Origin of the sequence: Acetobacter aceti NBRC 14818 (genome assembly GCF_000193495.2) — a bacterium.
Classification (GTDB): Bacteria; Pseudomonadota; Alphaproteobacteria; order Acetobacterales; family Acetobacteraceae; genus Acetobacter; species Acetobacter aceti.
On the sequence record NZ_AP023410.1, the window covers coordinates 1,034,392 to 1,495,764 of the forward strand.

Below are 461,373 nucleotides of genomic sequence, written 5' to 3' on the forward strand. Positions count from 1 at the left end.
CACCGTCAGATTATAGGATCTGTCCTGTCCCGGCTGCGGACCGGAGGGACGACGGTTGAAACCGCCACCACCACCGCGACCACCACCAAACATGCCGCCGAACAGATCACTCAGATCCTCGGTCGAGAAACCACCGGCTCCCCCGCCCTGACGGAAGCCGCCCATGCCTTCCCCGAAGTCACGGTAGCCGCCATGCGCCCCGTAACCCGGAGGCGCACGTTCCTGTCCGGTCGCATCGATCTCACCGCGGTCATAGCGCGCCCGCTGGGCTTCATCTGACAACAGGTCATTCGCCTGACTGGCAGCCTTGAATTTCTCCTCGGCTTCCTTGTCGCCCGGATTGAAGTCCGGGTGATATTTCTTGGCCAGCTTGCGATAGGCCTTGCGAATCTCGTCCTGACTCGCGGTTCGCGCGACACCCAGTACCTGATATGGATCGCCTGCGCTCACTCATCTTCTCCTTCAGGCGTGGTCACACCAAAACTCTCCGTATCCAGCAGATCAAGCAGAACGGCGATCGTTACATCCGTCGAAAAGCCATTCTTCGCGGCTTCAGCTACCAGCGCGTTAAGACGCGGCTTGAGAAACTGTGCCTCGGGGCCTTCAGTCGCCATTATCCTGCTCCACCAGATCCGGAACGGTCGTAACCCCGCACCATAATATCGCAGACCCGGTTCCGGACCGCCTTGTGACGCACCCGCACGGATCTCTGTTATGGCGCAGTCCCGTCGCGTCTCCCCATGGACAACGCGCCGACAGACTGCACCCTCTCTTTATAAAATAATGGGAACGCAAACCGGCCGGGTCAATGGGAAGCGACACAAGTCTTTCACATCGCTCACCTCTCACCTGTTTTTTTCATTTGCCGCCCCCTCCCCCGTCAGCAATACCTCTCCCCGAAAGAGGCGGCTTCCCCCTCTAAACGAGAGTTCTGATGGACGTCGCCCTTACCGTTCTGGCCCTGCTTGTCATGACTGCCCTGTCAGGGCTGCTGGGCCGACTGCTCCCCGTCCGTATTCCCCTGCCGCTTTTGCAGATTGCAGCGGGAAGCGCCGTCAGTTTCCTCGGGTTCTCCGTGCCGCTCTCCTCGGAGCTGTTTCTGCTTCTGCTGATGCCGCCGCTGCTGTTCATCGACGCCTATCGCATCCCCATGCGGGAATTCGGCGAGTTACGAACCATCATCTTCTCGCTCGCTGTCGGACTGGTGATTTTCAGCACCGTTGCAGGTGGATACGCCGTTCACTGGATCATGCCCGCGATCCTGCCTGCCGCCGGTATGGCGCTGGCGGCGGCGCTCTCACCAACGGACGCCGTGTCCGTCAACAGCTTCCTCGCCACGGCGAAGGCCCCGGCGCGTCTGACGCAGGTTCTCAACGGCGAGGCCCTGCTGAACGACGCTTCCGGCCTTGTCTGCTTCAAGTTCGCGGTCGCCGCCGCCACGACCGGCCTGTTCTCCCTGAAGGCGGCCTCCAGCAACTTTGTCTATGTCTCGTTTGGCGGCGTACTGATCGGCGCGGGGCTGGGCTGGCTGTTCGCCCGGATTGAACTGATGGCGCTCAGACGCGGTTACGACGATTCATCGAACCACATCCTGATCTCGCTGCTTATCCCCTACATCATCTATCTGATTGCCGACTCTGTTGAGTGTTCTGGTATCCTCGCTTCCGTCGCAGCGGGTATCTCCATCCGTCTGACCGGCGTGATGTCGGAAACGCAGATTGAAACGCGACTGCGGGCGGCGACCCTGTGGGATCAGCTCTGTTCGACCCTGAACGGGCTGGTGTTCATTATGCTTGGACAGCAGCTTCCCGGACAGGTCGAGCAGGCTGCGCATATCGTGCGCTCCGCCGGACTGACGCCGTGGATGCTGCCTCTGGCCATTGTCGGCATCCAGTGCGCCATGAGTCTGCTGCGCGCGATCTGGATGGTCGCAAACGGGCTTGTCTTTTATGGCGTCGGGAAATTGATCCACCGTCCGCAGGCCCTGCCGTCTTGGCGCAACGTGCTGGTCATGACGCTGGCGGGCGCACGCGGGGCCGTGACACTGGCCGCCATTATTTCCCTGCCGTCGGAAAGCGATATGCCGGAGCGGACCGTGATGGTCGTGCTGGCGACCGGCGTCATCATCACATCGCTACTGCTGACCACGTTCGGCCTGCCCCGCGCCCTGAAACTGCTGCCGCGTAACGATGGCGAAACCCCGGCGCAGCGCGAGCTTCTGGAAACCCGCATCACTCTGATCCGCTCCAGCATCGCCGAGCTTCAGGCGGAACAGGCTCGCCTGCCGCCGGACGCCAACCGCACCAACGACACAGTCAGCCTGCTGATGACCGAGTTCAACGAACGCCTGCGCCGTCTGGACCCGACACTCGATGATGGGGAAGGCAAACGCAGCGGCAGTGTGCAGAGAAAGCGCGACGAACTGATGCTGCGGCTACGCATCGTGCGCCTGCAACGGCGCGTGCTGCATTCCCTGCTGACGGACCGCAATATCAACGACCTGACAGAACGTGCGATCGGGCGTCAACTGGATGTGCGGGAGCAGGAGTTTCTGATGGAATTGAACGACCTGCCGCAGTTGCCAGAGCCGCCACCTGCTGAGACTTTGGTTACGGCGGTGCCGGTGGAGAAAAATGGAGGGGGAATAACCAGTCTCACCTCTACAAAAAACGATGCGGAAAGGTGAGAATACGGGAGAAAACCGAAGTCATTACAGGCATAAAAACCACGAGACACAGTTTTCTTTTACCATACCAATAATGACCTGCCTTCTTGCAGCCGCGACCACCTTCACTCCAAGATTTGAGGTGATTTCCAAGCTTTTTTCCTTTAGCTCAATGTTTCAAAATGCCGAAGAATCCAGGAAATTTCATATACCAGTCCGAGACTGACGAAAGCCATGTGAAAGCGGCGGTTGGTGGAAGCAATGGCTATGCCACAAAGGACAATATAGACCGGCACCCGAAACCAGTATTCAGCCGAAAACATAGCATAGTGAGCCGCCCCCTTGAGGAGCGTATCGATCAGATCGAATATGACACTCAGAGCGAAAAACGAAAAAAACCATTTTCGTCTTGAAATAAAGAAATCCTCATATCCCGTGTAATCACTAATGGAATCAGGGAACAGGAATGCACTCAGAAAAAACAGGATAATCGCGTAAATAATTAGAAACAGATAAATCTCGAATGTCCAGGAGTGCAGTGTGACCAGCCAGAACTCCCACCACCAGAAATGCATGAGCATGAGCAGCAGGGTCAGCACCCAGCCGATATGAACCGGGTAGATCCGCGTCTGTCCGGGATGCTGAATGATGCGCACCAGACCATTGAGCAGACGGGTCATGCTCAGACCCACGACCATCCCCATGATGATGCGAACATGCTGAAAAATTTCTGGAGACGGCAAAGGAGCATTGGTCAATAATGCAGTCCTTCTGAACAGGCATTGACGTCACCACGAACACGCATCTGGGCAAGCAATGCTACGGCAATCCTAGCCTGACTGTCGATTATAAACAGACCATATTTTGCAGATACGCCTGCACAACTCCCCGATGACGTAAATCGGTTTATCAGGCTGCTTGCTTCTTCTATCTGACTGAAAAACCAATCATCATGACCATGGGCGAAGATGTAATCGAATGGCCTACCAGCCCCGACTGCCGCGTTCCGATTACATTAATTCAAAAAGAAAAGCCGGGAACAAACATGCTGCTCCCGGCTCCCAAACTCTCACCCCTCTACAAAAACACTCCCGCGCTTCATTCCGTCTCCGCCGCATCCTTCTTCACGACAGGCTTCGGCTTGGGCAGGTTCAGCGCGATGGACAGTTCCTTCAGACGCGCAGGCTCGACGGTGGACGGTGCGCCCATCATCAGATCCTCGCCCTGCTGGTTCAGCGGGAACAGGATGACCTCGCGGATGTTCGGCTCGTCGGCCAGCAGCATGACCATGCGGTCCACGCCAGGAGCAGCGCCACCATGCGGCGGTGCGCCGAAGCGGAAGGCGTTCAGCATGCCGCCGAACTGCTCCTCGACCACGCTTTCCGGATAACCCGCGATCTCGAAGGCGCGGATCATCAGGTCTGGCAGGTGGTTACGGATCGCGCCGGAGGTCAGCTCAATGCCATTGCAGACGATGTCATACTGATAGGCTTTGACGTCGAGCGGGTCCTGCGTGTTGAGCGCCTCAAGGCCACCCTGCGGCATGGAGAACGGGTTGTGGGAGAAGTCGATCTGCCCCGTTTCCTCGTTCTTCTCATACATCGGGAAATCGACGATCCAGCAGAAGCGGAACTCGCCTTCCTCGATCAGCTCCAGCTCGGTCGCAATCTTGGTGCGGACCAGACCGGAGAACTTCGCCACCTCGTCGCCCTTGCCAGCGGCAAAGAACACGGCGTCACCGGCTTTCAGGCCGAGCTTGTCCTGAATGGCCTTCACGCGGTCGGCTTCAAGGTTCTTGGCGATCGGTCCCTTGCCGCCTTCCTCGTCGAACTGGATGTAGCCGAGGCCACCAGCACCGTTCTCACGCGCCCATGCGTTGAGCTTGTCGAAGAAGCCGCGCGGCTTCGGACCAGCGCCCGGAGCCGGAATGGCGCGGATTTCGCCACCACCCGCCGCAATCTTGGCGAACAGACCGAAGGATGAGCCAGCGAACAGCTCGGTGACGTTGGCGATCTTCAGCGGGTTACGCAGATCCGGCTTGTCGGAACCGTAAACAGCCATCGCCTCGGCATACGGGATGCGCGGGAACGGTGCGGGCGTCACAGCGCGGCCATTGCCGAACTCGCGGAACACGCCTTCCATGACCGGCTCAAGTGTTGCGAACACTTCTTCCTGCGTTGCGAAGGCCATCTCGAAATCGAGCTGATAGAACTCGCCGGGGCTACGGTCAGCACGGGCGGCTTCGTCACGGAAGCAGGGTGCGATCTGGAAATAGCGGTCGAAACCCGCGACCATAGCGAGCTGCTTGAACTGCTGCGGAGCCTGCGGGAGCGCGTAGAACTTGCCCGGATGCAGACGGGACGGCACGAGGAAGTCGCGTGCGCCTTCCGGGGAGGAGGCCGTCAGGATCGGCGTCTGGAACTCGGTAAAGCCCTGCTCGACCATACGGCGACGCAGGCTGGCGATCACCTGCGAGCGCAGCAGGATGTTGCGGTGAATCTTCTCGCGGCGCAGATCGAGATAGCGGTATTTCAGGCGCAGCTCTTCGCCATAATGCTCGTTGCCGGCGACCTGGAACGGCAGGACGGCGGCGGCCGACTGCACAGTGAATTCTTTTGCACGCAGTTCGATATCGCCGGTTGGCAGGTTCGGGTTGCGCGTGGTTTCCTCACGCAGCACGACCTCACCCGTCACGGTGATGACGCTCTCGACGCGGGTTTCCTCAGCCACCGGCATGACCGGAGATTCGGCGGGAATGACAATCTGCGTCAGACCGTCCTGATCGCGCAGATCGATGAACAGCAGGCCGCCGTGATCTCGCTTGCTGTGGACCCAGCCGGACAGGCGCACGGTTTTTCCGGCGTCTTCGGCGCGGAGGGCGGCGCAGCTATGGGTGCGATACGGATGCATGTGGTCAATTCCTGCCCGGCTGGAACGCGGCGCGGACAGCGGGGAGCCGTCCGGCCACAATGTGAAAATTCAGGGGCGGAGGAAGCCGGTCACAGGCGCTCATGTCAAGTCCGGAGAGGTTTCACAGGCGTGAACAGCGCTGTATTTCTCTCCTACGCCGGAAACCCTGCCGCGTTCCTGTATCGGTAGTCGAAGACACGAACAGCGGATACAAGTGCGTGAATTCCGTCTTCACTGATCAGGCTGGCCGCATGTCCGACACCCTCTCCGCCCCGATGACCGGCGTGGAAACCGTTCTTTCCGCTCTTCGCGAAACCATGGGGAGCCAGATCAGCACCGTGGCTTCCGTGCGCGAGGAACACAGCCACGGCGAGGCGCTGGATGCGTCCTGTCTGCCCGCCGCTGTAGTGTTTGTGGAAAGCACGGACGATGTCTCCCGCGTGCTGTCCCTGTGCCACGAACACCGCGTGCCGGTTGTAGCATTCGGTGCGGGAACGTCGATTGAAGGCCATGTCACGCCGCCCGCAGAAGGCGTCAGCCTCGATCTCTCCCGCATGACGAAGATCGTGCAGTTCAATCCGGAAGATCTCGACTGCCGTGTGCAAGCCGGTCTGACGCGGCAGGAACTCAACGCCCACATCCGCGATTCCGGTTTATTTTTTCCGGTCGATCCGGGCGGTGAAGCCACGCTTGGCGGCATGTGCGCCACCCGCGCCTCCGGCACGGCGGCGGTGAAATACGGCACGATGAAGGAAAACGTGCTCGGCATGACCGTGGTGCTCGCCACTGGCGAGGTGATCCGCACAGGTGGCCGCGTCCGCAAATCTTCGACGGGTTATGATCTGACCTCGCTGTTTATTGGCTCAGAAGGCACGCTCGGCATCATCACCGAGATCCAGTTGCGTCTCTACGGACTGCCGGAAAGCATCGCTGCCGCGATCTGCCAGTTCAACACGGTGGACGAGGCGATCAACACCGCCGTCGAGATGATCCAGTACGGCCTCCCCGTCGCCCGCGTGGAGTTTCTGGATGAAGTACAGATGGCGGCCAGCATCGCCTTCTCTCACCTTGATGAACTGAAACCTCTGCCGACGTTGTTATTCGAGTTCTCCGGCGGCCCCGCGTCCGTACGTGAGCAGGTGGAAGCCACGGAGAGCATCGCCCGCGACAATGGCGGTCTCGGCTTTGCCTGGGCTGACACACCCGAGGAACGCACCCGTCTGTGGAAGGCCCGTCACGACGCCTTCTGGGCGGCGCGCGCCATCGACCACTCGGCGCTTGTCATCTCGACCGACTGCATCGTGCCGATCTCCTGCCTTGGCGAACTGATCGACGGCGCACGCGAGGACATCGCTGCTTCCGGCCTGCGCGCCGCCATGCTGGGGCATGTGGGTGACGGCAATTTCCACACCCTGATTCTCACCGAGAATTCTCCAAAGGGACGCGCACGACTGCTTGAACTGGACCGCAACATTGTCGGCCGTGCGCTGGCGCTGGGCGGTTCATGCAGCGGCGAGCATGGCGTCGGGATTGGCAAGCTGGAATTTCTTGAGGCGGAACATGGCGCGGGAGCACTCAGCGTGATGCGCGCCCTGAAGCAGACGATGGACCCGCGCGGCATTCTCAATCCCGGCAAACTTCTTCCGCCGGGGGAAGCCTATAAAGGATGACAGCTTCAGCCGTTCTGGAGGACGTCTTCCGCTGGCGGCGGGATGTCCGGCATTTTCGTCCTGAGCCAGTCGCCGATGCTACACTCGATGAACTGCTACAAGTCGCGAGCATGGCGCCATCGGTTGGTCTCAGCGAGCCGTGGCGCTTCATGCGGGTGGACAGTCCTGCGCGCCGCGCAGCGGTTCGGGGTCTCTTTGCCCGCAGCCAAGCCGAAGCCCTAGCAGAACGTGAGGGCGAGGACGCCGCCGCTTATGCCCGTCTGAAACTAGCCGGGCTGGACGACGCGCCCCATCATATTGCGGTGTTTTCGGTGGAAGATCCGGAACAGGGGCGCGGCCTCGGTCGCCGCACCATGCCGGAGACAACGGTATGGTCCACGGTCATGGCGATCCACACCTTTTGGTTGGCCGCCGCCGCCCGGGGAATTGGGGTGGGCTGGGTTTCCATTCTTGAACCTGACGCTGTGCGACAGGCGCTGGAAAGTCCGGCATCGTGGCGCTTTATCGCTTATCTGTGCGTCGGATACCCGCGTGAACGTCACGACACACCGGAACTGGAGCGGCTCGGTTGGGAGCGGCGCCAGTCCTTTTGTCGGGAGTGGATCAGGCGTTAGCCCCGTCCGTCTGACGACGCTTTTTAAACTTGTCACCGAACCGGTTCACGATTTCCCTGAACATCTCAGGCCGGAACACCGCCAGCAGCGCCGGGTAGACGATACAGGTCACTATGCCGATGATCATGCATTCCACGAAATCGTTGCCGTGGAAGAGACTAGTCTGCGCAAGAGCTATGCCGGCTCCGATGGCGATGCAGGAAAAAATCATGGGCATGAAATAGAATTCGGCCACGGTCAGAGCCGACACACCTGATCCAATCAAAATCAGATAGGAAGTGATGGGCGGCCACAGGAAATAATAGGCCGCCACAGCAAGAGCGACGCCCATGACGCCTCCCCAATATCCCCCAAGACCAACCATGATGTAAAACAGGGGAAACGCAATAAGCCGATACTGACAGGACCGTGCAAACTCCCGCCTTGCGCTCTGGAGAGCACCCGTAATCCAGCTTATCGCGTCAAATGGCAGACCAATGCTCAGGATGATGACATAGGGTACCGCAGGCATCCAGCGATCGCCAAACAGCAGATGCAACCCCGGTTTTGCCAGCCCCGCCTGCAAAAAGCAGAACGGCATGACAAGATAGCCCAGAAGACGGCATGCACGGAGGACGGCGTCAGTCTGGCGGGCTGGCTCATTCCGGAACTGCACAAGAGCCGGGAACACGACGTTACTGACATTACCAGCCAACATGCGGACAGGCTGGGCGGCAAACCGAAAAGCAAAGAAGTAATAACCGACCATCGCCTTCGATGCGATGAGTCCAAGGACAATGTAGTCACCCTGATTGATGAATTCTATACAGGTCCGATTCAACAGAATGAGCGTGCTGTTACCCACCAGATAACGGGCCTGTATGGCCTTGTATCGCCCTTTTATCGAAGGTGCGGCCCGCTTCCAGAGCCAGGCTGTCCGCACTAGGGCAACGATGGGATAAGGGATGGCAAAGGCGTATGCCCCCGTTCCCAGCGCGGCAAGAATAATGGTCAGAACCTGTAGTGCCACAATCTCGAATGTGTTGCAGGCGGCCAGAAATCGGAAATCCATTTCTGCCCGGACCTTTACGGCCGACACCGTGCTTAGTGCACGAAGAGGCGTAGCAACAGCAATCGCCATGATGAGGCCGACAAGAGCTGGGGAATGGTACCAGTGTGCGGCGAATGGCGCTGCAATGAACATACCCAGCATGCCGGCCACACTAACGCCTGCTGACATCCAGAACGCCAAGGGTTCCCACAACGTCATGGTTTTCTGACGCTGAAGCAGAACCTCGTCGATCCCGAAGCTGATAAGGGAATTGGCAATGGCAGTAACTGTCAGCGCAAGACCGATTGTACCGAAATCTTCCGGTAGAAGTAATCGCGCCAGGAAAAGCTGCGAGATAAATCCAATGCCCCGGGCGGCCAGACTCTGAACTGCAAGCCACAGAAAACCGCTGGTCGCAGCTTTCCCTACTCCGGATGAACCGGCTGTTTTTGTGGTCATAGCGGCAAAGAACTGTTCATGTGACCCAATTCAGCTTCCGACACACTTATTGCCCACACCGGGAATATCGTGCTTCAGATCATGCTCTAATGCTTCTCTTTATATACGCCTTTTAAAACTACATGAGACCTGCCGTCCAATGCGGATTCTACCTCACCGACGCAGCAACAATTTAAAACAGCCGTCCTATTTTTGATGCAACGTGTCTTCAGCTCACCGATCCATCTTAAGCGCAGCAAGGAACGCGCTCTGCGGAATTTCGACTTTGCCGAACTGACGCATCCGCTTCTTGCCCTCTTTCTGCTTCTCCAGCAGCTTGCGCTTACGCGAGATGTCACCACCGTAACACTTCGCTGTCACGTCCTTGGACAGGGCTCCGATGGTCTCACGGGCAATCACGCGTGCACCGATAGCCGCCTGAATGGCGATCTTGAAGAGCTGGCGAGGGATAAGATCTTTCAGACGGGCGCAGATGGCACGACCACGACTCTCGGCCGCAGACCGATGTGCGATGAAGGATAGCGCATCCACCGGTTCCTGATTGACGAGGATAGAGATCCGCACAAGATCACTCTCTTCGTAACCATCCATCTGATAGTCGAAGCTGGCGTAACCACGCGTCAGAGACTTGAGACGGTCGTAGAAATCGAACACCACTTCGTTAAGCGGCAAACGATAAACCGCCATCGCACGATTGCCGACATAGGTCAGATCAATCTGCACGCCACGCCGCTCGGTGCAGAGCGTCAGCACGGCGCCAAGATACTCATCTGGCACCATGATCGTGGCCTTGATCCAAGGCTCCTCGATGGTCTCGATCTGCATGGGATCCGGCATGTCGGCCGGATTATGCAGATCCTCCTTCGTGCCGTCGTTCATATTCAGATGATAGACAACGGACGGTGCTGTCGCGATCAGATCGAGATCGAATTCGCGGGACAGGCGCTCCTGAATGATCTCCAGATGCAGCAGACCGAGGAAGCCACACCGGAATCCGAAGCCAAGAGCGGCGGACGTCTCGGCTTCATAATGGAACGAGGCATCATTCAGACGCAGCTTGCCGAGACTGTCGCGCAGCTTGTCGAAATCATCCGCATTGACCGGGAACAGACCACACCAAACCACCGGAATGGAAGGCTTGAAGCCCGAAAGCGGCTCGGCAGCTGGACGGCGGTCATCGGTGATGGTGTCACCCACGTTACAGTCGGCGACGGTCTTGATGGCGGCGTTGATGTAGCCCATCTCACCCGGTCCGAGATCGTCCACCGGCACCATGCGCGGCGCGAACACACCGACCTGATCCACCAGATGGGTCGCGCCCGTGGACATCATGCGAATGCGTGCGCCCTTCTTCAGGCGACCTTCCTTGATGCGGACAAGGATAATGACACCGAGATAGGCGTCGTACCAGCTATCCACCAGCATGGCCTTGAGCGGCAGTTCGGCATCACCTGTCGGCGGAGGCAGTCGGGTGACCACAGCTTCCAGCACGCCTTCGATGTTTATGCCGGTCTTGGCCGAAATCTCCACGGCGTCCTCGGCGTCAATGCCGATGACTTCCTCGATCTGCGCTTTCACACGCTCCGGCTCGGCGGCAGGCAGGTCGATCTTGTTAAGGACAGGCACGATTTCGTGATTGGCGTCGATGGCCTGATAAACGTTGGCCAGCGTCTGCGCTTCCACACCCTGCGAGGCATCCACAACCAGCAGCGAGCCTTCACACGCGGCGAGCGAGCGGCTGACTTCGTAAGCGAAGTCGACGTGGCCCGGCGTGTCCATCAGGTTCAGGATGTATGTCTTGCCGTCCTTGGCCGGATAGGTCAGGCGCACGGTCTGCGCCTTGATAGTGATACCGCGCTCGCGCTCCAGCTCCATATTGTCGAGCACCTGATTCGTCATCTCGCGGGCGGTCAGCGCGCCGCAAGCCTGAATCATCCGGTCGGCAAGAGTAGATTTGCCGTGGTCGATATGGGCGATGATCGAGAAGTTACGGATCAGGGAGAGAGGCGTATCGGTCATGCCCGCTCCATAGGGGATAAAGCGGCAAAAGTCAGCACGCGAAAGCGTGGGAAATGCACATGCAGCAAAGAATCAAACGGCCTCGCCACCCGCACGCACCCGCGCTACAATTCCGGACATGGTAGATCAGGCTCCCTTCCCCCATCCGCACGCTCGACTGCGGCCCCTTTCCGCTCAGGTTTCGCTTTCGGCGAACACCACATCATCCAGGCCGAGCACAGATATGTCCCCGCCTCGCTGGGACCTGTCCGACCTGTATACGAGTCCCGACTCGCCTGCGGTAAAGGCCGATCTGGATCGTGCGGCTGCCGAGGCCAAGGCGTTTGCGGGGCAGTATAAAGGCACCATCGCCTCTCTCTCCGGCGCGGATCTGGCGAAGGCGATCGAGACCTGCCAGACGATCAACGAAATCCTCGGCAAGGTCGGCTCCTTCGCGTCCCTGTCCTTCTCCGCCGATATGACTGATCCCGAAACGGGCAAATTCAGTCAGGCCGTGCGTGAGTGTATCTCCGACATTTCGGCGGACCTGCTGTTCTTCACTCTGGAACTGAACACCATTGAAGAGGATGTGCTGGAAGCAAAACTGTCTTCCTCCTCCACGCTGGCGCACTGGCGGCCATTCTTGCGTGACCACCGGATGTTCCGTCCGCATCAGTTACCGGACGACATAGAGCAGGTGCTGCTGGAAAAATCCGTAACTGGCGCATCCGCCTGGTGCCGTCTTTTCGACGAGCAGATCACGGCCCTCCGTGTGTCACTGGACGGACGGGAAATGCCGCTTGGCGAAGCCCTGAACCAGATGTCGGATCAGGATCGCAGCCGACGCGAAGCCGCTGGCAAGGCCGTCGGCAAGGCGCTGGAAGGCGATATCAGACTGTTTTCTCTGGTGACCAACACGCTCGCCAAGGACAAGGCCATTTCCGACAAGATGCGACGTTACCCACGTCCCGAGTCCTATCGCAATGTCTCCAACATGGTGGAAGACGAGGTCGTGGATGCTCTTGTTTCCGCTGTGACGAACGACTTCCCTCGCCTGTCGCATCGTTATTACGGACTGAAAGCAAAATGGCTCGGTCTGGACAAGCTGGAACACTGGGACCGCAACGCACCACTGCCGGGAATGCGTGAGAAGGATATTCCGTGGACGGACGCCAAGGCGATCGTGCAGCAGGCTTATGAAAAATTTGATCCGGCGCTGGGTGAAATTGTCAGCGAGTTTTTCGACAAGCCCTGGATCGATGCCGCACCCGTTCCGGGAAAGTCACCGGGCGCTTTCGCCCATCCGGTCGTGCCTTCGGTCCATCCCTATGTTCTGATGAACTATCGCGGGCGCACACGGGACGTCATGACACTGGCGCATGAACTCGGACATGGCGTGCATCAGAAACTTGCCGCGAAGCAGGGCTATTTTCTCTCATCGACACCCCTGACGTTGGCGGAAACGGCGAGTGTGTTCGGCGAGATGCTGACTTTCCAGTATCTGCTCGATGCGGAAAAAGACCCTGTTCAGAAAAGACTTCTCCTCGCCGCCAAGGTTGAGGACATGCTGAACACCGTTGTCCGCCAGATCGCATTCTATCAGTTTGAAAGCCGCGTGCATCACGCCCGCCGTGAAGGCGAACTGCTTCCTGAGCAGATTGGGGCTATCTGGCGCGACGTTCAGACCGAAAGCCTCGGTCCGGCCTTCAACTTCACACCTGAGTATGACACCTACTGGGCTTACGTTCCCCACTTCGTGCATACGCCATTCTATGTCTATGCCTATGCTTTTGGAGACTGCCTAGTGAATGCGCTGTATGGCGTCTATCAGCAGGGTAAGCCGGGTTTCCGGGAGAAATATCGTGCAATGCTGGAGGCTGGTGGTACCAAACGCCACAGCGAGCTTCTGGCGCCTTTCGGCCTTGATGCTAGTGATCCCGCCTTCTGGCGCAAGGGGCTGGATGTGATTTCGGGCTTTATTGATCAGTTGAAGGAAGCCTGAGCCATGGCGGAAAAAGATCTCGATACGACAGGCCTGTTCGGAGAATTTCGCCGGATGGTCCGCACGACCGGCACAGTCGGCGGCATCGCCGCCCGCATGGCGGGACACCGGCTTGGTTTCAAGGGTGATGGCGCAGCCCACGCAGAAGATCTGAAAGCCATTCTCGGCGGGCTCAAGGGGCCGCTGATGAAGGCGGCACAGCTTCTCGCCACCATCCCCGGCGCGCTGCCTGACGAATATGCGACGGAGCTGGCCCAGCTTCAGTCCAATGCGCCGCCTATGGGCTGGAGCTTTGTGCGTCGACGCATGGCGGCCGAGCTTGGCCCTGACTGGCAAAAGAACTTTCGCGAGTTCGGTCGGGAAGCAGCAGCGGCTGCCAGCCTCGGACAGGTCCACAAGGCGGTTCTGCAGAATGGCGAAGTTGTCGCCTGCAAGCTGCAATATCCGGACATGACGACCACAGTCGAGGCTGATCTTAAGCAGTTTCGGATGGCCATGGGTGTTTACCACAAGCTGGACAACGCCATTCGTCAGGACGACGTGATTGAAGAGCTGACAGACCGTCTGAGAGAAGAGCTTGATTACAAACGTGAAGCCGCGAACCTTCGGCTTTACGATATCATGCTGAAGAACTCGGCTGCCGTTACCATTCCAAAAACCGTAGATGCACTTTGCACCCGTCGCCTTCTGACCATGGAATGGGTCAATGGTCAGGGACTCCAGAAGGTTCTTGACACCAACCCGACGCAGGAGGAGCGCAACACCATGGCGCGTGCGCTTTTCGAAGCGTGGTACGTGCCGCTTTATCGCTACGGCATCATTCACGGCGACCCGCATATGGGCAATTTCACGGTTCGTGAGGATTTCGGTTTCAATCTTCTTGATTTCGGCACGATCCGGGTTTTCCGTCCTCGTTTCATCCGTGGCATTATCGAACTTTGTGAAGCCCTGCGCACGAAAGATGAAGATCGTGCAGCCCATGCTTACGAGATGTGGGGCTTCACCGGCCTGTCACGTGAAACGATGACCGTCCTCAATGAGTGGGCCAGTTTCCTCTATGAGCCGCTGATGGAAGATCGCGAACGCACCATCAATGAAAATGCCGAAACGATCTTTGGACGCGACATCGCCGGACGTGTTCATACCGGCCTGCAAAAAACAGGTGGCGTCAAACCTCCGCGTGAATTTGTTCTTGTCGATCGTTCAGCCATTGGCCTCGGTTCCGTCTTCATGCGGATTGGAGCAAAACTGAATTGGCACAGAATGTTCCAGGATCTTATTGCTGATTTTGATGAGGACGCTCTGGCTGCCCGTCAGGCTGAAGTCCTCAAGGCTGCCGGACTGTCAGAGTTCATCAATAAATAATCAGATTTATTTCCGAAAACTGATATTCGGGATGACAGGAGACACGTATCTCCCTATTCCCGAATAAACTCCTTCCTAGACATCAATTTTCCTGAATACCTCGGTCACTCATCCCCTAACTTCGTTTCGATATCAAAACATTTAATGCAATTATAGAAAATAAAATCGACTATTTTTACATAATATTATTTAATAAAAACAAAGTATTTATAAAACAAAAAATGATTAATACTAAGATTAACCGGAAAACCGGGATAGTTTATTTGAGGATTACGCCATGTACGCCTTACTGTTTGCAGAACCCGTTCTTGATCGTGATGTTGTCCGTGTCGGCACCAGAGAAGGCATCTTTTCATCTCCGCTGATCCGCGCCTGTGCGCAGGGTGATCGCGCCTCCATCCGCGCTCTATTGATCGGGTTCTGGCCCTTCGTGCAGGCCTTTGAACGCGCCATCGACCAGCGCGTCGGACATCTTCCCCTGCGTCCGCTTGTGGAACGTTTTGGTCAGTCACGCGTAAAGACATTTTTCTCGGAAGCGCGTGAGGCTGTTAGAGAGATGAAGGAAGAGGAAGGTTCGCACGCACTGCTTTGGGTCGCGGGCGCAAAAGAACTGGGGATCGATCTGAATGCAGATCAATATCCGCAGCTCTCGTCGGTTGAAAATCTCATTCAGGCTTCCACCAGTGACGATCCTGTCGAGTTTTTTTCCTGGCTGGCCGGGGTTGAATATCTTGCTGAAGAACTTTCAGCCTACCTCTGTCACGCACCAGCATTCATCAGCACGTTCCCGTCCGGTCGCTGGATCTGGGGCGAAGCTCACAATGCTCATGACCATCATGGTCCGTCACATCTTGAAATAGATGAAGATCTTGCCCGGGCCTATCACCCCTCAAACGATTCGAAAATTGTGGGGGCGACCATGGGAGCCAATATCCGTCGCTGCATCCATCTTTTTGACAAGGCAGCAGACCAGATTCAGGAAACCCTTGTCCAACCGGAAAAAGTTTCCTAAAAACAGAGGAGTCTTTGAATAAAGATTTGTCTTTATTCTAATACGATTTTGTCGTTTTTTCAAGAGAAAATGCCTCTATTTCTTTACTTGTCAGGGAAAAGAGGCATTTTCAGAACACGAGGAAGGTAACCGAGGTATGAAAAATCGACAAAACGAGATTTATATCTAAAAAATATGACAGTCTCGGTATTTTTTGCAAGTTTCTGGAAGAAACTCAAAAATATTCCTTTCCTGTTGAAAGGACCGGTCATACCTCCACGTCTACAGGGGATTGTCAGAACACAGCAACGCAGGACGTTGCTGCGTCTGCTTCCTTTTCATCTGACAGCCAATATCATCAGCGCACCACTGACTTTGTCTTTCATTGAAACGCGTCATCCCGTTTACGGGGTTATTCTTCTCATCATCATTGAAATTCTGGTTTTAAGTTACACCTTTTTCATATGGTTCTTTCAGAACACGGCTCTTTCCAAAAAAAACTTTACGATCTTCACCACGCTTCTTGGACTGTGCTGGGCCAGCCTCCCTGTCATCGTGTTCCCTAACGGGTCCGATCAGGAGCAGACGCTGATCGCAGGTGACATCGTCGCCCTGATTGCAACATCCCTGTCCATATCGCCGTTTTTCTGCGGAACTGTTGCTCTCGCCACCACCATGATTGTTGGTTGCATCGTTGCCCTGTTCTGGGCCTGGCTCCTGCAACCAGATACACTGTATGTGGTGCTCATGATGCTCCTCGGCATTTATGCAGCTTTTATTCTTGGACTGGGGCGGGCCGTTTCCACTCTTCTTCAGCGCTATATCATCACCAGTCTGGAACTTGAGGAACAGACTGAAATCGTCCGACTAATGCTGCGTCGTTCAGATCAGAGCGTCGGCGAATGGGTATGGGAAACTGACGTCAGTGGGCGTCTGACCTGCAACATCCCGGCACTTGAGGCCATTTTTCAAAATACCGGCAATCTGTCGGGAAAACAGTTTCTGACAACACTCGAAGAGTATGTGGCGGCACAGGCCCAGTGGCATCATCTAGCAGAATGCATACAGTCACGTCTGTTTTTCCGCGATCTGATTGTCTCACTCAGAAGCACGCACTCGATCCGCGTTTTCTCCCTCACCGGACATCCTCTTTTCAACAATGATGAATTCACGGGATATCGCGGCATCGGGGCCGATATCACCAAGGATTATGCACTGGATCAGCAGGCTTCGTTCAGAGCGGCCCATGATAGTCTGACCGGATTGCCAAACCGGTATTCATACGAAGATTTTTTCAGAGGTGCTCTTGTCCGCCTCTCCCGTGAACACGCGCCTTTTGCGCTTCTGGCGCTGGATCTCGACAAGTTCAAACCCATCAATGACACGCTGGGACACGCTGTTGGTGATCTTGCATTGATCGAGATTTCAAAACGCCTGCAGGCCTGCGTGAAAAACAGTGATATGCTGTTTCGTATTGGAGGCGATGAAATGATGCTCATTCATCATCACGCTACCCTCGACTCAGCCACAGATCTTGCTACGCAGCTCATAAACGAAGTCGCCAGACCGCTGTTCATCGCGGAAACCGTCATTCACTGTTCCATCAGCAGCGGCATCGCCCTTGCGCCTGTTGCGGGTTCCAATGAAAGCTCCCTGCAGGAGGCGGCAGATCTCGCTCTGTATGAGGCAAAACGACAAGGCGGCAACACCTATCGCGTGTTCGTACCCTCCTACAGAGCTGTTGCAGATTCCCGCAGAGATCTGATCCGTGATCTGCGGGAAGCCATCCGGACACACAGCATCACGCTTCATTATCAACCCATCATCAATGCGCAGACGCGTCATCTCGCGGGCTTTGAGGCCCTTGCCCGCTGGACCCATCCCATTCTCGGCCCCATTCCCCCGGACCGCTTCATCCGTCTCGCAGAAGAGGCCGGCCTGATGCATGATCTGGGAGTTTCGCTTCTTGCTGAAGCCTGCCTTACAGCGCTTTCCTGGCCGAATGATCTGTGGATATCGGTCAATATTTCCGTCGAGCAGCTCTATCATCGTAATTTCATTCAGGAAATCAAACGGATCCTGAAGGAAACTTCCTATCCACCCAAGCGTCTCCAGCTTGAAGTCATCGAAACCATTTTCATGGAGTCTGATGCCGCGACTTATGGAGTGCTGCAGGAACTGAATATCCTCGGCATCCGGATTGTTCTTGACGATTTTGGAAAAGGCTATTCTTCCCTTGGATATCTGAGGTTTTTTCCGTTCTCCAAAATCAAGCTCGATGCAAGCTTTGTGCGGGATATGCTGTCGGACTCCCGCAGCGCCGCCATTGTCAGCGCCGTGATTGCGCTGGCAGGCGATCTCGGGGTGGCCGTCACAGCGGAAGGCGTCGAAACAGAAGAATATTTCTACAGACTGAGCAGCAAAGGCTGCACGGAAGTACAGGGCTATCTCTTCGGCTACGCCATGCCGAAGGAGCGGGTTTCATCCTTCATCGAAGAAAACTGTCGCAAGGTTCCCTTCTTCATTCAAAGCACGCAGCCATCGTGACGCGCTTCTCACTGGACGGACGCAGCCCGTTTCTGCTCCACTCCTCAGCGACCATCGGACTCATCATCTGATATCCAATATTTTCTGACAGCCTGTGGAGTTATTCCAATGAATATAGATTCCGGACTGAACTTTTCCGTTCTTTTAGGAAGTCTGCGCAAATCATCGCTCAATGCAGCGGTTGCTCGTGCACTGCCTGATCTGGCGCCTCCAGGCATAACGATCACGCCTCTCGGATCGATCGGTGAGTTTCCCCATTACAATACCGACGTGCAGGATGAAGGCTTTCCAGCTCCCGTCCTGGCGATGGCTCGGCAGATTGCTGCTTCTGACGGTGTCATCATCGTGACGCCGGAATATAACTATTCCATGCCCGGCGTTCTGAAGAATGCGATCGACTGGCTTTCCCGCGTATCGCCGCAGCCATTCGTCGGCAAACCGGTTGCAATCGAGACAGCCTCACCGGGTCTTATTGGTGGTGCCCGCGCCCAGTATCATCTCCGTCAGTCGCTGGTCTTTCTGGACGCGTTTGTGCTCAACAAGCCGGAAGCGATGATTGGTCAGGCCACGCAGAAAATAGATCCTGAGAGTCTGCAACTGACCGATGTCGGAACACGGGAATTTCTGACCCGTCAGATCAGCGCTCTGGCAGCCCTTGCCAAAAGAGTGCGTGAATAGTCCATAGCGCTGGAAACAGCTCTGCAACGCCTGTCAAAATAAAAAGGGAGAAACCACCTTGCGGCGGTCTCTCCCCACATAAGACGATCTGAAGATTACCGGCGCTTGCGCGAAGAATCACGTGCGGGATCACCGCCGGAGCGGCGCGGCTTCGGTGAGCGCGAGCCCGGAGCCCGTCCACGTGGTGAAGGTGCTTCATTGCCTGAAGGCGCCTTGGCGGGCTCGATCCTGATTTCATCCGCATCGGCAGCGGAAGCGCATTCGGCAAACCGCTGCGCTTTTTCCGGCGAAATTTCTACAAGCGTATAAGTCGGTGCGATACGGATCGAACCGATATCCTTTTTGGTCACGCCTCCGAGGCGACAGATGACCGGCACCAGCCACTTGGGGTCAGCCTTATCAGCACGGCCAACGGAAAGCTTGAACCAGCTTCCGCCTTCCATCTGCTTCCGTTCACGTGGCTCGCGAGGTTCACGCTGCTCACGCCCACCCTCTCGTGGCGCACGCGCTGGCGCGCTGGAGGGCGTGATCGGCCGCACTTTGACAGGCTGGGGCAAACCCTTGTTCCACAGGAACACGAGTGCCGCTGCCAGTTGCTCTGGCGTCCGCTCAGCGATCAGACGTTCAACAAGCGGCTTTACGTTTTCCGGCGTTTCACGCGTCAGAGCCTCACTGGTGATCAGGCGCTCCGTGTCTGCTTCGCGGATCTGATCCAGCGTTGGCGCCGTATTCCACGTCACATCGACTCCGGCAGCCTGAAGCAGGCGATCAGCCTGACGCTTCTTCGACGGGATGGTCACCAGAACGCAGATGCCCTTGCGGCCAGCACGGCCAGTACGGCCTGAACGATGTAGCAGCGTGGCAGGGCTACCCGGCAGGCTGGCGTGAATCACCAGTCCGAGGGACGGTACGTCAATGCCGCGTGCCGCCACGTCGGTAGCCACGCAGACGCGGGCCTGACCGTTGCGCAGGCTTTCAATCGCACGGCTACGCTCATTCTGACCCAGTTCACCGGAAATCGCGACGGAAGAGAAGCCGTGCTGCAGAAGAGCGGCGTGCAACTGACGCACGCCTTCACGCGTGTGGCAGAACACCATCGAACAGGGGCTTTCGATCAGCCGCAGCGTGTTGATAATGGCGCCGATCGTGTCGTTCTGATCGGCAAGAATGGCGCGATATTCGATATCGGTATGCGGCTCATTGTCGCCGATCGTGTCAATGCGCAGCGCGTCATGCTGATAACGCTTGGCGAGACGGGCGATTTCGCGAGCGATCGTTGCCGAGAACAGAAAGCTGCGACGATCCTGCGGAGTGGCGTCGAGCAGAGTTTCCAGTTCTTCGCGGAAACCGAGATCCAGCATCTCGTCGGCTTCGTCGAGAACGGCGACCTTGAGGCCCGAAAGATTCAGGTTTTTCCGTGAAAGATGATCGCACAGACGACCCGGCGTGCCGACCACAATGTGGCAGCCCATCGACAGCGCACGCGCTTCCTTGCGCGGCTCCATGCCACCGACACAGGAGACGATGCGCGCGCCTGTGTCAGCGTAAAGCCATTCCAGTTCGCTCTTCACCTGCAGGGCGAGCTCACGGGTCGGTGCGATCACCAGCGCCAGCGGTGTCGAGGCATGTGCAGCCTTGCCCTGCTCATCGAGCAGTTCGTTGGCCATTGCGAGACCAAAGGCGACTGTCTTGCCGGACCCTGTACGCGCCGAGACGAGAAGATCCCGTCCCTTTGCCTTTTCATCCAGCACTGCCTCCTGAACGGGCGTTGGCTCCTGATAGCCGCGTTGGGCGAGAGCGTGCGCAAGCGTGGGGACTGTGTCCGGAAAAGGCATGGTTTAGATTGGTCCTGGAACGGGAGACTGGAAGCCGGACATAAAGAGAAATCTCGGGAAAAGCCAGCGTCAGCTCATAAAAAACAACGGGCGCCCGGAGAGGAGCGCCCGCATGTCCTGTATGCAGCCATATTTACTGAAATGGCAAATATCGAAAATCGAAGAAGAGCTGACTTTCGGAAGTATGCGGTTTTCCACCCACCCCCTGATAGGCCTGCACACGGGAATAGGCCAGCTGGGTTCCAAATTCGACAGTCCCGTACCGTCCCTTGAAAAAACGCCACCACGCGCCAATCGTGCCTTCCATGACGCTATGGATATTAGCCGTGCAGGGCATTGAGGACATTTCGATATTACAGCCCGCATTCATCGCATTCGGGTTGCCGTAACCATAGGCCGAACCATTCAGGGTGGAATAGTTACGTCCGGCCCACTGGGTTCCGAAATAGCCATAGACATCGAATCTCGCGCTGGGATGAGCGATGATGCCTGCCGTTCCCTGTGCCGAGAACAGTGGCTGCGGCTTGCCCTGGGCATTGATGGTCGCATCTGGCAGAAGAACCGAGCCATATCGACCAATGCCATACCCCGCCAGACCGGCGATCCGCACTTCCACCTTGTGCGGGATGACGGGAAGGATCATGGAACCGCCGCCGCCGCCGGTTGGCGCCGTGTAGTTGTGTCCACCACCGACCCATGACACGCGGTCATGCGCGAAATGGGCAATGCCTTCGATTTCGTAATGGCCCCAGTGCGGATCGTAGGCGATCTTGGCGATCACATCCGGCGCGATCTCGTTCGAGAACGGTCCATTATTGGTCAGCCCTGTGCCATCCTTGTTGATGGTCGCCACCTTGCCGCCCGGCAGAAGAACCCTTTCATCCCCATCTGTGGTGTAGCCGGTCGTATCATACAGGGTCTGGGGATTCTCGATGGACAGACCAAGCCAGAGCTTGTGCTTGAAGAAATCCTGCGTGATGCGGACCTGCCACTGGCGCGCCCACGTCTGACCCGCGATCATCGCGGCGTCGATCGTCTCCGGCAGACTTTCCTGACGCGGGACGATGCCGATACGGCCCGGCGTCAGCATGCTCCATGCCTGACCGGCCAGAAAATGGAAGTTTTCCTTGCTGTTATCGTAAACAAGGTAGGCCTGCCGAAGACGCGGGGAGTAACTGTTACTCTCATAGGCGTTGGTCGTGTCAGCACCCGCGCCAAAATCGGTTTCAAAGAAGCCGGAAATGGTCTCGTACTGGTCGATATTGCCTCTGAGCATGAGAGAGAGGCGGCTGTATCGCGCAGAACCTTCAAAACTGTTTGTGTGATAGTTCGGGCTGTTCTTAAACGGAAGTCCGGACCAGAAGGTGAAGGTGCCCGACGACATCTGGCGGTTTTGCAGCACAGTTGCGGCATCAACAAATCCGCCGAGCGCGATCGTCACCGGTCCTACGTGAAAAACCCCGTGATCGCCCACGGCACCGGCTGCCTGCGCGCCCACACTTTCACGCGCATGCGGCCCCACACCGTTTTCCGCGGTGTGGGCGATCATGTCTTCCGAGCGATGGGCGGTCACTGTCTTGACCGTCGGAACATCCTCAGTCACGAAAGTCGGGCGTACCTCTGGTTCGTGCTTACGCGATGTCACCCGCACCGGTTCCTCGATCTCCGTTTCAGGAACGGGGCCAGTCTCATTGTTGGTTATCATGATTTTCTGACGCGTGGCCTTGCTCAGACCGGCGTGACTGGTCGTTTTGCCGACTGCCGCCTTTCTTGCGACAAGCTGTTTCTGCAATCCCATAAGCGCTTTGGTCAGTTGCGCCTGCTGCTGCTGGATTCGTGCAATCTGCTGCTCCATCAGTTCCAGGGATTCGCTCTGTTCATCAGCGTAAGCTGCGAGAGGGAAAAAGGCTGCCCCGGCACAAAGCAGAAAAGCCAGAGAAGAGCTGGTCCGGCGGAAAAACGTCGGGCATTGGGGCATGGAGGAGGAGCGTCCGTTGTCTTGAAGAAGTTTTACGTCAAAGTATTTCTTATTCAGGACATTTAATAATAAACCAGCATTAAATTGTCATTCAAAAAAATTTTAAGAAGCCTGCCAAAAGCTTCGCCAATCGTAATTTTTCCCGGAAAATCGTGCATTCAAGGGATTTTTGGCCTAAATGTCACATATGAAGACATTTTTTCACAAGATGCATGGATTGGGGAATGACTTCGTCATCATCGACGAAAGATCAGGCTCTTTTGACTTGACACCCACGCGCATCGCCAGTCTGGCCGGTCGCAGGCGTGGAATCGGCTGCGACCAGTTCGTCACTCTCTCAGCGTCCTCAGATGATAAAGCGGCTGTTTTTGTGCGCTTTTTCAATCCTGACGGCAGCGAGGCGGGAGCCTGCGGCAATGCGTCCCGCTGCGTCGCCAGCCTGCTCGGACAGGAACGCGACACTGACAGCCTGACCTTCGAGACCCGCAACGGGCTCCTGAAAGCAGAAGTGCTTTCCCGCGACGCGCTGGGAGGCGCTGTCGTGACAGTCGATATGGGGTGCCCCCAGACTGACTGGCAGGCGGTGCCGCTGGCCAAACCAGCCGACACACTCCGCCTTCCTCTTGCGGGCGAGCCTGCGGCCCTTTCCATGGGCAATCCGCACGCGACCTTCTTTGTAGAGGATCTGTCGGAAGCGGAGCGCGGCCCGACACTGGAAGTCGATCCGATTTTCCCCGATCGCGCCAATATCGGCTTTGCCCGCATCGACGCGCCAGACCGGATGCGACTGCGTGTCTGGGAACGCGGCGCGGGCTTCACCTTGGCCTGCGGCTCCGGCGCCTGCGCGGCCGTCGTGAACGCCGCCCGGCGTGGTCTGGGAGAACGCCGGATGACAGTAGAGGTTGACGGCGGGGAGATGGTTATCGCATGGGATGCCAACGATCATGTGCTGATGACCGGTCCCGCCCAGCTTGCCTTTGAAGGGACCGTCGATCTCGAGGCCTATCCAAAATGACTGACACCCCTCCGGACATGCCGGCGGACGAGACGCCCAACGCAACACAGGGCGTGGATATCCTGACTTTCGGCTGCCGCCTTAACACCTATGAGAGTGAGGTCATGCGCGGCCACGCGGCTGCGCTGGAGGATGTCATCATCGTCAACACCTGCGCCGTGACCAACGAGGCCGAGCGGCAGGCGCGGCAGGCCATCCGCCGCGCACATCGCGAGCGTCCGGATGCCCGCATCGTCGTGACCGGCTGCGCCGCGCAGATCAATCCGGACCGCTGGGCCTCCATTCCCGGCGTGACCCGCGTGCTGGGCAACGAGGATAAGCTGAAAGCGGAAAGCTGGAGCCTCCCTGCCCTCGGGTCCGGCAATGCCGTGTCCGACATTATGGCCGCCAAGGAGACTGCCGCGCATCTGGTGACGGAATTCGCCGGACGTACCCGCGCTTTCGTGCAGGTTCAGCAAGGCTGCAACCATCGCTGCACATTCTGCATCATCCCCTACGGGCGCGGACCTTCCCGCTCCGTGCCGGTCGGCGTGGTGGTGGAACAGGTGCGGGCGCTCGTGGCGTCCGGCTACCGTGAGGTCGTGCTGACCGGCGTGGACATCACCTCATGGGGTGACGATCTGCCCGGAACACCGCAACTTGGTCAGTTGTGCCGACGTCTGCTCGCGCTGGTGCCTGAACTGGAACGGCTCCGGCTGTCCTCCGTCGATCCGGTGGAGATCGACGAGGATATCTGGCGTCTGCTGGAAAACGAACCACGCTTCATGCCTTACCTGCATCTGTCCCTGCAGGCCGGGTCGGACATGATCCTCAAGCGGATGAAGCGGCGTCATCTGGTCGCAGATGCAGCGTCTGTTATTGAACGGGCACGGTCGATCCGGCCCAAGATCGGCATTGGCGCGGACCTGATCGCCGGGTTCCCGACCGAAGACGAAGTGCTGTTCGAGGAGACACTCTCTTTCCTTGAGCAGGCCGCCCTTCCCTATCTGCACGTCTTCCCCTACAGCGCCCGTCCCGGCACTCCTGCCGCAAAGATGCCCGCCGTGCCGGTCGTCGAGCGCAAGGCCCGCGCTGCCCGGGTTCGCGCTGTCGGTGAGCAGTCGGCGCAGAGCTATTTCAGGAGCCTTTTGGGTCGTGAACTACGCGTCCTGATGGAAACCCCTGAAAGCGGTCACAGCGAGGAATTCGCCCCGGTCCGGCTGGCGCAGGGTCAGTCCGAGATGGGGCGCATTGAAGTTCTGCGTCCCGTAGCGGTTGACGAAAAAGGGCTTGTGGCGGAGATCGTATAGTCATGGCACTCGGATTTTTCTCCCGTCTCAAGCAGGGGCTGTCGCGCTCCACCCAGAAACTCAGCAGCGTCTTCACCAAGCGCAAGCTCGACGAAGCGGCACTGGAAGATCTGGAAGATCATCTGATCGCGGCGGATCTCGGTCCGGAAGTTGCGGAACGGGTCATCGAATCCTTCCGCAGCACCCGTTTCGGGGCGGAAGTGACAGATGATGAAATCCGGCAGACCCTCGCGGATGAAATCGCCCGCGTCCTGACGCCAGTCGCGATCCCTTTCGAGCCAGACCCGAAGCTCAAGCCGCATGTCGTGCTGATGGTCGGTGTCAATGGCACCGGCAAAACCACCACCATCGGCAAGATGGGCCGCTATTTCAGCGAGCAGGGCAAGAAAGTCATCATGGTGGCGGGCGATACCTTCCGTGCCGCCGCTGTTGAGCAGCTTCAGGTCTGGGGTGAGCGGACGGGTGTGCCGGTCATTGCAGGCAAGCCTGAGGCCGATGCTGCGGGACTTGCTTTCGAGGCTCTCAAGCGCGGCAAGGAAGAAGGCGCGGACCTGCTTCTGATCGACACGGCCGGACGCCTGCACAACAAGGGCGCTCTGATGGAGGAGCTGGCCAAGATCATCCGTGTAATGAAGAAGTTTGATGAGACAGCACCCCACTCCGTCATTCTGGTGCTGGATGCGACGACCGGGCAGAACGCGATTGAACAGGTGCGCGTTTTCCGTGAGCTGGTGAATGTCACAGGTCTGATCGTGACCAAACTGGATGGCTCGGCCCGTGGCGGCATCGTGGTGGCACTGGCGGACCAGTTCAAGCTGCCGATCCATGCCGTTGGCGTTGGAGAGAAGGCTGAGGATTTACGTCCTTTCTCGGCGCAGGAATTCGCTCGTGGTCTGGTTGGCAAAACAGACATTTCGACGACAACTGCTGAAGAGACAGCCGAACAACCCAAGCCTGAATAACGCAGAATTAACGAGCGCATCTATTCTTGCGAGTGAATGACTGAATACAGAAATCCATCACGCCTTTACCAATTTCTGCTGTAAAATAAGAGACGTGATGAGTCCCAGCCCTTAAAGTCAGCGGAAAAAAAGCCCCTCTCCACACCACTAAAGCGAGGGGAATTATATATCAGAAGCGCAGCCGGAATGGCCGCGCATGTTTTCCGATATCGCACGATATTTTCAAAAGGTCTTTTCGTATCTACAGATGATACAAAAAGGCGCTTTGTGTTTTTTTGTTTCACATTCAAATGAATTTACCCTTATGATCGTGTCATACTGAAATGCGCCATCGGCGGAGAGTTGCGTTTTCTCCGCAACACAGGAAGAGAAATGCCAATATCAAAATGGAAACCAGCCCTTATCCCTGCATTGGCTCTTCTGACGACAGGCAGCTCCATTTCGGGCCACGCCGCGATTCCGTTATTTACCAAAAGTACTGAAGCAACCGGTTTCGAGGAATGGTGGCGGGGCATTACGCTGGCCGGCCGTATCGATGGCGGCATATCTGCCAATCCGGCCCGCCCCGATAACGGTATCAATTTCGGCAACTTTATTGGCGACCATGCCAATCAGGCGCAGCTCAATCAGTTTGCCCTGACGCTGGCACATGACATCGATACAACGACTGATGGCTACAGCTTCGGTTTTACCCTTGAAGCGTCCTATGGTTCGGACTCACGGTATTACCATCTCCTCGGCATTTCCGACCGGGCTTTCAATTCGCGCTATCAGATCATTCCTTCCCATGCGCAGGTGGACGCTCATCTCCCGTGGTTCACCAAGCTGGGCGTCGATATGCACGCCGGCATCCTTCAAGCCCCCATGGGGCTGGAAGCGTTCGATCCGAACGCACGGCCATTTTATACATTTAGCTATACGGGCCAATATTCTGTGCCCTTCCAGCATGTCGGGATGATGGCCACCATTCACGTCACGCCCATGATTGACGTGCTCACAGGCATAGATACCGGTAACCAGACGACATTCGGACGGAGCGACAACAACAGCGCGCCTGCCGGATACGCAGGCATCACGTTGAATAATCTTGCACATGGCAAACTGACCATAACGGAATTAAGCCGTTTTGGCTCTGAGGACTCTCGTATCGCCTTTCATCATGGCGCCAATGAGGATCTACGCTTCTGGAATGACCTTACGGCCATTTATAAAATTACTCCCACCGTTACTTTGACCGGTGAATTCAATTACATGCATGATGATGGACTGAGAGCCGATACAGAAAGTTTTGTTTCTTATCTCAGCTGGAATTTCATGAAAAATCTGACCTTCAATTATCGAGGCGAGATTTACCGTGACAACACGGGCCTGATGGTCGCCAATTTTTTAACCAATGAAGGTTACATGAACGCCATTGCGGGTCGTTCAGCACCGACAGAGAGCGCTCCACCCACCACTTATGGCGCCATGACACTGGGCGTGACCTACAGGACCTCTCTGAGCAAAGACTATGGTTATTTCGCAATCCGCCCGGAAGTCCGCTTTGATCGCTCGCTGAATGGGACGACACCGTTCAATGATAACCGTAACAGTGGCATGTTCACGTTCGGTGGCGACGCCATGATAGGTTTCTGAACAGTCAGCAGAAGGGCTTTCAGATACCCTTCTGCACTATCATTTTCAAAAATTGCTTATCAGATATAGTCTGCCAGCGTCATACCCTTGAGATCAGAGATCAGGGTGTAGGATGCAAGAAGCTGGTCCTGAACATTTCCCGTCTGCACAGAAACCGCTGCAATATCAACATCCTTGATATCCGAAAGCTGAGACGTCAGCATAGTGCTCATTGTTGACAGGTTTGTAGACTGCGCTGTCAACGAGTTTTGCGTAAGAGCAAGAGAACTCACCTGATTACTCAGCTCTGTTCCCACCGTACTGGTTGATGCTTTCAACTGATCCACAAGATCGGAGAAATTACTGCTGGACGTATCAGCATTTCCAAGAGAAGCGACAATCATCAGGTTACGCATCAGATCCCGAATGGGAGATCCAGTCGTAGTTGTTTGAGAACTCGTCGGCGTCGTACCTTCTGTAGCAACCATGCCCACATTGACAACAGCCCCTTGTCCGACAACTGCTTTTGTCTCAAGCCCTTCTGCCGAACTGGGATCCGTGGACAGAGCAGATGAGAAGACAGAAAGACCAACTGTTGTATTATCCGTAGTAGTATACGTTCCACCACTTGCGGCGTATGAAGTCGCTGTCTGAAAAACTGAAGACGCGCCCAGCGTATCAAGCTGACTGACGGCATCGGACGTAACTGTCGCAAGAGTACTGGTAGCTAGATTACTGGCATCTGGAACCGGAGCGTTATTGACATCAGTGCCAGCAAATACATATCCGTTGCTGCCTTTCGTATTCAGATAATCTCCCAGTTCAGACAGAGCTGTTTTTGCACTTTCGACAACAGTCGCCAAGGTTTCCTGTCCATACGTCCCATTCAGGGAAAGCAGATCGGTTTGTAGTGTCGTATTGAGTGATGAAATTTGCGTCAGGGCACTCTGCGTCACACTTAAATTCGTCTGCGCGCCAGAAACGGAAGTTTGCCAAGTGGAAATTGCGGTAATCTGCGGCTGCAAACTCAACGCCTGTCCACGCTGATCTCCCAGACCAGCATATGTATCTGACGTCACGCCAGTTGTCGCCTGCGCAACAAGGGCTGTCTGCTTGTCAGTCAGAGTGCTAACCGCCTGCTGCAACACATAAGCCGTGCCACTTGCGCCATAAAGACCAACAGATGTACTCATGATTCTTACACCGCATCCAGAAGCGCCGTGAACATATCCTTCACAGCCGTGACGATTTTTGCATTCGCTGTATAGGCATTTTGCAATGCAATGATATTGGACATCTCGTTATCCACATTGACCCCCGAAACATTCGAGACTTTGGTGGTCAAGGAAGATTGAACGGACGTAGCTGTCGTGAGACTTGCTGAGACCGTCGATGCCACCTGCGCCTGGGCGGAGGTCAGAGAGGTCGCAAGATTGGCAAGTGTCTGGCTCCCGCTATAGCCGGTGGAAATATTCCCATCCACACCAAGCCCCGAACCTGGAGCCGCAGGAGAGTCTGATCCAAGTGTAGTCTGCAACAGGGCCAGAGCAGTATCTGTCGATCCATCCTCAGATAATGAAGATGGGTCAGCAGCAATCGCCGCGCCTACCTGAATGGTGCTGGAAAACCCTACGATACCATCAGGAGGAACGGCTGTTGTGCTTGATCCCGGCACATCACCGGAAGCGTCAGTGAACAGCTTAACCCCTTGATCGTTAAAGCGCGTCGCAAGAGTGGAGGAAAAGGAATCCAGCTGGGCCTGCATCTTCGGGTAAACATTGTCACGCAGATCAATGTTCGCGCCAAGCTCGCCACCCGTCAGATGAGATGTAAGATCAGTTGTACTGCCGACCAGCGTGATGGCCGGGATATAGCTGCTGGTATCCGAAGCCGTAATGGAAGAGGTCGCAGTGATGGTTACATCGTCTGTCGTCAATGGCCAGGTCGAGCTGGGTTCCAGCGTGGATGTTCCCGTACTATTGGAATCAGTCGTGGGATAAGTGGAAAGAATGCTGTTATTGCTATCTTTCGGGTAGGTCGGCAGCTGTGTTCCATCAGCAGTCTTGACCAGCATGTCCCCTTTGGATGTCTCGGTATATGTAACCGACATATAGGATGAGAGATCAGACATGGCAGCGGCACGCTGGTTTTCCAGATCTGCCGTGCTCATCCCCTGCACTTTAAGTGACATGATCTGCTTTGACAGAACACCAATCGTCGTCAGATCCGTATTCACCGATGAAATTTCAGCGGTAATTGAATCCTGTGCCGCCTGACGCTGCGCCTGATAGGTTGACGACAAAGTATTGATGGACGAAGCCAGTGTCTGCGCATTGCTGATGACGGTACTTCTCGCCGTTGCATCGGAAGGCGTTGAAACAAGGGCCGTTATGGCATTTGAAAGATTGCCGACTTCGTCAGAGAGAGTCGCGCTTGATCCTGAATCTGAACTGGTCGATCCCTGAAGCGCCGTAATGGCGGAGAGAGAATTATTCTGCACCGTCAGCGCAGCAACTTCGGCATTCTGCGTGTACAGACTACCCTGCAGTGCGTTGTTTACGTTGCGCGTTGTCAGGCCAATCGTGACGCCGGAGCCCGTGCCCGTCGTATCGGCAGAGTTGAGGTTTGCAACCTCTTCCACATAGCCAGTAGTGCTGGCATTGGAGACATTCTGTGACAGCACACCGAGAGCGTACTGATTGCCTTCCAGCCCGCTGGTGGCGATGGACAGGGCATTGTTCAGATCCATGACCTTGAACTCCGACAAAACCTCGCCAACCAATAAAAATGGAGCAAGGCGCACCACGTCCAAGTTTTTTGGCAACGCAGCGCTTTGTTGAACCGGGCGGGACTACCGATCTTTTGCTCAGATTACCCCACTCAGATGAAAAACAGGTTAATGAGCCGTTAGCGGATCATCGCAATCGTCGCCTGCAGCAAGGTGTCAGCCGTCGTGACGATCTTTGTGTTGGCTGTGTAGGCTTCCTGAGTGACGATCAGGCTGGACAGATCGGACGTCAGGTCCGTGGTGGAGGATTCTGTGGAGGATGTTTTCAGAACTCCGGTACCGTTTGAGCCCACAGTCCCGATTGTTGCGGAACCAGAAGCTGAAGTTGCCTGATAGGCCTGCCCATCAACAGCCATAAGCCCGTCCGGATTCACGAATGAAGCAAGAGCGACTTTACCAACAAGCTGAGTGTCACCGTTACTGAAGGTCGCCATGATCGAACCGTCAGTTTCCATGGAGATACCCTGGTAAGTACCTGTCGTCACACTATCACTGGTCAGATCAGATTGTGCGTTAGTATCCGTGGTTCCAGCATTACTACCAATCGTACCCAGATTGAGGCTTATGGTCTGATCTGTAGGAGTAGCCTTCGTGGTCAGATTTTCAGTATAAGTCAGAGGAATTGAAAGAGTTGCTGTTGACCCGGTGTAACCCGTGCCGACAACGTTACCAGTTGCATCTTTTACACTCTCAAGATTACCGGAAGAATCAAAAGAAACTGTATACGTCAATGGTGTTGTCGAGCTGGTGTTTCCTGAACTATCTTCCCCCATTACCGACATCGTGGTGTCCGTTGAACTAGCATTCGCTATCGTGACCTGATAAGTCGCGGTACCGCTTGCATCAGTCGTTGGCGTTCCCCACGTAACACTCAAATCATGGGACTGTCCGGTGGAATCATAAATTGTCGTGGAATCCGGGGTTGAAGTGCTTATCCCTCCCGTTCTCGTCAGAGTAGTTGTCTCCGTAGGACGAAAGGCCACATCGGAAACCTGTATCTGAGACAGTGTAGAGCTAAGCTGGCCTGTTGTGGGATCAGCCATATAACCATTCAGATAGTAACCTGATGTATTGACCAGATAGCCATTTTTATCCTGATAGAAATCACCATTTCGTGTAAAATACTGTTGGTTGCTGAATGATTCCTGACCGGCCGTTGCCTGCCCATTAGGCTGCGAGACATCGAAAAAGCCATTACCGGAAATCGCAACAGCAAGCGTGTTCGTGCTGGCTGCAATCGTACCTTGCTGCTGGGTCTGTGAAGTTGTGTAAGCTGATACACCGTCAGAAACAGCCTGCCCCTGCGCATAAGAAGCAAGATTATTGGAAACCGTGTCCTGAAAACTGGTTTCCGACGCCTTGTATCCGACAGTCTGGGAGTTGGCGATATTATTACTGAGATTTGTAAAAGCTGTTGACTGAGCATTGATACCTGCAACAGCCGTTGTAAGGGAATTGAAAATCGACATGGATCACTCCTAAAGGGCGGCCCCGGCAGCGCGGCGCCGACGACCTCAACACCCCTTATCCATGCAGAAAGCGTGCCAACCTTCACCCAATCACGATTTTTTATCGAAGTTAATAAACACTCCCGGAAACCTGCGGGAATCTTGCATGATATTTACTTTTCTTTTTTTCGTTTATTGGCTGCTGAAAAAGACACATTACGGCAAACCGGCACATTTTGCCGACCAAGGCATTTTTGTTCCTGTATGAGGCAGATATTTCGCTGCCAATTTATTGCCGCATCCATCTCACTACAAATCCTTTTCATTTCATCCAACCATATGAATTTTATAAAAACACAATAAATTCAATAAATTATAGAAAAATCATAGCAAAAAATCGATGCCAAACACCCATAAAAAGATTGATCAGTCGAAGTTGGCCCGAAAGTTGCATCTATTCTCATTGCATAATTCGACTGGGATTAAGTCATGGCAAGTCTGGTGACATCGTTGCTTACAGAAACCGCCCCCAAAATGACCAAGACAACCAAGGTCACATCCGGAAAGTCCGTGTCTTCTGCTGCGACATCCCAACGCCCCCTGTCTTCTGCCCAATCATCGACAGGCGATCAGGCTGAAACCGGAACGCAGTCCACATTCGGCGATCATATGGCGCGCCAGACCGCCAGTCTGCCGCACAATTCCCAATCCCGGAACAGGCCGGCAAATTCTGCCCAGTTACAGACATCAAGCGCCTCCTCCCAATCGCTGGAACAGAATGAAGACGCGCAGGTATCGTCTGACAACACAACATCAGCCGATAATACGTCCCTGTCACTTTCCGCCATCAACATGGCACAGGAAGACGCCGCAGAAAAAGCGAAAGCCCTGACAGCGGATGCAACTGCCACCATCGCAGCTAGCCAGTCTTCATTGTCTTCCGCTACAGAAAACAGTTCTTCAGCTTCCACTGTCAGCAGCGCTGTGACTGACGGTAGCCATAAACCAACTGACAGTCGATCAACCAAAAATCAGCACCCGGAAAAGCTGACCAGCTCTGAAAATACGACAAATGACAGCAGCAGCCAGACGCTACCGCCCTCAGATACAACGCTGGAACTGGCAGCCCTGAGCGTTTACCAGCCGTCATTCTCTCCCTCAGAAACACCTGCCACACTCTCCGGCAATGAAGATCAGACAACTCTTTCTCCATTGTCTGCGCAGGAAATCGCTGTTCCTTCATCATTTGCTTCCAGTTCCGTGTCAGAAAACACTTCGATGACGGCAAAGGCTGTCCGTAATATACTTTCAGGCACCGATGCCTCTCTCTCCGGAGAGGCATCGTCAAGTAACGCGAAAGCAGAAGCGCCTGGTCAGCCCAACTCCGTGGTTGACTCAAAAAATTCCGACACGGCCAGTTATCTTCGTAATGTTTCTGTAAGCGATGTTCTCGCTCAGACAGTACAGAATGAAATGACGGGCAACCAGACGGCGAGCAGCAAGAGCACAGACACACAACCAGCGAGGCCAACAAACAGCGCTACCACTGACACTCAAACGAGGGACTACAAAACAGTCCTGACAATGCCTGCTGATATAAAAGTCAGTTCAATTTCCGACACCAGCGGCGCCTCATTCTTTCATGATGACGTCCGCCCTACGAGCGTAACCAGTTTCAGCCAGATCCAGTCGTTGCAGGATATTGCCACCACATCGGTCAATACTGAAACAAACAGACAATCTCTTTCAAACAACACACAGTCACTTCCACAAACCAAGACTGAAGCAACACCTGCCCCTGTTGCCGATCCTGCTCAGAATGTTCCGGTTCAGCCGACGGTCGTGTCCACAAATACATTGACCAGTCAACCGGAGACGGCCTCCGCTATCCAGAACAGCAAAACCGCCAGCACTGATGCTGGGCAGTCAACAGATACATCCGCACAAGTGCAGATGGCCTGGAATCCTGCTCCTGTCACCTCGACGCCCTCCGCAGGGAAAGTCACTGCAAGCAGGACATCCCCGCTGGACGATCGCACATCAGGACGCACAGACATTTCCAACGCTGCGCAGGCACAGACCGCGCCAGTCGAACCGCAGACAGATGACGTAGCGTCTTCCACCACTTCAGAGAAAACGTCTGCAGATCAGCAAGGCAACAAAGACGATAACAGAAACTCTGATCAGCACACGTCATCTGATCGGTCTCTGACCGCAAACATGACACTGCCACAGACCTATAACGAGGCCGCACCCTTTTCTGAACAGCTGGTCGCCAGCACAGCGAGTGACGCCTCTTCTCCTGCCTCCACCACTACACAGGCATCAGCAACGACCTCGTCTTCCTCCATCGACACAGCTGCCGCATCCGACGCCAGTTCAACAGCCCTTAATCTGACAGTTGCTCTGCAAAATGATGATCAGACACCGCTCCATGTCACCATTGACAAGTCCGACAAGTCTGACGGACTGAATATTCACATTGGCGCAGACGGTCTCACGACCCTGAACGAGCTGCAGAACCATAAACACGAACTGGTTCATGCTCTGGAAAATGCGGGCATCTCAACTGCTGGATCACAGATTTCATTCGGTCTTGCCGATAACAATGCCGATTCATCCTTCTCGCAAAACCATCAGTCTCAGCAATCACCACAGGATAACAGCACGAACACGACTGCTGGATCTTCAGATTTTGCAAACGCTTTTGGCGGTACACTCTCTGGAAACAGTAACGGAGACGGCTCCAGAAACAGCTGGAGTGCGGCCGCCACACCCATGACCTCAACCACGGCTTCAGACGCCGATGACACCAGCGATCAGACTTACGCCCTGACTGCCCTGCGGACAGGCTCAGTCAACATCACAGCCTGAAAGAACCGGATATGACAACGACAGTAGCAACTTCATCCTCTTCAACTTCGCTTCTTTCATCTGCGGTCAATGCGTCCCAGTCTGCAGCCTCCGTCAATGCCGCCGCCAACACCGCAGCCTCCTCCACAACGGCGACCGATACCAGCACAAGCGCTCTCTCCTCGCTCACCAGCAACTTCAACACGTTCCTCACCCTGCTCACCACACAGCTCAAGAATCAGGATCCGAGCAGCCCGATGAGCAGCGATACGTTCACCTCCGAACTCGCCCAGTTCGCAAGCGTGGAACAGCAGGTTGATACCAACACCAACCTGAAAACACTGATTTCCCTAACGCAGGATGGTCAGCAGTCGACCGATATGTCACTGGTCGGCAAAACCGCGGTCGCGACCACAAGCGAACTGCCGCTGCAAAACGGCAGCAGCAGCGTTTCCTTTAACGCGACGACCGAAGAACCGATTGCGATTGCCGTCACCGACAGCAACGGCAATGTCGTCAAGACAGCTGAGCTTACCTCCACTGTCGGCACCAACACATGGACATGGAACGGCACCAGCGATAGCGGAGCCCAGCTCAGCGACGGTTCCTACAACATCGCCGTGCAGACGGCGGACACGTCAGGCAATACCTCCGACGTTCCATTTACCGTCACAGGCACTGTTACAGGCGTCACCCGCAATGGCAGCTCGATCTACGTCAATATGGGGGACAGCACGATCGACATGTCGGACGTCAACTCGTTCTCCGACACGTCGAGTCCCAGCACGACTTCGACGTCGTCTACATCGTCAGACTCTTCCTCTACCTCAAGCTGATGATGGAGCGAAGCAGGGTCTTTTCCACAGATCAGACCCTGCCTGTTTCAGGCATAAGTTGCATACGGGATTGTGGAAACCGGCTCTTTTCAGAGAGCCGGTTTTTCAGAAGCCCTTTCAGACGTGAGCCTCTCCTGAAACGCATCTGCGCTCTATAATCTGTCCCGCAAGCAGACTTCTGAAACAGCTTGGCAGAACATACAGACTACTTACTCGTCCTCTCCAAGCACCTCACGGGCGCGCCGGACAATCGTTTCATACTCTTCATCAGACAGCTCTCCCCGATGATAAAACTCGCTGGCACGGGCAAGCGCATCTCTGGCATGACTTTTGTCGGGAATGGGATAGCGCCTTCCCGGCAAGGCAAAGGCACTGTCAGGAAGCGCATCGCGCTCGGCTTGTGTCAGACGTGACATGGCGATCCTCCAGAAAAAACGCTCGTCTGAAATCATTCCACCAACGATCCCGGACTTGAGCGAAAGCTGCACCTCAGACCTTAAACAGGCAAGTCATGTGCCGCTTTGATATGACCCCTGTTTCTGTCGCAACAATTGCATGTCAGCTTTTCAGGAGGATCCATCTTTCGCACACAGATCTCCCTCATCCATTTCATCAAGATCCGCCATGGCAGCTTCCGCGCTCTGCGTCGGCACATCACTGGCCCGGACATCCATTCTCTGCATCGGTGCCGTAACAACGCCGGGAGCCGACAATCCGTGCACGACGCGGAAAGCGACAATGATCGCCAACCCGCCGAAAAGCACGCTGCCCGCAGCCTGACCAATCTGCACACCCAGCGCTCCAAATCCGGCTCCATACGCCACAAAGGGGATCGTTCCCAATGTTGCGCGCCCCCAGTTAAACAGGGTCGAATAAAGCGGGTGGCCAAGATTGTTGAACACCGTATTGGCGACAAAAAGCATACCGACAAACAGATAGCCCAACACCGTCCACGAACAGAACAGATGGATCAGCGCGGCACCATCTCCCTGAAGATGAAAGCCCTCCGTCAGCAGATTCTGCGAGAGCGCCAGCACGCCCCAGGTGCAGGCGACGCATCCCACCACAATCTTGAGAGAAGCGACCAGCACCTCCCGCACACGGTCCAGCTTGCCCGCTCCAAGGTTCTGCGAAATGATCGGTCCAACCGCGCCCGTCAGAGCGAAAACCATGGCGAACGCCACGACGACAATCCTCTCGACTGCTGTCTGACCACTGACCGCCTCAAGACCGAACTGCGCCATCCGCTCAGTGACGTAGGCTCCCCCCACCGGGGTCGCCAGATTTGTCAGAATGGCCGGAATGGCAATCCCCGCGACACGACGGCTATCGCCCCATATAGCAACGGGTTTAGGCCATTCGAGCATTCCGTGCAGACTTGCGCCCCGCCATCCGAGAACGAGAACCGCCCCACGCGCAAGGATCGTGCTGATGGCGGCTCCCACAAGCCCTTCCCTGAATCCGAGAATCAGGATCGGGTCCAGAATGGCAGTGAGGATTGCCCCAGCAAGGGTGACATTCATGGAGCGTTTTGCATCTCCGACTGCCCGCATCAGTGCCGAGGCGGACATGCCGAGCGAAATCAGTGGCAGAAAGGGAGACGTCAGATAGATGTAGAGAGCCGCCTGGTCGAGCGCCTCACCAGATGCGCCCAGCAGCGAGAGGATGGGACGCGCCAGAAGAGCCGTCACGATCCCCACCATCGCCGTAAGCACGAGATTGGTCAGCATGAATGAGGAAGCGATCCGTCGTGCCCGATAGAAGCTGCCGCCGCCGATCTCCCGGCCCACGCAGGCGCCAAGTCCAATAGTCAGACCGATGGACACCGCGATCTGGATACCGCCCACGGCGCCGGCAAAGCCGATTGCAGCCGTCAGGGCCGGCACACCGAGATGAGCGATATAGATCATGTTCAGCATATCGACGGCGAACACAGCCATCAGCCCGATAGCGCCGGTTCCCGCCATAACGAGAACGTGCCGCATAATGCTGCCGACCACGAAACACGCCTTTTGTCTCGGCACTGGTCTTCCGTTCATTCAGATCCTGCGGGTCGGACTTTATAATACTGCGCCCGCTCTCGCCGCAGTATGGCATGACCGGACTGCAACGCGAATGCCGAACGTCTATCACAAAAACATTTATATTCCGTGGCGGACTGTCACGGAGAAACCGGGAGGACAACTCCGGCAGAAAGGATGCTACCCTTCCGGAAGAGCCACTCCCCGCTCACGCGACCAGTTCCGCCAGAGCAGATGCAGCGTCGCCATCGCCGCCGGGCCGAGAAACAGACCGAGCAGGCCCCATGTCTCGGCACCACCGACAATCCCCAGCAGCACCCACAGGAACGGCAGCTGCGTACTGCCGCCAATGAGGCCCGGACGGACAAAATGATCCGCCGTGAAAATCACTACCGCGCCAATGGCGAAGACCGCCACAGCCGACATCGTGCCGCCATCGACCAGCAGGAGGGTCGCGGCCAGTCCGACCGGGATCATGGCGCAGAAGGGGATCATTGCTGCAATGGCCGTCGCTCCACCAAGCAGAACCGGATGAGGAACCCCTGTCAGAAAATAGATCACGCCCATGATGATCCCCTCGCCCACGCCAACGAGAACCAGTCCTGCGACGGTGCCATGAATGGACGCAATGATCTGGTGTCCGATCAGCTCACCCCGTCGGCCGAAAGCCCGACGGGAAGCTACCGTGCACTCGCGCATGATTGTGTCCCCGTCCTTGTAGAGAAAGAACAGGGTCAGGATGGAGAAGAAGAACAGCGTGCCGCGATGAACGACCTGCGACCCGACGGTCTTTGTCATGGCCAGACCGCGCGCGTCGAAGGAACTGAAGAACTCCGCCGCCGCACTCGGGTCGGACAGATGGCTGTTCCACCATTTGACGACGGCGTTGGCGCCGAAAGGCAGCCTGCTCACCCAGACAGGAACCGGCACCCCGGCATTACGGGCATGCTTCATCAGCCCGAGTACATTCTGTGCTTCGTTGGCGGCCTCAAGCCCGACAAACAACATGGGAATCAGAAAAAGGAGCGCCATACCCGCTGTGCAGAGTGCCGGCAGAAGGGCTCCCTGCGCCAGACGAGGCCAACGGGCCTGGATCTTGCGATAGAGCGGCCAGGTCGCCACAGCAAAGACCACGCCCCAGGCCAGCGCGCTCAGAAAGCCATGAATTGTGTAGGTTGTGATCGCGACAATGGCGAGAGCCAGAATTTCCCGCGCCTTCCATTGGGCGCGCCGGGCTGCCTGCCGCTGCTCAAGGGTGATATCTTCGACCGGACAGGGCGGGAGGTGAACATGGTCGTCATCATGCGGCGGCAGACCGGATTGTGACATTCAGCTATCTTCCCTCAAGCATTGCTCCCCGGACAGGCCTTGGCGAAATCTGTGGACCAGATAAACGGCATGCCACGCGAGGCTGCTCCTGTCACGCTTCCGGCTGTCGGCTGCGTGCTTCCGCCCAGATGGCGAACGCATGAATCAGCGCCGCTTCATCAAGCGCCTTGAAGCGTCCTGACGCGCCGCCATGACCGGCTTCCATGTTGATCCGCAGCAGAAGCGGATTGTCCGACACAGAATACTCACGCAGTTTCGCGATCCATTTGGCAGGCTCCCAGTAGGTCACCCGCGGGTCGGTCAGGCCGCCGATCGCGAACACTGCCGGATAGGGCTTTGCAGCGATCTGGTCATAGGGTGAATAACCGGCAATCCGGTCATAGGCCTTTTCATTGACCAGCGGATTGCCCCATTCCGGCCACTCAGGCGGCGTCAGAGGCAGACTGTCGTCCGACATGGTGTTCAGCACATCCACGAACGGCACGACGGCCACCACACCTGCGAACAGTTCCGGGCGCATGTTGGTGATCGCCCCCATGAGCATGCCGCCTGCCGATCGGCCATCCGCAACAATCCGTCCGGCATCCGTCCAGCCCTGTTCGATCAGATGATCAGCACAGGCGATGAAGTCCGTGAAGGTGTTCGTCTTGTGCTCCCCTCGCCCGCCAAGGAACCAGTTCCAGCCCTTTTCCGAACCGCCCCGGATATGCGCGATGGCATAGACCCAGCCGCGATCGACCAGGCTCAGGTTGCGGGTCGAAAAGGTTGGATCGATGGAGATTCCATAGGAACCATACCCGTAAAGCAGCATCGGCGCGGGCTGACCTTCCGGTGTATCCCGGTGCCAGAGCAGCGTAATGGGGACGAGTTCGCCGTCCGGCGCCTTGGCCATCAGCCGCTTCGTCCGATAATTCTCCGGGTCATGTCCTGACGGCACGTCCTGCATCTTCAGCAGATGCCGCGTGCGATCCTGCATGTCGTAGGAGAACCACTGCCGCGGCGTGGTTGGCGACTGGTAGGAATAGCGGAGTTCCGTCGTCTCGAACTCGTAGGATCCGTCGAGCGAAAGCGTGTAAGCGTCTTCGTCTGTCGCAATCTGGTGCCGCACGCCAGCCTTGTCTTCAATGGCGATGATGATGTTTGCATTCACCCGCTCGGTCCACACTAGATGGTCGGCAAAACAGATTGCCCCCGTGATGTAGTGCCCAGCGCGATGCGGCACATGCTCACACCACGCAGAGCGGTCACCCACAGCTTCATCGGCGACCGTCATCAGCTTGAAATCTGTGGCCCCATCAGCATTTGTGCGGATAACGAACCTGTCTCCACCATGAGACAGCTCATACATCAGCCCCTTTTCACGCGGGGCGACGCACACGGGAGCAGCTTCAGGAGCAGCGCCGGGGATGATCCAGTTTTCGGACGTATCGTGATCGTTGGAGCTGATGACAATCCATTTGCCGGAACGCGCTGCGCTCACTCCAACAAAAAAGCCTGAGTCCGGCTCATCATACACCAGCACATCATCGCTTGCGGTCAGGGCACGGCGATAAATCTTCACGGGACGACCGTTATCGTCCCGGCAGGTCCAGAAGATGTACTTTGAATCCGGAGAAAAGGTGAACTCGCCTGAACAGTTCTCAATCTCGACAGGCAGTATCTCGCCCGTGGTCAGGTCACGCACGCGGATGGTGTAAATTTCGGAACCCTGCGTGTCTTCCGCCCATGCAAACAGGCGATGGTCGGGACTGTGAGTCGCGCCCCGCGCTGCGTAATAGGGCTGTCCCTTCGCTCGCACGTCCGCGTCGAGCAGCACTTCTTCCGTTTCTGGATGCCCTTCCGCATGACGCACGTAACGGGGATACTGCGATCCCGACTCATAGCGGACGCCATAGCGCCATGTGCCGTGCGGGAGTGGTGGAAAAGTGTCGTCTTCCTTCAAACGTCCCTTCATCTCCGCGACGATTTCGCTCTGCAACGCCTTCGTCGGGGCCAGCACGGCATCAGAGTAAGCGTTTTCCTTGCGCAGATGATCGGCAATGTCCGATCGCAGCAGGGCCGGATCACGCAGAACTTCCTGCCAGTTATCGTCCTTCATCCACGCATAGTCATCCACACGGGTACGTCCGAGCTGCTCGATGCGGCAGGGCTTCTTGTGGGCAACGGGCGGTGCGGGGATTTGCGACATATAAATGGCCTTCCAGTGACGACTAGAAGGCCATTCTTACACAGGATGGCTCAACGAACACCCTGTCGGGTGAAAGGGTTCAGCCATGCAATCGTTGAAAAGCTGTAAAAAACGCCCAATCAGGTGTCTTTCAGAGCCTTTTCTTCCTCTTCACGCGTTCCGAACGGCACTTCCTGCCTGTCGTCCTGCTCGTCCATGCTGCCTCCGAGATTACCCAGATTTTCCTGAATCTTGGCGTCTTCAATCGGCTCGCCATTCGGGGCCAGCGGCACAGCAGACTCGACCGGGATTTCCCCGGCGTCAGGATTGATCTCCATCCCGATCAGATCTGTTGCGGCTTCCATATAGCCTTCCGGACCACAGGTCGGCTTGCCGTCGGCAATCCACATTTCCTTGGCTTTGGCCTTGATCTTGGCGTCGCGCTGCGGCGAGTCTTCCAGTGGGTTTTCCATATCATGCACTCCTCAAATGACCGTCACTGTGCGGAGACGAACTCCGCTTGCCCATCAGAACGACCTGAGCGGGAGGCAGTTTCGGTCCTGCCTGTCATGTTAGGCCAGCCATCACCGGAACACACCCCCTTCAGAAAGCACCTCAGGGAGCCGGATTGTTATGGATCTGATGAATGGCGTTGATCCGGCTTTCCAGCTCCGGCGTGATCTCAACATCCACTGATCCGAGAATGGTCTGCAACTGGGCGATACTGGTCGCCCCGATGATGTTGGAGGTGACAAAGGACCTTGACGTCACGAACGCGACTGCCAGCTGCACCGGATCGATTCCAAACTCTCTTGCCAAAGCGATATAGGCCCGGATGGCGTCATCCACGCCCGGCTTTTCATAGCGCTGACCCCGGTTGAACAGGGTGGTGCGTGCGCCAGCAGGCCGCGCGCCGTCCAGATATTTTCCTGTCAGATAGCCCTGTGCCAGAGGTGAATAGGCCAGCAGCCCGACCTGCTCACGCAGCGCGAACTCCGCCAGACCCAATTCGAATGTCCGGTTGATCAGATTGTAGGCGTTCTGGATCGACACGACCCGTGGCGCGCCCTGACGGGACGCTTCCAGACACTTGGCGACACCCCAGGGTGTTTCATTGGACAGACCGACATGCCGGATCTTCCCTTCCGTCACGAGATCGCCCAGCACACCAAGCGTTTCCTCAAGAGCCACTTCATCATCGACAGGCGGTTTTTCAAATGTCGTGCCACCTGCGCCAAACAGATTGACCCGACGGTCCGGCCAGTGAAGCTGGTAGAGATCGACATAATCCGTGCCGAGCCGCTTGAGCGATCCTTCCAGCGCATACCGGATCTGGCGTGGTGTCAGACGGGTTTCTTCGCCACCCGGGCGGAACCATTCCATCGGGCTACGACCGACAACCTTGGTCGCAAGGATGATCTGATCACGACGTCCGCTCTTCGCCAGCCAGCTGCCGACGATCCGTTCCGTGGCGCCAAACGTCTCGGCTCTGGGCGGAATGGAATAGAGTTCGGCCGTATCGATGAAGTTGATGCCATTTTCGATCGCAAGATCGAGTTGGGCATGGCCTTCCACTTCCGTGTTCTGCTGACCGAACGTCATCGTACCAAGACAGATTTCACTGACGAGGATGCCGGTGCGCCCGAGTTCACGTTGTTTCATACTGTCTGTCTCCTGTCCGGATGAGTCTCGAGCTGGAGATAAGCAGCCCTTTACGGATTATCGCAAGGGAGACGAATGATTTTCGCCCTCAAATTATTGGATGACGTTAATTGAAAGGATTTCAACTGATGATACAGGAATCAGAAGGCACAGCATTTATTTGAATGCGATATTAAAACCACATTTCCGAACTCTGCGTTGCAGGTTCAGTCAGTTTTCCTGTTCCTGAAAAAATCATCGCCAGCGAGGCCGAGCCTTATTTCGCATTATTATGGATACGACTTCCTCTTTTACAAGAACCAGCTTTTGGAACCAACTTACTCCACCGGCCCCAGATGATGCGTGCCACGTCGTGCAGCCAGACGGGTCTGCTGCTCGCGATCCGCATAACGGCGGCGCTGCGCTTCAGTCCGTTCATCATGGCAGGCAGGGCAGCTTACTCCCTCCTCATAGAGTGGTGACGCCTTGTCCTCATCACTGACCGGACGACGGCAGGCGTGGCAGACGGAGTATTTTCCCTGCTCAAGGCCGTGTTTCACCGTCACGCGCTGGTCAAAAACGAAGCACTCCCCTTCCCAGAGACTCTTATCTTCCGGGATGGTTTCAAGATATTTCAGAATGCCGCCCTTGAGATGGAAAACATCTTCCACACCCTCCGCCTTGGCAAAAGCCGTAGACTTCTCGCAGCGGATACCGCCGGTGCAGAACATGGCCACCTTCGGCTTGCGTCCCTGCGCCGCAAGTTCGTCGCGTTTTGCACGGAACCAGTCCGGAAACTCACGGAATGTCGCAATCTGCGGGTCTATCGCGCCATGGAATGTTCCAACCGCCACCTCATAATCATTGCGGGTATCAATGAGGATCGTATCCGGGTCTGAAATAAGGTCGTTCCACTCAGCCGGATCGACATAGGTCCCAACAATGGCGCGAGGATCGACACCCGGCACGCCCATGGTGACGATTTCTTTCTTGACGCGCACTTTCATCCGCAGAAACGGCAGTTCCGCAGCGCGGGATTCCTTGATTTCCAAGTCGGCGCAACCCGGTAAGGCGCGAATATGCTCCAGCACCTTGTCCATGGCCTCGTCACTACCGGCGATCGTACCATTGATGCCTTCATGGGCGAGAAGCAGGATGCCCTTTATGCCCAGAGAACAGCACAGTTTCGCCAGAGAGCCGCGGATGGCCTCACAATCCTCGAACGGCGTGAAACGATAAAGCGCGACAACCCGGACAGGCAGAGTGGAGTCAGACAGATTATGATCAGACATGAGCATTCATCGCTTCCGCATAAGCCTTCAGCACGTCAGAGGCCGGGCCATCCATTTTCACACGCCCGCCTTCAAGCCAGATAATCCGCGAGCACCATTCTTCAAGCACAGGAAGGGAATGGGAGGTGATGACCAGAATCTCCGCTCCGTCCACGACATTGGCAAGACGGGCGCGCGCCTTGTCCTGAAAGCGGGCGTCGCCTGCCATGAACCATTCATCCATCAGCAGGATCTGCGGCGCAATCGCCGTCGCCAGTCCAAAGCCGAGACGGATAGCCATGCCCGATGAATAGAGTCTCAGTGGCAGATCCATGAATTCGCCAAGTTCGGCGAACGCTTCCACATCCTGTTCAAGCTGTTTGAGTTGCGCGGATCGGAGCGCCTTGTGCTGTGCGAGCAGATAGATGTTCTCACGCCCTGTCAGTGCCGGATTCATGCCGGAATTGGTGTCGATCAGCGTCTCGACCGAACCGCGCACTGTCACCATGCCGGGCTGTGCGAGATAGATCCCACCCAACACCCGTAGGAGCGTGGACTTCCCTGCCCCGTTATGACCGACCAGACCGACACGCTCTCCGCTACGGATCGTCAGCGACAGATCGCTGATGGCCCGCACTTCAAGCACGCCGGGCGCATTATCGCTCATGCGGACTTCGCCACCCGTGCGGGAGCCCCGGCTTAACTGAAGGGGACGTTTGACCTTGCCGAACAGACTTTTCTTGAGTGAACGCGCTCCGCCGTGAAAGATCGGGAAATCGAGAGTCAGGTGGTCCAGCCGGATGAACGCCTTCGGCTGTCCCGGTTTCCTGTCGGTCATGGCTGGAGCGGGGGCAAGGCCTGTCACGTCGTCAGATCCAGAAGGCGAGTTGCGCCCGTGAGCGCGAAAACACGAAAAGACTACTGAGCCAGAGCAGAACGCTCAACCCGATTGCGACACTCCATACAGAGATGGAGGGCATCTCTCCCGTCAGAGGTTGCCTGACAATTTCAAGCAACGGATAGAACGGGTTGAAAATCAGCCACCATCCTTTTGCACCAAGCTGTTTGGCGCTCCAGATGATCGGCGTCACATAGAACGCGACCTGCACGATACTGGCGACAATGGGCGGAATATCCCGGTAACGGGCGGCGACCGAACCGAGCAGCAGGCAAAAGGCAAAAGCGTTCAGCGCCCAGATGAGCAGTCCCGGCACCGCAAACAGGGCGACCGGTCCGGGCAACAGCCCAAAGATCAGATAAACCCCTATCGGCACGACAATGTTGTAGCCAAACATCAAGCCATTGCGGACCAGAACGCGTAGGGCCTGAAGTGAGAACGGCAGACGCGTCGCCCGGATCGAACTCGCCGCATTGATAAAGCAGGAACAGGCGTCCTGCGTCACCCCTGCAATCCCGATCTGCCAGAGGATCATGGAGATCGCGAGATAGGGCAGATAATCCTTCAGGACGATATGGAAGAGATTACTGTAAATCCCTCCCATCGAGCCGATCATCACCGCCGTGCCGAGTGTGAGCCAGAGCGGCCCCACCCGGGAGCCTCGGAACTGAAGTTTGATATCCAGCCAGCCGAGGGACACGGCCAGACGCCACAGGCGCAGGCCCTCTCCGATATCCGCAAGAGCCAGCCTCAGACGGGAGTGGCTGACGGCCGGATCATCATCGGGACCACCCTGCTCCCAGTCATCGACATGCCTGTCGGCAGCCGCCTCACCTACCGACAAGGACGCATGCTCCATACTCTCCTGCGTGGAGGAGATGGGGAAATCCCCGATGATCGGTGTCGCAGCAGAAAGCTGGCCAGTCGAGGCAGTCATGGTCCGACCGCGTAGCCCATCCGCCCCGTCGGCGGCAACTCCCGTGAGCCATCCGGCACCCGGAAGCAGGCTGCTCTCCGCCATTAATCGAACCTGTGAAAACGCGACTCCGTCTATGCCACGATAACGTCATAATTCAGAGCCAAAGGGGAGGTTCTCAGGATCAGGCTCGTATGCAAGGCGGATAAATCGCGTGCATCCTGCCGCATTGAGGGTTATTCCTGCGCTTTGAAACACAGGGTGGAAAGGGGAGATACGCTTTGCGGACCGGGAACGAGAGACCGATGCACCATGCGCCCGGGTTTCCCCCGCGTCACGCCAGAACATCTGCTCCCATGCACAGCACAAAGCGCAAGGTTCCCCACATAGTCCGCCAGCTTCAGGCTCCTGCCGTTCTCGGTCTGCTTGCCCTCCTGTCAGCATGCGCCGGTCAGGGACCGGAGTCTGACATGCAGATTCCCATCGCGCAGGAAGAAGCGCGCTACCGGGCCCATGCGAAATCCTATTACGCTCCTCCCGGCTCAAGCGATGATCCGTGGGGCCCCTACATCACGGAAGCCTCCCAGCGCTTCGACATCCCGGAAATCTGGATTCGCAGCGTCATCCAGCGCGAATCCGGCGGCCGACTGTTCCATAATGGCGAGCTGGTTACATCCGCTCCCGGCGCAATGGGCCTGATGCAGCTGATGCCGCCGACCTACGACGCCATGCGCAGCCAGTACAATCTCGGCGACGATCCGTATGATCCTCATGACAACGTGCTCGCGGGCACGGCCTATATCCGCCAGATGTATGACATCTATGGATCGCCGGGCTTTCTGGCCGCCTATAACGCAGGCCCCGGTCGTCTTGAGGACTTCATTTCCCGTAATCGCACCCTGCCGCGCGAGACCCGTAACTATGTCGCCGCCATCGGGCACGAGATCGCCGGGATTTATCCCAACAGCCGCTCGCAGGCTGATCTTCTCGTCGCCAGCCATACAACCGGTCAGAGCGCGGAATATGCCGCAGCAGCCCTGCCGACAGGAACAGCCGCGAGCATTCGTAATGCGTGGGCGCAGCGTACAGGCGGCAACGCGCGACCTGTAGAAGTTGCAGAAGCGCCAACGTCCTCCGCAGAGGACACGACGCCTGTCGTTTCGGCTCCGAGCTACACCAGCCAGATGGCCCCGGTTTCAAGCAATACCGAGTCTCCACAGGCTGTCAGCTCGGTCTGGGCGGCACGCATGAAAGCCAGCGGTGCAAGTGCAGAGCCTGCGGAACAACCGCAGGCGTCAGTTGAGCCGGTATCTGCTCAACCCGTCGTCATCAATGATAACGCCATGCCTGCGGCACGCCCTGCCCGCACCGCCAACAGGTTCGCCCTGATCTCGTCAGCCTCCGCCGCGTCCGCCCCGCTGTCTTCCCGCATGACGACCAGCAATCGTGTTTCAACGACAGCAGAAAGTGCAAGCGTGGCCAGTTCTTCCCGGGCATGGGCCATTCAGGTAGGTGCGTTCAGCACACCCTCCCTCGCCCAGACTGCTGCCAGCCGCGCCCGCTCCAAGGCAAGCAATGACCTGTCTTCGGCCAGAACCCAGATCGCCAGTGTCCGTCTGGCCAAGGGTCAGATCTATCGCGCACGCCTGACCGGCCTTTCCCGCTCGGAAGCAACAGCCGCCTGTCATCGCCTCGATGTCGGCTCCTCCAACTGTGTGGTTGTCTCGCCTGAAGGCATCTGACCAGACTTCGCTATCAGCTCTATTCACCGGCAAGGAACGATCATCATGGCCAAACGCAAGCTCTTCGGCCTGATCCTGACGGCTGGTCTGATGCTCTCGCTACAGGCAAACGCCGCTCTGCCGCCGGGTGACAAGGCTCCCGCTTTCACGCTTCCGGCAAGTCTGGCTGGACATGAATTCAGTTTTTCTCTGGCGAAGGCCCTGAAGAAAGGCCCTGTCGTCCTGTATTTCTATCCTGCCGCCTTCACCCCCGGCTGCACGATAGAAGCGCATGATTTTGCCGAGGCGATGGACCAGTTTCAGGCCCTGAACGCAACCGTCATCGGCATCTCGATGGATCAGCTCGATACGCTGAAAAAATTCTCGGTCAGCGAATGCCGCAATCGGTTCGCTGTCGCCGCCGACGAGAGTGGTTCCGTATCCGCGCTGTATGACGCCAGACAGTCCCATGACACGCATGCAGCACGTGTATCCTACGTCATCGCGCCCGACGGAAAGATTCTTCTGAGCTATGAAAATCGCTCGCCTGACGAGCATGTCTCCCGGACTCTTGCGGCTCTCCAGAAATGGAAAGCAGACTCATCCCGGCACTGAAGTCCTTCAGGAAACAATAATCAGCCTGTTTCCCACTGCACCTTTCTGAGAAACCACTGCAACTCCAGAACGCTGGTCAGGCGTGAGCCTTCCGACGTGTCGATCAGCCCCCCTGTACGGCTGCGGGGTTCGATCAACCCCCATTTCACCAGATCACCACGGATCTTGACGTCGTCATACTCGTAACCTTCCCGCACGATTTCCTTCAATCGTTCGACAATGGTGGCCAGAAGAGTGAGATCAGCCGAGTGTCGCGCCAGCATGCTGCGCCTCACCTCGGCCACAGCCTGCATGGCCACACGCGGCACCTCTCCTTCCTGCACGAGAGGCGTGATTGTATAGCCAAGATTGAGATAACGCTCGGGGTAATCCGTCGTGAGCCACTTCTCACGCCCTGCCGCTTCGACAAGCCACGCTTCCACCTTCGCCTCGATCTGCGGCAGGGCGAAATTTCCGCTCAGAATTTCCTCAGGTGTCGGTGAGTCTTTTCGCCCGGCAGACATCGCCTCCCCGGAGGAGTGCTGTTCTGCCCGATCTTCAGGCACATCCTTATTCAACAGGATCTTGCTCCTCCGTGGGCACCTCAGGGGCAGTGCAATACCCAAGTTATCATTGGCCAGACAGACACTCTGCCACAACAGCAGAACATGCTATTTTCCACGAAACCCCGACCGGGAAAACAGCGTTGCCGCATTTTTCAGACGATTGTTAACGTCTCAATACATAGTCCATTTCCATCACCGACCATAGGGTCAGCCCACGTCACCCGCCCGAAATCAACTGACAGGGTGAAAGAAACCAGATGACAACCGACTGGGCGTTTATGCCCTGTAACCTCTGTACTTTCCCATTCTGGCAAAAAACAGACAGATCATTCGCCAGACGGGTCAATCCACTACAGCACAAGCCGTGGCAGAATCGCTTCCAGTCGCACGCGGCCAGATGGCGTCGCCACCAGGCCGCCTCCCGTAAGCTGTCGCAGATACCCTTCCTCCAGACACAGTTGCAGCACGTTGTCATCAAGAGCATCGGCGAAGACGCAGCCTGTGCGCGCTTCAAAAGCGGCGCTGGAGACACCCTCCGCCAGCCGTAGTCCCATGAGCAGCATCTCCCGGGAGCGATCCAGCCTGTCCAGAGGATCAGCGCTGGTCTCACCGGAGCCGGTCTGCTCGACCTTTTCAGCCCATATCTCCGGCGCGCGATGACGGCGCGTTGCCAGCAATTGTCCGTCGAGTGTCAAACGCCCGTGCGCCCCGGCTCCGATGCCGAGGTAATCCCCGTAGCGCCAGTAGGCCAGATTATGGCGACTCTCCGCGCCCGGCACGGCGTAATTGGAAACTTCGTAAGCCGACAGGCCATGTCCGGCCGCCACCTCTGTCGTGTCGTCATAAAGCGCCGCCGCCAGATCCTCATCAGGCAGGACAAGCTTGCCCTGACGGAACAGCCCTTCAAACTTTGTGCCGTCCTCGATGGTCAGTTGATACAGCGAGACATGATCCGCGACGAGATCAAGCGCCTGAGCCAGTTCAGCACGCCAGTCTTCCCGCGACTGCCCCGGACGAGCGTAGATAAGGTCAAACGTGACCCGAGGGAAAATCGTTCGCGCCATTTCCAGCGCCCGCACCGCCTGCCCTGCGGAATGCTCGCGACCGAGCATCTTCAGCGCATCATCACGCAGGGACTGCACGCCCAGCGAGACCCGGTTCACACCCGCGTCACGGAAGCCCTGCAAGCGGGCCGCTTCCACACTCGTTGGATTGGCTTCCAGCGTGATCTCGATATTCGGATCCGCATCGAATAGCGCCCGGGCATCCTCGATCAGCGCCGCCACACCTTCCGGTGGCATCAGGGAAGGCGTTCCACCCCCGAAGAAAATTGACGTCAGGGACCGACGATCCAGACGAGCCGCTTCATGCGCCAGCTCCTTTCGCAGGGCCGCGATAAAACGGTCGGACGGGATACGCTCGCGCACATGGCTGTTGAAGTCACAGTACGGGCATTTCGCCAGACAGAACGGCCAGTGGATATAAAGCGCAAGAGGCCCGCCATCTGCTGACGAGCCTCCTTGCATGAGAGAAGATGAGGTTATCACAAAGCCTCAGATAGCGACTTTCACGCCTAGTTCCACCACACGATCCATCGGAATCCTGAAGAATTCGGTCGCCGGTGTAGCGTTTCGCGCCATGAACATGAACACCGCCATCCGCCAGCGCGCCATTTTCGGCACAGAAGAGCGGGCGATCAGCTCACGCGAGATAAAGTAGGAAGCGAGAGACGGATCGAAATCGATGCCGTTGGCCTTAAGTTCTTCCAGCGCACGCGGGATATTCGGCGTTTCCATGAAACCATAGCGCAGGATCACCCGGTAAATGTCGTGCGCCAATTCCTCGACCATCACACGGTGACCGCGATCGGCTTCCGGCTGATCAAGGTTCTGGATGGTCACGAACAGCACATGATCGTGCAGAACCTTGTTGTGCTTGAGGTTATGCAGCAGGCACGGCGGCACGAAATCAGGCGTAGCTGTCAGAAACACGGCCATACCCGGCACACGTATCGTGCGGGACTGCGGGAGACGGGCGATAAACGAACCCATCGGCAGACTGTCCTGTCCCTGCCGCGCAATGATGAGGCTCCGGCCGCGTTTCCACGTCGTCATCATCAGGGTGAGGACGCAACCCAGCATCAGCGGCACCCAGCCGCCGTCCGGAATTTTCAGCGCATTGGCCGAAAAGAACGTCATATCAATGAGCAGGAAGGGAATGAACGTGCAATAGACCGCCTGCGCCGACCAGTGGAAATGCTTGCGGAACACGATGAAGCACAGAACCGTCGTGCAGATGAATGTCCCAGTAACCGCGATGCCGTAGGCAGCAGCCAGCGCATCCGAGCTGCGGAACGCCACCACCAGCAGGATCGCCCCCACCATCAGGAAGCGGTTGAAGTCAGGAAGATAGATCTGTCCTTCTTCCTCGGCATTCGTATGCACGATGCGCATACGCGGCAGATAGCCAAGCTGAATAAGCTGTCGGCACACCTGGAAACCACCAGAAATCCCGGCCTGACTGGCGATGACCGTGGCAAAGGTGGAGAGGATCACCAGCGGCACCTGCATGGAATGCGGGGCCAGCATGAAGAACGGGTTCGCCAGCGCGCTGGGGTTCGCCATCACCAGCGCTCCCTGCCCGAAGTAGTTCAGCACCAGCATCGGCAGGACAAAGAACAGCCACGCATAACGGATCGGCTGCCGACCGAAATGACCCATATCGGCATACAGCGCCTCGGCGCCCGTCACGCAGAGCACAACGGAGCCGAGCGCCATGAAGGACAGGGTGCCGTGATGGATGATGAACTGAAGGGCATAGAGCGGCGAGATGGCGAACAGCACGCCCGGATGATGCAGGATCTCAAAAAGCCCCATCATGCCGAGAGACCCGAACCACAGCAGCATGACGGGACCGAAGATCGCTCCCACCTTGCCTGTGCCAATCCACTGGACACTGAACAGGCCGATGATCACCGCAATGGCCATCGGGATGATAAATTCCTGCGCCGCAGGAAAGCTCACCTCCACACCTTCAATCGCGGAAAGGACTGAAATGGCAGGTGTGATGATGCCATCGCCAAAAAACAGGCAGGCTCCGACAATGCCGATCAGGCCGAGGATCATCCGCATGCGGCCATCAGCCGTGACACGCTGGGCGAGAGAGGTCAGCGCAAGAATACCGCCTTCCCCATTATGATCGGCCCGCATCACGAGGAGAACGTAGTTGACGGTCACGACGATGATGAGTGTCCAGAAGATCAGGCTTTCAATGCCCAGAACCTCTGTGTTCTGCACTGGATGATGGCCGGACACGACTTCAATGGTGGAGCGCAGTGCGTAGAGCGGGCTGGTGCCGATATCGCCATACACAACGCCAAGCACACCGAGGAGTGCTGCGAAACCAACGGGCGGAGCCTCATGCTGAGGCTGATCCGCACCGAATTCCGTCACTTTCGGGTCCTGATGGGCCGCAGCCCCCGCGCCTTTGTCCGCAGCAGCAGGCGGTGCGCCGTTGCTGCCAGCCGATGTCTCGTGTCCGGTCATTCTTCGCGTTGCACTCCCTTACGCGGGCCTTACGCGGACTTTCACACTGAGAAATCCGCGTCCTCGGAAAAATCGTTGCCGGAGACTTACCAGCTCAGGTCAGTCTCCGGCAAGCCCTGTGGGTCTTGCGCCAAAGATGGCTGTCCCAACACGCACCAGCGTCGCGCCCTCGGCAATCGCTCGGGGATAGTCCGCCGACATGCCCATCGAACGCACAGGCAGACCATGCTGATCGGCCAGCGACCGCAGAAAACGAAAATGTGGAACAGGGTCCTCACCCGCTGGCGGAATACACATCAGTCCGCGCAGTTTTTCGCCGAAACGCTTACGGCTCTGGCGGATAAATTCGTCGGCGTTTTCACGGGGAACACCGAATTTCTGCGGTTCATCTCCCGTGTTCACCTCGACCAGCAGGTCCGGCAGGCAACCTTCCTGATCCGCCGCCTTCGCCAGCGCGTCTGAAAGAGAGGGACGGTCCAGACTTTCGATCACATCGGCAATCCGCACGGCTTCCCGCGCCTTGTTGGTCTGAAGACCACCGATGAGATGCAGCCGAAGATCAGGATACTGCGCACGCAGGGCGGGAAATTTCTCTGCGGCTTCCTGTACCCGGTTTTCTCCGAACACTCTCTGTCCAGCATGCAGGGCAGCTTCCACCGCAGCAGCAGGATGAAACTTGGATACAGCGACCAGCGTGACTGCATCGGATGGCCGTCCGGCTATTTCCACAGCCTCTGCAATCTGCCCACGGACCTCATCCAGGGCCTTGCCGATATCCGAAGCAGCCATATCCATGGGAGATCCGTCAGAATGTGGAAGCATCATGCCCTGCACCTTGCGCTTTTGTCATGCGCGGTCAAGAGCCGCCCTGTTATGACCGCGTGATCGCATGTGTTCGCGTCAGTAGGCCGCCCTTCTTTCCCGCATTACCACTCGTTTGGGAACATTCAGTCATAAAGCAGTAACACGCACGGGAGATATCGCACCCTAACTCTTCTGATCGAACATCGTTATTTCAAATGAGGCGCATTTCTCATGCAAGGTTCCAATCAGGAAAAACGGGTGATTGTGGTCCTCGGCGCGCGAAGCGGCACTTCAGCTCTCAGCGGCACCCTGTCATTTCTTGGAGCCGGTCTGCCTCAAAACCTGATGCAGGCGAACTGGGCCAACCCGAAAGGATATTTCGAACCGCAGGACATAGCAGAACTGCATGACGAAATTCTCGCCTCCACGGGAAGCTCATGGTCCGACTGGCGTGAATTTCCCCGCGACTGGTTCCATTCCGAAGCCGCAGCCCATTACGCGACAAGACTGACTGAGATGTTCCTCAATGATTACCGGAGCGCCTCAGGACTCTGTATTCTGAAAGAACCCCGGATCTGTCGCCTTCTTCCCCTCTGGGCAGACGTCTTTCAGGCGGCGGGCGTCGTGCCGCTGTTCTGCTTCATCGACCGGGCGCCGCGTGAGGTTGCCGCCTCGCTGGCGGCACGGGATGGCTCCTCCATGGAGCAGGGACTTCTCTATTACATCCGCAATCATATCGAATCAGAACGGGATACACGCAGCGCCCGACGGGCTTTCGTTCAGTACGACGCCCTGCTGCATGACTGGCGAAGCATTGTCGACGGACTCAACCGGGCGCTCGGCATATCCTTTCCGCTCGACGGCGCTGAAGCGGCGGAAGTGGATCAGTTTCTCGAACGAAATCTCAGGAATCAGAATGTCGGCCAGACGGAGCCTGCTGACTGGATCGAGGCTCTGGCCAACTCAATCCACAAAGCCTTTTCAATGCTGACGAACGATCCTTATGACCCGGTAGGGCTTGCCATCATGGATCATGCGCGGGTCGTCTTCGATATGCGCAGTTCCGAAATCAGCACCACCCAGAGCGCAAACACCTGAACAGAATGTGGCCGGCACTCCTCAGTCCAGACGCCGCTTTTCCCCCATTCCGAAGGCGAGATAATGGTAAAAGGCTTTCATGCCCGAGGCAGCGACGTCGGGGTAAAGCTCAAGATATCTCTCTGCCTTGAATGTCTTGGTCTGGGTAATCCTGCCGTCTTCCACTTTCACCAGTTCGACAAGATCTGTGGGGGAGGCTGGCACCGCCGGTTGCACCGTTCCAAAAAACTCTGAACACACTCCGATGGCCCGAAAATGGTTCAATACACCGGGGAAGCGCAGATAGACCCCGTTGGCAGAGTGCGCGAGATAGTCCTGCTCCGTCATGAAAAAATATTCGATCAGATGCATACCCGCGCCCGAAAAGTTTTTCAGCGCTTCCAGGTCCGTCACATCCACCCGGTCACGGAGCTTGCGAGAGGCGTGCTCCACCAATATGGGAAATGGCTTGTGATGCATGTGCAGATAGGCCAGCCGGGTTTCGACAAAGCCTTCCTCCACCCGCGACGTAATCGCATGATAGCCGAGATCCACTTCCCCAACGGTTCCACTTGCGACGAACCTCTTGGGAAAATCCATCGGCATGAAACAGCCGGGCACTCCAGGAACATTGCCCGGGTTGAAGCGGATCTGCATTGCCCGTTTTTCACCGACCAACGCATCCAGATACGCGTGAACCGCTTCTCTGGAACAGGAGAAACCGTCTTCCGTGTAAACCGAGAGAAACTCGTCGCAATCAACCGGAATCGCAAAATCATATTCTTCCGTTGCGTCCCAGAACTGGGTGATACGTCGGGCATATTCGCCCTTAGCTTCAAAATCCTTCGCCTTGCCCAGCCCCCGGAAAACCCGGACACCCGCCTTCTCATAGGTGTCGAGCGTGGCAAGCACTGAGGGTTCGACAGAACCATTATCCAGAACAACAAGATTTTCGAAGCCAAACAGGTATCCGTAGTGCCTGAACCACGCATCCAGCAGCAGGGTTTCATCCCGCTGCATCATCACACATTTCACACGCGCCATTCGCGCAGCACCCCGTCCGGCTTTGACTCTGCCAGCACCCTACAGTCGAGGGGGTTAAAACTCTACATCCTCCCTGAACAGGCAGTTTTGGCGGAGCGTTCACTCTATGGTAAACGCCGCATCGACCTTACACAAAAGCCGCCTCCCCGCGGCCTGAGCCCGGCATCCGGCCGGGCGACCCGGAGCATCACATGAACCTCGACCGGACTACGGACCTCGCAGCGAACGCCCCCGTCAACAGAGACGAGACGACGCACGCGACCCATCATCCGGATGACAGGCTGGTGCTGGCGCTCCCCAAGGGCCGTATTCTGAAAAGCGCCGGACCTCTTCTGAAGAAGGCAGGCATTATTCCGTCTTCCGACTGCCTTGATGAAAGCAGCCGTCGCCTCCGCTTCTCCACCAACAATCCGAACCTCGACGTCGTGCGGGTGCGCTCCTTCGATGTAGCGACCTTTGTGGCGCAGGGCGGCGCCCATCTCGGTATCTGCGGAGCCGATGTCATCATGGAGTTCGATTACCCCGAGCTCTACGCACCGCTGGATCTTGGTATCGGCGGCTGCCGCGTCTCCGTGGCGCAACCCGTTTCCGATTCCCTCGAAGAAGATGAAACGCGCCTGTCGGAAATTCGCGTCGCCACCAAATATCCCTCCATTACCCGCCGCCATTTCGCCGCTCGCGGCATAAACGCCGATATCGTGCATCTGCATGGCGCGATGGAACTGGCCCCAATGCTTGGCCTATCCCGCGTGATCGTCGATCTGGTCGATACGGGCTCCACCCTGCGCGCCAACGGCCTGCGTGAAGTGGAAACCATCGCCCACATCACGAGCCGTCTGGTCGTCAATCGCACGGTCATGAAGACGCGCCCACAGGAAATCGCAAGTCTGATCGCCAGTTTCCGCGATGCCCTGACGACACCCTGATCACTCGATACATTTTATCCGGCCCGATTTCACCGGGCAGAAAGACAGAGAGCATCATGAAACGTCTTGATACAGGCTCCGCCGAGTTTGAAGCCGGTTTTGTCGCGCTGCTGGCCGACCGTGAGACGGAAAGTGGCCGTGTCGACAAACCTGTCGCCGCCATTCTTGAAGACGTCCGCACCCGTGGCGACGCCGCCGTCTGCGAACTGACATCAAAATTCGACAGACTTCCCCTGACACCGGACCGCCTCCGCATCTCGGCGGAAGAAATCGACGCTGAAACGGCGAAAGTGCCGCAGGACCAGATTGACGCACTGAACGTGGCCGCGTCCCGTATCGAAGCCTTTCACCGCGCCCAGTTACCGAAGGACATGGAATTCACGGACGCTGATGGCGTGACTCTCGGCCAGCGCTGGAACGCACTCGACGCTGTGGGGCTCTATGTTCCCGGCGGCAAGGCGGCCTATCCCTCCTCCGTGCTGATGAACGCCATTCCGGCCCATGTGGCTGGCGTGGAACGTCTGGCGATGTGCGTGCCGACGCCGGATGGCGTGCTGAACCCGCTGGTTCTGGCAGCCGCAAAGCGTTCCGGCGTAACCGAGATTTACCGTATAGGCGGTGCGCAGGCTGTTGGCGCGATGGCATACGGCACGGAGACAATCCGTCCCGTGGACCGCATTGTCGGCCCCGGCAATGCCTATGTTGCGGAAGCCAAGCGGCAGGTTTTCGGACGTGTCGGTATCGACAGCATCGCTGGCCCCTCCGAGGTCGTCGTGGTGGCGGACAATCAGAACAACCCACGCCTCGTCGCGCTGGACCTGATGGCGCAGGCAGAACATGACGAACTGGCGCAGTCGATTCTTATCACGAATGACACCGCTTTTGGTGAGGCGGTCGCCGCCGCCGTCGAAACCGAACTGAAAACGCTCACCCGTTCCGCCATCGCTTCCGCGAGTTGGCGCGATTTTGGTGCGATCATCACTGTCGCAAACTGGGATGAGGCCGCGAAACTGGTGGATCGGATTGCGCCCGAGCATCTTGAACTGATGCTGGATGATCCCAAATCAGTGTTCGCAAAGGTGCGGCATGCCGGTGCAGCGTTCCTCGGACGCTTCTGTCCTGAAGCGGTCGGCGATTATGTCGGTGGCCCAAACCACGTCCTGCCGACCTCACGCACGGCGCGGTTCGCGTCCGGTCTGTCAGTCTACGATTTCCTCAAGCGTACGACCTATATCGCCGCAGACAGGGAAGCGCTGGAAAAGATCGGACCCGCAGGCGTAACCCTTGCCAATGCGGAAGGTCTCGAAGCCCACGCGCTGAGTATTTCGGCGCGTCTCGGCAATTCGTGACTCGGCAAAAATCAGCCAGAACTTGACCCGAAGGCGCAGGCGCGGTCATAAGACCGCCCTTGACCAGCTATTTCAAGCAACCGGGTTCACTACAGGGAAGCCGACAACCATATGAAGAGTGGAAATAACGATGTCTAAAGAGGACATGATCGAGTTCAGTGGAACCGTAACGGAGCTGCTGCCTAACGCCATGTTCCGCGTCAAGCTCGACAACGAGCACATGATTCTGGCCCACACGAGCGGAAAGATGCGCAAGAACCGCATCCGCGTGCTGGCTGGTGACCGTGTGAGCGTAGAGATGACGCCGTATGACCTGTCCAAGGGTCGCATCACATTCCGCTTCAAGTAAGACCGGGTGCCGGGATTGTCTGATAACCCGGCAGGCGGACCGGGTGACGCCGCGCAAGAGCGGCCCCACCTGATCCTTGCCTCGGCCTCTCCACGCCGTCTGACTCTTCTCGAGCAGATTGGCCTGAAGCCGGATCGCATCGATGTTCCCGATATTGATGAAACGCCCCGAAAAGATGAATTGCCGCGCCTCTATGCCCAACGGCTGGCGCAGGAAAAGGCAGCAATTGTCGCCGCCCGCACGGCTGACCCGGCGTTGATTCTGGCCGCCGATACGGTCGTAACGCTGGGTCGTCGTATTCTTCCGAAAGCTGAAGACCGCAAGACAGCCGAATCCTGCCTGCGCCTTCTCTCCGGGCGTCGTCACATCGTTCTGACAGCCGTCGCCATCCTGCCCAGTGCTGCATGGACAGACGGACGCGCCGGTCTGCGTGTGGTGGAAACGGGCGTCGTATTTTCCCGCCTGACCGAAGCGCAGATTCAGGGACTGCTTGATGGCGGCGACTGGGAAGGCAAGGCCGGAGGCTATGCGCTTCAGGGACAGGCAGCCTCCTGTATCCGCTTTGTCTCCGGAAGCCCGTCCGCCGTCATCGGCCTGCCGCTTTTTGAAACAGCCCAGCTTCTCCGTGGGCAGAAAGGCCAGTGGTTGCCGTGAAAGGCACGCTACGCCTCGCCTGCTCGCCGGGTGAGGCCCGGATCGCTGTTTTCGAGAACGGCACCCTTCAGGATTTCGGGATCTGGACACCGGGTTATTCAGATCATCTTGGTTCTATCTTCCTTGGGCGCGTCACAGCTCTTGCGCCCGCGCTCGGAGGGGCCTTCGTTCATATCGGCCTCGGCGAAGCCGGCTTCATGCCGGTGCGGGACAACGATCCCGCCTTGCACGAGGGTGATGCCGTCCCTGTGCAACTCATCCGCTGCGGTATGGGCGGCAAAGGTCCACGCCTGAAACGGGTGGAGCTGCCTTCTCCTGCTACAGAGATCGGCTTGATACAGCAGGGCCCTTCACCGCTGGAAGATATGGCGCAGCAATGGACTGGCGATATTCTGGTCGATCATCCGACTTTTGCCGCCCGTGTGCCCCCGCTTCTCCGGGACCGGGTCAAACTTGTGCAGCAGGCATGGACCGATGATATCCACGATGCCGTTAACGACCTGCTGGCATCGGACATTGCGCTGCCGGGTGGAATGCGAGCCAGCATTACGCCTACTCCCGCGCTTGTCGCCATCGACATGGACACGGCTGCCGCCTCCGGAATGGCAGGACTGAAACAGACAACCCAGTTTGCCCTGAACCGGGACGCCTTCCCGGCGCTGGTGCGACAGATCTGTCTTCGCAATCTTTCCGGCGCAATTCTGATCGACCCCGCCGGTCTTTCGACCCGCAAGAGGCAGGCGCTTCGTGTCTCCATTGAAGAGGCTCTGAAAGCTGACCCTCTGAAAGCCCGCTGTCTTGGCATTACAGCACTGGGTCTGGTGGAAATCGTGCGAAGCAGAATCCGCCCTCCCCTGCATGAGCAGATGTCCAGCCCTCATGGCCGCGCCATGACCGCGCTGCGGGATGTCGTGGCATCCTGTGCCGATCAGCCTTCCTCGCGTCCGATTCTGGAGGCTGGAGCAGGGCTTGCAGAGGCTCTGAGCAGCGACACTCTGGCTGTCGAAGACGTTGCCGCATGGTGTGGCTATCCTTTGACCCTTCGCAGCACTCCGAATCTTCCCTCTCTTTCATGGAGTATTGTCCGTGGCTGAGTCCCGCCCCTGCCCGATCTGCAAGAAACCTTCGACGCCGGAGTTTCGTCCATTCTGTTCCCGTCGCTGCGCTGACATTGATCTCGGCCGGTGGTTTTCCGAGGATTATCGCGTTCCGGCAGAACCCGTTTCCGAGGATGGAAAAATTTCTGACACAGAAGACGACCTCCCGGCTTGATCTTCATGGCAAGGCGGGTTAAATGCTCCCCCACACCAGCCGGTCAAACCGCTGGCCAGGTGCCCAAGTAGCTCAGTTGGTAGAGCATGCGACTGAAAATCGCAGTGTCACTGGTTCGATCCCGGTCTTGGGCACCATTTTTATCCTACATCGATAGTATTGCAGCAACGAAACAGAAGTCATTCTGACGTGTTCGGATTTTTCCCGCGTTGAACCCTGTTTTATGCTGCTCCTCACGCACGTAGCAATGCAGTGGAGCGACATTTCCGCCCTTAACGTAAATGGACCATATCCCCGCGCAAGCGGGGAACACGCGCTCGTCACTGATCCTGACGGGAAATATCCCGGTTCATCCCCGCGTAGGCGGGGAACACTGGCGCACCATCCGGATTTTTTATCGCTTCGACGGTTCATCCCCGCGTAGGCGGGGAACACTCGCTGAAACTGACAAAAGACGGTCGTGCCTCCGGTTCATCCCCGCGTAGGCGGGGAACACACCACGTCCATTGGCCGGGATTCAGTCGTGACCGGTTCATCCCCGCGTAGGCGGGGAACACTGTAACGGGTGAAGGTGTGTCCATCAATACCGCGGTTCATCCCCGCCTACGCGGGGAACACTAACGGCAGGCGGCCAGCCCATCCCGGCTGACCGGTTCATCCCCGCCTACGCGGGGAACACGTCTTGAAAATCATCCGGGGCCATCTGACTACGGGTTCATCCCCGCCTACGCGGGGAACACTCTTCGTGGAAACCACTGATTTAAAACAACTTTTTTGATGTCAAAGATCCTACCGATTTAAAACAGCGTTTCAGACCGGTTTTTCAGAGACAATTTATACGGATTCAGGACTGCACAAAGCAATCATCATCTGGTGAATTTCATCCTCCATCAGAAGACCAGGCACTCCCCCGCCCTACCTACAGTCATCTCAGCGACAGCACGGCTTCCGGGTGACAACGCCGGAACTTTCATATGAAATCGGCAGGACGTTGGATGTAGCCGAAAACCGTTTTCAGAATTTCGCTGACATCACAATCAGTTCTGCATCTCAGGGAGCGGGTCCAATCCTGTTTTACTGTTGTCCTGCGGTCTTCTGGCCGTCAGCCGGCGCCAGCAAAGTGCCAAAATCCCGCTTTCCACCGACCTTGCCCAGCAGCCCGACGCTGTGAATCACCATGTCATGGCTTAACGCCTTGCACATGTCATAGATGGTCAGAGCAGCGACCGTAGCGCCTGTCAGCGCCTCCATTTCCACACCTGTCTGACCGACGCAGGCGACACGGCAGTCAATGACGGCGTCCTGACCCTCGATCGTAATCTCAAGCTTGCAACCGCTGATGGACAGAGGGTGACACATCGGAATCAGCGATGAGGTCGTCTTGACGCCCATGATTCCGGCGATCTGCGCAACCGTCAGAACCGCTCCTTTTTTCGTCATGAAACCGGATTCACGCAAGGTAGCAATCACACTTTCCGGAAACCGCAGACGCGCCTGGGCGTGGGCCTCTCTTTTGGTGACCGCCTTGTCGCTGACTTCCACCATACGGGGCTGCTCGCCGGTTTCATCAACGTGAGAGAGGAGCGGTGAGGTCTCGGTCATGAGGATTCCAGATCCCTGAAAGGCTGATACCTGTTAAGGCAGATTGTCTGCACTGTGCTGATGAAAATCAGCGTGGCTTATCTCTCCTTTAGGCATTCCGGAGAAGTGTGGCCAGCAGGCAGCGACAATACGGCTTCCGTTCCATAAAGAGAGGGCCGACTTCCGAATCCGATATATGTCTTTTCCGTAACAACATGCTAGTCTTGAGGTAATGTTCAACCCTATGCAGGCCTGAACGAGCATTCTGGATTTCCGTCATGAAAACACCCGAAAATACGGGCGACCATTCTGCGAATACGCCACCAGCAACCGGCCTCGCAGGCTGGATCGATCAGCGTCTTCCAGTCATATCCGCGTTTCGCGCCGAATATGTCGATTTCCGCCTCCCTCGCAACCTGAACTGGCTTTGGAACTTCGGAGCCATTCTGACGGTCGTGCTGGTGCTGATGCTGGCGACCGGCATCTTCCTCGCCATGAACTACACGGCGACAGATGCGGGCGCTTTCCTTTCGGTCGAGGCGATCGACCGGCAACTGGCAGGTGGCTGGCTCCTGCGGGCCATGCATATGACAGGCGCAAACCTGTTTCTGGCGGCGCTCTACATCCACCTTTTCCGTGGCCTGTATTACGGTTCCTACAAGGCTCCCCGTGAAATCCTCTGGCTGACCGGCCTCATCCTGCTGGTCATGGTCATGGCGACCGCCTTTGCGGGCTACATGCTGCCGTGGGGCCAGATGTCCTACTGGGGGGCGGATGTCATCACCAAGGCCGTCGGTGCGGTCCCTGTGATCGGTGGCACGCTTGAACACATCATGACCGATAGCGACCATCTGGGCGACGTGTTCCTGCATCGCTTTTTTGTGCTGCACTTCCTGATGGCGTTTCTCGTCGTGGCCGTTGTCGGGCTGCATGTGACAGCCGTGCATATCAGCGGCTCCAACAACCCGCTGGGCATTGAACCGAAGACAAAGAAAGACACGCTGACCTTTCATCCTTACTACACCACCAAGGATCTGGTCGGCTTGATCATCTTCGCCCTGATCTTTACGGCCCTGATGTTCTTCTGGCCCAATCTTCTGGCTGAGCCGGCGAACTATGCGCCCGCCGACCCGATGCACACGCCCGCTGACATTGAGCCGGAATGGTATTTCCTGCCGTTCTACGGACTTCTTCAGTCGGTGCCGTCCAAGTTCGGCGGTCTTCTCGCCGCTGCCGGTTCGATTGCCGTGCTGTTTTTCCTGCCCTGGCTGGATCGCTCCCCCATCCGTTCGGCGCGATTCCGTCCGCTCTGCCGTGTGGGGCTGCTTGGCCTTGTCGTGGCGTTCGTGCTGCTGGCCGTCGCGGGCAAGCATCATGCGGAAGGCGTGTGGATGATCGTCGCCCGTCTGGCCGGTCTCTACTACTTCGGCTACTTCCTCGTGCTGCTGCCACTGGCCGCCCGCATGGAAAAGACGCGCCCCCTGCCCTCATCCATTGCCGCCGCAGAGGGAGACGCATGATGAAAAACGCACGTTTCCTCGCGCTCGCTGCTGCCGCTTTTCTTTCGGCTCCCCTGACCACACTAGCGGCTGTTCCAGAACCACTGGTTCCACCGCACCAGAAATGGGATTTCGACGGTCCGTTCGGGCAGTTTGACCAGAAAGCTCTGCAACGCGGTTTCATGGTCTATGACCGGATCTGCTCCACATGCCACGGTATGAAGGCGCTGACCTACAATGACCTCAGCGGCATCGGGATGAGCGAGCAGGCCATTCTTGATCTGGCACATTCCAAGATGATTGCCGGACCACCCGATGTGTCCGGTCAGCCGACGTCCCGCCCCGGTCGTCCTGACGATCATTTCCGCTCACCGTTCCCAAGTGACGAGGCCGCGGCGGCGATGATGGGTGGCGTCGCGCCGCCGGATCAGTCCCGTCTGGCCGTCATTCAGCCGCACGGTGCGGACTGGCTTTACGCCTTTCTGACCGGCTACAAGATGCCACCGCCAGCGGATGCGCCTGTCGTGCCGGGCAAGTTCTATAATGACTGGGTGGATGGGCATCTGATCGGCATGCCACCCCCGCTGATGAACGGCATGATTCAGTATCCGGACGGCACGCCCGCGACGGTCGAGCAGCAGGCGCGCGACGTGACCAGCTTTCTGGTCTGGGCCGCCGACCCGCATCGCAACGCCCGTCATCGGACGGGACTCTGGGTGGTGCTTTATCTTATCGGGCTTCTTGTTCTGGCGATCGCATGGAAGAAGAAGACATGGAAACGCGTGAAGTCGCAGTAAACGGGACGTGCAATCAATGACCGATCATTCTGATACCACGGAAAGCACGGAACCCGGTCGCCGGGACTTCCTCGGCATGGTGACGACAGCTGGTGTGGCGGCTGGGGCCTGCGCCTGCGCTGTTCCCTTCGTGCAGAGCCTTGCGCCTCAGGACAGCGCCTCCGCGCATCTGCCAGTGGACGTGGACATTTCCAAACTCGCGCCCGGTCAGCAGATGACCGCCGTGTGGCAAGGCAAGCCGGTGTTCATCCTGCGCCGCACACCGGAAGACCTGAAGCAGCTTCAGGACGCCGCTCTGGTGGCCGATCTTCGAGACCCGGACTCCTCCGTGCTCCAGCAGCCATCCTACGCCAAGAACTGGCACCGCTCGCTTGTGCCGGAATATGGGGTGTATGTCGGTGTCTGCACGCATCTGGGTTGCGTGCCGGTTTACGAAGCCATCACCGGAGGTGATAACAAGGGGCGCTATAACTGCCCGTGTCATGGCTCGAAATTCGATCTGGCCGGGCGTGTGCGTAAAGGGGTTCCGGCTCCTTACAATCTGCCGGTTCCGCCGCATGTGCTGGTCAGTCCAACCCAGCTTCGGTTGGGGGAAAGCCCCAAAGGCGAGAGTTTCGATTTTTCGAGTATTGTGCAGATTTGATGGAAAGCCCCGTTAATAGCGGGGCTTTTTTAAAGTGAAGTAATCATACCGTCTATAAATATGGCTGTTATCGCCCTCATCAAAGACACCCAGCAGATCAAAACTGCTTCCTAAACCAAGTCACTCGCTGATTTAATGGGGCCTCGACCCAACTGACTTCATTTTTAAATATAAATTCTGATGGAAGAGGAAATATCCATCAGAAAATACCGCGGCTCTGTTCAACTTCTATTTCAGCACCTTGGCACCAAGTCGTAATCATCCAGTGCGCTTGAAAAAGATGATCCAGATCAATTTCAATATCCTCGAATGGCTGACCATTTCTCTTATTTGGATAGCGGAAGCGATCTGCGAAAGGATCGAAAGATTGCACCTCGGCTATCATAATCTGCACGCATCGAGTGAGATCGTTATCGTCGCAGTATCCAAGGATCGCACGTTCCCGGAGCAATTGGATAAACAGTTTGTTCAGGTCGTGGCCGAACCCACCTTTTACGTCGCCGACCGTATATGCAATGGCTGATTTGATATGGAGCTCTACACTTTGCCGCCAGAGCATCAGAAGTGGCCTATCGAGAACACTCCTTGACCTGTCGAGTTGAGCACGATCCCACATTTCCTCAAATCCGCGCTCAAAGCTGTAGGCGAGAAACTCCCAAGAACCTGTCATCGAATTGCCGGAGTTCGGTCTGAGGAATGACCGAAGTTCTGGCTGCAAGTCCATACACTGCTCGGCTAATGAATCACGGCGTTCAAATGACACTGCCTTCATACCCTATAAAATTCTCAGTCGACTACATGTCTGGCGTGATTTATATGCGCGGGTAAGTAAAAGAATAGAGCGCTCTATTACCAGAACACATCAAGCCTTATGACAGAAACCATATCAACAACATTACCTCTTCCTTCCCTGCCGAATCATCAACCCCAAAATCATCAGAAACGCCAGAAACATAAAGCTGCTGCTGACACTGAGGCTAGCGCTGATCGCCCCCTTGTAAGCTTCCGTCACTTCCGTATGGACTTCCGGCGAAACAGTCTTGATCGCAGCCATTCCTTTTTCCAGAAAAGCTGCGATATCGATTTTTTCTGGCAGATTACTCAGGTTTTTCTGCAAGGTCAGCGCCATGACGCCGCCGGAAAGCGCCACGCCGAGTGAACCACCAAGCGAACGGATGAATGACATCATGGCCGTCGCAATGCCGAGCCTGTTACCGGGCACGGAGTTCTGGATGAGGACCGTTGCATTCGGCATGCCTATACCCATGCCGATCCCCAAAGCGCCCAGACTCAGCAGAAAGAACAGGGCCGGAGCCCCATGATGCGCACAGAATGCGATCAGGCTGAGCCCGGTGAATTCAATTCCCACCCCAATGACCAGCAACAGTTCATACCGCTGGGTCTTTGACGAAACATACCCTCCCAGAACCGAGCTGATCATCATCGTGCCGACCTGTGGCAACATCATCAGGCCGGAGACTTCAGGCGTCTCGCCAAGAACGAGCTGATAATACAGAGGCAGGAAAATCATTGATCCCATCATGGCGAATGACATGATGCCGGTCGCCGCGACGCACACGGAGAAATCCAGAATCCGCAGCAGATCAAGACTGACCAGAGGCTCAGGCGCTCGTCTTTCCTGTCGAATGAACATCACCAGAAAGAGGAAGCTGACAGCAAAAAGCAGACCCGCCAGAGGCGAGGTCCATGAGAGCGTTGTGCCGATGGAATTGAACAGCAGCAGAAAGCCTGCCGTGGCGACGCTCAGCAGAGCGGCCCCAAGATAATCAATCTGCGGCTTTCTCCCGGCGCGTCCTGCAGGAAGCCCCAGCATGATCAGAGCGAATGCGAGCAGACCGACAGGCAGATTGACGAGAAACACCCAGCGCCAGGAAAAGGAACTTGTCAGCACACCGCCCAGAAATGGCCCAGTGACACTGCTGACAGCAAAGGCACCGGTGAACAGACCCTGATAGCGTCCCCGCTGCTGTGGAGGCACGATATCGCCGATGACCGTTTGCGACAGTGTCATCAGTCCGCCAGCGCCAATGCCCTGAAGCCCTCGGAAAAACACCAGTTGCCACATGCTCTGCGCTACACCGCACAGGAGCGAGGCAAACAGGAAAGCGCCGATGCTGAAGGCGAGCAACGGTCTGCGCCCGAACATGTCCGACAGCTTGCCATACATGGGCGTGGCGATGGTGGAGGTCAGCATGAACGCCGTGACGATCCACGAGATATGCGCCAGCCCGCCCAGATCGCTCACGATGGTAGGGAGCGCTGTCGAGACGATGCTCTGATCAAGCGCCGCCATGATCATGGTGAGGATAAGACCGGTAAAGACAAAGACCCGGGTCACAGGTTGGCTGGATGTTGTGGTCTGTGTGTCGGAAGTGGGCTGCACGAAAATTTCCCAGACAGTCGAAATTCGGGCGGCAGCCTTACACATAATCCCTTGTGAGAACAGGATAAGGGAAAATTGAACGGGGCGTATTCCGGATGTGGATCTGACGAAGTCTATATCCTGTTGAAAACAGTTATCGATAATAAAAACCCAATCTATATTTCAATATATACAGACATAAACAAATAATTTTCCAATAATGAAGCCAGAACGTTTTTCAGGTGTTATGGTCGTTTAGAGCAGCCACAACACTCAAGAGGACTCACATGCAGACAGTGCGCGTGAACGGACAGACACATTCGGTCGATGTCGATCCTGACACGCCTTTGCTTTGGGTCTTGCGCGATGTGCTGGGGCTGAACGGCACAAAATTCGGGTGCGGCATCGCCCAGTGCGGTGTCTGCACTGTCCATCTCGACGGCCATCCTGTTCGCGCCTGCAATCTGCCTGTCGGCATGATCGGGGAGCGCTCTGTCACCACTATTGAAGGCGTCGACAACGCCGACCCCATCGTGCATGCCGTCAAGAAAGCCTGGACCGATCTGGATGTTGTGCAGTGCGGTTACTGTCAGCCGGGACAGGTGATGGCGGCGATCGGGCTGCTGAAAACCGTTCCGAACCCGACGGATGAGCAGATCGACAGCGCTATGTCCGGCAATATGTGTCGCTGCGGCACCTATATGCGCATCCGCAAGGCCATCCATCTGGCGGCGGGAGAAACGGCATGACCCGGATGCCTCTCACCACCCGTCGCGCCGCGCTTTTCGGTGGCGGTGGACTGCTTCTGGCGACACTTTGGCCCTCGGCTTCACCGCGCGCGTCCACGGGCATGCTGGTTGAAAACGCCACGGCTCCCTTTGCACCCAATGCCTATATCCGCATTACACCCGACAACAGCATCACCCTGATCCTGCCCAATATCGAAATGGGGCAAGGTATCTATACGTCATCCGTCATGCTGATCGCCGAGGAACTCGGCGTCGATCTGGCACAGATCGAGATTGAGGCCGCCCCTCCCGGCAGCGCCGAGATCACTGGCGGCTCCACCTCCATCATGACCGAGTGGAAGCCCCTGCGTGAAGCCGGAGCGGCCGCAAGAACGGTGCTTGTTCAGGCCGCTGCCAGCCGATGGAATGTCCCCCCCACAAGCTGCACCGCCGCGTCAGGTGTTGTCACGCACACGCCGTCCGGTCGGACCTTCAAGTTTGGCGAACTGGCCACGGAGGCCGCCAAACTTCCTCTCCCCAAGGAACCGACACTCAAGGCAGCGTCCGATTACAGCCTGATCGGCAAATCACAGCATCGTGTCGATAGCGCCATCAAGGTGAACGGCACTGCGGTTTTCGGCATCGACATCAATGTTCCGGGCCAGAAAATCGGAACGGTAGCGGCCAGTCCGGTCATCGGTGGCACAGTCCGCAGTCTGGATCGTGACGCCGCCATGGCCGTCCGGGGCGTTGTAGCTGTTCTGATCAACGAACCGCGTGATGCTGTCTGTGTTGTGGCCGAGCATTACTGGGCGGCGCACAAGGGGCTACAGGCTCTTCGGCCCGTGTGGAGCGAGAACGACAATGCTCATGTCAACACAAAGACAATTTACGATCAGTTGCATGACGGTCTGAAAGGACCAGCGATCATTCCCAGCCCCAAAGGGGATGCGGACGCCGTCATTGCGAAATCCCATTCCACTTACAGTGCTGTTTACCAGCAGCCCATGCTGGCCCATGCGACGATGGAGCCCATCAATTGCACGGCTCATGTCCGTCCGGACGGCTGTGATGTCTGGGTTGGGACGCAGGTTGCTGACCGTGCGCAGGAAACAGCCGCAGACGTCACTGGCCTTCCCAAGGAAAAGATCGCGGTTCACAGCCAGTATATCGGCGGTGGGTTTGGTCGTCGGCTGGAACATGAATACATCACTCAGTGTGTGCAGTTTGCGAAACAGACGAGTTATCCACTGAAAATTGTCTGGAGCCGTGAGGAAGACATTACACGCGACCGCTATCGCCCCGCCTATGTCGATGAAGTGACAGCGGGCCTTGATGAAAAAGGCCATATCACGGCCATGAAACATCGCATTGTCGGTCCTGCTGTCGTCGCCCGCTGGGATCCACCGGAGCTGACAAAAGACGGCTATGACGAGGATCTTTCCGTCGCCACACTGATTACGCCCTACACTTACGATGCTTACAGGCTTGAATTCGCAAGACGCGAAGCACCGGGTGTCATCACCGCATGGTGGCGTGGCGTTGGCGGCACGCGAGGTCTATTTGTCGTGGAAAACTTCATTGACGAGCTTGCCGTCAAAGCTGGTGCTGATCCGGTTGCCTACCGCAGGGAGCTTGCGAAAGACAATGCTCGTGCCGTTGCTGTTCTGGACAGGGTGGCCAAGGACTCAGGCTGGAGCGACCCTGTGTCGAAAGGACGGGCACGAGGTGTCGCACTTCAATTCGCCTTCGGCTCCTACATGGCCACCGTTGCGGAAATCGAGATGCCGACACCAGAGACCGTCATCATCCATCGCGTGACAGCAGCGGTGGATTGCGGACAGGTCGTCAATCCGGATCAGGTGATTTCCCAGATTGAAGGCGGTTTGATCTTTGGTTTCAGCGCGGCGCTCTATAACGAGATCACTCTGGAAAACGGTCGTGTGCAGGAAAACAATTTCAATACATGGCGTGTGATGCGCATGAACGAAGCCCCACGACGCATTGATGTTCACCTGATCGCCAGCACAGAAGATCCGGGCGGCATTGGAGAAGTCGGAACGGCAGCGGCTGCTCCGGCGCTGGCCAACGCTATGGCCTCGGCACAGGGACATCGTTATCGGACACTCCCTCTGCTTTCCAGCCGGAATCAGGAAAAGGAAGCAGCACGATGAACCGCCGCATTGTCTCTCGCTCCTGTTTTACACTTGCCCTGCTTGCCGGAACCAGTCTCTTCTCGACCTCTCGTGCCGCCACGGCTTCCTCACTTGAACGGGGCGAATATCTCGCCCGCGCCGCAGACTGCGAGGCCTGCCATACCGCACCGGGTGGCGCGCCTTTCGCGGGAGGACGCGCCTTCAATGTGCCGGGCATTGGGGTCATCTACTCCCCGAACATCACGCCTGATCCGGTTCATGGAATTGGCCGATGGACGGACGATGAATTCGTAAAATCTGTGCGAGAGGGTGTCTCTCCCGGCTGGAAGCATCTCTATCCGGCCATGCCTTACCCCGCCTACTCCCGCATGAGCGTGGACGAGATGAAGGATCTTCGGGCGTGGCTCGAAACAGTTCCGGCGTCTGCCAACACAGCACCAGCCAATCAGGTAAAATTCCCGTTTTCCATCCGGACTCTGATGGTTGGCTGGAACCTGCTCAATGGTCCGGCCTCGTCCTATCCTGACGACCCGCAGAAGTCGCCTGAATGGAACCGGGGACGGTATCTGGTCGAGGGGCCCGGACATTGTGCTGACTGTCATTCGCCGCGCACAATAACTTTCGGCCTGTCAAAAGATAAGGCTTTTGCAGGGAATGTCGTCAACGGTCAGCGTGCCTACAATATCACCTCTGACAAAGGCAGCGGTCTGGGCGCATGGACGGATCAGGCGCTGACTGACTATCTGGCGACTGGCCATGCTGATGGCCACGGAACGGCATCGGGTGATATGGCGGAAGTCGTCAGCTATAGCCTGCGTCATCTGAAACCCGATGATATTCACGCCATGATTGTCTATCTGCGTGATGTAAAACCCCAGTCATCCAATGATGGTGCGGCACCAGCACGCCAGCCTCCTTCCGGTGATACCACCCTGCCCCAGCAGGCAAACGGAGCGAGACTGTTCGCATCGGCCTGTAGCGGCTGTCATCTGCCTGACGGTAGCGGTCGCCAGTCCGCTTTCGCCAGCATTGCCGGGGCTCGTAGCCTGAGCGCGGACAATGGCCGTAACCTGCTCCACGTCATCATGAATGGCTCGACCCTGATGACGGACAAGGGAAACCAGCCCATGCCCGCCTTCTCAGGAGGAAATTACAGCCAGAAAGACCTGAATGACATTGCCGCTTTTGTGATGACGCACTTTACAGAGGGCAAACCTTCGGAACACGCCTTCAGCGAATTTGCGAAGAAGCCAGACTAAGATCCCCTGCTCTCTGGAACTTCCTTTTTCAGAGAGCAGATTTCTGTTTCTGACAAGAATAGTTGGGGGGAAAATACCTGTCAGGCCGCCTGAATTTTCTGGCGCTTACGGTGCGTGATGTAATCCTGCACCGTTGTGAAACCGCTTTCCCAGGCGTTCAGCAGACTTTCCAGATGCTCCCGACTGTTCACCAGACCACGGGACAGTATGACGCCTTCTGAAGAAAGCAGGAACGCAGCGGGAAGTTTATCGACCTCCAGCACACGTCCAATGATGGGATCATTGATAAAGCAATCCGCCTTTATCCCTGACTGCTGAACAAAACGCTGCTGAACCTCCGGCACATCATCTCCTGCAAAGACCAGATCGACTTGTTCTTTCCGGCAGAAGTCCTGTGCAATCGGAATGATCTTGCGCGACACAGGACATGTTGCAGAGACAAACAGCAGAAGAGTCGTACCACCTTTGCTAACTGGACTGAAAGCCGCTCCGTTCAGCAAACGGAATGGTCCCGATGGGCAGTTGTCTCCCGGCTGAGGGCCTTTTGATCCTGTCAGCGCTCCTGCCGGTGCGACTTCCTTAAAAAGCTGCCTGACCTGATGCGTCAATCGCCAGGTCACAAAAAGCGTCGCCAGCACCACCACCGTCAGCAGCACATTGACACAGATCAGTGCTGTCATCGTCCCGCCTCCAGCCTGCAGACTTCAGAATGCCCAGATTGCGTCACAGCTGAACCAGAACATGTTGTTGGTGCCGTTGTTCGCATAGTTGATGGTTGGATCATCCGTGGGCGACACGCGATTGAAAGGCCTTGTTCCATTCAACGACTTGTCCAGACGCAGTTCCGGACGAATGGTCAGGCTGCCTTTTGGCAGATGCAGGAACTGCGGACGATAGGCTACACCCACGGTCAGTGCGCCATAGGTAGTCCCGGCAGCATAATCGTACGGATAGGCCCGACCACGCAACTCGTTGATGTAGGACATCGTCGAAGTGTTGTTGCCGATGACACCACCATTATTGTCACGGAAAATTTCTCCCCGGGCATTGAATGTCAGCCAGGGATAGAAGTCATGGGCGAAATAGGCTGTGACGCCGTAAACATCGTCCTGCAGGTAATCGTCATGAAAATATGTGCCATTGAGAGTAAATGTCGTCTTATCATTGATTTTATAGGATGCGATGATATCGCCGATATATTCCATCTCATGATTGGCGTCGCGACCAATGGCGTACACGCTCTGCTGTGGTCCGACATAGGCAAGAGCCGAAATATCCAGTTTTCCATCGAGAAGGCCGTTTGACTGGAAACCGAAATATCCTTTTGGACGACTGTTGTTTTTCGCACCACCGAATGACGTCGAGTTACCGGCGTTCACGCCGAGTATCCAGTCGAAGTGATCCGCCAGATGGACTGTGGCCGTCACACCCACCACCTCAAACGGCACGATGAAGTCAGACGAGTAGTTGTAGCTGTAGAATGGACGTTCCAGAGCATCCGTCCCTTCCACACCCTGCATGCCGTACATCTGCCCGATCTGAAGATCGACGCCATCCTTTGTGAACCAGGGAAGATGCGCATCGATATGCGCCTGTGTAGGTGCAAACTGGTACATACCGGTGATGGCACCATCAGCCATGCCAATGGTCGGATTGAAACGGGCGTCCGAGCCGTACAGGACTTCAAATGTGAAGCCGAGCCCGTATCCGGCGCCGATTTCGGAAACCGGATGAGACAGCGTGCCAGTAATCTGGTTCAGCGTCGCGGTATTGGCGCGATCGACATAGGACTGCGCCCAGTTACGCCCTGTATGGGTCCAGGGGTTGCCGTTCACACCGGCTTCAACAACAATGTGACCTTCGAGATCATCAAACCAGCTATGGCTTCCGGGCGGTTGAAGATTCACGTCCACCTTGGCAGCATCAGCTTTCTCGGCTTCCGTCTCCTCACCGACCAGAGGACGTCCCGACTCTTCCGGTGTCAGTCGCTCCTGAGCAAAAGCAGGCAGCGAAACAAGCTGGAGTGCAAAATACGCACCAATGGAGAGACGGGGACGAAAAGCCATGTGCGGAACACTCCTTATCTGACATCATACTGGCTGGTCAGCGACGTCCCGGTATCCAGAAGATTACAGAGATGAGCGACCGTTTTATTTTTACAGTTTCTTTGCAGTCTTCTGGGCACAGGCTGCCAGAGAACGTTCAAGGGTCTGCCCCCGCTGCGCCATGAAATCCGGAACCGATAAAGGCTCTCCCCGCCATTGATGAATCTCGGCTGCCGTATAGGGTCGGAATCCTTTCGGCAGACTGGTTCCCGCCAGACGGAACATGACAAAATTCATGACATCCGCGAGGGTTTGATCGTCCCGAATGAGCGACATCGACACACCGGGCACACGGATCAGATAGGCGCGCCCTTCGTCCGTGCAGGCAAACCCACCGACAGCGTTGCGCAGAGTGGGAACAAAGCTGTTTCCCGACACGCCCTCAATACCGTGACACCCGCCGCAATGAGACAGATAGGTCACGCTGGTGTGGTCAAGCACAGTCGCGTGCTCCACGGAATCCTTCGCATGGGAAACACCGGACAGGAAGAACCCACTTCCTGCGATCAGCATCAGAACCGGAACGACCCGCAGCATGAGAGCCGCTCCGAAAACTGAACGCCGCAATCCCGCTTTCTCAGGGGACAGGATGCGCAGCATTCAACTTGTTTCGCTCTTCAAGAACAGCCGCAGGCGTCAGGGAAGACGCACGTTCCTTCTTCACCTCATCAGCAGAGAAAGTCGGTGCAGGCTTTACGTCGCTGAGAGACGCAACATAGGTCAGAATGGCCGCAATATTCTCGTCACTCTGCGCACCAAAGGACGGCATGTAGCCCATGTAAGGGTTACCCCCAGCCTTGATCATGCCGGACAAACCGTTGAGCAGAACGTGCGTGACATACGCCTTGCCTTCCGGTGTGGAAGCAATCGTGCCGATACGGTCCTTGAGCGGGGGAAACTGTCCGACAACACCTGCGGCGCTGGCCTGATGGCACAGGCTGCAATTCGCTGTGTAAAGCTGCTGTCCGTCTGCTGCGGCATGCGCGTTGCCGGAGATGGCCGTGCCGCCGACAAGAAGGGCCGCGGCACTCAGGGAAAGGAGAATTTTCTTCATTATCACTACAATCTGCTTCTGGAGTCTTACGATGCCCTGCCGACCACGGCTGCGGTCGAGCAATTGTACATCTCCGATGTTCCCGTTCCGAAACACCATATGATGTCGTTGTTGGCCATCGGGCGATAGGACGGCTGATCACCATCCGTATTGAGGCAGGTCACCTCGTTACAGGAGTCCTGACCACAGCAGTCACGATAGGCAATCATGTAGGAATTGCCATCCTGCGGATTATAGCAGCTTCCGATCCATGAAGTGGGTGACGGCGCGGTTCCCGGCGGACATGTATGGGTGCCGCCACCGCAGGAGGTGCAGAGATTGCCGTCGATGGCGCAGTAACGCCAGTAATCGCAGGCCAGATCATCCTTGGCCTGTGCTTTCGCAGCAAACGGTGACTGCGCCTTGGGCTTTGCAGTCGCCGCGTCAGCGCGGCTGACCGGCAGCAGCATGAATGCCGGAGCCGCCGCAACAGCGCCACCGACCTTTGTCAGCACATCGCGGCGCGAGGTACGCCCGGCGATCCGCCGAAGAACGCTTTCTGTCAGACGATCCAGCATTGAACCCTGTTTCTTTTCAGACGGCAGCATGAGAAATCACTCCTGTCTCCACCCGCTCGACTTTCGGAGCCACCGGAACAGTGTCCAGCAAATCCTCGATCTGACGGCGTGTATTCACAATATCCTTGACCCGGATGACGCCGCGCTCATCAAGCAGCACCAAAGCAGGCAGACGGTTGATTTGCAGGACCAGCCCAAGCTCCACTCCCGTCAGAAGCGGAACACCCTGCATCTCAGGGCGGCTGGCCACCATATCCTGAAGTTCGGGAACAGGACCGTCCCCGACAAACAAAAACTCGAACCCTCTGGAAGCGGCCACCTCACGCGCAACGGGAATCACGCGTTTGCAGACCGGGCATTCAGGTGCCACGAACAGGAGCATCTGGTAATGTCCCGGTTGCAGGGCGTCACCGATCATAACCGGCTTGTCTTCCAGCGTGTGCAGAACCAGTCTCGGAACAGTCTGCCCGACATCCAGTCCCGGCCGCGCTTCCTGATCGCCAATCGGCGCGGTGCGTTCGTGAAGAACACCGATCTGGCGTGCGAGCGCGAGCAGCGTCACAGCAAGGACCAGCACCAGAACCGTCAGAAAGCCCTGCCAGATGAGAAGAGCGACCATCATGCCCGCTCTCCTCCTGTCGCATCACTGAGCGACACATCCGGCAGAACACGCAGCGCCTGCCAGAGCACCCACAGAGCCACGCCACAAGCGACGCCTTCAAGCTGGACACTGACAGAAGGCGCCACTCCAGCCATCACAGGCAGCAGTGCGGGCAACGCACAAACCAGCGTCCGCAACACCAGTGACCTGGAAAGCGTCTCGCCTTTCTGTCCCGGCGTGCAACCACAGGACAGATCGGTACGTCCCCGCATGACGTTGACACCCATCGCTACAGCGAAGAGCACCAGAAGCCCAGCGGCAACAACACCCCCGACGGCCTGCCTGACACCGGACAGCAACATCAGACCAGCAAGCACCTCTGCCGCACCCAGCCCCCACGCAGCAGCCTCAAGAGACCATGCGGGAAGGAGCCGGTAGGACGACAGCGTTCCAAGAAAGAGGTCATGTTCCCGTAGCTTGGACACTCCAGCGACAAGAAACATGATCCCCACCCCTCCGGCACAGAGGGCAGAAAGTCCACCCATCATGAGAGAGGCGGCATTCATCCTTCACCGGGTGCAACCGTGAAGATCAACGAACCGCCAAGGGCTTTCATCTTGTGCACCTGCTTGCCGGTTTTCGCATCGAGGATATAAAAATCGCCCGTGTCTTCGTCCGTTGTGAACATCAGCGGATGATCATCCTGAGTCACGCCAACCATCGGGCTCGGCGTGGGCAGGGACATGCGGCGAACACGCTTGTGCGTTTCGGTGTCGTAGACCCAGACTTCCGAGCCGGCTTCCTTGTGGCTCCAGAACGGTCCCTTGTGCATCAGCACATACAGTTCGTGACTGCTTTTGTGCAGGGCGGACATCTGCCAGCCACCCGGACGCCATGTCACCTCGAAAGGCTTGGACGAGTCCGGCGCCGCCTTCATGCCAGCCCCTTCCTGCAGGGACCATGGCTTGCTCACAACAGCATCCGCTCCGAGCTTCGTTTCATAAACCTTGCCGGTATAGCTGATGAACCAGGCCATACCGTCCTTGGTCACGGACGGGCTCTGCTCAAAGATACCGTCGTGGTCAGGCTCAAAGAAAGCTGCGCTATGCGTCATGGACGGCTTGCCGTCAGCGCCGATGCTGACATTGGCCAGCGTGCCATCAGCACAGAGCGAGGAAAAACCGCTATTGCCCCAAGGGTAAACCAACGCACAACCCGGCACATCGACCGTCTGCGTGACCTTATGGGACGCAGTATCCACCACTTCGACCGCACTACCGGGGCTCATCTGGTAAACATAGACATGAGACCCGTCCGCACTGATCGCGAGGTTGTTGCGCTTGGGCGTGACCAGCGCACGGGACGGAAGCTTTTCGTCAGCAACGATCTTCAGCGTGCTGCTTTCATATTCAGCCAGCAGATCATTACGCTCACCGCGATTGCCGCGTTCCCATGTTGTTTCACCAACAAAGAAATGGCTTGCGTCAGGCGACAGAACGACATTGGGGTTATAGGCAGCCTGCACCATTCCCAGCAGACGCCCCTTGTCGGCGTCCACCACATAGGCGCGGCCATCCTTGCCATGCTGATACACCGCATCCACGACCAGAATCGTATGAGGCGACCATGGGGCCAGCGTTGCAATATCGCTTTGTTCCGTCTGGGGAATGGGTTCGTCTGCCCGCGCCGAGGCTGTTGCTGCAAGAAGAGCGACCCCGCCCAGTAAAGAACGGAGAAAAGCAGCGCGACTGCTCTTCGTATTACGCGAATGCGGGAACGTCATGAGACTCATTTCTATCGGTTTCGCAATGATTCAGATATGACGCGACTGTCGCATTTCTGCAAGACGAATCAGCATTACCCCTATTTATTTTCTCCAAAGATACAGAAACCCCACAGATATAGGTTAATCTGTACCTGTTACATCGAAATATCCGATAACAGTGTGGAGCTGATCACTTCCCGAAGAAAAATGTCCCATTCCCACTGGATATAATGAATACCTTGGGAACAGCCGGACCTGTATCATTTTTAAACCAGAATATTTCCTTTCAGAATCAATTATCCGGCAGACTGACCTCTCCGTTTACTGTCATTGCAGTCAGATCAGGCATCCCTGATGGAGATTTTGCAAACCCGCCAGCCGGGCGCATAATCCTCTGGCTGTAAGAAGCATATCCCGTGCGGCCTGACGCCGCCTCGGTCTGCTTTAGCCACGTTTCTGTATGGCTCGAGAGCGTCTGCTCGGGCCTGACGGGAATCATGTGTGTTCACACCGTGCCTATCGCCCTGATTGCGGTATCCAACGGGACAAGAGGAGTTGTCATGACCGTCGGTCGTTTTCCGCTGACACGCCTGCGCCGCAACAGGCAGGACCGTTTCACCCGCAGACTGGTTGCCGAGAGCAGTCTTTCCATTGATGACCTGATCTGGCCGATCTTCGTGATGGAAGGCAGCAACTCCGTTACGGATGTTGCGTCGATGCCCGGTGTGCAGCGCGTCACTCTCGACAGATTAGCGGCGCATGTTGAAACAGCGGCCAAGCTGGACATTCCCGCACTGGCCCTGTTCCCCATCACCCCGTCCGAGGTACGTGACGAAGCCGGAACCGAAGCACTCAACCCCGACAATCTGATGTGTCGGGCTGCCCGTCTGCTGAAAAAAGAATTTCCGGACATGGGACTGATCGGCGATGTCGCTCTCGATCCCTATACCAATCATGGCCATGACGGGATCATTCAGGACGGATATGTCGTCAACGATAAATCCGTTGATATCCTGAAAGTTCAGGCGACCAATCAGGCAGCCGCCGGCATCGACATCATCGCTCCCTCCGACATGATGGACGGTCGCATCGAAGCCATTCGTCGTGATCTGGACGAGAATGGCCTGATCAACACCCGCATCATGTCCTACGCCGCCAAATATGCCAGCGCGTTTTACGGTCCGTTCCGTGACGCTCTCGGCTCTGGTGGTCTTCTGAAGGGTGACAAAAAAACCTATCAGATGGATCCGGCCAATTCGGACGAGGCTCTACGCGAAGTCGAGACGGATCTTCTCGAAGGCGCGGACATGGTCATGGTCAAGCCGGGCATGCCCTACCTCGACATTATCCGACGTGTGCGGGACAGCTTCTCCGTGCCGACCTTCGCCTATCAGGTCTCGGGCGAGTACGCGATGCTGATGGCGGCCATCCAGAATGGCTGGCTGGACCATGAGCGGGCTGTCATGGAGAGCCTGCTGGCCTTCAAGCGGGCCGGTGCGAACGGCATCCTGACCTATTTCGCCATTGAGGCCGCCCAGCGCATCAAGGCGCAGTAAAAGAAATCAAGGACCAGAACACTGTATCGACAGCGGAAATTCCGTCTGTCGATACTGCCATTTACAGTGACGAAATCGCAACACTTCAAAACATTACACACCCCCCAAATCTGGAATGCAAATTAAATCAGTGACTTAAAAACAAACATCTTATGTGACGCTTTTAATCACAATGTAACTACGCTGATACATGTGGCATGCGGTTCACCAACGTTCCAACGCTGGTGAAAGCCCTGAGCCTGATGATCCGCAAGACTACCTTTCTGACCTGCCTGACAGCCGCAACGCTTACTTTTTCGATGATCGGCGCAGCCTGCGCTGCTCCTCCGGCCGTTGTCGCCGTCAATCGGGAGATCGGTCTGTCTGTGACGGGTAATTTTCAGGATGTGACCAATAAATATGGGCAGCAGTCTACCTATAATGATTCCTATGGGGGTTATGGCAGCCGAAACGACACGGGGCGGGATCACGCCACCGGCTGGACACCCGGTTTCCGGGCCGATGCCCAGTACATGTTTGATACCAGTATCCTGAAGCACCTTTACGCTGCCGCAAGCTTTACGTTGGACGACGGCACGATCGAGGCCAGCGGCAAATATGGCTCCAGAACTTCAGGTTCAGATTATGCCCCGCGTCACCGGTCAGGCCGCTACAATTTCGGAGCGAACCGCTCCAACATCAATGTGACGGGGGAAATCGGTAAAGGCTTTCTGCTTCTGAACGACCAGTTGCTCATCACCCCGACCATACAGGGCGGTTATCGTGCGGGTGCAGAAGACTCATTTACGGCTTACGGCAAGGGTTATGTAGGCATGGCTCTGCACATTGATTATGCCATCACCTCACGACTTGTCATCCGGGGCCGCGCTGGCTGGGCGCAATATCTGGAAGTGCATGATTACTATCACAATCAAAACTTCAAACAGGGCTCACGGTCTGAATGGAGCGGTGATATTGCTCTTGATTATCGCATGACCGACCGTCTCCATCTGACTGGCGGCGTGCGTTATACATACCTGAACTACGGTCGTACCAGACTCAATTACGACTACAACATCTACTCATTTCATAATTCCGTGTCTAACAATGACCTGTCCTGGCGAAATGGCGTTCAACTCCGCCTTGGCGTGGCGTATCAACTCTGAGAAAAGAATGAGGACATACCCGGTCTTCAATTGACGGAGGACGTGGCAGTTCGCCATTATCTGTGACCTGCCCGGCCGGACCGGTCTGGAGCAGGACACACAGCAATGCGGGAGGCAGAAGACTGATGACTTTTTCGTCTCGGCACCCGCAGTTTTTCTATACGACCGCCCCCCAGCCCTGCCCCTATCTGCCGGATCGGATGGAGCGGAAGGTCGTCACCGATCTTTCCGGCCCCAATGCGGAAACGCTACATGATCGGCTGTCACGCGCTGGCTTCCGTCGCAGTCACGCCATTGCCTACGCACCCGTCTGCAACGGCTGCAACGCCTGTGTCCCGATCCGTATTCCCGTTCAGCGATTTACTCCCGGCCGCACGCAGAAACGCGTCTTCAAAGCCAATTCCGATCTGCAAGGCTTTCAGGTTCCCGCAAAGGCAACTGCCGAGCAATTTGTGCTGTTTCGCCAGTATCAGCTTGCCCGACATGCAACCGGCGACATGGCCAGCATGAATTTCGCCGATTATCGCTCCATGATTGAGGATACCCCCATCGACACGTTCATGGTGGAGTTCCGCTCGCCGGAAAATCACCTTATGGCGGTCAGTCTGGTGGATGCACTGAGCGACGGACTATCCGCGGTCTACAGTTTTTACGATACAACCGATAGCGCGCGGTCTCTCGGCAGTTTTGCGGTTCTCTGGCTGATTGAGCACGCCAGACGGCGACGCCTGCCCTATGTCTATCTCGGCTACTGGATCGCCCAGAGCCGCAAAATGGCCTACAAGACCAACTTCCGCCCCGCCGAGATTTTATCCCGCGGCAGCTGGCGCGACCTCGGCGAGCAGGACCTCGCCTGAAATCCACCAAGGTCGGGAGCATGAAGCCAACCTCGCCGTTACATGAATAACACCTCATGTAAGACCTCTTTTCGGCAGGAAACCGGGGTTGCGGCAAACGGCAGAGGCCCCCTCCCGTGACAGGGACTGCAACTCTCTCTAATCTTTCGCTTAAATTCAGTATGCGACCCGTCGCAGCATCGGAGATCAGGTTTTATGCGCATACTTCTCGTTGAGGATGATCCGACAGTCCGTGGTTTCGTCGCCAAGGGCCTGACCGAGACAGGCCACCTCGTCGAGCAGGCCGACAATGGCAAGGACGGCCTGTTCCTTGCCGTCAGTGAAAAGTTTGACGTGATCATCCTTGATCGCATGTTACCCGGCGGCATCGACGGTCTCCGCATCCTTGAGACGCTGCGCTCGCAGGCCAACGCGACTCCGGTGCTGATTCTTTCCGCTCTGGCTGACGTGGACGACCGCGTTGCCGGCCTCAAAGCCGGGGGTGATGATTATCTGACCAAGCCATTCGCCTTCTCGGAGCTTCTGGCCCGTGTCGAAGCCCTTGGACGACGGGGCCGCAATGAGTCAGCCCCTCAGACCAAGCTGGAAATCAGTGGCCTTGAAATGGATCTTCTGTCCCGAACCGTGAAACGCGAAGGGCAGAAAATTGATCTCCAGCCACGAGAATTCCGCCTGCTTGAGTTTCTGATGCGCCACGCCGGACAGGTTGTCACGCGCACGATGCTTCTTGAGGGCGTGTGGGATTATCACTTCGACCCGCAGACGAACGTGATTGATGTCCATGTGTCCCGTCTGCGTCAGAAAGTGGATAAACCGTTTGAACAACCGCTGATCCACACTGTCCGGAACGCGGGCTACATGCTCCGGGCTGACTGACCTTTTCAGTAACCCGGTGAAAGGTTGCAGCTTTTCCCTCTTCCTTTCATCGGTTTTCGCCAGTCGGGATACTGATCGTGCGTGATGGCCTCTTTCCATTTTCCTGCCAATTCATGGTGGCTGACTTATGATATCCGGCCCCAGTGAATCTGATGAGCAGGACCTTTCCGCACCCCGCCGTGGATTTCGACTCCCTCGTCTCTCGCTCAAGGCGCTGCGTTACCATATCGGTGGCCTGAGATCGGCCGGTGTCCGCTTTGCTCTCGGCTATGCTGTCCTGTTCTGGGTTTCTGCCGGGCTGTTTCTCTCGGTTATCTGGTGGGGAACCGCGAGCCTCCTGCAGCGACAGGTGGAAGCGTCCGTCGCAGCCGATGCGCGCGCCCTTTCCGAACGGTGGTCGGATGGCGGTCTCTCGGCGCTGGCGCTCACTATTGAAGATCGACTGGAAGACAATGTCGATGATGACGCCCTGTATCTGCTGGTGGACCCGCAGGGCGAGCGTATAGCGGGCAATCTTCCCGCATGGCCGGAAGCCGTGGCCATGAGCAACGTCTGGTATCAGCTCACCATCAAACGGGCCGGTGTCCGGGGCGTTGCCGAAGTCCAGTCTTTTGATCTTCCCAAGCACTATCGGCTTCTTGTCGGAAGAGATGTTCGCGGAAGGTCGACGCTGCGTCACCTGCTCACCGACACCCTGTTCTGGGCATGGGGCGTCATTACCATCCTGACATTCATCGGCGCCTTTTTCGTCCGAAGCATGTTCAGGCGCATGATTTCCTCGATTGCGCGTACGACCTCCGCCATTGCCCACGGCGATATGGACCGTCGGATCCCTCTTTCCGGGCGTGGTGATGAAATTGATGAAGTTGCTGAAGCCATCAATGAGATGCTTGATCGCATCAAACGCCTGATGGACGGTGTGAAGCAGGTTTCGAATGCGATCGCCCATGATTTGCGCACGCCCATCACACGTGCACGTGCGCAGCTCGAATATGCCGCCCTGCACGCCAAGGATGAACACGCTTTACGTGCCGCCATTGAAGAAGGCGTCAGCGACCTCGACAATATTACAGCCGTGTTCGAAGCCCTTCTGAGAATTGCACAGATCGAAGCGGGCTCAAGACGGTCGGCTTTTGCAACTTTCGATCTCATGCCTGTGCTCAGTGATATTGTGGAGCTTTACGAACCGCTGGCCGATGATCAGGGCAGTAGAATCGTTCTGCGTGCGCCGGAACATCTTCAGTTCTACGGCGATCGCTCGATGATTCAGCAGGCGGTTTCAAACCTTATTGATAACGCCATCAAGTTTTCGCCAGATGATGGCACCATAACCGTTGCTGTCGCTACCGGCTTCAACCCCGCCCCCGCCGATCGGGCGGGCGGACGGATCGTCACAATCGACGTCAGCGATCAGGGACAGGGCATGACGGACGCAGACATGGAGAGGGCGTCCGAGCGCTTCTTCCGTGCTGACGCCGCCCGAAATACACCGGGTTCCGGCCTTGGTCTTTCACTTGTACAGGCTATCGTCCAGCTTCACGGCGGTGTGTTGCAATTTTATTCCCGCAGTCCCGGTCTTTGCGTGAGAATGTATCTGCCGCTTCCTGAGGATGATGGCAAAAAGCAGGATACAGATATGACGGAGGATTCACGGACTTACCATCCGCAAGACAGACCCGATCTGTTAATGTCTCAATCATGATACGGATCATACTTTTAATTGCGGCGCCGATTCTGCTGATCGGCCTATGTGGAGCAGCCGCGGCGCAGACCGGAGAATCATCCGTTCATACGCTCTTTCCTGACAAGCCCCTGACCGAGAGAGATCTCTCTCGGGGTACGAATGTCGCCTCCATCGTTCAGACAGCAGAACGGGGTGACACCTCACCTACTGAAGTGGGGATGGAAGTCACATCCGACAGTCGGGATTACTGCTCCCGACTGATGCGCACGATTGACACATACAACGCACAGTCCCATTCCGAAACTGATGTCACAGCGCTCAGAAAAGAAGGCCAGCGCCTGTGTAGTCAGGGCTATGTCAGATTGGGCGTCACCCGGCTGAGGGAAGCTCTCGCCATTCTCAAAGGCAGGAATATTCGCCAATGATCCCTTCAAAATCGCTGTATCTTGTAACCTGCGGGATAGCCCTGATGGGCAGTGTATCGGTCGGGGCAACTTATGCTGCCGAGCCGGCAACACCTGACAACACGACCCGCCTGAATGTAACGGGTTCCGGGTCCGTCGATGCCGCTCCCGATCTGGTGACAGCAACCCTGCTTGTACAGAATGAAGCGACAAAGGCTGTGGACGCGCAGGCCCGCACCAACGATGCTGCGCATAATGCGGTGACAAAAGCTGAAAAAATCTCAGGGTTTACGGTTCTCACCGATTCCTATGACGTGTCGGAAAATCGCAAGGACAACAAACCTTCAAGCTGGACCGCCCGACAGACCATCCAGATCAAAGCCAAGGATGCCTCTGCCCTCTTGGATCTGGTCGGCAAGCTTCAGGCCAGCGGATTACTGCTCGAAGGCGTGTCATGGTCCCTTTCCCCGGAACATCAGAAAGACCTGTATCGGCAGGCAGAGAAAAAGGCAGTCGATGATCTGCGCAGCCGTTCCAATGAGATTGCTGGCGATCTTGGTTTGAGAGTGGCGTCAATCTCTTCCATTTCAGTCGGTGAACCGCTGACAGCCCGTCCGGTCGCCTTTATGGCGCGCGCTGCGATGGCTGCTCCCACCATGCGTTCGGAAGACCAGACGGTGAGCGCCACCATTCGGGCGACAGTTATATTGAAACCTCAATAAACACAGAGGGTTTATTTTCCTCCACAGTTAAGGCCTTTCTCGCAAGCATCCAGAGCCGTCTTTCGTGATTTCATGCAATCTCCAAACCATCCAATCGTTCAGTTGGTCGGATCCGTGATGGAGCGTTACAGTTCACTGTTCAGCTAGGTAAATTCAAGCTCTGGAATGTTGGCGGTGTGGCCATACTGTTCTCCTCCAGCCCAGAAATGACGGTGTCGCGCGTTGCCGAAGCATCGATAACGCTGTCAGCCTCTCCGCGCGCGACCGACGCCCTTTTCCCCAGCCCAAGAAGAGCCATCTCAGTACCGGCTATGGCTCGAAGCTGCTCCGGACGATATCCTGCTTTGGTAAATGCCCAGACTACCAGCCAAAACGATTTAAAGACTGTTCTCCTTGGGTGTTGCATACGTGGCGCAATCCGCAAAAGCGCGATTGCATTGCGAATACGCGTTTCAAAATCCCCCACCCGCCGACCGTTGGTCAACCAGCCTCCGTAGACATGCTTGAACCTCGAATAGTTGTCGAAGCAACTCGTCAGAAGGCGTACTTCCTGACGCGGATCGATTCCGTCCTTGGTGAAACTCACATAGATGGGACCGCTGTAAAGCGGGCGGACATGAACCATAGGTACTTCATCGACGATTGCCGCACGGAAGGCCGGATCCTCCATGAGCATTGTCCAGATGAGATCAGTTCCCCATCCCGTGAAATGCCGCTCGAACATCGGTAGGAGCGTGCGCAGATACGAAGACTTGATGCAGCAGGACATTGATTCGAGAAAATTACTGTATCGCAACCGAAAGCCGGGTACGCGCAAGACAATCTCGTGGGAGACGTAGCTATCATGTGTCATGGCCGGCTGCGCCATGGTGAGATCGTGTTCCACCGCAATATCAAATAGTCTGCTTATATCAGCGGACTTCATCCGCAAGTCATCATCCGGAAGCATGATATAGTCATAACGATCAAGCAGTTCAGGATTTGCTTTAAAATGACGGGCTATACTGTCCCATTTCGTTCCATAGTCAAAGACGGTAGGCAGATCGCCATCGAAAGAAAGCGAATGGTCTTTTGCATAGACATTCAGCTGAAGATCCCAGTTGCGTGGCGTTGTGTCATCCGCAATCCATTCACGATGCAATGAATCCTCTCCGACACGCGCGAGAACCAGAAAACGTCTTTTTCCAGACTGAAACCCTTCTTCGTTTTTCATCAGAAACTCCAGGCATCAGGAACAGAAGACATTCCGAGGCTTCATCTCCTGAAACTAACCTATATTTAAACCGATATGGCTTACGAGAAATTATAGCAGAAACAGGAAGTATTCAGGTTATTCACATCACCGTGTTCCCGTCAGATTCCTCACAGAGCATGAGACGCCTTTGCAGGAAATACATTAGAAAATTGGAGGCTGCCCCTGCTGCAAAAACGGCCATGATGCGTCTTTAATTGATAAATCAATGACTTCTAGAGGCCATGAGATCCCAAGCAGTGGATCGTTGTAGCACAACCCTCCTTCCGCGCTGGGCGTATAAGCTGCGCTCACAGGATAAAAAACCTCTGTATTATCAGTAAGTGTTTGAAATCCGTGAGCGAATCCGGGTGGAACGTACAGCATATGATGATTTTCTGCACTCAGGACAAAAGACTCGTGTTTCAGATAGGTCACGGAATCTCCACGAAGATCCACGATTACGTCGGCAACCCTGCCTCTGGTGCATCGTATGAGCTTGGCCTCGGCGTGAACGCCACGTTGAAAATGAAGTCCCCGAACCGTCCCTTTATTCCGTGAAAATGACATATTATGTTGTACAAAATCGGAAATCAGACCATGTTGCGTGAATTCCTCCCGGCACATCATCCGGGAGAAAAAGCCACGATTATCCTCTATCAGTTGTGGCTCGATAATCATGGCATCCTTCAGTGTGGTTTCATGAAAGATCACAGGCACCCTCCATGATCATCTCGCGTGGTGCAAACTCCCTCTCCTGCTCGGTATAAAGACAATCGATGGTTCTTCCTTCCGGCAGATCAATATCTGCAAAGGTCAAAGGGCGATCACGAGGAACGTGTCTACGAACCGTAGAACCTATGGCAAGACCGAGAGGAATAAGATTTTCCGCTCTTATGGTTTCGATATTTTCAATCATTCCATAGGCTTCGAAACCACCGAGTTCGGCGATTGTCTCACCCGGGACCAGGTCTTTCTTGGCCAGAGCGATAACGCCGACAACAGGGCCAGCTTGCGGCGCAAGCGTCGCGTCGCCGAACAGAACGGCGCGCGCCACAGACCCAGGAACTTCAAAATGACACAGATGAAACGGGGTGTAGAAGCAATAATAGGGCCCCGGTCCCATCTTGTAATAATTCAGAAAATGACGCTGCTTTACGTCATCCATCGTCCCAAGCACAAAAACACCCGGCCCTGGTCGTGCCCCGATCACATAATCGACCACTCCAGGTCCCCCCGCCGCAAGATGTGCGTCCAGAAGTGGAGAAAAAGCTTTCGCAACATCTTCAAGCGGCACCAATGGCGTATCAGGATTGCCGCCAGAGAAATCGGGACCAAGCATGCCGCGCTGGGCTACTTTCATACCTGTGCCATTGGCAATCACTGTCTGCTCAAAGGAGATCTTGGTTCCATCAGCAAAAGATGCCGCCATGGCAGGCTGCAGACCCCATTTTTCCGCAAAGGATATCTGCGTGTCCGGCGTGCGATAAGGATCGTAGAGTCCCTTGATGCTGCCGCACAAAACCGGACGCACGCCGATCCCCTTCATGAAGCGAACCAGATTCATCATGACGCCCGGCTGATCACCATCGCCCGCGGTATAGACGACGTTGGCGAGGTCAGCTTTCTTTTTCAGAATAGGGCCAACCGTTCCATCAAGCTCCGCGTTTACCTGAATCAGATGTTTGCCACCTTCGATCGCTGCCAGCGCTGCTCTGGCAGCGTATTCCATGGAACCAGTCGCCTCGATGATCGCATCGATTCCACTGGCCTGAGCCAGAAGCACCGGATCGCTGGTCACTACCCGCTGCCCAGACGCAAGGGCACGTTCAAGCGACTGAGCGTCCGGACACCACACTGGCTCAAGTCCCAACTCTTCAAACAGGGCTTCACCATGGGCGCGTGTACGGTTGCAAACAGCCACTACGCGCATCCCGGGTGTGGCTGTTTCAATGGTGCGCGCGATGGCCTTCGCCTGCGTCCCTGCACCAATCAGGGCTACTGTCACTGGCCGCCCTTCGGCTTCGCGACGCTTTAATGCCGTATCGACAATAATCATGTTCCGGCTCCAGATTTATTACTATGAAGTTCTAGGACAGAGTGGTTTTCGTCGGGACATTCTCAGTCGGACCAGACTTTCCACGGGGCAGCCCCCGTTGCCCATGTGGCCTCCAGAACCTGCTTGTCACGCAGGGTGTCCATATTTTGCCAGTACCGATCATGCACAAAGCTCGACAGCTTCCCTCGCTCGATCAGCCTGCTCATCGGTTCTGCTTCCCATGTCGTCAGATCGTCATCGATTAGGTCGAGAACCTGCGGTTCGCATACGAAGAAACCGCCATTGATCAATCCACCATCACCGGCGCGCTTCTCACCGAAGCCGCTTACCGACATCGCATTATCAGTAAGCTCCAGCGCGCCAAAGCGACCGGGCTGCACTACGGCTGTCAGTGTACACCAAGCGGCACGCGACCGATGAAATGCCAAAAGATCAGCAATATTCACGTCACTTACACCATCACCGTAAGTGAGACAGAACGTACTGTCCTCAAGATAACGACGTGCACGGAGAATGCGTCCACCTGTCAGGGATTCCAGTCCTGTATCCAGTATTGTGACGCGCCAGTTGTCGGTCTGGGCTTCCAGCCAGCGCACATCCCCCGTGCCGAGGTCTATGGTGAAATCGCTGCGCGAAGAGCGATAGCGCATGAAATAATCACGTATGAAATCTATGCGATAACCACCAAGAATGACAAAATCAGAGAACCCATAATGGGAATATATCTTCATGATATGCCAGAGTATTGGTCGTCCGCCGATTTCAGCCATAGGCTTGGGGCGGATCATTGTCTCTTCACTGAGCCTTGTACCGAAACCACCAGCAAGAATTGCGACCTTCATCTATTTTTTTCCTTTTGCCGCAAAACATTTTTAAAGCGATTACCTTGAAGACAGAGCTGTTTTCAGCTGGTGACTATCAAGGATGGGGATATTCAAATTCAGTAATTACATTGGGATTGCTCCTCGCATCGCCAGACAAGAGAACGATTGAGTCGTCCGGCAGCCATATGGCTCTCCAGAACTTTCAGTCGTATCAGGCTTGAATCGCGAAATTCCTTGTCCTCAAAGCCCATTCCGACCAGACCGGATTTAAGATGAGAAATCGAATCCTCAAGAGTCATCTTGGGCTGGTGATTGGGCGCCAGTGACTTGTACAAACCGAAATCGACCTGATACGATCGGCTATCAACTGCTGAATTTTTGTTTATATTTAGCGCGGTGCCCGGCAAGGCCTGGGCGACAGCCTCAGCAATCTGACGGACCTGATAATTCCGCTCATCGCTGCCTACGTTTACGACCAGATAACGTCCGCCATTATCTGGCGAACGACTCACCGCCCAGTCCACCGCCCGGGCCATATCAAGTGTGTCAATCAGCGGTCTCCAGGGCGTTCCGTCCGAAAGAATGCTTATTTTTCCAGTAACCATCGCAGAAGCGACAAAATCGTTCAGCACAAGATCCAGTCGAAGGCGATCCGACATACCGCAGGCTGTGGCGAAACGCAGACAAGTGACTGTCATGGCGCTATCAATCTGCTCCAGTGCTTTTTCCGCACCGATCTTGGATTTTGCGTAAGTAGTAACCGGGTTGAGCGGATCCCTCTCCCTGCGGGGACCACCCTCGGCAACTCCATAAATACTGCAACTGGATGCAAAGACGAAGTGTTTTACACCGGCCGCAGATGCAGCCCGCGCCAAGGCTACCGTTGCATTTTGATTGATGTCGAGCGTGACATCCTGAAACCTGTCCCCCATGGGATCGTTCGAAATTGCGGCAAGCTGAACGACAGCATCGTAACCTGCAAGAAATCCATCTGAAAAATCCCTGACATCTCCAAAAAACTGGGTATCAAGGGCTCTCTCGGGCAGACGCGCAACTCCTGTGAGGCAATGAGCAAAGTAAGCATTGTCAAAACCATGTAATACATTCTGTGGCCATGTCCGCCTTAACTGCGCCGAGACGGCAGGCCCCACGTAACCCATATTTCCGACGATCAGAACTCGCATGTTCGCCTTCTCTCACTTGTATCAAAAGAGCCGAATTTCAATCAGTTACGTCAGCAACCCTGTGGCTTTGTAGCGACATTATTGACCTCTCAAAAAATATACTTGCGGTGACATGTGACAATTTACAAAAAAGATTTCTACAAACATGGCTTTCTGAAATAAATACCTATATTTTCTCTACACACTGAAGGTAAATATAAATACTCACTTAAAAATAAAAGTAATAAAACAGAGTAGACTTCATTTGTTTTAGAGCCCTTTTGGAAATTCACGGATGAGCGTTTCGGCGTAGCATGAGGCTTCCCATGGCGATGTGGATCATGGCCTCTGCGACGTCGATCCGCTGTTCGTAGTCCTTCACAAGGCGACGCCAGCGGATCATCCAACCGAAGGTCCGTTCCACAACCCACCGACGCGGCAGGATTTCAAACCCTTTTGCTGTCTCTGACCGCCGGATGATCTCGACTGTGAAGTCGAGAAAAGTGGCCTTATCCATCAACTGGAGGCGGTCATAGGCTCCATCGGCGAACAGGTGCTTCACCCAAGGCCAGCGTTTACGAATGGCATCAAGGATCATCTGTCCTCCTGCACTGTCCGAAATATCGGCTGTTGTCAGCTGGACCAGGAGAAGGCGGCCATCCGTATCAACTGCGATGTGACGTTTCCGACCGACGATCTTCTTGCCTGCGTCATAACCACGTGTCTTTGCGTGGGGTGCCTTGATACTCTGGCTATCAATGACACCACCCGATGGACTGGTTTCGCGTCCTGCCGCTTCACGATCAAGCATCAGACAGACATCATGAATGGTCTGGAACAGGAAACGGCGCATCAGCCTGCGGAACCACCAGTAAACCGTTTGCCATGGGCCAAAATGAACCGGAAGCATCTCCCAACCGCAGCCTGAGCGCACGAGATAGCGCAGAGCATTGATGATCTCACGGAAATCGGTTGTCCGTTTCCGACCACGCCGGTTCGCAGGGGGCATCAGAGGCGCTATGCGCTCCCATTCCTCATCTGTCAGATCAGACGGATAGCGTTTCGTCTTGCGTGTAATTTCGGCCATGCGGCCTCGTTGTGCTGGCGTCCACATCCTGCCTTTGAATCACGCTCAAAACCTCTTGAAAACCTATCATAGCGAATTTCCAAAAGGGCTCTTAGAGATCAATCCAAACCATAATTCATCTGGAACAGAAAAATTAAACCTAAACACAACTATTTTAGGAATATACAAAAAACTTACAAACTATCTAATATCATCAGAAACTGACATCAATTTCCGTCGTATTATTTTCGTTTATTCCTTATCTTAGAAACTGATCCGGACCTTCTTCGCTTTCACATGTTTTTATTTATTTTTAAGAATAACCGGATATGCAGCTACGTTACACATAAAATAGAAAGCATGTCATCAAAAATGTAGCGAACAACACTATAGAATGACATCGCGCCGCATACTGCGACGCCTTATAACTTATTAATTTTATTGAATAAAAAAAATTAAATTAATTGATTTTAATAAATAATAAACCAGCATCTTTACAGAATTTACCATATATTTAGTACGGATTCTTGTGATCACACTCTCTATTTCGTGATCGCTCAATCGCCTCATCGACATTTCCTTTTTACTATAATCACGCAAATGTAGGGCGTGACGTCTGAATGGGACGTTGGTGTAGTGTGGGTTGATTATTCTTCTTTCTTTGAAAGAAAGGCGATCATGGTGATGGCCGTGCATGACGCGATCTGTCATGTGTTTGCCTTTATTTGATCTCGTCTTTTTTGTAATAACACTTCGGATGAAGACAATAATGATCGCTCGTATAGTGGGAATAGGAACATGCTTGCAGGCAAGAGCAATGCAAGCCTTGCCGCATATCCTATGACTGCGGTTCCTATGAGTATCGGATTGGGATCGTAGATTTAGGAGGGATCGACATTCAGGATTCCCAAATGGGGTGAAGGCTGATTCATAGGCATCCGTGTTGAGGCGCGGAGCGAATGATGGGGATCAAACGGTATGAGTTGAGCGAGACGCAGTGGTCGCGGATTGCCTCGCTGGTTCCGGGCAAGGCGTCTGATCCCGGCCGAACGAGTGGGGATAACCGTTTGTTCGTAAACGGATGCTTGTGGGTGCTGCGCTCTGGCGCCCATTGGTGCGATCTGCCGGAACGCTATGGCAAGTGGAAGACGGTGCATCGGCGTTTCAGCCGCTGGTGCCATGCCGGCGTGTGGGAGCGGGTATTCGAGGCGCTGACGGCAGACCGCGATAACACGTATCTGATGATCGACAGCACCATCGTTCGCGCCCACCAGCAGGCCGCGACCGGAAAAGGGGGGCCAAGGATCAGGCGCTGGGGCGTTCCCGAGGTGGACTGACGACCAAGATCCACATGCTCGCCGACACGTTCGGCCGGCCTTTGCGTTTCCGTATCACGCCTGGGCAGGCCAGCGACATCGCTTCCGCGTCCGATCTGCTCGAAGGTCGGCGAGGTGGAGCGGTTCTTGCCGACAAAGCGTATGACGGCAACGACTTACGCAAACGGATCGCAGACATGAACGCCGAGGCGGTGATCCCATCCAAGCGCAATCGCAAGGTCACCATCTCGCACGACGCAGGCATCTACAAGCATCGCAACCAGATCGAACGCTGCTTTGGACGCCTTAAGCATTTCCGTCGCTTCGCTACCCGCTACGACCGACGCACCATCCACTTCACAGGCTTCGTCCATCTCGCCGCTGCCATGATATGGCTACGCTGAATGTCGATCCCGCCTAGCTGTCGGCGTTTTAAGGATTGTGCATGTCGTCATGCGACGTTCCGGTGCGTATAGCATTGTGCGGGTCCTGCGCTGTGGGCGCACTGACCTCTAAGGGCTGGCATGGATTACGTAAAAAGCTTTTTACTCACGGATTGTTTTAACATTAATCTTTGGATTTCCGACGACTTCTGCCATCTTGTTCTTCAGGTGGATGAGCAATCACGGCGGCAGGATTCTGCACTTGCAAGACTGGTGACCGAGACAGGAATTTCCGAATCGACATTAAGAAAACAGTGAAGGAAGGGATGACATGACGACAGACATCGCTATCGTTCGACTGTATATTGTCAGTAAATACATATCCTTTGCTGATACTGGCATTCCCGTCGATCGCGCCAGTTTCCACGAGACTGAAAGGCATGTGAGAAGCGATTTCTCTGCTGCGCGTGTCGCAACATGACATCGTTCGGTCTGTCGGAGGCGAGCAAGACCAGACCATGCCGCCATCAGTATCAGATCTTCGTCGTCGGAAGGAATGAGTCAAAAGTAATCCTGATAGCCCACGGCAGTTGGGTTATACGGTTTGTAAGCCCATGATAGCTGCAGATATTTCGTTAGCGAGCGAAAAAGATAGAAGCTATCCAATGCTTCAATTGCTGCGCATGCTCGTCGCACTCAGTATTTTTACCGGTCACTGGGGGGAAGCCTATGTGGGGCGGTTGTGGCCTCAGGGGCAGATCGCCATCGACATTTTTTTCATGATCGAAGGTTTCCTCGCAATGGGCTTTCTATCACAGCCCACTGTTATCAGTATGAACAGGTGGCAGATTATCCGCAGCCGCCTCGTTCATATCTATCCGGTTTACGCCATCGCACTCGTAGTCAGCTTCTGTTCCTTCGCTCCGCAGGCACTCGCCAATGCGGGGGGATGGACGATCACAAACTGGGTCGGCGCTTTCATTTCCGGTCTTGTCCTGATGCCTTTCTTCTCCACTCTCGTTTATGGCTCGGTCTTCCCGCTCAATCCACCCAGCTGGGCTATCGTGCTGGAGTTGTTCGGTTTTGCCCTTCTGGTCTGTCTACGTGTTCATGATGCTCCCAGACGGTTGTTTGTTCTATGGATTGGCGCGGCTTTCATCTACTTCACCCTGAGCATGATGTGGCGCGATCTCAATGCTGGCTGGGCATCAGTGCATTACTGGGGTGGATGGCCTCGTATGATTCTGAGCTTCGCCGGGGGCGCATGGTTGCGCCATCTGCATGCGGAGTATGGGGCGCGCACCCCGAAAATCCACCCAGTCACCGTTCTCGCACTATTCGTTGGCATGCACCTGCCGAAAATTCACCTCATCGGCGCGCCATTACTGGGCATCGGCGTACCTCTGTTAGTGTGGTTAGGTGCATCATGCCCATGCCCCGCCTGGCTCGAAACCGTCGCAGCCTTTGCCAAAAGGAACACGCTCTCGATCTATTTGCTTGGCTATCCCATCATGATGATCTGGCGATACGCCAATACCATCTTCATGGTGCCTCTTTCTTTCGCCGGAAGTCTCGCAGGATTGGCTCTGGTTCTTGGCAGTTTGCTGGTTGCAGGTATGATTCTGACTTACATAACGGAAAACATGACATTAGAGCGCGAAGTTTGATGAAGCTCGCACTCTTGCTTGATCTGTGATTGTGACCCTGTAGCATTCCGTAAAGACAAAACTATTCTCCCAAATATCACCAATGATCAGATCAAGACGGCGAATAAGACTTGCACCGAAGTGAATGAAAAACCTTGGAATCAGACTTACAAGAATGTGGGCATCCAGTGGAAATCGGTAAACACTGGCACGACCATGAATGATTCGGGCCTTCTTCCCTATGAAGCGTGGAAGCAAAACACCCTGAACCCTACGTAGGTCCCTAACGGCACCATCTGGTACGATCACTGGGAAGAACAACGACATTGCTACCAGTGACAAGACCCACGATCTCAACGTCAGTAGTTATCGTGCCAACCCTAATGCCGGCGCGGCGCGCGTGGAAGCCAGCGTGGACAAAATAATGGGATATAAAACAGATCGGTCAAAAATAGAAAAAGAGCCGGTAGTCTCATTCGAAGCAATAGCTATAAACAATATACTCTTGATCTTGCCGTGCCGCATCTCATCGATCCAGATATAATGGAAGCACAGACAAGGTAGCATCATGAAAAAGTTCAAAAAGATTATCAAGCGTCGTCATCCATTCGGTACAAAATATAAATCCTGTCAGATCAACCGCACTGATCGTTGGATTTCCGTTGTGTCAAATGTGATTTTTGGTGGATTGCACTTTTCTCCGACCGGTTTCGCGGTCCATTCGTCGCGTGATGTCACGCCCGAATGGATCGGCGCGGCTGTCCGGCAGGCCCTTGATACAAGCGAATATCTGACGCCAATGGAGGACATCGAACGAGAACCTCTCATCCTCATGAAAGCCAGCTCGAACGAGCGGCGCCTCGCCTTCTGGGAAGATCTCGCCAGCGCCTATGGCTACAAAAACAGGGAAGCGACCTGGAACAAATATGATTCCCTGTTTGTTCGCTGGTTCTACGAAGTAGAACCGGACATCGAAATCGTTTCCACCAAAAGCTCCAGAACAGGAGCCCATTCGGCCTGGCCCAGAAATATGAACGAAGGCAGAGTGTTTCATGTGCCTTTCGCCGCGTCCGATGCTGAAATCGGCGACATGGTACTCAGGACGTTCTCACGCTGTGAAGGTCCCGGCAAATCAACAGAGCCGCTGTTTCCGTAAAAACGATCTGAAAAAGTTGCCAAAAAAAACTTTCAGAAGCTTATACTTCTGAAAGTTCCTCTTTGAATAACAGGATTTCAGGGAGAAACATTGGCCCCCAAAACCTTTAGAAACTGGGACAGCCACGCCGGATGTGCTGGCCACGCCGGGGCCGTCACCAGCTCTCCGTCCGTAATGGCTTCCGTTACCGGAATATCGACATACGTCCCACCAGCCATCTCAACTTCCGGACGGCAGGCTGGATAAGCCGAGACCTTACGCCCCTTCACAATACCAGCCGCTGTCAGAATCTGGATACCATGACAGATGCAGGCGATTGGGCGATCTGAAAACTCTTTGACGATATCAAGGACTCTCTGATCGAGACGCAGATATTCCGGCATCCGTCCGCCCGGCACGACCAGTCCGACATAATCATCGAGAACAACCTTGTCGAAGTCCGCTGTCAGGGCGAAGTGATGACCGGGTTTCTCGCTATAGGTCTGGGCGCCTTCAAAATCATGAATGGCCGTAATGACCTTGTCGCCTTTCTTCTTGTCCGGAGACACGACGTCAACGGTGTAACCCACCATGGTCAGCGCCTGATACGGAACCATGATTTCGTAATCCTCGACGTAATCACCAGCAAGCATCAGAATCTTGATATCGTCGGCCATGTCGTCGTCTCCTTTATCGTTCCTGCAGACGGGGCATAAGCTCCACAAAATTGCAGGGCATGTGGCGGCTGTCGAGTTGGAACACCAGAATGTCGTCCCAGCCGTCTTTCACTGCACCGCTCGAACCGGGAAGCGCAAACAGGTAAGTACCGCGCGCCACGCCCGCCAAAGCACGTGACTGGATCGTGGATGTGCCGATCTTCTGATAGGACAGCATCCGGAACAGTTCGCCAAAACCTTCGATACGTTTTTCTATCACACGTTCGAACGCTTCGGGCGTGACATCGCGACCGGTGACACCAGTGCCACCGCTTGTAATCACGACGTCAATCTGGGAATCGGCGATCCATTCTTCCAGACGCGCGACAATCCTGTCAGCGTCATCGGGTTCGATCGAACGGGCCGCCAGCACATGCCCGGCGGCCTGAAGGCGATCGACAAGGATCTGGCCGGACTTGTCCGTTTCCAGAGTGCGTGTATCGGACACCGTCATCACGGCGATCCGGACAGGCAGAAAGGGTTTTGTTGTATCAATGCGCGTCATGCGCACAGCATATCTTGAGAGAACGGCAGGGCGTCAACAACTGCCCTGCCATACCGTATCAGATATAATGTTCCGCCAGCGGTGCGAAGCCGTTGAAACGGGTCGCGCAGTAGGTGGAAACGTAGGCGCCCGTTCCAAGAAGCTCGACACGATCACCGGATTCGAGAGCGAGCGGCAGTTCGTAATGCGTCTTCTCGTACATGATATCCGCGCCATCACAGGTCGGACCGGCGAGCGCCACCGCGCCTGTCTGCCCACCATCACGCGGCGTACGAATCGCGTAACGGATCGCCTCGCCTTCCGTTTCGGCCAGACCACCAAAGCGGCCGATATCGAGATAGACCCAACGCGGACCGCCTTCGCGTCCACGCTGGCTGACCAGCACGACTTCAGCGGAAACCACGCCAGCAGCGCCAACGATAAAGCGACCCGGCTCGATCAGCATTTCCGGCAGGGCATTGCCGAAGTGCTTTTTCATCGCCGTCGAGATCGCCTCACCGAAATCGTCAATGTGCGGCACGTCCTCACGGTAACGGATGGGGAATCCGCCGCCGAGATTGACCATGCGCAGATCGAGACCGGCTTCAGACAGATCGGACACCAGAGCGGCGACACGGCTGATCGCCATTTCGTAGCTACCGGTTTCAACCTGTTGGCTTCCCACATGGAAGGACAGACCATACGGATCGAGACCAAGATCGCGGGCCTTGAGCATCAGTTCGCGGGCGCTTTCGACCGTCGTGCCGAACTTGCGGGACAGCGGCCATTCGGCTCCGTAATTGTCCACCAGAAGACGGCAATAAACCTTCGAGCCTGGCGCATGCTGGGCGAGCTTGTTCAGCTCTTCCTCGCAGTCAAAGACAAAGAGACGGACACCGGCGGCATAAGCGGCCTTGATCGCGCCGACTTTCTTCACGGTGTTGCCGAAAGAGATGTCATCAGCGTCTGCGCCTGCATTCAGGCACATTTCGATCTCTTCCCACGAAGCCGCATCGAAGCTGGAACCAAGGGAGACCAGTCGGGTCAGGATCGCCTCGGCCGGATTGGCTTTCACGGCATAATAGATGCGGGCAAGAGGAAGTGCGACCTGAAGGGCACGATAACGGTTTTCGACCTCATCGACATCGACGACGAGGCACGGGGTTGCGGGTTTTTCTTCCGCAAGAAACTGAGAGATTTTGGGTGTCATCGCACCTATCCCTTGCTGGCCTGCCAGATAAGGAGCCGTGGCAGGCTGTGTTGCGAAACGGTCTAACGGACCAGCGACCAAGACTGAATCCCGAAGGATCCCAGTTGCCAGAACGCTTGACGTCGTTGCGTAACCTCAGTGGGCCAGTGGCACGTGCGTTGCTGCGTGAGGGGGCATATGGGGCGTTTCATGCCCGAATGCAACAGATTTTTTTATTACACCGAAAAAACTGGAAAACCCCTTCTCTCTTCCTTTAAGACATTCAATAACTGTCTTTCATGAAACAGAAACTTTCGCAGTAGAATCTTCGGATTCTGGTGGGCTGTCTGTCCACCCAACTCTACTCCGAGCGCCTCCTCAACTCAGGGCGCGCCCTGCACTCCCGGCAATCGCTGCAGGCTTCACCGAATATAGTTTGAGGTTGACGACATCTGATGAGTTCTTCCCTGTCCAATGTTCCCCTTGAACCCAAGCTTGAAACAGGAATGCCTGCGGGCGATTCTGGGGCGACCGAACAGAAAGACAAACCTCGCCGCCACCTGTCCTCCCCTTTCGCACTGACCCGAGCTGACTGGAAAGCCGTCTGCAAATCGACGGTGACGTCCATCATTGCCGGACCGACCACGCTGATTGCCGCAGGCTGCGCATTTTATGCCACGCTGGCGCTCTTTCCTGCCATCAGCACCCTGATCTCCATTTACGGCCTCGCTTTTGACGTACAGAGCGTCGCCACGCAGCTGAACTCCATAAGGCAACTGCTTCCACCAGCCGCTTTCACAATCATTGAAAACAGGGTCAACGAACTCGTTTCGGTGCCTCACAGCTCCCTGACCATGAATCTGGCCATCTCGACATCCATCGCGCTCTGGTCAGCATCAGCCGGCATCAAATCCATTCTTTCAGCCCTGAACATTGCCTATGGCACCACTGAAACACGCAGTTTCATCGCGTTTCAGGCGCTGGCCCTCGCCCTGACACTGTCCGCGATTCTGGAAATCTGCCTTGGGGTAGCGATCATGGTCGCGGTTCCCATCCTGTTTCAGCTCCTGCCGGTTATCCTGCAGATTGATCCGCCGCCCGGTTCCATCGAACTGGGCGTCCGGCTGGCGGGTCTCAGCATCATGTCCGTGCTGATCATTCTCGCCTACATGCTGCTTTACCGCGTGGGTCCGAGCGGCCATCACGCCAAATGGCGGTGGGTCATTCCAGGCGCTGTTGCAGCGACCTTCATCTGGATTCTGGCCGCCTCCGGCTTTTCCTATTACGTCGCCAACATCGCGAGCTATGGCTCGACCTACGGACCCCTCGGTGCCGTCATCGCTATCATGATGTGGTTTTTTGTCAGTGCATGGGTCGTTCTGCTGGGTGCCGAATTCAACGCTGAGCTGGAAGCGCGGGCGCAGTCGACCACACGGGAAATCCTGAGAGTCTGAAGTGGAATACCGGCCAGCAAATTTCACAAAGGGACACAGCCCCTTTGATCCCGCCTTACTTAAAATGAATGGATACAAGAGAGCTGTGGCCTCTCCCGACATGGAGAAAACCGGCGGCTCTCCTGTCTGCAAAGTATAATTACAGCAAAAAAGGCCTGACACGCATTGGGCGTATCAGACCTTTTTACTGAAGAATCACTGTTCCTGACGGGTGTGGCCTCAGCATAACATCAAAAGATTACTCGGGTGCCTGAGCAACCTCGAGAGCTTCTTCTTCCGTCAGCGGGCTGACCGCCACATGCGCAACACCCTTGCGCAACATCCCCAGTTGCGCCGCCGCTGCATGTGACAGATCAATCACACGCCCACCTTTATAAGGGCCGCGATCATTGACGGTCACGACGATCTGTCGACCGGTTTCCTCGGACCGCACAAGAAGCTTGCTGCCAAGCGGTGCGGAAGGATGGGCAGCCGTCATCTGGGAAGGATCAAACCGCTCGCCAGTCGCGGTGCCACGATGCGCAAAACGACCGCCATACCAGCTCGCCATTCCATGCTGGATGTGATGAGCCAGCGACGTTGCTCCAGCGGCCTGTTTCGCAAGGGCTTCCTTTACCGATGCAGCCCAGCTTGTGTGAACGGGAGGTGTCGAAAAACCGGAATCATGCGCCTGCGTGGCTGCCTTGGCCTCGGCGACACCGACTGTCCATGACAGGGCCAGCATTGCGAAAAGCCCGGAACCGTTTTTTCCACGCGAAAACAGCACGCATTCACCAGATTTCTGTTGAGACTTTAGTCAGTAAAGCCGATTTTTCCGAGAAATTCAACCCTGACAGACAGTCAGTGCGGTGAGCCGTTAATTGCAACAATCACAAGCTGATCTGAAAGGCTCCTTCAAAAAATTTTACTTCTGTAAAAGCAGCTTAAATCACACAAGTTACTACAGTAATTTTCAAGACAAACTCTCAATCGCTGAATTTACACCAATATTCCGCCATTTCTTTTCCACAAAGAGATTACATTACGAAACATATCATGCAAAAAATGATGAACCGACTCTTGGAGTTAAGGAATGGGCGTGCTAACGGCGCGCAGTTATGGAACGCCCCCTCATCGCCGTCCTCAACGGTCCCAACCTGAATATGCTCGGCCTCCGCCAACCGGAAGTCTACGGCAGAACGACACTCGATGATGTCGAGCAGCTTTGCGCGCAGAACGCTGAAAAGCTGGATGTCGGCATTGATTTCCGGCAGACCAATGGGGAGGGAGAGCTGATTTCCTGGGTTCAGGAATGTCGGGGACGGGCACAGGGCATCATCATCAACCCGGCAGGCTACACACACACTTCCATCGCCCTGCTCGATGCGCTGCTGGCTGTCGATCTGCCTGTGATCGAGGTCCATATTTCCAATATCCATCGCCGTGAGCCATTCAGACATCATTCTTATGTCTCGCGCGCTGCGGTGGGCGTCATCTGTGGTCTGGGTGTGCAGGGCTACGCGCTTGCACTTCAGGCAATGACCGACATACTTTTGAACGAGGAAACGCAATGAGCCGACTGCTCGTAGACGCAGATGCCATACGGGCACTGGCCGATATCCTGACGGACACCGGGCTGACCGAGATTGAAGTCGCCGAAAAGGACAGCCGTATCCGCGTTGTTCGTGCTGCCTCCACGGTCGCCGCAGCCCCGGTGCAGGTGACCGCCCCAGTGGTCCCGACGCCTGCTGCGGCATCCCCGGCCGCCGCCGCACCTGCCGATCTGTCCAAGCATCCGGGCGCCGTCAACAGCCCGATGGTCGGCGTGGCCTATCTCAGCCCTGACCCGTCTTCTCCGCCCTTCATCACGGAAGGGCAGACTGTAACAGCCGGCCAGACGCTGATGCTGATCGAAGCGATGAAGACCTTCAACCAGATCAAGGCCCCGAAAGCCGGCACGGTAAAACAGATTCTCGTGGCATCCAACGATCCTGTTGAGTTCGGCCAGCCACTTGTCATTATTGAATAATGTTTTCCAAAATCCTCATCGCCAATCGCGGCGAAATCGCATTGCGCGTCCTGCGGGCCTGTCGCGAGATGGGCATCCGCTCGGTCGCGGTCCACTCAACCGCCGATGCGGACGCCATGCATGTCCGTCTCGCTGACGAGGCTGTCTGCATCGGACCGCCTTCGGCTCGCGACTCTTATCTGAATGTGGCGGCGATCCTCTCCGCAGCGACGATCACGGGCGCAGAAGCCATCCATCCCGGCTACGGCTTCCTGTCCGAAAACGCTGACTTCGCCGAGACCGTCGAAGCGCATGGCCTCGCCTTCATTGGCCCGACCGCGGAACATATCCGCACCATGGGCGACAAGATCAGCGCCAAGACCACGATGGAAGCCCTCGGCGTTCCTCTGGTTCCGGGTTCGGACGGCGAACTCCTCAGCATTGAGGAAGCCTACGAAGTTGCTGACCGCGTTGGCTACCCGGTCCTGATCAAGGCTGCCGCCGGTGGCGGTGGTCGTGGCATGAAGGTCGCCCAGACACGCGAAGAACTGCCCGAAGCCTGGAGCGTCGCCCGCACCGAGTCCCTCGCAGCCTTCGGTAATGACGCGGTCTATCTCGAGAAATATCTCGACAAGCCGCGCCACATCGAATTGCAGATTATGGGCGATACGCACGGCAACGTCGTGCATTTTGGTGAGCGTGACTGTTCGCTCCAGCGTCGTCACCAGAAGCTGCTGGAAGAGGCAGGCTCCCCTGCCCTCACAGCGGAAGAACGTGACGCCATTGGCGCGACGGCGACGGCGGCACTTTCCAAGATGGGCTACCGCAACGCGGGCACACTGGAATTCCTGTATCAGGATGGTCAGTTCTGCTTCATCGAGATGAACACCCGCCTTCAGGTCGAGCATCCGGTGACGGAGATGGTCTGTGATGTGGACCTTGTCCGTGAGCAGATCCGCATCGCGGCTGGCGAACCGCTTGGCTACAGCCAGAAGGACATTACCTTCTCCGGTCATGCTATCGAGTGCCGCATCAATGCGGAAGACCCAGACACGTTCATCCCAAGCCCCGGCACAATTACGGTCTATCACCCGCCGGGTGGACTCGGCGTGCGTATCGATAGCGCCGTCTATGCCGGTTACCGCGTGCCGCCTTACTATGACAGCATGATCGCCAAGCTGATCGTCCATGCTCCGACACGTGCCGCTGCCATCGCACGCATGAGTCGGGCGCTGGATGAGCTGGTGGTCGAGGGCGTGAGCACAGTCGTTCCTCTGCACCGCCGTATCCTTGCAGATCCGGAGTTTCAGAAGGGCGACTATACGATCCACTGGCTGGAAAACTTCACCGCCCGCGGAAAATAACAAGGCGGAGGCGCAGCGGGTCGAAACACGCTGCGCCTTTGTTCTGAATAGCAGAATCTGGAAAATCCAGCCGCTTTTCCGTCCGGGTCACTCCCGGACTTTTTCTCGTTGCGGTTGCCACATCGCAACCACTTCACTAAGCACGCCGCCAACGACGCCTGACCGACGTTTTGCCAGACCGTCGTTTTGATGGACTCCTTCGCGAAAGACTCGACTTCGATGAGCCAGACCAGCCTGTTGCCTGTAAAGCGCGCCCTTCTCTCCGTCTCCGACAAGACCGGATTGATCGAACTGGGTCGCGCCCTCGTTGCTCAGGGAGCAGAAATCCTGTCCACCGGCGGTTCCGCAAAAGCCCTGCGTGACGCTGGCCTGCCCGTCGTCGAAGTCTCCGACCATACCGGTTTTCCCGAAATCCTGGATGGCCGCGTCAAGACACTGGTTCCGCAGATTCACGGCGGCATCCTCGGCCGTCGCGATCTGCCCGCGCATGTCGCACAGATGGAAGAACACAAGATCGCACCGATCGATCTGGTCGCCGTCAATCTTTATCCGTTTGAGGCAACCGTCGCGTCCGGCGCTTCTGCTGACGACTGCATCGAGAACATCGACATTGGCGGTCCTGCGCTGATCCGTGCTGCGGCCAAGAACCACGGCCACGTCGCGGTGCTGACCAGCCCGGACCAGTATGGCGCCATCATTGAAGCGCTTCAGGCTGGCGGCACAACGCTGGAAGCCCGCCGTGCACTGGCTGGCGCAGCTTATGCCCGCACCTCAGCCTACGATGCCGCCATCGCTGGATGGTTCGCCAAGGAGCGCCACGACACGTTCCCGGAACGCTTCACCCTGTCGGGCATGCGTCGGGAAGTCCTGCGTTATGGCGAAAACCCACACCAGCAGGCCGCTTTCTATACTGACGGCAGCAAGCGTCCCGGTGTGGCGACAGCGCGTCAGGTGCAAGGCAAGTCCCTGTCCTACAACAACCTCAACGACACGGACGCTGCCTTCGAAGCCGTCGCCGAATTCAAGGATCCGGCCGTCGTTATCGTCAAGCACGCCAACCCCTGTGGCGTGGCGACTGCCGCCAACCTCAGCGCGGCGTGGGACAGCGCCCTGCGTTGCGATCCGGTGTCGGCCTTTGGCGGTATCGTGGCTCTGAACGGCACGCTGGACGAAGAGACGGCAAAGAAGATCTCTGCGATCTTCACGGAAGTCATTGTCGCTCCCGATGCAACCGAAGCGGCGCAGGCCGTCCTCGCCAGCAAGAAAAACCTCCGTCTGCTGCTGACCGGCGCTCTGCCCAACCCGACCGAAGGCGGCGTGATCGTCCGTTCCGTCGCGGGTGGTTTCCTCGCCCAGACGCGCGACAATGGTCGGATCGAGAAAAGCGCGCTGAAAGTCGTGACGAAGCGTGCACCGACCGCCGAGGAAATGCGCGATCTCATCTTCGCCTTCCGCGTCGCCAAGCACGTCAAGTCGAACGCCATTGTTTACGCCAAAGACGGCGCGACTGTTGGCGTGGGTGCAGGCCAGATGAGCCGTGTGGATTCCGCGCGTATCGCCGTCAGCAAAAGTCTTGAAGCGGCGAAAGCTCTCGGCCAGTCCGAGCCGCTGACCCGTGGCAGTGTGGCGGCCTCAGACGCCTTCTTCCCGTTCGCCGATGGTCTGGAGACCATTGTGGCTGCCGGTGCTACCGCCGTGATCCAGCCGGGTGGCTCCATCCGTGATGACGAAGTCATTGCAGCCGCTGACAAAGCCGGAATTGCCATGGTGCTGACCGGTATGCGTCATTTCAGGCACTGATCCGCATACGAAAAGGCTTGTCCGGATACGTCACTCGTGGCGATATCCGGACTGCTTTATTTTTCGCGCTTTTCCGGCCTGTTCGCTCTCTGCCAGCAAACGGCCAGTGAACGATTGGACCAGTCATGCGCCACCTGTTACGCCTTGCAGTCATTGCCGCCGGTTCCGCCGCGGCGCTTAGTGCTTCTCCCGTTCTGGCGGCCTCATCATCAGCCGAAAGCGGCCCCGCCTCGGTCTACGATCTGTCCGTGCTCCCTTCGTTCAGCGGGACTGTGACACAGTATATCCCTTCAGCGGGAGGTGGCGTGACCGGTCTGCTTCTCTCCGATGGTATGCAGGTTCTCGTTTCACAGGATCTGTCGTGGGATATCCCCAAGATCGTCAAGCCGGGCGAAAAGATCACCGGCACCGGCCTGAAGGGGAAAGTTCTTCCCATTATTCAGGCCTTTTCTCTCTCTGGGCCACGTGGCAGCCGTTCCGAGGATGTTGGCATTGCCATGCCGCAGCACTCTCCTGAAATGGTCGCCGGACCTGACATTGTAGTGCATGGCGAGATCACTCACCCACTCTACAACATTCAGGGCGTACTGATTGGTGCCATTCTGAAGGATCATACGGTGATCCGTATCCCAACCCGCGATGCAGCAAAGATCGCAGCATGGCTGAAGCCTGGAGCCATGCTCTATGCAGCGGGACCGGGCGCTACGGGTGTTTATGGAACGGCCATCAACGCGCATCAGATCGGACCGGATGCCCAGCAGCTACTTTCCGTAACGGCGGATGATCTGCCGCCTCCGGGCCCGCCGCCCGGTTCAGCAGGCTATGATGTGATCAAGTCGGCGGAGACGCACTGACGCGCTCGAAAGCTGTTGGCGTCTCTCCCTCGGCGATTGGGAAGTGCGTTTTGTCAGGAAAGACACTTATAACGGCTTGTAGCCTTCCCTGACTACAGGCCGTTATACTGATCGATGCAGATCGTCTATCAACCTTACGAAACTGGACCACGGACAATCGTGCGGAACAGAGTCTCCGCTTCTGCGTGCAAACCTGCGGCTGGCGGGACAGAGGCCTGCTCCCTGGCCCACTCAAATTCCGTTTCAATCAGGGTGTCGAGAACCAGTACAGACGGTCCCAACGCGTTCTCGCCCAGCTTCATCTTCAGAGCGAGCAGACGGCCGATCTCCGTCTTTTCTTGAGCATTTAAGCCAACCCCTGCGCAGAGCTCCTGAAAATTCATTGGCGGGACAACTCCCGGCTTCATTCGTATCCAGCGGATGGCCATCGCAGGCCGCAGGGCATAGAACAGTCTTTTGTAATGGGTAACGCCTGTCTTTGCGCAGGCCATTTCCGCAAGATGCTTCTGCTGGCTTCCCAGACGCAGATAATGGTGCAGATAGGCTGTTGAATCACCAGTCTTACGTCCCAACGCCACCAGTTGATCAGCCGCATCACTCCACCGGTAATGGACAGGACTGGAAAGCCATTCGACAAGAACCGGATTGGGCTTGAGAAGCAGATTCAGCGCCTTACGGATATCCCAGCCATTGATATCCCAGAACTCGGTCACGGGTTGCTCTATAACATCCCGTCCGGGTGTAAGGGAGAGATACCAGTCTTCCTCATGCACATAGACGAACCGCACGTCATAATCGCTGTCGGCAGACGGAAAGCCCCATGCCCGGCTGCCACTCTCGACAGCAAAGAGAATACGAACGGCATGTTCCCGTTCGATATCGAACAGCTTCTGGTCGATTTCTTTACGGATGGCAGGATTGATGAGAGGAAGACGGTCAAGCGACATGGACGCATTTCTATAAAAGACAAGGCGAAGTTTAAGATTCCCTGTCTATCTTATTTTAACCTGTAATTCTCAACAGCAACTTACCGAGCGCAAGACGATAATGCAGCTCAACGAATGAAGCTGAAAGCAATAAGGAAGTTTTTGGTGAAGCTTTTTCCAAAAAGCTTCATGGAACGCCGTTTTCCTGAAACTACTTCCGAACAAACGTCCAGTACATCGGCTGACGTCCGGCTTTGATAGCCTTTGCCTCATAACGCGTCGGAGGCCAGCCTTCCGGACGCTCAAGCGCAGGAGGAGCCGTCTCGAAGAAATCCTGATTGTCCATGACCTCTTCGACCCATGCCTGATAGGTCGGATCATCACTTGCTACACGCCAGATTGCACCGGGCTTCAGCGCACGAGCCACAAACGGCAGATTGCCGGGGTGGACAAAGCGACGTTTGGCATGGCGCTTTTTCGGCCATGGGTCCGGGAACATCAGAAACATCCGGTCCAGCGACGCTTCCGGCAGATTCTGGAGCAGCAGACGCGCATCATCGTCCCACAGACGCAGAAGCGGCGGCACAGGTGAGGTTGCTTCCTCACGTGATGGGAACAACGGCGCGAGAAGCGAGCAGAGCCCGTTCTCAAACACTTCCGAGGCAATGTAGCCAACGGAAGGATGCATCTCGATCTGGGAGAGAACATGCTCTCCACCACCAAAACCGACTTCCAGCCAGACCTGCTCAGGCTGGGTATCGAACGCCGCTTTCGGATCGGAGGCTTTGTCTTCCGGAAACCTTATCCGGGGCAGCGCCTCATCAATCAGGCGCTGCTGGCGGTCGCGCAGCGGATGACCCCGCTGGCGACCGTAAAGACGCTGAGCCGGTGGCTTCAGAGTGGAAGCGGTCTTCTCCTCACTCTCATGCGGAGTAACCGCGCCACTCTTTTCACCCACCACACTCATCGTCCTGCTTTCAGCGGTTGAAAGCGTTACGCAGCGCGTCGACGAGATCCGTGCGCTCCCACGGGAACGTGTCACGGGCTTCGTCAGGCGTACGACCGAAGTGACCGTAAGCGGACGTCTCGGTGTAGATCGGACGGTTCAGACGCAGGTGCTGACGGATGCCGCGCGGGGAAAGGTTCATGACCTCGCGCAGAACCTTCACCAGCTTGGCCTCGTCGATGTCCTTGCCTGTGCCGTCGAAGTCGACATAGACGGAAAGCGGATGCGACACGCCGATGGCGTAGGACAACTGAAGCGTGCAACGGTCAGCAAGACCAGCAGCGACAACGTTCTTCGCCAGATAGCGGGCGGCGTAGGCTGCGGAGCGGTCAACCTTTGTCGGATCCTTGCCGGAGAACGCGCCACCGCCGTGAGGAGCCGCACCGCCGTATGTGTCGACGATGATCTTGCGGCCTGTCAGACCGGCGTCGCCGTCCGGACCACCGATCACGAAGATGCCGGTCGGGTTGACGTAGAATTCCTTGTCGGCAGGCATCCAGCCTTCCGGCAGCACGTCCTTGACGATGTTGTGCAGCTCATTGCGGATGACGTTCTGGTCCACGCCTTCGTCATGCTGCGTCGAGATCACGACAGATGTCGCTTCGACCGGCTTGCCGTTGAGGTAGCGCAGGGTCACCTGGCTCTTGGCGTCCGGCTGCAAGCCCTTCGCACGCGGATCACCAGCGCGACGCAGGTCACGCATCGTCTTGAGGATCTTGTGGGAGTAGTACAGCGGCGCCGGCATGAGCGTCTCGGTCTCGTTGGTCGCGAAGCCGAACATGATGCCCTGATCGCCAGCACCCTCGTCCTTCTCGCCTGCGCTATCGACGCCAACAGCGATGTCAGCGGACTGCGCGTGCAGGTAGTTGCTGATTTCAGCATTCTTCCAGGAGAAGCCTGCCTGATCGTAACCGATGTCACGGATCGCTTCACGGGCGGCTTCGATCAGACCTTCCGATGTGATGGAAGACGGACCGCGGACTTCACCGGCAAGAATGACGCGGTTGGTTGTCACCAGCGTCTCACAGGCAACACGTGCTTCCGGGTCTGCCGTCAGATAAGCATCCAGAACCGTATCGCTGATCCGGTCCGCCACTTTGTCGGGATGGCCTTCGGACACCGATTCCGAGGTAAACAGGAAGTCGCCTTGCTTGAGCATGATTGTGCCAACTGCCTCGCTATTAGTGAGAATTCGCGATCTCGCGAAGATCTCGGTATGAGAGTTCTGTCGTTTGGCGGATGACGGCGGCGGGGTCAAGCTGCAAGGCTTTCCCGGTTGCGCTGCAAGAAATCCGTTCTGACAACCTCAGGAGAGGCCGAGAACGTCTTCCATATTGTAAAGTCCCGCTATTTTGCCGCTGACCCACTCGGCGGCCTGCACTGCGCCATCTGCAAAAACCCGTCGGTCAAAGGCACGATGACCAAGGGTGATCTGTTCGGTGGCGGATGTGAACAGAAGCTCGTGCTCTCCCACGATCTGTCCTCCGCGCAATGCAGCAAATCCGATTTCACCCGTCTTGCGTGCGCCACAGTGTCCTTCCCGCGCCGGCGCACGCACGTCGGAAAGCTTCACGCCACGCCCCTGCGCCACAGCTTCACCAATGGCCAGCGCTGTCCCGGATGGCGCGTCCACCTTCTGCCGATGATGCATCTCGACAATTTCCGCATCAAAACGCTCAGCCGACAGAGCCATGCCCATTTCACGCGCCAGCCGGAGCACCAGCGTGACGCCAGCAGAGAAATTCGCAGCCTGCACAACGCCGATTGTCTGCGCGGCCTCATCCACTGCGCGCTGATCCTTCTCCGACAGTCCGGTCGTGCCAAGCACCCAGGGCACACCAGCATCCTTCAGAGCCGCAGCATGATCAATCACGGACGACACATGCGTGAAATCGATGACAACATCAGAGATGTCCGCAAGCTGACGCATATCCGCACAGAGCGTGATCGAACCGTCCCGGGTCAGTTCAGCCATGCTGAACGATGTGGCACCCGGATCACGGCATGTGCCGCCGGCAACGACACAACCTGCGTCGAGCGCGCTTTTCACCAGCCCCTGCCCCATCCGTCCTGAAAGTCCTGCAATTCCGACGCGCAAGGGAGAGGAAGTCATCACCACACCATACTTCTAAGTTATTGCCTGTCGTGACACGCCAGCATTATCTGCAAGGTCACGGCCAGCTGTTTCCGGTGTTTTTCCTACGCCGTTTGCCCCCCTAACTCAACAATCCCGCCTTTGACTGCCAGCAGGGCTAGAGATAGGGCGAAAACAGCCGCATCGCCGCATCCCGCAGTTTGACCGGGAGAATGCGCTCATCAAGATCATGGTGTGTCAGCCGTCCACGCCGGTGACTGCATATGAAATCGTCGATCTTCTCCGCAAAACCGGCCTGATAGCTCTCCACATTGATCTCGAAATTGAGCCGCAGGCTTCTGGTATCGAAATTGGAGCTTCCGACAAAAGCCCATTCCCGATCGACCACCATCAGTTTGGCGTGGTTGAAAGGCGGTCCGCTGAGCCAGACACGACATCCGGCGTCCAGCATCGGATGGATATCGGCCCGGCACGCCCAGTCCATGATGCGATGATTACTCTGCCGGGGAACGATAATCTCGACCTGCACCCCTCGCAACGCGGCCAGAGCCAGTTCGGACTGGAGGCGCGTGCCGGGAAGAAAATAGGGGGTCATCAGCCTCACACTGTGACGCGCCAGAGTAATAGCCTGCAAAGCCGTATACTCGATCTTTTCAAGATCCGTGTCCGGTCCGGCCGTCACTACCCGCAGCAGTTCGGTCCCCTCTTCCGTGAGCGGCGGGAACCATGTCCTTCCAGCCAGCTCCTCGCCACAGGTAAACGACCAGTCCCAGGCAAAAGCCTCGGCCAGTTGTCTGACCACCGGCCCTCGTACACGGAAATGCATGTCACCGACACGTTTTGCGATGTCGGTCGCACCACAATTCTCATCACCGATATTCAGGCCACCGAGAAAGCCTGTTGCCCCGTCAGTCACCAGAATTTTGCGATGATTACGAAGGTTGATGAACGGCATGCGCCACGGGAGAACGGAATGGAGAAACCGCTCGCAGGGCACGCCTGCCTCCTGCAACGCCTTTGCCGCAGGACATAAGAAATATCCCGCGCCGATACCGTCGAGCAGGACGCGCACTGCCACACCGCGTCGATGAGCCTCAATCAGGGCTGATACAAATATTTTTCCGATCCGGTCGTACCTGAAAATATAGGACGACAGCATGATGCTGGACTCAGCCTGACGAATCGCCTCCAGCATGACCGGGTAGGCATTGTCGCCATCGATCAGGATATCAAGCTGATTGCCCCCGAGCAACGGACGACCGGTGATCCGTCCAACCATCCGTGAGAGCAGTCGGAATGATCCTGTGTCTCCCCTGCTCCACCTGACTACCGGATCGGCCCCGCTTTCCTGTGGATTGCGGGCCTGCACAAGTTTACGCGCCAGACGGTGAACACGGTTGATGCCGAAAAAGAGATAAAGACAAACCCCGAAAAACGGCACAACCAGCACCGTTCCAATCCATCCGATCGCCGCAGACGTATCCCGTTTTGTCAGGAGAATATGCCCGGCGGCTATCATGGCCACCGCACAGTGACTGATCAGCAGGCCATCCAGCGTGAGGGTTGTAGCGTTTGGCAGAATTCTCTCTTCCTTTCACCTCTGTTTAAGGAAATTCTTACCTTACCGGGAGACAACCGGGAGAATGCAAACGCACCAACATTCCCTCATATCCCGGCAGCCGGAACGTGGCCGCACTGCCTGGCGGAATGGCGTGCAGGCTGAAACCATCGCCGAGCAGGCGCTTCTCTCGCATGGATGGCAGATTCTCCTGCGCCGCGCCCGTACACCGGCTGGTGAAATCGATCTCGTCGCACTCAAAAACGGACAACTGAGCTTTATCGAAGTCAAGAAGCGGACAACATATGCCCGCGCGGCAGAAGCAATCAGTGAACGGCAACGCCACCGGATCATGAAGGCAGCCGAATGTCTTCTCGCCACCCATCCTGAATGGATTTATGACACGGTCGTATTCGATGTCATTCTTGTAGATGAAACTGGTGTTCCCAGAAGAATCCGGAATGCTTTCTGGCAAAGCTGACGTATCAGAAAGACAAGGGCACCCGGGAAAGAAACTGAGGGACTAACCCTGATAAACAAAAAGCCATCCGACACTGTCAGATGGCTTTCCACTTCATAGCACTGAGAAAACGTCAGGTACGATTGCGCACATGGGCAGAATGAGACGCTTTCTTCGCGACATGGAATGACACCAGGTGAATCATGGGATGAGTGGACTGCGCACGGGAGGCCAGAACAGTGCGCCCCCGCGAAGCAGCGGCAACTGAATGACGTGCCACAGCATGATGCACGACCGGATGATAAACAGGCACAGCCGTCAAGGACTCGAGGGTCAGCTTGCTGGCTTCATAATCGGAAATGACGCGCTCGGCGTGAGCCGATTTGACGTGAGTGACAGCAACAACCGCAGAAACACCTGCCGTGATAATCGTCAGCTTCCGCAGTATCGTCCTGATCATTTTCATCCCCGGATTTCGTTTCTCCACACGAGTATACGTCATTGCGTGACGCTCACAACCCGCTGATTGTGCCTAAAGGGAGTAAATTACTATTTCATTTCTATCGTTCGTCAGATGGGGGAACGATATATACTGGCCTGAAAGAACAAATCAAAAACAGAAACCTGCAATATCGTGGCAAACCGATATTGCAGGCGGGAAACCTTACGCAGCAGCAGAGGCGATTCCCTTTTCCTTAAGCAGTGTCTGCAGCTCGCCGGACTGGGCCATTTCCATCACGATATCGCAGCCGCCGACGAACTCGCCCTTGACGTAAAGCTGCGGAATGGTGGGCCAGTCAGAGAAGATCTTGATGCCTTCGCGCATTTCAGGATCAGCCAGAACGTTCTCGGCCTTGAAAGGCACGCCGAGGTGGTTCAGCACCTGAACGACACGGGCGGAGAACCCGCACTGCGGGAAATCCGGTGTGCCCTTCATGAACAGCATGACGGGGTTTTCTTCAACAAGCGCCTGAATGCGCTGACCAACAGGTGTGGACATCTCTGCTTACTCCAGTTTCCGGGCAGACCCGCATCAACTGAGGAGTCTGCCCGGTTTTATTCAGAAAATCGGGGACATCAGGGGGCTGACGTCTTGAGCGCAAGCGCGTGCAACGTTCCGCCCATGTGCCCTTCGAGCGCATTATAGACCAGCTTGTGCTGTTTCACCCGCGGCAATCCACGAAAGGCTTCACTGACGACAGTGCAGGCGTAATGATCGCCGTCGCCCGCCAGATCGTCGATGCTCACTTTTGCGTCAGGAAACGCCTTGAGGATGTAGGCCTCGATATCTGCCGCACTCATGGCCATGACCATTCTCCTTTGATAACCGATGAATCCGGTCCGAAACGTCGCTCAGCGATCCATCAGGGCGGGGAAGAACGCAGCATGGGCCACATTCATACGCGCCGCAGACACTCGCGCCCCACTTGGAAGAACCAGACAGTCACCACCGATGGCTGCTGCCACCCGCGCGGGAACACCTGCTTTCTCCGCCGCAGCGAGGAACGCCTTGCCGTCACCTTCGACCGCAACCAGATAGCGCCCCTGATCCTCACCGAACCAGAACGCTTCCGGACGCATGCCCGACTGCGGCGGCTCAAGCGTGCAGCCATTGCCGGTCGCCATGACCATCTCGGCGGCTGCGATCAGAATGCCACCGTCAGAGACGTCATGGCAGGCTTTCACCGCACCGGACGTGATCTGTTCACGCACGAAGTCGCCATTGCGACGTTCTGCGGCCAGATCCACATCCGGCGCATCACCCGTTTCGCGTCCAAGGATTTCCCGCAGCCAGAGCGACTGGCCGAGGTGGCCTTTCGTCTCGCCCACGAGGATCAGCGTGCCGTTCTCAGGCATACCGAGCCCGACATTCTTCGTGACATCATCCAGCACACCCAGACCACCGAGAGCCGGGGTCGGCAGGATGGCTGAGGTCGTGCCATCCGGATTGCGGGTCTCGTTATAAAGCGAGACGTTGCCGCTCACGATCGGGAAGTCGAGCGCACGGCAGGCTTCGCCGATGCCTTCGATGGCACCGACGAACTGCGCCATGATCTCGGGCTTCTCGGGATTACCGAAGTTCAGGTTGTCCGTCACGGCGAGTGGACGGGCGCCTGTCGCCGTGATGTTGCGCCATGCCTCGGCAACCGCCTGCGCCCCACCCTTCTTCGGGTTGGCGCGGCAATAGCGCGGTGTGCAATCCGTGGTCAGCGCCAGACCAATGGATGTGTCCTCGACCTTGACGATGGCCGCATCCGCGCCACCCGGACGACGCACGGTCTGTCCACCGACTGTGCTGTCATACTGGTTCCAGATCCATGCGCGCGAGGCGATATCCGGACAGCCGACCAGACGGATAAGCGTCTGCTCCAGACCGAGCGGATCATGGATGTCACCAACAGGCTCCGGCGCGGGCAGAGGTACGGTCGGACGATCGTAGATCGGAGCCTGCTCCGCCAGCGGGTCCAGCGGAATATCGGCTTCGACCTGCCCCTTGTGGCGCACGACGATGTTGCCGGTGTCGGTCAGATGACCGATGACCGCGAAATCCAGTTCCCACTTCTCGAAGATCGCACGCGCGACCTCGGTGCGTTCCGGCTTGATGACGATGAGCATGCGCTCCTGACTCTCGGAGAGCATCATCTCATAAGCCGTCATGTTCGGCTCACGCTGCGGAACAGCATCAAGATCAAGGTCGATGCCGACACCGCCCTTGCCCGCCATTTCGACGGACGAGGAGGTCAGACCGGCAGCGCCCATATCCTGAATGGCGACAATCGCATCGGTCGCCATCAGCTCAAGGCACGCCTCGATCAGCAGCTTCTCGACGAACGGATCGCCGACCTGCACGGTTGGGCGCTTGGCCAGCGCGTTCTCGTCGAACTCGGCGGAAGACATGGTTGCGCCATGGATACCGTCGCGGCCCGTCTTGGAGCCGACATACACAACCGGATTACCGATACCCGCAGCAGCCGACAGAAAGATCTTGTCCTGACGGGCAACGCCGACCGTCATGGCGTTGACCAGCGGATTGCCGTCATAGGCCGGGTGGAAGTTTACTTCCCCGCCGACCGTCGGCACGCCGACGCAGTTGCCGTAACCGCCGATGCCACGCACCACACCATCCACGATCTGACGTGTGCGGGGTGTTTCCGGCGAACCGAAGCGCAGGGCGTTCAGGTTGGCGACAGGACGCGCACCCATGGTGAACACGTCACGCAGGATGCCGCCGACGCCCGTCGCTGCGCCCTGATAGGGCTCGATGAAGGACGGATGGTTGTGGCTCTCCATCTTGAAGATGGCGGCCAGTCCCTGCCCGATATCGACCACACCGGCGTTCTCGCCCGGACCGTGGATGACCCACGGCGCCGTGGTCGGCAGGGTGCGCAGCCACTTGCGGGATGACTTGTAGGAACAGTGCTCGGACCACATGACCGAAAACACGCCCAGCTCCGTCAGGCTCGGCGTGCGACCCATGATGGCGAGGACGCGATCATATTCCTCGGCGGAGAGGCCGAATTCGCGGGCCAGATCGGCGTTGACCGCTTTCTGCTTGCTGCTCATCGGACCAGAGCCTCCACCAGACTTTCGAACAGGGGCTTGCCGTCTTCACCGCCCATCAGCGGATCAACGAGGTCTTCCGGATGCGGCATCATGCCGCAGATGCGGGAGTTGGCGCTCAGGATACCGGCGATAGCGTCGAGGCTGCCATTCGGATTGCTGTCGCGGTCAGCCGCGTCAACCTTGCCGTTCGGCGCAGAGTAGCGAAACGCCACGCGGTTCTCGCCATGAAGCGTCTTCAGCGTCTCGGCGTCCGCGACATAGTTACCGTCACCGTGGGCGAGCGGCGTACGGAACACATCGCCCTTCTTCCAGCGGCGCGTGAACGGTGTCTCGGCGTTCTCGACACGAAGATGGCAGTCCTGCGACAGAAAGCGCAGACCAGCATTCCGCAGCAGCGCACCCGGCAGCAGGCCGGTTTCCGTCAGGATCTGGAAGCCGTTACAAACGCCGAGGATGTGGCCACCCTTTTCGGCGAATGCGCGGATTTCCCGCATGATCGGGGAGTGCGCAGCCATTGCGCCACAGCGAAGGTAATCGCCATAGCTGAAGCCGCCGGGCAGCACGACGAGATCAAGCTCGGGAAGCTCGGTGTCCCTGTGCCAGAGGATTTTCGGAGCGTGACCGGTAACCGCCTTCAGGGCGATCGCCATGTCGCGCTCCCGGTTGGTCCCCGGAAAAACGACGATACCGGCTTTCATTTCTTCTGTTCCGCGGGCTTGGAGGAAGCAGCACAGGGGTAGGAATCATGCAGGGCCATGAACACGCCCTCACCCACCGGTTTCTGCAGCACGTCCTTGTGCGCCTTCAGCCAGGTGATGACATTGTTGCGCATGGCCGCGCTTGTTTCCGTGGCGGGAATGCAGAAACCGGCAGGGGCGTTCGGATCGCCTTCATTGCGATCATTGATCTTTGACAGCGTTCCGGCGTCGGCCAGTCCGGAAATATAGGCGTCACATACGGACGCGCCGGCAGGACGAGTGCAGATACGGTCGAAATTACCAGCCGTCATCGGCGAGACGCGCTGCGCCATGGCTGCATCGGCAACAAACAGGCCGGACGCAAGGAGAAGAGCGGTCGAGAAAACGGAAAAACGGCTCATTTCACCACCTCCACAGCAAAGTCTTCGATCACTTCATTGGCGAGAAGCTGCTTCGCCATCTCTGTGGCGCGCGCCTCAACCTTTGCTGCGTCCGAGCCTTCAACATCTAGCTCGATCACCTTGCCGACCCGGACTTCTTTCACTTCCGGAAATTCCAGCACATGAAGGGCGTGGCCAATGGCCTTCCCCTGCGGGTCAAGCACACCCTCTTTCAGAGAAACAGTCACGCGAACCTTCATACCGCCCTCCGGCCTTCTGGCCTTAACTCTTTCAAACACACCCTTAACGGCGTGCTTACTGCATTGTTTCAGAACCTTTGAGATCGCCGTTTCCGGCCTCGGGCAGAATGCCGAGACGACGGGCGACCTCCTGATAAGCTTCCTCGACCTGACCCATATCCCGACGGAAACGGTCCTTGTCGAGCTTCTCGTTTGTCTTGGCGTCCCACAGGCGGCAGTTATCCGGAGAAATCTCATCCGCAAGGATGATGCGCATCTCCTCGCCTTCCCAGAGACGACCGAACTCCAGCTTGAAATCGACCAGCGAAATCCCGACGCCGGCGAACAGGCCCATCAGGAAATCATTCACACGTAGCGACATGGCGACCATGTCATCCAGATCGTGCGGACCGGCCCAGCCAAACGCCGTGATGTGCTCTTCAGCCACCATTGGGTCACCCAGAGCATCGTTCTTGTAATAATACTCGACGATCGAACGCGGCAGACGGGTGCCTTCCGGAATCCCCAGACGCTTGGCGATGCTGCCGGCTGCGATATTCCGGATCACGATCTCCAGTGGAATGATTTCCACCTCACGGATCAACTGCTCCCGCATGTTGATGCGACGGATGAAGTGCGTCGGGATGCCAATTTCCTGCAACCGCAGCATGATGTACTCGCTGATGCGGTTGTTCAGGACACCCTTGCCGGTGATGATGCCATGTTTCGCGCCATTCCCTGCCGTGGCGTCGTCCTTGAAATACTGCACGAGGGTTCCGGGTTCCGGCCCTTCAAACAGGATCTTGGCTTTACCTTCATACAGCTGGCGGCGGCGGGCCATGGTCGTTCTTGCTCACTCTCGGCTTGCGGGAAGACTGAAACAGACCCACCCGCAGTTTTCCGGCCCAACACAGGCCTCCTGCGGCTGCCTCTTAGCAGCCTTCGAAGCGAGATGATACTGCCGGGTTGGAGAAACGCACCCGGACGCTGCCGCACGGAAAGAACTCTCGGGAATTAAACATGCACATTAGATGCATATTATTTTAGCCGAAAAAATGGTGAAAAACGCGCAAAACAGGCTCAAAAAGTCGAAAAACCCGTTCGATCGTCCAAAGTGATGGACCGTATGACCTTACACGGCACGCCCGCCGCGATGACGTTGGGAGGAATATCCTTCGTCACAACACTTCCTGAACCGACAATACTGTTATCGCCGATCGTAACGCCCGGATTGATATGAACCCCGGCACCGATCCAGACGCGATTTCCAATCACCACAGGTCTGGCGTAACAGGCCCCAGCGGCGCGTTCATCAGGATCAATGGCATGATTGGCCGTGTAAATGCCCACCCGAGGGCCAAACAGCACACTGTCGCCAATGGATACTGTCGCCGCATCAAGAATGATGCAGTCAAAGTTGGCGTAGAATTTTTCACCGACGGAAATGTTGAAGCCAAACTCGCACCGGAAGCGCGGTTCGAAATGGGCTCCGCTGCCCACATGATGCAGGAGAGTTCGCAGGAGTTGCTCACGCTCTGCCTGCGGACGGCCGAAACTGTCGTTGTAACGGTCAGAAAGATGGACGGCCCGCGCCCGGGCATCAACCAGTTCAGGCGTCAGATCATTGTAACAGGAACCTGTCAGCATGTGCCGACGCTGTGCGATCAGATCCATCTGCAACCGCCCATATATTATATAAAGACTGAACCGCCTTTCCGGAAAGCAAAACCGCTTCCTCAGAAAAGGCGGTTTCAGGATAAATCAGGCCTGCGGACCAGCCTCGCCGAAGATCAGCTTGTAGCGATCATCAACAGCTTTCAGGTGAGAGCGGCTATCCATGGCGGCATCCAGCACCTCAGGTGCGATCCGACCGGCGATTTCTGGATCAGCGTCCAGATTTTCACGGAAGGTCTTGAAGCCCGGCTTGCCGAGTTTGGTCCATGTCTCCATCGCGCAACGCTGCACGATGCGATAGGCGTCCTCACGCAGCACGCCCGCACGGGCCAGAGCCAGCAGCACCTCGCCGGAATGCACGACACCACCAAGGCTTTCGATGTTGGCGGCCATCTGGTCCGGATAGACCAGCAGCTTGTCCATCATGCCCGCGAGACGAGCCAATGCGAAGTCGAGACCAATGGTCGCATCCGGGCAAATGTTACGCTCAACTGAAGAGTGACTGATATCGCGCTCATGCCACAGCGCCACGTTTTCCAGAGCCGGAATGACAGCGGCACGCACCAGACGGGCCAGACCTGTCAGGTTCTCGGACAGAACCGGATTCCGCTTGTGCGGCATCGCGGACGAACCCTTCTGGCCCTTGTGGAAGAACTCTTCCGCCTCGCGCACTTCCGAACGCTGGAGATGACGCACTTCCGTCGCCAGACGCTCGATACCGCTGGCAATGACGGCCAGCGCACAGAAATAGGCGGCGTGACGGTCGCGCGGAATGACCTGCGTGGAGACCGGCTCCGGCTTCAGGCCCAGCTTGTCGGCGACATAGGCTTCCACACGCGGGTCGAGATGCGCAAAGGTGCCGACGGCACCCGAAATGGCGCAGGTGGCGATCTCGGCGCGAGCCGTTTCCAGACGTTTCTTGTTACGGTCAAACTCGGCGTAATGACCAGCCATCTTCAGACCGAACGACGTCGGCTCGGCGTGGATGCCATGGCTGCGACCAATGGTCAGCGTGTATTTGTGTTCGAAAGCCTGCTTCTTCAGCGCAGCCAAAACCGTATCGAGGTCGGCCAGCAGAAGGTCCGTCGCCTGCGTAAGCTGGACCGAGAGGCAGGTATCAAGCACGTCGGACGATGTCATGCCAAGATGCACGAAGCGGCTGTCGGGGCCGATCTTTTCCGCTAGCCACGTCAGGAAGGCGATCACATCGTGACGGGTCTCGGCCTCAATCGCGTCGATGCGGTCGAGATCGGTCTGCGAGAACGCGGCCATCGCGGCGTCGCCCTTCTCGCGGATGGTGCGGGCGGATTCCTTGGGGATCTCGCCCAGTTCGGCCATCGCCTCACACGCCAGAGCCTCGATTTCGAACCAGATCCGATAACGATTTTCGGGGGCCCAGATAGCCAGCATTGCGGGTCGTGTGTAGCGAGGCACCATGGGCGCGTTTCCTCTTTCTGCTCAAAATCAGGCTGCTACGAGCCTCATCACCACGACCATTAGGGAGCATCAGGACGTCATGGAGCGCTCGCGCGCCCTGACAGAACAAGCATTCCCCTTATGGTCTTTCGAGCCTCCTAGAACATTTCGGCGGGCGACGGAATGGCCTGAGCCATTCTATCCGGGTTTTCTGCCGTTCTGAGGCGCTCCATCGAGCAGAATTCTGTAAAAACCGTCCTCAACTTCGCTTTCCCTACCCTAAAGCCATTCGCATCTACGCGTCTCCCTCTGACCCATTTTCTACAGGTCGAAACGCGCGCTCAGCGTCACAGTACGAGGTGCGCCGGGAAACAGATTTCGGCTCCCCCTGCTCAGCCAGTACCGGACATTGCCGACATTCTCGACCGCCGCCCGAAACACCATCGGATGTCCCCCGACATTCACGGCGTACGATGCGCCAACATTTCCCACGATATAGGATGGAAGGCGGATTGTGTTGGCGGCATCAAGCCAGTTCCGTGAGACAAAATTGAAACCGGCGTTTACACTGAGTCCCTTGACCGGGCGTATCCGGTAATCGGCATTGAAAGCAGCCTGAAACGGCGCCACCGCTTCCAGTTTATGGCCTGCATAGCCGACAGCGGCTTTCACATAGCGGGCGTCCAGATAGGCAAGACTGCCATTGACGTTCAGATCCCGCGTCAGAAGCCATGAGGCCGATGCCTCCACACCCTGATAACGGGACTTGCCGTCCTGAACGTAATAATTCTGGGCATTTGTATAGGCGGCCCCTGTATCCATACGGAAGACAGCCAGTGTGCCACTGAAGGTTTTGCGCTGTACCTTGATGCCGGCTTCGTACTGATCGCTTCGGATCGGGCCGAACACCTGCATGTAGTTCACATTGCTCGAACCCGCCTGCCCTCCAGCCTGCATGGCCTGCACCCAGCTGAAATAGGCATTGATTTCCGGGGTGATTTTATAACTCAGCGAGACGATAGGCGTGACGGGATTATTACGATGGGCTGCTGTCCTGCTACCCGTTTTCGAATAATCGTTTTCCATATAATCCGTGTAACGGGCTCCCGCCATCAGGGACCATTTTCCATAGCTGAATGTATCACTCCAGAATGGGGCGACCTGCTGGTAATCAATGTAGCGATACATGCGAGGATTAAAATTCGTCGCATTCGAGATGATCGGCCTCCCATCATGAATGTTACCGTATTCAAGAGGACCAAGAGCGCCTGAATTGGCGTCTGCATCGAACATCTGCCGCAGCCAGGTGATGCCCACGATTACATCCTGACGGACCGGGCCAGTCGTGAAATGTCCCTGCGTGATGGCATCTACCTGATGATAAGTCAGAACACGTTTCTGCTCGAATGCCTGATTATAATAATCTCCATCCGGACTGGTGAAGGTGATCTGGTTGGATGGAAACTGTTCGTTGAGGTGGGTGTAGCCATATGTCAGTGCGGCAGACCAGTTTTTTGCAAACTCCCAGTCGAATCCGGTGCTGAACCGCTTCATATCGTTTGTCTTCCAGGAATTTTTCGCGCCGAAGACAGAGCGTCCGCTGATCGTCTCAATAGCACCCACACCATTTGCAGATGCGATCGTGTTGACCATGCCTTTCTGGAGAGTGTTCAGATAAAAACTGTTGAAATGCCAATGCAATTTATCAGTAATACGGATGTCAGTAGTAAAAGAGGTCGAAAGATTTCTCACAAAGCTGGCGTTATACTGGTTCCCGACCTCGCTAGCGAAAGAAAGACGTGTCTGGACACGATGCGCGGAATCAAGCGAGCCGCCGACATCCAGCATCTGCCGGAACACCGCGTCTGAACGGTAACCCGCCTCCAGTGTGACTTTCCTATTTTCAACCGGCGCTTTCAGCCGGTAATCCAGAACGCCGCCCGGCGACCCAAAACCATACATGAAAGCGGATGCTCCCTTGAAAACCTGAATGGTATCAAAATTGGCAACGGGCAGATCAATATACCAGTAAGGGATCGCCATCCCGTCTATTTTATAACCGTTGGTCCAGTCCAGATTGAGCCCACGCACGCGGACGCTCGAGCCTGACGCCGTGGACGTTCCGTTGGAATTGGCCTGAACGCCGGGTTCATACCGCATGACATCGTTAATGTCGGACGCCTGCATCGCTTCAATCTTGGCCGCTGAAACAGAACTAACCGAAAAAGGCGTGTCAAATTCGGATTTGTTTCCAAGCGCACCCAGCGGTACATGCCGGGCAAGCCGAGGAGCATTACGGACTGTCCGCACCGTAATAACTTCTGATCCGCCCGTAACATGTTTTGGAGCTACCGCGTGCTTTTCAACAGCTTTTGGTGCTGCCGTCGCCTGCGGGTTGCGCACACGCACGGCATGGTCACTTGAGGCATACGGTGTCGCGGCATGGGCTGTAGAAATGCCGGAGAGTGAGGCGATCAGAAAGGAACGCAACCCGATGTGGGCCATAAAAATTATCCCCGAAAAACAATGATGGCAGCATGTGTTGTTTAATTTTCATGATGTTATCTGCCACATCGTTCTTCACGTTCGACAAGCGCCTTGACCCGGGGAATAAGCTCACTGCCATAAGTCAGGGCGTCTGAAAGCGGATCAAAACCACGGATCAGAAAAGTCTCGATCCCGATCCTGTAATAACGGAGCAGGCTCTCCGCGACCTGATCCGCCGTCCCGACCAGCGATGTGGAATTCCATCGCCCGCCCGTCGCCTGAGCAACGCCCGTCCATAGCCGCTCATCATGGCGGTTGCTTCTGGCCGCAATTTTCTGAAGACGTTTTGATCCTTCATTGGTCGGCAGGTTTTCCACTGTTGGCCTCTGACCTGCACGATCAAGACCGATGCCTGTCGGCCCCTTCTCTTCTTCCTGCCGTTTTTCAAGAAGCGCCTGAATGGCGGCAGCACGCTCCCATGCCAGCTCTTCGGTTTTCTCTATGATCGGACGAAAAGAAACGGAAAATCTTATCTTTCTTCCATTCTGGGCCGCGGCATCCTTTACCCGCCCGACCAGTTCACCCGCTTCCTTGAGCGGCTCACCCCACAAGGCATAGCCATCAGCATACTTGCCAGTAACAGCAATAGCTTCTTCAGAGGCTCCACCAAAATAAATCGGGATACCGGCAGCGCTGACGGGCCGCACATCCGAATGAGCGCCTCTGACCTGATAATAATCTCCACCATGATCGAAAGGCGCGTTTTCCTGCCATTCCTGACGAACGATCTGGATATATTCAGCCGCGCGACTGTAGCGTTCCGCTTTCGTCAGATGATCGCCATCCGCCTGCAACTCCCTGTCATTGCCGCCCGTAATGACGTGCATGGCGACACGGCCACCTGTCAGTTGATCCAGTGTTGCAAACTGACGGGCGGCAAGAGTCGGTGCAGCAAAACCTGGACGATGGGCAATCAGCAATCCCAGACGTGTTGTTGCAGACGCCGCATGTTGCGCAACCACGAGACTGTCGGGTGAACTGGAGTGAAACGCGATCAGGGCACGGTCGAAACCACCCCGTTCCTGAAGAAGCGCACTACTGGCAATATATTCGGGGTCTACAACAGGTCCATTTGGACCAACGACCTCCGTCTGCTCCTGAGCGCTGACATAACCGATAAATTCGACTGACATTATCCGATGATCCTGAGAGAGGCATGTCTCCCGAGAATGAATTGGATCATGAGTAAAATCACATCAAAAATACTCACATACACTATAATGGATTTTTATATACAATACATATATAAATACTAAAAATATAAAATCGACAATATAAAAACTATACCTATTAAGTTAAAATATTTACAGTAAAAATTAAACAAAACCAAAATCACTTCTGGTAACTTTTTTGTTTCCATCAGTTCATTTCGGGATAGCAGTTACGCTTTCCGGCATCTATCCCCACACTCGCCGTGGCGCTACAGATTTCAGAAATGGAAAACAAGGGGTATCAATGAGCGCTACATGGGGCGATTTTCAGGCTGTGATACAGCTTTCAGCTGGTCTCAATGTCGCCATTCTCAGTTTTGTGGATATCAGCCTTCCCGCCATCAAGGAGCGGCGGCGCGTTTTCGCCAAGGCGCGTCAGGAACTGGATATCCACCGCAAGAATCCTCACAAACGGACTGCGGAAGAGAAATCCAGCCATGCCGATGCCGTGGGCGACGTTGACCGTATGCTGTTCGACCTGTGGCGGGAAACATCCGCCTTCGAAGCCATTGAAGATTCCCTGATGAAATCGACCGGAGTTTTCGGAATCTTTGGAGCGATTCTCGGGCTCGGGCTGCTCTGGTATTCAGCCGTGCATTATGACGCTGAAATGTCTCTCACTGGAGAAATCCTGACTACTTTCTCATTTCTTTCACTCGCGGGCGCGTTTCTGATCAATTTCTTTACCGCCTCAAAAGCATCTACTTATGCCAAGCGGTGCAACGAATTACGGGATCACATGCGTGTTCATCTCTGAGTAGTAGCGGCAACCTCAGCAGCTTCCTTCTTATTGAAGGTCACAAAACCGCAGCCGGTTTCAGGTCAGGTCAGCGGTTATTTCCGCGCTCTGAACACAGCGCGCAGCGCCCGTCCACTCTGATGCAGAACCCATCGCGCCTTTCTCATCATGGGGTAAAACTGAAGAAACCCATGCAGTGTGCCGCGAACGCAGGTGTAGCTGACCACGTTTCCTGCCTCCGCGAGACGCCGGCCATAAAGCGCTCCTTCATCCCTGAGCGGATCGCACTCTGCTGTCATGATCCATGCGGAAGGAAGCCCGGACAGGTCTTTCTGTAATGCTGGCGCGAAGTCAGGGTTGAGCAGATCTTCATCCGAAGAAGCATACTGACTCCCATACCATTCCATCATCGCTTTCGTAAGAAAATATCCGTGAGCAAATTTCTCCCGGGATGGCGTTTCCTCTCGTCCAAGCGTGGCCGGATAATAGAGTACCTGCATGACGGGAGCCGGAGGTGACGGGTTTGCGCCACTCCGATGAGCCTCTCTTACTTTCTGGCACAGAACGGCCGCCAATGTTCCGCCCGCACTATCGCCCGCGACAGCAACAGCGCCGCCCCACCTCCAGGCTTCCGACGCCAGCCAGTTGAAAGCCGCCCACACATCCTCGACCGCTGCCGGAAATTTATGCTCAGGCGCCAGACTGTAATCAAACGACAGAACAGCAGCACCGGACGCACGCGCCAGACGACAGCATATCCCGTGATGGGAATTGAGGCCGCAATGCACAAAGCCTCCGCCATGAAGGAACAGCACGACACCCCTCACCTTTCCATAAGGAATATACAGGCGTGCTGGCCTGAGTTCCGCAGCGCCCGGCACACGCAGATCAATGACCCGCTTCAGAGGAAGCGCGGAAAGGCGCATGGGAAAAGACGGACGATTTGTCAGACGCCTTATATAAGCAAGCGATGCGGCGGATACTGTGTGCGGAATGACCGGGGCCGCCTGCGGAGCTTTGAGGGTCTGCCGGTGTTTGCGGCGTCTCTGGCTGGCGGCATGAAGCCCTCGCAGCAGGAGACGGGAGGTCAGATCCGGTTTGTCTCTGGTGAAAGAGCCAGAGAATTTTCTGGCAGACAGACGTTCCGTGAGCATTTCAATCTTCAGCATGACCCAGACAGGCTGTGGCGTACGTCAGAATATGTCCAGCCGTATCTTGACGGAACAGTTCTGCACGCGCAGGGTCCGCGCCTGCCAGACGGTCGGGCGATCGCTGTTGCCTATATCAGGTGATGGAGGAAAGTCCGGGCTCCACGGGAGAACGGTGCCGGCTAACGGCCGGCGAGGGTGACCTCAGGGAAAGTGCCACAGAAAACAGACCGCCTTCCGGGCCTGTTCGCAGGCTGGAGGTAAGGGTGAAACGGTGCGGTAAGAGCGCACCGCGCTTCCGGTAACGGCGGCGGCAGGGCAAACCCCATCGGGAGCAAGACCGAATAGGGACGGTAGGCAGCCTGACTGCCAAAGGTTCTCCCGCCTTCCGTCCGGGTTGGTCGCGTGAGGCGTGTTGCAAGACACGTCCCAGAGGAATGATCGTCACGGTCTCTTCGGAGAACGGACAGAACCCGGCTTACAGACCGTCTGGCACCTCTGATTTCCTGAAATCCGCAAAAGAAACGAATCGTGTTTTCTGGATGAAACAGGCAGCAGCCGATTCTTCCCGGCGCTCCGATTTTTAATATAGCGATAAGAAATGCGCAAAAGAACATAACGAGAACAATCGTTTTTGTTAACGGATACCTGCTTTCTGGAAACCTTTTAGGAACGAAGTACGACAGACTTGTCTTTTTTCGCGGTTTTCTGCCAATTTTTATTACAGATTCATTTGACGTCCCATAAAATCCCATGATATCCCAGAATCAACCAAACGGCCCCAACAACCTCGGACCGCACCCCTGCGCATGAAGGATTTCCAACCCGGTGAGCGTGTTTCTCGGCACACACCAGAATCGAATCGACGCCAAGGGGCGTGTTTCGATTCCAGCCGGGTTCCGCACGGTACTGCGCAACCAGACGGTGGAAGGTGAGGCTCTGATGGTTTTGCGCCCTTCCCACACACAGCCCTGCATCGAGGCATGGCCATCTGCCGCTTTTGCTTCTCTGGCGCAACCGCTGGACAGGCTCGACATGTTCTCGGATGAACATGACGACCTTGCCGCCGCACTGTACGCCGATGCCTATCCAATGGACTCCGACCGTGAAGGGCGGATCATCATTCCCGATTTCCTGAGAGAGCATGCCGGTCTTTCCGACAGCGTGGCTTTCATGGGACTTGGCCGGATCTTCCAGATCTGGGAACCGAAGGCCGCCGAGCAGCGTCGGGCCGAAGCGCGGCTCCGTTCCCGCCGCGTAACATTGCCGGGTAACCGCACCGGTGAGTCGGGAGGAGCGGCATGAACGCGATGAATTCTCCTGTTGTGCCCCATCCGGACTACGATCCCGGTCATGTTCCAGTGATGCGGAGTGAGGTGCTTGCGTGCCTCGCCCCCAAAGATGGCGAAGTGTATGTGGACGGCACCTTTGGTGGTGGCGGTTACACAAATGCCGTGCTGGCAGCAGCGAACTGCTACATCTGGGGCATCGATCGTGACCCGGACGCTATTGCGCGAGGCGAGGCTCTTGCCCGTGTGTGGGGTGAAGGTCCGGACGGCACGCCGCGCCTGCGGATGCTGCACGGCGGTTTCGGCACGATGCAGGAGATGCTGCACACCGCCGGAACAGATCATGTCGATGGCGTCATGCTCGACCTTGGCGTGTCTTCCTTTCAGATTGACGAGGCGGAGCGCGGCTTCTCCTTCCGCCACGATGGCCCGCTCGACATGCGGATGGGAAAAGCCGGTCGTTCCGCAGCGGATATCGTCAATACGGCCTCCGAAGCCGAGCTGGCTGACATCTTCCATTATTATGGTGAGGAGCGGCACGCACGCCGTGTAGCGCGCACTGTCGTGGAAGCTCGCAAGGACACGGAACTGAAGACCACCCTTCAGTTGGCTGAAGTCATCCGCTCCGTCGTGCCGTCTGACAAGTCGGGCATCGACGCCGCGACCCGAAGCTTTCAGGGGCTGCGGATTGCCGTAAATGACGAACTGGGTGAAATCGAGCGCGGCCTGGAACAGGCGCTCGCTCTTCTTTCACCGGGCGGACGTCTGGTCGTTGTGTCTTTCCATTCCCTGGAAGACCGCATTGTAAAACGCGTGATGGCGGCAGCGGCGGGTCAGGAACCCGGCCTGTCCCGTTACGATCCGCGCTCCATGAGTCGCGGGAAGAAAGCAGCGTCGTTCAGCCTCCTGTTCCGCAAGGCGATGAAGCCTTCGGACGAGGAATGTCGACGCAACCCACGGGCCCGGAGTTCCAAGCTCCGTGCCCTGAGTCGGCTCGGATTGTCAGATGACTGTTTGGGTTCACAGACCGTGCATGCGGAACCACAGGCGAATGTCGGCGCCGGTTCCGTAAAATCTTCCGACAAAGGAACAGTCTGATGTTCAGGCCCTTCACTTTCTTCTGTGCGTTACTGGCCGGTTCGTCGGGAATGTACCTCTACACGAAGAAACATCAGACAACCGTTCTGGATCAGCAGATTTCAAAGATAGTCGGTGACACCCAGCATATCCGTCAGCAGACAGCCGTGCTGCAGACGCAGTGGGCGCTGCTCAACCAGCCTGACCGCCTGAACCACCTTGCCGCCCGCTTTGACTCCAGCCTCAAGCCGATGGAGCCGAAGCAGTTTGTCCGCATGACGGATCTGAAACAGCACCTGCCGCCTGCCGTGAGCGTTCATGATGCTGTCGTCGCCCGTGCCGACACGCCTGTTGCGCCGACCGCTGCTGCCGAGGTCCACACACCTGCGCCTGTCGTCATGGCATCCAGCACTGCACCGGAACATGAACGTGTTCAGGATATTGCTGTAAAGCCAGCCGCTTCCGGTGTTGCTGAAGCACCCGCCAGAAAAGCGCCGGTTGTTCTGGCAAAGGCTGAAACACCAGCTTTTCCGGCACACATGCGTGAGTCGCATGTGACGGAAACCCATATGGCAAGTGAATCGCACAGGCTGACAAGCGAAAGCCCGAAACCGCAGATGCTGGCCCTGTCGGACGCCACACCGGCTGTCACGCATAAAAGCCATCATACGGCCACGACGCCGGCATCGACCGATGCACTGGCTCTGGCCTTGGGCGAAAAACCTGAAGCGGCGACCGTTCATCACAGCGCCCACACTGTCGTGGCAGACAACAGCGTGACGCACCATGTCGCCACGCATGAGACAACAGACCTGAGTGAAGTCGTTCACACCACACATCACACAGTGACCCATGTGGCGAGCAGTGATACAGCGCGTCACACGACATCACTTTCACCGGTCACTGTTGCGGCATGGCGTCCGGCAGCGGCTCCGCGCTATGTGGAAGCCCGCGCAACCTATAGCGGCTCCCTACTTGGGCACTCGGCCATCGGAGGTGGACTGCCGCCTCCAATGCCAGTTTCAAACTAAGGCCACAGTTTTCGGTTTCCATAGTGTCGTGCCGGTCTGACCGGCACGGACTCTTTTTCAGACCTTCATTCCGGCACACGTGTTTCCAGATGTTTCCGGGCCCTCGAGGATACGCCGCCCCTCATGCCTCGCCAGTCGTCGCCACCTGAGTCTCCCTCATCCGATCACGAGCATCCTCCACAGGATGTCCGGATCACGAGCGCAGATCTGCGTGAACGGGCCCAGCTGGAGCGGATGCATGTGCGACTGCTCGGAGTCGCCGCCGGGTTCTGTCTGCTGTTTGGAACGGTGGCGCTGAAAGCCACGTTCGCCACCATCATCTCACCCATGGCGCCGGAAGCACGGCAGTTGCGTCCGCAGGTGCCGGACATTCCGAAGGTCGATCCGAAAAGCACGCTGACCAGCACGCTGACCATGCCGCAGGTCAGGCGCGCCATGATTGTGGACCGCAACAATCAGGTGCTGGCCGTCTCGCTGCCAGTTGCACAGCTTTACGCCAACCCGCGGGAACTGATTGATCCGCAGGATGTCGCGAAGAAGCTGAAGTCCGTTCTGCCGCAACTGAATGAAGAGGAGACGGTCAAACGTCTCTCGATGGCGAAACAGTTCGTCTATCTGGCGCGCAACATCACGCTCCAGCAGGAACTGGCGATCAACAATTTCGGTATTCCGGGCATTTACTTCGAGGCCGGTGAGCGTCGCCATTATCCGCAGGGACAGGTTGCCGCCCAGATCCTCGGCAGCGTGGATATTGACGATCATGGCATCGCCGGTGTGGAGCGTTACTTCGACAAACGCCTGATCAGTGACAAGAATCCGCTGAAACTGTCACTCGACGTGCGTGTGCAGGGCGTGGCGCGTGAAGAACTCGCGGCCGCCATGCAGACGTTCGAGGCGATCGGGGCCTGCGCCATCGTGATGGACGTCAACAGCGGCGAAATCATCGCCATGGTCAGTCTGCCGGATTATGACGCGAATGATTTCGCCCATGCGCCCGGTGACGCCCGCTTTAACCGCGCCGTGACGGGCATGTATGAGCCCGGCTCCACCTTCAAGCTCCAGACCGCCGCCATGGCGCTCCAGCTTGGTGTCGCACAGATCTGGGACCGCTTCTCGTCCATTCCCATCCATATCGGCAGGTTCACCATCGCCGACATGAAGACGGACCATTTCGCCCCCTGGCTGTCGCTGCCGGAAGTGATGGCGTTCTCGTCCAACCCTGCCGCCGCCCATATCGCACTGGATGTTGGCGCCCAGAGGCAGCAGGACTGGCTCAGGGGCATGGGGTTCTTCGCACCGGTTCCGGTCGAACTGCCGGAAGCGGGACACCCGATCATCCCGGCGCACCGGAACTGGGGCATTTCTACTGTCATGACGGTCGGCTTCGGTCATGGTGTGGCTGAACCACCGCTCGCCATCGTGCGCGGCACGGCTGCAACGGTAAATGGCGGCATTCTGGTCAAGCCGACCCTGCTTGCGCGTGATGAGGATACCAACTCCCGGAATACGCCGGAAATGGCGTCTGGACCGTCCATTTCGGGTGGACCGGAAACCGGAGACGCGATCCCTGACGCAACAACCAGCGTGGAAGGAGGCGACGCAGCCGATGCGCCCGTTACACCTCAGGGTCAGCGCGTCTTTTCACCCGAAATCTCCGAGACACTTCGCAAGATCCTGCGTCTGGACGTCAAGCTTGGCACCGGCAAAACCGCAGAAGTTCCGGGATATTTCGTCGGCGGAAAAACCGGCACCGCCGAGAAGATCGGTCCACATGGCGGCTATCTCAAGCATGTGAACATTGCTGCTTTCACCAGCATCTTTCCGATGAATGCACCACATTACGCCGTCTATGTCATGCTGGACAGCCCGAAAGGAACGACAGCGACGCACGGCTGGACCACAGCCGCGTGGAACGCCGCCCCGACTGTCGCCCGGATCATCTCCCGCATTGGACCGATGTTGCAGGTATTCCCCGACACGGCTCACGCCCAGCAGATTGACGCAGAACTCTCCATTCCGATGCGTCCCTCTCCGCCAAGAGGCGTAAGACCCCTCGGTCCCGGCAATGATCCGGGCGACCCACGTCACGCTGCCGAGGAGAAGCGGGTCGAGGAAGAGGAGAAAAAGAAGTCATTGAAAGCCGGCGACGCGAACGCCATGAAGCACGCTGCAAACAGACAGAACAGTTCCCAACAGGAAGGCGGACAGGGCTAGATCATGAAACTTTCCTCTCTCCTTTCCCAGTCCGGCCTGACGTCAGCTTCTCTGGCGACAGATGACCCGGAGATTACGTCAGTCACGGCTGACAGCCGACAGGTTCAGCCCGGTTCCCTGTTCGTGACGCTTCCGGGAACTCAGGAAGACGGCAGCATCTATATCCCCGATGCGCTGGCTGCCGGTGCCGCTGCTATTCTCGTGCCAGATGGAGAACAGGCCATAGAAGGCCAGGTCCCGACCGCCTTCACAAAGACGCCGCGACGCTCGCTTGCCCTTCTGGCCGCAACCCTTGCCGGTCCGCAGCCTGAGCATATCGTCGCTGTCACGGGCACGAATGGGAAAACCAGCACCGTCGATTTTCTGCGTCAGATCTGGCAGGGCATGGGCCGCACGTCTGCGAGTTTTGGCACGCTGGGACTGATTTCTCCGGTCGAACTGCCGTTCCGCATCCCTTCCCTCACCACGCCGGACCCGGTGACACTGGCGAAAGCGCTGGCTGCTCTGCGTGAACGTGGCGTCACGGATGTGGCGATGGAGGCTTCCTCTCACGGTCTGGACCAGCGCCGTCTGGATGGCGTGAAGATTTCCGCCGCCGGCTTTACCAATCTGACCCGCGATCACCTTGATTATCACGGCTCGCTGGAAGCCTATCGCACGGCCAAGCTGCGTCTATTCGACACACTCCTTCCCGGTGGCGGCCTTGCAGCGGCCAATGCCGATATGGATGAGGACACACTCGACGCCCTGCGCGATATCCAGCGCCGCCGGGATCTCGACCTGCGGCTGGTCGGGCGCAAGGGCACCACGATCCGTCTTGTTGCACACAAGGCTCTGCCGAACGGGCATCAGCTTCTGCGGCTTGAAATCGACAGGAAGGAAATGGATGTGACCCTGCCTTTGCCGGGTCGTTTTCAGGTGGATAACGCCCTGCTCGCCGTGGCTCTGGCAGGACCAGACACGACCGACATGGAAGAGGCTTTGACCCTGCTACCGACGCTGCGTGGCGTGCGCGGACGCATGGAACAGGCCGTCATGCTGCCCAACGGCGCTTCCGTGTATGTCGATTACGCCCACACCCCGGATGCGCTGGCGCGTGCGCTCGACAGCCTGCGCCCGCATGTCAAAGGGCGTCTGCTGATCCTGTTCGGGGCAGGAGGTGATCGTGACAAGGGCAAGAGACCGCTGATGGCGCAGGAAGCCACGCAGCGGGCTGACGTGGTGTTCGTCACAGACGACAATCCTCGCAGTGAAGATGCAGCCGACATCCGACGCGATATTCTGGCTGGTGCCCCCAAGGAGGTCATCGAATTCCCCGATCGCAGAAAAGCCATTGGTGAAGCGCTGCATCAGCTTCAGCCGGGTGATGTGCTGCTGGTCGCGGGCAAGGGACATGAGCAGGGCCAGATCATCGGCGACGTCGTGCAGCCTTTTGACGATGTGAGTGTGGTGAAAGATCTGGCGGCGGCACTGTGAGCATTCTCTGGACAGGCGAAGAACTGGCCGCCGCGACACAAGGACGCTTTGGCTCCGGAAAGGGTCATGCGATCACGGTCTCCGGCGTGTCGATCGACACGCGTACCCTTGAAACAGGCGATCTGTTTATTGCCCTGCTGGGCGAGAACTCGGACGGTCATGCCCATGTCGCCATGGCGCTGGACAAGGGTGCTGCGACGGTGCTGGTGCATCGCACGGACGAACTGGAAGGTGTTGATCCCACGGATCCGCGCCTGCTGATTGTCGGCGATACGATGGTCGGATTGTGGGATCTGGCGCGGGCGGCGCGGGCCCGCTTCACAGGCGATGTCGTCGCCGTGACAGGCAGCGTCGGCAAGACCACGACCAAGGAAATGCTGCGGGTGGCGCTTGGCGCACTTGGCAAGACGCACGCCTCAGCCGCTTCCTACAATAATCACTGGGGCGTGCCCCTGACGCTGGCGCGACTGCCGCGTGACGCCGTGTTCTGTGTCAGTGAAATCGGCATGAATCATCCCGGCGAAATCGCCCCACTGGCTGAACTGGTGCGGCCCGATGTCGCCGTCATTTCCACGATCGGCTCGGCGCATCTTGGGCATATGGGCAGTCTGGACGCCATTGCGCAGGAAAAGGCCTCCATCATCGCAGCTCTCCCACGCGGCGGCATCGCCATCGTGCCGGATGATGCGGAAGGTCAGGCGATCTTTACTGATGTAGCGCAGGCTTCCGGCGTCACGCTCTGGCGGTCCGGCTTTGACGAGACCAGTGAAGCACGTATCACCGATCTTGAACTCTCTGGCGAAGGCAGCCGGTTTGTCGTGCATGTGGCGGGAACGGCCGTTCCGGTCGAAATTCATGCGCCCGGCGAGCATCTCGCCCGCAACGCTTTGTCCACTCTGGCGGTCGTCGCAGCCCTGCATGGCAGCGACTCTGAAGTCAGTCGGGCAGCGGAGGCTCTCACCAGCTTCACACCCGGCACGGGACGTGGTGCGGCGTCCCCCATTCTCGACGGCGAGGCTCTCCTGCTGGATGAGAGCTACAACGCCTCCGTCCTGTCGATCAAAGCCGCCCTTGGTGTGCTCGCACTTCTGCCAGCAAAACGCCGCATTGCCGTGTTGGGAGACATCCGCGAACTGGGTGACTTCGCTCGCGAGGAACATCTCTCCCTTGAGCCTGCGGTCAGTGCCGCGGCCGATCTTGTATTCTGTTGTGGACCGCACATGAAAGACCTGTTTGACGCCCTGCCCTCTTCCCGTCGGGGAAGCTGGGAGGAAACCTCTACGGCGCTTGCGCCGCGTGTGCGGGCCGTCCTGCAACCCGGTGACGCCGTGCTGGTCAAGGGCAGCTTCGGCAGCCGGATGAAGGTTGTGGTGGATGCGCTGAAAGCGGAGAGCGTCTGATGCTGTATCTGCTGGTCGCCCATCATGCGCATGGTCACACGACGTTCCTCAATCTGTTCCGCTACCTCACCTTTCGCGCGGGCGGAGCCTGTCTGACCGCGCTGGCGATTGCCCTGCTGCTCGGCAATCCGGTGATCCGTGAGCTCAAGCGCATCCAGCGTGAGGGCCAGCCCATCCGCGCGCTCGGTCCTGAGCGTCACATTCTGGAGAAGGCCGGGACGCCGACCATGGGCGGTATCCTGATCCTGATTGCGCTGTTTGTGTCCACGCTCCTGTGGGCTGACCTACAGAACGGGTTCGTCTGGGCCGTGCTGTTCGTTACGGCGGCGTTCGGCGCTGTCGGTTTTGCGGACGACTATCTCAAGCTTTCCCGACGCAATACGGATGGTGTGTCCAAGAAGGCCCGTCTGACCTGCGAATTCGCCACCTCCCTGATCGCTGGCTGGTGGATGCAGCAGATGATGCCTCCTGAACTGGCCAACCACCTCGCCTTTCCATTCGTGAAGGATTTCCTTCTACCGCTCGGCATCGCTTTCCCGATCTTTGCGATGGTGACGATCGCTGGTTTCGGTAACGCCGTGAACTTCACGGATGGACTGGACGGGCTGGCGACAGTACCTGTGGTGATCGCAGCACTGGTGTTCGCACTGATCGCCTATCTGGTCGGCAACCATGTTTTCGCCGACTATCTTCAGCTTCACGCGGTTCCGGGCACGGGTGAACTTGCCATCTTCTGCGCGGCGCTGGTCGGTGCGGGGCTGGGCTTTCTCTGGTTCAACGCGCCCCCTGCCTCCGTGTTCATGGGTGATACGGGTTCGCTGTCCCTCGGCGGGGCGCTCGGTGCCGTGGCGGTCGCCACCAAGCATGAACTGGTGCTGTGCATTGTCGGCGGTCTGTTTGTAATCGAGACACTTTCCGTGGTGATTCAGGTCTTCTGGTACAAGCGCACCAAACGCCGCGTGTTTCTTATGGCCCCTCTGCACCATCACTTTGAAAAGAAGGGCTGGCAGGAACCGAAGATTGTCGTCCGGTTCTGGATCGTCTCCGTCGTGCTGGGGCTGTTTGGCCTCGCCACGCTGAAGCTGCGCTGAGGAGACCCTGCCTTGCCCGCTAAAACTTCATTTCCCGCTGATCTGTTCGCTGGCCACCGTTTTGCGGTGCTCGGGTTGGGCCGCAATGGCACACCGGCCGCCAAGGCGCTGGCAAGCATGGGAGCAGCCGTACAGGCATGGGATGATGGCGAGGCCGGGCGAAAAGTTCTTGAGGGCTGGAAGTCTTCATCTGGCAAGCTGACCGTCGCCCCATTTGAGAATCTGGACGGATTTGATGCGCTGGTCATGTCACCGGGCATCCCGCATATCCTGCCGAGCGTGCATCCGGTCGCGGCCATGGCGAAAGCCGCAGGTGTGCCGATCCTCTCCGATGCCGACCTGCTGTTTCAGGCGGTTCGCAAAAGCGGGTCCAAGGCACGTTTTGCAGGCATCACCGGCACCAACGGCAAGTCCACCACCACGGCACTGCTGGCTCATCTGCTGCGTCATGCCGGCCTGCCGGTTGCTGAGGGTGGCAATCTTGGCCCCGCCTCGCTCTCCCTGCCGCTGCTGCCGGACAATGGCGTGTATGTGCTGGAAATGTCGTCCTACATGCTGGAGCGGTTGGCGACGCTGCATTTCGACACGGCCTGCCTGCTGAACCTGACACCGGATCATCTCGACCGGCATGGCGACATGGCAGGCTATGCCGCCGCCAAGGCCCATATCTTCGACCGGATGACCGGCTCCGATCTGGCCGTTATCGGCAATGGTGACGCATGGTGCCGGGATATCGCCGCCAGCGTGAAAGCGCGGGATATTCCCGTTGAGACCATTTCGGGACAGGATGACGAGACGGCTGATTTTCACCTGCATGAAGGCGCTGTCGTCAGTCATGGCATGGTCATCGCCCGGCCCGGCAAGACATTGCCCGGCACACACAACGCCGAAAACGCCTGCGCGGCGCTCGCCATGGCGCTACGTCTCGGTGTCGCTTCCAGCAGTCTGGCCAGCGGGATTGGAGATTTCGCCGGACTGGCGCATCGTCAGAAGCATGTCGCGGACATCAACGGCGTAGCCTATGTCGATGACAGCAAGGCGACCAATGCCGACGCCGCATCCCGTGCGCTTGGCTGCTACAGCAGGATCGTCTGGATCGCGGGCGGTGTGGCCAAGGCAGGTGGTATTGCCGACCTCGTTCCGTATTTCTCACGGATCACCAAAACCTTCCTGATCGGCAAGGATGCGCCGATACTGGCGGAAACGCTGGCCGCGCATAAGGTGCCTTACGAGATTGTGGGCGATCTGGAACATGCCATTCCCACCGCCCGTCAGGCCGCCGAAACGGAAGATGCCGAGGTCGTACTGCTCTCCCCTGCCTGCGCCAGTTTTGACCAGTTCCCGGGCTTCGAGGCACGCGGCCTCCGCTTTGCCGAACTGGTGCACGCGCTGAAGGATCACGCCTGATGGCCCGGTTTTCCCGCATCGACAACTCGGTGCTCGGGCGCTGGTGGCGCAGCGTCGATCATGTGACGCTGGCCTGCGTGGGGATCCTGATCGGCTTCGGCTATATCCTGATGCTCGCCGCCAGTCCTGCGGTTGCTGTGCGTATCGGCGCATCGCGCAACATGTTCATCTTCAAGCAGGTCTTCTTCCTCACGCTTGCCGGATGCGTGACCATCGCGGTGTCGATGCTCTCCCGCAAAGGCGTGATCAGGCTTGGCTTTATCGGCGGCGCGATCGCCATCGCCGCCACGGCGATGACGCTGGTGCATGGCATCGAGATCAAGGGCGCGCGTCGTTGGATCGCGCTGCCGATGATGTCCGTGCAGCCGTCAGAATTTCTAAAGCCGTGCTTCGCCGTGATGACGGCGTGGCTTCTCGCCAAACGGCATGAAGTCCGACGTTTTCCGGGCATGTTGCTGGCTCTCGCCTGTTACGCGGTCATCCTGATCCTGCTGAAATCCCAGCCGGATATCGGGATGCTCACCGTTGTCTCGGCCGTCTTTCTGGCCCAGCTTTTTGTGGACGGGCTGAACCTGATTCTGGTCGCGGGCGGTGTTGGCATCATGATCGCGGCCGGTATCGCGGCCTTTTTTCTGTTCCCGCACGTGCATTCCCGTGTGGAACGCTTCCTGCATCCGGATGTGGGTGACCATTACCAGATCGACACTGCCCTGCGCGCTTTCGGCAATGGCGGCCTGCTCGGACGCGGACCGGGTGAAGGTCGCGTGAAGGATCTGCTGCCTGACGCCCACGCCGACTTCGTGTTCGCCGTGGCGGGCGAGGAATACGGTCTGCTGATCTGCCTGTTCATCATCGCGGTGTTCGCGACCATCGTCATCCGTGCGCTTCTGAGGCTGCTGCGGGACGACGATCCGTTTCTCATCATGGCGACGGCGGGTCTTGTCACCGGCTTCGGGCTACAGGCCTTCGTCAACATGGCTTCCACCCTGCATCTCATCCCGACCAAGGGCATGACGCTGCCGTTCATTTCCTATGGCGGCTCTTCCGCGCTCTCGATCTCGCTGGCCATCGGCATGGTGCTCGCGCTGACGCGGCAGCGTGTGGGGCAAAGCAGGCTCAGCCGCTCACTGACGGAAACCACCCGGGGCACATGGAAAACAGCGACATGAACACGCAGGCGAACCTCTCCCCGACCGGGCCCATCGTCATCGCAGCAGGCGGCTCCGGCGGTCACTTTTTCCCCGCCGAGGCGCTTGCCGATGTGCTGGTCGGGCGCGGCTACCGTGTCGCCCTGATGACGGATGCGCGTGCGGGCAAACGCACTTCCGGCGTTTTCGCCACGGCGGATCAGTTCATCCTGCCGGGCGCAGGCGTCGCAGGACGCGGACCAGTCCGCGCGCTCAAGGGTGGCCTCGCCCTTCTGCGTGGCGCGAACGAAGCCCGCAGCATCATGGCGAAACTGCGCCCGGCTGCCGTGGTCGGATTTGGCGGTTATCCATCCGTTCCCCCCTTGCTCGGTGCGCGTCTACTGCCCGGTTCATCGCGTCCGAAGATCATCCTGCATGAAGGCAACGCCGTTCTGGGCAAGGCCAACGCCTTCCTTGCCCGGTTCGCGGACGGGATCGGCACGTCTTTCAATGAAGTCAAAGGGCTGCCTTCCGGTGCCCATGTCGCGCTGACCGGCATGCCCGTGCGTCCCGCCATCGCCGCACTTGCAGGCGAAGGCTACACACCGCCCGGCGATCTCATCCATCTGCTGATCTGGGGTGGCTCGCTGGGGGCGCGGATCTTTTCCGACATCGTCCCCGGCGCTCTGGCGGCCCTGCCGCTCGCCATTCGTGAGCGCCTGCAGATCACGCAGCAGGTGCGTGCCGAGGATCTCGAACGGGTTCGGACAGCCTATGAATCCTATGGCATCGCGGCCACCTTGGCACCTTTCTTCCCAAATGTGGCCGAACTCATGCAGCAGGCTCATCTGGTGATCGGTCGCGCAGGCGGTTCATCGGTGGCTGAATTGGAAGTAGCCGGTCGTCCCTCCATTCTCGTGCCGCTGCCGGTCGCCGCGAGTGACGAACAGACCGCCAATGCTCAGGCCCTTGAAGGCGTTGGCGCAGCCTGGCTCTTCCGGCAGCCAACCTTCACCGTGGACGCCCTGACGCCTCTGCTGACCATGATGCTGACCGACACGGGCATTCTCACCGCCGCTGCTTCCGCCGCCGCAAAGCTGGGCCGTTCGGATGCGGCGGAACGTCTGGCCGATCTGGTCGAGACGACCTTGCATCACGGGTCCGGTGGACGCTATTCCTCGCCAATTCCCCCTTCCCCTGCGTCTTCCCATTCCTCTTCGGGACACGCTGCCACGACTGTGGAGTCCAAGCCATGAGAGCCCTGCCGCTGACAATCGGTACCATTCATTTCGTCGGTATCGGCGGCATCGGCATGTCGGGCATCGCCGAAGTGCTCCATATGCTGGGCTACAAGGTGCAGGGCTCGGACATGAGCGACGGCGCGAACGTCCAGCGTCTTCGGGCTCTGGGCATTTCCGTCACAATCGGGCACGATGCAGCCAATCTTGGACAGGCACAGGTTGTGGTGATTTCCACTGCCGTCAAGCGCGACAATCCGGAAGTGGTCGCCGCCCGTTCGCGCCTGATCCCGGTTGTGCGTCGTGCGGAAATGCTCGCCGAACTGATGCGTCTGCGCTGGTCCGTCGCCGTCGGCGGCACACACGGCAAGACGACCACAACCAGCCTGATCGCCGCTGTTCTGGAAGCGTCCAAGCTCGACCCGACCGTCATCAACGGTGGCATCATCGAGGCCTATGGCACCAACACGCGCATGGGCAAAGGCGAGTGGATGGTGGTGGAAGCCGACGAAAGCGATGGCTCCTTTCTGCGTCTGCCTTCCGTGATCTCCGTCGTCACCAACATGGACCCGGAGCATCTCGATCACTGGGGTACGGCGGAAGCAATGGAAGCGGGCTATGATCAGTTCGTCTCCAACGTGCCTTTCTATGGATTTGCCGTTCTCTGCATCGATCATCCGGCAGTACAGCAGATGATCCCGCGTCTTTCGGATCACCGGGTCGTCACCTACGGCTTCTCGCCGCAGGCCGATGTGCGGGCCGAGAAAGTCATCACCGACAAGCTCGGCGCGACCTTTGAAGTGCAGATCACCGATCGCACCCGTCGCCGCACCCGCAAGGCCGGTCCGTTCCGTCTGCCGATGCTCGGCAACCACAACGTGCAGAATGCTCTCGCCGCCATCGCCGTCGCCACCGAGATGGACATCGACGACGCCACCATCCGTTCGGGTCTGGCGTCCTTCCGTGGTGTGAAGCGTCGCTTCACCCGTTGTGGCGAGGCGAACGGCATCACCGTGATCGACGATTATGGTCATCACCCGGTCGAGATCGCCGCCGTGCTGAAGGCCGCCCGTCAGGCTGGAGCACGTCAGGTCATCGCCGTGATGCAGCCGCACCGCTATTCCCGCATGCAGATGCTGTTCAACGATTTCTGCACCTGCATGAACGACGCTGACACGGTCATTGTGTCCGATGTTTATGCTGCCGGTGAAGATCCCATCGAAGGTTTCAACCGTGACAGGCTGGTCGAAGGTCTGCGTGAGCGTGGTCATCGCTCGGTTGTGCCGCTGACCGACCCGGCGCATCTGGCGGAGATGATCAACGCCATGGCCAAGCCGGGCGATTATGTCGTCTGCCTCGGCGCAGGCACCATCACCAACTGGGCTCATGCGCTACCGGGCGAACTTCTGGCGCTTCAGGCGAAGCAGAAAGGCGCGGCATGACCAACGCCCCCGCCTCTTCGCACCTGACGGCTGGCGACGTTATCGCCGCTTCGCTTGGCGATGTGCGGGGACGTGTGTCCGTCAATCAGCCTCTGGGCGCACGCAGCTGGTTCCGCGTCGGTGGCCCGGCTGAATGTCTGTTCCAGCCCGCTGACACGGATGACCTTGTCACAGCCATGCAGCGTCTTTCGCCGGAAATCCCGGTGACGACGCTTGGAGCCTGCTCGAATGTCATCATTCGTGATGGCGGCATTCCCGGTCTGGTGATTCGTCTGGGCGGTGCTTTTGCCGGCATCGAGGTTGACGGAAACGGTCTGATTGTAGGTGGCGCAGCGCTTGATGCGACGGTGGCCGAGACGTCGGCCAGCAAAGGTCTTGGCGGGCTTGAATTTCTCGCGGGAATCCCCGGTTCCATCGGAGGCGCCGTTCGCATGAATGCCGGGGCCTACGGGTCCGATATGGCGGCGGTTCTGGACTGGGCCGAGATTGTTTCCCGCGACGGTACGCTACTGCATCTTGAAGCCTCCGCACTGCGGTTCGGCTATCGCCGCTCCGCCCTACCGGACGGTGCTGTGGTGGTGCGGACGCGTCTGCGTGGCGAACCGGCGGAACAGAGCATTGTCTCTGGCCGTATCGCGGAAATCCGTGCCGCGCGTGAAGGTTCGCAACCTGTGCGGGCGCGGACCGGCGGTTCAACGTTCCGTAATCCCTCGCCTGATATCAGCGACAAGAAGGCGTGGCAGCTTGTCGACAGGGCGGGCTGCCGTGGTCTGACCATTGGTGGGGCGCAGATCAGCGAGAAGCACTGCAACTTCATGCTCAATACCGGCGATGCGACAGCGGCGGATCTGGAAGCGCTGGGCGAAGAAGTCCGCAAGCGCGTGCTGGAGAAATCAGGCGTCAATCTTCAGTGGGAAATCAAGCGCATCGGGCTGAAAGCCTCTGAAACAAAGGGAGACGCGGCATGAGCGCGCCACAGCAGAACAAGGGACGGATTACAGTTCTGATGGGGGGTGCCTCGGCAGAACGCGAGGTCAGTCTGTCCTCCGGCAAAGGCGTGGTCGCGGCTATGAAGGAAGCTGGTTACGATGCACAGGGGCTGGATGTTACCCGTGATCTGGCGGCGGTTGTCGCCGGTCTTGCCGAACAGAAGCCTGTTGCCGTTTTCAACGCGCTGCATGGTCGTTTTGGCGAGGATGGGGCCATTCAGGGCGTGCTGGAATGGCTCGGTCTGCCTTACACGCATTCCGGCCTCCGGGCGTCGGCCAACGCCATGGACAAGGAAGCGTCCCGACAGATTTTCATGACGGCAGGACTTCCCGTTGCCGAAGGGCGCGTCGTCTTGATCAGCGAACTGGCGGAGCAGGATCCACTGCCCCTGCCCTACGTGGTGAAGCCGCTTGATGAAGGCTCGTCTGTCGGCGTTTCCATCGTGCGCAACACCAACCAGCGTGCGCAGGTTGTCGAAGAATGGCGTTACGGCCCCGTAGCGCTGGTGGAGCAGTATATTCCCGGTCGCGAAATCACGGTCGGCGTCCTTGATGATGGACCGGACGGTCCTCGTGCCCTTACCGTCACGGACATCACACCCAACGCTGGGTCCGGGCATGACTTCTATGATTACGCCGCGAAGTATGGTGCGGGCGGCAGTCGTCACACGCTGCCTGCCGAGATTCATCCGGACGATTTCGCCCGCGCCTGCGAACTGGCGGTCGCAGCGCACAAGGCTCTCGGCTGCTCCGGAGCCTCCCGTTCGGACTTCCGCTATGACGACACCAAAGGTGACGGACACGGACAGATCGTGCTGCTGGAAGTCAATACGCAGCCGGGCATGACGCCAACATCGCTTCTGCCGGAACAGGCGGCCTATTGCGGCATTTCCTATTCCGAACTCTGCGACCTACTGGTGCAGGACGCCCTCCGTCGGGCGGACGCCGCACGCCGATGAAGCGACCATCTTCGCCTTCTCCGGAACGCCGCGAAGCAGGAAGCGGTGATCATTTCCGCCACACAAACAAGGCGGATCGACCGTCGGCGGTCGCCCTGTTTCTCCGTCGTCACAAGGGGAAGCTGAAGTTTCTGGCCACCACAGGCGTGCTGGGTGTGGGAGCGTGGGTGTTTCTGTCCATGCACGGAACACAGGGACTTGTTGCTCCGCTCAAGGCGAAGATCGAGGCGGAAATTCCTCTCAAGGTGACGGAAATCCGGGTCGAGGGAACGAATCTCACCAGTCAGAACGCCATCCATGAAGCGCTCGGCGTGTCGGTCGGTGACCCGATGCTCGGCTTTGACGTCAAGGCGGCCCGTGAGCGCCTGAACGATCTTCCCTTTGTCGAGAACGCTACGGTGGGACGGCGCTTTTCCGGACTGATCGTAGTGCATCTCACAGAACGGCCTCCTTTCGCCATCTGGCAGCACAAGGGTCAGTTCGTGCCTATCGACCGGGACGGCAATCCGGTTCCGGACAAGGGCATGACCAGCAGGGACGCTCAGGCATTCATGCAGCTTCCCCTTGTAGTCGGAGAAGGGGCTGATCATGCAGCGGCGGAACTTCTGGATGCTCTGGCTAAAACCCCGGATGTGAAAGCCCACATGACAGCCGCTACACTGATCAACATGCGGCGCTGGACACTGACCCTGAAGGACGGGGCTTCGGTTTACCTGCCGGAAGCGGCGGAACCCCAGGCGCTGACCCGACTGGAAGAACTTCAGAAACGCTTCGATCTGCTTGATCGCCCGCTAGAGATCATCGACCTGCGCCTGCCAGACCGCCTGACCATCCGGGAACGTCCGGCTCCTGCCCCGGTTACCGGCGATGCCGCTGCTCCGGAAGATCAGGATCACACAGCGAAACCGACCGGACAGTCACAGGCTCCCGCAGCAGGCGATGAGATACCGCTCTCGAAGACGGCACCTGCGAAAAAGCCGAAACGCACGGACGAGGGTGACAGACGCCCCTCATCTCTCCACGATGACACCGAACATGCCCACAACAGCGGGGGAGCTCTTCCAGCATGAACGATCTGATCGTTTCCGGACAGTCTTCCAGAGCGCTGAGCCTCAGCAAGACAGCGCGCGCCCGTAGTGGACAGGATCATTCTGACTCGCAGGACTCTGCCGGCAGCCTGCTCAATCTCGCCGAGGGCAAGCCGGAACAGCGGGCATGGCGCAGCGGCCTGGTGGGCGTTCTGGATATTGGCTCGACCAAGATTACCTGCCTGATCGGCAAGGGCGAACCCAACGGCAAATTGCGAGTTCTGGGGCATGGCTGGCTGCGCTCCAATGGCGTCAAAAACGGCGCCATTGTCGATCTGAAAGCCGCCGAAGCCATCATCCGGCACGTGGTCGGCAACGCCGAGCGTGAGGCCGAGCGTTCACTGGACAAGGTTGTGGTCAACCTGTCCTGCGGTCATCCGGAAAGCCTCCTGTTCAATGTTCACTGGCCGATCGGCGGGCGTGAAATCACGGATGGCGATATCCGCCGGATCGTGACGGAAGGCCGGATGAAGGCGCAGTCGGAAGGTCGTGCCGTTATCCACACCCTGCCGCTGGATTTTGCGGTCGATGAAACGGACGGTGTGACCGATCCACGCGGACATCTGTGCGAACAGCTTCGCGCCCGCCTGCATGTAATCGACGCCTCCTCCACAGCGCTTCGGACGCTGGATGCTCTTCTGGGACGGGCGGAACTGAAGCTCGACGCTCTGGTGTCCGCCCCTCTGGCTGCTGGTCTGGCAGTCACCAACGCAGATCAGCGCATGGTGGGCACCACTGTGATCGAGATGGGCGGCGGCACAACGTCTCTTGCCGTTTTTGCGGAAGGCCAGCTTCTGCACACCGCCCAGATCGGAATCGGCGGGGAGCATGTCACCCGGGATATCGCCCGTGGTCTCGGAACATCCACGGATAACGCCGAGCGTCTCAAGACGATGCACGGCCACGCCGATCTTTCAGCCGACAATGACGGCGTCACCATCCGTATCGAGCGACAGGGCACGGACATGCCGATGTTCGAGGCCATTCCCCGTGCGATGCTGGGCGACATCATCCGCCCCAGAATCGAGGAAACCTTCGAGCTGGTGCGGGATCGTCTCGATAGTGCCGGACTGGGACATCTTGCGGACGGACGTGTCATCCTCACCGGCGGCGGCTCGCTGCTGGACGGTGTCGGATCTGTCGCAGCCCGGATTCTGAACCGTCATGTCCGGCTCGGTCGTCCACATAATGTCATCGGTCTGCCGGATGCCTGCACCACAGCAAGCTTCTCCACCACCGTGGGTCTGCTGACCTGGGCGGCCTCGGCGGAGCGTCCATTTGGCGATATCGAGTTCAGTGAAGAACGTCCGACAGGTTTTTTGAACCGTCTGGTCTCTTTCATCCGGGATCGCGTCTGACATGCTGTTATCGATATGTTTATAGTGTTGGATAAATTTCAATTCACCCATCGAGTCGCGCGATGTAGTATGGCGGCTCACCAGCGCCGGTCCCGTCCAAGGAAGTGTAAATGACTCTGAACCTCACCGTTCCCCCGCAGCACCATGCAGATTTCTCACCGAAGATCACGGTCATCGGTGTGGGGGGTGGTGGTACGAACGCTGTGGACAACATGATTCTCGCCGATCTGAAGGGCGTGGAATTCGTGGTGGCCAATACGGATGCCCAGCAGCTCTCCAGCAGCCGTGCAGATCGCCGCATCCAGCTTGGTCCGCATCTGACTCAGGGACTGGGCGCGGGCGCAAAACCGGAAATTGGACGGGCAGCGGCGGAAGAAGCGGCGGACGAGCTTTCCCGTCATCTTGAAGGCTCGCACATGGTCTTCGTGACGGCGGGCATGGGCGGCGGTACAGGCACGGGTGCGGCACCGATCGTGGCGCGGATGGCGCGTGAGCGTGGCATTCTGACCGTCGGCGTGGTGACAAAGCCGTTCAGTTTCGAAGGGCCGCGCCGTGCGAAGGCTGCGGAAGAGGGCATCGCCGAGCTTCAGCAGTATGTCGACACGCTGATCGTCATTCCCAACCAGAATCTTTTCCGCATGGCGAATGAACGCACCACCTACAAGGATGCGTTCAAGATGGCCGACAACGTCCTTTATATGGGCGTGCGTGGCGTGACCGATCTGATGGTGGCTCCGGGTCTCGTGAACCTCGATTTTGCCGATATCCGCACTGTCATGGCGGAAATGGGCAAGGCGATGATGGGCACTGGCGAGGCAGAGGGTGAAGACCGCGCCCGTCTCGCCGCCGAAGCCGCGATTTCGAACCCGCTGCTCGAAGACACTTCCATGGCAGGCGCACGCGGACTGCTGATCAACATCACAGGTGGTGATGATCTGACGCTGTTCGAGGTCGATCAGGCCGCCAACCGTATCCGCGAGGAAGTGGCCGAAGACGCCAACATCATCTTCGGTTCCGCGATTGATCCCGATCTGGATGGCAAGATCCGTGTTTCCGTCGTGGCCACAGGCATCGACATGCCTTCCTCCAAGGCGCAGCAGGAGGCCGAGGAACAGGCTGCCGCCCAGCAACAGGAAGAACAGGCAGCCGCTGCCCAGAATGCCCCGCAGACAGGAGGTCAGCCGCCTATGTTCGGTGGTGGCATGCAGACAGTCCGCAACGCACCACCTGCCGGTCATCCGAATGGAGTCGCCGCCGGACAGCCGCAGCGTCAGACGCCAAACTTCAATCAGCAGCCCGCGCCGAAACAGTCAGCGCCGTCCAACGCAACGCCGCGTGCTGCTTCGCCACGGGATGGACTGTTCACCAGCAACACACGCTCACCGGCCCCGGCTCCCCGCACCCCTGAGCCAGCTCCGGCGCGCAGCAGCCTGTTCGGTCTCATGACCGGCGTACTGCGTCGCCCTGCCGCCGAACCCCGTGAGACACGGCAGGAGCCCGCGCCACAGGTTACGCCAGCCCAGCGCAACGAACAGCAGGAAGGTCCGACCGTTCGCCCCACACAGAGCGATGATGGCCTGGATATTCCGGCATTCATGCGCAGGCCTTCCTGACAGGCTCGCATTAAACTCTGACATTTCAGAAAATCGGGGCTTCACGGCCCCTTTTTTTTACTGAAAAAATCTCTTTATTTGTTTCCGAAACGATCCGTCGGTCCTTGGTGAAGATCTTTTCCCTTCCGGTAATACGACGCAATAAACATTGACTGGAACCATTATGTCTCCCGCGTATTGTAAGCTTCAAAATACAGGCTCCAAGAGCCCCAGTCAGACCGAGAGATATGTCAATGGAAAGCTTCAGTCCCGATCCCGTCGCGCTGCTCGAGAGGGATGATGAGGTCTTTTCATCCGCCATACCCACTTTCAGTATCTATTCAAAACTATCAAAAGCGGTCGTAGCAGTGCGCCAGAATACCCTTCGTTCTCCCATAAAATGTGTGGGCACCGGCCTGCACACAGGGCGCAAAATCACTCTATGGATGGAGCCGGCGCCTGCTGATACGGGCATTGTCTTCCAACGGACGGATATTCCCGGCGCAGCCTCCATTCCCGCACTTTATGATCATGTCATTGATACAAGACTGAGCACGGTCATCGGGAATCTGTCCGACAGGCGAAACCGTGTGGCCACCATTGAGCATCTGATGTCGGCCCTCTCGGGCAACGGCATCCATAATGCCCGCATCTTTCTGGATGGTCCGGAAGTGCCGGTTCTGGACGGTTCTTCCGCCGACTTCCTCTTCCTTATTGATTGCGCCGGACGGACGCAGCTTGAGGCGCCACGCCGTGAAATCGAGATTCTGAAGACCATCCGGGTGGAAGAAGGGGACGCTTTCACCGAACTGCGCCCCTCAACGGCGACAGAGATGCCGCTGTCGATGACAATCGACTTTCCGGCCTCCGCGATCGGTCGACAGACGCTGGATCTGGCTTTCACGGAAGCATCGTTCCGCTCGGAGCTTGCGTTCTCCCGCACCTTTACCAATCATCGTGAAATCGCGGCTCTTCAGGCTGCAGGTCTTGCGCTTGGCGGATCACTGGATAATGCGGTCGTCGTCGATGAGGACAAGATTCTGAACCCGACCGGTCTGCGGGCAAAGGACGAGTTTGTCCGCCACAAGATGCTGGACGCCGTGGGGGATCTTTTCCTTGCCGGCGCGCACATTCGCGGCAGCTTCACCGGCTACAAATCCGGCCACCATCTCAACAATCAGCTGCTGCGTGCGCTTTTTGCCGACAGGACCGCATGGCGCGAGGTCAAAGGCACAGGCAAACCGGCTCCAGCATCGCTTCAGGCGGCCTGACAGTCCGTCCGTTCGTACTGATGGACAACCGTACAAACAATGTAGCACACAGAACGGACTGAACACCTTTCCGTTGCTGTATTCCGTGCTATAACCGGCCAGTCATTATATACGCAGACAGTGAGTTGATACGTGCCGCAGCCAACCTCGCGCATCCCCCCCAGAGTGACGTCGCGTCTGGCTTCGGCAGCTGCCTGTGGAACACTTCTGTTTCTGACTGGCTGCTCGATGTTCAAGACATCCCCGGCCGAGAAGCCCGCCCCTACAGTCTCCTCGGCGGATGAGCTTTATAACAACGGCATCGACGCCCTGCGCACCCAGCGTTATCTGTCCGCGACAAAACAGTTCGAAACGCTCCAGCAGAACTATCCCTATTCCGGCTACACCGCCAATTCGCAGCTGATGGCGGGCTATGCCTATTATCTCCAGAACAAATACCCGGAAGCCGCGCAGCAGCTCGACCGCTTTATCGAACTGCACCCGACCAGCTCCGATGCTGCCTATGCCTTCTATCTTCTGGCTCTCTGCTATTATGAGCAGATCGGCGATGTTGCGCGTGATCAGCAGATGACGGCGGAAGCCATGTCGCGCCTGCAGGACGTCATCGCCCGCTTCCCCCAGACAAAATATGCGCGTGACGCCCAGCTGAAGATCGACCTCTGCCGCGACCATCTCGCAGGCAAGGAAATGCTTGTCGGTCGTTATTATCAGGAACAGCGCGCCTATCAGGCCGCACTCGGTCGTTACCAGCGCGTCGTGCAGGACTTCCAGACCACCAACCATGTGCCGGAAGCTCTCCAACGCCTTGTCGAAGTCTATCTCAACCTTGGTCTGACTGATGAAGCGCGCCGGACTGGCGGCGTTCTGGCCTACAACTATCCTGACAGCAAATGGTATCGGTACGCCTACAGCGACCTGAAAAACTTCCGCCTTCTCTCGAGCAAGACCCCGGCTCCGGGGAAACTGATCTCGGCACCGGCGATGCCGACGCAGAGTCCCGCCCAGTCCGCAAGTCATGGCGAGGGACGCGCCGACGCGCCGCCTTCCCTGTCGAAGGCTCCCGTTGCTCCCGTATCGGCGAGCCAGCTCAATGACGGCGGCAACGGATCGGAGCTGACAAGCAATCTTGCCCGCACAGGTGTTCCCGCTTCCGAAAGAGGAGCACGCGGCTCAGCCCGCTGAGTCCGCATGAGGATCACTGAGGTGAACAGTGTCTGTCATTGAAATGCAGGCCTTCACCGACTGGCAGGCAGGCGTACATTCACGTATTTCCTCCTTCAGGCCCCGCTACATCGCCAGCTTCCATGCGGAGACAGGTCGGAGCGGACTTTCGTAATGCTGAACTTTCTTTCCATACGCGACGTCGTTCTTATCGAAGCGCTGGATCTGTCTTTCCATCCCGGCCTTACAGCGCTCACAGGTGAAACCGGCGCGGGAAAATCCATTCTGCTCGACAGTCTGGGACTGGCGTTAGGAGAACGCGCCAATGCACGTCTGATCCGGGCGGGAGCCAGCGAAGCGCGTGTCACCGCCAGCTTCGAGGTGCCCGCCGATCATCCCGTACGTAACATTCTCTCGGAACAGGGCGTTCCCGCCGAGAGCGATGAATCCCTGATTCTGCGCCGTATCCTGAGTGCCGACGGACGATCCCGAGCATGGGTCAATGATCAGCCCATCGGCATCGGTCTGCTGCGCCGCGTGGCCGGAATGCTGGTGGAAATTCAGGGGCAGCACGAACAGATGGGGCTTGCTGACCCCACAACGCACCGCGATCTGCTCGATGCATTTGGCGTTCCTGCCGCCACACGGCGCAAGGTTGCCGCCTGCCATAGAACCTGGCGTGAGGCACGAGAAACTCTGGAAGCAGCACAAAGGGAAATCGAGACCGCCGCACGGGAAGAAGAGTGGCTGCGGCACACGATTGATGAACTGTCCTCCCTCGCCCCTCAGCCTGATGAGGAAAACGAACTCGCCGCCCAGCGTCAGGCGCTCCAGCGTAATGAACGGCGCAGCGAGGCCGTCGCGGCGGCTCTTGCGGAACTGACGCCTCGGGACAGGCGCAACTCCGGACCAGCCGCCGCTCTCCGTGCCGCCAGTCGCGCCCTGCACAGACTCCTGCCCGCCCCGGGACGGGAAACCGATGAACCGGATGCGGAATTCGAGCAGCAGCAGGCCGGTGCGCAGGAAGCCCTCAAGGCGCTCGATGCCGCCGAAGTGGCGCTCTCCGAAGCGGAAAGCATGCTGACCCGATTGGCCGCCGATCAGGACGCCGATCCCCGCCTGCTGGAGCAGGTCGAGGAGCGTCTGTTTGCGTTGCGTGCGGCGGCCCGCAAGTTTGAAACATCGGTTTCCGATCTGCCGGACCTGCTCAAGCGGTTGACGGAACGACTCAACGCCCTTGAGACAGGCACCGCCCGCCTTGTCGAACTGGAAGCCGCGACAGCAGCAGCGAAGACCGCCTTTATTGCCGCTGCCGAAGATCTGTCCGCCCAGCGCGTCAAGGCTGCCCGGAAGATCGAGGCCGCCGTCATGGCGGAACTCAAGCCCTTGAAGCTGGAGCGCGCCCGTTTTGTGGTAGAACTCACGCCCCTCGCCGAAGAACAGTGGGGCGCTCATGGATTGGAACAGGCGACTTTCCTGCTCGCCGCCAATCCCGGCCAGCCGCCCGGCCCACTGGGCAAGGTCGCATCCGGCGGTGAGCTGTCGCGTCTGATGCTGGCCATCCGTCTGGTGCTGGCGGGCCGGTCAGCCATCGGCACGCTGGTGTTTGACGAAATCGACTCGGGCGTGGGCGGCGCGACGGCGGCGGCCATTGGCGAGCGGCTGCACCGGTTGGCACGAGACATGCAGATCCTGACCGTCACCCACTCACCGCAGGTTGCGGCGGCGGCCGATCATCACTTACGGATCGGCAAGCTGGTACGGAACGGACAGACCCAGACCAGCGCTGCTCCTCTTCCTGACGTGGAAAGACGTGAGGAAATCGCCCGGATGCTGGCGGGTGACGTAATAACCGATGCCGCGCGCGCCGCCGCGGAAAGCCTTCTGGAGAAGCGGTGATGGACACGGCGCATATTCCCGTCGATCAGCTTGATGCTGCGCAGGCCGAACAGGAACTGGCACGTCTGGCAGCTTTGATCGCCCGTCTGAACGAGGCCTATCACGCCAAGGACGCGCCGGAAGTCTCGGACGCGGAATTCGATGCCTTGCGCCGTCGCAACGAAGAAATCGAACTTCGCTTCCCGGCCCTGATGCGCATGGACAGCCCCCGCTTTCAGGTGGGGGCGGCTCCGAGTAGCGCTTTCAAGAAACACCGGCATCTCGCGCCGATGCTGTCACTGGACAACGTGTTCGACCGCGCCGACTTCGAGGACTTCGTAAAACGCGTCGTCCGGTTTCTGGGTCTTGATGAGGCGCAGGCCGCCGCCCTCGCCTTTGTCGGCGAACCCAAAATCGACGGTGTCTCCATCAGCCTGACTTATGAAAACGGGCGGTTTGCACGCGGCACCACACGCGGCGACGGCACGGAAGGCGAAGACGTCACCGCCAATCTGAAGACACTGAAAAGCATCCCTCTCCGTTTGAGGGGTGAAGCGCCGGATCTGATCGAAATCCGTGGCGAAGTTTTTCTGGGGAAGAAAGAATTTCTCGCCATCAATGCCGCGCAGGAAGCTGCGGGAGACAAGCTGTTCGCCAACCCGCGCAATGCCGCAGCGGGTTCCCTGCGCCAGCTTGATCCCAAGGTGACGGCCCGTCGTCCGCTTTCCCTGTTTGCCTACGCCATGGGGTTTTCGTCCCGACCGGTCGCTGCAACCCATTCCGCCTATCTTGACCAGCTTCGCGCATGGGGTTTCACGGTCAATCCGCTTTCCACAAAGCTGGCAGGCATCGCGGAAGCTGAGCCGTTTTTCGACAGGATCGCGCTGGAACGGGCCGAGTTGCCCTATGATATCGACGGCGTGGTCTACAAGATCGACGATCTGGCGCTTCAGGAACGTCTCGGTTTCGCAGGCCGCGCGCCGCGCTGGGCGACGGCGTGGAAGTTTCCGGCCGAACAAGCCGTGACCCGGCTTCTGGCCATTGAGGTGCAGGTTGGCCGCACCGGCGCTCTGACGCCGGTGGCGCATCTCGAACCCGTCAATGTCGGCGGAGTGATCGTCTCACGCGCCACATTGCACAATCAGGATGAGATCGAGCGCAAGGATGTCCGCGTCGGCGATCTGGTACAGATTCAGCGTGCCGGGGATGTCATTCCCCAGATCGTCGCGGTCGTCGCCGAGAAAAACCATGAACGACACGCTCCATTCGTCATGCCGGATCACTGCCCGGCCTGCGGTGCGAGCGTGGAGCGGATTCCGGGCGAAGCGGTCATCCGCTGCACCGGCGGCCTGACCTGTCCCGCGCAGGTCGTCGAGCGCCTGATCCACTTCGTGTCGCGTATGGCTTTTGACATTGATGGTCTGGGCGAAAAAAGCATCACCGAGTTCCATGACATCGGCATGGTGAAAGCGCCGGGCGACATTTTCCGCCTTGAGACGCGCGAAGACGAGATAGCCAAACGGGAAGGCTGGGGCGCGACCTCGGCAAGGAAGCTGTGTCAGGCTATCGAGACTCGGCGGACTATCTCCCTGCCCCGTTTCATCTATGCGCTGGGCATCCGGCGCGTGGGCGAAAACAACGCCAAACTTCTGGCCCGTCATTACGGATCGTTCACGCATCTGCGCGAACGGATGCAGGCGGCGCAGATCATCGGCTCGGAGGAACGTCAGGAACTGGGCGAGATCACCGGGATCGGCACGGCCATTGCTGACGAGATCGTCAGTTTCTTTGCGGAACCTCACAACCAGACGACGCTGGACGATCTTCTGACCTACGTGACCGCGGAGGATGAGATCGTTGAGGCTGGCGGCGTTCTGTCCGGAAAAGTCATTGTTTTCACAGGTTCTCTTGTGACCATGACACGCCCGGAGGCCAAGGCGACGGCAGAACGTCTGGGGGCAAAAGTGACAGACAGCGTCTCAAAAAAGACGGATCTTGTCGTGCTTGGTGCGGAAGCCGGCTCAAAAGCCCGCAAAGCGCAGGAACTTGGTATTGATACAGTCGATGAAACGGGGTGGCGACAACTGGCCGGTCTGCCGGAGGTTTAAAAATCACTGCCTTATTTCTGTAACAGACTCTGTTCGCCGGCAATATTCGTTGCAAAGCGAATTGCCGAAACCGCTACAAGCTGGCATGATGCGGACGCCCGGGAACGGAGCACTTAATAATAACTATAAATTCCCCGCGGACTGTATTCAGGCCTGATTTTCCCGGGAAGGAACAGATGGCCGGAATCACCGCGCTCGGAGAGCGTTGGTCATGACGAAATGGGTTTACAGCTTCGGTGGCGGCCTGAACGAAGGCAGCGCCGGAATGCGCAATCTGCTTGGTGGCAAAGGCGCCAACCTGGCGGAGATGGCTTCCATCGGACTGCCAGTGCCTCCCGGTTTTACCATCACGACCGAAGTATGCTCGGCATACTACGATAACGGCAATGCCTACCCGGCTGACCTTGCAGAGCAGGTCGCGGCGGCCCTTCATCGCGTTGAGAAATCGGTTGGTCTGGTCTTTGGCGACGCCACTGCACCGCTGCTGGTTTCGGTCCGCTCGGGCGCCCGCGTCTCCATGCCAGGCATGATGGATACCGTTCTCAATCTCGGTCTGAATGACGAGACGGTTGAAGGTCTGGCGGCTTCCTCCAAGGACGAGCGGTTCGCCTGGGACAGCTATCGCCGCTTCATCCAGATGTATGGTTCCGTCGTGATGGGCGTGCCGCATCACCGTTTCGAGGATCTGCTGGAGCAGGCCAAGCACGGTCTGGGCGTTACAGACGACACGGCCATCAAGGCTTCCGACTGGCGCGAGATCGTCAAGGACTACAAGGATATCGTTCAGAAAGAGACCGGCAAGCCGTTCCCGAACGATCCGCAGGAGCAGCTCTGGGGCGCCATCAGCGCCGTGTTCGGCTCCTGGATGAACCCGCGCGCCCACACCTACCGCAAGCTGCATGACATTCCCGCAAGCTGGGGCACCGCCGTCAACGTGCAGGCGATGGTCTTCGGCAACATGGGCGATGACTGTGCGACCGGCGTGTGCTTCACCCGTGATCCGTCTACCGGCGAAAACATCTTCTACGGCGAGTATCTGGTCAACGCGCAGGGCGAAGATGTCGTGGCGGGTATCCGCACGCCGCAGCCCATGTCCGCCGCCCGTGCGGCTGCCGATCAGTCTCCGATGGAGAAGGTCCTGCCGGAAGCCTACAAGGAACTCATGCGTGTGCGTGACATCCTTGAAAAGCACTATCGCGACATGCAGGACATCGAGTTCACGGTGCAGAGCAACGTGCTCTACATGCTCCAGACCCGGTCCGGTAAGCGTACAGCAGCCGCTGCTCTCAAGATCGCCATCGACATGGCGCAGGAAGGCCTGATCACGCAGGAAGAAGCCATCCAGCGCGTCCCACCCGGCTCGCTCGACCAGCTTCTGCACCCGACGCTCGACCCGAAAGCCGAGAAGAACCTGTTCTCCCGTGGCCTCCCGGCCTCTCCGGGTGCCGCTGCCGGTGCAATCGTCTTTACGGCTGAAGAAGTCGAAGACCGCGCCGCCAAGGGTGAAGATGTCATTCTGGTCCGTATCGAAACCTCACCGGAAGACGTGCATGGCATGCACGCAGCCCGTGGCGTTCTGACGACCCGTGGTGGCATGACGTCTCACGCCGCCGTCGTGGCGCGTGGTATGGGTCGTGTCTGCGTAGCTGGCGCCGGCGGTATCACCGTCGACTACAAGGCGCAGACCATGACGGTCGGCAATGTCACGCTGAAAGGTGGCGACTGGATCACCCTCGATGGTGGCACGGGCGCTGTCTATGTCGGCAAGGTTGCGACCATTCCCCCGACTCTCTCGGGTGACTTCAGCACACTGATGGGCTGGGCGGATGAAGTCCGTCGCCTGCGCGTTCGTGCAAACGCCGAGACACCGGAAGATGCCGAGACAGCCCGTCGCTTCGGTGCCGAAGGCATCGGTCTGAGCCGCACGGAGCACATGTTCTTCGGTCCGGACCGTATCGGTTTTGTCCGTCAGATGATCATGTCCGACGATCCGGCGACACGCAAAAAGGCGATTGACGCGCTGCTGCCGTTCCAGCGTGACGATTTCTCACAGATCTTCCGCATCATGAGCGGCCTGCCTGTGACAATCCGTCTGCTCGATCCGCCGCTGCATGAGTTCCTCCCTCACGGCGAGACGGAACTTGAGGAAGTGGCCACTGCCCTCGGTCAGTCCGTGGAGTCCCTGCGCGCCCGTCGCTCGGCTCTCTCGGAAGCCAACCCGATGCTCGGTCACCGTGGCTGTCGTCTCGGCATCACCTACCCCGAGATCTATGCGATGCAGGTTCGCGCCATCATCGAGGCCGCTATCGCCGTCTCGAAAGAGACCGGACAGGCCATCGTTCCTGAAATCATGATCCCGCTTGTGGGCATGAAGACGGAACTCGAGGTGACCCGCAAGGCAGCGGAAGCTGAAGTCGCTGCAGTCTTCAAGGAACAGGGCACGACGCTTGATTACCTCATCGGCACCATGATCGAACTGCCGCGCGCAGCGATCACGGCAGGCCAGATTGCGGACGTGGCGGACTTCTTCTCATTCGGCACCAACGATCTGACCCAGACCACACTCGGTCTGTCTCGTGATGATGCCGGTTCGTTCCTGCCCTACTACGTCGATCACGGCCTTCTGCCGAAAGACCCGTTCGTCTCGATCGACCGTGAAGGCGTAGGGGCTCTGGTGCGTATGGGTGCGGAAAATGGTCGCAAGACCAAGTCCAACCTGAAGCTTGGCGTCTGCGGCGAACATGGCGGCGATCCGGACTCCATCGCGTTCTTCGAGAGCGTTGGGCTGGATTACGTTTCCTGTTCTCCGTTCCGCGTGCCGGTGGCCCGTCTTGCCGCAGCTCAGGCTGCCTTGGCGGCTAAAAAGGCAAAAGCCTCATCCTGACTATGAATGGCTTGACCTGAAATCAGTATCGACGGGGCGCTCTGAGCAGGAGGGCCCCGTTTTCGGTATGTGGTAAGAACTGGTCTGGCTGCTTTCCCGAATGAAAACAGAAGTCCAATCCCGAAAACACAGGTTCTCACCATGACCAAACGCAGCATCTGCCTTCATCTGGTTTCCGGCGGCACCGGCCAGACCCTCGACTCGCAGGCCAAGGCGTGTGCGCCGCATTTTCCAGATGTGGAGTTTCATATCCGCCACTGGAATCTGGTCCGTAGCCGGCCGCAACTACGACGGGTTATCGCTGGCATCGCCAGTGAACCCGGTCCCGTTCTCTCTTCCCTGATCGACGCCGGATTGCAGAATGAACTGGTGGAGGGCTGCAAGCGGACAGGGGTCCAGTTGCTGGATGTCATGAAAAATACGCTGACCTTTCTGGAAGGCACGACGGGAACACAGGCTGTCGATGGCGGTCCCGGTGGTCAGTACATCATGGATGAGAACTATTTCCGCCGCATCGACGCCATGCATTATGTGATCGAGCATGACGACGGTCAGCAGACCCGTGAACTCAGGGATGCCGACGTGGTGCTGGTGGGCGTGTCCCGCGCCTCCAAGACACCGACCTGCTTTTACCTCGCCAACAAGGGCATCAAGGCGGCAAACGTGCCTTTGGTGCCTGATACCCCACTCCCTCCGGAGCTTTTTGAACTGAAAAAGCCTGTCATCGGTCTGACCATTGCGCCGGAAGCCCTGCTCGAGATCCGTCGGACAAGACTGAACAGCATGGTGCCCACCAAACAGCATGCTGGCGGCACATCACTGACCCGCACGAGCTATATCGACCCTGATGAAGTCCGGGAAGAACTGATGTGGGCAAAGCGTCTCTGCACCCGCCACGGCTGGCCGATCATCGACATTACAAGACGATCGATTGAAGAAACCAGCGCTGCTGTTCTGGATATTCTGGAGCACCCCAACCCGCTTTCCGCGCCGGGCTAAACGGAAAGAAACTTCCTTCTGGAAAAGCCGCCTTTTTAAAAAAGGCAGCTCTGTCACTTATCCCTAATTCATAAGGATGATTTCAGAAGACCTTTTGGGAATTACTCTTCCTCTTCCGACTCATAACGACGAGGATCAAGCAGACGCCAGTCGCGTTCTTCTTCTGTCGCCGGACGGTCGATGAAATCGTTCAGTTCACCTGAAGACACCCAAGGATTTTCGGTTCCCAGCACTTCCGCGTTTTCACCAAACGAAAACCACGCTTCAAGCGTGTCACGCGCAGAAGCGCCCGGCACACGACAGATTTCTATACTGTCGCGAACATAGGCCCGCGCGAACGCGTTTGCATGCTCGGCATCAAGAAAACCCTTGATGTCTTCGATGATATTATCCTCAGCGCCTCCGGAAAGGTCGAGCAGACGCACAACCGGCCCCGTCTCCTGAGCCGATACCGTTGCGTCTTCACCATTTTCTTCGGCTTCAGTCATGAACGAAACAACTCCTGTGATTCACAATAAACTCATAAGGTAACGGCAATTTTCGGAAACAGGCGATCAGCCCGGATGCAGACGCTTACGCTGTCTTTCTTCCGCTCGACGGAATGACGGTAGAAGAAACTCCCGCCCCGTCTTCACGCTTTCCACTCCGTCATACGTCACGATATCCGCTGTGGCGTAAGTCTCATTCCACAGCTTAGGGATAAAGGACCCAGTCCCGACGATATCGATCGGCGCACTGGCGTCAGCCATACTGGCGCATTTCGTCACCCCGAAACCGGACGACACGACAATCTTCACTTTCTCGAAGCCAGCTTCGTCCAGCACTTCACGCATCCGCCAGATAGCCGCCGCCGAAACGCCTGTCCCGATCAGATTGCGTAATTCCCCTTCCGAACGATAACGACGGATCGCGTCCGGAACATAGCGATCCAGAACAGCATAGGACTCCTGAGGATCGAGTCCTTCCAGAAAGCGTCCGCCATGCGTATCGAGACGCAGGCCCACCCGCCCCGCTTCCGCCAGTTCCTTGAAATGGCGACAGACAGCGAGACCGTCCGTAATCTCGCGCCCATAGTAATCAACCAGCACGGTCAGGTCGGTGTCAGGATAGACCTCGTGGAACATCTCAGCGGCCCGGAGCGTGGAACCGGCATACCCAATCAGGGCATGCGGCATCGTGCCGAACCCGTGCGTCTGTCCAAAAAACGCGGCAGTCGCATCGGTCGCACCGCCAATGAAACCGACAGCACCTTCTTTCTGGGCAGCACGGCTGCCGACAGATGCGCCATAGCTCATCAGTTCCTGCATCTCGTAACCCGCGCAATGGCGGGCTTCCATGGCGAGAAACTGCGCCTTGGGCAGAGACAGCGCCATCTGATAGGCACGATGCGCCGCAACGCAGCACGCGCCCAGCTTCTGGAGCACCAGGGTCTCAAGATCCGTAAGATGGGAAAAGAAGCCCGTGATATAGAGCAGTGGCTCGCCTGCCCCGACCCACTCACCTTCCGTGAAAACCGGCTCGACCAGAATCTCGATACCGCGCTCACGTGCAATATTCTTCAGCCAGTCTTCAACCATCGCGGTGGCGGACAGAACCGGCCGGCGGATAAACACGGCATAGGTCACCACGCAATCACCAAACCGGGAGACGATTTCTTTGGTGCGGTTGAAATAACTGTCAGTGCGAGCCTTGATCGTCGCGTCATCAAGCGCTGTTACGCAGAACGAGGAGCTTACCCCGGAAGACACCTCGGAACGAGGTTCTTTCGGAGGTACGGAAGACGATTTCAAGACCACGAGCTGCCCTTTCCTAAGCATCAGGACCAGATGCACTGTATTATTCTGGACATAGACCTTCCCCGACCACAAGGTCACGGGTCGCAGGAAAGCTCAGAAAGTGACAGGGCGCAGCTTACGACGGGAGAATATTCTCCCGTCATAAACGCTGGTTTGTTCCGGTTAAGCGCCCTTTCGCAGGGTGCGGGCGCGTGAATTCAACTCCTCGGCAATCAGGAACGCCAGTTCGAGAGACTGCTCCGCGTTGAGACGCGGATCGCAGAATGTCTCGTAACGAGCGCCCAGATCGTTCTCCGTGAGCTGATGCGCGCCACCGACGCACTCGGTCACATCCTGACCGGTCATTTCCATATGCACGCCACCCGGCACCACGCCCGCAGCGGTCAGGATGTCGAAGAAGCCCTGCACTTCCGTGAGAATGGCTTCGAACGAGCGTGTCTTGACCTTGCTGGCCGTGGAAATGGTGTTGCCGTGCATCGGATCGGACATCCATGTCACGGTGCGGCCAAGCCCTTTGACCGCCTGCACCAGACCCGGCAGGTGATCCTGAATCTTGGTCGCGCCCATGCGGGAGATCAGGGTAATACGCCCGGCCTCGTCAGCAGGATTGAGTATCTCAAGCAGCTGCTCCAGCGCATCAATCTGCGTTGTCGGGCCGACCTTGATGCCGATCGGGTTACGCACACCGCGTAGGAACTCGACATGCGCGCCTTCCGGTTGACGGGTGCGATCACCGATCCACAGGAAGTGTGCCGAGCAGTCATACCACTCGCCGGACGTGGAATCGACACGGGTAAAGGCCTGCTCATACTGAAGCAGCAGCGCTTCATGCGAGGTGTAGAACTCAGTCTCGTCGATCTGCGGTGCCGTGGTGGAGTTGATGCCGCACGCAGCCATGAATTCCAGCGTCTCGTCGATGCGTTCCGCCAGAGCGCGATAACGCTCGGCCAGCGGAGACCGCTCGACGAAGCCGAGATTCCAGCGGTTGACCCGGTGCAGGTTGGCGTAACCACCACGCGAGAACGCACGCAGCAGGTTCAGGACACTGGCTGACTGGAAGTAGGCCGTCTCCATCCGCTTCGGGTCAGGAATACGATCTTCCGACGTGAAAGCCGGGCCGTTGATGATGTCGCCGCGATAGGATGGCAGCGACACATCGCCGACAGTTTCCGTGTCAGACGAGCGCGGCTTGGCATACTGCCCTGCCATGCGACCGATCTTCACCACCGGCACCTTTGCGCCGAAGGTCAGCACAACCGCCATCTGTAGCAGCACGCGGAACGTGTCACGGATGAAGTCCGCCGAGAACTCGGAGAAACTTTCCGCGCAGTTGCCACCCTGCAGCACGAAGGCGCGACCAGCTGCTGCGTCGGCAAGATGGCCACGCAGACGGCGCGCCTCTCCTGCGAAAACGAGCGGCGGATAGCTCTTCAACCGTCCTTCAACCGCCTTGAGCGTGGCTTCGTCCGGATAGGTCGGCACCTGCTTGATGGGAAACGACCGCCAGCTTTCCGGCGACCAGTTGGCAGCCGTCGTCGGACCGGCTGTCAGGGACGATGCGGAAGGGCTGAGCGTGACACTCATGGTCGGTTCCTGTCGATAAGCGCCGGGCTTTCAGAGACCGGCTGTTTCAGAGAAGCTGATGTTGAAGGGATGCCCACGCAAGACGCGGGTGGAACTTTATGCCGGAGATTGGCGCTGAGTGCAAAAAGCATCTCTGACAAGAGGCAATAAAGCCCAGTTCGGGCCAGTGTTTCTCGACGGATTTTTACGGAAAAAATTCCGGTTCGAGGCCATTTTCTGACCAGTCAACGTGTCAGACCCACCAACAGTTCACAAGCCGTTGTGGTGTGACACGACCTCTTTCGACAACCCTTAAACAAGCCTGTGCACGCACAGAGGTAGCGAAACGAGCGACGGCAGGCAGTAGTCGCATAAAACGCGGATCACGGTAACCAGCCCCAGCAAACCTAAAGTTTGCTCTTTATTTTTTCTTGCAATGATGAATTTCAGAATGAACGGACGCTTTAAAAAGTCATTTTTATATCAATGCATTATTTTGGGGCGGCCTCCTACTGCTCATCAGTCATGCATCCCTGAACTATAAATCCATTATTTCAGGGATGCATACCGGACCCGTTCCCGTTTTCCAGCGAGTAGCGGAAAAGATCACGCCAGTTCCCTGAGTGCTTCAAAACGTCGGGGATATCTGCTCTTCATATGGCTTGCGAGAGCATAGCCACTGATAAAGGTGACGATTACCAGAAAGCCGATCGCCCAGGCGGCGATGGCAGCGTTATCGCCGCCGATGAGAGCCGGAAGGTTGGCAATTGCGATCCATAGACACGCCAGCAGTCCCACAAGCCCTCCGATGGGTGCAATCAGCGTATGCCAGACAGTGCCAAGACCTTTGTTGCGAACGTTAAAGAACACAAGAACCGATATGCAGGTCAAGGAGAGGATCGCCATATAACCCAGCGTTCCGGCTGTTGCGCCCCATGCATAGATCTGGGTGACGGGATCAAGGCCGATCGCCAAAAGAATGAGCAGTCCTACGAACGAGGTGCAGGTCTGAACGAAGGAGGAAACGTGTGGCGATGAGTAATCCGCATGCACACTGGACATTCCGGCGGGCAGCACACCATAGCGGGACATGATGTACTGATACCGTACCACGACATTATGCAGGGCAAGGATGCAGGCAAAAAGGCTTGTTATCAGAAGGACATTCACAATGTCCTCGCTCACCTGTCCCATATAGGAGTGGATAAGAAGCAGGTACATATCGCCCGTATGTTCGTTAGCCATAGGAACGACGGAATTCAGACCAACCCCGGCAACTTCACACCACATCGAGATGACATAAAAAATGCCCACACCGAAGACCGCCGTGTAGGTTGCGCGTGGAATGGTCACGTCCGGTGTGCGGGCTTCTTCCCGAAAGATTACGGTCGATTCAAAACCGATGAAGCAGTAGATGGCAAACATGATGCCCAGACCGGGTGAACCGGAAAGTGCGGCATGAATCGTGAAAGGTTCCGTCGACAAAGACGAGACACCTTTTGTCGCCACGATGACGAGATCAGCTAGCAGCACGACGCCGACTTCCAGCACAAGCGCGATCCCGAGAAAGCGTGAGCTCATCTCGATATGTCGATATCCGAGAAGGCCCACGACCATTACTACGACGATGGAGAGTATCCACCACGGAATGAAAACGCCGAGCGCATTATGCAGCAGTTCGCTTAATGTATAACCGATATAGGCTTCCAGAGCGATGACGATGAAACTGTAGGATGCAGCCGCCATCGTGGCGGAAGCAAGACCGACCTGACGTCCCAACCCTTTCTGGATGTAGGCGTAAAAAGCTCCTGCGTTTGTCACATAACGCGACATGAAGATGAAGCCGGCAGTGAACAGATACATGATGAATGTGGCGATCGCGGCATCAAGAGGCGCCGCGATGCCGTTACCCATCGCAATGATCAACGGACTGTTCGCCGCCATGACAGTCAGGGGAGCAGCCGCAGCCACCACCATCATGACAATGGACATGACGCCGAGATTGCCCTGCAAATTGGTGGAAGCGCTGGTAACAGGAGGAGATGTTGCAGCATTTTTCATCACGATCATCCTTTGAACAGACAGTGAAGTGACGCACTGCGTTTTGATATCGAAACAATAAAGATCAGCGGAACAGTTTTGAGAAATACGATCAGGCCTCTTCGGCGGCCTGCATCAGGCAGGGTAGAAATGTCCCATCGAGATACCGCCTTGTCATATCGAGCGAATCTTCAAGAAAGCCTGGCTCCAGTGCACGCGCTTCAGCTGAGTGCTGATGGGTGGTGAACCATCCGACCATCAGAAGACGACGGAGCATCAGCAGGGCGGGAATAATCTGGATGTCAGCCTCGGACAGAGGACGTATCTGGGTATATCCGCGCAACCAGGACGTGGTGATGGCGTCGATATCCTTGCTGCACTCCATGAACGTACAGGCGCAGGCAAATTCGTACATGTGCCAGCCAAAGCCACAATCATCGAAATCAATGATGCTGGTCTGATCCCCACAATGAAGGATATTGGTCAGCCTCATGTCGCCATGCAGCAGCCCCCAACGGTTGTCCGGACTGCCGTAACGCTCCAGTTCAGCGCGCACCCTGCGATCGGCCGCATCAAGCAACTGCGTCTGCTCAGCCGTCATGTTGCGGGTATGCCGCCAGCAGCCCCACATGGCATTTTCGCCGACAGCCACTTCAACATCCCACACAGGACGTTTCAGGTTTTTGAGTGCGGCATGCCTACTGGTATAATTGTGTAACTGCGCGGAGATACGACCCAGTTCATAAAACTTGTCGGGCAGACCGTCTTCCGACGGCATCCCACCGGGCTGATAGGCGAACAGCACGGCATGTTGCTGCTGCTCCCCCTCACCCGCATGAGCCAGCATGGCCCCATTCTGCGTTGGAATGATCGCTGGCGTATTCAGAATGTTATCAGCCCGAAGATGCTCGATGAAGGTGATTTCCGACAGGATTTCATCCACACTGCGATAATGAGGTCGATGCAGCCTCAGGATAAAAACCTCACCCGTTGGCGTATCGACCCTGTAAACAGCGTTTTCAGAAAAGCTAAGCAGGGACCAGTTTGATTCCGGATCAATACCATAGAGGGGCAGGAAAGGAGCGACATTGTCCTGCCAGTTCCATGAAGTCTGTTCCCAGGCGCGTGCAGTCATGACGCATTCTCCCATCAGAAAGGTGAACTGGCGGAAATGGCGTCTTCCAGCCTTTGCAGGATGTCATCCACCTGCCCGGACTGAAGCAGCAGACCCGGCTTGAACTGGAGCACACGTGGATCGAGTGTGGAGAAGATGGCCCACACGCCGCGCTTGTACAGCTCCCGCATGACAGGCTTCGCCCCTTCCACCGTGGCGAATTCCAGACCGATGATCAGACCCTCCTGTCGGATACCCACGAACCAGTCGGCATGACGACTTCGGATACCCGCCAAGCCTGCTGCAAACTGCGCAATGATCGCCTGCACATTGGCGACGGTTTCAGGACTTGTCGTCAGATCGAGAACGGCATTTGCCACGTAACACCCGACTTCCGATCCGGAGAAGGTGGACATGTGGGCAAAACCGTCCTGCTCCAGCCAGCCGCTGGCCTGCTTTGTCAGCAGCAGCGCACCGAAGGGGTAGATGCCGCCGCCCAGTCCCTTAGAGGTGACTAGAATGTCGGGACGCACATCCTGACGGGAAACGGCCCATAGAGCGCCGGAACGCATCAGTCCGGTTTGCACTTCATCGGCGATGTAAAGCGTGCCGGTCTCGTCGCACATACGGCGGATCTCGGCGAGATAACCGGGAGCCGGAAGAGGAAAACCGTAGGTCGCCGGGATGGTTTCCATAATGACGGCCGCTGCGGGTTCCGCTTTCAGCGCGGCCTGCATGGCGTCAAGATCGTTGAACGGCACCTGCACGAACTCTTCCGGGCGATCCGCAAGGAAAAGCTGGCTGAACCGTTCGTCGCCTGTCGCGACGGCGAGGCCGGTGTGTCCGTGATAGGCCTTGCGGATGGAGATGATGCGACGACGCTTTGTGGCGTAACGGGCGCTCTTGATGGCCAGATCAATGGCCTCGCTGCCGCTGGTGGCATAGGCGACCCGCTCGAACGGCTCTCCGGAAAGCTTGAGCAGCTTCATCGCCAGCGCCGTCCGGGATGGAGACGGAAAATGATGATTGCCGATATCGAAATACTGCAAGGCATCGGTCAGCGCCGCAATGAGATCGGGATTGCGGTGACCGAGATTATAGGTGCCGCCGTTGAGATGCACGTCGATCAGTTCGTGCCCGTCCACGTCGGTCAGCACATAGCCTTCGCGCTTCCCGATCACGAGCGGCACATCCACACTCTGCCAGAACCGGGTCTTGTCGGGATTCCAGAATTCTTCCGACGCGGCGAGAATATCCGCCTTGCTCTCAAAACCGGCCAGATACGGATTGGCCATGACGTCTCTCCCACACTCTCACACATGGCCATCCGCGTGGTGGCCTCATGGAAACAGCGTAGGCATGCAAGGGAGAACGGATAATGACAGACGGGCACAATCTCATGACATCCGACAACGAATGCGTTGCGAAAAAGAAATGAATTGACAGGAGGGCCGCCGCTCTTTCACCCTGTCTTTTCTTGCGCGATCCGGTGGTCGGACGGAGAAGTCCGACCTGCCATCATGGGAGATAGTGGCGGAATGACACGTCTGCCAACTCAGGGACGTTCCGGTTCACCGGCCTCATCCACGACGGTTCTGGCCTCCGTCGTTTATGGGCTGGATGCCTTCATTGCGCGTCTCGGGGCGCAGCCCGTGGATGTGTTTAGCCGATGCGGCCTTGAAGGGCGGCTCAGCAGCACCCCTTCCGAGACGGTTTCTCTGGACGCCTACTGTCGCACGCTGGATTACGCAGCAAGCAAAACGGCAACGGCAAATTTTGGTTTATGGTTCGGCCATCAGTTTGCACCGCGCCGTCTGGGCATGCTGGGCTACGCTGCCCTCTCCTCCTCCATTCTGGGCGATGCACTCGACAATCTGGCGACGTTCTTTCCGATCCATCAGGACAACAGCATCGTCACTCATTCCAGACAGGGTGAGACTGCCCGTCTGGATTATGATGTTGGCGACCCGCTCCTTCACGACCATCGTCAGGATGCCGAGCTGACTCTCGCCGTATTGTGCAACATCATCAGGGATGCCTGCGGCCAGAACTGGACACCTGTAGCCGTGCATTTTCGCAACAAGGCGCCGTCCTGCACAAATGAGCATGAAAAGGTGTTTGGCTGTAAGGTTCTTTTCGGACAGCAGACAAACTCCATCCTGTTTCCATCAGCCAGCCTCGCCACACCGATGCCAGCCGCAGACGGGCTCCTGTTCAGCGCAATCAAGGATGGACTGCTCCAGATACAGGCGCACAAACAGTCACTTGAACAGGATTTTCTGTTGCAGGTCCGCAGCGTTATCCTTGATCTTCTGCCGCACGGTCATCCGTCCATCACACAGGTCGCCGAGCGACTTGGCTGCCCCTATTGGACCCTTCAGCGTCGTCTGGCCGCGAGTGGCTTCACCCACCGGCTTCTGGTGGAAGACGTGCGCCGTCAGCATGCGCTGAAATATCTGCGGAATGGCGAACATTCCGTGTCACAAACAGCGTTTCTTCTGGGCTACAGCGAGGGCAGCGCCTTCACGCGGGCTTTTACCCGCTGGCATGGATGCTCCCCGCGGAGCTGGCAGGGCACGACCGGCCGCTGAACGGTCCTTTTTGGGCGACCGAGCATGATGGAAAATATCTCTTTACACACAGGGACTATTTTTCAAGCACTATGACAGATGCCTACGGGCCCTGAGATGCGTTCCTGCTCATGCGACCATTCCGTTCACCACAGACAGTCGCTCGACTCAAAAAATCAAAAACGCCCCGTTCCTATAAAAAACCTACCGCTCCCCATCGATATAACGAGCCCGAACATGCCGCAGATAATCTTCGGCTCCCAACGGCTTTCCTGTCGCTGCGCTGATAATGTCCTGCGTCGAAGCGCTGCTGCCCCGTTCATGCACCGCAGTCCGAAGCCAGCCCAGAAGATTGCTGAATTCTCCACGCTGGATTTCATTCCCGATATCCGGTAGCGCTGTCTTCGCGGAGGCAAACAATTGCGCCGCCGTCAGTGCTCCCAGCGCGTAACAGGGGAAATAGCCCCACAACCCCAGCGGCCAGTGAATATCCTGCAAACATCCGCGCCGATCGTCAGGAACATCCAGCCCCAGCATATCCTTGATACGGGCATTGAACGCTTCGGGGAGATCTTTTAGCGCCAACCGTCCTTCGATCATGGCGACCTCAAGCTCGTAACGGACGATGATGTGCGCCGGATAGGTGACTTCGTCCGCATCCACCCGGATAAAGCCGGGACTGACCCGTGTCATACGACGATAAAGGTCATCCGGTTTCCATGATCCACGCCCACCAAATGCAGAAGCCATGATCGGCGCTGCAAATGTCGCAAAGGCGCGGGATCGGGTAACCTGCATTTCCATCAGCAGCGACTGGCTTTCATGCAAGGTCATTCCCCGCGCCCGTCCGACCGGCTGCCCCTGCCATTCCGCAGGCAATCCCTGTTCATAAAGCGCATGACCGGTTTCATGAATCACACCGAGAAACGCTGGAAGAAAATCATCGGTCTCATAACGCGTGGTGATACGCACATCATCCGTCGCTCCACCACAGAAGGGATGGGCGCTCACATCCAGACGCCCGCGCGTCATATCGAAACCAACCTGTCGCATCATGGACACGCCAAGTTTTTCCTGATCCGCAATCGGAAAAGGTGCTGATCCCACCGGAGGAATGCCTCCTACGGATGCCTGCTGTTCAAGTACTTCCTGCAACAATGGCGGAAGAGCGCGGGCTAGGGTCTCAAAGATCGGCGTGATGGCTTGCTGCGTCATACCCGGATCGAAACCATCCAGCAGCGCGTCGTATGGTGAAACAGACAGAGCCTCGCCGATCGCTGTTGCGCTTTCGCGTGTCAGATCGAGCACAGTCTGCAAATAGGGCAGCAGACTTTTGAAATCGTTGTCGGCACGGGCCTTGCGCCAGACCATTTCCGCTTCCGATCCAGCTTTTGAAAGCGCTTCGACCAGATCACCCGGCACGGCCACCGCGCGGGCATGAATTCGTTTCATCTCGTTGAGGTTGGCCTGTTTCCAGAAATCACCGTCCGCACTGGCCATACCAAGCCAGTCCGTCACTTCAGGCGCAGTCAGCATTTCATGCTGCAAGCCACCGAGAGTCGCCATAACCGTCGCACGACGGCCAGCAGCCCCTTCCGGCATTATCGTATCGCGATCCCATGACAGAAGACCTCCCGCATCTTCCAGAGCGGAAAGACGTCCGAAAAGGCGATGCAGATGGTCGTACGCGTTCATGGAAAACTCCGTTGAATCATTACCACAAGACTATCACGAACTCTGCGCTCTGTGACCGCGAGGAACGCAAGCGATTTTCAGCCCTGAGAAAAAACCCACTATGAGATCAAAAACTTCTTCTTTATTAACGCCCGATTAACGAACGGTTACAGCTTACCCTTCCCTGTTTTCATTACGTGGAACGTCCTAACGCACGATGCGGATAACGAACATTACAGAGAGGTTTACCTTCCTGAAGACATGGAGCCGGAACTGCCCCGCCGGCTGGAGCCTGCTGATCGCCATTGTTGCAAGCCTGTGTTCAGGCCTCGGTTCGGGATACATGTTTTTCAGACTGGATCACGCCCATGCCACACAGGCACTGGCTTACAAGGATGCCCAGATCGCCATCCTGACAGCCCAGAAACAGGCTGTGGAAGCGCGAGCGAAAGCAGACCAGATCAAGGCGAATGCAGTGTGGCGAGACATTTCTGATGAGGCGCGTGTCTGCCTGCAGAGTGATTTTGTGAACCTCAGAAACGACTTTGAGATCATCACGCTCGCGGGCGATGCGGAAGCGACTTTCATGGCCGACCTGACACAGGGCGTCCTGGAAGGGATCGACCGGAAGGTCCAGCGCTCACAGATATTTTCCGCCCGAGGGATCGGAGAATATTACGTCTACAACAAGAACTCCCGGATTGCTTCCAGCATCGCCGCGACACTGAGTCGCTGCGGCTTCCCTGCCCGCACCATGTCAGCACCGATTACGGCGGCAGGCATCGCCGGACCTCTTCCGACCGGCTTTGACACATCCAGTGCGGTTCAGCTTTTCATCAACACACACAAAAAGCCGCACTTCAGCTACGACTGAAGCAGACGACCATGTTCAGTCGATACGGATCAGGAGCGCCGTGTGACCTGACGGAATGTCATGTTGAGACGGCACTCGCCCGTCAGAGGATGCGAGGATACTGCCAGGGGAGCGACGCCGTGGAACATCATCCGTGATGGACCGCCCCACACCACGACATCGCCATGTGACAACCGAAACCGGCGCACGGGAGCGGCCCGATCAAGACCGCCCCACAGAAATGTCGCCGCCACTCCAAGAGAGACAGAGACAATCGGTATCTCGGCGTCTTCCTCATCCTTGTCCTGATGCAGGGACAGACGCGTTCCGGGACGATACAGATTGAGCAGACCGGCTTGTAGTGGAGGATGCGGAAATCCCGCGGCTTCCGTCGCCTCTTCCACCAGTGACCGGAACACATCAGGCATGACAGGCCATGGCTGACCATTTTCCGGCTGGACAGGCGTGTAGCGATAACCAGATCGATCCGAGACCCAGCCATAATCGCCAAAGGAAGCCATCGCGACGGACATGCGGTGACCACCGGGCGTGACAAGATGTCTGAACGGGGCCTGCCGGACGATATGACGAGCCGCCTCCAGCAGAGCGGGCGCCCGGGAAAGCGCCATGCCGGGGAAAATAAAGGCGCCCGTATCCAGCTGGATACGCTCCTGCGCACCACTGCCTCGCCCGGTCTCGGTTACGTTGAGAAAGTCGAAAAGATCCCCGGTCACTGGCCTTTCTCCTGTCTCATTATCCGCTCCCCCGCTGATAGCACGTCTGCCCGTGATCTATTGCGGTTGTAAGATGGTGGAGGGTAATTGTAGACTGATAGAAATGACCCTGATGATGAGCTGCCCGGTCGCGCGCCCGCAACCCAGCCCTGAGAGATCTGTATCTATGCGTGTTCTTACCAGACTCACCGGCTTTTTCCCAACGGCAGGCCTTCTTCTGCTGCTGACGGCCACCAGCGTGTCCCTGTCCGGACAGGCGATGGCGCAGCAGAGCGACGCCTTGTCCGGTGCCGAAATGATGTCCGGTGACCCGACACGGGAAGACTCCGGTGCAGGCGTACCGACAGGTCGTCATGAAAATCTGCACGTCAAAGGACGCAGGAAGCTGCCGCCCGGATATCAGGATGCGCCTTCAATGGATATACTGCATGGTCCTGATCCCGAGCACGCCCAGCATGTGACACGCGATGCGGTCACAGGGGCCGACCTGTCGAGATTCGGTTCCGCCTATCAGGATTCGGGTCCGACCGGCTCGGGCAGCCTCGGCGATTCCACGGGTAACGGCTGGGTCGCGCCCCGCTGACGGACTATGTCCAAAACAGTTCTGTTCCTCTGAAGACAAGATGACGGACGGATCAAACCGGTCGCCCGGCTGCGTCATATGCAGGTGACACAGCCTCCGCATCCGCTTTCTCAAACTGCTTTTTTCGAAAAAATATAACCGCCATTGCAAGCAAATGCCTGATGGCGACGTTATGCCGTATCTCAGATCATGATAATGATGACCGCAGCTTCAGGTGACCCAGACGCTCATGGCTTCCGAACAGACCCTCGACGACCAACAGCAAGCGCCCCCACCGGACGAAACGCCGCTCGACAGTATTGCCCGCATCCTGCGTCTTACCCTGACCATTGCCGCAGTCATGCTGTCGATCTGGCTGATCGGCGACGTGATCATGGTGGTCTTTGCATCCACCTTGTTTGCCGTGATCCTGCACGGGCTCGCCCGTATGCTGAAACGCTGGACAAAACTGCCTTATGGCGCGGCGCTCGCTATCGTCTGCGTGCTGATGGTCACGCTGACCGTCGGGATCGGCTGGTCAAGCGGCTCGGACATTGTCGCGCAGGCCGCCAAACTGCGCGACGCCCTGACCACACAGGTCTACGCCCTTCGTGACCGGCTTGCGGCATGGCCACAGGGACAGGTCCTGCTGGACTATCTTCCGGCGTCTCTGGGTGGACACGGCGGCGGCGGCGGTACCTCCGGCAGCGGTGGTCTGATGTCGCTGGGCTCGCGGATTGCAGGCTCCATGACCGGATTTCTCGGTTCCGCGTTCGGCGTAATGGGCACGCTCGCCGTCGTGGTTATCGCCGGACTGTATTTCGCGGCGTCTCCCGCTCTCTATGCCAACGGCATCCTCCGACTTGTACCGCGCCACTGGCGTGCACGGGGACAGGAAGTCATGCTTGTCGCGGCAGACACGCTGTGGGCATGGGTTGCGGGACAGGCGCTGGATATGGCCGTCGTCGGCATCCTGTCCGGCATGGGACTGTGGATCATTGGCGTGCCTCTGGCCGTCAGTCTCGGCTTTCTGGCCGCGCTCTGCAATTTCATTCCCTATATCGGTGCGATTCTCGGCGCTGTCCCCGCCCTGCTGCTGGCGCTGTCTCTTGGCCTGCGCGAGACTGCCATGGTGGCCGCGCTCTACGCGGTCATCCAGTTTTTTGAAGGGAACGTGATGGCTCCGCTGATTCAGCGCCGGGCGGTACAGATGCCACCCGGTCTGACAGTGCTGTCCCAGACATTCTTCGGCGGCATTTTCGGCGCACCGGGACTGATCCTCGCCTCCCCGCTAACCGCCATGCTGCTGGCAGTCGGTGACAAACTCGCACCACCGCTCGAAGATGATGAACGTGTCTGAACGTCCTCCTTTATCCCGCCTTGCCGGACTGCTCTGCCTGACAAGTCTCGTCGCCGTCACCGGATGCGCCCGGTACGAACAGACCAAACGCCAGTTCTGTACGCAGGAAAAGCCAGACACCACTCTGCTGCGTCAGCCGACGCTGGCTGACTTCATCCAGAGTTGTGGTCTCCAGTATTATCCCGACGCGACGGGTCAGATAACGCTGCATTACAACCCGCCGCGTCACGACGACACGCTGCCGGTTTCCGCCCCGAAAGCCTTTGCCGTCAGTGATGCCGGTGGCTCGCGGGGACGGCTTTGGTATCTCTGTATGCCTGTTCCCTATCTGGCGTCTCCGGGCAGCCGGGTGGAAAGCACTCTGGCCGTCTGTCGTTATGCCGGATCGGGCGAGGATCGCATGTCGCTGACCTATGATCCGACGGATGCCGCTACATACAGTCCGCGAAACTGGTGAAAGCAGTCCGTTTCGACGCACGGGGATATTCCCCCAACAGTCAGGGCTGGAAAAACGCAATCAGCCTCGCTAAACCGGCGCTATGAACGACGTCGATTTCTCCCTCGCCGGGGCCACTGCTGCGCCCACACAGATTCTGATCGCCCCTCAGGCCGTACTGCGCCAGAAGGCCCGGATCGTGCGTCCCGAGGATATGGATACGCTGAAAGCGACGCTGCCGGGCATGTTTTCAGCCATGTATGCCGCGCCCGGCATCGGTCTGGCAGCCCCTCAGGTGGGCATCAGCCAGCGTTATGTGATTGTCGACCTTGGCGATGCTGAAGACCGCCAGCCGATCGTTCTCATCAATCCCGAAATCCTCACAGAAAGCGAAGTCATGACGCCGCGTGAGGAAGGATGCCTTTCGCTGCCCAACCAGTATGCGGAAGTGGTCCGTCCGGAAGCGGTCCGGGTGCGCTGGACGAACGTGGAAGGCGAACGCTGCGAGCGCGAGGTGGACGGACTGCTGGCGACCTGCATCCAGCACGAGATCGACCATCTCGACGGCGTTTTATTCGTGGATCATCTCTCCACGCTGCGTCGCAACATGATCATGCGACGTCTGGCGAAAGAGCAGAAACTCAAGCACTGAGACTGCACCGGCGAAGTTTTCACATTGCCGGGCGGGCCTGCTCCTGTTCCGGCCTGACTTGCGGAGAACAGACCGATGCGTCTGGCCTTTATGGGCACGCCCGATTTCGCCGTTCCGGCGCTCTATGCTCTCCGCGATGCCGGGCATGAGATTGCGGCCGTCTATACCCAGCCACCAAGGCCGGCCGGACGTGGCAAGGCATTGCGTCTCTCCCCTGTGCATCATGCAGCGGAGACGCTCGGCATTCTCGTGCGCTGCCCGGAAAAGTTGCGGAACAATCAGGAAGAACTGGACTGGTTCGCCGCGCAGAAATTCGATGTCGCCATTGTCGCGGCCTATGGCCTGATCCTGCCGAAAGCGATGCTCGACGCCCCCGAACGGGGCTGCCTGAACATCCACGCCAGTCTGCTCCCCCGCTGGCGGGGCGCGTCTCCCATCCAGAGCGCCATTCTGGCCGGTGACACGGAAAGCGGCGTGACGATCATGCAGATGGATGTCGGTCTGGATACCGGCGACATGCTGTCCTCAGTGGGTGTGCCCATCACAGCAGTGACGACGGCAACCAGCCTGCATGACGAACTGGCAGCGCTGGGCGCGAAGATGGTGGTGGATGTGTTGCGTGAGTGTCCGCAGGCAATCCCACAGCCTGAAGAGGGCGTGACCTACGCCGCTCGTCTGACGAAGGAGGATGGGCGCATCGACTGGACGCAGCCTGCGGAGACCATCGACCGACAGGTCCGCGCCCTGACACCTTGGCCAGGCGCTTTCACCACGCTGGATGACGTGACTCTGAAAATCGGCGCAGTTGAGATCGAGGCAAAACGCTCAAGCACGCCGGGCACGGTTCTGGATGACCGCCTGACTGTGGCGTGCGGCGAGGACACAGCCCTCCGCATCTGCCGGATTCAGCGCCCCGGACGCGGCATGATGGACGCAGAGGCGTTTCTGCGTGGACAGCCCATGACGGTCGGCACGCGCCTCGGGTCATGACTGACGACTCCACGCCGGCGTTTTTCAGCCAGAGCCATGCGCCCGAAGACCGGCAGCGCTGGGCCGTCAAAATAGAGTATGACGGCACCGGTCTGGTCGGCTGGCAGCGGCAGAAAACCGGCCTGTCCGTGCAGCAACTATTGGAAGAAGCGGCCTCACGCATGGCTGGGGGACGGACCGTTCCCAGCATCACTGCCGGTCGCACTGATGCGCGCGTCCATGCCACCGGGCAGGTCGCGCATCTTGATTTCCCCATCTCTCTACCGCTGAACCCTCGCGCAGTGCGGGACGGTCTTTCCTACCATCTCAAACCACATCCCGTGGTAGTCCTGCAGGCAGCTTCCGTCGATCCGACATGGAGCGCCCGCTTTTCAGCAACCCGTCGTCGCTATCGCTACAGGCTTCTGAATCGCCCATCCCGCCCCGGCATCGAAGCCGGTAGAGTGTGGCATGTGCGCCATCCGCTCGATGTCCCGGCCATGCACGCCGCTGCGCAGAGTCTGCTGGGAACGCACGATTTCTCGACATTCAGGGCGGTCGCCTGTCAGGCGAGGAGCCCCGTCCGCACACTCGATCGACTGGATGTCACCCGTGGTGGCGAGATGATCCTGTTCGATGTCGAAGCCCGTTCCTTCCTGCATCATCAGGTGAGGAATCTGGTCGGTACGCTGCAACTCGTCGGTTGTGGCCGCTGGGATGCTGAAAGACTACGCACGGCTCTGGAGGCGCGTGACCGCTGCGCTGGTGGCCCAACAGCCCCTTCCGAAGGCCTGTATCTGGTGGGCGTGGATTACGATCCTGATCCGTTTGGATGATATTGAGAGTCTCTGAATCAGGTCTACCTATGGTAAAATGTCACAGTTTGCTCTCTTCTATCCATTCATGAGGCATTGTGGGAATAGATGAGACCATATTGCAACCATATCCACTTTCCATTTTATTTAAAGAGCCTTTCAAAATCGTGGATTGGCACTTTGAACCGACAAGTGTGCAAGTGACGCGCGTGAAAGCTCGATTGGGCTCAGGTCCATTCTTTAAGATGGAAGATAAAGCTTGCTGCGATATAGATTGCGGCCATGAAAGTGTGAGCACATCGGTCGTATCTGATGACGACGCGCCGCCAGTCTTTCAGCTTTGCAACCATGTTTTCGATGAGATGGCGCTTTTTATACAGATGGCAGTCGTAAGGTGGCCCTGATTTCCGGTTCTTCTTCGGAGAAAAACAGGCAATAATATTCCGTTCTGCGGGAGACAGCCCGATTTTATTGCTGTCGTATCCCCGGTCCCCGATGACTTCTTCTGTCCCATCGGGAAGATCGCTCAGAAGAATGTCTGCCCCTTTGAAGTCACTCAACTGGCCCGCTGTCAGATGCAGCCGAACCGGTCGTCCCTGACCATCACACATGGCATGGAGTCTTAAGTTCAGTCCGTCCTTTGTCTGTCCGATATGGCGAGGAAAAGCCCGTTGCGAATTACATACACGATCCCGCTCAAGGATATGTCGATCGTCCATACATGGCCCCCCATGCGCCAGCGGGAAAACGACCTGATCCTCTCAATCTGGCGTTCAGACAGCCAAGACACATCACCCACAGCTTCACCTCCATTATGAAGACTGTGAATCACAACAGAATGATCAACTTAATGAATTAATAGGCCTTGAGTCCAAGTTTGGATCAGTCACTCCACTCCTTTCTACCGAAAAGAACGAATCTACTTGCCAATTCTTCCATCATATTGAAAGACACTTCAAGAAAATTATACCGAAGCCAATTTTGCTTCCCTTGCTTTTTCTATCTGAATACCGAGAGATCTGCCAATCTTTTGCGATGGAGTTTCGATATATTTGTTAAATATAACAGCAACAAAAATAGCCACAAAAAACGAAACAAAAACACTGGAGGGATACGAAAGAAAATTATCAAGCAACCTTATACACACAGCGTATACTATAACATGAGTAAGATATAAACTATAAGATATTTTTCCCAACCAAACCGCAAACCTACTATCAAGTAATTTAGTTACAACCCGAAAATCAAAACAAATACATACAAGAGCAAATGAAGAAATAGAACTCACAAATAGAAGCATAAAATTCCTTGCACTATAATTTGCTCCAGCCGTTTCCGGATAAACACACATACCAAAAAGAGAAAAAATTAAAATTAAATATTTATATTTTTTACCAATATTATTCATATTTGATTTTATTTTTTCATAATTCAATGACATTATCGCACCAAAAGAAAACATGTATGTATACGATAAGCTTGATATTATTGAGGACAATATATGAATACCAAAAACATGCCTATTTATAAAAATCATCGAAAAACTCAATATCACAAAAGTAAATACAGATAAATATCCAAACCTAAAAATTAAATAAAAAATAAATGGAAATATAAATGACTGCCGCATCTCAACTATAAGACTCCACATTGGATTATCCAATGTAGTCATAGATCCATCCATAATTAAATGATGGAATAATGTTTTAATGGTAGAAGGATCATTCCATGTATAATCATTAAACCAATAAGATGCACTTGGAACCTCTCCCCCAAGAAGCAGATAAAAACAAAAAGACACTATTATAGCTACAGAAAATGGGAACCATATTCTAAATATTCTTTTTATTATATACGAAAAATAATCAAAATTATCATTTTTAACAAAAGAAATACCAAGCACAAAACCACTCATTACAAAAAACAAAACAACCATCGATGGACCGGAAGTAAGCAACCTCAATGGTGTGAGATAAGTCCAGAACATAAAACTACCCACAGGGTACGAAAATAATGTCTTATAATCCTCTAAGGTACCCGGAAAACATAATAGAGTATGATGGAATACAACAATAAGCGCGGCTATTCCTCTCAATCCATCCAATGATTTAACGTGCATAACATCCCCATTTCCAGCCTGAAAGTGAGTTATATGACTCACAAAAAGACGTAACATAATTGGAAAATAGACTTTTATTCAAAGAATAATCATCAAAACCATTTTCCTGCATATCCAAGCACTTCTACACAGCCTGTATTCTTCAGTTTTTTCGTCTCCGACAGCCTGATATTACATAATTTTTACGTAAGAGAAAGAGGATGCCAACATTAGTTGAAGATCAGAAATCACCGTAAAATACAAATGTAGGGTAGTCTTCACTCCTGCAAAACGACTGCCTGTGTTCACCATCAGCCTCAGCAATCTTTTTTTCTCTCATCGTGAACCCGCATCTCCCTCTTGCGTCCCGCCGCCGGTTCAGTCAAACCAAGCCTTTACTTCAACTTGCGCTGGTCACGGGATTATCGGGACTGGCCAATCTTGCGCTGTCAACGGCAAGGGCCTGAAGACCTCACATGATCTCCCTTTTCATCGGCCGACTTATCGTCCTGTGCGCCAAGCGCGCTTCTCTCGTCGTCGCATTTTTCATGCTGCTGGCCGCGACGTCCGTCTGGGTGAGCTACAATCACCTTGGCGTGACCACCGACACGGACAAGATGCTGTCCGACAAGCTGGCCTGGAAAAAACGCTCTGACATGATGGGAAAGCTGTTCCCTCAGAAGGACAATCTTCTGGTTGCGGTCATCGAGGCCGATCTGCCTGAAGAAGGACGCGCCACGGCGCGCGCTCTGGCCGACAGACTGTCCGGAGATCACGATCACTTCAATTATATCCGCCTGCCGGATGACAACGCCTACCTCAACCGCAACGGGCTGATGTTTCTCGACCAGAAGGCTCTCTCCAAGGTTCTGGACGACACCGTTGCAGCCCAGCCTTTCCTTGGCGCTCTGGCAGCCGACCCGTCGGCGCGCGGTCTGTTTGACTCGCTCGGGCTGATCGCAGAAGGCGTCAAACGCGGTCAGGCCAATATGGCTGGCTTTCAGGCTCCCCTGAACGGCTTCGCCAACAGTCTCGAAGCGGCGGCGAACGGGCATCCTGAATTCCTGTCATGGCAGCAGCTTCTGGCCGGAAACCTGACAGATCTGGCAGGCCGCTACCAGTTCGTGATGACCCAACCAAAGCTGGATTACGGTTCATTCCAGCCGGGCGGCGCAGCGTCCGACGCCATTCGCGCCGCAGCGAAAGGTCTTGAATTCGTAAAAACAGGTCATGCCCATGTTTATCTGACAGGCGATGTGCAGATCAGTGACGAGGAATTCGCCACCGTTGCCGATGGCATGGTCGCGGGCCTGCTGGGTTCACTGGCGCTCGTCATCCTGTGGCTGACACTGGCCGTGCATACATGGCGCGTCATTGTGCCAATCGTGATCACCCTGATCACCGGCCTTCTATTGACGACTGGGTTCGCGGCTGTGGCTGTCGGCACACTGAACCTGATCTCCGTGGCGTTCGCCATTCTGTTTGTCGGTATCGCCGTGGATTTCGCGATCCAGTTCTCGGTGCGTCTGCGTGGTCAGCAGCCGACGCAATCCGGCGAAGCGGGACTGGAAGAAGCGCTGTTCAAGACCGGTGAAGAAACCGGTCACCAGATTCTGGTGGCAGCTCTGGCGACAGCCGCCGGCTTCCTAGCCTTCACCCCCACAGCGTTTCTGGGCGTGGCGGAACTAGGCCTGATCGCCGGTATTGGCATGCTGGTGGCGTTTGTCTGCACCATCCTGCTGCTGCCCGCCCTGTTGCGGCTTTTCCGTCCATCGGTTGATCATGCACGGACAGGTTATCTGTTCATGAAGCCTGTGGATCGGACGATCCGCCACTGGCGCAAGCCGCTGCTCGCTGTCTTCGCTGTTGTCGCCGTTGCGGGCATTGTCCTGATCCCCGGCCTGAAATTCGACGGTGATCCGCTGCACACCAAGGATCCCAAGTCCGAAGGTATGCGGACCCTGCATCTGCTGATGAGCAATCCGGTCTCGTCGCCCTACAGCGCCGAATATCTTGCGCCCAATCTTGATGCCGCCAAAGCCATGTCGGACAAGGCCGGAAAGCTGCCCGGCGTGCATGACGCCATGTGGCTCGGCTCCTATGTTCCGGAAGATCAGGAGGCTAAGCTGGCGTTGATTGAGGATGCCGCACAGATCCTGATTCCCGGCCTGACCGTGCAGAACCCGCAGGCAGCCCCTGACGCCGCCGCCGTCAAGGCGTCCGCAGCGTCCGCAGCCGCTGCGCTCTCGGGCATTCTGAAGGACCTCGCTCCCACCGACCCGCTGCGTCGCATTCAGGCCGCACTGGCCAAACTCGCAACGGCGCCTGACGCACTGGCCATGCAGACCAACGACGCGCTGGTTCGTTTTCTGCCGATGCAGCTGGACTCGCTGAGAGATGTGCTGTCCGCGCAACCGGTGACCCTCAAGGATGTGCCGGACGTCATCAAACGGGATTATCTGCTTCCGGATGGGCGGGCTCTGGTGGAGATTCATCCCAGCGGCCTGATGTCGAAGCCCGGTGCTCTCCATACCTTCGTCAAGACAGTCCGCCCGCTTTCGCCTGACATGGCCGGATCTGCCGTGGATATTGTCGAAAGTGCAAAGACCATTGTCGGGGCATTCAAGACGGCGGCGATTTCCGCGATCATCATGATCGCGATCATCCTGCTGTTCGCGCTGCGCAAGGTTCTGGATATGGGGCTTGTTCTGGCTCCCCTGCTGCTCTCGGCCCTGATGACCGTCATTCTGATCCGAGTGGTCCCGGAGACCCTGAACTTCGCCAACATCATCGCGCTTCCACTACTGCTGGGCGTGGGCGTGTCGTTCAACATCTACTTCGTGATGAACTGGCGAGCGGGTGTGCAGTATCCCCTCGCTTCGCCAACCGCACGCGCCGTGCTGTTCTCGGCCCTGACGACCGGCACAGCCTTCGGCTCACTAGCGCTTTCGCATCATCCCGGCACCGCCAGCATGGGACGTCTGCTGCTGCTCTCTCTGGGCTGCACCCTTCTGGCGACGCTGGTGTTCATTCCGGCCCTGCTGCCGAAGCGGTCAATCGATCAGGAATAGAAAGAGTTTTTCGCTAAGAATTGGAAAAGGCGAGGACTTCGGTCTTCGCCTTTTTTATTGTGCTGACAATTGGGTAAAAACGGAGAAGACATGTTTGCTGTTCTTGGGGCATCCGGCCATGTTGGAAAGGCTGTAACGGAGCATCTTCTGCAACAGGGCCTTCCCGTAACAGTTGTCATCCATAACCCGCAGAAAGCCGCGGACTGGACAAGGCGAGGCGCTTCTGTTGCTGTGCTTGATATCCACGACACTGAAGCTCTGGCACAGGCACTCAAAAGCGTAGAACGTGCTTTCCTGCTTAATCCACCAGCCAGCCCCTCCCTGAACACGGACCAGGAAGAGCGAAAGACCGTGAGATCAATCCTGCAGGCTGTCAGCAAGACGGATCTTAAAAAGATTGTCGTTCAGTCCACATACGGCGCTCAGGAAGGCGCTCATTGTGGAGATCTGGGTGTTTTGTATGAGTTTGAACGTGGCGCACAGCAATCCTCCATCCCACTGTGCATCGTGCGGGCTGCTTATTATATGAGCAACTGGCTCCCTTCTCTGGCTTTGGCGAAACAGGAGGGATGTTTCCCCAGCCTGTTGCCCTCAGGCCTCAAGGTCCCAATGGTCGCTCCACAGGATGTGGGAAAACTGGCTGCACAATTATTATCTGATCCAGTCAGTGAAACCGGAATCCATAATATTGAAGGACCAGAATATTATTCGGCCCTTGATGTAGCAAGAAGCTTTTCAAAGCATCTATCAGGCGACTTTGCCGTCGATGCCGTTCCACCATCAGACTGGCATGACTACTACAGGACACACGGTTTTTCTGAGGAAGCCACCCATTCGTATGCCAATATGACCGGAATTTTTGTTGAGCAGCGTTATGAAATGCCCGAGAACGTCGTTAAAGGTGAAACAACGCTTTCGGCTTATTTTGACAAAGAAATTTAACTCTTTACGTCTGATATAATTGTTTATGCGCTCACCCCCTATGCTGTTGATCGAAAGAACAGGATACTACTCATCCAATGGGACAAGTGCCTTACGATCCCTTCATATTTATGTGTTATTTCCAATAACTGAATATTCATCAATTCAAAGGCAATTTTTGAGTGTGACAAGATCTATTGCCCTGCCCAGCTTCGGGCTGTCTGTTCTTTCCGGTCTTTGCCTCTGTTCCCAAATGACATTGGCACAATCCGTCAATCTGGAGGCGCTTCATCTTTCCTATGACGGATATTGTGAGACGGTTTCGCAGGCTTTAAAGAACTATGAGCCAAGCACACCCGATGCCGCAGAAGCCAACAAACGCTGGTGGAACGGAGCCATGGCAGGCGGAGGCATACCGCCTTACAATATCCAATATGACCACTACCGTATCATTGATGAGTTTTTTGACGCTTGTCGTTCCAATCCACACACTCAGATCAAACCCATCATGAGGAATATTGGTCTTCAGCATAGATGGATTCTGAATTAGGACGCCACAGACAGGATATTTCGAGCGTCAAGTGTCATGAGGGTCAACGCTATGAAATCCGTATGTTTCATAGCGGGTTTTCATAACTCCATTTTCGACATCAACAACCATGAAGCCTTCCGGCGTTCCATAGCGTGTTCCATGCCACCAGTTGCCGCTCACAGCACCGCCGGTGATATAGGGAACACCATGCCATTCGATCCGCTCAAGGATATGAGTATGTCCCTGTAGAACGCCGATAATATTATATCGATCGAATAACGGCAGCACGTCATAGGCATTTCTCACGCTCATGACATGATGTTTCGGCAGAACAGCCTGTGGCGCGGCATACTCGGCGGCGGCAGTCACCAGCGGGATATGCGTGACGACAATGATTGGCATTCCAACAGGTTGCGCCGCGAGATCCCGTGCCAGCCAGCCAATCTGGGCGTCATCGATCCTGCCTTCATAACCACGATCTTCCGTGATCCCGATTGAGTCCAGCACAACAATATGGACGCCCTTGTGATCAAACGAATAATAAAGCTGCCCGAAATTATCCTCGAAAAACTTCTTTCCATATAAAGGATCAGTCGGTTCCACACCGCTTTTCGTATAAACACCGAAACAGTCATGATTCCCGATCGTATGATGAACAGACAGAGAAAGGTCCTGCGCCGTCCTTTTGTAAAGATCGATCAGCATTGAGGCTCGTCCGGCATTCACGCCCAGCGCGTCAAACACATGGTCTCCACCCTGAATGGCAAAATCTGCTCGGATGGAACGGGCTTTTGCAAAAGCCTGATGACAGCCACCAACCGCGTTCAGCTCCGGCTGAAGATGTGTGTCTGTGATGAACAGAAAGGAGAACGGCTTGTGAGGCCGCAGAGGGGGGCGGACGGGAAGAGCCGCCTCTGCACCAATCGTCCTGATCAGACCCGCACCACCCGCGAGCGACAGAAAAGTTCTTCTGTTGAGATGAAACATTCGGGCCGTCCTCTTCCTGTCCACGCACGGCAAGACTGAAAAACCAGTCTGATCAGAATCCTGCCTCCATTCAAGCATGTCACAAATGCTTCATCTCTCGCACTGACAGCCGGAAAAGCCCTATCGCCCGCTCGGCACGAGACCGTTTGATGGGGAAGTTTCTGAATGGGTTCTGTTACGCGGCGACATTCGCTATCTGAAACAATCAAACAGGAACGGAATGACAGAATGAACAAGGCTCTGATCGCCCTTGCCCTCGGAGCGTTCGCTATCGGCGTGACGGAATTCACCCCCATGGGTCTGCTTCCTGTTCTGGCGCATGGCGTCCACAGCAGCGTGCCGCAGGCGGGTGGACTGATCAGCGCCTATGCCTTCGGCGTTATGGCAGGCGCTCCGGTCATTACCCTCTTCCTCGCTCGGTATCCGCGCAAATATGCGTTGATCGGGCTGATGATCCTCTACACCGTGGGCAATCTGACAGCTGCTGCCAGCCAGACTTACATGGAACTGCTTCTGGCCCGTGTTTTCACCAGCTTTTCGCACGGCGCGTTTTTCGGACTGGGGGCTGTCGAAGCGGCGAGCCTTGTTGATCGTTCCAAACGGGCCAGCGCCGTCGCCAGCATGTTCATGGGTCTGACGATTGCGAATATCCTCGGCGTGCCCGCCGCCACATGGATGGGCGACACGCTGGGCTGGCGTCAGGCGTTCATGGCGATCTCGCTACTTGGTCTGGTCGCGGCAACCGCGCTGTCCCTGTTCCTGCCGCTTGCCGAAGCAGGCCCCCGTCCGAATGCAGCCGCTGAACTGAAGGTGATGGTCCGACCCAACGTGCTGATGGCGCTGGGGCTTACGGTTATCGCCGCCGGTGCGATGTTCGAACTCTACACCTATATCGTTCCAATGCTGGAAACCGTCACCCACGCCGGTCCCACACTGGTGACCACTGCGCTGATGCTGATCGGCGTCGGATTCAGCGTTGGGAATATCGTGGGCGGAAAGGCCGCCGATATCTCACTGACAAAAACGCTGCTCATCTTCTTCCCGATCCTCGGCCTGATCATGCTCGTCTTCCCCATCGCAGCACAAACGCCCGCTGGTGCTCTGATCGGCGTCTTCGTGTGGGGTATCGCCTGCTTCTCGCTCACCCCTGCCCTTCAGATGCGCACGATGCAGGCCGCGCACGAAGCGCCGGGACTGGCGTCTTCCATGAATATCGGCGCTTTCAATCTTGGCAACGCGCTTGGAGCGGCTCTGGGCGGCAGTGTTCTGTCGCTGGGACTGGGGTATTTCATGGTGTCGGCGCTTGGCCTGGGTCTGGCCGCGATTGGTGTTGTTATGGTGCTGTTGTCCAGTCGGGGAAGGCTGTCGCCGGAGGCTGTGTGAAGCTTCCGCAGCAGCCTTAGCCATAAAGAATCTGCAAGTGTCTCCCGTTCATACAGAGGGAGGAGCCAGTTATCTGGAACGTAGAAGCGGCAATTTTGGCGGATCAGCGTTGCATTGGGCCATTGTGTTCTGGTTGCCCCGCAAATACTTCAACATATATTGTCTCAATCGACGGATTGTCGTGGTGTTGTCTTTCTCTTTTCTGACCCGAACACAGCCTTTGTTGTCTCTTCCTGCTTTCAAACAGGCCAACAAACACATAGCGATTATTTTAATGCATGGCGTCTCTTGTCACCATCGCTCGACAACTTATGCTTGTGTCCCATTGTCATGTGAAACCCCTCCCAGAGGAGCATCGGTCCATTGGCCACGCCTCAAGCCGTCGATACCAAACTGACTCAGGCCGCAATTTTTATGGTCGCCACCCTCAACGATGGCGTCTCCGCATCAGCTGCCATCCAGATACGTGACCTGCTCGGTGATCTTTCCTCTCTGGTGCGTGGCGTAGGATTTCGCATCCCTGATGGACGTCTGAGCTGTATCACCGGAATCGGCTCCAACGCTTGGGACTTTCTGTTTGGCGCTCCACGTCCGAAGAATCTGCATCCGTTTCAGGAGATCCATGGAGTGCACGTCGCTCCCTCGACACCCGGCGATTTCCTTTTCCATATTCGCGCAACCCGCATGGATCTCTGCTTCGAACTGGCCAGCGTGATTGTCTCGCGTCTGGAAGGCGTGGCGACGATTACCGATGAGGTGCATGGGTTCAAGTATTTCGACGAGCGTGATCTGCTCGGTTTTGTCGATGGCACGGAAAATCCCTCCGGTCAGGCGGCACTCGACGCAACGCTCATCGGTGATGAAGATCCTGCCTTTGCTGGCGGCAGCTATGTCATTGTTCAGAAATATCTGCATGACATGAAAAAATGGAACGCAATGCCGACCGAGACGCAGGAAGACGTCATTGGCCGCAAGAAGTTGTCCGATATTGAACTCGCCGACAGCGCCAAGAAAAGCTACGCCCACAATGTGCTGACGAACATTGAAGAAAACGGGCAGCAGCTTCAGATTCTTCGTGACAACATGCCATTCGGCAAACCCGGTCAGGGCGAGTTCGGCACCTACTTCATCGGCTATTCCCGCTCTCCGGCACGAACGGAGCAGATGTTGCAGAACATGTTCGTGGGAAAGCCGCCCGGCAACTACGACCGGCTTCTCGATGTCAGCACAGCTGTCACCGGAACGCTGTTCTTCATCCCGACATCCGATTTTCTGGATGGCGCTCCTGACCTTGCGCCGCCCGACAGCGCACCCGCAACACCAGAGAAGCAGCCAGACCAGACCGACACCTCCCTGAGCATCGGCTCATTGAAAGAGGACCATTGATATGAACAATCTTCATCGCCATCTCGCTCCCATTTCCGGTGCTGCCTGGAAGGAAATTGAAGAGGAAGCCTCGCGCACCCTTCGACGCCACCTTGCGGGACGGCGCGTAGTCGATACGTCCGAGCCGCATGGTGAGGCGTTCGCCGGTGTCGGGACAGGTCGCTTCAGCACGATCGAAACACCGGATGCGGGTATTCGCGCCGTGAAGCGCGAAGTGCTGCCTCTCGTGGAACTGCGGGTTCCCTTCACCCTGTCGCGCGAAGAGATCGACGCCGTGGACCGTGGTTCGCTGGATTCAGACTGGCAGCCGGTAAAGGACGCCGCGAAGAGAATCGCCTACGCGGAAGATCGCGCCATCTTCGACGGTTATACGGCAGCGGGCATCGAAGGTATCCGCAAAGGCACTTCCAACGCCCATCTGAAGCTGCCTTCTTCCGCCAAGGACTATTCTTACGTCATTACCGAAGCGCTCGATGCCCTGCGTCTTGCAGGCGTAAACGGCCCCTATTCGATCGTTCTGGGTGCGCAGGCATGGCTAGCCGTGAACGGCGGCGATGATGAGGGCTATCCGGTCCGCAAGCACATCGAAAGCCTGATCGACGGAAAGCTCATCTGGGCTCCGGCCATCGAGGGCGCGTTTGTTGTCTCCATGCGTGGCGGTGATCTGGCACTGGATATCGGTCAGGATTTCTCGATCGGCTATCTGAGCCACACGGCGGAGACGGTCGAGCTCTATCTGCAGGAAAGCTTCGTTTTCCGTGTTCTGACCAGCGAAGCGACGGTCGCCATTGATGCGGCATCACAGCCGGTCGCTTGAACGTCGAAACCATTGGTCAGCCATGCCTTTTAATGTTTTGCAATGATCCGGAAATGATGTGAAACCTTCTGGAGCAAGTCATGCAGTTCTGCATGATCTCAGAAAAGGACACATCATGGCACACGACCGCGTACCCCACGCTTCCAGTTCGCTTCACGATCTGGCTCGCAAAGCGACACACTCCCCGAAGCTTCTGACGAAAGAAGAAGTTATTCTTCTTGCCGAGCATGTGCTGAAAGGTGGAGAGCACGCCACCGAGCAGGAGAAGGAAATCGCGAAAAAGGCGACCCATAATCCGGAAGGCATGGAAGCCAGCGAACTGGCTCTGCTTGGCAAAAAGACGCTTGACGTCAAATAAAGCAGTTTTCTGATTTCAGAACAGACAGGGGTGTATTTCTCATGAGAGACGCGCTCCTGTCTGTTTTGGTATTTGAATCCTGTGGTGATTTGCACGAAATTTTTTCATTGAAAACCATGCGAATAATGTCTTTCCTGAAATAGCCAATACCTTTGAAACATGAGGTCCAGGGCAGAGGAAAACATGCGCCTTCAGTCATCATGGGACCCACATCTACCGGACGGCAATACTTCTCCGGCGGAACGGCTTGCGGAAGCGATGGGTGCCGACATCCTTTCCGGAAAACTCAAGGTGGATGACCGCCTTCCCGCCCATCGGGATCTGGCGTGGCGGCTTGGCATCGGCATCGGCTCTGTCTCACGCGCCTATGCCATTCTTGAGCGTCGCGGACTGGTACGTAGCGTGCATGGTCGCGGCATGTTCGTCTCTGTCCGGCAGGAAAACTCCGGAACCAGATTTGACCTCGCCACGAACATGCCGCCACCGATGTTCAGCAACAGGGCATTGTCCAGCACTCTCAACAAACTGGCGAAACAGGTCGATCCGGATCTGTTCAATGTCTATCCACCGATCGCCGGGCATCCCGAACATCGCCGCATCATGGCGCACTGGCTTGCAGAACTGGGCGTGGAGGTCGTACCGGAAAACCTGCTTCTGACGGCAGGTGCGCAGCAGGCGCTCACTGTAGCTCTGAACGTAGTCCGGTCACATGTCACATACGCTGTGACGGAGGAGCAGACCTATCCCGGCATGCTTGGCGCCATGCGACAGAATCATCTGCCCGTTCATGCTGCCCGAATGGATGAGGAAGGAATACTTCCTGCCGCACTCGACAAGATTCTCCATAAAAATCGAAAAGAGCGCGCCGTCCTCTATCTCACGCCCACCATGCACAACCCGACCACAGCGACGATGGAGTTGCAGCGACGACAGGAGATTGTCGGTCTCTGCAGGAAATACGATGCTCTGATCATTGAAGACGGTGTGTATGTCTCCGGGCACAATCCGTCCCGGCCTTCTTTTCTTGAACTCGCGCCGGAACGCACGTTCCATGTCAGCAGTCTTTCCAAGATCCTCAGCCCGGGACTGCGTATCGGAGCACTCATTCCTCCGGCTGGTTACATGGAAGAATGCCTGCCTGCTCTTCTGGCTTCTTCGCTGATGATCGCCCCCCTGTCCTACGCCATGATGGCGCTGTGGATGCAGAACGGCACTGCGGAAAGCGTACGAAACGCCCTTCAGAACGAGGCCATTCGCCGTCAGGAGCTTGTTACCGCCAGCCTGCCTCAGGTCGTGCAGGCGCGTCATCACGCTTTTCATGCGTGGCTGCCCATGCCGCTAAAGCAAGCGGAGCGTGTCATCGCTCTGGCGCGAGACCTTGGTGTCTCCCTTCCCGCCGCAACATCCTTTCAGACGACAGAAGCGCCGCACAGCACTGGAATACGCCTCGCATTCGGGAGTGTATCGTTCCGAAGACTGCCCGAAGCGCTGAGGCTCTTACAGTCAGCCTGTCTCGACACAGAAGGAAAAGTGTCGCGTGACACTATACCGATATACTGAAAGTGTATCCTTCGAGTAGGCTCTTCCCACGCCACCATTCGGAGGGAAGCCCATGCCTGACACTACGCAGCATGTGACGGTCGTTGCATCCTTTCATGTGAAAGAAGAGCATCTCGACGCAATTCTGCCCGTCATGACGGCCTGCATCACGGCATCCCGTCTGGAAGCGACTAATCTTTTCTACACCTGCCGCCGCGATCTGAATGATCCGCTTCATTTCGTATTCATCGAACAGTGGCAAAGCGTGGCAGCGATTCACGAACATGAAAAGCAGCCCCATTTTCTCGCCATGAAGGCCGCGTTTGAGAAAGGCATGGAAGGCAGTCCAATGGTGACCATGCTCGAAGACGTGTCGGCCTTTTCCTGAAGCGGGATGACGCGGATCATGACGCCGCATGTCTATCTTCTCGGCACGGCCGACACGAAATCTGCTGAACTGACCTATCTGCGTTCCGTTCTTGCCAAGAACAGCATCGAAGCCCTAACCGTGGATGTCAGCACCAGCGAGACACCCTGTCCGGCAGACATCCCGGCGCAGGAAGTGGCAGCCCATCATCCGGATGGCGAAGCTGCCGTGTTCTGTGGAGAACGCGGTCAGGCGATCACCGCCATGTCCGTAGCACTGGAACGCTTCCTGCCGGGCCGCTCCGATCTGGCCGGTGTCATCGGCATCGGCGGCTCGGGTGGAACGGCCATCGTCGCACCGGCCATGCAGGCGTTGCCCATCGGGTTGCCGAAGATCCTGATTTCCACGGTCGCTTCCGGCAACATCAAACCCTATGTCGGCGAGTCCGATATCGCGATGGTTTATCCCGTCGTGGATTTGCAGGGGCTGAACCGTATTTCCCGCCCCATTCTCGCCAATGCGGCCAACGCCATGGCGGGCATGGTGCGCCATCCTTTTGTGGCTGCGCCAGAAACCCGTCCCGCAATCGGGATTACGATGTTTGGTGTGACAACGCCTTGTGTCACGGAAGCGGTCCGGGTGCTTGAGCCTGATTTCGAATGTCTGGTTTTCCACGCGACCGGCTCCGGTGGAAACTCAATGGAGCGCCTTGTCGCGCAGGGCGTTCTGCGGGGTGTGCTGGACATCACCACGACCGAGTTCTGTGATTTCGTCGCGGGCGGTATCTTCCCGTGCGACGCCTCCCGTCTCGATGTGATCGCCGAGACCAAGGTGCCGTATGTCGGGAGTTGCGGCGGCCTCGACATGGTCAATTTCGGTGCTGTGGAAACCGTGCCCAAGCGCTATCGTGACCGTGTTTTCGTGCGGCACAATCCGTTCATCACCCTCATGCGCACGACCGTTGATGAGTGCCGTGCAATGGGGCGTCTGATCGGCGAACGCCTCAATCGCTGTGACGGGCCTGTCCGGTTCTTTTACCCGGAGGGCGGGTTTTCACAACTCGACCGCCCGGATCAGCCTTTTTATGATCCGGCAGCGGATATGGCTTTCCGTGATGCTTTGCTTGAAACATTGCAACAGACAGCAGATCGCCGTTTCATCAGCCTGCCGCTCGCCATGAACGATCCTGCCTTTGCTCAGGTCATGGCAGGAGAACTTATCGATCTTTTCAAGGAGAATGACTTCCATGCCCCGGATTGAACGTAGCGCCATCCTGCATCGCCTGCGCGGACTGATCGCCGAACGCAAACCGATCGTCGGCGGCGGAGCCGGCACCGGTCTTTCCGCCAAATGCGAGGCGGCTGGTGGCATCGACCTGATCGTCATCTATAATTCCGGCCGCTACCGCATGGCGGGCCGCGGGTCACTCGCAGGACTTCTGGCCTATGGCAACGCCAACCAGATTGTCATGGACATGGCGCGTGAAGTGCTACCGGTCGTGCCGAACACGCCGGTTCTGGCTGGCGTCAACGGCACCGATCCGTTCGTGGATTTCGATGTATTCCTTGACGATGTGCGTCGCGTCGGTTTTTCCGGCATCCAGAACTTCCCGACGGTAGGTCTGATCGACGGAAACTTCCGCAAGAATCTGGAAGAAACGGGCATGAGCTACAGTCTTGAAGTGGACGTGGTCGCCCGCGCGCACAAGAAAGATCTGCTGACCACGCCTTATGTTTTCGATGTCGAGCAGGCAAAGGACATGGCCCGCGCGGGCGCCGATATTCTTGTAGCCCACATGGGGCTGACAACGGGCGGCAGCATCGGGGCTGAAACGGCCTTCACGCTGGACGATTGCATCAAGCTGATCAACGAGATTTCGGACGCGGCGAAAAGTGTGCGCGATGATGTGATCCTGCTCTGTCATGGCGGGCCTATCGCTATGCCTGCCGATGCGCAGAAAGTGTTGAGCGCATGCCCTGACTGTCACGGCTTCTACGGCGCTTCCAGCATGGAACGCCTGCCGACCGAGACCGCGCTGGTTGAGCAGACCCGTACCTTCAAGGCCATGACACGCTGACGTTTTCTACGGATACGCATCCGTGCAGGAGGTTTCTCTCATGAAGATTTCACGACGCCTCGCTCTCGTCGCTTCTCTGCTGCTTGCCGCAGGTTTTTCGACATTGCCTGCACGGGCGCAGTCCTATCCGGGTTCAGCGCTCCAGACGGTTTATTCGTCCGATCGCATCATGAACGCCGTAACGACCACAGACACAGGGCGTGTGTTCATGTCTTTCCCCTACTGGGGTGGTGGCGGTTCAGGTCCGACTGTAGGCGAACTCCTGCCGGATGGTTCAATGCGGCCTTTTCCGGATGCATCGTGGAACGACTGGGAACATTCGCATGATGCACTGACCAGCTTTGTCCGGGTCAACGCCATCCGTATCGGTCCGGACGGGCTGCTCTGGGTAGTCGACTCTGGTGAAGCGAATGTCGGAGGCAAGCCCAACCCGGCAAATGGCGCGGCCCCGAAACTGGTCGCCTTCGATCCCGCCACCGGACGTCCCGTGCATCTGATCGTGCTCCGTCAGGGGATCACGCGCTTCAGCTATGTTGATGATCTGCGTTTTCATAACAACACGCTAATTCTCACGGATGCCGGTGATCCAGGCCTGATTCTTGTCGATCTGCGTGATGGACATCAGCGCCGCGTTCTGGCGCATCAGCCCTGTGTGACGGACGAACGCCCGATGCGCGCCGAGGGGCAGATCCTGATGACGGGCAACCGTGAAGCCCGGATTCACGCCGATCAACTGGAAGTCTCCCCCGATGGTGAGACACTTTATTTCCAGCCCAGTTCGGGGCCGATGTCGAAAATTGCGACAGCGGATCTGGAGAATAAGACGCTGACGGATGCGCAACTCAATGCGCGCGTAAAGCCATTCTATGACACGCCGACCACAGGTGGAACTGCCATTGATAGGGACGGCAATCTCTATGTGTCGGATGTGGATCATCTGCGTATTCTGAAAATCACACCGGAAGGACAGGGTTCGACCTTTATCGCTGATCCGCGCCTTGTATGGGGGGATGCGTTATGGATCACCGACAAAGGCGCTCTATGGATTCCCGCCATCCAACTCAACCGCACGGCGACGTTCCAGCATGATGGTGTGTCACGTGTGAAACTGCCCGTCAGCATCTACGCCATTGACGCACACCTCAAACCCTCTCGCCGTTACTGAAAGAATCAGGAGAAGATTTCCTATGACACTCGATGTCGCCAGCGCCATTCTTGCACGTCGTGCGACCAAGGTGTTCGATGCCGAACATCGCATGCCGGAAGAGGATCTTGAAACGATCCTCGGGCTGGCCCGTCGGATGCCGACTGCGTTCAATATCCAGAACTGGCGCTTCGTGGTGGTGAAGGATACGGAACTGCGCCATGAAATCCGCAAGGTTGCCTGGGACCAGCCGCAGGTGACCGATGCGTCCGCGTTGCTGATCCTGTGCGCCGACATCAGGGCGTGGGAGAAATCTCCAGCACGTTACTGGGAAAATGCGGAGCCTGACACCCGTGAGATGATGGTCGGTGCGATCGATCAGTATTATCGCGGACGTGAGCAGGTGCAGCGCGATGAAGGCATGCGTTCCTGCGGCATGGCGGCGGGTGCGATCATGCTTCTGGCTCAAAGCATGGGCTACACCACCTGCCCCATGGATGGATTTGACTTTGATGCCGTTGGCAAGCTGATCCATCTACCGGAAGACCATGAGATCGTCATGTTCGTGGCACTCGGCAAGCCTGCGAAAGAGCCTTATCCCACGGGAGGGATCCTGCCTGCGTCTGAAATCATCATCCGGAATACGTTTAGCTGAAGACCAGTTTTCAGTGAGTGCATGGCGCTGTCTGCCATGCGCTCACTGATGGATGCCATCCTCGGCAGCTCTCTTTCTACCGTCTCCGGCCTCTTTCTGTATCTTCTGAACAGCCTCAAGATGCTGTTTATATTCTTCATAGTGCTCAGGGGCTGCGTGCACGAAATGAGGGTCTTCCATATGGGGGACACGGCCATGATGTCCAAAATTGACAAGCCGGGCTTCACCAAGATGAAGTTTGCCCAAAATATCGGCCTTGATGGCGATTACAGCCAGCGATGAACCGACGAATGGGCCGAGAAGATAAACCCACAGTCCACTCCAGTTGCCTGCATACAGGTCCGGTCCAAATGTACGGGCGAAGTTGGCGCTGTTTCCTGAAATCCAGGCAGTCAGCGGATTCATAACAAAAAAGAAGATCCCTCCGATCCAGGGAGTGATCCATTTATGACGGGGATGCGCGGCCAGCCAGTAGAGTGTGGCGATCAGCAGGCCCGTTACCAACGTCTCAGACCCCAAGGCATACCAGATTGAAAGCCCGGTATAGGGTGTCGTCGCTCCATAATGAGTGACAAAGGCATCAATCTTCCACGAAGAAGCCAGATACCCCATGCAGTAAACTACAGTTGTCCCCAGCACGGCACCAATAATCTGGGAAATGATATAACCCAGCGCATCAATCCAGACGATTTTCTTCGACAACAAGAAGGCCAGCGTCACCGATGGATTCAGGTGCGCTCCACTGACCTTTCCGAAAGGCGTCATGGCTGCGGCTGTTCCCGCCAGACCGAAACAGAGACCACAAAGCGCTGCCTGCAACGCAGGGTAGGCGCTCAGCATTTCACCCAGAAAAGTGCCGGGGGCTGAAAGAACGATGACACAGGCCAGGCCGATCACCATCAGCACGGCTGTCGCAACCAGTTCACACATATAAAGCCGCCAATGAAACGGACGCTCCGGATGCGGTTCACCAGCGAGCGGACGGTCATGAAAGTGGATATGGAAGTGCGGCCAATGAATAGGTGGCAATTTCACATGAGGAAGATGGAAGTGTGGCAGGTGAAGATGCGGTAGATGCGCGTGCCAGTCCTTATGCTTCTTTTCGTCCTGTGCCATCTCTTGCTTCATCATTATCAACAATCCCCTGAATACATATTGGGATTTGATATGAAATGTTCAATATAACATTTTTTTGAACAATCCATGTTACATAGTAACAAATATCATTTTCAACAATCACAAATAAAATGAAAAATATATATTCAAATAATTATGTAGTTACGTTACAATAAATATATATGAAATGCATTTTATATTCAAACATTAAAGAGTTTCTTTCCTATCCAATAGAGAAATATTTTCGTTTTGAAGCAAGGTTTCAGAAAAGGCATTTCACGTGAGAACGCGAAGCGGATGACAGGCCGCACCTCTCGGACTGGTGTATTCCCGGAGTTCGAGAGCGTACGTCTGTTCCAAAACCTGTCAGGACCGGTGTTGATGTCGTGGATACACGGAGCAGATTGTGTCCCCGAAACAGGCGAGATTTAACGCTTACCAACAGGCGTCAGGAGCCTTGGCAGCTTCTCAATCTGTGGCGGCATCAACGACCAGCGCCCCCACCTTCTGAATATCTTATCGCAACGCGGGGGTTTGTTTACAAGTGATTGACATTCGCCGGTTAGTTTAATCCCCAAACTTTATCAAAAAGCCTTAAATCAAAGGGTTATTCAGTTGAAACCATTAACACGTCATGCAGGACTCATTGGATGTCTGTTGCTGGCTGCGTGCTCCCACCCTCCGGCGACACTGGACAGGCAGCTCTCCGTTTCGGACATCGAAATTCAGAATGGTGAAGTGGAAAACGCCCTTCCACAGCTGGTTGAACTGAATCAGAGCTACCCCAACAATCCAGCCGTTCTTCTGCGACTTGCCAGAATCCATGAGGCGCTGGGAAGAGAAACGGCGGCCATCGAATTTTACAAGAAAATCATCGCCATCAACCATGATTCCAAAGATGGCTGGATGGGCCTCGTCAAAATATACATGAGACGCAAGCCGGAGACAGCACTGACCATTCTGGAAAACATGGTCAAGCTCTACCCTGACGACCCCCATATCGTCGATGATTATGGTGTGGCTCTGGATCTGAACGGCCATTACACCGAAGCGCAGAACGAGTACAAACGGGCAATCCAGATTGATCCCAGCATGGTCTCGCCGGAAGTCAATCTCGGTCTTTCCATCGGTCTGTCAGGGGATATTTCCAAGGGGCTGGCCATCATCAAGCCTTATGCCGTCACAGGAGACGCAACGCCACGGACACGGGAAAATTATGCTCTCCTCCTCATTGCTGCCGGACGCACGGAGGACGCCAAGACCGTTCTGATCTCCTATCTTCCGCCCGATGCGGCAGCCGCCAAATTCAACAAGCTCTCGGAATTCTGGACGCTCCACGCAGACGACAAAAAGCAACCTTCCTGACGACCATAATGCATTCGAAAATACGCCTTTATTTTACATGATGAATCGCAAGAAAGATTTCTCATAAAGACAATTGGGATAATCGAAGGATCATATCCTTAACAGAAAAGTGATTATACCCTTCTTGCACCACATGCTCCCGCTTCTATCATGACAAACAGAAATGGCTGAACGCACCGGGTAAAATCCTTTGCGTATCAGGCATAACCGCGGGTGCATCAGTTCCTTCTGATAACAAAACCAGATTTTACCACAGATACTTTACTGATCTGTCACGGGCGCGGTCAATCGTCGCCGACAATGCACGAAGTCACTTTCCTGACGCCACAGTATGGAACGAACTCAACATTCATATCGTTGAGGAGAAAAGCATGGAGTTTGTAATGAGACGTTTTTATCTGGCAACGGCGGCAGTCCTGCTCTCGGCCTCTCCTGCTCTTGCGGACTCCTCTCCCGTTACCGCCCTCACCCACGTGCGCATTATCGACGGCACAGAAGCCCCTCCTGTCGAAGACGCCACACTCGTCATGCAGGGCGGTCGCATTCTGGCGGCTGGGAAAAATATCAGCATTCCCAAACATGCCCGTATTCTGGATCGTTCCGGCGATACGGTTCTCCCCGGTATCATTTCCGATCATAGCCATGTCGGACAATATGAAGGCGTCACAACCGGCCCTCAGTTTTACACCCGCCCCATTATCCTCTCCGAGCTTGAACAGTATCGCCGCTACGGCGTGACCACGGTCACGGCGCTCGGCAACAATGCACCGGATGTGTTCGATCCTCTGCGGCACGACGCTCATGCAGGCAAGACACCGTCCGATCTTTTCGGAGTGGACCAAGGCATCGGTGTTCCCAAGGGCGCGCCTCCGGTCAATGTTGCCGCAGACCAGCTCTTTCGTCCCAAGACCCCGGAGGAAGCCCGCCGCAACGTGGACACCATGGCGGACGAAGGCACTGATCTGATCAAGATCTGGGTCGATGATTTCGATGGCACCCTGCCGGTAAAAATGTCTCCGGAAGTTATCTCCGCTGTCGTGGATGAATCCCACAAACGCAATCTGCGTGTCGCCGCGCACATTCATGATCTCGATGACGCCGAGCATGTCGTGGCCGCCGGTGTGGACATTCTCGCCCACGGCATACGGGATCAACCCGTTCCTCCCGCTTTGATCGAAAAGCTGAAATCCGGAAACATCTGGTACATCGCGACATTGCAGCTTGATGAAGCCAGCACGGCATGGGCAGACCAGTCCACCTGGACCAAAACGCCATTCACTATTGCGGGCCTGTCGATGCCGCTTCTTCAGCAGGTAAGCGATCCGGCCTGGCAGCAGAAACACACCACCGGGAAGCTGGCCGACTTTGCCCGCACGTCTCTTGCAATGAACCTGCAGAACCTCAAGACGCTTTACGACGCAGGCGTCAGGGTCGGCTTTGGAACCGACAGTGGCGCGATGCCATTCCGCGTGCCGGGCGTGGCTGAGCATCGGGAACTCGCTCTCACCGTTCAGGCTGGATTGACGCCGCTCACGGCCATTCATATTGCCACCCAGAACGCCGCCGACCTGCTGCATCTGTCTGATCGGGGCGTTATCGCTGCCGGAAAGCGCGCCGATCTTCTGGTCGTCTCCGGCAACCCCGCAGTCACTATCGGTGACACCGACAGGATTGTTGAAACATGGGAGAACGGAACGGCTGTGGCTGGCCCGATCCCTCTTAATTCAGAAGGAAAGAACTGATGGAGTACCGTCTTCTTGGTCGGTCCGGCCTGAAAGTCTCAACGCTGATCCTCGGCACGATGACGTTCGGAGGCAAAGGTGAATTCGCCAAGACCGGCAACACCGACCTGAACGGCGCGAGACGTCAGATCGACATGGCGCTCGACGCGGGCGTGAACATGCTCGATACAGCCGATATCTATTCTGACGGCGTCTCGGAGGAAATCATTGGCGAGGCGCTGGATGCTGCACGTCGCAATCGCGTCATGCTCGCCACCAAAGCACGCTTTCCCACCGGCGACAAAGGCCCGAACGAGCGCGGTCTTTCACGGCATCACCTGATCAGAGCCTGTGAAGCCAGCCTGAAACGCCTGAAAACCGATCATGTCGAGCTTTACTGGTGCCATGAATGGGATGGTCAGACACCGGTTGATGAAATTCTCGCCGCACTCGATCATCTTCAGAATTCCGGCAAGATCGGTTACGTCGGGGTGTCCAACTTCTCCGGCTGGCACATCATGAAAATGCTTGCCACAGCCGAGAAAAACAACACCATCCGCCCTGTCGCGCAGCAGATTCACTATACATTGCAGGCTCGTGAAGCCGAATATGAGCTGCTACCGATCGCAGTCGATCAGGGTGTGGACGCCGTGATCTGGTCGCCTCTCGCCGGTGGTCTGCTGAGTGGCAAATATCGGCGCGGCAAACCGGAGCCGGAAGGCACCCGCAAGGCGGCACAGTGGAGTGAGCCTCCCGTGCGCGATGTAGAAGCTCTTTACGATATCGTGGAAGTTCTTGTCGAAGTCGCCACGCATTACGAAGGAGCTTCTCCCGCACAGGTCGCTCTTGCCTGGCTGCTGTCCCGCCCCGGTGTGCACAGTCTGGTTGTCGGAGCCCGCACTGAGGCGCAACTGACCGACAATCTGAAATCTGCGTCTCTGGTACTGAGCGAGGACGATCTTGCAAAACTTGAAGCCGTCAGTCGGCCGCCGCTGATCTATCCTTACTGGCATCAGGCCTCGACGGCATCGGATCGTCTTTCTCAGGCTGATCTTGTTCTTCTCAAGCCGTTCCTGGAAAAATGAAAAAGCTGCTCTCTCTGCTCATGACGGGCGCTGTCTGCGTCACTGTTGTTTCCGGTGCGCAGGCCGCCTCTCCAACCATTACCAGCAATCTCGATCCGGCATTTGGCACTAATGGCAAAGTTGAAATTGCCGCCTCAATTACCGCTCCAGATCCGTCAGGCATCGCTGTCGTCAATAATCGTCTTTTCCTGACCTTTCCCAAGCATGATGGCGATCATGCAGGACCGGTGCTGGCGGAATGGAAGAATGGACAACTCATTCCCTTCCCTTCCCCGGCTTTTGCGGAATCGACGAAGGGTGATCCTGCCGCCCGCCTTATCTCCCCCCACGGCATGACCGCTGATACACAGGGCAACATCTGGGTCATTGATGATGGGAAAATCAAAGGTCATCCCATCCCTGCGGGTGGCGCAAAGATTATTGGAATCAATCCATCGACTGGTCAGATTATCGCCAGCGTCGTGCTGAAAGATGCACTTCTGCCTGATAGTCACATGAATGACCTGCGTGTCGATCTGACCCACGGCGCAAAGGGCACGGCGTTCGTTGCGGACAGCTCATTCGGAGGGCATCCAGCCCTCGTGGTCGTGGACATCGCCACCGGACAACAGAGACGAGTTCTGGCTGGGCATGTTTCCACGATGCCAGACAAGGGATATCAGACGGTTCTGGATGGACGGGTGCTCCATTACGACCCCAAACATCCGACATTTCCGGCAGGCGGCGCTGATGGCATCACGCTCTCCACGGACTCGCAAACGCTCTATTATTCTCCTCTGGCCAGTCGCCGTCTTTATAGTCTGCCAACGACGAAGCTGGCCGATTTCTCTGTCAGTTCGGATGAACTCGCTCAACTCGTTGTGGATGAAGGCGAAAAGGGTGCTGCGGACGGGCTTGCCACAGATCCGTGGAACCGCATCTACACCACAGCCGCTGATCACGACGCCATATTCCGCCGCAACCCGGATGGTGGATTTGAGCTGATTGCGTCCGATCCAAGATTCGTATGGCCTGACGGAATCTTTGCCGATTCCCGGTATGTCTATGTCGTTCTTGGCCAGTGGAGCCGCCTGCCCCGCCTGCATGATGGTCAGGATCTGCGCAAGCCACCTTTTCTGGTGGCAAAAGTCCCTATCATGCCTCCTCCTTCTCAATAAGAAGCCCATGCAACCGCACCTGTGGCCTTATTTTCTGGCAGGTGCGGATTGGCGCATTCCCCTGTCTGAGGACACCTCGACCTACCTTTCCTCATAATATGTAAAATTATCCATTTGCGTCTTGCGCTTCTGGTCCGTTCTGGCTATGAGCAGCCTACACGAAATCGGGGTGCGTAGCTCAGCGGTAGAGCATCGCCTTCACACGGCGGGGGTCACAGGTTCAATCCCTGTCGCACCCACCACGATTTCTCAATAAAATCAAACACTTAGCTGGATTTTTCCCTTATACATTTTAGGGATATATCCACTTTTGCCCCCTAGCATAGCCCTAGCACAAGATTTCCCACATCAAAGGAAATCAAGGACTTAGCTATGTCTGAAAATCATCGTAAGCACAGAATTAGCACAGTCGGACAAGCGCCGCCGTCTCAGCCATTCACATTGTTTATCCCAACCGGCACAAAAAACTACTCAATACGGATTTCTATCGCTGGTCATGGACAACAAAGGATAGCTTTAAAGACTGCCTTTTATCCTGATGCCCTGTCATTGGCTTATAGAAAATACTGGGATGCAGTAAACAAAGCCGAATCAGGTCAGCCATTAAAGATTAAAACTACTGAATCATTGATAAAAGAATGGATGAACCTCTCGCGTCCGCCTGAATTACATCAGAAAACGTCATACAGACAAACAGTGATGACCCGTTATTTTGGTTCGTTCATTGGCAATCAGTCTATCACTGACAAGACGATGACGGCCTATCAGCAATGGCGAAACACCTACTGGACGGAAGAGACCGGGCAAAGACCTCACCTATTTGGAATATCGACGTGCAAGGCCAGAGGATGCCCTTATAAAGAGTCCGGGCAGGCTTATCAGAACGCCAGTTACAGACTCAATAAGGAAAGCCCCTAGTCACTCCACCATACAGCACGAGAACGCCATCTTGCGTGACTTCTTTCAATGGATGAAACAGGAAGGCCACCTATCACAAATTCCTTCCTTGGTGAGACCAAAGAAAACAAACTCAACTGATAACAGGCCATCTTTCACAGACAAGGAATTGGCGAAATTCCGTGCTTTCACCATGAAACGCCTACAGCAATCAGCAGAAACCAATCGCCATACTCGTTTCCTGTTCTGGTGTTTCACTGAAATCATGATGGATAGCGGCCTTAGAGATACAGAATGTCTCCACCTGAAAAGGTCAGATATTATCAATTTCACGACTGACACAAAGCCAAAAAATTATAAGCTATCCATACAGATACAGGGTAAATCCAAATCACGGACCTGTATCCCTAACCCGTCCATCATCCATCCCTTGCAGGTTCTCCATGCCGAACAGAACCCCAAAGCTGATGACTACCTGTTCACCTATAAAAATGGAAATCGCGTTAGTTCTTTCTCTGAACAGATGAATGAGGCATTGAAAGATGCCAATCTGACCACTGATTATCGCGGTGTTAAGAGAACCTGTTATTCCTTCAAGAATTATTATATTACCAAGGCACTCAATAACGGCCTGAATATCCACCTATTAGCCAGAAACACCGGCACATCAGTTTCAATGATTGAAAAGCATTATAGCCATGTCAGCTTAGAACAGCACAGGGATTCACTGATTCCAGAACACCTCCGCATCTAGAGGGTGTTATGTACTTTTTGGCGTGAATGTTGCAGAACAGATGGATGAATACTGCACGCAAACCATATCCGTCTGATATCAGCGACGAAGAGTGGTCTCTGATTGTTCTGTATCTTCTTCTGATGAAGGAAGACGCGGAACAACGCCATCATGATCTGCGGGAACTGTTCAACGGTCTTCGGTATGTGATCCGTTACAGCATTGCATGGCGGGCGATGCCGAACGATCTTCCACCATGGACTGCGGTTTACCAGCAATCCCGGCGCTGGATGGAAGCGGGATGTTTCGAGGCTGTTGTCCACGATCTCCGGGCTGTGCTGCGGCTGGCTGCAGGAAAACAGGCTGAGCCGACAACGGCGATTATCGACAGCCGGACACTGCGTTCGACCCCGGAGAGTGGATCGCGCGCCGGGTATGATGGCGCAAAAAGAAAGAACGGATCGAAACTGCACATGGCGGTCGATACCCTGGGGCATCTTCTGGCCCTGCATGTCACCCCGGCAAACAGGGATGACCGGGCAGAAGTCGGCCCACTGGCGGAAGCCATTCAGCGGGCAACAGACGGTAGCATTGAACTGGCATGGGCCGATCAGGGCTATAACGGATCAAAAGCGGCGAAAGCCGCTGAAGAGCAGGATATCACCCTCGAAATCGTCAGGCTGCCTCAGGAAAAACGGGGTTTTGTGTTGCTGCCCCGACGATGGATCGTGGAGAGATCGTTCGCGTGGGCAACACGGTGCAGAAGGCTCGTAAAAGACTATGAGCGCTGTGCCTCAACCCTCGCCGCAATGCACACCATCGCCTTCGCAGGTTTCATGCTGAAAAACGCAGCCAGCCTGCTCACGCAAAATGCATAACACCCTCTACAGGCCTTCGTAAAAACAAGTTTTAAATCACGTCCACGACAGTCTGAAAAAATATTTTACCAATACAATACAATAATTCACTTTACGAATACCTATCGGTTCCAAAAACAATACAATACGGCTTTTCTTTTTATCGCAGATAAAAGATAACAATACATAGTTTAATTATTTTCATACTTATTCCACTCACCGACTTGTGAAAAAAATAATGTTCGTATTTTATAAAATTGAAATTCAAAACCCAGTCGACCAGTACGAAACAAATTTCCATTTTGACTTCTCAGCCACAAAAATCTACCGTAGCATCTCAGTAAATACGGAGTAAATTATATGTGGAGATTTCTGACTTTTTCATTTCTAATTCTTCTGGCCGGGTGTGGTATGCAACATGCTGGCTGCCCTGATGATCTACCAAATTCGTCAGACGATACTTCCGGTATCAAATCAGCGATCAGGACCTGTAATTAAAAAATTAGGGATTTATATACGTGATTGACCTTGATCTGATTTTGATCTAATTTTCTCCCTGTAGCGGGGGGAACGGAATATGATTCCAGAAGTTGGCAGCCTTTTCGAGCTTGCGGAGCTATTCCCGGACGAGCAGTCCTGTCGCGATCACCTTCGCAGCATCCGGTGGCGTGATGGAGAATCCTGCCCTCATTGTGGCGGTAACAAGATCTATCATTTCAGTGATCGCGAGACGTTCAAGTGCGGCAACTGTAAAAAGAGATTTTCCATCAAGGTCGGAACGATCTTTGAGGACACGAAACTCCCTTTGCGTAAATGGTTCATGGCAATCTGGCTGATTACCAACCATCCAAAGGGAATTGCCTCCACTACGCTCGCCAAAGATGTTGATATCACTCAAAAAAGCGCGTGGTTTGTTCTCCAGAGGCTGCGCTATGCAACAGTCACAAAGTCTTTCAACGCCCCTTTGAAGGGAACGGTCGAGGCCGACACGACCTATATTGGCGGCAAGGAAAAGAACAAGCACAGCAAGGACCGCAAGGGCGGAACGCAGGGCGGCGCGGGAAAGGATGTCGTCCTCGGCATTCTTGAACGCGACGGCGAATTGCGTGCCGGGCATGTCGAAGACACCAAGGGACCGACCATGAGAGAGGCCATCCGGGAAAACGTGGAGCCCGGTTCAGCGCTCATGACCGATGAAGATCGGTCATTCAAAGGGCTTGGCAAGGACTACCGTCATCAGGCCGTCAACCACTCGGCGGGCGAGTATGTCCGGGAGCAGGCGCACACCAACGGGATTGAGAGTGTCTGGGCGCTCCTGAAGCGTCAGATCGTCGGCGTGCATCATTGGGTGTCTTCGAAGCATCTGGATCGGTATGTTCAGGAAATGTCGTGGCGTTTCAATCGCCGCGATATGAGGGCTGGTGCCCGAATGAACGATATGTTCGCGTGCGTCGAGGGAAGACTTCGTTATCGGGAACTTATCGCGTGAGCCCGAAATCTTCGTCCGGAAAAGATCTATCTGAATTTTCGTTCACGGAAGCATTGGAGCGACTTGTCCGCACTGACCTGAAAGAGCTTGCCACCGTTGAAGCTGCGTCCATGACGGAGTCTGAAATAGACGAAATGGTTGCCGCTTTCGAAAAGGCGTCTCACAGGAGTAACGACGGGAGCGAATACTGGTTCGCACGCGACCTTCAAGGTCTTCTAAGATATGGAAGCTGGAGTTCATTCAGAAAAGTTCTTGCCCATGCGGCAGAAGACTGCCGGAAATCGGATCAACCGATTGAAAATCACTTTGAAGGTATTGTGTCGGAAGTTGCGACATCGGCCACAAAGCGTAGCGTGCCGGACATCAGGCTGTCCCGGTACGCCTGCCACCTTGTCGCAAAAAACAGCGATATCAGAAAGAAGGGTGTGGCATTTGCCCAAGGGTATTTCATCGTTCAGGTGGGTGCACCGCATGGCACAGACGTTACGCACAATGTCCTGTCAGCGGAAGAAGACGACAGGCGCATCCTGATCCGGAACCTTGTCAAAAAACACAACAGGCAGCTTGTGAATGCTGCCAAAGGCGCTGGTGTCATCAATCGGGACGATCTCGCTCTTTTCGAGAGCAATGGGTATTCCGGCCTCTACGGCAATCGAACGGTCGCAGAAATCCGGCAGATACGTGGGCTACCCCAAAACGCCAACCTGCTTGACCGTATGGGCAGCGCCGAGCTTGCCGCGAATTTTTTCCGGGTAACGCAGACCGAAGAGAAGCTGCGGCGAGAGGATCTCAACGGGAAGCGGAAGGCTTACCAAGCGCATTATGAGGTCGGACGGCAGGTGCGCGAAGCCATGCTGAAGATCAGCGGCATCCCGCCAGAGAAACTGCCGCTTGCGAGTCCTATCCGAAGCGCGGCCAAACGGAAGGCACGGAAAACTGACGGAACGACCGATCAGACGGAGGATGAAAGTCCACAGGAAATCGATTTGAAGGCCGATCTCTGGAAGTATGCCTTGCTTGTCATGGCGACACGGGACGATGGCTTCATCACGACAACGGAGCTTATTGCCGAACTTCCAAAATATATCGCCATTCCAGATGAACATGGCGATGTGTTGAGAAGTCGCCGCGATAGTAAATTCTCGCAAATCGTCCGCAACCTGAAGTCACATAGAAAGTCACATACCAACTTCATTTTTTGCGGATATGCAGAAAATATCCCTGGCGGATTTCTGATCACTGAGCGTGGTCGGGAATTCGTGCAGTCTTACTTCTTAGAATATGAGTGATTTTAATCTATTGAAAAATATGTGGGAGGTAAGATGAAAACTGACACAACACAGATGCCGTCTTTTCTTAATGATTTACTTCAGCCAACACCAAGTGGAGTAATGAAATTGATGGCAGCATGGGATGGCCTATCAACCGAGACACATATTCTAATTCTTTCGCTGTTACCATCAAGGCAATATCCCAATCATTTGCTGCGCCAGGTGCGAGATAAGGCACTCGATAGCGAAGTGCCGTATATTCGCTATCTTTCCTATCGTGGAATCTATTTTGATAACGACAATATCGTCGAGATAAAGACCAAATCACGTATTGAATCTGACCCAGACTCGTTGGTGCGATATGTAACCAAAGAACAAGATTTTTCTTTAGGTGACGTTGAGCTTTCAGACCCGAAGAAATTCTTTGCATTACCTCAAGCTGAGCGTCTCGCAAAAGTACGTATTCTTTTAGGCAGTGGCGAGAAAATTGCCAGAATCATTTCTGATGCGGTTGGTAGAAAACTCATTACTCCCTGGGGGAGTTCACCACAGGATGGAAAAGTATCAGAAACAGAACTCTGCGATATTCTGTCAGATTATTTGATTAGACCTGAATTTCGCGAACGCTTCTTGGAGGAGACATACGACGGCTGGCTTGAGCACACGAAGGGCGAAGAGCTTAAAGCGCTGTGGAACGTAGCCCCTGAATGTCCAGCATCTGTATCTACCCTTATGATTGAACACCTTCCCGTAAAATCGGCTTTTTTTTCTGAAATACCTAATGATGTAATTGAAAAATTAGATGATTACCAACTTCAGACTCTTTTTTATAGACCAGATATTGGGCTGTCTGATTTAAGAAAGAGCATATTTTTCAATAAAGAAAAAAGTGAAAATTTGAGGGTGGCTGCCGCCTCATATAATTTTTCATTAGATAATAAAGAATTTCAAGAAATTCTGTCTCTCCCAGAAAAGGAAAGAAACAATGAACTTAGGAATCTTGCAACTTATTCTCATGACTTGAGATTGTGTGTTTATCAGGCGCTATATGATTATTTGTTTTTAACCGATTACTGGGAAGATGGCTTATATGCTGAGCGATCTAAAGCGCGTAAATTGTCGTGTATTGATCCCAATCGACAGAATAAAAGAGATATCTTACAGCTTCGTTTATACATTCTTGCAAGATACGCTGTGCCGGTAAAGGATGGAGAAACAGGTTATCCTCCAGATGATGAACTTGCATTCTTAAAAGAGCGCATTATCCCCCATAATACGTGGGAAACTTTTATAGAATTTGATTCCGCATGGCAGGCCTATCCTAAGAAAGATGCACTTGAGAAATTTCTGCCACGTATTGACGAAATTGATCCGGAGAATGAATGCGATGAGACTGTTGACGCTAATGCTGATCTAATATCCAGAGTAGAAGATAAAATTGACCACCTTATGGCAGCTTCGAGTAAGGCCCTTGCTGAATCGGAGAATAAATCTGAAAAAATTTCAGAAGACATTTTATCTCTTCAAGATAAACTTTCTCATGACGTGCAGGCCACAAAAGAGTACGCGTTACATTTATCAGAAAATATAGAGCAGTCTTTAATCGCATTTATCGAAAATAATTTCGAAAAAAGAATTAAGATTCAAAACAATCTGCGTGGTTTATTATATTTAATATGCGGACTGCTCATCATAATACTTTTTGAGATAATGAAGAAGTGATCTCCTGATATTTTCGTGGGTAATATCACTGCGTGCAATTTATTAGATATGTAAACTTTAGTTCTTAATTTATCTATTTAGGTGAGATCAATAAAGGATGTGGAATGGCAAGACTAAAGAAAAATGATATAAAACGGCATCGTTATTGGCTATCGAACTGGCATACTCCAGAGGAAGTGACTTCCTACATTGATCCTATCATTCAGCATATCGGGTCAGTAGATTTCTTTAATCAAGCCGGACTAACATTTCTTCACGAGGCTTGGCTTGCGGCTGAGTTTGGGGAAATTCGCAATATTGCAAAAGTGCGTCTTGTAAACGAAAGTCACGAGTGGCCTGATTTTGAAGCGTGTGATCATCACAGCGTTGAGCCGATAGAATGCGTGGAAGCAGTTATTCCTGGACGACGACGCGGTGACGAATATCGAGAAAGAGAAGAGAATAAGGAGCTTACCGAAGATCCCGTAGAAAATTGGATCGAACGAGCCGGCGCTGTTCCTCGCGCCCTTGATGTGGCAATCAAGAAGAAAACTTCCAAGAATTACAACAATTCTGTCAGCCTTCTTGTCTATCTGAATATTTACGAATATGGCATTAGAACAAATGAAATAGAGAATGAAATTTATTCAAAAATGGATGCTTATAAAATCTTTTTCCATCGCATATATGTACTCTGGAAGAAGAAAATCTACGCATCTGATGATCCGAGATCCGTCCCCGCACCAAGCTAATTGGCCGTATCTGAGCGCGCGCAATATACAAAACTCCGCATGACAGAGGAAAATGACCAACGCGATGATAACATCGGTTAATCTTTATAAATCAGAGTATTACGCGTTGATTTTAGATTTTAGGTCATACAGGTATATAGATCCCAAAAATTACCATTCAAAAACGTTTCTGGGAGCATCTATACTCCGCCCTCTTTGTGCAGGGCGTTTTTATCATCCTGAACCTTCTCCATTATCTCTGACAATTTACTGGTGTAAGTTTTTTTTACCTTGGAAACAGCATTTTTAAGACTTTCCTTCGGCGCTTTCTGACATTCATCCCGAATGGATTTGGAAAGTCCTTTTGTCACTTCGTCCGGCGCACGGGATTCTGCCATTTTATCGCCTGAATAATTGTCATGTTCTTCATTCAGGTAATCCAGACATGTTGTCTTTGTGGTTACTTTTCGAATCAACTCACCATAATCACCATCTTCCTCCTGTGCTAGAGCTATATTTGAACCCACAACCAATGAACAAATAGAAAATAGAAATATAAGCCTCTTCATTGTGGAAACCCTTCCAGCTTCAATATTAGGTTCATACCAAAATATAGCTTTATCTGAGCATTTGCAGACAAAATTCAACCGATATTATAACCCTCCTGACACGACCACACTCTACCAATCCACTGCTCCGGTCTATAGCCCGAAGAAATAACCATAGCAGATTAAGCATGAGGTGTTCAGGCTTTGCCCGGAAAGTGAAAGCCAATTACTCATCCAGGTTTGATCTGATTTCAACTCCGGCTTTACAAATTTAGAAAGAAGCCGCGAGAAGATCAAATACCGACAGCCAACATTATAAAACAGGGGACGTATCGGTTCCCCTGTTTTCTCTGAGCCTTAACGCCTAATCTTCCGACCCAGTCAACACAAGTCAATGCAATAAAGTTGCCACCAAGGCGTGCTCATCAATAGCAGAACGAACCATTTCGCTATCTTCAGTCGTTCCCATCAACTCTCCGTTAGCCGCATAGATTGCGAACATTTCCTGCCCTAACTGGGAATCCCGCCGTACATAGACCAGACGAGGAAGCCCCAGACTCAGAAACTGCGCGTCCGTCATGTTGCGGATATCAACCAGTTCCTGGACGGCCGGAGTAGCGCCTGATGTTTTATTCTGCATATCTCCCCCTTTTCTGAGCCAGACTATATGGGGAAATCACTCATCCCCTATGGTGCGAACGGTTCTCGGGGCCGCCGGAATGGAACCATCATTGGCAACCGGCTTCGTCACCCTGCCTTTGGTAATATCAATACGCCTTACGCGCACTTCAGGTTCAGGCCGGAACAGATCAATGTGCAACAGACCATTATCGAGCCATGCACCGCCTATATCTATTCCTTCCGCCAGAACGAAAGACTTCTGAAACTGACGGGCTGCAATACCACGATGCAGGAAAATACGTCCCTGCAGATCCTCCGACTGCCGCCCTCGGATAACGAGTTGATTGTCCTCCTGCGTGATCTGGAGATCTTCCATCGTGAACCCCGCTACCGCGAGAGTAATCCGCAACGCAGACGAACTCAGTTGTTCAATATTGTAAGGGGGATATCCATCCCCTGACGACTTGGACGCACGCTCAAGCATGGTCTCAAGATGATCAAAGCCGAGAAACATCGGCGATCCAAACACTCTTCCAGACATTTCAGCCTCCTCCAGTGAGCGAGACACTCTCGGACCGGTCCCTCTTGGGCAACCTGTCTCCCTATAGGGATATGGAGTTTCTATCCTGGCTTGCAAGGGGCCGCTTAAGGAGAGGAATAAATCACTTCCTCAATGAGGTCGCGCTGTAAACTGTTTCAGCACCGCCATCTGGGGTTTTTCAACCCCATCCCTACCTGGTTGCACTGAGTACATATAATTCCCCCACATCGGTCCGCCAGCCCAGTATGTCCAGCCATACCAGACATCTGACGTCTGATTGATGAAGTTCAAGGCAACACGAAGATCGGCCAGACACCCGGCATTGTCGCTGACCCCGAACTCACCAAGCAGCCCCTTCGCCTTGTGTGCTTTCAACCAGTCCGTGAAAGGCCTCAGCCGACCTTCCACCTGATTCTCCGGCACGCATTCCGCCGAAGTTCCTGAACTGTCACGATCGAAATACTGATGCGCCTCAAAAATCAGACCGTGACGCGGGTCAGTCAGGGTCGCCAAAGCATCTCCGTTCACCTGTGGAAAATTATGTGCGCCATCCCACTGCACACCAGACACTGTAATCAGATTTTTGGCACCTGTAGCCCTGATGGCGTTGATGACTTTCTGCTGGATGGCTGCCCAGTCCCCAGCGGACGGCAGTTTTGGTTCATTCATAATACCAAAGAGAACATGAGGATCGTTGGCAAAAACGCGAGCCAGCTTCACCCAGACATCAACAAAGTCATCAACCTTGACCGCGTCCGATCCAATAAGCTGGCCATGATATGAACCGTAATTATGCAGATCGATGATGACATTTGCCTTGCCGGCTTTTGCCATCGCCACCACACTCTGAATGTGAGCGAGATAGCGGGGATCAAGACCGGATAATGGCTGGGGCTGAAGGCGTTCCCAAAGCACAGGAAGACGGATCAGCTTCATTCCCGCCGCAGTAAAGTAATCCACCTCTCCCTGTCGGGGAAACATGTAATCCCAGCCATCACGTCCGGGTACTTTGCCGCTCGCAAATGCAGCTGCGGACAGGTTAATACCCGCTATCGGTGCAGCGCTGACTTTATCAGCTACGAGGCATGAAGCGCCCAAAACGAAGCATGACAGGAAACGGGTCAGGTTCATTTATTTTCTCCGGCCTAACAAAAGCATCTCCCAACGATTATGCAGAACCGGAAACCTCCCATCATATTGGTAAATATCTTCATGAGACCAATAAATATCCACTTGTGGACTTAAAAAAATATCCTTCCAGTGCTGATTGCATCCTACATGACACACACACAACAATTGATTTATTCACTCTCAACCTGTTGATTATGCAGGTCAGAATGGCAATGATTGGTCTGCGGCGAAAACGCCTGTTGCGTTATTCCTGTAAACGGAGGAAACACGTTCCACCATGACCAGCTTCCTTGTTCTTTCTGTGCATGACTTCCGTTCGCGCCGCAAGGCCAGCGTGCATTTCATCGCAACCGAACTGGCTAAACGTGGTCAGGTGAGATTCTATTCCACCGGACTCAGCCGCCTTTCCGAACATCGCGGTGACACCCGCACGGATCTCGCACCACGCGCCAACCGCGTCGAAGTCGAGAATGGTGTTGAGTGCTACCTCCAGCGTGGTTTCTGGCATCCGTTCAGAATCATGAAACCCGGGATGGGCCCGCTGGAATCCGCCATGTTCCGCTTCTATCGCTGGCGCATGCCCTCCATCCTGAAGCAATGGATACAACAGGCGGACGTCGTGTTCATCGAGTCCGGCATGGCGGCCGTCTATATTGCTGATGTAAAGCGCCTGAACCCTAAGGCCAGACTTGTTTATCTGGCTTCCGATGACCTTTCCGTCGTCGGAGCAGCTCAAACGATCCGAAAAGAATTTTCTCGCAATTTTGACAAGATCGACCTTGTCAGGCTGCCTTCCCGTCTTCTGCTGGAGGGAATGCCACACAGCCGGAACGCAATCTTCGCGCCTCAGGGCGTAGATCGCGACCTCATGGAACGCCCCCGTCCATCTCCATTCAAAGGACGTCTGGCCTGCGTCTCAGTTGGCTCCATGCTGTTCGACGCCAGCTTCTTCAATCTGGCCGCACCGGAATTCCCCGACCTGGATTTTCACATCATCGGAGCAGGACGGGCAGCCGAAGCACTCGACTCGCGGCCCAATATCATCGTCCACGATGAAATGCCGTTTGAAGAAACACTGGGCTATATACAGAACTGTGCATTTGGTGTCGCACCTTACAAAGATGCGAACACGCCCCGCTATCTGTTCGATACCTCTCTCAAGCTCAAACAGTTCGCCTTTTTTGGAAAACCGGCAGTCTGTCCTGAATTTGCTGCAGGTGGAGACAAGAGTCGGTTTGGCTATGTGCCCGGCAACAAAACTTCGATCCTTACCGCCATTCGCGGCGCTCTTACCTGTACGGACACGATCACTCTCGACATCCCGACATGGGGCGAAGTCGTCGACCGGCTGCTTGCGCCAGAGCGGTTTCCCGAACATCGCATTGTGAATGTGACCAACGGTCAGACCGTCGCCATTTACCGCACCGAAATCCTGCCGCTTTCAGAAACATTCGTGCGCGATCAGGCTCTTTGGCTCCATCGCTGGAAGCCTGTTCTGATTGGCGAACGCGAAGTCGACAAGCTGCCGCTGGAAGGATTGCCCGTCAAATCCGTCTACAAGGGGGCTGCGACTTTCCTGCAAAAAGCGTGTGGAGCGATAGCCCGTCGGCTTGATCTCCCTGCTCCGGGGATCATGCGCATTGCCCGACAGGTTCATCCCAGCCTCATCCATGCCCATTTCGGTTTTGACGGCGTCGAGGCATGGCCTATTGCCCAGCGGCTTGGTGTTCCATTGGTGGTGACACTTCATGGATCGGACATCACCACACACATGAACTGGTTTGCATCTGGGCAAGGAGGACGTCGCTGGAAGGATTATCCTCGCAAACTGGCCAAACTGGTGAAACGTCCGAACGTCAGTTTCATCGCTGTGTCAGGGCCGATCCGTGAGGCGGCCATTCGCGTTGGCGTTCCTGCCAACCGTATTTCTGTCTGTCACATCGGCATCAATATCGAGCGTTTTCAGCCTTCCGACCCTCCAGCGGGAAAACGAGAGCCCATTATTCTGTTTGTCGGCCGGCTTGTAGAGAAGAAGGGCGCCACCATCCTTCTGGAAGCTTTCCGCCACGTCCGCCATGCAGTGCCTGATGCACGACTGATTCTTGCCGGAGACGGAGCACAGAGAACCGCACTGGAACAACAGGCATCTTCGATCGGTGCAGTGACCTTTATGGGTGCCGTCAGCCGTGAAACTGTTCAGTCGCTCATGAAAACAACACGTGTTTTCTGTCTGCCCAGCATCACGGCATCGAATGGTGACGCTGAAGGGCTTGGACTTGTTCTTCTGGAGGCACAGGCCAGCGGCATACCCGTTGTCACTTCCGCCAATGGCGGAGCCACCGAAGGTATGGTGGACGGTGAAACTGGCTTTGCTTTTCAGGAGAAAGATACGGAGGCTCTCACCCGCCATCTGATCACTCTGCTGACCGATGATGCGATGGCGACCCGCTTTGGAAAAAATGCCCGTGCTTACATTGAAGAAAAGCACGATATCCGAACCTGCACGGCGCGCCTCGAGGCCGCATATGACTGGGCCTGCGCACAATGACCGTCACATTCTCTGTTATCGTCCCCGTTTATAATGCAGAAGCTTTTCTGGATCGGGCTATTCGCTCTGTTCAGCAGCAGACATTGTCGCCACAGGACATCCTGGTAATCGACGACTGCTCTACAGACGGCACCTACAACAAGGTTGCTGAACTGGCGAAAGAAGATCCTCGTATACGCCTCCTGCAAACACCCCAGAATGGCGGTCCTTCTACAGCCCGCAATCTTGGTTTCGATAACGCAACAGGCGACTGGGTTGCTGTTCTTGATGCCGATGACGCTTTCGCTCCAGACCGTCTGGAGCAGTTTGCTGCGATGATCGAGCGTTCATCGGCCGATCTTCTCGCTGATGATCTTCTTTATTACGACTCAGGCGCAGGATGCGTGACAGTGTCAGCCAGAGCTACACAAGGATTCAATGGGAAATCCATCACACTGAAAGACTTTCTGAGCCACAATGTGGTGGACGGAAAATCTATGGACTGGGGACTATTGAAGCCTGTCTTCCGACGTAAATTCCTTTCTGAAACCGGACTACGCTATCCCACCGATATACGGCACGGAGAAGATTTTTCTTTCATTATCAGCCTCCTTTTGAAAGGAGCCCGATTTATACTGATTGATCAGCCGCTTTACCTTTACACACAGCGCTCCGGCGGTATCAGTAAGAAACTATCAGACCTGTCTCGTACCAGCATAGCGTATGGCGCACTTGCGAATTCTGCGCTTGTTCTTGCTCATCAGGGTGGGATCGCGGGGCACCCTGAACTGGTCGATTTACTTAAAGAGCGTGCCAGTGGTTTAATGCGACTGGATGACGCCTATTTTTTTTCTATCGCTATCCGCAAAGGGGATATTAAAGGCTTAGTCAGCCGCTCAATAAAACGACCGGTGTTTGTGCGGCAAGCATTCTACTCTATTCTACGCGCTCTTCAAAAAAGGATTATACATAATATCAAGATGTAAATTATTTATCAAAAAGGCTGAAGGTTTCAAAAAGCTCCTGGGTTTGAGTGCTCCGTATCGCGCCCATCTCTCATGATTTAAGAAGAGATTGAAAGCAACTACACAAAGACATTTTTTGACGTTGACAAACGTCATTTGCTGACAGGTTCAGTTGATCAAAAACGCAACTAACTTACTCACTGCCAAGTGCATAATACTCTCCAACCATGAAATATTTAAATTTCTTTACGCCATAAACGCTCTATTTCCTTCGAAATTTCTGAATTACATTTTCGAGCAAAAAAACATGATGAAGCAAGGACTTCTGGCAAATCGATTTTATTCAATTTCCTCAGATCAATAGACTCAAACAGTTTTTGCCTCAATGTACGCTCTGTAGGAACAGTCTTTTTAATATAATGCGTTCTCTGCTCTGTCGCACTGGGGAGTATTCTCCTAAAATTCTCTCCAGATCGACGTAAATATCGGATATATAAAGTATTAAAGTAAATTTCATCAGGAGCCAGGCTCCATTTCAAAATATGATCTAAATCAGGATGGGATTTTACAAACCATTCTGCTACTTCCCTATTTGCTGCAAAAAATTGAGATCCTCTCCAAAGATCTGATAACGAAACTTTTCGCTCCAAAGGAATTTTACCAGAAAATTTTTTATAGAAATTCCATATTCTGGAATGAATAATGCTTTTTTTTGGATTAAGAATTTCTACATCACATGGTTGAAATTTTGTTACAGAATAGCGGCCAAATCCTTCTGATGATAAATTCTCTGGGTTAATTTCACCCCATACAGAAAATAAATTTCCATTATTTCGTAACAACTCATCATTTATTTTAACAGGAAATTTTATTGGGAAACACGATCCACTTATAAGAACAAAACGATCACTCTCAATATCCTTTAGTGCTTCACGAATTAGATTTTTCATAGCATTCACCATGGAAAATCCACCCCAATTCACTCTCACTCTATTTTTTATAAACACAACTCTTTCATTTTTAAATAATAAGCCATTTTTATCAAACTTTATTTTCGCATCAATATGAACATAAATAATAGATCTAACATCCAACAAAAGAGACTCAAGCAGTAATCTCAACTGCACATCAATCTCGTGAGCTATGATCATATATGATATTTTTAATTTTTTATTATTTATATTATTGTTTTTTAAATATTTTGTTTTTTTGCTATATTTTTTGTATACATAGGTGGGTTTAATTTCAAGCAGATCATAAAATCTATTATATTTTACGTGCGTTTTTTTAGACTTCGTGCTTGCTTCGTATTTTTTTTGCATATTCTTTGCCAGGATATAATTAATTATTTACGTTTTCTACATCTCACCACCAAGAGAACGAATTATCATTACATAACGAATCATTTCTTTGAAATACATTATTTTTAGACGGAACAACGAGAATTATATATTTTAATTAAATAATTATTTTTTAGTTAGAATATATGAATTTAATTATATATAAATATTTATACATAATTCTCATAACATATATATATTTATAAATTTAAACACGCTATCTAAATATTTAATTTTCTTAGAAATAAACAATTTCACATATCAAGGACGATTTTTTCGTGAATATAAATATTTTTCTTTAAAATAGAAAGTGCGTAATTTTTCTATACTTCGATTTCTTCAATAAGAGGATCTGCGCATAAGTGTTTAGTCCTTCGATTTGATGACGTGGTATGTTCACGAGAGTGAAAGGAGGCATTAAGGAACAGATATGTTTGGGGAATGCCACGACCAATTACGCTGGGTGCGCTGCACTACAGCGAACTAATCTTCGCTTTAGTTTAGAATCAGTTCAAAACGGTGGAAGTAGCAGTAAGAATCAGACAGCCACGACGATGTAATTCCATACAACACATCAAGTCTTTATTGGCTCACCTATGCCGACCCACTCAATAACTTAACTATAGCTCCTGCGATAAAAGCAACAAACGTCTTACAGACGCCTCAACTGCTTCAGGCTGGCCCAACTCCCACCATGCAGTGCAAACACATCATGCAGTGTGATAGCCAGAAACCCACCTGCTCTCATCAGTTCACGTGCCAGAGGTTCGTCCAGTCCGATGACTTTTTCCGGCATCGCAGTCTCTGTGCAAAGGCGGATCAAAATCAACGCTGTTGCATGTACCTCCAAAGCACGCCTAAGAATATCAGCAGCTTCCCGTTGCGTCTCTCTACCCTGACTGGACGTTCCGCAGACCGCCTCATCTGCCAGAAGACGATTTTTATTATCGAGAAAAAGCACACGCAATTGTCCCGGCACAGCTCCTTCCAGAGCTGTATCGAAATATCCGAGAAGGGCCTCCCAGTTTCCCAGATGAGGACGCTCCCTCACCTCCGCTCCTCCAAGACGCCGGGCGGCCAGTGAGGACAGTCTGAGAGTGGCGATACTGTCGCTGTTCATTCCAGCGTCTTTCAAGGCCGCGACCGGCGCGGAGAGAACCTCTGCGAAAGAACCAAACTGATTGATCAACGCTTTCGCCAGCGGTTTCGTATCACCACGCGGGATGCCAAAAAACAGCATCATTTCCAGAAGCTCATAATCCGCCAGAACCGATGCTCCGCGTGCAATCACCCGCTCTCGCATTCTCTTGCGATGGCCATAAGGCCCCGTGCTCGCAAACGGGAGGGTGCCATCTGAATGAGAGTTGGGAGCAGAGCCGGACATGGACAGATTCATGTCACTGAACGACATGAATGCCAAGTCAGTTCATCCCTCTTGCCTTCCCACAGGGACAGAAGCCCATGCAGAAAAATGTGAATCAGTGCACAGCCGTCGGTTTCTCTCCGCTTTTCAATTTGGAAAGCAGAAAACAAAACGGAACAACGCAAAAAGCGACGATTCCAAAAATCATGAAGGCTTCATTGTAAGCCAGCATGGCGACCTGCTGACTAAAATCCGCAAACAAGTGGTGTGTCGCAAAGGCATTCGCCTGCGGCTGGTGATTATGATCGATAGCAACCTGTCGTCCGCGCGCCAGATAGTCGTTGTAGGGCTGATGGAATGGCGTCATCCAGTGAACCATATCCGACTGATGCGCCTGCCGACGTTCAATGATCAGGGACGTCGCGCCTGAAATACTTAGCGATCCCAGAAAATTCCGCACCATCGAAAACAGCGCCGAAGCATCCGCATTCATGGAGCGCGGCAAGGTCGCATAGGCAATGGTGGAAAGCGGAACAAACAGAAAAGCCAGGCAGGCCGTCTGGCTCATGCGAAACAGCACCAGATGCTTGAAATCAGTGGTAGGCAGGAGATGCGCTGACCAGAGCAGGGCGCATCCCATCAACGCAAAACCAAGCGCGATCACAGAACGTATCGGCATGAGTGTCATCAGTTTACCCACAATGGGAATCAGGATGATCACGGCAATACCCCCCGGCGACAGCACCAGTCCAGACAGCGTCGCGGTATAGCCCATCACCTGCTGTGCGAACTGCGGCACAACGATAGCAGACGAATAAAGCAGGGCTCCCATTGCCCCCATCAGGAACGTCGCAACCGCAAAGTTGCGATCCCTGAAGACATTCAGATCCACAGCCGGACGTTTTGTTTTCAGCAGCCAGATAACAGCACCGATGATGCCGATCGCAGCCAGCGCCGCCATGATGCAGATGAAGGTCGAGCCAAACCAGTCATCATCCTCGCCGCGATCGACCATAACCTCAAGACAGCCGAAACCGAGGGTAATCAGGCTGATGCCGATCACATCGAACGGTTCACGCCGCTTCTTTGCCCACGGCGGATCTTCCACCAGAAAACCGACGGCAATCGTGGTAAGGATACCGAACGGCACGTTGATGAAGAAAATCCAGCGCCATGAAAAATTGTCAGTAATCCAGCCACCCAATGTCGGGCCAAGCACAGGCCCGACTACAGCGGCAATGGCCGTCAGTCCAAAAGCCGCTGCCCGCTTCTCTGGCGGAAAAACATCAAGGATGATCGACTGCTGGTTGGGCTGAAGGCCACCGCCGAAAAACCCCTGCAACAGACGAAAGAGAATCAGTTCACCCAGACTGGTGGAGATACCGCACAGGAAGGATGTCACGGTGAACATCCCGATGCACACCATGAAGTAGAGTTTCCGGCCGAACAGCTTTCCAAGCCAGCCGGAAATGGTCAGCACGATGCCATTGGCCACCAGATAGGAAGTCAGCGTCCAGGTGGCATCGTCATATGTACTGGAAAGACTGCCGGCGATATGCGGCAGGGACACGTTCACAATGGTCGTGTCGAGAATCTCCATGAACGCCGCCATGGTCACCACGAAAGCGACGAGCCACGGATTATATTTAGGCTTCCAGTTATCGTCCTTTTTCTCGACGTCGCTGGAGGCCACGCTCATGGGTTGCCCTGCTCCAGCTCTTCATGACCGGGATCACGGTTCACGATATGCCCGTCAGCACTGCGCGCCGGAGCACTGTCCGTATGCACGACCGGCACGACAGAAAGACCCAGCGCCAGCGGGATATCCGGATTCAGTCCGCTGTCGATGCGGATCTTCACGGGAACACGCTGCACGATTTTTACATAGTTGCCGGTCGCGTTTTCAGGCGGAAAAGCACTGAAGGTCGCACCCGTTCCCTTCTGCAGCGAGTCGATGTGACCGTGCAGATTATGGGAAGGATAGGCATCGACAGATATGTCGACCAACTGTCCCGGCCGCATGTTGGTGATCTGTGTTTCCTTGTAATTCGCGATCACCCACACTTCAGGCTCTACGATCGAGAACAGGCTCTGTCCGGCCGTCACATAATTACCGCGCTCAATATTACGCTGTGAAATCCAGCCGTCATGAGGCGCACGGATTTCTGTCCAGCCCAGATTCAACTCAGCCTTGACCAGAGCCGCTTTTGCATTGGCCAGATCGGCTGTGTCTCCCGCAACAGCCGCCCGCACATTGCCAATATTCGGCTCGACCGGCGTCGCGATCACAACCTGTGCCTGGGCCTGCTGCACATGCGCTCTGGCCTGATCCAACGCAGCTTTGGAATAATCAATATCCTGCTGCGTTGTCGCCGCATGCTCGACCGAATGCTGACGACGATAATCGGTCAGCGCCTTGAACTCTTCCGCCTTTGCCGCAGAAAGCTCTGCCTGCGCCGCCGTCAGTCGTCCGGGGAAGTTTTTCTCCGCCACAGCCAGCATCATCTCGTGAGCGGTCATGCTGGCCTGACTCTGCTGGACACTGGCGACAGCACGGTCGCGTTCGGCCTGCCAGTCGCGGTTGTCGATACGTGCCAGCAGATCTCCCGCATGGACGAACTGGTTATCGTCTACCAGCAGTTCGGTCACATAACCGGAGACGTGCGGCGCAATTGTAATGGAGCGTCCAGCCGTGAAAGCGTCATCCGTCTCGATTTCGAAGCGATGCAGGAACCAGTAAATGGCGCCACCCACAATGACCAGCAGGAGCACGAGAATAAGAATAACGCGGATAAGCGGATTCCGCTTTTTCTCCGGCTTCTTCTTTTCGCCCTGCGTGCTGTCCTGTGTCTGCTGTCCCTCGGCCATGCCGTCTCCGTCCGCCTGCTACCGGGCTTTTCAATGGTCAGCGCCGCTGCTGATGGTGCGCTGACCGATCGGTTCGGTCAGTTTCATCGCATGCCAGCGCCGCCCCATCAAGTCGTGAGCATAAGACCGCCGCTCCGGAAGCCACCGAAATTAACGAAATAATGCCACCGGTCGCGCCCTTACAGACCGGGGTCTCCCGGCAATGTTTCCCAGCCCAGACCGATAATCGCCGCACGACGTCGGCCCGCTCCATCCAGCCTGAGCACGATCACGTTCTGCTCTTCCAGCCATCCCAGAATACGGCGCGCGCGCCCGGTCGAGTGCGTCCCATAAACCTTGGCGATGGTCGTATCGGAAGGACAAACCGCCTGTTCCAGCGCGGCGCGCGCCAGATAGAGAAACACGCCCTGCATGTCTTCGGGCAGCGTGGAAGCAACAGCTTCCGCTTCCTGCCACTCGGCAGACTCGGCGGCTTCAACACTGATGCCACTTCGGGCGGACGCAAGGGCGCGCCGGAAACTCTTCATATCCATCGCGTCGCGTCCGAATCCGGCGATACGACACCGAACCAGAAAGTCCTGATAGAGCGAAGCGGGCGGGCGGAACCCGCCATCGTCTTCCGCCAGCACATCCCGCAACACCGCTTCCATCTGCTGGCGGCGCTCACGGGGATCGACACAATCCTCCTCGTCTGAGGCCTCTGTTTCGGCCAGAGCCGCACCGTGCGTGGCAAGCTGCGTCAGCAGGTCCGGCGGCGGCGGAGCGACAGGGCGCTTTGCACGCAGCATCACTTCGGCTTCCGGGAGCGGCGCAAGAATCAGATCCGCGACCTGTTCGGTCGGCGGCCTGAACGGCTCCAGAACGGGACCGGCGGAGCGGCTTTCCGTTTCAACCTTCCCGATCCGGATAGTAACTGGACGGCGACACAAAGCCGGACCGAGCGCCACGAATGTGCCACGCTGAAGATCACGGAACGCTTCCGCCTGCCGCCGTTCCATTCCGAGCAGATCGGCGGCGCGCGCCATATCGATGTCGAGAAACGTGCGGCCCATCAGAAAATTGGACGCTTCAGCGGCGACGTTCTTGGCGAGTTTGGCCAGACGCTGCGTGGCGATCACTCCGGCCAGTCCGCGTTTACGGCCACGGCACATCAGATTGGTCATGGCCCCCAGCGAGGCCCGTCTGGCTTCGTCCGAGACCTCGCCTGCCGCCGCTGGTGCGAAAAGCTGGGCCTCATCCACCACGACCAGCACGGGATACCAGTGCGACCGGGGCACATCGAACATGCCGCCAAGAAAGGCCGCAGCCCGCTTCATCTGAAGATCGGCATCCAGTCCTTCCAGATTGAGGACCACGGAAGCCCGATGCACCCGCATCCGCTCTCCCGCCGCCTGTAACGCCATTTCCGTATGCTCTGCCGCATCGATCACGAGATGGCTGTACGCCTCGGCCAGACTGACGAAATCGCCTTCCGGATCAATGATCGCCTGTTGCACGAGATTGCCTGTCTGCTCCAGCAGACGCCGCAGCAGATGCGATTTTCCAGAGCCCGAATTGCCCTGCACAAGCAGGCGGGTTGCAAGCAGTTCAGCGAGATTCATCATTGCCGGACCGCCGCCGACAATCTCGCCCAATTCGATGGTGCTGGTCATGCCGCCCCGATACAGTCCCGACTCCTGTTCAGGCAACCGCTTCCCGCTCGGCAAGCCACGCCAGAACGCCCTGCCCCGCTGCCCGTCCCGTCGCCATGACTGCCTGCAACAGATAGCCCCCCGTGGGCGCTTCCCAATCGAGCATTTCTCCACAGGCAAAAACGCCCGGCAGCGCTTTCAGCATGAACCGCTGGTCCACGCCGTCCCGACAGATGCCGCCCGCAGATGAAATAGCCCGCTCCAGAGGCTCTGTTGCCGTCAGCTTTATTGGAATGGCTTTCAGACGCTGCGCCAGTCGTTCAGGGTCTGTCGGAATTTCTCCCATTTCACGCAAAAGACCAACGGCGACAGAGGGCAGTTGCAAGGCTTTGCGCAGGCGATTGGAGAGACTTTCGCGTGCGCGTGACCGTTTCAGCCTATCCGTCATCTGAGCCACATCGAAATCGGGTCGCAGGTCGAGCTGAACCTCAGCCTTGCCATCACGCTCCAGAGCATCACGTAGGCGTGCCGACAAGGTGTAAACCGCGCCGCCTTCAAGCCCTTTATCAGTGATCACAGCTTCTCCCCGGCATGTTTCACCGGCGAAGGACAGGGCTATCCGTTTCAGAGGAACGCCGGAAAATCTTTCCTTGAATCCTTCCGACCATTCGACATGAAAGCCGCAGTTAGCCGGGCGTAGTGCTGCGACGGCAACGCCAGCAGCAGACAGGAGCGATACCCAGCCTCCATCGGAACCCAGTCGTGTCCAGCTGCCACCGCCCAAAGCCAGCACTGTGGCGTCCGGCGTCAGAATTTCCTCTTTACCATCACGGGACATCAGAACGATGTCGCCGTTGCTGTTCCAGCCCTGCCACCGCATTCCAGCTCGAAAATGCACGCCACGGTCAGCCAGTCTGTTCAGCCAGGCGCGCAACAACGGCGAGGCTTTCATCGTTTTTGGAAACACGCGACCGGAACTACCCGTGAAGCAAGGCTGCCCCAACTCCTCCGCCCACGCTGTCATCATGGCGGGAGAGAAAGCAGACAGAGCGGGCGTCAGCCAATCCTCCGCCGCGCCATACCGTTTCAAAAAAATGCTTTCCTGTTCCGCATTCGTCAGATTGAGGCCACTCCGGCCAGCCATCAGTAATTTACGGCCGAAGCTTGCCATGTGGTCCACGACAGTCACTTCACAACGGCCCTTCGTCAGGGTTTCCGCAGCTGCCAATCCGGCTGGACCACCACCGATCACCAGCACCTGTGGTCTGCTTTGCTCTGTCATGGTGATGGGCTCCCCTGCTCGTCAGCGTCTTGAGGCTTCCTATCCGCAAATCTTCGAACAAGGATAGAGGCAGGATGCTCAGACCAATGCAGGTTGATGGGAACGCTCTTACGTCACCGGCGTGCGTTGTGTTCCGGCTGGCTGTTTCAGACGCCACACATACGCAATGATAGCTGCGACTGCCTGAAAATATTCGTATGGAATTTCGGTATCTTCCGGAAGCTTATACAAGGAACGAGCCAGAGGCGGATTTGAAACAACCGGCACTTTCGCTTCATAAGCAAACTCCCTGATCCGTCCTGCCAGTTCATCAGCGCCTTTCGCCACGATCTTTGGCGCGCCACTCGTGCCGACTTCGTAGGACAAGGCGACAGCGTAATGGGTCGGGTTCGTAACAACTACTGTGGCTGACTGGACCGCTTTTCTGATCAGTTTCCGGTTGCGCTGCATACGCAACTGTTTCTGACGTCCTTTGACATGAGGATCGCCTTCAGAATCCTTCATCTCATCCTTGATGTCCTGTCGGCTCATCTTCAGATCCTGAAGTCTTTTGTACCGTGTCCACCCTTCATCAAGAACGATGATCGCCACCTGAACAACAAGAACAGAAATCAGGACTCTGAGCGTGATCTTGCTTATCTGAGCTGAAAAGGTTTCAGCGGACCAGAACATTGTTCTCGGAGCCAGAACAAGAACATCCTTCACCACACCGTAGAGGATAAGAGAAAAGACCACGACTTTCAGAATGGATTTCAAGGCTTCGATAAGGCTTGTAACACCGAACATCTTCTTGATCCCCTTGAGGGGATTCAATCTTCCAATATCGGGTATCAGAGCTTCGGGACGAAACAGAAAACCGGACTGCATTGCGGCTGTTGCAATTCCACCCGCCACAGCCGCAACGATGACTGGAAAGGCCAGCATCATCAGCATTTTGCAGCTCATTTCGAGAAGAAAGGCCACAGTTGCAGGATTGAGATGGATTTCCTCGACATGATCACAGAGACCAGCCATCTGAGAGATAAAACTGTTTGCGCTGGCAGGCACAATCATCACCAGAGCGATGGTTGCCAATCCCAAACCAGAGAAAATATGCAGCTCTCTCGACTGGGCAATATTACCCTGTTCGCGGGCTTTCTCTAGTCTTCTGCCCGTTGGGGCTTCTGTATTATCGCCATTCCCGGATTCTGCCATTTACGTTAAATCCGACAAGAAAAAATTTCTGTATTCAATGAACTAGCCCATATCCAGGCAACAGGACCAGACCGGCAGATGCTGCATGCGTCCAGACAGACAACATGCTCTTGAGCAGCAAAGCCAGCAGAAATATGCCTCCCAGGAGCTGCGCGGGCATTGCAAGATTGTAAACCTGTAGGCCCGGTGAGAAACGACTCAGAAGACCCAGCATGATCGGCCAGATTGTGCCGATGAGAACAACGGGCATCGCCAACTGGAAAGCCAGAAAAAAGGAATACTCTGTTGCTTTCGCGACAGAGTTTGCTGCATCGCCAAGAAATGGAAAATGTCCGGGTGGAAAGACCTGATAACTCCCCACGAGCGCATTCAATGGAAAAATATAGAGACTGGAAGAAAAAACAATCAGTGTGATCGACAACTGGGCCAGATGACTGAGCGGCGTGCTTTGGGCACCCAATTCCGGATCTGGCTGCAATACGTTCGATATACCAATGAATGTTGACATGATCTGAATGGAGATCGGAAAAGACAGCATCATCAGTTGCGCGAGCCATCCGATCAAAGCCCCACTGAGGAAATCGGAACAAAGCAACGCGAGAAGCCGCGCCGGCACCATAACGTCATCAGAGATAGCGGAAGCAAATTGCGGCTGCACAAGCGGAAACAGAAGAAGACTGACTCCGATCGCCATTGCGGCTCTGACTGTCATCGGTGTGGACTGAAACATGAATGCCGGAAAAGCGACAAACATCGCAGCCACCCGCGCAAGAATGGCAATAAAAATCACGGCCTGCGTAGGCAGGGTCGCAATAAACTGATCCAGATCAGGGTTCAAGACGCCCCTGCAACAATCAACTGATCAAAAACATGTCGTGTGTAAGTAACGAGAGTTCCATACATAAAAGGCCCTCCCACCAGCAATGCCGCCATTGATGCAAGAAATTTCGGCAGGAATGCCAATGTTGATTCATTGATCTGCGTTACTGCCTGAAAAATAGACACAAGCAGTCCCGCAGCCATGGAGGCCAATAAGGCAGGAGCACCAACTTTTACAGCGACAAAAAGTGTTTCTCGTAATACGGAGGCTACATCAACTGAATTCATTTAATAAAATCCTGTTAAATATTTAAATCGTCATACGCATGATATCCTGATAGGACTGAATAACTTTATCACGCACAACAGAGGCGGTTTGCAGTACCATTTGAGCCTGCGATACCGAGGTGACAATATCGGTCAGGTTGCCGTGTCCCGTCAGCCCCGAAGCGGCTTTCAATTCAGCTTCCTTGTTGCTGGAAACAGCCCCTTCTATTGCCGTTTCCAGAACATCGCCAAAATTCTGTCCACCCGACGCGCCGGATACAAGACCATCAGCATCGTCTGCCGGTAGTCCTGTTTCCAGGGATGACTGGGTCTTGGCGTAAGCTGCAGCGGCAGCAGAATTACTTGTAGTCGAAGATATTATCATTTCAGAAGATCTATTGTTCGAGTGACCATTGTGCGTGTTGTCTGAAACGTATTCAGATTTGCTTCGTAAGATCTCTGGGCTTCATGCGAGTCAACAACCTCAACCATGGTGTTAACATTGGGCATTTTGACATAGCCCCTTGTATCAGCCGCCGGATTTGTCGGGTCATAGCGCATTTCAAAATCGGACATATCGTGCCCGACCTTTTTGACTTTTACCTTTGAAACCCCGGTATTGTTATCGAGCACATTTTCAAATGAAATGGTTTTTCTGCGGTAAGGGTCTGCTCCCGGCGTGGAACCGACAGTGTCCTTGTTGGCAATATTCTCTGCCACCACACGCAATCTTTCTGACTGCGCCTCCATTCCTGCAGCAGAGATAGATAATGTCGAATTAATATCCACTCTCCAATCCCTCCTTATTTACCCAGAACGGAATTGAGCATGCTCCGATAACTTGAATAGACATTGGTCGCGAGCCTCTGCTGGTCCGATGTTTCAGCAACAAGCTGCATCTGGGTCTCAAGAGAGACACGATTTCCATCAAGCGACTGCGTGCTGGAAGCTTCGTTCGATTTCTGGTTTACGTTTCTTTTGCCAGCAATATGACGCTCTGAAGTCGTGGCAAGCTCACCACCAAACTGCGATAGCATACTTTCAAAAGGCGCCATGTCTTTTGCGACGTATTCCGGCGTGTCTGCATTCGCGATATTGGAAGCAAGAATCTGCTCGCGATTATCCAGCCAGTCCAGACGTCTCTGAGCGAGACCAAAGAGATCCACCCCACCCGCAGCGGGACGTGAAGCATCAAACATGCACAAATTCCTGTATCATGTGAGTGGGACGTTACAGCACCGGAAACTCCTGCACTTATCGAACAGAAAAACTGCAATATCGTTAATACGACGCCCAAATGGACCATTCGTTTACACAGAAAGAAAATAATCTTCTGTAAAGGAATGATTCATCTTCAGGTTCCAAATCTGACATCTCCGGAACCTGGACGACGGAACATTATCTGTATGGGATTCTACGACACGCTCTCGGTCACACTGGCTCTCATTGCCGTGCTCGCCATGATTCTGCTCAGCCGAAATGGCTGGAAGATTGCAGCACGCTTTAGTGGAAACCGTCGCAGTTCGGGGACTCTCTCCATGGAAGCCTCTCTGGTTCTGGACACCAGAAGACGGCTGAGCGTGGTCACATGGGAAGGGCAACGTTTTCTCCTTCTGACAGGCGGCCCCAATGACCTCGTTGTCAGCGGAACCTACCCATTGGCCAGCATGGAAGAGAACGAAGCATGATCGGAGTTCACCGCCGCTCGCTTACCCGTAGCAATACCCTTCTGGCGTTTCTTTCTCTTGCTGGCGTTGCTCTGCTGAGTGGCCTGCTTCTGGCGTTCTGGCCCAGTGCCGCCCATGCTCAGGCCATCAGCCTTGATCTGGGCCAGAAAGCCGGACCCGGCACAACTGGGCGTCTCGTTCAGCTTTCCGCCCTGATCACCGTCATCTCTCTGGCTCCCAGTCTGCTGGTGATGGTGACTGCCTTCACGCGAATCATCATTGTCCTGTCGCTCCTGCGAGGCGCAATAGGAGCGCAGGGTACACCGCCCAATACGGTTTTGATCGGGCTGGCACTTTTTCTCACTTTTTTTGTCATGCAGCCCGTGTTCGAGCAGTCATGGAACGACGGCATTTCACCTCTCGTCAACGGAACCATCAGTGAAATGGATGGCATCAAGGCGACGGCTGAACCCTTCCGGACCTTCATGCTGCACAACACCCGCTCCACCGATCTGGCTACATTCTCCGGTCTCGCTCACGTGGAGCCACCAAAAACCGCTGCCGACACACCATGGCGCATCCTGATGCCTGCCTTCATGGTGGGAGAACTGCGCAGAGGCTTTGAAATGGGGTTTCTTCTCTATCTGCCTTTTCTCGTGATTGATCTGGTCGTCTCTACCGTTCTCATGAGTCTGGGCATGATGATGCTGCCACCAACGACCATTTCACTCCCGTTCAAACTCATCTTCTTCGTGATGGTTGATGGCTGGCAACTCACTGCCGGCAGTCTTGTAAGAAGTTTCGGTGGGTGATGAGCTGACCGGTTTTCACCAAGACGCTGCATGTTGCGGATAACTCTGCAACATACTCAGTTCTCAGAAATACGAAGGATAACCCCGCCCGTTATCCTTCAACCAGAATCCCATCCCGCAAAGTCACGACCCGGTCCATACGCGCAGCGAGTTCTTCATTATGGGTAGCAATCAGCGCGCCGACGGCAGACCCACGCACCACACGCAGCAACTCATCGAACACAATATCGGCTGTGGAAACATCGAGGTTTCCGGTCGGTTCATCCGCCAGCAAAACCGATGGTGCGTTGGCCAGCGCGCGCGCAATGGCAACACGCTGCTGTTCACCACCGGACAGCTTGCCTGGCAGATGATTCAAGCGGTGACCGAGTCCGAACACTCCCAGAAGTTCCTCCGCCCGACGTCGTGAAACCGACGGAGATGTCCCCGCAATCATCTGCGGCAAGGCAACATTTTCACGTGCTGTAAATTCGGCCAGCAAGTGATGGAACTGGTAGACAAAACCGATTTCCGAACAGCGGATGGCGGTTCGATCCTTGTCCGGCAGACGTCCAGCGTCACGCCCCGCGACTTCGATCACGCCACCATCCGGATGATCGAGCAGTCCCGCTATATGCAGCAGCGTGGACTTGCCTGTGCCGGATGGTGCAACCAGCGCCACCGTCTCACCGGCTCGCAGTTCAAAATTCACGCCGCGCAGGACATGCAATGTCTCGTCGCCGCTGACATAGGAACGCGTGATGTCACGTAGAGCCAGAACGGTCTCACCCATGACGCAGTGCCTCCACCGGATCGGTCTTTGCTGCCCGCCATGATGGATAGAGCGTCGCCAGCAAAGATAGACCCAGCGCCATGATGATGATCTCGATCACCTGTCCCCACACCAGCTTCGCCGGAAGGTGTTCAAGGTAGTAGACCTCCGGATTGAACAGGTTGGTGCCAGTGATTTTCTGCAACAACTGACGAATACGCTCAATGTTTTCGCAGAAGAGCACACCCAGAACGGTTCCAAGCACCGTACCGGTCACGCCCACGGACGCGCCGCACATCAGGAAGATCCGCATGATCGCACCGCGTGTCGCGCCGAGCGTACGCAGGACCGCGATATCGGCGGTCTTGTCCTTCACCATCATGATGAGGGACGAAATCACGTTGAAAGCCGCTACCAGAATAATCAGCGTCAGGATCAGGAACATGACATTCTGCTCGACCTGCACCGCACCGAAGAATGCGTTGTTGCTCTTCGTCCAGTCGAGCACGCGGATACGCGGATCATCGAGGGTCTGCGTAATGGCTCGCGTGATTGGCTGCACGTTTTCAGCATCGGTCGTCATAACCTGAATCTGGGTCACAGCATGCGGCTGCTGGAAATAGACCTGTGCCGCTTCAAGCGGGAGGAAAACATAGCCCGCATTATAATCGTTCACGCCCGCATCGAAGATCGCCACGACCTTGTAGGCCCGCACACGCGGCACCGTGCCGAACGCAGTGGCAGCCCCGTTGGGTGAGACCAGCGTGATCTTTGAACCGATCATCAGACCTGCCCGATCCGCCAGCGTGACACCGACGGCAATCGCGTCATCGCCCTGAAAATTATCGAGCGAACCAGCAATGATCGAAGAACTGACTTCCTTCAGGTCCATCAGCCCCTGCTTCGTCATGCCATGCACAACACCGCCGGAACTGTAGTTGCCGACACTGAGGAGCACCTGCCCCTCCAGCAGCGGCGTGGCGCTGACGACACCCGGAACCTTCCGGACCTCGCCCGCGATGGAATCATAATCCGTGATCGAGCGCGTGACGCTGGCGCTGTAGAGCGAAAGATCGCCATTCAGCCCGAGGATGCGTCCCATCAGGTCGGAGCGGAACCCGTTCATCACCGCCATGACGATGATGAGGGTCGCAACGCCAAGTGAGATGCCCACCAGCGAGAAGATGGCGATCACCGAGACAAAGCGCTCGCCCTTTCTCGCCCGCAGATACCGCCCCGCAACGGCGCGCTCGAAGGAGCCGAACATCAGGCGCCGCTGGCTTTATCGAGGACTTTCACCAGAGCTTCATCGACGGTCAGTTCGAAACGCTCACCCGTGGCGCGACGCTTCAGTTCGACCTTACCTTCCTTCGCTCCACGCGGACCAACGATGATCTGCCACGGATGCCCCATCAGGTCAGCATCGGCGAACTTGGCACCAGCGCGGTCGGAACGGTCGTCGTAGAGGAATTGCTCAGGAGCCTTGTTGTAAAGCGCCTCGCACAGCGTATCGCAGGTCTCGTCACCAACCTTCAGGTTCAGGATCGCAGCCTTGAACGGCGCGACATTGTCCGGCCAGATGACACCGGCATCGTCATGGCTGGCCTCGATGATCGCGCCGACCAGACGCGACACGCCAATACCGTAGGACCCCATTTCCGGATGGACAGGCGTGCCATCCGGACCGGCGACGGTGATATCCATCGACTTGGTGTATTTCGTGCCGAAATAGAAGATGTGAGCAACCTCGATGCCGCGCCCTTCACGACGACGCTCGGCAGGCACGGACTCCCATGCCTTCTCATCGTGCTTTTCGTCTGTGGCAGCGTAGTAGGAGGAGACGTTCTTGAAGAATTTCTCAAGATCTTCCGACTTGTCCACGTCCACCGGATCGGCGAGCCAGTCGAGCGTGTCGAGCGCGCCGTCATAGAACACGCCACTCTCGCCGGTCGGTGCGAGAATCAGAAACTCGTGGCTCAGGTCGCCGCCAATCGGACCGGTGTCGGCCACCATCGGCACAGCGCGAACGCCGAGACGCTGGAACGTCCGGAGGTAGGACAGCATCATCTTGCGGTAGGTATCGACAGCACTCTTGTAGTCGATATCGAAACCGTAACCGTCCTTCATGTAGAACTCACGACCACGCATCACACCGAAACGCGGACGGATCTCGTCACGGAATTTCCACTGGATCTGATAAAGGATCTGGGGGAGTTCCTTGTAGGATTTCAACTCCTGCCCGACGACGTCGGTGATGACTTCCTCGTTGGTCGGTCCATAGAGCAGTTCGCGCTCGTGGCGATCCTTGATCCGCAGCATCTCGGGGCCGTAAGCGTCATAACGACCGGAGCGCTTCCACAGTTCAGCGGACTGGATGGTCGCCATCAGCACTTCCTGCGCGCCAACACGATCCTGCTCCTCGCGCACGATGTTTGCGATGTTCCGCAGAACCTTCAGGCCAGCCGGAAGCCAGGTGTAAATACCCGAAGCCGTCTGCCGGACGAGACCGGCGCGGAGCATAAGCCGGTGCGACGCAATCTGGGCGTCGGCCGGGGTTTCCTTGAGGGTAGGCAGAAAACTGCGAGACAGGCGCATGGTGGGCTTTCGTTCCTGCGGGACAGACTGTTGACCGGAAGCGGTCGTTCCCTTGCGTGATCACTCACACCGGCGCGGGATGCAAGCCCCTCCCCGGTCAAAACGTCGGTTTCATGCGCCTCACACGCAGAAAAGGCCGGATGGGTGAGGTTTGCCCCACCCATCCGGCCTTCTACAGAACCGAGCTTCTTCCTTTACTGATCGAACGTCTGGTCCGCCTTGAGCACGGCCGCCAGCAGCACGTTCGCGCCCATTTCGGCATCCTGTTGCAGGATGCTCTCCTCCTCATTGTGGCTGAGGCCATCCTTGCAGGGCACAAAGATCATCGCTGTCGGAGCGACCTTGGCCACATAACCAGCGTCATGACCGGGACCGGACACGATCCGACGTGCGCTGTAGCCGTGCTCTGTCGCGGCCTCCTCCACCATGCCGACGCACGCCTTATCAAAGTGAACAGCCGGTGCGTCCCATATCTGCACGATCTCAAGCTCGACGCTGTTCTCCTGCGCGATTTTCTCCAGCTTCCCGCGTAGCTCCTGCTCCATCTGCAACACCACCGCATCATCCGGGTCGCGGATGTCGATGGTAAAGAACACCTCACCCGGCACGACATTGCTGCTGTTGGGACGGTTTTCGAGCAGCCCCACGGTGCCAACCGCGCTGGGGCCATGCGCTTTCGCCACTTCACTGACCGCCATGATCATCCCGGCGGATGCAACCAGCGCGTCATGACGCAGCGGCATCGGTGTTGAACCGGCATGAGCATCCTTGCCGCGCACCGTCACTTCATACCAGCGTGCGCCCTGAATGCCGGTGACAATACCGATCGTCTTGTCCTCGGCCTCCAGAATCGGACCCTGCTCGATATGCAGTTCAAAATACGCCGAGATCGGATGCTGACCGCAGGGCTCCTTGCCCCGATAGCCGATCGTGTCCAGTTCATCCCCAAAACGGATACCGGCGCGATCCCGCTTGTCCAGCACTTCCGCTTCCGTGAAAATGCCTGCGAAAACACCGGAACACATCATCGGCGGTGAAAAGCGTGAGCCTTCCTCGTTGGTCCAGTTGATGACCTCGATGGGATGGCGTGTCGTATAACCGGAATTGTGCAGCGCGCGGAGAACGGACAGGCCGCCGAGCACGCCCAGAATACCATCGAACTTGCCACCCGTCGGCTGCGTATCCAGATGACTGCCCATCGTGATGGGAGGCAGCGCATTGTCCAGTCCGGGACGGCGAGCAAAGAGATTCCCCATGGAGTCAAAGGAGACTTCACAACCCAGATCGGTGCAGGTGCGTACGAACCAATCGCGGACCTGTCGGTCTTCATCCGTGAGCGTCAGACGGCGGATGCCCCCTTTCGGCGTGCCGCCATACTGGGCCGTTTCCATCAGATCCACCCAGAGGGCGTTACCATCGACCCTGAGATTGCTGCCTTTGACCGACTGGGACACGCTCTTTCTCCTTGTTCAGACTAAATCAGGAAACAGACAGTTACGCCATGATACGATGCGGATTATTGGGATGCTCCGGCCATGTCAGATGCCCTTCGACCGGCTGCGGCTCCATTGTAATGCATCCATCGACCGGACAGACATGGGCGCACAGATTGCATCCTACGCATTCTTCTTCGATCACTTCATAGTGTCGTTCGCCATCGACACGTGTTTTAGCGATCGCCTGATGTGATGTGTCCTCACAGGCGATGTGACACAGGCCGCAACTGACGCAGGCATCCTGATCGATATTCGCAATCGTCTTGAACTTCATGTTCAACTGATTCCACGGCACGAACTGCTTGAGGGCGCGACCGGAAACATCGTCGATCGAGTTGTAGCCTTTCTGATCCATCCATGCGGAAAGACCGTCCGCCATGTCCTCGACAATGCGGAAACCATAATGCATCGCCGCCGTGCAGACCTGAAGCGTAGTTGATCCCATCGCCAGAAACTCGGCCGCATCACGCCAGGAGCCGATACCGCCAATGCCTGAAATCGGCATACCGGCCATTTCAGGATCACGCGCAATCTCACCAATCATGCGCAGCGCGATCGGCTTCACCGCGGGTCCGCAATACCCACCATGCGTTCCCAGCCCTCCCACGACCGGCATGGGCGCCATCTGGTCCAGATCAACGCCGATCACGGACTGAATGGTGTTAATGAGCGACACGGCATCCGCACCACCGCGCTTCGCCGCACGCGCTGGCATGAGAATGTTGGTGATGTTGGGCGTCAGTTTCACAATCACCGGCATACGGGTGTTCTGCTTGCACCAGCGGGTGACCATTTCCACATATTCAGGCACCTGCCCCACGGCGGCACCCATGTTTCGCTCGGACATGCCGTGCGGACAGCCAAAGTTCAGCTCGATGCCGTCCGCACCGGTTTCTTCAACGATTGGAAGGATGGCTTTCCATTTCTCTTCCTCACACGGCACCATCAGGCTGACGATAACAGCACGATCCGGATAATCCCTTTTAACAGCCTTTATTTCCGCGATATTGGTCGCAAGAGGACGATCCGAAATCAGCTCGATATTGTTCAGACCGATCATACGTGCGCCGTTGAAATCCAGCGAGCCATAACGCGAACTCACGTTCACGACTGGCGGATCTTCGCCGAGCGTCTTCCAGACAACACCACCCCAGCCTGCCTCGAAAGCACGACGGACGTTGTATTCCTTGTCCGTCGGTGGCGCGGAGGCGAGCCAGAAAGGATTGGGAGAGCGAATGCCCGCGAAAACTGTTGTCAGGTCAGCCATATTCCCGTTCCCCTCTTTTATGCCGCGCTTGAAAGAGCAGCATTGATGGCTTCCGCCGCATCCCGTCCATCCCGCACAGCCGCGACCGTCAGGTCTTCACCCGGCGTACAGTCGCCGCCCGCGTAAACGCCCTTCATGCTGGTGCGATACTCTGCATCCACCATGATACGACCATTCTCGATTGCAATTTCTTCACCGCTGATCGGGTCATGGCAGAAGATCTGTCCAACAGCTTTCAACACCATATCCGCCGGAATGAAGAACCTGTCGTCTGCATTGTAGACAGGCTTGCCGGACTCATTGAGGGAACCCCGTGCGAACTCTACTCCGGCCAGCGCGCTGTCCTCCTGCACGATTGCTACAGGGGACGCCCACAAGCGCACGGTGACACCGTTCGTCTGTGCCCATTCCCGCTCGACCGCTGTCGCCGACATGTTTTCCGCGCCACGACGATAAACCAGCGTCACCTCTTCCGCTCCCAGACGCCGCGCCTGCACAGCGGCGTCAACCGCTGTATTGCCGCCACCGATCACCACGACACGCCGTCCAACAGGCACATCGGTTTTCGACATCGACCGCAACGTTTCAATGAAAGAGACCGCGTCCTGAACACCGTCGAGCGTCTCCCCTTCCATTTCCAACTGCCGGACGCCAGTGAGACCGATCGACAGGAACACGGCGTCATGATCGCGCTTCAGGTCACCAACACTGAAATCAACACCCAGTGTCTTGCCTCCGACAACCGAAATCCCGCCAATGGCAAGAAGGAAATCTACCTCTTTCTGCGCGAAGTCATTTGAAAGCTTGTAGGCCGCAACGCCATATTCATTCAGACCACCCGCCTTTGCATGACGATCATACAGCACTACGTCATGGCCATACATCGCAAGGCGATGAGCGCACGCCAGACCCGCAGGCCCTGCCCCGACAATCGCCACACGTCGGCCCGTCTCTGGCTGACGACGGAATGGTTGGCCGCCATGCTCCATCTGCCAGTCCGTTGCGTGACGCTGCAACTGGCCGATCCTGACCGGTCGCCCTTCTTCGAGCGTGTTGTGCACACATTTCTGCTCACACAGAATTTCGGTGGGGCAAACGCGCGCACATGAACCGCCGAGGATATTGGAGTCCAGAATCGTGCGTGCCGATCCCTGCATATTGCCCGTCGCGATCGCCCGGATGAAACGGGGAATATCGATGCTGGTTGGACAGGCTTCGATGCACGGTGCGTCGTAGCAGTAAAAGCAGCGTTCCGCTTCCACCAGCGCCTGTTCGTGGGACAACGGCGGATGCGCATCGGAGAAATTATGATTGAGCTCCTGCTCAGTCAGACGGCCGGTTGCGATATCGGGGGATGGCATTGGCTGTTTATCCATCAAGATTCCTGTTCCACATGATCGTGGCGAATATGATTCGTTTACGCAATGTTTTTCTGACCATTCAGTCAGGTTTTTATCGAATATGAAAAAGGCCCGGCAGCTTTCACCGACGGGCCTTCCCTGAACATGACAGGAAAATCAGAAACCGGTGGACATTGAAAAGGAAACCGACAGAGGCGGCGCGAGGGTATAGGTCGGAGCCGAGGCGGACGTATACTGCGTGCCATACACGCCGGTCGTGGGGTGAGCGAACGGTGTCATCGAATAGACGCCATTTCTGTAGAGTGAACCCGCCAGATTCTGGAAGTTCAGCTGAATCTGTGGCGAGTGCAGATACCAGACATTGGAGAACCGATAACCCACCGTCAGCGAGTCGGAAATGTAGGGATGCAGTTTCTCATCATTGAGAAGTGTCGCGTACTGCGAGCCGACATATTTCAGGTTGAGGTCAAGGAATATGTGGCCATTGTCCCAGTCGACACCAAGGGCTCCCATTTCGTGCGGTGTCTGCGCAGGCCGTTTGCCTTTGGTGCGAAGGTAATCGTTCAGATAGTGAATATCCGAGTCCACGGTCGCATCGAGATATTCGAAGCTGATATAGGGACGGAAATGACCAAAGATCGGACGTGTCGCAAGCTGGACGTCAACGCCCCGTGAGGTCTGGTTACCGACATTCATTGTCGTCGCCATAGGCGCGCTGCCGAAATAACTCAGGATCGCCATCTGACGGTTTGTAAAGTTGTAGTTGAAAAAGGAAATGTCACCGACAAAGATATCATCGTGATAGCGGTAACCGATTTCTTCGTTAATTGAATATTCCGGCTTCACGTTGTCCGAAGGCGCTGTCGACATGCTGCCGTTCACATTATACAGCTCGAACATCGTGTTGTTGTTGGGCATCTTGAAGCTGGTTGATCCCCGCAGATACAACTGATGATGCGAATTGAATGTATAGCTGGCGCTGAACTGCGGCAGAGGTTCGAAAACGTTCTGCCCGCGGTTCTGCACAATATTGGGCACATAACTGTTGACCTTGCGACTGACCATCGCCAGACGCACACCAGCCTGCAATTCCAGCTTGTCATTAAGGAGCTTCAGCTTGTCGCCCAGATAAAGCATGTTCACCTGTGTGAACGTGTTATGATCATTGAGATACCACTTCTTGCCGTTAGCCAGACGATAGATGTTGGGACCATAGTCACCATAAATGTTGGCAGGACCACCATCATTCTGGTTGATGTAAGAGACGGGAGTGGCCTGATTGGTGCGCGACCATTCATACCACCAGCCAAAGGTCAGCGTATTGATCCCCTTGGTCCATGTGACTTTCGCGTTGTTGCCGGTCCTGTGGTAGCTGAAATACAGCGGTGAATAGACGGTCGTGCCGTTGGCGACATTCACGTCCACAGGCTGATTACCCGAAAAGGTCTGACCGTCTTCGATCGTGCTCACACCGCCAATGGTGCCAGACCCCCACCAGAGATAGGGCGTATCGTCAAACCGGAGGCCGTCCGCCAGTTTCAGGGAAAGTGGAGCAGAAGCAATAAGGTTCTGGAAAGCGTCCAGACCATATTTGTAGTAGTCCGTCGGATTGTTCTTATCAAAGTGGGAGCTATAATCCAGTTTCTTGCCGTATTGCGCGAACTGATCCTTGGTCGGATACATATCAAGCTGCAACTGGTTGGTGTTATAGCTGGCGTTGATTGTCCAGCGGCTTTCCGGCGTAAAATCCTTGATCAGTTTGAAATCGACGTGTTTGCGGGTGAACTTTCCCGGACCACGCCAGTTATCAGCTGCCGTGTTCGAGAAAGAGGCAAACGCACGCACGCCAGTCTTGCCGATATCGCCAGTTTCCAGCCGCACGAATTCTCTGTGCATGTCATAGGAACCATAGGAAAAATCGACAAAACCACCACGCTTGTGTGATGGATCGATCAAATCGGCATAGGCTGCACCTGCTGCTGCGGAGATGCTCGGCGTATCGATATCGACTGATCCGGGCGTGAGGGAGACCGATTTCAGGTTATCACCGTCGGACGTCTGGTTGGCATAAAACCCACCGTCACCCACGTCATTGACCGGCGCGCCATTATAGATCCAGCCGACATGGTCCCCCGGCAATCCGCGCAGGGTCAGATTGCCTCCGGCAATACCGTAAGGCTCGGTCAGCGTGACAAAGGCGCTGGGTGTCAGCGACAGCACCTGCACAGGGTTGGCCGACGGTGGCTGCTTGGCGATAAAATCTCGTGTTACTGACTGGATGGTTCCGGCGCGCGTTTCGAGACGCATGAGACCGCCACCGGGTTGCCGTCCCGTAACACCCTGCGGAGACACCGTGCGGCCCGTCACCTGGATTGCTTCTCCGGGCCCACTGGCTTTCACCGAACGCGGTCTGGAAACAACGGGCTTCTTTACCCCACCACTGCCGTTGGCTGCTTTTGCCGCCTTCGCAGGAAGTATGACATCCCGCGCTGCTGCATACTCAATTGGAATTGTCTCCCCGCAGATCGTCCCTGCCAGAAGGAAATGAAAAACTGAAAGGCGTTTTCGGACCATATTCTTTTCCTGCTCCAGCATCGAAACGTTAAGTGATCGACGGTGAGCAACTATAATTTTTTGATCCGGATTCGCAACGATATTTCGACCAGATGGTTAAGTTTTTTGATGTCTGCTTTTTTCCAGGAAATGAAATCCAACAAAAAATCTGGAATAATCATATTTTTCAATATAATAAGCGATAATCAACAGTGATCAGAGAATTCTGCTTATGATCCTCCCCGGTGACCCTGCTCCCCTGTTTCTACAGAAAGCCAACACGGACTGGGGCCGCTATAGTTTCGATATGGCTGCCGGGCGGTACAGTCTGCTGATCTTTATGCCTTCAGATCACTCTGCGCCCCCAGCCTTCGGCACCAAGGTCTTCCGTGACCTTGAGGCGAAACGCAGGAACGACATTCTGGAAATCTTCTGTATTGCAGGAGACTGCCAGGAGAACGCCAATTCCTGTTCTGATCTACCTACAGCAGACAGCATCATCGTTTTTGACAAAGATCATGCTGTGCACAAGCTTTATAATGTCGCCAGTGACCAGACGCTCTGGGTTCTTGTAGACCCGATGCTCAGAATCAAACTGGTTCTCCCCGACAGCCCCGATGTTGCGGAGAACCTGAACCAGTGGCTGGATCATGCGCCCCGCTTCCAGAATGGCCCTATCCCTGCCCTCATGCTTGACGACGTCCTTGAGCCACAGTTCTGTCAGGCGCTTATTTCATATTATCAGAGCCAACCACAGAATTTCTCCGGCATTCTAACCCGCAATAGCGAAGGAGTTGCTATCCAGACGGTCAGCCAATCGTTCAAACGCAGACATGACTGTGTTTTACGCGATGAAGCACTGGTCCGGGGGTTGCAAGCCCGCATCATCCGACGTGTCGTTCCTGAAATCCGCAAGAGTTTTCAATGCACCGTCACCGGCATGGATCGCATGATTGTCGGATGTTATGACGCCGCCGAACTGGGAGGCTTCGGACCACATCGGGACAACACGGTCAAGGGGGCGTTTCATAGGCTTTTTGCTATCTCCCTTAACCTGAATAAAGATTTCAAGGGAGGAGAACTGGTCTTTCCGGAATTTTCAGATCAGGGGTTCTGTCCTCCTGCCGGAGGTGCCCTCATCTTTTCCAGCGCCCTCATGCATGCCGTCCGACCTGTCACAGAAGGCAAGCGCTATGCATGCCTGCCCTTTGCCTTCAACGAAGATTCACTCGCTTATGCCCGCAGTCAGGAAGACATAACGGAAGATAAAATTTCTGAACGGAAATAGAAATATTTTTCAAACAGTTGAGCAACATGGGTTGCCCTTCTTGTGTTTAACAGACAAGGCAATCTCCAAAACAGTGGGCATCTTGTGAACTGCGGAATAAAGTCCGTAAAACACAGTCTCTTTTTCAAATATCCTTATATATTTCCTAAAGAGGCTTACGAGGCGCACGCTTCAGAGCTGAACGGCTGAGATAACGTCCCGCTCCTTTGACCGCCCGCAAATCACCATCCTGCCAGACGATCTTTCCATTGCTGATCGTGGTCTGCGCCAGACCGGTCAATGTCATACCCTCAAAGATATTGTAATCGACGTTCTGATGATGCGTTGCAGCCGAAATGGTCCGCTCCGCATCCGGATCCCACAGGACAATGTCGGCATCGGCTCCCGGGACGATGACCCCTTTCCGCGGATAGACATTGAAAATCCGGGCCGTATTGGTCGAAGTCAGAGCCACGAAATTTTCTGGAGACAGGCGACCTTTTTTCACTCCATAGTGCCACAGCACACTCATTCGATCCTCGATGCCCGGCGTTCCGTTGGGAATGCGCGTGAAATCTTTTAGCCCCGCTTCTTTCTGGTTCGCACAGAAACAGCAGTGATCCGTTGCCGTCGTATGCAACTGCCCGGACATGAGGCCGCCCCATAGCGATGACTGATGATGACGGGGACGGAACGGCGGGCTCATGACGTAGCGCGCCGCTTTCAGCCAGTCCGACGTTTCATAGACGCTTTCGTCAAACACGAGATGCTGCGGCAGGACCTCGCCGTACACTTCCTGCCCTCTCATACGGGCGTCCGCGATGGCTTTCGCCGCCTGCTCCGTGGAAACATGGACAATATAGACCGGCACACCAAGCAGCCCAGCCAGCGTAATGGCGCGCTGGGCGGCTTCGCCCTCCACTTCCGGTGGACGCGACACTGGATGCGCCTCCGGACCGGTGCGTCCCTGCGCCAGAAGATCCTGCTGGAGATAGGCGACGGCATCACCGTTTTCAGCGTGAACGGTACAAATCGCGCCCAGTTCCGACGCCCGCTTCATCGACCGAAGCAGGGTATCGTCCTCGACCATCAGGGCATTCTTGTAGGCCATGAAATGCTTGAAGGAATTGACGCCGCACTCTTCAACCAGCGTGCCCATATCGCGGTGCACCTGATCGTTCCATTCCGTGATGGCGACATGAAAACCGTAGTCAGACGCCGCTTTCGTTGCCTTTTCGCGCCATTCCTTCCATGAATCCAACAACCCACGTCCCGAGCCGGGGATCACGAAATCAATGATGCTGGTCGTGCCGCCCGCCAGACCGGCAGCCGTTCCGGTGAAGAAGTCGTCGGTGGCAATCGTGCCCATGAAGGGCATTTCCATATGCGTATGCGGATCTATGCCGCCCGGCATGACCAGCAGACCACCAGCCTCCACAACCTCGCAACCAGCAGGCGTTTCCAGATCCGGTCCGACCTGAAGAATCCGCCCATCGTCGCCACACAGCACATCGGCCCGCATGGTGCGTTCCGCCGTTACAACGTCACCGCCTCTGATATGCAGCATGAGCGCGTCCTTCGTTATTCCAGGAATCGTGGATTTCTCCACATTTCATGTCGAAATCGTATTGTTATTCTGACTATCTGGTCAATAAGATATTTCGGAAACGAATCATGTTCTCAGGGAGAGCACCATGAGCGGCCCTTCATCACCCCAGACCAGTTCATCCAGCCTGATCAATGACGATCTGGCTCCGGTGACCCAACGCACATGGGGTGGCAAGGACTATCTGTTCCTGTGGATGTCCAACATTCATAGCGTGGCGGGCTATGTGACGGTCAGCAGCCTGTTTGTCATGGGATTACCGCTTCAGGACGTGTTCCTAGCCCTGCTCCTCGGCATTCTGGTGGTGCAGGTGGCGTGCAACCTGGTGGCCGCCCCCAGCTTCCGCACAGGCGCTCCGTTCCCCGTTGTGGTCCGTATGACGTTCGGTGTTTATGGCGCCATCCTCGCCGCCCTCATCCGCGGGCTGATCGCCATAGGCTGGTATGGCATCCAGACCTGGCTGGCCTCCAATGCTCTCGTGGTGCTTGCCGTCAAACTCTGGCCTGCCATTGAGCCTTGGGCCATCGCCTCGCAACATGGCTTTGTCGGGCTCTCACTGGTGGGCTGGGTTGCCTTCATGACCGTGTGGACCCTGCAGATCATGGTTTTCTGGAACGGCATGGACGCGATCCGCCATTTCATCGACTGGGCCGGTCCCATCATTTACGGCATGATGGCGCTTCTCGACGGCTGGCTCCTTTTCAAGACGGGCGGGCATGCCTCGTTTCACATGTTCCATGTCGCAGCACACCCAACCTTCACACAGCAGTTCTCCGGCATTGTGAATGCGATGGCGCTGATCTTCGCCTATTTCTCGCCGATCATTCTCAATTTTGGAGATTTTGCACGTTACGGCGTCAGCATGCGTGCGATCCGGAGCGGCAATTTCTGGGGCCTCCCCTTCAATCTTCTGGCTTTTGCTTTCCTGACCCTACTGACGATCGCCCTGACACTCCCCGTCTTCGGTCATCTGATTTTCGACCCTATTGAAACGGTCGTCAAAACCACCAGCCTGACAACAGCGCTTCTCGGTGTTCTGACCGTCGTGACAGCCACGATCGGGATCAACATTTCTGCGAACTTTGTTTCCGCAGCCTTTGATTTTTCCAACATTGCGCCCAATCGGCTGTCATGGCGGCAGGGCGGACTGATCGCTGCGACAGGCGCCATCATCGTGACACCGTGGAACCTGTATGCACGTCCCGAACTGGTGCATCTCACGCTTGATGTACTGGGAAGCTGCATCACGCCGATGGTCGCCATTCTTCTGGCCGATTACTACATCGTCAAAAAGCAGCATATTCAGCCTGAGGTTCTTTATTCCTCAGATCGACACGATGCTTACTGGTATCAGGGCGGCATCAATCCTGTCGCAATCAGCGCTCTTGTCGCGGGCACACTCTGCGGGCTGAGCTTTATCTTTTTCGCGGTTTTTGCAGAATATCGGAACCTGTCCTGCGTCGCCGGATTTATGACCGCGTTTGGGTGCTATCTTCTGCTGGCGCAGATGTTTCCTCATCAATGCATACAGAAGAAAGCAGTTGCATGATGGTGGTCAGACCATCGTCATAATCGCTTTTCAGGAGCTTCTTCCGACCCAGCACAGCCGCAAACTGGACCTGCATGTCAGCGTAAGACTGGGTCATGGACCAGAGCAGAAACATGAAGTGCGGAACATTCACCGCCTTCATCTGACCCCGCTCCTGCCAGATCCTGAAAACGTCTGACAGTCTTTCGACATGCTCTTTCAGCGTGATTTTCAGAAAACCTTCGATCTGGCCACCGCCGGACAGAAGTTCCTGCATGAAGAGACGGGAGACTTCCGGCTTCCGCCGGGAGAAAACGATTTTTGCCTGAACGTATTTCAGCAGACCGTCATAGGGCCGGTTCTTTTCTGAAATCCAAGCGTCAGCATCAGCCAGCCAGCCGTCAAGAAAACGCTCCAGCGTCGCGTGATAGAGCTTTTCCTTGGAGCTGAAATAATAGAGGACATTTGCTTTGGGCAGATCACAGACCCGGGCGATCTCATCAACGCGGGCACCAGAAAAACCGTGACAGGAAAAGACTTTTTCTGCGGCATCCAGAATATGACCTGTCATATTCTCGCGCAAAGACCCTGCGGGCCGGTTTCCGTCTTTTTGCCGCATTGAATTTTCTGTCTCTTGAACCCTGTGACTTTCGCCCGACGATTATGTCACCCAGTCATTGACCGCACATGACCGTGGCATTTCGAAACGTATCATCTGCCACGTTCAGGAACAGGCAGACACTCTCATAATGGTGCCTGCCTGACAGGTTCATCAGACGCGAAGGACGTGAACGTCCACGAGCGGACGCTTCTGAAGTTTACGCCCCAGAGCACGACGCAGCGCTGTCTTGGCAGCTTCCCGGAAGGAAACGTCGTCCATGCGCAGCTCATCCGGAATCTCGTCGATCGCGTTGGAAAACTCTTCCTGAACGCGATTGCTTTCCGGCTCGTCCTGCTCAAGCAGACCCGGCGCACTGATCTTCGGCTCACCGATGACGTAGCCCTCATCATCCACCGCGACACTGGCGATGATGATGCCGTTGAACAGCATCTTGCGACGGGCGGACAGAACATCGCCATCCATCGCCAGCAGACGGTTGCCGTCCACAGCCAGACGTCCTGTCGGCGCTGTGTCCACCACCTGCACCGCACCGGGCGCGAGGTTCAGGATATCGCCGTCTTCCAGCAGGATCGAGGCGATGCCCTTCTCCTGAGCCAGAGCCGCATGGGCCGTCAGATGACGCCACTCGCCATGCGTCGGCACTGCATATTGCGGACGGATCAGGTCATACATCATCCGCACGTCATCAGCCGTGGCATGGCCGGAACAGTGGATCATGTACCCTTCCTTGTCCGTGATAACACGGACGCCGTTACGGGTCAGATTGTCCTGCACCTGCATGATCGCACGCTCGTTGCCGGGAATCATGCGGCTTGAATAAATGACCGTATCCCCTTCCCCGAGCGCCACGCTCTGATGCGTGTCCGAGGCGATCCGTGACAGCGCCGAGCGGGGTTCGCCCTGACTGCCGGTGATGATCATGACAATCTTGTCGTCCTCGACATTGTTGATCTCATATTCCGGCAGGAACGGCAGCACACCCGAGAGGTAACCGCACTCACGCGCTGCCACATCAAGGTTCCGCAGGGAGCGTCCGACCAGCACCACAACGCGACCGGCAGCCTGCGCCGCCATGGCGATGGTTTCAACGCGGGCAACGTTGGACGCAAAGCAGGTGACGGCGATGCGCCCCTTGAGCGTTCCCATCAGTTCCGTCAGGCCCTGACGCACTTCAGCTTCAGAACGCGAGGCTCCGGGCGTCATGACATTGGTGCTGTCACACACCAGCGCCAGCACGCCTTCGTCGCCGATCTGCTTCAGACGCTCGATATCGGTCGGCGGACCAACCAGCGGCGTCGGGTCGATCTTCCAATCACCGGTATGCACCACCACGCCCTGCGGCGTGCGGATGGCCATTGCCTGCGCTTCCGGCACAGAGTGGGTGACCGGAATGAACTCGATGTCGAACGGACCGACATTGAAGCGTCCACCGCAGGGGATCACGTGGATCTTCACCTGCTGGTCAAGGCGCGCCTCACCAAGCTTGCGACGCAGCACTGTTGCGGCGAAAGGCGTCGCGTAGATCGGGCAGCCAAGGCGCGTCCAGAGATGTGCGACTGCGCCGATATGGTCTTCATGGGCGTGCGTGATGACCAGACCAGCCAGCTTGTCCCGACGCTCCATAATGTAGGTCGGGTCCGGCACCAGAATTTCCGCTTCCGGCGTATCGTTGCCGGAGAACCCGATCCCGCAATCCACTGCGAGCCACGTCTCCCCCAACCTGTAAAGGTTGAGGTTCATACCGATCTCGCCCGTTCCGCCGAGTGGCAGAAAGGCCAGACCGCTATCCTTTTCTGTCATGTCGTATTGTTATCCTTCTTCCTGTGTACTGTCTGTGATGGTGTGTAATGGCGGCTCCGGGTTTCGTTCGAACAGGAACCGCAATCCGTTGATGGTCAATTCAGGGTCGATATGGTCGAAGACCTGTGTTCCTTCAGAGAAGAGCGGCGCGAGACCACCGGTCGCGAGCACCTTCATGGGTGCTCCGAATTCCCGTTTGATCCGCTCGACAAGCCCTTCGAGCAATCCGACATATCCCCAGAACACGCCTGACCGCATGGCCATGTTTGTGTTCTTGCCAATAACAAGGCCGCCTTCCGGGCGACCAATTCCAATCCGCGGCAGACGCGCCGCGGCCATATGCAGGGCTTCAACCGAAAGGTTGATGCCGGGGGCAATGACACCCCCAAGATAGGTTCCGTCTGCCGCCACAACGTCGAACGTGGTGGCAGTGCCAAAATCGATGACCACCAGCGGACCACCATAAAGACGCTGGGCCGCAAGCCCGTTCAGGAGACGGTCAACACCCACTTCCGTCGGGTTGTCCAGAGCAATCTGAAAGCCCCAGTCCAGACGCGGCGAGGCTACCAGAGGCTCGACATTGAAATACTGACGGCAAAGCTGGCGAAGATGATAGAAGGCAGCCGGCACCACTGTTCCGATGGCAGCGCCTGTAATGTCTTCTGGCGCAATCCCCTCGTTCTGCAGCAGGGTCAGCAGCCAGACAGCGTATTCGTCACTGGTGCGCTGCGTCTGCATGGAAATGCGCCACGTCCCACGCCATTTTTCTCCGTCATCGACAGCAAAAACAGCGTTGGTGTTGCCTGCGTCAATGACCAGCAGCACGACCGGTTTCCAGCGCGTTCACCTTGGGATCACCATAAAGCACTTCACCCGTAATCACTCTCTCGACCCTCCCATTACAGTCGAGGAGCAACTCACCATCCTCACCAATCCCTGCAAATCTACCTTCAGAATAGTGTCCGCCGCCGTTTACTACAAGGGGCGCTCCCAAAGGCAGCGATCGGTCAAGCCATGCAAGCCTTATTGCAGCAAAGCCTCCATCCCTGAAAACCTGCCGCCAATGCGTCAGAGCAGCGAGCACACGCTCTGCAACAGCTCGCGGCTGGCAGGAGACTGTCCATTCCGCAAGACAGGCCAGTTTCCGGCCGGGAATAGCAGGAGAGGCCACAAGATTGGCCCCGAAACCAATAACCAGCCAAGGATCGTTCCCCCCTCCGGCCTCGACCAGAATGCCGCCCATCTTGCGACCATCGAGCACAATGTCATTCGGCCATTTGATCCGCAGCCGGGAACTTGTTCGTCCCGCAGCAAGGCCATCATGAAACGCCAGAGCGGCTATAAACGCCCATGCGCCGGGCTGTTTTCGTTCGTTTTGATCGGGGCGCAGCAGCACCGAAAGGGCCAGACTGTCGCCGGGGTCAGACCAGAGACGTCCGCGACTGCCGCGCGGGCTGGTCTGATGAAAGGCTAGGGTAGCGAAACCATCCGCCTCACCTTCCTCCGCCTTTTCAAGGCAGAGGTCAGATGTGGAAGGCAGTTCATCGAAACATGAAAGACGCCAACCAGCGGGCTGATCCGGGACGTGACCCTGCGGCGCGACCGGCTCAGCCAATGAGAGCCTGCGCCGCAGCCTGAGCAGCCTCGCTGATCGGCCCCAGACCAATCAGGAACAGCACCGTCGCCAGTCCCATCGCGATGGACACGAACGATACAGACGGGGCCGGACGATCAAACGCCGGCGCTGCCGGATCGAAATACGCCACCTTCACGATGCGCAGGTAATAGAACGCACCGACCACAGCCGAGACCACGCCAATGGCGATCAGCGGATACAGGCCAGCATTCCAGGCAGCGGCGAACACCATGAACTTGCCGAAGAACCCGGCCAGCGGCGGCACGCCGATCATGCTGAACATGCAGATCGCCAGAACCAAAGCCAGTCCCGGATTGGTGCGACCCAGCCCGGCGATGTCGGAGATTTCCGTGACCTCACGTCCCTTACGACGCATGGCGGTGATCACGCCAAATGTGCCTGCGTTCATGATCAGATAGGTTGTAAGATAGACCAGTGTGCCGGTCGTGCCTGCCGGAGAAGCGGCGGCAAGGCCCATCATCGCGTAACCCATATGGCCGATCGAAGAATAGGCCATCAGACGCTTGATGTTGCGCTGGGGAATAGCGGCGAAGGAACCGAACAGCATGGACAGAGCCGCGATCACTTCGATCAGCAACTGCCAGCGCGGCGACATCGCACCAAATGGACCGGCCATCACGCGCAGGATCAGAGCGAAAGCTGCAAACTTTGGCGCACCGGCCATGTAGGCTGTCACCGGTGTTGGCGCGCCCTGATAAACATCCGGCGTCCACATGTGGAATGGCACCGCCGACAGCTTGAACGCCAGTCCGACGAGAACGAACACCATGCCAATGACAAGGCCGATCGGCAGAATACCGGCGCTGTTAATCTCGGCAGCGATGGGGGCGTATTCCATCGTACCCGCATAGCCATAGACCAGCGACACGCCATAGAGCAGCAGGCCAGACGCCAGCGAGCCAAGGATGAAGTATTTCAGACCAGCTTCGGCAGACCCCAGGCGATCCCGCTCCATAGCGCAGAGCACATAGATGGCCAGAGAGGACAGCTCCAGCCCGACAAACAATGTCATCAGGTTGGCGGACGACGCCATGACCATTGCGCCGAGTGTCGAAAACAGGACGAGAATGGGCATTTCGAACGGCAGTTCGCGGTGCTCGTTGGTGTAGCCCACCGAAAGCGCAATCGCGACCACGCCACCGACAATGGCCAGCAGCTTGATGAAGCGGGCGAACGCATCGACCACGAACAGCCCGTCATACCCCACGCCACCCTGTGACGTCGCCACAAAGAAGCCCGTGACCACGAACGCCGCGATACTCAGCGTCGCCGACGGCAGGAAGGCATGGCCCTTCTTCGTGAGCACGCCCACCGAGAGGATAAGGAGACCGCTGACTGCCAGAACGATTTCCGGCAACGCAATAACCCAGTTCATCGTCCATTCTCCCCGGCGATGACGTGCAGGATTTCAGAAAAGCCGCTCATTGGAAAAACACCACAGTGGTGACGAACACAACGAGCCCGACGAGCATGGTAAACGCATAGATCGCGATGGACCCCGTCTGCGTGCGGGTAGCAGTGACCGCCGTGCCACGCGTCGCCTCGGCAAGACCGACGGGGATCTTCTCGATCACGCCCTCGTCCACGCCATGCCACAGGGCTCGGGCAATGGCGCGATAGGGTTTGATGAAGATCACGTCATACAGCTCGTCGAAATACCATTTATTGAGCAGGAACTGATAAACCGGACGGAAAGACGTGGCGATCTGTCCCGGCAGCTCCGGCTTGGCGATATACAGGACGTAGGCCAGAGCGATACCCAGCAGACCGACGATGCTCGGCATCAGGCCGATCAGTGTCGGAACATCCTCTAGTGAGGCCATGACCGTGTTGCCCGGCGCATTGAAGATCGCCCCGCCCCAGAAGCCTTCCTGCTTACCGCCGATATAGAGCGGAGCCAACACCGCACCAGCGACCAGAGCACCGACCGACAGGATCAGCACCGGGCCGAGCATGACAGCCGGGCTTTCATGCGCGTGATCGAAAGCGTGCTGGTCACGCGGCTTGCCGTGGAACACGAGGAAGATCAGACGCCAGCTATACAGCGCCGTGATGAAGGCCGTCACCGTGCCGAGGATCCAGCCATAGGTGCCCATGCCGGAATGCGAGACCCATGCCGCGTTCAGGATGGCGTCCTTCGACCAGTAACCGGCGAAGGGGAACACTCCAGCCAGCGCCAGACTTCCGATCCACATCATGGCGTAGGTCACCGGAATCTTCTTCCAAAGACCGCCCATACGGAACATGTCCTGCTCGTCGTGCATGGCGTGGATCACGCAGCCTGCGCCAAGGAACAGCATCGCCTTGAAGAAAGCGTGGGTCGTTAGGTGAAACACAGCCGCCTGATAGGCCCCGACACCGATAGCCATGAACATGTAGCCAAGCTGCGAGCAGGTGGAATAAGCGATCGTGCGCTTGATATCCGGCTGCACCAGACCAACGGTTGCAGCGAAGAAGCAGGTCGTCGCCCCGATCAGCACGATGAAGATGCGTGTGTCAGGTGCGAACTCGACCAGCGGCGACATGCGCGCCATCAGGAAAACACCTGCCGTGACCATGGTGGCGGCGTGAATCAGCGCCGAAACCGGTGTCGGGCCTTCCATCGCGTCCGGCAGCCAGGTGTGCAGGAACAGCTGCGCCGACTTGCCCATCGCGCCGATGAACAGCAGCGTGGCGATCACCTCAAGCACGGAATGGGTCGAACCGAACAGGTAGTAACCCGTCTGGACGTGGTCCGGGACCGTGGCGAAGATGTCGTCATACTGAACCGTGCCGAACACCACGAAGATCAGGCCGATGCCGACAAGGAAGAACAGGTCGGCAATACGGTTGACCACGAAGGCCTTGATCGCGGCGGCGCAGGCGCTGGGCTTCTGATACCAGTAGCCAATCAGCAGATAACTCGCGAGACCGACGCCTTCCCAGCCGAAGAAGAGCTGAATCAGGTCGTTGGACGTGACCAGCATCAGCATGGCGAAGGTGAACAGCGAGAGATAGGAGAAGAACCGGTAACGCGGCATCGTGTCGTGCGACATGTAGCCGATGCTGTAGATGTGCACGAGCGTCGAGACGGTCAGCACCATCGCCACCATGGTGACGGACAGTGTGTCGAACCGCAGCGCCCAGTTTACATGGAAGGAACCAGCATCGACCCAGTGCGCCAGCAATGCCACGCTTGGCATACCGCCGCCTATGAAGCCGCCCATCAGCGCGCCATAACTGCACAACGTAGCTATGAGCATGCACAGAACGGTCACAGCCTGCGCCGCGCCGTCACCGATGCGACGTCCGAACAGTCCCGCAATAGCCGAGCCGCACAGTGGAGCCAGCGTTGCGACCGAAAAGAGGATGAGTGCTGCCTGCATGATGCTCAGCCCTTCATCGTCGCAACGTCCTCGACCTGAATCGAGCCACGGTTGCGGAAATAGACAGTGAGGATAGCCAGACCGATGGCAGCTTCAGCAGCGGCGATGGTCAGCACGAACAGCGTCAGAACCTGTCCCGAGAAATCACCCAGAACGGAGGAGAACGCCACCAGATTGAGGTTGGCGGCCAGCAGGATCAGCTCCATCGACATCATGATGATGATGATGTTCTTCCGGTTTAGGAAGATCCCGAACACGCCGAGCACGAGCAGCGCCGCGCTGACCGTCAGGTAGGGACCAAGCCCGATCTGGGCGATTGCCGTGTTCATTCTGCGTCTCCTTCACCCGGCTCGCGCTTTTCTGCGGCAGGGACTCCGTAAGAGCCCGGAACGGCTGTCACGTAATAGGAATCGTTGGGGCGGATAAAGCCGCCATTGGCATCCGTGCCCTGCCCCAGCGGCACGTTCATCATCTCCAGCGTGTCGGCGCGCTTGCGCTCATGCTGACGGGAGATGATCTGGCGACGGCCCATCGGGCGGTCACGCAGGGTCAGGGTGATCGCGCCGATCATCGCGACGAGCAGCACCAGACCGCAGAGCTGGAACAGCAGGATGTAGTGTGTGTAGATCAGGTTACCGAGCGCGCCGGTGTTGGTCGCAGCGCCACCGGGCTGGCCAAGGCCACCCGTGATCGGCGCAGGCATGACCGGGGACATGCCCCAGTGAAGACCCGCCATCACCAGTTCGACGAACAGGATGCAGCCGACGACACCACCGATCGGTGCGTAACGCTGCAAACCTTCCCGCATCTTGGTGAAGTCGATGTCGAGCATCATCACCACGAACAGGAACAGCACCGCCACCGCGCCGACATAGACGATCACCAGGATCATCGCGAGAAACTCGGCCCCGGCAACCAGAAACAGACCCGCCGCGTTGAAGAACGCAAGGATCAGGAACAGAACCGAATGGACCGGATTGCGTGCGCTGATCACCATGGCGGCGGAACCGACCAGAATGGTGGCGAACACATAAAAGACGAGCTGGACCATCAGACACAGCCTCCCCTGAAACAGGCGGCGGACACGGCTACGGACATAGCGTGGGGCCGATCAGCGATAAGGCGCATCGAGCTCGAGCCTCCGTGCCAGCACGCTCTCCCAGCGGTCGCCGTTCGAGAGCAGCTTTTCCTTGTTGTACATAAGCTCTTCACGGGTCTCCGTGGCGAACTCGTAGTTCGGACCTTCGACAATCGCATCCACCGGACAGGCTTCCTCGCACAGGCCGCAATAGATGCACTTCGTCATGTCGATGTCGTAACGCGTGGTGCGACGGGAGCCGTCGTCACGCGGCTCAGCCTCAATCACGATCGCTTCCGCCGGACAGGTCGCCTCGCACAGCTTGCAGGCGATGCAGCGTTCCTCGCCGTTCGGGTAGCGACGCAGCGCGTGCTCACCACGGAAACGCGGGGAAAGCGGTCCCTTTTCATAAGGGTAGTTGATGGTGACTTTCGGCTTGAACATTGTCTTGAATGTCGAGGCCATGCCGGAGATGATCTCCGTCAGCAGAAAAGCCTTCAGCGCACGATCCATGCCAGCCATCAGCTTACTCCCTGCGGCAGAAGACCCGTTGCAAGCAGGAACCCGGCGGTCGCGATCATCCAGAGCAGCGAGAACGGCAGGAACACTTTCCAGCCAAGCCGCATGAGCTGGTCATAACGGAAACGGGGGAACGTTGCGCGGGTCCAGATAAAGACGAAAAGACAGAACAGGATCTTGGCGATCAGCCAGAGCGGTCCCGGGATCCATGTCAGCGGCGCGATGCCGAGCGGCGGCAGCCAGCCACCGAGGAACAGGATGCTGACCATGCCGGACATGAGGATCATGTTGGCATATTCACCAAGAAAGAAGAGACCGAAGGAGAGCGAGGAATATTCGACGAAGAAGCCCGCCACCAGCTCACTCTCGCCTTCGGGAAGATCGAATGGCGCCCGGTTCGTCTCGGCCAGCGCCGAGATGAAGAACAGGATGAACATCGGGAACATCGGCACGCAGAACCAGACATGACGCTGCGCCAGCACGATGTCGTTGAGGTTCAGGCTCCCCACCGCCAGCAGCACGGAGACAATCACCAGACCGATGGAGACCTCGTAGGACACCATCTGGGCGGCGGATCGCAGGCTGCCGAGGAAGGCGTATTTTGAGTTCGACGCCCAGCCCGCGATGAGCATGCCGTAAACACCGAGCGAAGAGATCGCCAGCAGGTAGAGGATACCCACATTGATGTTGGCGACCGCCAGTCCGTTACCTGTCGGAATGACTGCCCACGCCGTCATGGCCAGCGAGAACGTCAGGAACGGAGCGAACAGGAACAGGAAACGGTTGGCCCCGGCAGGGATGATCGTTTCCTTGGTGATCATCTTGATCGCGTCGGCGAAAGCCTGAAGCAGGCCGAAGATGCCGTTCACGTTTGGACCACGACGTAACTGCATCGCCGCCATCACCTTACGTTCCATGAGCGTAAGGTAAGCCACGGCGATCAGCAGCGGCACGAGAACCGCCAGCGTCTCCAGCACCATCAGGATGAGCTGGCCAGCAAGCGTATGGAAGAAAAAGTCAGCCACGTTCCTACTCCGCCGCTACAGCCACACTCGGCGCGTAGACTTCCGCGCACTCGACCATGGTCGGACTGGACCGGCTGATCGGGTTTGTCAGGTAATAACTCCGGGAGGACGCCAGCAGCGGCTTGGCCTGAATGGCGTCGACACCCGGCTCGTCCGCCGTTTCGCCTGCTGCCGAGGACACGCCAAGTTGAAGTCGCTCACGCAGCGCCTCGATCGTGTCGTACGGCAGCTTCGCGCCCAGCACTTCCGAGGCGGCGCGGATGATCTTCCAGTCTTCCTTTGCCTCGCCCGGCGGGAAAACTGCCTGGAAACTGCGCTGGATACGGCCTTCCGTGTTGACCCATGTGCCGGACTTCTCGGTGTAGGCCGAACCCGGCAGGATCACGTCGGCACGGGCGGCACCCGCATCGCCGTGATGCCCCTGATAGATCACGAATGTTTCCGGGCTGATGGCGTTCACGGAGAACTCGTCCGCGCCCAACAGCCACAGCACATCGACGCCACTGCTCAGCATCCCGCGCAGGCTGCGGCCACCGTTCCGTGGCACAAAGCCCAAGTCGAGCGCTGCAACGCGCGATGCCGCCGTATGCAGGATGTTCAGGCCGTTCCAGCCCTCTGTCAGTGCGCCAACCGATTCCGCCAAAGCGCGACAGGCTTTCAGAATTGCGTCAGAGTCCTCGCGGGTCAGTGCTTCCTGACCAACGATGATCATCGGCTTCTTGGCAGCCTTGAGCTTTTCGACGAACTCGACTGTGCCGCTCAGCAGACCGTTCACCGAGACCGGGTTGCTGCCCAGATCCTCGTAAGCCCATGTCGGGTCGGAGGTCAGCGTGCCGATGACACCAATCGGCAGGCCACCACGTCCCAGCGACAGATAGCGCTTGCGGATACGGGCGTTCAGAACCGGTGCATCCAGACGCGGATTGGCTCCGACCACAAGGATCGCGTCCGCCTCATCAATGCCGACGATACCGCTGGCGAATGTGTAACGCGAACGATCCGACAGATCGTATTTCGCGCCATCCTGACGGCAGTCGAGATTGAGCGAACCGAGCGACCACATCAGATCGCGCAGAGCCATGATGCTCTCGGCGTCACACAGATCGCCGACAATCGCGCCGATCCGGCTGCCCTGCACGCCTTCAAGCCGTTTGGCGATGGCGACAAAAGCGTCCTGCCAGCTTGCCGGGTGCAGCTTGCCATGCACGCGCACCCACGGACGATCGAGGCGACGACGCTTCAGCCCATCGACGGAAAAACGGCCCTTATCGGACAGCCATTCCTCGTTCACTTCATCATTCACGCGGGGAACGATGCGCTTCACCTCGCCGCCACGCGCCTGAATCTGGATATTGGTGCCGACCGCATCCATCACGTCGATGGCGTCGGTCTTTCGCAGTTCCCACGGACGAACCTGAAAAGCGCCCGGCTTGGAGGTCAGCGCGCCGACCGGGCAGATATCGATCAGGTTGCCAGACAGTTCCGAGGTCAGCGCCTTTTCAACATAAGTGGTGATCTCAAGGTTCTCACCGCGCGAGATGCCACCCAGTTCCGGCGTGCCCGCCACTTCCGCGCTGAAACGGACACAGCGCGTGCACTGAATGCAGCGCGTCATCACCGTCTTTACCAGCGGGCCGAGATTCTTGTCGGTAACGGCGCGCTTTTCCTCGTGATAACGGGAAATGCCACTGCCGTAGCCGTAAGCCTGATCCTGCAGATCACACTCGCCGCCCTGATCGCAGATCGGACAGTCGAGCGGGTGATTGATGAGCAGGAACTCCATCACCGCACGACGCGCCTTGCGGACCGTTTCCGTGTCCGTGAAGATCTGCATCCCCTCGTTTACGGGAAAACCACACGAAGCGACCGGCTTCGGAGCGCGTGCGACCTCAACGAGGCACATGCGGCAGTTACCCGCGACCGACAGGCGCTCATGATAGCAGAAACGCGGAATTTCCTTGCCCGCCGCCTCACACGCCTGAAGTGCTGAGGAACCGGGAGCGACATCGACCGGCGTGCCGTCAACAATGACTCTGACCATCAGCCTTACTCCGCCGCAATCGCTGCTGCGGGCGTTCCCGCAGGCACCTGCACCTGCTGGGAGCCACCATGCTGCCGCTTGTAGTCGCGAATACGTTCTTCCATGACCGGACGGAAATGCCGGATCAGCCCCTGAATGGGCCATGCCGCCGCATCGCCAAGCGCACAGATCGTGTGACCTTCGACCTGCCGTGTGACCTGCTCCAGCATGTCGATTTCCTCGATCTCGGCGCGCCCTTCGACCATGCGGTTCATGACGCGCATCATCCAGCCGGTGCCTTCACGGCATGGCGTGCACTGACCGCAGCTTTCATGTTTGAAGAACTGTGAGAACCGGGCGATCGCCTTGATGATGTCGGTGGACTTGTCCATGACGATCATGCAGCCCGTGCCGAGACCGGATCGCTCCGCCCGCAGGCTGTCATAGTCCATCAGCACCGTTTCGCAGATGTCCTTTGGCAGCAGCGGCACTGAACAGCCGCCCGGAATAACCGCCAGCAGGTTGTCCCATCCACCGCGAACACCACCGCCGTGCTTCTCGATGATTTCCTTCATCGGGACACCGAGTTCTTCCTCGAACACGCACGGCGTATTCACATGGCCGGAAATGGCCATCAGCTTGGTGCCCGCATTATTCGGACGACCAAGGCCGGAGAACCATGCCGCCCCGCGTCGCAGGATCGTAGACGCCGAGGCAATCGACTCAACATTGTTCACTGTCGTCGGGCAGCCATACAGCCCCGCGCCAGCCGGGAACGGCGGCTTCATGCGCGGCTGACCCTTCTTGCCTTCAAGGCTTTCTAGCAGGGCCGTTTCCTCGCCGCAGATGTAAGCGCCTGCGCCACGGTGCAGATAGAAGTCGAAATCCCAGCCCGTGCCGGCAGCGTTCTTGCCGAGCAGCCCGGCTTCGTACGCTTCATCGATGGCGATCTGGAGGTGACGCGCTTCGTTATAGAACTCGCCGCGCACATAGATGTAGGACGCATGCGCCCCCATCGCGAAAGAGGCGATCAGCGCGCTCTCGATCAGCTTGTGCGGTTCATGACGCAGGATCTCGCGATCCTTGCAGGTGCCCGGCTCGGACTCGTCACCGTTGATGACGAGGTAGCGCGGTGCCGGTCCATCGCCTTTCGGCATGAAGGACCATTTCACGCCGGTCGGGAAGCCTGCCCCTCCGCGGCCGCGCAGGGCGGACGCCTTCATCTCGCTGACGATCCAGTCCCGTCCTTTGTCGGTGATCGCCTTCGTATCGTTCCAGTCACCACGGGCGCGGGCACCAGCCAGTCGCCAGTCATTCTGGCCATACAGGTTGGTGTAGATCCGGTCCTTATCGCTCAGCATCGTCGCAGATCTCCCTCAACCCTGACCGGAACCGGTCTCTTCGAGCAGCACCCGACGGCCACCCTCCGGTTCCGCACCATGACGCCCGTTGGTCGGACCGGGCTCCGGATATTCGCCACGCTTCAGCGCCTCAATCAGTGCTTCCGTGCGCGGGCCATCGAGATCTTCGAAAAAGTCATTATCCACCTGAAGGATCGGCGCATTGGAGCACGCCCCAAGGCACTCGACCTCACTCAGTGTGAACAGGCCGTCCTCGCTGGTCTCACCAACATTATGGATACCGGCCGCCTTTTTGCAGGCGGACAGCACATCATCGGAGCCACGCAGCCAGCAGGATGTCGTCGTGCAGACCTGAAGATGATACTTCCCGATCGGCTTGGTATTGAACATGAAGTAGAAGGTCGCGACCTCGTAGATACGGATCGGCGCGACTTCCAACCTCTCAGCTACAGCATCCATCGCCACGGTCGGCACCCAGGCGCTGCCTGTCTGACGCTTCATCTGATTCTGCGCGACATAGAGCAGTGGCAGAGCCCCGCTCGCCTTCCGCTCGGGCGGATACTTGGCGAGGATCGTCGCGATTTCACCTTCGCTGATCTCATCAAATTCGAAGTGATCAGGATGCACGTTTGTGACAGTGCTCATCGGTCCACCTCACCAAAGACGAGATCCAGCGAGCCGATGATCGCCACGGCGTCAGCCAGCATGCCTCGTCGAGAGAGTTCATCAATCGCCTGCAGATGCGCAAAACCCGTTGGTCTGATCTTGCAGCGATACGGACGATTGCTGCCGTCAGCCACGAGATAGACGCCAAATTCACCTTTCGGCGTTTCGACCGCCGTGTAAGTCGCGCCCGGGGGGACATGATAACTCTCGGTAAACAGCTTGAAGTGATGGATCAGCGCTTCCATCGACCGCTTCATCTCGGCACGCGGTGGCGGCGAGAATTTGGGGTCCTGCACCTTGATCGCACCGGGTTTGATCTGCGCCAGACTCTGCTTGATAATCTTCACGCTCTCGCGCATTTCAGCCACGCGGACGAGGTAGCGATCATAACAATCGCCATGCCGTGCCACGGGAATTTCGAAATCGACCTTGTCGTAATTGTCATACGGCTGGGAACGCCGCAGATCCCACGGCACGCCGGAACCACGCAGACACGGTCCACTCCAGCCCCAGGCAAGCGCCTGTTCGCTGGTAAACACACCGATCCCGACAGTACGTTGTTTCCAGATACGGTTTTCCGTCAACAAGCTTTCGAGATCATCGATCCAAGCCGGGAACTCTTCGGCCCAAGCTGCGATTTTCTCTTCCATCCCGGCAGGCATGTCGCGTGCGACACCGCCGGGACGGAAGTAATTGGCATGGAAACGCGCGCCGGAAACCGCCTCATGAAACTCAAGCAGCTTTTCGCGCTCTTCATATCCCCAGAGGGCCGGCGTCACCGCACCGCAGTCCAGCCCCATCGCCGTCAGGTTGAGGATATGGTTCAGGACACGGGTGATTTCCGCAAAGATCACCCGGATCCACTTGGCGCGATCCGGCGCTTCAATCCCCAGAAGCTTCTCAGTCGCCAGTGCGAAAGCGTGCTCCTCGCACATCGGAGACGCGTAATCGAGCCGATCAAAATACGGCAGCGCCTTGGGATAGGTCTTGTATTCGATCAGCTTTTCCGTGCCGCGATGCAGCAGACCGATATGCGGCACGGCACGCGCCACAACCTCGCCTTCCATTTCCAGCACAAGACGCAAAACGCCGTGGGCTGACGGATGCTGCGGACCGAAATTCAGCGCATGGCTGTCAATTTCGACAGTCCGACGCTCCACTTCCTCCTCTGCTACCGGCTCCGGCAGCAGGGTCTCAGGCAGCGGACCTTCACCCAAACTGTCATGCAGACCGAGAAGGTTTTCGTCCTGTTTCAGGGCCTCTGTCATGCTCCGGCTCCTGTCACTGTATCTTTTTCATGATCTGGCGCAGTTCATGCGCCCGCTCGTCACCCGGCAGCGTCAGAACGCCCTCCCAGGGAGACACGAAGTCGAAGTCACGGAAATCCTGCGTCAACGTGACCGGTTCGCGCACGATCTGACGACGCTCAGGATCGTAGCGAACTTCCGTGTAACCGGTCAGCGGGAAGTCCTTGCGGAGCGGATGCCCCTCAAATCCGTAGTCACTGAGGATGCGACGAAGATCCGGCTGACCCGAGAACAGCACGCCATACATGTCGTAACACTCGCGCTCCCACCATGTGACGCAGGGCCAGATCTGATGCACGGAAGCGACTGGTGTCAGCTCATCCGTCGTCACGATCACCCTGACACGCTGGTTCAGGCTCACGGACAGGAGGTTGTAGACCACATCGAAGCGTTCTGGACGTTGAGGGAAATCAACCCCACACAGATCCATAAGCTGTTCGAACCGGAACCGCGGATCATCACGCAGAAGCATCATCAACGGGATCAGACGATCACGATCCGCCCGCACCACAAGTTCCCCGCCCTCAATGGCGGCGGACGAGATGCCCGGCAGTGACGTGGAAAGCGTAAAGGCGAGAAAAGAGAGACAGGAATTGCCTCTGGCGACGGGTGCAGTGGATTGATCAGCCACGGAGAATCGTCCCTGTCCGACGGATTTTCTTTTGCAGCAGCATGATGCCGTAAATCAGCGCTTCGGCTGTCGGCGGACAGCCCGGCACATAGACATCAACCGGCACGACACGGTCACAGCCACGCACAACCGAATAGGAATAATGATAGTAGCCACCGCCATTCGCGCAGGAGCCCATCGAGATCACCCAGCGCGGTTCAGCCATCTGGTCGTAAACACGACGCAGAGCCGGAGCCATCTTGTTGGTGAGCGTTCCGGCGACGATCATCACATCGGACTGACGCGGCGAACCACGCGGGATGATGCCCATCCGGTCAAGATCATAACGCGGCATATAGGCGTGAATCATTTCAACGGCGCAGCAGGCGAGACCGAACGTCATCGGCCAGAGACTGCCTGTACGTCCCCAGTTCACGAGTTTGTCGAGACTGGCGACCACAAAGCCTTTTTCACTGATCTCGCCCGTGATGCCACGGACGATAGCGTCCTGTTCCGGCCCCGCCGGCACCGCATCACGGTTCCAGACGATATTGGCGTCCGAACCCACAGCATTATCACCGCTCATTGCGTGTTCTCCACCCTTACTGCCGTTGCAGTCACGTCCGTCAGCACCACGGATCAATCCCAGTCCAGCGCACCCTTGCGCCACTCATAGAGGAAGCCGATCCCCAGCACGCCAAGGAACCCCATCATCGACAGAAAGCCATAGAAGCCGATCCGTGACAGGCTGACCGCCCACGGGAACAGAAAGGCCACCTCAAGATCGAAGATGATGAACAGGATCGAAACGAGATAGAAACGGACATCAAAACGACGCCGTGCATCGTCGAATGCCTCAAAACCGCACTCATAGGCTGTCAGTTTTTCCGCATAAGGCTTCTGATGCCCGCACACGAGGGACGCGCCGAGCATGGCTCCCGCGATCACCACGGCCAGGATGCCGAAGATGAGAACCGGAAGATAATCGTTGATCACCGACGGCATAGCGCCCTCCGTAATGATTTTCCGGATCCGTGCCGTTACGCCCGAACCGAGAGATAATGCGGCCAAACTATGCCCGGAATGTTCCTGTGGCCACCCTCATACCGGCGCGACTCAGAAACTTTCCCGTGAGGAGTTCAGCATAGTGAACAGGATTCATCGAAATGAATTTCACGCCAAGAACGCCTTATCCAGACCCCAACCTCTCCCACCAAGACCGCTTCCAAATTATATCTATATACAAATAAATATAGACATGTGCGTCAAACGCATAGCCGGACATTCGCTGACCGCATGACAATGCACACGATGACCAGTGCTGGCCCAACAGTGCGCAGGACTAAATTTTAAGGAAAATGGTGGGCGATGACGGGATCGAACCGCCGACCCTCTCGGTGTAAACGAGATGCTCTACCGCTAAGCTAATCGCCCGTCGCATTGGGTAGACAAAACAGTACGATCAATCAAGCCCCGACAGCATAAAAAAACAGGCAAGACAGTGAGAACCGTCTTGCCTGTCTGCAAAGCACTCAGTGAGGCAGCGCCTTAGCTGACTGCGTCCTTGAGAGTCTTGCCGGGCTTGAAACGTACAGACGTCGAAGCCGGAATGTCGATTTCCTCGCCAGTGCGGGGATTGCGGCCCTTGGTCGCTTTGCGGTGAGCCGTAACGAACGAGCCGAACCCGACGAGACGGACTTCCTGTCCACCCTTCAGAGCCTTCTCGATGGCTGAGAACACAGCGTCAACCACTTCGCCAGCCTTCGCCTTGGGCAGGTCTACATCATCTGCAACAACCGAGACGAGTTCCTGCTTGTTAAGCGGCTTGTCCATACATACGCCTTTCCATGTTCAAGTCTCCCGTACGGCTCGGTGCCGCCAGAGACATTCCGCGGCGCACTATGAAGCCGTTTTCGGCCACGTCAACAGCCAGTGACGGCGGCAGGGGCGCAAAAATCATCTCCCCTGCCTTTTCCTCACATCTGTCAGTGAGCGACTGCGATGGTTGTTCCCGAAGCCGCAATCGGCGCGACCAGCTCGCTCTCGTCCTCCCATTCAATCGGCTGCGGCACCCTGACAAGGGCGCGGCCAATCACCTCATCCACATGGGAAACAGGGATCAGTTCCAGATTCTTCTTCACAGTTTCTGGAAGTTCCGCAATGTCCTTCTCATTGTCCTTGGGCAGGAAGACCGTCTTGATACCAGCCCGCAGGGCCGCAAGCAGCTTCTCCTTCAGACCTCCAATCGCGAGAACACGGCCACGCAGGGTGATCTCACCCGTCATCGCCACGTCACGCCGAACAGGAATGCCTGTCAGAACGCTGACAAGCGACGTCGCCATGGCGATACCAGCCGATGGACCATCCTTCGGAGTCGCCCCTTCGGGCACATGGACATGGATGTCACGCTTCTCGAAGAGTGTTGGTTTGATCCCGAAATAGGGCGCTCTGCTCCGCACATAGGACAGTGCTGCGGACACACTTTCCTGCATGACATCGCCGAGTTTGCCTGTCTGCTTGATGTTGCCCTTACCCGGCACCATCACGCTTTCAATCGTCAGGATCTCACCGCCGACTTCCGTCCATGCCAGACCAGTCACCATGCCAACCATGTCGGTGGCTTCGGTCTCGCCATGCGAGAAACGGCGCACGCCAGCGAACTTCCCGAGATTCTTCTCGGTGATGGCCACCTTCTTCGCCTTGCCGGTGACAATCTCCTTCACGACCTTACGGGCCAGATTGGCGATCTCACGTTCAAGGCTACGAACACCTGCCTCACGGGTATAGAAGCGGATAAGGTCCATCAGCGCCGCATCGGAAATCGACCACTCCTCAGGCTTGAGGTTATGCGCCTCACCCTGCTTGGCGATTAGATGCCGCTTGGCGATGTTGAGCTTTTCCTCTTCCGTGTAACCGGACAGACGGATGATCTCCATACGATCCAGCAGAGGCTGGGGCATGTTGAGACTGTTTGCCGTGGTGACAAACATCACATCCGACAGGTCATAATCGACCTCCAGATAGTGATCCGAGAAAGTGCTGTTCTGTTCCGGATCCAGCACTTCAAGCAGTGCAGAGGCCGGATCGCCACGCCAGTCGGCGCCGAGCTTGTCGATCTCATCAAGCAGGAAGAGCGGGTTGGAAACCTTCGCTTTCTTCATGCCCTGAATGATCTTGCCCGGCATCGCGCCGATATAGGTCCGGCGATGGCCGCGAATCTCGGACTCGTCGCGCACGCCACCGAGCGACATGCGGACATAATGCCGTCCCGTAGCCTTGGCGATGGCGCGCGCCAGCGTGGTCTTGCCAACGCCCGGAGGTCCGACCAGACACAGGATCGGTCCCTTCACCTTCTTTGAACGGCTCTGGACCGCGAGATACTCAAGGATACGCTCCTTGACCTTCTCAAGCGCGTAATGATCCTCGTCGAGCACCTTTTCGGCCGCATCAAGGTCGTTCTTCACCTTGGTGGTCTTTTTCCAAGGCACGCCCAGCAGCCAGTCGAGATAGTTGCGCACTACCGTCGATTCGGCGGACATGGGGCTCATGCCGCGCAGCTTCTTCAGCTCGCCGACGGCCTTTTCCCGCGCTTCCTTGCTCAGCTTGGTCTTGACGATCTTTTCTTCGATTTCGGCGGTTTCATCCTTGCCGTCCTCGCCCTCGCCAAGCTCCTTCTGGATCGCCTTGAGCTGCTCGTTCAGATAGTACTCGCGCTGCGTCTTCTCCATCTGCCGCTTCACGCGGTTACGGATGCGCTTCTCGACCTGCAGAACACCGATCTCGGCTTCCATGTGAGCCAGAATTTTCTCGAGCTGCTTCGTCACGGACGGCAGTTCGAGAATTTCCTGCTTCTCGGAAATTTTCAGGCTGAGATGACTGGCAATCGTGTCGGCAAGCTTGGACAGATCGCTGATCTGGTTCAGCGATACCAGCACTTCTGCGGCGATCTTCTTGTTGAGCTTTACATACTGCTCGAACTGCCCGACCACGGCGCGCGCCAGCGCTTCCGCTTCTTCCGTCTCAACCGGCGCATCGGTCACGAATTCGACATCGGCTTCGAAATGCCCGTCAATATCGTGAAGCGCGACCACGCGGGCACGCTGATTGCCCTCGACAAGCACTTTCACCGTGCCGTCCGGCAGTTTCAGAAGCTGCAGAATGGTGGAGGTCGTGCCGAAGCGATAGATGTCGTCTGGCCCCGGATCATCCACCGTCGCCTCTTTCTGCGCGACCAGAAGGATTTTCTTGTCATCCTTGGTGACGGATTCAAGCGCCTTCACGGATTTCTCGCGGCCGACAAACAGCGGCACGATCATGTGAGGGAACACAACGATGTCACGCAGCGGCAGAACCGCCACACGCTCTGTCGTCGGAGCAACAACCTTTTTCGTTGCGGTCTTCTTTGCCGGCACAGTTGTCGTATCGGCAGTCTTGGTGCGCTTGCGGCGCGGCGTCGGTGTTTTGGTTTTTTCTGTCATGATGCCGATCTCCTGAATGGACGATCCAGCGATGCGCGCCCATTCAATGGCACACACATCACCCATCCGCCCCGGCAACGGGTGGATTTCTCCGGATAGCGCCTCAAGGCACCAATTCCGGAGCGGTCGTTTCTTATGATGAATATCGGAATGATTTTCGGCACTATCAAGAGCCGGTCGCATGAATCAGGTGGCACCGTTCAAACGGAGCCACCTGCATGTCATGGTTTCGCGCGAAAGCGGTCAGGCTGACTGCTCCGCTGGTTTTTCTTTGGCCTTCCCGTAAACAAAGACCGGTGAGGCTTTTCCTTCAGCCACATCCTTGTTCACGACAACCTCGTCCACGTTTTCGAGACCAGGAAGCTCGAACATGGTTGTCAGCAGAATGCTTTCCATGATCGAGCGCAGCCCACGTGCACCGGTTTTCCGTTCAATCGCCCGATGAGCAATCGCCTTGAGCGCATCTTCCGTGAAGGTCAGCTTCACGTCTTCCATCTGGAACAGCTTGGCGTACTGCTTGACCAGCGCGTTCTTCGGCTCGGACAGAATCTGCACAAGCGCTGTCTCGTCGAGATCACCCAAAGTGGCGACAACCGGCAGACGACCGATGAACTCAGGGATCAGACCAAATTTGATCAGATCTTCCGGCTCGACGCCTTTCAGAATCTCGCCTGTCCGACGATCTTCCGGAGCCTGAACGTCTGCGCCAAAGCCGATGCCCGAACCCTTACCGCGTGCCGAAATGACTTTTTCCAGTCCGGCGAACGCGCCACCGCAGATGAAGAGCATGTTGGTCGTATCGACCTGCAGGAACTCCTGCTGCGGATGCTTGCGACCACCCTGCGGCGGAACGGAAGCAACCGTGCCTTCCATCAGCTTCAGAAGCGCCTGCTGGACACCTTCACCGCTGACATCACGCGTGATGGACGGGTTATCCGACTTGCGGGAAATCTTGTCGATTTCGTCAATATAGACGATGCCGCGCTGCGCCCGCTCGACATTGTAGTCGGCTGCCTGCAACAGCTTGAGAATGATGTTCTCGACATCTTCACCGACATAGCCCGCCTCGGTCAGAGTCGTGGCGTCTGCCATTGTGAATGGCACGTCGATGATGCGAGCGAGTGTCTGCGCAAGCAGTGTCTTACCAGAACCGGTCGGACCGATCAGAAGGATGTTCGACTTCGAGATTTCGACATCATTGTTCTTCTGGGCGTAGGCGAGGCGCTTGTAGTGGTTGTGCACCGCTACCGAGAGCACCTTCTTCGCCTCGAACTGGCCAATGACATAATCGTCGAGAATCTTGCAGATCTCTTTGGGTGTCGGCACGCCGTCACGAGACTTCACCAGAGTCGTCTTGTGCTCTTCACGGATGATATCCATGCAGAGTTCAACGCACTCATCACAGATGAACACCGTCGGTCCCGCAATCAGCTTGCGGACTTCATGCTGTGACTTTCCGCAGAACGAGCAATACAGCGTGTTCTTGGAATCGCCGGACTTTGCGTTCATCTGCAGTCCCCTAATCTTGGCTCCATCCGGAGCCGCCCGGTCATATTACCGGGCAAAGCGAAAATCGTAACCGGACCAGCAAGACGCATCAAGTGATAGTCAGGCATGACGTTGTCTGAAAGCTCAGGCCTTCTCGCCGGACTGGGCCGGGTGTTTCTTGATAACTTCATCCACAATCCCGAAGGCTTTCGCCTCATCGGCGGACATGTAGCTGTCGCGCTCAAGCTTCTGCTCGATATCTTCAAGCGTCTGACCTGTATGTTCGCGGTAAATCTCGTTGAGACGCTGGCGAATCGTGAGGATCTCACGCGCCTGAATCTCGATATCGCTGGCCTGCCCCTGCGCACCGCCTGAAGGCTGATGCACCATCACGCGGGCGTTGGGCAGAGCGAAGCGCTTCCCCTCGGCGCCGCCGGCCAGAAGAAGGGAGCCCATCGAAGCCGCCTGACCGATGCACACAGTGCTCACGGGGCTCCGGATATACTGCATGGTGTCATAGATCGCGAGACCAGCAGAAACCACGCCACCCGGGCTGTTGATATAAAAGGAGATTTCCTTGTTTGGATTCACGCTCTCCAGATAGAGAAGCTGCGCCGAAATAACGGAAGCCACCTGATCGTAAACCGGCCCGGTCAGGAAGATGATCCGCTCCTGCAGAAGACGCGAATAGATATCGAACGCGCGCTCCCCGCGGGAAGTCTGCTCGACCACCATCGGCACAAGAGCGTTGTTAAAAATCTCTACGGGGTTCGAATCCCTCATCACATCATTCCCGACTTGTATGCCGCTACGCCGTGTATCCTGCCCCGTCCCCTGCCCGCCGGACAGGATAGGTTCAACCCAGACAGAACGCCCGGTCTGCTTAAGATAGAGATAATCAGACCCAGCGCCACCCCATAGGGTGAAAATCCTGCATTTCCGACCCGCTCATCGCAGCAGGCCACATAGACAAACGGCACTTCCCTCCCGAAAAAGAAGAAAGTGCCGCATTATCGCTTACTGTAAAAACAGTGAGACTATCAGACGTTGGCCGCCGGCATGTCAGCCAGCTCTTCCGGCGTCACATCCTTGTCTTCGACCTTCGCCAGCTCGGTGATGTAGTCGATCACCTTGTTTTCGAAGATCGGGCCACGAAGGGACTCGGCAGCCTGCGGGTTCTTCATGAAGAAGTCGAACACAGCCTGTTCCTGACCACGGTAGCGCATGGCTTCCGCACGGATGGCGCGGGCCATCTCATCCTGCGTGACCGTGATGCCTTTCGCACGACCGATCTCGGCGAGCAGCAGACCCAGCTTCACGCGACGCTCGGCGATCTTGCGATAATCGGCCTTGAGCGTCTCTTCGTCCTTGCCCTGATCTTCTTCATCCAGCTCGCCGGACTTGCGATCAGCTTCAACGCGGGCCCAGATCTGCTCGAACTCGGCCTCAACCATGCTTTCCGGAGCAGGGAAGTCGGTCTTCTCGGCAAGCTTGTCCAGCAGGTCACGCTTCTGACGCAGACGGGAAAGCTGCTCATACTCGTCCTCAACCTGCTTCGTGATGACTTCACGAATCTTGTCGAGGTTCTCGAAGCCAATCTTCTTGGCGAGATCGTCATTGACCTCAACCTCGACCGGCTTCTTCAGCTCTTTCGCCTTGATGTCGAAGGTTGCGACCTGACCGGCCAGTTCCTTCGCACCGTATTCCTCAGGGAAGGTCACCGTGATGATCTTCTCTTCGCCCGGCTTCATGCCTTCGAGCTGCTCGGCGAAACCGGGAATAAACCCTTCTCCACCGATCTCGACGCTCACGTCTTCAGCCGTGCCGCCCTCGAAAGGAACGCCATCGCGCTTACCGACGAAATCGACGACCAGAGCGTCACCCTGCGCAGCCGGACGATCCTCTTCAACGACCACGAAATCACGCTGACGCTTCGCAATGTCGTTCAGAGCCTTGTCCACTGTTGCGGCATCAGGTGTGGCCTTCAGGCGAACCAGAGACACGTCGGACAGGTCCGGCTCCTTGATTTCAGGGAGAACTTCCGTCTCAACCTTCAGCTCAAGATCACCCTTGCCGTCACCACCGGACACAACGTCCACCTTGGGCTGCTGCGCCGGACGCAGGTTACGCTCCTCAAAGAGGTTACGCAGCGCGTCATTCACCGCCTGCTCCAGCACTTCACCCTTCACGGATGCGCCGAAACGCTGACGGATCACGGACAGCGGCACCTTGCCCGGACGGAAACCGGGAAGATTGGCGGACGCGCCGACTTCCTTGAGGCGCGCCTCTTCCTTCTTCTCGAGTTCGGCCGACGGAACGACCACGGTGAAGGCGTGCTTCAGGCCCTCGGAAAGCGTCTCAGTAACCTGCATATGCCCAGGCCATCCTCTCGTGCGAACTCTTCAATACACAGCGGTCTTCACCGACCGCCAAAACTCTTCCGGCAGAATAATTATGGGATGCAAACCCAGCCGCTGTCGCAGTGACAGGGCTGGTACGGGTGGAGGGACTTGAACCCCCACGACTCTCGTCACCAGAACCTAAATCTGGCGTGTCTACCAATTCCACCACACCCGCGTGGCCTATCAGCGCAACCCATAACGCCGAGGGCGCACCGATTACCGCAGTCTCAACCTTACGGCAAGGTCACTCCGGCCCGCATCCTGCAATTAAGGTGATTTCCGACACGTTCGAGAGTGACTTCACCGGAATGTCACAGAACTTCATCCACCGCTTTCACTGTTCGGTCTGAAGCCGTGTCGCCTTGTCCCGTGCCTTCCCGAGATACCGGTCAAGATCTTCCGCAACCAGCCAGTTTCCGGCCTGCAGGGCTGCCTCCCCATGCAGCCACACACCTGCGCATGCGGCATCCCATGGCTCCATACCCGCCGCCAGCAAGGCTCCGATAATGCCGGTCAGCGTATCGCCCGAACCCGCCGTTCCAAGCGCCGAGGTGGCGTGCGTATTCAACGCCACTTTTCCATCGGGTGACGCAATCACGCTGGTCGCGCCTTTCAGAACCACCACCGCATTCACCTGTTTGGCTGCCGCCCGCACCGCAGCCAGAGGGTCTGATCCCGGCGCACCGAAGACCCGGGCAAACTCTCCGCCATGCGGCGTCAGCACTGCCGCCCCCCGCAGACGGTCCGGCGCGCCCGCCGCCCATGAAAAGGCTCCCGCATCAGCGAGAATCTGCCGATCCTCTGCAACCAGTTGCGGGAACACCTGCTCCACCTCTTCAGGGAGAAGACCCGGACCACAAATCCACGTCCGACGCCGATGATCTTTCAGTAGGTCCGCCAGCGGCTCCTCGTCGATAATAAGCCCCGGCTCCCCCAGCCGGAACGCAGGCGCTGCCTTTCCCGCCGCTATCCGGACAAGCCCCGCTCCTGTGCGCCGCGCCGAAGCCGCCGCCAATCGCGCCGCACCGGGCATCGCCTCACCGGCACTCAGACTGACGACACCACGGGAATATTTATGCGCTTCAAGACCGAGAACAGGCAGCTTCCAGAGACCGGGTTCATTCTGCCAGGTGGTGACGGTAATTTCCTTCAGGGTCTCAGCAGGAATCCCGATATCCCTCACCTCGAACTGTCCGAGATATTCACGTCCCGGCAGCAGCAGGTGACCGGGTTTGGCCCGAAAAAACGTCACAGTCAGATCGGCAGCGCGGGCGTATCCACGCACCAACCCGGTTGCGCCATCAATGCCGCTAGGCATGTCGATGGCGACGACGCGTTTTGCAGCAGCCAACACGGACGGAACCGGTTCCTGCACATCCCGACTGAGCCCCGCCCCGAAGACGGCGTCGATCACCAGATCAACCCGCGCAGCCTCCTCGGGAGAAAACGGCACACGCGGACCGTGAAACCTTGCCGCGACAGAGGCCGCGTCACTTCCCTCACGCGGCTCGGCCAGCGCGGCAACGGCGACAGGCCACCCCATGCCAGCGAGATGACGCGCCGCGACATAACCATCGCCACCATTATTCCCGGGACCGCACAGCACCAGTACACGACAGGGTTTCGTAAAATGTTTTATGGCCAACGCCACTGCCCGACCGGCGTTCTCCATCAGGGTCGCCACAAGAATGGTGCGAGATGCAATATGATCAATACTGCCCATCTCCTTCGGGGAGAGGACGGCGAATCTATCGGGCTGGCCGGACATGACGAGTGCCTCCGTTATGACAATGCGGCGAAACGAGTCCGCCTGAAACTGGCTCCAGAAAACAGTGAGCCTTGCGTTCGACGCTCTGATTGGCGACACAGCTTACGACCGTACAGCCGATCTGTCCGATGGAGTTCGCATGCCACATATTCTCTGGAGTCTTGTTCTGACGCTGCACATCGCCGGGATGGCGGTGTGGGTGGGTGGCGCAACCTATGCTGTAGCCATCCTGCGCCCGAGCCTGTCCCTGCTGGACAAAGCCCAGCGCAGCGCCGTGCATCTGCTGACGCTGAAGCGTTTTCTGCGCGTGATTTGGCATATCATGCCGATCGTGCTGATTACCGGATGGCTCATGATCATGCATGAAGGTGGCTTTGCAGCGATCCCTTGGACCACCAACGTCATGCAGGTTCTCGGCCTGATCATGGCAGGCCTGTTCCTGCGCGTGTTTTACGGCCCCTATCAGAAAGCCCGTCGCGCCATCCGTCCGCAGCCACAAACATTCGATTCCATCCGCAGTCTGATGCTGGGTGTCGTCGCCTGCGGTGTGCTTGCCATCCTGTGCGCGTCAATTGGACATGGTCTTTAAACTTTCTTGAGTGCCTGACGGTTATTCTGCCGGAAAACCCTTGTGATCAGTCCGAAACCAAAACGGCTGCCGCTTGATTTTTCGTGCAGGACGGCCTACCGACAGGCACCGGTTTTTTCCGGCCCCTTCTGTGCGCCCCGCCTTTGCGGCGACCGACCTAATCTGAGAGCGACTTGAGCCCCAAAGCTTCCGACACGACCGAGAAAAAGCCGCGTAAAGCGGCCCCCCGTACTCGCACCCGCAAGGCCGCGACGACCGGCGACGCGGTGACGACAGAGTCTGCTGTGGTTGAGGCTGAAGCCTCATCTGCGCCTGCTCCGAAGCGCGCGACGACACGACGGAAGAAAGCGGTCGAGGAAACTGTCGCAGCAGAAGTGGCTCCTGCCGCTGAAACTGCCGCTCCTAAGAAGCCCACGCGGACTCGCCGGAAAAAGGCTGAGACTGCTGAGGTGGAAACTCCGGCTGCAACGGATGAAGTCGCAGAGGCCAAGCCAGCTGCGAAAACGCCACGCCGCACGACGCGGAAAAAAGCTGAACCTGTCGTAGCGGATAAAGAGGAAACCACGTCGGCAGAGGCCGTCGCCGAGGAAAAGCCGGTCAAAAAGCCGCGCACGCGCAAGGCCGCTGCTGCGAAAAGTGCGGACACGGAAGCTGCTCCAGCGCCCGCAGCCAAAAAACCAACGCGCCGTCGCAGCACAAAAACGGAAGCCAAATCTCCGGATGAGGCTACGATCGAAAATGCGCCTGAAGCTCACCCTCTTCATGTCGGTGGCGCTCTGGACGGCATCGTCGAGCCGGAAGCCGAGATTCATCCGCCTGTAGCGCCTGAGCCAGCCGCAGAGCCTGTCAAAAAGGACGCTGCAGAAGAAAGCAGCCAGATCACATTTGCGGATCTGGGACTTTCGGAACCAATTCTGCGTGCCGTAACCGAGATGGGCTACGTCCATCCGACTCCCATTCAGGCACAGGCCATTCCCGCCGTTCTGCATGGTCAGGATGTTCTGGGTGTCGCCCAGACCGGCACGGGCAAGACGGCGTCCTTCACGCTGCCCATGCTGGAGATTCTCTCCGGCTCCCGCGCCCGCGCCCGGATGCCACGCTCGCTCATCCTTGAGCCGACGCGTGAACTGGCGCTTCAGGTCGCCGAGAATTTCGTCAATTACGGCAAGCATCTGAAACTGACGCATGCCCTTCTGATCGGCGGCGAAAGCATGGCCGACCAGAAAGAGGTGCTGAACAAGGGCGTCGATGTTCTGATCGCCACGCCAGGCCGTCTGCTTGATCTGTTCGAACGCGGTGGCTTGCTGCTGACGCAGACACGGATTCTCGTGATCGATGAAGCCGACCGCATGCTCGACATGGGCTTCATTCCGGACATTGAGAAGATTGTCGGCTTGCTTCCAGCGAATCGTCAGACGTTATTCTTCTCTGCAACAATGGCGCCTGAAATTCGTCGCCTCGCCGATGCGTTCCTTCATTCGCCCAAGCAGATAACGGTCAGCCGTCCTTCGACTGTGGCCACGACCATTGAAACAGGCCTGATTGTCGTTGACGAAGACGACAAGCGGAAAGTCCTGCGCAAGCTGCTGCGGGCTGAAAACCTTCAGAATGCGATCGTTTTCTGTAATCGCAAGCGTGATGTCGATGTTCTGCTCAAGTCACTTCTGAAGCATGGTTTTTCAGCGGGCGCCCTGCACGGTGATCTGCCGCAATCCGTCCGTTTCCAGACACTTGAAAAATTCAAGTCTGGCGAACTGAAGATTCTGGTCTGCTCTGATGTTGCCGCACGCGGCATCGATATCGGTGGACTGTCTCACGTCTTCAACTTCGATCTTCCCTTCCATGCCGAGGACTATGTCCATCGCATCGGCCGGACAGGCCGCGCTGGCAAGGAAGGCAAGGCTTACAGTCTTGCCACGCCTTACGATCGTAAACTCGCAGAAGCGATCGAAACGCTGACAGGCAAGCCCATCCCCCGTCTGGAGCGTGATGGAATCACGCAGCTTGAATGGGTGAGCGAAGAAGAAGCGCGCGGCAATCGCGGAAAGAAAAAACGCAACAGCCGCGGATCTGACCGGGAACGCGATTCTTCCGAACGGCCGAAACAGCCGGAAGCTGCTGCCCGCAAGAAAGAAGTCGAGAAAACAGCTGCTCCTGTGGACGCAGCCCCTCAGGCCGCTGTGCGTGAGGACCGCCGGGCGCCACGCAATGATCGGAACGACCGTAACCGGCGTGACGATAATCGCCGTCGCGGTTCGGAAATTGCCGATGCACCGAATGAGAATGTTCTCGGCTTCGGGGCCGACCTCCCCAACTTTATGAAGCTTCCCCGGCGTGTACCGGTCGCAATCGAAGCAACGGGCGAGGATGGCACGGAAAGCTGAAGGGAGAGGCCGTCGGCGGCCTCATTCTCGTCAGACTCCCGCTACAGCCATTGATCCGACGCCCCGGCGCTATCGCATTGAAGCGCTCGGTGTCAGTGGTGATGGTATTGGCCGTCTGACAGATGCCGGAGTCCAGCAAGCGACTCCCGTCTTTATCCCTTATACGGCACCCGGCGATGAGGTTCTTGCCCGCAGCACGGGTAAGGATCGAGCGACTATTCAGGAAATCTGTGTCGCTGCGCCAGAGCGTGTGACGCCACCCTGCTCCCTGTTCGGAACCTGTGGGGGCTGCTCTCTTCAGCACCTTTCCGCAGAGTGGATACTAAAGTGGAAGACGACTGAGGTCCTGACGGGACTACACCGGGCCGGCGTAGTTGATCTTCCTCCGGCTGCATCATTTCAGACGCCGTCTGCCTCACGTCGCCGTGCCGATCTTGCTGTAAAACGCAAGCATGATGGCGTCATCCTTGGACTGCACCGACGCGGTGGCGATGTTGTCGATCTGACGGAATGCTCGCTGCTACATCCGGATATCGTCAAACTTCTCCCTGCGCTTCGCACAGCAATGGAACGTCTGGATCTTTTTCGCAGAGAAGCCGATCTGGTCATCAACCTCCTCGATTCCGGGCCGGATCTTCTGCTGGCGTCTGACGCGCCCCCCAGCACGGCTGACCGCATAAAACTTGCCGCATTCTGTAAGAGCCACTGTATTTCGCGCCTGTGCTGGAAGGAAAAAGCCTCGCAGGAGAATCCGGAAATTCTCGTGCAGCTGGCGCCTTCCGTCATCGCATTCGATGGCGTGGCGATAGAGCCGCCTTCCGGCGCTTTTCTCCAGGCGAGTCGCGAAGGCGAAACGGCGATCCGCACGGCTGTTCTTGACGCTCTTCCTCCTTCAACAGGTCGAAAAGCAAAAATCATTGAATTGTATGCAGGCTGCGGCACTCTGACTTTTGGGCTCTCCACTCATGCCCGTGTTGAGGCTTACGAAGGGCATCCCGGTGCCGTAGAAGCCCTCACCCGCGCATCAGCCGGGCGCAATATCACACCCCACCTCAGAGACCTGAACAAACAGCCTGTCGAAGCAAAAGAACTGTCTTCAGCGCTGGCCGTGGTTCTCGACCCACCCCATGCCGGTGCTGGTTTGCAGATGGATGACATTCTCGACGCCCGGCCCAGGGTCATTATTTATGTCAGTTGCAACCCACGCATTCTTTACCGGGATACTGAGCGCCTTCTGAAAGCTGGTTATCGGATCGATGCCCTGACGATCATTGATCAGTTTCTCTGGTCAGCCGAGACAGAGGTCGTGTGCCGCTTTTCTCACAGTTCAAAGAAGCGCGAGAAAACAAATAATAAGTAATTATAGTACATCTACAGTCAAAATTATTAACGACTTATTTTAAAAACAGTATCCAGTTGTGTTTCGAGAATCCTTTCAAAATAATTGAGATAAAGTTATTGTCGCTACACGAGAAGCCTTTGAGTTTCTCGCATGCGGCTTTTTCCTGTGAAAGAGCAGGCATCTTATCACGGAGAAATCTTACCATGCGTGAAATCACGATTTCTGAAATGAACGAAATTTCCGGTGGAACCGGTCTGAACTCCCTGGTTGGCAATGCCCTGATCGGCGCAGCCAACACGGTTAACTCTTTTCTTGATGCCATTGGACCGATCGGGGTCGCCCTGACCTATGCTGGCGGTCCCGTCGTTGCCGCATTGCACGAATTCAACGATTACGTTGTCTATGAAGGCTCGAAAGCCATCGATACCGTCGGCAAGACACTCGGCGGCACGCTGACCCCGGACTACCATTATGTGAATGAGTGGACAGGCAATGGCGCTCTGAGCAAGTACTTCTGAATCTGAAGTAATAATTCAGCTTCTGGTCAGCCGCCAAAGACAGGGTTGTATCCTGATTCGGATACAACCCTAAAAAATCAAAAAACAAACAAAGTAAAATGAAAGTATTTATTTTACTTTTACTGCAACCATTCTGCGCCGCAGAAATTTTTTCTGGATGAAAAAATGCTGGAGTCTTCGTCGACTTCCTCTCCTCTGGTTCTGACTGAAGACCAGATCGAAAAGCTTCGTACCGACACGGATAACGGCACAGCCAATCCGCTGAAAGGTTATCAGGACATGATATCCTTTCTTGATGCCGCGAATGCAGCAGGCACGGATACGCTCGATGATGCAAGTCAGTTCTGGTATCAGCAGGCCATCACAGTAAACGGTGACGATCCCACCAGTTTCGGCAATATCTTTATCCATGCCGCCACAGCGTATGGCGCTGCCTGGGACGGAAAAACCGTTGATTTCCAGTCGCTGTCTGACAAGATCGGCCTTGCCGTCATCAACGGCACGATAGAAACCGGCTCACTGCAGAGCATCAATTCGATGCTTGAGGACGATATCGGAACGTCGCTTTCCTATGGCGGCATGACTGTCGGCGGCTGGGGCGGCTCCTTCTATTACTGGAACACCCCGTTCGAGGGCACGGAGACTGTGGGTCAGGCCATCATGGCAGACCCGGAACAGTACGATAAATTCATTGCCACAACCGCAAACGCCGTTGTTGTCACAGGCAATACAGCGATTGAAGAGCTCGGACTGACCTTCAATTCCGGTTCGATCACCAATGAAGTCGATCAGTTCCTGAATATTCTTCAGGTTGGCGTGCCCACCATCGTCGATGCAAGCGTACAGACAACCGTGAAGGCAGAAGTCATCGCGCGTGCTTTTGAGGAAGACGTTCTGGGACAGAGCGCCGCCGGCAATCCCAATCTGATCAACGGCTATGAGTATGTCGGCAAGAGCTGGTTCGGGAACAGTGAGTGGATCGCCACTCCGAATGCAGGCATCAGCTCAGTCAATGTCACCAACACCACGGAGCTTGACGCTCTGCGCGCCACGCGTCTTGAAGAGCAGGACACGAAATCTGGTGATGCTGTCACCAATATTTATTCTGCACTTGCCAAAGCCGCGGACGCTGGCATTACCGGCAGCATGACACTTCCTTCCGAGCTCCAGCTTCCGGCAGGATCAACGCTCACAGCAAGCGATATGACGGCTTCAAAGGTAACACTGAGCCTGCCCGCTCTTCCGACGGATCTGGTGACAGACACCATCAAGGACGTCATGGCAGACATCGCTCCGGCGATTTCCGCTGACTTCCTTGCGCCTGTTGTCTCCATCGTCGGAACAGGTCTTACGGACGCCCTGAACTTTGCAGGCAATATCCTGACCGATCTGACAGGCGGCTCTTCCTCTGCATCGTCTTATGGCGCAAGCCTTGCGACAACGCAGACAAACACTGCCGCCAGCAGCCATCAGGATCTGTTTGCATCACTGTTTGCGTGATCTGGACTGTCCTGACCTTTTTATAAGGTCAGGACAAAGCGCTCTCATTCATGCTTCGTCGTAAAACGACGTATTTCAGAGGCAATGAGCGCTTCCAGATGTCGCCCTTTCAAAAAGGGCGACATCTACCGGGGCTTTCTCAAGAAAGCTCTCTCAAAACTTCCCTACACGTGATCCGCAGCTAACGCCTCACACAAAGGCGAAGCGTTATTTGCCCTGAGTGTCACTGCTTCCTGAATTCCGCAACCTTTTCAGGCGTGACATTCACCGAGCCCGAACCGAATTTTTCCATCAGGAAATTCACAAGACTGGCTATTTCCGCATCGCTCAGGCGTTCGACCTGCGACTTGTCGTTGAACCCATGCATGAACGCATGATGATCACCAGCTTTCCGGTCAACACCATTCAGGATCACCATAATCAGGTTATCCGGACGAGCTGTTCCCACCGCAGAATTGGAAAACAGCGACGGGACAGAATGATCAGCTGTTCCGGCGCCATTCCGCCCATGACAGGCAGCGCAGTTATCATCAAAGATCTGCAGGGCGCTCATCTGATCCAGATTATCGATCCGTTTCGGAACATCTGTCCGGATGTCGGGATCGTTCATTGGCTGGCCAAAGCTGTCACGCGGCTTGTGATCCACATCGTCCTCAAGAGCCGGAACCTGCTTGATGTAGGCAGCCAGCGCATGCAGGTCCGGATCGCTCAGCTTGCTCGTGCTGAAAGAGACGACCTCTCCCATGGAACCGGCCGCCTGAGCGCGTCCATGAGCCTGACCGGTCTTCAGATAGGAGACGATATCGTCTTCGCTCCAGTCTCCGATGCCACCTGTTTTGCTGGACGTGATATTGGGCGCATACCATCCGGCCAGCTCAGCGCCGCCAAGATAACGATCCGTCTTCTCACCCAGCATGAAGTTGCGCGGCGTATGGCAGGTTCCGCAATGCTCCAGTGCATTGGCGAGATATTTCCCGCGCCTCAGAGTGTCGAACGTCATGGAGTCACCCGTCTCGGGTGTTTCAGACGTCGCCAACATGTTCCACACCTTCATGGCGGACCGCACGTTAGCAGGGAATGTCAGAGCTGTTTCGGGAGGCGTGCTCGCAACGGGCTGCACGCGGTGCATGAACCAAGCATACAGCGCCTTCATGTCCTGATCGGTTATTCCGGCATAGGACACATAAGGCATGACCGGATAGAGATTGACCCCATCAGCACGGATACCGTGACGCACGGCTTCGTCGAACTGGACCTCCGTATATTTCCCGATGCCGTGTTCGGGGTCCGGCGTGATGTTGGTTGAGATGACATTCCCCATCGGGGTTGCAATCTTCAGGCCGCCAGCAAATGGCTTTCCGTTCTTTGTCGTGTGACAGGCCATGCAGTCCGCAGCAAGCGCGACGTCCGCGCCGCGTTTGAGCAGAGCCTCGTCGTCCGCAGCCGGTGCGGCAGGGGCCGGAGAAGCGGCTGCAGCCTTGCTGTCCTGCGCCTTTTCATCTGCTGCCAGAACAGGTGCTGCATGCAATGCACCAAGAACATTGCCTGCAATCAGAAAAGAACGGAATGTCTTGAAAATATCAGGCATGGTTCAGCTCTTTTTTCAGCGTATCGGCGACGCGCAGAGCCAGTGCCGAAACCGTCAGGGTAATGTTGCCGGTGCCCACCGTCGAAAAGACGGAAGAACTGGCGATGAACAGGTTTTCATGGTCGTGCGTGCGACAATGACCGTCCACAACGGAATCTTTCGGATCCACGCCCATTATGGTGCTGCCTGAGGGATGATCCTGTGGAAAATACCCAGGCGTCCACTGCTCATCCGTGCCGTGCATGAGCCCGATCAGTTCACGGAACACCTTGCGGGTATGCTCACAGCTGCGCACCGTATATTCCGGCAGTTTGTAGTAAACATCCGGATGCGGAATCCCGAGAACATCTTTGCGGGTTTTACTGAGCGTCAGACGGTTGTCCGGATCGGGTAGCGCCTCATTATGGCTGAACAGGCGCACTGTGTGCGCGGCCAGATAACGGATGCGCTCTTCGAGTTCACGCCCGACATAACCTTTGGCGATGGCCATCTGGGTCGCGAGATCGACCTGATTGTCATCCACCATGTGCACCAGATAGGCGCCACGCTCCTTCCGCCACTCACCATCGCGGAAGTTGTCGATCACATTGGTCTCCAGCGGACCACGTCCCGGCCACAAAGCCTTGTCACCGCTGATGAAGGTCACCTGAACGCCCGTGTGATCCATCATGTTGCGACCAACCTGATCGGAACTGTTGGCGACGCCTGTGGGACTTTTTTCGTCAGCCGCCACAAGCAGGAGCTTGGCCGTCTCGATGCAGTGCGCCGCAATGACGAAGTATTTTCCGGTGACGCGATGGGAGCCCTTGTCCGGGTCGAGATAATGCACCGCGGTGACAAGCTTGTTCGCCGGATCCCGCTCGATCTTGTAGACAACGGCGTTGGGAATGAACTTCGCGCCAGCCGCCTCGGCATCATAGACCGAGTAACTGCCGTTATACATCGCCCCGATCGGGCAGATCGGCATGCAGTTGTTATGACCTTCACAGGTCGGACGGTTATCGTAAGGGCGTGTGTTGCGGGCCTGAGGCTCATGCACCACGCGCCAAGGCGTCTTTTCACTGATCAGCTTGCGGAACTGCTGCGCGGCATAGGAAATGGGCAGCGCATCCATCGGATAAGGCTGTTTGCGCGGCGAACCGAGATCCTCGACGGCGGGATCAGGGCCGCAGACACCCATCATCACTTCCGCCTGATAATAGAACGGCTCGAGATCATCATATTTCAGAGCCCAGTCACGGCCCTGACCAAAGCGGGTTTTCAGCTCGAAATCCGAAGGCAGATAACGCCAGGCACATCCGGCCCAGTGCCAGGTCGTACCACCGATCATCCGCAGGTAGACCTGCTGATAGGCCTCCGCGTCCGGACCAGTCGTGTGCAGATACTCGTTGGGTGTGCGCTGATCGGGCGGATGGGGTGCCCAAGGCACAGAGGGGAACGGCTCCTGATAGGACGGCTTGTTTTCCAGATTACGGAAATTTTCCACAAAATGCTGGCGGTCTACACGCGGGCCTGCTTCCAGCACGATGACGGAAATACCCGCACGCACCAGTTCATTGGCGATCGAACTGCCCGCCACACCGGACCCGACGATGACGACATCGGCGGAGAGATTTTCTGAAGACATAAGGATTATACTTTTCTGTTTTCAGGTCGGTTCGACGACGAATTTCGACGGAGACAGAGCGGGCTGACCTTTCGGTGGGTCAACTTCAGGTGGTTTCGACGTCCAGTAGAACGGTCCACCAGCAGCATATGTCTTCGGATAGACGGCATCCTTGGTGATATCGAACATCAGGGCCGAGCGATAAACCACGACCTTGCCGTTGGCGACGCCACGATACCAGCCCGCCATGATGTCATGGATCACGTCCTTGAACGCTGGATCGTGTTTTTCCGCAGCACGTGCAAAGTCGGACGCGGAGGCGAACTGCCCTCCCTCAAGCAGGGCATGCATGCCCTGAAGCTGCTCTTTCCGCTTTGCATCAGACTGCACGATGTTTGTGCAGAGCGCGGCAGCGATCCACTCATCCAGAGCATCCCGATCCGTCAGGCGATGCGACAGGTCCAGAAACTGTTTCACCAGAGGGTCATTGACCGAAAGCAGCGATGGCTGCCCCGGCACATTCGACCCGTGTGCATCCGGCTCCGCCGCCCGGGCGGAGACAAGGCCTCCCGCTGCGACCGTTCCCATGCCGCCCAGCAGAACATCGCGCCGCGACATTCGCAGCAATCTGCTCAAACGCATTCTGTTGGGAGAAACCATCCAGAGCGATGAAGAGTTATCTGCCATTCTCCTGAACAGCTCCTTGTCGATATTCGTTGCGCCACCAGAAGATCGCACAACATGAATTTGCCATTTCATAAGGTCGTAGGCCGTGAATTATGTTCACGCAACCATCAAAGATTGTAAAATAACATCCTGGATGAATGAGATTTATTTGAAAATTCTCTTAAAACATCTTGTGAAACATTTCTGTGCTTCAAAAACATCTTTTTCACCTCACCTCGTCACATTCATCATCCTGAGCTGGACGGATGCAAAAGCCCCTCCCACCAGATGCAGGCCACCATTCACTCTCCGCGCATGGACAGTCCTGCCTCAAGACGGCATAGCCGTTCCTCCTTTTCAGGGCGGGTGCCAGACATGTCAGGCAAGATGTCAGTAGAGACGATGCAGGCCAGTCAGCGTCTGCCCTTTTACCTTGTGGCTCTGCTGGGACTGATTACAGCGCTCGGCCCCCTGTCCACCGACATGTACCTTCCCGCCTTTCCGATTCTGGATCAGGAACTGGGGGGCGGTCCCGGCTCGGCGCAGTTCACTCTTGCGACATGGTTCATCGGACTGGCGGTGGGGCAGTTCTCCTGCGGTCCGTTGTCAGACCGTTTCGGCCGCCGCGGTCCATTGATCGCGGGGCTCGCACTCTACACGCTGGCCTCGATCGGCTGTGCGATGACGTCCGACTACCGGCTGTTCTGCCTGTTCCGCTTTTTCGCCGCCCTCGGCGGTTCTGGCGGAGCCGTCATCCCCCGCGCCATGATCCGCGATATCGCAACTGGCAGAGCCGGGGCGCATATCATGACCCAGCTGACCCTCGTCTTTGGCGTCATGCCGATCCTGGCCCCTTCCATCGGCGGGATTATTCTGGAAATCGCGACATGGCGCTGGATGTTCTGGGTGGCGGCGCTTTACGGTGTGGCGGCCATTGCGGGCGTCTGGTTTGTATTGCCGGAGACCCTGCCCCTCGCACGCCGTCTGCGCCTGCCCGTCAGCACGATTCTCACGCGCTATGCGATGATTGTCCGAGAGCCGCACTTCTTTCTGAACGCGCTTATCGCCAGCGCCTCGACCTTTGTGATGTTCGCCTATCTCGGCGGCGCGCCCGTGGTGTTCGAGCACCTGATGGGATTTTCTCCACGTAACTTCGCCATTTTCTTCGGCGTCAACGCCGCCATCTTTATCCTCTGCACCCAGATCAGCGGCAGGCTGGTGCATCGCGTGCGCCTTGAAACGCTCATGCAGTTCGGCATTGGCTGGTGCGCCTTCGCCGGGGTCATGAACGTGCTGCTGACCACAACACATATCATCACGGCCCAGACACCCGTCTTCGTCGTCATGATGATCATGTTCATGACCGGCTCGCTCGGGTTTATTGGCGCGAACGCAACAGTGCTCGCTTTCCATCATCACGGCGCTCATGCGGGAAGCGCCTCCGCACTGCTGGGCACGATGCAGTTCAGCATCGGCGCCGTCAGCGGCCTGATGATGGGCTACATGCCGACGGATTCGATCATCCCGACGGCCTGCTTGATGGCAATCGGTCCGGCCATGATGGTGATCGCCAACATCTTCCGCGTTTTCCGCTGCGCCGAAACCTGACGTCTCGCTCGCCATCCCCTCACCTTTTTGCTAGACAGATCATCCCTTGTCGCGAACGCCTCTCCCGCTGTCGCGTTACAGGGTCTGATCGCGCCGGCCACTCTTCCGCCGCGCGCGAAAAGGATGATGATGACACACAGCACACGGACATCGGTATTGGCTTCAGACCGCACAGCCTGTGAGGCCGCCATCGCGGGCCTGCGTAACTCTCTCAACACGGCAGAGTGTTCGGCCACGCCGTTCCGGCACTGGACGCTGTCCAACATTCTGCCGCAGGAAGCGTGCGAGGCTCTCGTGGCGTGGGAACCGGAAGATAATGCTGTTGCAGGCGATACCGGCGGTCGCCGTGAGACGCGCAACGGCTCCCGTGTTTTCGTAGAACCGGAAGCCCGGGCGCGGGATGCGCGACTGGATGTGCTGGCCCATATGTTCGACAGCCCGGAAGGACGCTCCGCCGTGGAAGCGCTCTGCGGCACGAAACTCGATCATACGGCGCTTCGACTTGAACTCAGTCTCGATACGGACGGCTTCTGGCTGGAGCCGCATACCGACATCGGCGCGAAGAAACTGACGCTGCTCATTCCGCTGTCCACCCATGATGACGCCGAGCAGTGGGGCACGGACCTGATGAACGCGGAGGGAAAAACCGTTGTCCGCAGCAGTGGCCGCTTCAATACCGGCACCCTGTTCGTGCCGGGCGACGACACCTGGCATGGCTTCCAGAAACGACCCATCAACGGCCTGCGACGAGGTCTGATCGTCAATTTCGTTGATTCAACGTGGCGCGCAACGCAGGAACTGGCTTTCGGCCCGGCGCAGTGAGGTGATGTCGCCTGACCAATGAAGCGCGAGACTTTCTGACCTGACACCAGACATCAGTGAGTCGACAGTTTTTCTGCCACAGTTGCTTCTGAAACGCCCTCATTCAGGCCTTTCAGAAAGATAAACAGCCTTGGCAAACCGGGACGAACACCTTACCCGGACACTTCAATTCATAGACAGCCCGCGAGAAAGCGCCATTCCGCCTTCTTGCCCATGGCATTTTACGATGAGGAACGAGGACCGATGAGCGAACGCGAGGCGATGGAATTTGATGTCGTCATCGTGGGTGGCGGCCCGGCGGGTCTGGCGGCAGCCATCCGCCTGCGTCAGCTTAACCCCGAAGCCAATGTCTGCCTGATCGAGAAAGGCAGCGAGATCGGTGCGCATATCGTCTCCGGTGCGGTGATCGAGCCGCGCGCTCTTGAGGAACTGTTCCCCGACTGGCTGGAACGCGGCGCTCCCCTGAAGACCCCGGTGACCGAGGAGGAGATGTATTTCCTCACCGAGAAAAAGGGCTTCAAAATTCCGGCGCTCGACCGCGTGATGCCGCACCTCGCCAATCACGGGAACTATGTCGTCAGCCTCGGCGATGTCTGCCGCTGGCTGGCCGAGCAGGCGGAAGCGCTCGGCGTCGAGATCTATCCGGGCTTTGCTGGCGCGGAAGTGCTGATCGAGAAAAACCGCGTGGTGGGCGTGGCGACCGGCGACATGGGCATCACCCGTGACGGCGAGAAAGGCCCGAACTACCAGCCGGGCATGGAACTGCGCGCGAAATACACGCTGTTCGCGGAAGGCTGCCGTGGCTCCCTCACCAAGCAGGTGATGGAACACTACAACCTGCGCAAAGGCGTCGATCCGCAGACCTACGGACTTGGCATCAAGGAAGTGTGGGAAATCCCCGCCGAGAACCACCGTCCCGGTCTGGTCGTGCACAGCTTCGGCTGGCCACTCGATGACAAGACCTATGGCGGCGCATGGCTCTACCATTTTGGCGAGAACCTTGTCTCCTATGGCTTCGTCACGGGTCTCGATTATGAGAATACGTGGCTATCGCCGTTCGACGAGATGCAGCGCACGAAGTTGCATCCGGTCTTCCGCAAGCATTTCGAAGGTGGCCGACGTCTGATCTATGGCGCACGCGCCCTGTCCGAAGGCGGTCTCCAGTCGATCCCGCGCCTCACCTTCCCCGGTGGCGCGCTGCTTGGCGATTCGGCTGGTTTCCTTAACACGCCAAAAATCAAGGGCACGCATACGGCGATGAAGTCCGGCATGCTGGCCGCAGAAGCCGTTATCGACGCGATGAAGGCCGACCGGGTTGAACCAGCCGCCTATACGAGCCTTGTCCGTCAGTCCTGGCTGTATGACGAGCTGAAATCCGCCCGCAATGTCCGTCCGGCCTTCGCCCGCTGGGGCTCCAAGCTGGGCGCGCTTTATGCCGGGTTCGACGCCATGGTTCTGCGCGGCAAAGCCCCGTGGACCCTGCATTTCAAACATGCGGATAACGAGACGCTGAAGCCTGCCTCTCTCTGCACGCCGATCGCCTATCCGAAGCCGGACAACAAGATCACCTTCGACAAGCTTTCCTCGGTGTTTCTGTCGAACACCAACCATGAGGAAGACCAGCCGGTTCACCTCAAGGTCCGCAACATGGGCTTGTGGAAGACGGTGAACTGGGACGTGTTCCGCTCACCTGAAAGCCGTTACTGCCCGGCGGCGGTCTATGAAGCGGTGGATACGGATACTGAAGCGCGGCTGGTGATCAACTCCCAGAATTGTGTCCACTGCAAGACCTGCGACATCAAGGACCCGACGCAGAATATCGACTGGTGCACACCAGAAGGAGCCGGTGGTCCGAATTACCCTGCGGGTATGTGATTTTTGTCGATAGTACGTTAAGGCAGCCGTCAATTCCGGTGGCCCGATCGCCGGGCGTGGTTCCTGCGCCCACGTCCGCGCGCGCCACCATCTGCGGGTAGTATGCGAGAGAGACGATGAAGATACTTGTCCCGGTAAAGCGGGTTGTTGATTACAACATCAAGGTTCTCGTCAAATCGGACGGCACCGGCGTTGAGACGGCTGGCCTGAAGATGTCGATGAATCCCTTTGACGAAATTGCCGTCGAAGAGGCCGTCCGTCTGCGTGAAAAAGGCTCTGCGACCGAGGTGATCGCCGTGTCTATCGGTGTCCAGCAGGCACAGGATACGTTGCGTACGGCCATGGCGATGGGTGCCGACCGCTCCATTCTCGTTCTCTCGGAAGAAAGCCCGGAGCCTCTGGCTGTCGCCAAGGTGCTGAAGGCGATCGTCGAGAAAGAGAAGCCGGACCTCGTCTTCCTTGGCAAGCAGGCCATCGACGACGACATGAATGCGACGGGCCAGATGCTCGCCGGTCTGCTCGGCTGGGGTCAGGGCACCTTCGCCAGCAAGGTCGAAATCGTGGATGGTCGTGCGGAAGTCACCCGTGAAGTCGATGGCGGCACCGAGACAGTGTCGCTCGCCGTTCCGGCCATCGTCACGGCGGACCTGCGTCTCAACGAGCCGCGTTATGCTTCCCTGCCGAACATCATGAAGGCCAAGAAGAAGCCGCTTGAGACGATTCAGGCTGCGGACCTTGGCGTGGACATGACCCGTCGCCTGACGACGGTTTCCGTGGCTGAGCCGCCGACCCGCAAGGCTGGCATCAAGGTCGGCTCCGTGGCCGAACTGGTCGAGAAACTGCGCAACGAAGCGAAGGTGATCTGATCATGACCGTTCTTGTTCTTGTCGAGACCGAAGCCGGTCAGATCCGTCAGGCTTCCCGTTCCGCCATTACCGCTGCCACCAAGCTGGGCGATGTCCACGCTCTGGTCGTAGGCAATGCAGCCGACGCCGAAGCGGCAGCCGCTCTCGCCGCCAAGGTGCCGGGCGTGGCCAAGGTGCTGAAGGCCGGTGCCGACGTGCTGGCCCATGAACTGGCCGAGCCTGTGGCCGACCTGATCGTCTCGCTGGCAGGCGATTACAGCCACATCGTCGCCGCTTCCACGGCTGTCGGCAAAAACGTCCTGCCCCGCGCAGCAGCACTGCTCGACGTTCAGCCGATCCCTGACGTGATGGCTATCGTCGATGCCGATACGTTCGTTCGTCCGATCTATGCGGGCAACGCGCTGGCGACGGTGAAGTCCTCGGATGCGAAGAAAGTTCTGACTATCCGTGCGACCAACTTCGATCCGGCTCCGGCTGAGGGTGGTTCCGCTTCTGTCGATGCGGTCAACGTAACGGTTCAGGACACGGTTTCCCGCTTCGTTTCCGAGCACACACCGACCAGCGACCGTCCGGAACTCGAGTCGGCTCGCGTGATCGTTTCCGGTGGTCGTGGTCTGGGCAGCGCCGAGAACTTCCAGTCCGTGCTCGCGCCGCTGGCCGACAAGCTTGGAGCCGCCATTGGCGCTTCCCGCGTGGCGGTCGATTCCGGTTACGCCGAGAACGACTGTCAGGTCGGTCAGACCGGCAAGATCGTCGCTCCTGAGCTGTATATTGCTGTCGGTATTTCCGGTGCGATCCAGCATCTCGCCGGTATGAAGGACAGCAAGGTGATCGTGGCGATCAACAAGGATGCTGAGGCTCCAATGCTTCAGGTTGCGGACTACGCCCTTGTTGGCGACCTGTTCGAGGTCGTGCCGGAACTGGCCAAGGCTCTCTGAGAGCCGGTCAATTTCCTGATATTTTATGAAAGCCCCACACTTTGTCCGGTGGGGCTTTTTTTAGGGGCGCATGAACCCGAGCAAGGGAAACAGTCGATACAAACCGACTGTCCCTGTCCAGAATCAGGACAACTTGTTAACGGGTGATTGACTTCGACAAGGCACACTGACGGCAGTTCCACAGGATCAGCCCGGCGTCATGTCTGAGAATCTTCCAGAATTTACTGGCTACAATTTCACCTTCGCGTTTGGTGCATTAATTCTCTGCACCCTGACCATGCTGATCGCAGTGCGGATGATCTGTCGCGCTGCCATGGTCAAAGGCCGCTCCCACCAGAAAAGGCTGCTTTTCAGCGCCTGCATTGCCGGAAACGGTGTATGGGCCACGCATTTCGTCGCCATGCTGGGCTGCGCAAACAGTATGGCGACGACCTATAATGTGCCGCTGACGATCCTGTCCATGTTCGTCGCCATGGGACTGTTTGTCCCGACATGGTGGAGCGAGTGCCGGACGCCTAACCGGTCACGCTCTCCCCGCACAGCGCTTCTCATGACCATAACGGTCGGGAGTATGCATTATATCGGCATAGCCGCCAGGGGAGACACAGGACTGGAGGCCATTCCACCTGTCTGGATTATTCTCTCCCTGACAGTCGGTTTCGCCTTTTTCTATGCGGGAACCCTTCTCCTGCGCCAGCAGCGTGGGCGCAAGAGATCCCTAGCTGCGATCGCATGGGTTCTTGGCATATGCTCCCTGCATTTCATGGGCATGCCCGATGCGTATCTCTCCCACGAAACAATGGGAGACATGCCACAGCATATCGCTTCTCTTTCCCTTGCCGAAACGGTCGGAGCAGGCGCGTCAACTTTTTTCGCTCTGGCCTGTATTTTTCTTCTGCTCGAATATCAGTCGGCGAGGCGGAAAATCGAGGACAGCACACGCGCACGCAGCTTTGCCGATGCTGCCCTCGAAGGACTTGTCGTCACAACCGGAAGCGTTGTGCTTGATGCCAACAGCGCATTCTGGAACCTTGCAGGAACAAGATCCAACGCGACCTATCATCTGAAGAACTTTTTCCCGGTTCTGGCAACCGAAGAGATTGTTCAGAAGCTGATCAAGAAAGAGACTCCCCGTGAAATCCAGATGATCCGGCACGATGGAGAACGTATTCCCGTTGAAGTCTATGCCCGCGAAAGTTCCTGGCGCGGCAAACCGCGAACCATTCTTGCGATTATCGATCTTCGTGCACGCAAGGAAACTGAAGCTACGATCAAGGAGCTTGCCATCACGGACATGCTGACCGGGATCGGCAACCGTTCCTTTTTTGTCGCCAGTCTTACCGATCTCCTTCAGGATAAAACCCGAAACAATCCGGTCGTCGTCTTTCTTGTGGATATTGATCGTTTCAAGAATATCAACGAGACCTGCGGACATGCCATGGGCGACAAGGTTCTGTCCCATATCGCAAAACGTCTCCAGCTTCTCGTCCCACAGGACGCCATCATGGCGCGTATCGCCGGAGATGAATTTGCTGTGGCCTGTGTGCTCAGCCCGGATGATGTGACGGATTTCGCTTCCTATCTGGCCCTGGAACTGAAAATTCCACTGCCTGACGGACATGACGAGCTGCCGGTTTCCGTGAGCGTCGGTTTCGCCGTATCTGACGACGACATGCAGGATGGTGGGCAGCTTCTGCATTGTTCAGGCATCGCTCTTCTGGCGGCCAAACAGTCCGGGCGCGGGAATGTGCGTGAATATGATAGATCTTTTGACAGTTCTATACAGAATCGCATTCGTCTTGAGCGTGAAATACAGCTTGGCCTTGAACGAAATGAATTCTTTCTCGAATATCAGCCAATCATGTCGACCCTTGACCGCAGGCTGGTCGGATATGAAGCACTGCTTCGCTGGCAGCATCCTGAACGTGGCCGGGTTCCGCCTGATCAGTTCATCGGGATTGCGGAAGATTGCGGACTGATCGCCCAGCTTGGCGCCTGGGTCGTGCGCAAGGCCTGTCGTGATGCAGCCGGATGGGAAAACGGACTGAATGTATCGGTCAATGTTTCCCCTATCCAGTTTACGACATCCGATCTGCCGAACGTCATCAAGGCCGCACTTGACGATGCCGGGCTCGAAGCGAAACGACTCAGCATCGAAATTACCGAAAACACCTTTCTTCAGGGGAAACAGAATATTGAAGTCCTGAAAGCGCTTCGCACTCTTGGTGTCGGTATCGTCATGGATGACTTTGGAACGGGATATTCAAGTCTCAGCTATCTGCGGGATTTTCAGTTCGACAAGGTGAAGATCGACCGTTCCTTTATCTGGGACATGCTGAATCAGCCTCATTCAGCTGCTATCGTGGACGCGATCCTGTCTCTCGGTCATGGTCTGGGGGTCGATATCGTTGCCGAAGGAATCGAGACTGCCGAGCAACTGGCCTATCTGGAAGAACGGTCATGTTCGCTGGTTCAGGGATATTTCATAGGCAGGCCAAGCCAGACCATTGCCGAGCGTCCCAGGACTGAAGTGCTGGAATCCTCCGTAGCTGCGTAAAGGGTCTTCAATCACTCCTTGACATGAAGAACGATGGCTATCCTCTGCGGAAACTGGCACATGAGAACCAAGCCTGTTTAGGATGAAAACAGAAAAAGAACGCCTCCAGGTACGACACTTAACGAAAGTGCCTACTCTGCCGAAATTACGAACGTTCGACAGAACCGCACCTTTGAGTAGTATGCTCTGACCAGCACTCGTCACTCAGGCCAGAGTATACTTCATTGATCCAAGATACACAGTATCATCCCCTGAATCCTGATAGCCTCCGACAGGTTCTGTCGGATCTACCCTCTCTGGCAATTCGTCTTGGTGGCGCTCCTTCCGACTGGAACATTCGTGAAGTCAGCGATGGCAATCTCAATAGTGTCTGGCTTGTCCACGGTCCTTCTGGTTCTCTCTGCGCCAAACAGTCCCTCCCCCATGTGAGGGTCGATCCTTCATGGAAAATGCCCCTTGACCGAACGACTTTCGAAGCCGGATGGCTACAGGCCGTTGCACCGCTGGTGCCTGACATGGTTCCTGAATTCCTTCATTTTGATCCTCAGCTTTTCCTTCTGGTGACAGCCTGTCTCGATGATCACGTCACTTTCACCGAGGCTCTTGCGAAAGGTATGGATCCGGCCCCAGTCGCCAGCCAGATCGGTCGTTTTGTTGCTCAAACTACTTTTCATACCTCATGGCGCGGTGGGCCATTTGAGAATATGGCGCGTCTCGAAGGGTTTTTCTCGGGCAATACAACCCTGACCCGTATTACAGTCGATCTGGTGCTGACAGATCCCTATCACGATCACCCTCGAAACCATTATCACCCAGCGCTAAAACCACTGGTGAATCAGCTTCATATCGATCCAGCCATCCATCGCTCGGTCTGTCACATGCAGTCGCAGTTTTTCACGGCCCGTGAGGCTCTGCTTCATGGCGATCTGCACAGTGGCTCCGTCATGGTCGACCGCAACGGTGCGTCCGTGATTGATGGTGAGTTTTCCTGCATCGGACCGATCGGCTTTGATTGCGGTATGTTTGTCGCCAGTCTGATACTCGCTTCTTTTGCCGCCCCGACCGAAGCACGACGCAACCAGATCCGTCAGGCAGCCCCCATCTTCCATCAAAGTTTTCTCAAGGCTTACTGTGACGAATGGCTTCACAGTGACGCAAAAACCGACCTCGCTCCGGCTTTTCTAACTCGCGATGATGCTGCTGAAATTCAACGTCAGCAACAAGAAGAATGTGATCGCATCACCACCGATACGGCCGGGTTTGCAGCTATGGAAATCATTCGCAGGCTGACCGGATATGCTCATACTTCCCATTTCGACAATCTGCCGGAAACAGAAAAAGGTCAGAAGCAATATCAGGCTCTTTCTTTTGCAATACAGCTTCTTTCCGATTTGAAGACAGCTCCAGAAAACCTTTTCCCGCATGGAAAGACAGCCCTCTGAAGAAAGGCAGGGCAATCTCTCCTGTCGCAACAGGCTTTTAACCAGCTTTCGGTAAGAGAAGACTCATAAAAGGAGTCTGCCATGCCCGCTCTCGATGCCCCTATGCCAGCGATGTCTCAGGAACTCGCGACCTGCCTTGCTGAAGCGCGCGTATTCGAGAAACTGGGCGATATGGCAGGAGTGAGAAGAACTGCCCTGACACATCTGGCGCGTTTTCCACGCGAACCGGCTGTTCTGGCTCTTCTGGGGCGCGCTGAGTTACTGCTTGGTCGTCCGGCATGCGCGTTGGCACCTCTTGCCCGCAGCGCCCGCCTGACCAACCATTTCATTTTCTACCTTCTGCAAGCAGACTGTTTAAAAAAACTCGGCCGCCTTCAGGAGCAGCAGGAAACTCTTGAGCGAGCTGCCCTGTGGATGCCTCAGACCGGCACCGCCTATTTTATGGCAGGCATCGCATTTGAAGGCATCAGGGAAACAGATCGCGCCATCCGTTTCTACAGGCAGGCTTTGACGACACTCCCCAATGAAGCGGCCCTTCAACACCGCCTCGGCCGTGCATTAGTAGAAAAAGGGGAAACCATCGGAGCGCTCCATTATCTTGAGCAGGCTCTGGCAACCCATCCGGACGATCCAAATTATCTTGTCGATTTCAGTGTCGCTCTTGAACATGCCGGAAGGCTTGAAGAAGCCCTGACGACAATTGAAAAAGCTCTTGCCCTTCAGCCGGACAATCCGGAAGCCATCCACAACCGGGGTCATCTTCTTTTCAATCTGAATCGTTCAGCCGAAGCTCTCGCCGTATTTGATGAGGCGCTGGCGACAGGACGTGACTGTTCCAAAACCCGTTTTTCCCGCGGAGTCAGTCTGCTCAAGCTCGGACGCTTCAAGGAAGGATGGGCTGATTACGAAAGCAGATGGAAAACCTCACAAACGCTTCCATCCAACCTCCCGGCCCCATTATGGCAGGGAGAATCTCTTAAGGGATGTCACATCCTGCTTCATGCAGAACAGGGTTTTGGAGATTCGCTTCAATTCATCCGTTTTGCACCGCAACTTGCAGCACAGGGCGCTATCGTAACCGTTCTGGCGCCTCCGCCTTTGCAGAGGCTTTTCACGACAGTTGTCGGTGTAAGCCATAGTGTGACGGACCTGCCAGCCAACGCACATTTCGACTATCACTGTCCGCTTGCCAGTCTGCCGCATCGCATAGGGCTTACGCAGGAAACCATTCCCTCTGCCCCTTACTTTTCTGTTCCGCCGGAAGAGGCCTCGCGACAGGGCGGTCCCATCCGGCGTCTCATGTGGGCAGGCAAGCGCCCCGCCCGGCGTGTCGTCGGGCTTGTCTGGTCGGGCGCTCCCCGTCCATCGCATGTCGAAGCCCATGCTATCGACCAGAGGCGCTCCATGCCGCTCACCGAACTCGCGCCTCTGTTTGAAGTGCCTGATACGGTTTTTGTCAGCTTCCAGATGAACGGTGCTGAACAAATCGCGGAAGCAGCCCTACCCATTCATGATGGCACCCACGATATCAGGGATTTTGCCGACACGGCCGCCCGGCTTCTTGGCATTGATCTCCTGATTTGCGTGGACACATCAATTGCGCATCTTGCGGGTGGCCTCGGTCTGCCAGTGTGGATGATGTCCCGCTTTGACGGCTGTTGGCGCTGGCTGGAACAGCGTAGCGATACGCCCTGGTATCCCACCATGAAGATTTTCCGTCAGCCCAGACCGGGAGACTGGGCCGGTCTCGTCAACGTGCTGAAAGAGGAGCTGAAAGCTTACATGCCAGATACATTGGCTGCGGTATCGTAATGCTTTACGCAACAGGTTGTGTCTGACGGACGAAATATCGCCCAGTGACATCAATCTATTTTATCCTCTCCCGAACAAATATTGCTGTGCAATCCATCCAACGTACACACATCATCATTCTTAAAACATGCAAATACTCAGAATATAAATATATAATTAACCAATACCCACAAATACTTCCCAGCGACAACACCATCTCTCGAGGACATTCATGGGTTACTGCGGTGGACAGGAAGAGAAGGCAAAAACCTTCACTCGAACAGTATCGTTTTCTCTTGGAAACGGATTGAAATGCGTATCCTGCGGTAGCTGGTTGCACTGGCAGGGTCAGCATGCCAGATGTCAGAACAAGTGTGAACACACCGTTGTCGCCATTTGCCGGAAATAACAGTCAGCGACGGTTTTCCTGATCCTCGCAGAGAAGGTCAATCGCTTTGGCAATCACCTCAGCTGGCTGATCCACGGCATCCAGCACAAGAATATGTTCCTGCCCAGACGGCGCTTCCAATGTCTCCAACTGACTGTCCAGCAGAGTAACGGGCATGAAATGCCTCTTGCGACCTTTAAGGCGACGTTCAAGTTCGTCGCGGGGCACCCTGAGAAAGAGGAATGTGACATCCATTCCATTCTGTCTCAGAATGTCACGATAAAACCCCTTGAGTGCCGAACAGGCGAGAATCCCTCCCCTGCCATCTTTTGCACGTGCAGCAAGCCATTCCCGGCACTTTTCCAGCCAGGGCAGCCGATCTTCATCAGTAAGAGGCTCGCCTGACGACATCTTGGCGATGTTGTGTGGAGGATGCAGATCATCTCCCTCCTGAAAAGGCCACCCAAGCTGGGAACAGAGACCTTCCGCCACCAAAGTCTTGCCGCTGCCGGAGACACCCATGACGACCACCAGACGAGGCATGACGCCGTTTGGACATGACTGCGTCATAGCCTGCACTCCCCAGCATTACAGTTGCAGCTCAGAAATATCACGGACAAGGAAATCGGACGTCACTCATCCATTTTTACAACGTCAAAACGGGTTCACGCACCAACAGTCAGATGCGCAATCCCTTCTCCGCCGGCAACAATAGCGTCCGTCGCCATTCCAACAAACAGACCACTCTCCACCACACCGACAATTGAGCGAATCTCCTGTTCAAGTCGTTTGGCATCGGAAATCACAGGAAAACGGCAATCAAGAATCAGGTTACCGCCGTCACTGACAAAGAAGGCACCGTCCCGATTGCGACGCGGTGAAGCCTGCCCGCCCAGTCGTTCAATCTGACGTGCAGTCGCTTCCCACCCGAACGACGTCACTTCCACGGGCAGAAGTGTTTTCATGCCCAGATGATCGACCAGCTTCGTGTCATCCGCCACGATCACCAGACGGTCGGATGAAGCCGCGACAATCTTTTCACGCAGAAGCGCGCCGCCGAGACCCTTGATAAGATTGAGTGTGCCACGCTGGATTTCATCAGCGCCATCAATGGTCAGATTGACCCGTGCATGTTCCCCAAACGTCGTAAGATGGATGCCCAGTCCCAGCGCCTGCTTTTCGGTCGCCACGGAAGTCGGGATCGCCACGAAACGCAGCCCTTCCTTGTGCCGACGTCCCAGCGCTTCCACGACAAAAGCCGCCGTGCTGCCAGTGCCCAGACCAACGACCATGCCGTCTTCCACCATTTCAGCCGCAAATTCTGCCGCCTGACGCTTGTATTCGCTCGCGCTCATCGTCCCGTTTTCCCCTCGGCCTGCCCTGCAGCGCCCTTGTCGATAATCCACACAATCTCACCATCCGAGCGGATATGGCTGGCTGGCTCAGCCGGGTCTCCTGCACGAACCCCACGAAGCACGTCCGCCTTGGATGTTCCCGTCACGAGAAACAGCACATGCTGACTGGACGCAATCGCCGGATAGGTCAGTGTCAGCCGCGTATGGGGCGCATCGTCCGGCACGCAGGACGCAACCCACCGTGTCTTCTCTTCCAGAACCGGCTGTCGTGGAAAGAGAGAGGCTGTATGACCGTTCTCACCCAAACCGAGCAGCACCACATCAAAGAGCGGTTTGCCAGCAATGAGCGTGTCTGCACCGTAAGCCTGTTGAAGATCCGCTTGATACGCGCGAGCGGCGTCGTCCGGTTCGCCGCTATCCGGCATTGGATGGATGTTCTTCGCCGGGACAGGAACATGGTCGAACAGGATCGACTGCACCATACCGCGGTTGCTGTCAGGAGAGTCAGCCGGGACGAAACGGTCGTCCCCGTAAAAGAACTCTGTCCGATTCCAGGGAAACCGCTCGGCATAACCGGCTTTCGCCATGAGCGCGTAAAGTTTGCGCGGAGTAGAGCCACCGGAAAGCGCGATACGAAACACACCCTGTGCAGCACAAGCTTTTTCCAGAAGGAAATCAGCCACATACTGCGCCACGGCATCGGAGGTTTCCAGCACGACTTCCTGTGCCGTCATCACATCATGTCCAGCCATCAGCCTCGTTCCCAACACACACTCACCATGACGCTTCTGCCGAAACTCCATAGTCGCCGCGAGGCGGATTTAATCCATCCGGAAACCGGAGACAACGCCGGGAACTACCAGCCTGTTTCCGACGCCAGAATCAGGGAAGCAGAAGAACGCCGTTATCCCCTTTCTCAGGAAGCGTTACCGCCGACCCGTGGAAGGATCCACCGCTCAACCGCTTTCGCCCAGCCTTCGTTGTCATTCGTATCCGTCGTGAAATGCGCATGTGAGGCGACCTCCGCCGTCGCATTGCCCATGGCGATCGACAGACCGACGATGTCAAACATCGGCACATCGTTCTGCATGTCACCGAGGCAGGCAATCTCATGCGGCTCGACACCCAGCTGCCGTCCAATTTCACACAGAGCGTAACCCTTATTGGCATTGAGCGGCGTGATATCCAGATAATACTGAGCCGAACACGCGACACTGGCCTGTCCTTCCAGCATCTGACCAATCTCACCTTCAAGACGCCCCAGAAGGTCATAATCCGCGCTGGAGCCAGTAATCTTGCCGACCTTATCCTCCCAAGGACCGAAGTCTTTGGTCACGATCGGAGCAAGACCAAGCACTTTCTGCTCATGAGGCACATAGCCCGCCGTCTCGTCCTTGACGATCCAGTCGGAACCACAGAACAGCCAGCCATCGACTTCATGGACGTCCAGCATGTCGATGGTCGCCTTCACCGCCTCAACGGGCAGGGTGAGCGTGGACAGGGTTTTACCCTGACCATCCCGCACGACAGCGCCATTCATGGCGGCGTACGGTGTGTTGAGATTCAATGCCTGATGATACCGCTCGATCCCCACAGGTGCACGACTGCTGACAAGGCATACCGCCACACCGGCAGCGCGGAGCCTGTCGATCATCTCGACACTGCTCCGCGCAACCTGTTTCTCCGGTGTCAGAAGCGTGCCGTCCATGTCCGTCACCACGAGACGGACGTGATCCGTCGGCGCAGGCTTCGCATCATGTCTGGCGATATCATCAACTTTCACAGCATACTCCCAGCGTCGCAGACAGGACGTTATTTCTTTTCGACGTGACCACCAAAGCCGAACCGCATGGCGGAAAGCACTTTCTCGCCATAGGTGTTTCCGCTGCGCGACCGGAAGCGCGTGAACAGCGCCGCCGTCATCACCGGCACGGGAACCGCTTCCTCAATGGCTGCTTCAATCGTCCAGCGACCCTCACCGGAATCCTGAACTTCGCCGCTGAACTCGGACAGTTCACCGTTTTTCGCCATAGCTTCGGCCGTCAGATCCAGCAGCCAGGAGGACACGACGCTGCCACGACGCCAGACTTCGGCAATATCGGCCATGTTCAGATCGAAGCGCTCGTCTTCTGCCAGAAGCGGCGAGTTTTTGCTTTTCATGACGTCAAAGCCTTCCGCGAAGGCCTGCATCATGCCGTACTCGATGCCGTTATGGACCATTTTCACAAAATGACCTGAACCGGCTGGGCCACAATGCAGATAGCCCTGCTCGGCGCGGGGATCGAGGCCAGCGCGGTCACGGTCCGGTGTCGGGGGAATATCGCCCTTGCCGGGAGCCAGTGCGCTGAGGATCGGGTCGATATAAGCAGCAGCCTCTTTCGAGCCGCCGAACATCATGCAGTAGCCGCGCTCCAGACCCCATACGCCGCCGGACGTGCCAACATCGACGTAGTCCACGCCCTTTGTTTTCAGAGCGGCGGCACGGCGCAGATCGTCCTTGTAATAGGTGTTGCCACCATCAATGAGGATATCGCCTTTGCCGAGCAGCCCACCAACGGACTGAACAGCCGCTTCGGTGATCTCGCCGGCGGGCAGCATCAGCCAGACGACCTTTGTGTCGCCCGTCAGCTTCGACACCAGATCGGCCTCACTCACCGCACCGATAGCATGACCACCCTCGGCACGCTCCACGACCTTCTGCACCGTGGTGACATCGCGGTCATACACCACCACATCATGCCCATGACGGGTCAGACGGACCGCAATGTTGCCACCCATACGGCCGAGGCCAATGATTCCGATCTGCATGTTCTTCTTTTCCTTCCTGCCTCAGATCGCAGCCTTGATGGCGGACGCGAGCGTCGCCAGACCCTTTTTCAGATCGCCCTTGATATGCACACGGAGAGCGCGACGGCCACGTTCGGCCAGCACGTCGAAATCGCCACGAGCCTGCGCCGCCTTCACCACGCCGAAGCTGTAACGCTCGCCCGGCACCGGCAGATCATGCGCATCATCCGCAGTAATCTGGAGGAACACGCCGCTGTCAGGACCGCCCTTGTAAGCCTGTCCCGTGGAGTGCAGGAAGCGTGGGCCGAACTCGGCTGCCGTCGCAACCGTCTTGGCGTCACGGATGGCCAGACGTGTGTGCTGGATCCACTCGATGCTGTTCCGGTCACGCTCGATATAGGCCAGCAGACCGACATAATCGCCTGCCTTCACGCGATCGAAATGCGCCTTGAGAATCGCCTGCGCCGTGTCGCCTTTGAGGGCTGCTGCATTCTTCTTGTCGGCGAAGAATTCCAGATCGCCATCCGCCGCGAACGGTGATTCAGCCGGAAGCGAACCCGTCTCGTTATAGGCGGCGGTCAGCTTCTTGGTTTCGATCTTGCTGGCTTCGACATCCGGCTGATCGAACGGATTGATGCCGAGGAACGCCCCTGCGACAGCCGTGGCGATCTCCCAGCGGAAGAACTCCTGCGCAATCTGACGACGATCATGCAGATTGACCGTCACAACCGGCTGCCCCGCGTCGATCAGCGTCTTCACGGCTTCGTCCTGCTCATGCGAATGCTCGCTGGCCAGACGGAAATAAACGAACAGACGGTCCTTGCCGTAATGCGTCGGACCCGCCAGCGTCTCGTCGTCGATGGGGATCAGGCCCTTACCGAGCTTACCCGTGGACTCGGCGATCAGCTGTTCAGCCCATGCACCGAAATCCATCACCTGCTTCGTGGCAATGATGGTGATCTTGTCGCGTCCGAATTTCTCCGCGCCGATACCAAACACCGTGCCGAGCAGCACGCCCGGATTGACGGCAGGCGGCACGCTGCCGTCACACGCCTTCACGCCATGCAATGCGTCTTCAAGGAACAGCTTCAGCGGCACACCGGAAGCGGCTGCCGGGACCATGCCGAAATTCGACAGCACGGAATAGCGGCCACCAATCTGCTTGTCGCCGTTGAAGACTTTCCAGAATCCGTCAGTAGCCGCCTTCTTTTCCAGCGCTGAACCGGGATCGGTCACGGCGACAAAGTGCTCACCGGCCTTCTCGCCGAGCGCCTTCTTCGCGACATCGAAGAAATAGGACAGCATGATGTTCGGCTCCAGCGTGGAGCCGGACTTGGAGGAGACAATGAATAGCGTCTCTTTCGGGTCGATCTTGCCTTCGAACGTGCGGACCTGCTGCGGATCGGTGCTGTCCAGCACATAGAGATGACCGTAGCCCTCATGCTTGCCAAAGGTCATGGCCAGCACTTCCGGGCCAAGGCTTGAGCCGCCCATGCCCAGCAGCAACACCTGCTTGAATCCGCGCGCCCTCACCTCTTTCTGGAACGCTTCCAGTTCCGGAAGATGTTTCAGACGATCAGCAACAATTCCGAGCCAGTTGAGCCACTTCGCTTCCGGTCCATTTGTCCAGACCGAGGCGTCCTTCGCCCACAGGCGGCGGATGGTGCCGTCCTTGCGCCACGCTTCCAGACCCGCCTTCACGGCGTCATCAAAGTCTTTCGGCAGCGACAGCTTCGTTTCCGTCAGCTTTTTGCCGAGAAGTTCGTTCTGCTTCTTCGCGACGGAACCAAGCAGTCCGTCAAACGCCTCTTCAAACGAGACCACGCCTTCCGAAACCAGCTTTGTTGTCATGCCGTCGAGGTCGAGGCCGAGACGTTTCACCTCCGCCATGACGTGCTTCGCATCGGCGACGTTTTCTTCCAGCGAATCACGCGGCTTGCCGTGATCACGGAACGCATCCAGCGTTGCGGGTGGAATGGTGTTGACTGTCTCGGGACCGATCAGATCATCGACATACAGCACATCGCTGTAGGCCTTGTCCTTGGTGCCGGTCGACGCCCAGAGCAGACGCTGCGGCTGGGCACCGGCTGCTTTCAGCTTCGCCCAGCGTTCGCTCTTCATGATTTCCTGCCAGTGCAGGTAAGCCATTTTCGCGTTGGCGATGGCAACCTTGCCGCGAATGGCTTTCAGCGCCTCGGCGTCCTTGTCTCCTGCCTTCACGCGACGGTCGATCTCACCATCGACCTTGCCGTCCACACGGCTGACGAAGAATGAAGCGACTGACGCGATCCCCGCGACGCTCTTGCCTTCCTTGTGACGCGCCTCAAGACCGGAGATCCAAGCCTCCACAACGGCCTTGTACATGTCCAGCGAGAACAGCAGCGTGACGTTGATGTTCACACCATCGGAGATCTTCTGATGGATGGCGGGGATGCCTTCCTTCGTCGCCGGAATCTTGATCATCAGGTTCGGCTCGGACACCGTCTTCCAGAGACGTCCGGCTTCCTCGACGGTAGCTTCCGTGGCCAGCGCCAGATAAGGCGAGACTTCAAGGCTGACATAACCGTCGATGCCTTTGGTCTGATCAAAGACCGGCTTCAGCAGCCTGGCGACTTCCCGAATGTCTTCAACCGCGAGACGCTCATACAGCTCCCCAGCGGAGACGATTTCCTTGCCGAGAATGTCACGGATCTGGGCATCGTAATCCGTGCCCTCGCCCATGGCTTTCTGGAAGATCGCCGGGTTGGACGTGACGCCCTTGACGCCATCCTGCTCGATGAGGGCCGCCATCGACCCGTCCCGTGTGTAGCCCCTGCGCACAAAATCCAGCCAGGGCGACTGACCGAACTGTTCCAGAGCACGTAAGGGGCTTTTTCCGTTCACGGATGATGCGTTCATCGAGCAATTCTCCCCGGCAGCAGCAACGGAACCTGCCGATTTATTCATTCAACAAAAAGCCCTGCACCCGGACCCGGATGCAGGGCTGGTTTCTTAAAGCGTCAACTGCCGACGGGCAGCTTCCAGCACGGCGTCAACCGTAAAGCCGAACTTCTTCATCAGGGCAGAAGCCGGAGCCGATGCGCCGAAGCCGTTCATGCATACGACTTCTCCTGTGAGACCGACATAACGATGCCAGCCGATGGGAGACGCCGCCTCGACCGCCACACGCGCCGTGACGGAAGGCGGTAGCACCTCATCACGGTAGGATTGTGGCTGCTCCTCGAACAGTTCCCACGACGGCATGGAGACGACACGCGCTGCAACACCCTCGGCGATCAGCTTCTCGTAGGCTTCGACTGCCAGAGAAAGTTCGCTACCCGTGGCGATAAGGATGACCGCAGGCGTCTTGCCACTGTCACCCAGAACGTAACCACCCTTCGCCACACCGGCGGCGGACGCATACTTGCTGCGATCCAGCGTCGGCAGGTTCTGACGGCTCAGCGCCAGCACGGCGGGACGGTCACGGAACGGGATCAGCGTGCGCCATGCTTCCGCGACCTCATTGGCATCACCCGGACGGAAGGTGACAATGCCCGGTGTCGCCCGAAGCTGCACAAGCTGCTCGATCGGCTGATGGGTCGGACCGTCCTCACCCACACCGATGGAATCGTGCGTGAAGATGTAGATGGTCGGTAGATGCATGAGGGCCGACAAACGGATCGGCGCCTTCATGTAATCCGAGAAGATCAGGAAGCCCGCGCCATAGGAACGCAGACCCGACAGCGCCATACCGTTGACGATGGAGCCCATCGCGTGTTCGCGCACACCGAAGTGGAAGTTGCGACCGGCATAGCTGCCGCCCCATGCCTCAGACTGGAACGCGCCGCCATCCTTGATGAGGGTCTTGGTGGACGGTGCGAGATCGGCAGAACCACCGACCAGCCAAGGGATGTGCTTCGCTACTGCGTTCAGCACTTCGCCAGAGCTGGCGCGGCTGGCGATGCCTTTTGCATCTGTCGGATAGGTCGGGATATCGGCGTCCCAGCCCTTCGGCAGTCCACCCGACAGGATCAGATCGAGTTCTGCCGCCTCGTCCGGAAATTCCTTGCGATAGGACGCGAACAGATCGTCCCAAGCCTTGCTGGCGTTTGCACCGCGCACACCCAGCCCTTGCTGGAAATGCTCGGTCACACCTTCAGGCACATAGAACGACTTGTCTTCCGGCCAGCCATAGGCACGCTTGGTCGCGGTGATTTCGTCAGCACCCAGCGGCTCACCATGTGCTGCGGCGGTACCGGCTTTCTTCGGTGAACCCCAGGCGATCACGGAGTGGACGATGATCATCGTCGGGCGGGTGGTGTCCGCCTTCGCTTCGGCCAGAAGCTTTTTGAATTCCGCCGTATCGTTGGCGTCTTTCAGCGTCAGAACCTGCCAGCCATAGGCCTCGAAGCGCTTGCCGACATTTTCCGTAAAGGCGAGTTCGGTCGAGCCTTCGATGGAAATCTGGTTGGCGTCATACATCCAGATCAGGTTGCCGAGCTTCAGATGACCAGCTGTAGAAGCGGCCTCGCTCGACACGCCTTCCATCATGTCGCCATCACCGCACAGGGTGTAGACGTGATAGTCGAACAGCGGGAAACCCGGCTTGTTGAAGCGGGCTGCCAGCCATTTTTCAGCAATCGCCATGCCGACAGAGTTGCCACAACCCTGTCCGAGCGGGCCGGTGGTCGTCTCGACGCCTGCCGTGTGGTGGTATTCCGGATGGCCCGGCGTCTTGGAATCAAGCTGACGGAACTGCTCGAGATCAGCGACCGTGAGCGACGGCGCGCTCAGCACCTTGCCATTCTTCACGTCACGGATGCCGCTGAGACAGATCAGCGAGTAGAGCAGCATGGACGCATGGCCGACAGACAGCACGAAGCGGTCACGCGCAGGCCAGATCGGGTTGGCCGGGTCGTAGCTCAGCACGTCCTGCCAGAGCGTATAGGCCACAGGAGCAAGCGCCATCGCCGTGCCGGGGTGACCGGAATTCGCCTTCTGCACCGCGTCCATCGACAGCGTGCGGATGGTGTCAATGCAGGTGCGGTCGATGTTGTGACCGGCTGCTCCGCCTGTTTCAGGTGCCCGGGTCGCACTGGCCATACCGTCTGTCGCCCCAGACGCGGCGGCGTGGAAAGAACGCATTATAACCGATCCTCTATCAATCAGGCCTGCAACGGATCATCTTCCGTTGCGGCGAACAACCCTCCCGGCACCGAGAGGGCCATACCATCACACGCCCCTTTTGCCTCGACAAGGCAGGCACGCAGGGACACCACACACGGAAATCAGGAACTCAAGTCCACAAGGCCGTCCCGGTTTCCGTTATCACGAGTTTGTGAGAAATATCAGCGAGCAGCCGCCAGCGCCCTTGCGCCGATATCGCGCCGCCAGACGGCCTCTTTCCAGCGAATGGCTGCAACCCCCTGATAGGCGGCGTCAATGGCCTCCTTCATGGTCGGTGCAATCCCGCAGACCGCCAGCACGCGCCCGCCGGACGACACCAGATGTCCCTGTGGATCACGCGCCGTGCCCGCCTGAAACACCTGCACGCCCGGCACGGCTTCCGCACGGTCGATCCCTTCGATCAGGCCACCTTTGGCATAGTCGCCGGGATACCCTTCCGCCGCCATGATCACCACAGCGGACGCATCGTCGGAGAACGTGACCTGCACCTCATCCAGCGAGCCCTTCGCCAGCGCCACCAGTGCGGGCAACAGATCGGATGTCAGACGCGGCAGCAGCGCTTCCGCTTCCGGGTCACCAAAGCGCACATTGTATTCGATCAGCTTTGGCCCTTCGGCGGTCAGCATTAGCCCCGCGAAGATCACGCCACGAAACGGCGTCCCACGCTTCACCATTTCGGCCAGCATCGGGCGAACCAGAATGTCGAGCGCCTTTTCCTGCGCTGCACGGTCGAACCCGGCTGGCGGTGAGACTGCCCCCATGCCGCCAGTGTTCGGTCCCGTGTCACCATCGCCGATGCGCTTGTGATCCTGCGCCGCGCCGATCAGCACCGCCGTCTCACCTGAACAGAAGGCGAAGAGCGAGACTTCCTCGCCCACCAGACATTCTTCGATGACCACCGAGTGGCCAGCATCGCCCAGCTTGTTGGATGTCATCATATCGGTGACGGCGTCTTCGGCTTCCGCCGCCGTCTGCGCCACGACCACCCCCTTGCCCGCTGCCAGACCATCGGCTTTCACAACAATCGGCGCACCACGACGGCGCACGAAGGCAATCGCATGAGCCGGGTCAGTGAAACGCTCCCACTTCGCGGTCGGGATGCCTGCCGCGTCGCACACTTCCTTTGTGAAGGTTTTGCTACCTTCGAGTTGTGCCGCCGCTTTCGTGGGTCCGGCGCAGGGAATCCCGACCTCAGCACAGGCATCCGCGAGTCCGGCGACCAATGGCGCTTCCGGTCCCGGCACGACGAGGTCAATGCCTTCCTTCTGCGCGAACGCCACCAGCGCCGGAACATTGCCTGCCGCGATGGCGACGTTCGTGCCGCACAGGGCCGTGCCCGGATTTCCGGGAGCGATATAGAGCTGTGTGAGAGCCGGCGACTTTGCCAGCGCCGCCGCGAGCGCGTGCTCACGACCACCCGAACCAACCAGCAGGACTCTCATCGCATCACCTTCTTTTCGGCCACATAGGTTGCGGCTCTTGTTGAGAACGCTGCGTCTGTAGCATAGGGTCGCGTCATGGACGATGGCTCTCCGACACCTCCCTCTCCCTTTCCCGGCGTCAATGTGCCGGAATATTCGGTCTCCGAGATTTCGGGGGCCATCAAACGGACCCTCGAAGGGACGTTTGGACGGGTGCGCGTGCGTGGCGAGATCACGGAATTCAAGCGCTACAGTTCCGGCCATCTCTATTTTTCGCTGAAGGACGAAGGCGGCAAGATCTCCGGTGTGGTCTGGCGTGGTTCCGTGTCACGCCTCGGCCTGGTCCCGGAAAACGGGCTGGAGATCATCGCCACAGGCCGCGTCTCTTCCTATGGCGAGCGCTCCAGCTATCAGTTGATCGTCGAGAAAATGGAGTATGCGGGTGAAGGCGCGCTGCTCGCCCGCATTGAGCGACTGCGCCTGAAACTTGCGCAGGAAGGTCTGTTCGACGCCGAGCGCAAGCGTCGCATTCCTCGCCTGCCGCGCGTGATCGGTATCGTCACCTCCATGCAGGGCGCGGTGCTGCATGACATTCGCACCACCATCGCCCGGCGATTCCCCCGCCATCTGCTGATCTGGCCTGTCGCCGTGCAGGGTGAAGGGGCGGCTGCACAGATTGCCGCTGCTGTTGAAGGTTTCAGCCTGCTGGGTCGCCCCGGTCCGGGCGAAAATCTGCCGCGTCCGGATGTGCTGATCGTTGCCCGCGGCGGTGGCTCGCTCGAAGACCTGATGGCTTTCAATGACGAGGCCGTTCTGCGTGCCGTTGCCGCCTGCCCAATTCCGGTCATTTCCGCTGTCGGGCATGAGACCGACACCACGTTGATCGACTTCGTTTCCGACATGCGCGCCCCCACGCCCACAGCCGCCGCCGAACTGGCCGTGCCGGTGCGTGACGAACTGCTGGCCGACCTCACCCATCGTGTCGCCCGGATGGGAAGTGCGCTAAACCGGATCGCTCAGACCGCGCGCCTGCGTCTGGATCGTGCGGCCTCGGGTCTGCCGGATCTTCCTTCCCTGCTCAGCACCGCCCGTATGCGCCTCGATGACCGGTCACACAGACTGGACCTCGCCCTGCCCGCACTTCTGGAGCGGCGCAAGGCGGCTCTCGTCGCGGCAGAACGACACATGCCTGCTCCTTCGGCCCTGTTCAGTGACCGCCGTTCCCGTCTGTCTCTGGATAACGCCGCTCTGGGCGCCGCCATGACGGCTGCCCGCCGTGCCGCAGAAGCGCGTCTGGGACGCCAGCGTCTGACAGCCGCTCCGTTGCAGGCCTTGTGCCGCGAACGACAAGCGCACCTCCTGGGCGTCGGGAATGTGCTGGAATCTGTCTCGCCTCGCGCCGTTCTCGATCGTGGCTACGTTCTTGTCCGCGACATGGCGGGCGATGCTGTCACACGGGCCGCCGGGCTGAATCCGGGCCAGCGTGTTACACTCGTTTTTGCTGATGATGAGCGTCTCGCCCGCATCGAAGCCCGCAAGGATACGGCCCAGGGAGCCCTTGATCTATGAAAAACATATTCAAAAACCTGAAGTCCATTAAACCGGATTTCAGCAGGATTGCTTCCCCGGATGCCGATGGTGCGGAAAGCCGTCCTGAAAAACTGATGTTCATCATCATGATCGTGCTCGCCTCCGTCTCCATGCTTCTCTACATCGGCGGCTCGTTTGTAAATGCCCTGCGCGTGTCGGAACAGCCTCCAGCTGTGGAGCAGACCGCTCCAGCGGCGCAGTCGGACAGTGCACACCAGTAATTTTCTTGGCTGCTTTGCCTATCTGAAGCTTTTTCCAAAAAGCTTCAGCAAAAACCTGTCATTTATTGGTATTTTCCAGTGATTTTTGTTGCTTGCAAACAGAAGATGGAGATAACGCAGACCTCTGCTCTTCCCCTATTCTGATTTAATAAATCGGGATCAAAGGGACAGTGTCCCTTTGTGGGGTTCGGGGCAAAGCCCTGAAACCACATAACCCGTATTTGCAAGATATATTAATGCCTTTTTCGGATGAGTTTGAGGGATCTTTTTCCTCCCCAAGCTCGTTTGGCCGGACTTCATTTAATCGGCAAGAAGCTTCAGCGTTCCGTGTAGCGCACATGAAGTTTCCCGACGCCTTCACACTCTCCCTCAAGCCTGTCCCCGACTTTCACCGGCCCCACACCTGACGGTGTTCCGGTAAGGATAAGATCACCCGGACGCAATTCGACAAAACTCGAGAGAATGGAAATGATTTCCGGAATTGACCAGATCAGATCACTGATATCGCCCTGCTGACGGACCGCTCCGTTGACTGAGAGACTGATGCGCCCCTTTATCAGATGCCCAGACTGCGTCACCGGCACGATCGGGCTGATCGGGCAGGACTGATCAAAACCTTTACTCAGATCCCATGGCTGGCCGGATTTCTTGGCGATCGCCTGAAGATCACGTCGTGTCATATCCAATGCCAGAGCATAACCGAACACATGATCCAGTGCTGTCTGCACTGGAATATTTACGCCCTGCTGGCCAATCGCCACGGCCAGTTCAATCTCGTGGTGAAGATTCTCCGTATGCAACGGATAGGGAAGAACTTCTTCCGTCGTCACCGCATCGGAGGGTTTTGCAAAGAAGATTGGCAGATCATGCGCTGGATCGCCACCCATCTCCCGCGTGTGTTCTCCATAATTACGTCCGACACACCAGATCCGACGCACCGGGAACCGTGCGTCGGTCTCAAGGACGGGGATGGACGGAATTACAAGAGGCTCAAAAAGATAATGCATGAGGACAGATCCATTCTTTTTGGAAAGAATAGCATCACCTCACAGCCAGTTTCATTGATGATTAAATCTGCTCTCAGGATTGTGTGGTGGCCAGATCCTGTTCATCTGCCGATTTAAAAACACCTGATCAAACACATTCAAATTGCCATGGAATCAAAAACACCCGCCTCAAAAAGACAGGTGTTTCCAAAAGCCGGTTAACCTGACCAACAACTGATAGTCTCGTCTTATTCAGGCGTGACCAGATCGTAATAGCTCTGATCAAGCATGAAGTGCGGCGAGTAGGCCGGATCATGCTGGTAAATCGCGTGATCACCCCACTGCTGGTGCATATGCTGCGTCTCGGCAAAGAACCGGGCCTCATGCTCAGGCCGGTCATCGCTGCCACGCGACACGCTCTCATGATGAACAGCCATGAAGTTGTTGCACTGGATAATACGCCAACCGGCTTCACGCATCTTCAGGCAGAGATCGACGTCGTTATAAGCGACTTTCAGATTTACCTCGTCAAAACCACCAACTTCGCGAAAGGCTTCGGCACGCACCAGCATTCCTGCCGCTGTAACAGCCGTGACTTCATGAGACAGGATCGCACGGGAAATATAACCGTATTCGTGCGCCTGCAGCCCGCGATGCACATGCGAGGCTACGCCATCAGGACCGACCACAACACCGACATGCTGAATCGCCCCGTTGGGATAAACAAACTTTCCGCCGACAGCACCGATATCCTCACCTGCCATCGCCTCTCCCACAATGGTTTTCAGCCATTTGGGATCGTCCACGAAAAGATCGTTATTCATGAAGAAAAAGAATTCGGACGAACTTGAAGCAGCAGCCAGATTGTTCAGGCGTGAGAAATTGAATTCCTCCTGGATCGAAAGAACCTGAATCCGTTTGTTGCGGGACATCTCCTTGCAGAAGGCAAGCGCATCTTCATCCGTCGACCAGTTATCGATCAGAATGATGTCGTAGGCCTTGTAATCCGTGTGTTCCAGAATGCGTGAGACACATTCCTTCGTCAGTTCAGCCTGATTGCGGAACGGAATAATGATCGAAACCGTAGGCTCGCGGTTTATGCCCCACCAGACATTGTAGATGGTCAGATTATTGATCGCCTCGACCCGCGCGTCATGCCCGACACGCCTCAGATGATCCGCGATAGCCCGGATGCCTGCATTCACAGCATATTGCTTGTTGCTGATCGTCATCGCGGTCGAGTTTGGAGTCTTCCTCCAGTGATAAAGAACTTCCGGAACATGCAGGAAGCCTTCGCGCGGCACGATCTCCGTCAGACGCAGCATCAGGTCATGATCCTGTGCGCCATCGTAACTGGCGTTCAGATCACCGACCTGTTCCAGAACCTCTTTACGCACCATGGTGAGATGGCAGATGTAATTGCAGCCAAGAAGATATCGGTAATCAAAATCGGGCTTGAAATTCGGCTCAAGGAAATAGCCCGCCTGATCGATCTTGTCCTCGTCTGAATAGATCACCTGCGGATCAAGTCCGGCGGCGGCCTGCAACATTGCTTCCAGCGCTACATCAACCATGGCGTCGTCATGATCGAAGAAGGCGACCCATTCGCCTTTTGCCGCTTTGACACCCTCGTTGGTCGCGCCGGAAATTCCCAGATTTTTCTTGAGACGGATCAGCTTGATCCGCGGATCATTCCGGCAATACTCCGCCATTCTCGCCGCGACTTCCAGAGACTTGCCACCATCATCCACAATGATGAGTTCCCAGTTGCTCCAGGTCTGCGCCATCACGGATTCAACGGCAGCGATAAAGTCCGTCATGTCCGGCTTGTAGGTCGGGCAGATGACACTCACCAATGGTCCCCTGGCAAGAAAATCAGGCCCAAGCTGCTGTCGACGTTCCGCCACCCGGGCTCGCAGCACATTGAAGTACCGTCGGGCCCATTGGTCATAATCGCCAAGATTGAACCGCTGTTCGGGCAGAAGATTGCTTATCGTCTCACGCAGGGAAGAAATCTCGCGATGCAGTCTCGCAATAGTCTCGCTGACACCGAGAAGATGCTCTTCCAGCTTGTTGTCAACCAGAGATGTGGTGATAGGGCTCCCCATCAGTTCCACATCACCCGGCACAGCCAGAAAGCGGATCGTCCTCGTGCCTGTCTGACGACGATGTTTAGGAATGACCAACTCGAAGCCGCAGTTGGCATCGCCTCCTACAGCGGACGCGACATCCCCACGGAAACGGTCCGCACGAATACGGGCGAATGGCGCACCGTCCATAAAGACAGCGACCTCGCACTGACCTTCCCGTGTCCCCTCCGCAGTATTGATACGCTGCACCCACCCGCGCAGCGCGCCGCGTGTGAAACCATCCACGCAGGATTCGTAATTGAACTGCGGCTCAAGGGTGACAGCAATATCTTCATCCTTGATCGTACCATCATCTGTCGCCAGACACGGCACGACAGAGCGGTTTGGGAAACGCAACCCAATCCGGTGCTCTTTGCTGTCAGCAAGAAAATCTGGAAGCTTGAAGCAGAAACCGAGATTGGGCGTCATGACCCCAATATTTTCCTGCACATCCGGTCGAGGCAGATCGCAGACTACTGAACCGATTTCCTGACCGTCAGCAATGACGTGAAGGGTGGCGGGCACACGGGGGGCAGCCAGATTGCAGGCCCAGCCTTTTACTTCCAGACCATCCAGATGATCAAAATAACCAATAAACTGTGTAATCTGACGGGAAGTCGGCAAGGGAGCTTTCATGAAAATCCTCGTTTCCCTCACGTGCGCCACCCAGCACACGCAGGATAAATCACTGTCTGGAAGGGTATATTAAAAACATCCCTTCCTCAGAACATACCAATTCAAAACACACTCTTCATGCAGAACACTCTGGAAGAGGCCAGAAACGTCACGACCACAAGGCTTTTCCAGGCATAATTCCTGACTCCCTTGCAGACATCCCGTCTTCTGCAGCACCATGCTTATAGAGCAGAAGCCTTAACTTCCAGAAAACGCTGCATCGATTTACGGGCCCGGGATGCATCGCTCCCAAGACGGATCAGACTGCCAATCTGCAGAGGATTACGCAGCAGCGAAGCCATCAGCGCTCCTGCCCCCAGACCACCGTCAGGCGAAAGCGCAATGCCAGCAGCAGGCGGCAATGTCCGGTCAGCCGGATCACACACCACACGCAGCACACCGAAAGGTCTCTTCGCAGCCTGCGCCGCCACCGCCAGAAACCCGCTCTCCATATCAAGAGCGCAACAGCCGCTTTCCAGGGCCAGATGCTGCTTTTCTTCAGCCGTCAGGACAACAACATCACTATGCAGAAGAGCCCCCGCCACCACGCCAGAGCCTTCATCCGCCCCCAGACGACGCCGCACAGCAGGTGAACAGGGATAAAGCTTGCCGTCTTTTACGACAGCGTCCGGCACAAGAATCGTGCCGGGCCTGAGTGCGGGGTCAAGCCCCGCCGCCAGTCCGAACGACACGACAGACGGCACGCCCGAAGCAATCAGCCGGGCTGCGCCTTTCTCTGCGCCCTCTCGTGTGGCGCCACTAATTGCGACCGGCGACCCGGGAAAGAACTGCCGCAGAAGAGAGGCCTCAGCCTTCAGTCCCACAAGAAATCCGATATCGGGAGGAGAAAGAAGGCTCTTGTTCATGGCTCAGAAACCGTAGCTCACTTCACCGGAGTTGCTGCTCTGAAGATTGCGGTAACGCGATACAGCCAGCAACGGGAAGAACTGCTTGTAACCATGATACTTGAGGTAGAACACCTTGGGGAAACCAACGGCGTTGTAGGGCTCTTCTTCCCATTCGCCATTCTCTCCCTGCTGTTTTGACAGCCACGCGATACCACGCTTCACCGCCGGGTCGTCACGACGACCAACTGCCATCATCCCCAGAACCGCCCACGCTGTCTGGGATGGCAGGCTTTCCTTATACCGACCACGGGGACCGTCTTCGTAGCTTTCACAGCCCTCGCCCCAGCCGCCATCAGGACGCTGGACGGAACGGAGCCACTCCACGGCGCGCACCACCATCGGGTCATCATGGGAAACACCGGCTGCATTCAGTGCGCACAGGACGGACCATGTGCCGTAAATGTAATTGGTGCCCCAGCGACCAAACCAGGAACCGTCCTGTTCCTGATCGCCACGCAGATAGTCCAGAGCCCGTTCGATCACCGGGCGATCTTCGGCGTGGCCAAGTTGCGCGAGGAACGAGATGCAGCGCGCCGTCACGTCGGCTGTCGGCGGATCAAGAAGCGCACCGTGATCCGAGAACGGAATATGGTTCAGCAGTTCCTTGTTGTTATCGACATCGAACGCGCCCCAACCGCCATTGGTGCTCTGCATTCCCACAATCCACTTGCGGGCACGCTCAATCGCTTTGTCATTGGCCGGATCGTTCTGGCGATGCAGCAACATGCCGACAACCGCTGTGTCGTCCACGTCAGGATAATAGTCATTGCGATACTGGAAAGCCCAGCCACCCGGCTCAAGATCAGGCCGGTTAATCGCCCAGTCACCCTTCACATCGAGAATCTGGCGATCACGCAGCCATTCCGCCGCCTTCGCCATCTTCTCCTGCGTTTCCTTCTGGGCAATGGGGTTGGGGCCACTGCCTGCTTCCATCATGGCATGACCCGCCAGACCGGTATCCCAGATGGGCGACACGCAAGGCTGGCAATAGACTTCGTCGCCATGATCGACCAGCAGCGCCCGAACCGACTCCCACGCCGTATTGGCGCGTGGATCGCTGTCAGGCACCCCCAGAGCGCGATACATCATCACCGTATTGGCCATCGCCGGATAAATCGCGCCAAGACCATCAATGCCGTTCAGACGCGGCTCGATGAAGTCGACTGACGCCCTGATAGCCTTCTTGTGCACTTTCTGCGGAATCAGCTTCACGACCGGACGCAGAACCTGATCCAGCACCTTGAAAGCGTGTCCCCATTTGGAACGATACGGTCCCTTGATCCAGTCCTTCACCTGATCCGGCGGCGTGACGAACAGTTCCTGCACATGCACGCCACGCGGATTGACCGCCACAGGGCGTAGCGCCGCCAGAACCAGCAGCGGCGCGATCACGGTGCGTGACCAGTAGGACATGTTCCAGACAGAGAAAAACGCCGAGCGCGGCAGCAGCATCAGCTCGACCGGCATGACCGGCGTGCCGTGCCAGGGAATTTCCCCGAACAGCGCCAGCTGAAAGCGTGTGAAGACGTTGGTGCGCTCAGCGCCACCGTGATCAAGAACCGCCTGACGGGCGCGCTGCATGTGCGGCGCGTTGATATCGTCACCGATGCATTTGAGCGCGTAATAGGCCTTCACCGTAGCGGAGATGTTGAATTCTCCGTCATGGTAGAGCGGCCAGCCGCCGTGCTCACCCTGAATACGCCGCAGATAGACGCCGATCTTGTCTTCCAGAGGCTGGTCGATCCGGTCAAGGAAATGCTCAAGCAGGACATATTCCGCCGGAATGGTCGCATCGGCTTCCAGCTCGAAAACCCAGTGACCATCGTCGTTCTGCTTGCCGCCCAGTGCTGCATGAGCACGCTCGACCACACGATCCAGTTCACTGGCGGTCAGCTCGCTGACGGCCGACCCTGTGTTCTCGGTAGTGGCAGAGTTCGTTACATCGTCCAGCATGGCCTGCAGTCATTCCCCCAGTAGAAACACGTCTCTTCAGAAATCGTGTCAGTCGTTAACGCAATCCACGGCCTAACCGTGATACCCGAATCAAAACCAGTCAGACCCCATCAATCAGACATGGCCCCACGAAGCCCAAGCGCCTTCACGGCGGCGACGCCGGAGCGAATGGAACCGTCAATCGTGGCGGGCAAACCCGTCGCCGTCCAGTCCCCCGCCAGCGCCAGATTGACAAGCCCTGTCGCAGCACCGGGCCGTTTCCGCAACTGCGCGGGGGTAGCGGCGAAGGTCGCGCGCTTCTCCCACACCAGTCGCTGCAAGGGCGGCTCGACCGGAAGCGGGCCAGCCAGAAGCCCGTCCATCGTCTGACGCACTTCCTGCCAGATCTGCCGTCCAAGCTCCTCGGGATCCCGGTCGGCGTAACGGTTCGCCGCGCTGACCGTGACCGAGAGGATGTCATCCTTGAGGAAAATCCATTCCGTCACGGCACCGACCACACCGACAAAACGGGTCTTCGCAAACGCTCCAACCGGCACCGGTGGACGCTCAAGACGGAAATGCGCGTTAAAAATGCCTTCAAACTCATCCGGCACCACCAGAGCAGGCAGCGCCTCTTTCAGCAGACCAGCCGCCACAGGCGCAGTCACAGCCAGAATGACAACGTCATCCTCACCGACCTCGATTCGTTCGTCAGGGAAATTTAGGGCCGTAACGCGACCGTTCGTGGCTTCAATGCCGGTGACGCGTCGCCCGGTACGCACTTCCGCCTTCAGGATGGAAAGATGCGCCAGCGCCGGGTCGACCAGACTCTCGGACAGACCAACCTTCGGGAAACGCGGCAGACAGGCGCGTCCACCCTTGGCCAGCGATTCGTTAATGACATGACCGAGCAGTGCCGCACTGGCTTCATCGCTCGGCGTGTTGAGCGCGGCGATGGAGAACGAATCGAGCAGGCGACGCGAGAATTCACCCGGCAGCAAACAGTCAGACACAACCTGATCCGGGCTCGCACCAATGAGGCGTTGCAGGCTTAGCAGTTCGCCGAGCCGCATGCCCGGCACACGCCTAGTCGGACTGAACACCCACCACGGCACGCGCCCCATGGAGAGATCCAGTGTCCACACACAGGGCTTCTGGAGATCGACAAACGGGAAGATCGGCTCGTCCGGCCCCTGCAACGTGTCCAGCGCGCCGATCAGCCCCATATAGCGAAAGACAGCCTCGTTCGCCGTCAGCAGCAGATGGTTGCCATTGTCGATCCGGCAACCGAGCTTCTTGTCCTCATAGGAACGCGCCCGGCCACCGCAGGCCGGTCCGGCCTCATGCACAATGACATGCTGGCCACTACCCGCGACCTCCACGGCAGCCGAAAGTCCGGACAGACCACCACCGACAATATGAACCCGACGCGCCATCCCTGATCAGGCCGCGAAAGCCTGCACGACGCCAACCGCCTTGCTGACCTTGGAAACCGCCAGCGGCGTGCGGACATGATCCCAACCACGCTTCATCAGCGCGTTCAGGATCGACAGATAGCAGCCACCCATCATGCGGGCCGGCACCATCGCCTTGCGATCACATTTCTTCATGGCCCTGAACGCCTGACGGAAGTGATCCTGAGCCCGGACTGCCAGAATCTGCATCACACCCGCAAGACCCGGAGCCGACAGGGCCTTCTGCGGATCGACAGGCACATCAAAGCGGGCCAGCAGTTCCTTCGGCAGATACAGACGACCAATCCGCGCATCTTCAGACACATCACGCAGAATGTTGGTCAACTGGAGGGCGCGACCAAGGTGATAGGCCACCCGCTCGGCGTGTTTCGAGCTGTCGCCGAACACATGCACGGAGAGACGTCCGACAGCGGAAGCCACACGATCACAGTAAAGATCCAGCGTTTCTTCGGTCGGAGCCACGATCGGCCCTGTGGCGTCCATGATCATGCCGTCGATCACGTCGTCAAAATCTTTCTGCTTCAGCGAGAAGAAACGGATGGAGGCATGCAGCACCCGGTCCAGCGCATCCTGCGGCTTGTCGTCGTAAAGGCGGCCAATGCGCTCACGCCACTCATTGAGGCGCGCTTCCCGGGCCTGTGCATGCTCCGGGCCGCTCAGGGAAGGCACATCGCCGTCCGCAATGTCGTCCACCATCCGGCAGAAGGCATAGATCGCATACATGCCATAACGACGGTATGGCGGCAGAATGCGCATTCCCGCCGCGAATGACGTTCCAGCCTGCCGCACGATCGCCTCGACCCGCGCAAGGTCGGTCGGGTCACAGCCGAGCGGTGTGGGTTCGTCATGCGTTCCGATTACGTCAGTCATGGCATCCTTTCCCGGACGGTTCCGCACCGCCCAATAGTCCAGCGGGAGCAGACACTCCCCTGTCTTGTCAGTCCTGCCTTCCGGACCAGTCCTGTTCCGGAAGGCATATCAGTTCTTCCAGCACCCGAGGGCCGCAACCGCCGCCCGGGCGAAATCAGCCTTTGTCAGCGCCACCCGTTCGGCCAGCGGATCTCCCACCCGCAGACGGGCCGCCAGCAGATGCGCCAGCCTTACAACAGCGCCGCAATACATCCGCATCCGGCGATCCCTTACCTGATGCAGCAACCCGAGGGCCACTTCGTTCAGGCGATCTGTCTCGTCGAGCAATATGTCGAAAACGCGACGCAATGACGGGGAGGTCGTGTTTTCCAGAACAGCCTCTACACCGAGCCCCTGCGCCTCAAGAAGGTCCAGCGGCACATAGCACCGCTTCAGAAGGAGAAGGTCTTTCTGACAATCCTGAAGATGATTGAGAATCTGGAGTGACGTGCAGAGCGCGTCGGACGCCGGGAATGTCCTGTCACTCTCGCCATGCAGTCCCAGCAGAAAGCGCCCGACCGGATTCGCGGAGTAGCGGCAATAACGGTCGAGTTCAGTCTGGGAGGCGTAGCGCGATTTGACCGCGTCTTCCCTGAACGCGACCAACAGGTCTGTTGCGACCTCGAACGGAAGCCCCGTGCGCAGCAACATCTCCCGGACACGTGCGGCGGAACGGGCGTCCTTGCGATCGGGGGCCTGAGCCCGACCGTGCACGATGTCTTCCATCGCATCCAGCCGCGCCACCTTTTCCTCGGGTGTCAGCCGATCGCTGTCAGTCACGTCATCACTGAAGCGGGCGAAATCATAATAGGCGTGCACATGACTGCGCATGGCAGGCGCAAACAGCACCGAGCCGACCGGGAAATTCTCGTCTGACTGCCCCTTGCCGGACGAGACATCAGGCGCACGCCACGGATCAATTCTGTCACGGGCGACAGCAGCGCGCACGTCTTCAACTGACAGGCTTTCTGACAGAAGGGTTGGCTCCGCGTGTGCGGCTGATGAGGAATCCGGAAACATGGCGGGGTGGTTTACACGCTCCGGAGCCTGCTGCCTACACTTACTACCACGTTACTTCCGCTAGATCACAGATGGACTGTCAGCCGCATCATCCGGCAAACAGATCACAGGAGCATCTCATCATGACAAATCCCCCTATTCCACGTGTCGGTTGCGGCGCTGCGATCTTCCGCAAAGACCAGCTTCTTCTTGTCAAAAGAAAGCGCAATCCCGAAGCCGGGCACTGGGGTCTGCCCGGCGGCAAGGTCGATCCTTATGAAAAGGTCGCTGACACGGCGGTGCGTGAGATAGAGGAGGAACTGGGCATCCAGATCCAGGCACCCGAACTGCTCTGTGTGGTGGATCAGATCGACAGAACAGCCGGGCAACACTGGGTCGCGCCGGTTTTTCTGGTGGAAGCCTTTATCGGCGAGCCCGCCATCCGTGAACCGGAAGCTCTCGCTGAAATGGGCTGGTTCGACCTGTCCTCCCTGCCCTCACCTCTCACGGAGGCGACCCGGCAGGCTCTTCAGGCTCTTCAGGGACGTTCAGGGTATCGCTGACAGAAAACGGTCAACGACCAGCCATTGGCGGATTGCGGGCTTTAACCCGCAACCGTGCCCGCAGAAATCACCCTGCGTGCGTTGCCTCGGTGTAAGCCCGGTTCTTCCACCTCACGCCCCGACCGCGATGGTGATCCACAGCCGAGCCGACCGTCGCAGCCGTGTAGAATATCGCAACGACTGGCAGCAGCAGCGCCCAGAAAGGCGACATGCGGAAACGTCGTAAGGTTGGCATGTAGGACGCCATCGACGCCAACCATGCCAGCGCCGCCAGCTTGCGGGCCTGCCCTTTCCCGAACAGCGCCAGAAAGATGGGCAGAATCCAGACAAGCAGCATTCCCAGCACCGTTCCGGCAAGGATCAACGGGGAATAATGCAGCTGAACATATGCCGTGCGGGCAATCATGCGCCAGATGTCACGCGGATGCGGATAGGGTCGGATCGAGCGCGCGAGACAGGAATGACCGAGATAGATCCGGCCACCCGAGCGCTTGACGTGCGCCGCCAGCGTGCAGTCATCGATCAGAGCACCACGCAGGGCAGCAATACCGCCAATGCGGGTCAGTGCGGCACGGCGAATCAGAATTGTGCCACCCGCCGCAGCCGCCGTCCGGCTTTTAGGATCAGCCACCTTGGCGAAGGGATACAGCAGCGCGAAAAAGAACACGAAAGCCGGCACCAGCGCCTTTTCAGCCGCGCTGACACAGTTCAGTTCCACCATTTCGGACACCATATCGAGCCCTTCACGTTCGGCTTTTTCCACCAGCGTGGAGATATGGGCCGGATCATGCTCGATATCGGCGTCCGTCAGCAGAATGTAGCCATCATCTTCAGGACACTCTGCCCGGACACGCGCCACCCCCTGCTCGACAGCCCAGAGCTTGCCACTCCAGGCTTCGTCAGGACGATGCTGCCCGTCCAGAACCGTCAGTTTGCCTTGTGGGTCCGGCAGACCACGCGCCAGATCACCCGTGCCGTCCGTGCTGCGATCGTCAGTCAGGACAATGCGATACTGTCCTGCGTAATCCTGCGTCAGAAGCGACGAGAGACAGGATTTTATCGACTCAGCCTCGTCCCGCGCAGGCACCACCACGCTGACCGGAGGCAGTGTTTTATGCGTCTTTCCGGGGCGCAGAATGGGACCGGCCTGCCAGAATCGTCCATGAAAGCCGAGAAGAGCAGTCCAGATCAGTGCCGAGAGACCGGCCAGATAAACCAGCATACGTCCCCGCTCTTATTTCAGCATACCAGCCTGACGGAACCAGTCTATCGCGTCCTTGACGGCGTCATACGCTGGACGCGGCGCATAGCCGAGGTCATGGATAGCCTTGTCCGAGGAGAAGAACATCTTCTTGCGTGACATCGCCAGCATCTCCCGCGTCACGCGGGGTTCGATGCCAAATTTGCGGGACAGCCATTCGGACGCCACAGCAACCGGCCAGATCACCTCCTGCGGCAGGACAATCCGGGGCGGCTTCACATGCGCGATTTCCGCTACCATGCGGAACAGGTCACCCAGCAGGTAGTTCTGGCCGCCGAGGATATACTGCTCACCCACGACGCCGCGCTCCAGAGCCAGCGCATGACCTTCCGCCACATCATCGACATGCACGATGTTCACGCCTGTATCGACATAGGCGGGCATCCGGCCCGCAGCGCAGTCGAGAATCATCTGTCCTGTCGGTGTGGGCTTAATATCGCGGGGACCGACGGGCGTAGACGGATTGACGACGACGGCCTTCAGCCCCTGATCGCGCACCATGCGAAGGACTTCCTGCTCGGCACGATATTTGGACTTCTTGTAAATACCGATGACGGAGTGCTCGTTGACGGGCGTTTCTTCCGTCGAGATCGTGCCGTCACCGATCAATCCCAGCGCCGCGACCGAAGAACAATAGACAATCTTTTCCACGCCGGCAGCCTGTGCGGCCTGCATGAGCAGGCGGGTGCCCTCGACATTCGCCGCCATCATCGGGGCCGGATCAGGCACCCACAAACGGTAGTCCGCCGCGACATGAAAGACGTAACGACAGCCTTCGACCGCCTTCGCAAAACTGGCAGGGTTGGAAAGATCGCCTTCCACCAGTTCGGCTGGCATGTCAGCGATATTGCGCCGATCGCTACCGGCACGGACCATCAGGCGCAGGGCATGACCACGAGCCAGAAGCACGCGGGCCACAGCAGAGCCCACGAAGCCGGTAGCTCCTGTCACAAGAGTTGGCGCGGTCATGGAATCCCTTTCCCCTCAGGCATTATGGTCAAAACATGTCATTCTGCTTTATCCTGAGGAAGATGGTTTAGACCAGAGGGACACGATAAAAGCCTGCAGCCCTGTTACACTGGCGCATTCCGACCGGGTAGTGTAAGGACTTCGCCCTGTTTTGGAGAAGGGTCGCACATCCTGTGTCGGACCTCCTATTTCGATCTTTTCCGGACAGATTCGCCTCGCGTCCGGCCGAAGCCATGAGCGACAACCGACGGATGGTCTGATACTCTTGAAAAAACTTACCATCCTTCTCACCCTCCTCGGGCTTGCCGCGATTACAGCTGCAATGGCGTGGAACGGCTTTGACTCCGTCGTGGCGGCTGTCTCACGGATCGGCCTTGTCGGTTTTCTCCTGACGATCCTGGCGCAGCTCGCCGTGGACGCCGTTCTCGGCTGCGCCTGGTATGCGGCGTTTCCTTCCATGACCTACAGGCATCTGATGGTCGCCCGCATGATCAGGGACGCCGCCTCGACCTGCCTTCCCTTTTCCCAGCTGGGCGGCATCGTGCTCGGTATCCGCGCCACCAGCCGTCACCACGCCGTGGAAACCTCCTCCATCGAATGGCCGGAAGCCGCGTGCGCCAATGTGGTCGACATCACGACAGAGGTGCTGGGGCAGATTGTCTTCATCCTGCTGGCCGTCACGCTTCTGGCCGTCGGCAGCGCGTCCAATCCGCTGGTCAAGCCCGTCATCATCGGCGCTCTTCTGCTCACTGCGGGCGCTACCGGTTTCATCTGGACGCAGCAACGCGGTGGAACAGCCGTGAAACGCACGGTGCGCCTGCTCGGCAAACACATTGCCGGACAATGGCAGACGACGGTCATGGACGGCGCGGGAACCTTGCAGGACTGGATGGAGAGGGCCTGGTCACACCCTGGCCGCATCTCCGCTTCCGCCGCCATTCATCTGGTCGGGTGGATCTGCAGCGCGGGCGTGCTCTGGCTGACCGTTTACCTGATGGGGGCCTCGCTGAGTTTTCCTGATGCCATCGCCATTGAAGGCGTCACCTGCGGCCTGATGTCGGCCTCCTTCTTGGTCCCCGCCGCCCTTGGCGTGCAGGAAGGCGCTTATATGACGCTGGGCCATGCTTTCGGGCTGGACGCCTCCCTCTGCCTCGCCTTGTCCCTGCTGCGTCGTGGTCGGGAAATCAGCATTGGCATCCCCATGCTGGTATGGTGGCAGTATTCGGAAATGCGGGCCCTCAAAGCCCGCACAGCGAAAACGGAAGCACGGCCTCTTCCGGACCGGATGCCCGACGCCCTGACAGACACGACGGAAGGATGATGCCTGTGACCGATTCTTCCGACGCGCCCACTCCCCTGTTCGACACGCTGGTCGTCATCGGCCCGGGTCTTATCGGAGCCTCCGTGCTGCATCGCGCACGACGCGACAGGACAATTGCGCGGCGTCTCATAGCCGTGGACATCAATCCGGCGTTTCGTGAGCGTGTGCGCGAACTTGGCATTGCCGATGAGGTCACAGGCGATGCGGCTGCTGCCGTCGCCGACGCTGACTGCGTGATGCTCTGCGTGCCGGTCGGCGCAATGGGCGAAGTCGCCGCCACCGTCATCCCGGCCATGAAGCCCGGTGCGATTCTGACGGATACCGGCTCGACCAAGGTAGCTGTGATCGAGGCCATCCGCCCCTTTTTGCGCCCGGACGTCCCCTATGTTCCGGCGCATCCAATGGCGGGCACGGAATATTCCGGCCCGGATGCCGGGTTCGCTACGCTCTTCGATAATCGCTGGTGCCTGCTGACCCCGCTGCCGGACAACGCGCCAGACAGTGTCGAAGCCATCACGACACTCTGGCAGCTCTGCGGCGCCCGCACACGGGATATGACGCCGGAACACCACGATAGGGTGTGCGCCATCGTCAGCCATCTCCCCCATCTGCTGGCCTTCACCATCTGCGGCACGGCTGACGATCTGGCTGATGAAACCCGCTCCGAAGTGCTGGAATTTGCAGCCAGCGGCTTCCGGGATTTCACGCGAATCGCGGCATCTGATCCCATCATGTGGCGGGACATCTTTCTGTCCAATCGTGAAGCCATTCTTGAGATGCTTTCACGGTTTCTGGAGGATGCTCAGGCGATGGCCCGTGCGATCCGCTGGGGCGATTCCGATTATATCGTGGACCGTATTGAGCGCGGACGCAGCATCCGACGCAGTCTGCTGGAAAACCGTCAGGCCTGAACGCCACCATTGCCCCGTGTAGCCACAGGCGCGGTCTCTAGATGTCGCCGACTGAGCCGGGTTGTCTTCGACAAGATAATCCGTTTGAGGTCTGACCATTTGTCCGGGGCGATGCGCCGCGCCAACACGCACAGTAGAGCCGCACAGATAATCGGCGTGGGACCGACATGCGTCAGTTCGGCAAACAGCCTTGCCCCCAGCAGATAGATGTAAGCCAAAAAGAGAACGAATTTCTCGCCTGACCACCAACCAGTCCGCTGTGCCTGCAACAGCAGCCATCCCATCGGAAACGCCAGACAGGCCAGATCATAATCCAGCAGGAACGGCGAACAGAACGGCATCGCGGCGATCATCACCGCCACCTGTCCGGATGCGACCGCCCTCTCGCCAAGCTCGGCCACACGCCTGCGCAAATGTGCCGCAAGCCATCCAGCGAGGCTTAAAGCCGATACCGCCGCCGTTATCTGCGCGCCATAAGCCAGCCATGCAGGCGCATGCAGCAGATGCGCGGCGGCAAAGACACTCTGCATTTTCCATGACTGGACATAGCCGTGCGAGAACGCCCCCTGAGCCTCATGGCTCATGCGCAGAAAGCCATTCCAGCCGGAAGCGCCAAAAGCGAGCCATGACGCCGCAATCAGGCCCAGACCGGAGCATATTCCGCCGGCAACAGCACGCCATCGTCGGGCGCAAAGCAGAACCACTGGTGCCGCCACCAGCAATTGCGGCTTGATCACCAGCCCACCAAGGCACAGGCCCGCCACGAATGGATGTTCCGCCAGCAACACCATGGCCCAGCCGAACAGAGAACCGGTGAGAAGACCGTTCTGCCCGTTCGCCACACCGATCACCAATCCCGGAAAGGCCAGAATCGGCAGAAGCGCCCAGCGTTGTGGCAGCAGCCAACGCAGAGCGCGCACGAAGAGAGTGCCTGTAAGGATCAGAAACAGCGCGACCGAGAGGCGATAGGGCACCAGCGCGAGCGGCACGCAGACCAGCAGAAATGTCGGAGGGTAGTAGAACGCAAAGTTGCCGAAGGAGAGACCGGGAAAAGCGGAAAGCTCGACCAGATGGTGCTTCGCGCTGTCATACACCTCGGCCACATGCCCCTGCAGCACCTGCCGGGAAGCGGCCCAGAAACTGACGAAATCAGCGCAGATCGGTTGCCCCTCGAAATCGGTGCCCCAATGTGAAACCACGATAATGGAAAGAAACAGGCCCCATCCGTAAACACCGAGGATGCGACAATAAGCCAGCGCCCGCCCGCGATTCAGCCAGTCAGCCTGTAGAAGGGCTCGCCCGAGCGCCGCTTTCAGTCTCTTTGGCCGCCTGTCCATACCCTGCCTGATGTGATGATATTTTCCGGCACCATCAGACAGAAAGGTTAACGAATTACTGCTTCATTCAGACGGCATGACATCGGGTGATGATTTTTAATCTTGTCATCACATCAAACGACCATGCGGATACGTCCATGTGACACGCAGACAATGCAGACATATGATGCAGCACTCACAAGGCAGAACACGGCCTCTATTCAACATGAAGAGGTCAAGGAGTTCCGGATCATGACTGTCGCCGCCCTGAATCTTGATTTTGCCGCTCTGGCGGCCAAGCCGATCGAGCAAGCTCCTTTTCCGCATGTGGCCGTCGAGCATTTCATCCCGCAGGATGAACTGGCCGTTCTCCAGACATCCCTGCCGCAGATCACTTCCGGGGGCTCCTTTCCGCCCGAGGCGCTGGCGTTAACGCCACTCATGCAGAATCTCATCACGCAGCTTGAAGGTCCGAAACTGCGAGAGATCATTGCCCGGAAGTTCGATCTCAATCTCGACGACGCGCCCACCATGCTGACCATCCGTGGGCGCACACGAGAGAAGGACGGTCGTATTCACTGCGATTCCACTGCCAAACGTGTGACGATCCTTCTCTATCTCAACCCGCCATCAGCCGCATTCGGACGTCAGGAAGGCTGCCTGCGCCTGTTGAACGGCCCTGATGACGTTGAGAATTTTGCTGTGGAAGTGCCGCCAGTGAACGGCACGTTACTCGTCTTCCCCAATGGTCCGACGACCTGGCACGGTCACCGGCAATATGTCGGTCCACGTTACACGATTCAGCTCAATTACATGGAAACCGGCGTGAAGGCCCGCTCCGAACTCCGGCGTCACAAACTGTCAGCACTGGCGAAAAAGCTTACATTTGCTGCCTGATGGTCGCGAGCAGGAACCACAGGTTAGATATCCGTGATTATTAGGCGGGCGTGACCTACGCCCCAAACATTTTGATCCCAGCCTGTAAATCACAAGGCGGGAAGCTGAGAACACGTCTGGGTTTTATTACAGACGTATAAGGCTACAGCAGACACCCCGCACCGACCATGCATTGGAGCTGAGAGACCTGCAAATTGTAAGGAAAATGGTGGAAGGAGTTGGATTCGAACCAACGTAGGCGTACGCCAGCGGATTTACAGTCCGCCCCCTTTAGCCACTCGGGCACCCTTCCGTTGGGCCGAGGAATTAAGGGTGTTCACGCTGCCTGTCAACCGGTTTGGCAGTTTCTCTTTCATTCCGGCTGTCAGACCTGATGACGACGACATGCAACCCGTCGTATAGCAGCGCCATGCGCACACCTCGACAGTCCTCCCCTCACTCCTCCCGACAGGCTCAGCCCGATTCCCGTGATCAGGGAGAAGCCCGTCGCGGCGGCCCGCGTCATCACGGCAGAAACCGGCAAAAGCCGGGTGGCCCTTACTGGATCGCAGGCGTGCACGCCTGTCAGGCCGCTCTGGAGAATCCGCACCGCACAGTTCAGCGCGTCCTTCTCTCTGCCGAGGCACAGGACGATTTCACGAAACGTCTGTCAGTCCCCCTGCCCTCCTATGTCGAGCGTGGCGACAAGGCCCGTTTCACAGCACTCCTCGGCGCTGAAGCCGTGCATCAGGGCGTCGCCGTGCTGGTGGAACCGCTTGAGGCTGTGGCCATTGAGGATGCGCTGGAACGTCCGGGCCCGGTCCTCGTGCTCGATCAGGTCACCGATCCTCGCAATGTCGGTGCGATTCTCCGCTCAGCGGCTGCATTCGGCGCATCCTGTGTGGTGATGCAGGATCGGAACGCTCCGGAAGAAGGCGCGGCTCTGGCCAAGGCGGCTTCGGGCGCTCTGGAGGTTGTGCCTTTGGTACGTGTGGTGAATCTGTCGCGCTGTCTGGAAACCCTGAAACAGAACGACTGCTGGGTTGTCGGCCTTGATGCTGGCGGTGGACGGCTTGAGGGCAGCAGCCTGAAAGGTCGCCGTGCCGCTCTGGTTCTCGGCTCGGAAGGCGATGGTTTGCGTCGTCTCACGCGCGAAAACTGCGACGAAATTGCGGGCCTCTACATGCCGGGCACAATGGAAAGCCTCAACGTCTCTGTGGCGGCGGCAATCGGGCTATATGAGCTGGTGAGAGCGGCTTAAGGGAGCGGCTAGACTTTTACGGGGCTTTGCCCCGGCTTCCACAAAAGGACTGCGTCCCTTTGATCCTGACTTGTTTGTTAAAGCGTTACAACTGAGGGTCTGAGCTCTACAGACGGATCAGCGCCACTGCATAAATCACCAGCACCATTGCCAGTGTAAAGCCGACAAGACTGATGACTCGTCCACGCTGGCGACGGAGCAGTTCAGTCTGTTCGGCTTCAGTCAGATCGGTCGGCACGGTCATCACGACATCCACCATGTCAAAGCGTGGTCTGCCAGCAGGCCACAGAACAGCAGAAACAGATAGGCCAGCGAGAAACGGAACGAGATCCGTGCGGCCTTGTCACCATTCAGGCTGACACCATTGGCATCCTGCTTCTCCAGCAGCACACGAACAGCGCAGGCAATAAACCCGAGGCCAAGCGCCAGCGCGGTCATCGTATACAGCATCCCGCTCAGATGCATGAAGGATGGCACCAGCGACACCGCCAGCAGAATGATCGTGTAGGCCAGAATGTTCCAGCGCGTGTGACGGGCTCCCTTCACCACCGGCAGCATGGGAATCCCCGCCCGCCCGTAATCCTTGCAGGCATACAGCGAGAGCGACCAGAAATGCGGGGGCGTCCACAGGAACACGATGGAGAACATCACCACCGGCATCACATCCATCGAGCCGGTCGCCGCAGCCCAGCCGATCATCGGTGGGAAAGCACCCGCGGCCCCACCAATAACGATATTCTGCGGCGTCGAACGCTTCAGCCACATCGTATAGATTACGGCATAGAAGAAAATGGAGAACGCCAGAATCCCGGCCGCCAGCGTATTTGTCGCCAGCCACATCAGGATCACCGAGAAAACCGATAGCCCCAAACCATAGGCCAGCGTCTCGTCAGCCGGGATGCGGCCACCCGGAATCGGGCGCGTCGCTGTCCGCTGCATGATGATGTCGATGTCGCGGTCATACCACATGTTGATGGCACCCGCCGCACCGGAAGCGAGACAGATGCACAGGATACTGATCGCCGCCATCAACGGATTCATGTGTCCGGGAGCCATGTAAAGACCGGCAGCGCCCGTAAACACCACGAGTGAAATCACCCGCGGCTTGAGAAGCTGAACCCAGTCCTTCGCGTTCGTGCCGACCCTTGCTGCGTCAAACCGAACGCGAGCGGGGCGGACTTCCGCCGTTGCGCCGCTCATCGGCGAATCTCCTGCATGGCGACATTTCCGGAAGCAGCTTTTTTGCCTGCGCTCAGCACGTTCAGCAGCACAAAAGCCAGAACACCGAGTGAGACGGCCATTGCCGCACCACCAAGAGCCTGCCCCAGACCGGTATTGCTGTCAGAAGCCAGCACGCCAAAGAACATGAGTCCAAACTGCGCTCTGGCGGAATTCCGGGAGTAATGCCCGTTCGTCACGTCATTCAGCCAGGCGTAAAACCCGCCGAACAGAACAAACACAGCGCCATTCAGAACCGCCGTATGCACACCTGAGCCCATCCAGCCAGCAGCCAGAAGCACAAAAAAGCCGGAGACCCACAGCACCGGCACATCGATGGCTACACGCACCGTAACAGCCTGACGCCACAGAGCGCGAATCCAGATTCCGGCAAATGCGACTGCTGCAACGGCAGCCAGAATCGTCCCTACTTTCTGCACACAAGCTGGATCTGCATGCACAAACGCCATGCGATCCCACAGCGCAGGACCGCCGATTGCGACCGTAGCAATAACGGCCACGGCACCTGCCTTCAGCTTCTGCCCCACTGGCGCAATGCCATCGAACACTCTGGCAGCCAGACCAAACGCTGAAACCAACACAATCAGGGTCGCAGGCATTTCAAAGTGAGGCATGACGTCAGAGGCACCGAGAAGCTCGCGGGTCGCTCCTGCGGCCAGGACCGGCGCAACAAGCAGAAGCCCAATAGTGGCGCAAAGCTGTGTCCAGACAAAAAGGGAGAAAGGCATCAGCCCACTCACCCTCTCCTGTCCACGAGGAGCGACAATGCCCGCTCCAGCCCGTGAATCACAGATGATCGCCAGAGTGGAGGCGGACATGAGAATAGCGCCGACACTCCACAAGCCCATGCCGAACAGGTCACCCTGTGAAACACTGCTCAGAAACATCAGAAGCGCCAGCAGCATGACGGTGAGAGCACCGCTATCAAGCAGAGGAAGACCCTTCACTCCGCCTGACATCAGATCACGAGCGAGAAAAAGTCGACCAAAGGCGCCGAGAAACGCGGGAACACCAACGAACAACAGCATGGCGGTGGGGTGAAAAGCCGCCATTCTCGCTTCGAGTCCGGCAGGCAGAACATGAAGCTGACTGGCGAGCGCGACAGCTCCGGCCAGTCCACCCACTGTCACTGACAGCGCGAGATAACCTGCAGCGGCGGCATAAGGAGACAGTCCGCTACGATGGTTGACCGATTGAGTTTGGGCAGGAGTCACAACGGCCATCAGCGTCCACGTCTCTCGTTCATCAGGGCTTTGATCCTGGTTCGTGACGGTCAGGCAAACTGACCATCCACGCAGTAAACCGGATCAGACTAACGGAAATTCCCGTCGATCAAAAGCGCTCTGTTACCCGCCGCGCAGCACGCAGACCTGCTTCCAGCGCGCCTCGGTTCAGGCGCGCATCCAGTCAGGCGACAACTTTTTCCTGGGTTTTCGACGCTTCGGCAGGCGTTACTTCATGCTCCAGCGTTACCAGCGTAAACAATCCTGCCGGAGGAACGGGTTCAATCCGGGCCCGTGCCAGATCTTCTGGAGGCAGAAGGGCTTCCATGGCGAAATCAGGATGCCAGCCGAGAGAGTGGGACGCACGGGCCATGCCACGTTCGATCACGCCACGCACACCGGTTGGGGCGAGGAAGTGATTCACGAACAGGATATAACCGCCGGGACGAACCACGCGCTTCAGCTCGGCCAGCAATTTGCGGGGATGAGGCACCACCGACGCCACGAACATCGCTACGGCGATATCGAACGAATCATCAGCGAAGCGCGTATCCTCGGCGTCCATCTCCAGCAGGGCGTCAACATTGCTGAGATGGTCACGGCGCACACGTTCACGCGCGCGGGCCAGCATATCGGACGACAGGTCGATACCGGTAATACGCTTGCTCGCCGTGTAATGCGGCAGGGCGAGGCCTGTACCGACCCCGACTTCCAGCACGCGGGAGCCCGGCAGGCGATTCACCGCTGCAACGGCTCTTTTGCGCCCGAAGGCGGAAATACCACCGAACACGGTGTCATAGACACCGGCCCAGCGCCGGTATGCAGCCCTGACAGCATCTGCATCCAGCGCTACACGAGGCCCGTGATTCTCCTCTTTATGGGAGACGCCTTCCGCTGCTTCACTGCGGACATCCTGCAAGACTTCGCTCATTACGCCCTATCTGCTGCCCAATGGTTGAACATTGAGACACGACCAGGGCATCGTAAAAACACGGTCGTGCTCAGTATTGTCGCGGCACATTGCCACACGAGACGGAAACGACCAAGCCCACGGAAGAAAGATGTCGGGCACAGTCCTCTTTTCGTCCCGTTACAAAAATATTTTTTTCAGATAGACAGCCATATTCTGCCTAATGCTGCCCGACCCGCACACCGACAGAAAAATGTGCTTCCGGATTCCAGCCACAGTTCAGCATTGTTTCGAACACCCTTTTTACAAAGGCCTCTTTCTCTTAATGTTATCGTGCCAAAGACATTCCTGCCCATGTCATACAGGCTGCAGCGCAGCCGATGGCAATGCATGATGTTACCGGAGAGAAGAGTTGAATATTTTCCTTATCCTCGCCTCAATAGTGATCTGGTCCATAATGCTCATATTTTACTGGCGCACCCCCATTTACCGGTGGCTCGACAATACGCTCGATCTGCAGCGTTTTCGTAAGGTCAACAAGGAAGAGAACAACTCCTGAGACTCTGCCATCTTTCACTCCGGCAACAGTCTTTTACTTCCGCAATCAGATGCGTCTCAGTCGGTGCCTTATGTCCATGACCGACTTGACTGCTGCGCAGCATCAAAGCATTCCTCGATCCAATATTTTACAAAACATTTCCATGCTCAGTTTTTACGTCTGAACACAGAATCCTTTGAGACAGGAAGCGCTTCTGTCAGGCGGACAGACGGCTTTCGATGCAATCCCACAACAGTCCTGCTGGATTGATGCCATCAAACCGCTCCAGTTCCTGTAGCCCTGTCGGCGATGTCACATTGATTTCTGTCAGCCAGTCACCGATCACGTCGATCCCCACAAAGATCAGTCCACGTTCTTTCAGCATCGGGCCAATGGCGTTGCAGATTTCGATATCGCGGGGTGTCAGGTCCACACGCTGCGCCACACCCCCAACATGCATGTTGGACCGCGCCTCCCCTTCCGCAGGAACGCGGTTGATCGCGCCTATGGGCTTACCATCAGCAAGGATGATCCGCTTGTCGCCCTTCCGCACTGCCGCTTCATAACGCTGGATCATGAGAGGCTCACGGGAGCGGGCAAAATGCATCTCAAGCAGGGCGTTGAGGTTCTGATCATCTTCACGAATACGGAAGACGCCACTGCCGCCATTACCGAACAACGGCTTGACGATGATGTCTTTCCACTTCTGTCGGAAAGCGCGGATTTCACCGACATCCCATGTCACCAGCGTCGGCGGCATAAGCTCAGGGTAATGTGTGACAAGCAGCTTTTCCGGCGAATCCCGCACAGAGCGTGGATCGTTGACGACCAGCGCCTTGCCCGGACCAACACCATGCACGTGCTCGAGCAGATGCGTCGCAGTAATGTAGGCCATGTCAAACGGCGGGTCCTGCCGCATGAGGATCACATCCATTTCCGACAGATCGGTCCGTTTCGCTTCTCCGAACGTCGCGTGATTGCCTTTTTCACGCCGTACGGTGACAGGCCGTACCGAGGCAGTCAGACGGGTCTTTGTTCCCTGCCCGCCCTCAAGCAGCGCCAGAGACTCCACGCCGTAGACGAACAGGCGATATCCCCGGGCCTGAGCTTCCAGCATCATGGCGAATGTTGAATCACCATTGATATCGACCCCCTCGAGAGGGTCCATCTGCACAGCAACATCAAGCCCAGAACGCATCAGTCCAAACTCCTTTTCAGAGCGAAACTCTTAAAGCACTTCCCTTCGCAAGCAAAACGCTTCGGAAGTTATGGGAGAGCAGGATAGGTAATGGACAGGATTTCGATCAGTTCCGCACCCCGTGGGGTATGCAGCGTGATCTCATCGCCCACAGCGCGACCGAGAAGGGCTCGCGAGACAGGCGCCAGCAGGGTGATTTCGTGTTTTTCAGACACGGCCTCATCCGCTCCGACAATGGTGACCGTCGTTTCCCGGTCATTCTCATCGACATAGATTACCGTCGCACCGAAAAACACCCGGTCACGCCGGGTCTGCTGAGCGGGATCGACTTCTATGGCGGTTTCCACCCGCTTCGTCAGAAAGCGGATGCGGCGATCGATCTCACGCAGTCGCTTCTTGCCGTAAATATAATCGCCGTTTTCAGAACGATCGCCGTTCCCGGCGGCCCATGAAACGATTTCCACAACAGACGGCCGCTCGACACGCATGAGATGCGAGAGTTCCTCCCGCATCACACGTAGGCCGTCTGGCGTCACATAACGAGCCAGGTCTCCGTTCCGGTCAGTCTTGTCGTTTTGCGCCACGCGGTCTCAACCCTGTTCATCGGTCTTATCCGATGGAGAGTTCGCTGATCGCAGTATCGATCTCCTGGAAACTCGGCATCAGATGCATAGGAATGTCTTTCCGACCGATCTCGACGCTCACCTGTGCAGGATTACCCTGCAGGTAAGCGACAAGCACGGCACGGATCAGGTCATAATAACGGGCGTCTTCTTCCACAACACTCTGAATGCGGCCAGCCAGCGGGCCAACCATGCCATAAGCCAGCAGCACCCCAAGAAAGGTGCCGACAAGCGCGCCGGCAATCATTTCACCGAGAACCTCAGGCGGCTTACTGATGGAACCCATGGTCTTGATGACGCCGAGCACGGCCGCCACGATACCGAGTGCAGGCAGAGCATCAGCCAGCGTCTGCAGACCGTGTGCCACATGCGTGTCTTCCTTGAGATTCTTTGTCAGTTCACGGGACATCACTTCGTCAAACTGGAAGGCGTCGTCCATGTTCATGCTGATCATGCGCAGATAATCGCAGATCAGATTGCGGACTCGATCATTGTCCCTGATCTTGGGATAGGCGGCAAAGGCCGTGCTCTCCATGGGTGTTTCAATATGCGGCTCAAGCGCCATGACACCCTGTGTCTGAGCCAGCCGCGCAAAGAAAAACAGCAGTCCCAGCAGATCAATATAATCCTGACGACCAAAAGCCGGCCCCTTGATCGCTGTCTTCAGAGCGCCCGGCACATGCTTCATATCCGACATCGAATTGGCCATGGCGAACGTGCCGATGCCGGCACCAAGAATCGTGATCAGCTCAAATGGCATGGACTTGATCAGCGGTCCGATTGCACCGCCTGATGCTGCAAAGGATCCGAACACACAGACCAGCAGAAACACCAGCCCACCGATTAACAACATCTAGTCTATCCTCGTCTGAAGGCACGGATAATCTTGCCGCGCCATGTCATCTTCACTGTGCTTTTGGTGACTGGGGCGCCGCATTCGCAGCGGGAGCCGACTGTTCACCGCTTCCCGCCTGAGCAGACGTGTCATCCGGCAGTTTCACCTCATGGTCCCGATGCAGCACGAGAACCACGCGACGGTTCACAGCTGCGGCCGGATCATCCGGATCAGCCAGATCGTGCGCAGCGCGCCCCACGACTTCAGCCAGTCGCTGTTCAGGGAAACCTGCAGCAGACAGAACCTCGCGGGCAGAGTCCGCCCGGGCCGCAGACAACGTCCAGTTGGAAGCGCCCTTTTTCTTGTAGAGAGCACCGTCCGTGTAACCGTAGATGGACAGGTTCTGCGGCATGGCTGTCAGATACGGTGCAATCAGTTGCAGCAGATGCGTCGCCCGTTCATTCAGACGAGCCGATCCCGTATCGAACATCGGGTTGTGATTGCTCTCCGCAAGCTGGATGCGCAGCCCAACCGGAAGCACATCGACCGAAATCTGTGACTTCAGCTGGGCTGCATCCGGGTCCTGCGCCAGCGCCTGCTCAATCTGCTTTCTGTCCTGCTGAAGATCAGCCTCTTCCTTCTCGGCAGCGGAATTTCCGCCGTCACCAAGAGAGGTTGTCGCCCCGCTCTTCTCACCACCTATCGGCACGATCCGGGGAAGAGCTGGTGTGATCGACGTCACCTTGCCGATACTGCGATCTGGGAAGGCCGGATTGGGCACTGCGAAAACACCGCGCGAACGGACATCATTTCCCGCGCCGGAGGTTTCCTTACCAACTATGATGGAAACGCCGGAGCCTACTCCACCCAGCTCAGTTTCCTTGGTTTTTTTGGCGTCACTGACCATGCCGGGCGGAAGAATGGCGTTTTTCTCGGTCTGAGAAATCTGCATTTTCTGGGACATCGCCATCTGCTGGGCTGCCTGCTCTCCGGACATATCAGATCCGGTCGCATGGCCCGCATTATCCGCATCTCCCTGCACGACGGAGGAAGATTTCCCCGGACCGCTAGGCGTCTGCGCAGCCGCATCACCCGTGGTCGCCATGGGATTGAAGAAATTGGCAATACCGCGACGACGTTGTTCCGTGGTGGCGTTGATCAGCCACATAACAAGAAAGAACGCCATCATGGCGGTCACGAAATCTGCATAGGCGATCTTCCAGGCACCGCCATGATGGCCTGCACCGCCTCCGCCGCCGCGTTTGACGACGATGATTCGCGCTTTGTTGTCCCCGTCCTTACGTGGCATCTGCCTCTCCAACCGTCTGGCCATGCTGGCGGAAGGGGCTTAAAACACGCTTAACAAAAGGGTGATGTCGTGGTCTTTCCGCCCTAGCTATGCGATGCGGCTGGAAGTTTCCTCAACCACGACGCAGGAAGAGCCGGAATCGGGCAAGCGACCCGGTACAGATTATATCGCTCCGCCTCACGCCCATCACGCGACCGTACGATCATGCCGGCGGGTTTACCAAGGGCAGCCCAGGGACTGCCTTGCGGGAAGGACCGGCGTCCGTTTCGGATCAATAATCCCCAGCCCTCCTTGCAGGACCATGCTGGCAGATCAAACAGCATCCAGCGCGGCTCGGCACCCAGCACAATGCGGCCGGGGAGATGAAAAGCCAGTTCCGATGCCAGAGCGTATTCATCAGAAGCGATGAAAGCAGCGCCCTCAGACTGTTGCGCGACATTTTCGGCGAATATGGTCCAACCGCCACCCTGTCGTAGGGCGACGTCAAAATGTCTGTTCAGAGGCAGAAATCCGGTCGTCGCCTGGCATAACAGGAGCCCCCATAGGGCGTATCCCAGTCCGGCAGCGATTTTCCAGCGTCGGTCTCCCTGCATGACGATCAGACACACCAGAGCCGGGTAAATCAGAACGGGCCAGTTCGCCTGCACCCGGTCTCCCAGAGCGTGTTGGAGGAAAACCGCTGCCGGCACACAGGTCAGACACAGCAGCAAGCGATCTACATCCGAGCGCCTGCGAAATGCAGCGATCAACGCCACCACGGACAGCAGAAAGATGCCCGGCGTCAGCAATCCAATCTGGCCACCGATCAGTTCACCAAGATATCCGGGCGCGCGCGAGGGTTGCCAGTCGCCCGTGCGCCCCCCCTGCCGGATAAAGCTGGCCCAGCCATGGGTGGCATTCCACCAGACAACCGGAAATGTTAGACACACACCGATTACTGCCCCCAACCAGGGCCAAACCGTGAGAAGCTGTTTCAGTCGCCGCAATGACAGCAGACACCACAAACCCAGACCGGCCACCGGCAGGACCATGGTGTATTTACTGTCAAATCCGAGACCCGCGCTGACGCCAAGCAACAGCCACCAGCGCAGATCTCCCGTTCGCACCAGTCGCCCGGAAGCCCAGAGAAACAGGGCCATGAAAAAGAGCAGCGGCGTGTCCGGCGTCATGACGGTCGCGCCCACCCCGAGCGCCAGCGTGGCATTGAGCAGCACACCGACGATCCAGGGGTTTATCACCGGTGCAAGAGGTCTGTCCCGCAACAGGGCGACCTGAAAATCCCGACAGGCAAGAACCGTCAGAATTGTGCCGAGAGCAGTAGCGAGTGGTGCGGTGAACCTGATACCGAACCCCGTATCGCCGAAGAGCGCTGTTCCGATCCAGATCCACCACGCCACCATCGGAGGATGATCGAGGTAACTGGCCTGAAGGTCGTGCGACCACGTCCAGTAATAAGCTTCGTCAGGCGTAACCGGCAGGCAGGTTGCCAGAATCAGACGCAGAACCGTAAGCACGCCCAGACTGATGAACGGATGGGCCAGAATAGCGTCCGAAAGACGGGGAAACGTCTTCCGCGCAGAATACAGCTTCACCGCAACACTCCGGGCGAAAGCCTCACTTCCTGCGCCAGATCAGCGTCGAGGACACAGCATAGTTCCACACGACGCCAATCACGGCACCCGTTGCGCTTGCCTTGTCGAACGTCTGACCGTCATCGTGGAAGAGCTGCGCGATACCGATATTCGCCCATGCGCCTGCGGAGCACACGACCAGAAACAGGAAAAGGCCACCGTACAGACGGGTGCCTTTCAGTCTGCGGTCACGGTAGGTCAGCGTGTTGTCCAGCCAGAAATTAACCAGCATGGCGACGAAGGTGCCGCCCGTCTGTGCGATCGGGAAATCCACACCGGACAGGCGCAGCACATTCATGATGGCGATATTCACGATCACGCCGACCAGGCCGACAAACGCAAAAACCAGAAAGCGAATCGGTAGCCAGCCATGAAACAGCTTGTCGAGCATCAGTCCGAGGAACTGGAGCATGACCAGCACGTCGAGCTTGCTCTCTCCTGCAAGACGCGGCTTGAACGTGCAGGGAATCTCCTCCACGCGAACCTTGATTGGCGCGGAAAGAATCAGATCCATCAGGATCTTGAATCCCGCGCCTGACAGGCGGGGCGCCGTCCGCACGAACAGATCCCGCCGCAGGGCAAAAAACCCGCTCATCGGATCGCCCACCCTGACCGGCAGAATCATCTGCGCCAGCGTTATGCCGCCGTTTGAAAGGGCATGCCGCCACGCATTGGCCAGACCGCTATTGTCACCGCCTTCGACATGACGGCTTCCAATGGCAATATCGCACCGTCCGCTCGCAAGAGCATCGAGCATAATGCCGAGACGGGTTTCGTCATGCTGGAGGTCACCATCCATGACGGCGATATAGGTCGCGGACGAAGACAGTGCGCCTTCGATCACCGCCGTGGACAGCCCGCGCCGTCCAATGCGGGAAATCCCCCGCACGCGCCAGTTGCTGCGGGCCACCTCCCTGACCGCCTCGATCGTGCCGTCAGGCGAATTGTCGTCGACAAAAACGACTTCCCAATCCCGCCCGGCCAGAGCCCGCGTCAGCGCCTCGACCAGAGGCCGGACGTTCGCTGCCTCGCAATAACAGGGCACCACCACCGTGATATCGGGACTTCCGGCAGGCCTGTCTTCAGCGGGAAAATCGATCGTTTGTGAAATCCGGTCCCGTATGACGAGCGTGGTCACGGAAGCTTTCCATCTCCCACCCCTTCCGGCGACGGAAAACGTGAGAGAGTTGTGCGGATTGTCTGCAGGGTCTGCACACGCACCACGTGGGGAGCCTCTGTCAGGCGGCGGGTCATTTCATTCTCCTGCGTCGTGTTCCGGGCAACCAGCCGGACAAGAAAGTCGGTGCTGCCCCGCATCATGTGGCACTCCAGCGCTTCCGGCCACGACGACACCATCGCCTCAAACTGTGACAGAACTGTTTCCTTCTGACTGTCGAGACCGATCAGGGCGAACAGCGTGATGGGCCAGCCCAGCGCATTGGCGTCCACGTCAGCATGGTAGCCCCTGATGACACCAATCTCTTCCAGACGACGCACACGCCGAAGGCAGGGAGGCGCGGAAATGCCCACCCGACGGGCCAGCTCCACATTCGTCATGCGTCCGTCCGCCTGCAGTTCGGCAATGATCAGCCGATCCACCGCATCGAGTTCCGCTTCCGTCACCAGTCTCTCCATCCCGCGACCTCGCGTGCATATAGGACGAACCCTGTCATCTGTCCAAAGCCCTCTGACATCTGCCAGTAATGCATCAAAACCTGTCCGCCAAAGCTTGCCCCGAGCGAAAAACAGGACCATATCGCTCCACAATCAGCTCCGCGAATGGAGACGCAAGGCACCTTCCTTCCAGACCGTGCCAGATGACAGGACGAGAGCGAAAGGCGTCGTAGAACATGACAATAACCACCGATCTCCTGATCATTGGCGCCGGACCGGCCGGTTACACCGCAGCCATTTACGCGGCCCGTGCGAATCTCAAGCCCGTTCTCGTCGCTGGCATGCAGCCCGGCGGTCAGCTGATGATCACCACAGACGTAGAGAACTATCCCGGTTTCGCCAGCGCGATTCAGGGACCGTGGCTGATGGAGCAGATGGCGGCGCAGGCCGAACATGTCGGCACGCAGATTGTTCATGATCTTGTCACGGAAGTGGATTTCCGGAGCGGCTCACCTTTCCGCATCACACTTGACGGCGGCGACGTCTATCTTGCCCGCAGCGTGATCATCGCGACCGGCGCGCAGGCAAAGTGGTTGGGCATCCCTTCCGAAAAAGCTCTTCAGGGTGCGGGAGTTTCCGCCTGCGCCACCTGTGACGGCTTCTTCTTCCGCGGCAAGAAGGTCGCGGTTGTCGGCGGCGGCAACACGGCGGTCGAGGAAGCCCTCTATCTGACGCATCACGCATCGCACGTCACGCTGATCCATCGGCGCGATTCGCTTCGGGCTGAAAAGATTCTTCAGGACCGGCTGGAAGCCAATCCGAAAATTTCTGTCGTGTGGAATTCGGTTGTGGCCGACATTCTCAGCGCAGGTACCCCGCCGACCGTCACCGGCGTGAAACTGCTTAACACGCTGAATGAAACCCTGAGCACGCTGGACGTTGAAGGCGTGTTCATTGCCATAGGTCATGCTCCGAACACGAAACTTTTCCACGACCAGCTTATGCTGGATGCGGAAGGTTACATCATGACCGAAGCAGGGACGACGCGGACATCGGTGCCGGGCGTCTTTGCCGCGGGCGATGTGCAGGACAAGATCTATCGTCAGGCCGTCACGGCGGCCGGGACAGGTTGCATGGCCGCCTTGGACGCCGAACGGCATCTGGGTGGACTCGTTTCGGAATCAACATGGAATACTTGACCGTCTGAAGTATTTCCTTCACCAAAAACCATGTAGGTACATCGGGTCAGGACTGTACCTCAAACCAGACAAGGGAGATCGGGGTGGACTGGGACAAACTCAGGATATTCCACGCTGTTGCGGAAGCCGGGTCCTTTACCCATGTGGGTGATGTACTCAACCTCAGCCAGTCTGCTGTTTCGCGTCAGATTTCAGCCCTGGAGGATGTTCTCCAGGTACCTCTTTTTCATCGTCACGCCCGTGGCCTTATCCTGACCGAACAGGGTGAGACGCTGAATCAGACTGTCAGGGAAGTCTTCTCCAAACTGGAAATGACGCAAACCCTGCTGACGGAAAGCAAGGAAAAGGCAGCCGGACGTCTGCGCGTCACCACGACGACAGGATTTGGCAGCTGCTGGCTGATGCCGCGACTGCATCGTTTCATGGCGCAGAATTCCGACATTTCCATCACGCTGATCCTTGAGGACAATGACCTCGATCTGGGTATGCGTGAAGCCGATGTCGCGGTGCGCATGCACGCGCCACGCCAGCCGGACCTCATCCAGAGGCACCTCGCGGACTTCCCGCTCTCTGTCTTCGCCTCCCCGCGCTATATCGAGCAGTTTGGCCAGCCCTCCTCACTCGAGGATCTGGCCAACCACAGTCTCGTCGCGTTCGGTGGCTACCACCCTCCGGTTCCGCATGTGAACTGGTTGCTGGAAGCCGGAATGCCAGAAGGCGCACGACGGACGGCACGGCTGGAAGTCAACAGCGTGGTCGCCATGGCGGACGCCATTTCCGCCGGTCTCGGCATTGGTTCGGTCCCAGGCTACGCCGTTGCGGAATATCCTGATCTGATCAAGGTGCTTCCGAACGTCGAGCCGCCCAAGGTGGAAGCATTCTTCGTCTATCCGGAAGAATTGCGCAGTTCGAAGCGTGTTGCGGTCTTCCGCGATTTCCTGACCAGCGAACTGGGACTGCGATCCTGATAGCTGCTTTCAGTTTCGTATGTTTTCAGGCGGGCACTATCATGGTGTCCGCCTTTTTTCTGTCCGGATTACGGCTTCCCGAGTGCCGTAACAACACCGGCGAACAGACCTACGGGCACGAGGCAGATGGCGATCGTTTCTCCAGTTGGCGCGTAATGCGGAAAACAGTACGAAATCACAGCGCACATGACCCAACAGACAAAACAGGCGATCAGCATGGTCATGGAGTTGAGACTTTCATGAATAATATGGGAAAATACCAGCGATTATCGCGTTGTCAGGCTCTTGATGAAGTCGTGTAATCCACCATCAATGGCTCTCTTGAAGGCCGCAAGGGTTTCATCGCCCACATAATGCTCGATCCCTTCGGCATCGACCAGAACGCTTTCCTCACTTACACCGAGCGCACGCAGAAATGCCTCGACAATCTTGTGTCGGCCCCTCGCCTCTTCCGCCACTTTCTGTCCGGCCTCAGTGAGAAACACACCGCGATAGGGTTTCTGGACGACAAAACCGTCAGCCACCAGCCGCGCCAGCATTTTGGCTACGGTTGGTTGCGACACGCCCAGACGCGCCGCGATATCGACCTGCCGCGCCTCCCGGGATTCTTCCAGAAGGTCAGAAATCAGCTCCACATAATCTTCCACCAGAACCTTGCGCCGCGCCTCCCGGTTCGCCCGGAAGCTCTCTGACTGCGCGTCCGGGTCCGGCAGGGAGGGAGGTGATTTCAGTATGTGCGGCGACTTCAAGATCAGGACTTTCCCGGACAATTATTCCGTTAAGAATAGATCATTCCCGGAGTTTGATCCAGTTTTCGTTGCAACGGCCATTGCCTCTATTGCAGCTCCATATCGCACCACAAGACGATTTTGTAATCCATCCCATCAAGCAACATCGTTTCATTATCACCACGTCCCAGATTTATGGAAATTATTTAAACATACCTGATACAAATGAAACAAAATAAACTCTATGCAACATAAATATTACTTATCAAATATAAATCATTATAAATAAATAAAAAATATTCCAAAATTGAAGAGAATATCACAATATATATTGTATTCCTCTCTTCATTATCCCGATGTGCTTCGAAAGACATTTTCTTTTTTTACCGCTTGCGGAATTTGACCGTGAGATCAAGCACCACACTCCTTCCATCAGATATTATTCAATCCATATCTCTTGTATATTTTTCGCATGCCACCCTTATTTGAAAAGTCTGCCATCAAGGTTGACGCAGAAAGCCAATACGGGATATCGCCACCCCCTTCCTGCACATGGCAACGCTTAGTCAATCCAGGCTCTGGAGGTTTGTGCGTTACAGATACTTAACCAGTATGAGTCATAAAGCCCGACCAAGTACCAAAAGGGATAGACATTGCTATGAAAGAGCAATCCGTTCGTATTCCTGACAGCGATCCGGCAGAACAAAACATCCGATTTCTCTGGTCGGCAATCGACGAAGTACTCATTGTTGCCATTACGGACGTCAATGGGGTCATCACGCACGTCAACGAACGTTTCTGTCAGATCAGCGGGTATTCCAAGCATGAACTGCTTGGCCATACCCACAGAATCCTGAACTCCGGCTATCATAGCCAGGATTTTTTCCGGCATCTGTATGCAACGATCAGGACAGGGAAGATCTGGCGAGGAAAGATCTGCAACCGGGCGAAAGACGGGTCGCTGTACTGGGTTGCCACCACCATCATCCCCCGCAAAGACGAACACGGAAAAATCCTCTCCTACGTTGCCTACCGCTTCGATGTCACGCCTCTGATCGAAGCCCGGAACAGGATGAAGCACCTTGTCCGGCAGGATCCTCTGGTAAATGCACTGAATCGCATTGGTTTCTCCGAAGGGCTGGCAGCAACGCTCGAACAGACGATGGAGACACATGAAACCCGTCTGATGGTGCGGATTGATCTCGACGGTTTCAAGGAAGTCAATGATATCTATGGCCATGACTCCGGCGATAAGGTGCTGATTGAAGTCGCGCTGCGGCTCAGGACTTTTGCCGGCTCCGATGCAATCATCGGTCGTTTGGGCGGTGATGAGTTCGCCATCATCATGGATATGTCCAAAGCAGACGCCTGCGTGGAGCATCACCTCCAGCATCTGCTCGTCGATATTGAAGCGCCCATCGCCCTTGAAGAGACCTGCGTCTCCGTATCGGCCAGTATCGGCTACACATTTCTCGACAGCACGACGCTATCCGGTCAGCAGTTTATGAAAGACGCGGATATCGCCTTGCTTCAGGCGAAGCAGCGCGGTGGCCAGAGTGTCGTCGCTTTTACACCGGGCATGGGCCTCAAGGCCAAAAATCATCAGCTGCTGATGAGCCAGATTCACTTCGCCGTTGAGCGCGGTGAGCTGGAAATGTACTACCAGCCCATCATCAACTTGGCCCTTGGCCGCGTCACTGCCTGCGAAGCGCTCCTGCGCTGGCATCATCCGGAGCTTGGTCTTCTCACCCCGGTTTCATTCCCGGAAGTCTTTAGTGATTTCCGCACCGGCCTGGCGATCGGCAAATTCGTCAGACGGTCCGTCATACGTGATCTCGCCAAATGGATCGAGACGGGTGATTACACCGGTAATGTCACGCTGAATGTCAGCATGGCAGATTTCGGAACGGATGGGCTGACACAGGAGTTCTGTGATCTGACTGCAGCCGCAGGTGTACCACGCGAAAAGATCAAGGTCGAAATCACGGAAACCATTTTCCTTGGCGCAACACGATCGGACCGGGTAAGGCGCGAAATATTCAGACTTTCCCGGCATGGTTTCAAGATTGCATTCGATGATTTCGGCACCGGCTACGCAGCGATCAGTCATCTGCGTGAACTGCCGCTGACCCATATCAAGATCGATCGCAGCTTCATTAAAAACATCGATCAAAGCGCCCGTGATCTGAAAATCACTTCTGGCCTGATCCGTCTGGCACGCAGCATCGACATGGCGACTATCGCCGAAGGTGTTGAAACCGTCGAACAGCTGCGCATCCTGAATGATCTGGGCTGCACCGCCTGTCAGGGATATCTTTTCGCCATGCCGGTACCTGTAACGGCGTTGCCTGACGCCGTGGAAAATGCGGGAAGGATTCTGGATAATTTCCGTCGGTCCAGCCGGAATGACATGCTCACCGGATCCACCTGACAGCGCCGCACAACCTGTAACCAGTCACTTGTTCTGGTTACAGGCTCTCCCTCACAGCAACCAAGCCCGAAGGAACAGGTTCTCAGACATAAGCAGGCAGGCGCTCAAGCCTCCACGGGCGACACGAGCGGTTTGCCAGCAGCCATCGCAGCGACATTATCCAATGCCAGCATCCCCATCTCTGTCCGCGTCTCGACCGTGGCACTTCCCACATGCGACATCATGAACAGGTTGGGAAGCTCCAGCAGTCGCGGGTCAGGGTGCGGCTCATTCCGGCAGACATCGAGCCCCGCCCCGGCAAGTTGCCCGCTCCGCAGCGCCTCGATCAGGGCATCCTCATTCACAAGACGTCCCCGCGCCGCATTCACAAAGATCGCTCCCTTTGGCAGCCGGGACAGGAAGGCCTGATCCACCATGCCATCCGTCTCGTCGCTGCCGGGAAGATGCAGGGTGATGATCTGACAGCGAGGCAGCATGTCCTCAAGATTTTCCACCCAGGACGCACCGTGCTCCAGCTCAGGAGCCAGACGTCGCCGGTTGTTATACAGCACCGTCATTCCGAAACCCCGCGCCCTTCGTGCAACGGCCTGCCCGATCCGTCCCATGCCGACAATGCCGAGCGTCTTGCCGCTGATCCGCATGCCCAGCATTTCATCCATGGCCAGATCACGGCCCCAGCCCTTGCGGACCAGCGCCGTAAATTCCGCCGCACGTCGTGCGGCAGCCAGTATAAGAAGCAGGGCAAGGTCTGCATTGCACTCGGTCAGCACATCAGGCGTATTGGAAACAGCAATACCACGCGCACGGATGGCTTTTACATCCAGATGGTCGAGCCCGACACTGACGGTCGCAACCAGACGCACGGAGGCCGGAATTTTAGCGACAGCGTCACCCTTGATCGCGGCATGATGCGTCACCAGCATAGCTTCCGCCTGCGTCTCCTCCGCCAGTTTGAACAGGGCAGCCGTATCCAGCGGCGTCTGCGGAGGAGGAGGCGCATCGAATTCCTGAGCAATCCGCGCCTCCACAGCTTCAGGCAGGCGAACGCTGCGGACGATACGGGTGCGAGAGGAGGACATGACAAACTCCGTAGACTGAGTGGCGGACGTTAAACAGGTCCGGATCATGAAGCGAGTAAGGGGAACACGACAAGGGGCTGTCAGTTTCGTGATAAAGCGGTGCCGAGATGATGTCAGGCGTTCCTTTAGCCGACAGAAGCCGAACCTATTTCCTTACGTAGAATTTCTTTGTCACATATCATCATCCGACTGGGTGAGAGTCGTCCAGACAGAACGGCGCAGAACGTTCCTGCCGCACTGGTTCTGGCGGAAACTCCCTGCATGAAACGGAAAGAAGGATCGGCATGAACGACCAGCTCGAACTGACGCCGGAGCTGATGCTTGGAGCCTACTCCGTCGGGCTGTTTCCCATGGGGAATAGCGAGAATCCTGATACGATCGACTGGTATGACCCTGATCCACGCGGTGTCATGCCGCTCTACGGCTTTCATCTTCCCAAACGCCTGTGCCGGACCGCGCTGAGCGACCGCTTCACCGTGACGACCGACCGCGATTTTGAAGGCGTCATGCGGGCCTGCGCCGCTCCTGCACCGGGACGTGAAACGACATGGATCAGCGAAACGATCATCAGCCTGTTCTGCCGTCTGCACGAGATGGGTTATGGCCACAGTATCGAAACATGGCACGACGGCGAGATGGTCGGCGGCCTGTACGGCGTCGCGCTGGGAAGCGCTTTTTTTGGTGAAAGCATGTTCAGCCGGGAGACTGACGCCTCCAAGGTCGCGCTGGTGCATCTGGTTGCGCGCCTGCGCCTTCTCGGTTTTGACCTTCTGGACACCCAGTTCGGCACGACTCACCTCTCGCAGTTCGGTGGCGTCGAGATTGACGCGAGCGACTACAAGACCCGTCTCCGGAAGGCTGTGCGGTCCGAACAGCGCTGGACACCTCTCTCGACCACCGAAATTGCCACCGAAATCCGGCAGATACGCGAAGAGACCCGTCTCGCGGGTGGTTGACTGACTGATGCAGATGGGGTGCTGTCCGCAGGAATGTTCATGAAATGAGGACTGTTCGACGTATGCGACAGGTCACCGGAAAGTCTGATGCAGGAAACAAAGCTGGCGTGTTGGGACGATGTCTCGCGCTGACGCTGACCGCGGGTCTGATGCAGGGCACTGCGCTGGCTGCAGACGGTGATCACCCGCCCCTCACCCCGCTGAAAGACGCCGTCATCACCTACAGCGTGCAGCCGGATGGCGCGCCGCAGCCGCAGCAGGTCAAGGTGTGGTTCACTGCGGAAGGTGCGAGAATGCGGATCGACGCCCCCGATGGCTCGGCGTCCACCATCCTCAACCGCACCGCCCAGACCGTGACGATCCTGCTGCACAAACAGCGGGTCTTCACCCAGCTTGAACAGCGCGGCAGTGTGAGAAATCCGTTCCTGCTCGATGTCTCCATGCAGTTTACCCGCCACGGCAACCGCACTGTTGCAGGCATTCCCTGCACGGAATGGGGCGTTGCTTCCGGGCATGGCGACGCCACCGCCTGTGTGACGACAGACGGCCTGATTCTGGCTGAAAACGGTGTCGATGCGGATGGCGCCAAAGGACATCTGTCCGCAGAGTCCGTGTCCTACGAAACCATCCCGGCTTCCGCCTTTGCTGCTCCTTCCGACTATCAGGAAGTCCATCAGCATCGCGTCGCCGGTCAGGGAGCTGGCGCGCCGGCTCTTTCAACCGGACCTTTAGGCGGAGCAGGGTCCTCACCTGCTGGAGACGCTGCCACGACACCGGCTCCGGCACCATCTGTCACGCCGGATACCGCCGGGCAGCCCTGAGGCAGCGTCATGAAAAACCCGATAGCGCGACGCATTTCGTACATGTTGCTGACATTGCCTCTGGGTGTCCTGCTTTCCGGCAGCCCTGTCCTTGCAGAGGAGGCTGCTCCCTCCGCAAACGGACCTTATGTCACGCCTTCCGTGGATGTGAGCGTGCATTATGAAATGGTGTCGCCGCAAAGCCCTCTGCCCGTGCATCAGGACATGCACTGGCAGGCCACCTCCCTGCGGCAGCGGATCGATCCTGAAAATTCGGCTGTCTATATGGTGACGTCATGGCGCGATCACACACTGACCGTCGTGGACACGCTGGGCCACCGGCGAAGTGTCATGCCCGCACCCGGTGCGACGCTTACCCTGCCGGGACAGGTGCCGCCGGGTTCATTCAGGAAACTTGGGACCGACATGGTCAGCGGTCAGCTCTGCACCGTCTGGCGCACGGCTGATCAGGACGGACATGAAAGCGACGCCTGTTACACAGAGGACGGCATCCTGCTTCAGGTGGAGCAGCAGGGACGCATTCTGGTCAGGGCGCTCTCCGTTGAGCGGACACCGCAGCCCGACACACTTTTCGTCATTCCCGAGAGTTATTCCGCAGTCGCCCCAGCCCGTTGAGTGGACGGGAAAGGCGACGGCACACGCTCCGCTGTCCGGCCTTTTCCCTTCTCCGGCTTTCCGGGTGGCAGCTCACGTAATCTCCGGGCCGGTGAGCCGATATAGAGACCGTTCGGCTCGGTGCTTTTCGTCACCAGAGATCCCGCTCCGATCACACAGCCTTTGGCAATGGTAACGCCGGGCAGAATGGTGACATTCAGACCGATCCAGCATCCGTCTTCAATGACGACATCACCCAGCACTGCCTCAATAGTACAACGCTGTTCAGCTGGACCGACGTCATGTGTAGCAGTGACGACCGAAAGGAATTGTCCGACCCGGACATTGTTGCCAATCGTCAGTCGGGCCGCGCCATCGAAAAAGAAACCGACATTGATGAAGCTTTCCCGGCCCATCGTAATGTTGGTCGAACGCAGATGACAGCCCGGCCAGATACAGGCTGAGGGTTCAAGACTGGCGCCCAGCGTGTTCAACAGACGGGTACGCAGGAAAGCCGGGATCAGTTCACTCCCGATACCGGCAAGACAGAGCCTGCACAGATGGCGTGTGAAGATATTGTCAGGGAGGGTCATCAGAGACTTCACTGTTTAATGCCACAGGCAAAGTCGCCGCTCACCTGCAATCCACTCTGAAATATGCATTACACAAAAGAACATCGAAAACAATTTCATAATTAAAAACTATATTTATAAAAATATTTTTGTTTATATTTTTAGATTTATTATTTTTTATTTTGTATATTTTTTATTATTAATCGTCACTATTGTTAAAACACCACAAAACAAAATCTCACCGCTCCCGGACACTTCCCAACCTGCACGCATAAATGAAGATCGCCTTTTCAAAGCGGATGTCCACCGTTACAGAGGGGCCTTAATCTGTCAGCACACCAGCTTCTTGAGTATAATGATCAGAGATGTCAGGCCTCTTATAGATGGCCACTCATGACGGCGGACAGGATACCTCTCCTGAATCCGGTCGTTCCTACGGAAGCACTGTTCCGAAGCAAAGGATCATGATCCGGAGAGGCCGCCGGTGAATCTGTGCGCCTTCTTCATCCGTCGTCCTGTCGCAACCATTCTCCTGTCTCTGGCGATGGTGTTCGCCGGGCTGCTGTCCTATCGCGTCATGCCGGTCGCCGATCTGCCGGATATCTCTGTTCCCGTTATTTATGTCATCGCCAGCCAGCAGGGCAGTTCACCGCAGCAGATGGCCAGTGCCGTAACGACGCCCCTGGAACGTCGCCTTGGAAGTATTGCCGGGCTGACACAGATGACCTCCGACACCACGGACCGGTCATCCTTCATCCTGCTGTTCTTCGATGACAACCGGAATGTGGATGGCGCCGCGCGTGACGTGCAGGCCGCTCTGCAGGCGGCGCGTCAGGACATGCCGAACACGCTGATCGAAACGCCGCAATATTATAAAGCCAATCCTTCCGACAATCCGATCATGGTGGCGGTGCTGACGTCCGACACACGGCCCCTCACCGAACTGCGTGATCTGTCGGAAACCAGACTGCTCCCACAGTTGGCCGGCATTCACGGCGTCGGATGGGTGCAACCGGAAGGTGCCGCCAAACCCGCCGTGCGCGTCGAGATGAATCCATACCTGCTCTACCATTACGGCATCGGGTTCGAGGACATCCGTTCCGCTCTGGCGTCTGCCAACGCCAACACTCCCAAAGGCTATCTGGATATCGGCACGCAGCGCGTGATGCTGACCACCAACGATCAGGCCCGGAAAGCCGAGCAGTATCGTGATCTGATTATCGGCTATCGCAATGACCGTCCGGTGCGTCTCTCCAGTGTGGCGACAGTCCATGACGGTCCGCAGAATGAACGTGAGGCCGCCTGGTTCAATGGCAAGCCGGCCGTCATGGCGATCATCCGGGCGCAACCCGGTGCCAACGTCATTGACGTCACCGACGCCATCCGGGCGCATGCTCCCCGGATCCAGAGCGCGCTTCCGGGAGACGTCAAACTGACTTTGGCCGACGACATGTCCCGGTCAATCCGCGCGGCCCTGATGGATACCCAACTCACGCTTCTGATTTCGGTCGTACTCGTCGTGATCGTGGTGCTGGCGTTCCTCCGCTCATGGCGCTCGACCCTGATCCCAGCTGTCACGGTGCCCGTTTCACTGGCCGGTTCCCTCGCCGTGATGCACCTGCTGCACTTCTCGCTGGATACGCTCTCGCTCATGGCGCTGACCATCGCCACAGGATTTGTGGTGGATGATGCGATTGTCGTTGTCGAAAACATCGCTCGCCATATGGAAGACGGCATGGACCGTATGGACGCGTCCCTGCTCGGCTCGCGCGAAATCGGCTTTACCGTGGTGTCGATCACCATCTCGCTGATCGCGGTCTTTCTGCCTCTGCTTCTGCTGTCCGGAATTCCCGGAAAGATCTTTTTCGAATTTGCGATGACGCTGACGACAGCAGTCACCATTTCGCTTTTCCTGTCTCTCTCCCTGACGCCCATGATGTGCGCCTACCTGCTTGAAGTGCATCACGGCGAAACGACCATCGGCCACACCGGATGGTCTCGTCGGATGCATCAGGTATTCGATGGCGTTGAAATTATCCTGAACGGCATGCTGCACGTTTACATGCGGTCACTCGACGTCGCGCTTCGTCATCGTTGGCTGGTGCTGGCTTCGCTGCCCCTCAGTCTTGCGGTCACGGTCGCCGTCGTTGTTTTCATGCCGAAGACAATTCTGCCACCGGAAGACATCGCTCTGGTTTCAGCCTATCTGAGCACGGATCAGACCAGTTCGTTTCAGGCCGTTTCCGACAAGACCCAACGTGTCGTGAGCACGATGATGCAGGATCCGGAAGTGACATCCGTGGTGGCATTTACGGGAGACGACGCTGCCAATGAATCGGCAGCATTCGCCTCCCTTACGGACAAATCCACACGACACGACACACCAGAAACCATAGCCGCAAGAATACAGTCACATGTCGCAAACATTGCGGGACTCGACGCGCATATTTCCAACTCGGGCGATGTGAACGGTGGAGGCTCGCGTCAGCAGACGGGAAATTACACCTATGTTTTCCGAAGCGACGTCGCGGACGATCTGACAACATGGGTGCCCCGTCTTAGCGAAGCCCTGCGACACAGCACGGTCATTTCCGATGTCAGCACCAACATCCACAATAATGGCTCTTCATTGCATGTGGACATTCGCCGCGACGTTGCCGCACGTTATCTGATTACACCGCAGTTGATCGGCAACGCCCTGTTTGATGCGTTCGGTCAGCGCACCGCCTCGAATATCTCCACGTCGCTGACGACCTATTATGTCGTGATGGAAGCCGACCGGTTGTATCGGGAAAATCCCGAAATGTTGAAAACGCTGTGGGTTTCAACAGCAGGCGGAACAGCGGGTGGCGGCACTATTTCGAACTCGATCCGTGTTCCGCGCTCAACGGATTCCAGAGAAGCGGCGTTGAGCCGTCTGTCTTTCCGAAACCAGATTGCCAATCGACTGGCTGGCGGCGCAGGGGCCTCCAATGGTTCAGCGGTCTCATCTTCAGCTGAGACCATGGTGCCACTGGTCTCGGTGGCTGATCTCGTGACGCGCCCCACCTCCCTACAGGTCAGCCACGAAGACAACTTTGTCTCCGGTTCGATCTCGTTCAATCTTCCGACGGGAAAAGGACTGACGGATGCAGAAGCAGAAATAAAACGGGTCAGTAACGCCATTCACATGCCGGACACCATTCGCGGAAGCTTCACCGGTCGCGCAGGAGACTTCAAGAAAGCGCTAGTAAATGAGCTTCTCGTATTCCTTGCTGCTCTCGTCACCATGTATGTCACTCTGGGGATTCTCTACGAAAGTTATATTCACCCCCTGACCATCCTATCCACACTCCCCTCCGCTGCCGTCGGGGCTGTAGTGGCGTTATGGCTGTCTGGACAATCCTTTTCGCTGATCGCCATGATCGGGGTGATCCTGCTCGTCGGCATCGTCAAGAAAAACGCAATCCTGATGATCGATTTTGCACTGCATGCGGAACGGCAACAGAGTATGGAGCCTGCAGATGCCATTCGTGCAGCCTGCGCGACCCGTTTCCGCCCCATTTTGATGACCACGCTGGCGGCAGCATTAGGGGCACTTCCTCTTATTTTCGGCAATGGTTACGGTGCGGAATTACGCCGTCCACTGGGTATTGCCGTCGTGGGTGGACTGGCCATGAGTCAACTCCTCACCCTTTATTCCACGCCTGCGGTCTATTTACTGATGATCGCAATTGGAAAATGGACGAAAATCCCGCTTTCGCTCCTGCAAAGAACATTTAAAAGGTATGCATGGAATTAATATACTGGCTCACGAATTCCATAGATTTTTCGTAAAAATTGGTACATGCATACTTCTGTAAATCAGACATTTTTCGAACCACTCTTTTTAAAAAAACTATAAAAATGTCACCCATAACACCCTCTGGCTACACACCATTATTTAAAAGAAGGTTCTCTTGAGCCTCTTCCTACAGTGTAATATGTGCGCGTCTTTTTTCGGGAAAATTACAGAATGACCATCATTTCTCTGGAAGATATTCCTGATAGACCATCATTACAAAACAGTCATGCCGGTGCTGGTATTGCTTTTTTAGCAGACATGCTAGATTTACGACATCGACTGTATTTACGAGTATCTATGGTCGATGTCGCATAGTTTACAACAGACGTTTCAGGGAATGGTTCGATGGCCAAAAATTGCTGCAAGACAGACGGATGCGCTCCGGCAAAGAAGGGCTGCTGCGGCCTGAAGAAAATTGTTGGTGTAATGATCGTAGCCGGGATTGCCGGTTTTCTGTGGAAAAAATTCAAGTAGTCCAAGATACTACATTGCCCGAAACCTGTTTCGGGCATTCTATCCTGTTTGTTTTGCTTCCCAACGATGAAATATATCATACACTATAAAAATATATCATTCTAAATAAATATATATTCCTAAACATAACTATGGCTGGTTATCTTTTTCCACGAATAGAGATCAACTGAGCCTCGACAGACGTCCCGTTCCAAAAACCAATCTTAAAAAAATCGAAACTGTTACAGATATTCACGAAAAAACAACAAGATGGATTTCCAGATTTACAGCCTGTCGTTACGCATAATCATATATTTAACTAAAATTTAGAAATCTTCAGGTAACGTTAGAAAAATCCGAACCATTCTTCATTTTCCATGTCTTTCTTTTCTACCTTTTCAAGAAATAGTTTGCGCTGTTTTTTCATATCCATTCAGGGAAACATGGAGTTTTGTCACTTTTATCCTCGTCCAAAGAAATTATTGAACATAATATATCATGGAGGTCTTGCACCACGAAGCATACTTCATTATTTCAACAGATAGAGCCAAACAGGTTCCACCCAATTTTCTGTAAATGTGCGCTGAATTGTTTAAAAGTGTAACGGAGTTTTTTTTATGTCTGAAAATAAACCCTCTTCCCCTCTGCTCGAACTGACAGCGCAAATCGTTTCTGCTCATGTTTCAAACAACTCTGCCTCCGCAGAGACACTTCCCGCTTTGATCCGTGACGTCTTCACGGCTCTCGAGACAGCCGGACAGACTGCTCCTGAGCCCGAGAAACTACAGCCTGCGGTTCCGGTGAAACGGTCCGTCTTCCCGGACTACATTGTCTGCCTGGAAGATGGTAAAAAACTGAAAATGCTGAAACGGCATCTACAGAGTGCTTACGGCATGACGCCTGAGCAGTATCGTGAGCGCTGGGGCCTGCCGACAGACTATCCCATGGTTGCTCCCAACTATGCCGAGCGTCGTTCAACGCTTGCCCGTGAAATCGGTCTGGGTCGCAAGATCAGCGCTACCAGCGCTTCTTCCGAGAACGATGACACTGCGCCGCGCCGTCGTGGCCGCAAGGCTCAGTAAAGCCTGTCACATCGGCATGACTTCCCTCATTGATGTTGTGCCGATGATTTCTTCATGGAAACGGTTTTCCATGAGCCTTTAGTGTTGTGCTGGAATAAACTGTAATGAGTTCAGGCGTTGACGAGACTGTGGCGTACTCTGTCCAGAAGCGGAGACTGCGTCGCTGGCGGATTGGCGCGATCGCAGCTGTTGCCGTGTCGATCATGATTGCGGGCCGTTATGGTCAACAATCCAGAAGCGACAGCTTCTATAGTGGCGGCAGCATAAATACGCCTCACCTTGTACAGTTAAAAGTTTACGGCATGATCGGCTCGGATGTCTCGCGCTGGACAAAAGCCCTTGCTGACGCAGACAAAGACAAAAACGTCAAAGGACTACTCCTCGATATTGACAGTCCCGGCGGGGCTGTAACCGGCGGTGAAGAATTACACGACGCTGTGGAGCGGTTTGCTCACGACAAACCCGTCGTCGCTACCATGCGGGGTATGGGCGCATCCGCTGGGTACATGATTGCGCTTCCGTCCAAACGTATTTTTGCCGAACGAAGCACATTGACCGGCTCTATCGGCGTCCTGATGGAAGCACCCGAATTCTCGGGAGTACTCAACAAGATCGGCGTCAATGTGCAGGAACTGGTGTCCGGACCGCTCAAGGGGCAGCCCTCCCTCACAAAACCGATTTCTCCTGAAGGTCATGCCATGCTTCAGGGCGTTGTGAGCAATCTTTACGACCAGTTTGTCACCATGGTCGTCACAGGGCGCCATATGCCTGAAGAAAAGGTACGCTCTCTTGCCGATGGTCGCCCCTATACAGGCGAGCAGGCCCTGAAAGTGGGGCTGATCGACAATATTGGTGGTCAGGAAGACGCTCGAAACTGGTTAAGCAAAGCCGCTGGCCTGTCCGGTGAACCAAAAATCGTGACGATTGGTGAAGAACGCAAAACGTTCAGTCTGAAACGACGTATCTTTGGCTGGTTTGGAGGGCGGGTCATGTCATGGCTCGGCCTTGATGCAGACATTTTTTTGCCTCAAACGCGTGCAGCTATTGACGGCGCAGTTTCGATCTGGAAACCTTAGCTTTCGGCGGGGAGGCGAGATGACCAGATCCGAACTTGTCGCTGAAATAGCAGCGGCGAACCCTCATCTTTTACTCAAGGACGTTGAATTAATCGTTCATACGATTTTCGACGAACTGACAAGCGCGCTTGCGCGCGGAGATCGTGTCGAACTCCGTGGCTTTGGGGCTTTTACTGTCAAGAAACGGGAAGCCAGAGCAGGGCGTAATCCCCGCACCGGTGAATCCGTGTCTGTGGACGAGAAAGTCGTGCCTTTTTTCAAGGCCGGAAAAGAGCTGCGCGAACGTGTCAACGGCGCAACGCCACAGGACGAATAGCTCCGAAAAGGCGATTCATGAGGATTAACGTCCTCATTTCGCATGTCTTGTGCGTGCTTCTGATATACTGTTAGAACTGATCTCATTCCACGGTCAGTTTCCGACGGCCGTTTTTCCGGGCGCTGTTATGGCTTTCGTGTACGGCTTGTCAGAATGCTGCTTAAAGCAGGCAAAAAGCCTGAGAGTCAGTGTGCCGAAAACGGGGGGGATGCTGCTTCTGGCCTGTGTCATTGCTTCAACACAGGCGCAAGCACGCACTCTTGGCAGTCACGCACCACTACAGCGTTCAGCACCGCACACCAAAACACATCACACCAGAAAATCGGCACTACAGGGCTGTCTGTCCGGCGGGTCCGTTATCATGACGCATGGCCGTAAACTGGGCGCGATCGGCTCTCATGGAAAGCTGCTGGCTCCGGTCGGACGGGCCATCTATTACACGGACAGCAAGCACGGATGCCTGCCGGGGAAGCATGTCCGTCGCCGCGGATAAGACTTTTCTCATTTGACTATTTATAAGATTTTGCTCATCATATGAGAATAACTCCCTCCCTGATGGTATTACTTCCTTTCATCCGTCTGGATTTGTGATCAAACGGATTTCATCCCGATCTGTGTTGGGCTAGGTTTCCTGCATCAACGGCCTGCGACAAAAGTGTTTCTTCGCGGCATACATCAGACAACACGTCTGAAATACGCCAGGAAACAGGCTTCGCCATGAGCAGAACAGGGATCCAGATGGCAGACAAAAATGCTTCGACCGTCATACCCGTCATTCTTTCAGGGGGGTCGGGAACCCGTCTGTGGCCAATGTCACGTGCGAGTTTTCCCAAACAGCTGTGGCCTTTGCTGAGCGCGCAGTCTCTTTTGCAGGAAACAGCCCTGCGAGCCCGAGGCATTTCCCTCTCTGCGCCCGTGATCGTCTGCAATGAAGCGCATCGCTTTCTGATTGCGGAACAACTGCGTGAGGCAGGAATAGAGTCCCCCAAAATCCTGCTGGAACCGGTGGGACGGAACTCCGCACCGGCCATTGCCGCTGCGGCCTTGCTCGTCGCCCAGACGGACCCGCAGGCCGTGCTCTGGCTGATGGCCGCCGACGCCGCCATTACAAAACCGGAAGCCCTGAATACCGCCATGCAGAATGCAATCGCCGGTGCTGAACAGGGGCTGGTCGTGACCTTCGGCATGAAGCCGACACGGCCAGAGACCGGTTACGGCTACATCGAGGTCGGACAGACAATTTCGGGACTTGAGGGCATCTCTACGGTGAAGGCCTTCCGTGAGAAACCGGATGAGGAGCAGGCCGAATTCTTCCTCAAGTCCGGTGACTATCTGTGGAACTCCGGCATGTTCGTCTTCAGGGCAGATACCCTGCTTCGCGAGATGGAAGAACATGCTCCGGAAGTCATGACTGCCGTGCGGGCAGCCTACGAGGCCCGGAAAGGTGATCTCTTCTTCGAACGCCTTGGCATCGAGGAATTCAAGACTGCACCGGACATTTCAATCGATTACGCCATCGCCGAACGGAGCAGCAATGTCGCCGTGGTGCCAGCCGATCTCGGCTGGTCCGATGTCGGAAGCTGGGATGCGCTGTGGGATATCAGCCCGAAAGACACGGCGGGGAATGTCGCCGTCGGTGACGTGCTGATTGAAGATTCCAAGAACAGTTACGTTCGGTCAGAGAAATATCTGACGGCGGTCGCCGGTGTCGATGATCTGGTGGTCGTGACAACAGATGACGCTGTGCTGGTCACGCATCGTGACCGGGCACAGGACGTCAAGAAAATCGTTGATCGGCTGAAGAAGGCAAAGCGACCGGAAGCAGCAAGCCATAACCGCTGCTATCGTCCATGGGGCTTTTACGAGAGCCTGATCCAGAATGACCGGTTTCAGGTCAAACGGATTGTCGTTCAGCCGGGCGAGAAACTCTCCCTGCAGAAACACTTCCACCGCGCCGAGCACTGGATTGTCGTCGGCGGTGTCGCTCTGGTGACGCGGGATGAGGACAAGGTCCTCGTGCGCGAGAATGAGAGCATCTATCTGCCACAGGGCTGTATTCACCGTATGGAAAACCCCGGCAAGATCCCCCTGACCCTGATCGAAGTGCAGACAGGAGCCTATCTGGGGGAAGACGATATCGTACGGCTTGAGGATACCTATAACCGGTCCTGATTAGTCCCCACCTACAGGCAGCAAACAAAAAGGGGGCTTTTTCCCAAAAGAAAGCCCTTTTTTTAATGTCCGGACAGCGTTTTGAAAATCAGGCGTCCTGCGTGCTCGCCAGATCACGCAGAGCGACTGCTGTATCCCGCACTGTCGGACCGTGCTCACGCTCCAGACGACGGATGGTGAAGTGCGCCCGTGCCAGCGCCTGATAATGGGCCAGGAACGCCGCATTGAGCGACGCACCACAGAGCGCACCCGCGACCGGCATCAGTTGCAGCGAAATCTTGTGTCCCAAAGCCAGTCCGTAATGCGATGCGACCTCGGAAATCAGCATCACGACCGGCCGGCCACGCAGCACGGTGCGGGCAGAGAAATACCCCAGCTCACTCTCCCTGCCCTCGCCGATATTGGGGAAGGCGCGAAGAGCAAAGACCTCAAGACAGGCGCGACGGGAGTCGGGGTCAGAGAGATCCTCCCCTTCCTCGCGGGCGATGCGGGCGATCTCACGCATGATGGTCAGGGTGGTGAAGCTGATGTCCGGCGCGAGACCGGCAAGTCCGGCAAAACCACCGACCGCGCCAGACACGGCGACAGCGGCCTGCAGGGCTTTTTCGCGCACACCCTTGCCCGTTGACCGATCTGCCGCCTCACCGCTGGCAGCAGCATCCAGCGGTCCGGACATTCCCAGAATCGCCACGTCAAATGATTTGGCGATGGCTGTCTCGGCAATGCCCTTGAGCTTGTCCTGCACACGAGGCGTCATCCCCAGTCCACGCAGGCCGAGTCGGGTGGCATGCCCGACAGCCCCCCCCATCAGGTCGGCCATACGGACCAGAACGCCACGTCCGGCCTCCACCTGCTTCAACGCATTTTCAAGCTCCAGGATCTGCCCATCCGTGAGAGCTAATGGAGCAAGTTGTTGTCCTGTGCTTACGGTCATCGGAAGGTATCCTGTTCCAGCTGGCTCATGTGTCGCTACTTATAAATATAAGTGCTTTCGTTCGCGCAAGGTTGCGGAAACATTCATTGACCGCAAGCGTCATACATCCGACTTTGGTTTATCGCCGTGTCAGGAAGGCATTATGACCATGTTATCACCCGCTGCCATGAGGTCGGCCCTTTCGTTAAAGGGGCCGTTCAGAGTGGTTCTGGAAAAGGCATCCACCGGGCTCGCTCTTGCCGCATTGCTGGCTATGCCCGTGCTGTTCAGTCCCGCCGTGGCAGCGTCGCACACGCCACGTCACAAGGCCGCGACACAGCATGCTGATCCGACAGATCTGTCCTCCGGCAAGATCGCGCCGGCCACGACAGCCCGCTCCCTGGAATCACAGGAAGGCGCGCCTCCGCCACCGGACGGTTATGAGCCTGTCGAAGATATCGATGAGACCATAGAGTCGCATTACTCTCTGGACGTCCGCAAAACGCCGCATGGCGAGCCGCTGCCGTCCATTGAAGCGCAGCAGATCCCCAGAGACGCCAATAACGGGGCCACCCAGTTTGATTTCTTCGGGATGCCCGTGAAATTCATTGCGCCCGTTGGCGCGCCTTACAATGCGCCCTTCACCTATCACACCTATGCCGGACAATCCGGGCGTGGTGGAGATGCCGTCGGCAGCGCGGGAGCGGCCGGAGAACCTTAACGTCAGCAGGGTTTCATCGGGTCATTATCTGTTTCTTATAATATTTCACCTTTAACAGCTAAGACGCCTGCGTTCTGAAACCCTCTGATTATCAAGAGCCGTATGTCTGCAACAGAAGCCACACTCTCTGATGCTCCGGTCACGGATGCACCTGTTCCTCCGGCCAGCGCCTCTTCCGGAGAGGCTTCCGGTAGCAGCAATACGGAAAAACCACCCGAAAAAGGCGCGTTCGTCGACGCAGCCAAACTTCCCACGCAGGAAGGACCGGCAGGGATCCGCTACGATTTCAATGCAGGCTGCCGTGTGGCGTTGCCGGACGGCAAATGGACGATTCGCCTCAAGGATCTCGATACAGGCAACATTCTGTTCGAAACGACGACAGGCAGAGCCAACGTCAACAGTTCCAAGCGCTTCTACGTCCGTTTCGGCATCCAGATTCATGATAAGGCAGGCACTCTCATCCTGTCCCATGATTATGACTGCCGGAACAAGCCTGTCCTGATCCAGCTTCCAGTCGGCACGTTAGGCGATACGCTTGGGTGGTTTCCTTATGTCGCCCGCTTTGCAGAGGCGCATGGCTGCAAGGTGACCTGCGTGATGGCGGCACCCATTATTCCGCTGTTCAAAAGCGCCTACCCGCACATCACTCTCGTCACACCGGAAGAGATCGAAAACAGCGAAACGCTCAAGACCTTCTACGCGACCTATACAATCGGTCTGTTTTTCGACGATCAGGCCAATATCTGGCAGCCCACGGATTTCCGTCTTGTCGGTCTGCACCGGACTGCGGGTTATATTCTCGGGGTAGATCCGACGGAGGAGCCTCCGGTCGTTGCACCGGACGAGAACCGTGCCCGGCCTATTGAAGAGCCTTACATCTGCATCGCCGCCCAGAGCAGCTCCCAGTGTAAATACTGGAACAACCCGAGCGGCTGGCTACAGCTTGTCGCGTATCTGAAAAACTGTGGCTACCGGGTGATCTGCATTGACCAGAAACCCGTTCATGGCACCGGCATCGTCTGGAACCAGATTCCCTATGGCGCAGAAGACCAGACGGGCGACCGGTCGCTGGCGGAGCGCGTCCGATGGCTTCGCCATGCCGAGTTTTTCATCGGCCTCTCCAGCGGCCTGTCCTGGCTGGCATGGGCGGCGCGCTGCAAGGTTGTGATGATTGCCGGGTTCACTCATCCCACCAACGAGTTTCACACGCCGTGGCGCATTGTGAACTGGCATGCGTGCAATTCCTGCTGGAATGATCCGGCGCATCGCTTTGACCACAAGGATTTTCTCTGGTGTCCGCGCCATGCCGGAACACCGCGTCAGTTTGAGTGCACGCGCCTGATCACGGTCGAGCATCTGAAGCGGGTCATCAAAACGATTCCGGGCTTCCCTGTGCGCAATCCCGAGGGTGATTCGCCGGATACTCCGGCATGATTTTCGCACACGCACGATAATTCTGTGGAAGAGCTTGAAAAGTGGGGCGCTATTCTGTAAGAGCGCCTTTCCTTCACGCGTCCGGGCCTGTGGGGCATGCCCGGCCGTGCTTTGCTGTTTTCATCCTTCGGGAGGAAGACAGCCTTACGTCAAGGAGACTGAAATGCCCAAGATGAAGACGAAGTCGTCGGTCAAGAAGCGGTTCAAGATCACCGCGACCGGCAAAGTGCTCTGCGGTCCTGGCAACAAGCGCCACGGCCTTATCAACCGTTCGCAGAAGATGAAGCGCACCAACCGTGGTCCTCAGACCATGACGGAAATGGACGCCAAGACTGTGAAGCAGTGGGCCCCCTACGGGCTGGCTTGAGGAGCACTTTATAAATGGCACGTGTTAAGCGGGGCGTAACGACGCACGCCCGTCACAAAAAAGTTCTCAAGCTCTCCAAGGGCTTCCGCGGACGTTCCTCCACGAACTATCGCATTGCGCTCGAGCGTCTCGAAAAGTCGCTTCAGTACGCATACCGCGATCGTCGTAACAAGAAGCGCGAATTCCGCGCTCTGTGGATCCAGCGTATCAATGCTGCCGTTCGCGAGCATGGCCTGACCTACAGCCGTTTCATCAACGGTCTGGACAAGGCTGGCATCGAGATCGACCGTAAGGTTCTGGCCGCCATCGCATTCGATGACGCCGCCACCTTCGGTGAAATCGTGAAGAAGGCTCAGGCTGCTCTCGCTGCCTGATTGCTGTCCTCACGGGCGATGTAAGAAAGCCGCCTCTCGGGGCGGCTTTTTTTATGGTGAAAACAGGCTGCCGGAACGATAGATTCCGCCTCATTTCGGGCATACATGACGATAAATAGCTTTCCGTACAACGGACATAAACAGCACGGCGTCTCTTGGCCGAGCTGGGCCGGAGGCGGGAAAAGCCGGAAAGATCAACTTTCTGGCGGAGTGACCCTTTTCATTTCCAAAAAAAAGGTGCTTTTGTTGCGAACAATCGGCCAGAGGGATGATGACAAAAGAGCTTTTTCCAAAAGTAAGGGGGGGCCAGATATTTGGCGAACTTTCTGCTTGGACGTCCGTAGCCGACATCATGGTCGCAGCGCGTATTCTTGAAGCGCGAACCGTTCCTGGTGATCAACCCGAGAGTTTGTTACTAATGCCTCTTGAGCATTCTGAACCTTCGTTTGCAGATATCTTCGCACTTCTGCTCGGATACTTGATCGATGGATACGTGGTTCCTGCACAGAAGATTGCCGTTTGTCGCGCTCTCGATCCACAGATTACTGACGCTACTGGATATGCTTTGCAATCTCTGCGTTTCAGACCCACCATTCAGCTGGGCAGAGTTGCCGGACTAAACAACAAGCTTGCATTTTATATTCAGGACCAACCTGCCGCGATTGAGCTTATCCGGGCGCCTTTGAACTGTCTCATGGATCTTTATTTGGATAAGTACGAATTCACTAAGGGCTTGCGTTACACCGTTGCCGAATCTGAGAAGAAGACGGGAAGCCGTCCTCCGATTTTCCATCGGCCGTATGCCGATGCCTGTCTGCCCAGTTTTATCGAAGCTGCGTGTTTCTATGCATTTGGCTTCGAGGTCGGAACCCAATTCGCGTTGCCTGGCCAAACCAACATCGACATTGCCTACCGTGCCGTGAATGTTCAAACGCTCCCTCCAGTGGATCCTGCTGCTTTGGAGATCGCAATTCAGGCTGGACAGAGGATGCTCGATGCACTCCATTGACCAGCTATTCGCTCACTTGGATAACATCAATCCGATTGCGGACCGTGTCTCACCTGCCTGCAACATAGGACAAGTTAACAACAGTGCAGGAACACCGGGATTCGTCGACGGCATTTACGGAAATTGTTGGAGTTGGACCCCAGCCCACGGTGCTGCTGTCTATGGGCGCACGGATGATCTGCCAATTGGCCCCCTAGATCGACTTGCCAATGGAGTATTTTTACGTGTCCCGTATCGCCGAGTGCCTGTCATTGAAGTCGGCTCCATTGAAGAAGTTCGTGCTATAGCGAGTAGTGTGAAATCAGGAGATCCAAACGTCCGCGGTGTATGGCGTGGGCAGTCGAGCCATTACACGACGGAGAAAGCAGGCCGTACTAAAGATGAACTGCTCCGGTTGTATGGAGCGGAAGACGTTGATGAGCCGTCATTGTTACCTTCCGCAGCGAGGACTGGTCTGTACTTCCCGGATAGCTTCAGCGCATGGTCGGCGTTACTGGATCTCTATGTTCACGAAAGGGCGCGAGAACATAGTAATCAGCGAGAACTGCTGAATTTCGTAAACTCCTATCGCTATCGGATGTGGGGTTTTGCAACAGCACAGCATTATGGTCTTCCAAGCGTAGGATTAGACGTCACCCACGAGATCGATGTTGCTTTATTTTTCGCTCTTCATACATTCGAGACGAACATTGAGGGCATCATCACGGCTACGCGTGCGGCTCCAAGTGACGCACCAATCATCTATGGCCTCGGTGGCTTCTCCGATCATGAACTGTTTGAGGACGAGAAACTGGCACCAAAACGTCTTTTGTGCACCCGGCCACGCGCTCAATCAGCAATGTTCTTCTCGACGGGCTGGGGGCACGCGCCTAACAATGCCGCTCAACGGATTTATGTCGCTTTGAAACTAGTAGGACATGAGACGTGGAAGTTTGACTTCGAGCCTTCGCATTATTTTCCCAGATCACAAGACGACGAGTTCCTTCGATTCCTTCTAGAGCGCAAGAGTGAACTGAAACTACCTATTGTCCAAAATTTACTATCGAAGATTTACTACATTCCTTGAGCAGCAGAGGGCGCTCCCGAAGTCATCAGCATAAACCGAATTTATGTCCGCTTGTGAGAAGCTTCCCAGCAGTGTGGAACGACTACAGTAAAGCGCGCAGCGGTCGTCACACATAGTCGCACGAACGGCAGAAAACATTTCTGGACGCTCCAAACCGGACCTTCCTTTTACCCCGCCATAGCAGACGCTTCAGTACACCCGCCCCAAAACTCTACCCTGCCGCTGCAGGAATCTCCATCGGGCGATTATCCTCACCCACAGCGACAAACACGAATTTGCCGTGCGTCACCAGTTGCCGCTCATGCGACTGTCTGACCCGTCGCCATGCCTGCACACCGATCGTCATGGAGGTGCGTCCAACCTTGAGAATGTCCGTATAGACCGACAGTTCATCCCCAACGGCCATCGGGGCAAGGAAGGACACGCCATCAATGGCGACGGTCACGGTCTTTGAACCGGCGGCCCGCATTCCCGCTGCCGAACCTGCCGCCAGATCCATCTGGGACATGACCCAGCCACCGAAAACATCGCCTGCGGCGTTGGTATTGCTCGGCATGGCGATGACACGGATGGTCAGTTCACCCGACGGTTCCTTGATCTCGTTTGACAGCATGAACGTCCTCACTTCCGTCTAGCGCAGCGCCGATCGAGAATGGGCGAAAAGGATGCCGTCGGCAACTGACGTCCTCGTTCTTTGCGCCCTACTCAGTGACTGTAGAGCGCTTCCGGTGTAACAAGCGGGTCCGAAATCGTTTCCAGACCATTCGGTCCAAACTGCCGGTAGAAACAGCTACGGCGTCCGGTGTGACAGGCCACGCCGGTCTGATCGACCAGCAGCAGAACAGCATCGCCGTCACAGTCGAGGCGCGCTTCGACCAGCTTCTGCACCTGTCCGGACGTCTCGCCCTTGCGCCATAGCGACTGGCGGCTGCGCGACCAGTAGCAGACCTGCCCCGTCAACAATGTTTCCCGGAGTGCATCCCGGTTCAGCCAGGCGACCATCAGCACTTCGCCACTGTCGTGCTGCTGAGCGATACCGCAGACCAGACCGTTTGCATCAAAGGCAACGCGTTCCAGTTCACGATCGACGGCCTCAGCCGTTGGACGAACAGTTTCCTGACGAACGCTTTTCACGATGACGCTTCTCCCACACCAGCAGTCTGGCTGCTTTTCTCTGCCGCCAGCACAGTGGTAAACCATGTTGGCACCCGCGGCACAATCCGATGGTCTTCTGCCTCAAGATGAAGGCTCACTGCCTCGGGCCTGAGAAACGCCAGACCGCAGTGATCGTGGCTCGAACGGATCTGTCCCACTTCACGCCCATCGGCGGTCACAAGCGTTCCCGGCGCAGGCAGCACGGCTTCGGACGCCACGGGCACCAGCCGACGCTTGACCAGCCCACGATAATGGGTCCGCGCTGTCAGCTCCTGCCCCATGTAGCAGCCCTTGGTCCAAGAGATACCGTTGAGCAGATCAAAGTTGGCCTCAAGCAGCAGGGTCTTTTCAGGCTCACAATCACGGACACCGTCTGGCAGTCCCAGCACGAGCCGGTGCAGATCATACGCCACGGCATCCGCTTTCGCGGCGGCTGATGGTTCCAGCATGAGAAGACGCCAACCCGCTTCCGGCAGGCGCGGGTCCGGCACGACAATCGCGTTTTCCACGGTCGCAACATCAGGCAGGCCACCCCACGCCGCATGCACGACAAGGCGCGTTTCCTGAATGCTCACATCCGAGCGGAGACGGAATTTCGACAGGGTTTCGACCAGCATGGCGCTCTGCGAAGCCGCGCAGTCGAGAAGGAGGCAGGGCTCGTCAGGATCAGCGATAATGAAGAAGTCGGCTTTCCAGCGTCCCTGCGGCGTGAGCAGAGCGGCCCATACCGCTTTTCCCGGCTCCACAGCGTCCACATCATTGGAAACCAGTCCCTGAAGAAACCTGACGCGGTCCTCACCTCTGACGGCTATCACCGCCCGATCTGTCAGGTGAGCAAAATAAGTCATTATCCAATCTCCCGGAGGTCTGTGACCTCGTCGATCCTGCAGAGGCGTCCGGAAGATTGGTCTTCACCCCACTCCATACAAGTGACAAGTTCTACATTTTCAGGAAAGAAATCTCACTTTCCGATTAGCGACGTCCTATATGCCCTCCCGGACAGGACGACTTCTCTCGCTGGCGGTCTTCAACTGACCGCAGGCCGCCAGAATATCGCGCCCACGCGGTGTGCGGATTGGAGAGGCAAAACCGGCATCCATGACGATCTGGGCAAACTTCGCCTGCTGTTCGCGGGTGGACGGCTTGTAGTCGCTGCCGGGCCAAACGTTGAATGGAATCAGGTTCACCTTGGCCGGAATACCGCGAATCAGGCGCACCAGTTCGCGAGCGTCCGCCTCGCTGTCATTGATGCCGCGCAGCATGATGTATTCGAACGTGATCCGCCGTGCATTGCTCGCCGCCGGGTAGCGACGGCAGGCCGCGATCACCTCTTCAATGGGATATTTCCGGTTGAGCGGCACGATCTCGTCGCGCAGGTCATTGCGCACGGCATGCAGTGACACCGCGAGGTTGATGCCGAGTTCATCGCCACAGCGGTCCATCAGTGGCACGACGCCGGACGTGGACAACGTGATACGACGACGGGACAGGCCGATCCCCTCCCCGTCCATGATGATCCGCATGGCCTTGGCCACGTTCTCGTAATTGTAGAGCGGCTCGCCCATACCCATCAGCACGATGGTGGACAGCAGACGCGGCGTATCCCCTTTCGGACTGGGCCATTCGTTATAGGAATCGCGCGCAGCCATGAACTGGCCGACGATTTCCGCAGCGCCGAGGTTACGCACCAGTTTCTGCGTGCCGGTATGACAGAAGGTGCAGGAGAGAGTGCAGCCTACCTGCGAGGAAATGCACACCGCGCCACGATCCTCGCGGCGGTCAGGGATATAGACCGTCTCGGCTTCCTGTCCGTCGCGGAAGCGGAACAGGAACTTGCGCGTCTCGTCCTGTGAGGTCTGCACGACGGCCGGATCGGGGCGTCCGACGATGAACCGCTCCGCCAGCTTCTGCTGAAGCGGCTTGGCGATGCTGGTCATCTTCGTGAAATCGGTCACGCCCTGATGATAGATCCAGTGCCAGAGCTGCTTGGTGCGGAACGGTTTCTCGCCAATGGCGACCAGTTCCTCGGTCAGTTCCTCGCGTGACAGCCCGACAAGGTCGCGCCGCCCATCGGCAAGCTGGATCGGCGGCGGTGAGAACAGCGCCGACTTCGCGAGAATCCGCTCCCGGTCGGCGGCGTCAAGCGCGAAGTCCGTGTCGCTCATAACCTTGTATCTTCCTGTTCGATCGAAAAAGAGTCGTAAAGGCGGCCTCCTACCACGGACAGCGGGGAAAATGGAGAAAAATCGGCAGCCGATGCGGCTCATCCGAGGATTGCTTACCCGGATGCTCCGCCATTACACAGCACTCCCCTTCACCTTATCCAGATGGAGGCCGATATGGCCCTGCGTCAGATTGTGATGTTCCCAGATCAGAGGCTGCGTCTCGTCGCCGACTCCGTCACCTATTTCGACGAGACGCTTCGGTCTCTGGCCACGGACCTTCTCGACACCATGCGGGCCGCGCCCGGAATAGGAATCACCGCTCCCCATATCGGTGTTGCGCAACGTGTTGTCGTGCTGGAACTCCCGGATGCGCCGGGGCCGCAAACCTACATCAATCCGGAGATTATCGAGGCTTCCAAGGAAACAATCCGTCTGGATGAAGGCAGTATCTCCATGCCCGGCGTCACCGGCACGGTCGAACGGTCAGCCCGTGTTCGTGTGCGCTATCAGGATCTCGAAGGGACTGAGCACGTCGAAGAAGCTGAAGGACTGCGTGCTGCCTGTCATCAGCATGAGATCGACCAGCTGAACGGCCTGTTCTGGACCCAGCGGCTGTCCCCTTTAAGACGTGGAAAAGTCATGGCCCAGTTCGAGAAACTCCGTCGCCGGTAATTTCCCCGCTTCTCTCCGCGACAGAAGACATCAGTTCCGAGACCATTCGTTACGCCCTTTCCGCCTCTCACCTGATAGAGCTGTCAGTCACGGGATGACATTTCCCCGATCCCTCTTGTCAGGTGACACTTCATGCGTTTCAGGCAGTTCCCGACAGGAGACATGTCTTCTGTCAGGCCGTGGACGCACATTTTGAATGCGCGGACGGCAGACGACCTCGGGCTCTTTTCTCCTTCATGACATCCATTACTGTGCCCACCGGCAGAGATCGCATTGGCGGTTATCTGACCGGGCTGGCGTTCAACGGCAGCGTAGGGCTGATGCGTCTTCTCGGTATAGGACTGTCGTCCGGCATCGGTGGCTTTCTCGCAGGAACCATTGGTCCGCTTCTACCTGTCTCGCGAGTTGCCAGAGGCAATCTTACCCTCGCCTTCCCCCACATGGACACAAAACAGCAGAAGAGAATTGTCCGGGGCGCTTGGAATAATCTTGGGCGCGTGGTCGGGGAGTTTTCCCATCTCAAAAAGATGGAATGCACTCTGGTGGGACCGGGCTGGGAGATTTCAGGACAGGAACATATCGAGGCTGCGCGGAAAAACGGTCTGCCGCCCCTGTTCTTCTCGGCCCATCTGGGCAACTGGGAAATGATTCTGCCCATCGCTGGCGCATTGGGTCTGCCTGTCGGCGGTGTTTACCGGGCGTCATCAAATCCGGTGATCGAACGTCTGATCCAGCGGCTTCGCAGCGAGGCAGGGCACGGAACGCGAATGTTCCCCAAGGGAGCACGTGGTGCGAGAGACATCATCGGCCATCTGAGCGCTGGCGGCACGTTGGGACTGCTGGTGGACCAGAAGATGAATGACGGTATCGCCGTTCCCTTCTTCGGACAGACAGCGTGGACGGCCCCTGCCCTCGCCCAGCTAGCCGCACGCTTTAAGCGCAACATCGTGCCGATCCATGTCGTGCGGATCGGCAAGGCCCGGTTCCGGCTGGTGTGTGAGCCTGCCTTGGATTTTGCCACCACTGGCGAACGTACAGCCGATCAGTTGTCGATCATGAAGGCCGTGAACGCACATCTTGAAGGCTGGATCAAAGCAGAGCCTGAGCAATGGCTGTGGTTCCATCGGCGATGGCCGAAAACGGTGGTGAGTTCGACGGTGCATGAGGAGATGGCTGCGTAGACGCGCTTTTTCATGCGGCGCAAAGGTCGTTCATCGGACTGAAATGAAGCGCCTCTTTGTTCGCTCTTTTCAGGTCCTTCGGAAAGATTCTGGGACGAGAAACGGCCTCGTTCACCCGGTCCGGCGTGCGCCGATCAGAAACTCGCGGTTACCTTCCGGACCGGTAATCGGGCTGGCTTCCACGCCCAGCACTTCCCAGCCCGGCAGCGTCTTCCACCAGTCGGAAATCATGGCGCAGACCTGCTCATGAATAGCAGGATCGCGAACGACGCCTTTCGCCCCCACATGCTCACGTCCGGCCTCGAACTGGGGCTTGATGAGCGCAACAGCCCACGCATCCGGTGTGGTGAGTGACAGCGCGGCAGGTAGCACCGTGCGCAGACCGATAAAGCTGGCGTCACACACCACTGCCCCAATGGGATCGGGGATAAGCGTGGCGTCCAGCGCCCGGGCATTCTGCTTTTCCATTACCACGACACGCGGATCGGAGCGCAGCTTCCACGCTAACTGGCCATGCCCGACATCGACGGCATAGACCTTGCTCGCACCATTGGTCAGCAGGACATCGGTAAAGCCGCCAGTAGACGCCCCTACATCCAGACCGATCCGACCTTCAGCAGAAAAACCGAAAAATGGCAGTGCATGGGAGAGCTTCAGGCCACCCCGTGAAACCCACGGATGATCCTGCCCCTTGAGCGCCAGAGGAGCATCTTCGGCAATCTGGTCGCCAGCCTTCGCTATACGACGGTCACTTGTATAGACAAGCCCCGCCATGATGAGGGCCTGCGCCTTCGTGCGGCTTTCGACCAGTCCCCGATCAACAAGGAGCTGGTCTACGCGGCGCTTCGCCATAAATCAGGCGATCTGTTCGCTCGCACTCACCCCCAGCGCATTGAGCGCTGTTTTGACGATATATGGGGCGTTGAGGTGTGCGACGTTGTATTGCTCGAACTGGCTGTCATGGTCGATGAACATATCCGGGAGCGTCATGGTGCGCAGACGGACGTTGTCGAGCAGGCCGGTCTTTGAAAGATGCTGGGCCACAAACGATCCGAACCCTCCGACCGAGCCTTCCTCGATGGTGATCAGAACGGCGTGGTCGCGGGCAAGTTGCTCGACAAGCTGCGTATCCAGCGGCTTGGCGAAGCGGGCGTCGGCGACTGTCGGCGGCAGGCCGTGCGCAGCCAGCTGGTCGGCGGCCTTGAGCACTTCCTGCAGGCGCGGACCGAGCGACAGGATGGCGATGCCACCCTTCTCGCGGCCGGACTGCTGGCCCATCTCGCGGACGATGCGACCCTTGCCGATCTGGATGATCTCGCCCTTCGCGGGCAGCTCCAGACCGTAGGTGTTGCCACGCGGATAGCGCAGGGCGATCGGGCCTTCATCGAACTCGCAGGCCGTGGCCGTCATGTTCAGCAGCTCGATCTCGTCGGACGGCGCCATGATGGTCATGCCCGGCAGGCAGCCCAGATAGGCGATGTCGAACGAACCCGCATGCGTCGCGCCGTCTGCGCCAACCAGACCGGCGCGGTCGATGGCGAAGCGGACCGGCAGCTTCTGCAGCACCACATCATGCATGACCTGATCGTAGGCGCGCTGCAGGAAGGTGGAGTAGATCGCGCAGAACGGCCGCAGCCCTTCCGTCGCCATACCGGCAGCGAAGGTGACGGCGTGCTGTTCGGCGATGCCGACATCGAAGAACCGGTCGGGGAATTTGGTGGCGAACTTGTCGAGACCCGTGCCGGACGGCATGGCGGCGGTGATCGCGGCGATGCGGTTGTCCGTGGAGGCGCGGTCGATCAGTTCGCGGGCGAAGATGTTGGTCCAGGACGGCGGTCCCGGAGGCGCCTTCTTCTGCTCGCCGGTGACGACGTTGAACTTCGCCACGGCGTGATACTTGTCGCCCGCGGCCTCGGCCGGCTTGTAGCCATGACCCTTCTCGGTGATGACATGCAGCAGGATCGGGCCCTGATCCGTGTCGCGCAGGTTGCGCAGGATCGGCACCAGCTGGGTCATATCGTGGCCATCGACGGGGCCGACATAATAGAAGCCAAGTTCCTCGAACAGCGTGCCGCCGGTGATCATGCCGCGGGCATATTCCTCGGCCTTCTTGGCGGTGCGTTCCAGACGGTTGGGCAGTTTCTTCACGAACTTCCCGGCGAGGTCACGCAGGCCCATGAACTGGCGCGAGGACATCAGGCGGGAGAGGTAGTTCGACATCGAACCGACCGGCGGCGCGATGGACATCTCGTTGTCGTTGAGGATGACGATCAGCCGTTCCGCACCCTCACCGGCGACGGCGGCGTTGTTCATCGCCTCATAGGCCATGCCAGCGGAAATCGAGCCGTCGCCGATCACCGCGATGACATTGCGCTCGCGGTAGGACGGGTCTTCCTCGGCGCGCAGATGGTGCGCAACCGCCATGCCGAGGCCGGCGGAAATGGAGGTGGAGGAGTGGGCCGCGCCGAACGGGTCGTATTCGCTCTCGGAGCGGCGGGTGAAGCCCGACAGGCCGCCCGGCTGGCGCAGGGTGCGAATACGGTCACGGCGTCCGGTGATGATCTTGTGTGGATAGGCCTGATGGCCCACGTCCCAGATCAACCGGTCGTCGGGGGTGTCGAACACGGCGTGGATTGCGACCGTCAGTTCCACCACGCCCAGCGAGGCACCGAGGTGGCCGCCTGTCGTGGAGACCGTCTCGACCGTTTCGGAGCGCAGCTCGTCCGCGACCTGCTTCAGCTGGTCAATCGACAGGTTCCGAAGGTCAACAGGGTGCGAAACACGATCCAGCAACGGAAAGCGCCCACGCGTGGGGATGGGTCCTGACGTATCGCTCATGGCTCTCAGCTCCTGCGCTCTACGACGTAACGCGCAAGGTCGCGCAGCCGATCAGCTTTCTCTCCAAAAATATCAAGGGCATGGCAGGCGCGCTCGGCCAGCTTCTCGGCTTCCTTGCGTGCACCATCGATACCCAGCAGCGCCACGAAGGTGGACTTTTCGGCAGCCTGATCCTTGCCAGCCGTCTTGCCGAGTTCTTCCTCGGTCGCTGTCGCATCCAGAACATCATCTGCAATCTGGAAGGCCGCGCCGATATCGCGACCGTAATTGGCGATACGCTCACGCTGTTCCGGATTCGCACCCCCCAGAATCGCGCCCGCCTCTGCCGAGTAGCGAATCAGGCAACCCGTCTTCAGGGCATGCAGATGGCTGACTTCCTTGAGGGAAAGAGCGCGACCCTCGCCTTCCATGTCGATCATCTGACCGCCGACCATGCCCTGAGCGCCGGAAGCCTGCGCCAGAGCGAGCACCAGCTGGATACGGACAGATGCATCCGGGTGGGTCTCAGTCTCGGCCAAAACCTCGAAGGCGCGCGTCTGGAGGGCGTCACCGGCAAGGATGGCTGTCGCCTCATCGAATTTGCGGTGGGTGGACGGCTGGCCACGGCGGAGATCGTCGTCGTCCATCGCGGGCAGGTCATCGTGAACGAGAGAGTAGGCATGCAGCATCTCGACTGAGGCCGCTGCGCGATATGCCCCTTCTTCGCCACCCTGTCCCGTGAACATGGATGCCACTTCGGCCACAAGATAGCCGCGCAGGCGCTTGCCGCCGCCGAGTGTTGCGTAACGCATGGCGTCGATCACGCGGGCCTCTGGCCCGTCCACACGGGGAATCAGCCGGTCAAGCATCCCCTCCACGGCTGCGGCACGTTGCTTGAGGGATGTGCTCAGCGCTTCGGATGACGTGCTGGAAGAAGCGGGGCTTTGGCTTGCACCGGGGTTGGTCATGACGAACTTCAATCCACGTTCTTGGCGTCAAGTGAGCCATCAGCCCGTTTGACGATAGCCTGCACGCGCTCTTCGGCCTCGCGCAGTTTACTTTCACAGTGAGCACGCAGTGCCGCACCGCGTTCATAGGATGTGATGGCCTCTTCAAGCTTGAGCTGTCCGCCTTCAAGACTGCGAACGATCCGCTCAAGTTCGGTGAGGGCGTCCTCGAAGGACAGGGAATTCGTATCGCCCGTCATGTCAAATAGCATCCTCAATGGGTCATCAAGCCGCTGCCCTTACCCCGCAGACACGCCGATGCCAAGACCGAAGGTGATATTCTGAGGCTACTTTTCCCTGCGAAATGGACGATTTTGCGACAGATGTCGCCTGTTCGCATCAGCTTCGCCAGCCGTTCAGGCGGGTTCATCGCTCTTTTTACGGATCACGAAAGACAGCACACCCGCCTCTTCTCCGAACGCGACAAGTGCGTGTCCCGTCTCCCGGCAGAAGCTGCGAAAATCGGCTGAAGAGGCACGGTCGGTCGCCAGCACGCGCAGATGGTCCCCGGCGACAAGCCCACGCAGGGCCTTGTTGGCTTTCAGGACAGGCAACGGACAGGAGAGACCTCTCACATCCAGAAGAGTCTCACTCATGTTTTCTCTCCCTGACTTTCAGCAACGACCCAAGGCTGCATGACGGCAGCACTCCAGGCCATTTTTTGTCCGGCACCCATTGGACAGTAGCAACATTGCCCGGCGCTTCGGGAGATCAGCTTACGTGACACCATGGGGCAGGCTCACCAGAAAACGGTCAGACCTTTTGTGGCCATATGTATTCAAGCTTGGATTCGACCACCGCCTGACCCAGATAAATAAACCAAACGTCTTAGCCTGATAGCCTGACTTTACCTGCAGGTCGTCAGAAGATCTGGCAACGGGACAGGGTTAAAGACGAAGCACTTCATCTTTTCTGACCCACGGAAAACTCACGATATCGTTCAGCAGGATAAGCCGCTCTACATCCCTGCCTGGCAACGTCTGCAATCCTGCCAGCCTTGAGTCCACAAGACGCGGCCTGTCGAGTTCAATCACGCCCGGATTACGAAACTCGGTGATCGCCAGACCTATATTTCGCAGCAAAGGGTCATCCGTCGCTTCTGGCGGAGCGTCACAGGTCAGCATTTCCCATTCAAAAACGGCATCCCGATCACACATAACCGCGGAGATTTCATCCTCGGCTCCCGGCTGAAAACTCATGAACTTGCTCGAGACAGGATTCCGCAAGGCCAGCTTGCCCTCGTCCTGAGGGACAACCTGCCAGGCCAGTACAGTCGCAACCCTTGGATCATACTGCGCAGTCAAGGGCAGAAAACGCGATGGTACCGTGAAGAACACGTAATCAGGGATCGAAGAAATTCCCAGCGCCACAACGGGAACGTGGAAAGGGGAATCCTCCAGCAGGCGAGTATGCTCAAGCCGACCACTGCCCGTGTGGGCAACAAAAGTCGTGCCGAAATGCGTCGAAAAGGACAGCCGGGAGACAACAGGGAAATCGGAGTTCATTGTGCTACCCTCAGAATATTCCCTTCAGAACCCGCAGCAGTTGGATCAAACAGGCAGGAGAGCATCGTGTCGCTCAGACGGGATTGCAGTGAATAGAGAAAAGGAAGCATGGCATCGATCCGCTCCCTCGGCATGAAGTACGGGTGAACGTTGCGGTCGTAATCGACAAAGAGGCCTATTCCGCAACGCGCCCGGCGGATATCGCTGCGTCGGCGGGATTTCTGCACAAAATGTTCTGCGCTCCGGATGACGTAGTGATTAATGACGGCACGGCTCCAGTCGGGCTCGGCGACTGTCCGATCATCATTCGCGACCTGCCACTCGACCGCCTCGCCATTGGGCGTGACGTAGCGACCTTCTACGGCAAAACGGTGCGGATTGATGTAACGCGTCTCGGTCTTCTTGGGCCGGAAAAACGATTTCAGGCTATGGTTGAGGAAATAATCCTTCTCGGTATACATGGTGTAATTTTCGAAAACATTCGGGCTTGGCGGTTTTTCAACATGCCTGTTGCTGCCAAAGCACCTCCAGTTGATGGCAATGCCATCGATATCATCTGCATAGCGTGAGAGAAATGTGCTGACAGTCTCGCCATTCAGGATGTTGAGGTATTCATCGGCATCAAGAACAAGCAGCCAGTCAAATTCCGGACGAAACTCATCTATCGCCGCCATGTAAGTCTGTGCCTGTCGATGATTGAACCATTGCGCCTGCACGGCCCGACGAGGACGGATGTCAAAGACACCAGCGGCGGCATTGATGATCTCCCATGTACCGTCCGTCGAATAGTCATCGTAGATGATGATGGAATTGAACCCCAGTGACAGATGCCAGGAGATCCACCACAAAATATCCTCAACTTCATTACGGACGAACAGAACAAGACCACACTTCACGCAACTCTTCCTCTCATTACGCCCCAGATCTTAACGCGTTTATATATCAAACATTTTTGAATAATAAAAACAAAGGCAACCTAACATATTTTATGAATAATTCCACAAATTTAGATGTTGGTTTATTTTCCGATTCTGGAAACAAACCTGTAACCTTTCAGCGTTCGGGGCTGGAGCCTGACTGCACTATCTGCTTTGAAGTGATCAACAGATCGCTTCGCACGATACGCAGTAACGGATAGTCAGCATGAACAGCATACGCCTTGGAATCGACCTGGGTGGCACCAAGATCGAAGTCGTGGCCATGAACCCCACCGGCGATATCCTTCTGCGTGAACGCGTGCCGAATCCGGGATCATACGAACCGATGATGATCGCCATCCGGGATCTGCTGGATTCCACCACGGCCAAGCTCGGGCTGGATGAAAGCGGTCGCGGCGCACGTCTTCCTTTCGGAATCGGTATCCCCGGTTCGATCGACGACACGACCGGCCTGATCAAGAACGCCAACGCTACGTGGCTGAACACCATGCCGTTCGGTGTCGATCTCCCCAGAGTCACGGGCCGTCAGGTTCGGGTCGAAAATGACGCCAACTGCTTCGCCCTGTCTGAGGCCATCGACGGTGCGGCGAGCGGGCGCAACATCGTCTTTGGCATCATCATCGGCTCCGGTATGGGCGGAGGGCTGGTCGTAAACCGCAAACTCATCAGCGGCCATCACCACATCGCAGGTGAATGCGGGCATATTCCCCTTCCCTGGCCGCGTCTGGAAGAATTCCCGATGCCGCGTTGTTTCTGCGGAAACGAAGGGTGCCTTGAACGCTTCCTTTGCGGTCCAGCTCTGGCGGCAGCGTGGAAAGGCGAAGGCTCCCGCAGCGCGGAAGGTATTGAGGAAGCCGCAGCAGCCGGAGACCGTAAAGCGCAGGCAGCCCTTGATTCCTATGTGGATTATCTGGCTCGCGCCTGCGCACTGTTCATCAACCTTCTGGACCCGGACGCCATCGTCTTCGGTGGCGGCGTATCCAACCTGAAAGCCACGCTTGCACGCGTGCCGGGGCTGCTCCCGCGCAATGTCATAACGCCTGTGTGCAAGACGGAACTGCTTGTCAACAAACATGGAGACAGTTCAGGTGTCCGGGGGGCTGCATGGCTTTGGGACATCGAGGATATCCGCTGAATGCAGGCAAATACCCGGTTCTGTGCCGGGATTGTCCTGACCTGTTCTGGCCACAGGGCAGCGCAGCCGTTTCGCGCTGCCCCAACTGCGGTTCCCGGCGGCTGGTTTCCCACCCTGAACTGACGCGCCTTTCCATCGTCCATATTGATTGCGACGCCTTTTTCGCCAGCGTCGAAAAGCAGCGCCGTCCTGAACTGAAGGGGAAACCTCTTCTCGTGGGCGGCACAGGGGAGCGCGGGGTCGTGAGCACGGCCTGCTATATCGCCCGCCTGAACGGCGCCCGCTCCGCCATGCCGATGCGCCGCGCCCGCGCACTCTGTCCGGACGCCGTTATTCTTCCGCCCGACATGTCGGCCTATCGGGCCGTGGCCGAAAGCATCCGGGTCATGATGCGGGAACTCACCCCGCTAGTGGAAGTAAAGTCCATCGACGAAGCAGTACTGGACCTGTCCGGCACACGGGAACTCCACGGCGCGCCACCCTGTGTCGTGGTCGCACGACTGGCGCAACGAGTGGAGAGGGAGCTGGGCGTGACGATTTCGGTCGGCCTCGCCACGAATACCATGATGGCCAAACTCGCCGCCGGAATCGACAAGCCGCGCGGTTATGGCGTGATTGGTTCGGAAGCGCGGGAGTGGTTGGCGGATAAACCGGTCAGACTTTTACCCGGTATCGGCAAGGCTCAGGAGGACTCCCTGCAAAAGCGTGGCCTTGTAAAACTGGGCGCGATCGCCGCCCTGACGCCTGAAGAAGCGCTGCGCCGACTGGGACCGCGTGGACCGGAGCTGGTGGCGCGAGCGCGGGGAGAAGGCTCTCGAAAGGTCACGCCTTTCCATCCGGTAAAATCTGTCAGCACCGAAGTGACATTCTCGCGCGATATCCAGGATGCGACCCTGCTGGAACGGGAATTGTGGGATCTCTGTGAACAGTTGGCGCTACGTCTGAAGCGCAAGGAAGTCTCGACGCAGGGGATCTCGCTCAAACTGCGCACGGCCAGTTTTCACACCCGCAGTCGGGCGATGAAGCTGCATACACCAACTGTTCTGCCAGACCGCCTGTTTCAGGCCGCCCGCCCTCTCCTCGCAGCGGAAGTCGGCGATACGGCCTTCAGACTGATCGGTCTCGGTTCAAACGGACTGGCGCCGCTGGATGATGCCGATCCGCCAGACCTTGCTGACGAACAGACGCAGAGCCGGGTTGCCATGCAGCAGGCTATTGACGCCCTGCGCTCGCGATTTGGGAAAGCTGCCATTCAGCGCGGGCGGGCGCTGGGCGACAGGTCTGAATAGGTCCTGCGCGGGCTGCTCAGACGTGAAAACTCATCCCGCAGCCGCACCGACCTTTTTCATTGGGATTACTGAACACAAAACCGGACTCGAAATCGCCCATCTGATAGTCCATCTGTGACCCGATCAGAAACAGCACCGCCTTCTGGTCGATCAGCACCGTGACACCCTGACTGGTGACACGCTCATCGCCGGGCGTCCCCGCCTCATCGACGAAGTTCATGTCGTAGGCGTGGCCAGAGCACCCTTTGGTGCTGACCGAAATGCGCAGCAACTGTCCGACGTTCGCTCCTTTATACAGTTCCCGCAGACGGTCAGCAGCTTTCTCCGTAAGCGTGATAACCGGCGGGAGCTCACGAACCGGACGGGAAGGAGCCTGGCCTGCTGAAGTCTGTGTATTCATCTCGGCGTCTCCGAACTCAGAACATGTTGAGGGCAAGGCGGGCCTCGTCGCTCATGCGCGACATATCCCACGGCGGATCCCACACGACATCGACCTCCGCAGAGGTAACGCCCGGCACCTTTTCCACGGCCTCACGCACCTGCACGGGCAGTTCCTGTGCGCTGGGGCAGTTGGGAGCCGTGAGCGTCATTTCAACTTTCACGCGGCCATCATCATGCAGGTCAATCGCGTAGATCAGGCCAAGCTCATAGATATTCACCGGGATTTCCGGATCATGCACGGTTGCGATCGCATCGACGACGGCATCTTCCGATGGCGCACCAGTCGTAGCCGGCTGCACTTCTCCATCGGGCGTCCAGTGCGCAACCTGCCCCTGCTGGGCTTCCGCAGCATCCTTGTTTTCAACTGACAACTCGGTGTCCTGCGGCGTCATCTTGCGTTCGTCCTGTGCGGGCATGATATCGGTCATTGAGTGAGCGCCTCCCCCAGCGCTGTCCAGGGCAATGTCGCACACCGCAGGCGGGAGCGATGGGTTCTCAAAGGGCGAAATGCCTGCAACCCCACGGGTAAAACATCCTCGTCCGCAACCATGTTCTGCGAAGAAGGGGTCTCAAGCATATCGGTAAACCGACACCCCAATTCAAGAGCATCAGTCACGGAACGGCCTGTCACGGCTTCCGCCATCAGGTCAGCGGAGGCCATGCAGATCGCACAACCGCGTGTCTGGTGACGCACAGCGTCAATGGTCCCGGCGGTCGCGCGCAGTGAGAGCGTCACGCGATCGCCGCAGACCGGGTTATTCCCCTGCACCCTCGCCGTTTCCTCTTCCACGCTCCCCGAAAACTCAGGCTTGCGGGAGCGGGAGAGAATCAGTGCGTCGTAACAGGATGATCCGTCCATGACCGGCCTATACGAAAAGCTGCCGGATACGCTTGAGCGTTTCCGCAAGTGTATCGATTTCTTCTTCGGTCGTATAAATGCCGAAGCTGGCGCGCGCCGTGGCCGTTAACCCCAAGCGATGCATCAGGGGTTCGGCACAGTGATGCCCTGCCCTGACTGCGATCCCGTTCCGGTCCAGCAGCGTGGCGATGTCATGGGGATGCACATCATCCATTGTAAAGGAGATGACCCCACCACGCTCTTTCGGCTTTCCGATAACCGAGAAACCCGGAACCTCAGGCAGCACGCGCAGGGCATGCTCTGTCAGGGCGGCTTCATGCGCACCGATGGCCTCGTAGCCAATGCTCTCGACCCAGTCGATGGCGGTGCCAAGGCCAACAGCTTCCACAATCGCCGGTGTGCCTGCCTCGAACTTTGCCGGAATGGGTGCCCAGGTGGACTTTTCGAACGTCACGCTCGAAATCATGTCGCCACCCCCCATGAAAGGCGGCATGGCTTCCAGTAGTTCCCGACGCGCCCACAGCACACCAATGCCCGTCGGTCCATACAGTTTATGGCCGGTAAAAGTATAGAAATCGACACCAAGTTTCTGCACATCGACCTTGCGATGCACGACAGCCTGACTGCCATCGAGCAGGATTTTTGCCCCAGCGTCGTGCGCCATCGTCACCAGACGCTCGGCCGGCGTGATGGTGCCCAGCACGTTCGACATATGCGTGATGGCGACCAGAGCCACCTTGCCGTCTGACAGCAGCCGACCATAGGCATCCAGATCGAGATCACCGTCATCTGTGATGGGCGCGACACGCAGCTCGATCCCGACCCGATCACGCAGCATCTGCCACGGCACCAGATTGGCGTGATGCTCCATCTCGGAAATCAGCACAGCCTGTCCCGGCTTCAGCAAACTGCCATAGGAATAAGCGACAAGATTGATCGCCTCAGTGCTGTTGCGGGTAAAGACAATCTCCTCACGCGCACCGCCAAGGAAGGACGCCACGCGGTTGCGGGACGCCTCATAATCCTCCGTCGCCCGCTCGCTCATCCAGTGCAGACCACGATGGATGTTCGCATATTGCGAGCGCATCATTTGCGACATGGCGTCTATGACAGCATCCGGCTTCTGGGCGGAAGCAGCACTATCCAGAAAAACCAGCGGCTTTCCATGGACCTTTTCCGACAGGATCGGAAACTGCGCTCTGATGTCTGCGATATTCATGCAGTTTTCTCCGCTGCACCAACACGCTGGCTCAAGGCCGTTGCGAGTGTCTGATGCAGCACTGTCCGCAGCATTTCATCTTCAACAAGGTCAACGGCTTCAACCAGAAAAGCCTCGACCAGCATCTGACGCGCCTGATCGTCAGGAATGCCACGGCTTCGCAGATAGAAAAGCTGGTCGTCATCCAGCGCGCCGACTGTCGCACCGTGGCTGCATTTGACGTCGTCTGCGTAAATCTCAAGCTCTGGCTTGGCATTGATCTCAGCCGACGGTGACAGCAGCAGCGCCTGATTCATCTGGTAGCCATCGGTCTTCTGCGCAACACGTTCGACCAGAACCTTGCCCTGAAACACGGCCCGCGAGTGATCAGACAGAACATTGCGCACGGTCTGACGCGAGATGCAGTCGGGTGCCGCGTGCGCAATCACGCTGGTAATGTCGCCAACCTGCGAAGCCGCAAGAAGCTGTGCGCCATTCACATGCACCGCAGCGTGATTGCCATGCATCGTGGCATGCACTTCATGACGCGCCAGCACGGAGCCGAGACCGAGTGTGAAGCTGTCATAAGCAGCCCGCACGGCGATATCCGCATAGACCGTCGCCAGATGAACAGCGTTCTCGGCTTCCTGCTGGATCTTCACATGCGTCAAATGGGCTTTTTCGGCAATCGCACAGCTCAGAACCGGATTGTGCAGATAAGCACCTGCGTTTTCAGAAGCCGCGATTTCGATAACCGAGAGAGAAGCGCCCTCGCCCAGCGTGATGCTGTGACGCGGATGAAACGACACATCGCTATCCGTGCCAAGCGCCAGAGAGACGAGCACGAGCTGTCCAGCCTGCTTGCCGGGAGCCACTGTGATCTGCACACCGTCATCGGCCAGCGCGGTGTTCAGCGCAACCATGCCTTCACGGTCAGGAGACGCCAGGATGCCGAAATCCGGTGACTGAACGAAGGATGTGCAGGACACGCCTTCCGGCAGGTCTGTCGATGACAGTGACGGCGCAAACCGGCCATTCACCAGCACCAGCCGGGGAAGCGCCGCAATCGCTGCATCCGGTGGCAGGATACGCGTCAGCGCAGCCTGAGCCGCGGATTCATCAAAGCCGACGGGTGCATCAGCAAAAACACGTCCTGAGAGCGCGCGTAGATTGGTGTAATGCCACGCTTCGACACGCGGTGTCGGAAGCCCCGTGCGGGCCAGAGCGCCAGCGGCAGCCTTGCGATCCTCGCCTTTCACATCGGAAAGACGGGCCGCAAACGGCTCAAGACTCAGCGTGATCGGTGCGATGGCGTTCATGCCGCCTCCTTGAGAAAGGCTGCATAACCTTCCTCATTGATCTGCTTGGCCAGTTCCGGACCGCCACTGCGAATGATGCGCCCCTTCGCCATGACATGCACCCGATCCGGACCGAGATAATCGAGCAGTTTCTGATGGTGCGTGATCACCAGCGCCGAGAAGTCCGGTGAGCGCAGGTTCTGCACGCCTTCTGCGACAATCCGCAGCGCATCCACGTCGAGACCACTATCCGTCTCATCGAGAATGGCCAGTGTTGGCTGAAGCATGGTCATCTGAAGCACTTCGTTGCGCTTCTTCTCACCACCGGAGAAGCCGACATTGACGTTACGCTTGAGCATGTCGTCAGCCATGGAGAGATTCTTCGTGGCGGCGCGCACAGCTTTCAGAAATCCGACAGCATCCAGCTCCGGCGCGTTACGTGCACGGCGGACCGCGTTGACTGCGGTGCGCAGGAAGTTGGCGTTGTTCACGCCCGGCAGTTCCACAGGCGACTGAAAGGCAAGGAAGATACCGGCAGCAGCCCGCTCTTCCGGCTCCATGGCCAGCAGATCCTCGCCCTTGAACAGGGCCGATCCTGCCGTGACTTCATAATCCTCACGACCAGCAAGCACATAGGACAGGGTGGACTTGCCACAGCCGTTCGGCCCCATGATCGCGTGCACTTCACCCGGTGGGATGACCAGATCAACACCGCGCAGGATTTCCTTAGGGGTGCCATCGGCGTCGATGCTGGCGTGCAGGCCGGAAATCTTCAGTAATTCGCTCATTTCTTCCATTCCTCTCCGCACGTTCAGCCAACGCTGCCTTCAAGACTGATCTGCAACAGCTTCTGCGCTTCCACGGCAAACTCCATGGGAAGCTCCTTAAGAACTTCTTTGCAGAAACCATTGACGATCAGACCAACGGCATCTTCCTGAGAAAGACCGCGCTGACGGCAGTAGAACATCTGGTCTTCGGAAATCTTCGACGTGGTGGCTTCATGTTCCACACGCGCCGTCATGTTCCGGCTTTCGATATAAGGCACAGTGTGCGCGCCGCACTGATCGCCGATCAGCAGACTGTCGCACTGGGTAAAGTTCCGCGCACCAGACGCTTTCGGCATGATCTTCACCTGCCCGCGATAGGTGCTGTCAGACTTTCCGGCGCTGATCGTCTTGGCGATGATCGTCGAACGGCTGTTCCGGCCCAGATGGATCATCTTGGTGCCTGTGTCGGCCTGCTGGTGATTGTTGGTCACCGCCACCGAATAGAACTCACCCACGGACTCCTCGCCCTGCAAAATGCAGGATGGATATTTCCATGTAATGGCCGAACCGGTTTCCACCTGCGTCCATGAAATCTTGGCGCGCGCACCACGGCAGGCGCCACGTTTGGTGACGAAGTTGTAGATGCCGCCACGTCCATTCTCGTCGCCCGGATACCAATTCTGCACCGTGCTGTATTTTATGGACGAGTCTTCCATCGCCACCAGCTCAACGACCGCCGCGTGAAGCTGGTTCTCGTCACGCATCGGTGCAGTGCAGCCTTCAAGGTAGGAGACGGAAGCGCCGTCTTCGACAACGATCAGTGTCCGCTCGAACTGGCCCGTGTTTTTGGCATTGATACGGAAATAGGTGGACAGCTCCATCGGGCAGCGCACGCCCTTCGGCACGAACACGAACGAGCCGTCCGTAAACACTGCCGAGTTCAGGGCTGCATAAAAATTGTCGGCAACCGGCACAACGCTGCCGAGATACTGTTTCACCAGATCCGGATAGTCGCGGATCGCCTCCGAAATCGGGCAAAAGATCACGCCTGCTTCAGACAGTGTCTTGCGGAAGGTCGTAGCCACGGACACGCTGTCGAACACGGCGTCCACCGCCACCGGCAGACGGGCTTCCTCGCCCTCCGGCACTTCCACGCCCGCCAGCATCGCCTGCTCGTGCAGCGGAATGCCCAGCTTCTCGTAGGTCCGCAGCAGTTCTGGATCGACTTCTTCCAGAGACTTCGGGCCGTCCTTCTTCTTCGGGGCGGCATAATAATGCACGTCCTGATAGTCGATCGGCGGATGCGTGACCTTCGCCCAGGTCGGCTCTTTCATCTTCAGCCAGGAGCGATAGGCCGCGAGACGCCATTCCAGCATCCATTCCGGCTCTTCCTTGCGGGTCGAGATCAGGCGGATGATGTCTTCGTTCAGGCCTTTCGGCGCGACATCCATCTCGATGTCGGTCTCAAAGCCCCATTCATAGGAGGACTTGCCGAGCTTCTCGACCTGTTCACGGGTTTCTGTAACGGCTGGCATGACCCACTATCCTCCAAACGTCCCGGCCGTTGCGGCCGTCACCTTATTGCCTTGCGGCGCAGTGCCTGCGGACACCGTCTCATCTGATCGTCTGCGACCCGGTGCATTGCTCATCTCGGCCATCCGGGCGATGGAAATGCCGGACAGCGTGTCGCGGATGGCGTCATTCACTACATCCCAACTGCCGTAAAGAGTGCAGTCACCATTGTCGCACCCAGCCCCGCCAGTGACGCATGCCGTCAATGAAATCGGCCCATCCACAGCGGTGATAACCCGTGCTATGGAGATTTCTTCCGGTTTCAGGGCCAACCGGTAACCGCCACGTGCGCCCCGCTGCGAGACGAGCAGGCCGTCAGAGGCCAGCGCCTTGAGCACCTTAGCCACAGTCGGTTCCGGCACGCCGGTCTCGACCGCAAGGGCCGGTGACGTGACAACGCCATCGTGCCGTCCGAGGTTAACGAGGGTCAGAACAGCGTAATCCGCCAGTTTCGACAGCCTGAGCATGGTTTCCGTCCGTTGCGGCGGAGCTTCCGCCATTGAGGACCAAAACGGTCCTGTTTAAGGACAGATGGAACGCCGCAAGCCCGGCGTCAAGCTCAAAGCCTCGTGAGAGATCACAGCAGAGCGCAATGCTGCACCCTGCCATGAGTAATACCCGGCCAACCCGTCAGATCTCTTTAATCAAAAAAGACCTAGGGGCTCCGCCCCATACCCCGCCAAAGGCTTGCCTTTGGAAACCGTTTGTCGGCAATCAACCTGCAAGGTCGTTGCCGCACAAAGGGCCGTCTATCAGCCGAACGCCCCGATCCCGTGCATGAGCGCCACGCTGATTTCGCGCATCATCTGGAACATCTCCTGCATCGGCAGGAAGATCTCGTCATGTTCCTGACTGTAGGAATTATCCACCTGCGGCCCGGCCGGTTCATGGAAATTGTAATCCAGCTTGGAGCCGCCCCGTGGGAAGATCGCGTCCAGCTCCCGCAGAACCGATGGGATTTCCAGACACAGAATCCGCCGCATCATCACATCGCGGGTGAAATTCCCGCGCGGCATGAAGAACGGAATCTGGGTCGCCAGCACCCAGATCTTTTCGATCAGGGCGATGCGGATGGCGTGCAGCAGTTTTTCAGCCGGGTGAATGGTCGGAGCCTCCGGCCAGACCGCCCGCAAAGCCAGATGATCCTCCTGAATCCGCCGGAACATGGACTGCGTGTCCGCCCAGAAATCCAACTTCTCCAGATCGTGCATCACCGTGAGATACCGCTCACGCTTGCCTGAACGAGGCTCGGCGGTCGCCCGATCCAGCCAGTAGCCCGGGTCGAGAAGCCAGATCACGCTGCGCAGCACCTGATCATCCGAATGCGCCAGAGCGTGCGCTGCGAAGTCGAGTGCCCGACGGAAACGGGCGCTGCCTTCCCGGAACGTCTCGAAAGTCTCCGGATGACGCCGCGCCGCCGACCCCAATCCCTGAATGGTATTGGCGCACCAGCCGAGCTGCTGGAGAATGGCGTTGTTCGGAATGGCCCGAAGCTGGCTCGGATGCGTGATGCGCGGGGTCGCCCCGCCGCCTTCGCTCTGGCGTGCTGCCGGACGTGAGCCGGTCTTGTCGATCAGGGACGGACCAAACGCCCCGAGCACATCGGCGTAACCGGGGTCTGCGACCAGACCGGTCATCGCATCAGCAATCGTGGAGAAGAAATCCGACGAAAAGTCAGGCTCGTCATAGACCGGATCGTCATGACGACGGGCGGGTTCGAACGTGTGCTCCGCGATGGTGACGACACTCGCCGCCGCCAGTTCGGGCGTGCCGAACAGCAGGTAACCATCACCGCCCTGAAACGCGCTTTCCTCGCGGTATTTCACACCGCGCTCGGCGAACTTCGCCCGCACATGCATGGGCGAAAGATAGGCGAACCGGTCGGACAGGCGGAACGGATGCCCCCCTCGCCCCACGCTTTCTCCGTGCGTGTCGAACAGCACGACCTCGACATCTTCCAGATCCCAGACATGCAGCAGATCGAGGATTTTCAGACGCAGCCGTTCGATCAGATAGGTCGCGGCAAGCTGTCCGACATAACGACCGGAATCGGAGTAGCCGAACTGGAGGCAGAGCCGCCCGGTCTTGCGGAGATAGTCCCGCCAGTGAGGGGAACGCAGCGCCTCCTCAATGATATGCGCCCCACCCATCAGGGCTTCGCGCGTCTCGAACAGCGGCGAAATCTCGATCTTGTCGTCGATCCCGAAATGCTTGGCGAGCCAGAGAGCCGCCAGCAACGTGTAACCGCTCTCCGTCTCGGCGATCAGGAAGCGGACCAGCGTCGTCGAATCGATATGCTTGACGATCTGGGCGACCGTCATCATCAGTTTGGCGGCGGAGGCCTGCTCAACCAGCAGCGCGCCGAAATCGACCGGCACGGCCGAGACATTTTCCAGCGCCTCATTGATATGAGCCAGCAGCGCGCGGCGGTGGGCCGGGTCCGCCGGATCATCTGTGAAACGCAGGCGCTGACGGATCACGTTATGAAGCTGCGTGGCGTTCAGGCGCGTATGGCTGTGCGACGCCGACATGCCGTGCGCAAAGAATCCTGCCCGAGCAACGGCGACCGAGAGAGCGGCCTCCGGAGAGGCTGTGTCGATGGCGTCCTGCAGCGCATCACCCAGTACCGCAGGATCGAGAATGGCGTCTTCCTTGTGGTCCACAATGAGGGTGGCGAACTCTACCGTCGCTTCCGGATCGGCGCTTTTGGGACAGGCCGCAATCTGGGCCTCAACCGTGTAACAGGCGCGGGAAAGGCGACTCAGGAGTGTGGACGCCTCGACACTTGAATCGGCAATCTGCTGCCGAAGCCGCTGCAACTGGAACAGCTTCATCTTCAGGCGCAGGCGGAGCGTGTCCCACCAGCCGATATCCGTGCGTCCGTCCGTGTCATATCCAACCCAGCTCGTCATGATGATCGGGCGGGGAATGACGGTGGACCAGGCGTCCGGCCACGCCTCACGTGCCGCCCCGAGCAGTTCCACATTCAGTCTGTCGAGCGCGTCGCGTCCCCGCAGGATCGCCGCTGAGGCAAGCGTAAACTCTTCCTCCAGCGTGGGAGGCGCCTTCCGGCGATGCGTCAGCAGATCCGGTGCGGTATCCTGCGGCTCCGGGGCGGATGCGTAGCCTGCGAGCGCCGCGTACACTTCGTTCGCAACGGCAAAAGTCGGGTGCGCCGTGAAAACGGCCGCATACTGGGTGCGCTCAAGTTCACTCCGAAAACAGGCCAACGCCTCCGTGGCTGTGCGCGGTGAAGCCTCAGCCCCTTCGCTGCCGCTCGTCCGACCGAACGCCGTGTCCAGAACCTGCCGGACGACCCCCTTCAGCCGGTCTTCCGTGACAGACGCGCTCGTGCCCCCCGGATAGCGATGCAACCGTGTCGCCCGCCGCAGGAAAGCGTCGTCACGCAGATGCCTGATGACCGTCTGCAGATCGGCGAGGGACGCCTTGTCCTGTTCCAGCAGCGTGGAGACACGCCAGGCTGTCGACAGGACATCATTGCCGGTCACCTCTGCAGGGGGCTGGCTGTATTCGTCTCCTTCTTCCGCTCCGTCATAAAGCTGTCCCATCGCCAGAATGGCGCGGGCACCGGCAGAAAGGGCGTCACTTTTCGCGATCAGCGGAGAACCGGAAGACGAATGCGCAGCAGCCATTGAAACTTCTCTCTGACATAAGGAGGACGGACATGATCGACAGGACGATACGATACAGCAACCTTATCGGAGCATGTCAGAGCGCATTTGGGAAGAGCGTCATGCCAATGCTATTAACCTCGTGATGAGCATGCAGACACACCCGGATGATGAAGCCCACCGCACTCTGGCTCGCCAGAAACGGGCGGCGACAGGGCTTCTGGCCATGATGGCCGGTCTGACGACAGCAGGCTATCTTGCGCCTGCATACGGCCTTCTTCACGACAGCCTGTGGCTCGGCACGCTGCGGGCGGGCGCCAAGGCAGGTGTTGTCGGCGGACTGGCTGACTGGTTCGCCGTCACGGCGCTGTTCCGCCATCCGCTCGGCCTGCCGATCCCGCACACGGCTATCATCCCGGCACAGAAGGAGCGGCTTGGCCTCGCGCTTGGACGGTTTGTCACCACACAGGTCTTTACGGAAGAAGAAATCGACCGCGTTCTCTCCAAGGTCGATCTGCCCGGCTTTGTCGCCAACATCCTGTCCGACCCGGCGACGGCGAACACGCTGACCAGCAGCCTGATGGGAGCGGTGCCCCAGATGCTGGAACGGCTGGAGGATGGTCGGGCGAGCGCGGCTATTGGAAAGAGCCTCCCTCTTCTGCTTGGCGGCAGCAATCTCAGTCCGGTCATTGCGCGTGGTCTGCGGTCCCTTGTGGACGGCAACCAGCATCAGGAAGTGCTCAGTTTCCTTCTGCGGCAACTCAAATCGGGACTACAGGCCAAGGAACCCGCACTGCGCGCCATGATCGAGACCCGTGTACGCGAGCAGGGCGGCAGACTGGTTGGATGGGCGATCGGCGGGTCCATCGCCAACAAGGTTCTGGCGGCGGCCAGTGAAGAACTTGACCGGATCAACCCGGAAGATTCAGCCATCCGCGAAGGCTTCACGGAATGGGTGCGCAGCGAAATTGACCGGATCGAAACGGACCCTGGCCGTTCCGAGGAGATTTCCCACACACTGCGGTCTGTCTTCTCCCATGAATCCATGGTGGGATGGGGCGTCGACATCTGGGCGCGCATGAAGCGCATGATCGAGGTGGACATCACACGTGATGACGGCTGGACTTCCACACTGGTCCGCGAGACGCTGAGCCGCATGGCGATTCAGGCGCGGGAAGATCCCGCCATGCGTCAGCGCATCGAGGAGGCGGCGCGCAAAGGTATTACGCGGTCCCTGCCCTATCTGCGGGAGCATCTGACGAAATTCATCGCCACCGTGGTAGGCAACTGGGATGCCAATGTCGTGTCCGAGAAGCTGGAACTGCGGGTCGGCAGGGATCTTCAGTATGTGCGGGTCAATGGCACACTGGTCGGCTTTGGAGTGGGCGCGATTCTGTCCCTGCTTCTCTCGCTTGTTTTCGGGATCAACGGGCAATAAGCCCCGCATGGCTGCGGACGGAGGGCAAGCAACACCTGCACGGAGCGGGAAGCTGCTCTGCCGCCCTGAAAATACCTTTAAAAGTTCTTGTCGTGAGTACTCCCCTCGTTTGTAATCCGGTGTATCTCAAGGAGAGAGAGACAGTGGCAACATCTGTCTTGATGAAGGCCCCCATCGGGCCAGATAAACTCATAAGGATACCGTCATGCGGTTCTTCGCTTCAAAGGCCCTTCTCGCTGCAACTCTGATGATCGGAGCGCCAGCTCTGGTCGTGTCGGCAGCTCAGCCTGCTGCTGCCCGTTCTCACCATAAGCACCACAAGTCCGCTTCCAAGACGGCGAAGACGACTGCAGAAAAGGCTGAAAAGTCCACGGATGCAGGAACGTCTGACCTGAACGCCAAGAGCCTGTCCGCTGCCCAGCAGGACAAGGTGCCGGCTATCGGTGCAACGGCTCCGACCGCGCCGGCTGTTCCTTCCGTTCCGGCTGTTCCCGCAGTGCCGGCTGTTCCGGCTCCTGCTGCGAACTGATCTGTCTCAAGGCAGACAAAAGGGTGCCGGGCTCTCGCTCGGCACCCTTTTTCTATGATTGCAACGATTGAAAACCGACGCCGACAGATATCGGCACGCAGCCTGATGCCGGAACAGGATTTCGTTTATTTCTCGCGACAGAGTCCTTCCATCAGCACGTTTAATGCAGCCTGCACCGGCTCTTTCCCGACCTTTTCTTCAAGAAGCTGACCGCTGATCGCCAGCATGGCCAGACCATGCACCTGCGCCCAGCAGGCCGCCGCCTGTGCGCTGAGCGCGACCGGCTGGAAGCTGCCATCGCGCTGCCCTTCTTCCAGCAGGCGCAGAAGGATACCGAACGTGCCCATGGCTGCGTCATGCAGTGCCGGGTCGGCACTCTTGTCGGCGTCGGCGCTGAACATCAGCCGATAAAGACCGGGATTCTTCAGCGCGAAATCAATGCAGGCTTCAGCGCCAGCCACGAACTTTTCGCGTACGGACGCGCTCTCCGACGACAGGGCAACCGTCATGACCTCCCCTAGCCTGACGAAACCGATCCGGGCCAACTCCCGCAACAGCATCTCCCGATCACGGAAATGCTTGTAGGGAGCCGCGTGACTGACACCGGTGCGCCGCGCCACTTCCCGCAGCGTAAAGGTCCAGTTCTGGTCTGCTGCCAGCATGGCGAGCGCCGTTTCGGTCAGCGCCCGACGCAGATCACCGTGGTGATAAGGACGGTCTTTCGTTTCACTCATTCGTGAGGCCTATGTTTACACAAGAAACTTTATTGACACCAATACGTCATGCTCCATAGTCTGCCAACATAAGTTTCTCCTGTAAACATGGAGGACGTGATGTCCGATGCTACCTCCGCCGATCTGTCCCGTATCCTCGATCGCCAGCGCACCGCGTTCGTGCGCAACGGACCACCAGGAAAGGTGCAACGCCGGGCCGATCTGCGTCGTCTGAAAGCCGAAATCCTCAAGCGGCGTGCACAGATCGTGCACGCCCTGAATACCGATTTCGGCCAGCGGTCGGAGCGGGAAAGCGCCATTGTGGAACTGATTCCGCTGGTGCAGTCGATCAATTACATGATCGCGCATCTGGGTCACTGGATGAAACCGGAACGCCGCCATGTATCGGCCTATTTCCAGTGCGGAAGCGCATGGGTGATCCGGCAGCCGGTGGGCGTCGTGGGCATTATCGCGCCGTGGAACTACCCGCTCTCTCTGGCGCTGGTGCCGCTGGCGACAGCAATTGCGGCAGGCAACCGCGCCATGCTCAAACCCTCGGAACTCACACCGGCTACGTCCGCAGTCATCAGCCAGATCGTGCAGTCTGTCTTTGCGCCGTCGCAGGTTGCCGTCGTCACCGGCGACGCCGAAGTGGGGGCGGCGTTCTCGTCCCTGCCGTTCGACCATATCCTGTTCACCGGCAGTACGGCAGTCGGCAAAAAGGTCGCCGAGGCAGCCGCACACAATCTGACCCCGGTCACGCTGGAACTGGGCGGCAAGTCCCCTGTGGTCATTGACGCCGGATATTCCCTGCAACGGGCCGCAAACCGGATCGCCTTTGGCAAGCTGACCAATGCCGGACAGACCTGCGTCGCGCCGGATTATGTGCTGATCCACGAGGGCGAGCAGGAGGCTTTCGCCACAGCCTATCAGGAAGCGGTCCAAAAGCTGCATCCGGGTGGTTATGCCGGATCACCCGATTACACCGCCATTCTCAACCAGCATCATTACAAGCGGCTGAGTGGTCTGGTCAGCGATGCCCAAACGCAGGGCGCTCGTGTGATCCATCTGGGCACAAACTCAGACGACGATCATGTCCTCGCGCCCGTTCTTCTACTGAACGTCACCCCTCAGATGGCGGTCATGCAGGAAGAGATTTTTGGGCCCGTCCTGCCTGTTCTGACCTACAGAACGCTCGATGAAGCGATTGCCTTCATCAACGCCCGTCCCCGGCCTCTGGCCCTGTATTACTTTGGAGAAAAACGCGCTGAACGAGACAGACTTCTGAGCCACACAATCTCAGGAAATGTCACAATCAACGGCACATTGATGCATTACGCTCAGGACGATCTGCCATTTGGCGGCGTCGGCGACAGCGGCATCGGAGCCTATCATGGAAAGGAAGGCTTTCTGGCGCTGACGCATCCTCGCGGCATTTACAAACAGGGGCGTCTCAATGCGGCGACGCTGCTGCAGCCGCCGTTTGGCAAGCTGACGGACATCATCACCAGGTTCATTCTCCGCTGAACGGAAACAGATCCTGCGCATCGATGTCCGATTTTACGAAAGACTGTATGCCCCGCCGCGCACGGGGCACCTGATCCGAAGCGCCGGTTTTCAGGCCGCTTCGGTCAGCGCAGGCTCTTTGGTAAAGGCCGCAAGCGGGACTTCCGCGAACAGCGTTTTCAGTGCTGTCACCATCTCGTCCATCATCTCGTCCGTATGGAACGGTCCCGGCGTCAGACGCAGCCTTTCCGTTCCCTGCGGCACCGTCGGATAGTTGATGGGCGTCGCATACAGCCCGTATTCGTTCAGAAGCCGCTTGCTGATGACCTTGCATCGCTCGGCATTGCCAACCGGCACAGGCACGATATGGCTGGGCGTCATGGTGAATTCCACACCCGCCGCCCGCATCTTGGCACGGAAGGTATTCACCCGCTCGAACATCTTCTCACGCCGCCAGTTCTGGGCACGCACCATCTTCACGCTCGCCAGCGCCGCCGCAACGACTGAAGGCGGAAGCGACGTTGTGAAGATGAAGCCGGAGGCCGTGGAGCGCAGGTAATCGACGATCTGGCTGGAGGCTGTGATATAACCGCCATGCACGCCAAAGCCCTTGGCCAGCGTGCCTTCGATGATGTCCACCTGATCGGCCACGCCGTCGCGCTGGGTGACACCGCCGCCCTGCTCGCCGTAGAGACCGACAGCATGGACCTCGTCGATATAGGTCAGGGCGTTGTATTTACGGGCCAGAGCGCAGGTGCCAGCGATATCCGAAATATCGCCATCCATGGAATAGACGCTCTCGAACGCGATCAGCTTGGGCGCATCGGCAGGAGCAGCCGCCAGCCTTGCTTCAAGATCAGCAAGATCGTTGTGTTCGTAAATGACGGTCGTGGAGCCGCGCGCGCCCTTGATCCCGGCGATCATGGACGCATGATTCAAGCGATCGGAAAAGCAGATCCAACCCGGCATGGAGGTGAGGATTGTCTGGAGACTGGCCTGATTGGACACATAGCCCGACCCGAACAGGAGGCCGGCTTCCTTGCCGTGAAGCGCTGCCAGTTCGGCTTCCAGCGCCTTATGGAGAGGGCTGGTGCCAGCAATGTTGCGTGTGCCGCCGGCTCCGGCACCGTGTTCGCGGATGGCGCTGATTGCGGCCTCGCAAACTTCGGGCTCCACGCCCATGCCGAGATAATCGTTTGAAGACCAGACCACCACTTCCCGGCTGATATCGCTTTCCGGCAGCGCTTCCTCATAGACCGGATACCGTTCGGCATCGCGCGCCAGTGGGGTGAAAGTCCGGTATCGTCCCTGTTTTCTGATACCGGCGAGCGCCTCGTCACAAAAATCGTAAAACGGGTGTCTCGCGTTACGAATCGTCACCCTGCCCCACTCCTGCTTCTGGACAGTCCGCCCGAAGCGGACCTTAGCTTAACTTTTACGGCGCTCTGCCGGCCTGATGTCTACAACAGGTATCCGAACGCCTGTCAGAAACCCTCTTCCGTCCTCGCGGACTGAAGATAAATCCCTTGCTGACGAAGACGGCCGTGCCTGCGACTCTGGCCCTGTTTCCGTTCCGAACATACTTTGTGAAACAGAGCATATTCAGATTGCCGACGCATGAAGACCATGTGCCGGTCGGAATCATTCAACGAACATATACTCGTATGGTGGGCTGCGTCACTGTCGAATCCGGCATGGCGGACATCTCCACCTGTGCGGGAGAGGCTCCGGCGGCAACGATTGCATCGGTCACCGCCTGCGCATCGGACGACACCAGACGGGACAGGGCTGTGCGAGTCGCGTCCGGATTTGCCCCCGGTGGCGCAACTGCCTGCACCTGAAACAGGATGTTGGGCTTGCGATCCAGAGCCTTCCTGACGACCGCACGCACCGGCCCGCCCCATTCCTGCTCCGGCGTTCCGGCCACGAGCTGAATCAGCGGTGGAATGGGCGGCGGCCCCGGCGGCGGTGGCGGGATATAGACTTTGGGCGGTCTGGACGCGCGGGGATTGAAGGTGCGCTGGTCCAGCAGACCACATCCGTCGAGAGCCAGCACGGCCGCCCCCATGAGGCCACCACGCAGGACAGCCCTTCGGTGCGGATAAAAGGAAGGCGTGGGGCCCTGCAAACGCGGAACGGGCGCCTTGCTGGCGGAAGAGGAATCAGACGGCATGGTTCAGACGGTCGCAGGAAGTTGGGTGTGGAGCAAGCTGCGTGCATACCGCTCCTGTGTCATGAGCGAAATCCTTCACGCAGGAATACTTGCGGGAAAACAGGCCCGACACTTAATTATAACGACAACTGACGCTCGCTTCCCGATCCTATTTCCACGTCATTTGCAGTCTGGACAGACCCTGGATGGCTCGCAAGCCACACCTTCCCACATTTTCAGATGACCCTCTGACCTTTGCCCAAGAGGCCCGCGCAGCAGCGCTCCGAGCCGAGGGCGTGACCGCCACGGCCATTCAGGACATTCCGCATCCGTTCTGGCTCGTCTCCGCCCTTCTCTGGCAGCAGGCTGTCCGATTTGATCCCCAAAGTCCGCTCTGGCCGGATCGGGACCGTTTTTTTGTCTCCTCGACCCGCCTGCTTCCCCTGCGTAATGCATTCCTCAATCTCGTCTCGACCTCCGCGCCTTCCAACGCCGCGACAGAACTGTTCGGGCTGGCGGGAGCCCTTCCGGGACAGGCCATCGCCGCCGCCTGCGGCATGACGCTGGCCGAAAAAATTCTTGCCGGACGCTTCGGACGCTCTCTTGTCGACCATCGCACATGGCTGCTGGCCCTGCCGGGAGACCTTGAAACCGGCGTGGCGCTGGAAGCTGCGGCTCTTGCCGACCGGTTTCATCTGGATCGTCTGACCATCATTGTCGCGTCAGCCACTTCCGCGCCTGAAGAGAAGGCGGACCTTTCTCTGGCTGTGGACAGGATTGAAGCCTCCGGCTGGAGCATCCGACGGCTCGACGGCGATGACGCCGCTGCCATCGCACAGGTTCTCGCCGCCACGCCCAGAGCCCGGAAACCCCGCCTTGTTCTGTGTGAAACCTCGGGCAAAACACTACCTTCGCCTCCTGAAGCGACCAATGCCACGCCGACAACCGGTTCTTCCGATGCAGGTCGACGCAGTTCTGTCCAGCGGTCGTGGCTACGCAGACTGATCCGTCACCCGCTACGAGCCGAATTCGAACGCACACTCGAACGCCGCGCCCCGGCCCGTCTTGAAGATGATTTTCTGCGCCATGCGTGTGAGGCTCCACCCGTAAAACATGACGATGATGGACCGGACATCACCCTTCTCCGCTCGGGCGTGAAGGCCCGGGAACGACTCGCTGATCTACTTCCCGAGTTTGTCTCCCTGTCCGCAGAACACGCACCCAAAGGCGCTGGCATCTCTTCCGGCGAGGCTGATATTTTCGTCTGCGGCCCCCGTGAGCCGGCGATGGTCGGCTTCATGAACGGGCTGGCGCTGCATGGGAGCATACTACCCTGCGGCACAGCCAATCTCTCGTCTGCGGATCGCATGCGCCCAGCCCTGCGGTTCGCCGCCCTGTCGCGGGAACGGCTCCTTTTCGTGCTCATCGAGGATGACCCCGAAGCCTCCGCCTGCCCACCGTGGCAGCAGGTTGAACAGCTCGCCAGCCTGCGCGCCATGCCCAATCTGGCGCTGTTCCGCCCAGCAGATTCGCAGGAAGTCGCGGCAGCGTGGCTGGCCGCCCTGTCATGGCGACACGGTCCCGCCGTCATTGTCCTTGCCCGACACGCCCGACAGGGGCCTTCAGCCAGCAATCCAGACACACTTCCAGCGTCCGCTGACATTGCCGTGCCATCCATACGCAAAACCGAACAGGGCGGTTATGTGCTGTGTGAGGCGAAAGGCGGCTCCAGCTTCCGCGCCGTCACCCTGATTGCATCCGGTCCTGAGGTGGCTCTGGCTCTTCAGGCGCAGCATAGACTTGAGAGTGAAGGTATTCTCGCTGCGGTGGTGTCGCTGCCCTGCTGGGAGCTATTCGAAAAACAGAGCAGCGCCTATCGCAAGACCGTTCTGGGACAGTGTCCGCGTGTAGCGATCGAGGCAGCTTCCGGGTTCGGGTGGGAGCGCTGGCTCGGGGACACAGGAATTTTCATCGGAAGTGAGGAATTCGGAGTAGCATCCGGGTTCGACCCGTTATACCAGAGTTCTGGCCTTACGCCGGATGTCGTCTGCACGCGTGTCCGCGCCCTTCTGGGTGTGGAGCGGAAGCAGGAGGCCCGTGCGCGTATGGAAACCCAGAAACGCGGAGGGGACCCGCGACTACGCCCGTCCCCCATCGTAAAGTCCAACCAGCGCCCCGTTGCGGGGCGATAAAAAGAAGAACAAGACGGAGACAGAGCAGATGGCAGTCAAAATCGCGATCAACGGGTTCGGTCGCATCGGTCGCCTCGTCCTGCGCGGCATCATTGAAAGCGGTCGGACAGACGTTGTGCCTACGGTCATCAACGATCTGGGCAGTGTCGAGGCCAACGCTCACCTCCTGTCCTACGACAGTGTGCACGGACGTTTCCCGGCTGAAGTGAAGGTGGACGGCAACAAGCTGCACATCACTGCAAATGGCCGCACATGGGATCCGATCACCGTGTCTTGCGAGCGTGACCCGTCCAAGGTTCCGCTTCAGGGCGTCGATGTCGCCATGGAATGCACGGGCCTGTTCACGTCCAAGGAAAAGGCTTCCCCGCTGCTCGCAGCCGGTGCGCGCAAGGTCATCATCTCCGCTCCGGGCGACGCCGTGGACGCGACCATCGTTTATGGCGTGAATCAGGACATCCTGACCTCCGACATGACGGTCATCTCCAACGCCTCATGCACGACGAACTGCCTTGCGCCCGTCGCCAAGGTTCTTGACGATGCGTTCGGCATCGTGCGCGGCTACATGGTGACGATCCACTCCTACACGGGCGATCAGCGCACGGTGGACACGCTGCACAAGGATCTGCGTCGCGCCCGCGCTGCCGGTCTGAACATGATCCCGACCTCAACGGGTGCTGCCCGCGCCGTCGGTCTGGTTCTGCCGCACCTGAAGGGCAAGCTGGATGGCACCGCCATCCGCGTCCCGACGGCGAACGTCTCGCTGGTGTCCCTCGACTTCGTGCCGAAAAACATTCCGGCATCCGTCGAAGCTGTGAACGAGGCCATCAAGAAGGCGTCCGAGTCCGGCCCGCTGAAAGGCGTTCTGGCCTACAACACGGCACCGCTGGTCAGCAGCGACTTCAACCATGCCCTCGCCTCCTCCACGTTCGACGCGACGCAGACCTCGCTTGTCGATGGCGGTCAGCTCGTCCGCATCTGCGCATGGTATGACAACGAATGGGGCTTCTCGAACCGCATGTCCGATACGGCCGCGGTTTTCGGCGCACTCTGAGACTTTTCAGGCGGTCATCCTCGCTGGCATGACCGCCACCCCCGATCATGTTTCCCGGACGGTTTCTGCCCGAACGGGCTATACCGGCACGGGCGACTGGAAAGGCTAAAGCGATGGCTACCCTCTCCTACAATACGCTCGACTCTCTTGACCCTCGCGGCAAGAAAATCCTCCTCCGTGCGGACCTCAACGTCCCTGTGCGTGATGGGGCTATCTCCGACCTGACCCGCATCGAACGACTGGCTCCGACCATCAAGGAACTGGCGGACAAGGGCGGACGCGTCATTGTCGTCAGTCACTTCGATCGCCCCAAGGGCAAGGTCGTTCCCGAGCTTTCGCTTGCCCCGGTTTCTGAGGCTCTGGCCAAGGTGCTGGGCAAGAAAGTGACCTTCGTTCCGGACTGCGTGGGCAAGATCGCGCAGGACGCGGTGGCAGCCATGCAGGATGGCGATGTCATCGTTCTGGAAAACACCCGTTTCTACGCCGGTGAGGAAAAGAACGATCCGGAAATGGCGAAGAGCCTCGCCGCTCTGGCTGACGTTTACGTCAACGACGCTTTCTCTGCGGCTCACCGTGCTCATGCTTCCACAGAGGGTGTGGCGCACCACCTCCCCTCCTTCGCTGGTCGCCTGATGGAGATCGAGCTTAGCGCGCTGGAAACCGCGCTGGAGAACCCGGAACGTCCGGTCGGTGCGATTGTCGGTGGCGCGAAGGTTTCGACCAAGCTCGACCTGCTCAACAATCTGATCGAGAAAGTCGACATGCTGGCGGTTGGTGGGGCCATGGCCAACACCTTCCTTGCGGCTCAAGGTTATCCGGTCGGCAAGTCTCTCAAGGAAGAGGACATGCTGGATACGGCCCGTGAGATCATGGCCAACGCGAAAGCGCGGGGCTGCGATCTGGTTCTGCCGGTCGATGTGATCGTTGCTTCCGACTTCATGGCGGGAGCACCGACGGAGACAGTCGATGCCACAGCCATTCCAGCGGACTGGATGGCGATGGATATTGGGCCGAAAACCACGGCGCTTCTGATTGAAAAGCTTTCCGGCCTGAAAACGCTGGTGTGGAACGGTCCGCTGGGTGTGTTTGAACTGCCTCCCTTCGATGAAGGCACCAATGCAGTCGCGCAGGCTGCAGCGAAGCTGACCCAAGCCGGCAAGCTGAAGACAGTTGCTGGTGGAGGCGACACGGTTTCCGCTCTCCGTCATGCCGGTGTGCTGCATAAAATGAGCTATGTCTCGACAGCTGGCGGCGCGTTCCTTGAGTGGCTGGAAGGCAAGATTCTTCCGGGTGTCATCGCTCTTGGCGAAGCAGGTCACGAGGTCGCTCCCCTTTAAGAAACTCTTAATTGGCGTCAGAGTAATCTGACGCCATGATTTCGACCGATCTCATCTCGATCCTGTCTCGACCTGGCGATCGCAGCACGGCGTCTCGTGCCGGACGGCGGCGCAGCGTTGAGTCGACTGATCTGGATGAGACTGACGGCTCTTCACCCCGCCGCGCCCGTGGATTGATGGGCGATCTGGACCTTGATGGTCCGATGCCCGTTTTCCGGCGTCGCGGGTATTATCTTGACCTTCTGATCTGACGTTTCCGTCTTGTAGGGGACCGGGCACTGCGTTACACAAACAGCGTGTGTCCGCGTAGCTCAGCAGGATAGAGCACAGGATTCCTAGATAATTGGGCGCCATGAGAGGAAACCGCATGGTGGATCTGCTCAAATTCGGGGAACGCTTGGTCTTCTTCAGGCCATGCCGATCCCGAGCCAAGCCCGGAGTTTTTCGGGAAGGTGTAGAGACTGGACGGGCAGCACCTACAGATCCGCAAGGATCCAGGGTGAAGGGACAGTCCAGACCACGAACGTCGTCCTGTGTGGCGACGGCGGCGAAAGTCGAAGTGGTATGAATCCTGGGGCCGTGGGTTCGAATCCCGCCGCGGACACCATAAAAACGGTTTTTATCCAATAAAATAAACAACCATCATCTTCGTGTTGCTTCTTGTCCGGCTCGGCGTTCCAAAGCAACAATTTCCATGCGTCGTTTCTCGGCAAGTAAATCAGTTATATTCCCCCACTTTCCTGATCCGATGTGTTCCATGTCCACAGTGTGTCACTCTGTGTATAGCACCCGCTCGTCGAGCGGTGAGGGGGCAGCATCCACGTCTCGTGTACTGCCTCATGCCGTGCCAGTTTCCTCTCAGTGTGAAAAAGCGGTCTCAGAGCGGGACGGATACGGTCCGGGATAGTCAGTCAGGCTGATCGTGCATTGTCACACTCAAGGTTTAGATTCACGACCAGTTTTGCCGCAAAGCAACGTTCCGGGTGGGGCATATTGGATTTTCGGAGAGTTGAAGCCCACGAACAGCATCGGGAAAGACTACCCACACAAAACTTTATATAATCTCCACACCTTCAGGCGTCATGAAGGTCATGTCGACGGGTATGGCTGCCGATAACCATCTACCCGTTGAGGCTTTACTGTATCGCTATCATGCCGACATCCCGTGGCGTAACCTTCCTAGCCGTTTCGGAGAATGGAAAAATGTGCACAGACGTCACATCAATGAGGTGAAAGCTTTGTGAATGAAAGGATTTTTCATTATCTGCCAGCAGGTCTCGCCAACGGATACATGGTGATCGACATCCCGGTTATCCGGGAGCATCAGCATAGCGCGACACTTTAAAAAAGGGGAAGAGTCACTTTTGAAAAATAAGGCTCCGGTCGTTTTGACAAAAAGTAGCATAACCGGAAACAGACTTCATTTTTTACAGAAAAGGAAATCCTGTCGAGAAACTCTTCAATAAACTTGAAAAATATCGAGCCGTCGCGATGCGATACGATCAATTCAAATCCACCTTATCCTGCCATCACCATTGCGTCTCAATCATCATCAGAATTAACTGGCAGCATAGTCAAAAAAAAGCGCATGAATTTTATCCAAAAAAATATTTAATATAATCTACAATAAATTTATAAATTATTTACACCAATATTATCTGAAATTTTAATACCACGGTATGATTTTTGAGAAAAAACCCGATCAAGACGTCTAATTTTTTTCTGCCATGGCTGTTCAATAAAATAATACGAAAGACATGAGACGATAAGCAAGATGATAAAAATTATCATTGGCCTTAATACAGTATGATGACCATTCCATACATCTCCAATCATAAACAGGAATGATCTATGCCAGAGATAGATAGCATATGACCAAACACCTAGATAATAAATAGGAGTCCATGACACAATACGAGACAGGTAATTTCTTTCATTCGTCAATGTAACAAGACATGAAGAAAAAAGAAAAACAGAAACAATATCCATTCCACTCACAAAAAGAGAGGCAAACGTTACAGATTGAATTATTACGGATATAAGTTTTGAATGAAAAAATCCATATTCTGAGAAAGTTATTCTATAGCAGATCATACCAAGGAGAAATTCGGCAAAACAACGCATTAACGGAAGAGCACTGTGAGGATCAAATATATCAAGCGGTCCCTTTCGTTGGATCCCACTATTCTCACCAATTTTAATTATTAATACAAGAATAAAAAATGATACAAATGGAACAATCCTATGCATTTTTAATGCTGGAAAAAAAATAAAAGGAAAAATAAAGTATACAGCCCACTCCACACTGACAGACCATGAAGCACCGTTGATTGACTCTCCAATCCCCCATGTCTGAATCATCATGAAATTAGCCAACCACACAACAACCGGAAATGTCTTTCCCTCGATAAAATACGTAAGAATTCCAGTCACTATTAAGGTGACAATATAAAGAGGCCATAAACGAGCAATACGCCTGATCATCAGACTAAAATAGTCTGACACTTCCCATCGTTTTTCAAAAAGATGCCCATATGACATAGACATTACCAATCCGCTAAGAATAAAGAAAAGATCTACAGCCAAATATCCATGAAGCAAAAATGTTCCAATATAGCCGGAAACACGATGGTTTCCGGCCAACCATGTATGATATGCAACAATCCAGCATGCTGCTATTCCACGAATTCCCGTGAGAGATTTAATCTCTTTTTTGGTATCCATATTGCTTTGCTCTGTATCAGGAATTACTTGATCGCAGAAACCAGATATAGTCGAAAGTGAACATGAATCCCATTCCATAAAACTTATAAATTGATAATATTTCCTTATTAATTGTATTATAAACAGAAACCATATATCTATATTCCAAACACCAATTTCATAATAAGAATATTTTTAAAATTTATTACCGCGTCACAAAATAAGATAATCTCAGGTTCCTTTTTGCCAACCCGAAGATAACAGTTTCTGAAAGGAAAACAGGTTGACAGCCTCTTCAATGATCACTCACCTATCGTTTCATCAGAAATATTATAATGAAATATCCCACTTGATTTCAGAATCCATTTTGGAAAATAGCATGACATAATTCAACTTCGGAGCATGGATAACCTAAGATTCAGAACTCATTCTTTAAGATAGAAGATGAAGCTTGCGTCGATGTGGATAGTGAACATGAAAGTATGAACGCAGCGGTCATATCGTGTTGCCACGCGCCGCCAGTCCTTGAGCTTTGCGAACATGTTTCGATGAGATGGCGCTTTTTATACAGATGCCAGTTGTAAGGCGACTTTGATTTCCAGTTCTTCTTCGACGGGATACAGGCCGTGATATTCCGTCCTGCGAGAAACTGCCTGAGTTTATTGCTATCATACCTCCATGACCTCTTCTGTCTCACCGGGAAGAGCCGCCAGCAGCACATCCGCGCCTTTGAAGTCGCTGACCATCACACACGGGATGGAGTTTTGAGTTCAGGCCGCCTTTTGTCCGTCCGATATGGCAGGAAAAAGCTCCTTTTTGAGCAAAGACGCTGCCGTTCTGTGCGCCTTGAGGTGTGTCGCATCAATCATCAGGTGGCGAAAATCCGGTCAAAGATACCGAGATGGCTCCAGCGAATAAAACGATTGCATAAAGTCTTGTGCGGACCATGCTCTTTCTGTGCGTCTTTCCACTGAAGGCCGTTACGGATGACGTAAACAATCCCGCCCAGAACACGACGGTCATCTACCCGGGGTACACCATGTGCCAGAGAGAACGACAGCCTTTCCCGTGGCATCGACGACGGGTGGACCTTCGTGGTCAACCCGTCACGAGACCGTCTGACAGCCTGGGCCGCGCCCCTTTTTACAGGCGCCCGCGCTGTGCCAGACAGATCGCGTCAGGAAATGCCAGCGCGATAACAATACAGGACCGCTTCCACAAACAGACGATTATCCGCAACAGTCCCGCCGACACATGGCCTTCGCGGGCCGGGAGAAAATCCTTTATCCGCTCCCTCGGCCTGTCGCTCAGACCATGCCGGCGCATTCATCTACCTGAAAACAGAGAGAAAACATCGCAGATCAGGCAGAAGAACAAGCCTCATCATGCAGTTATGCGCAGACCGCGTCAGGTCCGTTCCTATTGCCCGGCTGATTAGAAAGTCTATCTCGACCTTGGTTTCCTTCAGAAACTTCAGGATCGTCCCGGCGCGGAAGGCGAGTTTACCCAGACTTACGTTGTGGCGCATGAGGTCGGTCATTATGCAGCAGATGAATCAACAGTTGGCGCAACTCAAAAGGGAGACAAGTGGTCATTCTGTCCGCTTGGACCTGCAGGCAGACCGCTCTGCTGGAGTATGGGTAAAGCATGCCTATGACACCAAACATATCCTTGAAGATGAGGACGTGGAGTCCGAGCTGAAACGGTGGATGACGACAGGTTCCAGAAAGAGACGCCGGGTTATGTTGTCTCGGACAGCTTTACACATGGCACCTCAGCCTAGCGTGTCACATGGTTCCGTCGTGGATCGAGTGCTGGTAATATCAGACAATGCGACACATTTTCTGCACCATCACTTTGAAAATCAGTCAACAGGCATGCGACGGGTGCAGATTAAGGCTTCTGTTTCTATGAGCTTTCGTCTTGAAGGGAGACAAGAAAACTCTCTGTTATGAAAGAGCGATTATCTGTCTACGCTCAACGTGCAGACCAGCCGCATGAGTGGACAATTTTTACAGGTTGAGGGTCTTTGTTCAGGTGTCGATCGTCTATTCAGACTGTTGATTTGCCATTGATGTGAAAACTGGAATTGATGGAGTGAAGCATCGAGAGCGCCTGCCTGCACAGGAATGGGATAACATGGAATGTACTGTCAGGATTGATTCTGAAAAGGATTTTAGTGGTCACGGCAGCATGTGCGGGGCATCGGTGAGGGATGACAGATATGACCATTACATCGCTTGATGGCGCCGAAGAGATCAGGGTTCTGCTTGTCGAGGACGATACTGACATTGCGCAAGAAATCTCGGCAGAACTGAAAAACCATGGTTTTTGCGTGACTTTGGCGGAGACGGGACGTGCTGGACTGGAGCAGGCGCTCACCTGTCCGTATCATGTTATGATTGTTGATCGTATGCTGCCTGAACTTGATGGGCTTTCCCTGATTGAGACGGTTCGACAGAAGGGGGGACGTACCCCCGTTCTTGTCCTGTCCGCACTTGGTGCAGTTGATGACAGGGTGAGTGGTCTCAAGGCGGGCGGGGATGACTATCTGACAAAACCGTTTGCGATGGTGGAGTTGATCGCCCGGATTGAAGCGCTTCTGCGACGTCCGGACGATACCCGTCAGACCGTTCTGCGTGTCGGCCCTCTTACGATGGATCTCATTGATCGTACGGTGAAGCGGGATGAGCGTGAAATCGACCTACTTCCCAGAGAATTCCGGCTTCTTGAATATCTGATGCGTCGTCCAGGACAGATTCTGACACGGGCGATGCTCCTTGAGGAAGTCTGGAACTATCGGTTTACACCGCAGACCAATCTGGTGGATGTGCATATCGGCAAATTACGTCGCAAGGTGGATGCGCCCGGCGAGCAGACGCTGATTCACAGTATTCGGGGGGCAGGGTTTACCCTTCAGTCTTCTGATTAGGAGCATTCTGCTGAAAAATTTTCTTCAGAGTGATCGGCTGGCTCTTTTTCGGACCGCACGCTTCAAGTTGGGACTGGCATTCGCGCTGGCAATGCTTGGCACTATCGTCGTGCAGTTCAGTCTGACCTACACGCAGATGACATCGTTCGAATTCCGTCGATCTGGTCAGGTGCTCAAGGGGGAAATGAAACTGCTCCTGGCGATGCCGCCAGAGCATCTTGAATATGTCATCCGCGAGCGCGCCACGGACGATTTGAGACTGGTCGTCAATGAGGCTGGAATTTTCACGGCATCTCATCAGCCGGTTGCAGGCGAGTTACGGTCATGGCCGGAGGGTCTGGTAGCGGATGGCAAGCTCCATAATATCGTGATGGAGCCGGAGGAGGGCAGTCCTTACACCTTGAGGTTTCTTGCGGCTGCGACGCCAGACGGACATATTGTGGTTCTTGGTCGTAGTCTGCATGTTCTGGATGAGCAGAAACTCATGCTCCGGCATGCATCACTCGTCACACTTGTCCCGATCGTCTTCTTTGCCCTTCTGGCAGGAACATGGCTGAGCCATAGGGCTCTGACCCGTGTGAAGGAGATGCATGAAGCTGTCGACCTCATCATGCAGGGAGACATTCACGAACGGCTGCCCGCAGGGACTCAACAGGATGAATTGCAGCGACTGGCTGGCAGCGTCAATCGGATGCTGGATCGGTTGGAACAACTCATGAGGGACATGCGGAGTGTGGGGGATGATATTGCCCATGATCTGCGCACACCTCTTGCCCGTGTTCGCGTAGGACTGGAAAGAGCTCTTTCGGGTCCTCAGGCTTTATCAGCGGAAACCCTGCGTGGCGTGATTGAACGTGCAATCGGCAATCTTGATCAATGCTTTTCCATTATTACAGCTTTATTGAGGCTGACAGAGATCGATAACAGCAAGGGGCGTGCAGCATTTGCCAGAATAGATCTGACTGCGCTTGTATACGATATTGTCGATCTCTATGAGCCAATTGCAGAAAGTGAAGGCATTGAGTTTCAGACCCTGTGTCCAGAGAGCAAGATTTCTGTAAGTGGCGACAGAGATCTTTTGATCGAAATGCTGGGAAACCTTGTTGATAATGCAGTAAAATTCACGCCTTCTGGTGGGAGAGTCCGGATTTCTGTCAGTATGACCGGACATCATCCCTTTATCGCCGTCGAAGATACAGGCATCGGCATACAACCTGATGAGCGGCAGGCGGTTTTATCACGCTTTTACCGATCTGATAAAAGCAGGCATATCCCCGGCAGCGGTCTGGGATTGAGTCTGGTGGCTTCGATTTTGCGCCTGCATAATGCAGAATTGAAGATTCTCGATGCTCAGCCAGGCCTCCCTGAAAAAGGAGTCTGCTTTCTGGTTGTTTTTCCGGCTTCTGATTATGTGTAAAACGCGAGTGCTGGCTAACTGGAGCTTTCGACTACCAGCATGACATCTGTACCTTCTGCTTTGATATCCGTTAATTCATAGGATACGACAGAGGGAGATGCATCTTTTGAAATCTGTACGAAAACCGTTCCCGGGGTGGTTCTTGAACCATAACAGAGACTGGTACCATCATATTGATCCCGTCCGTAGCAGGCGCAGTCTACCGCGCTCCAGGGCTCGGTAATTTTTTCAATTGTACCATCGGCAGCTTCTACGGCATTAAATGCTTCCCGTGTATTACGCTTTAGAAAAAATTCCTGCTTTATTCGTGCTATATAAGAAGAGTCACTTTCATTTGCCAGTCGTGGCAAGTTGTTTCCAAAATAATCAGAAGCGGCAAGATCTATGAAATTTCCAATGCTGGTATCAAGGCGCGTCTGTTTATTTGTGTATTCCAGCAGGCTATAAAGCATAGCCCAAGGCCATGCCAGTCCGGTTAAAATACCATCGAGTACTGGCGTGGCGTTTTCGGATGACGAAGGAAACCATGCTTGAGGTAATGTAGCGCGAATGCGTTTGAAAATATCTTCATTGTCGCCGGTAGCCATTATCTTTTCCTAAGTATAAGATACAGAAAATTCTACATCTTTCAATCGTACTACAGTGCCAGTTTGACCACCGACATCAATAGACTGCTGATTGACAGTGATGACCCCAATTGATTCCACAATATTTTCAGAAGCGGAAAAAACGACACTGGATATTTTTGTATAACTGCATACTGCGCCAACCGTCAGGCTGTTGATATAATCAGATAGGCTTGTTGTAATCGTGCTTTCTATGCTTGTCGTATCTGTTCCGGTTTTTACTGTTATAGGCACGACAACCGATACTGGAATTGTTGTTGATGCAATGACAGAAAATTCTACACCACAAGCACGAACAGCTTCTATGGCTGTTGCAATTTTATTGATACTGTCAGACGAAATGTTACCCGATCCATCATCAACGACTACATAAAAAAAACCGGGTCTGTAGTACCCGGAGGGATCCTTGTTTTCGATGATCTGGTAGAAAATATTAGGTGAAGTGCTTTCTATGGCATATTCTATGGAAGACAACGTTGCTGAAGATAATGAAGAAAACCATAGATTTATACGGGATTTTACCGATTCGTCTGTCTCTTCGTCATAACCATTGCTGACACTTGACAGATTTGTGCAAGTATCAATGCCGGAGATCTGAGTACCCAAGGTATTGAGAACACCCGACATGACATTTCCAATAGAGCCCGCTACAGTACATTCTACGGGACATGTAATGGATGCAACGCCATTTTGACGAATATAACCGTTTGACGATTCAGACCAAGATGGATTACTCTGGTCCTTTACAACAGAAAATAATACGCTTCCATCAGAGGATTTGACGATAGCACCGACCGGCACTGTTGCTGATGAGGAGTCCGGAGTTAGGCAAATGAAAGTTTCCGTTGTGGTAGCTGCAGCCGCAGGTAGACGAGCAATCCCAAATTGAGCGATCCAGGAATCAACATCGTCTCCAAACGATGTTCCAAGTCTGGTGACAGACAGAGTTTGAAGAATTAAATACTGTATCCAGAGTGCGACAGTCGCGTTGGCTTCAAATATTGATCTTGAAACTGAACCAGTTGTAAAATCCATCAATGATGAACAGGCACTTTGTGCTGCTGTACATGAATTTGAAACCAATGTTGAAAAGTTCTGTAAAGATAGATTCATTCTAAATTTCCATTAATGTTGTTTCATCAGTATTTGAATCTGAATACTGTATGCTGATTTTTTTTGTTCCATCTGTTAAGGTGTACATTTTGATGGAAGGCGTTGGCGATTGTGAAATCGACGCTTCCATTTTCATTTGTTCTAATATAACTGATGTGAGGTCACTTAATGTGTCAGTATTACCTATTCGTTGAGGGAGGCCCGCTCCGTAATCAGTCCAAAAGATATAATCACCGGGATTGGTGCATAAACGTCTCGTAATACGTTGTTTTCCAATGTTTGAACCTGATACGATGGCCAGATCACCAGTATCTGAAATATCTAAATCATATCCAAATGTATGAGATATATCGGACATTTTTTATATCCTGAATTTTGTTTTATTGAGGTGGACTTGTGGAGTCTGTTCCTGCCTTGACACCTGAATGTGTATGGCTTGATAGTGAAATACCTGACGCTTTTACGTCACCGGAAACAGTTACATTGCCAGTAATTTCAACATCAGAAATTATTTTTATACCTGTTTTGTCAATACAAAGTTCTATATTTCCTATTTTTATACCAAATTGTCCGACTGAGACTGGTTGGTTGTTCAGGCTGGTAAATGTTTGTGGTGGTGTCGTTGAATCAAAAACACGGCTTACAACGACATAGTTGTCTCCATCTCCATGAGCTGTATCAACAAAAACATGAGTTCCTACTGGTGAGGGAGAGTAAATAGTAGCCTCTCCGACGGAGATTGCTGCATCACATATCCAGCCGGTCTCACAATTATCTGGTTGTAATCTTACTTTTACCAATCCATTCTTGTAATCCAGTGCACTTACAATACCGAATTTTGCACGTCCAATTCTATTTGTATGAGAATGCATAAGCATATTTATTGAGTTATGAAGTTGTGTCATTTTATAAGTCTTTTATGTTTATCGCGGCCTCAGAATCGCCTTTTTTGTTGTGGATTTTCCACTGTACTCAATAACAACCCGATCAACAGTATAAACTTCAGAGTCAAAAGAAGTTCCTGTTCCATTTATCTTTATAAGTTGTCTTGTTGATATATTTAAGTATGGATGTAGATGTAATTCTATGTTCTTTCCATGCGCCATAATCTCTGTATAGCGTCTTTGAGCTATATTTTTACATTGATCTGTCGTTGTTCCAATGGGAGCCGTGAAATTGAAAGCATGCCCGGAAGTACTGTTTTCTGGGTATTGTGCTGAATGTATTATTTTTTGACGAGCATCCCATGAAGACACTTTCACATATATAGCTTCTGAGTAAATATGATTATTTAATAAATTTATATCAAGAATAGATCTTTGGAAACTGTTAGAATTATCTGTCTGATTATTCCATTCCAGAGTGATGATATTGTCGTTTTCTGGCTTCTTTTTGAAGTGCAAGGTCTTGTTTTCAACCCATAGATCATACCCATATTCATGTTGCATGCCAACACATAGATCCCAGGCAGTCTGGTATCTATGCATACCGGAGAGACCATGTGCCTTATGCTCATATTGATAAAACTGACCAATAAAACCAGATGTATTATCAACATCTGCTGATAAACCGACCTGATTTGCAAGATAGCTTATGGCGTCGGATGCAGTCATATTTAAAAATGACTCGCCTGATATTTCGTAATTTATAAGGCTGGCTGACCAGTCTCGTCCGGATAAATTCAATATTCTTTTGGGTGGATTGAAGGTGGATCGGTCAATTTTTCCCGAAAATATTTTATCCTCACTGGTTGTATTGCCAGATCCAGACGAGATCGTGTTCGCGTAAATATCAATAGAATTACCATTTTCAAAAAATGGAATGGTATTATATGTTACATCTATGGGAATGGTTGCGTTAAACGTACACGATTCTGAAAGTCTTGAGTTTATTATTTTGACATGAATAGGCGTCAGTGTATTACCGTTAGCGTCTTGTATGTTTATGTTGGAGCTAATGGATTGGGGCGTATTTTCTGAATCCAATGATAAAATAGACATTTTCATTCACTAATGATTATGTTATTTTTTTATATGTCTCTATAATTGTATGCAAGTGGTGGCTTTGGGTCTGCGCCATTTTTTCCCCTCTGTATTATAGTGAGTACAGATCGCATATTAAGAAGATATCATACAGAATATATATAATTATCATAAATATAAATGAAATATTTAAATTTCAAAAAACCTTTTTTAGTAAAAATATGTGATTTCATTTGTTGTGTCTTGATTTAAAAATTATGACATCAATACATTGATTTGTCGCCTGGAGGCGGGCTCGTTCCTTATGAATTTTCTGAGTTTACGTTCACTTGTTTGCCTACCCCAATAGCTCCCTCGTCGTATGCTCAGGATCTGTTAATTTATTGAGGTGAGCGTGTTGTTGTGATCCACCGGCTACCGATGGGGGTAGCCTGTAAACGATGTGTTTTTGCTTTCTGAACGCCTGATCCGTTCCATCTGGTGCCCAGACTGACGCCCGGACAGTAAAAACAGCTCACACACCGGCCTACCCTCCATCGACAGGCCTGTGAATCCCTACGCCTTGTTCGGCTCAACAAATTAACAGGACCTGAGCCTAAAATATTTTGACAACGTATCATTCCGCATGACATCATAATACCCACACATCAGCTCTTAACGTGTCTATCAATGACGGTGGACAAAGTGAGCGGATGGCCGAACCAGCGATGACACCCGGATGACCAAGGACGGTCTCTGTGCCTGACAAGGGCGCATCTGTTTTCCTGCAGCAGATGCTGGACGTTATGACGTGGACAAAGGATTCCTCAAGGCTGGAAACCCGCGCACCCTTCTCGCGGCATTCCTCTATTTCGACGTGTCATTCATGGTCTGGGTCCTGCTTGGACCGCTGGGGATCTCCATCTCCCATGACCTGCACCTCAACGCCGGCCAGAAAGGACTACTGGTAGCCACGCCGGTTCTGGCGGGCGCGCTGCTGCGTGTGCTGGCTGGCGCGCTGGTTGATCTGTTCGGACCACGCCGTGTCGCCGTCGGCGCACAGGTTTTCGTGATTGTCGGACTTTTCCTCACATGGCTGATCGCGCCGCACAGTTATGCCGCCCTTTTCGGTGTGGCGGTGGTGCTGGGCGTAGCGGGGGCCTCATTCGCCGTCGCTCTGCCTCTCGCCTCCGCGTGGTATCCGCCGCAGTATCAGGGCACAGCACTCGGCATCGCTGGAGCCGGAAATTCGGGAACGGCTCTTGCTTCTCTTTTCGCTCCGGGTCTTGCTGCACTTTATGGCTGGGTGAATGTGCTGGGGCTGGCCACGCTGCCCCTGCTCGCCGTGCTGATCGCCTTCCTCTTTCTGGCCAGCGAACCACCCAATCGCCGTGCAGCCGGAGGTTTCAAAACCTGGCTCCCCGTTCTTCGCAGCGGCGACTGCTGGGCCCTGATGTTCTTCTACGGCGTAACCTTCGGCGGGTTCGTCGGACTGGCCTCCTTCCTCACCATCTATTTCAACGACCAGTATGGCCTGTCACCCGCTGTCGCCGGAACCTGCACGGCTTTTGTGGTGTTCGTCGGTTCTTTCGTGCGGCCTCTGGGGGGTGCAATCGCTGACCGCATTGGCGGCGAGCGCACGCTGACCATTCTGTATGGACTGGCCGCCGTCATCTTCGCAGTGATCGGGTTCGGACTGCCGACCATCTGGCTCGCCTTTCCCGCTTTCTTCCTCGGCATGCTGGTGCTGGGACTGGGCAACGGCGCAGTGTTCCAGCTTGTGCCGACCCGCTTTCCAACGCAGGTCGGCATTCTCACCGGCCTCGTTGGCATGAGCGGCGGTGTCGGCGGGTTCTACCTTGCGTCATCTCTCGGTGCCGCCCGACAGGCGACCGGTTCTTACGGTCCCGGCTTTCTGGGGTTTGCGATCATAGCGCTTCTGGGACTGGCCTGCGTCAGCCTCTGCCGCAGACGCTGGAAAACCGAACGGAACGTGTTTCCTGCCACCGCCAACGCTTCGGCGTCCCTGTAACCGTCCCCCCTTTCCCATCAGCAGGAACGCGCACAGTGACTCCTCTCACGCTTCTTTCACGTCCGTTTTGCTTCAGTGCGAAACCGGCTGCCCTGCTCGCAGGTCTGTGCATGGCACAGACCGCATGGGCCGACACTCTTCCCACCAATCAGAATCTTCCTTCTTCCCAACAGGGAAAAGCACCACCTGCTTCGAAAAAACTCCCTCCGCACAGTCCTGACTGGGGCGTTTTCAACACCGGCAAGGGCGCTGCCGCGGGTTTCGGAACCGTGGGCGGTTTCGGTCAGGCGCGCTGGGCGGAAGACTGGAGCGATATCGTCAACACACCGCCCGAAAAACGGAAAAATGACTGGTTCAACCGTCTGAAATACATTCGCCTGACGGACAAGGGCGATATCTGGCTGTCCATCAATGGAGAGGAACGGCTGCGTTATATCTTTGAGAATCAGCCGATGATGGGAGCCGCAGGCAAAACCAATGCCAGCCGTGTGCTTCTGCGCAATATGTATGGCGCCGATCTGCATATCGGTGAACATATCCGCGCCTATGCCGAATTCCTGTGGGGTGTGGGCGGCGGCTCCAACTATTATGGCTATCAGACCGGCTACCAGCGTGAACGTCTTGATCTCCAGCAGGGTATTCTCGAAGTAAAGGGAAACCTGCTCGGCGCGAAGATGGGTGTGATGGGTGGGCGACAGGTGTTTCTTGACGCCCCCGTTTCCATGCAGTCCGCCCGCGATCTGACCAACGTGCAGCAGACATGGGACGGCTTTCGTGGGTATGCCGTCTGGAAATCATTCCGGCTGGACATCTTTGATTTCATGCAGACGAACAAACTGCCACAGAACGTCTTTGCGGACGGCACGAACTATAATGCCCGGATGTACGGGATCTACACATCCACGGCGCTTCCCACCTTTTCCGTCATGAACCAGAAAAGCCAGCTTTTCGCTGACGTATTCTTCATCGGTTATCTTTTCAATGGCGCTCCTGCTGCTCTGCCGACCATGACCGGCACACAGGCCGGCTCGACCCGTCGTGACAATGCAGGCGCACGATTCTGGGGCAATGTCGGCCCCTTCGACATCAGTTTGACCGGTGTATTTCAGGGCGGTGAATTCCGTCCCGCCGCCAATCAGGGCGCAACACGTCCCGTCCGGGCGTATGCCGTCAACGGCTCATTCGGCTGGACAGCAAAAAGCCTGAAAGCGAAACCATCCATCGCCCTTCAGGCAGATCTGTTTTCCGGCGGTTCCTATCACAGCAAGGACGGCGCGGTCGGCACATTCGCCACCCCCTATTTCCCACTGCCTTACTATAACGATGTGACACTCGCCCTCACCTCCCAGAACCTGATCGGGGTTGGACCTGTCGTCACTGCTGCACCCTTTGCGAACCTGCATCTCAAACTGCATGTGCCGGTCTTCTGGCGTGAAAGCACGCAGGACGCCGTCTATGGCACCGGAAAAATTTATAGCTATCGCAACAATCTTTCCGGCGGCTTCCTCGGTGTTACGCCACAGACGCAGGTCGCATGGAATTTTGCGCCTCACTGGACATGGACCCATGACATCGCCGGGTTCCTCGCCTCACAGGGAATGCATCACGCGGGCGCCAAGGACGGAGCCTTCTACATGCAGACCATGGAATTCAAGTTCTGAGACCCGCACAGAGACAGTACACGACAGGAGACGCGACCATGACCAAGGCAGGCAACATCATCATCATCGGCAACGGCATGGTCGGTCATTACTGTGCCGAGCAGCTTGTGATGCACGGACTGCACGAAACCCACGCAATCCACATCTTCGGCGACGAACTGCATGACGCCTATGACCGCGTGCATCTCACCGAATATATGAGCGGCAGGGACGCTCTGGCGCTACGGCTTCACGTCGAGGATTTTCATGCCGCGCATGAACTTACCCTGCATCGTGGCGTGCGGATCACAGGCATCGACCGTGCGGCGCAGACCGTGGAAAGCGCTGAAGGATCCCTGCCCTACGACACCCTGATTCTCGCCACCGGCTCCACGCCTTTCGTGCCGCCGGTTCCCGGCAACACTGGTACGGCGGGACTGGTCTATCGCACACTGGATGACCTCGACATGATCCGCGCTGCCGCTGAAGGCGCCACACATGGCGTGGTTATCGGCGGAGGCCTTCTGGGGCTGGAAGCGGCAAATGCCCTTGCTGGCCTTGGCCTTTCAACAGCCGTGGTCGAATTCGCGCCCCGTCTCATGCCGGTGCAGCTTGATGATGAGGGTGGAGCGGCCCTCAAACAGCGGATCGAGGCGCTCGGCATTCAGGTTCTGACTGCGCACGCCACGCAGGAAATTGTGGCTGGTGAAACCCATAGGCACCGTCTCATCTTTGCAGACGGCACTTCGCTGGAAACCGATCTGGTGGTGTTTTCAGCCGGTATCCGCCCACAGGACCGGTTGGCCCGTGACTGCGGTCTGGCCATTGGCGCTCGTGGGGGCGTTGTCATTGATGACACATGCCGCACTTCCGATCCGGCCATTTTCGCCATTGGAGAATGTGCCTGCTGGAATGGACAGGTATTCGGCCTTGTTGCGCCGGGCTACACCATGGCGCGCACCGTCGCCTCCTCGCTGGCGGGTGAAGAAGCAGCCTTCTCCGGCGCAGACATGTCCACCAAGCTCAAGCTGCTTGGCGTCGATGTCGGCTCCATTGGCGATGCACATGGCGCGACACCGGGCAGTCGCAGCTATCGCTTCATCGGGGAAGTGGACGGCTCCTATCGTCGTCTTGTTCTTTCGGAAGATGGCAGTCAGGTGCTCGGAGCCGTTCTGGTGGGCGACAATGCCTATTATGACACGATCCTTCAGTATGTGCAGAACAGCATCAAGCCGCCCGCAGACCCTGCGGCGCTGATCCTGCCGCGTGGTGAAGGCGCGGAACTGCTGGGGGCCGATGCCCTGCCGGATACGGCCATGATCTGCTCATGCCACAACGTCACCAAGGGCGCGATCTGTACCGCCATTGATGACGGCTGCGCAGACTTTTCCTCCCTGAAACAGTGCACCAAAGCCAGCACGGGCTGCGGCGGTTGCGCGGGCCTTCTCAAAAGCGTGTTCGAGACCGAACTGGAAGCTCGCGGCATTACCGTAGACCGCAGCCTGTGTGAGCATTTCTCCTACACACGACAGGAACTTTACTCTCTGGTCCGCGTGCACGGCATCCAGACATTTGAAGACCTCATGGCGCAGTACGGTAATGGTGGAATCGGCTGCGATATCTGCAAGCCTGCCGTCGGCTCCATTCTGGCTTCCGCATGGAACAAGCCCATTACGGACCCGCTCTACATTCCGCTTCAGGACACGAACGACACGTTCATGGCCAACATGCAGAAGAACGGCACCTACTCCGTCGTTCCCCGCATCGCGGGTGGCGAGATCACGCCTGAAAAGCTGATCGTTCTTGGTCAGGTCGCAAAGAAATATGACCTCTACACCAAGATCACCGGCGGACAGCGTATCGACCTTTTCGGCGCGCGGCTTGAGCAGTTGCCCGATATCTGGCTCGAACTGCTCGACGCCGGTTTCGAGACCGGACACGCTTACGGAAAATCCACCCGGACAGTGAAATCCTGTGTCGGCAGCACATGGTGTCGCTACGGTGTGCAGGACAGCGTGAGCAAGGCGCTGGATCTGGAAAACCGCTACAAGGGCCTGCGTTCTCCTCACAAGCTCAAATTCGCCGTGTCCGGCTGTACCCGCGAATGTGCGGAAGCGCAGAGCAAGGATGTGGGTGTGATCGCCACGGAAAACGGCTGGAACCTGTATGTCTGCGGCAATGGTGGCATGCGGCCCCGCCACGCGGAGCTGTTCGCAACGGACCTGGATGCGGACACTCTGGTAAAATATATAGACCGTTTCCTGATGTTCTATATCCGCACAGCCGACAAGCTTCAGCGCACCTCCGTCTGGCGGGAGAACCTCGAAGGCGGGCTGGATTACCTCAAGGACGTCATCATCAACGACAGTCTCGGCATCTGCGAGGAACTGGAACGCCAGATGCAACTGGTCGTTGACCGCTATCATTGCGAATGGCGCGATGCCCTGACGGATCGTGAAAAGCTCAAGAGATTCCGCACATTCGTCAATGACAGCCGTCCCGACCCGAATATTCGCACAGTGCCGGAGCGTGACCAGATCCGTCCGGCTGACAATCTGCCGGAAACCGTTTCCTCGGCAGGTCCATCACATTGGACGGCCCTGTGCGGACAGGATGATCTCGTGGAAAACTCGGGCGTCGTCGCCTGGCATGATGGAAATCAGATTGCACTGTTCTACCTGCCCGCTACGGAAAACACTTCCGCCCGCGTTTATGCCATCGACAACCATGATCCATTTTCCAACGCCAATGTGATCGGTCGCGGCATCATGGGGGATCTGAAGGGGCAGCTTGTGGTGGCCTCGCCTCTCTACAAGCAGCACTTCCGGCTGGAAGACGGACAATGTCTGGAAGACCCCACCGTCCAGCTACGGACATGGGATGCCCGACTGGAGAACGGAAAGGTCGAGATCAGGGCAAAAGTCGAGACGAACGCGCTGGATCTCGTAACGGCCTGATCCGATATGGCGAGAGAGGAAATCCGCACCGTCTGCCCCTATTGCGGGGTTGGGTGCGGAGTCATTCTGGAAGTCGAAAAGGACCGTATCGTCAAGGTGCGCGGTGACACCGCACACCCTGCGAATGGCGGCCGTCTCTGCACCAAAGGCAGCTCCTGCGACAAACCTCTCCTCTCCGACCTGCGACTGCATCAGGCTCTTGTCCGTTCCAGACGCGACGAAGCAGCCGTCCCGGTTCCCATGCAACAGGCCATCGCGACCACGGCAAACCGCCTGCGGAACATTCTCGACGAGCATGGTCCGGACGCCATCGCCTTCTACGTCTCGGGGCAGATGTCTCTGGAAGCGCAGTATCTGATCAACAAGCTGGCCAAAGGGTTTGTCCGAAGTCAGTATATTGAATCAAATTCCCGGCTCTGCATGGCCGCCGCCGGAACCGGCTACAAGCTTTCGCTTGGAGCCGATGCTCCGCCGGGCAGCTACGAGGATTTCGACTGCACCGACCTGTTCTTCGTCATCGGCGCAAATATGGCCGACTGTCATCCCATCCTGTTCCTGCGACTGATGGATCGCAAACGAAGCGGCGCCAGACTGATCGTTGTTGATCCGCGCCGGACAGCCACAGCCGAAAAAGCCGATCTTTATCTTCCCATCCGTCCTGGCACCGACCTCGCCCTTCTCAATGGACTGCTCCATCTGCTCGTCAAAAACGACGCAATCGACAGGGATTTCATCGCACGCGCCACCACAGGCTGGGACGTTATGGAGGCGTTTCTTGAGGATTACGCGCCTGAAACCGTAGCCGAGATTACAGGTCTGCCCGCCGAAGACATTGTGACAGCGGCACGCTGGATCGCGGAAGCCGGTGAGTGGATGAGCCTGTGGACCATGGGGCTGAACCAGAGCATCACCGGCACATGGAACACCAACGCGGTGTGCAATCTTCACCTTGCTACCGGGACCATCTGCCGGCCCGGTAGCGGTCCTTTCTCGCTCACCGGGCAACCCAACGCCATGGGCGGGCGTGAGATGGGCTATATGGGCCCCGGCCTGCCCGGTCAGCGTAGCGCACTGGTCGCTGCGGATCGGAACTTTGTCGAAAAACAATGGAATCTTTCTCCCGGAACTCTGCGCGATACAGGCGGGGACGGGGCTATCGCCATGTTCAGGGCGATGGAACAGGGAGAGATCAAGGCGTGCTGGGTCATCTGCACCAATCCTGTTGCGACAGTCGCCAACCGCAAGCATGTGGTGCGGGCTCTGGAAGCCGCGGACTGTGTCATCGTGCAGGACGCGTTTGCTGACAGTGAGACCACACGTTTTGCCGACATTCTGTTGCCTGCGACGCTGTGGGCGGAAAGCGACGGAGTGCAGGTCAATTCCGACCGCACCATGACGCTTGCTCGACAGGCTGTGCCACCGCCGGGGGAAGCGCTGGCGGACTGGGACATCATCGCCCGCGTGGCCTGCGCCATGGGGTTCGAGCAGGATTTCACCTTCACATCCGCCGCCGACGTGTTTGCCGAAGCCAGCCGGTTCACCAATCCGAAAACAGGCTATGACATTGCGGGCGTCAGTCATGCCCGTCTGCGCGAAGGCCCCGTGCAATGGCCCGCTCCGGCTGGTGACACGCAACCCCGACATCCCATCCGCTATCTCCCGCCTGACAGTGACAGACCTGTCTTTGCGACAGCAGATGGCAAGGCAGTCTTTTTCGCCCGCCCTTGGATGCGGCCGGAAGAATGGCCGGATGACGAATTTCCTTTCGTGCTGAACAGCGGTCGTCTCCAGCACCAGTGGCATACGCTCACCAAGACCGGACGGGTGGAGAGTCTTAACCGCCTCAATCCGGGGCCATTTGTGGAGATAGGGAGCGAGGACGCCGCCACGCTCGGGCTGGCGAAGGATGATTCTGTGCGCATCACTTCCCGGCGCGGACAGATCGTTCTTCCCGTGCAAATTTCCTCACGAATGCGTTCCGGCACCTGCTTCGCTCCCTTTCACTGGAATGACCGGTTTGGGGAGAACATGACGGTCAATGCCGTCACGCCGGACGCCGTCGATCCCATCTCGTTGCAACCCGGCTTCAAGGTCTGCGCCGTCGCCCTTGAGCGCGTGGAAAAACCGGCCCAGCCCGCTTCCGTGAAACCGGACAAGGAAGGATCTCACACCATGACCCTGCGGTCTCTTGTCACCCATTTTGGTCTGGATTCTTCGGCTTCTGCTCCCCTCCCCTCTTTGTCTGAAGAGGCGCGGACGTGGTTGTCCGGTTTTCTTGAAGGGCTGAAAATCGCGCCGCCCGAACCGGGAGAACTGCCCTCCGTCCCTGCGTCCGCTCCCCTGCCACCACAGACACGGACGCATCTCGGCGGGATTCTGGCTGGGCTGTACAGCCGGACACGACTGGAAGCGTCATCACAGGAAGACGCATCCCCAGCTTCTCCTCCTATCAGCGTGTGGTGGGCCTCCCAGACCGGGCGCGCAGAGGGACTGGCCGCGACCGTTGTGACATGGTTGCGCGAGGCCGGACATCCGGCAGAGGCGAAGTGTCTTGACGGTTGGGATTGCGGCAAGCCCATTTCCGGAAAAGTGCTTTTTGTGGTTTCCACTTTTGGCGATGGCGACCCGCCGGATTGCGCCGCGCCATTCTGGGATGCGTTGAGATCGCAGGAGGCTCCCTTGCCCGACCTGACCTATGCCATTCTGGCGCTGGGCGATTCATCCTATGCCAGCTTCTGTGGCTTTGGACGGGCGCTGGACGGACGACTACGCGAACTCGGTGCAACACCGCTTCTGGAACGTGTGGAATGCGAGCCCGATTTTGAAGACACCGTTGAAGCATGGCGCGGCACCCTGCTGACAGCACTTAATGGGACGGTCACCCCGACCGCTCCCATTGCTGTCGAAGCTCCGCAGATCGTGGCTGGCACACGGGATGCGCCCGTCATGGCAAAACTGAGCATCAACGAACGGCTCTGCGCATCCGGCAGCGAACGGGACACGCGCCGTATCGGTCTTGATCTGAGCGACACAGCGCTGACATGGGAGACGGGTGATGCGCTCGGCGTGTGGCCCTGCAATACAGAGGAGAATGTCGAACTCGTCCTACATGCTCTGAAACTTCCGGCAGACACTTCCATCGTTCTGAGAGGACACGGCACAGTCGGGTTGAAGGATGCTCTATGGCGTCATTTCGATCTGTCACGGCCCAATCCGGCAATGCTGACAGCTCTCGGCGGACGAGAAACAGGTTTTCTACCCGAACTGCTCAGGGAAGCGTCTCTTTCAGTCACAGCGCAGGACGTGCCCGCCCTGTTCCGGCGCATGCAGCCACGCCTTTACTCCATCGCCTCATCACCACGAGCCACGGGCCGGGTGGTGGAACTGACTGTGGGCGTCAATTTCACGCCGTGGCCGGGTGTATGCTCGAACTGGCTTGCCGGGCTGGAAGGGGACCATGAGGTGCCGGTCTTTACTCAGCCCACCACACATTTCCGACTGCCTCAGGATGATACAGCCCCAGTGATTATGATCGGTCCCGGCACCGGAATCGCGCCTTTCCGCGGTTTTCTTCAGGAGCGCGCCGCCCGCAAGGCTTCCGGGCGCAACTGGCTTTTCTTTGGTGAACGCAACGCTGATGAAGGTTTTTACTATCGTTCCGAGCTGGAATCCTTCCAGACTGAAGGCGTGCTGACGCGACTGGACACGGCTTTTTCGCGCGATCAGCCGGAACGGATCTATGTGCAGGATCGTATGGAGGAGGCGGGTGCCGAGTTGTGGAAATGGCTGAATGATGGAGCGTCTGTCTATGTCTGTGGAGATGCCAGTCGCATGGCGCGCGATGTTGATGCGGCTCTGAAGCGGATCGTGGCGCGGCATGGCGATCTGCCCACAGGAGAGGCTGACTCGTTCGTGGCGCAACTGACACGCGAGGGACGCTATCTGCGGGATGTCTACTGATGGGAGAAGGACGCCCTCCTCTGGTAGTTCTGGTCGCCGACGCCAATCCCAAACGGGGTTTCGCCCTGTCTGAAACCCTGCGTAGCGACAGTTCCCTGCGTGTTCTGACGGTTCCGGCCGAGATGGCCCTGATTGACGCCGTAAAGCTGCACGCTCCGGATGTCGTGCTGGTGGACATGGCGCGTGCCGACCGTGATGCGCTGGACAGTATCCGCGCCCTGTCCCAATCCGCGCAAGAGCGGCCCATCGCGCTTTTTGTCGATGAGGACGACGCCGCCCTGATGGAAACGGCGTTCGATACAGGCATCTGTTCCTACAATGTGGTCGAGACCCCACCGCGTGACGTCAAGCCGCTGCTGCGGGCCGCCATCGCGCTCTACTCCCGTTTCCGTCGGACACGCGAAGAACTGAGCGAAGCCCAGCGCATCCTCGCCGAACGTAAACTCATCGATCAGGCCAAGAGGTGTTTCATGAAAAACGAAAAAGCAAACGAAGCCCAGGCTCATCGCTGGCTGCAACGTCGGGCCATGCAGACGTCCCGTCGCATTGCGGCCGTTGCGGAGGAATATCTCGCCAGCCAGAAAAAGGATGACCTGTCATGAAGACGCCGATCCGCATCGGTGTGTTGCAACTGGCGGACAGCGCGCCCGTCATCATGGCTCACCAGCAGGGGCTGTTTGCCCGACATGGGCTGGAAACAGAGATCGTGGTTTCTCCCTCATGGGCCAATATTGCCGATGGCCTGACCTGGAAAAAACTCGATGCAGCCGTCATCTTTTGCCCGCTGGCGATGATGACGGCGCTGGGCAGACGTGGACACGATGCTTTCCTGCGCCCTCTGACAACGATCAGCCGGGGTGGCAATACGATCATGTTGCGGGGCGTCAATCCGGTTGAGACGATCTGGCATGCTGGATCACAGGGACGGCATGCCTTTGACGTCTGGCGCGGCAGCATCGGACGACGTCCACGCATTGCCGTCGTGCATATCTATTCCACGCACCTTCTCATTCTCAGGCGATTCCTGAAAATGATTGATGTGGATATGGAAAACGACATTGAACTCGTGGTGATGCCGCCAGTCGACATGATCCAGGCGCTCTCTGAAAAGAAGATTGATGGCGGGTGTGTGGGGCCGCCATGGGGCGCTGAAGCGGAAAGGCTTGGCGTTGCTTTCCGGGTTGGCGGCTCGTCATCCGTTTTTCCGGATCATGTCGAGAAAATCATGGTGACTTCCGGGAAGCTTTCCCGTTCCGAAGAACAGACCGAGGCGATGACACTCGCTTTGCAGGAAGCCATTACCTTTTGTCAGACGCCACAGTATCGACAGGACGTTATCGATGCACTGGTGGCACCTCTCTCGGAGGGCGGCCTTGCACTCCCGGCCGAAGCGACCCGTGCCGTGCTTCCGGAAGGATCGGCGAAAGAAGCAATCAACTTTATGTCCGGAGCACTTCAGGAACACGATATCGAATGGATCATCAATGATATGGCGTCGCTTGGATGGCTGGAGAACTCTGAACGGCAGACGCTTATGCGCTGGAGTGTATCCAGCGTCATGGCGTCAGCCCCTCCTGTTCCTCTCTGATTTTCAGGAAATGCCCTATAGAGGTTCACTCCCCATGCTGTTCAATTTCGAAATGGATTTTGCTGACTCGTTACGTTGTATCCCCATGATGGTCAGGATGAATCTTGATTTGTGCGGCGTGAAGGTCAGTCTCCGGCAATGGAGCCGTTTCACACGGGAAGATCGGAGCGCTCTTCTGAACCTGCCTATGGAAAATGCTGCTCAACGGGAGAAATATCAGGCGTTTCTTGTCAATCTCATCAGATTACGGGCTGAAGAAGAACCCGTCTTTCTGCCACCCATTACGGCTGCGGCATGGCAGAAAGCTGACGACGTGCCGCAGAGCATCAGGCAGGCGGCTATCTCTCATGGAGTAGCAATACCAAGCCTGAATCAGTGGAACCATCTTTCCACGTTGCAGCGCTTCGCCCTGATCAAACTCACCCGACCGGGACATGAAAATCAAAATTTTGTTCCAGCCTTACGCGAATTTTTTGAGAGTTAGGCACTTTTGATAACTGACGGGTTTCGAAGACCCAGAGGGTGTTATGTTTTTTACTTTTTTCACTTCTTCCGAAACAAGATTGGAGAGACTGAATTTTTTCTGAAAGATGTCTGGCGCCCGACACGTCTCAATTGCGTGTCAGGCACCAGAAAATGGGTCTGCTGGCGGCTGTGCTGGCGCAGACCTGCCCGGGCATGACGGTGGTCTCCATCACGCACCGGCAGTCCGTTGCGAGACTGCACGCCAACATCATCGACCTGACGCCCTTTGCCGTAGCGCGTGAGGATACTCTTAGTGCGGACGCATCGCCTGAACCATGAGTTCGGTATTGTGCCGCATCATGGTGATATAATCGGGCGCAGGACCACCGGCGGGAGAAAGAGCTTCGGCGTAAAGTTCTCCCCCGGGCTGTGCGCCGGTGGCATGCGCTACCTGCTGGACCAGACGCGGGTCGGTGGCGTTTTCGAGGAAATAGGTGGTCATGCTGCTTTGCTGGATCTGTCCGATCAGCTTTGCCACAGCACCGGCCGAAGCCTCGGTTTCCGTCGAGAGGCCCTGTGGAGCCATGAACGTGACTCCATAGGCGCGACCGTAATAACCGAATGTCTCATGGCTGGTCAGCACACGCCGTCGCTCGACCGGGATGGTGGCGATCTGGGTGCGAATGTCATGATCCAGTGCACGAAGCTGCGCAATATAGGCGTTTGCCGAGGTCCGAATATCATCGGCGTCTGCGGGGTCTGCAGCAATCAGGGCGTCACGGATGTTGGTCGCCCAGATGATCACGTTGGGCACGCTGTTCCAGACATGAGGATCGATCTGCGACTGCTGGCCATTTTTGTCCGAATAGATGTCGATCCCATTTGAAACGATTACCGGGGTGCCCTGATAGCCCGCCGCATGGGCAAGACGTCCAAACCAGCTTTCCAGTCCTTCACCACTCATGAACACCACATCTGCCTGCCGCAACTGGCGTGCATCAGCGGGAGAAGGTTCGAATTCATGCGGATCGCCATCAGGCGGCACCAGAGAAGTCACCGAGACATGGGAGCCGCCAACATGGGCCACGACATCCGCCAGCACGGTAAAACTGGCCACGGCATGCACCACATGGGGTGCGGCGGCATGAGCCGGGGCAAAGGAAAAAATCCCCCAAAGGCCCAGCAGGCAGGTCAGGCGACGCATGATCAGTTGCTCCTTGACGGAGAAGACGCGCCTCTCGTTCTGATACCGGCTGGCGAGGCCAGAAGAGAAACGACATAGGCCGTACTGCATGTCAGGATGATGCACGGTCCGGCCGCCAGCTGGAAATAATAGGAAACCACCAGTCCCATATAACCGGCCGCCATGCCCACACAGGCCGAAAGGGCCATCATGGGCAGGAGACGACGGGTCCAGAGCCGGGCGGTGGCGGCGGGGACCATCATCATGCCAACCGACATGAGCGTGCCCAACGCCTCGAAGCCCGCCACGAGATTGATGACGACAAGGAACAGGAACACCATGTGATAGACCGCACCCCGGGTACCGGTCATGCGCAGAAAACCGGGGTCCACGCATTCCATCACCAATGGCCGCCAGATGACGGACAGGAGGCCTATGCTCAGCGTGGTAATGCCGCCCATGAGGTAGAGCGCAGGTGCGTCAATAGCCAGAATGGTGCCAAACAGCACATGCAGAAGGTCGATGTTTGACCCTCGCGCCGAGACGATTAACACCCCCAGCGCAAGCGAAGTCAGATAGAAGCTGGCGAAGTTGGCGTCTTCCGCCAGATGCGTGCGTCGGCTGACCAGGCCTGCCAGCATCGCCACGCCGAGCCCTGCGACGATGCCGCCCAGCCCCATGGCCACAAGCGAAAGTCCACCTGCCAGCAGATAGCCTATCGCCGCACCGGGAAGGATGGCATGGCTCATCGCATCGCCAATCAGGCTCATGCGGCGCAGTTGCAGCAGCACGCCAACCGGTCCAGCGCCCATACCCAGCGTGATGGTGGCCACAAGCGCACGACGCATGAATCCGAACGTGACAAAGGGCTCCCACAATACACTGAGCATGCTCATGGTTGCGCTGTCGTCCAGCTACCCTGCGGGCTTTCATAGGCGCGCTGCAATGTGCCCGGAGTGAGGATGCTTGCGGTCTCACCCCAGATGGCTCGACCACCCGAAAGAAGCACGACATGCGGACAGCATGTGCGGATCTGGTGCATATCATGCAGCACCACGATGATGGTGCGGCCCTGAGCATGCCACTCGCGCACCAGTTCCAGCAGGTCCTCCGTGGTGGGAGCATCGAGTGCGGTAAAGGGTTCATCCAGCATGATGATGGGGGCGGAGGTCATGAGCAGACGGGCGAAAAGCAGACGCTGGAACTGACCCGCCGAAAGCGCGTCGATCATACGGTCGGCCTGCCCTTCCAGCTTGACACGACGCAGCGCATCGGCTGCACGCACACGCACTGTCTGGTCCACGCCACCAAACGCCCCGGCCTGCTGCCATGCACCACTGAGCACCATGTCGGTCACGCTGAGCGGAAAGCTGCGGTCGATATTACGGGCCTGCGGCAGATAGCCAATATCCCGGATACCCACGCCATCAAACAGGACTTGCCCCTCCGACAGCGGCAGTTCGCCGAGAATGGCGCGTAACAGGGTGGACTTGCCCGAACCATTCGCACCCGCGATGGCGGTCATGCTTCCCGGAGGAAAGCTGCCGGTCACATGCTGCCATACGGGCGTGCCGTTCAGACACACGCCCGCATCCTGTAGTCGGATCGTGCCCAGAGTCATGGCAGGATGACAGCCCAGGCAATCAGGCCCCACAGCACAGCGCAGGGTATGATCATACAGGCCAGACGCTGCCACCATGCGCGGCCCATCCATGTCAGTGGCAGGGCAGTCGTATGTCCGGGGCCGGGTAGAGCCTGAGCACCCGTAAAGTCCTGGCTATGAGAAAGGGCATGGAAAGACTGGGGAAGCGACATGGTATGCTCAGAACGTTATAATATAACGTTCGATAGACTATCGGTTTACGCACAGTCAAGGGAAGACGATGTTGCAGAGATATGTGATGAAGGCGCGCAGGACTCAAGGAATGACTTCCCGCATATAGCGAAATCGAAAATGCGCTCAGTTGCGCTGGCCCGGCTTAGGTATCTCTCCGAGCACAGGCGCTCGCAGTGCTAAATATGGAAAAAGCCTCCGGGACAAAGTCATACAGCTAAGGCGTTGTATGGAGCGCGATGCCGAACAATCTTCGGCTGTAGTGCGTATTGCGGTGGACAGGAAGACTGAACCAATAACGGCAATCGTTGACAGAAGGACACTGCGTTCGCCCCGGAAAGCCCATCCCGAACCAAGTATGATGCTCGAAAAGAAAAAAGGGATCAAAGCCAACGCAAGCTACCAGAGAGCAGGATATCCTCCACGAAATCGTTAAACTGCCTCAGTTACGCGCAGGTCTTGTGTTGCTACCCCGACGATGGATCGTGGACAGATCGTTCGCATGAGTCGCACGACGCAGAAAGCTCGTAAAAGACAATGAGCACTGCACCGCACCCCTCGCTGCCATGCACATCATCGCGCCCACTAAAATAGCTTTTGAGCTCATCCTTTCATAGCACTCGCAGAACTTAAGCAATCACGCCTCTGGAGATCGTCGGGATTCCAAAACGCTGCACCGAGCAGATTAATAAAGATCCTTTTCGTAAAAGTAACAGGCACAAAAAAAGCCGACCTTTCGGTCGGCTTTTTCTCACCCGGATTTCCGGAAAGATCAGGCGGACTTCGCCATGATCTCTTCGGCCACGTTGCGCGGCACCGGATCGTAGTGATGGAACTGCATCGTGAAGGATGCACGGCCCTTTGTCATCGAACGCAGGTGCGAGATGTAGCCGAACATTTCCTTCAGCGGCACCTGTGCACGCACCATGACTGTAGAACCGGATGTCTCCTGACTCTGGATCATACCACGACGACGGTTGAGATCGCCCACCACGTCACCGACGTGATCGTTCGGTGTGGTGACTTCCACGTCCATGATCGGCTCAAGGATCACCGGACCGGCGTTCTTCATGCCTTCACGGAAGCAGGCCTTGGCCGCGATTTCGAACGCCAGAGCGGACGAGTCAACATCATGGTACTTGCCGTCGAGCAGCGTGAACTTGAAGTCCACGGTCGGGAAGCCCGCGAGGACACCGCTGGTAGACTGAACGCGGATACCCTTTTCCACAGCCGGAATGTATTCCTTCGGAACCGTTCCGCCGACGACCTTGTTCTCGAATTCGATCTCGCCTTCATGCGGAGCGAACTCGATCTTCACTTCAGCGAACTGACCCGAACCGCCAGACTGCTTCTTGTGGGTATAGGTTTCGGTGTGCGGCTTCGTGATCGTCTCACGGTAAGCAACCTGCGGCGCACCAACGTTAGCTTCCACACCGTATTCACGACGCAGACGGTCAACGATGATGTCGAGATGCAGCTCGCCCATGCCGGACAGAATGGTCTGTCCCGTTTCCTGATCGGTCTTCAGACGCAGCGAGGGATCTTCAGCGGCCAGCTTCTGCAGGGCCAGCGTCATCTTCTCGACGGCGTCCTTCGTCTTCGGCTCGACGGAGATGTCGATAACCGGAACCGGGAAGCTCATGCGCTCCAGAACGACCGGATCAGAGCTGTCGGCCAGCGTGTCACCCGTCTGCGTGTCTTTCAGACCCACAAACGCGGCGATGTCACCAGCGTGAACTTCGGACAGTTCTTCGCGCTTGTCGGCGTGCATCTGGTAGATACGACCGATACGCTCCTTGTGACCCTTCGTCGTGTTCAGGATGGTGTCACCGGTCTTCAGAACGCCACGATAGACGCGGACGAAGGTCAGAGTGCCGTACTTGTCGTTGATGATCTTGAACGCCAGACCGGCGAACTTGCCGTTCGGGTCAACCGGGATGATCGGCAGGTCCTTGGACTCAGTCTCTTCCTCACCTTCCGGCGGAGCGCAACGGATGCCTTCCACGTCGTCAGGAGCCGGCAGATAATCGATGACGGCGTCGAGCAGGGGCTGAACGCCCTTGTTCTTGAAGGCCGTGCCACAGAGAACCGGACGGAAATCACCCGAAATCGTGCCCTTCTTGATGCACTTCTTCAGGGTCTCGACGGAAACGTCGCCCTTCTCGAAATACTCTTCCATGGCGTCGTTATCGACAGCCAGGGCCGTATCGAGCAGATTCTGACGGGCTTCCTCAGCCTTCTCCTTCAGATCGGCCGGGATTTCCTCATCGTGGAATTTTGCGCCAAGCTCGCCGCCTTCCCAGACAATCGCCTTCATCTCAACGAGATCGACAACGCCGACGAAGTTCTCTTCAACACCGATCGGCAGCTGCAGCGGGATCGCAACGATGTCCAGCTTCTCTTTCAGCGTGCTGAAAGCGTAGTAGAAGTCGGCGCCCGTCCGGTCGAGCTTGTTGATGAAGATGATGCGCGGAACATTGTAGCGGTCAGCCAGACGCCAGTTGGTCTCGGACTGCGGCTGCACGCCGGCCACACCTTCAATGATGAAGATCGCGCCATCGAGCACGCGGAGCGAACGGTTCACTTCGATGTTGAAGTCGATGTGGCCCGGGGTGTCGATGATGTTGATGCGGTGGTTGTCCCACTCGCAAGTCACGGCAGCAGACGTGATGGTGATGCCGCGCTCACGCTCCTGCGCCATGTAATCGGTCGTGGTGTTGCCCTCATGGACCTCGCCGATCTTATGCGACACGCCTGTGTAATACAGGATACGCTCGGTCGTCGTGGTCTTACCCGCGTCAATGTGCGCGGTAATCCCGATATTACGGATTTTCGAGAGTTCGGACTGGGCTGACACGGGGCTTCTCCGGGAAACGGCTGAACCAGAAATTCAGAGGAAAGCGACAAACACACAGGGCGCGACAGGAGAAAATCTCCCCGCGCCCTCTACCCCTTCAAACGCGCTCTGCGTTCTTGCGGGCTGTGTGATCACGCGGTCCCCGCTGGCGCGGGGGCGATCAGGGTGCCGGCCATGATCATGACCGGCAGAGTGACTCAGGCGGCTGCCTGCTTCTTGCTCTGTGCACGCAGAATACGACGCTTGATCACCTGAGCTTCGGTGGTCAGGTTACGATTCGGCGTATCGAGCAGATAGGAGTCCAGTCCCCCGTTGTGCTCGATGGTGCGCAGGCCGCGCGTGGTCACACGCATGGAAATCGGCGTGCCGAGAATGTCGGAAAGAACCGACACTTCCTGCAGGTTCGGCAGGAAACGGCGGCGGGACTTGTTGTTGGCGTGGCTGACATTGTTGCCCGTCAGCACACCCTTGCCTGTGATCTCGCAACGGCGGGACATCGGTTTATCCTCGGTCAAAAAACAGAACGGGGCCGAGGCAGAGCCCGGCTTTCATCCTTACAATCAGGCGCGGCTTATGACGGAGGCATCGCGTCCCGTCAAGCAAACAGTGACGGAAAGACGGCTTTCCGCCACTTTTTACAGCGTATCGCACCCAGTTTAGGGCTTGTCTGGAAGAGAAGGACTCCCTCAGGCGCTCCCTGCCTTACGCTCTTTTTCAGCGTCTTCCAGCTCACCTGCACGCACGCTCTGCACGGCGCTGTCCAGAATGCGCAGAATCGTCTCACGATCCATCGTGCGGGACAGCAGGCCCAGCGAGCCGCCCAGCAGCGCCGACGCGACAGCCAGAGGCGGGTGATTTTCTTCGAGCAGATGGTCAATGGCGTGCTCGATAACCATCGCACACTTGGTCAGCTCTTCCGACACCTGTTCCATCTGGCCACTTCCCTCAGGAATGTTCTCTGCCATGTTTAGTCTCCCATGCTGCTCCGGCAGCGTGCCGGAGTGTGATTATTTCTGTCGGTTACCCGTGAGCGGGAGCCGATGCCGCCACACCGGAGTCCGGTGCTGCATCCTGTCCAGCGTCCTGAGCCGCCCACATGGCGGCATACAGGCCACCACGAGCGATCAGGTCAGCGTGGCATCCCCGCTCCTTCACAAGTCCATCGCCCAGAACCAGTATTTCGTCTGCCTCGACGATGGTTGAAAGGCGGTGTGCGATCACGACTGTGGTACGTTCAGCCGAAACGGCTCTCAGAGCCGACTGAATCTCCCGTTCAGTATGCGTGTCGAGGGCGCTGGTGGCCTCATCCAGGATCAGAAGGCGCGGATCTTTCAGGATCGTGCGGGCAATCGCCACACGCTGCTTCTCGCCTCCTGAAAGCTTCAGACCTCTCTCGCCCACCCGTGTCTTGTAGCCTTCCGGCAGGGACAGGATGAAGTCATGGATACGCGCCAGCTTCGCCGCCTGTTCGATCTCGTCCTGAGTAGCGCCAAGACGTCCGTAAGCGATGTTGTAGCCGATCGTGTCATTGAACAGCACCGTGTCCTGCGGCACGACGCCGATTGCTTCCCGCAGATCGGCCTGCCGGTAATCGCGGACATCATGCCCGTCGATCAGCACCTTCCCGGACCAAGTGTCGTAGAACCGGAACAGCAGGCGGCTGATAGTGGACTTTCCCGCCCCTGTCGGACCGACGATTGCAATCAGACCACCGGGAGGCACGGAAAAACTGACGCCATGCAGGATTTCGCGGTCCTTGCGGTATCCAAAATGCACGTCCTGAAAGGCCACGCTGACCGGGGGCGCGTCCTTCAGATGGGCCGCCAGCGGGAGCGGGTGCCCAGGGTCGGCGACCTCCACCGTTTCGTCCAGCAACCCGAGCATATGCTCGAGATCGACCAGCGACGTGCGGATGGACGAGTAGATGGACCCAAGGAAATTCAGCGGAGCGTAAAGCTGCAACAGATAGGTGTTGATCAGCACGAACTGCCCCACCGTCAGATGGCCCGCCGCCACATCGTGCCCGGCCAAGAGCATTACCAGCGTGAGCGCCAGCGAGATGATCACCACCTGTCCGAAATTCAGCGCACTGAGAGAATATTGGGTGTGAACAGCGGCCTTAGCGTAACGGGTCTGGGCGTCGCCGTAACGTTTCGCCTCATGCGCCTCGTTGCCGAAATATTTGACGGTCTCGTAGTTCAGCAGGCTGTCCAGCGCCTTGCCGGTCGCCTCGCTGTTGATGTCGTTCATCCGACGACGAATACCGATTCGCCATGAGGTGAACGAAAATGTGAAGACCACGTAGCCAATGACCGCGCCCAGAACGAGGGCGGCATAGCGCCAGTCGAACACCTTCCAGATCAGACCGATGACAAGAATGGCTTCAAGCAGGGTCGGCAGGATCACCAGCCCCATCCGCAGCAGGGTCTCCACGCCTTCCGTCCCGCGTTCGATGGCGCGCGTGACGCCTCCGGTGCGACGGTCGAGATGAAAGCGCAGCGACAGGTCGTGCATATGCATGAAGCTGCGAAGCGCCGCATCCCGGGCGACCCGGTAGCGGACGGGCGCGAACACCGCGTCACGCAACTCGTTGAACGCCGATGCAAGCAGCCTGACCAGACCGTAACCGATAATCAGCAATACCGGCACGGTGGCGATCCCCGCCGGATGGGACAGCGTGTCGATAATCCGGCTATACACCCACGGCACGGCCACGGTGACCAGCTTGGCGGCCAGCAGCAGCAGGGCGACCGCCGTCACACGCAGCTTCAGCTTCGGGTCATCACGCGGCCAGAGATAGGGAAGCAGGCGGGCAAGGGTCACTCCAGCAGGCTTGCCGGGCGACGCAGCAGATCTTGATGGCGGGCTCATTGTGTCCGATGTGGCACGTTGTCGCTGTTTTGCAACCCCGCAGACAGTCGAACTGCTCGTCACACCGCAATGTTGTCAGAGCCAACATCGCCCCGTAGGAGGGAGATGGGCCGGACAACGCCGGTCAGAATTCGTCGGAAGAGCATGATGACCCCAGTTTCCGAAGGAACCGTGTGCGGACTGTCCACAGGACGCCGCTCATGAGCACTCTCCCCACAGACGGCTTCATGCGGCACATCAGGGCCTGCAACACGGCCACCCTGCCCGGCAAACGTCTGCCGTTCCGGGTCAATGGCGTTCTGGCAGGGTATGTCGATCCGGAAATCGTTCCCGCGCTGAAAGACATGGGCCTGACGGAAGACAGCGCCTCAGGTGGCCTGTCCCTCGCTGATCCAACACGCCTCGAATCGATCGGCGAAGAGCTTGCCCGCCGGGGTCTCTACCGCACGCACAATGAATTGTTCGATGTATGGGGCGACGACGGACAGCCTCCGCTCGGACGCATCGACCGGGGCGCACTGCCCCTGTTCGGTTTTGTCGGTGTCGGCGTGCATCTGAACGGTCTGGTCCGCAAGGAAGACGGGCTGCATCTCTGGATCGGTCGTCGTGCCCGGAACAAGCGCCTTGATCCCGGCAAGCTGGATCACCTTGTTGCGGGCGGTGTTCCAGCCGGTCTCACGCCCGACGCCGCGATCCTCAAGGAAGCCGAGGAAGAAGCCAGCCTTCCGCCTGATCTTGTGAAACGGGACGCGAAAAAGGTCGGACTGCTGCATTACGCGCTCGAACGCCCGGAAGGACTGCGGCGCGACCGACTGGTCTGCTACGACCTCGTTCTGGCGGAGAGCTTCCAGCCCATGCCTGCGGATGGTGAAGTCGAGGAGTTCCTGCTTCTGCCAATCGGCGAGGTTTTCCGGCTGGTGCGGGACACGGACGAGTTCAAATTCAACGTCAATCTGGTGCTGATCGACCTGTTCCTGCGAATTGGCCTGATTGACCCAGAGTCTGAAGAAGGCAAGGCGCTGCGTCGGGGATTACAGGGCGATACGCACTGAATGGCGCTGGCGAGAGTCGCTCCTTTCCTGCTGCTGGGGGCTCTGCTGGCCGGATGCTCTCCAGCGCTCCCTTCTCCTCTCTGTCACAGGCTGGCGGCGTCGAACGACCTGCATGTGACACTGATGTTTGGCCTGACCCGACCGGATGGCCGCTCCGTGACCGACGCCGACTGGCAGGACTTTCTCCGAACGGACATTGTTCCACGTTTTCCGGAGGGTCTGTCCGTCCTGCCTGCTCAGGGGGTCTGGCGGGATCGGAGCACCGATCAGGTGGGTTCCGAGCCTTCCCGACTGGTCTGGATCGTGACGCCGGACAGCACAGATCTTCCGGGCCGGATTGAGGCAGTTCGCGATGCTTACAAGGCGCGGTTCAGGCAGCAGTCAGTCGGCGTGAGTGTTGAACGAGGATGCTCCGGGTTCTGATCCAGCACACATATTGGCCGACACTCTACGGCAGAGAGCTCTGAGCATTTTCGACAAATGCTGATTGATACGTGCGTTTCCCTACCCCACGCAGATTTTATTGCAATACCGTAATATTGAACAGCACGGGATGCGCAGCTATGCTCGCCTTTCTGACATCCGTCAGTCCAAGGATACGCCATGCACGCACAGGCCCGCCATGTCAGCAGGGACAGGCTGCCCGTTATTCAGGTCTCGGGTCTATGCTCGTCGGACCTCGCGCAACGTCAGGCCGTTGGCGATGCCCTGCGAAACGCCTGCACCGATACAGGGTTTTTCTACTGCGTGGATCACGGTATCCCGCAGGGGCTGATCGACGCCGTGCTGGCTGAAAGTCGGGCATTCTTCGCTCGTCCGGCAGCGGAAAAGGACCTGCTCGATAAAGCCCGTTCGCCATGCAATCGCGGCTACGAACCGTTGCGCAACCAGACGCTTGAAGCCGGAACTCCTCCCGATCTGAAAGAGGGGTTCTATATCGGTGAAGACCTGCCCGCAGGAACGCCGGGACTGGGCTTCAATCAGGGCCCCAACCAGTGGCCATCTGACAGCGCCGGTTTCCGCCCGGCCATGACGGCGTATTTCGCCGCCATGAATGTACTGGCGGAACGGCTGATGCACGGGATCGCGCTGTCTCTTGGTCTCGACGAAGACTATTTCGAACGCTTCTGTCTCAGACCGCTGTCCACCCTGCGTCTCCTGCATTATCCCCCTCAGCCGCCCGATCCTTTGCCCGGAGAAAAAGGCTGCGGTGCGCATACCGATTTCGGTGGTCTGACCCTTCTGCTTCAGGATGCGAGCGGCGGGCTTCAGGTGCGCGGGCCTGACGATCAGTGGATTCACGCCACCCCGATCCCCGGCAGCTATGTCGTCAATCTTGGAGACATGATCGCCCGCTGGACCAATGACCGCTATCGCTCCACGCTCCATCGCGTGGTGAACACATCCGGTGCGGACCGCTATTCCGTGCCGTTCTTCCACAGCGGCAACCCGGATTATGTCATCTCCTGTCTGCCGGGCTGTCTCGCGGCTGGCGAAACTCCGAAATACGCCCCCATCACGGTGCAGGATCATCTCCGCGAAATGTATCAGAGAACCTACGGTCGATGAGCGCTTCTGAACCCATGATCCTGATTCATGGAGCGTGGCAGGGCTCCTGGGTCTGGGACGGATTCATCGCCGCATTGGAGCAGCGCGCTCCCGGACGCTACATCCCCATTCCGGTCGATCTGCCCGGAAATGGTGCAGACGGCGCTCCTCCGGAGAGCGCCTCCATGGAGAGTTACCTCGCCTATCTGGATGCGATCATCTCCCGTCTGACAGGCCCCTTTACGCTTGTCGCTCATTCCGGAGGCGGCGTCGTCGCGTCCGCTCTGGCGGAACGCCATCCCGAGCGTGTGCGATGCATCGTGTATATCGCCGCGATGATGCTGCCCTCCGGAATGGGGTTCGGCGAGGTCGTGCAGCGCCTTCTTCCGCAGGACCCCACGGCCTCGGGCATCACCCCATGGCTTCTCTGGCCGGTCGAAAAAGAAATTTCCGTTGTGCCGCCTGAAGCCGCCATCGCCTTTTTCCTGCAAGACTACGTTCCCGGTCCGGCCGTCATTGCGTCGCGCCGGTTCACACCGCAGGGAGAACAGGGGCGCGCGCTCACCGCACAACTGACCCCGGAGCGTTACGGCACGATCCCCCGGCTGTATGTTCAGGCGACGCAGGACCGCTCTGTCACCTTCGCGTTGCAGAAGCTGATGTGTGAACTCGCTCCGGGCGCTGTCATCCGTTCCGTTGATACAGGACATGCTCCGCATGTCGTCGCACCCGATATCCTGCTCGACGTGATGCTTCCCTGGCTCAACAAGATCTGATGGCTGAAGCGCCACTTTCCTTGCCCACCCTTTCCCGACGCACAGCTCTTGGCCTGACGGCTTCCGGATTGGCCGCATGTATTCTGGGCGGAAACAGAGCACTGTCGGCCACACCCGATCCAGCTCTGGCACGCCTCGCCGCCCCCTGGATCACGCCTCCCCTGCTCCCGCCCATCCGTGAGCAGGATGCCCTTCTGGCCATCGCGCATGTCGGCCCTGTTTCGGATGGTGGGTGGAGTACGGTCCACAACGAGGCCGTCGCCGCTGTCAGGGCTGCCTTCCCGCGCCTGCGGACAGTATGGGTCGAAAACGTACCCTATTCAGCCGACGCCACGCGGCTTTTGCGGCAGTTCGTCGCTGAAGGCGCAAATCTCGTCCTCGCCACAGCCGATTACGGCGATTTCCTGATGGATGTCGCCAGCAAAGCGCCGGACGTCGCCTTCGTACAATGCAACAGCACTCGACTGGCCCGCAATGCGAGCTGGTATTATGTGGCGCAGTGGTATCCGTGCTATATTCTCGGTGTCGCCGCAGGGCTGCTCAGCCGCACGGGCCAGATCGGCTACATCGCCTCGTTTCCCCTGCCCTCTGTCTATGCCAGCGCCAACGCCTACCTGCTCGGAGCGCGTTCCGTACGGCCAGATGCCACTGTTCGCGTCGTGTCCATCAACGCCTGGTTCGATCCGCAGGCCTCGCTGAGCGCAGCGACGGCTCTTGCCGACAGTGGTTGTGATGTTCTGTGTGGAATCATGGATGAAGCTGGTTATCTGAGGCTCGCCCAGAAACGGGGACTCTGGGCCATCATGTCCAACAACGATGAACGCGCCTACGGCCCTGACGCCTATCTCAGTTCCGTCGTTTATGACTTCAGGCAGCACTATGTCGATCAGGTTCGCGCCCGTCTGGAGGGCCGCTGGACACCGATGCCCTGTTTCCTGCCGCTGGGTGCGGGAGCGGACCGTGACGCATGGGGCGCCCGTGTGCCCGAAAGCGTCCGACGTCAGGCCGATGCAGTGAGATCCCGCATTCTGGAGGGCTGGTCTCCCTTTACCGGACCAATTCATGACCACCGTGGTGGCCTTCGCGTACCAGCCGGCGAGACCATGCACGATCTTGCGCTCTATCAGTGGCACTGGGCTGTCGACGGCGTCCTCGGACTGGAGTGAGCCTGCTTTTCCAGCTCCCGAATGCGCCGCCGGAATAATCAGATCTGACGAAAGGTGCCTATCCGACCCAACGGAACAACGATGATCAATCAGACCGGCTCAGGCGACAGGTTCTTGATGGAAAGCTTCCTCTGAATTTTTATACATTCAGAAATACACATCACTTTCCGATAAATTGAACTCCGAGAAACACTTCAGGATCGGACCGGTTACATATCCAGCGTGAGAGACGGTGTCCGGCTGCGGGAGCAGCACAGGGCAATACTGTGCTCCTGCTCCTCTTCGGTCAGAACCATATCCCGGTGTTCACCTTCTCCAGCCAGAATCGGCACGACGCAGGCCCCGCACATTCCCTGCTCGCACGACAGGCTGACATCGATCCCGGCAACCATAAGAGCGGATGCAATACTCTGATCCGACGGCACCGTTACAACCTGCCCCGAGCGCGCAAGAACAACCTGAAAAGGCTGGTCCGTCAGAGGAATGGATGTCTCGGACGGCCGGAAATATTCCGTCCGGATCGCATCCTGAGGCCATCCGGCTTCTTCGGCGCGAGCACGTACCGCTTTCATGAAACCATCTGGACCGCACAGCATGATCACAGTTCCGGTGGACGGGGTGGTCAGGGCATCGGGGTAGCCGTTGCGAAGGCTCGAGCTGAACCGGACACGCTGTGCGTACGGAGCCTCGCGCAGCATGTCCCCGAACGGTGCGCTCTCCGGGTCACGCGCATAATAATACAGCTGCCAGTCTGCTCCTTTCCGCTCCAGCCTTCTGATCATGGACAGCAGCGGCGTGATGCCAATCCCACCGGCAACGAGAACGTAACGCTGCGCTTCAGGCAACGGAAACGCATTGCGCGGCATGGATATCTGCAACTCCATGCCTTTCCGCGCCTGTGCACACAGGGAGTCCGATCCGCCACGGGAGGCTTCCTCGCGCCGCACACACAACTCGTACGCCGAGGGATCATCGGCTGACCCGCACAGGGAATACTGACGGACCAGACCGGACGGCGTCACGACATCGACATGCGCGCCGGGTTCAAAACCGGGCAACTGATCATCCCCGTTGGAGGCGACAAGACGAAGACGCACACAGCCGTCACCTTCCGGCACGGCGTCATCAACAAGGACCGGAAACAGGGAGGACATGGGCTCAGCTCCTCTCAGACCGTAAAGAACTGGCTCAGCCCCATCGTGCGCAGGGCACGACGATAGGCGATCGAACTGCGATCCGCCGTCACATGCGCCTCAAGCGTGGGGTCCAGAGGCAGGTTTTCCGGCTTCTGCGCCTCCACCAGCGCTCGATCCTCCTCAAACACCTCCAGATTGAAATCATAGACATCCTGCAAGGGAAGTTCCTTGTCGAAGTTTCGGCACATGGGCGCGAACATCCGTGTTTTACGCGCCGAAACCGGAGACGCTGCATTCATGATGACAAGGCGACCGTCATCCGGAAAATGAATCTCCAGCGTCGCAATGAACGGAACATGCACACGGAAATGACGCAGCCATTCAAACCCGGCGCGGCCCCGTTCCGAACTGCCTATGGGGTAATTGCCAACACTGCTGCGATACTCAGCCTCAAACCCGTCTGGCGTCAGCCGTGTCTTGTAAGGAGGCACAACCGGATTGTCGGGGTCGGCAAAGGTGTCCGTGTGAACAAAGGCAAAATGCGCGACATCGATAAATCCTTCGACCTGCCGTCCGGCAAAACCGGCGATATCGATCCACGGGCAGTTGATCTGCTGAAAGTCTGGATCGTCCCAGTGTGGCATTGGAGGAATCGTGATGTCGTCGCTTTCCGGCCTCAGGCAGGTCCATATCAGGCCGTAACGCACCACAGCCGGATACGTCTTCAGATTGAGTTTCGAGGGAATTGCGTTGTCAGGATGCGCTGGCACTTTCACGCATCGTCCGTGATCACCGAAGCGAAACCCGTGATAGGCGCAGGCGATACTCTGTCCGTTACCACTTCCCATGCTCAGCGGAACACCGCGATGGGGACACAGGTCATCGGCGATGACGATGTCACTGTCCGAGCGATAGACCACAAGAGGAGCATCCAGCAGCGTCACACCCAGCGGCTGGTCGCCGAGTTCCCGTTCCAGCGCTACCGGATGCCAGCAGCGAGCCAGGATGTTCCAGTCCTCGACCTCGAAGGTCATGTGACGCGGCAGGGTGTGGGGTCCGGCCGGGCTGGTAGCAGTTGCTGTGGTCATCAACGAGTCTCCTGAACATGCCGGACGATGCGGCGGCTTTCAGGGAAATCATTTCACATCCGACCCGATCTCAGATATATCATAATTGATCATGTTTCATGCTCATAAGGAGAACGCATGCAGCCGTTCTCGCGCTTTCTGATCTATTTCCTCGCCGTCGCCCGCAACGCGTCCATACGAAAGGCCGCTGACGATCTGCGCATCGCAGGCTCCGCCATCAACCGGCATATTCTTCTGACTGAACAGCAGTTGCAGATGCCGTTATTTGAACGTCTCCCGAGCGGCATGCGCCTCACCGCGGCAGGCGAGATTCTTTATGCCTATGCACGACGCTGGGTGAAGGATCTCGAGGACATCAACCGTCAGGTCGAGGACCTGAAAGGCATAAGGCGGGGTCAGGTCGATCTTCTGGCACCAGAAGCCCTCGCCCGCGCTTTCCTGCCGGATCTGGTTACGCACATAAAGGGCAGTCATCCCGGCGTCGTGCTGAATCTGAACATCCGGGACAACCACGGACTCTGCGAGGCTCTTCTGTCCGGAGAAGGCGATCTCGCGCTCATTCTCGACCCGGAGGAAACCCGTGATCTGACGGTGATCCGGCAGAACACCTTCCCTCTCGGTTTCGTCTGTCGCCCTGATCATCCGCTGGTTCAGCAGTCTGCGGTCAGGCTGGCCGAGTGCGCCGGTTATCCGATGATTATCGCGGAACAGCCGCTTGCTCTTGCCTCTGTCTTTGCCCGACTGACAGCGACAGCCAACCTGACACCCGCCGTGGCCGCACGGGCGAATAATGTACAGATGATCATTTCACTCGTCCGGGCTGGTATCGGTATCGGTTTTCTCAGCTATCTGGACGTGATGTCTGAAGTCACAGACGGACAACTGGCTTTTGTCCCGCTTGTCGGCGCAGACATACCTCCCCTCACCCTGGCTCTGGCATGTGACCGCACACGCCATCTGTCTCGCGCCACCCATCTCGCATGCGATGCTATTGCGGACATGATGACCCTGCATACAGGCTGAGCCGGTCTCAGCATCTTCAAATTTGTACAAAGTTTGTCACACTCATCTTCATGAAAATCCGTATAAATTGATTCTATACAGTTCCATTACTTTATGATCACCATTCACGACAACACTTCACAGTCCAGTCCTGAAAGGACAGACAAAAATGCGTATCGTCCCAAGCTTGTGTTTCTGTGTGTTTCTGATGATTGGAAACCGTGCTTACAGTCAGACCTGCCCGCGTCTTCCAGCGTGCGCTCAGGCAGAGCAAAAAGCGACTCCTGTAGTCAACAAATACAAAGCCATAATTGATCAGAACAATGGCATACAAAATGTAGAAAACGCTTCATATTGTATAAACATGGCTGGTGCTGAAATGCTGCGCACGTGCGCTACAGAGCTACGCAATACTGGTCATGGTGATTGCGCAAACATGTTCGAACAACAGATGAATTCATTTTTGCAGACGGCCAGGAATTCAGCACAGGGCGCACAGGATGTTTCAACAGGCACATGGAAACCAAGTTGCGGCCTGTAAACTAAAGTATTTCAATATAATGAGCCGGAAATCCCGCCCAGATTCGATCTATCATTTGTATGCGCAGGACAAAACTGACCAAAAATCACGTCAACGGTTCTATTGGCAGTTTTATCTTTCAGATCAGTCTGGAGAATGAAAACAGAGAAAAATTTCTCAATATTCCTGAACGTGGTGAGGCAAAGACACACCTCACCACATAGGGATTCGATCGCTACTTCTGGCTTACGGAACCAGCACTGTCGCCGTTGCCGTGCAGGCAATTCCTTCTTCGCGTCCCGTAAAACCGAGCCGCTCGGACGTGGTGGCCTTCACCGAAATCCGGTCCACATCAACCTGAAGCAATGAGGCCAGACGCTCACGCATCGCCTGTGCGTGCGGACCGATCTTCGGACGCTCACAGATCAGGGTCAGGTCGGCGTTGACCAGCATGCCGCCCTTCTTGCGGACCAGCTCACCAGCATGGACAAGGAAGCGGGCGCTATCCGCGTCTTTCCATTCGTTCTGGCTGGGCGGGAAGTGACGACCAATATCGCCCTCGGCCAGCGCGCCATAAATGGCGTCGCAGAGCGCATGGATGCCGACATCCGCGTCTGAATGACCGGCGAGACCGCGATCGTGCGGGATATTGATGCCGCACATGATGAGCGGACGGCCTTCCTCGAAAGCATGGACATCGTAGCCGAAGCCGGTGCGGGGAAGCAGGGTGGGGCCAATCAGGCGTTCGAGGCGCACCAGATCCTCCTCATAGGTCAGCTTGATGTTGTCTTCGGAACCAGGTGTGAGCGCCACGCTGAAACCGGCGGATTCGAGCAGCAGGGCGTCGTCAGTGGCCGTGGAATCGCCAGAGGTTTCAGCAGCACGATGCAGGTCGAGCAGAATAGTGAAACGGAAGCCCTGCGGCGTCTGGGCGCGGAACAGGTCCTTGCGCGACACTGTGTCCGTGATGACGCCATCTTCGCCACGCTTGAGCGTATCAGCGACCGGCACGGCGGGGATAGCTCCCGGATGCTCTTCCAGCGCCTTGAGAACGCCTTCGATCACGGAGGCGGTCACATAAGGGCGTGCGCCGTCATGCACCAGCACGACGTCGGGACGCTCGGATTCCGGCAGGGCGGCTAGAGCCTCGAGACCCGCGCGGACACTGTCCTGACGCTCCCTGCCACCCGCGACGGGCAACAGGGTCGTCATGCCGTCCAACGCTTCGGTCAGCGATGCGACATCACCGACGGGCTGGATCAGCGCGACATGAGGGGCCAGCGCCTCGGCGGCATGGCGAATGACAGGGCGACCGGCAAGCGAGATGAACTGCTTGGCGGTGGTGGAGCCGGTTGCGGCGGCGTAACGGCTGCCGGTCCCGGCCGCGAGAAGAATGGCGGCGACACGCATGATGGCGCAGGAATGGGCGGAGGCGCGGCGCACGTCAAGCCGGTTCGGACCGTTCAGGCCAACTTCCTCCCTTTGAGCGGTCGCTCAGAGGAAAACGGACTACGTTTTCATGTGTAGAAATGAGGCCGTCCGACCCGATACCGGCTACCGCCCTCCACTGGCTCCATAAAGGTCAGATCACCGCGCTGGCTGGCAGCGATAGACGCGCTTATAGGCAGGTCGATACAGACCGTTGCATCAAAGGGGAGCGGTCTGAAACGCCACCCGTTCCCGGCATGAGGCTGCAAAAGACAGCCCTGCCGCCTGACATAACGAACCAGAAGATCCCGATTATGCTCATGCGTCGTGACAATTACCCGATCCCTGCCTGTACCCGGAAAATGCCCTCCGCCTGAAGCACGGTAGTTGTTCGTCACCACAGCGAACATCTGTCCGTCCTCAACAGGGCGTCCGTCGAGGCACAGATCATGGATGCGTCTGGCCGACGAATCGACGAGGCGCCCCTGCTCACAGTAGCGACGGGGAGAGCTGATATCGATCGTATAGGTCAGAGCGCCACTTATGGCGTCCCCCATAATCACGTCGAACGTGTAAACCGGAGGCACCGGATTCAGCAGGAGCTGGGCCATCTCCTGTTCCGGCATGACGTGATTGAAGACGGTCGCGGAGCGTTCCAGCCATTCGCTCAGATCAGCGCCGCTACAGCGGACTACGCTCAGAGTGTTGGCGAAGGGATAGATACTCACCAGATCGCGGATCGTCAGTTCACCGACCGGGATGTTCACAAAGGCGTCCGTCGCCATCGCGCCGGCAAGAAAGGGCGCGGCGGCTGACAGCAGCGGCAGATTTTCCCACTCCGTTCCCGCCAGCAAAGGGCGGGCAAACGCCATCTGTGCTGCATTTACCAATGCGAGACACGGGTCAGTCCCCAGAAAGGTGAACCAGCTGTTCAACGGGACGGATGTCCAGCCGACAGGCTCATCCATCCAGGCCATTGTCGCCTCATGTTCCGGTTGAACCTCCTGGATAATGGCCGGGTCTTCCGGAACAAGCGCATGGGCGTGCCCGTCTTCCCGACGACAGACAGGGCGGGCTTCCACCTGAAAATCCTCGCAGATCCAGCCCCCCTCCGTCTGGCGAAGCATCAGGTCGATCACTCCCAGATGACTGCCCCAGAAACCGGGCATGACGGCAGGCACGTCGTGCAGCGTTCCGGCCACAGCATCCACACCCGGAAGATCGTCATGATGCACGCCCGGAAAGACATGGTGGGTGTGCCCCAGCAACAGCGCGTCTATGCCTTCGATTTCCGCGAGATAGAGCGCCGCGTTCTCTTCTCCCCCCTGCCGCGGTTCCGCCGAGATGCCGCAGTGACAGAGCGCCACGATGAGATCGCACCGGGTCCGCAGTTCGGGCACGATCTGCCGCGCGGCATCCACCATATCCATCACCATGACCTGCTGGTGCAGATGGATGGCGTCCCACACCATGATCTGCGGCGGGACAAAGCCGACCACACCAATCCGCAGGCGGCACTTCTCGCCGCGATTGTCGATGACCTCCCGCTCCAGCACGACAGACGGTGGCAGAAGCGGAGCGCCATTGCAGAGTGTGACATTGCTGCAGACTAACGGAAAGGCGGCGTCCTTGAGCTGCTCCCTGAGAAAGGACAGCCCGTAATTGAACTCATGATTACCGATCGTGGCGGCATCGTATCCGAGCAGGTTCATCGCCCGGATCATCGGATGGGCAGCCTCACCGCCCTTGCCTCCGGCCATGAAATCACCGACCGGCGATCCCTGACAGGTATCGCCGTTATCGAACAGCAGGCAGTTCGGCGTCTCATCGCGGGCGGCCCGGATCAGGGTGGCGATATGGGCAAGCCCGACACCATGATCCTTTTCAGCCTGATAATAATTCCATCCGCGCAGAAACATATGGAGATCCGACGTCTCCAGCAGACGCAACCGGACGGACCGCCGGTCATCCGTTACTGTCTTTGTCGCGGCTCCGGGATCGGGGCAGGGCCGCACCATAAACGCATCCTTCTACAGGTTACTTTTTACCTTCAACATTCTGTATCGCCCAATCTGAAAAGAAAGTCTGAATGTCAGACTTCTGCTTCCAGAAGGATCCGCTTCACGTCGCCCGCCCACGGCCCGTTATAGCATTCCAGCCAGCGCTCGGCCTGCGTCGGCGCACCTGCCGCAAGCGCCTGCAGCGGTGCGAGCAGCACCGTTTCATCCTGTCCGGCTTCATTGTGCAGCGCCCGGGCGCGCAGCCCCTGAGCAGCGATATCCACCATGCGGGCAGCCACATCGCGCACCGTTCCGCTACCGAACGGCGTGTTCAGGGCGCGGGCCGGCACATCGCCACGCAGCACGCGGTATGTCTCCCAGTCATGCTCGCGCACAAGGCTTTCCGCAGCAGCCAGCGCTGCATCGTCATAAAGCAATCCGACCCACAGAGCAGACTGCGCCAGCATCATTTCGGCCGATCCCGCATCGGCCCCACGCATTTCGAGGAACTGCTTCAGACGCACATCCGGGAACAGGGTCGTCAGATGATCTTCAAAGTCACCGATGGTCGGCGTCAGACCCTCCAGACCATCCTGTCTCTCGCCATTGAGCCACGCCCGGAAGGACCGACCGGACACGTCAATCAGCTTCCCGTCGCGCACGATGAAATACATCGGCACATCGAGCGCCCAGTCGACATAGCGCTCGAAACCGAAGCCTTCCTCGAAGCAGAAGGCCGGAATACCGGAGCGGGCGTTGTCCGTATCGGTCCAGACCTGCGCCCGATTGGATAGCCAGCCATTCGGCTTGCCTTCATAGAACGGTGAGTTGGCGAACAGCGCAGTCGCAACGGGCTGGAGCGCGAGGGAGACGCGCATCTTGCGCACCATATCCGCCTCGGATGAGAAATCGAGATTGACCTGCACGGTGCAGGTCCGCTGCATCATGTCGAGCCCCATCGTGCCGACCTTCGGCATGTAGGACCGCATGATCGCGTAACGGCTCTTGGGCATCCACGGCAGGGAGGCGCGTGTGGCGAAGGGATGAAAACCGAGCGGCGCGAAGCCGAGCCCGAGGGCGCGGGCAGGAGCGCGGATCATATCGAAATGACGCTCCAGCTCTACCCGTGTCTCGTGCAGGCTGGCCAGCGGCGTGCCTGACAGTTCGAACTGACCGGCGGGCTCCAGCGAAATGGCCGCTCCCTTGTTGACCCCGGCGCCTTTCAGCCCGATCACAGCAGGCCCATCCGTAATGGGTGTCCAGTCGCCCTGCTGCTCGACGCCCTTCAGGAGCGCGCCGATCCCTTCATGCTCATAGTCCGGAGAGGAAAAGGCCGGACGTTCTGGTGTTGCGGCTTCAGGCCGGACGAAACCGAATTTTTCATGCTCTGTGCCGATCCGCCAGAGATCACGGGGCTTGTTTCCTGCGGCCAGAACATCCACGAGATCGCGTGTGGATGTGATGGGGCGGGTGTCCTGATCGGCAGGATTCGACATCGGGCTTCTGTGCTTCCACTCAGGGGCGATCGGGCTTGCGTCCCGACCTCAGATATTTCGGAGCTGGGAATCGAACAGGGAGAGCGCGGCGGCGACGGCTGTCTCGGCGCGCAGGACCCTGTTTCCCAATGTGATGGACGTAACAAAGGGGCGCGCCAGCGTAACGTCAAGTTCCCCCCGACTGAAACCTCCCTCCGGACCCGTCAGAATACCGTCCCCATCCGTTGCTCCTGCAAAAGGATTCGCGGAAAGGTCACTCCCGGTTTTCTGCGTCTCCGTCTGGCTTTCAAGTCGTTCTACGGCAACAAAAAGGCGTTTTTCAGCAGGCCATGCTCCCAGAAAATCAACCAGACGCACCGGAGCGGAAATCTGCGGAACTGTCAGCCGCTCGCACTGCTCGGCGGCCTCAATGGCAATCGATTCGAGCCGTGCTTCATTCACCCGCTGGCCGACCGTCCGTTCAGTAATCAGTGGCACGAAGCGCGATACGCCAAGCTCTGTCCCCATCCGGATGACGAGGTCTGTCGCATCACGCTTTAAAAGCGCAAAAGCGAGAGTGCAGCCGCGCTCATCAATGAAAGGACGCAGTCTCTCCGTGATCGTGAAAGAGCCCTTGTCCTTTCTGACGGACACGATACGGGCCAGCCATTCCCCGTCCCGGGCATTGAAGACCCTGACGGCGTCCCCCTCCCCTTTGCGCAGGACGGTCCCAAGATACCGGGCCTGTTCGGGAGACATCGGTATGACAACCTCGCCAGTCAGCGGAACATCCGCCGGGAGATACAGGCGTGGGAGGGTATGATGGGCTGACATCGACGGGCGCTTTCTCGCAGGCTCGGAGCAGTCCAAAGGCCATGAATCCGTCAGGTTGACCCGACACCATTGACCCCGACGGGTCTGCCCCGCATCAATCGGCGCGGTTTCGACGGGATTCGTCCTCCGGTCAAGTCCGAAGCCCCCGAAGTCTATAAAGCCCGGGTCAGTATTGTTTCCGAAGAACCGGGCTGACGGATGGCCCGGCCCAGGGTGAAAAGCCCCGGCCAGAAAACCAGTGAAGAGGGATTGCAGTGTCAGGTACAGCCACTCCGCACACGGATATTCGCAGCACCGGCTGGATTTCCCGCCTTCCCGCGCCGTTACGTCCCTATGCGCTTCTGGCGCGTCTGGACCGGCCGATCGGCACGTGGCTTCTCTTCCTTCCGGGCGCATGGGGCATTCTGTTGCCGGACGCCGGAGGGACAACCTCACCGCTTGAGCGCGTGCGCCTGCTGGTGCTGTTCGGCATTGGCAGTCTGGTGATGCGATCCGCCGGATGTGTCGTCAATGACATGTGGGATCGGGATATCGATCGGCAGGTCACACGCACCGCAGGACGACCGCTTGCATCCGGCGCTCTGAGAATGCGTCATGCGGCGCTGTTTCTTCTGCTTCTGCTGCTGATCGGGCTGAGCATCCTGCTGCAACTCAATCCTCTGACCCAGTTGCTCGGCGCTTCTTCTCTTATACTGGTCGGGCTTTACCCGTTGGCTAAGCGCTTCACATGGTGGCCGCAGCTTGTCATGGGCTTCACGTTTGGCTTCGGCGCACCCATGGGCTACGCCGCGGTGGCGGACCGCTGCGACATGACCCAGATCCTGCTGTACTCTGCGACCATCCTATGGCAGCTGGGTTTCGACACCATCTACGGCTTTCAGGACATGGATGACGACGCCCGGATTGGCGTGAAATCCACCTCTCTTCTCTGGCAGGGGCGCGCCAGAGAGTTTGTCGGGGCCTGTTACACCGCCGCAGGCCTTGCTTTTCTGGGCGCAGGCTTTCTCGCGCACACCGGTGTTGGCTTCTATCCCGTGGCGCTTGTCTGCATCGCCCTGCTGCTGAAACAGGCTGTTTCCGTCAATCCACAGGATCCGCGTCTCTGCCTCTCCCAATTCCGTGCCAACAGGGACATAGGTGTTGGATTCGCATTCGCCTGTCTGGCGGGTCTCGTGTGGTGAGACACACAAAATGGCATTTTTAGGGAAAGAAGCCCGCAATGTTCTCATTTGGACGGGCTTCACAATACGGCACAATAAGAATGACGAAGTCGTTCTTTTTGTACCATTTTCCGAGCAACTTTCTCCCCGCGTATCCCGGATGAAGCTGTCTCTGATTTAATCAAGCCATTTCAATGAGATAGCGTATCATAACCCTTTTCAGAACCAGCGATTTATTGCGGACTTATTCTTTTTTATTACCTTATTATCTTTTTTTATATTTTTTATCATGAATAAAAACATATTATTCGATACATCGTATCTCTATAACGCAACTAATATATGCCGAAATGAATGTATAAATATAAAAACAAAAAATAAAATTATACCACTTATTATCGCAACACCCCCCTTTCCGTTAATCCATCGTTAAATATTGCCTTCGTTTTTCAGTTGGTATCGCAATAATGGAGTTGTTCACACGATCACAAAAGAAAGAGAGTATTTAATGCCTCGCGCACTGATATGGTCCACCGAGCAGGACGAAAAACTTTCATTTCTTCTTAATAAGAAAAAGATGACACTTAGAAGTGCAGCAAAAGAACTTGGAGTCAGTAGAAGTTTTATTCACAGACGATCACAGAAGATGCAGAGTGAGATCCATTTTCATTCCTGCAGTACTGTGCGTGAACAGGCCGGGCTTGAGCCGCTGGCTGCTGGCCACCCCATCAGCTGGCTCGCCATACAGACACCCCGGCAGGCCCGTCTGTATAACAACCACAATAATAACGAAGATCTTTCACAGCTTGCAGAAGCAGCCTGAAGTCTGATCGCCGCAAACCCGTTTCGAAAAGCGAAACGATATAGTCTATCCAGAACAGATCGATCGTGTGAACACTTACGACTCTCAGGATAGTATCCCTTCGGCCAGAACGGATGTCATGGAAACATGGCATCCGCGATGGTATTTTGGCATATGTCTGCCGTAACGCTCTGCCTCTGTCTTTGGTAGACTGTCCGGACCGACCGTGGTCCGTGCCGCGATTACGTCCACCGGACTCCTTCGGATACTCATCATGCCTTCATCGACCGCAGCGTCTTCCCACACATCCACCAACCAGAAAAGCGCGGAAAACAGCGGTTTTTCTTCTCTAAAGCTGAATCCCGCCCTGCTTGCCCGGCTTGGAAAGGCAGGCCTGGAGGATCCCACCCCCATTCAGAAGGCAGCCATTCCGGCGCTGCTTTCCGGACATGATGCGGAAATCCTTGCTCCGACAGGAACAGGCAAGACAGCCTGCTATCTTCTGCCGCTCCTCGATTATCTGCTTCGCAAGAAAAAAAATACGGCCCTGATCATCGTCCCGACGCGGGAACTGGCGCGACAGGTTACCGAAATGGGCACGCTGCTGGCCACTCGTCCAGAACTTGAACCTTTTGCTGTCTATGGTGGCACAAAAGACGATCCTGACAGGGAATATGACGCCCCGCCTGAAACCGCCCGCCTGATCGTGGCGACGCCCGGTCGTCTGCTGGACATGCTCCGCACGGAACGCGTTGAGTCGGCATCATGCCGCTTTCTCGTCCTCGATGAGGGTGACCGTCTGATGACCGGCGAATTCCGTGACGAAATGCTGGGTATTCTGGCGCTTCTGCCGCGTGACCGGCAGACCGTCCTTGTGTCCGCCACCGGTTCACAGGAAACGATGACCGCTGCCGGGCAGTTTCTGTACAAGCCGGTGCGGATCGAACCGGCAAAAGATGAAAAACCCAGCATCCGGCAGGCCGTGCTGTTCGTGGACAAGGCCGCCAAACCGGCGGCTGCGGAAGCGCTCCTGCGTCGTCATCCTGACCGTAGCGCCATCGTGTTCGCATCGACCCGCGACGAGGCCGATCTTCTGACAAAACAATTCCGCAAACGGGGGCTGAAAGTTGTAGGGCTGCATGGCGGCCTTACCCAGCCTGCGAGAAATACCGCTATCGAGGCTTTCTCCAGCGGAAAAGCCACAATTCTTGTCGCCACCGACATCGCCGCACGCGGTCTGGACGTTGAGCAGGTGGGACAGGTCATCAACATGTCTCCTCCCGAACTGCCCGATAATTATCTGCACCGGATCGGCCGCACTGGACGGGCGGGACGCATGGGATGGGCGGCAACACTCTGTTCCGCGGAAGAACGCAAGACGATGCGGAAAGTGGAAAGCACACTCGGTCTCAAACTGGTGGCGCTGCCGGTGCCTGCTCTTTCACGAGACACAACACCGTCACGTGACACGCCGCAACGCTCGCGCAGGCGGTGAGCGGTCTCGGCAGGACCAGCTCGCGAAGCCTCTTGTAAATCACAGGGAAGTTTTTGGTGAAGCTTTTTGCAAAAAGCTTTTGATAACGTCACCTTTTTGGAAAAAAGCGACACCCAAAAACTTTGATTGTTCCTTATTAAAGGTTTACCACGAAGGGGTTTCTGATACCGGTCTTGCGCAGGAAGAGCAGCTATCTCTCACTCATCCAGATGGCTCCATCGCGGCATGAGACGCGCCGCATCCTTCACACTGTCCGGAGTGACGTTCTCAAAAAGCGGCACTTCCGCCAGCACTGCGATATGACCGTGCTCCTCAATCGCCGCCCGATTACCCGGATTAAGCGGCCCGTTCAACACCACTCCGGCAATCCCGATCCCTCGGCGACGCAGCGATTCAAGAGTGAGCAGGGTATGGTTGACCGTTCCCAGTCCGCTGCGCGCCACAACCACCACTGGTAGGCCAAAATCCGCAATCTGATCGATCAGCAGAAGATCCTTCGTGACAGGCACATCCACGCCGCCAGCCCCTTCCACGACAAGAGGACGTTCTGGCTGGTTCATTGGTAGAACCAGACGGCTCACATCAACCTCCCGCCCCTCCGCCGCTGCCGCTGCCTGCGGAGACAAAGGCGCCAGAAAGGTATCGGCTGGAGGAAGAATGCGATTCCCGTCCGCGCCTGCAAGCTCCGTGACCGTGGGAGTATCACCCGCCTCCTCCGCCAGTCCGGTCTGGAGGGGCTTCCAGTACAGCGCGTCCCACGCTCTGGTCAAGCAGGCGGAGATAAAGGTCTTACCCACCCCGGTATCTGTGCCCGTCACAAAAACGCCGGCTCGTGGCGCACGGCGGAAAAGACCGAGCGCGACATCCCATGTCAGCACCGCCCCTGCCGCATCAAAACGACGCACCACTTTCCGAAGAGCGCCGGCGGTCAAAGGATGTCCGCCGTCAACGGGTGCGGTTGCGCCAATCCGCTTCAGGCCACGCAGAAACGCCAAGCCCCCCTGCGTCTGCTCGACAAGTGTTTCAAAAACCCATTGTCCAAACGGAGCCTGTAGCGCTGAACCGACGACATTCGCTGGCCATCCTTTCTGAAAGGTGGCGTGTGTCGGGTAGACCCGGATATTCGCCGCAACGCCTTCCTGCGCATGCGCCTGTCGCCACTCCGAAAAAGAGTCTGCGGCAAGCGTGGAGACAGCCAGCAGACCTCCCGGAGCCAGCAAACCATAGAGCGCCGACAGAGCCTGCTCCGGCGGATCGATCCATTGCAGAGCCAGATTGCCGCAGACGAGATCAAAAGAGCCTGTGAGGTTCGGCGATGCCGCATCCATGACGGAAAACTCTACATCATTCCCACACCGCGCCTTGGCTCGCTCAAGCATTTCGGGAGCCAGATCGGTCGCGAGCAGTTTCGCATCCGGCCAACGCTCTTTCAACAACGCCGTAAAAGCGCCGGTGCCACAACCAAATTCGAGAATACGCGCAGGCGTGCGGTCACCAAATGCACGAACGATCCTGTCGAGTAGTCGATGTGCCACCAGCCGTTGAATAGTCGCTGCTGAATCATACTTTTCAGCCGCACCAAATCGCGCCGCTATGGCCGTGCGTTCCTGCTTCGTCTGCGAGTGTTTATCAACCATCGGCAGAGATTTCCTCACAGGCTTTCAGAATGAATGTCGCGCACCGATCCGGATGGGTCAGAGGCAGGAGATGCCCCCCTGTTTCCAGCCACTCGATCCGTTCCGACGGAAACGAGGCCTCCGTCATAGCCTGACTGACAATCGCATCGTCCCGACTTGCCAGAGTAGCATGCACGCGATTTCCCTTTGCGCGAGCGTCACCTTTCTGCAAAAGGCTCAGTCCGTCCATGAGACGTGTCGTTTCCGGATTTCTGAAATTCTCTGTTTCCTGTCCGGAAAGACCGCAGTTTTCACGAAACTGACGCAGGACCGGCACAGCACCCCGCTCCAGCCCCTTCATCATCCGATCCAGCACGCGAGGCAGGACACCCGCCGGAAAATCATTCGCCCGGCTGAAGCGTGTAAACCCATTGATTCCTAGGACAATACTACCTTCCGGCAGAGAGGTCTGCATCAACAGCCAGAGCAGTCCGAGAGAATGTCCAACCGCCAGTAGAGGCTGACCGGTCGACAAGTCTGTCTCTGCCGATCCAAAAAATCCCAGATCGGGCGTTACGGTGGGCTGTCCGAGCCTGTCCCGCACCGGCTGCCACATCGCGGGCGTAAAACCCCAGCCATGCACAAGAACAATCTGCATCAGGCCACACCACACAGACGCACAACCGCATCGGCAAGATGCTGCACATCGTCCTCCGTATGAGCGGCTGACAAAGTGATCCGTAGGCGGCTCTCGCCCTTTGGCACGGTCGGTGGCCGGATCGCGGCGACAAGCATTCCGTCCGCTTCCAGCCTTGCCGCGACAGACAGCGCGGTCGCGGCCTCGCCCAGCATGACCGGCACGATCTGCGTGCTGGAAGCACCTGTCCTTAGTCCGGCTTCATGAAGACGTTGCCGCAGCGTCTCTCCATGACGCACAACACGCGTCCGCTCCGCATCCAGATCAGGCAGCAGTTCCAGCGCCGCATCCGCTGCTCCAAGCATGGCAGGCGGCAGGGCTGTGGAATAGATGAACCCGGAAGCGCTGTTGATCAGCCAGTCACACAGGGCGCGGGAACCTGCAATGTAGGCACCCATTCCACCAAGCGCCTTGCTGAACGTACCCATGATAAGATGCACGCCTTCTGGCGCCTCGCTCGCCAGGCCAGCACCTTGAAACCCAAGAACACCCGTTGCGTGCGCCTCGTCGAGGCAGAGAAAAGCGCCATACCGCTCGGCCAAAGCCGCCAGACCGGGAACATCGGCACGATCCCCATCCATGCTGAAGACACTCTCGGTCAGGATCAGCTTCAGGCCCGGGTCACTGTCACGGGCTTTCAGGAGGGCTTCGAGATGGTCGAGATCATTATGCCGGAACCGGATCTGTCGAACGCCCGCCGCAGCGCATCCCTGATGCAGACTGGCGTGATTCAGCCTGTCCGCAAAAACCAGCGGAGCCGCACCCATCTGTTCCGAGGACAGACGCGCAAGAGCCGGCACCAGCGAGGCATTGGCCTGCCAGCCGGAAGCGAACAGCAGGGCCGCTTCGGTTTTCTTGAGACGGGCGACCCGTCCCTCAACCTGCTCGTGCAGCAGACGCGTGCCGGTCACCAAGCGGGATGCGCCACTCCCGGCTCCATAGCGCAGCGCCCAGTCCGCAGCCCGCTCTTTCAGTCGGGGATGCTGAGACAGGCCGAGATAGTCATTCGATGAGAAATCAATCAGACAAGCGCCATCCGGACGTTCAAAACGTGCCCCACCCGCCGCCGTCATGGGCCGGAGAACGCGCCGCCGGTCCTGCGCCTGAAGCGCTTCGACGGCCTGTCTGAAAAGGGAATCAAATCGGGTCATGCTGCGAAGGTGGTGCCGGAACGCTGATTAAGGGTCAATCATGCAATGACGTTTGCTGCTTTTCCTGCTCTCGGAACCTTTCTTTCTACAGACGGACAGTGCTGCTTTCCTGCACTTATTTTTTCCATTTATGACTGATATTATAAAGGGATTTCTAAAATTATCTCTACATCCAAAGATAGGAAGCACGTCTTCACCCCCCCCGATGGTGGTCTTTCCATCGTTGCAAGGATGGCAACCAGCCACCGCGCTGATATGAGAGAGACGCCCAATGCCGCCCCAAAGGAGTTGCCCCTTGTCCTCACCCGACTGGTATGAAGACGGTCTGCCCCATATCTGGCTTCCCTACTCCCAGATGAAGACCGCTCCGGCCCCGCTGGCTGCCTACGCGACGGAAGGCAGCCGGATCATTCTTGAGGATGGACGGTCTCTCGTGGACGGCGTGGCTGCATGGTGGACGGCGTGCCACGGTTACAACCATCCACACATCCGCGCCTGTGCGGAGATTCAGCTTGCCCGCATGCCACATGTGATGTTCGGCGGCATGGTGCATGAACCCGCACTGCGGCTGTCTTCCCGACTGGCCGCTCTGCTGCCGGGCGATCTGGAGCGAGTGTTCTATACGGACTCCGGCTCCGTCGCCGTCGAGGTGGCGATGAAGATGGCGATCCAGTATCGGCTCAATCGCGGAGAGGCCGGACGCACGAAGCTGCTGGCATTCAAGGGCGGCTATCACGGCGACACGCTGGCCACGATGGCGATCTGCGATCCCGAAGAAGGAATGCATCATCTGTTCGCCGGGGTGATGCCCGCACAGCATGTGATCGACCTGCCCCGGGATGAGGCGACCACGGCGACGTTTGAGACATTTCTGAACACCCACGCTCACGAAATCACCGCCATCATTGTCGAACCTCTGGTGCAGGGGGCGGGCGGCATGCTGTTTCACTCGCCGGACGTGCTTCGCTGTCTGCGCGATGCTGCCGACCGACATGGACTCTTATTGATTCTGGACGAAATCTTCACCGGTTTTGGCCGGACGGGAACGATGTTCGCCTGTCAGCAGGCCGGAATCGTGCCGGACATCATCACACTGTCCAAGGCGCTCACCGGCGGCACCATGGCGCTGGCCGCGACCGTTGCGCGACGTCATGTGTACGAGGCGTTTCTTTCTGACAATCCCGAACATGCCCTGATGCACGGGCCAACTTTCATGGCCAATCCACTGGCCTGTGCCTGTGCCAACGCGTCGCTTGACCTATTCGAACAGGAGCCTCGACTTGAACAGGTTGCGGCGCTTGAAACGGCCCTTCGTGAACAACTGGAACCCTGCCGCACACTACCGGGCGTGAAGGATGTGCGGGTCATGGGTGGCATTGGTGTGGTGGAACTGGACAGGATTGCCGATCCGGCAGCGCTCCGGACACGCTTTATCGCCGAGAACGTCTGGATCAGACCATTCCGGAATATCATTTACCTGACACCGGCTTTTACTATATCACCAGAAGAACTGCGAACGCTGACACAGGCTATTCACGCGGTGCTGTCAGCATAGAACGTCAGGAAGCGCAGCCACCTTGCTCATCGCTGTTCATAAAGTGGGACTGGCTCACCACCCTGCAGCGATGGCCTCGTCTTCCTGTCGGCTTTCTACCCAGACGCGCCGCCCATCGGCAAATTCTTCGGCTTTCCAGAACGGCGCACCGGTTTTCAGACGATCAATCAGAAAGCGCGTGGCGTCCAGCGCCGCGCCACGATGCGCGGCTGCGGCCAGCACGAGCACAATGGGCTCTCCAACAACCAGTCGTCCCACACGATGAATGATCGTGCATCCAACCAGACTGAATCGCTGCAACGCATTTTCCGCCAGCATCGTCAGGGTCTGCTCGCACATGCCGGGATAATGCTCCAGTTCAAGAGCCATCAGTCCGCCACCTCCGCGCACAATGCCAAGAAAAGAGCCTAAACCACCCGTCTCCGGATCAAGAGCCAGCAGTCGCGCCGCTTCCGCCCCCATATCAAAGGGCTCAGATTGCACCACAACACGGAGTCTAGAGGAGGGTTCCTGCTGCGTCATGGCGCTCATCCTCCGGTCATGGGAGGGAAAAAAGCGATTTCATCACCATTATGCACGGCGGTCGAAAGGTCACCCATGACCTTGTTGACCGCCACACGCATGCGAGGAAACTGTAAAAAAACGGCGTCAAAAGCAGCGTCTTGCTGTCGGAGCACTGCCAGAAAATCTTTTACTGTCTGAATATCAGGGGCAAGAGCGACCGTTTCACTTCCGCGTCCAACCTGTTCACGCAGGCCAGCAAAATAGAGGACTGTCACACTGCCATTCATGTGGAATTCCTGTTCTGGTTGCCTGATACGTTCCGGTCATACGGGACTGACATTCACAAGTCAGGCAGCCTCTCACCCTATCCGATCTTTCCGTCAGCCCATAATTTTTCTGACGAACGCAACCTCCGTCAGTGCTTGCTTACCGGATCAGTCGAAAGCAGCGGCGTTGCAGGAACAACGATATCCTTCTCATCCTTGGCTGGCGCTGGAGGCGACATTGGGGTCTTTCCGGAAGTCCCTTCCTTTGCGCCAACTGCTGTAGCACCCTGATGAAGGGAAGATGTCTTCACGGTCTTGATAGAGCCATCCGGATGAATCAGGGTCGTTGTGCCGTCACCATTCGGAATCTCGATGGTGGAGCTGGCGGTTTTCCCGCCGCCGAATTTGGAGGCGACATCAGGCTCTACGCTGGGCAGCGCGGCAGCCGTGCCTGCGCCGGAGAAGGAATCCTGAAAATCCTCGCCGATAGACAGCTTGCCGCCATCCGGAAGATCACCAGCGGCTCCTCCCACCTGGGAATCATGATCGGACGCCACATCTGACAGTGAAGGCAGGGGCTTCGGCGCGCCCGGCCAGATATTCCCCGCCTCCGGCAGCAGAGGCGTTTCCGTCGTGGCGTATCCACGCACGCGCCGCAGCGTCTCCGATTCCCCATTAGGCGCGTTGGGATTGGCTCCCGGGAGAGTCGCCGTATCAGCAAGCCATTTGTCAAAGCCGGAACAACCGCTCAACACCAGTAATGACGCTACAAGAGCGGCTTTCCGCATAAGTTCTTCCTCGTCCAGATGGTCCGTGTAGTGCGGGCTTTGATACAAGCGTGACAGCCACAGGTAAATTCCAGCTTACCTGAAAGTCATGTTCTTTCACATTTTCACATCATGAGGGCAGTGAAGCGTGGCGAACAGGTCACGCTCAGACCGTTGTTTTTTCGGTACCTCCGGCCTTTTCCACATGCCGCAATCCGGCCACCAGATAATCCCATCCCGTCATCAGCGTCAGAACCGCCGCGATCCACAGCATCACGGACCCCATCAGACTGACCGGCAGCCACGGCATGTGCAGCAGCACGCCGGTGCTGTCACCCGCCAGAAGAAATCCGATGGCGGTCATCTGGAAGCCGGTCTTCCATTTCGCCAGCCGTGTGACAGGTAGGCTGATACGCGTGCCCGCCAGATATTCCCGCAAACCGCTGACCAGAATCTCACGACACAGAATCACGATGGCAGGCCAGAGCGCGCCATAGGTGAGCTTGTCCAGCCCCGCCAGCACCATCAGGGACGCGCCGACAAGCAGCTTGTCGGCGATCGGGTCCAGCATCCGCCCAAGATCCGACTGCATCTGGCGGGAGCGTGCCAGATGTCCGTCGAAATAATCCGTCACCGCCGCCGCAATGAAGAGCAGACACGCCCCGGCAGCCGCCTCCGCACGATTCATGGCCACAAGCACGACCAGAACCGGAATGGCGACGATCCGCGACAGGGTCAGGAGATTCGGCAGATCGGTTATCATGGGGACCACGTTACTCCACTTTGCCACGAACAGGAACGACGCATAGTAGAAGATCTGCCTTTTTTATCAGCAGGAAAGCTATTGCGACGAGAGATTTCCCCGACGTTAAAAAAACGTGAGGACCGGAGAAACCCACGACCTGATCACGCTCTGATGATCCTCACGGCAGTCGCAGCAAGCGTCAGCCCGTCAGGCAGGCGTCCAGTCGGGATGAAAATGTCCGTAGATGGCGCGGGCCGTCTCCCGGTTAACACCCGCCACCGCTTCCAGTTCCACCAGACCCGCCTGACTGACGCCTCGCGCCGAGCCGAAATGGTTCAGTAGCGCCCGCTTACGGGTCGGACCGATGCCCGGAATCTCGTCCAGTTCCGATTTCACGAAGGCCTTGGAGCGACCCGCGCGATGCGTGGTGATGGCGAACCGGTGCGCTTCATCACGCAGCCGCTGGAGGTAGTAGAGCACCGGGTCGCGCGGTTCGAGCTGGAAGGGCGGCGCGTCCAGTGTGTGAAACCACTCGCGCCCGGCATTTCGGTCCGGTCCCTTGGCGATCGACACCAGCTTCACATCCCGCACGCCCAGCGAGTCCAGAACGCTCTGCACGGCGGACAACTGCCCCGCGCCACCGTCGATCAGCAGCACGTCCGGCCAGTCGGCTGACTTTTCCCGTCCCTGCTCCGCAGCTTCCTTCAGCGCACGCCCGAAGCGTCGCTCCAGAACCTCGCGCATCATGCCGAAGTCATCGCCGGGGGTGATCCCGCTCTTGATGCTGTATTTCCGATAAGACCGTCGATCGAAACCTTCCGGACCGCCTACGATCATCACGCCATAGGGGTTCGTCCCCATGATGTGACTGTTGTCGTACACCTCGATCCGGTTCGGTGGCTCATCAAGGCCGAACACCTTCGCCACCCCATCCAGCAGCTTGGCCTGTCCGGCACTCTCGGCCAGTTTGCGTTCCAGTGCTTCACGAGCGTTGGTCTCGGCATGTTCCACCACTTCGCGACGCTCGCCCCGTTGAGGGCGCAGGATCTCGACCTTGTGGCCGCGCTTGATCCCCAGCGCCTCGCTTAGCAGAGGCGCTTCCTCAAGATCGCGATTCACCAGTAGCAGCGCGGGTGGAGGTTTATCGTCGTAGAACTGCGCCAGAAAGGCTGCCAGAATATCGGCGTCTGTCTCGTCCTTCGTATGCGCGGGATAGAAGGCCCTGTTACCGTTGTTCCGCCCACCACGGATGAAAAACACCTGAATGCAGGCCTGCCCCGCCGTCTGCCAGACCGCAATAACGTCGGCGTCACGGATGCTGGACGGATTGACGACCGTCGAATCCTGCATGCTGGCCAGCGCCCGGATACGGTCACGCAGAACAGCCGCCCGCTCATAGTCCAGAGCCTCCGCCGCCTGCTCCATTTCCTGCGCGAACTCCGCTTTCAGAGTCGCGCCTTCACCGGCGAGAAACTCCTTCGCCTGCCGGACAAGCCCAGCATAATCCTCACGACTGATCCGGTCGACACACGGCGCGGAACAGCGCTTGATCTGAAACAGCAGGCAGGGCCGCGTGCGAGACGAGAACACGGAATCCGAGCAGGTCCGAAGCTGGAACACCCGCTGCAGGATATTGATCGTCTGGTTCACGGCCCATGCCGAGGCGAACGGTCCCCAGTAGCTGGAGCTTTTGTCCATCTTGCCACGATGCTTGGCGAGCTGCGGGAACTCATGTCCGCCCGTCAGCATCAGCCAAGGATAGCTCTTGTCGTCGCGCAACAGGATGTTGAAGCGCGGTTTCATGCGCTTGATGTAGTTGGCCTCGAGCAGCAGCGCCTCGGCCTCGGTGTGGGTCGTGACGATCTCCATGGAGGCCGTCTCGGACACCATCCGGCGCAGGCGTTCCGGCAGGCGGGAAAGCTGCGTGTAGGAGGTCACGCGCTTCTTCAGCGCCCGCGCCTTGCCGACGTAGAGCACCTCGCCCTTCGCGTTGATCATCCGGTAGACGCCCGGCGACAACGGCATGGTCTTCAGCGCGGTCTGAATGACCTCCACGCCCGTGAGGGGGGACTCCGGCATTTCCGCAGTCGCTCCAAGGGTTTCGTCTGTCATGGAGTATTCATCCACCGAACGTGTGGATAACTTTGTGGAAGAAAAGATGACAGATTGATGGACCCCCCGGTCTTCCGCCTTGAATCTTGGATTGCATATTTTTTAATCAAAGCAGTTAACTTTTTGTTTTTGTTATATTTTATCACCTGAACATTTTCCCCGAAGGGCCGAATCGGCAAAAGTGAATGGAAATACAGGGAGTCAATCCCGGAGGTGGACAAAATCGGCGATCCCATTCTGATCGCCGTTTCACGCAGCGGTCCCGGTTTGTTCACAAAGGCGAATCCGCCCCTGTTACAGACCCGCCGTGGCAGCTTCCTCACCCTTGCGAAGAAGCCGTCGGAAGTTGCCGCCCCAGAACGCCTGGATCTCGCTGCGGTCGTATCCACGACGCATCAGTTCCGCTGTCAACGCGGGAGACGCCGCTGCGTTTTCCCAGCCTTCCAGCTGTCCTCCGCCATCGAAATCCGATGAAATCCCGACATACTCGACCCCCAGCCGTTTCACGACGTAGTCGAGGTGATCCATGTAGTCCGCGACTGTCGCCCGACGTCCGGCCAGTTCCGCACGAGGGCGCAGGAAGCCCCCAATCGCGGTAATCTGGATCAGACCGCCGCTGGCTTTCAGCGCGTCAAGCTGCACGTCGTCCAGATTGCGCGGATGATCGCACAGGGCCTTCACGCAGGCATGGGTCGCCACCACCGGAACCGAAGAGACCTCGACAGCCTGAAGCATCGTCTCGCGACCCGTGTGCGACACATCAACCAGCATACCCAGCCGGTTCATCTCGGCGATGGCCTCCCGTCCAAGTGCTGACAGGCCGCCATGCATCGCTGCCGGATCACCGAGCACCCGGCTCGGCTGGCCGGAATCGCCCAACGCGTTGTGCCCATTGTGAGTCAGGGTGACATAGCGCGCCCCAAGCGCCCGGAACTTCGCCAGCATGCCGATATCGTCGCCCATGCCGTAGCCGTTCTCCACACCCGGCACGACCGCCAGCGCTCCGTCACGCCACGCGGCTTCGATCTCATTCACCGTCGGACAGACGCGGGCCGTGATGCCGTTGCGGGTGCCCTGCATCCGGTTGATCGCCTCAAGCATGGCGATGGTCTGTTCCTGAGCGGCCTTATGCCCTTCGGCATCCAGCTTTCCCTGAGGCAGATAGGCGACGAAGCAGCCTGCCGAGAGATGCCCACGCTGCATCTTGGGGAAATCGACAAAGCGATCCGGCGTATCGAGGAACGCGTCATCACGGTCCGGCCAAGGAATATCGATGTGGCTGTCGAGCGTGAGCAGCGAATTGTGGAGGGCGAGCACCTCCTCGGTAATCGGGGCGGGAGCGGCCTGACGGCTGGAATCGGATGTCATGGCTGAGAAATCGGGTCCATATCGGGAGTTTGCAAGAGCGCACCCGTCAAACGGGCCGTCCCTACTGTGCCCTGCGTGACACAGTGCTGACCAGACCCGACAGAATCCCCCTTGCCTCGGCGCGTCGTTTGGGCGATCCACCACGCCCCATGCGTATCGTGACCTGGAACATCAACTCGCTTCGCCTCCGTCTTCCGCTGCTTGCGGAGCTGGACAGGCAACTGCGTCCTGACGTGATCTGCCTTCAGGAAACCAAGGTGCCGGACGAGCTGTTCCCGTCCGAGGCGCTGACCGAGTTGGGTTATGCGCATCAGGTCCGACGCGGCATGAAAAGCTACAACGGTGTGGCGATCCTTGCCCGCCACCCGCTGTCACCCGTTCCGGATGCACCCGACTGGTGCGAGCGTGGTGACTGTCGTCACGCGGCAGCCAGCATTGCAGGCGAGCATGGCCCGGTCGAAATCCACAATTTCTATGTTCCGGCGGGTGGCGACATTCCGGATATCGAGGAAAATCCGAAATTCGCGCACAAGCTGGCTTTTGTGGATCAGGTGACCGAGTGGTTTCAGACGCATCACCGCAAGCGCACGGTGATTGTCGGTGACCTGAACATCGCCCCACTTGAGCATGACGTCTGGAGCCATAAGCAGCTTCTGAAGATCGTCAGCCATACTCCGCCAGAGACGACACGCCTCAATGCGTGGCTCGACACGGGCTTCGTCGATGCGATGCGCCACTTCGTGCCGCCGACGGAAAAGCTCTACACATGGTGGTCCTACCGCAACCGGGACTGGAGCGCCTCCAATCGCGGACGACGGCTGGACCATATCTGGGTAACGCCTGACCTGAAGGATGTGCTGCACGGCATGCAGGTCATCCGGGAGGCGCGAAACTGGACCTCGCCGTCAGACCATGTGCCTGTGATGCTGGATATGGGAGCTTAACTCCCCCTCAGGTTCCGAAAATCCGGTCTACCTGCTGGTTGAAACGCTGCATCTCTTCCGCCGAGCCGATTGTGACACGCGACATGTTCGGCCAGATCGTCCAGCTACGACCGATGATGATCCCGCCCTGTTCGAAAGCTTTGGTCACTTCCGCCACCGGACGCCCCCAGTCGACCATAATCATGTTGGCCTGACTGCCGGGGATGAACTTAATTCCTCTTTTTATAAGATGCTGCTCGACAGAGTTTCTGACTGCCGTCATGCCTTCGCGTCGCTTTCTAACCTGATCCGGCAACAGGAGACTGACCTTGGCTCCGGCGAGCGCGGAGACATTGGTGTAACCCGTAGCGGCCTCTCCGTCATACCGCATCATGCGCTGATGCAGATCGGGATGAGCGAAACTCAGGCCCACGCGAAGGCCCGCCATACCGAACAGTTTCGAGAAGGTCCGGAGAACCAGAAGGTCCTTGCGTTCTCCCAGCAGGGACAGGGCGCTCGGGCTGTTTGAGAAGTGAATATAGGCTTCGTCCACCAGAACAACGGCGTCAGACGGCTTATTGTCCAGAAGCCACCTGACTTCATCCAGCGCTGTGGGGGTGCCGGTCGGGTTGTTCGGCGCGCAGAGATAATAGAGACCGGCCTTCGGGTTGGCCGCCAGCAGGGCCCTGGCGTTTGTCGCATAACGGTCCGCAGCCGTCAGCGGCACGCGCTGGAGCGGAATTCCGAGATATTTCGCTACTTCCCAGACAACCTCAAAGGTTGGATCGCACGTCACCAATCCCCGTTCTGGTGAGCAGAAGGCCGGGACGCTACGGATCAGCGGGTCTGTCGATCCCTGCCAGACCAGCACGCGGTCAAGCGGGACATGTTCCACGCTGGCGACGGTCCGGAGAAAATCGTCATGCAGATTGTCCGGGTCATACCGGTTACCTGAGAGGATTTCTCGCTGCGCGGCCTGCGCGGCCTGCGGCAGCGGACCGGTCCAGTATTCATTTTTATCCAGAAAGATGGAGGAAGTCTTCTGTCCGGTGACGGGCGTATTCGCCCGCGCAGAGGGGACGATCCGGGAAAAGGACGCTCCGGCTCCGAGAAGCCCTGCCAGCCGGGCGAACTGCCGACGGGAATAGTCTTGCGGCCTGGTGCTCTCTTCTGATCGGGGCGTCGTTGACTCAGTCATAGTCCAGTCTCTGGTCCTGTTATTCCGCTGACGAAACTGGATCATCCTCAACGACAACCGGGATGTAAACGTCTGAGGCTCTTACAGGCACGTAAACTTGAGAGTGCCTTATTTTGATTAGACTCGCAAAGCCTACATGAAACAATATTCAGGACACATAACAACATACCTTGTATATTTTATTGTGTTATAAATTTTCTCGAAAATTATATAAATTCTACATATCATTAATCAAATTTAGAATAAGGACCACACAATATGTCAGATTCTGAATCGAATGTTGCGACTTATCTTACATTGGACGGAAAAGTCTTTATCGCTCCTCAGTTTGCCATCGCGTATGATGAAAAACTGCAAGACGGAGGAACCTGCCCTGATTTCGTGGCGCTCGATCTGCCAAAAAAAGAAGTCATTATTGTCGAGGTTTCGGAAGCCGCAAACATTTCAGGTTTGATCGACAGAATCAAAGACCGCCAAAATCGCTGGTATAATCCAGCCAGAAGAGTGCTCACCCAAAATCATGTCATTGATGAAAGCTGGCATGAACCACGCTTTCTTGGTGTTGTCCGCAAGGATGTACTCGATAGAGCCAGACAGATTTTTTCTGACCACCCGGATGTCGCATTCATCTCAGTGGAACAGGTCGCTTTTCCATGGGAATACTGGAATCAGCGTATGGAAAGAGGCTTGGCTAACAATTCAAATCAGGCGACAGTTTTTAACCAATAAGAAAAAGCTTTGCGCTCTTACCTCTCAGCCACCGTCATAAGCCTTTACGAATACCCATCAAAGAAAAGCCGCTCTCCCGAACAAGGAGAGCGGCTTTCCGTAAAAGATCAGGCGACCGGAACGCCAGCCTCCGGGTCGAGACGGTAGCCACCGCCCTCCGTAATCAGCAGCGTCGCGTTGGAAGGATCCGGTTCGATCTTCTGACGCAGACGATAGATGTGTGTCTCAAGGGTGTGCGTCGTGACGGCAGCGTTGTAGCCCCAGACTTCGTTCAGCAGCACCTGACGGGGCACAGGACGTGTCCCGGCGCGATAGAGAAACTTGAGGATCGCGGCCTCTTTCTCCGTCAGACGAATACGCTTGTTGCGGGTCGTCTCCACCAGCAGTTTGGCGGACGGACGGAAGGTGTAGGGACCAACCGTAAAGACCGCGTCTTCGCTGTTTTCAAAGATACGAAGCTGGGCGCGCAGACGGGCCAGCAGTTCGGCGATGCGGAAGGGCTTGGCGACATAATCGTTCGCACCGGCATCCAGACCGCGCACGATGTCTGCCTCGTCATCCGAACCGGTCAGCATGACGATCGGCATCCGCAGTCCTGCCCGACGCAGTTCCACACAGAAGTCGCGGCCGTCTCCGTCCGGAAGCGTCACATCGAGGATGATCGCGTCGAAACGCGCATCCGGAGCCTTCAGAGCCTCCCATGCGGCGGCAACGGAATCGGCCTCTACAGCCTGAAACTCACCCTCGACCTGCAGCTGCTCAACCAGCATCTGTCGCAGCGTCTGGTCATCATCAACGATCAGGATTGGACGTGCGCCCGACATTCACTACCTCTTCTTTTTGCGGGCTCAGTAAGCGCCCTTTACCCCTACGGCAAGAGGCAACCGACTCACTTCCCCCTTTCGGCGGACAAGTGCCGAACCTCTGCTTCACGGCGTCGTGACAGACTTGCATGAAACGGAGGATAACGCCAATTCCACTCTGCCATCATGCCGATACAAAATACCGGCTCTCCATGACGCTCTTGCAGCAACACGGTGATACAGAACCCGTCAACAGTCAGATCCCCCGATAACCTCATCTGAAACCGGAACCGTGATCATGATACATGCGACACTCATTCCTGAAAGCGGCTGCACTGCACGACTGCATTGCGCAAACCGGGTTTTCCCGGCTGTAATCGGCGCTGCCGGCATCACACGTCACAAGGAAGAAGGGGATCACGCCACCCCGGTAGGCACTTTCCCGCTGCGCAAACTGTTTTATCGCGCAGACCGGATCAGCCGCCCGATACTGGGGCCGGTTCATGCCGACGGCTCCCGCCTTTTGCTCGAGCCGATCACCAGACAGGATGGCTGGTGCGATGATCAGTCACATGCCGACTACAACCGGCAGATCACGCTGCCACACCCCGCTCGTCACGAAGAATTGTGGCGCGAGGACCATCTCTACGACATCATCGGCGTGCTCGGTTACAATGACGAACCGCCAGTCGCGGGTCGTGGTTCAGCAATTTTTCTGCATCTCCAGTCGCCGGACAAGGCTCCCACGGAAGGCTGCATCGCCCTGACTGAAGCCGATCTGCGGGAAGCTCTCGCCATGGGCCTCTCCTCCATCACGGTTGAGGCGACGTCGTAACCTGCTGAACGTTGGGTCGGGGCGGCACCATGGAAATGATCACCTCTTCGACAGCGGGCGGTGCATCCCGCCCTTCTTCGGCAGAATGGATCATGATTCCGCCACCCGGCCGAAGTGTGAGAAAATCGAGGCGATCTTCAACACGTCGTGAAAGCTGCACTTCGGTTTCCGGCGTGACCGGCAGCGCCACGAAGCGCCAGCCGTCCTGATAAAGTGTATCCAGAAGCGTGAAGTTCCATGCCGGTTCACCCAGCAGCTTGCCGCGCGCATCCCGGCTCAGACCACGATACTCATCCAGTTTCTTGAGGCCCGGGCTCACCTGATAGACACGCGCCCGCCCGAAATGGGGCGCAAGGTGCGCACAGACCATGCCGTTGTAGATCGCGTCCGGTGTAGCGGCGATCAGATAGTCCGCAGGCAGTTCCTCCAGACTCTCCGCTCCGGCATCCGACAGCATCTCGGCGTGCAGCACCGGAATACCGGCCCGTTTTGCGGGCACCAGCCCCCGCGCCGCCGTATCGACCATGGTCACCGGCGTTCCTGCCTTGACCACAACCTCAGCCATGTTTCGCGTCCAGGGATTGGCCCCGACAATCGCCAGTGCAGGCACATTGGAGAGCGTCAGTTTCAGTTTCCGCGCCAGAGGTGTCAGCGAAAACCCATGCAGCAGCATAGTCGCCGCAATGAGCGCGAACACGGCGGGCATGACGAATTCGGAGCTGGCGAAACCCGCCTCGCTCAGGCGAATCCCTGACACACCAGCCACAGCCGCCGCGACAATACCCCGAGGCGCGATCCAGCCGACAAAGATCCGCTCGTTCCAGCTCAGACCACTCCGCAGCGTCGCCAGATAAATGCCCAGCGGCCTGACGATAAAGATCATCGCAAGGGTCAGTGCAAAGATGGACCAGGACAGACGGGCCAGAACGACGCGATGAAGGTCAGCAGTCAGCAGAATGAACAGAAGCGAGACGATCAGAACGACGAGGCTCTCCTTCATCCGCTGCAACTCACCCAGCCCCGGCACACGCATGTTGGCCAGCGCCATACCGAAGACCGTCGCCGCCATGAGACCGGCCCCGTCCATGAACAGGGAACCCAGCCCGTAGACTGCCAGCGCCAATGTAAGAAGGAGCGGCATCTTGAGCGTTTCGGGCATCAGGTCGCGGACGAAGAGCTGCTTGACGCTCCAGCCGCCCCCAATGCCGAGACCGATCGCCACGATCATGCTGATCAGGAGATGCGGCATCATCTCAGTGAAGTAGATCGACGTGCCTTCGTTCGGCTTCATCAGCAGAATTTCCAGCACGAGAGTGGCGAGAATCGCCCCTACCGGATCGTTGACAATGGCTTCCCAGCGCAGAAAGGCGGCGATACGCGGTTTCAGTTTGGCCTGACGCAGCAACGGCAGCACGACCGTCGGGCCGGTCACCACGACGATGGAGCCGAACAGGCAGGACGGCCCCCATGCCAGACCGCCGACATAATGCGCGGCGGCGGACCCCAGAATCCAGTTGATGGGAAGCGCGACAAGCGTCAGGCGGATCACGCCTTCGCCCGCCACGCTGAGCTGTCGGAAGTCCAGCGCAAGACCGCCTTCAAACACGATCAAAGCCACAGCCAGCGAGACGATGGGGTGGAACAGCGGTCCGATCAGGGTGGAGGGATGCAGGATATGCAGTCCCGGCCCCAGAACCAGTCCCAGTCCAAAAAGCAGAACAATGGCGGGAAGATGAAAACGCCAGGCAATCCACTGCGCCGCCATGCCACCGCAGAAAACAAGGAAGACAAGAAAGGCTGCATCCTGTGTCATGCTGCGGCCTTCTCACGCGTGTCTGCCATTTTCTCTCCCATGCCGTGAAAACCACGCCGCCAGAAGCCCTGTGCCGCGTTCAATGCTGATATCTAACCAGCTTATACACGACTGACGGTAACTCCCCATAGAGGCACGGCACTTGGCGGAACCACTGATCCCGTCCACACTATGCGCCTGTTATCGGTGCTGGCTTCGTCAGAATGCCGCGTCGTCCGTCCACGCATCAGGGGGAGTCACGCAGATGTCTCAGATTGAAGTTGTCGCCATTGTGAAGGTGAAACCCGGGAAGGAAGCGGAAGCTGCCGCAGCCATGAAGGCGTGTGTGGAGCCCTCACGGGCGGAAAGCACCAACCACGGCTACACACCGCATCGCGATCTCGATAATCCCGACACGCTGATTTTCATTGAGCGCTGGGACAGCCGTGAGGCCTTGCAGGCTCATATGGAAACACCGCATTTCAAGAAAATGGCCGCTATTCTGGAGCCGCTTCTGGCCGCTCCATTATCGGTGCATATTCTCCAGCCGCTCTGAAAGCGGCTCAGGAAAAGCCGCATTCCCGCGGCTGTTTTAAATAAGCCCAATATTCCGAACGTCGCCTTTCTCAGGAAGGCGGCGTTTTTTGTTTTGTAAAAATTTCAGTCAGATTTCTGCAACTGTCTCTTACAATCGTCTGTATTGCCGCAGCCGCCTGAGCAGTTTTCTCGCGACCAGCAGCACAACCGGTCCAATCCTGCCGAAGCGCGCCTCCGCAAGCTGTCTCTCCAGATCGGCTACACGGCTTTCCAGCGCCTGAATGTGTCGGTCGTCAGACTGACGCTTCTCCAGAAGCTCCAGCAAACGCCGCTCCAGAAAAGCCTGCTCTTCCACAGGATCGACCGGAGGCACGGAAAAGTCTCCCCCCGACCGCTCTCTGCTTTCGCCTGTCACAGCCGTTTTCTGCTCACACACCAACCGGACGCGGGCACAGCGCCCGTTCGACCAACCCGCAGACGATATGCGCGGCGGTGATGTGCAACTGCTGAATCACAGGCGTCCAGTTGGCAGGCACCGCGAGCGTGACGTCACAATGCACGCCCTGTACGCCTGCATGACCTGTGAACGCCGCTGTCACCAGACCGATTTCACGCGCAGCCTCAAAAGCCCGCAGGATGTTGGGAGAACGCCCAGAAGTGGTGATGCCGAGAAAGACATCCCCTTCCCGGCCCAGCGCCATGACCTGACGCGAGAAGATATCGGCAAAGCCGTAATCATTGCCGATGGCGGTGATGCCGGACGTGTCGGTTGTCAGAGCAACCGCACTCAGAGGACGACGGTCGTACATCAGCCGGGCCGTGAATTCGCCCGCGATATGCTGCGCATCGGCAGCACTGCCGCCATTGCCTGCAATCAGGAGCCGTCCGCCGTTTTCCAGCGCAGTCACAATTCGTACGCCCATATCCAGCATAACGGCCTGAGACGCTTCATCCTGCGCAAAAGCCGCCATCGCCTCGGCTGACTGACGCAGATAGTCAGTCATGAACCCCTTGTCGGCCCCGACTGTTTGTGCCGCGTCGTCCATGGCTACCCTCTCAAGCATCACTATTATCCTCGCTGACCATAGCGCGAGACTACGTCAAGAACATATCCAAACCGTTTCTGCACTGGCGCTACCACGTTTCATGGATCAGCCAGGAATATCCCACTGACAGATATAACAACCGAACCACTAAAAATTATATCAAAACAACACTCTAAGATACGAAAACATGCAGGCTTCCCTGCTGGCACGCCGAGAAACTTCAATCGCCTGCTCTTGTTGGAAAACGCAGAAGCAGCGCATCATCCGTCACACGCAAGGCGGGATTGACCGCAAAATCCTGCTCCATCCAATCTGTCCAGCGCCCAACCAGACGCGCCGTTTCCTGCCAATGTTTCAGAATCTGCGGCGGTGTCGCATCCTGCCCTCGCGTGCCGCCATCCACATGCGTAAGGGTTGCATGCGGCGTCCATACGATCCGCCAGCCGGCGGCTCTGACCCGCAGACATAAATCGATGTCATTGCAGGACACAGCAAAAGACTCATCAATACCGCCCACCTGATCGAATACTTCCCGGCGGATCATCAGGCAGGCTCCCGTGACGGCGCTCAGATCCCGCTGACAGATCAGCGCGTTCAGATATCCCGCACCTCCGGCTTTCGCCCCGCGCAGCAGATGCGTCGCGCCATCCCGTGACAGCATCACCCCGGCATGTTGAAGCGTGCCGTCCGGGTAGAGCAACCGCGCTCCCACAACACCCACTCCCGGACGCAGATTCTGCCTCACCATCTCCTCCAGCCAGTCCGAATGCAGAATACGCACGTCATCATTAAGCAGAAGCAACAGATCGCCCTGACTACGCGCCGCAGCCTGATTGTTCAGCCTTGCCCAGTTGAATGCACCTTCCTGCCGGAGAACGGTCACGGTCGGATGGCGGGATACTTTTTCCAGAAGCGCCAGCATATCAGGCTGGATGCTGCCATTATCCACCACGATGATTTCAAAACGCGGATAGTCTGTTTCTTCAAGAAGTCCCTGTAGACACGCCCGCAAAAAATCGGGCCTGTCTCTTGTAGGAATAATGATCGACACAAGCGGAAGGACGGACAGTAGCGGGTAACAGACCCGAACAGGACATGCGCTTCCGGCCTGCACAGGCACCAAAGGCATCTCCGTCAGCACTATGCCCGGTCGATGAACAGCAAGATGCCTTTTCGCCAGCCTGCGCTGGAGAGACACGTCATCGGAATTATCTCTGAAACGATGAAACAGCACGGCTGGCAGATGAACAATCTGCTCCGGTTTCACACCCTCCACGACTGCAAGTTTCAACGCATACAGCCAGCATGCCAACGGCTGTGGCAACGCACGCAATTCTTCAACTGTATCGAGTTCTTCGGCAACCTCCAGCACACGCTGTCTTGAAAAAATGCTGAGCCGTCCAACCGTATCACCAAGCAGTAACTGGTCATCGCTCCAGCCCGGTTTCAAACAGGCCCGGATATGATTACCCGCCGGATCAATCCTGTCTTCATCGGTGAAAAGCAGAACCGTCTCTGGCCTGATCTCAAGCACTGCGGCGATATGAGCAAGCGCACCGTCGGCGAGCCTGTCACCTGGCTCAATGAAAGCGACATAGGGCGCCTTGCCTTCGAGCAGCTTCGCCGTATGACGGATACGCTTCTGATCAGAGCCGGGATTCAGACATTCGAACACCTCGTTAGATGCCGCCACATGCAACGTCCAGTCAGCATCCCCTTGCCTAAAAAACGAGTTCAGCGTGAGCTGGGAAGATTCAATGTCACCAGTTCCAACGGTCATATAGATATCGAAAGATATCTGACTTCGACACAGCTTTTTCAGCCTGTTTTCAGCCTCAGCCTGCGAAACCGAAAGAAACCACAATGCATAGGCGCGATCATCATCGAGAGGTGCACTGTCCGGATAACACAACTGAAACGGCATGATTCCGGCACGGTTTTCAGGAAGCTGAGCCGCCACAACCAGTTCGTCACAGAGGCGCTGTTTCAGATACGCATCCAAGGCAATGGAAATGCCCATCCTATGTTCATACGACCGATGAAACGCGTCTGAGTGCACCACAATCCGCGCCAGAGAGCGCAATGAAGCCAGCGTTACCTCGCCGGTTTTACGATCCACGGCGCGACGCATGAGTCGCCTGATCTCGCCCTGATCGGGCAGACGCTCCAACCCAACACGAAACATCGCTCCCATGGCGAGGACCGCTTCATGGATCTGACGTGCGGAAAGAGAAGCAGACCGATTCAGAAGAGTCTCAAAATATCGTTTTTGTATCAAATATACTTCGATCCGCTATCAGGTTGACGGAAACCCTCTAGTAATGGTGGATGCCATTACGCCGCCACGCAACAGGCCTGAGCCTTATGATACGATCTTCTTCTCAATGCACGATCCGCGTCGATGTTGACGATCTTTTCCAGTATGCGATGGCCAATCCCAGACCAAGCGGCATCCAGCGCGTCGTCTACGAGATTCTGAGCGTTCTGGAGGAGCGGGCGGCCGCACATCCCGACACACCCCGCATTCTGTTTGTACGCCGGGGCCGGAATGGCGAGCCTTTTGAAGAAGTCTCATGGTCCGACATCACAGCTCTGTTCGGCACTCTTACCGGTATTGACCCGTCGAGTAAAAGGCGCGGGAACACCCGTCGCACCGGCCAGACTCTTCTTCCTCAGCGTCGGTTGGGTGGGAGCCTGCGCAGATCTCTGATTACACAATTTCAATCCATGCCGGAGGATATAGGAAAACCCCTTCTGGCGTCCGGTATCGCGCAAATTCGAGCGATACGTCTACTGCGCCAATGCTTCAAAACGACGCGCAACAGAAAGGCAGCTTCACACGCGGAAAAATCTCCCGAAATCTTTGCCAATGATACAAATGAATTTCGTAAAGAGACGTCCTCATCTGAACAGAAAGATATCTTCCTGATCCTTGGCGCGGCATGGAGCGATCCTCTTTTCAACGAACGCCTGCATCAGGCACGCAAACTTTATGATTCACGTCCCGTCCTGCTCATCCATGACCTGATCCCGTTTCGCCGTCCTGAATGGTGCGATCCTTCTCTGGTCAGGAATTTTCAGCACTGGCTGAAGACCAGCCTACCACACTGCGCCCAGCTTTTGGCCGTCAGCAAGGCGACAGCCCGCGATGTGGAGCAGTATGCAGTCGAACACGGTCTGAAATTTTCTTCAGCTGTTCAGATCATGCCTATGGGCTCCGGTTTCAGCGATATGCAGGCAGAGTCAGAAACGATTCCGATGGGACTGCCCGCCGCAGGCTCCTATGTTCTGTTCGTTTCAACGCTGGAAGTGCGCAAAAATCACGCGTTCCTGCTGCGTGTCTGGCGTCGTCTTCTCAATGATGGAAATGAAGCCGACATTCCAACACTGGTGTTTGCCGGACGCGTCGGTTGGTTGGTGCGCGACCTGATGCAACAACTCGACAATAGCGACTGGCTGAATGGCAAGATCCGACTAATTTCAGACCCAACAGATGAAGAACTGAAACATCTTTATCAGGGCAGTCTGTTTACCATCTTCCCCTCATTGTCTGAAGGATGGGGACTTCCTGTATCGGAAAGCCTGATGATGGGCGTTCCGTGCCTCGCATTACACTCCACATCCGTACCAGAGGCCGGGGGACAATTCGCCCGTTACTTTGATCCTGAGAATGTCACAGATGCCTTGGAGAAAATTCGCGATCTTCTCACTGACCGTGAACAGATCGCCTTCTGGAAAAACGAGATCAGAACACGCTTCATGCCCACCTCATGGACGCAGTCCGCTGACATGCTGTTGGATGCCTGCCTTGCAGCGTCACATGCGGAGGACCGCTCGTAATGTCCATGCTCTGGATCGATGTGACTGATCTCCTCGGTTATCTCGGCCAACACAACAGGCCGAGTGGTATCCAGCGCGTTGTCTCCGAACTCGGGCGCGCGCTTGTAGAATGTGCACCGAAACACGTGCGGTTCGTGCGACGTTTTGCAGGACCATGTGATTTTGAAACTGTCAGTTGGCAGGACATGGAAAGCCTTTTGGAGAAAACAGCCGAAAAGGCCGTTTCACAAGAGGCGTCACAATCCCCACTTCCTTCGCCCGACGAACTCGGACCATTCACTCCTCCGCAGGAACGGTTCGCTCTCATGCAAGAAGCAGTCAGCATGCAGGTTTTAACCTTCAGGCATCTGACCCGGCTTGCAGACAATCTGGTCAGCCGGGTCAGGAGAGCTGTTCGCCATAACTCAAGACAACATCAGGCTTCTCTCCTGAATGCTGACTCCGGCCTTCTGTTGTCGGAACTTGCCCGTCCCGGTGATGTCTTTATGGTTCCCGGCTCTCCCTGGGATTTTACGGACTATTCTCAAACCGTGCGCTGGTTGCGCGATAGTCGCAGAATGACGTTCGGACTGCTCATCCATGACATGATCCCGGTTTTCAATCCTGAATGGTGCGATCGTGGTGTGATCGCAAGCTTCACCGCATGGCACAGAACCGTGCTGCCTCTGGCGGACCATGTTTTCACCACCAGTGCTGCCACGGCACGCGATGTTCAGAAATATGTCCGGCAGCAAAGAATATCCCTGTCCTCTGAACCGACGCCTATCGGTGTGGGTGCAGTTCTTCGACGTCCTGCACCCGAAGCAGACCGTCCTGCGCATCTTCCTGCTCCCGACAGCTATGTTCTGTTTGTCTCCACGCTGGAGGCGCGCAAGAACCACATCCAGATGGTGCGGGTCTGGCGTCGTCTTGTGGAAGAGCGAGGGGCTGACCGTGTGCCAACACTGGTTTTTGCGGGGCGGGTCGGCTGGCTGGTGCATGACCTGATGCAGCAGCTTGAAGGGATGAAATGGCTGGACGGAAAAATACGCCATATCGCCAGCCCCACCGATAGGGAACTGGCCTTTCTCTATGACGGCTGCCTGTTCACCGTGTTCCCCTCACTTGCGGAGGGATGGGGCTTGCCTGTCTCGGAAAGTCTTTCGTCCGGCAAACCCTGTCTGGCGTCCAGCACAACCGCCATACCGGAAGCCGGGGGAGCTCTGACGCGCTATTTCGATCCGGATAATGCATCAGATATTTTCAGGACTGTTTCTAAAACACTGGATGATCCGCTGGCGCTGGCTGAATGGAGCGCCTCCATTCGCGAGACTTACAGTCCCCCGCAATGGCGTGACTGCGCCCAGCATATTCTGGATCAGACCAGTTGCGGCCATTCCTGATGTCCCGCTACCGGAGAGCATCTTTCAGCTCTCCAGTATAAGCCGCTCTCAGAAGCCAGCGTCTTTCCAAGGGTTGGAAAGCGGACGAGCGCCATAGTGGGAGATCACTTCGGAAGCTGCCAGCGAAGCCAGTCGTCCGCATTCTTCAAGTGAACGGTTCGAAGTCAGGCCAGTCAGGAAACCGGCCGCATACGCATCGCCTGCGCCGGTCGTATCGACAACCTGTGTCGGCACGGGAGCGACATCGACCCGCTCGCCGCCACGGATCACCACGCTTCCCTGCTCGGAACGTGTCAGCGCCGCGAAGGTGGTGTCT

The 461,373-nt window shown here is 56.8% G+C and carries 404 protein-coding genes, 5 tRNA genes, 1 other RNA gene, 5 pseudogenes and 1 CRISPR repeat array (2 of these 416 cut by a window edge); of the genes and pseudogenes, 191 read left to right on the plus strand and 224 right to left on the minus strand.

Annotated elements, in window-relative coordinates; all coding sequences use genetic code 11:
• Together EMQ_RS04670 and EMQ_RS04675 are read right to left on the minus strand one after the other, a co-directional pair.
• Positions 1 to 450 carry the beginning of a DnaJ C-terminal domain-containing protein gene (locus EMQ_RS04670; protein ID WP_018308386.1) on the minus strand. 492 nt of this gene lie to the left of the window's left edge, so 450 of the gene's 942 nt are visible here — the first part of the coding sequence; it begins with the start codon at positions 448 to 450; its stop codon lies off the left edge, out of view.
• Positions 447 to 614, minus strand: coding sequence for a hypothetical protein (locus EMQ_RS04675; protein WP_010668762.1), 168 nt, complete (start codon positions 612 to 614; stop codon positions 447 to 449). Before EMQ_RS04675 ends, EMQ_RS04670 begins: the two co-directional genes overlap by 4 nt.
• A 320-nt stretch (positions 615 to 934) precedes the next feature.
• Between EMQ_RS04675 and EMQ_RS04680 the strand changes: the two genes are divergently transcribed.
• Positions 935 to 2,686, plus strand: a complete 1,752-nt coding sequence (locus tag EMQ_RS04680; RefSeq protein ID WP_018308385.1) for a Na+/H+ antiporter — start codon at positions 935 to 937, stop codon at positions 2,684 to 2,686.
• A gap of 143 nt (positions 2,687 to 2,829) precedes the next feature.
• On the opposite strand, the gene EMQ_RS04685 is transcribed toward EMQ_RS04680, so the two are convergent.
• Positions 2,830 to 3,423: a membrane protein gene (locus EMQ_RS04685; RefSeq protein ID WP_018308384.1), complete on the minus strand. Its 594-nt coding sequence runs from the start codon at positions 3,421 to 3,423 to the stop codon at positions 2,830 to 2,832.
• Between the two features lie 340 nt (positions 3,424 to 3,763).
• The gene (gene aspS, locus EMQ_RS04690; RefSeq protein ID WP_010668140.1) at positions 3,764 to 5,575 is read right to left on the minus strand and encodes an aspartate--tRNA ligase; all 1,812 of its coding nucleotides are present in this window, start codon (positions 5,573 to 5,575) and stop codon (positions 3,764 to 3,766) included.
• A 251-nt stretch (positions 5,576 to 5,826) separates the two neighbouring features.
• Here aspS and EMQ_RS04695 point away from each other — a divergent pair, with 251 nt between their 5' ends.
• On the plus strand, positions 5,827 to 7,245 hold the full coding sequence (locus EMQ_RS04695) for an FAD-binding oxidoreductase (RefSeq protein ID WP_026200202.1): 1,419 nt from the start codon (positions 5,827 to 5,829) through the stop codon (positions 7,243 to 7,245).
• A complete protein-coding gene (bluB, locus tag EMQ_RS04700) occupies positions 7,242 to 7,859 on the plus strand; it encodes a 5,6-dimethylbenzimidazole synthase (RefSeq protein ID WP_018308383.1) in 618 nt (205 codons plus the stop codon). The genes EMQ_RS04695 and bluB overlap by 4 nt, the downstream gene beginning before the upstream one ends.
• Here bluB and EMQ_RS04705 read toward each other — a convergent pair.
• Complete coding sequence (locus tag EMQ_RS04705) at positions 7,849 to 9,348, minus strand: lipopolysaccharide biosynthesis protein (protein WP_010665976.1); 1,500 nt, start codon at positions 9,346 to 9,348, stop codon at positions 7,849 to 7,851. The two genes, bluB and EMQ_RS04705, sit on opposite strands and share 11 nt — an antisense overlap.
• A gap of 213 nt (positions 9,349 to 9,561) precedes the next feature.
• Positions 9,562 to 11,367: a translation elongation factor 4 gene (gene lepA, locus EMQ_RS04710; RefSeq protein WP_010665977.1), complete on the minus strand. Its 1,806-nt coding sequence runs from the start codon at positions 11,365 to 11,367 to the stop codon at positions 9,562 to 9,564.
• A gap of 118 nt (positions 11,368 to 11,485) precedes the next feature.
• Here lepA and EMQ_RS04715 point away from each other — a divergent pair, with 118 nt between their 5' ends.
• From EMQ_RS04715 to EMQ_RS04735, 5 genes are all read left to right on the plus strand, one after another.
• Positions 11,486 to 13,348: a M3 family oligoendopeptidase gene (locus EMQ_RS04715; protein ID WP_010665978.1), complete on the plus strand. Its 1,863-nt coding sequence runs from the start codon at positions 11,486 to 11,488 to the stop codon at positions 13,346 to 13,348.
• Between the two features lie 3 nt (positions 13,349 to 13,351).
• On the plus strand, positions 13,352 to 14,713 hold the full coding sequence (locus EMQ_RS04720) for an ABC1 kinase family protein (protein WP_010665979.1): 1,362 nt from the start codon (positions 13,352 to 13,354) through the stop codon (positions 14,711 to 14,713).
• Between the two features lie 277 nt (positions 14,714 to 14,990).
• Positions 14,991 to 15,725 (plus strand): hypothetical protein, encoded by a 735-nt coding sequence (locus tag EMQ_RS04725; protein ID WP_018308382.1) that lies wholly within the window; start codon positions 14,991 to 14,993, stop codon positions 15,723 to 15,725.
• A 297-nt stretch (positions 15,726 to 16,022) separates the two neighbouring features.
• Positions 16,023 to 18,251 carry a putative bifunctional diguanylate cyclase/phosphodiesterase gene (locus tag EMQ_RS04730; RefSeq protein ID WP_048874217.1) on the plus strand — a complete coding sequence of 743 codons (2,229 nt, stop codon included), beginning with the start codon at positions 16,023 to 16,025 and terminating at the stop codon, positions 18,249 to 18,251.
• 108 nt (positions 18,252 to 18,359) lie between these two features.
• Entirely contained in the window at positions 18,360 to 18,929 is a 570-nt protein-coding gene (locus tag EMQ_RS04735) for an NADPH-dependent FMN reductase (RefSeq protein ID WP_010666754.1), read from the plus strand.
• A gap of 95 nt (positions 18,930 to 19,024) precedes the next feature.
• Here the strand turns inward: EMQ_RS04735 and EMQ_RS04740 are convergent, their stop codons facing one another.
• Positions 19,025 to 20,764 carry a DEAD/DEAH box helicase gene (locus EMQ_RS04740; protein ID WP_010666753.1) on the minus strand — a complete coding sequence of 580 codons (1,740 nt, stop codon included), beginning with the start codon at positions 20,762 to 20,764 and terminating at the stop codon, positions 19,025 to 19,027.
• A gap of 133 nt (positions 20,765 to 20,897) precedes the next feature.
• On the minus strand, positions 20,898 to 22,742 hold the full coding sequence (locus EMQ_RS04745) for a hypothetical protein (protein WP_018308380.1): 1,845 nt from the start codon (positions 22,740 to 22,742) through the stop codon (positions 20,898 to 20,900).
• Positions 22,743 to 22,929: 187 nt separating this feature from the next.
• Between EMQ_RS04745 and dapF the strand changes: the two genes are divergently transcribed.
• The 4 genes from dapF to EMQ_RS04765 all read left to right on the plus strand — a co-directional run bounded on the left by dapF (position 22,930) and on the right by EMQ_RS04765 (position 27,643).
• Complete coding sequence (gene dapF / locus EMQ_RS04750) at positions 22,930 to 23,757, plus strand: diaminopimelate epimerase (RefSeq protein WP_010666855.1); 828 nt, start codon at positions 22,930 to 22,932, stop codon at positions 23,755 to 23,757.
• A gap of 17 nt (positions 23,758 to 23,774) precedes the next feature.
• Positions 23,775 to 25,046: a tRNA (N(6)-L-threonylcarbamoyladenosine(37)-C(2))-methylthiotransferase MtaB gene (gene mtaB, locus EMQ_RS04755; protein WP_010666856.1), complete on the plus strand. Its 1,272-nt coding sequence runs from the start codon at positions 23,775 to 23,777 to the stop codon at positions 25,044 to 25,046.
• A gap of 2 nt (positions 25,047 to 25,048) precedes the next feature.
• Positions 25,049 to 26,008 (plus strand): signal recognition particle-docking protein FtsY, encoded by a 960-nt coding sequence (gene ftsY, locus EMQ_RS04760; protein WP_010666857.1) that lies wholly within the window; start codon positions 25,049 to 25,051, stop codon positions 26,006 to 26,008.
• Between the two features lie 372 nt (positions 26,009 to 26,380).
• On the plus strand, positions 26,381 to 27,643 hold the full coding sequence (locus EMQ_RS04765) for an outer membrane beta-barrel protein (RefSeq protein ID WP_018308378.1): 1,263 nt from the start codon (positions 26,381 to 26,383) through the stop codon (positions 27,641 to 27,643).
• A gap of 59 nt (positions 27,644 to 27,702) precedes the next feature.
• On the opposite strand, the gene EMQ_RS04770 is transcribed toward EMQ_RS04765, so the two are convergent.
• The 3 genes from EMQ_RS04770 to EMQ_RS04780 all read right to left on the minus strand — a co-directional run bounded on the left by EMQ_RS04770 (position 27,703) and on the right by EMQ_RS04780 (position 31,879).
• Positions 27,703 to 28,815 carry a flagellin gene (locus tag EMQ_RS04770; protein WP_010666669.1) on the minus strand — a complete coding sequence of 371 codons (1,113 nt, stop codon included), beginning with the start codon at positions 28,813 to 28,815 and terminating at the stop codon, positions 27,703 to 27,705.
• A 5-nt stretch (positions 28,816 to 28,820) separates the two neighbouring features.
• On the minus strand, positions 28,821 to 30,371 hold the full coding sequence (gene flgK, locus EMQ_RS04775) for a flagellar hook-associated protein FlgK (protein ID WP_010666668.1): 1,551 nt from the start codon (positions 30,369 to 30,371) through the stop codon (positions 28,821 to 28,823).
• A 158-nt stretch (positions 30,372 to 30,529) separates the two neighbouring features.
• Positions 30,530 to 31,879 carry a flagellar hook-basal body complex protein gene (locus EMQ_RS04780; protein WP_010666667.1) on the minus strand — a complete coding sequence of 450 codons (1,350 nt, stop codon included), beginning with the start codon at positions 31,877 to 31,879 and terminating at the stop codon, positions 30,530 to 30,532.
• Positions 31,880 to 32,392: 513 nt separating this feature from the next.
• Here EMQ_RS04780 and EMQ_RS04785 point away from each other — a divergent pair.
• Complete coding sequence (locus tag EMQ_RS04785; protein ID WP_018308377.1) at positions 32,393 to 34,732, plus strand: flagellar hook-length control protein FliK; 2,340 nt, start codon at positions 32,393 to 32,395, stop codon at positions 34,730 to 34,732.
• A gap of 11 nt (positions 34,733 to 34,743) precedes the next feature.
• A complete protein-coding gene (locus EMQ_RS04790; RefSeq protein ID WP_010666782.1) occupies positions 34,744 to 35,547 on the plus strand; it encodes a flagellar hook assembly protein FlgD in 804 nt (267 codons plus the stop codon).
• A 209-nt stretch (positions 35,548 to 35,756) separates the two neighbouring features.
• On the opposite strand, the gene EMQ_RS04795 is transcribed toward EMQ_RS04790, so the two are convergent.
• The 9 genes from EMQ_RS04795 to EMQ_RS04835 all read right to left on the minus strand — a co-directional run bounded on the left by EMQ_RS04795 (position 35,757) and on the right by EMQ_RS04835 (position 45,895).
• Entirely contained in the window at positions 35,757 to 35,963 is a 207-nt protein-coding gene (locus tag EMQ_RS04795) for an SHOCT domain-containing protein (protein ID WP_026200200.1), read from the minus strand.
• 150 nt (positions 35,964 to 36,113) lie between these two features.
• Complete coding sequence (locus EMQ_RS04800) at positions 36,114 to 37,586, minus strand: MATE family efflux transporter (protein WP_026200199.1); 1,473 nt, start codon at positions 37,584 to 37,586, stop codon at positions 36,114 to 36,116.
• 162 nt (positions 37,587 to 37,748) lie between these two features.
• Positions 37,749 to 38,897, minus strand: coding sequence for an AI-2E family transporter (locus tag EMQ_RS04805; protein ID WP_010666779.1), 1,149 nt, complete (start codon positions 38,895 to 38,897; stop codon positions 37,749 to 37,751).
• Between the two features lie 91 nt (positions 38,898 to 38,988).
• On the minus strand, positions 38,989 to 41,085 hold the full coding sequence (locus tag EMQ_RS04810) for a S9 family peptidase (RefSeq protein WP_010666778.1): 2,097 nt from the start codon (positions 41,083 to 41,085) through the stop codon (positions 38,989 to 38,991).
• 119 nt (positions 41,086 to 41,204) lie between these two features.
• Entirely contained in the window at positions 41,205 to 41,537 is a 333-nt protein-coding gene (locus EMQ_RS04815) for a hypothetical protein (protein ID WP_010666777.1), read from the minus strand.
• Between the two features lie 142 nt (positions 41,538 to 41,679).
• On the minus strand, positions 41,680 to 42,726 hold the full coding sequence (locus EMQ_RS04820; RefSeq protein ID WP_010666776.1) for an aldo/keto reductase: 1,047 nt from the start codon (positions 42,724 to 42,726) through the stop codon (positions 41,680 to 41,682).
• 317 nt (positions 42,727 to 43,043) lie between these two features.
• Complete coding sequence (gene trhO, locus EMQ_RS04825; RefSeq protein ID WP_010667041.1) at positions 43,044 to 44,003, minus strand: oxygen-dependent tRNA uridine(34) hydroxylase TrhO; 960 nt, start codon at positions 44,001 to 44,003, stop codon at positions 43,044 to 43,046.
• Complete coding sequence (locus tag EMQ_RS04830) at positions 43,990 to 44,814, minus strand: ABC transporter ATP-binding protein (protein WP_018308375.1); 825 nt, start codon at positions 44,812 to 44,814, stop codon at positions 43,990 to 43,992. The genes trhO and EMQ_RS04830 overlap by 14 nt, the downstream gene beginning before the upstream one ends.
• 31 nt (positions 44,815 to 44,845) lie before the next feature.
• Complete coding sequence (locus EMQ_RS04835; protein ID WP_010667039.1) at positions 44,846 to 45,895, minus strand: ABC transporter permease; 1,050 nt, start codon at positions 45,893 to 45,895, stop codon at positions 44,846 to 44,848.
• Between the two features lie 251 nt (positions 45,896 to 46,146).
• Between EMQ_RS04835 and EMQ_RS04840 the strand changes: the two genes are divergently transcribed.
• Entirely contained in the window at positions 46,147 to 47,532 is a 1,386-nt protein-coding gene (locus EMQ_RS04840; protein WP_010667038.1) for a transglycosylase SLT domain-containing protein, read from the plus strand.
• Between the two features lie 45 nt (positions 47,533 to 47,577).
• Complete coding sequence (locus tag EMQ_RS04845; RefSeq protein ID WP_010667037.1) at positions 47,578 to 48,126, plus strand: peroxiredoxin; 549 nt, start codon at positions 47,578 to 47,580, stop codon at positions 48,124 to 48,126.
• 20 nt (positions 48,127 to 48,146) lie between these two features.
• Here EMQ_RS04845 and EMQ_RS04850 read toward each other — a convergent pair whose 3' ends face one another.
• The 4 genes from EMQ_RS04850 to EMQ_RS04865 all read right to left on the minus strand — a co-directional run bounded on the left by EMQ_RS04850 (position 48,147) and on the right by EMQ_RS04865 (position 53,005).
• Entirely contained in the window at positions 48,147 to 48,683 is a 537-nt protein-coding gene (locus tag EMQ_RS04850) for a hypothetical protein (RefSeq protein WP_010667036.1), read from the minus strand.
• A 338-nt stretch (positions 48,684 to 49,021) separates the two neighbouring features.
• Positions 49,022 to 50,197 (minus strand): radical SAM family heme chaperone HemW, encoded by a 1,176-nt coding sequence (gene hemW / locus EMQ_RS04855; protein WP_010667035.1) that lies wholly within the window; start codon positions 50,195 to 50,197, stop codon positions 49,022 to 49,024.
• A gap of 27 nt (positions 50,198 to 50,224) precedes the next feature.
• A complete protein-coding gene (locus tag EMQ_RS04860; protein ID WP_010667034.1) occupies positions 50,225 to 52,216 on the minus strand; it encodes a potassium transporter Kup in 1,992 nt (663 codons plus the stop codon).
• 99 nt (positions 52,217 to 52,315) lie between these two features.
• A complete protein-coding gene (locus tag EMQ_RS04865; RefSeq protein ID WP_026200198.1) occupies positions 52,316 to 53,005 on the minus strand; it encodes a YggS family pyridoxal phosphate-dependent enzyme in 690 nt (229 codons plus the stop codon).
• A 246-nt stretch (positions 53,006 to 53,251) separates the two neighbouring features.
• Here EMQ_RS04865 and EMQ_RS04870 point away from each other — a divergent pair, with 246 nt between their 5' ends.
• Complete coding sequence (locus EMQ_RS04870; protein WP_018308374.1) at positions 53,252 to 54,118, plus strand: sulfotransferase family protein; 867 nt, start codon at positions 53,252 to 53,254, stop codon at positions 54,116 to 54,118.
• Between the two features lie 21 nt (positions 54,119 to 54,139).
• Here the strand turns inward: EMQ_RS04870 and EMQ_RS04875 are convergent, their stop codons facing one another.
• Complete coding sequence (locus EMQ_RS04875) at positions 54,140 to 55,141, minus strand: glycosyltransferase family 2 protein (RefSeq protein WP_010667146.1); 1,002 nt, start codon at positions 55,139 to 55,141, stop codon at positions 54,140 to 54,142.
• 191 nt (positions 55,142 to 55,332) lie between these two features.
• Here EMQ_RS04875 and hisG point away from each other — a divergent pair, with 191 nt between their 5' ends.
• The 7 genes from hisG (at position 55,333) to EMQ_RS04910 (ending at position 59,828) form a co-directional block, all read left to right on the plus strand.
• Complete coding sequence (gene hisG, locus EMQ_RS04880; RefSeq protein WP_010667147.1) at positions 55,333 to 56,067, plus strand: ATP phosphoribosyltransferase; 735 nt, start codon at positions 55,333 to 55,335, stop codon at positions 56,065 to 56,067.
• Positions 56,068 to 56,123: 56 nt separating this feature from the next.
• A complete protein-coding gene (gene hisD / locus EMQ_RS04885; protein WP_010667148.1) occupies positions 56,124 to 57,416 on the plus strand; it encodes a histidinol dehydrogenase in 1,293 nt (430 codons plus the stop codon).
• Positions 57,417 to 57,546: 130 nt separating this feature from the next.
• Entirely contained in the window at positions 57,547 to 57,765 is a 219-nt protein-coding gene (gene infA / locus EMQ_RS04890; protein ID WP_010667149.1) for a translation initiation factor IF-1, read from the plus strand.
• 15 nt (positions 57,766 to 57,780) lie between these two features.
• Entirely contained in the window at positions 57,781 to 58,419 is a 639-nt protein-coding gene (locus tag EMQ_RS04895) for a Maf family protein (RefSeq protein WP_010667150.1), read from the plus strand.
• Entirely contained in the window at positions 58,407 to 59,513 is a 1,107-nt protein-coding gene (locus EMQ_RS04900; protein ID WP_010667151.1) for a ribonuclease E/G, read from the plus strand. Before EMQ_RS04895 ends, EMQ_RS04900 begins: the two co-directional genes overlap by 13 nt.
• Positions 59,506 to 59,691: a DNA gyrase inhibitor YacG gene (locus EMQ_RS04905; RefSeq protein WP_010667152.1), complete on the plus strand. Its 186-nt coding sequence runs from the start codon at positions 59,506 to 59,508 to the stop codon at positions 59,689 to 59,691. Before EMQ_RS04900 ends, EMQ_RS04905 begins: the two co-directional genes overlap by 8 nt.
• 61 nt (positions 59,692 to 59,752) lie before the next feature.
• A tRNA-Phe gene (locus EMQ_RS04910) sits at positions 59,753 to 59,828 on the plus strand.
• 208 nt (positions 59,829 to 60,036) lie between these two features.
• Positions 60,037 to 60,431: a CRISPR direct-repeat array (repeat unit 29 nt; unit sequence CGGTTCATCCCCGCGTAGGCGGGGAACAC).
• Positions 60,432 to 60,765: 334 nt separating this feature from the next.
• Here the strand turns inward: EMQ_RS04910 and moaC are convergent.
• Positions 60,766 to 61,293 (minus strand): cyclic pyranopterin monophosphate synthase MoaC, encoded by a 528-nt coding sequence (gene moaC / locus EMQ_RS04915; RefSeq protein ID WP_010667153.1) that lies wholly within the window; start codon positions 61,291 to 61,293, stop codon positions 60,766 to 60,768.
• A 257-nt stretch (positions 61,294 to 61,550) separates the two neighbouring features.
• Here moaC and EMQ_RS04920 point away from each other — a divergent pair, with 257 nt between their 5' ends.
• The 3 genes from EMQ_RS04920 to petA are packed head-to-tail and all read left to right on the plus strand — an operon-like array spanning position 61,551 to position 64,211.
• Positions 61,551 to 62,792, plus strand: coding sequence for a cytochrome b (locus tag EMQ_RS04920; protein WP_018308372.1), 1,242 nt, complete (start codon positions 61,551 to 61,553; stop codon positions 62,790 to 62,792).
• Positions 62,792 to 63,568 carry a cytochrome c1 gene (locus EMQ_RS04925; protein ID WP_010667583.1) on the plus strand — a complete coding sequence of 259 codons (777 nt, stop codon included), beginning with the start codon at positions 62,792 to 62,794 and terminating at the stop codon, positions 63,566 to 63,568. Before EMQ_RS04920 ends, EMQ_RS04925 begins: the two co-directional genes overlap by 1 nt.
• Positions 63,569 to 63,584: 16 nt before the next feature.
• Complete coding sequence (gene petA / locus EMQ_RS04930) at positions 63,585 to 64,211, plus strand: ubiquinol-cytochrome c reductase iron-sulfur subunit (RefSeq protein ID WP_010667584.1); 627 nt, start codon at positions 63,585 to 63,587, stop codon at positions 64,209 to 64,211.
• Positions 64,212 to 64,410: 199 nt separating this feature from the next.
• On the opposite strand, the gene EMQ_RS04935 is transcribed toward petA, so the two are convergent.
• Together EMQ_RS04935 and EMQ_RS04940 are read right to left on the minus strand one after the other, a co-directional pair.
• The gene (locus EMQ_RS04935) at positions 64,411 to 64,983 is read right to left on the minus strand and encodes a HEPN domain-containing protein (protein WP_010667229.1); all 573 of its coding nucleotides are present in this window, start codon (positions 64,981 to 64,983) and stop codon (positions 64,411 to 64,413) included.
• Positions 64,984 to 65,106: 123 nt separating this feature from the next.
• Positions 65,107 to 66,660: an MDR family MFS transporter gene (locus EMQ_RS04940; RefSeq protein WP_010667228.1), complete on the minus strand. Its 1,554-nt coding sequence runs from the start codon at positions 66,658 to 66,660 to the stop codon at positions 65,107 to 65,109.
• 221 nt (positions 66,661 to 66,881) lie between these two features.
• Between EMQ_RS04940 and EMQ_RS04945 the strand changes: the two genes are divergently transcribed.
• The 3 genes from EMQ_RS04945 to EMQ_RS04955 are packed head-to-tail and all read left to right on the plus strand — an operon-like array spanning position 66,882 to position 70,737.
• A complete protein-coding gene (locus EMQ_RS04945) occupies positions 66,882 to 67,343 on the plus strand; it encodes a (2Fe-2S)-binding protein (RefSeq protein WP_018308370.1) in 462 nt (153 codons plus the stop codon).
• Complete coding sequence (locus tag EMQ_RS04950; protein WP_018308369.1) at positions 67,340 to 69,496, plus strand: xanthine dehydrogenase family protein molybdopterin-binding subunit; 2,157 nt, start codon at positions 67,340 to 67,342, stop codon at positions 69,494 to 69,496. The genes EMQ_RS04945 and EMQ_RS04950 overlap by 4 nt, the downstream gene beginning before the upstream one ends.
• On the plus strand, positions 69,493 to 70,737 hold the full coding sequence (locus EMQ_RS04955) for a cytochrome c (RefSeq protein ID WP_010667135.1): 1,245 nt from the start codon (positions 69,493 to 69,495) through the stop codon (positions 70,735 to 70,737). Before EMQ_RS04950 ends, EMQ_RS04955 begins: the two co-directional genes overlap by 4 nt.
• An 80-nt stretch (positions 70,738 to 70,817) precedes the next feature.
• Here EMQ_RS04955 and EMQ_RS04960 read toward each other — a convergent pair whose 3' ends face one another.
• The 8 genes from EMQ_RS04960 to EMQ_RS04995 form a co-directional block, all read right to left on the minus strand.
• The gene (locus EMQ_RS04960) at positions 70,818 to 71,417 is read right to left on the minus strand and encodes a thioredoxin domain-containing protein (protein ID WP_010667136.1); all 600 of its coding nucleotides are present in this window, start codon (positions 71,415 to 71,417) and stop codon (positions 70,818 to 70,820) included.
• A gap of 24 nt (positions 71,418 to 71,441) precedes the next feature.
• Positions 71,442 to 72,803 carry an outer membrane beta-barrel protein gene (locus tag EMQ_RS04965; RefSeq protein WP_010667137.1) on the minus strand — a complete coding sequence of 454 codons (1,362 nt, stop codon included), beginning with the start codon at positions 72,801 to 72,803 and terminating at the stop codon, positions 71,442 to 71,444.
• A 90-nt stretch (positions 72,804 to 72,893) separates the two neighbouring features.
• On the minus strand, positions 72,894 to 73,442 hold the full coding sequence (locus EMQ_RS04970; protein ID WP_010667138.1) for a c-type cytochrome: 549 nt from the start codon (positions 73,440 to 73,442) through the stop codon (positions 72,894 to 72,896).
• Positions 73,420 to 73,896: a c-type cytochrome gene (locus EMQ_RS04975; protein WP_010667139.1), complete on the minus strand. Its 477-nt coding sequence runs from the start codon at positions 73,894 to 73,896 to the stop codon at positions 73,420 to 73,422. Before EMQ_RS04975 ends, EMQ_RS04970 begins: the two co-directional genes overlap by 23 nt.
• A 26-nt stretch (positions 73,897 to 73,922) precedes the next feature.
• Complete coding sequence (locus EMQ_RS04980; RefSeq protein WP_010667141.1) at positions 73,923 to 74,483, minus strand: methylamine dehydrogenase light chain; 561 nt, start codon at positions 74,481 to 74,483, stop codon at positions 73,923 to 73,925.
• Positions 74,470 to 75,075: a thioredoxin domain-containing protein gene (locus tag EMQ_RS04985; RefSeq protein WP_010667142.1), complete on the minus strand. Its 606-nt coding sequence runs from the start codon at positions 75,073 to 75,075 to the stop codon at positions 74,470 to 74,472. Before EMQ_RS04985 ends, EMQ_RS04980 begins: the two co-directional genes overlap by 14 nt.
• Entirely contained in the window at positions 75,072 to 75,620 is a 549-nt protein-coding gene (locus EMQ_RS04990; protein ID WP_231367994.1) for a MauE/DoxX family redox-associated membrane protein, read from the minus strand. The genes EMQ_RS04985 and EMQ_RS04990 overlap by 4 nt, the downstream gene beginning before the upstream one ends.
• A complete protein-coding gene (locus tag EMQ_RS04995; RefSeq protein ID WP_010667144.1) occupies positions 75,617 to 76,846 on the minus strand; it encodes an amine dehydrogenase large subunit in 1,230 nt (409 codons plus the stop codon). Before EMQ_RS04995 ends, EMQ_RS04990 begins: the two co-directional genes overlap by 4 nt.
• Before the next feature lie 533 nt (positions 76,847 to 77,379).
• Here EMQ_RS04995 and hemB point away from each other — a divergent pair.
• The 7 genes from hemB (at position 77,380) to EMQ_RS05030 (ending at position 84,063) form a co-directional block, all read left to right on the plus strand.
• Positions 77,380 to 78,375, plus strand: coding sequence for a porphobilinogen synthase (gene hemB, locus EMQ_RS05000; RefSeq protein ID WP_010666313.1), 996 nt, complete (start codon positions 77,380 to 77,382; stop codon positions 78,373 to 78,375).
• A 197-nt stretch (positions 78,376 to 78,572) separates the two neighbouring features.
• The gene (locus EMQ_RS05005) at positions 78,573 to 79,520 is read left to right on the plus strand and encodes a hypothetical protein (RefSeq protein ID WP_010666312.1); all 948 of its coding nucleotides are present in this window, start codon (positions 78,573 to 78,575) and stop codon (positions 79,518 to 79,520) included.
• A gap of 125 nt (positions 79,521 to 79,645) precedes the next feature.
• Positions 79,646 to 80,377, plus strand: coding sequence for an arginyltransferase (locus tag EMQ_RS05010; protein WP_018308368.1), 732 nt, complete (start codon positions 79,646 to 79,648; stop codon positions 80,375 to 80,377).
• A gap of 195 nt (positions 80,378 to 80,572) precedes the next feature.
• Positions 80,573 to 81,253 (plus strand): winged helix-turn-helix domain-containing protein, encoded by a 681-nt coding sequence (locus EMQ_RS05015; protein WP_010666310.1) that lies wholly within the window; start codon positions 80,573 to 80,575, stop codon positions 81,251 to 81,253.
• Between the two features lie 127 nt (positions 81,254 to 81,380).
• Positions 81,381 to 82,955, plus strand: coding sequence for a sensor histidine kinase (locus tag EMQ_RS05020; RefSeq protein ID WP_010666309.1), 1,575 nt, complete (start codon positions 81,381 to 81,383; stop codon positions 82,953 to 82,955).
• Entirely contained in the window at positions 82,952 to 83,362 is a 411-nt protein-coding gene (locus EMQ_RS05025) for a hypothetical protein (protein ID WP_010666308.1), read from the plus strand. Before EMQ_RS05020 ends, EMQ_RS05025 begins: the two co-directional genes overlap by 4 nt.
• A complete protein-coding gene (locus EMQ_RS05030; RefSeq protein ID WP_010666307.1) occupies positions 83,359 to 84,063 on the plus strand; it encodes an SIMPL domain-containing protein in 705 nt (234 codons plus the stop codon). Before EMQ_RS05025 ends, EMQ_RS05030 begins: the two co-directional genes overlap by 4 nt.
• A 139-nt stretch (positions 84,064 to 84,202) precedes the next feature.
• Here the strand turns inward: EMQ_RS05030 and EMQ_RS05035 are convergent, their stop codons facing one another.
• The 6 genes from EMQ_RS05035 to EMQ_RS05060 form a co-directional block, all read right to left on the minus strand.
• Positions 84,203 to 85,276, minus strand: coding sequence for a DUF707 domain-containing protein (locus tag EMQ_RS05035; RefSeq protein WP_010666306.1), 1,074 nt, complete (start codon positions 85,274 to 85,276; stop codon positions 84,203 to 84,205).
• 183 nt (positions 85,277 to 85,459) lie between these two features.
• On the minus strand, positions 85,460 to 86,008 hold the full coding sequence (gene rfbC / locus EMQ_RS05040) for a dTDP-4-dehydrorhamnose 3,5-epimerase (protein ID WP_026200196.1): 549 nt from the start codon (positions 86,006 to 86,008) through the stop codon (positions 85,460 to 85,462).
• Positions 85,995 to 87,353, minus strand: a complete 1,359-nt coding sequence (locus EMQ_RS05045) for an NAD(P)H-dependent oxidoreductase (protein WP_010669117.1) — start codon at positions 87,351 to 87,353, stop codon at positions 85,995 to 85,997. The genes rfbC and EMQ_RS05045 overlap by 14 nt, the downstream gene beginning before the upstream one ends.
• 62 nt (positions 87,354 to 87,415) lie before the next feature.
• Positions 87,416 to 88,195, minus strand: a complete 780-nt coding sequence (rfbF, locus tag EMQ_RS05050) for a glucose-1-phosphate cytidylyltransferase (protein WP_010669118.1) — start codon at positions 88,193 to 88,195, stop codon at positions 87,416 to 87,418.
• A 98-nt stretch (positions 88,196 to 88,293) separates the two neighbouring features.
• Positions 88,294 to 89,361 carry an NAD-dependent epimerase/dehydratase family protein gene (locus EMQ_RS05055; protein WP_018308366.1) on the minus strand — a complete coding sequence of 356 codons (1,068 nt, stop codon included), beginning with the start codon at positions 89,359 to 89,361 and terminating at the stop codon, positions 88,294 to 88,296.
• A gap of 268 nt (positions 89,362 to 89,629) precedes the next feature.
• Positions 89,630 to 90,454, minus strand: a complete 825-nt coding sequence (locus EMQ_RS05060; RefSeq protein WP_081617470.1) for an IS5-like element IS12528 family transposase — start codon at positions 90,452 to 90,454, stop codon at positions 89,630 to 89,632.
• Between the two features lie 914 nt (positions 90,455 to 91,368).
• Here EMQ_RS05060 and EMQ_RS05065 point away from each other — a divergent pair.
• From EMQ_RS05065 to EMQ_RS05080, 4 genes and pseudogenes are all read left to right on the plus strand, one after another.
• Positions 91,369 to 92,126 (plus strand): annotated as a pseudogene (locus tag EMQ_RS05065) (IS5 family transposase).
• Between the two features lie 310 nt (positions 92,127 to 92,436).
• Positions 92,437 to 92,586, plus strand: a complete 150-nt coding sequence (locus EMQ_RS05070; RefSeq protein WP_010666322.1) for a hypothetical protein — start codon at positions 92,437 to 92,439, stop codon at positions 92,584 to 92,586.
• 133 nt (positions 92,587 to 92,719) lie between these two features.
• Positions 92,720 to 93,772, plus strand: coding sequence for an acyltransferase family protein (locus tag EMQ_RS05075; RefSeq protein WP_231367992.1), 1,053 nt, complete (start codon positions 92,720 to 92,722; stop codon positions 93,770 to 93,772).
• Between the two features lie 547 nt (positions 93,773 to 94,319).
• Positions 94,320 to 94,907 carry a contact-dependent growth inhibition system immunity protein gene (locus tag EMQ_RS05080; RefSeq protein WP_010666324.1) on the plus strand — a complete coding sequence of 196 codons (588 nt, stop codon included), beginning with the start codon at positions 94,320 to 94,322 and terminating at the stop codon, positions 94,905 to 94,907.
• 77 nt (positions 94,908 to 94,984) lie between these two features.
• Here the strand turns inward: EMQ_RS05080 and EMQ_RS05085 are convergent, their stop codons facing one another.
• Genes EMQ_RS05085 through EMQ_RS05095 form a run of 3 tightly spaced genes read right to left on the minus strand, consistent with a single transcriptional unit; the run spans position 94,985 to position 97,296 of the window.
• Complete coding sequence (locus tag EMQ_RS05085) at positions 94,985 to 95,563, minus strand: DJ-1/PfpI family protein (protein WP_010666325.1); 579 nt, start codon at positions 95,561 to 95,563, stop codon at positions 94,985 to 94,987.
• Between the two features lie 13 nt (positions 95,564 to 95,576).
• A complete protein-coding gene (gene moaB / locus EMQ_RS05090) occupies positions 95,577 to 96,107 on the minus strand; it encodes a molybdenum cofactor biosynthesis protein B (RefSeq protein ID WP_010666326.1) in 531 nt (176 codons plus the stop codon).
• 58 nt (positions 96,108 to 96,165) lie between these two features.
• Positions 96,166 to 97,296, minus strand: a complete 1,131-nt coding sequence (locus EMQ_RS05095; protein ID WP_018308364.1) for a type III PLP-dependent enzyme — start codon at positions 97,294 to 97,296, stop codon at positions 96,166 to 96,168.
• 434 nt (positions 97,297 to 97,730) lie between these two features.
• Here EMQ_RS05095 and EMQ_RS05100 point away from each other — a divergent pair, with 434 nt between their 5' ends.
• Positions 97,731 to 98,729: a YihY/virulence factor BrkB family protein gene (locus EMQ_RS05100; RefSeq protein WP_010668015.1), complete on the plus strand. Its 999-nt coding sequence runs from the start codon at positions 97,731 to 97,733 to the stop codon at positions 98,727 to 98,729.
• A 238-nt stretch (positions 98,730 to 98,967) separates the two neighbouring features.
• Here EMQ_RS05100 and EMQ_RS05105 read toward each other — a convergent pair whose 3' ends face one another.
• A complete protein-coding gene (locus EMQ_RS05105) occupies positions 98,968 to 99,495 on the minus strand; it encodes a septal ring lytic transglycosylase RlpA family protein (RefSeq protein ID WP_010668819.1) in 528 nt (175 codons plus the stop codon).
• Positions 99,496 to 99,826: 331 nt separating this feature from the next.
• Between EMQ_RS05105 and aroQ the strand changes: the two genes are divergently transcribed.
• From aroQ to EMQ_RS05130, 5 genes are all read left to right on the plus strand, one after another.
• Positions 99,827 to 100,282 (plus strand): type II 3-dehydroquinate dehydratase, encoded by a 456-nt coding sequence (aroQ, locus tag EMQ_RS05110; protein WP_010668754.1) that lies wholly within the window; start codon positions 99,827 to 99,829, stop codon positions 100,280 to 100,282.
• On the plus strand, positions 100,279 to 100,737 hold the full coding sequence (gene accB / locus EMQ_RS05115; RefSeq protein ID WP_018308363.1) for an acetyl-CoA carboxylase biotin carboxyl carrier protein: 459 nt from the start codon (positions 100,279 to 100,281) through the stop codon (positions 100,735 to 100,737). The genes aroQ and accB overlap by 4 nt, the downstream gene beginning before the upstream one ends.
• Positions 100,737 to 102,080, plus strand: a complete 1,344-nt coding sequence (gene accC, locus EMQ_RS05120; protein WP_010667930.1) for an acetyl-CoA carboxylase biotin carboxylase subunit — start codon at positions 100,737 to 100,739, stop codon at positions 102,078 to 102,080. The genes accB and accC overlap by 1 nt, the downstream gene beginning before the upstream one ends.
• Positions 102,081 to 102,299: 219 nt before the next feature.
• Entirely contained in the window at positions 102,300 to 103,880 is a 1,581-nt protein-coding gene (purH, locus tag EMQ_RS05125; RefSeq protein ID WP_010667931.1) for a bifunctional phosphoribosylaminoimidazolecarboxamide formyltransferase/IMP cyclohydrolase, read from the plus strand.
• A 125-nt stretch (positions 103,881 to 104,005) separates the two neighbouring features.
• The gene (locus EMQ_RS05130; protein WP_018308362.1) at positions 104,006 to 104,734 is read left to right on the plus strand and encodes a hypothetical protein; all 729 of its coding nucleotides are present in this window, start codon (positions 104,006 to 104,008) and stop codon (positions 104,732 to 104,734) included.
• A 134-nt stretch (positions 104,735 to 104,868) separates the two neighbouring features.
• On the opposite strand, the gene EMQ_RS05135 is transcribed toward EMQ_RS05130, so the two are convergent.
• The 5 genes from EMQ_RS05135 to cls all read right to left on the minus strand — a co-directional run bounded on the left by EMQ_RS05135 (position 104,869) and on the right by cls (position 110,280).
• Positions 104,869 to 105,681: a nucleotidyltransferase domain-containing protein gene (locus EMQ_RS05135; protein WP_010669214.1), complete on the minus strand. Its 813-nt coding sequence runs from the start codon at positions 105,679 to 105,681 to the stop codon at positions 104,869 to 104,871.
• Between the two features lie 190 nt (positions 105,682 to 105,871).
• Positions 105,872 to 106,627, minus strand: a complete 756-nt coding sequence (gene trmB, locus EMQ_RS05140) for a tRNA (guanine(46)-N(7))-methyltransferase TrmB (protein WP_010666453.1) — start codon at positions 106,625 to 106,627, stop codon at positions 105,872 to 105,874.
• 10 nt (positions 106,628 to 106,637) lie between these two features.
• Complete coding sequence (metK, locus tag EMQ_RS05145; protein WP_010666454.1) at positions 106,638 to 107,825, minus strand: methionine adenosyltransferase; 1,188 nt, start codon at positions 107,823 to 107,825, stop codon at positions 106,638 to 106,640.
• Positions 107,826 to 107,972: 147 nt separating this feature from the next.
• Complete coding sequence (dapB, locus tag EMQ_RS05150; RefSeq protein WP_048874279.1) at positions 107,973 to 108,779, minus strand: 4-hydroxy-tetrahydrodipicolinate reductase; 807 nt, start codon at positions 108,777 to 108,779, stop codon at positions 107,973 to 107,975.
• A gap of 139 nt (positions 108,780 to 108,918) precedes the next feature.
• Complete coding sequence (gene cls, locus EMQ_RS05155) at positions 108,919 to 110,280, minus strand: cardiolipin synthase (RefSeq protein WP_010666456.1); 1,362 nt, start codon at positions 110,278 to 110,280, stop codon at positions 108,919 to 108,921.
• A 124-nt stretch (positions 110,281 to 110,404) separates the two neighbouring features.
• On the opposite strand from cls, the gene EMQ_RS05160 reads away from it, so the two are divergent.
• Positions 110,405 to 110,800 carry a YraN family protein gene (locus EMQ_RS05160; protein WP_010666457.1) on the plus strand — a complete coding sequence of 132 codons (396 nt, stop codon included), beginning with the start codon at positions 110,405 to 110,407 and terminating at the stop codon, positions 110,798 to 110,800.
• Positions 110,801 to 110,912: 112 nt separating this feature from the next.
• Here EMQ_RS05160 and EMQ_RS05165 read toward each other — a convergent pair whose 3' ends face one another.
• From EMQ_RS05165 to EMQ_RS05220, 12 genes are all read right to left on the minus strand, one after another.
• Complete coding sequence (locus tag EMQ_RS05165) at positions 110,913 to 111,239, minus strand: hypothetical protein (protein ID WP_231367991.1); 327 nt, start codon at positions 111,237 to 111,239, stop codon at positions 110,913 to 110,915.
• A gap of 204 nt (positions 111,240 to 111,443) precedes the next feature.
• Positions 111,444 to 111,779: a Grx4 family monothiol glutaredoxin gene (grxD, locus tag EMQ_RS05170; RefSeq protein WP_010666459.1), complete on the minus strand. Its 336-nt coding sequence runs from the start codon at positions 111,777 to 111,779 to the stop codon at positions 111,444 to 111,446.
• Positions 111,780 to 111,856: 77 nt separating this feature from the next.
• On the minus strand, positions 111,857 to 112,087 hold the full coding sequence (locus EMQ_RS05175; protein ID WP_010666460.1) for a BolA/IbaG family iron-sulfur metabolism protein: 231 nt from the start codon (positions 112,085 to 112,087) through the stop codon (positions 111,857 to 111,859).
• A 45-nt stretch (positions 112,088 to 112,132) separates the two neighbouring features.
• Entirely contained in the window at positions 112,133 to 114,343 is a 2,211-nt protein-coding gene (gene purL / locus EMQ_RS05180) for a phosphoribosylformylglycinamidine synthase subunit PurL (RefSeq protein ID WP_010666461.1), read from the minus strand.
• Positions 114,340 to 115,041, minus strand: a complete 702-nt coding sequence (gene purQ / locus EMQ_RS05185; protein ID WP_010666462.1) for a phosphoribosylformylglycinamidine synthase subunit PurQ — start codon at positions 115,039 to 115,041, stop codon at positions 114,340 to 114,342. The genes purL and purQ overlap by 4 nt, the downstream gene beginning before the upstream one ends.
• Positions 115,038 to 115,442, minus strand: a complete 405-nt coding sequence (locus tag EMQ_RS05190; RefSeq protein ID WP_010666463.1) for a Rap1a/Tai family immunity protein — start codon at positions 115,440 to 115,442, stop codon at positions 115,038 to 115,040. The genes purQ and EMQ_RS05190 overlap by 4 nt, the downstream gene beginning before the upstream one ends.
• A complete protein-coding gene (gene purS, locus EMQ_RS05195) occupies positions 115,439 to 115,681 on the minus strand; it encodes a phosphoribosylformylglycinamidine synthase subunit PurS (RefSeq protein WP_010666464.1) in 243 nt (80 codons plus the stop codon). The genes EMQ_RS05190 and purS overlap by 4 nt, the downstream gene beginning before the upstream one ends.
• A 55-nt stretch (positions 115,682 to 115,736) precedes the next feature.
• The gene (purC, locus tag EMQ_RS05200) at positions 115,737 to 116,501 is read right to left on the minus strand and encodes a phosphoribosylaminoimidazolesuccinocarboxamide synthase (RefSeq protein ID WP_010666465.1); all 765 of its coding nucleotides are present in this window, start codon (positions 116,499 to 116,501) and stop codon (positions 115,737 to 115,739) included.
• A gap of 239 nt (positions 116,502 to 116,740) precedes the next feature.
• Positions 116,741 to 117,334 (minus strand): sugar O-acetyltransferase, encoded by a 594-nt coding sequence (locus EMQ_RS05205; protein WP_010666466.1) that lies wholly within the window; start codon positions 117,332 to 117,334, stop codon positions 116,741 to 116,743.
• A gap of 87 nt (positions 117,335 to 117,421) precedes the next feature.
• A complete protein-coding gene (gene purB, locus EMQ_RS05210; RefSeq protein WP_010666467.1) occupies positions 117,422 to 118,771 on the minus strand; it encodes an adenylosuccinate lyase in 1,350 nt (449 codons plus the stop codon).
• A gap of 300 nt (positions 118,772 to 119,071) precedes the next feature.
• Positions 119,072 to 121,255: a TonB-dependent siderophore receptor gene (locus tag EMQ_RS05215; protein WP_010666468.1), complete on the minus strand. Its 2,184-nt coding sequence runs from the start codon at positions 121,253 to 121,255 to the stop codon at positions 119,072 to 119,074.
• 56 nt (positions 121,256 to 121,311) lie between these two features.
• Positions 121,312 to 122,430: an LLM class flavin-dependent oxidoreductase gene (locus tag EMQ_RS05220; protein ID WP_018308361.1), complete on the minus strand. Its 1,119-nt coding sequence runs from the start codon at positions 122,428 to 122,430 to the stop codon at positions 121,312 to 121,314.
• Between the two features lie 322 nt (positions 122,431 to 122,752).
• Between EMQ_RS05220 and EMQ_RS05225 the strand changes: the two genes are divergently transcribed.
• Complete coding sequence (locus tag EMQ_RS05225; protein ID WP_018308360.1) at positions 122,753 to 123,265, plus strand: hypothetical protein; 513 nt, start codon at positions 122,753 to 122,755, stop codon at positions 123,263 to 123,265.
• 77 nt (positions 123,266 to 123,342) lie between these two features.
• On the opposite strand, the gene EMQ_RS05230 is transcribed toward EMQ_RS05225, so the two are convergent.
• Positions 123,343 to 124,416, minus strand: a complete 1,074-nt coding sequence (locus tag EMQ_RS05230; RefSeq protein ID WP_010669028.1) for an alpha/beta hydrolase — start codon at positions 124,414 to 124,416, stop codon at positions 123,343 to 123,345.
• A gap of 84 nt (positions 124,417 to 124,500) precedes the next feature.
• Here EMQ_RS05230 and rnpB point away from each other — a divergent pair.
• The 23 genes from rnpB to EMQ_RS05345 all read left to right on the plus strand — a co-directional run bounded on the left by rnpB (position 124,501) and on the right by EMQ_RS05345 (position 155,474).
• Positions 124,501 to 124,892, plus strand: an RNA gene (rnpB, locus tag EMQ_RS05235) — RNase P RNA component class A.
• A gap of 331 nt (positions 124,893 to 125,223) precedes the next feature.
• Positions 125,224 to 125,700 (plus strand): division/cell wall cluster transcriptional repressor MraZ, encoded by a 477-nt coding sequence (mraZ, locus tag EMQ_RS05240; RefSeq protein WP_010668945.1) that lies wholly within the window; start codon positions 125,224 to 125,226, stop codon positions 125,698 to 125,700.
• A complete protein-coding gene (rsmH, locus tag EMQ_RS05245) occupies positions 125,697 to 126,782 on the plus strand; it encodes a 16S rRNA (cytosine(1402)-N(4))-methyltransferase RsmH (RefSeq protein WP_018308358.1) in 1,086 nt (361 codons plus the stop codon). Before mraZ ends, rsmH begins: the two co-directional genes overlap by 4 nt.
• Positions 126,782 to 127,792, plus strand: coding sequence for a cell division protein FtsL (gene ftsL / locus EMQ_RS05250; protein ID WP_010668990.1), 1,011 nt, complete (start codon positions 126,782 to 126,784; stop codon positions 127,790 to 127,792). Before rsmH ends, ftsL begins: the two co-directional genes overlap by 1 nt.
• Before the next feature lie 123 nt (positions 127,793 to 127,915).
• The gene (locus EMQ_RS05255) at positions 127,916 to 130,006 is read left to right on the plus strand and encodes a peptidoglycan D,D-transpeptidase FtsI family protein (RefSeq protein WP_081617510.1); all 2,091 of its coding nucleotides are present in this window, start codon (positions 127,916 to 127,918) and stop codon (positions 130,004 to 130,006) included.
• A 3-nt stretch (positions 130,007 to 130,009) separates the two neighbouring features.
• Positions 130,010 to 131,482: a UDP-N-acetylmuramoyl-L-alanyl-D-glutamate--2,6-diaminopimelate ligase gene (locus tag EMQ_RS05260; protein ID WP_010668583.1), complete on the plus strand. Its 1,473-nt coding sequence runs from the start codon at positions 130,010 to 130,012 to the stop codon at positions 131,480 to 131,482.
• Complete coding sequence (locus tag EMQ_RS05265) at positions 131,479 to 132,882, plus strand: UDP-N-acetylmuramoyl-tripeptide--D-alanyl-D-alanine ligase (RefSeq protein WP_010668584.1); 1,404 nt, start codon at positions 131,479 to 131,481, stop codon at positions 132,880 to 132,882. The genes EMQ_RS05260 and EMQ_RS05265 overlap by 4 nt, the downstream gene beginning before the upstream one ends.
• Positions 132,882 to 133,973, plus strand: coding sequence for a phospho-N-acetylmuramoyl-pentapeptide-transferase (gene mraY / locus EMQ_RS05270; RefSeq protein WP_010668585.1), 1,092 nt, complete (start codon positions 132,882 to 132,884; stop codon positions 133,971 to 133,973). Before EMQ_RS05265 ends, mraY begins: the two co-directional genes overlap by 1 nt.
• Positions 133,974 to 133,985: 12 nt before the next feature.
• Entirely contained in the window at positions 133,986 to 135,380 is a 1,395-nt protein-coding gene (gene murD, locus EMQ_RS05275; protein WP_010668586.1) for a UDP-N-acetylmuramoyl-L-alanine--D-glutamate ligase, read from the plus strand.
• Positions 135,380 to 136,549, plus strand: a complete 1,170-nt coding sequence (locus EMQ_RS05280; protein WP_018308356.1) for an FtsW/RodA/SpoVE family cell cycle protein — start codon at positions 135,380 to 135,382, stop codon at positions 136,547 to 136,549. Before murD ends, EMQ_RS05280 begins: the two co-directional genes overlap by 1 nt.
• Positions 136,531 to 137,763, plus strand: a complete 1,233-nt coding sequence (locus EMQ_RS05285) for a UDP-N-acetylglucosamine--N-acetylmuramyl-(pentapeptide) pyrophosphoryl-undecaprenol N-acetylglucosamine transferase (protein ID WP_010668097.1) — start codon at positions 136,531 to 136,533, stop codon at positions 137,761 to 137,763. Before EMQ_RS05280 ends, EMQ_RS05285 begins: the two co-directional genes overlap by 19 nt.
• Positions 137,760 to 139,187: a UDP-N-acetylmuramate--L-alanine ligase gene (gene murC / locus EMQ_RS05290; protein WP_010668098.1), complete on the plus strand. Its 1,428-nt coding sequence runs from the start codon at positions 137,760 to 137,762 to the stop codon at positions 139,185 to 139,187. Before EMQ_RS05285 ends, murC begins: the two co-directional genes overlap by 4 nt.
• Positions 139,184 to 140,155, plus strand: a complete 972-nt coding sequence (murB, locus tag EMQ_RS05295) for a UDP-N-acetylmuramate dehydrogenase (protein ID WP_010668099.1) — start codon at positions 139,184 to 139,186, stop codon at positions 140,153 to 140,155. Before murC ends, murB begins: the two co-directional genes overlap by 4 nt.
• On the plus strand, positions 140,152 to 141,135 hold the full coding sequence (locus EMQ_RS05300; protein ID WP_010668100.1) for a D-alanine--D-alanine ligase: 984 nt from the start codon (positions 140,152 to 140,154) through the stop codon (positions 141,133 to 141,135). The genes murB and EMQ_RS05300 overlap by 4 nt, the downstream gene beginning before the upstream one ends.
• Entirely contained in the window at positions 141,132 to 142,205 is a 1,074-nt protein-coding gene (locus EMQ_RS05305) for a cell division protein FtsQ/DivIB (RefSeq protein ID WP_018308355.1), read from the plus strand. The genes EMQ_RS05300 and EMQ_RS05305 overlap by 4 nt, the downstream gene beginning before the upstream one ends.
• Positions 142,202 to 143,581, plus strand: a complete 1,380-nt coding sequence (ftsA, locus tag EMQ_RS05310; RefSeq protein WP_010668987.1) for a cell division protein FtsA — start codon at positions 142,202 to 142,204, stop codon at positions 143,579 to 143,581. The genes EMQ_RS05305 and ftsA overlap by 4 nt, the downstream gene beginning before the upstream one ends.
• A gap of 110 nt (positions 143,582 to 143,691) precedes the next feature.
• Entirely contained in the window at positions 143,692 to 145,194 is a 1,503-nt protein-coding gene (ftsZ, locus tag EMQ_RS05315) for a cell division protein FtsZ (protein ID WP_010668988.1), read from the plus strand.
• Between the two features lie 233 nt (positions 145,195 to 145,427).
• On the plus strand, positions 145,428 to 146,444 hold the full coding sequence (gene lpxC, locus EMQ_RS05320; RefSeq protein WP_018308354.1) for a UDP-3-O-acyl-N-acetylglucosamine deacetylase: 1,017 nt from the start codon (positions 145,428 to 145,430) through the stop codon (positions 146,442 to 146,444).
• A 132-nt stretch (positions 146,445 to 146,576) separates the two neighbouring features.
• Positions 146,577 to 147,626 carry an outer membrane protein assembly factor BamD gene (locus EMQ_RS05325; RefSeq protein ID WP_373278091.1) on the plus strand — a complete coding sequence of 350 codons (1,050 nt, stop codon included), beginning with the start codon at positions 146,577 to 146,579 and terminating at the stop codon, positions 147,624 to 147,626.
• Between the two features lie 153 nt (positions 147,627 to 147,779).
• Positions 147,780 to 149,504 (plus strand): DNA repair protein RecN, encoded by a 1,725-nt coding sequence (gene recN / locus EMQ_RS05330; protein ID WP_010667309.1) that lies wholly within the window; start codon positions 147,780 to 147,782, stop codon positions 149,502 to 149,504.
• Positions 149,504 to 151,591: an NAD-dependent DNA ligase LigA gene (ligA, locus tag EMQ_RS05335; protein ID WP_010667310.1), complete on the plus strand. Its 2,088-nt coding sequence runs from the start codon at positions 149,504 to 149,506 to the stop codon at positions 151,589 to 151,591. The genes recN and ligA overlap by 1 nt, the downstream gene beginning before the upstream one ends.
• Before the next feature lie 211 nt (positions 151,592 to 151,802).
• On the plus strand, positions 151,803 to 154,475 hold the full coding sequence (ppdK, locus tag EMQ_RS05340) for a pyruvate, phosphate dikinase (RefSeq protein WP_018308353.1): 2,673 nt from the start codon (positions 151,803 to 151,805) through the stop codon (positions 154,473 to 154,475).
• Between the two features lie 141 nt (positions 154,476 to 154,616).
• Positions 154,617 to 155,474, plus strand: a complete 858-nt coding sequence (locus EMQ_RS05345) for a pyruvate, water dikinase regulatory protein (protein ID WP_018308352.1) — start codon at positions 154,617 to 154,619, stop codon at positions 155,472 to 155,474.
• A 101-nt stretch (positions 155,475 to 155,575) separates the two neighbouring features.
• Here EMQ_RS05345 and EMQ_RS05350 read toward each other — a convergent pair whose 3' ends face one another.
• The 6 genes from EMQ_RS05350 to EMQ_RS05375 all read right to left on the minus strand — a co-directional run bounded on the left by EMQ_RS05350 (position 155,576) and on the right by EMQ_RS05375 (position 163,282).
• Positions 155,576 to 155,962 carry a hypothetical protein gene (locus EMQ_RS05350; protein ID WP_018308351.1) on the minus strand — a complete coding sequence of 129 codons (387 nt, stop codon included), beginning with the start codon at positions 155,960 to 155,962 and terminating at the stop codon, positions 155,576 to 155,578.
• Positions 155,963 to 156,028: 66 nt separating this feature from the next.
• Positions 156,029 to 157,222 carry a nicotinate phosphoribosyltransferase gene (locus EMQ_RS05355; protein ID WP_018308350.1) on the minus strand — a complete coding sequence of 398 codons (1,194 nt, stop codon included), beginning with the start codon at positions 157,220 to 157,222 and terminating at the stop codon, positions 156,029 to 156,031.
• 210 nt (positions 157,223 to 157,432) lie between these two features.
• Positions 157,433 to 158,854, minus strand: coding sequence for a class II 3-deoxy-7-phosphoheptulonate synthase (locus EMQ_RS05360; RefSeq protein ID WP_010666531.1), 1,422 nt, complete (start codon positions 158,852 to 158,854; stop codon positions 157,433 to 157,435).
• 585 nt (positions 158,855 to 159,439) lie between these two features.
• Positions 159,440 to 160,894 (minus strand): APC family permease, encoded by a 1,455-nt coding sequence (locus EMQ_RS05365; protein WP_010666532.1) that lies wholly within the window; start codon positions 160,892 to 160,894, stop codon positions 159,440 to 159,442.
• Positions 160,895 to 160,985: 91 nt separating this feature from the next.
• Positions 160,986 to 162,008 (minus strand): phosphotransferase enzyme family protein, encoded by a 1,023-nt coding sequence (locus EMQ_RS05370; protein ID WP_010666533.1) that lies wholly within the window; start codon positions 162,006 to 162,008, stop codon positions 160,986 to 160,988.
• Between the two features lie 14 nt (positions 162,009 to 162,022).
• Positions 162,023 to 163,282, minus strand: a complete 1,260-nt coding sequence (locus EMQ_RS05375; RefSeq protein WP_010666534.1) for a class-III pyridoxal-phosphate-dependent aminotransferase — start codon at positions 163,280 to 163,282, stop codon at positions 162,023 to 162,025.
• Between the two features lie 243 nt (positions 163,283 to 163,525).
• Between EMQ_RS05375 and qhpR the strand changes: the two genes are divergently transcribed.
• Positions 163,526 to 164,578, plus strand: coding sequence for an AraC-like transcriptional regulator QhpR (qhpR, locus tag EMQ_RS05380; protein ID WP_010666535.1), 1,053 nt, complete (start codon positions 163,526 to 163,528; stop codon positions 164,576 to 164,578).
• A gap of 183 nt (positions 164,579 to 164,761) precedes the next feature.
• On the opposite strand, the gene EMQ_RS05385 is transcribed toward qhpR, so the two are convergent.
• On the minus strand, positions 164,762 to 166,252 hold the full coding sequence (locus tag EMQ_RS05385; protein ID WP_010666536.1) for a carboxypeptidase M32: 1,491 nt from the start codon (positions 166,250 to 166,252) through the stop codon (positions 164,762 to 164,764).
• 196 nt (positions 166,253 to 166,448) lie between these two features.
• Here EMQ_RS05385 and EMQ_RS05390 point away from each other — a divergent pair, with 196 nt between their 5' ends.
• Positions 166,449 to 167,105, plus strand: a complete 657-nt coding sequence (locus EMQ_RS05390; protein ID WP_231367989.1) for a hypothetical protein — start codon at positions 166,449 to 166,451, stop codon at positions 167,103 to 167,105.
• Positions 167,106 to 167,134: 29 nt separating this feature from the next.
• On the opposite strand, the gene alkB is transcribed toward EMQ_RS05390, so the two are convergent.
• A complete protein-coding gene (gene alkB / locus EMQ_RS05395) occupies positions 167,135 to 167,818 on the minus strand; it encodes a DNA oxidative demethylase AlkB (RefSeq protein WP_018308347.1) in 684 nt (227 codons plus the stop codon).
• A 166-nt stretch (positions 167,819 to 167,984) separates the two neighbouring features.
• Here alkB and EMQ_RS05400 point away from each other — a divergent pair, with 166 nt between their 5' ends.
• From EMQ_RS05400 to truA, 6 genes are all read left to right on the plus strand, one after another.
• A complete protein-coding gene (locus EMQ_RS05400) occupies positions 167,985 to 168,401 on the plus strand; it encodes a hypothetical protein (protein WP_010668158.1) in 417 nt (138 codons plus the stop codon).
• A 229-nt stretch (positions 168,402 to 168,630) separates the two neighbouring features.
• Positions 168,631 to 169,740, plus strand: a complete 1,110-nt coding sequence (locus tag EMQ_RS05405; RefSeq protein ID WP_010668159.1) for an AI-2E family transporter — start codon at positions 168,631 to 168,633, stop codon at positions 169,738 to 169,740.
• Positions 169,733 to 170,197: a hypothetical protein gene (locus EMQ_RS05410; protein WP_132012029.1), complete on the plus strand. Its 465-nt coding sequence runs from the start codon at positions 169,733 to 169,735 to the stop codon at positions 170,195 to 170,197. Before EMQ_RS05405 ends, EMQ_RS05410 begins: the two co-directional genes overlap by 8 nt.
• An 82-nt stretch (positions 170,198 to 170,279) precedes the next feature.
• Complete coding sequence (gene def, locus EMQ_RS05415; RefSeq protein WP_010668161.1) at positions 170,280 to 170,828, plus strand: peptide deformylase; 549 nt, start codon at positions 170,280 to 170,282, stop codon at positions 170,826 to 170,828.
• A gap of 75 nt (positions 170,829 to 170,903) precedes the next feature.
• Positions 170,904 to 171,818, plus strand: a complete 915-nt coding sequence (gene fmt / locus EMQ_RS05420) for a methionyl-tRNA formyltransferase (protein WP_010668162.1) — start codon at positions 170,904 to 170,906, stop codon at positions 171,816 to 171,818.
• Positions 171,815 to 172,633, plus strand: coding sequence for a tRNA pseudouridine(38-40) synthase TruA (gene truA, locus EMQ_RS05425; protein ID WP_010668163.1), 819 nt, complete (start codon positions 171,815 to 171,817; stop codon positions 172,631 to 172,633). Before fmt ends, truA begins: the two co-directional genes overlap by 4 nt.
• 206 nt (positions 172,634 to 172,839) lie before the next feature.
• Here the strand turns inward: truA and EMQ_RS05430 are convergent, their stop codons facing one another.
• Both EMQ_RS05430 and EMQ_RS05435 read right to left on the minus strand, forming a co-directional pair.
• Complete coding sequence (locus EMQ_RS05430; protein ID WP_132012028.1) at positions 172,840 to 173,331, minus strand: IS5 family transposase; 492 nt, start codon at positions 173,329 to 173,331, stop codon at positions 172,840 to 172,842.
• A gap of 245 nt (positions 173,332 to 173,576) precedes the next feature.
• On the minus strand, positions 173,577 to 174,788 hold the full coding sequence (locus EMQ_RS05435) for an acyltransferase family protein (RefSeq protein WP_081617509.1): 1,212 nt from the start codon (positions 174,786 to 174,788) through the stop codon (positions 173,577 to 173,579).
• A gap of 398 nt (positions 174,789 to 175,186) precedes the next feature.
• Between EMQ_RS05435 and EMQ_RS05440 the strand changes: the two genes are divergently transcribed.
• The 3 genes from EMQ_RS05440 to EMQ_RS05450 all read left to right on the plus strand — a co-directional run bounded on the left by EMQ_RS05440 (position 175,187) and on the right by EMQ_RS05450 (position 179,252).
• Positions 175,187 to 177,781: an MMPL family transporter gene (locus tag EMQ_RS05440; RefSeq protein ID WP_010666689.1), complete on the plus strand. Its 2,595-nt coding sequence runs from the start codon at positions 175,187 to 175,189 to the stop codon at positions 177,779 to 177,781.
• 90 nt (positions 177,782 to 177,871) lie between these two features.
• Positions 177,872 to 178,723, plus strand: coding sequence for an NmrA family NAD(P)-binding protein (locus tag EMQ_RS05445; protein ID WP_010666688.1), 852 nt, complete (start codon positions 177,872 to 177,874; stop codon positions 178,721 to 178,723).
• Between the two features lie 163 nt (positions 178,724 to 178,886).
• Complete coding sequence (locus tag EMQ_RS05450; protein ID WP_231367988.1) at positions 178,887 to 179,252, plus strand: hypothetical protein; 366 nt, start codon at positions 178,887 to 178,889, stop codon at positions 179,250 to 179,252.
• Positions 179,253 to 179,279: 27 nt separating this feature from the next.
• Here the strand turns inward: EMQ_RS05450 and EMQ_RS05455 are convergent, their stop codons facing one another.
• Complete coding sequence (locus EMQ_RS05455; RefSeq protein ID WP_018308344.1) at positions 179,280 to 180,221, minus strand: metallophosphoesterase family protein; 942 nt, start codon at positions 180,219 to 180,221, stop codon at positions 179,280 to 179,282.
• Positions 180,222 to 180,449: 228 nt separating this feature from the next.
• Here EMQ_RS05455 and EMQ_RS05460 point away from each other — a divergent pair, with 228 nt between their 5' ends.
• The 10 genes from EMQ_RS05460 to EMQ_RS05505 all read left to right on the plus strand — a co-directional run bounded on the left by EMQ_RS05460 (position 180,450) and on the right by EMQ_RS05505 (position 189,947).
• A complete protein-coding gene (locus EMQ_RS05460) occupies positions 180,450 to 181,604 on the plus strand; it encodes an MFS transporter (RefSeq protein WP_010668137.1) in 1,155 nt (384 codons plus the stop codon).
• 363 nt (positions 181,605 to 181,967) lie between these two features.
• Positions 181,968 to 182,990 carry a Dyp-type peroxidase gene (locus EMQ_RS05465; RefSeq protein WP_010668136.1) on the plus strand — a complete coding sequence of 341 codons (1,023 nt, stop codon included), beginning with the start codon at positions 181,968 to 181,970 and terminating at the stop codon, positions 182,988 to 182,990.
• 1 nt (position 182,991) lies between these two features.
• The gene (locus EMQ_RS05470; protein WP_010668135.1) at positions 182,992 to 183,807 is read left to right on the plus strand and encodes a family 1 encapsulin nanocompartment shell protein; all 816 of its coding nucleotides are present in this window, start codon (positions 182,992 to 182,994) and stop codon (positions 183,805 to 183,807) included.
• 115 nt (positions 183,808 to 183,922) lie between these two features.
• A complete protein-coding gene (locus tag EMQ_RS05475) occupies positions 183,923 to 184,165 on the plus strand; it encodes a hypothetical protein (RefSeq protein ID WP_018308343.1) in 243 nt (80 codons plus the stop codon).
• A 183-nt stretch (positions 184,166 to 184,348) separates the two neighbouring features.
• Complete coding sequence (locus EMQ_RS05480; RefSeq protein ID WP_010666561.1) at positions 184,349 to 185,725, plus strand: aminotransferase-like domain-containing protein; 1,377 nt, start codon at positions 184,349 to 184,351, stop codon at positions 185,723 to 185,725.
• A gap of 52 nt (positions 185,726 to 185,777) precedes the next feature.
• Positions 185,778 to 186,092, plus strand: coding sequence for a putative quinol monooxygenase (locus tag EMQ_RS05485; protein ID WP_010666562.1), 315 nt, complete (start codon positions 185,778 to 185,780; stop codon positions 186,090 to 186,092).
• Positions 186,093 to 186,098: 6 nt separating this feature from the next.
• On the plus strand, positions 186,099 to 187,331 hold the full coding sequence (locus tag EMQ_RS05490; RefSeq protein WP_010666563.1) for a Tm-1-like ATP-binding domain-containing protein: 1,233 nt from the start codon (positions 186,099 to 186,101) through the stop codon (positions 187,329 to 187,331).
• Positions 187,318 to 188,148, plus strand: coding sequence for a phosphoenolpyruvate hydrolase family protein (locus EMQ_RS05495; RefSeq protein ID WP_010666564.1), 831 nt, complete (start codon positions 187,318 to 187,320; stop codon positions 188,146 to 188,148). The genes EMQ_RS05490 and EMQ_RS05495 overlap by 14 nt, the downstream gene beginning before the upstream one ends.
• 40 nt (positions 188,149 to 188,188) lie before the next feature.
• Positions 188,189 to 189,313 (plus strand): L-dopachrome tautomerase-related protein, encoded by a 1,125-nt coding sequence (locus EMQ_RS05500; RefSeq protein ID WP_010666565.1) that lies wholly within the window; start codon positions 188,189 to 188,191, stop codon positions 189,311 to 189,313.
• 22 nt (positions 189,314 to 189,335) lie between these two features.
• Entirely contained in the window at positions 189,336 to 189,947 is a 612-nt protein-coding gene (locus EMQ_RS05505; protein ID WP_010666566.1) for a nitroreductase family protein, read from the plus strand.
• A gap of 42 nt (positions 189,948 to 189,989) precedes the next feature.
• On the opposite strand, the gene EMQ_RS05510 is transcribed toward EMQ_RS05505, so the two are convergent.
• Positions 189,990 to 190,982 carry an MIP/aquaporin family protein gene (locus EMQ_RS05510; protein WP_081617526.1) on the minus strand — a complete coding sequence of 331 codons (993 nt, stop codon included), beginning with the start codon at positions 190,980 to 190,982 and terminating at the stop codon, positions 189,990 to 189,992.
• Positions 190,983 to 191,720: 738 nt separating this feature from the next.
• Between EMQ_RS05510 and EMQ_RS05515 the strand changes: the two genes are divergently transcribed.
• From EMQ_RS05515 to EMQ_RS05570, 12 genes are all read left to right on the plus strand, one after another.
• Positions 191,721 to 192,428: a tetratricopeptide repeat protein gene (locus EMQ_RS05515; protein WP_018308341.1), complete on the plus strand. Its 708-nt coding sequence runs from the start codon at positions 191,721 to 191,723 to the stop codon at positions 192,426 to 192,428.
• A 371-nt stretch (positions 192,429 to 192,799) separates the two neighbouring features.
• Positions 192,800 to 194,170, plus strand: coding sequence for an amidohydrolase family protein (locus EMQ_RS05520; protein WP_010668802.1), 1,371 nt, complete (start codon positions 192,800 to 192,802; stop codon positions 194,168 to 194,170).
• On the plus strand, positions 194,170 to 195,234 hold the full coding sequence (locus EMQ_RS05525) for an aldo/keto reductase (RefSeq protein ID WP_018308340.1): 1,065 nt from the start codon (positions 194,170 to 194,172) through the stop codon (positions 195,232 to 195,234). Before EMQ_RS05520 ends, EMQ_RS05525 begins: the two co-directional genes overlap by 1 nt.
• Positions 195,231 to 196,391, plus strand: coding sequence for an L-dopachrome tautomerase-related protein (locus EMQ_RS05530; protein WP_010666086.1), 1,161 nt, complete (start codon positions 195,231 to 195,233; stop codon positions 196,389 to 196,391). The genes EMQ_RS05525 and EMQ_RS05530 overlap by 4 nt, the downstream gene beginning before the upstream one ends.
• A gap of 167 nt (positions 196,392 to 196,558) precedes the next feature.
• Positions 196,559 to 196,633, plus strand: a tRNA-Val gene (locus EMQ_RS05535).
• 130 nt (positions 196,634 to 196,763) lie between these two features.
• Positions 196,764 to 197,309, plus strand: coding sequence for a hypothetical protein (locus tag EMQ_RS05540; protein ID WP_148232672.1), 546 nt, complete (start codon positions 196,764 to 196,766; stop codon positions 197,307 to 197,309).
• A 31-nt stretch (positions 197,310 to 197,340) separates the two neighbouring features.
• Positions 197,341 to 198,042 carry a tyrosine-type recombinase/integrase gene (locus EMQ_RS05545; protein ID WP_231367987.1) on the plus strand — a complete coding sequence of 234 codons (702 nt, stop codon included), beginning with the start codon at positions 197,341 to 197,343 and terminating at the stop codon, positions 198,040 to 198,042.
• Between the two features lie 44 nt (positions 198,043 to 198,086).
• Positions 198,087 to 198,899 carry an IS5 family transposase gene (locus EMQ_RS05550; protein ID WP_018308339.1) on the plus strand — a complete coding sequence of 271 codons (813 nt, stop codon included), beginning with the start codon at positions 198,087 to 198,089 and terminating at the stop codon, positions 198,897 to 198,899.
• A 556-nt stretch (positions 198,900 to 199,455) separates the two neighbouring features.
• Positions 199,456 to 200,367, plus strand: coding sequence for an IS1595 family transposase (locus EMQ_RS05555; RefSeq protein WP_010668415.1), 912 nt, complete (start codon positions 199,456 to 199,458; stop codon positions 200,365 to 200,367).
• A gap of 110 nt (positions 200,368 to 200,477) precedes the next feature.
• Positions 200,478 to 201,656 carry a DNA damage-inducible protein D gene (gene dinD, locus EMQ_RS05560; RefSeq protein ID WP_241771563.1) on the plus strand — a complete coding sequence of 393 codons (1,179 nt, stop codon included), beginning with the start codon at positions 200,478 to 200,480 and terminating at the stop codon, positions 201,654 to 201,656.
• Between the two features lie 33 nt (positions 201,657 to 201,689).
• Positions 201,690 to 203,360, plus strand: coding sequence for a hypothetical protein (locus EMQ_RS05565; protein WP_132012027.1), 1,671 nt, complete (start codon positions 201,690 to 201,692; stop codon positions 203,358 to 203,360).
• A 104-nt stretch (positions 203,361 to 203,464) separates the two neighbouring features.
• On the plus strand, positions 203,465 to 204,091 hold the full coding sequence (locus EMQ_RS05570) for a hypothetical protein (RefSeq protein WP_048874185.1): 627 nt from the start codon (positions 203,465 to 203,467) through the stop codon (positions 204,089 to 204,091).
• Positions 204,092 to 204,270: 179 nt separating this feature from the next.
• Here the strand turns inward: EMQ_RS05570 and EMQ_RS05575 are convergent, their stop codons facing one another.
• From EMQ_RS05575 to EMQ_RS05590, 4 genes are all read right to left on the minus strand, one after another.
• Positions 204,271 to 204,639, minus strand: a complete 369-nt coding sequence (locus EMQ_RS05575; protein ID WP_231367986.1) for a hypothetical protein — start codon at positions 204,637 to 204,639, stop codon at positions 204,271 to 204,273.
• Positions 204,640 to 205,009: 370 nt separating this feature from the next.
• A complete protein-coding gene (locus EMQ_RS05580; protein WP_010666450.1) occupies positions 205,010 to 205,258 on the minus strand; it encodes a hypothetical protein in 249 nt (82 codons plus the stop codon).
• A 36-nt stretch (positions 205,259 to 205,294) separates the two neighbouring features.
• Complete coding sequence (locus EMQ_RS05585; protein ID WP_010666451.1) at positions 205,295 to 205,780, minus strand: Hsp20 family protein; 486 nt, start codon at positions 205,778 to 205,780, stop codon at positions 205,295 to 205,297.
• Positions 205,781 to 205,909: 129 nt separating this feature from the next.
• On the minus strand, positions 205,910 to 206,911 hold the full coding sequence (locus EMQ_RS05590) for a glycoside hydrolase family 5 protein (protein WP_010666452.1): 1,002 nt from the start codon (positions 206,909 to 206,911) through the stop codon (positions 205,910 to 205,912).
• 277 nt (positions 206,912 to 207,188) lie between these two features.
• Between EMQ_RS05590 and EMQ_RS05595 the strand changes: the two genes are divergently transcribed.
• Both EMQ_RS05595 and EMQ_RS05600 read left to right on the plus strand, forming a co-directional pair.
• The gene (locus tag EMQ_RS05595) at positions 207,189 to 209,459 is read left to right on the plus strand and encodes a GumK N-terminal domain-containing glycosyltransferase (RefSeq protein WP_010667783.1); all 2,271 of its coding nucleotides are present in this window, start codon (positions 207,189 to 207,191) and stop codon (positions 209,457 to 209,459) included.
• The gene (locus tag EMQ_RS05600; protein ID WP_018308335.1) at positions 209,456 to 210,424 is read left to right on the plus strand and encodes a glycosyltransferase family 2 protein; all 969 of its coding nucleotides are present in this window, start codon (positions 209,456 to 209,458) and stop codon (positions 210,422 to 210,424) included. The genes EMQ_RS05595 and EMQ_RS05600 overlap by 4 nt, the downstream gene beginning before the upstream one ends.
• A 215-nt stretch (positions 210,425 to 210,639) precedes the next feature.
• On the opposite strand, the gene EMQ_RS05605 is transcribed toward EMQ_RS05600, so the two are convergent.
• The 12 genes from EMQ_RS05605 to EMQ_RS05660 all read right to left on the minus strand — a co-directional run bounded on the left by EMQ_RS05605 (position 210,640) and on the right by EMQ_RS05660 (position 222,366).
• Positions 210,640 to 211,725, minus strand: a complete 1,086-nt coding sequence (locus tag EMQ_RS05605) for a beta-1,6-N-acetylglucosaminyltransferase (protein ID WP_081617507.1) — start codon at positions 211,723 to 211,725, stop codon at positions 210,640 to 210,642.
• 670 nt (positions 211,726 to 212,395) lie between these two features.
• Complete coding sequence (locus tag EMQ_RS05610; protein ID WP_018308333.1) at positions 212,396 to 213,154, minus strand: JAB domain-containing protein; 759 nt, start codon at positions 213,152 to 213,154, stop codon at positions 212,396 to 212,398.
• A gap of 67 nt (positions 213,155 to 213,221) precedes the next feature.
• Positions 213,222 to 214,805 carry a DHA2 family efflux MFS transporter permease subunit gene (locus EMQ_RS05615; protein ID WP_010668826.1) on the minus strand — a complete coding sequence of 528 codons (1,584 nt, stop codon included), beginning with the start codon at positions 214,803 to 214,805 and terminating at the stop codon, positions 213,222 to 213,224.
• Positions 214,802 to 215,974 (minus strand): HlyD family secretion protein, encoded by a 1,173-nt coding sequence (locus tag EMQ_RS05620; RefSeq protein ID WP_010668825.1) that lies wholly within the window; start codon positions 215,972 to 215,974, stop codon positions 214,802 to 214,804. Before EMQ_RS05620 ends, EMQ_RS05615 begins: the two co-directional genes overlap by 4 nt.
• 179 nt (positions 215,975 to 216,153) lie before the next feature.
• Positions 216,154 to 217,626 carry an ATP-binding protein gene (locus tag EMQ_RS05625; RefSeq protein WP_010668824.1) on the minus strand — a complete coding sequence of 491 codons (1,473 nt, stop codon included), beginning with the start codon at positions 217,624 to 217,626 and terminating at the stop codon, positions 216,154 to 216,156.
• 28 nt (positions 217,627 to 217,654) lie between these two features.
• A complete protein-coding gene (locus EMQ_RS05630) occupies positions 217,655 to 218,887 on the minus strand; it encodes a TIGR03862 family flavoprotein (protein WP_010668823.1) in 1,233 nt (410 codons plus the stop codon).
• A 108-nt stretch (positions 218,888 to 218,995) separates the two neighbouring features.
• Positions 218,996 to 220,081 carry an EscU/YscU/HrcU family type III secretion system export apparatus switch protein gene (locus EMQ_RS05635; RefSeq protein WP_018308332.1) on the minus strand — a complete coding sequence of 362 codons (1,086 nt, stop codon included), beginning with the start codon at positions 220,079 to 220,081 and terminating at the stop codon, positions 218,996 to 218,998.
• 34 nt (positions 220,082 to 220,115) lie between these two features.
• Complete coding sequence (locus EMQ_RS05640; RefSeq protein WP_010668843.1) at positions 220,116 to 220,919, minus strand: flagellar biosynthetic protein FliR; 804 nt, start codon at positions 220,917 to 220,919, stop codon at positions 220,116 to 220,118.
• Positions 220,916 to 221,188, minus strand: a complete 273-nt coding sequence (locus EMQ_RS05645; protein WP_010668844.1) for a flagellar biosynthetic protein FliQ — start codon at positions 221,186 to 221,188, stop codon at positions 220,916 to 220,918. Before EMQ_RS05645 ends, EMQ_RS05640 begins: the two co-directional genes overlap by 4 nt.
• A 22-nt stretch (positions 221,189 to 221,210) precedes the next feature.
• Positions 221,211 to 221,552 (minus strand): flagellar hook-basal body complex protein FliE, encoded by a 342-nt coding sequence (locus EMQ_RS05650; RefSeq protein WP_010668845.1) that lies wholly within the window; start codon positions 221,550 to 221,552, stop codon positions 221,211 to 221,213.
• Complete coding sequence (flgC, locus tag EMQ_RS05655; RefSeq protein WP_018308331.1) at positions 221,549 to 221,917, minus strand: flagellar basal body rod protein FlgC; 369 nt, start codon at positions 221,915 to 221,917, stop codon at positions 221,549 to 221,551. Before flgC ends, EMQ_RS05650 begins: the two co-directional genes overlap by 4 nt.
• A gap of 53 nt (positions 221,918 to 221,970) precedes the next feature.
• Positions 221,971 to 222,366, minus strand: coding sequence for a flagellar basal body rod protein FlgB (locus EMQ_RS05660; protein WP_010668847.1), 396 nt, complete (start codon positions 222,364 to 222,366; stop codon positions 221,971 to 221,973).
• Between the two features lie 207 nt (positions 222,367 to 222,573).
• Between EMQ_RS05660 and EMQ_RS05665 the strand changes: the two genes are divergently transcribed.
• Both EMQ_RS05665 and fliP read left to right on the plus strand, forming a co-directional pair.
• Positions 222,574 to 222,855 carry a flagellar biosynthetic protein FliO gene (locus tag EMQ_RS05665; protein WP_231367985.1) on the plus strand — a complete coding sequence of 94 codons (282 nt, stop codon included), beginning with the start codon at positions 222,574 to 222,576 and terminating at the stop codon, positions 222,853 to 222,855.
• Complete coding sequence (gene fliP / locus EMQ_RS05670; protein ID WP_018308330.1) at positions 222,852 to 223,646, plus strand: flagellar type III secretion system pore protein FliP; 795 nt, start codon at positions 222,852 to 222,854, stop codon at positions 223,644 to 223,646. The genes EMQ_RS05665 and fliP overlap by 4 nt, the downstream gene beginning before the upstream one ends.
• 91 nt (positions 223,647 to 223,737) lie before the next feature.
• Here fliP and EMQ_RS05675 read toward each other — a convergent pair whose 3' ends face one another.
• The 7 genes from EMQ_RS05675 to EMQ_RS05705 form a co-directional block, all read right to left on the minus strand.
• Complete coding sequence (locus EMQ_RS05675; RefSeq protein WP_010667319.1) at positions 223,738 to 224,418, minus strand: ABC transporter ATP-binding protein; 681 nt, start codon at positions 224,416 to 224,418, stop codon at positions 223,738 to 223,740.
• A complete protein-coding gene (locus tag EMQ_RS05680; RefSeq protein ID WP_010667318.1) occupies positions 224,411 to 225,664 on the minus strand; it encodes a lipoprotein-releasing ABC transporter permease subunit in 1,254 nt (417 codons plus the stop codon). The genes EMQ_RS05675 and EMQ_RS05680 overlap by 8 nt, the downstream gene beginning before the upstream one ends.
• Positions 225,664 to 226,992 (minus strand): proline--tRNA ligase, encoded by a 1,329-nt coding sequence (proS, locus tag EMQ_RS05685; RefSeq protein ID WP_010667317.1) that lies wholly within the window; start codon positions 226,990 to 226,992, stop codon positions 225,664 to 225,666. Before proS ends, EMQ_RS05680 begins: the two co-directional genes overlap by 1 nt.
• 194 nt (positions 226,993 to 227,186) lie before the next feature.
• The gene (locus tag EMQ_RS05690; protein ID WP_010667316.1) at positions 227,187 to 228,446 is read right to left on the minus strand and encodes a M20 family metallo-hydrolase; all 1,260 of its coding nucleotides are present in this window, start codon (positions 228,444 to 228,446) and stop codon (positions 227,187 to 227,189) included.
• A 40-nt stretch (positions 228,447 to 228,486) separates the two neighbouring features.
• Positions 228,487 to 229,755 (minus strand): NAD-dependent dihydropyrimidine dehydrogenase subunit PreA, encoded by a 1,269-nt coding sequence (gene preA / locus EMQ_RS05695; protein ID WP_010667315.1) that lies wholly within the window; start codon positions 229,753 to 229,755, stop codon positions 228,487 to 228,489.
• A 17-nt stretch (positions 229,756 to 229,772) separates the two neighbouring features.
• Positions 229,773 to 231,131: an NAD(P)-dependent oxidoreductase gene (locus tag EMQ_RS05700; RefSeq protein WP_018308329.1), complete on the minus strand. Its 1,359-nt coding sequence runs from the start codon at positions 231,129 to 231,131 to the stop codon at positions 229,773 to 229,775.
• Between the two features lie 141 nt (positions 231,132 to 231,272).
• Complete coding sequence (locus tag EMQ_RS05705; RefSeq protein ID WP_018308328.1) at positions 231,273 to 233,690, minus strand: TonB-dependent receptor; 2,418 nt, start codon at positions 233,688 to 233,690, stop codon at positions 231,273 to 231,275.
• Between the two features lie 211 nt (positions 233,691 to 233,901).
• Between EMQ_RS05705 and EMQ_RS05710 the strand changes: the two genes are divergently transcribed.
• Entirely contained in the window at positions 233,902 to 234,957 is a 1,056-nt protein-coding gene (locus EMQ_RS05710; protein WP_018308327.1) for a 2OG-Fe(II) oxygenase, read from the plus strand.
• Positions 234,958 to 235,102: 145 nt separating this feature from the next.
• On the opposite strand, the gene hydA is transcribed toward EMQ_RS05710, so the two are convergent.
• Positions 235,103 to 236,503 carry a dihydropyrimidinase gene (gene hydA / locus EMQ_RS05715; protein ID WP_010666812.1) on the minus strand — a complete coding sequence of 467 codons (1,401 nt, stop codon included), beginning with the start codon at positions 236,501 to 236,503 and terminating at the stop codon, positions 235,103 to 235,105.
• Between the two features lie 127 nt (positions 236,504 to 236,630).
• Here hydA and EMQ_RS05720 point away from each other — a divergent pair, with 127 nt between their 5' ends.
• The gene (locus EMQ_RS05720) at positions 236,631 to 238,091 is read left to right on the plus strand and encodes an NCS1 family nucleobase:cation symporter-1 (RefSeq protein ID WP_010666813.1); all 1,461 of its coding nucleotides are present in this window, start codon (positions 236,631 to 236,633) and stop codon (positions 238,089 to 238,091) included.
• Here the strand turns inward: EMQ_RS05720 and EMQ_RS05725 are convergent.
• The 25 genes from EMQ_RS05725 to EMQ_RS05845 form a co-directional block, all read right to left on the minus strand.
• Entirely contained in the window at positions 238,012 to 238,689 is a 678-nt protein-coding gene (locus EMQ_RS05725) for a TetR family transcriptional regulator C-terminal domain-containing protein (RefSeq protein WP_018308326.1), read from the minus strand. The genes EMQ_RS05720 and EMQ_RS05725 overlap by 80 nt on opposite strands.
• A gap of 153 nt (positions 238,690 to 238,842) precedes the next feature.
• A complete protein-coding gene (locus tag EMQ_RS05730; RefSeq protein WP_010667115.1) occupies positions 238,843 to 240,492 on the minus strand; it encodes a ribonuclease J in 1,650 nt (549 codons plus the stop codon).
• A 9-nt stretch (positions 240,493 to 240,501) separates the two neighbouring features.
• Positions 240,502 to 241,317: a type III pantothenate kinase gene (locus tag EMQ_RS05735; protein WP_010667116.1), complete on the minus strand. Its 816-nt coding sequence runs from the start codon at positions 241,315 to 241,317 to the stop codon at positions 240,502 to 240,504.
• On the minus strand, positions 241,301 to 242,107 hold the full coding sequence (locus tag EMQ_RS05740; protein WP_010667117.1) for a biotin--[acetyl-CoA-carboxylase] ligase: 807 nt from the start codon (positions 242,105 to 242,107) through the stop codon (positions 241,301 to 241,303). Before EMQ_RS05740 ends, EMQ_RS05735 begins: the two co-directional genes overlap by 17 nt.
• The gene (gene nuoN / locus EMQ_RS05745; RefSeq protein WP_010667118.1) at positions 242,100 to 243,524 is read right to left on the minus strand and encodes an NADH-quinone oxidoreductase subunit NuoN; all 1,425 of its coding nucleotides are present in this window, start codon (positions 243,522 to 243,524) and stop codon (positions 242,100 to 242,102) included. Before nuoN ends, EMQ_RS05740 begins: the two co-directional genes overlap by 8 nt.
• Before the next feature lie 46 nt (positions 243,525 to 243,570).
• Positions 243,571 to 245,514, minus strand: a complete 1,944-nt coding sequence (gene nuoL, locus EMQ_RS05750; RefSeq protein ID WP_010667119.1) for an NADH-quinone oxidoreductase subunit L — start codon at positions 245,512 to 245,514, stop codon at positions 243,571 to 243,573.
• 5 nt (positions 245,515 to 245,519) lie between these two features.
• Positions 245,520 to 245,843 (minus strand): NADH-quinone oxidoreductase subunit NuoK, encoded by a 324-nt coding sequence (gene nuoK / locus EMQ_RS05755; protein ID WP_010667120.1) that lies wholly within the window; start codon positions 245,841 to 245,843, stop codon positions 245,520 to 245,522.
• Positions 245,840 to 246,565, minus strand: a complete 726-nt coding sequence (locus tag EMQ_RS05760; protein ID WP_010667121.1) for an NADH-quinone oxidoreductase subunit J — start codon at positions 246,563 to 246,565, stop codon at positions 245,840 to 245,842. Before EMQ_RS05760 ends, nuoK begins: the two co-directional genes overlap by 4 nt.
• 60 nt (positions 246,566 to 246,625) lie before the next feature.
• Positions 246,626 to 247,114: an NADH-quinone oxidoreductase subunit NuoI gene (gene nuoI, locus EMQ_RS05765; protein WP_010667122.1), complete on the minus strand. Its 489-nt coding sequence runs from the start codon at positions 247,112 to 247,114 to the stop codon at positions 246,626 to 246,628.
• Positions 247,114 to 248,136: an NADH-quinone oxidoreductase subunit NuoH gene (gene nuoH / locus EMQ_RS05770; RefSeq protein WP_010667123.1), complete on the minus strand. Its 1,023-nt coding sequence runs from the start codon at positions 248,134 to 248,136 to the stop codon at positions 247,114 to 247,116. Before nuoH ends, nuoI begins: the two co-directional genes overlap by 1 nt.
• Before the next feature lie 4 nt (positions 248,137 to 248,140).
• The gene (gene nuoG, locus EMQ_RS05775) at positions 248,141 to 250,177 is read right to left on the minus strand and encodes an NADH-quinone oxidoreductase subunit NuoG (RefSeq protein ID WP_010667124.1); all 2,037 of its coding nucleotides are present in this window, start codon (positions 250,175 to 250,177) and stop codon (positions 248,141 to 248,143) included.
• A 5-nt stretch (positions 250,178 to 250,182) separates the two neighbouring features.
• Positions 250,183 to 251,517 (minus strand): NADH-quinone oxidoreductase subunit NuoF, encoded by a 1,335-nt coding sequence (nuoF, locus tag EMQ_RS05780; protein WP_018308325.1) that lies wholly within the window; start codon positions 251,515 to 251,517, stop codon positions 250,183 to 250,185.
• A gap of 15 nt (positions 251,518 to 251,532) precedes the next feature.
• The gene (locus EMQ_RS05785) at positions 251,533 to 252,162 is read right to left on the minus strand and encodes a complex I 24 kDa subunit family protein (protein ID WP_010668901.1); all 630 of its coding nucleotides are present in this window, start codon (positions 252,160 to 252,162) and stop codon (positions 251,533 to 251,535) included.
• Complete coding sequence (locus EMQ_RS05790; RefSeq protein ID WP_010668902.1) at positions 252,159 to 253,451, minus strand: NADH-quinone oxidoreductase subunit D; 1,293 nt, start codon at positions 253,449 to 253,451, stop codon at positions 252,159 to 252,161. The genes EMQ_RS05785 and EMQ_RS05790 overlap by 4 nt, the downstream gene beginning before the upstream one ends.
• A 13-nt stretch (positions 253,452 to 253,464) precedes the next feature.
• The gene (locus EMQ_RS05795) at positions 253,465 to 254,121 is read right to left on the minus strand and encodes an NADH-quinone oxidoreductase subunit C (protein WP_010668903.1); all 657 of its coding nucleotides are present in this window, start codon (positions 254,119 to 254,121) and stop codon (positions 253,465 to 253,467) included.
• Positions 254,114 to 254,686 (minus strand): NuoB/complex I 20 kDa subunit family protein, encoded by a 573-nt coding sequence (locus EMQ_RS05800; protein ID WP_010668904.1) that lies wholly within the window; start codon positions 254,684 to 254,686, stop codon positions 254,114 to 254,116. The genes EMQ_RS05795 and EMQ_RS05800 overlap by 8 nt, the downstream gene beginning before the upstream one ends.
• A gap of 53 nt (positions 254,687 to 254,739) precedes the next feature.
• Positions 254,740 to 255,105, minus strand: coding sequence for an NADH-quinone oxidoreductase subunit A (locus EMQ_RS05805; protein ID WP_010668905.1), 366 nt, complete (start codon positions 255,103 to 255,105; stop codon positions 254,740 to 254,742).
• Between the two features lie 354 nt (positions 255,106 to 255,459).
• Positions 255,460 to 255,534 (minus strand) — tRNA-Val (locus EMQ_RS05810).
• 114 nt (positions 255,535 to 255,648) lie between these two features.
• Positions 255,649 to 255,933, minus strand: coding sequence for an HU family DNA-binding protein (locus EMQ_RS05815; protein WP_010668906.1), 285 nt, complete (start codon positions 255,931 to 255,933; stop codon positions 255,649 to 255,651).
• A 152-nt stretch (positions 255,934 to 256,085) separates the two neighbouring features.
• Positions 256,086 to 258,578 carry an endopeptidase La gene (gene lon, locus EMQ_RS05820; RefSeq protein WP_026200182.1) on the minus strand — a complete coding sequence of 831 codons (2,493 nt, stop codon included), beginning with the start codon at positions 258,576 to 258,578 and terminating at the stop codon, positions 256,086 to 256,088.
• 243 nt (positions 258,579 to 258,821) lie between these two features.
• A complete protein-coding gene (gene clpX / locus EMQ_RS05825; RefSeq protein WP_018308322.1) occupies positions 258,822 to 260,087 on the minus strand; it encodes an ATP-dependent Clp protease ATP-binding subunit ClpX in 1,266 nt (421 codons plus the stop codon).
• Between the two features lie 123 nt (positions 260,088 to 260,210).
• A complete protein-coding gene (gene clpP, locus EMQ_RS05830; RefSeq protein WP_010666849.1) occupies positions 260,211 to 260,849 on the minus strand; it encodes an ATP-dependent Clp endopeptidase proteolytic subunit ClpP in 639 nt (212 codons plus the stop codon).
• Between the two features lie 257 nt (positions 260,850 to 261,106).
• Positions 261,107 to 262,438, minus strand: coding sequence for a trigger factor (tig, locus tag EMQ_RS05835; protein ID WP_010666850.1), 1,332 nt, complete (start codon positions 262,436 to 262,438; stop codon positions 261,107 to 261,109).
• A gap of 120 nt (positions 262,439 to 262,558) precedes the next feature.
• A tRNA-Leu gene (locus EMQ_RS05840) sits at positions 262,559 to 262,643 on the minus strand.
• A gap of 159 nt (positions 262,644 to 262,802) precedes the next feature.
• Complete coding sequence (locus EMQ_RS05845) at positions 262,803 to 264,236, minus strand: bifunctional ADP-dependent NAD(P)H-hydrate dehydratase/NAD(P)H-hydrate epimerase (RefSeq protein ID WP_010666851.1); 1,434 nt, start codon at positions 264,234 to 264,236, stop codon at positions 262,803 to 262,805.
• Positions 264,237 to 264,375: 139 nt separating this feature from the next.
• On the opposite strand from EMQ_RS05845, the gene EMQ_RS05850 reads away from it, so the two are divergent.
• From EMQ_RS05850 to EMQ_RS05870, 5 genes are all read left to right on the plus strand, one after another.
• Positions 264,376 to 264,825 (plus strand): membrane protein, encoded by a 450-nt coding sequence (locus tag EMQ_RS05850; protein ID WP_026200181.1) that lies wholly within the window; start codon positions 264,376 to 264,378, stop codon positions 264,823 to 264,825.
• Between the two features lie 173 nt (positions 264,826 to 264,998).
• Positions 264,999 to 267,209 carry a DEAD/DEAH box helicase gene (locus tag EMQ_RS05855; protein WP_010666853.1) on the plus strand — a complete coding sequence of 737 codons (2,211 nt, stop codon included), beginning with the start codon at positions 264,999 to 265,001 and terminating at the stop codon, positions 267,207 to 267,209.
• Positions 267,193 to 268,569, plus strand: coding sequence for a class I SAM-dependent RNA methyltransferase (locus EMQ_RS05860; RefSeq protein WP_010666854.1), 1,377 nt, complete (start codon positions 267,193 to 267,195; stop codon positions 268,567 to 268,569). Before EMQ_RS05855 ends, EMQ_RS05860 begins: the two co-directional genes overlap by 17 nt.
• Positions 268,570 to 268,754: 185 nt before the next feature.
• The gene (locus EMQ_RS05865; RefSeq protein ID WP_010669362.1) at positions 268,755 to 269,069 is read left to right on the plus strand and encodes a hypothetical protein; all 315 of its coding nucleotides are present in this window, start codon (positions 268,755 to 268,757) and stop codon (positions 269,067 to 269,069) included.
• 165 nt (positions 269,070 to 269,234) lie between these two features.
• Positions 269,235 to 270,569 carry a hypothetical protein gene (locus EMQ_RS05870; protein ID WP_018308320.1) on the plus strand — a complete coding sequence of 445 codons (1,335 nt, stop codon included), beginning with the start codon at positions 269,235 to 269,237 and terminating at the stop codon, positions 270,567 to 270,569.
• Between the two features lie 223 nt (positions 270,570 to 270,792).
• On the opposite strand, the gene EMQ_RS05875 is transcribed toward EMQ_RS05870, so the two are convergent.
• The 3 genes from EMQ_RS05875 to EMQ_RS05885 are packed head-to-tail and all read right to left on the minus strand — an operon-like array spanning position 270,793 to position 274,450.
• On the minus strand, positions 270,793 to 272,157 hold the full coding sequence (locus tag EMQ_RS05875) for a cytochrome c (RefSeq protein ID WP_010667815.1): 1,365 nt from the start codon (positions 272,155 to 272,157) through the stop codon (positions 270,793 to 270,795).
• Positions 272,150 to 273,784, minus strand: a complete 1,635-nt coding sequence (locus EMQ_RS05880; RefSeq protein ID WP_010667814.1) for a GMC family oxidoreductase — start codon at positions 273,782 to 273,784, stop codon at positions 272,150 to 272,152. The genes EMQ_RS05875 and EMQ_RS05880 overlap by 8 nt, the downstream gene beginning before the upstream one ends.
• Before the next feature lie 21 nt (positions 273,785 to 273,805).
• On the minus strand, positions 273,806 to 274,450 hold the full coding sequence (locus EMQ_RS05885; protein WP_231367983.1) for a sorbitol dehydrogenase family protein: 645 nt from the start codon (positions 274,448 to 274,450) through the stop codon (positions 273,806 to 273,808).
• 354 nt (positions 274,451 to 274,804) lie between these two features.
• Between EMQ_RS05885 and EMQ_RS05890 the strand changes: the two genes are divergently transcribed.
• The 8 genes from EMQ_RS05890 (at position 274,805) to EMQ_RS05925 (ending at position 286,349) form a co-directional block, all read left to right on the plus strand.
• Positions 274,805 to 276,037: a multidrug effflux MFS transporter gene (locus EMQ_RS05890; protein ID WP_018308319.1), complete on the plus strand. Its 1,233-nt coding sequence runs from the start codon at positions 274,805 to 274,807 to the stop codon at positions 276,035 to 276,037.
• Positions 276,038 to 276,163: 126 nt separating this feature from the next.
• The gene (locus tag EMQ_RS05895; protein ID WP_010668560.1) at positions 276,164 to 276,859 is read left to right on the plus strand and encodes a hypothetical protein; all 696 of its coding nucleotides are present in this window, start codon (positions 276,164 to 276,166) and stop codon (positions 276,857 to 276,859) included.
• Between the two features lie 243 nt (positions 276,860 to 277,102).
• Positions 277,103 to 278,734, plus strand: a complete 1,632-nt coding sequence (locus EMQ_RS05900; RefSeq protein ID WP_010668561.1) for an electron transfer flavoprotein-ubiquinone oxidoreductase — start codon at positions 277,103 to 277,105, stop codon at positions 278,732 to 278,734.
• 116 nt (positions 278,735 to 278,850) lie between these two features.
• Positions 278,851 to 279,600 carry an electron transfer flavoprotein subunit beta/FixA family protein gene (locus EMQ_RS05905; protein ID WP_018308318.1) on the plus strand — a complete coding sequence of 250 codons (750 nt, stop codon included), beginning with the start codon at positions 278,851 to 278,853 and terminating at the stop codon, positions 279,598 to 279,600.
• A 2-nt stretch (positions 279,601 to 279,602) separates the two neighbouring features.
• Complete coding sequence (locus tag EMQ_RS05910) at positions 279,603 to 280,538, plus strand: FAD-binding protein (protein ID WP_010667955.1); 936 nt, start codon at positions 279,603 to 279,605, stop codon at positions 280,536 to 280,538.
• Between the two features lie 199 nt (positions 280,539 to 280,737).
• On the plus strand, positions 280,738 to 283,095 hold the full coding sequence (locus tag EMQ_RS05915) for an EAL domain-containing protein (protein WP_018308317.1): 2,358 nt from the start codon (positions 280,738 to 280,740) through the stop codon (positions 283,093 to 283,095).
• 224 nt (positions 283,096 to 283,319) lie between these two features.
• A complete protein-coding gene (gene mtnK, locus EMQ_RS05920) occupies positions 283,320 to 284,537 on the plus strand; it encodes an S-methyl-5-thioribose kinase (RefSeq protein WP_018308316.1) in 1,218 nt (405 codons plus the stop codon).
• Positions 284,538 to 284,618: 81 nt separating this feature from the next.
• Positions 284,619 to 286,349 (plus strand): tetratricopeptide repeat protein, encoded by a 1,731-nt coding sequence (locus EMQ_RS05925; protein ID WP_018308315.1) that lies wholly within the window; start codon positions 284,619 to 284,621, stop codon positions 286,347 to 286,349.
• 391 nt (positions 286,350 to 286,740) lie between these two features.
• Here the strand turns inward: EMQ_RS05925 and EMQ_RS05930 are convergent, their stop codons facing one another.
• The 8 genes from EMQ_RS05930 to purD all read right to left on the minus strand — a co-directional run bounded on the left by EMQ_RS05930 (position 286,741) and on the right by purD (position 297,466).
• On the minus strand, positions 286,741 to 287,286 hold the full coding sequence (locus tag EMQ_RS05930; RefSeq protein ID WP_010667290.1) for a gluconokinase: 546 nt from the start codon (positions 287,284 to 287,286) through the stop codon (positions 286,741 to 286,743).
• Between the two features lie 95 nt (positions 287,287 to 287,381).
• Positions 287,382 to 288,071, minus strand: coding sequence for a ribose-5-phosphate isomerase RpiA (gene rpiA, locus EMQ_RS05935; RefSeq protein WP_010667289.1), 690 nt, complete (start codon positions 288,069 to 288,071; stop codon positions 287,382 to 287,384).
• Complete coding sequence (pgl, locus tag EMQ_RS05940) at positions 288,068 to 288,823, minus strand: 6-phosphogluconolactonase (RefSeq protein ID WP_010667288.1); 756 nt, start codon at positions 288,821 to 288,823, stop codon at positions 288,068 to 288,070. The genes rpiA and pgl overlap by 4 nt, the downstream gene beginning before the upstream one ends.
• Before the next feature lie 164 nt (positions 288,824 to 288,987).
• Positions 288,988 to 289,854, minus strand: coding sequence for a Cof-type HAD-IIB family hydrolase (locus EMQ_RS05945; protein WP_018308313.1), 867 nt, complete (start codon positions 289,852 to 289,854; stop codon positions 288,988 to 288,990).
• A gap of 29 nt (positions 289,855 to 289,883) precedes the next feature.
• Entirely contained in the window at positions 289,884 to 290,879 is a 996-nt protein-coding gene (gnd, locus tag EMQ_RS05950) for a phosphogluconate dehydrogenase (NAD(+)-dependent, decarboxylating) (RefSeq protein WP_010667286.1), read from the minus strand.
• Positions 290,880 to 290,900: 21 nt separating this feature from the next.
• The gene (locus EMQ_RS05955) at positions 290,901 to 293,756 is read right to left on the minus strand and encodes a bifunctional transaldolase/phosoglucose isomerase (RefSeq protein ID WP_010667285.1); all 2,856 of its coding nucleotides are present in this window, start codon (positions 293,754 to 293,756) and stop codon (positions 290,901 to 290,903) included.
• Between the two features lie 93 nt (positions 293,757 to 293,849).
• Positions 293,850 to 295,940, minus strand: a complete 2,091-nt coding sequence (tkt, locus tag EMQ_RS05960; RefSeq protein WP_026200177.1) for a transketolase — start codon at positions 295,938 to 295,940, stop codon at positions 293,850 to 293,852.
• Positions 295,941 to 296,185: 245 nt separating this feature from the next.
• Positions 296,186 to 297,466 (minus strand): phosphoribosylamine--glycine ligase, encoded by a 1,281-nt coding sequence (gene purD, locus EMQ_RS05965; RefSeq protein ID WP_010667283.1) that lies wholly within the window; start codon positions 297,464 to 297,466, stop codon positions 296,186 to 296,188.
• Positions 297,467 to 297,541: 75 nt separating this feature from the next.
• Here purD and xseA point away from each other — a divergent pair, with 75 nt between their 5' ends.
• Complete coding sequence (xseA, locus tag EMQ_RS05970) at positions 297,542 to 299,014, plus strand: exodeoxyribonuclease VII large subunit (RefSeq protein ID WP_010667282.1); 1,473 nt, start codon at positions 297,542 to 297,544, stop codon at positions 299,012 to 299,014.
• Positions 299,011 to 299,256, plus strand: a complete 246-nt coding sequence (locus tag EMQ_RS05975; RefSeq protein WP_010667281.1) for a hypothetical protein — start codon at positions 299,011 to 299,013, stop codon at positions 299,254 to 299,256. The genes xseA and EMQ_RS05975 overlap by 4 nt, the downstream gene beginning before the upstream one ends.
• Positions 299,257 to 299,573: 317 nt before the next feature.
• Here the strand turns inward: EMQ_RS05975 and EMQ_RS05980 are convergent, their stop codons facing one another.
• The 7 genes from EMQ_RS05980 to EMQ_RS06010 form a co-directional block, all read right to left on the minus strand.
• Positions 299,574 to 300,263, minus strand: a complete 690-nt coding sequence (locus EMQ_RS05980) for a fumarylacetoacetate hydrolase family protein (protein WP_018308312.1) — start codon at positions 300,261 to 300,263, stop codon at positions 299,574 to 299,576.
• 227 nt (positions 300,264 to 300,490) lie between these two features.
• Complete coding sequence (locus tag EMQ_RS05985; RefSeq protein ID WP_010667646.1) at positions 300,491 to 303,007, minus strand: glycosyltransferase; 2,517 nt, start codon at positions 303,005 to 303,007, stop codon at positions 300,491 to 300,493.
• A 221-nt stretch (positions 303,008 to 303,228) separates the two neighbouring features.
• Positions 303,229 to 303,912 (minus strand): phosphorylase family protein, encoded by a 684-nt coding sequence (locus EMQ_RS05990; protein ID WP_010667647.1) that lies wholly within the window; start codon positions 303,910 to 303,912, stop codon positions 303,229 to 303,231.
• Positions 303,913 to 303,915: 3 nt separating this feature from the next.
• A complete protein-coding gene (shc, locus tag EMQ_RS05995; RefSeq protein ID WP_010667648.1) occupies positions 303,916 to 305,907 on the minus strand; it encodes a squalene--hopene cyclase in 1,992 nt (663 codons plus the stop codon).
• A 110-nt stretch (positions 305,908 to 306,017) separates the two neighbouring features.
• Complete coding sequence (hpnE, locus tag EMQ_RS06000; RefSeq protein ID WP_010667649.1) at positions 306,018 to 307,322, minus strand: hydroxysqualene dehydroxylase HpnE; 1,305 nt, start codon at positions 307,320 to 307,322, stop codon at positions 306,018 to 306,020.
• Between the two features lie 6 nt (positions 307,323 to 307,328).
• Positions 307,329 to 308,231 (minus strand): presqualene diphosphate synthase HpnD, encoded by a 903-nt coding sequence (gene hpnD / locus EMQ_RS06005; RefSeq protein WP_010667650.1) that lies wholly within the window; start codon positions 308,229 to 308,231, stop codon positions 307,329 to 307,331.
• Positions 308,232 to 308,339: 108 nt separating this feature from the next.
• A complete protein-coding gene (locus EMQ_RS06010) occupies positions 308,340 to 309,290 on the minus strand; it encodes a squalene/phytoene synthase family protein (protein ID WP_010667651.1) in 951 nt (316 codons plus the stop codon).
• Between the two features lie 122 nt (positions 309,291 to 309,412).
• Between EMQ_RS06010 and EMQ_RS06015 the strand changes: the two genes are divergently transcribed.
• Positions 309,413 to 309,832: an NUDIX hydrolase gene (locus EMQ_RS06015; protein ID WP_010667652.1), complete on the plus strand. Its 420-nt coding sequence runs from the start codon at positions 309,413 to 309,415 to the stop codon at positions 309,830 to 309,832.
• Positions 309,833 to 309,899: 67 nt separating this feature from the next.
• Here the strand turns inward: EMQ_RS06015 and EMQ_RS06020 are convergent, their stop codons facing one another.
• Both EMQ_RS06020 and hpnA read right to left on the minus strand, forming a co-directional pair.
• Positions 309,900 to 311,054, minus strand: coding sequence for a glycosyltransferase (locus tag EMQ_RS06020; protein ID WP_010667653.1), 1,155 nt, complete (start codon positions 311,052 to 311,054; stop codon positions 309,900 to 309,902).
• Between the two features lie 12 nt (positions 311,055 to 311,066).
• Entirely contained in the window at positions 311,067 to 312,062 is a 996-nt protein-coding gene (gene hpnA / locus EMQ_RS06025; RefSeq protein WP_010667654.1) for a hopanoid-associated sugar epimerase, read from the minus strand.
• Positions 312,063 to 312,327: 265 nt separating this feature from the next.
• Here hpnA and EMQ_RS06030 point away from each other — a divergent pair, with 265 nt between their 5' ends.
• Both EMQ_RS06030 and EMQ_RS06035 read left to right on the plus strand, forming a co-directional pair.
• On the plus strand, positions 312,328 to 313,383 hold the full coding sequence (locus EMQ_RS06030) for a lysylphosphatidylglycerol synthase domain-containing protein (RefSeq protein WP_026200174.1): 1,056 nt from the start codon (positions 312,328 to 312,330) through the stop codon (positions 313,381 to 313,383).
• Positions 313,383 to 314,294 carry a prephenate/arogenate dehydrogenase family protein gene (locus tag EMQ_RS06035; RefSeq protein ID WP_010667656.1) on the plus strand — a complete coding sequence of 304 codons (912 nt, stop codon included), beginning with the start codon at positions 313,383 to 313,385 and terminating at the stop codon, positions 314,292 to 314,294. The genes EMQ_RS06030 and EMQ_RS06035 overlap by 1 nt, the downstream gene beginning before the upstream one ends.
• Here the strand turns inward: EMQ_RS06035 and EMQ_RS06040 are convergent.
• Positions 314,285 to 315,631, minus strand: a complete 1,347-nt coding sequence (locus EMQ_RS06040; RefSeq protein WP_010667657.1) for a glycosyltransferase family 87 protein — start codon at positions 315,629 to 315,631, stop codon at positions 314,285 to 314,287. The two genes, EMQ_RS06035 and EMQ_RS06040, sit on opposite strands and share 10 nt — an antisense overlap.
• A 231-nt stretch (positions 315,632 to 315,862) precedes the next feature.
• Between EMQ_RS06040 and EMQ_RS06045 the strand changes: the two genes are divergently transcribed.
• Complete coding sequence (locus tag EMQ_RS06045; protein ID WP_026200172.1) at positions 315,863 to 316,507, plus strand: 2OG-Fe(II) oxygenase family protein; 645 nt, start codon at positions 315,863 to 315,865, stop codon at positions 316,505 to 316,507.
• A 206-nt stretch (positions 316,508 to 316,713) separates the two neighbouring features.
• On the opposite strand, the gene EMQ_RS06050 is transcribed toward EMQ_RS06045, so the two are convergent.
• A tRNA-Tyr gene (locus EMQ_RS06050) sits at positions 316,714 to 316,799 on the minus strand.
• Positions 316,800 to 316,880: 81 nt separating this feature from the next.
• Between EMQ_RS06050 and rlmB the strand changes: the two genes are divergently transcribed.
• A complete protein-coding gene (rlmB, locus tag EMQ_RS06055) occupies positions 316,881 to 317,747 on the plus strand; it encodes a 23S rRNA (guanosine(2251)-2'-O)-methyltransferase RlmB (RefSeq protein ID WP_018308307.1) in 867 nt (288 codons plus the stop codon).
• Between the two features lie 106 nt (positions 317,748 to 317,853).
• Here the strand turns inward: rlmB and EMQ_RS06060 are convergent, their stop codons facing one another.
• The 4 genes from EMQ_RS06060 to EMQ_RS06075 all read right to left on the minus strand — a co-directional run bounded on the left by EMQ_RS06060 (position 317,854) and on the right by EMQ_RS06075 (position 321,140).
• Complete coding sequence (locus EMQ_RS06060) at positions 317,854 to 317,991, minus strand: hypothetical protein (RefSeq protein ID WP_162467796.1); 138 nt, start codon at positions 317,989 to 317,991, stop codon at positions 317,854 to 317,856.
• Positions 317,991 to 318,947, minus strand: coding sequence for a heme o synthase (locus EMQ_RS06065; RefSeq protein ID WP_010668127.1), 957 nt, complete (start codon positions 318,945 to 318,947; stop codon positions 317,991 to 317,993). The genes EMQ_RS06060 and EMQ_RS06065 overlap by 1 nt, the downstream gene beginning before the upstream one ends.
• On the minus strand, positions 318,944 to 320,209 hold the full coding sequence (locus tag EMQ_RS06070) for a heme-copper oxidase family protein (RefSeq protein WP_018308306.1): 1,266 nt from the start codon (positions 320,207 to 320,209) through the stop codon (positions 318,944 to 318,946). Before EMQ_RS06070 ends, EMQ_RS06065 begins: the two co-directional genes overlap by 4 nt.
• A gap of 184 nt (positions 320,210 to 320,393) precedes the next feature.
• Positions 320,394 to 321,140, minus strand: coding sequence for a class I SAM-dependent methyltransferase (locus EMQ_RS06075; protein WP_010666251.1), 747 nt, complete (start codon positions 321,138 to 321,140; stop codon positions 320,394 to 320,396).
• Positions 321,141 to 321,531: 391 nt separating this feature from the next.
• Here EMQ_RS06075 and EMQ_RS06080 point away from each other — a divergent pair, with 391 nt between their 5' ends.
• Positions 321,532 to 321,678: a hypothetical protein gene (locus EMQ_RS06080; RefSeq protein WP_010666250.1), complete on the plus strand. Its 147-nt coding sequence runs from the start codon at positions 321,532 to 321,534 to the stop codon at positions 321,676 to 321,678.
• A gap of 196 nt (positions 321,679 to 321,874) precedes the next feature.
• Here EMQ_RS06080 and gshB read toward each other — a convergent pair whose 3' ends face one another.
• From gshB to EMQ_RS06115, 7 genes are all read right to left on the minus strand, one after another.
• Positions 321,875 to 322,855 (minus strand): glutathione synthase, encoded by a 981-nt coding sequence (gene gshB / locus EMQ_RS06085; RefSeq protein WP_010666249.1) that lies wholly within the window; start codon positions 322,853 to 322,855, stop codon positions 321,875 to 321,877.
• A gap of 68 nt (positions 322,856 to 322,923) precedes the next feature.
• Positions 322,924 to 323,439 carry a transcription elongation factor GreB gene (greB, locus tag EMQ_RS06090; protein WP_010666248.1) on the minus strand — a complete coding sequence of 172 codons (516 nt, stop codon included), beginning with the start codon at positions 323,437 to 323,439 and terminating at the stop codon, positions 322,924 to 322,926.
• A gap of 25 nt (positions 323,440 to 323,464) precedes the next feature.
• Positions 323,465 to 324,331, minus strand: coding sequence for a flagellar motor stator protein MotA (gene motA, locus EMQ_RS06095; RefSeq protein ID WP_010666247.1), 867 nt, complete (start codon positions 324,329 to 324,331; stop codon positions 323,465 to 323,467).
• A 52-nt stretch (positions 324,332 to 324,383) separates the two neighbouring features.
• A complete protein-coding gene (locus EMQ_RS06100; RefSeq protein WP_018308305.1) occupies positions 324,384 to 325,622 on the minus strand; it encodes a flagellar motor protein MotB in 1,239 nt (412 codons plus the stop codon).
• A gap of 83 nt (positions 325,623 to 325,705) precedes the next feature.
• Positions 325,706 to 327,214 (minus strand): ArnT family glycosyltransferase, encoded by a 1,509-nt coding sequence (locus EMQ_RS06105; RefSeq protein ID WP_010668533.1) that lies wholly within the window; start codon positions 327,212 to 327,214, stop codon positions 325,706 to 325,708.
• Positions 327,215 to 327,236: 22 nt separating this feature from the next.
• On the minus strand, positions 327,237 to 328,352 hold the full coding sequence (locus EMQ_RS06110; RefSeq protein ID WP_180952729.1) for a glycosyltransferase: 1,116 nt from the start codon (positions 328,350 to 328,352) through the stop codon (positions 327,237 to 327,239).
• A 35-nt stretch (positions 328,353 to 328,387) separates the two neighbouring features.
• Entirely contained in the window at positions 328,388 to 328,888 is a 501-nt protein-coding gene (locus EMQ_RS06115; RefSeq protein WP_010668531.1) for an Lrp/AsnC family transcriptional regulator, read from the minus strand.
• A 215-nt stretch (positions 328,889 to 329,103) separates the two neighbouring features.
• Between EMQ_RS06115 and trxB the strand changes: the two genes are divergently transcribed.
• Positions 329,104 to 330,066 (plus strand): thioredoxin-disulfide reductase, encoded by a 963-nt coding sequence (gene trxB, locus EMQ_RS06120; protein WP_010668529.1) that lies wholly within the window; start codon positions 329,104 to 329,106, stop codon positions 330,064 to 330,066.
• 83 nt (positions 330,067 to 330,149) lie between these two features.
• Positions 330,150 to 331,034 carry a LysR family transcriptional regulator gene (locus EMQ_RS06125; RefSeq protein WP_010668528.1) on the plus strand — a complete coding sequence of 295 codons (885 nt, stop codon included), beginning with the start codon at positions 330,150 to 330,152 and terminating at the stop codon, positions 331,032 to 331,034.
• Between the two features lie 266 nt (positions 331,035 to 331,300).
• On the opposite strand, the gene mntR is transcribed toward EMQ_RS06125, so the two are convergent.
• Complete coding sequence (gene mntR / locus EMQ_RS06130; protein WP_026200168.1) at positions 331,301 to 331,783, minus strand: manganese-binding transcriptional regulator MntR; 483 nt, start codon at positions 331,781 to 331,783, stop codon at positions 331,301 to 331,303.
• Between the two features lie 637 nt (positions 331,784 to 332,420).
• On the opposite strand from mntR, the gene EMQ_RS06135 reads away from it, so the two are divergent.
• A complete protein-coding gene (locus EMQ_RS06135; RefSeq protein ID WP_010667324.1) occupies positions 332,421 to 334,193 on the plus strand; it encodes a putative bifunctional diguanylate cyclase/phosphodiesterase in 1,773 nt (590 codons plus the stop codon).
• A 104-nt stretch (positions 334,194 to 334,297) separates the two neighbouring features.
• Here EMQ_RS06135 and EMQ_RS06140 read toward each other — a convergent pair whose 3' ends face one another.
• Positions 334,298 to 335,272: a 2-hydroxyacid dehydrogenase gene (locus EMQ_RS06140; protein ID WP_010667325.1), complete on the minus strand. Its 975-nt coding sequence runs from the start codon at positions 335,270 to 335,272 to the stop codon at positions 334,298 to 334,300.
• 284 nt (positions 335,273 to 335,556) lie between these two features.
• Between EMQ_RS06140 and aat the strand changes: the two genes are divergently transcribed.
• The 3 genes from aat to EMQ_RS06155 all read left to right on the plus strand — a co-directional run bounded on the left by aat (position 335,557) and on the right by EMQ_RS06155 (position 337,664).
• On the plus strand, positions 335,557 to 336,228 hold the full coding sequence (aat, locus tag EMQ_RS06145) for a leucyl/phenylalanyl-tRNA--protein transferase (protein ID WP_010667707.1): 672 nt from the start codon (positions 335,557 to 335,559) through the stop codon (positions 336,226 to 336,228).
• Positions 336,229 to 336,290: 62 nt separating this feature from the next.
• Positions 336,291 to 337,049 carry a hypothetical protein gene (locus EMQ_RS06150; RefSeq protein ID WP_018308303.1) on the plus strand — a complete coding sequence of 253 codons (759 nt, stop codon included), beginning with the start codon at positions 336,291 to 336,293 and terminating at the stop codon, positions 337,047 to 337,049.
• Positions 337,050 to 337,058: 9 nt separating this feature from the next.
• Positions 337,059 to 337,664, plus strand: a complete 606-nt coding sequence (locus tag EMQ_RS06155) for a hypothetical protein (RefSeq protein ID WP_018308302.1) — start codon at positions 337,059 to 337,061, stop codon at positions 337,662 to 337,664.
• On the opposite strand, the gene EMQ_RS06160 is transcribed toward EMQ_RS06155, so the two are convergent.
• Positions 337,637 to 338,236, minus strand: a complete 600-nt coding sequence (locus tag EMQ_RS06160) for an acyltransferase (RefSeq protein ID WP_010667710.1) — start codon at positions 338,234 to 338,236, stop codon at positions 337,637 to 337,639. The two genes, EMQ_RS06155 and EMQ_RS06160, sit on opposite strands and share 28 nt — an antisense overlap.
• A 463-nt stretch (positions 338,237 to 338,699) precedes the next feature.
• On the opposite strand from EMQ_RS06160, the gene EMQ_RS06165 reads away from it, so the two are divergent.
• From EMQ_RS06165 to EMQ_RS06190, 6 genes are all read left to right on the plus strand, one after another.
• Positions 338,700 to 341,996, plus strand: a complete 3,297-nt coding sequence (locus EMQ_RS06165) for an efflux RND transporter permease subunit (RefSeq protein WP_018308301.1) — start codon at positions 338,700 to 338,702, stop codon at positions 341,994 to 341,996.
• A 213-nt stretch (positions 341,997 to 342,209) separates the two neighbouring features.
• Positions 342,210 to 342,353 carry a hypothetical protein gene (locus EMQ_RS06170; RefSeq protein WP_155877634.1) on the plus strand — a complete coding sequence of 48 codons (144 nt, stop codon included), beginning with the start codon at positions 342,210 to 342,212 and terminating at the stop codon, positions 342,351 to 342,353.
• Between the two features lie 755 nt (positions 342,354 to 343,108).
• Positions 343,109 to 343,573, plus strand: a complete 465-nt coding sequence (locus EMQ_RS06175) for a MucR family transcriptional regulator (protein WP_010666496.1) — start codon at positions 343,109 to 343,111, stop codon at positions 343,571 to 343,573.
• A gap of 104 nt (positions 343,574 to 343,677) precedes the next feature.
• Complete coding sequence (sppA, locus tag EMQ_RS06180; protein ID WP_010666495.1) at positions 343,678 to 344,649, plus strand: signal peptide peptidase SppA; 972 nt, start codon at positions 343,678 to 343,680, stop codon at positions 344,647 to 344,649.
• Between the two features lie 19 nt (positions 344,650 to 344,668).
• The gene (locus EMQ_RS06185; protein ID WP_010666494.1) at positions 344,669 to 344,965 is read left to right on the plus strand and encodes an integration host factor subunit beta; all 297 of its coding nucleotides are present in this window, start codon (positions 344,669 to 344,671) and stop codon (positions 344,963 to 344,965) included.
• A gap of 190 nt (positions 344,966 to 345,155) precedes the next feature.
• The gene (locus EMQ_RS06190; protein ID WP_132012025.1) at positions 345,156 to 345,458 is read left to right on the plus strand and encodes a hypothetical protein; all 303 of its coding nucleotides are present in this window, start codon (positions 345,156 to 345,158) and stop codon (positions 345,456 to 345,458) included.
• A gap of 109 nt (positions 345,459 to 345,567) precedes the next feature.
• Here EMQ_RS06190 and EMQ_RS06195 read toward each other — a convergent pair whose 3' ends face one another.
• On the minus strand, positions 345,568 to 345,732 hold the full coding sequence (locus EMQ_RS06195) for a hypothetical protein (protein WP_010666492.1): 165 nt from the start codon (positions 345,730 to 345,732) through the stop codon (positions 345,568 to 345,570).
• Between EMQ_RS06195 and EMQ_RS06200 the strand changes: the two genes are divergently transcribed.
• Positions 345,683 to 347,137 carry a mannose-1-phosphate guanylyltransferase/mannose-6-phosphate isomerase gene (locus tag EMQ_RS06200; protein ID WP_018308299.1) on the plus strand — a complete coding sequence of 485 codons (1,455 nt, stop codon included), beginning with the start codon at positions 345,683 to 345,685 and terminating at the stop codon, positions 347,135 to 347,137. The two genes, EMQ_RS06195 and EMQ_RS06200, sit on opposite strands and share 50 nt — an antisense overlap.
• A gap of 88 nt (positions 347,138 to 347,225) precedes the next feature.
• Here the strand turns inward: EMQ_RS06200 and EMQ_RS06205 are convergent, their stop codons facing one another.
• Positions 347,226 to 348,071: an EcsC family protein gene (locus EMQ_RS06205; RefSeq protein ID WP_010666490.1), complete on the minus strand. Its 846-nt coding sequence runs from the start codon at positions 348,069 to 348,071 to the stop codon at positions 347,226 to 347,228.
• A 202-nt stretch (positions 348,072 to 348,273) separates the two neighbouring features.
• Here EMQ_RS06205 and EMQ_RS06210 point away from each other — a divergent pair, with 202 nt between their 5' ends.
• The 6 genes from EMQ_RS06210 to EMQ_RS06235 all read left to right on the plus strand — a co-directional run bounded on the left by EMQ_RS06210 (position 348,274) and on the right by EMQ_RS06235 (position 353,021).
• The gene (locus EMQ_RS06210) at positions 348,274 to 348,771 is read left to right on the plus strand and encodes a hypothetical protein (RefSeq protein ID WP_010666489.1); all 498 of its coding nucleotides are present in this window, start codon (positions 348,274 to 348,276) and stop codon (positions 348,769 to 348,771) included.
• 102 nt (positions 348,772 to 348,873) lie between these two features.
• The gene (locus EMQ_RS06215) at positions 348,874 to 350,205 is read left to right on the plus strand and encodes an autotransporter strand-loop-strand O-heptosyltransferase (protein WP_010666488.1); all 1,332 of its coding nucleotides are present in this window, start codon (positions 348,874 to 348,876) and stop codon (positions 350,203 to 350,205) included.
• Positions 350,206 to 350,368: 163 nt separating this feature from the next.
• Positions 350,369 to 350,572 carry a 50S ribosomal protein L35 gene (gene rpmI / locus EMQ_RS06220; RefSeq protein WP_010669172.1) on the plus strand — a complete coding sequence of 68 codons (204 nt, stop codon included), beginning with the start codon at positions 350,369 to 350,371 and terminating at the stop codon, positions 350,570 to 350,572.
• A 14-nt stretch (positions 350,573 to 350,586) separates the two neighbouring features.
• On the plus strand, positions 350,587 to 350,946 hold the full coding sequence (rplT, locus tag EMQ_RS06225; RefSeq protein WP_010669173.1) for a 50S ribosomal protein L20: 360 nt from the start codon (positions 350,587 to 350,589) through the stop codon (positions 350,944 to 350,946).
• A 268-nt stretch (positions 350,947 to 351,214) separates the two neighbouring features.
• Positions 351,215 to 351,955 carry a hypothetical protein gene (locus EMQ_RS06230; RefSeq protein ID WP_010666891.1) on the plus strand — a complete coding sequence of 247 codons (741 nt, stop codon included), beginning with the start codon at positions 351,215 to 351,217 and terminating at the stop codon, positions 351,953 to 351,955.
• On the plus strand, positions 351,942 to 353,021 hold the full coding sequence (locus EMQ_RS06235; protein WP_010666890.1) for an FRG domain-containing protein: 1,080 nt from the start codon (positions 351,942 to 351,944) through the stop codon (positions 353,019 to 353,021). Before EMQ_RS06230 ends, EMQ_RS06235 begins: the two co-directional genes overlap by 14 nt.
• A 211-nt stretch (positions 353,022 to 353,232) precedes the next feature.
• On the opposite strand, the gene EMQ_RS06240 is transcribed toward EMQ_RS06235, so the two are convergent.
• The 4 genes from EMQ_RS06240 to rlmN all read right to left on the minus strand — a co-directional run bounded on the left by EMQ_RS06240 (position 353,233) and on the right by rlmN (position 356,341).
• Positions 353,233 to 353,634, minus strand: a complete 402-nt coding sequence (locus EMQ_RS06240; protein ID WP_010666889.1) for an acyl-CoA thioesterase — start codon at positions 353,632 to 353,634, stop codon at positions 353,233 to 353,235.
• A 92-nt stretch (positions 353,635 to 353,726) separates the two neighbouring features.
• Complete coding sequence (gene hisI / locus EMQ_RS06245) at positions 353,727 to 354,155, minus strand: phosphoribosyl-AMP cyclohydrolase (RefSeq protein ID WP_010666888.1); 429 nt, start codon at positions 354,153 to 354,155, stop codon at positions 353,727 to 353,729.
• Entirely contained in the window at positions 354,152 to 355,024 is an 873-nt protein-coding gene (gene ygfZ / locus EMQ_RS06250; protein WP_010666887.1) for a CAF17-like 4Fe-4S cluster assembly/insertion protein YgfZ, read from the minus strand. The genes hisI and ygfZ overlap by 4 nt, the downstream gene beginning before the upstream one ends.
• A 135-nt stretch (positions 355,025 to 355,159) precedes the next feature.
• Entirely contained in the window at positions 355,160 to 356,341 is a 1,182-nt protein-coding gene (gene rlmN, locus EMQ_RS06255; protein WP_010666886.1) for a 23S rRNA (adenine(2503)-C(2))-methyltransferase RlmN, read from the minus strand.
• 174 nt (positions 356,342 to 356,515) lie between these two features.
• Here rlmN and EMQ_RS06260 point away from each other — a divergent pair, with 174 nt between their 5' ends.
• Together EMQ_RS06260 and EMQ_RS06265 are read left to right on the plus strand one after the other, a co-directional pair.
• On the plus strand, positions 356,516 to 357,013 hold the full coding sequence (locus EMQ_RS06260) for a peptide deformylase (protein WP_010666885.1): 498 nt from the start codon (positions 356,516 to 356,518) through the stop codon (positions 357,011 to 357,013).
• A gap of 236 nt (positions 357,014 to 357,249) precedes the next feature.
• Positions 357,250 to 358,194, plus strand: coding sequence for a lysophospholipid acyltransferase family protein (locus EMQ_RS06265; RefSeq protein ID WP_031941485.1), 945 nt, complete (start codon positions 357,250 to 357,252; stop codon positions 358,192 to 358,194).
• Positions 358,195 to 358,305: 111 nt separating this feature from the next.
• Here EMQ_RS06265 and EMQ_RS06270 read toward each other — a convergent pair whose 3' ends face one another.
• The 7 genes from EMQ_RS06270 to EMQ_RS06300 form a co-directional block, all read right to left on the minus strand.
• Positions 358,306 to 359,046 (minus strand): TlyA family RNA methyltransferase, encoded by a 741-nt coding sequence (locus EMQ_RS06270; RefSeq protein WP_010666883.1) that lies wholly within the window; start codon positions 359,044 to 359,046, stop codon positions 358,306 to 358,308.
• A gap of 3 nt (positions 359,047 to 359,049) precedes the next feature.
• The gene (gene dxs / locus EMQ_RS06275; protein WP_018308297.1) at positions 359,050 to 361,032 is read right to left on the minus strand and encodes a 1-deoxy-D-xylulose-5-phosphate synthase; all 1,983 of its coding nucleotides are present in this window, start codon (positions 361,030 to 361,032) and stop codon (positions 359,050 to 359,052) included.
• A 5-nt stretch (positions 361,033 to 361,037) separates the two neighbouring features.
• Positions 361,038 to 361,979 carry a polyprenyl synthetase family protein gene (locus EMQ_RS06280; RefSeq protein ID WP_026200167.1) on the minus strand — a complete coding sequence of 314 codons (942 nt, stop codon included), beginning with the start codon at positions 361,977 to 361,979 and terminating at the stop codon, positions 361,038 to 361,040.
• Between the two features lie 8 nt (positions 361,980 to 361,987).
• On the minus strand, positions 361,988 to 362,218 hold the full coding sequence (locus EMQ_RS06285) for an exodeoxyribonuclease VII small subunit (RefSeq protein ID WP_010669009.1): 231 nt from the start codon (positions 362,216 to 362,218) through the stop codon (positions 361,988 to 361,990).
• Between the two features lie 156 nt (positions 362,219 to 362,374).
• Positions 362,375 to 362,614: a sulfurtransferase TusA family protein gene (locus EMQ_RS06290; RefSeq protein ID WP_010669008.1), complete on the minus strand. Its 240-nt coding sequence runs from the start codon at positions 362,612 to 362,614 to the stop codon at positions 362,375 to 362,377.
• Between the two features lie 291 nt (positions 362,615 to 362,905).
• Positions 362,906 to 363,523, minus strand: coding sequence for a hypothetical protein (locus EMQ_RS06295; RefSeq protein WP_010669007.1), 618 nt, complete (start codon positions 363,521 to 363,523; stop codon positions 362,906 to 362,908).
• Positions 363,520 to 364,419, minus strand: a complete 900-nt coding sequence (locus EMQ_RS06300) for a glycosyltransferase family 2 protein (protein WP_018308296.1) — start codon at positions 364,417 to 364,419, stop codon at positions 363,520 to 363,522. Before EMQ_RS06300 ends, EMQ_RS06295 begins: the two co-directional genes overlap by 4 nt.
• A gap of 247 nt (positions 364,420 to 364,666) precedes the next feature.
• On the opposite strand from EMQ_RS06300, the gene EMQ_RS06305 reads away from it, so the two are divergent.
• Both EMQ_RS06305 and EMQ_RS06310 read left to right on the plus strand, forming a co-directional pair.
• On the plus strand, positions 364,667 to 365,596 hold the full coding sequence (locus tag EMQ_RS06305; protein ID WP_010665712.1) for an ROK family protein: 930 nt from the start codon (positions 364,667 to 364,669) through the stop codon (positions 365,594 to 365,596).
• Positions 365,566 to 366,885 carry a DNA polymerase IV gene (locus EMQ_RS06310; protein WP_010665711.1) on the plus strand — a complete coding sequence of 440 codons (1,320 nt, stop codon included), beginning with the start codon at positions 365,566 to 365,568 and terminating at the stop codon, positions 366,883 to 366,885. Before EMQ_RS06305 ends, EMQ_RS06310 begins: the two co-directional genes overlap by 31 nt.
• Positions 366,886 to 366,901: 16 nt before the next feature.
• On the opposite strand, the gene EMQ_RS06315 is transcribed toward EMQ_RS06310, so the two are convergent.
• From EMQ_RS06315 to EMQ_RS06355, 9 genes are all read right to left on the minus strand, one after another.
• Positions 366,902 to 367,285, minus strand: a complete 384-nt coding sequence (locus tag EMQ_RS06315; RefSeq protein ID WP_010665710.1) for a HesB/IscA family protein — start codon at positions 367,283 to 367,285, stop codon at positions 366,902 to 366,904.
• Positions 367,286 to 367,301: 16 nt separating this feature from the next.
• Entirely contained in the window at positions 367,302 to 367,754 is a 453-nt protein-coding gene (locus EMQ_RS06320) for an SUF system Fe-S cluster assembly protein (protein ID WP_010665709.1), read from the minus strand.
• A complete protein-coding gene (sufU, locus tag EMQ_RS06325) occupies positions 367,751 to 368,185 on the minus strand; it encodes a Fe-S cluster assembly sulfur transfer protein SufU (RefSeq protein WP_010665708.1) in 435 nt (144 codons plus the stop codon). The genes EMQ_RS06320 and sufU overlap by 4 nt, the downstream gene beginning before the upstream one ends.
• A gap of 7 nt (positions 368,186 to 368,192) precedes the next feature.
• On the minus strand, positions 368,193 to 369,404 hold the full coding sequence (locus EMQ_RS06330) for an aminotransferase class V-fold PLP-dependent enzyme (protein ID WP_010665707.1): 1,212 nt from the start codon (positions 369,402 to 369,404) through the stop codon (positions 368,193 to 368,195).
• The gene (gene sufD, locus EMQ_RS06335; protein ID WP_010665706.1) at positions 369,401 to 370,702 is read right to left on the minus strand and encodes a Fe-S cluster assembly protein SufD; all 1,302 of its coding nucleotides are present in this window, start codon (positions 370,700 to 370,702) and stop codon (positions 369,401 to 369,403) included. Before sufD ends, EMQ_RS06330 begins: the two co-directional genes overlap by 4 nt.
• Complete coding sequence (gene sufC, locus EMQ_RS06340; protein ID WP_010665705.1) at positions 370,699 to 371,469, minus strand: Fe-S cluster assembly ATPase SufC; 771 nt, start codon at positions 371,467 to 371,469, stop codon at positions 370,699 to 370,701. Before sufC ends, sufD begins: the two co-directional genes overlap by 4 nt.
• Positions 371,470 to 371,492: 23 nt before the next feature.
• A complete protein-coding gene (gene sufB / locus EMQ_RS06345; protein ID WP_010665704.1) occupies positions 371,493 to 372,983 on the minus strand; it encodes a Fe-S cluster assembly protein SufB in 1,491 nt (496 codons plus the stop codon).
• A gap of 6 nt (positions 372,984 to 372,989) precedes the next feature.
• Positions 372,990 to 373,487: an SUF system Fe-S cluster assembly regulator gene (locus tag EMQ_RS06350; RefSeq protein WP_031941398.1), complete on the minus strand. Its 498-nt coding sequence runs from the start codon at positions 373,485 to 373,487 to the stop codon at positions 372,990 to 372,992.
• A gap of 285 nt (positions 373,488 to 373,772) precedes the next feature.
• Entirely contained in the window at positions 373,773 to 376,673 is a 2,901-nt protein-coding gene (locus EMQ_RS06355; protein WP_010667546.1) for a phosphoenolpyruvate carboxylase, read from the minus strand.
• A 73-nt stretch (positions 376,674 to 376,746) separates the two neighbouring features.
• On the opposite strand from EMQ_RS06355, the gene EMQ_RS06360 reads away from it, so the two are divergent.
• Positions 376,747 to 378,090 carry a DUF445 domain-containing protein gene (locus EMQ_RS06360; RefSeq protein WP_010667547.1) on the plus strand — a complete coding sequence of 448 codons (1,344 nt, stop codon included), beginning with the start codon at positions 376,747 to 376,749 and terminating at the stop codon, positions 378,088 to 378,090.
• A gap of 205 nt (positions 378,091 to 378,295) precedes the next feature.
• Positions 378,296 to 378,619 (plus strand): hypothetical protein, encoded by a 324-nt coding sequence (locus EMQ_RS06365; protein ID WP_010667548.1) that lies wholly within the window; start codon positions 378,296 to 378,298, stop codon positions 378,617 to 378,619.
• A gap of 125 nt (positions 378,620 to 378,744) precedes the next feature.
• Here the strand turns inward: EMQ_RS06365 and EMQ_RS06370 are convergent, their stop codons facing one another.
• The gene (locus EMQ_RS06370; RefSeq protein ID WP_010667549.1) at positions 378,745 to 379,353 is read right to left on the minus strand and encodes a TetR/AcrR family transcriptional regulator; all 609 of its coding nucleotides are present in this window, start codon (positions 379,351 to 379,353) and stop codon (positions 378,745 to 378,747) included.
• 99 nt (positions 379,354 to 379,452) lie between these two features.
• Here EMQ_RS06370 and EMQ_RS06375 point away from each other — a divergent pair, with 99 nt between their 5' ends.
• Entirely contained in the window at positions 379,453 to 380,859 is a 1,407-nt protein-coding gene (locus tag EMQ_RS06375; protein WP_010667550.1) for a coniferyl aldehyde dehydrogenase, read from the plus strand.
• A gap of 90 nt (positions 380,860 to 380,949) precedes the next feature.
• Here EMQ_RS06375 and hemA read toward each other — a convergent pair whose 3' ends face one another.
• Both hemA and EMQ_RS06385 read right to left on the minus strand, forming a co-directional pair.
• Complete coding sequence (gene hemA, locus EMQ_RS06380; RefSeq protein WP_010667551.1) at positions 380,950 to 382,218, minus strand: 5-aminolevulinate synthase; 1,269 nt, start codon at positions 382,216 to 382,218, stop codon at positions 380,950 to 380,952.
• A gap of 265 nt (positions 382,219 to 382,483) precedes the next feature.
• Complete coding sequence (locus EMQ_RS06385; protein WP_010667552.1) at positions 382,484 to 383,011, minus strand: hypothetical protein; 528 nt, start codon at positions 383,009 to 383,011, stop codon at positions 382,484 to 382,486.
• A gap of 185 nt (positions 383,012 to 383,196) precedes the next feature.
• Between EMQ_RS06385 and EMQ_RS06390 the strand changes: the two genes are divergently transcribed.
• The 5 genes and pseudogenes from EMQ_RS06390 to EMQ_RS06410 all read left to right on the plus strand — a co-directional run.
• Positions 383,197 to 385,182, plus strand: coding sequence for a transketolase-like TK C-terminal-containing protein (locus tag EMQ_RS06390; RefSeq protein WP_010667553.1), 1,986 nt, complete (start codon positions 383,197 to 383,199; stop codon positions 385,180 to 385,182).
• Between the two features lie 28 nt (positions 385,183 to 385,210).
• Entirely contained in the window at positions 385,211 to 386,233 is a 1,023-nt protein-coding gene (gene gap, locus EMQ_RS06395; RefSeq protein WP_010667554.1) for a type I glyceraldehyde-3-phosphate dehydrogenase, read from the plus strand.
• Between the two features lie 113 nt (positions 386,234 to 386,346).
• On the plus strand, positions 386,347 to 387,570 hold the full coding sequence (locus EMQ_RS06400) for a phosphoglycerate kinase (protein ID WP_010667555.1): 1,224 nt from the start codon (positions 386,347 to 386,349) through the stop codon (positions 387,568 to 387,570).
• A gap of 35 nt (positions 387,571 to 387,605) precedes the next feature.
• The gene (locus tag EMQ_RS06405; RefSeq protein ID WP_010667556.1) at positions 387,606 to 387,821 is read left to right on the plus strand and encodes a hypothetical protein; all 216 of its coding nucleotides are present in this window, start codon (positions 387,606 to 387,608) and stop codon (positions 387,819 to 387,821) included.
• A gap of 849 nt (positions 387,822 to 388,670) precedes the next feature.
• Positions 388,671 to 388,790 (plus strand): annotated as a pseudogene (locus EMQ_RS06410) (transposase); the annotation flags it as partial.
• A gap of 412 nt (positions 388,791 to 389,202) precedes the next feature.
• On the opposite strand, the gene EMQ_RS06415 reads toward EMQ_RS06410, so the two are convergent.
• The 3 genes and pseudogenes from EMQ_RS06415 to EMQ_RS17380 all read right to left on the minus strand — a co-directional run.
• The gene (locus EMQ_RS06415) at positions 389,203 to 390,294 is read right to left on the minus strand and encodes an acyltransferase family protein (RefSeq protein ID WP_158320009.1); all 1,092 of its coding nucleotides are present in this window, start codon (positions 390,292 to 390,294) and stop codon (positions 389,203 to 389,205) included.
• A gap of 404 nt (positions 390,295 to 390,698) precedes the next feature.
• Positions 390,699 to 391,348, minus strand: a pseudogene (locus tag EMQ_RS06420) (IS5 family transposase).
• Between the two features lie 105 nt (positions 391,349 to 391,453).
• A pseudogene (locus EMQ_RS17380) lies at positions 391,454 to 391,599 on the minus strand (IS5/IS1182 family transposase); the annotation flags it as partial.
• A gap of 172 nt (positions 391,600 to 391,771) precedes the next feature.
• Here EMQ_RS17380 and EMQ_RS17455 point away from each other — a divergent pair.
• The 3 genes and pseudogenes from EMQ_RS17455 to EMQ_RS06435 form a co-directional block, all read left to right on the plus strand.
• A pseudogene (locus EMQ_RS17455) lies at positions 391,772 to 392,228 on the plus strand (neutral zinc metallopeptidase); the annotation flags it as partial.
• A gap of 269 nt (positions 392,229 to 392,497) precedes the next feature.
• On the plus strand, positions 392,498 to 393,205 hold the full coding sequence (locus EMQ_RS06430) for a response regulator transcription factor (protein WP_010666954.1): 708 nt from the start codon (positions 392,498 to 392,500) through the stop codon (positions 393,203 to 393,205).
• Between the two features lie 91 nt (positions 393,206 to 393,296).
• Positions 393,297 to 394,622 (plus strand): sensor histidine kinase, encoded by a 1,326-nt coding sequence (locus EMQ_RS06435; RefSeq protein ID WP_373278059.1) that lies wholly within the window; start codon positions 393,297 to 393,299, stop codon positions 394,620 to 394,622.
• 14 nt (positions 394,623 to 394,636) lie between these two features.
• Here EMQ_RS06435 and EMQ_RS06440 read toward each other — a convergent pair whose 3' ends face one another.
• Genes EMQ_RS06440 through EMQ_RS06460 form a run of 5 tightly spaced genes read right to left on the minus strand, consistent with a single transcriptional unit; the run spans position 394,637 to position 398,367 of the window.
• Positions 394,637 to 395,209 (minus strand): hypothetical protein, encoded by a 573-nt coding sequence (locus tag EMQ_RS06440; protein ID WP_132012108.1) that lies wholly within the window; start codon positions 395,207 to 395,209, stop codon positions 394,637 to 394,639.
• Between the two features lie 9 nt (positions 395,210 to 395,218).
• Entirely contained in the window at positions 395,219 to 396,361 is a 1,143-nt protein-coding gene (locus EMQ_RS06445) for a baseplate J/gp47 family protein (protein WP_081617503.1), read from the minus strand.
• 1 nt (position 396,362) lies between these two features.
• Positions 396,363 to 396,719: a phage tail protein gene (locus EMQ_RS06450; RefSeq protein WP_132012107.1), complete on the minus strand. Its 357-nt coding sequence runs from the start codon at positions 396,717 to 396,719 to the stop codon at positions 396,363 to 396,365.
• Between the two features lie 22 nt (positions 396,720 to 396,741).
• On the minus strand, positions 396,742 to 397,266 hold the full coding sequence (locus tag EMQ_RS06455) for a hypothetical protein (RefSeq protein WP_132012106.1): 525 nt from the start codon (positions 397,264 to 397,266) through the stop codon (positions 396,742 to 396,744).
• A gap of 18 nt (positions 397,267 to 397,284) precedes the next feature.
• Positions 397,285 to 398,367, minus strand: a complete 1,083-nt coding sequence (locus EMQ_RS06460; protein ID WP_132012105.1) for a hypothetical protein — start codon at positions 398,365 to 398,367, stop codon at positions 397,285 to 397,287.
• Positions 398,368 to 399,133: 766 nt separating this feature from the next.
• Between EMQ_RS06460 and EMQ_RS06465 the strand changes: the two genes are divergently transcribed.
• From EMQ_RS06465 to EMQ_RS06500, 8 genes are all read left to right on the plus strand, one after another.
• Positions 399,134 to 400,354, plus strand: coding sequence for an MFS transporter (locus EMQ_RS06465; protein WP_018308292.1), 1,221 nt, complete (start codon positions 399,134 to 399,136; stop codon positions 400,352 to 400,354).
• Between the two features lie 35 nt (positions 400,355 to 400,389).
• Positions 400,390 to 402,015, plus strand: coding sequence for an alginate export family protein (locus EMQ_RS06470; protein ID WP_010668445.1), 1,626 nt, complete (start codon positions 400,390 to 400,392; stop codon positions 402,013 to 402,015).
• 38 nt (positions 402,016 to 402,053) lie between these two features.
• Positions 402,054 to 404,951 (plus strand): nitrite reductase large subunit NirB, encoded by a 2,898-nt coding sequence (gene nirB, locus EMQ_RS06475; RefSeq protein WP_018308291.1) that lies wholly within the window; start codon positions 402,054 to 402,056, stop codon positions 404,949 to 404,951.
• Positions 404,952 to 404,957: 6 nt separating this feature from the next.
• Entirely contained in the window at positions 404,958 to 408,911 is a 3,954-nt protein-coding gene (locus tag EMQ_RS06480; RefSeq protein ID WP_010667597.1) for a bifunctional nitrate reductase/sulfite reductase flavoprotein subunit alpha, read from the plus strand.
• The gene (locus tag EMQ_RS06485) at positions 408,911 to 409,513 is read left to right on the plus strand and encodes an ANTAR domain-containing response regulator (RefSeq protein ID WP_010667598.1); all 603 of its coding nucleotides are present in this window, start codon (positions 408,911 to 408,913) and stop codon (positions 409,511 to 409,513) included. Before EMQ_RS06480 ends, EMQ_RS06485 begins: the two co-directional genes overlap by 1 nt.
• Positions 409,510 to 410,499 carry an ABC transporter substrate-binding protein gene (locus EMQ_RS06490; RefSeq protein WP_010667599.1) on the plus strand — a complete coding sequence of 330 codons (990 nt, stop codon included), beginning with the start codon at positions 409,510 to 409,512 and terminating at the stop codon, positions 410,497 to 410,499. Before EMQ_RS06485 ends, EMQ_RS06490 begins: the two co-directional genes overlap by 4 nt.
• A gap of 34 nt (positions 410,500 to 410,533) precedes the next feature.
• Positions 410,534 to 410,983 carry a nitrate reductase associated protein gene (locus EMQ_RS06495; RefSeq protein WP_010667600.1) on the plus strand — a complete coding sequence of 150 codons (450 nt, stop codon included), beginning with the start codon at positions 410,534 to 410,536 and terminating at the stop codon, positions 410,981 to 410,983.
• Positions 410,984 to 411,135: 152 nt separating this feature from the next.
• On the plus strand, positions 411,136 to 411,303 hold the full coding sequence (locus tag EMQ_RS06500; protein WP_010668693.1) for a hypothetical protein: 168 nt from the start codon (positions 411,136 to 411,138) through the stop codon (positions 411,301 to 411,303).
• Here EMQ_RS06500 and EMQ_RS06505 read toward each other — a convergent pair.
• The 8 genes from EMQ_RS06505 to EMQ_RS06540 form a co-directional block, all read right to left on the minus strand.
• Complete coding sequence (locus tag EMQ_RS06505; RefSeq protein ID WP_010668692.1) at positions 411,275 to 412,168, minus strand: metal ABC transporter solute-binding protein, Zn/Mn family; 894 nt, start codon at positions 412,166 to 412,168, stop codon at positions 411,275 to 411,277. The genes EMQ_RS06500 and EMQ_RS06505 overlap by 29 nt on opposite strands.
• A 2-nt stretch (positions 412,169 to 412,170) precedes the next feature.
• Entirely contained in the window at positions 412,171 to 413,043 is an 873-nt protein-coding gene (locus EMQ_RS06510; protein WP_018308290.1) for a metal ABC transporter permease, read from the minus strand.
• On the minus strand, positions 413,040 to 413,846 hold the full coding sequence (locus EMQ_RS06515) for a metal ABC transporter ATP-binding protein (protein WP_010668507.1): 807 nt from the start codon (positions 413,844 to 413,846) through the stop codon (positions 413,040 to 413,042). Before EMQ_RS06515 ends, EMQ_RS06510 begins: the two co-directional genes overlap by 4 nt.
• Positions 413,765 to 413,962: a hypothetical protein gene (locus EMQ_RS06520; RefSeq protein ID WP_162467797.1), complete on the minus strand. Its 198-nt coding sequence runs from the start codon at positions 413,960 to 413,962 to the stop codon at positions 413,765 to 413,767. Before EMQ_RS06520 ends, EMQ_RS06515 begins: the two co-directional genes overlap by 82 nt.
• Before the next feature lie 791 nt (positions 413,963 to 414,753).
• Positions 414,754 to 416,838, minus strand: coding sequence for an elongation factor G (gene fusA, locus EMQ_RS06525; RefSeq protein WP_018308288.1), 2,085 nt, complete (start codon positions 416,836 to 416,838; stop codon positions 414,754 to 414,756).
• 197 nt (positions 416,839 to 417,035) lie between these two features.
• On the minus strand, positions 417,036 to 417,335 hold the full coding sequence (rpmB, locus tag EMQ_RS06530; RefSeq protein ID WP_010668081.1) for a 50S ribosomal protein L28: 300 nt from the start codon (positions 417,333 to 417,335) through the stop codon (positions 417,036 to 417,038).
• Positions 417,336 to 417,524: 189 nt separating this feature from the next.
• Positions 417,525 to 417,803: a hypothetical protein gene (locus tag EMQ_RS06535; RefSeq protein ID WP_010668080.1), complete on the minus strand. Its 279-nt coding sequence runs from the start codon at positions 417,801 to 417,803 to the stop codon at positions 417,525 to 417,527.
• A gap of 55 nt (positions 417,804 to 417,858) precedes the next feature.
• The gene (locus EMQ_RS06540; protein ID WP_010668079.1) at positions 417,859 to 419,709 is read right to left on the minus strand and encodes an ABCB family ABC transporter ATP-binding protein/permease; all 1,851 of its coding nucleotides are present in this window, start codon (positions 419,707 to 419,709) and stop codon (positions 417,859 to 417,861) included.
• A 200-nt stretch (positions 419,710 to 419,909) separates the two neighbouring features.
• Between EMQ_RS06540 and EMQ_RS06545 the strand changes: the two genes are divergently transcribed.
• The 5 genes from EMQ_RS06545 (at position 419,910) to EMQ_RS06565 (ending at position 424,251) form a co-directional block, all read left to right on the plus strand.
• On the plus strand, positions 419,910 to 420,761 hold the full coding sequence (locus EMQ_RS06545) for an NUDIX hydrolase (RefSeq protein ID WP_010668078.1): 852 nt from the start codon (positions 419,910 to 419,912) through the stop codon (positions 420,759 to 420,761).
• Positions 420,762 to 421,184 (plus strand): DUF3574 domain-containing protein, encoded by a 423-nt coding sequence (locus EMQ_RS06550; RefSeq protein ID WP_010668077.1) that lies wholly within the window; start codon positions 420,762 to 420,764, stop codon positions 421,182 to 421,184.
• 180 nt (positions 421,185 to 421,364) lie between these two features.
• Positions 421,365 to 422,330, plus strand: coding sequence for an isopenicillin N synthase family dioxygenase (locus tag EMQ_RS06555; protein ID WP_010668076.1), 966 nt, complete (start codon positions 421,365 to 421,367; stop codon positions 422,328 to 422,330).
• The gene (locus EMQ_RS06560) at positions 422,327 to 423,085 is read left to right on the plus strand and encodes an alpha/beta fold hydrolase (protein WP_010668075.1); all 759 of its coding nucleotides are present in this window, start codon (positions 422,327 to 422,329) and stop codon (positions 423,083 to 423,085) included. The genes EMQ_RS06555 and EMQ_RS06560 overlap by 4 nt, the downstream gene beginning before the upstream one ends.
• Positions 423,085 to 424,251 carry a BMP family ABC transporter substrate-binding protein gene (locus EMQ_RS06565; RefSeq protein ID WP_010668074.1) on the plus strand — a complete coding sequence of 389 codons (1,167 nt, stop codon included), beginning with the start codon at positions 423,085 to 423,087 and terminating at the stop codon, positions 424,249 to 424,251. The genes EMQ_RS06560 and EMQ_RS06565 overlap by 1 nt, the downstream gene beginning before the upstream one ends.
• Positions 424,252 to 424,460: 209 nt before the next feature.
• Here EMQ_RS06565 and EMQ_RS06570 read toward each other — a convergent pair whose 3' ends face one another.
• Positions 424,461 to 425,405, minus strand: coding sequence for a PDR/VanB family oxidoreductase (locus tag EMQ_RS06570; protein WP_010668073.1), 945 nt, complete (start codon positions 425,403 to 425,405; stop codon positions 424,461 to 424,463).
• A gap of 14 nt (positions 425,406 to 425,419) precedes the next feature.
• On the minus strand, positions 425,420 to 426,475 hold the full coding sequence (locus EMQ_RS06575; RefSeq protein ID WP_010668072.1) for an aromatic ring-hydroxylating oxygenase subunit alpha: 1,056 nt from the start codon (positions 426,473 to 426,475) through the stop codon (positions 425,420 to 425,422).
• Between the two features lie 117 nt (positions 426,476 to 426,592).
• On the opposite strand from EMQ_RS06575, the gene EMQ_RS06580 reads away from it, so the two are divergent.
• Positions 426,593 to 427,498 carry a LysR family transcriptional regulator gene (locus EMQ_RS06580; protein WP_010668071.1) on the plus strand — a complete coding sequence of 302 codons (906 nt, stop codon included), beginning with the start codon at positions 426,593 to 426,595 and terminating at the stop codon, positions 427,496 to 427,498.
• Positions 427,499 to 427,646: 148 nt separating this feature from the next.
• Complete coding sequence (locus EMQ_RS06585; RefSeq protein WP_132012060.1) at positions 427,647 to 428,018, plus strand: hypothetical protein; 372 nt, start codon at positions 427,647 to 427,649, stop codon at positions 428,016 to 428,018.
• A 225-nt stretch (positions 428,019 to 428,243) separates the two neighbouring features.
• On the opposite strand, the gene EMQ_RS06590 is transcribed toward EMQ_RS06585, so the two are convergent.
• From EMQ_RS06590 to EMQ_RS06605, 4 genes are all read right to left on the minus strand, one after another.
• Positions 428,244 to 429,407, minus strand: a complete 1,164-nt coding sequence (locus EMQ_RS06590; RefSeq protein ID WP_035349998.1) for a bifunctional 2-C-methyl-D-erythritol 4-phosphate cytidylyltransferase/2-C-methyl-D-erythritol 2,4-cyclodiphosphate synthase — start codon at positions 429,405 to 429,407, stop codon at positions 428,244 to 428,246.
• 107 nt (positions 429,408 to 429,514) lie between these two features.
• Positions 429,515 to 431,443 carry a bifunctional 2',3'-cyclic-nucleotide 2'-phosphodiesterase/3'-nucleotidase gene (locus EMQ_RS06595; protein WP_018308285.1) on the minus strand — a complete coding sequence of 643 codons (1,929 nt, stop codon included), beginning with the start codon at positions 431,441 to 431,443 and terminating at the stop codon, positions 429,515 to 429,517.
• Between the two features lie 74 nt (positions 431,444 to 431,517).
• Positions 431,518 to 432,921, minus strand: coding sequence for a glutamate--cysteine ligase (locus EMQ_RS06600; RefSeq protein WP_010667797.1), 1,404 nt, complete (start codon positions 432,919 to 432,921; stop codon positions 431,518 to 431,520).
• Between the two features lie 48 nt (positions 432,922 to 432,969).
• Positions 432,970 to 433,734 carry a 16S rRNA (uracil(1498)-N(3))-methyltransferase gene (locus EMQ_RS06605; protein WP_010667796.1) on the minus strand — a complete coding sequence of 255 codons (765 nt, stop codon included), beginning with the start codon at positions 433,732 to 433,734 and terminating at the stop codon, positions 432,970 to 432,972.
• A 254-nt stretch (positions 433,735 to 433,988) separates the two neighbouring features.
• Between EMQ_RS06605 and ubiA the strand changes: the two genes are divergently transcribed.
• The 3 genes from ubiA to EMQ_RS06620 all read left to right on the plus strand — a co-directional run bounded on the left by ubiA (position 433,989) and on the right by EMQ_RS06620 (position 437,191).
• Complete coding sequence (gene ubiA / locus EMQ_RS06610; RefSeq protein ID WP_010667794.1) at positions 433,989 to 434,915, plus strand: 4-hydroxybenzoate octaprenyltransferase; 927 nt, start codon at positions 433,989 to 433,991, stop codon at positions 434,913 to 434,915.
• A gap of 487 nt (positions 434,916 to 435,402) precedes the next feature.
• Positions 435,403 to 435,717: a sporulation transcriptional regulator SpoIIID gene (locus EMQ_RS06615; protein ID WP_132012059.1), complete on the plus strand. Its 315-nt coding sequence runs from the start codon at positions 435,403 to 435,405 to the stop codon at positions 435,715 to 435,717.
• Positions 435,718 to 435,970: 253 nt separating this feature from the next.
• Positions 435,971 to 437,191, plus strand: coding sequence for a DEAD/DEAH box helicase (locus tag EMQ_RS06620; RefSeq protein ID WP_010667539.1), 1,221 nt, complete (start codon positions 435,971 to 435,973; stop codon positions 437,189 to 437,191).
• A 197-nt stretch (positions 437,192 to 437,388) separates the two neighbouring features.
• On the opposite strand, the gene bioD is transcribed toward EMQ_RS06620, so the two are convergent.
• The 3 genes from bioD to bioF are packed head-to-tail and all read right to left on the minus strand — an operon-like array spanning position 437,389 to position 440,655.
• Positions 437,389 to 438,828: a dethiobiotin synthase gene (gene bioD / locus EMQ_RS06625; RefSeq protein WP_018308283.1), complete on the minus strand. Its 1,440-nt coding sequence runs from the start codon at positions 438,826 to 438,828 to the stop codon at positions 437,389 to 437,391.
• Positions 438,821 to 439,465 (minus strand): alpha/beta fold hydrolase, encoded by a 645-nt coding sequence (locus tag EMQ_RS06630; RefSeq protein WP_010666665.1) that lies wholly within the window; start codon positions 439,463 to 439,465, stop codon positions 438,821 to 438,823. Before EMQ_RS06630 ends, bioD begins: the two co-directional genes overlap by 8 nt.
• The gene (bioF, locus tag EMQ_RS06635) at positions 439,465 to 440,655 is read right to left on the minus strand and encodes an 8-amino-7-oxononanoate synthase (protein ID WP_010666664.1); all 1,191 of its coding nucleotides are present in this window, start codon (positions 440,653 to 440,655) and stop codon (positions 439,465 to 439,467) included. The genes EMQ_RS06630 and bioF overlap by 1 nt, the downstream gene beginning before the upstream one ends.
• A 271-nt stretch (positions 440,656 to 440,926) precedes the next feature.
• On the opposite strand from bioF, the gene EMQ_RS06640 reads away from it, so the two are divergent.
• Positions 440,927 to 442,210 (plus strand): adenosylmethionine--8-amino-7-oxononanoate transaminase, encoded by a 1,284-nt coding sequence (locus EMQ_RS06640; protein WP_026200158.1) that lies wholly within the window; start codon positions 440,927 to 440,929, stop codon positions 442,208 to 442,210.
• 54 nt (positions 442,211 to 442,264) lie between these two features.
• Here EMQ_RS06640 and EMQ_RS06645 read toward each other — a convergent pair whose 3' ends face one another.
• From EMQ_RS06645 to EMQ_RS06670, 6 genes are all read right to left on the minus strand, one after another.
• A complete protein-coding gene (locus EMQ_RS06645) occupies positions 442,265 to 442,741 on the minus strand; it encodes a molybdenum cofactor biosynthesis protein MoaE (protein ID WP_010666662.1) in 477 nt (158 codons plus the stop codon).
• Positions 442,738 to 443,001 (minus strand): MoaD/ThiS family protein, encoded by a 264-nt coding sequence (locus EMQ_RS06650; RefSeq protein WP_010666661.1) that lies wholly within the window; start codon positions 442,999 to 443,001, stop codon positions 442,738 to 442,740. Before EMQ_RS06650 ends, EMQ_RS06645 begins: the two co-directional genes overlap by 4 nt.
• A gap of 128 nt (positions 443,002 to 443,129) precedes the next feature.
• Positions 443,130 to 443,768: a hypothetical protein gene (locus EMQ_RS06655; protein ID WP_010666660.1), complete on the minus strand. Its 639-nt coding sequence runs from the start codon at positions 443,766 to 443,768 to the stop codon at positions 443,130 to 443,132.
• A 145-nt stretch (positions 443,769 to 443,913) separates the two neighbouring features.
• Positions 443,914 to 444,510, minus strand: coding sequence for a CDP-diacylglycerol--glycerol-3-phosphate 3-phosphatidyltransferase (pgsA, locus tag EMQ_RS06660; RefSeq protein WP_018308282.1), 597 nt, complete (start codon positions 444,508 to 444,510; stop codon positions 443,914 to 443,916).
• 189 nt (positions 444,511 to 444,699) lie between these two features.
• Positions 444,700 to 446,604, minus strand: coding sequence for an excinuclease ABC subunit UvrC (gene uvrC, locus EMQ_RS06665; RefSeq protein ID WP_010668976.1), 1,905 nt, complete (start codon positions 446,602 to 446,604; stop codon positions 444,700 to 444,702).
• Between the two features lie 294 nt (positions 446,605 to 446,898).
• Positions 446,899 to 447,972: a dipeptidase gene (locus EMQ_RS06670; RefSeq protein ID WP_018308281.1), complete on the minus strand. Its 1,074-nt coding sequence runs from the start codon at positions 447,970 to 447,972 to the stop codon at positions 446,899 to 446,901.
• 149 nt (positions 447,973 to 448,121) lie between these two features.
• Between EMQ_RS06670 and EMQ_RS06675 the strand changes: the two genes are divergently transcribed.
• Positions 448,122 to 448,916, plus strand: coding sequence for an exodeoxyribonuclease III (locus tag EMQ_RS06675; protein WP_010667373.1), 795 nt, complete (start codon positions 448,122 to 448,124; stop codon positions 448,914 to 448,916).
• Between the two features lie 7 nt (positions 448,917 to 448,923).
• Here EMQ_RS06675 and EMQ_RS06680 read toward each other — a convergent pair whose 3' ends face one another.
• Positions 448,924 to 450,093: an aminotransferase class I/II-fold pyridoxal phosphate-dependent enzyme gene (locus tag EMQ_RS06680; protein ID WP_010667374.1), complete on the minus strand. Its 1,170-nt coding sequence runs from the start codon at positions 450,091 to 450,093 to the stop codon at positions 448,924 to 448,926.
• A gap of 258 nt (positions 450,094 to 450,351) precedes the next feature.
• Here EMQ_RS06680 and EMQ_RS06685 point away from each other — a divergent pair, with 258 nt between their 5' ends.
• Positions 450,352 to 450,822 carry a hypothetical protein gene (locus tag EMQ_RS06685; RefSeq protein ID WP_010667375.1) on the plus strand — a complete coding sequence of 157 codons (471 nt, stop codon included), beginning with the start codon at positions 450,352 to 450,354 and terminating at the stop codon, positions 450,820 to 450,822.
• Between the two features lie 107 nt (positions 450,823 to 450,929).
• Here EMQ_RS06685 and EMQ_RS06690 read toward each other — a convergent pair whose 3' ends face one another.
• Positions 450,930 to 451,646: a response regulator transcription factor gene (locus tag EMQ_RS06690; RefSeq protein ID WP_010667376.1), complete on the minus strand. Its 717-nt coding sequence runs from the start codon at positions 451,644 to 451,646 to the stop codon at positions 450,930 to 450,932.
• A gap of 277 nt (positions 451,647 to 451,923) precedes the next feature.
• Between EMQ_RS06690 and EMQ_RS06695 the strand changes: the two genes are divergently transcribed.
• Positions 451,924 to 452,460: a L,D-transpeptidase family protein gene (locus EMQ_RS06695; protein WP_010667377.1), complete on the plus strand. Its 537-nt coding sequence runs from the start codon at positions 451,924 to 451,926 to the stop codon at positions 452,458 to 452,460.
• Here EMQ_RS06695 and EMQ_RS06700 read toward each other — a convergent pair.
• Complete coding sequence (locus EMQ_RS06700) at positions 452,438 to 454,273, minus strand: cation:proton antiporter (RefSeq protein WP_010667378.1); 1,836 nt, start codon at positions 454,271 to 454,273, stop codon at positions 452,438 to 452,440. The two genes, EMQ_RS06695 and EMQ_RS06700, sit on opposite strands and share 23 nt — an antisense overlap.
• Positions 454,274 to 454,517: 244 nt before the next feature.
• On the opposite strand from EMQ_RS06700, the gene EMQ_RS06705 reads away from it, so the two are divergent.
• Positions 454,518 to 454,808 carry a putative quinol monooxygenase gene (locus EMQ_RS06705; RefSeq protein ID WP_010667379.1) on the plus strand — a complete coding sequence of 97 codons (291 nt, stop codon included), beginning with the start codon at positions 454,518 to 454,520 and terminating at the stop codon, positions 454,806 to 454,808.
• 129 nt (positions 454,809 to 454,937) lie between these two features.
• On the opposite strand, the gene EMQ_RS06710 is transcribed toward EMQ_RS06705, so the two are convergent.
• The 3 genes from EMQ_RS06710 to EMQ_RS06720 form a co-directional block, all read right to left on the minus strand.
• Entirely contained in the window at positions 454,938 to 455,162 is a 225-nt protein-coding gene (locus tag EMQ_RS06710; protein WP_231367982.1) for a hypothetical protein, read from the minus strand.
• Positions 455,163 to 455,217: 55 nt separating this feature from the next.
• The gene (locus EMQ_RS06715; RefSeq protein WP_010668930.1) at positions 455,218 to 455,853 is read right to left on the minus strand and encodes a D-sedoheptulose 7-phosphate isomerase; all 636 of its coding nucleotides are present in this window, start codon (positions 455,851 to 455,853) and stop codon (positions 455,218 to 455,220) included.
• 202 nt (positions 455,854 to 456,055) lie between these two features.
• A complete protein-coding gene (locus EMQ_RS06720) occupies positions 456,056 to 458,113 on the minus strand; it encodes a glycosyltransferase family 2 protein (protein ID WP_010668929.1) in 2,058 nt (685 codons plus the stop codon).
• A gap of 86 nt (positions 458,114 to 458,199) precedes the next feature.
• On the opposite strand from EMQ_RS06720, the gene EMQ_RS06725 reads away from it, so the two are divergent.
• Together EMQ_RS06725 and EMQ_RS06730 are read left to right on the plus strand one after the other, a co-directional pair.
• Complete coding sequence (locus EMQ_RS06725; protein WP_018308278.1) at positions 458,200 to 459,675, plus strand: glycosyltransferase family 4 protein; 1,476 nt, start codon at positions 458,200 to 458,202, stop codon at positions 459,673 to 459,675.
• 323 nt (positions 459,676 to 459,998) lie between these two features.
• Positions 459,999 to 461,057, plus strand: a complete 1,059-nt coding sequence (locus EMQ_RS06730) for a glycosyltransferase family 4 protein (protein WP_231367981.1) — start codon at positions 459,999 to 460,001, stop codon at positions 461,055 to 461,057.
• A gap of 48 nt (positions 461,058 to 461,105) precedes the next feature.
• Here the strand turns inward: EMQ_RS06730 and EMQ_RS06735 are convergent, their stop codons facing one another.
• Positions 461,106 to 461,373, minus strand: the final stretch of a protein-coding gene (locus tag EMQ_RS06735; protein ID WP_018308277.1) for an adenosine kinase. 722 nt of this gene lie beyond the right edge of the window; 268 of the gene's 990 nt are visible here — the last part of the coding sequence; the start codon falls outside the window, past its right edge — the gene reads right to left on this strand; its stop codon occupies positions 461,106 to 461,108.

Excerpts from the sequence above, each read along its gene's own strand:
- EMQ_RS04680 (WP_018308385.1), top strand. The coding sequence starts at position 935 with ATGGACGTCGCCCTTACCGTTCTGGCCCTGCTTGTCATGACTGCCCTG.
- EMQ_RS04810 (WP_010666778.1), bottom strand. The coding sequence starts at position 41,085 with ATGTCGCAAATCCCCGCACCGCCCGTTGCCCACAAGAAGCCCTGCCGC.
- EMQ_RS05220 (WP_018308361.1), bottom strand. The coding sequence starts at position 122,430 with ATGTCAGTCGAATTTATCGGTTATGTCAGCGCTCAGGAGCAGACGGAG.
- nuoL (WP_010667119.1), bottom strand. The coding sequence starts at position 245,514 with ATGCAGGCAGCACTCATCCTCTTTTCGGTCGCAACGCTGGCTCCACTG.
- EMQ_RS06010 (WP_010667651.1), bottom strand. The coding sequence starts at position 309,290 with ATGTTTCCGGATTCCTCATCAGCCGCACACGCGGAGCCAACCCTTCTG.
- EMQ_RS04840 (WP_010667038.1), top strand. The coding sequence starts at position 46,147 with ATGCACAGCACAAAGCGCAAGGTTCCCCACATAGTCCGCCAGCTTCAG.
- EMQ_RS06015 (WP_010667652.1), top strand. The coding sequence starts at position 309,413 with ATGACAAATCCCCCTATTCCACGTGTCGGTTGCGGCGCTGCGATCTTC.
- EMQ_RS06565 (WP_010668074.1), top strand. The coding sequence starts at position 423,085 with ATGGCTGAAGCGCCACTTTCCTTGCCCACCCTTTCCCGACGCACAGCT.
- fmt (WP_010668162.1), top strand. The coding sequence starts at position 170,904 with ATGCGTCTGGCCTTTATGGGCACGCCCGATTTCGCCGTTCCGGCGCTC.
- EMQ_RS06365 (WP_010667548.1), top strand. The coding sequence starts at position 378,296 with ATGCGGTTCTTCGCTTCAAAGGCCCTTCTCGCTGCAACTCTGATGATC.
- trmB (WP_010666453.1), bottom strand. The coding sequence starts at position 106,627 with ATGAGTGTGGTGGGTGAAAAGAGTGGCGCGGTTACTCCGCATGAGAGT.
- EMQ_RS05500 (WP_010666565.1), top strand. The coding sequence starts at position 188,189 with ATGAAGATTTCACGACGCCTCGCTCTCGTCGCTTCTCTGCTGCTTGCC.
- sppA (WP_010666495.1), top strand. The coding sequence starts at position 343,678 with ATGAGTTCAGGCGTTGACGAGACTGTGGCGTACTCTGTCCAGAAGCGG.
- EMQ_RS05550 (WP_018308339.1), top strand. The coding sequence starts at position 198,087 with ATGAATACTGCACGCAAACCATATCCGTCTGATATCAGCGACGAAGAG.
- pgsA (WP_018308282.1), bottom strand. The coding sequence starts at position 444,510 with ATGATAACCGATCTGCCGAATCTCCTGACCCTGTCGCGGATCGTCGCC.
- EMQ_RS05975 (WP_010667281.1), top strand. The coding sequence starts at position 299,011 with ATGAAAAACATATTCAAAAACCTGAAGTCCATTAAACCGGATTTCAGC.
- rlmB (WP_018308307.1), top strand. The coding sequence starts at position 316,881 with ATGACGACGACATGCAACCCGTCGTATAGCAGCGCCATGCGCACACCT.
- EMQ_RS05895 (WP_010668560.1), top strand. The coding sequence starts at position 276,164 with ATGATGACACACAGCACACGGACATCGGTATTGGCTTCAGACCGCACA.
- EMQ_RS06170 (WP_155877634.1), top strand. The coding sequence starts at position 342,210 with ATGACCATCATTTCTCTGGAAGATATTCCTGATAGACCATCATTACAA.
- EMQ_RS05345 (WP_018308352.1), top strand. The coding sequence starts at position 154,617 with ATGACCAAACGCAGCATCTGCCTTCATCTGGTTTCCGGCGGCACCGGC.
- EMQ_RS06385 (WP_010667552.1), bottom strand. The coding sequence starts at position 383,011 with ATGCCGTCTGATTCCTCTTCCGCCAGCAAGGCGCCCGTTCCGCGTTTG.
- rpmI (WP_010669172.1), top strand. The coding sequence starts at position 350,369 with ATGCCCAAGATGAAGACGAAGTCGTCGGTCAAGAAGCGGTTCAAGATC.
- EMQ_RS05580 (WP_010666450.1), bottom strand. The coding sequence starts at position 205,258 with ATGCAGAATAAAACATCAGGCGCTACTCCGGCCGTCCAGGAACTGGTT.
- infA (WP_010667149.1), top strand. The coding sequence starts at position 57,547 with ATGTCTAAAGAGGACATGATCGAGTTCAGTGGAACCGTAACGGAGCTG.
- EMQ_RS05680 (WP_010667318.1), bottom strand. The coding sequence starts at position 225,664 with ATGTTCGGCTCCTTCGAGCGCGCCGTTGCGGGGCGGTATCTGCGGGCG.
- EMQ_RS05850 (WP_026200181.1), top strand. The coding sequence starts at position 264,376 with ATGCCACATATTCTCTGGAGTCTTGTTCTGACGCTGCACATCGCCGGG.
- accB (WP_018308363.1), top strand. The coding sequence starts at position 100,279 with ATGAGCCGACTGCTCGTAGACGCAGATGCCATACGGGCACTGGCCGAT.
- EMQ_RS06510 (WP_018308290.1), bottom strand. The coding sequence starts at position 413,043 with ATGAGCATGCTCAGTGTATTGTGGGAGCCCTTTGTCACGTTCGGATTC.
- EMQ_RS05215 (WP_010666468.1), bottom strand. The coding sequence starts at position 121,255 with ATGGCCCACATCGGGTTGCGTTCCTTTCTGATCGCCTCACTCTCCGGC.
- EMQ_RS06200 (WP_018308299.1), top strand. The coding sequence starts at position 345,683 with ATGAGCAGAACAGGGATCCAGATGGCAGACAAAAATGCTTCGACCGTC.
- EMQ_RS06205 (WP_010666490.1), bottom strand. The coding sequence starts at position 348,071 with ATGACCGTAAGCACAGGACAACAACTTGCTCCATTAGCTCTCACGGAT.
- EMQ_RS06535 (WP_010668080.1), bottom strand. The coding sequence starts at position 417,803 with ATGGCAGAGAACATTCCTGAGGGAAGTGGCCAGATGGAACAGGTGTCG.
- EMQ_RS06445 (WP_081617503.1), bottom strand. The coding sequence starts at position 396,361 with ATGAATCTATCTTTACAGAACTTTTCAACATTGGTTTCAAATTCATGT.
- EMQ_RS05530 (WP_010666086.1), top strand. The coding sequence starts at position 195,231 with ATGAAAAAGCTGCTCTCTCTGCTCATGACGGGCGCTGTCTGCGTCACT.
- EMQ_RS05845 (WP_010666851.1), bottom strand. The coding sequence starts at position 264,236 with ATGTCCGGCCAGCCCGATAGATTCGCCGTCCTCTCCCCGAAGGAGATG.
- EMQ_RS06400 (WP_010667555.1), top strand. The coding sequence starts at position 386,347 with ATGGCTACCCTCTCCTACAATACGCTCGACTCTCTTGACCCTCGCGGC.
- EMQ_RS05030 (WP_010666307.1), top strand. The coding sequence starts at position 83,359 with ATGATCCCTTCAAAATCGCTGTATCTTGTAACCTGCGGGATAGCCCTG.
- EMQ_RS04835 (WP_010667039.1), bottom strand. The coding sequence starts at position 45,895 with ATGGCGGAGAGCAGCCTGCTTCCGGGTGCCGGATGGCTCACGGGAGTT.
- EMQ_RS06280 (WP_026200167.1), bottom strand. The coding sequence starts at position 361,979 with ATGACCAACCCCGGTGCAAGCCAAAGCCCCGCTTCTTCCAGCACGTCA.
- EMQ_RS06310 (WP_010665711.1), top strand. The coding sequence starts at position 365,566 with ATGGCTTTGGGACATCGAGGATATCCGCTGAATGCAGGCAAATACCCG.
- murB (WP_010668099.1), top strand. The coding sequence starts at position 139,184 with ATGACCAACGCCCCCGCCTCTTCGCACCTGACGGCTGGCGACGTTATC.
- EMQ_RS05880 (WP_010667814.1), bottom strand. The coding sequence starts at position 273,784 with ATGTCTTCAGAAAATCTCTCCGCCGATGTCGTCATCGTCGGGTCCGGT.
- EMQ_RS04925 (WP_010667583.1), top strand. The coding sequence starts at position 62,792 with ATGAAAAACGCACGTTTCCTCGCGCTCGCTGCTGCCGCTTTTCTTTCG.
- EMQ_RS06370 (WP_010667549.1), bottom strand. The coding sequence starts at position 379,353 with ATGAGTGAAACGAAAGACCGTCCTTATCACCACGGTGATCTGCGTCGG.
- lpxC (WP_018308354.1), top strand. The coding sequence starts at position 145,428 with ATGGAAAGCTTCAGTCCCGATCCCGTCGCGCTGCTCGAGAGGGATGAT.
- hemB (WP_010666313.1), top strand. The coding sequence starts at position 77,380 with ATGACCGTCGGTCGTTTTCCGCTGACACGCCTGCGCCGCAACAGGCAG.
- EMQ_RS06065 (WP_010668127.1), bottom strand. The coding sequence starts at position 318,947 with ATGAGCGGCGCAACGGCGGAAGTCCGCCCCGCTCGCGTTCGGTTTGAC.
- clpX (WP_018308322.1), bottom strand. The coding sequence starts at position 260,087 with ATGAACGCAAAGTCCGGCGATTCCAAGAACACGCTGTATTGCTCGTTC.
- EMQ_RS06550 (WP_010668077.1), top strand. The coding sequence starts at position 420,762 with ATGGCGCTGGCGAGAGTCGCTCCTTTCCTGCTGCTGGGGGCTCTGCTG.
- purB (WP_010666467.1), bottom strand. The coding sequence starts at position 118,771 with ATGGTGCCTCGCTACACACGACCCGCAATGCTGGCTATCTGGGCCCCC.
- EMQ_RS04780 (WP_010666667.1), bottom strand. The coding sequence starts at position 31,879 with ATGTCGATTTTCAATTCCCTTACAACGGCTGTTGCAGGTATCAATGCT.
- EMQ_RS04965 (WP_010667137.1), bottom strand. The coding sequence starts at position 72,803 with ATGGCTTTTCGTCCCCGTCTCTCCATTGGTGCGTATTTTGCACTCCAG.
- EMQ_RS06070 (WP_018308306.1), bottom strand. The coding sequence starts at position 320,209 with ATGGCCGTTGTGACTCCTGCCCAAACTCAATCGGTCAACCATCGTAGC.
- EMQ_RS05915 (WP_018308317.1), top strand. The coding sequence starts at position 280,738 with ATGTCTGAGAATCTTCCAGAATTTACTGGCTACAATTTCACCTTCGCG.
- EMQ_RS06040 (WP_010667657.1), bottom strand. The coding sequence starts at position 315,631 with ATGGACAGGCGGCCAAAGAGACTGAAAGCGGCGCTCGGGCGAGCCCTT.
- EMQ_RS05010 (WP_018308368.1), top strand. The coding sequence starts at position 79,646 with ATGACTTTTTCGTCTCGGCACCCGCAGTTTTTCTATACGACCGCCCCC.
- EMQ_RS05630 (WP_010668823.1), bottom strand. The coding sequence starts at position 218,887 with ATGACAGAGCAAAGCAGACCACAGGTGCTGGTGATCGGTGGTGGTCCA.
- EMQ_RS05990 (WP_010667647.1), bottom strand. The coding sequence starts at position 303,912 with ATGAACAAGAGCCTTCTTTCTCCTCCCGATATCGGATTTCTTGTGGGA.
- EMQ_RS05035 (WP_010666306.1), bottom strand. The coding sequence starts at position 85,276 with ATGAAAAACGAAGAAGGGTTTCAGTCTGGAAAAAGACGTTTTCTGGTT.
- EMQ_RS05540 (WP_148232672.1), top strand. The coding sequence starts at position 196,764 with ATGTCTGAAAATCATCGTAAGCACAGAATTAGCACAGTCGGACAAGCG.
- EMQ_RS05095 (WP_018308364.1), bottom strand. The coding sequence starts at position 97,296 with ATGACACCCAAAATCTCTCAGTTTCTTGCGGAAGAAAAACCCGCAACC.
- EMQ_RS05285 (WP_010668097.1), top strand. The coding sequence starts at position 136,531 with ATGGAAAACAGCGACATGAACACGCAGGCGAACCTCTCCCCGACCGGG.
- EMQ_RS05665 (WP_231367985.1), top strand. The coding sequence starts at position 222,574 with ATGGGATTCTACGACACGCTCTCGGTCACACTGGCTCTCATTGCCGTG.
- EMQ_RS05525 (WP_018308340.1), top strand. The coding sequence starts at position 194,170 with ATGGAGTACCGTCTTCTTGGTCGGTCCGGCCTGAAAGTCTCAACGCTG.
- EMQ_RS06430 (WP_010666954.1), top strand. The coding sequence starts at position 392,498 with ATGACCATTACATCGCTTGATGGCGCCGAAGAGATCAGGGTTCTGCTT.
- EMQ_RS05700 (WP_018308329.1), bottom strand. The coding sequence starts at position 231,131 with ATGGATAAACAGCCAATGCCATCCCCCGATATCGCAACCGGCCGTCTG.
- nuoI (WP_010667122.1), bottom strand. The coding sequence starts at position 247,114 with ATGGCTGGCATGGATCGTGCGCTGAAGGCTTTTCTGCTGACGGAGATC.
- EMQ_RS04745 (WP_018308380.1), bottom strand. The coding sequence starts at position 22,742 with ATGCCCCAATGCCCGACGTTTTTCCGCCGGACCAGCTCTTCTCTGGCT.
- rfbF (WP_010669118.1), bottom strand. The coding sequence starts at position 88,195 with ATGAAGGTCGCAATTCTTGCTGGTGGTTTCGGTACAAGGCTCAGTGAA.
- EMQ_RS06495 (WP_010667600.1), top strand. The coding sequence starts at position 410,534 with ATGCTGTTCAATTTCGAAATGGATTTTGCTGACTCGTTACGTTGTATC.
- EMQ_RS05175 (WP_010666460.1), bottom strand. The coding sequence starts at position 112,087 with ATGGCCATGAGTGCGGCAGATATCGAGGCCTACATCCTCAAGGCGTTT.
- EMQ_RS06450 (WP_132012107.1), bottom strand. The coding sequence starts at position 396,719 with ATGTCCGATATATCTCATACATTTGGATATGATTTAGATATTTCAGAT.
- mraY (WP_010668585.1), top strand. The coding sequence starts at position 132,882 with ATGCTGTATCTGCTGGTCGCCCATCATGCGCATGGTCACACGACGTTC.
- EMQ_RS05405 (WP_010668159.1), top strand. The coding sequence starts at position 168,631 with ATGGCTTCCGAACAGACCCTCGACGACCAACAGCAAGCGCCCCCACCG.
- EMQ_RS06435 (WP_373278059.1), top strand. The coding sequence starts at position 393,297 with ATGCTTGGCACTATCGTCGTGCAGTTCAGTCTGACCTACACGCAGATG.
- aat (WP_010667707.1), top strand. The coding sequence starts at position 335,557 with ATGAACGACCAGCTCGAACTGACGCCGGAGCTGATGCTTGGAGCCTAC.
- EMQ_RS06575 (WP_010668072.1), bottom strand. The coding sequence starts at position 426,475 with ATGACCACAGCAACTGCTACCAGCCCGGCCGGACCCCACACCCTGCCG.
- EMQ_RS06160 (WP_010667710.1), bottom strand. The coding sequence starts at position 338,236 with ATGACCCTCCCTGACAATATCTTCACACGCCATCTGTGCAGGCTCTGT.
- EMQ_RS05255 (WP_081617510.1), top strand. The coding sequence starts at position 127,916 with ATGCCTCGCCAGTCGTCGCCACCTGAGTCTCCCTCATCCGATCACGAG.
- EMQ_RS04800 (WP_026200199.1), bottom strand. The coding sequence starts at position 37,586 with ATGAACGGAAGACCAGTGCCGAGACAAAAGGCGTGTTTCGTGGTCGGC.
- EMQ_RS05360 (WP_010666531.1), bottom strand. The coding sequence starts at position 158,854 with ATGAGTGTCACGCTCAGCCCTTCCGCATCGTCCCTGACAGCCGGTCCG.
- EMQ_RS05135 (WP_010669214.1), bottom strand. The coding sequence starts at position 105,681 with ATGTCGCTTGACCGTCTTCCTCTCATCAATCCTGCCATCCGTAAAGAA.
- EMQ_RS05495 (WP_010666564.1), top strand. The coding sequence starts at position 187,318 with ATGCCCCGGATTGAACGTAGCGCCATCCTGCATCGCCTGCGCGGACTG.
- EMQ_RS05790 (WP_010668902.1), bottom strand. The coding sequence starts at position 253,451 with ATGACAGAGGCCCTGAAACAGGACGAAAACCTTCTCGGTCTGCATGAC.
- EMQ_RS05280 (WP_018308356.1), top strand. The coding sequence starts at position 135,380 with ATGGCCCGGTTTTCCCGCATCGACAACTCGGTGCTCGGGCGCTGGTGG.
- EMQ_RS06590 (WP_035349998.1), bottom strand. The coding sequence starts at position 429,407 with ATGCGTGTCGCCGCCATTCTTCTCGCGGCCGGGACCGGCAGCCGTTAC.
- ligA (WP_010667310.1), top strand. The coding sequence starts at position 149,504 with ATGGACACGGCGCATATTCCCGTCGATCAGCTTGATGCTGCGCAGGCC.
- EMQ_RS05300 (WP_010668100.1), top strand. The coding sequence starts at position 140,152 with ATGAGCGCGCCACAGCAGAACAAGGGACGGATTACAGTTCTGATGGGG.
- bioF (WP_010666664.1), bottom strand. The coding sequence starts at position 440,655 with ATGACCCGATTTGATTCCCTTTTCAGACAGGCCGTCGAAGCGCTTCAG.
- EMQ_RS06195 (WP_010666492.1), bottom strand. The coding sequence starts at position 345,732 with ATGACGGTCGAAGCATTTTTGTCTGCCATCTGGATCCCTGTTCTGCTC.
- EMQ_RS05645 (WP_010668844.1), bottom strand. The coding sequence starts at position 221,188 with ATGAATTCAGTTGATGTAGCCTCCGTATTACGAGAAACACTTTTTGTC.
- hpnE (WP_010667649.1), bottom strand. The coding sequence starts at position 307,322 with ATGGCGCGTCGGGTTCATATTGTCGGTGGTGGTCTGTCCGGACTTTCG.
- EMQ_RS05485 (WP_010666562.1), top strand. The coding sequence starts at position 185,778 with ATGCCTGACACTACGCAGCATGTGACGGTCGTTGCATCCTTTCATGTG.
- bioD (WP_018308283.1), bottom strand. The coding sequence starts at position 438,828 with ATGGTTGATAAACACTCGCAGACGAAGCAGGAACGCACGGCCATAGCG.
- EMQ_RS05925 (WP_018308315.1), top strand. The coding sequence starts at position 284,619 with ATGCCCGCTCTCGATGCCCCTATGCCAGCGATGTCTCAGGAACTCGCG.
- EMQ_RS05430 (WP_132012028.1), bottom strand. The coding sequence starts at position 173,331 with ATGGACGATCGACATATCCTTGAGCGGGATCGTGTATGTAATTCGCAA.
- EMQ_RS05080 (WP_010666324.1), top strand. The coding sequence starts at position 94,320 with ATGAAAAAGTTCAAAAAGATTATCAAGCGTCGTCATCCATTCGGTACA.
- EMQ_RS05565 (WP_132012027.1), top strand. The coding sequence starts at position 201,690 with ATGAAAACTGACACAACACAGATGCCGTCTTTTCTTAATGATTTACTT.
- EMQ_RS06270 (WP_010666883.1), bottom strand. The coding sequence starts at position 359,046 with ATGGCGAAGCGCCGCGTAGACCAGCTCCTTGTTGATCGGGGACTGGTC.
- EMQ_RS05230 (WP_010669028.1), bottom strand. The coding sequence starts at position 124,416 with ATGCTGAAGATTGAAATGCTCACGGAACGTCTGTCTGCCAGAAAATTC.
- uvrC (WP_010668976.1), bottom strand. The coding sequence starts at position 446,604 with ATGACAGACGAAACCCTTGGAGCGACTGCGGAAATGCCGGAGTCCCCC.
- EMQ_RS05605 (WP_081617507.1), bottom strand. The coding sequence starts at position 211,725 with ATGCAAAAAAAATACGAAGCAAGCACGAAGTCTAAAAAAACGCACGTA.
- EMQ_RS04815 (WP_010666777.1), bottom strand. The coding sequence starts at position 41,537 with ATGGAAAACCCACTGGAAGACTCGCCGCAGCGCGACGCCAAGATCAAG.
- EMQ_RS05575 (WP_231367986.1), bottom strand. The coding sequence starts at position 204,639 with ATGAAGAGGCTTATATTTCTATTTTCTATTTGTTCATTGGTTGTGGGT.
- EMQ_RS04975 (WP_010667139.1), bottom strand. The coding sequence starts at position 73,896 with ATGAAGAAAATTCTCCTTTCCCTGAGTGCCGCGGCCCTTCTTGTCGGC.
- EMQ_RS05015 (WP_010666310.1), top strand. The coding sequence starts at position 80,573 with ATGCGCATACTTCTCGTTGAGGATGATCCGACAGTCCGTGGTTTCGTC.
- EMQ_RS05130 (WP_018308362.1), top strand. The coding sequence starts at position 104,006 with ATGCGCCACCTGTTACGCCTTGCAGTCATTGCCGCCGGTTCCGCCGCG.
- purC (WP_010666465.1), bottom strand. The coding sequence starts at position 116,501 with ATGGCCCGCCGCCGCCAGCTGTATGAAGGTAAAGCCAAGATCCTGTTT.
- EMQ_RS05165 (WP_231367991.1), bottom strand. The coding sequence starts at position 111,239 with ATGATCAGGACGATACTGCGGAAGCTGACGATTATCACGGCAGGTGTT.
- EMQ_RS05980 (WP_018308312.1), bottom strand. The coding sequence starts at position 300,263 with ATGCATTATCTTTTTGAGCCTCTTGTAATTCCGTCCATCCCCGTCCTT.
- EMQ_RS06600 (WP_010667797.1), bottom strand. The coding sequence starts at position 432,921 with ATGTCGAATCCTGCCGATCAGGACACCCGCCCCATCACATCCACACGC.
- ppdK (WP_018308353.1), top strand. The coding sequence starts at position 151,803 with ATGACGAAATGGGTTTACAGCTTCGGTGGCGGCCTGAACGAAGGCAGC.
- EMQ_RS06115 (WP_010668531.1), bottom strand. The coding sequence starts at position 328,888 with ATGGAGAGACTGGTGACGGAAGCGGAACTCGATGCGGTGGATCGGCTG.
- EMQ_RS04725 (WP_018308382.1), top strand. The coding sequence starts at position 14,991 with ATGTACGCCTTACTGTTTGCAGAACCCGTTCTTGATCGTGATGTTGTC.
- EMQ_RS05625 (WP_010668824.1), bottom strand. The coding sequence starts at position 217,626 with ATGACCAGCACCATCGAATTGGGCGAGATTGTCGGCGGCGGTCCGGCA.
- EMQ_RS06455 (WP_132012106.1), bottom strand. The coding sequence starts at position 397,266 with ATGACACAACTTCATAACTCAATAAATATGCTTATGCATTCTCATACA.
- EMQ_RS05985 (WP_010667646.1), bottom strand. The coding sequence starts at position 303,007 with ATGAAAGCTCCCTTGCCGACTTCCCGTCAGATTACACAGTTTATTGGT.
- EMQ_RS06355 (WP_010667546.1), bottom strand. The coding sequence starts at position 376,673 with ATGGCTGCTGCGCATTCGTCTTCCGGTTCTCCGCTGATCGCGAAAAGT.
- EMQ_RS06100 (WP_018308305.1), bottom strand. The coding sequence starts at position 325,622 with ATGCCACGTAAGGACGGGGACAACAAAGCGCGAATCATCGTCGTCAAA.
- EMQ_RS05190 (WP_010666463.1), bottom strand. The coding sequence starts at position 115,442 with ATGAGCCGTTTTTCCGTTTTCTCGACCGCTCTTCTCCTTGCGTCCGGC.
- EMQ_RS05005 (WP_010666312.1), top strand. The coding sequence starts at position 78,573 with ATGCGGTTCACCAACGTTCCAACGCTGGTGAAAGCCCTGAGCCTGATG.
- EMQ_RS05305 (WP_018308355.1), top strand. The coding sequence starts at position 141,132 with ATGAAGCGACCATCTTCGCCTTCTCCGGAACGCCGCGAAGCAGGAAGC.
- EMQ_RS05470 (WP_010668135.1), top strand. The coding sequence starts at position 182,992 with ATGAACAATCTTCATCGCCATCTCGCTCCCATTTCCGGTGCTGCCTGG.
- EMQ_RS06330 (WP_010665707.1), bottom strand. The coding sequence starts at position 369,404 with ATGAATATCGCAGACATCAGAGCGCAGTTTCCGATCCTGTCGGAAAAG.
- pgl (WP_010667288.1), bottom strand. The coding sequence starts at position 288,823 with ATGGCTGGACATGATGTGATGACGGCACAGGAAGTCGTGCTGGAAACC.
- EMQ_RS06285 (WP_010669009.1), bottom strand. The coding sequence starts at position 362,218 with ATGACGGGCGATACGAATTCCCTGTCCTTCGAGGACGCCCTCACCGAA.
- EMQ_RS06290 (WP_010669008.1), bottom strand. The coding sequence starts at position 362,614 with ATGAGTGAGACTCTTCTGGATGTGAGAGGTCTCTCCTGTCCGTTGCCT.
- lepA (WP_010665977.1), bottom strand. The coding sequence starts at position 11,367 with ATGACCGATACGCCTCTCTCCCTGATCCGTAACTTCTCGATCATCGCC.
- rplT (WP_010669173.1), top strand. The coding sequence starts at position 350,587 with ATGGCACGTGTTAAGCGGGGCGTAACGACGCACGCCCGTCACAAAAAA.
- EMQ_RS06615 (WP_132012059.1), top strand. The coding sequence starts at position 435,403 with ATGCCTCGCGCACTGATATGGTCCACCGAGCAGGACGAAAAACTTTCA.
- rlmN (WP_010666886.1), bottom strand. The coding sequence starts at position 356,341 with ATGAGCGACACGGACTTCGCGCTTGACGCCGCCGACCGGGAGCGGATT.
- EMQ_RS06035 (WP_010667656.1), top strand. The coding sequence starts at position 313,383 with ATGCCTGTGACCGATTCTTCCGACGCGCCCACTCCCCTGTTCGACACG.
- EMQ_RS05905 (WP_018308318.1), top strand. The coding sequence starts at position 278,851 with ATGAAGATACTTGTCCCGGTAAAGCGGGTTGTTGATTACAACATCAAG.
- tkt (WP_026200177.1), bottom strand. The coding sequence starts at position 295,940 with ATGGCCAGTGCGACCCGGGCACCTGAAACAGGCGGAGCAGCCGGTCAC.
- aroQ (WP_010668754.1), top strand. The coding sequence starts at position 99,827 with ATGGAACGCCCCCTCATCGCCGTCCTCAACGGTCCCAACCTGAATATG.
- EMQ_RS06480 (WP_010667597.1), top strand. The coding sequence starts at position 404,958 with ATGGCGAGAGAGGAAATCCGCACCGTCTGCCCCTATTGCGGGGTTGGG.
- aspS (WP_010668140.1), bottom strand. The coding sequence starts at position 5,575 with ATGCATCCGTATCGCACCCATAGCTGCGCCGCCCTCCGCGCCGAAGAC.
- EMQ_RS04920 (WP_018308372.1), top strand. The coding sequence starts at position 61,551 with ATGAAAACACCCGAAAATACGGGCGACCATTCTGCGAATACGCCACCA.
- nirB (WP_018308291.1), top strand. The coding sequence starts at position 402,054 with ATGACCAAGGCAGGCAACATCATCATCATCGGCAACGGCATGGTCGGT.
- EMQ_RS04695 (WP_026200202.1), top strand. The coding sequence starts at position 5,827 with ATGTCCGACACCCTCTCCGCCCCGATGACCGGCGTGGAAACCGTTCTT.
- EMQ_RS05815 (WP_010668906.1), bottom strand. The coding sequence starts at position 255,933 with ATGGACAAGCCGCTTAACAAGCAGGAACTCGTCTCGGTTGTTGCAGAT.
- EMQ_RS06140 (WP_010667325.1), bottom strand. The coding sequence starts at position 335,272 with ATGTCCTCCTCTCGCACCCGTATCGTCCGCAGCGTTCGCCTGCCTGAA.
- hisD (WP_010667148.1), top strand. The coding sequence starts at position 56,124 with ATGAAACGTCTTGATACAGGCTCCGCCGAGTTTGAAGCCGGTTTTGTC.
- tig (WP_010666850.1), bottom strand. The coding sequence starts at position 262,438 with ATGCAGGTTACTGAGACGCTTTCCGAGGGCCTGAAGCACGCCTTCACC.
- hpnA (WP_010667654.1), bottom strand. The coding sequence starts at position 312,062 with ATGACCGCGCCAACTCTTGTGACAGGAGCTACCGGCTTCGTGGGCTCT.
- purH (WP_010667931.1), top strand. The coding sequence starts at position 102,300 with ATGAGCCAGACCAGCCTGTTGCCTGTAAAGCGCGCCCTTCTCTCCGTC.
- EMQ_RS04860 (WP_010667034.1), bottom strand. The coding sequence starts at position 52,216 with ATGACCGGACACGAGACATCGGCTGGCAGCAACGGCGCACCGCCTGCT.
- EMQ_RS06690 (WP_010667376.1), bottom strand. The coding sequence starts at position 451,646 with ATGTCGGGCGCACGTCCAATCCTGATCGTTGATGATGACCAGACGCTG.
- dinD (WP_241771563.1), top strand. The coding sequence starts at position 200,478 with ATGACGGAGTCTGAAATAGACGAAATGGTTGCCGCTTTCGAAAAGGCG.
- EMQ_RS05635 (WP_018308332.1), bottom strand. The coding sequence starts at position 220,081 with ATGGCAGAATCCGGGAATGGCGATAATACAGAAGCCCCAACGGGCAGA.
- EMQ_RS05725 (WP_018308326.1), bottom strand. The coding sequence starts at position 238,689 with ATGCGGCAAAAAGACGGAAACCGGCCCGCAGGGTCTTTGCGCGAGAAT.
- purS (WP_010666464.1), bottom strand. The coding sequence starts at position 115,681 with ATGAAGGTTCGCGTGACTGTTTCTCTGAAAGAGGGTGTGCTTGACCCG.
- rpmB (WP_010668081.1), bottom strand. The coding sequence starts at position 417,335 with ATGTCCCGCCGTTGCGAGATCACAGGCAAGGGTGTGCTGACGGGCAAC.
- EMQ_RS05865 (WP_010669362.1), top strand. The coding sequence starts at position 268,755 with ATGCGTGAAATCACGATTTCTGAAATGAACGAAATTTCCGGTGGAACC.
- EMQ_RS06020 (WP_010667653.1), bottom strand. The coding sequence starts at position 311,054 with ATGCTGGTTTATCTGGCCGGTCTCTCGGCACTGATCTGGACTGCTCTT.
- EMQ_RS06440 (WP_132012108.1), bottom strand. The coding sequence starts at position 395,209 with ATGGCTACCGGCGACAATGAAGATATTTTCAAACGCATTCGCGCTACA.
- EMQ_RS05860 (WP_010666854.1), top strand. The coding sequence starts at position 267,193 with ATGGCACGGAAAGCTGAAGGGAGAGGCCGTCGGCGGCCTCATTCTCGT.
- EMQ_RS04770 (WP_010666669.1), bottom strand. The coding sequence starts at position 28,815 with ATGAGTACATCTGTTGGTCTTTATGGCGCAAGTGGCACGGCTTATGTG.
- EMQ_RS04970 (WP_010667138.1), bottom strand. The coding sequence starts at position 73,442 with ATGCTGCGCATCCTGTCCCCTGAGAAAGCGGGATTGCGGCGTTCAGTT.
- EMQ_RS06695 (WP_010667377.1), top strand. The coding sequence starts at position 451,924 with ATGATACATGCGACACTCATTCCTGAAAGCGGCTGCACTGCACGACTG.
- EMQ_RS06650 (WP_010666661.1), bottom strand. The coding sequence starts at position 443,001 with ATGAATGGCAGTGTGACAGTCCTCTATTTTGCTGGCCTGCGTGAACAG.
- EMQ_RS04805 (WP_010666779.1), bottom strand. The coding sequence starts at position 38,897 with ATGTCACAATCCGGTCTGCCGCCGCATGATGACGACCATGTTCACCTC.
- EMQ_RS05650 (WP_010668845.1), bottom strand. The coding sequence starts at position 221,552 with ATGATAATATCTTCGACTACAAGTAATTCTGCTGCCGCTGCAGCTTAC.
- proS (WP_010667317.1), bottom strand. The coding sequence starts at position 226,992 with ATGCGCCTGTCTCGCAGTTTTCTGCCTACCCTCAAGGAAACCCCGGCC.
- EMQ_RS04715 (WP_010665978.1), top strand. The coding sequence starts at position 11,486 with ATGGTAGATCAGGCTCCCTTCCCCCATCCGCACGCTCGACTGCGGCCC.
- EMQ_RS05885 (WP_231367983.1), bottom strand. The coding sequence starts at position 274,450 with ATGGCAGATAACTCTTCATCGCTCTGGATGGTTTCTCCCAACAGAATG.
- EMQ_RS05390 (WP_231367989.1), top strand. The coding sequence starts at position 166,449 with ATGCGGATAACGAACATTACAGAGAGGTTTACCTTCCTGAAGACATGG.
- EMQ_RS05600 (WP_018308335.1), top strand. The coding sequence starts at position 209,456 with ATGACCGTCACATTCTCTGTTATCGTCCCCGTTTATAATGCAGAAGCT.
- EMQ_RS05910 (WP_010667955.1), top strand. The coding sequence starts at position 279,603 with ATGACCGTTCTTGTTCTTGTCGAGACCGAAGCCGGTCAGATCCGTCAG.
- flgK (WP_010666668.1), bottom strand. The coding sequence starts at position 30,371 with ATGGATCTGAACAATGCCCTGTCCATCGCCACCAGCGGGCTGGAAGGC.
- nuoG (WP_010667124.1), bottom strand. The coding sequence starts at position 250,177 with ATGGTCAGAGTCATTGTTGACGGCACGCCGGTCGATGTCGCTCCCGGT.
- EMQ_RS06675 (WP_010667373.1), top strand. The coding sequence starts at position 448,122 with ATGCGTATCGTGACCTGGAACATCAACTCGCTTCGCCTCCGTCTTCCG.
- EMQ_RS06580 (WP_010668071.1), top strand. The coding sequence starts at position 426,593 with ATGCAGCCGTTCTCGCGCTTTCTGATCTATTTCCTCGCCGTCGCCCGC.
- EMQ_RS05480 (WP_010666561.1), top strand. The coding sequence starts at position 184,349 with ATGCGCCTTCAGTCATCATGGGACCCACATCTACCGGACGGCAATACT.
- EMQ_RS04675 (WP_010668762.1), bottom strand. The coding sequence starts at position 614 with ATGGCGACTGAAGGCCCCGAGGCACAGTTTCTCAAGCCGCGTCTTAAC.
- EMQ_RS04870 (WP_018308374.1), top strand. The coding sequence starts at position 53,252 with ATGCAAGGTTCCAATCAGGAAAAACGGGTGATTGTGGTCCTCGGCGCG.
- grxD (WP_010666459.1), bottom strand. The coding sequence starts at position 111,779 with ATGTCCACACCTGTTGGTCAGCGCATTCAGGCGCTTGTTGAAGAAAAC.
- EMQ_RS05025 (WP_010666308.1), top strand. The coding sequence starts at position 82,952 with ATGATACGGATCATACTTTTAATTGCGGCGCCGATTCTGCTGATCGGC.
- EMQ_RS04935 (WP_010667229.1), bottom strand. The coding sequence starts at position 64,983 with ATGAAGGCAGTGTCATTTGAACGCCGTGATTCATTAGCCGAGCAGTGT.
- EMQ_RS05800 (WP_010668904.1), bottom strand. The coding sequence starts at position 254,686 with ATGAGCGGTGATAATGCTGTGGGTTCGGACGCCAATATCGTCTGGAAC.
- gap (WP_010667554.1), top strand. The coding sequence starts at position 385,211 with ATGGCAGTCAAAATCGCGATCAACGGGTTCGGTCGCATCGGTCGCCTC.
- EMQ_RS05585 (WP_010666451.1), bottom strand. The coding sequence starts at position 205,780 with ATGTCTGGAAGAGTGTTTGGATCGCCGATGTTTCTCGGCTTTGATCAT.
- EMQ_RS06260 (WP_010666885.1), top strand. The coding sequence starts at position 356,516 with ATGGCCCTGCGTCAGATTGTGATGTTCCCAGATCAGAGGCTGCGTCTC.
- EMQ_RS06605 (WP_010667796.1), bottom strand. The coding sequence starts at position 433,734 with ATGTCAGCCCATCATACCCTCCCACGCCTGTATCTCCCGGCGGATGTT.
- EMQ_RS05505 (WP_010666566.1), top strand. The coding sequence starts at position 189,336 with ATGACACTCGATGTCGCCAGCGCCATTCTTGCACGTCGTGCGACCAAG.
- purL (WP_010666461.1), bottom strand. The coding sequence starts at position 114,343 with ATGAGCAGCAAGCAGAAAGCGGTCAACGCCGATCTGGCCCGCGAATTC.
- EMQ_RS05595 (WP_010667783.1), top strand. The coding sequence starts at position 207,189 with ATGACCAGCTTCCTTGTTCTTTCTGTGCATGACTTCCGTTCGCGCCGC.
- bluB (WP_018308383.1), top strand. The coding sequence starts at position 7,242 with ATGACAGCTTCAGCCGTTCTGGAGGACGTCTTCCGCTGGCGGCGGGAT.
- EMQ_RS05760 (WP_010667121.1), bottom strand. The coding sequence starts at position 246,565 with ATGGTCCAGCTCGTCTTTTATGTGTTCGCCACCATTCTGGTCGGTTCC.
- rpiA (WP_010667289.1), bottom strand. The coding sequence starts at position 288,071 with ATGAGCGCGAGCGAATACAAGCGTCAGGCGGCAGAATTTGCGGCTGAA.
- purQ (WP_010666462.1), bottom strand. The coding sequence starts at position 115,041 with ATGAAAGCCGGTATCGTCGTTTTTCCGGGGACCAACCGGGAGCGCGAC.
- EMQ_RS06640 (WP_026200158.1), top strand. The coding sequence starts at position 440,927 with ATGCCGCCCCAAAGGAGTTGCCCCTTGTCCTCACCCGACTGGTATGAA.
- EMQ_RS06075 (WP_010666251.1), bottom strand. The coding sequence starts at position 321,140 with ATGAGCGAAGTCTTGCAGGATGTCCGCAGTGAAGCAGCGGAAGGCGTC.
- EMQ_RS05475 (WP_018308343.1), top strand. The coding sequence starts at position 183,923 with ATGGCACACGACCGCGTACCCCACGCTTCCAGTTCGCTTCACGATCTG.
- EMQ_RS06135 (WP_010667324.1), top strand. The coding sequence starts at position 332,421 with ATGAAAGAGCAATCCGTTCGTATTCCTGACAGCGATCCGGCAGAACAA.
- EMQ_RS06375 (WP_010667550.1), top strand. The coding sequence starts at position 379,453 with ATGTCCGATGCTACCTCCGCCGATCTGTCCCGTATCCTCGATCGCCAG.
- EMQ_RS06295 (WP_010669007.1), bottom strand. The coding sequence starts at position 363,523 with ATGAACTCCGATTTCCCTGTTGTCTCCCGGCTGTCCTTTTCGACGCAT.
- lon (WP_026200182.1), bottom strand. The coding sequence starts at position 258,578 with ATGACAGAAAAAACCAAAACACCGACGCCGCGCCGCAAGCGCACCAAG.
- EMQ_RS05205 (WP_010666466.1), bottom strand. The coding sequence starts at position 117,334 with ATGGATCTGATCGCACAGCGTCGGCACATGCTGACAGGTTCCTGTTAC.
- EMQ_RS06730 (WP_231367981.1), top strand. The coding sequence starts at position 459,999 with ATGCAGGTTTTAACCTTCAGGCATCTGACCCGGCTTGCAGACAATCTG.
- EMQ_RS05445 (WP_010666688.1), top strand. The coding sequence starts at position 177,872 with ATGTTTGCTGTTCTTGGGGCATCCGGCCATGTTGGAAAGGCTGTAACG.
- EMQ_RS06655 (WP_010666660.1), bottom strand. The coding sequence starts at position 443,768 with ATGCGGAAAGCCGCTCTTGTAGCGTCATTACTGGTGTTGAGCGGTTGT.
- dxs (WP_018308297.1), bottom strand. The coding sequence starts at position 361,032 with ATGAGCGATACGTCAGGACCCATCCCCACGCGTGGGCGCTTTCCGTTG.
- EMQ_RS05730 (WP_010667115.1), bottom strand. The coding sequence starts at position 240,492 with ATGACAGAAAAGGATAGCGGTCTGGCCTTTCTGCCACTCGGCGGAACG.
- cls (WP_010666456.1), bottom strand. The coding sequence starts at position 110,280 with ATGATAGCCGCCGGGCATATTCTCCTGACAAAACGGGATACGTCTGCG.
- rsmH (WP_018308358.1), top strand. The coding sequence starts at position 125,697 with ATGAACGCGATGAATTCTCCTGTTGTGCCCCATCCGGACTACGATCCC.
- EMQ_RS04795 (WP_026200200.1), bottom strand. The coding sequence starts at position 35,963 with ATGTCACGTCTGACACAAGCCGAGCGCGATGCGCTTCCTGACAGTGCC.
- EMQ_RS04735 (WP_010666754.1), top strand. The coding sequence starts at position 18,360 with ATGAATATAGATTCCGGACTGAACTTTTCCGTTCTTTTAGGAAGTCTG.
- murC (WP_010668098.1), top strand. The coding sequence starts at position 137,760 with ATGAGAGCCCTGCCGCTGACAATCGGTACCATTCATTTCGTCGGTATC.
- EMQ_RS05075 (WP_231367992.1), top strand. The coding sequence starts at position 92,720 with ATGATAGCTGCAGATATTTCGTTAGCGAGCGAAAAAGATAGAAGCTAT.
- EMQ_RS06560 (WP_010668075.1), top strand. The coding sequence starts at position 422,327 with ATGAGCGCTTCTGAACCCATGATCCTGATTCATGGAGCGTGGCAGGGC.
- EMQ_RS06460 (WP_132012105.1), bottom strand. The coding sequence starts at position 398,367 with ATGAAAATGTCTATTTTATCATTGGATTCAGAAAATACGCCCCAATCC.
- EMQ_RS04945 (WP_018308370.1), top strand. The coding sequence starts at position 66,882 with ATGCAGACAGTGCGCGTGAACGGACAGACACATTCGGTCGATGTCGAT.
- EMQ_RS06520 (WP_162467797.1), bottom strand. The coding sequence starts at position 413,962 with ATGTCGCTTCCCCAGTCTTTCCATGCCCTTTCTCATAGCCAGGACTTT.
- sufU (WP_010665708.1), bottom strand. The coding sequence starts at position 368,185 with ATGGACGGATCATCCTGTTACGACGCACTGATTCTCTCCCGCTCCCGC.
- moaC (WP_010667153.1), bottom strand. The coding sequence starts at position 61,293 with ATGACCGAGACCTCACCGCTCCTCTCTCACGTTGATGAAACCGGCGAG.
- xseA (WP_010667282.1), top strand. The coding sequence starts at position 297,542 with ATGGACGATGGCTCTCCGACACCTCCCTCTCCCTTTCCCGGCGTCAAT.
- recN (WP_010667309.1), top strand. The coding sequence starts at position 147,780 with ATGCTGAACTTTCTTTCCATACGCGACGTCGTTCTTATCGAAGCGCTG.
- EMQ_RS05660 (WP_010668847.1), bottom strand. The coding sequence starts at position 222,366 with ATGTTTGATGCTTCACGTCCCGCTGCGGGTGGGGTGGATCTCTTTGGT.
- EMQ_RS05020 (WP_010666309.1), top strand. The coding sequence starts at position 81,381 with ATGATATCCGGCCCCAGTGAATCTGATGAGCAGGACCTTTCCGCACCC.
- EMQ_RS06490 (WP_010667599.1), top strand. The coding sequence starts at position 409,510 with ATGAAGACGCCGATCCGCATCGGTGTGTTGCAACTGGCGGACAGCGCG.
- hisG (WP_010667147.1), top strand. The coding sequence starts at position 55,333 with ATGAACCTCGACCGGACTACGGACCTCGCAGCGAACGCCCCCGTCAAC.
- EMQ_RS04740 (WP_010666753.1), bottom strand. The coding sequence starts at position 20,764 with ATGCCTTTTCCGGACACAGTCCCCACGCTTGCGCACGCTCTCGCCCAA.
- EMQ_RS06315 (WP_010665710.1), bottom strand. The coding sequence starts at position 367,285 with ATGAATACACAGACTTCAGCAGGCCAGGCTCCTTCCCGTCCGGTTCGT.
- EMQ_RS05045 (WP_010669117.1), bottom strand. The coding sequence starts at position 87,353 with ATGATTATTGTCGATACGGCATTAAAGCGTCGCGAAGCCGAAGGGCGG.
- EMQ_RS05555 (WP_010668415.1), top strand. The coding sequence starts at position 199,456 with ATGATTCCAGAAGTTGGCAGCCTTTTCGAGCTTGCGGAGCTATTCCCG.
- fliP (WP_018308330.1), top strand. The coding sequence starts at position 222,852 with ATGATCGGAGTTCACCGCCGCTCGCTTACCCGTAGCAATACCCTTCTG.
- truA (WP_010668163.1), top strand. The coding sequence starts at position 171,815 with ATGACTGACGACTCCACGCCGGCGTTTTTCAGCCAGAGCCATGCGCCC.
- EMQ_RS06515 (WP_010668507.1), bottom strand. The coding sequence starts at position 413,846 with ATGGTGGCAGCGTCTGGCCTGTATGATCATACCCTGCGCTGTGCTGTG.
- moaB (WP_010666326.1), bottom strand. The coding sequence starts at position 96,107 with ATGACGCGCATTGATACAACAAAACCCTTTCTGCCTGTCCGGATCGCC.
- EMQ_RS04830 (WP_018308375.1), bottom strand. The coding sequence starts at position 44,814 with ATGACCGACAGGAAACCGGGACAGCCGAAGGCGTTCATCCGGCTGGAC.
- EMQ_RS04955 (WP_010667135.1), top strand. The coding sequence starts at position 69,493 with ATGAACCGCCGCATTGTCTCTCGCTCCTGTTTTACACTTGCCCTGCTT.
- EMQ_RS05370 (WP_010666533.1), bottom strand. The coding sequence starts at position 162,008 with ATGACTGCACGCGCCTGGGAACAGACTTCATGGAACTGGCAGGACAAT.
- EMQ_RS05460 (WP_010668137.1), top strand. The coding sequence starts at position 180,450 with ATGAACAAGGCTCTGATCGCCCTTGCCCTCGGAGCGTTCGCTATCGGC.
- EMQ_RS05955 (WP_010667285.1), bottom strand. The coding sequence starts at position 293,756 with ATGAACGCATCATCCGTGAACGGAAAAAGCCCCTTACGTGCTCTGGAA.
- EMQ_RS04995 (WP_010667144.1), bottom strand. The coding sequence starts at position 76,846 with ATGAGTCTCATGACGTTCCCGCATTCGCGTAATACGAAGAGCAGTCGC.
- EMQ_RS04705 (WP_010665976.1), bottom strand. The coding sequence starts at position 9,348 with ATGACCACAAAAACAGCCGGTTCATCCGGAGTAGGGAAAGCTGCGACC.
- EMQ_RS05070 (WP_010666322.1), top strand. The coding sequence starts at position 92,437 with ATGACGACAGACATCGCTATCGTTCGACTGTATATTGTCAGTAAATAC.
- EMQ_RS06045 (WP_026200172.1), top strand. The coding sequence starts at position 315,863 with ATGACTGTCGCCGCCCTGAATCTTGATTTTGCCGCTCTGGCGGCCAAG.
- EMQ_RS04785 (WP_018308377.1), top strand. The coding sequence starts at position 32,393 with ATGACCAAGACAACCAAGGTCACATCCGGAAAGTCCGTGTCTTCTGCT.
- metK (WP_010666454.1), bottom strand. The coding sequence starts at position 107,825 with ATGCTCAAGCAAGGCGACTTCCTGTTTACCTCGGAATCGGTGTCCGAA.
- EMQ_RS05055 (WP_018308366.1), bottom strand. The coding sequence starts at position 89,361 with ATGCGAGTTCTGATCGTCGGAAATATGGGTTACGTGGGGCCTGCCGTC.
- EMQ_RS05930 (WP_010667290.1), bottom strand. The coding sequence starts at position 287,286 with ATGACGCAGTCATGTCCAAACGGCGTCATGCCTCGTCTGGTGGTCGTC.
- EMQ_RS06215 (WP_010666488.1), top strand. The coding sequence starts at position 348,874 with ATGTCTGCAACAGAAGCCACACTCTCTGATGCTCCGGTCACGGATGCA.
- ftsZ (WP_010668988.1), top strand. The coding sequence starts at position 143,692 with ATGACTCTGAACCTCACCGTTCCCCCGCAGCACCATGCAGATTTCTCA.
- EMQ_RS06685 (WP_010667375.1), top strand. The coding sequence starts at position 450,352 with ATGTCAGATTCTGAATCGAATGTTGCGACTTATCTTACATTGGACGGA.
- accC (WP_010667930.1), top strand. The coding sequence starts at position 100,737 with ATGTTTTCCAAAATCCTCATCGCCAATCGCGGCGAAATCGCATTGCGC.
- EMQ_RS06595 (WP_018308285.1), bottom strand. The coding sequence starts at position 431,443 with ATGGTGCGGCCCTGCCCCGATCCCGGAGCCGCGACAAAGACAGTAACG.
- EMQ_RS06320 (WP_010665709.1), bottom strand. The coding sequence starts at position 367,754 with ATGACCGATATCATGCCCGCACAGGACGAACGCAAGATGACGCCGCAG.
- EMQ_RS05590 (WP_010666452.1), bottom strand. The coding sequence starts at position 206,911 with ATGAACCTGACCCGTTTCCTGTCATGCTTCGTTTTGGGCGCTTCATGC.
- EMQ_RS06185 (WP_010666494.1), top strand. The coding sequence starts at position 344,669 with ATGACCAGATCCGAACTTGTCGCTGAAATAGCAGCGGCGAACCCTCAT.
- EMQ_RS06715 (WP_010668930.1), bottom strand. The coding sequence starts at position 455,853 with ATGCTTGAGAGGGTAGCCATGGACGACGCGGCACAAACAGTCGGGGCC.
- hydA (WP_010666812.1), bottom strand. The coding sequence starts at position 236,503 with ATGCTGCATATCAGAGGCGGTGACGTTGTAACGGCGGAACGCACCATG.
- EMQ_RS06265 (WP_031941485.1), top strand. The coding sequence starts at position 357,250 with ATGACATCCATTACTGTGCCCACCGGCAGAGATCGCATTGGCGGTTAT.
- EMQ_RS06415 (WP_158320009.1), bottom strand. The coding sequence starts at position 390,294 with ATGGATACCAAAAAAGAGATTAAATCTCTCACGGGAATTCGTGGAATA.
- EMQ_RS05225 (WP_018308360.1), top strand. The coding sequence starts at position 122,753 with ATGAGCGCTACATGGGGCGATTTTCAGGCTGTGATACAGCTTTCAGCT.
- EMQ_RS05350 (WP_018308351.1), bottom strand. The coding sequence starts at position 155,962 with ATGACTGAAGCCGAAGAAAATGGTGAAGACGCAACGGTATCGGCTCAG.
- ftsL (WP_010668990.1), top strand. The coding sequence starts at position 126,782 with ATGTTCAGGCCCTTCACTTTCTTCTGTGCGTTACTGGCCGGTTCGTCG.
- EMQ_RS06240 (WP_010666889.1), bottom strand. The coding sequence starts at position 353,634 with ATGCTGTCAAACGAGATCAAGGAACCGTCGGGTGAACTGACCATCCGT.
- EMQ_RS05805 (WP_010668905.1), bottom strand. The coding sequence starts at position 255,105 with ATGCCGTCGGTGATCAACGATTATCTTCCGGTTCTCATCTTCGGCATC.
- flgC (WP_018308331.1), bottom strand. The coding sequence starts at position 221,917 with ATGGAGGCGCAGTCAGAAAGATTGCGTGTGGTGGCAGAGAATATTGCC.
- sufD (WP_010665706.1), bottom strand. The coding sequence starts at position 370,702 with ATGAACGCCATCGCACCGATCACGCTGAGTCTTGAGCCGTTTGCGGCC.
- nuoN (WP_010667118.1), bottom strand. The coding sequence starts at position 243,524 with ATGAACTGGGTTATTGCGTTGCCGGAAATCGTTCTGGCAGTCAGCGGT.
- EMQ_RS06150 (WP_018308303.1), top strand. The coding sequence starts at position 336,291 with ATGCGACAGGTCACCGGAAAGTCTGATGCAGGAAACAAAGCTGGCGTG.
- EMQ_RS06405 (WP_010667556.1), top strand. The coding sequence starts at position 387,606 with ATGATTTCGACCGATCTCATCTCGATCCTGTCTCGACCTGGCGATCGC.
- ygfZ (WP_010666887.1), bottom strand. The coding sequence starts at position 355,024 with ATGACTTATTTTGCTCACCTGACAGATCGGGCGGTGATAGCCGTCAGA.
- EMQ_RS05785 (WP_010668901.1), bottom strand. The coding sequence starts at position 252,162 with ATGAGCACTGTCACAAACGTGCATCCTGATCACTTCGAATTTGATGAG.
- EMQ_RS04960 (WP_010667136.1), bottom strand. The coding sequence starts at position 71,417 with ATGACAGCACTGATCTGTGTCAATGTGCTGCTGACGGTGGTGGTGCTG.
- EMQ_RS06705 (WP_010667379.1), top strand. The coding sequence starts at position 454,518 with ATGTCTCAGATTGAAGTTGTCGCCATTGTGAAGGTGAAACCCGGGAAG.
- dapB (WP_048874279.1), bottom strand. The coding sequence starts at position 108,779 with ATGACTTCCTCTCCCTTGCGCGTCGGAATTGCAGGACTTTCAGGACGG.
- EMQ_RS04765 (WP_018308378.1), top strand. The coding sequence starts at position 26,381 with ATGCCAATATCAAAATGGAAACCAGCCCTTATCCCTGCATTGGCTCTT.
- EMQ_RS04950 (WP_018308369.1), top strand. The coding sequence starts at position 67,340 with ATGACCCGGATGCCTCTCACCACCCGTCGCGCCGCGCTTTTCGGTGGC.
- EMQ_RS05890 (WP_018308319.1), top strand. The coding sequence starts at position 274,805 with ATGTCAGGCAAGATGTCAGTAGAGACGATGCAGGCCAGTCAGCGTCTG.
- gshB (WP_010666249.1), bottom strand. The coding sequence starts at position 322,855 with ATGCGTTCTGGGCTTGATGTTGCTGTGCAGATGGACCCTCTCGAGGGG.
- EMQ_RS04990 (WP_231367994.1), bottom strand. The coding sequence starts at position 75,620 with ATGAATGCCGCCTCTCTCATGATGGGTGGACTTTCTGCCCTCTGTGCC.
- EMQ_RS05455 (WP_018308344.1), bottom strand. The coding sequence starts at position 180,221 with ATGTTTCATCTCAACAGAAGAACTTTTCTGTCGCTCGCGGGTGGTGCG.
- EMQ_RS06500 (WP_010668693.1), top strand. The coding sequence starts at position 411,136 with ATGGGTCTGCTGGCGGCTGTGCTGGCGCAGACCTGCCCGGGCATGACG.
- EMQ_RS05160 (WP_010666457.1), top strand. The coding sequence starts at position 110,405 with ATGCAAACGCACCAACATTCCCTCATATCCCGGCAGCCGGAACGTGGC.
- EMQ_RS06555 (WP_010668076.1), top strand. The coding sequence starts at position 421,365 with ATGCACGCACAGGCCCGCCATGTCAGCAGGGACAGGCTGCCCGTTATT.
- EMQ_RS04865 (WP_026200198.1), bottom strand. The coding sequence starts at position 53,005 with ATGGCTGCTTCGGATATCGGCAAGGCCCTGGATGAGGTCCGTGGGCAG.
- EMQ_RS06585 (WP_132012060.1), top strand. The coding sequence starts at position 427,647 with ATGCGTATCGTCCCAAGCTTGTGTTTCTGTGTGTTTCTGATGATTGGA.
- EMQ_RS06700 (WP_010667378.1), bottom strand. The coding sequence starts at position 454,273 with ATGACACAGGATGCAGCCTTTCTTGTCTTCCTTGTTTTCTGCGGTGGC.
- EMQ_RS05870 (WP_018308320.1), top strand. The coding sequence starts at position 269,235 with ATGCTGGAGTCTTCGTCGACTTCCTCTCCTCTGGTTCTGACTGAAGAC.
- EMQ_RS05900 (WP_010668561.1), top strand. The coding sequence starts at position 277,103 with ATGAGCGAACGCGAGGCGATGGAATTTGATGTCGTCATCGTGGGTGGC.
- EMQ_RS06350 (WP_031941398.1), bottom strand. The coding sequence starts at position 373,487 with ATGCTCAGGCTGTCGAAACTGGCGGATTACGCTGTTCTGACCCTCGTT.
- EMQ_RS04980 (WP_010667141.1), bottom strand. The coding sequence starts at position 74,483 with ATGCTGCCGTCTGAAAAGAAACAGGGTTCAATGCTGGATCGTCTGACA.
- EMQ_RS06360 (WP_010667547.1), top strand. The coding sequence starts at position 376,747 with ATGTCAGAGCGCATTTGGGAAGAGCGTCATGCCAATGCTATTAACCTC.
- EMQ_RS05875 (WP_010667815.1), bottom strand. The coding sequence starts at position 272,157 with ATGCCTGATATTTTCAAGACATTCCGTTCTTTTCTGATTGCAGGCAAT.
- trxB (WP_010668529.1), top strand. The coding sequence starts at position 329,104 with ATGACAATAACCACCGATCTCCTGATCATTGGCGCCGGACCGGCCGGT.
- EMQ_RS04845 (WP_010667037.1), top strand. The coding sequence starts at position 47,578 with ATGGCCAAACGCAAGCTCTTCGGCCTGATCCTGACGGCTGGTCTGATG.
- EMQ_RS05385 (WP_010666536.1), bottom strand. The coding sequence starts at position 166,252 with ATGAACGCGTACGACCATCTGCATCGCCTTTTCGGACGTCTTTCCGCT.
- nuoF (WP_018308325.1), bottom strand. The coding sequence starts at position 251,517 with ATGCTGAGCGATAAGGACCGGATCTACACCAACCTGTATGGCCAGAAT.
- EMQ_RS06485 (WP_010667598.1), top strand. The coding sequence starts at position 408,911 with ATGGGAGAAGGACGCCCTCCTCTGGTAGTTCTGGTCGCCGACGCCAAT.
- EMQ_RS05060 (WP_081617470.1), bottom strand. The coding sequence starts at position 90,454 with ATGTGGACGCCAGCACAACGAGGCCGCATGGCCGAAATTACACGCAAG.
- EMQ_RS05520 (WP_010668802.1), top strand. The coding sequence starts at position 192,800 with ATGGAGTTTGTAATGAGACGTTTTTATCTGGCAACGGCGGCAGTCCTG.
- EMQ_RS04720 (WP_010665979.1), top strand. The coding sequence starts at position 13,352 with ATGGCGGAAAAAGATCTCGATACGACAGGCCTGTTCGGAGAATTTCGC.
- EMQ_RS06060 (WP_162467796.1), bottom strand. The coding sequence starts at position 317,991 with ATGACCGTGCCGACCGATCTGACTGAAGCCGAACAGACTGAACTGCTC.
- trhO (WP_010667041.1), bottom strand. The coding sequence starts at position 44,003 with ATGCTCATGTCTGATCATAATCTGTCTGACTCCACTCTGCCTGTCCGG.
- nuoK (WP_010667120.1), bottom strand. The coding sequence starts at position 245,843 with ATGAACACGGCAATCGCCCAGATCGGGCTTGGTCCCTACCTGACGGTC.
- hpnD (WP_010667650.1), bottom strand. The coding sequence starts at position 308,231 with ATGACTGACGTAATCGGAACGCATGACGAACCCACACCGCTCGGCTGT.
- EMQ_RS06670 (WP_018308281.1), bottom strand. The coding sequence starts at position 447,972 with ATGACATCCGATTCCAGCCGTCAGGCCGCTCCCGCCCCGATTACCGAG.
- EMQ_RS06725 (WP_018308278.1), top strand. The coding sequence starts at position 458,200 with ATGATACGATCTTCTTCTCAATGCACGATCCGCGTCGATGTTGACGAT.
- petA (WP_010667584.1), top strand. The coding sequence starts at position 63,585 with ATGACCGATCATTCTGATACCACGGAAAGCACGGAACCCGGTCGCCGG.
- EMQ_RS06155 (WP_018308302.1), top strand. The coding sequence starts at position 337,059 with ATGAAAAACCCGATAGCGCGACGCATTTCGTACATGTTGCTGACATTG.
- EMQ_RS05710 (WP_018308327.1), top strand. The coding sequence starts at position 233,902 with ATGATCCTCCCCGGTGACCCTGCTCCCCTGTTTCTACAGAAAGCCAAC.
- EMQ_RS04820 (WP_010666776.1), bottom strand. The coding sequence starts at position 42,726 with ATGAAACAACGTGAACTCGGGCGCACCGGCATCCTCGTCAGTGAAATC.
- preA (WP_010667315.1), bottom strand. The coding sequence starts at position 229,755 with ATGGCTGACCTGACAACAGTTTTCGCGGGCATTCGCTCTCCCAATCCT.
- EMQ_RS06390 (WP_010667553.1), top strand. The coding sequence starts at position 383,197 with ATGGCTCGCAAGCCACACCTTCCCACATTTTCAGATGACCCTCTGACC.
- EMQ_RS06175 (WP_010666496.1), top strand. The coding sequence starts at position 343,109 with ATGTCTGAAAATAAACCCTCTTCCCCTCTGCTCGAACTGACAGCGCAA.
- def (WP_010668161.1), top strand. The coding sequence starts at position 170,280 with ATGAACGACGTCGATTTCTCCCTCGCCGGGGCCACTGCTGCGCCCACA.
- EMQ_RS06235 (WP_010666890.1), top strand. The coding sequence starts at position 351,942 with ATGCACTCCATTGACCAGCTATTCGCTCACTTGGATAACATCAATCCG.
- motA (WP_010666247.1), bottom strand. The coding sequence starts at position 324,331 with ATGTTGTTAATCGGTGGGCTGGTGTTTCTGCTGGTCTGTGTGTTCGGA.
- EMQ_RS05435 (WP_081617509.1), bottom strand. The coding sequence starts at position 174,788 with ATGTTACGTCTTTTTGTGAGTCATATAACTCACTTTCAGGCTGGAAAT.
- EMQ_RS04790 (WP_010666782.1), top strand. The coding sequence starts at position 34,744 with ATGACAACGACAGTAGCAACTTCATCCTCTTCAACTTCGCTTCTTTCA.
- EMQ_RS05610 (WP_018308333.1), bottom strand. The coding sequence starts at position 213,154 with ATGTCGTTCAGTGACATGAATCTGTCCATGTCCGGCTCTGCTCCCAAC.
- EMQ_RS05615 (WP_010668826.1), bottom strand. The coding sequence starts at position 214,805 with ATGAGCGTGGCCTCCAGCGACGTCGAGAAAAAGGACGATAACTGGAAG.
- sufC (WP_010665705.1), bottom strand. The coding sequence starts at position 371,469 with ATGAGCGAATTACTGAAGATTTCCGGCCTGCACGCCAGCATCGACGCC.
- EMQ_RS05570 (WP_048874185.1), top strand. The coding sequence starts at position 203,465 with ATGGCAAGACTAAAGAAAAATGATATAAAACGGCATCGTTATTGGCTA.
- dapF (WP_010666855.1), top strand. The coding sequence starts at position 22,930 with ATGAAGACATTTTTTCACAAGATGCATGGATTGGGGAATGACTTCGTC.
- EMQ_RS06570 (WP_010668073.1), bottom strand. The coding sequence starts at position 425,405 with ATGTCCTCCCTGTTTCCGGTCCTTGTTGATGACGCCGTGCCGGAAGGT.
- clpP (WP_010666849.1), bottom strand. The coding sequence starts at position 260,849 with ATGAGGGATTCGAACCCCGTAGAGATTTTTAACAACGCTCTTGTGCCG.
- EMQ_RS05365 (WP_010666532.1), bottom strand. The coding sequence starts at position 160,894 with ATGAAAAATGCTGCAACATCTCCTCCTGTTACCAGCGCTTCCACCAAT.
- EMQ_RS06620 (WP_010667539.1), top strand. The coding sequence starts at position 435,971 with ATGCCTTCATCGACCGCAGCGTCTTCCCACACATCCACCAACCAGAAA.
- purD (WP_010667283.1), bottom strand. The coding sequence starts at position 297,466 with ATGAGAGTCCTGCTGGTTGGTTCGGGTGGTCGTGAGCACGCGCTCGCG.
- EMQ_RS05705 (WP_018308328.1), bottom strand. The coding sequence starts at position 233,690 with ATGGTCCGAAAACGCCTTTCAGTTTTTCATTTCCTTCTGGCAGGGACG.
- ftsY (WP_010666857.1), top strand. The coding sequence starts at position 25,049 with ATGGCACTCGGATTTTTCTCCCGTCTCAAGCAGGGGCTGTCGCGCTCC.
- EMQ_RS06540 (WP_010668079.1), bottom strand. The coding sequence starts at position 419,709 with ATGAGCCCGCCATCAAGATCTGCTGCGTCGCCCGGCAAGCCTGCTGGA.
- EMQ_RS05490 (WP_010666563.1), top strand. The coding sequence starts at position 186,099 with ATGACGCGGATCATGACGCCGCATGTCTATCTTCTCGGCACGGCCGAC.
- EMQ_RS06305 (WP_010665712.1), top strand. The coding sequence starts at position 364,667 with ATGAACAGCATACGCCTTGGAATCGACCTGGGTGGCACCAAGATCGAA.
- EMQ_RS06230 (WP_010666891.1), top strand. The coding sequence starts at position 351,215 with ATGATGACAAAAGAGCTTTTTCCAAAAGTAAGGGGGGGCCAGATATTT.
- gnd (WP_010667286.1), bottom strand. The coding sequence starts at position 290,879 with ATGCAGATCGGAATCATTGGCCTCGGCCGTATGGGTGGCAACATTGCG.
- EMQ_RS05400 (WP_010668158.1), top strand. The coding sequence starts at position 167,985 with ATGCGTGTTCTTACCAGACTCACCGGCTTTTTCCCAACGGCAGGCCTT.
- EMQ_RS06630 (WP_010666665.1), bottom strand. The coding sequence starts at position 439,465 with ATGCAGATTGTTCTTGTGCATGGCTGGGGTTTTACGCCCGCGATGTGG.
- EMQ_RS06545 (WP_010668078.1), top strand. The coding sequence starts at position 419,910 with ATGAGCACTCTCCCCACAGACGGCTTCATGCGGCACATCAGGGCCTGC.
- EMQ_RS05440 (WP_010666689.1), top strand. The coding sequence starts at position 175,187 with ATGATCTCCCTTTTCATCGGCCGACTTATCGTCCTGTGCGCCAAGCGC.
- EMQ_RS05085 (WP_010666325.1), bottom strand. The coding sequence starts at position 95,563 with ATGGCCGACGATATCAAGATTCTGATGCTTGCTGGTGATTACGTCGAG.
- hemW (WP_010667035.1), bottom strand. The coding sequence starts at position 50,197 with ATGCAAGGAGGCTCGTCAGCAGATGGCGGGCCTCTTGCGCTTTATATC.
- EMQ_RS05675 (WP_010667319.1), bottom strand. The coding sequence starts at position 224,418 with ATGGGTGAGACCGTTCTGGCTCTACGTGACATCACGCGTTCCTATGTC.
- EMQ_RS06505 (WP_010668692.1), bottom strand. The coding sequence starts at position 412,168 with ATGCGTCGCCTGACCTGCCTGCTGGGCCTTTGGGGGATTTTTTCCTTT.
- shc (WP_010667648.1), bottom strand. The coding sequence starts at position 305,907 with ATGCTGGACGATGTAACGAACTCTGCCACTACCGAGAACACAGGGTCG.
- EMQ_RS05100 (WP_010668015.1), top strand. The coding sequence starts at position 97,731 with ATGAGTTCTTCCCTGTCCAATGTTCCCCTTGAACCCAAGCTTGAAACA.
- sufB (WP_010665704.1), bottom strand. The coding sequence starts at position 372,983 with ATGCCAGCCGTTACAGAAACCCGTGAACAGGTCGAGAAGCTCGGCAAG.
- EMQ_RS05260 (WP_010668583.1), top strand. The coding sequence starts at position 130,010 with ATGAAACTTTCCTCTCTCCTTTCCCAGTCCGGCCTGACGTCAGCTTCT.
- EMQ_RS06645 (WP_010666662.1), bottom strand. The coding sequence starts at position 442,741 with ATGAGCGCCATGACGCAGCAGGAACCCTCCTCTAGACTCCGTGTTGTG.
- EMQ_RS04875 (WP_010667146.1), bottom strand. The coding sequence starts at position 55,141 with ATGGCGCGTGTGAAATGTGTGATGATGCAGCGGGATGAAACCCTGCTG.
- EMQ_RS06680 (WP_010667374.1), bottom strand. The coding sequence starts at position 450,093 with ATGACTGAGTCAACGACGCCCCGATCAGAAGAGAGCACCAGGCCGCAA.
- EMQ_RS05720 (WP_010666813.1), top strand. The coding sequence starts at position 236,631 with ATGAGCGGCCCTTCATCACCCCAGACCAGTTCATCCAGCCTGATCAAT.
- ftsA (WP_010668987.1), top strand. The coding sequence starts at position 142,202 with ATGAACGATCTGATCGTTTCCGGACAGTCTTCCAGAGCGCTGAGCCTC.
- EMQ_RS05620 (WP_010668825.1), bottom strand. The coding sequence starts at position 215,974 with ATGGCCGAGGGACAGCAGACACAGGACAGCACGCAGGGCGAAAAGAAG.
- EMQ_RS04940 (WP_010667228.1), bottom strand. The coding sequence starts at position 66,660 with ATGTGTAAGGCTGCCGCCCGAATTTCGACTGTCTGGGAAATTTTCGTG.
- EMQ_RS05375 (WP_010666534.1), bottom strand. The coding sequence starts at position 163,282 with ATGGCCAATCCGTATCTGGCCGGTTTTGAGAGCAAGGCGGATATTCTC.
- qhpR (WP_010666535.1), top strand. The coding sequence starts at position 163,526 with ATGACACGTCTGCCAACTCAGGGACGTTCCGGTTCACCGGCCTCATCC.
- mtaB (WP_010666856.1), top strand. The coding sequence starts at position 23,775 with ATGCCGGCGGACGAGACGCCCAACGCAACACAGGGCGTGGATATCCTG.
- EMQ_RS04985 (WP_010667142.1), bottom strand. The coding sequence starts at position 75,075 with ATGATGGTCGCTCTTCTCATCTGGCAGGGCTTTCTGACGGTTCTGGTG.